The 461373-nt window shown below is 33.0% G+C and carries 399 protein-coding genes, 1 tRNA gene and 1 pseudogene (1 of these 401 cut by a window edge); 239 read left to right on the top strand and 162 right to left on the bottom strand.

Annotated elements, in window-relative coordinates; all coding sequences use genetic code 11:
- Positions 1-61: 61 nt before the first annotated feature.
- From C8C83_RS00245 to C8C83_RS00265, 5 genes are all read right to left on the bottom strand, one after another.
- Entirely contained in the window at positions 62-535 is a 474-nt protein-coding gene (locus C8C83_RS00245; protein ID WP_121325904.1) for a hypothetical protein, read from the bottom strand.
- Positions 536-650: 115 nt separating this feature from the next.
- Complete coding sequence (locus C8C83_RS00250; RefSeq protein ID WP_099711537.1) at positions 651-1913, bottom strand: pyridoxal phosphate-dependent aminotransferase family protein; 1263 nt, start codon at positions 1911-1913, stop codon at positions 651-653.
- Between the two features lie 290 nt (positions 1914-2203).
- Positions 2204-3448, bottom strand: a complete 1245-nt coding sequence (locus tag C8C83_RS00255; protein ID WP_132011614.1) for a hypothetical protein — start codon at positions 3446-3448, stop codon at positions 2204-2206.
- Between the two features lie 97 nt (positions 3449-3545).
- Entirely contained in the window at positions 3546-4268 is a 723-nt protein-coding gene (ric, locus tag C8C83_RS00260) for an iron-sulfur cluster repair di-iron protein (protein ID WP_121325905.1), read from the bottom strand.
- Between the two features lie 105 nt (positions 4269-4373).
- Positions 4374-4823, bottom strand: coding sequence for an Rrf2 family transcriptional regulator (locus tag C8C83_RS00265; protein WP_121325906.1), 450 nt, complete (start codon positions 4821-4823; stop codon positions 4374-4376).
- Positions 4824-5023: 200 nt separating this feature from the next.
- Between C8C83_RS00265 and C8C83_RS00270 the strand changes: the two genes are divergently transcribed.
- Both C8C83_RS00270 and C8C83_RS00275 read left to right on the top strand, forming a co-directional pair.
- Positions 5024-5809 (top strand): NYN domain-containing protein, encoded by a 786-nt coding sequence (locus C8C83_RS00270; RefSeq protein WP_121325907.1) that lies wholly within the window; start codon positions 5024-5026, stop codon positions 5807-5809.
- Between the two features lie 34 nt (positions 5810-5843).
- Positions 5844-7355: an FMN-binding glutamate synthase family protein gene (locus C8C83_RS00275; protein WP_121325908.1), complete on the top strand. Its 1512-nt coding sequence runs from the start codon at positions 5844-5846 to the stop codon at positions 7353-7355.
- A 70-nt stretch (positions 7356-7425) separates the two neighbouring features.
- On the opposite strand, the gene C8C83_RS00280 is transcribed toward C8C83_RS00275, so the two are convergent.
- From C8C83_RS00280 to C8C83_RS00290, 3 genes are all read right to left on the bottom strand, one after another.
- Positions 7426-7863: a hypothetical protein gene (locus C8C83_RS00280; RefSeq protein WP_121325909.1), complete on the bottom strand. Its 438-nt coding sequence runs from the start codon at positions 7861-7863 to the stop codon at positions 7426-7428.
- A 197-nt stretch (positions 7864-8060) separates the two neighbouring features.
- Entirely contained in the window at positions 8061-8465 is a 405-nt protein-coding gene (locus tag C8C83_RS00285; RefSeq protein ID WP_121325910.1) for a hypothetical protein, read from the bottom strand.
- Between the two features lie 8 nt (positions 8466-8473).
- The gene (locus tag C8C83_RS00290; protein ID WP_121325911.1) at positions 8474-9652 is read right to left on the bottom strand and encodes a glycoside hydrolase family 88 protein; all 1179 of its coding nucleotides are present in this window, start codon (positions 9650-9652) and stop codon (positions 8474-8476) included.
- 182 nt (positions 9653-9834) lie between these two features.
- Here C8C83_RS00290 and C8C83_RS00295 point away from each other — a divergent pair, with 182 nt between their 5' ends.
- A complete protein-coding gene (locus tag C8C83_RS00295) occupies positions 9835-10149 on the top strand; it encodes a DUF2809 domain-containing protein (RefSeq protein ID WP_233565967.1) in 315 nt (104 codons plus the stop codon).
- 210 nt (positions 10150-10359) lie between these two features.
- Here C8C83_RS00295 and C8C83_RS00300 read toward each other — a convergent pair whose 3' ends face one another.
- Positions 10360-12138, bottom strand: coding sequence for an ABC transporter ATP-binding protein (locus C8C83_RS00300; protein WP_121325913.1), 1779 nt, complete (start codon positions 12136-12138; stop codon positions 10360-10362).
- 84 nt (positions 12139-12222) lie between these two features.
- Between C8C83_RS00300 and C8C83_RS00305 the strand changes: the two genes are divergently transcribed.
- The 5 genes from C8C83_RS00305 (at position 12223) to C8C83_RS00330 (ending at position 20039) form a co-directional block, all read left to right on the top strand.
- Positions 12223-12801: a non-canonical purine NTP diphosphatase gene (locus C8C83_RS00305; protein ID WP_121325914.1), complete on the top strand. Its 579-nt coding sequence runs from the start codon at positions 12223-12225 to the stop codon at positions 12799-12801.
- A 204-nt stretch (positions 12802-13005) separates the two neighbouring features.
- Positions 13006-14922: a DEAD/DEAH box helicase gene (locus C8C83_RS00310; RefSeq protein WP_121325915.1), complete on the top strand. Its 1917-nt coding sequence runs from the start codon at positions 13006-13008 to the stop codon at positions 14920-14922.
- A 249-nt stretch (positions 14923-15171) separates the two neighbouring features.
- Positions 15172-15945: a carboxypeptidase-like regulatory domain-containing protein gene (locus tag C8C83_RS00315; RefSeq protein WP_121325916.1), complete on the top strand. Its 774-nt coding sequence runs from the start codon at positions 15172-15174 to the stop codon at positions 15943-15945.
- Positions 15946-16152: 207 nt separating this feature from the next.
- On the top strand, positions 16153-17463 hold the full coding sequence (locus C8C83_RS00320) for a DUF389 domain-containing protein (RefSeq protein ID WP_121325917.1): 1311 nt from the start codon (positions 16153-16155) through the stop codon (positions 17461-17463).
- Positions 17464-18416: 953 nt separating this feature from the next.
- Entirely contained in the window at positions 18417-20039 is a 1623-nt protein-coding gene (locus C8C83_RS00330; RefSeq protein WP_121325918.1) for an arylsulfatase, read from the top strand.
- An 84-nt stretch (positions 20040-20123) separates the two neighbouring features.
- Here the strand turns inward: C8C83_RS00330 and C8C83_RS00335 are convergent, their stop codons facing one another.
- A complete protein-coding gene (locus C8C83_RS00335; protein WP_121325919.1) occupies positions 20124-21584 on the bottom strand; it encodes an aminoacyl-histidine dipeptidase in 1461 nt (486 codons plus the stop codon).
- Positions 21585-21955: 371 nt separating this feature from the next.
- On the opposite strand from C8C83_RS00335, the gene C8C83_RS00340 reads away from it, so the two are divergent.
- Complete coding sequence (locus tag C8C83_RS00340) at positions 21956-23017, top strand: DUF3810 domain-containing protein (RefSeq protein WP_121325920.1); 1062 nt, start codon at positions 21956-21958, stop codon at positions 23015-23017.
- Here the strand turns inward: C8C83_RS00340 and C8C83_RS00345 are convergent.
- Positions 23014-24189 carry a hypothetical protein gene (locus tag C8C83_RS00345; protein ID WP_121325921.1) on the bottom strand — a complete coding sequence of 392 codons (1176 nt, stop codon included), beginning with the start codon at positions 24187-24189 and terminating at the stop codon, positions 23014-23016. The genes C8C83_RS00340 and C8C83_RS00345 overlap by 4 nt on opposite strands.
- A 478-nt stretch (positions 24190-24667) precedes the next feature.
- Between C8C83_RS00345 and C8C83_RS00350 the strand changes: the two genes are divergently transcribed.
- Positions 24668-25162 carry an RNA polymerase sigma factor gene (locus tag C8C83_RS00350; RefSeq protein ID WP_068843197.1) on the top strand — a complete coding sequence of 165 codons (495 nt, stop codon included), beginning with the start codon at positions 24668-24670 and terminating at the stop codon, positions 25160-25162.
- Between the two features lie 8 nt (positions 25163-25170).
- Entirely contained in the window at positions 25171-25803 is a 633-nt protein-coding gene (locus C8C83_RS00355; RefSeq protein ID WP_132011615.1) for a hypothetical protein, read from the top strand.
- Between the two features lie 102 nt (positions 25804-25905).
- On the opposite strand, the gene C8C83_RS00360 is transcribed toward C8C83_RS00355, so the two are convergent.
- Both C8C83_RS00360 and C8C83_RS00365 read right to left on the bottom strand, forming a co-directional pair.
- Entirely contained in the window at positions 25906-26733 is an 828-nt protein-coding gene (locus C8C83_RS00360) for a lysophospholipid acyltransferase family protein (protein ID WP_099711512.1), read from the bottom strand.
- A 124-nt stretch (positions 26734-26857) separates the two neighbouring features.
- On the bottom strand, positions 26858-27508 hold the full coding sequence (locus C8C83_RS00365; RefSeq protein WP_121325922.1) for a CoA pyrophosphatase: 651 nt from the start codon (positions 27506-27508) through the stop codon (positions 26858-26860).
- A 343-nt stretch (positions 27509-27851) separates the two neighbouring features.
- Here C8C83_RS00365 and C8C83_RS00370 point away from each other — a divergent pair, with 343 nt between their 5' ends.
- Positions 27852-28289, top strand: coding sequence for a DUF4268 domain-containing protein (locus tag C8C83_RS00370; RefSeq protein WP_121325923.1), 438 nt, complete (start codon positions 27852-27854; stop codon positions 28287-28289).
- Positions 28290-28403: 114 nt separating this feature from the next.
- Here C8C83_RS00370 and C8C83_RS00375 read toward each other — a convergent pair whose 3' ends face one another.
- The 7 genes from C8C83_RS00375 to mnmA form a co-directional block, all read right to left on the bottom strand.
- The gene (locus C8C83_RS00375) at positions 28404-30845 is read right to left on the bottom strand and encodes a T9SS type A sorting domain-containing protein (protein ID WP_121325924.1); all 2442 of its coding nucleotides are present in this window, start codon (positions 30843-30845) and stop codon (positions 28404-28406) included.
- Between the two features lie 326 nt (positions 30846-31171).
- Complete coding sequence (locus C8C83_RS00380) at positions 31172-31870, bottom strand: DUF4386 domain-containing protein (RefSeq protein ID WP_121325925.1); 699 nt, start codon at positions 31868-31870, stop codon at positions 31172-31174.
- Between the two features lie 91 nt (positions 31871-31961).
- Positions 31962-34130, bottom strand: a complete 2169-nt coding sequence (locus tag C8C83_RS00385) for a T9SS type B sorting domain-containing protein (protein WP_132011616.1) — start codon at positions 34128-34130, stop codon at positions 31962-31964.
- Positions 34131-34161: 31 nt separating this feature from the next.
- Entirely contained in the window at positions 34162-34572 is a 411-nt protein-coding gene (locus C8C83_RS00390) for a hypothetical protein (protein WP_121325928.1), read from the bottom strand.
- A 20-nt stretch (positions 34573-34592) separates the two neighbouring features.
- Positions 34593-35537, bottom strand: a complete 945-nt coding sequence (locus tag C8C83_RS00395; RefSeq protein WP_121325929.1) for a nitronate monooxygenase — start codon at positions 35535-35537, stop codon at positions 34593-34595.
- Between the two features lie 12 nt (positions 35538-35549).
- The gene (locus tag C8C83_RS00400; RefSeq protein WP_121325930.1) at positions 35550-37160 is read right to left on the bottom strand and encodes a S8 family serine peptidase; all 1611 of its coding nucleotides are present in this window, start codon (positions 37158-37160) and stop codon (positions 35550-35552) included.
- A gap of 43 nt (positions 37161-37203) precedes the next feature.
- Positions 37204-38391: a tRNA 2-thiouridine(34) synthase MnmA gene (gene mnmA, locus C8C83_RS00405; RefSeq protein ID WP_121325931.1), complete on the bottom strand. Its 1188-nt coding sequence runs from the start codon at positions 38389-38391 to the stop codon at positions 37204-37206.
- Positions 38392-38534: 143 nt separating this feature from the next.
- Here mnmA and C8C83_RS00410 point away from each other — a divergent pair, with 143 nt between their 5' ends.
- Positions 38535-40412 (top strand): PEP/pyruvate-binding domain-containing protein, encoded by a 1878-nt coding sequence (locus C8C83_RS00410; protein WP_121325932.1) that lies wholly within the window; start codon positions 38535-38537, stop codon positions 40410-40412.
- Positions 40413-40591: 179 nt separating this feature from the next.
- Here C8C83_RS00410 and C8C83_RS00415 read toward each other — a convergent pair whose 3' ends face one another.
- The 9 genes from C8C83_RS00415 to C8C83_RS00455 form a co-directional block, all read right to left on the bottom strand.
- A complete protein-coding gene (locus tag C8C83_RS00415) occupies positions 40592-41149 on the bottom strand; it encodes a DUF4956 domain-containing protein (protein ID WP_121325933.1) in 558 nt (185 codons plus the stop codon).
- Positions 41150-41397: 248 nt separating this feature from the next.
- Positions 41398-42114 carry a hypothetical protein gene (locus C8C83_RS00420; protein ID WP_132011617.1) on the bottom strand — a complete coding sequence of 239 codons (717 nt, stop codon included), beginning with the start codon at positions 42112-42114 and terminating at the stop codon, positions 41398-41400.
- A 94-nt stretch (positions 42115-42208) separates the two neighbouring features.
- Entirely contained in the window at positions 42209-44122 is a 1914-nt protein-coding gene (gene yidC / locus C8C83_RS00425) for a membrane protein insertase YidC (RefSeq protein ID WP_121325934.1), read from the bottom strand.
- An 80-nt stretch (positions 44123-44202) separates the two neighbouring features.
- The gene (locus C8C83_RS00430; RefSeq protein WP_121325935.1) at positions 44203-45819 is read right to left on the bottom strand and encodes a CTP synthase; all 1617 of its coding nucleotides are present in this window, start codon (positions 45817-45819) and stop codon (positions 44203-44205) included.
- 765 nt (positions 45820-46584) lie between these two features.
- Positions 46585-46821: a DUF3820 family protein gene (locus tag C8C83_RS00435; RefSeq protein WP_099711497.1), complete on the bottom strand. Its 237-nt coding sequence runs from the start codon at positions 46819-46821 to the stop codon at positions 46585-46587.
- A gap of 242 nt (positions 46822-47063) precedes the next feature.
- On the bottom strand, positions 47064-48992 hold the full coding sequence (nagB, locus tag C8C83_RS00440; RefSeq protein ID WP_121325936.1) for a glucosamine-6-phosphate deaminase: 1929 nt from the start codon (positions 48990-48992) through the stop codon (positions 47064-47066).
- 33 nt (positions 48993-49025) lie between these two features.
- Positions 49026-50399: a sugar MFS transporter gene (locus tag C8C83_RS00445; RefSeq protein WP_165877216.1), complete on the bottom strand. Its 1374-nt coding sequence runs from the start codon at positions 50397-50399 to the stop codon at positions 49026-49028.
- A gap of 183 nt (positions 50400-50582) precedes the next feature.
- Entirely contained in the window at positions 50583-51458 is an 876-nt protein-coding gene (locus tag C8C83_RS00450; RefSeq protein ID WP_121325938.1) for a sugar phosphate nucleotidyltransferase, read from the bottom strand.
- A 15-nt stretch (positions 51459-51473) separates the two neighbouring features.
- Positions 51474-52559, bottom strand: a complete 1086-nt coding sequence (locus tag C8C83_RS00455) for a galactokinase family protein (RefSeq protein WP_121325939.1) — start codon at positions 52557-52559, stop codon at positions 51474-51476.
- A gap of 231 nt (positions 52560-52790) precedes the next feature.
- On the opposite strand from C8C83_RS00455, the gene C8C83_RS00460 reads away from it, so the two are divergent.
- Positions 52791-53831: a LacI family DNA-binding transcriptional regulator gene (locus C8C83_RS00460; RefSeq protein WP_121325940.1), complete on the top strand. Its 1041-nt coding sequence runs from the start codon at positions 52791-52793 to the stop codon at positions 53829-53831.
- A gap of 1036 nt (positions 53832-54867) precedes the next feature.
- Here the strand turns inward: C8C83_RS00460 and C8C83_RS00465 are convergent.
- Positions 54868-55512, bottom strand: coding sequence for a sugar-binding protein (locus C8C83_RS00465; RefSeq protein WP_121325942.1), 645 nt, complete (start codon positions 55510-55512; stop codon positions 54868-54870).
- Between the two features lie 711 nt (positions 55513-56223).
- Here C8C83_RS00465 and C8C83_RS00470 point away from each other — a divergent pair.
- The 11 genes from C8C83_RS00470 to C8C83_RS00520 all read left to right on the top strand — a co-directional run bounded on the left by C8C83_RS00470 (position 56224) and on the right by C8C83_RS00520 (position 79551).
- Positions 56224-59322 carry a TonB-dependent receptor gene (locus C8C83_RS00470; protein ID WP_132011618.1) on the top strand — a complete coding sequence of 1033 codons (3099 nt, stop codon included), beginning with the start codon at positions 56224-56226 and terminating at the stop codon, positions 59320-59322.
- A gap of 31 nt (positions 59323-59353) precedes the next feature.
- The gene (locus C8C83_RS00475) at positions 59354-60865 is read left to right on the top strand and encodes a RagB/SusD family nutrient uptake outer membrane protein (protein WP_121325943.1); all 1512 of its coding nucleotides are present in this window, start codon (positions 59354-59356) and stop codon (positions 60863-60865) included.
- 100 nt (positions 60866-60965) lie between these two features.
- Positions 60966-62378: an aryl-sulfate sulfotransferase gene (locus C8C83_RS00480; protein ID WP_121329897.1), complete on the top strand. Its 1413-nt coding sequence runs from the start codon at positions 60966-60968 to the stop codon at positions 62376-62378.
- 356 nt (positions 62379-62734) lie between these two features.
- Positions 62735-63724 (top strand): c-type cytochrome, encoded by a 990-nt coding sequence (locus tag C8C83_RS00485; protein ID WP_121325944.1) that lies wholly within the window; start codon positions 62735-62737, stop codon positions 63722-63724.
- A gap of 43 nt (positions 63725-63767) precedes the next feature.
- Positions 63768-66776: a glycoside hydrolase domain-containing protein gene (locus C8C83_RS00490; RefSeq protein WP_165877217.1), complete on the top strand. Its 3009-nt coding sequence runs from the start codon at positions 63768-63770 to the stop codon at positions 66774-66776.
- 271 nt (positions 66777-67047) lie between these two features.
- A complete protein-coding gene (locus C8C83_RS00495) occupies positions 67048-70143 on the top strand; it encodes a DUF5107 domain-containing protein (RefSeq protein ID WP_121329899.1) in 3096 nt (1031 codons plus the stop codon).
- A gap of 64 nt (positions 70144-70207) precedes the next feature.
- Positions 70208-71770, top strand: coding sequence for a M60 family metallopeptidase (locus C8C83_RS00500; protein ID WP_121325945.1), 1563 nt, complete (start codon positions 70208-70210; stop codon positions 71768-71770).
- Positions 71771-71833: 63 nt separating this feature from the next.
- Positions 71834-74014 carry a M1 family metallopeptidase gene (locus C8C83_RS00505; RefSeq protein WP_121329900.1) on the top strand — a complete coding sequence of 727 codons (2181 nt, stop codon included), beginning with the start codon at positions 71834-71836 and terminating at the stop codon, positions 74012-74014.
- An 853-nt stretch (positions 74015-74867) separates the two neighbouring features.
- A complete protein-coding gene (locus C8C83_RS00510; RefSeq protein WP_121325946.1) occupies positions 74868-76190 on the top strand; it encodes a DUF3472 domain-containing protein in 1323 nt (440 codons plus the stop codon).
- An 82-nt stretch (positions 76191-76272) separates the two neighbouring features.
- Positions 76273-77598, top strand: coding sequence for a Gfo/Idh/MocA family oxidoreductase (locus C8C83_RS00515; protein WP_233566127.1), 1326 nt, complete (start codon positions 76273-76275; stop codon positions 77596-77598).
- Positions 77599-77691: 93 nt separating this feature from the next.
- Positions 77692-79551, top strand: a complete 1860-nt coding sequence (locus C8C83_RS00520) for a beta-galactosidase family protein (RefSeq protein WP_121325947.1) — start codon at positions 77692-77694, stop codon at positions 79549-79551.
- Between the two features lie 431 nt (positions 79552-79982).
- Here the strand turns inward: C8C83_RS00520 and C8C83_RS00525 are convergent, their stop codons facing one another.
- From C8C83_RS00525 to guaA, 4 genes are all read right to left on the bottom strand, one after another.
- Positions 79983-80384, bottom strand: a complete 402-nt coding sequence (locus C8C83_RS00525; protein ID WP_121325948.1) for an OsmC family protein — start codon at positions 80382-80384, stop codon at positions 79983-79985.
- Positions 80384-82504 (bottom strand): LysM peptidoglycan-binding domain-containing protein, encoded by a 2121-nt coding sequence (locus tag C8C83_RS00530; RefSeq protein ID WP_121325949.1) that lies wholly within the window; start codon positions 82502-82504, stop codon positions 80384-80386. Before C8C83_RS00530 ends, C8C83_RS00525 begins: the two co-directional genes overlap by 1 nt.
- A 98-nt stretch (positions 82505-82602) precedes the next feature.
- The gene (locus C8C83_RS00535; RefSeq protein WP_121325950.1) at positions 82603-84516 is read right to left on the bottom strand and encodes a LysM peptidoglycan-binding domain-containing protein; all 1914 of its coding nucleotides are present in this window, start codon (positions 84514-84516) and stop codon (positions 82603-82605) included.
- Between the two features lie 61 nt (positions 84517-84577).
- Positions 84578-86107, bottom strand: coding sequence for a glutamine-hydrolyzing GMP synthase (gene guaA, locus C8C83_RS00540; protein WP_121325951.1), 1530 nt, complete (start codon positions 86105-86107; stop codon positions 84578-84580).
- Between the two features lie 200 nt (positions 86108-86307).
- Here guaA and C8C83_RS00545 point away from each other — a divergent pair, with 200 nt between their 5' ends.
- The 3 genes from C8C83_RS00545 to C8C83_RS00555 all read left to right on the top strand — a co-directional run bounded on the left by C8C83_RS00545 (position 86308) and on the right by C8C83_RS00555 (position 90279).
- Positions 86308-86835, top strand: a complete 528-nt coding sequence (locus tag C8C83_RS00545; RefSeq protein WP_121325952.1) for a hypothetical protein — start codon at positions 86308-86310, stop codon at positions 86833-86835.
- Positions 86836-87152: 317 nt separating this feature from the next.
- Entirely contained in the window at positions 87153-88889 is a 1737-nt protein-coding gene (locus C8C83_RS00550) for a thiamine pyrophosphate-dependent enzyme (RefSeq protein WP_121325953.1), read from the top strand.
- Between the two features lie 145 nt (positions 88890-89034).
- A complete protein-coding gene (locus tag C8C83_RS00555; RefSeq protein WP_121325954.1) occupies positions 89035-90279 on the top strand; it encodes an MFS transporter in 1245 nt (414 codons plus the stop codon).
- Between the two features lie 164 nt (positions 90280-90443).
- Here C8C83_RS00555 and C8C83_RS00560 read toward each other — a convergent pair whose 3' ends face one another.
- A complete protein-coding gene (locus tag C8C83_RS00560; protein WP_121325955.1) occupies positions 90444-91157 on the bottom strand; it encodes a hypothetical protein in 714 nt (237 codons plus the stop codon).
- Positions 91158-91387: 230 nt separating this feature from the next.
- The gene (locus tag C8C83_RS00565; RefSeq protein WP_121325956.1) at positions 91388-91810 is read right to left on the bottom strand and encodes a hypothetical protein; all 423 of its coding nucleotides are present in this window, start codon (positions 91808-91810) and stop codon (positions 91388-91390) included.
- A 255-nt stretch (positions 91811-92065) separates the two neighbouring features.
- On the opposite strand from C8C83_RS00565, the gene C8C83_RS00570 reads away from it, so the two are divergent.
- From C8C83_RS00570 to C8C83_RS00640, 15 genes are all read left to right on the top strand, one after another.
- Positions 92066-92989, top strand: coding sequence for a J domain-containing protein (locus tag C8C83_RS00570; RefSeq protein ID WP_121325957.1), 924 nt, complete (start codon positions 92066-92068; stop codon positions 92987-92989).
- Positions 92982-93290: a chaperone modulator CbpM gene (locus C8C83_RS00575; protein ID WP_121325958.1), complete on the top strand. Its 309-nt coding sequence runs from the start codon at positions 92982-92984 to the stop codon at positions 93288-93290. The genes C8C83_RS00570 and C8C83_RS00575 overlap by 8 nt, the downstream gene beginning before the upstream one ends.
- A 342-nt stretch (positions 93291-93632) precedes the next feature.
- Positions 93633-94016: a RidA family protein gene (locus tag C8C83_RS00580; protein WP_121325959.1), complete on the top strand. Its 384-nt coding sequence runs from the start codon at positions 93633-93635 to the stop codon at positions 94014-94016.
- A 266-nt stretch (positions 94017-94282) separates the two neighbouring features.
- Entirely contained in the window at positions 94283-95527 is a 1245-nt protein-coding gene (locus C8C83_RS00585) for a voltage-gated chloride channel family protein (protein ID WP_121325960.1), read from the top strand.
- Positions 95528-95893: 366 nt separating this feature from the next.
- Positions 95894-96898, top strand: coding sequence for a bifunctional oligoribonuclease/PAP phosphatase NrnA (locus C8C83_RS00590; RefSeq protein WP_121325961.1), 1005 nt, complete (start codon positions 95894-95896; stop codon positions 96896-96898).
- 4 nt (positions 96899-96902) lie between these two features.
- Positions 96903-97577, top strand: a complete 675-nt coding sequence (gene gldI / locus C8C83_RS00595; protein ID WP_121325962.1) for a gliding motility-associated peptidyl-prolyl isomerase GldI — start codon at positions 96903-96905, stop codon at positions 97575-97577.
- Positions 97578-97592: 15 nt separating this feature from the next.
- Positions 97593-98666, top strand: a complete 1074-nt coding sequence (locus C8C83_RS00600; protein WP_121325963.1) for a peptidylprolyl isomerase — start codon at positions 97593-97595, stop codon at positions 98664-98666.
- A 49-nt stretch (positions 98667-98715) separates the two neighbouring features.
- Positions 98716-99882, top strand: coding sequence for a peptidylprolyl isomerase (locus tag C8C83_RS00605; protein ID WP_121325964.1), 1167 nt, complete (start codon positions 98716-98718; stop codon positions 99880-99882).
- Positions 99883-100105: 223 nt separating this feature from the next.
- Complete coding sequence (locus C8C83_RS00610) at positions 100106-101002, top strand: DMT family transporter (protein ID WP_121325965.1); 897 nt, start codon at positions 100106-100108, stop codon at positions 101000-101002.
- An 87-nt stretch (positions 101003-101089) separates the two neighbouring features.
- On the top strand, positions 101090-101446 hold the full coding sequence (locus C8C83_RS00615) for a DoxX family protein (RefSeq protein ID WP_121325966.1): 357 nt from the start codon (positions 101090-101092) through the stop codon (positions 101444-101446).
- Positions 101447-101470: 24 nt separating this feature from the next.
- Positions 101471-102178 (top strand): aquaporin Z, encoded by a 708-nt coding sequence (gene aqpZ / locus C8C83_RS00620; protein ID WP_121325967.1) that lies wholly within the window; start codon positions 101471-101473, stop codon positions 102176-102178.
- Between the two features lie 40 nt (positions 102179-102218).
- On the top strand, positions 102219-102461 hold the full coding sequence (locus tag C8C83_RS00625; protein WP_121325968.1) for a GlsB/YeaQ/YmgE family stress response membrane protein: 243 nt from the start codon (positions 102219-102221) through the stop codon (positions 102459-102461).
- A gap of 93 nt (positions 102462-102554) precedes the next feature.
- Positions 102555-103382 (top strand): sterol desaturase family protein, encoded by an 828-nt coding sequence (locus C8C83_RS00630; RefSeq protein ID WP_121325969.1) that lies wholly within the window; start codon positions 102555-102557, stop codon positions 103380-103382.
- Positions 103383-103502: 120 nt separating this feature from the next.
- A complete protein-coding gene (locus C8C83_RS00635; RefSeq protein ID WP_068843242.1) occupies positions 103503-103781 on the top strand; it encodes a DUF2805 domain-containing protein in 279 nt (92 codons plus the stop codon).
- A 99-nt stretch (positions 103782-103880) separates the two neighbouring features.
- Positions 103881-105740 (top strand): peptidase M61, encoded by a 1860-nt coding sequence (locus C8C83_RS00640; RefSeq protein ID WP_121325970.1) that lies wholly within the window; start codon positions 103881-103883, stop codon positions 105738-105740.
- Positions 105741-105875: 135 nt separating this feature from the next.
- Here the strand turns inward: C8C83_RS00640 and C8C83_RS00645 are convergent, their stop codons facing one another.
- Positions 105876-106319: a hypothetical protein gene (locus C8C83_RS00645; RefSeq protein ID WP_083691802.1), complete on the bottom strand. Its 444-nt coding sequence runs from the start codon at positions 106317-106319 to the stop codon at positions 105876-105878.
- A 343-nt stretch (positions 106320-106662) separates the two neighbouring features.
- Positions 106663-108993, bottom strand: a complete 2331-nt coding sequence (locus tag C8C83_RS00650) for a GH92 family glycosyl hydrolase (protein ID WP_207903536.1) — start codon at positions 108991-108993, stop codon at positions 106663-106665.
- A 179-nt stretch (positions 108994-109172) separates the two neighbouring features.
- On the opposite strand from C8C83_RS00650, the gene C8C83_RS00655 reads away from it, so the two are divergent.
- On the top strand, positions 109173-109796 hold the full coding sequence (locus tag C8C83_RS00655; protein WP_121325971.1) for a hypothetical protein: 624 nt from the start codon (positions 109173-109175) through the stop codon (positions 109794-109796).
- Positions 109797-110172: 376 nt separating this feature from the next.
- Here C8C83_RS00655 and C8C83_RS00660 read toward each other — a convergent pair whose 3' ends face one another.
- From C8C83_RS00660 to C8C83_RS00710, 11 genes are all read right to left on the bottom strand, one after another.
- A complete protein-coding gene (locus C8C83_RS00660; RefSeq protein ID WP_121325972.1) occupies positions 110173-110775 on the bottom strand; it encodes a GNAT family protein in 603 nt (200 codons plus the stop codon).
- A gap of 438 nt (positions 110776-111213) precedes the next feature.
- A complete protein-coding gene (locus C8C83_RS00665; RefSeq protein WP_121325973.1) occupies positions 111214-111570 on the bottom strand; it encodes a hypothetical protein in 357 nt (118 codons plus the stop codon).
- 191 nt (positions 111571-111761) lie between these two features.
- Entirely contained in the window at positions 111762-112940 is a 1179-nt protein-coding gene (locus C8C83_RS00670; protein WP_089352610.1) for an AIR synthase related protein, read from the bottom strand.
- A gap of 152 nt (positions 112941-113092) precedes the next feature.
- On the bottom strand, positions 113093-114580 hold the full coding sequence (locus tag C8C83_RS00675; RefSeq protein WP_121325974.1) for a carboxypeptidase regulatory-like domain-containing protein: 1488 nt from the start codon (positions 114578-114580) through the stop codon (positions 113093-113095).
- A 26-nt stretch (positions 114581-114606) separates the two neighbouring features.
- Positions 114607-115977 carry a CsgG/HfaB family protein gene (locus C8C83_RS00680; RefSeq protein WP_121325975.1) on the bottom strand — a complete coding sequence of 457 codons (1371 nt, stop codon included), beginning with the start codon at positions 115975-115977 and terminating at the stop codon, positions 114607-114609.
- Position 115978: 1 nt separating this feature from the next.
- The gene (locus C8C83_RS00685; RefSeq protein ID WP_121325976.1) at positions 115979-116383 is read right to left on the bottom strand and encodes a curli production assembly/transport component CsgF; all 405 of its coding nucleotides are present in this window, start codon (positions 116381-116383) and stop codon (positions 115979-115981) included.
- A gap of 16 nt (positions 116384-116399) precedes the next feature.
- On the bottom strand, positions 116400-116720 hold the full coding sequence (locus C8C83_RS00690; protein WP_099711450.1) for a CsgE family curli-type amyloid fiber assembly protein: 321 nt from the start codon (positions 116718-116720) through the stop codon (positions 116400-116402).
- A 5-nt stretch (positions 116721-116725) separates the two neighbouring features.
- A complete protein-coding gene (gene csgH / locus C8C83_RS00695; RefSeq protein WP_121325977.1) occupies positions 116726-117136 on the bottom strand; it encodes a curli-like amyloid fiber formation chaperone CsgH in 411 nt (136 codons plus the stop codon).
- 5 nt (positions 117137-117141) lie between these two features.
- Entirely contained in the window at positions 117142-117681 is a 540-nt protein-coding gene (locus tag C8C83_RS00700) for a hypothetical protein (protein ID WP_121325978.1), read from the bottom strand.
- Between the two features lie 74 nt (positions 117682-117755).
- Positions 117756-118658 (bottom strand): hypothetical protein, encoded by a 903-nt coding sequence (locus C8C83_RS00705; RefSeq protein WP_121325979.1) that lies wholly within the window; start codon positions 118656-118658, stop codon positions 117756-117758.
- Between the two features lie 394 nt (positions 118659-119052).
- Positions 119053-121242, bottom strand: coding sequence for a glutamine synthetase III (locus C8C83_RS00710; RefSeq protein WP_132011619.1), 2190 nt, complete (start codon positions 121240-121242; stop codon positions 119053-119055).
- 427 nt (positions 121243-121669) lie between these two features.
- On the opposite strand from C8C83_RS00710, the gene C8C83_RS00715 reads away from it, so the two are divergent.
- The 3 genes from C8C83_RS00715 to C8C83_RS00725 all read left to right on the top strand — a co-directional run bounded on the left by C8C83_RS00715 (position 121670) and on the right by C8C83_RS00725 (position 126320).
- Complete coding sequence (locus C8C83_RS00715) at positions 121670-122686, top strand: glutamine synthetase beta-grasp domain-containing protein (RefSeq protein ID WP_121325980.1); 1017 nt, start codon at positions 121670-121672, stop codon at positions 122684-122686.
- Positions 122687-123313: 627 nt separating this feature from the next.
- Entirely contained in the window at positions 123314-124282 is a 969-nt protein-coding gene (locus C8C83_RS00720; RefSeq protein WP_121325981.1) for a TerC family protein, read from the top strand.
- 190 nt (positions 124283-124472) lie between these two features.
- Positions 124473-126320 carry a T9SS type A sorting domain-containing protein gene (locus tag C8C83_RS00725; protein ID WP_121325982.1) on the top strand — a complete coding sequence of 616 codons (1848 nt, stop codon included), beginning with the start codon at positions 124473-124475 and terminating at the stop codon, positions 126318-126320.
- A 62-nt stretch (positions 126321-126382) separates the two neighbouring features.
- Here C8C83_RS00725 and C8C83_RS00730 read toward each other — a convergent pair whose 3' ends face one another.
- The 3 genes from C8C83_RS00730 to C8C83_RS00740 form a co-directional block, all read right to left on the bottom strand.
- On the bottom strand, positions 126383-126901 hold the full coding sequence (locus C8C83_RS00730) for a hypothetical protein (RefSeq protein WP_121325983.1): 519 nt from the start codon (positions 126899-126901) through the stop codon (positions 126383-126385).
- A 103-nt stretch (positions 126902-127004) separates the two neighbouring features.
- Positions 127005-127874, bottom strand: coding sequence for an alpha/beta hydrolase family protein (locus C8C83_RS00735; RefSeq protein WP_121325984.1), 870 nt, complete (start codon positions 127872-127874; stop codon positions 127005-127007).
- Between the two features lie 397 nt (positions 127875-128271).
- Entirely contained in the window at positions 128272-129144 is an 873-nt protein-coding gene (locus C8C83_RS00740; protein WP_121325986.1) for an AraC family transcriptional regulator, read from the bottom strand.
- A 449-nt stretch (positions 129145-129593) separates the two neighbouring features.
- On the opposite strand from C8C83_RS00740, the gene C8C83_RS00745 reads away from it, so the two are divergent.
- The 3 genes from C8C83_RS00745 to C8C83_RS00755 all read left to right on the top strand — a co-directional run bounded on the left by C8C83_RS00745 (position 129594) and on the right by C8C83_RS00755 (position 132829).
- On the top strand, positions 129594-130013 hold the full coding sequence (locus C8C83_RS00745; protein ID WP_121325987.1) for a DUF3244 domain-containing protein: 420 nt from the start codon (positions 129594-129596) through the stop codon (positions 130011-130013).
- A 1084-nt stretch (positions 130014-131097) separates the two neighbouring features.
- Positions 131098-131505 (top strand): secretion protein, encoded by a 408-nt coding sequence (locus C8C83_RS00750; protein WP_121325988.1) that lies wholly within the window; start codon positions 131098-131100, stop codon positions 131503-131505.
- Positions 131506-132442: 937 nt separating this feature from the next.
- Positions 132443-132829 (top strand): secretion protein, encoded by a 387-nt coding sequence (locus C8C83_RS00755; RefSeq protein WP_121325989.1) that lies wholly within the window; start codon positions 132443-132445, stop codon positions 132827-132829.
- 98 nt (positions 132830-132927) lie between these two features.
- Here the strand turns inward: C8C83_RS00755 and C8C83_RS00760 are convergent, their stop codons facing one another.
- The 9 genes from C8C83_RS00760 to C8C83_RS00800 all read right to left on the bottom strand — a co-directional run bounded on the left by C8C83_RS00760 (position 132928) and on the right by C8C83_RS00800 (position 141740).
- Positions 132928-133869, bottom strand: coding sequence for a hypothetical protein (locus tag C8C83_RS00760; protein ID WP_121325990.1), 942 nt, complete (start codon positions 133867-133869; stop codon positions 132928-132930).
- Between the two features lie 6 nt (positions 133870-133875).
- A complete protein-coding gene (locus C8C83_RS00765; protein WP_233565971.1) occupies positions 133876-134781 on the bottom strand; it encodes a DUF6175 family protein in 906 nt (301 codons plus the stop codon).
- Between the two features lie 10 nt (positions 134782-134791).
- Positions 134792-135262 carry a hypothetical protein gene (locus C8C83_RS00770; RefSeq protein ID WP_121325991.1) on the bottom strand — a complete coding sequence of 157 codons (471 nt, stop codon included), beginning with the start codon at positions 135260-135262 and terminating at the stop codon, positions 134792-134794.
- Between the two features lie 6 nt (positions 135263-135268).
- The gene (locus tag C8C83_RS00775) at positions 135269-136063 is read right to left on the bottom strand and encodes a hypothetical protein (protein ID WP_207903537.1); all 795 of its coding nucleotides are present in this window, start codon (positions 136061-136063) and stop codon (positions 135269-135271) included.
- A 36-nt stretch (positions 136064-136099) separates the two neighbouring features.
- Positions 136100-136690, bottom strand: coding sequence for a hypothetical protein (locus C8C83_RS00780; protein ID WP_121325993.1), 591 nt, complete (start codon positions 136688-136690; stop codon positions 136100-136102).
- Positions 136691-137308: 618 nt separating this feature from the next.
- Positions 137309-138112, bottom strand: coding sequence for a hypothetical protein (locus C8C83_RS00785; RefSeq protein WP_121325994.1), 804 nt, complete (start codon positions 138110-138112; stop codon positions 137309-137311).
- A 248-nt stretch (positions 138113-138360) separates the two neighbouring features.
- The gene (locus tag C8C83_RS00790; RefSeq protein ID WP_121325995.1) at positions 138361-139563 is read right to left on the bottom strand and encodes a hypothetical protein; all 1203 of its coding nucleotides are present in this window, start codon (positions 139561-139563) and stop codon (positions 138361-138363) included.
- 66 nt (positions 139564-139629) lie between these two features.
- Positions 139630-141033 carry a DUF1254 domain-containing protein gene (locus tag C8C83_RS00795; protein ID WP_121325996.1) on the bottom strand — a complete coding sequence of 468 codons (1404 nt, stop codon included), beginning with the start codon at positions 141031-141033 and terminating at the stop codon, positions 139630-139632.
- A 293-nt stretch (positions 141034-141326) separates the two neighbouring features.
- On the bottom strand, positions 141327-141740 hold the full coding sequence (locus tag C8C83_RS00800; protein WP_121325998.1) for a helix-turn-helix transcriptional regulator: 414 nt from the start codon (positions 141738-141740) through the stop codon (positions 141327-141329).
- A gap of 193 nt (positions 141741-141933) precedes the next feature.
- Here C8C83_RS00800 and C8C83_RS00805 point away from each other — a divergent pair, with 193 nt between their 5' ends.
- The 5 genes from C8C83_RS00805 (at position 141934) to C8C83_RS00820 (ending at position 144551) form a co-directional block, all read left to right on the top strand.
- A complete protein-coding gene (locus tag C8C83_RS00805) occupies positions 141934-142248 on the top strand; it encodes a hypothetical protein (RefSeq protein WP_132011620.1) in 315 nt (104 codons plus the stop codon).
- Between the two features lie 569 nt (positions 142249-142817).
- A complete protein-coding gene (locus C8C83_RS27170) occupies positions 142818-142979 on the top strand; it encodes a hypothetical protein (RefSeq protein ID WP_158598127.1) in 162 nt (53 codons plus the stop codon).
- The gene (locus C8C83_RS00810; RefSeq protein ID WP_121325999.1) at positions 142979-143551 is read left to right on the top strand and encodes a GNAT family N-acetyltransferase; all 573 of its coding nucleotides are present in this window, start codon (positions 142979-142981) and stop codon (positions 143549-143551) included. The genes C8C83_RS27170 and C8C83_RS00810 overlap by 1 nt, the downstream gene beginning before the upstream one ends.
- A 438-nt stretch (positions 143552-143989) precedes the next feature.
- Positions 143990-144340: a hypothetical protein gene (locus tag C8C83_RS00815; protein WP_121326000.1), complete on the top strand. Its 351-nt coding sequence runs from the start codon at positions 143990-143992 to the stop codon at positions 144338-144340.
- Between the two features lie 4 nt (positions 144341-144344).
- Positions 144345-144551, top strand: a complete 207-nt coding sequence (locus C8C83_RS00820) for a hypothetical protein (RefSeq protein ID WP_121326001.1) — start codon at positions 144345-144347, stop codon at positions 144549-144551.
- 111 nt (positions 144552-144662) lie between these two features.
- On the opposite strand, the gene C8C83_RS00825 is transcribed toward C8C83_RS00820, so the two are convergent.
- Positions 144663-148103, bottom strand: coding sequence for a methylmalonyl-CoA mutase family protein (locus C8C83_RS00825; RefSeq protein ID WP_121326002.1), 3441 nt, complete (start codon positions 148101-148103; stop codon positions 144663-144665).
- Between the two features lie 306 nt (positions 148104-148409).
- Between C8C83_RS00825 and C8C83_RS00830 the strand changes: the two genes are divergently transcribed.
- The 9 genes from C8C83_RS00830 to purU all read left to right on the top strand — a co-directional run bounded on the left by C8C83_RS00830 (position 148410) and on the right by purU (position 155922).
- The gene (locus C8C83_RS00830; protein WP_121326003.1) at positions 148410-149981 is read left to right on the top strand and encodes a L,D-transpeptidase family protein; all 1572 of its coding nucleotides are present in this window, start codon (positions 148410-148412) and stop codon (positions 149979-149981) included.
- Positions 149982-150177: 196 nt separating this feature from the next.
- Positions 150178-150519 carry a hypothetical protein gene (locus tag C8C83_RS00835; RefSeq protein WP_121326004.1) on the top strand — a complete coding sequence of 114 codons (342 nt, stop codon included), beginning with the start codon at positions 150178-150180 and terminating at the stop codon, positions 150517-150519.
- Between the two features lie 345 nt (positions 150520-150864).
- Positions 150865-151737 (top strand): hypothetical protein, encoded by an 873-nt coding sequence (locus tag C8C83_RS00840; protein WP_121326005.1) that lies wholly within the window; start codon positions 150865-150867, stop codon positions 151735-151737.
- A gap of 311 nt (positions 151738-152048) precedes the next feature.
- Positions 152049-152696 (top strand): hypothetical protein, encoded by a 648-nt coding sequence (locus C8C83_RS00845; protein ID WP_121326006.1) that lies wholly within the window; start codon positions 152049-152051, stop codon positions 152694-152696.
- Between the two features lie 92 nt (positions 152697-152788).
- Positions 152789-153211: a cytochrome c oxidase assembly factor Coa1 family protein gene (locus C8C83_RS00850; RefSeq protein WP_121326007.1), complete on the top strand. Its 423-nt coding sequence runs from the start codon at positions 152789-152791 to the stop codon at positions 153209-153211.
- An 11-nt stretch (positions 153212-153222) separates the two neighbouring features.
- Positions 153223-153783, top strand: a complete 561-nt coding sequence (locus tag C8C83_RS00855) for a hypothetical protein (protein WP_121326008.1) — start codon at positions 153223-153225, stop codon at positions 153781-153783.
- A 76-nt stretch (positions 153784-153859) separates the two neighbouring features.
- Positions 153860-154066 carry a hypothetical protein gene (locus C8C83_RS00860; protein ID WP_121326009.1) on the top strand — a complete coding sequence of 69 codons (207 nt, stop codon included), beginning with the start codon at positions 153860-153862 and terminating at the stop codon, positions 154064-154066.
- A gap of 165 nt (positions 154067-154231) precedes the next feature.
- Positions 154232-154951, top strand: a complete 720-nt coding sequence (locus tag C8C83_RS00865; RefSeq protein WP_121326010.1) for a DUF4197 domain-containing protein — start codon at positions 154232-154234, stop codon at positions 154949-154951.
- 116 nt (positions 154952-155067) lie between these two features.
- A complete protein-coding gene (gene purU / locus C8C83_RS00870; RefSeq protein ID WP_121326011.1) occupies positions 155068-155922 on the top strand; it encodes a formyltetrahydrofolate deformylase in 855 nt (284 codons plus the stop codon).
- Positions 155923-156342: 420 nt separating this feature from the next.
- Here the strand turns inward: purU and C8C83_RS00875 are convergent, their stop codons facing one another.
- Positions 156343-157836, bottom strand: a complete 1494-nt coding sequence (locus C8C83_RS00875; protein ID WP_121326012.1) for a catalase — start codon at positions 157834-157836, stop codon at positions 156343-156345.
- 948 nt (positions 157837-158784) lie between these two features.
- On the opposite strand from C8C83_RS00875, the gene C8C83_RS00880 reads away from it, so the two are divergent.
- The gene (locus C8C83_RS00880) at positions 158785-159795 is read left to right on the top strand and encodes an aldo/keto reductase (RefSeq protein ID WP_121326013.1); all 1011 of its coding nucleotides are present in this window, start codon (positions 158785-158787) and stop codon (positions 159793-159795) included.
- 68 nt (positions 159796-159863) lie between these two features.
- A complete protein-coding gene (locus tag C8C83_RS00885) occupies positions 159864-160784 on the top strand; it encodes a helix-turn-helix transcriptional regulator (RefSeq protein ID WP_121326014.1) in 921 nt (306 codons plus the stop codon).
- Between the two features lie 237 nt (positions 160785-161021).
- On the opposite strand, the gene C8C83_RS00890 is transcribed toward C8C83_RS00885, so the two are convergent.
- The 3 genes from C8C83_RS00890 to C8C83_RS00900 all read right to left on the bottom strand — a co-directional run bounded on the left by C8C83_RS00890 (position 161022) and on the right by C8C83_RS00900 (position 165212).
- Positions 161022-161822, bottom strand: coding sequence for a helical backbone metal receptor (locus C8C83_RS00890; protein ID WP_121326015.1), 801 nt, complete (start codon positions 161820-161822; stop codon positions 161022-161024).
- A 270-nt stretch (positions 161823-162092) separates the two neighbouring features.
- The gene (gene pyrF, locus C8C83_RS00895) at positions 162093-162914 is read right to left on the bottom strand and encodes an orotidine-5'-phosphate decarboxylase (RefSeq protein ID WP_121326016.1); all 822 of its coding nucleotides are present in this window, start codon (positions 162912-162914) and stop codon (positions 162093-162095) included.
- A 114-nt stretch (positions 162915-163028) separates the two neighbouring features.
- Positions 163029-165212 (bottom strand): DUF5723 family protein, encoded by a 2184-nt coding sequence (locus tag C8C83_RS00900; protein ID WP_121326017.1) that lies wholly within the window; start codon positions 165210-165212, stop codon positions 163029-163031.
- A 162-nt stretch (positions 165213-165374) separates the two neighbouring features.
- Here C8C83_RS00900 and C8C83_RS00905 point away from each other — a divergent pair, with 162 nt between their 5' ends.
- The 11 genes from C8C83_RS00905 (at position 165375) to C8C83_RS00955 (ending at position 171806) form a co-directional block, all read left to right on the top strand.
- Positions 165375-165848: a DNA starvation/stationary phase protection protein gene (locus C8C83_RS00905; RefSeq protein ID WP_199735276.1), complete on the top strand. Its 474-nt coding sequence runs from the start codon at positions 165375-165377 to the stop codon at positions 165846-165848.
- A gap of 106 nt (positions 165849-165954) precedes the next feature.
- Positions 165955-166140 carry a CsbD family protein gene (locus C8C83_RS00910; protein ID WP_121326018.1) on the top strand — a complete coding sequence of 62 codons (186 nt, stop codon included), beginning with the start codon at positions 165955-165957 and terminating at the stop codon, positions 166138-166140.
- A 157-nt stretch (positions 166141-166297) separates the two neighbouring features.
- Entirely contained in the window at positions 166298-166849 is a 552-nt protein-coding gene (locus tag C8C83_RS00915) for an AraC family transcriptional regulator (protein WP_121326019.1), read from the top strand.
- 20 nt (positions 166850-166869) lie between these two features.
- Positions 166870-167319 carry a response regulator gene (locus C8C83_RS00920; RefSeq protein ID WP_099711414.1) on the top strand — a complete coding sequence of 150 codons (450 nt, stop codon included), beginning with the start codon at positions 166870-166872 and terminating at the stop codon, positions 167317-167319.
- A gap of 10 nt (positions 167320-167329) precedes the next feature.
- Complete coding sequence (locus C8C83_RS00925) at positions 167330-169114, top strand: CHASE3 domain-containing protein (protein WP_121326020.1); 1785 nt, start codon at positions 167330-167332, stop codon at positions 169112-169114.
- Positions 169115-169247: 133 nt separating this feature from the next.
- Positions 169248-169817, top strand: coding sequence for a DUF4142 domain-containing protein (locus tag C8C83_RS00930; RefSeq protein WP_121326021.1), 570 nt, complete (start codon positions 169248-169250; stop codon positions 169815-169817).
- A 38-nt stretch (positions 169818-169855) separates the two neighbouring features.
- Positions 169856-170497 carry a porin family protein gene (locus C8C83_RS00935; protein ID WP_121326022.1) on the top strand — a complete coding sequence of 214 codons (642 nt, stop codon included), beginning with the start codon at positions 169856-169858 and terminating at the stop codon, positions 170495-170497.
- A 37-nt stretch (positions 170498-170534) separates the two neighbouring features.
- Positions 170535-170687, top strand: a complete 153-nt coding sequence (locus C8C83_RS00940) for a lmo0937 family membrane protein (protein ID WP_121326023.1) — start codon at positions 170535-170537, stop codon at positions 170685-170687.
- A gap of 50 nt (positions 170688-170737) precedes the next feature.
- Positions 170738-171022: a YtxH domain-containing protein gene (locus C8C83_RS00945; RefSeq protein WP_121326024.1), complete on the top strand. Its 285-nt coding sequence runs from the start codon at positions 170738-170740 to the stop codon at positions 171020-171022.
- A 34-nt stretch (positions 171023-171056) separates the two neighbouring features.
- Positions 171057-171437 (top strand): hypothetical protein, encoded by a 381-nt coding sequence (locus C8C83_RS00950; RefSeq protein WP_121326025.1) that lies wholly within the window; start codon positions 171057-171059, stop codon positions 171435-171437.
- Between the two features lie 24 nt (positions 171438-171461).
- The gene (locus tag C8C83_RS00955; protein WP_099711408.1) at positions 171462-171806 is read left to right on the top strand and encodes a hypothetical protein; all 345 of its coding nucleotides are present in this window, start codon (positions 171462-171464) and stop codon (positions 171804-171806) included.
- A gap of 616 nt (positions 171807-172422) precedes the next feature.
- Here the strand turns inward: C8C83_RS00955 and C8C83_RS00960 are convergent.
- The 4 genes from C8C83_RS00960 to C8C83_RS00975 form a co-directional block, all read right to left on the bottom strand.
- Positions 172423-173754, bottom strand: a complete 1332-nt coding sequence (locus C8C83_RS00960; RefSeq protein WP_132011621.1) for a DUF5723 family protein — start codon at positions 173752-173754, stop codon at positions 172423-172425.
- Between the two features lie 378 nt (positions 173755-174132).
- A complete protein-coding gene (prfA, locus tag C8C83_RS00965; RefSeq protein WP_026981929.1) occupies positions 174133-175209 on the bottom strand; it encodes a peptide chain release factor 1 in 1077 nt (358 codons plus the stop codon).
- 294 nt (positions 175210-175503) lie between these two features.
- Positions 175504-175914 (bottom strand): type II toxin-antitoxin system HicB family antitoxin, encoded by a 411-nt coding sequence (locus C8C83_RS00970; RefSeq protein WP_121326026.1) that lies wholly within the window; start codon positions 175912-175914, stop codon positions 175504-175506.
- A gap of 33 nt (positions 175915-175947) precedes the next feature.
- Positions 175948-176136: a type II toxin-antitoxin system HicA family toxin gene (locus C8C83_RS00975; RefSeq protein WP_055098392.1), complete on the bottom strand. Its 189-nt coding sequence runs from the start codon at positions 176134-176136 to the stop codon at positions 175948-175950.
- Between the two features lie 418 nt (positions 176137-176554).
- Between C8C83_RS00975 and C8C83_RS00980 the strand changes: the two genes are divergently transcribed.
- From C8C83_RS00980 to C8C83_RS01000, 5 genes are all read left to right on the top strand, one after another.
- Positions 176555-177571 carry an FRG domain-containing protein gene (locus C8C83_RS00980; RefSeq protein ID WP_121326027.1) on the top strand — a complete coding sequence of 339 codons (1017 nt, stop codon included), beginning with the start codon at positions 176555-176557 and terminating at the stop codon, positions 177569-177571.
- Between the two features lie 135 nt (positions 177572-177706).
- A complete protein-coding gene (locus tag C8C83_RS00985) occupies positions 177707-179398 on the top strand; it encodes an ATP-binding protein (RefSeq protein ID WP_121326028.1) in 1692 nt (563 codons plus the stop codon).
- A gap of 219 nt (positions 179399-179617) precedes the next feature.
- Entirely contained in the window at positions 179618-180157 is a 540-nt protein-coding gene (locus C8C83_RS00990; protein ID WP_121326029.1) for a hypothetical protein, read from the top strand.
- Between the two features lie 122 nt (positions 180158-180279).
- Positions 180280-181116 carry a DoxX family membrane protein gene (locus C8C83_RS00995; protein WP_121326030.1) on the top strand — a complete coding sequence of 279 codons (837 nt, stop codon included), beginning with the start codon at positions 180280-180282 and terminating at the stop codon, positions 181114-181116.
- 115 nt (positions 181117-181231) lie between these two features.
- Complete coding sequence (locus C8C83_RS01000) at positions 181232-182008, top strand: hypothetical protein (RefSeq protein ID WP_121326031.1); 777 nt, start codon at positions 181232-181234, stop codon at positions 182006-182008.
- Between the two features lie 35 nt (positions 182009-182043).
- Here C8C83_RS01000 and C8C83_RS01005 read toward each other — a convergent pair whose 3' ends face one another.
- A complete protein-coding gene (locus C8C83_RS01005; protein WP_121326032.1) occupies positions 182044-182385 on the bottom strand; it encodes a hypothetical protein in 342 nt (113 codons plus the stop codon).
- Between the two features lie 209 nt (positions 182386-182594).
- On the opposite strand from C8C83_RS01005, the gene C8C83_RS01010 reads away from it, so the two are divergent.
- The 3 genes from C8C83_RS01010 (at position 182595) to C8C83_RS01020 (ending at position 184289) form a co-directional block, all read left to right on the top strand.
- A complete protein-coding gene (locus C8C83_RS01010; RefSeq protein ID WP_121326033.1) occupies positions 182595-183104 on the top strand; it encodes a hypothetical protein in 510 nt (169 codons plus the stop codon).
- Between the two features lie 82 nt (positions 183105-183186).
- Positions 183187-183747: a YdcF family protein gene (locus C8C83_RS01015; RefSeq protein ID WP_121326034.1), complete on the top strand. Its 561-nt coding sequence runs from the start codon at positions 183187-183189 to the stop codon at positions 183745-183747.
- A 38-nt stretch (positions 183748-183785) separates the two neighbouring features.
- On the top strand, positions 183786-184289 hold the full coding sequence (locus C8C83_RS01020) for a hypothetical protein (protein ID WP_121326035.1): 504 nt from the start codon (positions 183786-183788) through the stop codon (positions 184287-184289).
- Positions 184290-184328: 39 nt separating this feature from the next.
- Here the strand turns inward: C8C83_RS01020 and C8C83_RS01025 are convergent, their stop codons facing one another.
- Positions 184329-185120 (bottom strand): DUF5995 family protein, encoded by a 792-nt coding sequence (locus C8C83_RS01025; RefSeq protein ID WP_121326036.1) that lies wholly within the window; start codon positions 185118-185120, stop codon positions 184329-184331.
- Between the two features lie 240 nt (positions 185121-185360).
- Here C8C83_RS01025 and C8C83_RS01030 point away from each other — a divergent pair, with 240 nt between their 5' ends.
- The 11 genes from C8C83_RS01030 (at position 185361) to C8C83_RS01080 (ending at position 196278) form a co-directional block, all read left to right on the top strand.
- The gene (locus tag C8C83_RS01030; RefSeq protein ID WP_132011622.1) at positions 185361-185822 is read left to right on the top strand and encodes a hypothetical protein; all 462 of its coding nucleotides are present in this window, start codon (positions 185361-185363) and stop codon (positions 185820-185822) included.
- Positions 185819-186247: a hypothetical protein gene (locus C8C83_RS01035; protein WP_121326038.1), complete on the top strand. Its 429-nt coding sequence runs from the start codon at positions 185819-185821 to the stop codon at positions 186245-186247. Before C8C83_RS01030 ends, C8C83_RS01035 begins: the two co-directional genes overlap by 4 nt.
- A 449-nt stretch (positions 186248-186696) precedes the next feature.
- Positions 186697-187725, top strand: coding sequence for a hypothetical protein (locus C8C83_RS01040; RefSeq protein ID WP_121326040.1), 1029 nt, complete (start codon positions 186697-186699; stop codon positions 187723-187725).
- An 11-nt stretch (positions 187726-187736) separates the two neighbouring features.
- Positions 187737-188657 carry a hypothetical protein gene (locus C8C83_RS01045; RefSeq protein ID WP_121326041.1) on the top strand — a complete coding sequence of 307 codons (921 nt, stop codon included), beginning with the start codon at positions 187737-187739 and terminating at the stop codon, positions 188655-188657.
- A gap of 5 nt (positions 188658-188662) precedes the next feature.
- Entirely contained in the window at positions 188663-189892 is a 1230-nt protein-coding gene (locus tag C8C83_RS01050; protein WP_121326042.1) for a hypothetical protein, read from the top strand.
- 126 nt (positions 189893-190018) lie between these two features.
- A complete protein-coding gene (locus C8C83_RS01055) occupies positions 190019-191098 on the top strand; it encodes an acyltransferase (protein WP_121326043.1) in 1080 nt (359 codons plus the stop codon).
- A 277-nt stretch (positions 191099-191375) separates the two neighbouring features.
- On the top strand, positions 191376-193691 hold the full coding sequence (locus C8C83_RS01060) for a type IA DNA topoisomerase (protein WP_121326044.1): 2316 nt from the start codon (positions 191376-191378) through the stop codon (positions 193689-193691).
- 241 nt (positions 193692-193932) lie between these two features.
- Positions 193933-194412 carry a DUF6265 family protein gene (locus C8C83_RS01065; RefSeq protein ID WP_121326045.1) on the top strand — a complete coding sequence of 160 codons (480 nt, stop codon included), beginning with the start codon at positions 193933-193935 and terminating at the stop codon, positions 194410-194412.
- A gap of 9 nt (positions 194413-194421) precedes the next feature.
- A complete protein-coding gene (locus C8C83_RS01070) occupies positions 194422-195291 on the top strand; it encodes a leucine-rich repeat domain-containing protein (RefSeq protein ID WP_121326046.1) in 870 nt (289 codons plus the stop codon).
- Positions 195288-195770: a hypothetical protein gene (locus C8C83_RS01075; protein ID WP_121326047.1), complete on the top strand. Its 483-nt coding sequence runs from the start codon at positions 195288-195290 to the stop codon at positions 195768-195770. Before C8C83_RS01070 ends, C8C83_RS01075 begins: the two co-directional genes overlap by 4 nt.
- Complete coding sequence (locus C8C83_RS01080; RefSeq protein ID WP_121326048.1) at positions 195757-196278, top strand: hypothetical protein; 522 nt, start codon at positions 195757-195759, stop codon at positions 196276-196278. Before C8C83_RS01075 ends, C8C83_RS01080 begins: the two co-directional genes overlap by 14 nt.
- 47 nt (positions 196279-196325) lie before the next feature.
- Here C8C83_RS01080 and C8C83_RS01085 read toward each other — a convergent pair whose 3' ends face one another.
- Positions 196326-197486 (bottom strand): MFS transporter, encoded by a 1161-nt coding sequence (locus tag C8C83_RS01085; protein WP_132011623.1) that lies wholly within the window; start codon positions 197484-197486, stop codon positions 196326-196328.
- 258 nt (positions 197487-197744) lie between these two features.
- Here C8C83_RS01085 and C8C83_RS01090 point away from each other — a divergent pair, with 258 nt between their 5' ends.
- The 4 genes from C8C83_RS01090 (at position 197745) to C8C83_RS01105 (ending at position 205104) form a co-directional block, all read left to right on the top strand.
- Complete coding sequence (locus C8C83_RS01090) at positions 197745-200066, top strand: TonB-dependent receptor (protein ID WP_121326049.1); 2322 nt, start codon at positions 197745-197747, stop codon at positions 200064-200066.
- Between the two features lie 277 nt (positions 200067-200343).
- Complete coding sequence (locus C8C83_RS01095; protein ID WP_121326050.1) at positions 200344-201069, top strand: DUF4198 domain-containing protein; 726 nt, start codon at positions 200344-200346, stop codon at positions 201067-201069.
- Between the two features lie 265 nt (positions 201070-201334).
- Positions 201335-203599, top strand: a complete 2265-nt coding sequence (locus C8C83_RS01100) for a TonB-dependent siderophore receptor (RefSeq protein WP_121326051.1) — start codon at positions 201335-201337, stop codon at positions 203597-203599.
- Positions 203600-203790: 191 nt separating this feature from the next.
- Positions 203791-205104 (top strand): amino acid permease, encoded by a 1314-nt coding sequence (locus C8C83_RS01105; protein ID WP_121326052.1) that lies wholly within the window; start codon positions 203791-203793, stop codon positions 205102-205104.
- Positions 205105-205677: 573 nt separating this feature from the next.
- On the opposite strand, the gene C8C83_RS01110 is transcribed toward C8C83_RS01105, so the two are convergent.
- Positions 205678-208314 (bottom strand): valine--tRNA ligase, encoded by a 2637-nt coding sequence (locus tag C8C83_RS01110; protein ID WP_121326053.1) that lies wholly within the window; start codon positions 208312-208314, stop codon positions 205678-205680.
- 273 nt (positions 208315-208587) lie between these two features.
- Here C8C83_RS01110 and C8C83_RS01115 point away from each other — a divergent pair, with 273 nt between their 5' ends.
- Positions 208588-208968 carry a DUF1573 domain-containing protein gene (locus C8C83_RS01115; RefSeq protein ID WP_099711374.1) on the top strand — a complete coding sequence of 127 codons (381 nt, stop codon included), beginning with the start codon at positions 208588-208590 and terminating at the stop codon, positions 208966-208968.
- A gap of 467 nt (positions 208969-209435) precedes the next feature.
- On the opposite strand, the gene C8C83_RS01120 is transcribed toward C8C83_RS01115, so the two are convergent.
- From C8C83_RS01120 to C8C83_RS01145, 6 genes are all read right to left on the bottom strand, one after another.
- Positions 209436-210410: an integrase core domain-containing protein gene (locus C8C83_RS01120; RefSeq protein WP_121326054.1), complete on the bottom strand. Its 975-nt coding sequence runs from the start codon at positions 210408-210410 to the stop codon at positions 209436-209438.
- A 72-nt stretch (positions 210411-210482) separates the two neighbouring features.
- On the bottom strand, positions 210483-210974 hold the full coding sequence (locus C8C83_RS01125) for a hypothetical protein (protein WP_121326055.1): 492 nt from the start codon (positions 210972-210974) through the stop codon (positions 210483-210485).
- A gap of 117 nt (positions 210975-211091) precedes the next feature.
- Entirely contained in the window at positions 211092-213191 is a 2100-nt protein-coding gene (locus C8C83_RS01130) for an OmpA family protein (protein ID WP_121329904.1), read from the bottom strand.
- Positions 213192-213201: 10 nt separating this feature from the next.
- Complete coding sequence (locus C8C83_RS01135; protein ID WP_121326056.1) at positions 213202-214131, bottom strand: type IX secretion system membrane protein PorP/SprF; 930 nt, start codon at positions 214129-214131, stop codon at positions 213202-213204.
- A gap of 21 nt (positions 214132-214152) precedes the next feature.
- The gene (locus C8C83_RS01140) at positions 214153-216777 is read right to left on the bottom strand and encodes a gliding motility-associated C-terminal domain-containing protein (protein WP_121326057.1); all 2625 of its coding nucleotides are present in this window, start codon (positions 216775-216777) and stop codon (positions 214153-214155) included.
- Positions 216778-216937: 160 nt separating this feature from the next.
- Positions 216938-218263, bottom strand: a complete 1326-nt coding sequence (locus C8C83_RS01145; protein ID WP_121326058.1) for a PDZ domain-containing protein — start codon at positions 218261-218263, stop codon at positions 216938-216940.
- Between the two features lie 122 nt (positions 218264-218385).
- Between C8C83_RS01145 and C8C83_RS01150 the strand changes: the two genes are divergently transcribed.
- From C8C83_RS01150 to lgt, 7 genes are all read left to right on the top strand, one after another.
- Positions 218386-219582 carry a pyridoxal phosphate-dependent aminotransferase gene (locus C8C83_RS01150; protein ID WP_121326059.1) on the top strand — a complete coding sequence of 399 codons (1197 nt, stop codon included), beginning with the start codon at positions 218386-218388 and terminating at the stop codon, positions 219580-219582.
- A gap of 344 nt (positions 219583-219926) precedes the next feature.
- On the top strand, positions 219927-224780 hold the full coding sequence (locus C8C83_RS01155; RefSeq protein WP_132011624.1) for an FN3 associated domain-containing protein: 4854 nt from the start codon (positions 219927-219929) through the stop codon (positions 224778-224780).
- A gap of 393 nt (positions 224781-225173) precedes the next feature.
- Positions 225174-225845 (top strand): GTP cyclohydrolase I FolE, encoded by a 672-nt coding sequence (folE, locus tag C8C83_RS01160; protein ID WP_121326062.1) that lies wholly within the window; start codon positions 225174-225176, stop codon positions 225843-225845.
- A 143-nt stretch (positions 225846-225988) separates the two neighbouring features.
- Complete coding sequence (locus C8C83_RS01165; RefSeq protein WP_121326063.1) at positions 225989-226306, top strand: four helix bundle protein; 318 nt, start codon at positions 225989-225991, stop codon at positions 226304-226306.
- Between the two features lie 80 nt (positions 226307-226386).
- Positions 226387-227865 carry a cysteine--tRNA ligase gene (gene cysS / locus C8C83_RS01170; RefSeq protein WP_121326064.1) on the top strand — a complete coding sequence of 493 codons (1479 nt, stop codon included), beginning with the start codon at positions 226387-226389 and terminating at the stop codon, positions 227863-227865.
- Between the two features lie 22 nt (positions 227866-227887).
- Positions 227888-228127: a membrane protein insertion efficiency factor YidD gene (yidD, locus tag C8C83_RS01175; RefSeq protein WP_089353350.1), complete on the top strand. Its 240-nt coding sequence runs from the start codon at positions 227888-227890 to the stop codon at positions 228125-228127.
- Between the two features lie 67 nt (positions 228128-228194).
- Positions 228195-229127: a prolipoprotein diacylglyceryl transferase gene (gene lgt / locus C8C83_RS01180; RefSeq protein ID WP_121326065.1), complete on the top strand. Its 933-nt coding sequence runs from the start codon at positions 228195-228197 to the stop codon at positions 229125-229127.
- Positions 229128-229184: 57 nt separating this feature from the next.
- Here lgt and C8C83_RS01185 read toward each other — a convergent pair whose 3' ends face one another.
- From C8C83_RS01185 to C8C83_RS01240, 12 genes are all read right to left on the bottom strand, one after another.
- Positions 229185-229799, bottom strand: coding sequence for an acyloxyacyl hydrolase (locus C8C83_RS01185; RefSeq protein ID WP_121326066.1), 615 nt, complete (start codon positions 229797-229799; stop codon positions 229185-229187).
- Between the two features lie 84 nt (positions 229800-229883).
- Positions 229884-232856, bottom strand: a complete 2973-nt coding sequence (gene secDF / locus C8C83_RS01190) for a protein translocase subunit SecDF (RefSeq protein ID WP_121326067.1) — start codon at positions 232854-232856, stop codon at positions 229884-229886.
- 228 nt (positions 232857-233084) lie between these two features.
- Positions 233085-234020 (bottom strand): malate dehydrogenase, encoded by a 936-nt coding sequence (gene mdh, locus C8C83_RS01195; protein WP_089353354.1) that lies wholly within the window; start codon positions 234018-234020, stop codon positions 233085-233087.
- A gap of 109 nt (positions 234021-234129) precedes the next feature.
- Complete coding sequence (gene gyrB, locus C8C83_RS01200) at positions 234130-236070, bottom strand: DNA topoisomerase (ATP-hydrolyzing) subunit B (RefSeq protein WP_121326068.1); 1941 nt, start codon at positions 236068-236070, stop codon at positions 234130-234132.
- 346 nt (positions 236071-236416) lie between these two features.
- Entirely contained in the window at positions 236417-239152 is a 2736-nt protein-coding gene (locus C8C83_RS01205) for a pitrilysin family protein (RefSeq protein ID WP_121326069.1), read from the bottom strand.
- Between the two features lie 205 nt (positions 239153-239357).
- A complete protein-coding gene (gene asnB / locus C8C83_RS01210) occupies positions 239358-240974 on the bottom strand; it encodes an asparagine synthase B (protein WP_121326070.1) in 1617 nt (538 codons plus the stop codon).
- Between the two features lie 308 nt (positions 240975-241282).
- Positions 241283-242959: an asparagine synthase B gene (gene asnB / locus C8C83_RS01215; RefSeq protein ID WP_121326071.1), complete on the bottom strand. Its 1677-nt coding sequence runs from the start codon at positions 242957-242959 to the stop codon at positions 241283-241285.
- 705 nt (positions 242960-243664) lie between these two features.
- Positions 243665-244114 carry a hypothetical protein gene (locus tag C8C83_RS01220; protein WP_121326072.1) on the bottom strand — a complete coding sequence of 150 codons (450 nt, stop codon included), beginning with the start codon at positions 244112-244114 and terminating at the stop codon, positions 243665-243667.
- 64 nt (positions 244115-244178) lie between these two features.
- Positions 244179-244709: an N-acetyltransferase gene (locus C8C83_RS01225; RefSeq protein ID WP_199735277.1), complete on the bottom strand. Its 531-nt coding sequence runs from the start codon at positions 244707-244709 to the stop codon at positions 244179-244181.
- Positions 244710-245036: 327 nt separating this feature from the next.
- A complete protein-coding gene (locus tag C8C83_RS01230; protein WP_121326073.1) occupies positions 245037-246788 on the bottom strand; it encodes a TonB-dependent receptor in 1752 nt (583 codons plus the stop codon).
- A gap of 172 nt (positions 246789-246960) precedes the next feature.
- The gene (locus C8C83_RS01235) at positions 246961-247824 is read right to left on the bottom strand and encodes a PhzF family phenazine biosynthesis protein (protein ID WP_121326074.1); all 864 of its coding nucleotides are present in this window, start codon (positions 247822-247824) and stop codon (positions 246961-246963) included.
- Between the two features lie 206 nt (positions 247825-248030).
- Complete coding sequence (locus tag C8C83_RS01240) at positions 248031-251045, bottom strand: tetratricopeptide repeat protein (RefSeq protein ID WP_121326075.1); 3015 nt, start codon at positions 251043-251045, stop codon at positions 248031-248033.
- 365 nt (positions 251046-251410) lie between these two features.
- On the opposite strand from C8C83_RS01240, the gene C8C83_RS01245 reads away from it, so the two are divergent.
- The 3 genes from C8C83_RS01245 to C8C83_RS01255 are packed head-to-tail and all read left to right on the top strand — an operon-like array spanning position 251411 to position 253920.
- A complete protein-coding gene (locus C8C83_RS01245) occupies positions 251411-252094 on the top strand; it encodes an ATP-binding cassette domain-containing protein (protein ID WP_121326076.1) in 684 nt (227 codons plus the stop codon).
- Positions 252094-252978: a glycosyltransferase gene (locus tag C8C83_RS01250; RefSeq protein WP_121326077.1), complete on the top strand. Its 885-nt coding sequence runs from the start codon at positions 252094-252096 to the stop codon at positions 252976-252978. The genes C8C83_RS01245 and C8C83_RS01250 overlap by 1 nt, the downstream gene beginning before the upstream one ends.
- Positions 252979-252984: 6 nt before the next feature.
- Positions 252985-253920, top strand: coding sequence for a glycosyltransferase family 2 protein (locus tag C8C83_RS01255; RefSeq protein WP_121326078.1), 936 nt, complete (start codon positions 252985-252987; stop codon positions 253918-253920).
- On the opposite strand, the gene C8C83_RS01260 is transcribed toward C8C83_RS01255, so the two are convergent.
- Positions 253907-254317 carry an FdtA/QdtA family cupin domain-containing protein gene (locus tag C8C83_RS01260; RefSeq protein ID WP_121326079.1) on the bottom strand — a complete coding sequence of 137 codons (411 nt, stop codon included), beginning with the start codon at positions 254315-254317 and terminating at the stop codon, positions 253907-253909. The genes C8C83_RS01255 and C8C83_RS01260 overlap by 14 nt on opposite strands.
- Entirely contained in the window at positions 254314-255147 is an 834-nt protein-coding gene (locus tag C8C83_RS01265; protein ID WP_132011625.1) for a glycosyltransferase family 2 protein, read from the bottom strand. Before C8C83_RS01265 ends, C8C83_RS01260 begins: the two co-directional genes overlap by 4 nt.
- A gap of 109 nt (positions 255148-255256) precedes the next feature.
- On the opposite strand from C8C83_RS01265, the gene C8C83_RS01270 reads away from it, so the two are divergent.
- A complete protein-coding gene (locus C8C83_RS01270) occupies positions 255257-256141 on the top strand; it encodes a glycosyltransferase family A protein (RefSeq protein WP_121326081.1) in 885 nt (294 codons plus the stop codon).
- Here the strand turns inward: C8C83_RS01270 and C8C83_RS01275 are convergent.
- The 7 genes from C8C83_RS01275 to C8C83_RS01305 form a co-directional block, all read right to left on the bottom strand.
- Positions 256130-257071: a hypothetical protein gene (locus tag C8C83_RS01275; RefSeq protein WP_132011626.1), complete on the bottom strand. Its 942-nt coding sequence runs from the start codon at positions 257069-257071 to the stop codon at positions 256130-256132. The genes C8C83_RS01270 and C8C83_RS01275 overlap by 12 nt on opposite strands.
- A gap of 31 nt (positions 257072-257102) precedes the next feature.
- Complete coding sequence (locus tag C8C83_RS01280) at positions 257103-258380, bottom strand: O-antigen translocase (RefSeq protein ID WP_233565974.1); 1278 nt, start codon at positions 258378-258380, stop codon at positions 257103-257105.
- Position 258381: 1 nt separating this feature from the next.
- A complete protein-coding gene (locus C8C83_RS01285) occupies positions 258382-259482 on the bottom strand; it encodes a DegT/DnrJ/EryC1/StrS family aminotransferase (RefSeq protein ID WP_121326083.1) in 1101 nt (366 codons plus the stop codon).
- 14 nt (positions 259483-259496) lie between these two features.
- Complete coding sequence (locus C8C83_RS01290; protein WP_121326084.1) at positions 259497-260474, bottom strand: GNAT family N-acetyltransferase; 978 nt, start codon at positions 260472-260474, stop codon at positions 259497-259499.
- A gap of 378 nt (positions 260475-260852) precedes the next feature.
- Positions 260853-261455, bottom strand: coding sequence for a trimeric intracellular cation channel family protein (locus tag C8C83_RS01295; RefSeq protein ID WP_121326085.1), 603 nt, complete (start codon positions 261453-261455; stop codon positions 260853-260855).
- Between the two features lie 56 nt (positions 261456-261511).
- Entirely contained in the window at positions 261512-262372 is an 861-nt protein-coding gene (locus tag C8C83_RS01300; protein ID WP_121326086.1) for a hypothetical protein, read from the bottom strand.
- Positions 262373-262488: 116 nt separating this feature from the next.
- On the bottom strand, positions 262489-263232 hold the full coding sequence (locus C8C83_RS01305) for an RDD family protein (RefSeq protein WP_121326087.1): 744 nt from the start codon (positions 263230-263232) through the stop codon (positions 262489-262491).
- A 20-nt stretch (positions 263233-263252) separates the two neighbouring features.
- Here C8C83_RS01305 and C8C83_RS01310 point away from each other — a divergent pair, with 20 nt between their 5' ends.
- From C8C83_RS01310 to C8C83_RS01415, 22 genes are all read left to right on the top strand, one after another.
- Complete coding sequence (locus tag C8C83_RS01310; protein WP_121326088.1) at positions 263253-264233, top strand: stage II sporulation protein M; 981 nt, start codon at positions 263253-263255, stop codon at positions 264231-264233.
- Between the two features lie 12 nt (positions 264234-264245).
- The gene (locus tag C8C83_RS01315; protein ID WP_121326089.1) at positions 264246-265019 is read left to right on the top strand and encodes a DUF4129 domain-containing protein; all 774 of its coding nucleotides are present in this window, start codon (positions 264246-264248) and stop codon (positions 265017-265019) included.
- Complete coding sequence (locus C8C83_RS01320) at positions 265012-266220, top strand: DUF4350 domain-containing protein (RefSeq protein WP_121326090.1); 1209 nt, start codon at positions 265012-265014, stop codon at positions 266218-266220. Before C8C83_RS01315 ends, C8C83_RS01320 begins: the two co-directional genes overlap by 8 nt.
- Positions 266221-266406: 186 nt before the next feature.
- On the top strand, positions 266407-267420 hold the full coding sequence (locus tag C8C83_RS01325; RefSeq protein ID WP_121326091.1) for a MoxR family ATPase: 1014 nt from the start codon (positions 266407-266409) through the stop codon (positions 267418-267420).
- A gap of 145 nt (positions 267421-267565) precedes the next feature.
- Positions 267566-268897 (top strand): DUF58 domain-containing protein, encoded by a 1332-nt coding sequence (locus C8C83_RS01330; protein WP_121326092.1) that lies wholly within the window; start codon positions 267566-267568, stop codon positions 268895-268897.
- Between the two features lie 94 nt (positions 268898-268991).
- Complete coding sequence (locus C8C83_RS01335; RefSeq protein WP_199735278.1) at positions 268992-270137, top strand: transglutaminase-like domain-containing protein; 1146 nt, start codon at positions 268992-268994, stop codon at positions 270135-270137.
- Positions 270138-270143: 6 nt separating this feature from the next.
- Entirely contained in the window at positions 270144-270275 is a 132-nt protein-coding gene (locus tag C8C83_RS27440) for a hypothetical protein (RefSeq protein WP_255416675.1), read from the top strand.
- Positions 270276-270334: 59 nt separating this feature from the next.
- Positions 270335-270961, top strand: a complete 627-nt coding sequence (locus tag C8C83_RS01345) for a hypothetical protein (protein ID WP_132011627.1) — start codon at positions 270335-270337, stop codon at positions 270959-270961.
- 149 nt (positions 270962-271110) lie between these two features.
- On the top strand, positions 271111-272196 hold the full coding sequence (locus C8C83_RS01350) for a phosphoglyceromutase (RefSeq protein ID WP_121326094.1): 1086 nt from the start codon (positions 271111-271113) through the stop codon (positions 272194-272196).
- Between the two features lie 280 nt (positions 272197-272476).
- Entirely contained in the window at positions 272477-273400 is a 924-nt protein-coding gene (locus tag C8C83_RS01355; protein ID WP_121326095.1) for a DUF2167 domain-containing protein, read from the top strand.
- 279 nt (positions 273401-273679) lie between these two features.
- Entirely contained in the window at positions 273680-274471 is a 792-nt protein-coding gene (locus C8C83_RS01360; RefSeq protein WP_121326096.1) for an RNA methyltransferase, read from the top strand.
- 16 nt (positions 274472-274487) lie between these two features.
- Entirely contained in the window at positions 274488-276026 is a 1539-nt protein-coding gene (locus C8C83_RS01365; protein WP_121329908.1) for a serine hydrolase, read from the top strand.
- A 736-nt stretch (positions 276027-276762) separates the two neighbouring features.
- A complete protein-coding gene (locus C8C83_RS01370) occupies positions 276763-278985 on the top strand; it encodes a RelA/SpoT family protein (RefSeq protein ID WP_099711326.1) in 2223 nt (740 codons plus the stop codon).
- A 104-nt stretch (positions 278986-279089) separates the two neighbouring features.
- On the top strand, positions 279090-279638 hold the full coding sequence (locus tag C8C83_RS01375; RefSeq protein ID WP_121326097.1) for a hypothetical protein: 549 nt from the start codon (positions 279090-279092) through the stop codon (positions 279636-279638).
- 184 nt (positions 279639-279822) lie between these two features.
- A complete protein-coding gene (locus tag C8C83_RS01380; protein ID WP_029268726.1) occupies positions 279823-280281 on the top strand; it encodes a transcriptional repressor in 459 nt (152 codons plus the stop codon).
- 93 nt (positions 280282-280374) lie between these two features.
- Positions 280375-281646, top strand: a complete 1272-nt coding sequence (locus C8C83_RS01385; RefSeq protein ID WP_121326098.1) for an adenylosuccinate synthase — start codon at positions 280375-280377, stop codon at positions 281644-281646.
- 56 nt (positions 281647-281702) lie between these two features.
- Positions 281703-282284: an NUDIX domain-containing protein gene (locus tag C8C83_RS01390; RefSeq protein WP_121326099.1), complete on the top strand. Its 582-nt coding sequence runs from the start codon at positions 281703-281705 to the stop codon at positions 282282-282284.
- A 237-nt stretch (positions 282285-282521) separates the two neighbouring features.
- A complete protein-coding gene (locus C8C83_RS01395; RefSeq protein WP_121329909.1) occupies positions 282522-283475 on the top strand; it encodes an alpha/beta hydrolase in 954 nt (317 codons plus the stop codon).
- A gap of 15 nt (positions 283476-283490) precedes the next feature.
- Positions 283491-284081: a hypothetical protein gene (locus C8C83_RS01400; RefSeq protein WP_121326100.1), complete on the top strand. Its 591-nt coding sequence runs from the start codon at positions 283491-283493 to the stop codon at positions 284079-284081.
- A gap of 72 nt (positions 284082-284153) precedes the next feature.
- Positions 284154-285035: a L,D-transpeptidase gene (locus tag C8C83_RS01405; RefSeq protein ID WP_121326101.1), complete on the top strand. Its 882-nt coding sequence runs from the start codon at positions 284154-284156 to the stop codon at positions 285033-285035.
- Positions 285036-285361: 326 nt separating this feature from the next.
- A complete protein-coding gene (locus tag C8C83_RS01410) occupies positions 285362-285952 on the top strand; it encodes a TetR/AcrR family transcriptional regulator (protein ID WP_121326102.1) in 591 nt (196 codons plus the stop codon).
- Positions 285953-286013: 61 nt separating this feature from the next.
- Positions 286014-287156 carry an NAD(P)/FAD-dependent oxidoreductase gene (locus C8C83_RS01415; protein WP_121326103.1) on the top strand — a complete coding sequence of 381 codons (1143 nt, stop codon included), beginning with the start codon at positions 286014-286016 and terminating at the stop codon, positions 287154-287156.
- A gap of 628 nt (positions 287157-287784) precedes the next feature.
- Here the strand turns inward: C8C83_RS01415 and guaB are convergent.
- From guaB to C8C83_RS01440, 5 genes are all read right to left on the bottom strand, one after another.
- Positions 287785-289257 (bottom strand): IMP dehydrogenase, encoded by a 1473-nt coding sequence (guaB, locus tag C8C83_RS01420; RefSeq protein WP_121326104.1) that lies wholly within the window; start codon positions 289255-289257, stop codon positions 287785-287787.
- A 266-nt stretch (positions 289258-289523) separates the two neighbouring features.
- On the bottom strand, positions 289524-290924 hold the full coding sequence (locus tag C8C83_RS01425; protein WP_121326105.1) for a DUF5723 family protein: 1401 nt from the start codon (positions 290922-290924) through the stop codon (positions 289524-289526).
- Positions 290921-291472, bottom strand: coding sequence for a hypothetical protein (locus C8C83_RS01430; RefSeq protein WP_121326106.1), 552 nt, complete (start codon positions 291470-291472; stop codon positions 290921-290923). The genes C8C83_RS01425 and C8C83_RS01430 overlap by 4 nt, the downstream gene beginning before the upstream one ends.
- Positions 291473-291555: 83 nt before the next feature.
- Positions 291556-292422 carry a hydroxymethylglutaryl-CoA lyase gene (locus tag C8C83_RS01435; protein ID WP_121326107.1) on the bottom strand — a complete coding sequence of 289 codons (867 nt, stop codon included), beginning with the start codon at positions 292420-292422 and terminating at the stop codon, positions 291556-291558.
- A 113-nt stretch (positions 292423-292535) separates the two neighbouring features.
- Entirely contained in the window at positions 292536-293570 is a 1035-nt protein-coding gene (locus C8C83_RS01440) for a quinone-dependent dihydroorotate dehydrogenase (protein WP_121326108.1), read from the bottom strand.
- Between the two features lie 366 nt (positions 293571-293936).
- Here C8C83_RS01440 and C8C83_RS01445 point away from each other — a divergent pair, with 366 nt between their 5' ends.
- The 7 genes from C8C83_RS01445 (at position 293937) to C8C83_RS01475 (ending at position 302781) form a co-directional block, all read left to right on the top strand.
- Positions 293937-296378, top strand: a complete 2442-nt coding sequence (locus C8C83_RS01445; protein WP_121326109.1) for an arylsulfatase — start codon at positions 293937-293939, stop codon at positions 296376-296378.
- 130 nt (positions 296379-296508) lie between these two features.
- A complete protein-coding gene (locus C8C83_RS01450) occupies positions 296509-297099 on the top strand; it encodes a hypothetical protein (RefSeq protein ID WP_121326110.1) in 591 nt (196 codons plus the stop codon).
- Positions 297100-297182: 83 nt separating this feature from the next.
- Positions 297183-298367 (top strand): porin, encoded by a 1185-nt coding sequence (locus C8C83_RS01455; protein ID WP_233565975.1) that lies wholly within the window; start codon positions 297183-297185, stop codon positions 298365-298367.
- A 92-nt stretch (positions 298368-298459) separates the two neighbouring features.
- The gene (locus C8C83_RS01460) at positions 298460-299455 is read left to right on the top strand and encodes a DUF6515 family protein (protein WP_165877218.1); all 996 of its coding nucleotides are present in this window, start codon (positions 298460-298462) and stop codon (positions 299453-299455) included.
- A gap of 100 nt (positions 299456-299555) precedes the next feature.
- Positions 299556-300686, top strand: a complete 1131-nt coding sequence (locus C8C83_RS01465) for a formylglycine-generating enzyme family protein (RefSeq protein WP_121326112.1) — start codon at positions 299556-299558, stop codon at positions 300684-300686.
- A gap of 225 nt (positions 300687-300911) precedes the next feature.
- Positions 300912-302189, top strand: a complete 1278-nt coding sequence (pepT, locus tag C8C83_RS01470; RefSeq protein ID WP_121326113.1) for a peptidase T — start codon at positions 300912-300914, stop codon at positions 302187-302189.
- Between the two features lies 1 nt (position 302190).
- Positions 302191-302781 (top strand): DUF1801 domain-containing protein, encoded by a 591-nt coding sequence (locus C8C83_RS01475; RefSeq protein WP_121326114.1) that lies wholly within the window; start codon positions 302191-302193, stop codon positions 302779-302781.
- 564 nt (positions 302782-303345) lie between these two features.
- On the opposite strand, the gene yajC is transcribed toward C8C83_RS01475, so the two are convergent.
- From yajC to C8C83_RS01490, 3 genes are all read right to left on the bottom strand, one after another.
- Complete coding sequence (gene yajC, locus C8C83_RS01480) at positions 303346-303621, bottom strand: preprotein translocase subunit YajC (protein WP_121326115.1); 276 nt, start codon at positions 303619-303621, stop codon at positions 303346-303348.
- 103 nt (positions 303622-303724) lie between these two features.
- Entirely contained in the window at positions 303725-304636 is a 912-nt protein-coding gene (gene nusB / locus C8C83_RS01485; RefSeq protein WP_121329911.1) for a transcription antitermination factor NusB, read from the bottom strand.
- 288 nt (positions 304637-304924) lie between these two features.
- Positions 304925-306034, bottom strand: coding sequence for an amino acid dehydrogenase (locus tag C8C83_RS01490; RefSeq protein WP_121326116.1), 1110 nt, complete (start codon positions 306032-306034; stop codon positions 304925-304927).
- 203 nt (positions 306035-306237) lie between these two features.
- Here C8C83_RS01490 and C8C83_RS01495 point away from each other — a divergent pair, with 203 nt between their 5' ends.
- From C8C83_RS01495 to C8C83_RS01510, 4 genes are all read left to right on the top strand, one after another.
- Entirely contained in the window at positions 306238-308016 is a 1779-nt protein-coding gene (locus C8C83_RS01495) for an ABC transporter ATP-binding protein (RefSeq protein ID WP_132011628.1), read from the top strand.
- Positions 308017-308085: 69 nt separating this feature from the next.
- Positions 308086-308454, top strand: coding sequence for a PUR family DNA/RNA-binding protein (locus C8C83_RS01500; RefSeq protein WP_055098480.1), 369 nt, complete (start codon positions 308086-308088; stop codon positions 308452-308454).
- Positions 308455-308617: 163 nt separating this feature from the next.
- Complete coding sequence (locus tag C8C83_RS01505; protein ID WP_121329912.1) at positions 308618-309442, top strand: alpha/beta hydrolase; 825 nt, start codon at positions 308618-308620, stop codon at positions 309440-309442.
- Between the two features lie 22 nt (positions 309443-309464).
- Positions 309465-310010 carry an alpha/beta hydrolase gene (locus tag C8C83_RS01510; RefSeq protein WP_121326117.1) on the top strand — a complete coding sequence of 182 codons (546 nt, stop codon included), beginning with the start codon at positions 309465-309467 and terminating at the stop codon, positions 310008-310010.
- 210 nt (positions 310011-310220) lie between these two features.
- On the opposite strand, the gene C8C83_RS01515 is transcribed toward C8C83_RS01510, so the two are convergent.
- Positions 310221-310556, bottom strand: a complete 336-nt coding sequence (locus tag C8C83_RS01515; protein WP_099711301.1) for a tRNA-binding protein — start codon at positions 310554-310556, stop codon at positions 310221-310223.
- A gap of 132 nt (positions 310557-310688) precedes the next feature.
- Between C8C83_RS01515 and C8C83_RS01520 the strand changes: the two genes are divergently transcribed.
- The 3 genes from C8C83_RS01520 (at position 310689) to C8C83_RS01530 (ending at position 313079) form a co-directional block, all read left to right on the top strand.
- Positions 310689-311582: an alpha/beta hydrolase gene (locus tag C8C83_RS01520; RefSeq protein ID WP_121326118.1), complete on the top strand. Its 894-nt coding sequence runs from the start codon at positions 310689-310691 to the stop codon at positions 311580-311582.
- Positions 311583-311691: 109 nt separating this feature from the next.
- Positions 311692-312249: a thioredoxin family protein gene (locus C8C83_RS01525; protein ID WP_121326119.1), complete on the top strand. Its 558-nt coding sequence runs from the start codon at positions 311692-311694 to the stop codon at positions 312247-312249.
- 434 nt (positions 312250-312683) lie between these two features.
- Positions 312684-313079, top strand: coding sequence for a GreA/GreB family elongation factor (locus C8C83_RS01530; RefSeq protein ID WP_121326120.1), 396 nt, complete (start codon positions 312684-312686; stop codon positions 313077-313079).
- 115 nt (positions 313080-313194) lie between these two features.
- Here the strand turns inward: C8C83_RS01530 and C8C83_RS01535 are convergent, their stop codons facing one another.
- The 9 genes from C8C83_RS01535 to C8C83_RS01575 form a co-directional block, all read right to left on the bottom strand.
- On the bottom strand, positions 313195-313506 hold the full coding sequence (locus C8C83_RS01535) for a cytochrome c (RefSeq protein ID WP_121326121.1): 312 nt from the start codon (positions 313504-313506) through the stop codon (positions 313195-313197).
- A 96-nt stretch (positions 313507-313602) separates the two neighbouring features.
- Complete coding sequence (locus C8C83_RS01540) at positions 313603-314535, bottom strand: peptidylprolyl isomerase (protein WP_121326122.1); 933 nt, start codon at positions 314533-314535, stop codon at positions 313603-313605.
- A 60-nt stretch (positions 314536-314595) separates the two neighbouring features.
- Complete coding sequence (locus C8C83_RS01545) at positions 314596-315732, bottom strand: MFS transporter (RefSeq protein ID WP_233565976.1); 1137 nt, start codon at positions 315730-315732, stop codon at positions 314596-314598.
- Positions 315733-315989: 257 nt separating this feature from the next.
- On the bottom strand, positions 315990-316337 hold the full coding sequence (locus tag C8C83_RS01550; protein WP_121326124.1) for a cupin domain-containing protein: 348 nt from the start codon (positions 316335-316337) through the stop codon (positions 315990-315992).
- Positions 316338-316388: 51 nt separating this feature from the next.
- Positions 316389-317252, bottom strand: a complete 864-nt coding sequence (locus tag C8C83_RS01555; protein ID WP_121326125.1) for a sugar phosphate isomerase/epimerase — start codon at positions 317250-317252, stop codon at positions 316389-316391.
- Between the two features lie 28 nt (positions 317253-317280).
- A complete protein-coding gene (locus tag C8C83_RS01560; RefSeq protein WP_121326126.1) occupies positions 317281-317808 on the bottom strand; it encodes an NAD(P)H-dependent oxidoreductase in 528 nt (175 codons plus the stop codon).
- A gap of 7 nt (positions 317809-317815) precedes the next feature.
- The gene (locus C8C83_RS01565; protein ID WP_121326127.1) at positions 317816-318721 is read right to left on the bottom strand and encodes an archaemetzincin; all 906 of its coding nucleotides are present in this window, start codon (positions 318719-318721) and stop codon (positions 317816-317818) included.
- A gap of 34 nt (positions 318722-318755) precedes the next feature.
- On the bottom strand, positions 318756-319217 hold the full coding sequence (gene tnpA, locus C8C83_RS01570) for an IS200/IS605 family transposase (protein ID WP_121326128.1): 462 nt from the start codon (positions 319215-319217) through the stop codon (positions 318756-318758).
- 734 nt (positions 319218-319951) lie between these two features.
- The gene (locus tag C8C83_RS01575) at positions 319952-320413 is read right to left on the bottom strand and encodes a nuclear transport factor 2 family protein (protein ID WP_121326129.1); all 462 of its coding nucleotides are present in this window, start codon (positions 320411-320413) and stop codon (positions 319952-319954) included.
- A gap of 222 nt (positions 320414-320635) precedes the next feature.
- Between C8C83_RS01575 and trmD the strand changes: the two genes are divergently transcribed.
- The 4 genes from trmD (at position 320636) to rplS (ending at position 324080) form a co-directional block, all read left to right on the top strand.
- Positions 320636-321316, top strand: coding sequence for a tRNA (guanosine(37)-N1)-methyltransferase TrmD (trmD, locus tag C8C83_RS01580; protein WP_099711290.1), 681 nt, complete (start codon positions 320636-320638; stop codon positions 321314-321316).
- Between the two features lie 99 nt (positions 321317-321415).
- Complete coding sequence (locus tag C8C83_RS01585) at positions 321416-322231, top strand: AraC family transcriptional regulator (RefSeq protein ID WP_121326130.1); 816 nt, start codon at positions 321416-321418, stop codon at positions 322229-322231.
- A gap of 104 nt (positions 322232-322335) precedes the next feature.
- The gene (locus tag C8C83_RS01590; protein WP_132011629.1) at positions 322336-323457 is read left to right on the top strand and encodes an agmatine deiminase family protein; all 1122 of its coding nucleotides are present in this window, start codon (positions 322336-322338) and stop codon (positions 323455-323457) included.
- Positions 323458-323729: 272 nt separating this feature from the next.
- The gene (rplS, locus tag C8C83_RS01595) at positions 323730-324080 is read left to right on the top strand and encodes a 50S ribosomal protein L19 (protein WP_026981821.1); all 351 of its coding nucleotides are present in this window, start codon (positions 323730-323732) and stop codon (positions 324078-324080) included.
- A 780-nt stretch (positions 324081-324860) separates the two neighbouring features.
- Here the strand turns inward: rplS and C8C83_RS01600 are convergent.
- On the bottom strand, positions 324861-325274 hold the full coding sequence (locus C8C83_RS01600; protein WP_121326131.1) for a helix-turn-helix transcriptional regulator: 414 nt from the start codon (positions 325272-325274) through the stop codon (positions 324861-324863).
- A 401-nt stretch (positions 325275-325675) separates the two neighbouring features.
- Between C8C83_RS01600 and C8C83_RS01605 the strand changes: the two genes are divergently transcribed.
- The 11 genes from C8C83_RS01605 (at position 325676) to uvrB (ending at position 338556) form a co-directional block, all read left to right on the top strand.
- Positions 325676-327898, top strand: coding sequence for an NADP-dependent isocitrate dehydrogenase (locus C8C83_RS01605; RefSeq protein ID WP_121326132.1), 2223 nt, complete (start codon positions 325676-325678; stop codon positions 327896-327898).
- A 255-nt stretch (positions 327899-328153) separates the two neighbouring features.
- Positions 328154-330535: a TonB-dependent receptor gene (locus C8C83_RS01610; RefSeq protein ID WP_121326133.1), complete on the top strand. Its 2382-nt coding sequence runs from the start codon at positions 328154-328156 to the stop codon at positions 330533-330535.
- A gap of 35 nt (positions 330536-330570) precedes the next feature.
- A complete protein-coding gene (locus C8C83_RS01615) occupies positions 330571-331392 on the top strand; it encodes a DUF4249 domain-containing protein (RefSeq protein WP_121326134.1) in 822 nt (273 codons plus the stop codon).
- A gap of 14 nt (positions 331393-331406) precedes the next feature.
- Positions 331407-331889 carry a GyrI-like domain-containing protein gene (locus C8C83_RS01620; RefSeq protein WP_121329913.1) on the top strand — a complete coding sequence of 161 codons (483 nt, stop codon included), beginning with the start codon at positions 331407-331409 and terminating at the stop codon, positions 331887-331889.
- A 7-nt stretch (positions 331890-331896) separates the two neighbouring features.
- Entirely contained in the window at positions 331897-332340 is a 444-nt protein-coding gene (locus C8C83_RS01625) for a DinB family protein (RefSeq protein ID WP_121326135.1), read from the top strand.
- A 155-nt stretch (positions 332341-332495) separates the two neighbouring features.
- Positions 332496-332954, top strand: coding sequence for a RidA family protein (locus C8C83_RS01630; protein WP_121326136.1), 459 nt, complete (start codon positions 332496-332498; stop codon positions 332952-332954).
- Between the two features lie 272 nt (positions 332955-333226).
- Complete coding sequence (locus C8C83_RS01635) at positions 333227-333889, top strand: thiamine diphosphokinase (protein ID WP_121326137.1); 663 nt, start codon at positions 333227-333229, stop codon at positions 333887-333889.
- Between the two features lie 216 nt (positions 333890-334105).
- Entirely contained in the window at positions 334106-335056 is a 951-nt protein-coding gene (rlmF, locus tag C8C83_RS01640; protein WP_121326138.1) for a 23S rRNA (adenine(1618)-N(6))-methyltransferase RlmF, read from the top strand.
- 77 nt (positions 335057-335133) lie between these two features.
- Positions 335134-335373, top strand: coding sequence for a uroporphyrinogen decarboxylase (locus C8C83_RS01645; protein ID WP_121326139.1), 240 nt, complete (start codon positions 335134-335136; stop codon positions 335371-335373).
- A gap of 75 nt (positions 335374-335448) precedes the next feature.
- Positions 335449-336393 (top strand): alpha/beta hydrolase, encoded by a 945-nt coding sequence (locus tag C8C83_RS01650; RefSeq protein ID WP_121326140.1) that lies wholly within the window; start codon positions 335449-335451, stop codon positions 336391-336393.
- Between the two features lie 171 nt (positions 336394-336564).
- The gene (uvrB, locus tag C8C83_RS01655) at positions 336565-338556 is read left to right on the top strand and encodes an excinuclease ABC subunit UvrB (RefSeq protein WP_121326141.1); all 1992 of its coding nucleotides are present in this window, start codon (positions 336565-336567) and stop codon (positions 338554-338556) included.
- On the opposite strand, the gene C8C83_RS01660 is transcribed toward uvrB, so the two are convergent.
- A complete protein-coding gene (locus C8C83_RS01660) occupies positions 338553-338954 on the bottom strand; it encodes an excinuclease ABC subunit B (RefSeq protein WP_121326142.1) in 402 nt (133 codons plus the stop codon). The genes uvrB and C8C83_RS01660 overlap by 4 nt on opposite strands.
- A 56-nt stretch (positions 338955-339010) precedes the next feature.
- On the opposite strand from C8C83_RS01660, the gene C8C83_RS01665 reads away from it, so the two are divergent.
- The 4 genes from C8C83_RS01665 to C8C83_RS01680 all read left to right on the top strand — a co-directional run bounded on the left by C8C83_RS01665 (position 339011) and on the right by C8C83_RS01680 (position 342509).
- On the top strand, positions 339011-339814 hold the full coding sequence (locus tag C8C83_RS01665) for an alpha/beta hydrolase-fold protein (protein WP_121326143.1): 804 nt from the start codon (positions 339011-339013) through the stop codon (positions 339812-339814).
- Positions 339815-339834: 20 nt separating this feature from the next.
- Entirely contained in the window at positions 339835-340845 is a 1011-nt protein-coding gene (locus C8C83_RS01670; protein ID WP_121326144.1) for a dipeptide epimerase, read from the top strand.
- A gap of 5 nt (positions 340846-340850) precedes the next feature.
- The gene (locus C8C83_RS01675; protein WP_121326145.1) at positions 340851-341876 is read left to right on the top strand and encodes an aminotransferase class I/II-fold pyridoxal phosphate-dependent enzyme; all 1026 of its coding nucleotides are present in this window, start codon (positions 340851-340853) and stop codon (positions 341874-341876) included.
- Positions 341877-342044: 168 nt separating this feature from the next.
- Positions 342045-342509: a DUF1456 family protein gene (locus tag C8C83_RS01680; protein WP_121326146.1), complete on the top strand. Its 465-nt coding sequence runs from the start codon at positions 342045-342047 to the stop codon at positions 342507-342509.
- 253 nt (positions 342510-342762) lie between these two features.
- Here the strand turns inward: C8C83_RS01680 and sucC are convergent, their stop codons facing one another.
- The gene (sucC, locus tag C8C83_RS01685) at positions 342763-343956 is read right to left on the bottom strand and encodes an ADP-forming succinate--CoA ligase subunit beta (RefSeq protein ID WP_121329914.1); all 1194 of its coding nucleotides are present in this window, start codon (positions 343954-343956) and stop codon (positions 342763-342765) included.
- A gap of 415 nt (positions 343957-344371) precedes the next feature.
- Here sucC and gltB point away from each other — a divergent pair, with 415 nt between their 5' ends.
- The 32 genes and pseudogenes from gltB (at position 344372) to C8C83_RS01845 (ending at position 374488) form a co-directional block, all read left to right on the top strand.
- Entirely contained in the window at positions 344372-348889 is a 4518-nt protein-coding gene (gene gltB / locus C8C83_RS01690; RefSeq protein ID WP_121326147.1) for a glutamate synthase large subunit, read from the top strand.
- Positions 348890-349061: 172 nt separating this feature from the next.
- Entirely contained in the window at positions 349062-350516 is a 1455-nt protein-coding gene (locus C8C83_RS01695; protein ID WP_121326148.1) for a glutamate synthase subunit beta, read from the top strand.
- Between the two features lie 663 nt (positions 350517-351179).
- Positions 351180-352403 (top strand): diaminopimelate decarboxylase, encoded by a 1224-nt coding sequence (lysA, locus tag C8C83_RS01700; protein ID WP_099711266.1) that lies wholly within the window; start codon positions 351180-351182, stop codon positions 352401-352403.
- 194 nt (positions 352404-352597) lie between these two features.
- Entirely contained in the window at positions 352598-353572 is a 975-nt protein-coding gene (locus C8C83_RS01705; RefSeq protein WP_121326054.1) for an integrase core domain-containing protein, read from the top strand.
- A 297-nt stretch (positions 353573-353869) separates the two neighbouring features.
- Positions 353870-354184, top strand: coding sequence for a GIY-YIG nuclease family protein (locus C8C83_RS01710; RefSeq protein ID WP_121326149.1), 315 nt, complete (start codon positions 353870-353872; stop codon positions 354182-354184).
- Between the two features lie 596 nt (positions 354185-354780).
- Positions 354781-355293 (top strand): alpha-ketoglutarate-dependent dioxygenase AlkB, encoded by a 513-nt coding sequence (locus tag C8C83_RS01715; protein ID WP_121326150.1) that lies wholly within the window; start codon positions 354781-354783, stop codon positions 355291-355293.
- 163 nt (positions 355294-355456) lie between these two features.
- Entirely contained in the window at positions 355457-356581 is a 1125-nt protein-coding gene (locus tag C8C83_RS01720) for a T9SS type A sorting domain-containing protein (protein ID WP_121326151.1), read from the top strand.
- A gap of 77 nt (positions 356582-356658) precedes the next feature.
- Positions 356659-357063 (top strand): helix-turn-helix transcriptional regulator, encoded by a 405-nt coding sequence (locus tag C8C83_RS01725; protein WP_121326152.1) that lies wholly within the window; start codon positions 356659-356661, stop codon positions 357061-357063.
- Positions 357064-357390: 327 nt separating this feature from the next.
- Positions 357391-358182 carry a hypothetical protein gene (locus C8C83_RS01730; RefSeq protein ID WP_121326153.1) on the top strand — a complete coding sequence of 264 codons (792 nt, stop codon included), beginning with the start codon at positions 357391-357393 and terminating at the stop codon, positions 358180-358182.
- A 161-nt stretch (positions 358183-358343) separates the two neighbouring features.
- Positions 358344-358793: a hypothetical protein gene (locus C8C83_RS01735; protein WP_121326154.1), complete on the top strand. Its 450-nt coding sequence runs from the start codon at positions 358344-358346 to the stop codon at positions 358791-358793.
- Positions 358794-358835: 42 nt separating this feature from the next.
- A pseudogene (locus C8C83_RS27345) lies at positions 358836-358949 on the top strand (transcriptional regulator); the annotation flags it as partial.
- A gap of 168 nt (positions 358950-359117) precedes the next feature.
- Complete coding sequence (locus C8C83_RS01745; protein ID WP_132011630.1) at positions 359118-359726, top strand: hypothetical protein; 609 nt, start codon at positions 359118-359120, stop codon at positions 359724-359726.
- A 120-nt stretch (positions 359727-359846) separates the two neighbouring features.
- Complete coding sequence (locus C8C83_RS01750) at positions 359847-360269, top strand: cytochrome c (RefSeq protein ID WP_121326156.1); 423 nt, start codon at positions 359847-359849, stop codon at positions 360267-360269.
- A 124-nt stretch (positions 360270-360393) separates the two neighbouring features.
- Entirely contained in the window at positions 360394-360879 is a 486-nt protein-coding gene (locus tag C8C83_RS01755) for a hypothetical protein (protein ID WP_132011631.1), read from the top strand.
- 224 nt (positions 360880-361103) lie between these two features.
- Entirely contained in the window at positions 361104-361820 is a 717-nt protein-coding gene (locus C8C83_RS01760) for a hypothetical protein (protein ID WP_121326159.1), read from the top strand.
- A 582-nt stretch (positions 361821-362402) separates the two neighbouring features.
- On the top strand, positions 362403-363323 hold the full coding sequence (locus C8C83_RS01765; protein ID WP_233565977.1) for an alpha/beta hydrolase: 921 nt from the start codon (positions 362403-362405) through the stop codon (positions 363321-363323).
- A 119-nt stretch (positions 363324-363442) separates the two neighbouring features.
- Positions 363443-364513 (top strand): PQQ-binding-like beta-propeller repeat protein, encoded by a 1071-nt coding sequence (locus tag C8C83_RS01770; RefSeq protein ID WP_121326160.1) that lies wholly within the window; start codon positions 363443-363445, stop codon positions 364511-364513.
- 86 nt (positions 364514-364599) lie between these two features.
- Positions 364600-365031, top strand: a complete 432-nt coding sequence (locus tag C8C83_RS01775) for a hypothetical protein (RefSeq protein WP_121326161.1) — start codon at positions 364600-364602, stop codon at positions 365029-365031.
- 32 nt (positions 365032-365063) lie between these two features.
- Positions 365064-365540 (top strand): hypothetical protein, encoded by a 477-nt coding sequence (locus C8C83_RS01780; protein ID WP_121326162.1) that lies wholly within the window; start codon positions 365064-365066, stop codon positions 365538-365540.
- Positions 365541-365747: 207 nt separating this feature from the next.
- Positions 365748-366278 carry a hypothetical protein gene (locus C8C83_RS01785; RefSeq protein ID WP_121326163.1) on the top strand — a complete coding sequence of 177 codons (531 nt, stop codon included), beginning with the start codon at positions 365748-365750 and terminating at the stop codon, positions 366276-366278.
- A 203-nt stretch (positions 366279-366481) separates the two neighbouring features.
- Positions 366482-367384 carry a pentapeptide repeat-containing protein gene (locus C8C83_RS01790; RefSeq protein ID WP_233565978.1) on the top strand — a complete coding sequence of 301 codons (903 nt, stop codon included), beginning with the start codon at positions 366482-366484 and terminating at the stop codon, positions 367382-367384.
- A 347-nt stretch (positions 367385-367731) separates the two neighbouring features.
- On the top strand, positions 367732-368181 hold the full coding sequence (locus C8C83_RS01795; protein WP_121326164.1) for a hypothetical protein: 450 nt from the start codon (positions 367732-367734) through the stop codon (positions 368179-368181).
- Between the two features lie 26 nt (positions 368182-368207).
- Positions 368208-368615, top strand: coding sequence for a hypothetical protein (locus C8C83_RS01800; RefSeq protein ID WP_121326165.1), 408 nt, complete (start codon positions 368208-368210; stop codon positions 368613-368615).
- A 53-nt stretch (positions 368616-368668) separates the two neighbouring features.
- On the top strand, positions 368669-369616 hold the full coding sequence (locus C8C83_RS01805) for a tetratricopeptide repeat protein (RefSeq protein ID WP_121326166.1): 948 nt from the start codon (positions 368669-368671) through the stop codon (positions 369614-369616).
- Between the two features lie 97 nt (positions 369617-369713).
- Positions 369714-370187, top strand: a complete 474-nt coding sequence (locus C8C83_RS01810) for a DinB family protein (RefSeq protein ID WP_121326167.1) — start codon at positions 369714-369716, stop codon at positions 370185-370187.
- A gap of 117 nt (positions 370188-370304) precedes the next feature.
- On the top strand, positions 370305-370667 hold the full coding sequence (locus C8C83_RS01815; protein ID WP_121326168.1) for a hypothetical protein: 363 nt from the start codon (positions 370305-370307) through the stop codon (positions 370665-370667).
- Between the two features lie 36 nt (positions 370668-370703).
- Positions 370704-371141, top strand: coding sequence for a hypothetical protein (locus C8C83_RS01820; RefSeq protein ID WP_132011632.1), 438 nt, complete (start codon positions 370704-370706; stop codon positions 371139-371141).
- A 67-nt stretch (positions 371142-371208) separates the two neighbouring features.
- The gene (locus C8C83_RS01825) at positions 371209-372129 is read left to right on the top strand and encodes a hypothetical protein (RefSeq protein ID WP_121326170.1); all 921 of its coding nucleotides are present in this window, start codon (positions 371209-371211) and stop codon (positions 372127-372129) included.
- A gap of 93 nt (positions 372130-372222) precedes the next feature.
- Positions 372223-372582, top strand: coding sequence for a hypothetical protein (locus C8C83_RS01830; protein ID WP_121326171.1), 360 nt, complete (start codon positions 372223-372225; stop codon positions 372580-372582).
- Positions 372583-372604: 22 nt separating this feature from the next.
- Positions 372605-373093, top strand: a complete 489-nt coding sequence (locus tag C8C83_RS01835; protein WP_158598128.1) for a DUF2314 domain-containing protein — start codon at positions 372605-372607, stop codon at positions 373091-373093.
- Positions 373094-373102: 9 nt separating this feature from the next.
- Positions 373103-373516, top strand: a complete 414-nt coding sequence (locus C8C83_RS01840) for a hypothetical protein (protein WP_121326173.1) — start codon at positions 373103-373105, stop codon at positions 373514-373516.
- A gap of 69 nt (positions 373517-373585) precedes the next feature.
- Complete coding sequence (locus tag C8C83_RS01845; RefSeq protein ID WP_121326174.1) at positions 373586-374488, top strand: PhzF family isomerase; 903 nt, start codon at positions 373586-373588, stop codon at positions 374486-374488.
- 45 nt (positions 374489-374533) lie between these two features.
- On the opposite strand, the gene C8C83_RS01850 is transcribed toward C8C83_RS01845, so the two are convergent.
- Positions 374534-374863: a MazG nucleotide pyrophosphohydrolase domain-containing protein gene (locus tag C8C83_RS01850; RefSeq protein WP_121326175.1), complete on the bottom strand. Its 330-nt coding sequence runs from the start codon at positions 374861-374863 to the stop codon at positions 374534-374536.
- A 267-nt stretch (positions 374864-375130) separates the two neighbouring features.
- Between C8C83_RS01850 and C8C83_RS01855 the strand changes: the two genes are divergently transcribed.
- The 7 genes from C8C83_RS01855 (at position 375131) to C8C83_RS01885 (ending at position 380369) form a co-directional block, all read left to right on the top strand.
- Entirely contained in the window at positions 375131-375526 is a 396-nt protein-coding gene (locus C8C83_RS01855) for a VOC family protein (protein ID WP_121329917.1), read from the top strand.
- 275 nt (positions 375527-375801) lie between these two features.
- On the top strand, positions 375802-376989 hold the full coding sequence (locus C8C83_RS01860; RefSeq protein WP_121326176.1) for a hypothetical protein: 1188 nt from the start codon (positions 375802-375804) through the stop codon (positions 376987-376989).
- A gap of 16 nt (positions 376990-377005) precedes the next feature.
- Positions 377006-377404 (top strand): nuclear transport factor 2 family protein, encoded by a 399-nt coding sequence (locus tag C8C83_RS01865; RefSeq protein ID WP_132011633.1) that lies wholly within the window; start codon positions 377006-377008, stop codon positions 377402-377404.
- A 387-nt stretch (positions 377405-377791) separates the two neighbouring features.
- Complete coding sequence (locus tag C8C83_RS01870) at positions 377792-378118, top strand: metalloregulator ArsR/SmtB family transcription factor (RefSeq protein ID WP_099711240.1); 327 nt, start codon at positions 377792-377794, stop codon at positions 378116-378118.
- On the top strand, positions 378108-378611 hold the full coding sequence (locus C8C83_RS01875; RefSeq protein ID WP_121326178.1) for an SRPBCC domain-containing protein: 504 nt from the start codon (positions 378108-378110) through the stop codon (positions 378609-378611). The genes C8C83_RS01870 and C8C83_RS01875 overlap by 11 nt, the downstream gene beginning before the upstream one ends.
- A 163-nt stretch (positions 378612-378774) precedes the next feature.
- Positions 378775-379647 (top strand): alpha/beta hydrolase-fold protein, encoded by an 873-nt coding sequence (locus tag C8C83_RS01880; protein WP_121326179.1) that lies wholly within the window; start codon positions 378775-378777, stop codon positions 379645-379647.
- A gap of 35 nt (positions 379648-379682) precedes the next feature.
- Entirely contained in the window at positions 379683-380369 is a 687-nt protein-coding gene (locus C8C83_RS01885) for a GNAT family N-acetyltransferase (protein ID WP_121326180.1), read from the top strand.
- Between the two features lie 263 nt (positions 380370-380632).
- Here the strand turns inward: C8C83_RS01885 and ccsA are convergent, their stop codons facing one another.
- The 4 genes from ccsA to nrfH form a co-directional block, all read right to left on the bottom strand.
- On the bottom strand, positions 380633-381436 hold the full coding sequence (gene ccsA / locus C8C83_RS01890; RefSeq protein ID WP_121326181.1) for a cytochrome c biogenesis protein CcsA: 804 nt from the start codon (positions 381434-381436) through the stop codon (positions 380633-380635).
- A gap of 54 nt (positions 381437-381490) precedes the next feature.
- Positions 381491-382738 (bottom strand): cytochrome c biogenesis protein ResB, encoded by a 1248-nt coding sequence (locus C8C83_RS01895; protein WP_121326182.1) that lies wholly within the window; start codon positions 382736-382738, stop codon positions 381491-381493.
- A 110-nt stretch (positions 382739-382848) separates the two neighbouring features.
- Positions 382849-384315 (bottom strand): ammonia-forming cytochrome c nitrite reductase, encoded by a 1467-nt coding sequence (nrfA, locus tag C8C83_RS01900; protein ID WP_199735301.1) that lies wholly within the window; start codon positions 384313-384315, stop codon positions 382849-382851.
- 45 nt (positions 384316-384360) lie between these two features.
- A complete protein-coding gene (gene nrfH, locus C8C83_RS01905) occupies positions 384361-384993 on the bottom strand; it encodes a cytochrome c nitrite reductase small subunit (protein ID WP_121326184.1) in 633 nt (210 codons plus the stop codon).
- Positions 384994-385388: 395 nt separating this feature from the next.
- Here nrfH and C8C83_RS01910 point away from each other — a divergent pair, with 395 nt between their 5' ends.
- A complete protein-coding gene (locus tag C8C83_RS01910) occupies positions 385389-385757 on the top strand; it encodes a hypothetical protein (RefSeq protein WP_132011634.1) in 369 nt (122 codons plus the stop codon).
- A gap of 51 nt (positions 385758-385808) precedes the next feature.
- On the top strand, positions 385809-386177 hold the full coding sequence (locus C8C83_RS01915; protein ID WP_121326186.1) for a nuclear transport factor 2 family protein: 369 nt from the start codon (positions 385809-385811) through the stop codon (positions 386175-386177).
- 261 nt (positions 386178-386438) lie between these two features.
- On the opposite strand, the gene C8C83_RS01920 is transcribed toward C8C83_RS01915, so the two are convergent.
- On the bottom strand, positions 386439-387974 hold the full coding sequence (locus C8C83_RS01920; RefSeq protein WP_121326187.1) for a YifB family Mg chelatase-like AAA ATPase: 1536 nt from the start codon (positions 387972-387974) through the stop codon (positions 386439-386441).
- 311 nt (positions 387975-388285) lie between these two features.
- On the opposite strand from C8C83_RS01920, the gene C8C83_RS01925 reads away from it, so the two are divergent.
- A complete protein-coding gene (locus tag C8C83_RS01925) occupies positions 388286-388825 on the top strand; it encodes a hypothetical protein (RefSeq protein WP_132011635.1) in 540 nt (179 codons plus the stop codon).
- A 100-nt stretch (positions 388826-388925) separates the two neighbouring features.
- Here the strand turns inward: C8C83_RS01925 and C8C83_RS01930 are convergent, their stop codons facing one another.
- Positions 388926-389900, bottom strand: a complete 975-nt coding sequence (locus C8C83_RS01930; protein ID WP_121329918.1) for a Gfo/Idh/MocA family oxidoreductase — start codon at positions 389898-389900, stop codon at positions 388926-388928.
- A 129-nt stretch (positions 389901-390029) separates the two neighbouring features.
- Here C8C83_RS01930 and C8C83_RS01935 point away from each other — a divergent pair, with 129 nt between their 5' ends.
- From C8C83_RS01935 to C8C83_RS01945, 3 genes are all read left to right on the top strand, one after another.
- Complete coding sequence (locus C8C83_RS01935) at positions 390030-393020, top strand: amidohydrolase family protein (RefSeq protein WP_121326189.1); 2991 nt, start codon at positions 390030-390032, stop codon at positions 393018-393020.
- Between the two features lie 41 nt (positions 393021-393061).
- A complete protein-coding gene (locus tag C8C83_RS01940; RefSeq protein ID WP_121326190.1) occupies positions 393062-394369 on the top strand; it encodes an amidohydrolase family protein in 1308 nt (435 codons plus the stop codon).
- A gap of 338 nt (positions 394370-394707) precedes the next feature.
- Complete coding sequence (locus C8C83_RS01945) at positions 394708-396024, top strand: ammonium transporter (RefSeq protein WP_121326191.1); 1317 nt, start codon at positions 394708-394710, stop codon at positions 396022-396024.
- Positions 396025-396367: 343 nt separating this feature from the next.
- On the opposite strand, the gene C8C83_RS01950 is transcribed toward C8C83_RS01945, so the two are convergent.
- From C8C83_RS01950 to C8C83_RS01960, 3 genes are all read right to left on the bottom strand, one after another.
- Positions 396368-398467 (bottom strand): cytochrome c biogenesis protein CcdA, encoded by a 2100-nt coding sequence (locus tag C8C83_RS01950; protein ID WP_132011636.1) that lies wholly within the window; start codon positions 398465-398467, stop codon positions 396368-396370.
- Complete coding sequence (tilS, locus tag C8C83_RS01955; protein ID WP_121326192.1) at positions 398464-399777, bottom strand: tRNA lysidine(34) synthetase TilS; 1314 nt, start codon at positions 399775-399777, stop codon at positions 398464-398466. The genes C8C83_RS01950 and tilS overlap by 4 nt, the downstream gene beginning before the upstream one ends.
- A 545-nt stretch (positions 399778-400322) precedes the next feature.
- The gene (locus C8C83_RS01960) at positions 400323-401609 is read right to left on the bottom strand and encodes an anthranilate synthase component I family protein (protein WP_121326193.1); all 1287 of its coding nucleotides are present in this window, start codon (positions 401607-401609) and stop codon (positions 400323-400325) included.
- A gap of 320 nt (positions 401610-401929) precedes the next feature.
- Between C8C83_RS01960 and C8C83_RS01965 the strand changes: the two genes are divergently transcribed.
- Positions 401930-402304, top strand: coding sequence for a DoxX family membrane protein (locus C8C83_RS01965; RefSeq protein WP_121326194.1), 375 nt, complete (start codon positions 401930-401932; stop codon positions 402302-402304).
- Positions 402305-402362: 58 nt separating this feature from the next.
- Here C8C83_RS01965 and C8C83_RS01970 read toward each other — a convergent pair whose 3' ends face one another.
- Positions 402363-402905, bottom strand: coding sequence for a lipocalin family protein (locus tag C8C83_RS01970; protein WP_121329919.1), 543 nt, complete (start codon positions 402903-402905; stop codon positions 402363-402365).
- A 164-nt stretch (positions 402906-403069) separates the two neighbouring features.
- On the opposite strand from C8C83_RS01970, the gene C8C83_RS01975 reads away from it, so the two are divergent.
- Positions 403070-403723 (top strand): hypothetical protein, encoded by a 654-nt coding sequence (locus C8C83_RS01975; RefSeq protein WP_121326195.1) that lies wholly within the window; start codon positions 403070-403072, stop codon positions 403721-403723.
- A 55-nt stretch (positions 403724-403778) separates the two neighbouring features.
- Here the strand turns inward: C8C83_RS01975 and lpdA are convergent, their stop codons facing one another.
- Positions 403779-405182 (bottom strand): dihydrolipoyl dehydrogenase, encoded by a 1404-nt coding sequence (gene lpdA / locus C8C83_RS01980; RefSeq protein ID WP_121326196.1) that lies wholly within the window; start codon positions 405180-405182, stop codon positions 403779-403781.
- Between the two features lie 392 nt (positions 405183-405574).
- Here lpdA and C8C83_RS01985 point away from each other — a divergent pair, with 392 nt between their 5' ends.
- Entirely contained in the window at positions 405575-406549 is a 975-nt protein-coding gene (locus C8C83_RS01985; protein WP_121326054.1) for an integrase core domain-containing protein, read from the top strand.
- Positions 406550-406777: 228 nt separating this feature from the next.
- On the opposite strand, the gene C8C83_RS01990 is transcribed toward C8C83_RS01985, so the two are convergent.
- The 4 genes from C8C83_RS01990 to C8C83_RS02005 all read right to left on the bottom strand — a co-directional run bounded on the left by C8C83_RS01990 (position 406778) and on the right by C8C83_RS02005 (position 408545).
- Complete coding sequence (locus C8C83_RS01990; protein ID WP_121326197.1) at positions 406778-407068, bottom strand: type II toxin-antitoxin system RelE/ParE family toxin; 291 nt, start codon at positions 407066-407068, stop codon at positions 406778-406780.
- Positions 407058-407303, bottom strand: coding sequence for a hypothetical protein (locus tag C8C83_RS01995; RefSeq protein ID WP_121326198.1), 246 nt, complete (start codon positions 407301-407303; stop codon positions 407058-407060). Before C8C83_RS01995 ends, C8C83_RS01990 begins: the two co-directional genes overlap by 11 nt.
- Before the next feature lie 69 nt (positions 407304-407372).
- Positions 407373-407744, bottom strand: coding sequence for a hypothetical protein (locus C8C83_RS27320; RefSeq protein WP_199735279.1), 372 nt, complete (start codon positions 407742-407744; stop codon positions 407373-407375).
- 345 nt (positions 407745-408089) lie between these two features.
- Entirely contained in the window at positions 408090-408545 is a 456-nt protein-coding gene (locus tag C8C83_RS02005) for an Lrp/AsnC family transcriptional regulator (protein WP_121326199.1), read from the bottom strand.
- A gap of 466 nt (positions 408546-409011) precedes the next feature.
- On the opposite strand from C8C83_RS02005, the gene C8C83_RS02010 reads away from it, so the two are divergent.
- The gene (locus C8C83_RS02010; RefSeq protein ID WP_121326201.1) at positions 409012-410214 is read left to right on the top strand and encodes an aminotransferase class I/II-fold pyridoxal phosphate-dependent enzyme; all 1203 of its coding nucleotides are present in this window, start codon (positions 409012-409014) and stop codon (positions 410212-410214) included.
- 659 nt (positions 410215-410873) lie between these two features.
- The gene (locus C8C83_RS02015) at positions 410874-414797 is read left to right on the top strand and encodes a starch-binding protein (RefSeq protein WP_121326202.1); all 3924 of its coding nucleotides are present in this window, start codon (positions 410874-410876) and stop codon (positions 414795-414797) included.
- A gap of 70 nt (positions 414798-414867) precedes the next feature.
- Here the strand turns inward: C8C83_RS02015 and C8C83_RS02020 are convergent, their stop codons facing one another.
- From C8C83_RS02020 to C8C83_RS02055, 7 genes are all read right to left on the bottom strand, one after another.
- On the bottom strand, positions 414868-415962 hold the full coding sequence (locus C8C83_RS02020) for a DUF695 domain-containing protein (RefSeq protein ID WP_121326203.1): 1095 nt from the start codon (positions 415960-415962) through the stop codon (positions 414868-414870).
- 633 nt (positions 415963-416595) lie between these two features.
- Positions 416596-418524 carry an amino acid permease gene (locus tag C8C83_RS02030; protein ID WP_121326205.1) on the bottom strand — a complete coding sequence of 643 codons (1929 nt, stop codon included), beginning with the start codon at positions 418522-418524 and terminating at the stop codon, positions 416596-416598.
- A 494-nt stretch (positions 418525-419018) separates the two neighbouring features.
- Entirely contained in the window at positions 419019-421925 is a 2907-nt protein-coding gene (locus C8C83_RS02035; protein WP_121329920.1) for an FAD-binding and (Fe-S)-binding domain-containing protein, read from the bottom strand.
- Positions 421926-422269: 344 nt separating this feature from the next.
- Complete coding sequence (locus tag C8C83_RS02040; RefSeq protein ID WP_121326207.1) at positions 422270-422713, bottom strand: hypothetical protein; 444 nt, start codon at positions 422711-422713, stop codon at positions 422270-422272.
- A gap of 69 nt (positions 422714-422782) precedes the next feature.
- Positions 422783-423202 (bottom strand): hypothetical protein, encoded by a 420-nt coding sequence (locus C8C83_RS02045; RefSeq protein WP_121326208.1) that lies wholly within the window; start codon positions 423200-423202, stop codon positions 422783-422785.
- Between the two features lie 46 nt (positions 423203-423248).
- Complete coding sequence (locus tag C8C83_RS02050) at positions 423249-423554, bottom strand: hypothetical protein (RefSeq protein WP_121326209.1); 306 nt, start codon at positions 423552-423554, stop codon at positions 423249-423251.
- A gap of 234 nt (positions 423555-423788) precedes the next feature.
- Positions 423789-424157 carry a helix-turn-helix transcriptional regulator gene (locus C8C83_RS02055; RefSeq protein ID WP_121326210.1) on the bottom strand — a complete coding sequence of 123 codons (369 nt, stop codon included), beginning with the start codon at positions 424155-424157 and terminating at the stop codon, positions 423789-423791.
- Between the two features lie 224 nt (positions 424158-424381).
- Here C8C83_RS02055 and C8C83_RS02060 point away from each other — a divergent pair, with 224 nt between their 5' ends.
- Genes C8C83_RS02060 through C8C83_RS02070 form a run of 3 tightly spaced genes read left to right on the top strand, consistent with a single transcriptional unit; the run spans position 424382 to position 427006 of the window.
- On the top strand, positions 424382-425890 hold the full coding sequence (locus C8C83_RS02060; protein ID WP_132011637.1) for a hypothetical protein: 1509 nt from the start codon (positions 424382-424384) through the stop codon (positions 425888-425890).
- Positions 425838-426434, top strand: coding sequence for a hypothetical protein (locus C8C83_RS02065; protein ID WP_121326212.1), 597 nt, complete (start codon positions 425838-425840; stop codon positions 426432-426434). Before C8C83_RS02060 ends, C8C83_RS02065 begins: the two co-directional genes overlap by 53 nt.
- 11 nt (positions 426435-426445) lie before the next feature.
- Positions 426446-427006: a hypothetical protein gene (locus C8C83_RS02070; protein ID WP_121326213.1), complete on the top strand. Its 561-nt coding sequence runs from the start codon at positions 426446-426448 to the stop codon at positions 427004-427006.
- A 181-nt stretch (positions 427007-427187) separates the two neighbouring features.
- Here the strand turns inward: C8C83_RS02070 and C8C83_RS02075 are convergent, their stop codons facing one another.
- On the bottom strand, positions 427188-427718 hold the full coding sequence (locus C8C83_RS02075) for a hypothetical protein (RefSeq protein ID WP_121326214.1): 531 nt from the start codon (positions 427716-427718) through the stop codon (positions 427188-427190).
- A gap of 604 nt (positions 427719-428322) precedes the next feature.
- Here C8C83_RS02075 and C8C83_RS02080 point away from each other — a divergent pair.
- The 19 genes from C8C83_RS02080 to C8C83_RS02170 all read left to right on the top strand — a co-directional run bounded on the left by C8C83_RS02080 (position 428323) and on the right by C8C83_RS02170 (position 447926).
- Positions 428323-429828 (top strand): sodium:solute symporter, encoded by a 1506-nt coding sequence (locus tag C8C83_RS02080; RefSeq protein WP_121326215.1) that lies wholly within the window; start codon positions 428323-428325, stop codon positions 429826-429828.
- Positions 429829-429897: 69 nt separating this feature from the next.
- The gene (locus C8C83_RS02085) at positions 429898-431106 is read left to right on the top strand and encodes an anhydro-N-acetylmuramic acid kinase (protein WP_121326216.1); all 1209 of its coding nucleotides are present in this window, start codon (positions 429898-429900) and stop codon (positions 431104-431106) included.
- 431 nt (positions 431107-431537) lie between these two features.
- Positions 431538-433112 carry a family 10 glycosylhydrolase gene (locus C8C83_RS02090; RefSeq protein ID WP_121326217.1) on the top strand — a complete coding sequence of 525 codons (1575 nt, stop codon included), beginning with the start codon at positions 431538-431540 and terminating at the stop codon, positions 433110-433112.
- A complete protein-coding gene (locus tag C8C83_RS02095) occupies positions 433099-434640 on the top strand; it encodes an MFS transporter (RefSeq protein WP_121326218.1) in 1542 nt (513 codons plus the stop codon). Before C8C83_RS02090 ends, C8C83_RS02095 begins: the two co-directional genes overlap by 14 nt.
- Positions 434641-434663: 23 nt before the next feature.
- Complete coding sequence (locus C8C83_RS02100) at positions 434664-435005, top strand: hypothetical protein (RefSeq protein ID WP_121326219.1); 342 nt, start codon at positions 434664-434666, stop codon at positions 435003-435005.
- A gap of 128 nt (positions 435006-435133) precedes the next feature.
- Positions 435134-435583 (top strand): GNAT family N-acetyltransferase, encoded by a 450-nt coding sequence (locus tag C8C83_RS02105; protein WP_121326220.1) that lies wholly within the window; start codon positions 435134-435136, stop codon positions 435581-435583.
- Between the two features lie 2 nt (positions 435584-435585).
- Positions 435586-437199, top strand: coding sequence for a glycoside hydrolase family 3 N-terminal domain-containing protein (locus C8C83_RS02110; RefSeq protein WP_121326221.1), 1614 nt, complete (start codon positions 435586-435588; stop codon positions 437197-437199).
- Between the two features lie 136 nt (positions 437200-437335).
- Positions 437336-437974: a peroxiredoxin gene (locus C8C83_RS02115; RefSeq protein ID WP_055098566.1), complete on the top strand. Its 639-nt coding sequence runs from the start codon at positions 437336-437338 to the stop codon at positions 437972-437974.
- A gap of 173 nt (positions 437975-438147) precedes the next feature.
- The gene (locus tag C8C83_RS02120) at positions 438148-438456 is read left to right on the top strand and encodes a thioredoxin family protein (protein ID WP_007805605.1); all 309 of its coding nucleotides are present in this window, start codon (positions 438148-438150) and stop codon (positions 438454-438456) included.
- 107 nt (positions 438457-438563) lie between these two features.
- Positions 438564-438821 (top strand): hypothetical protein, encoded by a 258-nt coding sequence (locus C8C83_RS02125; RefSeq protein ID WP_017495510.1) that lies wholly within the window; start codon positions 438564-438566, stop codon positions 438819-438821.
- 343 nt (positions 438822-439164) lie between these two features.
- A complete protein-coding gene (gene tpx / locus C8C83_RS02130) occupies positions 439165-439662 on the top strand; it encodes a thiol peroxidase (RefSeq protein WP_121326222.1) in 498 nt (165 codons plus the stop codon).
- Between the two features lie 9 nt (positions 439663-439671).
- Positions 439672-440046, top strand: coding sequence for a diacylglycerol kinase family protein (locus tag C8C83_RS02135; RefSeq protein ID WP_099711194.1), 375 nt, complete (start codon positions 439672-439674; stop codon positions 440044-440046).
- Between the two features lie 19 nt (positions 440047-440065).
- Entirely contained in the window at positions 440066-442513 is a 2448-nt protein-coding gene (locus C8C83_RS02140; RefSeq protein ID WP_121326223.1) for a DNA translocase FtsK, read from the top strand.
- A gap of 7 nt (positions 442514-442520) precedes the next feature.
- Positions 442521-443213, top strand: coding sequence for an outer membrane lipoprotein carrier protein LolA (locus tag C8C83_RS02145; RefSeq protein ID WP_121329921.1), 693 nt, complete (start codon positions 442521-442523; stop codon positions 443211-443213).
- Positions 443214-443220: 7 nt separating this feature from the next.
- Positions 443221-444681: an LptF/LptG family permease gene (locus C8C83_RS02150; protein WP_132011638.1), complete on the top strand. Its 1461-nt coding sequence runs from the start codon at positions 443221-443223 to the stop codon at positions 444679-444681.
- Between the two features lie 2 nt (positions 444682-444683).
- Positions 444684-445817 (top strand): 3,4-dihydroxy-2-butanone-4-phosphate synthase, encoded by a 1134-nt coding sequence (gene ribB, locus C8C83_RS02155; protein ID WP_165877219.1) that lies wholly within the window; start codon positions 444684-444686, stop codon positions 445815-445817.
- Position 445818: 1 nt separating this feature from the next.
- A complete protein-coding gene (locus C8C83_RS02160) occupies positions 445819-446208 on the top strand; it encodes an acyl-CoA thioesterase (protein WP_121326226.1) in 390 nt (129 codons plus the stop codon).
- Between the two features lie 149 nt (positions 446209-446357).
- Positions 446358-446445 (top strand) — tRNA-Ser (locus tag C8C83_RS02165).
- A gap of 260 nt (positions 446446-446705) precedes the next feature.
- Positions 446706-447926, top strand: coding sequence for a site-specific integrase (locus C8C83_RS02170; protein WP_121326227.1), 1221 nt, complete (start codon positions 446706-446708; stop codon positions 447924-447926).
- Positions 447927-448047: 121 nt separating this feature from the next.
- Here C8C83_RS02170 and C8C83_RS02175 read toward each other — a convergent pair whose 3' ends face one another.
- The 16 genes in view from C8C83_RS02175 to C8C83_RS02250 are tightly spaced (at most 49 nt apart) and all read right to left on the bottom strand, a layout consistent with a single transcriptional unit that may run on beyond the window.
- Positions 448048-448338: a helix-turn-helix domain-containing protein gene (locus C8C83_RS02175; protein ID WP_121326228.1), complete on the bottom strand. Its 291-nt coding sequence runs from the start codon at positions 448336-448338 to the stop codon at positions 448048-448050.
- A 34-nt stretch (positions 448339-448372) separates the two neighbouring features.
- Positions 448373-448810: a hypothetical protein gene (locus tag C8C83_RS02180; protein WP_121326229.1), complete on the bottom strand. Its 438-nt coding sequence runs from the start codon at positions 448808-448810 to the stop codon at positions 448373-448375.
- 41 nt (positions 448811-448851) lie between these two features.
- A complete protein-coding gene (locus C8C83_RS27350) occupies positions 448852-449136 on the bottom strand; it encodes a hypothetical protein (protein ID WP_121326230.1) in 285 nt (94 codons plus the stop codon).
- A 14-nt stretch (positions 449137-449150) separates the two neighbouring features.
- Positions 449151-450206, bottom strand: a complete 1056-nt coding sequence (locus C8C83_RS02190) for a hypothetical protein (protein WP_132011639.1) — start codon at positions 450204-450206, stop codon at positions 449151-449153.
- A gap of 3 nt (positions 450207-450209) precedes the next feature.
- Positions 450210-451007, bottom strand: coding sequence for a hypothetical protein (locus C8C83_RS02195; RefSeq protein ID WP_121326232.1), 798 nt, complete (start codon positions 451005-451007; stop codon positions 450210-450212).
- A 28-nt stretch (positions 451008-451035) separates the two neighbouring features.
- A complete protein-coding gene (traN, locus tag C8C83_RS02200; protein WP_121329922.1) occupies positions 451036-451881 on the bottom strand; it encodes a conjugative transposon protein TraN in 846 nt (281 codons plus the stop codon).
- Positions 451882-451900: 19 nt separating this feature from the next.
- On the bottom strand, positions 451901-453139 hold the full coding sequence (gene traM / locus C8C83_RS02205; RefSeq protein ID WP_347812774.1) for a conjugative transposon protein TraM: 1239 nt from the start codon (positions 453137-453139) through the stop codon (positions 451901-451903).
- A 49-nt stretch (positions 453140-453188) separates the two neighbouring features.
- Positions 453189-453674 (bottom strand): hypothetical protein, encoded by a 486-nt coding sequence (locus tag C8C83_RS02210; RefSeq protein WP_132011640.1) that lies wholly within the window; start codon positions 453672-453674, stop codon positions 453189-453191.
- Between the two features lie 13 nt (positions 453675-453687).
- On the bottom strand, positions 453688-454308 hold the full coding sequence (gene traK, locus C8C83_RS02215; RefSeq protein WP_121326235.1) for a conjugative transposon protein TraK: 621 nt from the start codon (positions 454306-454308) through the stop codon (positions 453688-453690).
- Between the two features lie 17 nt (positions 454309-454325).
- Complete coding sequence (gene traJ, locus C8C83_RS02220; RefSeq protein WP_121326236.1) at positions 454326-455522, bottom strand: conjugative transposon protein TraJ; 1197 nt, start codon at positions 455520-455522, stop codon at positions 454326-454328.
- A 12-nt stretch (positions 455523-455534) separates the two neighbouring features.
- Positions 455535-456170, bottom strand: a complete 636-nt coding sequence (locus C8C83_RS02225; RefSeq protein ID WP_121326237.1) for a TerB family tellurite resistance protein — start codon at positions 456168-456170, stop codon at positions 455535-455537.
- Positions 456167-456796 carry a hypothetical protein gene (locus C8C83_RS02230; protein WP_121326238.1) on the bottom strand — a complete coding sequence of 210 codons (630 nt, stop codon included), beginning with the start codon at positions 456794-456796 and terminating at the stop codon, positions 456167-456169. The genes C8C83_RS02225 and C8C83_RS02230 overlap by 4 nt, the downstream gene beginning before the upstream one ends.
- 15 nt (positions 456797-456811) lie before the next feature.
- Positions 456812-457498, bottom strand: coding sequence for a conjugal transfer protein TraI (locus C8C83_RS02235; protein WP_121326239.1), 687 nt, complete (start codon positions 457496-457498; stop codon positions 456812-456814).
- 29 nt (positions 457499-457527) lie between these two features.
- Positions 457528-459990 carry a TraG family conjugative transposon ATPase gene (locus C8C83_RS02240; RefSeq protein WP_121326240.1) on the bottom strand — a complete coding sequence of 821 codons (2463 nt, stop codon included), beginning with the start codon at positions 459988-459990 and terminating at the stop codon, positions 457528-457530.
- A gap of 39 nt (positions 459991-460029) precedes the next feature.
- Positions 460030-460347 (bottom strand): DUF4133 domain-containing protein, encoded by a 318-nt coding sequence (locus tag C8C83_RS02245; RefSeq protein WP_121326241.1) that lies wholly within the window; start codon positions 460345-460347, stop codon positions 460030-460032.
- A 10-nt stretch (positions 460348-460357) separates the two neighbouring features.
- Positions 460358-461373, bottom strand: the final stretch of a protein-coding gene (locus C8C83_RS02250; RefSeq protein WP_121326242.1) for a helicase-related protein. 4555 nt of this gene lie beyond the right edge of the window; 1016 of the gene's 5571 nt are visible here — the last part of the coding sequence; its start codon lies off the right edge, out of view; the stop codon is at positions 460358-460360.

Raw genomic sequence — 461373 nt, forward strand, 5'->3', positions numbered from 1 at the left:
ATTCAACATATTGAATGGGATTTCTTTTTTCTACAATTTTTTTATTTCTTTATTCCTCTTATTATTGAGGACAATCTACGGCTGTAAGCGTATTTTTTTGATCAAATTTTAATTTTGATTTATCTTTAAAAGAAACTTTCCCGTTTGAATCTACAACATCTCCATATCCTTCAATAAATACTCCCTCTCTTTTCAGGAAAGCAACTTCTCTAACATAAGAAACTCCTTCAGACATGAATGTATAATCCGCAATCAAGGTATCACCTTTCATGTTTCCTATTAAAGTTCCTTCGTTTTTATCTTTTCCGGTTAAGTTGTAACTTAATTTCCCATTTACTTCCTGATGTGAATTTACATTAAAACTTAGCGCAACGATATTACCGTTTAATCTTGATGCAAAACACTGATCTCCCGCTGGCTCTGTAACCTCAGCTTCTTTTGGAGGATCTGGCGTAATTTCAGGTGCAGGTTCTGCCTTTTTGCAAGAAACTAAAACAACTAAAATAATTACTGTTATTGCTATTACTTTTTTCATAATTCTTCTTTTTACTGGTTTTGAATTATAAAATTAGCTCAAATAAAAAAAATCCATTCGCATAACGAATGGATTTTTTTACATAATTCCCATACAGGAATCTATTTTCTAGAAATTAAGCATCTAAATCAACTGTAGTTCTGCTTGCAATTTCTTTATAAGTACCGTTTTCTAATTTTTCACGAATTGCTTCAAATGCTGTTAACGTTTCGTCGATATCAGCTAAAGTATGTGAAGTTGTTGGAATCATTCTCAACAAAATAATTCCTTTTGGAATTACAGGATAAATTACAATCGACAAGAAAATACCGTAGTTTTCTCTTAAATCATTTACCATTACCATTGCTTCAGGAACACTTCCTTGCAAATAAACTGGTGTTACACAAGTATTTGTATCTCCAATATTGAAGTTTCTTGAACGTAAACCATTTTGTAATGCATTTACATTTTCCCAAAGTTTATCTTTTAATTCCGGGTGATTACGCAATAACTCTAAACGTTTCAAAGATCCAATTGTTTGAATCATTGGCAATGCTTTTGCAAACATCTGAGAACGTAAATTATATTTTAAATAATCAATAATATCCTGATCTGCAGCTACAAAAGCTCCAATATTAGCCATTGATTTTGCAAAAGTCGAGAAGTAAACATCGATACCATCCTGAACTCCTTGCTCCTCACCTGCTCCGGCTCCTGTTTTACCAAGAGTACCAAAACCGTGTGCATCATCAACTAATAAACGGAAATTATATTTTTCTTTTAAGGCAACAATTTCTTTTAATTTTCCTTGTTGTCCTCTCATTCCAAAAACACCTTCGGTGATAAACAAAATACCACCACCTGTTTCAGTTGCCATTTTTGTAGCACGTTGCAGGTTTTTTTCCATACTTTCAAGATCATTGTGTTTGTAGGTAAAACGTTTACCCATGTGTAAACGAACACCATCAATAATACAAGCATGAGAATCTACATCATAAACAATAATATCGTTTTTAGTTACCAAAGCATCAATAATAGACACCATTCCCTGATAACCAAAATTCAATAAATAAGCCGCTGGTTTCATTACAAACTCCGCTAATTCATTTTCTAATTGTTCGTGGTATTTAGTATGTCCGGACATCATACGAGCTCCCATTGGGTAAGCTGCTCCGTATTGTGTTGCAGCATCAATATCCGCTTGACGAACCTCCGGATGATTTGCAAGACCTAAATAGTCATTCAAACTCCAATTTAAAATATCTTTTCCACCAAATTTCATTCTTGGACCAAGTTCACCTTCTAATTTAGGGAATACAAAATAACCCTCAGCTTGTGAAGCCCATTTTCCTAATGGTCCTTTATTGTTCTGAATTCTTTCGAATAAATCTTTTACCATAAATATATTTTGAAGTAATAATTTTATTTATACAGGGTGCAAAAATAATGATTATTATTCTAAAATAGAGTCAGCTAATTATTTTTATTGAAAAATATTGCCATTCGTGCATTATCCCAAAAAAAGCCCAACTAATCAAAATCTATTTTGTGAGATTAAACGTTTAAAAAACCAATTATACTCAAAAAAACACATCAAAAACCAGTCTATACAAGGTTTTTTTATTACTGTAAAAGCCTAATTTACTCCTTTATATTTATTTGGATATAAACTATAATACAGCCAAATTATCACAACAGATAAGTATCAAATTCCGTATCAATTGAAGACTTTTTTTTACCCATTATTGAGGTAATCATTAACATTAAACCGATAACTATAAAAACACTGACCAAAAAAACACTTTCATAATACCCAAAAAGCAATCCTAGTTTTTTATAAAAAAACAAACCTTGCAAAAACAATACTATTTCGGTTAATACATATCCCAGAAAAAAGAATTTAATCCCAATTTTAAACCAAATAGACTCACTTGGCAAAAGTTTATTCTGAATCAATATTCCCAATAAAAAACCTGTAATTATTCCTAAAGTTGTCAAATGAATAAATCCAATAACCAAATTTCTTATTTGATGCGAAACCTCAGCGAAAGCAGGAAATATCAATAATAATTGTATTCCTATCTTTAGAAATAAAGAACAAACTGCTAAACCATAAACCCATTTTGCAGTAGAATCTAAATTAGTTTTAAATTCATTTATCTGAAGTTTCAACATCTTGTAGAAATAAACAAAAGAGAGTAATTGAAAGAGAACTCCAAATGTATTGATCACTTTTAAAACACTACTTTTAACATACCAACTTACAGGAAATGCAACCGTAAAAAAAGTAGCCAGAATAAGTAATATCCAAAATGTTTTAAATTTACTTATCACTATTTTATTTTTAAACTGCGCCAAAAACAAAGCTAAAACAGCAAATAAAAACCAGCCATTAAATTGAAAATGTAGAAAAAACTGAATCGCAATTTGATAAAAAGAGCTTTGTTTTCCTAAAATACTTATTATTGGTCCTAAACTCCAAACTCCAAAAGTTGAAAAAACCATAAACAGAATTGCAGTCAATAAAAGCATTTTCTCATCAACTTTTCTGGTAGAACAATCTCGCCAAATCAGCCAGCAAAAAATATAACTCAATAAAATATGCAACGTCGAAAATACAATTGAAAACAAAGCATATCCCTGAATTGGAAAAGAAATCATCATTCCGATAACGCTAAATTCAGTAATCCAGAATAATTGATTATAAATTGGCTTCTCACTTTTACTTTTCGGAATAAAGAAATAAACAACCAAAACATAAATCATCAAATAAGCCCATCCTAACATTGCCACATGAGAATGAGCATGAAGCAGGTAAGCATAATTTATACTTTTTAAGGGAAACAAATACAGAAAACGCATTAACAATCCCATAACTGACGCTATCAGGAAATTAAAAAAGCAGCACACGATCCAACTTCTTTGAGAATTCATTTTATATCTATTTTGTTTATTCTAAAAATAAAAATGCATCAATAATAATCGTTTAGATCAGACTACTGATGCATTTTCTTAATTACAATTTTTATTTTTAAGCAAATTCTTCCTCTAAAATTACAGCTTTGGGAAACAAAATATTATTCTCTAAATGAATATGTTTATGCAAATCTTCTTCAAACTCTTTTAGCATTGCAAACGTAACTTTATAAGTGGTACATCCATCGCTTGGCGGAGTATAATTATTAGTCAAAAGTGCAATTTGTCTAAAACGTTCTCCTTCATTATCATGTTCCTGCATCATCATCGCAATTGGATTTGACACTGTTCCAAAAGGCGGTTGAGACAAAATCCCATTAGACTCTTTAGTTTTTACCATTCTTTTTATAAAAGGAAATAACATTAATTCTTCTTTCTTCATATGTTGCAAAAGCTCACCCGCTCCGGCCGTAAACAATTCATTTATTTTAAACAACTCCGGATGAGCTCCGCCATGAACAGAACACAATTTATCTAAAAATTTCAGAATAACAGCTGTTTTATCTTCAACATAACGATGGTGAGTTTTTTCGATAAAATCTGCTAATAAATCCAAAGACCAAGAATTAAAATCAGTTGCATGACTACTTTCTGATTGAAGAACATCGTAAACATTTTGCAACAAAACATCTTCGTCTATTTTTTGTTTTTCGCAAACTTCAGTAATAGTTCTATTGCCTTTGCAACAAAAATCGATTTTGTATTTTGTGAATACTGCTGCAGTTCTAAAATCCTGAGCTACAAATGAGCCAATTGTTTTATTTTTTAAATTTTCCATTTTGTTATTTTATTTAATTTTTAATTATTTAAAATAAAAGACAAAAACATCTTTTATTATGTTGTAAAAAAACTCTAATACCCAAAAGCAGTAGAGTTTATATTTTTATTCGCTTTTATTCTTTATTTTTAAATAAAAATCTCCCGAATTTACTCCCGAAGCCAATTGCTCTAAAGTTGTATTAGTAAGCATTGCCAACAACAATTCTCTGATTTTTTTAAACTCGTTATGAACCGGGCAGGGATGTGTTTCTGAACATTCTTTTAACCCAATACCACAACCTTTATATATTGTATCTCCATCAATTGCATCTACAATCTGGATTAATTTTATGGATTTTACAGCTTCATTAGAAACTTCAAAACCGCCACCTACTCCTTTTGCTGAAATAATTATGTTATTTTTGGTGAGAATCTGCATTATTTTGGCAGTAAAAGGTTCAGGTGAATCAATTTCCTTTGCAACATCTTTTATCCCAACCCGAATTCCTTCTGAAGATTTGGTTGCAATAAATATTGAAGCCCGAATGCCATACTCACACGCTTTTGAAAACATATAAAAAGGATTAATTTGACAACAAAGATATTTAAACCTTCATTAAAAGACAAATTTATCTTTAATTAGTTTTTATAAAAAATATCTTATTTATAATCAGAATAATTAATATCCGTAAAAAGACTTATTTTATATCAAATTCCTATAAAACCAATTTTAGTTTTACCTTTGGAAGTATCTAATTTTTTAATACCTAAATAATGGCTTTAAGCACCTCCAAAGATTTAAAATTAGCCGTTCTTATTGATGCCGACAACGTTCCGTACAGTAACGTAAAAGGGATGATGGAAGAAATAACAAAGTTTGGAACACCAACCACAAAACGTATATATGCAGACTGGACAAAACCCAATTCTAATGGTTGGAAAGGTGTTTTATTAGAACATGCCATCACTCCTATTCAACAATATAGTTATACCGTTGGAAAAAACTCCTCAGATTCTGCTTTGATTATCGACGCCATGGATTTACTTTATTCGGGTAAACTTGACGGATTTTGCATTGTTTCAAGTGACAGCGATTTTACTCGTCTGGCAATCAGGTTGCGAGAATCCGGTATGAAAGTTATTGGTATTGGAGAAAAGAAAACACCAAACTCTTTTATAGTTGCTTGCGACAGGTTCATTTACATTGAAGTTTTGGACGGAGCAATTCAGAAGAAAAAACCAAAAGCAACAACTACCACAACAGATACCAAAAAATCTGTTGAAAAACCTGCCGAAAAAGCGTTGCATAAAATCGACAAACAAACCATTGAACTTATTGAAGCTACAATTGAAGATATTGAAGACGATGACGGCTGGGCATTTTTAGGCGATGTTGGAAACTTAATTGTAAAAAAGAAACCTGAATTTGACCCAAGAAATTATGGTTTTTCTAAGCTTACGCCAATGCTAAAATCATTGACAGATATTCTTGAAATCGACGAAAGAGAATCTGACAAAAAAGGCATTAAACACGTTTACGTTAGATTACGATTCAATTAATTACTAAATTATTATATATTAAAATTTTAAAAACATGAGAAAAAAATTCTTTATCTACGGATTCTTATTGTTTCTAATTGTTGCTGCAACGTATTATTATACTGATCGCGGTTTTTTACTGGTTATCATCATACCTATATTATTAATTATAGGATATTATAATACTGTTCAGAAAAAGCATGCTATTTTAAGAAACTTTCCTGTTTTAGGATATTTCAGATATTTATTTGAAACCATTGCGCCTGAAATTCAGCAATATTTTATCGAAAGATCTACTGACGGAAAACCTTTCTCGAGAAATCAACGTTCTTTAGTGTATCAAAGAGCCAAAAATATAGATTCAAGCACTCCTTTTGGAACACAGCAAAATCTAAATCACGATAGTTATGAAGGTATAAAACATTCTATTTTTCCAGCTAAAGTAAACGAAGAATTACCTCGTGTATTAGTTGGAGGAAAAGATTGTAAACAACCTTATCTGGCTTCTTTGTTTAATGTTTCGGCAATGAGTTTTGGTTCGCTTAGCGAACATGCCGTGCGTGCCATAAACATTGGTGCTCAAAAAGGAAACTTCTATCAAAATACAGGAGAAGGCGGTTTAACCGAATTTCATCTTGCCGGCGGTGGTGATATTACGTGGCAAATTGGTACTGGTTATTTTGGATGTCGTGATGCACAAGGGAATTTTAGCCCTGAAAACTTTTCAGAAAAAGCGAATCTTCCTAATGTCAAAATGATCGAAATTAAGCTTTCGCAAGGGGCAAAACCTGGTCACGGTGGTGTACTTCCGGCGGCTAAAAACACAGAACAAATTGCAAAAATAAGAGGTGTTGAACCTCACACCATGATTCTTTCGCCTCCTGGTCATCATGCTTTTTCGGACATTAAAGGACTTATTCATTTCATTGCACAATTGCGTGAATTATCTAATGGAAAACCAATTGGATTCAAACTTTGTATTGGAAACACAGCCGAATTTGAAGCAATTTGCCACGAAATGATTGCCGAAGATATCTTTCCTGATTTCATAACCATTGATGGTGCCGAAGGTGGAACCGGAGCTGCTCCGCTGGAATTTGCAGATGGCGTTGGAATGCCTTTTGAACCTGCTTTAATCTTTGTAAACAAAACCTTGATTCGCTTAAATATTCGAGACAAAATACGCATCATCGGAAGTGGGAAAATCATTTCGGGTTATTCTATTTTACACGCTATTGCTTTAGGAGCAGATATGTGTAATAGTGCGCGTGGTTTTATGTTTTCGTTAGGTTGTATCCAGGCATTGCGTTGTCATAATAATGAATGTCCGACAGGAGTTGCGACTCAAAATAAAATGTTGATGAAAGGTTTGGTTGTCACCGATAAATCAGATCGTGTATATCATTTCCATAAAAACACTTTACATTCTGCAAACGAACTTTTGGCAGCAGCCGGCAAAAAAAGTTTCTCAGATGTTGATCCTAGTATTTTTATGCGCGGAGACGAATTTGCACATTTATCAGATCTTTATTTCCCTGATATTCTGACAAATGTTACAAAACATTAGAAAACAAAAAGCCTCTTTGTAAAATTCAAAGAGGCTTCTTTTTATAACATAGCAAAGACTTTATTTCAAATTAAAGTTTTGCTGTTTCTTTACCTTTTGCTTCAGTTGCTTTACCTTCTAAAACAGCCAATTCTTCTTTATCAACCATTTGCTGAGCAAGAATAATATTATTATAAGATAAAAAATACACATCAAACTTTACTCCTTCTTCAATTAATTCCGGAGAAATCTGATCGTTTTTGATCATCTCTTTCAGTAAACCCGGAAAAGTCTCCTGATAAGCCTGTTTGTTTGCTTCAGTTCCTTCTAAATTGGTTTCAATTCTAATTTCAATTTTATTGTCATTCAAAAATGCTTTGGCACTTGTGCTAACAGCATTTCCACCTTTTATAGAAGATGTAGTATTATAATTGCTCACATGTTCCTGAATTTTTTGCTTCGTGTTTTTACAACTTACAAGCAACAATACAATTGCAAAAAGAAATGCGATTTGGGTAATTTTTTTCATAATTTTTTGGTTTTTAGGTTATTTTTTAACTCAAACATAACAAACTTATAACACAAAAACAACATTCGTTATAAAAAATAAAAAATGTAATTATTTGACTACAACTTAATTAGAACCAAAATGTAAAATATATATAAAACTAAAAAAGTCCCTTTAAAAAAATTAAAGAGACTTTCTGATAAGCATAATCTGTCTTGTTATTTCAATAATTCAGCCAATTCTTCCTTATTAATTATCTTTTTTGAAAGAACAGTATTGTCATCTGCTAAAAAATACACATCAAATTGCACTCCTTCTTCAATTAATTCTTTAGGAATCTGATTCTTTTTTATCATATCACTTAACAATTTAGGAAATACTATAGCTGAAGCTACTTTATTCGGTTCTTCTTGCTTTAAATCAGTTTCGAATCGCAATTCAATTTTATTGTCGTTTATATATCCTCTCGCAGTTGTAAGCGTCACATGATCAGCCTTAAAACTTTTGGCCGCAACATTATAAGAAACAACATATTCCTGAAGTTTTTGTTTTGTGTTTTTGCAGCTAATCAGCATCAAAACAAGAATGATGGCAAACGAAATTTGGCTTATTTTCTTAATCATAATATTATTTATTTTAGTTTCTGAAGTCTTAAAAGTGCTTCAAGATAATAATAATCCGCATAATTTATAGAACAATCAATTTCGCTTCCGGCAGGTTTATGTCCTGTTGAATGAAGCAAAAAAGCAGAATTTGCATCATGACTTTGATAATGATCTGAAAGTGAAACAATCATTTTTTTAGACTTGGTCAAATATTCGTTTTTCAACGTTTTATCGTTGGTATAAGAACTCAATTCAATAAGTGCCGAAGATACAATTGCAGCCGCGGAAGCATCTCTTGGCTCATTTGGAATTCCCGGCGCATTAAAATCCCAATACGGAATTAAATCATCTGTTTTTAATCTATCCAAATATACACGTGCTAATTTGTGAGCAAAATCTAAAAATTTCGGATCTTTTGTCTCTCTGTAAACCATCGTAAAACCGTAAATTGCCCAAGCCTGACCTCTCGCCCACATACTATCATCGCTATATCCCTGAGCAGTTATTCCTTTTATTTTCTTACCTGTCTCATAATCGTAAATTATTACATGATAAGAAGAATTATCAGGTCTGAAATGATTATTCATAGTAGTTTCAGCATGTTTTACGGCAATATCATACAACTTTTTATTTCCTCCGTTTTTAGAAGCCCAAAAAAGCAATTCTAAATTCATCATATTATCTATAATCGTATTATGTCCGCCATATTTATTATGTGGCCATGATAAAATTGTTCCAACTTTTGGGTTAAAAAGTGTTGCCAAAGTATCGGCTGTTTTTAAGATAACATCTTTGTAAGCAAGATTTTTAGTCAAACGATATCCGTTTCCGAAACTATTAAAAATCTGAAAACCCAAATCATGATCATTTGCTTTGCTTACTGACAATGGTTTTAAAAACTGACTGAATTTATCGGCTTCTTTTTCCCATTTTTTATCTCCTGTTGCTTCATACAAATACCATAATTCTCCAGGCCAGAAACCACTTGTCCAATCTTTATAATCAACAAATTTCCATTCTTTGCTTCCTGTTGGAATACTTCTTGGCGAAGTTCCATCATTCGGAATCACTTTTAAAGTCTCAGAAGCCTGAGTTGCACAATATTCAAACTGTTTTTTAATATTAAATGGGTTCTCTTTTTGAGAATAACCTTTATTTCCTAAAAGAAACAAAGTCAAAATCAGCGTCGTAAATCTTGTATTCATGTGGTTATTTTTTGATAGTAGTTTATAGAATCGATAAATTTATAAAATAAGTCCAACCAATCCGAATCTTTGTATTTTTGTTTACCCTAAAAAGTACTAACAATACCAACAAAAGTTAAAACTTGAAAAAATCCAGAGTCTATTATTCTATTTTATTTCTAATGACGATCTTCCTTGGAATAATGTCAAGGAAAATCCCTCAAGTACCTTTAATTACTGGCGATTTTCTATATGCTGTTATGATTTACTTCTTAATGAGAATTGCGTTTCCAGACAAAAAATCCTTATACATTATAATTACTGCTTTATTAATATGTTATTGTATCGAATTTGTGCAACTTTATCAAGGAAACTGGATGATAGAACTTAGAAAAACATTATTTGGAAGATATGTCCTCGGACAAGGTTTTCTGTGGAGTGATATTCTGGCTTATACTTTTGGGATTGGTGCTGTTTCTTCTGTTGAAAGGATTGTTTTGAAATATAAAGCATTATAGATCGTCAACTTTGTCAAAGTTCCTTAAGCTCTCGTAAACCTAACAGGTTTTTGAAACCTGTTAGGTTTGGCCTTACAGAAACAATAAGCAAAACGAAAATATTTGATGAAAATGATTGCCCTAGCCCCGATAGAAGTGAAAATCCTTTTGTGGCGGGGTTCGCCACAAAAGATTGTAACGAATAGCGGGATTAGCTCCTAAAAAAATTGATCAATCCAATGTCTGAGTGATTTTATCAATATTCAAACTATTCGCCATTGCAGTAAAGATGTCATAATACACAGATTTGTTGTCATAAAGTTCATCATGTGCGCCTTGTTCGATACATTTTCCTTTTTCCAGAACTATAATATGTGAAGCATCAATAATTTGAGAAATACTATGCGAAATAATAATCACGGTTCTGTCTTTTTTTATTGCGTCTAATGATTTCTTTATTTGCTCTGTTGCAATCGCATCCAGACTTGCTGTGGGTTCATCTAAAAAGATAATTGGCGGATTTTTTAGAAACAATCTTGCAATCGCGATTCGTTGTTGTTGTCCGCCGGAAAGCAAATGTGCATCAGAATCATAACCTTTTGGCAATTGCATTACTTGATCATGAATATAAGCTTGTTTTGCGGCGTCTATAACCTCATTTTCTGTAGCTTCGGGATTTCCGTAGAGAATATTTTCAGCAACTGTACCTTTAAATATGTGATTCTTCTGAAGAACTAATCCAATATTTTTTCGCAGAAAATCAGTGTCGTAGTCGTTTAAATCAACTCCGTCTAAATAAATTTTCCCCGAAGAGGGCAAATAAAACTTATCCAATAAATTAATAACGGTACTTTTTCCGGCGCCGCTTAAACCAACCAAAGCAGTTGTTTCATTTGGTTTTATGGTGAAATTAATATCCGAAAGCGCTATCGTTCCATTTGGATAAGCAAAATCCACATTTTTGACTTCAATTAATCCAACAATTTTTTCTGGAATATAAGTTCCGCTGGTTTCTTTTTCATTTTCAGATTCTAAAATATCAAAGAAACCTTCTGAATAAATCAAGGCATCATTTACTTCATCATAAATACGATGCAATTGCCTGATTGGTGACGAAACATTATTAAACAACATAATATGAAACATGATCGCGCCAATTGTCATTTTATTATTCAAAACAAAATAAGCGGTAAGAATAATGATTATTACAACGCCTATTTGCTCAATAAAGCCTTTTATACTTTCAAAAATGAAACTGGTTTTTCTAGTTGCGAGTTGATTTTCGGTCATCTCAAATTGAATTTTCTGATGACGTTCTGCTTCCATTGGTTCTCTCACAAAGGATTTAATCACCGTTATGGATTCAATTAAACTGATGATTCCGTTATTTTTTGTTTCCCGATAATTGCGCATTCTTCTTCTAAAACCACTTAGTTTTCTGGCTTGTAACTGACTGACATAAAAATAAATCGGGATAATAAACAAACTCACCAAGCCGACATAAAAATTAGCGTAAAACATCAAAATCAAAGCCACGAATGCATTGGCAAACAAAGGCATAATATCAATGAAGAAATTCTGAACCAATTTTGTCAAACTGCTGATTCCTAAATCAATTCGGGTTTGAAGTTTTCCACTTTCATTTTCGCCTGACGTATAAAATTCCATTCTATAACTTAAAATCTTCTCGACAATAGTTTGCGAAATGTCTCGGGTTATAAAGATTCGCAGTTTTTCTCCGTAGAATTTCTGTCCAAATTGCACGACTGAATAAACCAGTTCTTTAGATAACAAAACAAGACTTATTATACCTAATAAATGAAAGCCTTTTGATAATGGTTCGTGTGCTACCATTAAATTACTAATCGTGTCAACAGTATATTTTAATATCAATGCATTCACCTGTGCTGCAAACGAACCCAAAAAAGTTAGCAGAAGTGTTGCAATTACCATTTTTCGATATGGTCTGACGAAAGGCGTAATTTTTTTATATAGTGCGGATACCTCCATTTATTTTTATTTTTTTGGGCAACTATCAAATATAAGAATTCTAAATTTGTGTTTCAAAAAAGTCGTACCTTTAAATTCAATATTATGAAACTCGTTTTTGCATCAAACAATCAAAATAAAATCAAAGAAATTCAAAGCATTCTAAACGGATCTATACAATTATTAAGCCTTGAAGAAATTGGCTGTTTTGAAGAAATAGAAGAAACCGCTGACACTATTGAAGGAAATGCGATTTTGAAAGCCAATTACGTAACTGAAAAATACGGTTATGATTGTTTTGCAGATGATTCTGGTTTGGAAGTTACCGCTTTGAATGGAGAACCAGGTGTATATTCGGCAAGATATGCGGGTAAACAACGCAATGCCGATGATAATATGAATAAGGTTTTGGACGCCTTAAAAGACAAATTAGATCGCAGTGCACAGTTCAAGACCGTTATTACTTTAAATATAAAAGGAGAACAACATTTATTTACCGGAATCGTTAAAGGAAATATTACTTTGGAAAAAACAGGAAATCAAGGTTTTGGGTATGATCCAATTTTTCAACCTGAAAATTATACCGAAACTTTTGCCGAATTACCGTTGGAAATCAAAAATAAAATCGGTCATCGTGGAAAAGCAACTCAGCAACTAATTGATTTTCTGAACTCCACAAAATAATTGTTTAAAATACAACATTTTAGAGTCGGAATTTTATATTTCACGACGTTTTTTCGCGGAAATTTATTCCATATCTTATGAAATTCATTTTACAATAAACATAACTTTTTGATAATCAAATCATAACAAATACATAATTCTTAAAATAGCATTAGTTTATCTGAATAATTAACAGTAATTTTGCACCCTATTTTAAAAACACATATGAATAAATTTGAACAATTAGGATTGAATGAATCGTTACTGAAGGCGATTTTAGATCTAGGATTTGAAAATCCGTCAGAGGTACAGGAAAAGGCGATTCCCCTATTATTGGAAAAAGACACAGATATGGTTGCGTTGGCTCAGACAGGGACAGGGAAAACGGCAGCTTTCGGTTTTCCGCTAATTCAAAAAATTGATGCTGACAATAGAAACACACAAGCATTAGTTTTATCGCCAACACGAGAACTTTGTTTACAGATTACCAACGAACTTAAAAACTACTCAAAATACGAAAAAGGTATTAATGTGGTAGCAGTTTACGGCGGGGCTAGTATTACAGAGCAAGCCAGAGAGATTAAAAGAGGAGCACAGATTATTGTGGCTACTCCGGGGAGAATGCAAGACATGATCAACAGAGGTTTAGTAAACATTAAAAATATAGATTACTGTATTCTTGATGAGGCTGATGAGATGTTGAACATGGGATTCTATGAAGACATCGTATCTATCTTATCAGATACTCCAGATCAAAAAAGTACATGGTTGTTCTCTGCAACTATGCCACAAGAGGTTGCCAGAATTGCAAAACAATTCATGAGCGAACCAGTTGAAATTACTGTTGGAGCTAAGAACTCAGGTTCTGCAACAGTTTCTCACGAATTTTACTTAGTAAATGCACGTGATCGTTACGAAGCTTTGAAACGTTTAGCCGATGCAAATCCAGATATCTTTTCTGTGGTTTTCTGTCGTACTAAAAGAGATACACAAGCTGTAGCTGAAAAATTAATTGAAGATGGATACAGCGCTGCTGCATTGCACGGAGATTTATCTCAGGCGCAACGTGATGGTGTAATGAAATCTTTCCGTGGAAGACAAATTCAGATGCTTGTTGCTACTGACGTTGCTGCACGTGGTATTGACGTTGATAATATTACTCACGTAGTAAATTACCAACTTCCTGACGAAATTGAAACTTACAATCACCGTTCAGGACGTACTGGTAGAGCTGGAAAACTAGGAACTTCTATTGTAATTGTTACAAAAAGTGAGTTGCGTAAAATTTCTTCTATCGAAAGAATCATCAAACAAAAATTCGAAGAAAAACCAATTCCTTCTGGAATCGAAATCTGCGAAATTCAATTGTTGCACTTAGCAAACAAAATTAAAGATACTGAAGTTGATCACGAAATTGACAACTATTTACCGGCAATCAACAATGTTCTTGAAGGTTTATCTAAAGAAGAGTTGATCAAGAAAATGGTTTCAGTAGAATTTAACCGTTTTATTGCTTACTACAAAAAGAACAGAGATATTTCTAATCAATCTTCTGAAAGACGCGAAAGAAATGATTCTGAGCCAAGAGAATTCAATAATAACGGAGCAGTTCGTTATTTTGTAAACATCGGTTCAAGAGACAATTTCGATTGGATGACTCTTAAAGATTACTTGAAAGAAACATTAGACTTAGGTCGTGATGACGTTTTCAAAGTTGATGTAAAAGAAGGTTTCTCTTTCTTTAATACTGATCCTGAGCATACTGACAAAGTAATGGAAGTATTAAACAACGTACAATTAGAAGGACGTCGTATTAATGTTGAAATTTCTAAAAATGATGGTGGCGGAAGACGTGACCATAATGGTCGTAGCGGCGGCGGACGTTCTTCTGGAGGTCCAAGACGTGAAGGCGGAGGAAGTTTCGGTCCAAGACGTGAAGGTTCTGGTGGTGGATTTAGAAGCGACAGAAACTCCGCTCCTAGAGAAGGTGGTTTCAGAAGCGACAGAAACTCATCTGCTCCAAAAAGAGAAGGTGGTTTTAGAAGTTCAGCTCCAAGAAGCGAAGGTAGTTCAGACAGAGCTCCAAGACGTTCTGAAAGCTTTGGTGATTCACCAAGACCAAGAAGACCAAGAAGAGATTAATTATTTAATATCTTAATATACAAAATCCCAAATTCCAGACATAATTGGAATTTGGGATTTTTTTTACATTATGAATCTTGCGATAAATGAGTTTTGTAATCCAAAACAATACAATTCAATCTTCTTTATCCCATTTTATTTAAATCACAAAAGCATCACTACTAGCTTTGTTAATTTTCTGATAATTATATTCGAAGACTGCAAAATATTTAATCCTGATTTACTACTTTTAGTGCTTTAAATCAGGATATGAAATATTTCGCAGTTTTCTTTTTCACACTATTATCAGCCGTTGGTTTCGCACAAGATACAGAATCTACAGTGCCACAGAGAGTTTCCGGCTACATCATTAACGATAATAGTAAACAACCTCTTGCCAACGTAAATATCATCAACACCAACAAAGTGCGGGGTGCAATGTCTGACGCTAAAGGATATTTTGAAATTGATGTACAGCCAAATGATACTATACACTTTTCTATACTTGGTTTTCAATCTTTGAGAATCAGAGTTACGAATGACTGGATAAAAAATAAAGTAACTCGAATTCAGCTTACTGAGAAAGCAATTGCACTTGAAGAAGTTGTAATCGCACCTTTTAATCTGACCGGATATCTTGAAGTCGATTCAAAATTGATTCCAACAAAAGAAAACTATCGTTATAGTATTTCTGGTCTTACACAAGGCTACGAAGCGGGTGAATATTCTCCAAATGCATTTGGAAAAGTATTAGGATCTATCTTTAATCCTGCCGATGTACTTTATGGTTTCTTTGGAAAAAATGGAAAAGAACTCAGGAAATTAAAGGAGATGAAGAAAGATGATACGATTCGAAATTTATTAGAATCAAAGTATGATCGCGAAACCATTTCTGTGCTTTTAGGTATTAGCAAAGATGAAATTCCTGAAATTTTACAGCGTTGTAATTATTCTGATTCTTTTATTCAATCAGCAAATGATTTACAAATTATGGACGCTATTAGCGGTTGCTATGAACAATATAAAGTACTAAAAAGGAATTAAAACTTTACTTTTAAATCAAAATATACAAATCCTCAATCTTCAAGGTTGAGGATTTTTTTATACCTTTTTCAAATAATAAAACTACAACTCTATCACATACTTTAATACTTAGCGCAATAAATGTAGGCTTTGACGTTTTTTTTGACTAAATTAGATTCCCTTACTTCTATCGAAATTTAGATTCCGAATATAATTATACAGCATACAATGACTGATATCACACAAAAAATTCTAAACTTTATTGATCTTCACAAAGGCGAAGAAAATAAAAAATTGGTAATAGAAAACATTACAAGTGCCGTATCATTTAGAGGCTCTAATATTTGGATTTTAGCTTGCGCAATTATTATTGCATCAGTAGGACTAAATGTAAATTCGACAGCGGTAATTATTGGTGCGATGTTAATTTCACCATTAATGGGACCAATTGTAGGGGCAGGTTTTGGTTTAGGAATGTATGATTTTGAACTTGTAAAAAAATCAGTCAAAAATTTATTGATTGCAACCGTTGTTAGTTTAACCACGTCGGCAATCTATTTTTATATAAGCCCTTTTAAAGAAGCACAATCCGAGTTATTGGCAAGAACTTCTCCCAACATTTATGATATTTTAATTGCCTTTTTCGGAGGTTTAGTGGGTGTAATTGCTGTAACTCGTGTCGAAAAAGGGAATCCAATTCCAGGTGTTGCCATTGCAACCGCATTAATGCCTCCGCTTTGTACAGCCGGTTATGGATTGGCTTTAGGCAATTATCTTTATTTTTTTGGTGCATTATATCTTTATACAATCAACTGTGTTTTTATTTGTATTGCGACTTTTGTTATCGTAAAGTATCTGAATTATCCCATTACAAAACAACTCGATCTAAAACATCAAAAACGAGTAAAATACGGTATTACCATCATGATTTTACTTCTGATTATTCCGAGTATTTATTTTGCATACCAATTGTACATTCAAAAAAGCTATAATTCAAGAACGGAAGTTTTTATCCAAAAAGAATTCCTCGACAATGATTATCCTATTATTTATAAAAAAATAAGATACAATACAGATCCCAAAAGAATCGAATTGGCATTTTTAGCCAAAAAATTTAGCGACATAGAAATTATTGATCTTAATAAAAAATTAGGCAATTATGATTTACCAAACACAAAATTGATTATTAGACAAGACACAATCAACTTAAGAAAAGATATTATGAATCAAATCAATAGCAATCAAAGTGTTGTTGATCAAAAAGATATTCTCATTAATAATCTTCGAACTGAGTTATCGCAATATCAATTTAATACCAACCAAATTAGCGCCGAAGCTAAAATATTATTCCCAACCGTAACTTCTCTTGCAATTGGTAATTATACAATTGAAAACGATGCGAACAAAGCAAAAGTGATTCCTGTAATTCTGTATCAAAGTAAAAAAAATATGGATTTGCAAACTCAGCAAAAAATGAAGTTATGGCTTAAAGAAAGACTTGCGAAAGACTCGATTGAAGTATATCAGCAAAATAATTAATATAAACTCAAAAATAGAACTTATATTTACTTTAAAATAAGTTAATTATCTAAATCAAAATATCATGTCAAAAAGTCAAGACGCAAAAAAAACGGTAAAAAAAGAACCGTTAAAAACAGCTAAAGAAAAGAAAGAAGAAAAAAGAGAAAAGAAAAATTCGCCGAAGCGCGACTAATTTTTGTTTTCAGTCGTAGTCGCAATTTTCAGTTTCTTTTAACACTGAAAACTGCGACTCTGTTCTCCATGCAGTATTTTAGATACTTCTCACAACATACTGATTTAGTAGACGATTCTCAAAATCAAATCTTAGCAAATTCTACTAAAAACTACCTTATTCCTTACACTACCTGCAAAGCAATAAATAGTCAAGAACTCAAAATAAATGGTCCTCGGCAAAACTAGGCTTCTATCCTATTTTAGATTACAACGCAAATTTTCAAAATAAAGACAGTAAAAATCAGATGGATTCACAAGAAAGCCGATTTGATATCAGAAGCGCCAGAGTTATGGTTAGTAGAAAAATCAATTTTAAAAATCCCTGAAAATACTTGATAAGTGTTGAATCCAAACGATTCAATCAACCTGATGATGTAAATCATTTTAGTGTTGCGGATTTTAAAATTGTCCTCTATCCTTTCTAAATTTTAAAAACTGATAACTTGAAACAACACTACTTCAAAAAGCACTATCAAAAGTGAATATCATAAAATAAAAGTTGTTTCATTTTACAATTTGAAACCTCTTTGCCGTTTAAATCCAATGATCCGGCCTTTTAATTGTCTTATTTTTGACTTTAGAGAATTTTCTTATTCAAAAGCTTTTGTAATAGAAAACCCTTAAAATTAAATAGTCTAATTTTTAAAAGACAAACAATACCACCTCTACAAGTCTAAATATTAGAAAGATTAGATTAAACAACATTGATTTTTAACCCTTTATTATCCAAGTAAACTATGAAGACAAAAGAAGTACTAATCAAGAAGCCAAACATCAGGACAGTTTTTACTGCACTATGTTTTTTATTAATGACCGCAATTGGATATTCCCAAAAGAGTCCAAATATTATTATTTTACTCTCAGATGATACTGGTTGGGGAGATTTAGGTCCTTATGGCGGTGGAGAAGCCCGAGGTGCTGCAACACCAAATATCGATCGAATGGCAAACGAAGGTATGCAGTTCTGGTCCTTTTATGGACAACCAAGCTGTACACCGGGACGTGCAGCTTTAATTACAGGAAGAATTCCTAATCGAAGCGGAATGACAACAGTTGCATTTCCTGGAGACGGAGGCGGTTTGCCAAAAGCAGAATGGACGTTGGCTTCTTTGCTGAAACGCAAAAACTACAATACTTTTTTTGCCGGAAAATGGCACCTTGGCGAAGAAGATTATTCGATGCCAATTGCACAAGGTTTTGATGTAATGAAGAACGTAACCTTATATCACTTAAACGCTTACACATATACAGATCCAGATTGGAATGCAGATATGCCAGAGGATATTAGAGCAACATGGGTAAAAGGAACCAAAGGAGCTTTAGAGGGAGAAGCTGGAAAACCATATAGAGAGGTTAGAAAAATAGACGGAAAAGTAATTCCGTTTTTAGATCAATATACAGAGGAAGAATCTATAAAATGGCTTAAAGAAAACGGGAAAAAAGACAAACCATTTTTTATGGAAATTTCTTTTGCCAAAAATCATCAGCCAAATTTACCACACCCGGACTATGCTGGAAAATCTGCAGGAAAAAATAAATACGCCGATTGTATTGTTGAACTAGATGCCAGAATTGGTCGTATTATGGATGAAGTTCGTAATATGGGAATCGCCGAAAACACTTTAATTATCTACACGGTAGACAATGGTACATGGCAGGATGTTTATCCTGATTGTGGTTACACACCATTTAGAGGAACAAAAGGAACAGATCGCGAAGGAGGAAGCCGTATTCCGACATTGGCATGGTGGCCTGGAAAAATTAAAGCAAATAGTAAAAACAGCGACATATTAGGAACGCTTGATTTTATGGCAACATTTGCAGCATTATCAGGACAAGAATTGCCAACGGTTGACAGAGAAGGCAAACCAACTATATTTGACAGTTATGATATGTCTCCGGTTTTATTTGGCACCGGAAAATCAAAAAGAACAATGTGGTTCTATTTTACTGAAGATGAATTATTGCCGGGAGCAATAAGAGTTGGAAAATTCAAAGCAGTGTTTAATTTACGCGGTGATAACGGACAAGCAACAGGAGGTTTAGCGGTAGATTCTAATTTAGGCTGGAAAGGGGCTGCGAGTTATGTTGCAACTGTACCACAAATATTTGACTTATGGGCAGATCCGCAAGAGCGATACGATTTGTTCATGAACAACTTTACAGAGAAAACGTGGTTCTTGCCAACTATTCAGAATATTATTGGAGAATTTGCGAAAACCTACGAAAAATATCCACCTCATGTAGTACAAAGTAACCTATATCCTGGACCAATTACTATCGATAATTATCTAAAAATTAAAGAGGTACAAGAAAAACTAAAAGCAACATCAACTGCTAAAAGAAGTGGTGGAGGTTGATTTCAATGATAATTTCAATATCTCACAAAAAATAAACGCGACAGATTTTAAAACCTGTCGCGTTTAATATTTTAATTGCAGAAATTATTTAACCGGAATATTCGAAAGAATTTCTAATACAAATTTCCAATATTTTTGAGCCGAAGAAATACTTGCTCTTTCATCTGGCGAATGCGCACCATGAATTGTTGGTCCAAAAGAAATCATATCCATATCAGGATAATTAGTCCCTAAAATTCCACATTCTAAACCAGCGTGACAAGCAACAACTTTTGGTTTTTCATTATTTTGTTTCTCGTAGATTCCAACCAAAATATCCAGAATTTCAGAATTTACATTTGGTGTCCAACCGGGATAAGACCCTGAAAGCTCTACTTCGCAACCTACTAATTCAAAAGCAGAACGAAGAGAATTAGCCAAATCAAATTTCGAAGTTTCTACTGAAGAGCGTGTCAAACATCCAACAGATATTTCACCATCTTTTACAATAACTCTCGCAATATTGTTTGACGTTTCAACTAAATCAGCCATATCAGCGCTCATTCTGTAAACACCATTATGAGCAGCATAAATAGCACGAATAATACCTTCCTGAACGCCTAAATCCATCACTTTTGCAGGTAAATCGCATTTCACGATTTCAATAGATAAATTTGGTTCCGTCGTTTTGTATTCTGCCTTAATATCGTTGATGATTTCCAGCATATCAAAAATATACGCTTCATCAAACATTTCAGAAATAATGACTTTTGCAACACTTTCTCTTGGAATTGCATTTCGTAAACTTCCTCCATTAATTTCTGCTACTTGCAAACCAAAATTTTCAAAAGCATCGAATAACAAACGGTTCATAATTTTGTTAGCGTTTCCTAAACCTTTATTGATATCCATTCCTGAATGTCCGCCATTTAAACCTTTTACAGTAATTATATGACCAACAGATCCTTCCGGAACTTCTTCCTCGTGATATGTTCTTGTTGCCGTTACATCTATTCCACCAGCGCAACCTATATCAATTTCATCATCTTCTTCTGTATCTAAATTCAATAAAATCTGACCTTGAAGAATTCCTCCTTTTAAGTTTAACGCTCCCGTCATTCCAGTTTCTTCATCGATTGTAAACAATGCTTCAATTGCCGGATGGGGAATATCTTTGCTCTCTAAAATAGCCATAATTGTCGCTACTCCAAGTCCATTGTCTGCACCAAGAGTTGTACCGCGCGCGCGAACCCAGTCACCATCTACATACATATCAATTCCTTGTGTATCGAAATCAAAAACAGTATCTGCATTTTTTTGATGCACCATATCAAGGTGTCCCTGCATTACAATTGCTTTACGATTTTCCATTCCCGGAGTTGCAGGTTTACGGATAATTACATTTCGAATTTCGTCTTCAAAAGTTTCTAAACCTAAGCTATTTCCAAAGTCTTTCATGAACTCAATCACGCGTTCTTCTTTCTTTGACGGACGCGGAACTGCGTTTAAATCGGCAAACTTATTCCATAGCGCTTTAGGCTCCAGATTTCTTATTTCTTGACTCATTATATTTTGTTTGAAGTTTAACAATTAAGAGTCCCAAAGTTACAAAGTTTAAAGGGAATGTATTCGTTTTTTTTGCCACGAATTACACGAATAGACACAAATTAAAAGCACTTTAAAATTGAAAAGAGAATATAATTACATATTCATGCAACATAGTGGCATTTCGCTGGTAAAAGAAAGTAAAAAACCGATCAGGCGTTCCCATGGGAACGCTTGAACTCTATGAATCAGTTTTTTTCATCAATCAAATGTACCTAGCGATACATCGGAATACAAAACATTTAAAATATTTCTGCATAGTCATTGTTTTATTTTAGAAAAATAAACTAACCAAGTCTTTTAATTATTATTTTTAACCCAAAAGCAAAACCGTGCAAAAAAAACATATACTTCCCTTATTCTTATTAATTCAGATTATCATTCTAAAGATTCTTCCCTTTTTTCCGGAATTTATCGAAAGCTTTTACAGTAATGGTTTGTATTTAAAAATATCTCACTTTTCAAGAACCATATTGGGCAAAATTCCTTTTTCGGTTGGAGATTGTATTTATTCGATTCTAATTCTATTAGTAATTCGATGGTTTTGGAAAGTTAGAAAAACATGGAAAATGCAATGGAAAGACAATCTTCTAAAAGCTTTAAGTTGCCTTTCGGTATTTTACTTTTTCTTTCATTTGCTTTGGGCATTAAACTATTACAGAGAACCGCTTTTCGAAAAAATGAACATCAACAAAGAATATAATGATGCCGAATTATTAGCTTTTACTAAAAAACTAATCACCAAAACAAACGAGATCCAGTTTCAAATTACGAAAAATGACAGTGCAAGAATTGTTTTTCCATACTCACAAAATGAGGCTTTCAAAATAAATTTAAACGGCTATAAAAATCTTGCGCAAGAACATTCCTTTTTCAAATACGAAACCTTAAGTATCAAAAAATCTCTTTTTAGTTTACCTTTAACTTATATGGGTTTTGGAGGTTATCTGAATCCGTTTACAAATGAAGCACAGGTAAATGATTTGTTGCCAATGTATAATTTTCCGCTTACTAGCTGTCATGAAATGGCGCATCAAATGGGTTTTGCCAGTGAAAGTGAATGTAATTTTATTGGTGTTTTGGCGACAGTAAATAACAATGATTTGTATTATAAATATTCCGGATACAGCTTCACATTACATTATTGTTTAAGCATTTGGAAAGTCAAGAATGAAAAAATATTTCAGCAATTGAAGAAATCTGTTCATGGCGGAATTTTAAAAAACTATCAGGAAAGCTATGATTTCTGGAAAAAATATCAAACTCCAATCGAAACCGGATTTCAGATTTTCTACGATAACTTTCTTAAAACAAACAATCAAAAAGATGGTATGGATAGTTACAGCAAATTTGTAGATTTGATGGTGAATTATTATAAAGGAAAAGATTTTTAATGATAATACTTTATTTCGCGAGTATAGATTTCTATAACTCGTAATTCATTTTTGTTTTTACCTTGTAATTTTTCCCTACTTACCCAATTTCCCATTTTATCATAAATATATTTTTGAGAAATAAACTGAATAGTTGTTCCCTCTGCTGTTATATATTCATCTGAAATTATATTATTAAACTTATCATATTGAGTTGATTGTGTTTTGTATTTTTCTCGCCCCAGCATTCTATATTTTCCAATTAATTCTTCGTCTTTAGTTTTGTTTCCAAATTCATCATATTGATAAATATAATGATAACCCCAATATGGTAACTTATCCGTATAAACATACATTCCTTTACTTTCTATCTCTCTTCCTTTATCATCATATACATGATATTCATCAGTATTATGAGGTGAGAATTTTGCAAATTGATATTTTTTAGTAATTTGACTTTTAGAATCATATTCATATCCAAATAAAGGTTTAGGGTCACAATTTTCACTACCGTAACAATTTCCTTCCTGAATCAAATTCCCTTTTTCATCATAATCATAACTTGCAACTTTAATACTTTTGTTATCTCGAAAATTTGACACTATTACCAAAACTGGTTTATTCTGAGTATTATATTTATACTTTTCTATTTCATACAAAAAACTCGATTTATTCTCTTGAGTTTGCTCGTTGTAATTGCTAAATCCTCCATACAAATAGTATACATTTTCTATTTTTCTGTTATAATTATCATATTTAAAAAAGTTTTCTTTCACTAAAACATTATTATAATAATTCTTAAGATGAATTAGATTCCAATTATCATCATATTCATAAACATCTCCATCTATACCAAATTCCATTTTGTTTAGTTTTGATATTATTTTATTCTCTTTGAAAGTATAATGAACTTCTTCTACTCTTATTCTACGATTTGCCAAATCCATACCTAATCCATAATATACAATTGTTTCTGCATTTCCTTTGGCATTAAATAAATAAACTAGAGAATCCGCATTAGCTTTATTTATCAAATTTTCTTTCTTGATTTTAACACTCTTTACTTTTCCATTCAAAACAATATTTAAATTATCATTCTCCTCTAAATAAAAACTAGTCTTTTTTGATTGCCCATAAATAGCAACATAAACTGAGAAAAAAAATATAAAACTTTTCAATACAATTGCCTTCATAAATTCGCTTATTAATCTTTAAAAAAGATATTAATTCTAAATCACATTAAAAACTTCAAGTCAATCCTCATTTATCCATCAAAGCATTTTCTGATACTCTTACAGCTTTAGTTTTCATTGTGATATATAAAAAACACAATTGATCACCAGTTCTAACATCGATAGTGTGATTTCCATAAAAGTCTTTAGCCCCACATCTTAGAGTGTTTATTTCACATATTTCGAATCCAATAATTGTCTACCGGTTGTCTTTCACATGATCTTTTATAAAAAATTTGCAAAAAAGCCTAAAGTAGATATAAAAAACAAGAATAATAGTTTTTTCATAATGGTATTTTAATAAATAGAATATCATTTTTTTATAAAATATTGGAAACAGTTCAAAAAAAACATTAAGACTAATACTTATTTTTTATTAATTATATTTTTTTTATTTTTAACACTGTAACAAAATTGATTTCAGTACTACTAATACATTATGAGCGAAAATCTAGAACAGTCATTTGTTGCGCAATTGCAGGCAAATCAGAATATAATCCACAAGATTTGTAGATTATATACTGCTGGCGAAGATGCTCACAAAGACCTGTTTCAGGAAATCACTATACAATTATGGAAGGCGTATCCTAAATTTAGAGGCGACAGTAAATTTTCGACCTGGACGTATCGCGTTGCCTTAAATACAGCCATTACATTATATCGAAAAACCAAAAGAACCGTATCGACAGTTGAATATGAAAGCCATCAGCATTTTGTAAAAGATGTCGACTACAATTATGAAGAGGAAGAACAGATTAAATTGATGTATAAAGCAGTTTACCAACTGAATGACATCGAAAAAGCATTAGTTTTTATGTATTTAGAAGACAAAGATTATCAAGAAATAGCCGAAACATTAGGAATCAGCGAAGTGAATGCGCGCGTGAAAATGAACAGAATCAAAGGGAAACTTAAAAAAATACTAAATCCTTAAAAATTATTATGAAAGAGCTGGATTTACTAAAAAAAGACTGGAAAAAGAACTCGGATTCTTTTCAACAAATTTCTGAAACAGAGATTTACAAAATGATTCACAAAAAATCATCTTCGATCGTGAAGTGGATTTTAATTATCAGCATTTTGGAAATTTCATTTTGGACTTTCTCCAATTTATTTATCAATACCGATGATGTTTTGCAAAAAATAAATCATCCGGAAATCGTAACTGCACTTGAGTTTTTAACTTATTTCAATTACGTAGTGGTATTGATATTTGTTTTCATTTTCTACAAAAACTACAAAACAATTACAACAACTGTCGCGACAAAATCTTTAATGAGTGCGATTTTAAGAACCAGAAAAACGGTTCAGTATTATGTATGGTATAATCTGGGAATGATTGTCGTTACTGCTATTTTAAGCTTCTTTATTGCATTTGTCTACAATCCTGACATGGCATTTTTAAGAGAAAAACTAGCCGTAAACGGAAAAGCAATGTTCGTAACTCTGGGAATCTTAATTCTGGTTATATTAGGTTTCTTCGGATTATTCTGGTGCTTTTACAGATTGCTTTACGGAACTTTATTACGCAGATTGTATGCGAATTATAAGGAATTGAAGAAGATAGATTTTTAATTTGAAGGTACTAAGGTTCTGAGTAACTAAGGTTCTAAGTCTTTTTCACCCTGAAACTTGAAACAACTTAAAACTTGAAACCTGAAACAAAAAATCCAGAATCTAATATTCTTCTGGTCCTTTGTAACTCCATCTTCTCATTTCGTTAAGTTCTTCCTCGACTTTGATTGCTTCGGCTGGAATTACTTTTAAAAAGGATGGATGTTGCTCAATTGCGTATTCTACTTTTTCTACAATTTCTTCTATCGTATCGTTTTCATAATCAATATCAAGAGGTTCTTTGATGATGAATGATTGTAGGATTCCTTTTTTCTTCATTCGTAATCCTTTTTTGTCAAACGAACGACGGAAACCGTCAATAACAATAGGAATTACAATTGGTTTATGTTGTTTAATGATATGTGCAGTTCCTTTTCGAACAGGTTTAAAAGATTTTGTTGTTCCTTGGGGGAACGTAATTACCCAACCATCTTCAAGTGCAATTCTGATATTTTCGGTGTCATTTGGATTAACTTCACGTTTTTCAGTAACATCAACACCTTTTGCGCGCCAGGTTCTTTCTACAGTAATTGCTCCAACATAAGCTAAAATTCTTGGCAATAAACCAGCTTGCATGGTTTCTTTAGCAGCAACATAATAAATATTCATTTTAGGTTGCCACAAGTAACCAATGTTCTTAATATTATCTTCACGTCCGCTTAAACTTGCGTTAAACACGTGAAACATAGCTACAACATCCGCAAAATAAGTCTGGTGATTTGAAATAAACAAAACATTTGTATCCGGAAGTGATTTAATGATTTCAGACCCTTCGATTTGCAATTCATTGAAACCCCTATATCTTCTATGCGTCATGGCACCCAAAACACGGATTAACCATTTTTTGATGAATAATATATGTCCAAAAGGATTTCGTTTAAACAATCCCATAGCTCTTTAATGTGTTTTTTGTTAGGACGCAAACATACAAAAATTATTCTTTTAGCAATAGTACAAAACAATTTCGAAAATAAATTACTATTATAATGAATATCAAATTGTTAATTTTGTGTTTTTACGACTTTCCCTCAAAAGTCGTTTTCAGTACATCTCTTAACTCACTTAAAATCATTGCGGTCGCTCCCCAAACAATGTGATTTTGAATATTAAATGCAGGAACTAAAATATTGTTTCCGTAAGAAGTTGACAATGTGGCTTCGATGATAATTTCATCATCCAAAAAAACAGATAAAGGCAATTCTATAATATCCGCAACTTCTCTAACATCCGGATAAAAAGAGAGTTCTTCTTTTGAAATTCCCAAAAATGGATGTACCAAAAAATTACTTGGCGGAATGTACATTGGAGAAAAATGCTTGATTACTTCAATTTTATTTGGCATCACCCCAACTTCTTCGTGTGTTTCTCTTAAAGCTGTTTCTTCAAAATTTGCATCTGTCGTTTCATATTTTCCTCCCGGAAAAGCAATTTGCGAAGAATGAACTCCATTATAAGCATTTCTTACGATTAAAACCAGATGTGTTTTTCCGTTTTTTGGATAAAAAAGCATCATAACGGCAGCAATTCTTGCATTTTCAGCTTTAAAATCATGGTTCTTCAAAGACTCTATTCTTTCTTTGGGAGCCATTTTTAGATGTGCCGAAATTGCCGGTAATTCAACTGGAATTAAATCAGGAACATGTTGCAGAAAATCTTGAAAATCCATTAAAAAGGACGTTTGTTATTTGAAATAAAATATAAATATACTCTAGAAATCCTCAGTTTACAAGTTTTAACACAACCAAAAACTATAAATTCAAAGTCAAGACAATCAAAATCAATTTTTTACAGAAGAAATAAATTTCATTTCGAGTTCAAGAATAGCATCCGAAATAGCACAATAAAAACATTTTAGGTCTGGAAATTTGTTCTAAATATTTAGTGTAAATTTGCCCAACGGAACGTTAGATTCATCTGTTTCTGATTATCAAAAACCTAGCAGCGTATTCGACACGTAAATAATCCTAAATTCAAATATTAAATAGTTACGACTATACAAACTTTAAAAAATGTACAGTAAAGAAGAATCACAAAGAATAAAAAGAGAATTTTGGGTGGCTTTCGCCGAAAAATATCCACGTAAATGGGTACTTTATGACACTAAAATTAAAGATTTCTCTTTTAAATTTTATGTTGACAATAAAAAAGCACAGGTTTTAATTGATATTGAACCCAGAAATGATGAAAAAAGAACTGCTTATTTTGAAAAAATAGAGGCTTTAAAAAACATCTTAGAGGAAGAATTCATTAAAGATTTGGTCTTTGAAAAAAACTATACTTTAGAAAGCGGCAAAACCATAAGCCGAATCTGGATCGAAAAACAAGGTGTAGGTTTTAGTAATCGTAATAATTGGGACGCAATTTTTGATTTCTTTTTTGAAAAAATGAATGCGCTTGAAATGTTCTATTTAGAATATGACGAGTTTATTAAAGATATTGATTCTTAAGAAAAAGGTTTTGAGGAACTGAGATTCTGTCCCGAAGCTTCGGGACTAAGTTTTTTTTATATAATAAACCCGATAGCTTTTTAAAAAGCTATCGGGTTTTATTATTTATACTTTTTATTTTTTAACTACTTTCTTTGTAATTACTCCTGAATCCGAAAAAAGCTTTATGAAGTAAACTCCTGGAGTAAACTTCGACATATCAACTTCGAGATTATCTGTACTTTGAACTTTAGCAGAATATAATTCCTGTCCATTTACAGAATAGACTGAAATCTTATTTGGTACAATCGAATTAGTAAACGATAAACTCATTCTCTCATGCACAGGAACTGGGAAAACCTGCACTTTTGAAGCTAATTTCTCTGGTGTTGGACCAACAGATAACGAACCTGATGATTTTCCTAAATTAACTTTTACAACTACCGAAGAAGCTCCTGTTGCATTTTTAATCGTTCCCATTGCAAACATATACTTATCTGCACTATCTTCTAAAGCTGTTTTACGGCCAGTTGGTGAAGTTTGTTCCTTATTTTCTAAAGCCACAAGATCTGTTATATTATCGATCACAGATGGCATTTCAAAATTCTTAACAAATGTACCATCAAGATTAATTGCAGTTACATCTGCATTTCCTTCTGTAATATATATAACGTCACCTACTTGTTCTATTTTTCTGTAATCATGATAAGTACTAATTCCAATTTTTTGGGCTTTTTGGTTTTCAATAAATTGCAAATCTACATTACCGTCTTTCGAAATCTTAACAATTTGGTTTGGCACAGAAACTCCATTAAAATTTAAAAAATCTCCAGCAGCAATAATTTCTCCTGACTCAAGCACTTTAATTTTATTAACTGTAGTATCAGGTCCTGAACCATTTATTTTGAAAGTTTCATCAACAGTATTATCAAGATTAAATCTTAAAAACTTATAATCATAATGATCATAATCATTATAAACAGCTGTAAAAATAATTTTATCATCCTGAACTTCAAAATTAACACCGGTAAACCAACGATAAGTTTCAGATTTTAAACTATATGGGATATGTCCACCTGTATTTAATTCTTTATACAATCCGTTTTCATCAGAAAATAAAACCTCTCCATTAGCCAAAACTCTAAATTTCTTAACTGAAGTTAAATATATATCACTGAAATCAAAATCTTTCAAAACTTCTCCTTTATTATTCAGTTTTAAAAGTTTCTTTTTGGCACTGACAAAAATAGTCGTATTATCTATAACCTGAAATTGCGTTACATCTCCAATATATTTAGGAAAAACAAATGATTCATCAACCGAACCATTCGCATTTAATAAAGCAATTCCAAAAGTCTCAACATCATTAACTCGTACAAAATCACCTTTTATAACTAATTTTCCATCAAAATATTCGCCTTTATCAAAACTTCCGTATTGAATTGCTTTTAATGGAGAAGAATCTAACCGATTACCATTGAAATCACATACAGACAAACCGTATTTATTGCCAACATTCCCTGAATTATTATAAATAATCTTATCTCCTACTATACCAAGCGTAAAAAACATTTCTCCATTCTCATTTAATCTGCCAAGTGTAAAATTTTGATTTAATGTTCCATCAGGATTAAGTTTAGCGATATAACTATTAAACTCCGCTGGTTCAAACATTCCAAAATATATGAATGAATCTTTTACTACAATCGTTGAGGCATGAAAACTAAAGTAATAAGTATTAAAAGTTTCATCAATTGTTCCGTCCGGGTTTAATCGACACATATTATTGATTGGCTGAGTATCTATTATTCTTGAAAAATGTCTTCCAATTAATAATTTACCATCATCCTGAAGTGTCAAAGAAAATAATTGTCCTTTTGTTCCTTCGCCAACATCAAATGTTGTATCCAATATACCATCAGAGTTCAGTTTTATCAGACTATTTTTAGCAATTCCATCTACAGCCGTAAACGTTCCTCCTACATATATTCCATTGCTGGAAACTACAACATTATTTGTTGAACCATTAAACGCTAAATCATTTTTGAAGGTTTCGTCTAAAGAAAAATCGCTATTAAATCTGTTTAAATAACAACTGGTAAAATCATAATATCCAATTGCTCCACCAGTAACCAATATTTTATCATCGGCCTGAACAGCAATAGCTGTAGCATTAAATATAGTATTAACTTCTTTTAAAGTCTCACCATTTGCATTAAGTTGATACAACTTAAAATAATCAGCAAGTCCCAAATTATCTTTGGTAGTCAGAACTATAATATTTCCATTACTTTGAAATTTAACGTCTTTAATTTCCGACTTAGGATCTCCATTAAATACAAAACTTTCATCAAGTGAATAATCAGCATTTAATCGAATAAGATTGCCAACTTTTTTCTCTTTATAAAACTGAATGTTTCCTCCAAGTAAAATCTTACCATCTGAAAGTTCTTTTATAACAGTTATTTTTGCAGCCTTATAAGGTGTTGGCTGAACAAAAGTTTCATCAATGACTTGTGCATTTGATGATAAAATTCCGAAAACGATAAATAATAATAGTGAGTAAAGTTTCTTCATTCGCAGTGATTACAGGGTAAATTATTTTTCTTGATTAACTGATATTTCTAATTAATTCATAATTCCAACGTCGTTTTTTAACTAAAAAACTTTAAAATATAAATTAATTTAACAGTTCAAATATAGTTTATTTTAGTTCAGTACTTTAAAATAAAACTGTATTCCAAAAAATATTTTTATACCGAATATTAACAAGCTATTTCGGTACGGATTTATAAAAAAACAGAACCCATTTTATCCAAAATTAGCGGACAAAACGGGTTCGACACATATTTTAGATTCTTGCATCTTTCTTCTTCCTTCTCTACTTAAGTCTTTCCTTCACTTTAAGCGGCAACTTTTCGAACTCCTTTAATCAATAACCAAAAAACCATAGCAAACTCGGCTACAGAAGATGTTAAACCAACAATAATTCCCGTTACTGAATAATGATAATCAGGAGATAATACAAATGCAAATGCATCAAGTACATAAGCAGATCCGCCTATAATTAATAATATTCCCAGAATTTTAGGCATAAATCCAGATCTGTAAACTAATTGTCCGAAAGGAATTAACCAAAGTCCCCAAAAGATGCCAATAACAACATTTCCGTAATTATACATTTTTAGAAATGCCATCACTAATACTTGCAATTGAGCTGGCGGAAAACTCTTCATGAAATTTTCTTTCAATAACAATAAAGCAAACAACTGATTAAAAATAATTACAAACGCAATTGGAACTCCAACAATTACTAACGCAAACATAGTTCTGGTCAAATGTTTACTTACTTGCTGAAACAATTTATAAAGCTGCAAAACTAAAAACACAAATAAAGTCTGGCAAACCAAATTACTCATAATACCAGCACGAAAGAGAAATTCGTGACGTAAAATAGTTCGCATTGTGAGAGGTAAATTACCGGAATCAATTAATTGCATTGGTACATACATAATCCCAAAAACACCCGTTATGGCAATAAGTAAATAAATAAAACCTGCAATTCTCGCTGTTCTTTTTAAGTTAATTTGCTCCTGACTCATATCTTAAGTTATTGGTTTACTGAAGATCTAATATACTATTTTTTTATTTATTGAAAATTCTATACTAGTGAGAACTGTTTACAAACAAATTTTATCTTTTTAATGCAAAATGCCCTCTTTTATCAATTCCATTTTCGAAAACTATGTGAAACCAATAATCTGAGGCTGGCAAAGGTCTTCCTTGAAAATTTCCATCCCATCCGGAATTCTGACCCAACGTTTTTAACAACATTCCATATCTATCGTAAATATACAAAGTGTATATTTTATTTTCTAATCCGCTAATCTCCCAAAGATCATTTATCCCGTCACCATTTGGAGTAAAAAACTTAGGAATATCATAACTATCAATAATCTCACAATCTAAACCTACATTAGAAACATTTAAAACTATTTTTGCTCTGGCTGTACAAGAGGTGCTTTTTGAAGTAACATTAACAGTTATCTCTTCATGATTTTTAACAGCGTTTTTATACGATTCGTTTATAAAAACACTTATATCATTGTTATTATAATCAAAGTACGAAAAATCATACAGAGAAGTATCATCTACTAAAAGAGAATTAATTTTTGACAGATCAAATACTGCATATCCTGTTCCATTGTAATCACATTCTTTAAACTCTGGAATTGCATTTAAACTGAAAGAAGAAATAGTATTTAACTCAATTTTAGTTTCACTATAACAGCTTGGATTATTTTTATTTCCAACTCTTATACTAATTTTTTCGTTATAAGGATATTTATTAGAATAATTAAGAGGCAAAGGTGATGAAAGATTATTACCTAATTGATCTTTATAAGAAAAGACAAAATCTTCAGGATTTTCGACCAAATCTTTTTCAATAGATGACATATCAAAATGAGATGAAAAACCGTTTCCTAAATCAGCACAAGATGTTAAAACCGGAATAGTATTTAATATTGGTTTTTGTGTATTTACATAATCATAAGTATTAAAAATGTAAACTGTTCCAGCGTAACCTATATAATTTTGACCATCTGCATCTAAAGCATCCCAAAATGCCCCTACAAACAAATCATTTTCATATAAGGAAATTGAACCGGCAAACCAGTCACTATTGCGTTTTATATTTGACTGCACAGTTTGATATTCATTCCAAATATCATTAACTCCTTTCTTAAACATATATACGCGTCCAAAAACTTTTGATAAATTTCCCTTTGTATCATATTCATATTCACTAGCCCTTACAGCAATATGATTCTTATAAAGTTCCATCTGATTACCAAAACCGAAAATCTTAGCTGAGCCGTCAGAAGCTCTTATTTTTTGATTACCAATCCATTGCCCGCTTGGATTTTTTTTAAAAATATAAACCGAACCTAATGAAGTAAGTGAACCTCCTCCATCTCCACTTAAATCAGAATCATAATCATCTTCACTTGGAGCTGAAATTATAATACCATTTTCATTAATTTTTACAATTTCACCAAATCTATCCTGAAGCCCTCTAAAATCGTAAGCAGTTAGTTTTTTAGTCTCTAGCCATGTGTTAGAATCATTATTTTTTTCAAATACGTAAGCAGCTCCCGCCCAATTAGTCCCTTCTTCAACTGCTCCAACTACAATTGTATTTTTATAAATAGCTACAGAATTACCAAAAGTATCTCGTCGTTCTCTATCACTAGCAACAATTTTTTGCACCAATGTCCAAACTCCATCAGTACCTTTAAAAAAAATATAAGCTGCTCCTGCATTTTCCAAATAATTATTTAAATTACTATCTGTGCTATTATATGATGATCCTATGACCATAAAATTTTCTGATATAGCAATCTTAGAACCGTAATTATCGTATAAAGAATTTTCATCCCTAGCTATTTTCTGCGTAAATATATATTGACCATTAGTATCTCTTTCGTATATATAGACCGCATTTCCATAGGAAACAGAAGGGTCACAACCTACAACTGCAAGTGTTTTTCCTTCCATAAATAATACCGAGCCAAAACCACAATAATTTCTTGCATCAGGTCGTGAAAGCTCCTGATATATCGTCCAACCATCGCAATCTTGCTTTGCGATATAAACTTTACCAGAATTTTCGACACCACCAATATCTACCTGATCAGCACCGTAAGCAGCATAACCATCATAAGTTGCAACAGAAAACCCAAAATCATTATCTCTTGCTCTGACAGGCTCAACAATTTTAAAGTTTTGTTTCCATTCTTGAGAAGATACATTTAATACCGTTAGAAATAATAAAAATGCCGTGAAATATTTTATTTTCATAATTAATGCTCAGGATCAATTAGCCTATTAGCTACACACTAAAAATATTATATACAATAATATGATCGTCATAGTTAATATAAAGTTGTTTGCGGTAATCTTGCTTTTTTCGGGTTATAATAGAGAGTTTACAATTTTTACCGTCATTATCTTTGCACATAAAAGAGTACACGATATCAGTTTCATTTTCTTCTCTTTCGATGTAATCTTCAATATTAAAAAGTTGAATTTCCATCGAATAAACTACAATTCGGTGTTTATTGGTGTCTAAAATAACCGAGAGATTTACCAAATCAAGATTTGACCATTCGCCCCATTTACCTTTTTCGTTTTTTTCTAAAACACTAAATCCTGATGTTTTAAACTGATAGGACTGACTTTGAACTTTTTGAAGACCAAAAGTCAAAAAAAGAAACAAAATAAAGATGCGCATAGTATTCATAATAGTATTCTTGCAGGTAATTAAAACTCAAATTTAGACTTTTCTTCGCAAGCAATTTCAAAATCAGCCATCATTTGTTTAATAATTTGTTCTACTGGCAAAATTTCATGGATAATTCCGGCTATTTGACCAATTTCAAGTTCACCTTCTTCAAGATCGCCTTCAAACATTCCTTTTTTGGCTCTTGCTCTGCCCAAAAGTTCTGTTAATTCTTCTTTAGAAGGACATCTTTCATATAGATTTTGAACATCCTGATAAAACTTATTTTTAATCAATCGAACCGGTGCCAATTCTTTCAAAGTCAATTGTGTATCACCTTCCTTAACATTCACAATAGTTTGTTTGAAATTATCATGTGAAGACGATTCTACAGATGCTGCAAAACGACTTCCAACCTGAACGCCATCAGCACCCAAAATCATCGTAGCCAACATTCCTCTTCCTGTTGCAATTCCTCCAGCAGCAATAATAGGAATCTCAATTTTTTCTTTTACCATCGGAATCAAAGTCAGCGTTGTTGTTTCGTCACGTCCATTGTGTCCTCCAGCTTCAAAACCTTCTGCAACAATTGCGTCAACTCCTGCTTCTTGTGCTTTTAGAGCAAAAACGCTGCTACTCACAACATGTACAACCGTAATCCCTTTTTCTTTTAAAAAAGAAGTCCAGGTTTTAGGATTTCCTGCCGAAGTAAAAACGATTTTAACGCCTTCTTCAACCACAATATTCATGATTTCTTCAATATTTGGATATAACATCGGAATGTTAACACCAAAAGGTTTATCGGTTGCTTTTTTGCATTTCTGAATATGTTCTCTCAAAACTTCCGGATACATTGAACCTGCACCAATAAGTCCCAAACCTCCGGCATTACTTACTGCCGAAGCTAATTTATAACCACTGTTCCAAATCATTCCTCCCTGAATAATTGGATATTTAATATTAAAAAGCTGCGTAATTCTATTCATTCAAAAATGCTGTTATTGTTTAATTATCTTTCCTGTTTTATGCAAACCATCAACATCAAAAGCATAAAAGTAAAGTCCGCTTTGTAAAGATGCTACAGAAAGAAATGGATCTTGATTTGTGATTTGTTTTTCGATTACTTTTTGTCCTAAAACCGAATAAATTTTAACCGAAGCCTTATAATTTTCCTGTGAAAATGAAAACGAAACTAAAGTTTCAGCAGGATTTGGATATACTGAAAAAGCTGAAAGTGCATTTTGAAAATCTTCTACTCCCAAAGTCGTTCCAAAATTTGGAATTCCGTAGCCGTAATTATTATTTGGTGCCGAATAGCGATCAGAAGACTCCAATAACATTTGTCGGATTTCCTTGTTCGTTTTTGTTGGAAAAGCCTGCCACAAACACGCAATCATTCCTGCCATAATTGGGCAAGAAAATGAAGTCCCGTTTGCGGTACCGATATTTCCATTTGGATCAGAAACAACCGCTGCGGCACCTTGCGCCATAACATCGGGTTTTATTCGATTATCAAAACTTGGCCCAATAGAACTTGAACCTGCTTTTACTTTTGTAGCGTTAACAGAACCAACCGTTATAACTGAAACTGCATCTGCCGGACCTCCTATATGCGGTTCTGTGGTACTTCCTTCATTTCCTGCAGAAGCCAACACAACAATCCCTTTGCTAAAAGCGATTTCGGCGCCACGCGAAATGAAATTTGTAACACCGTTCATATCACTATAAGTATGACTGTAATTAGCATCATCAAACCCAAAGTATCCCAACGAAGTTGTAATTATATCAACTCCTAGGTAATCCGCTTTTTCTGCCGCTTCTACCCAAAGCGATTCTTCGACAGGATTTTCAGTGGCATCATTTTCTGTTATAAATAAATAGAATGACGCACTTGGAGCCGTTCCTACCAAAGCATTTTCTTTATAACCGCCAATCGTAGAAAGTACCATTGTACCGTGATCATCACCTGTATAGAAATTATCGTTTCTGTTTACAAAATCATATCCCCCTAAAATCTGATTATTAGTAATCAATTTTTGAAACGGCTGAGCTGTATTTACACCCGGAAAACCAGCATCTAAAACAGCAATTATTTTACCTGAACCAGTATAATTTTGCTGATGCAAAACTTGCCCATTGAGCATTTGAATTTGATTTGCTGAATTTCCGTAAGCATAATCAATTGTAGTATTGAGCTTGTCTTTTGTCTTTGCTATTTTGTTTTCAGAAACTTTTTTACCAGTTGTGTTCAAAGTTCTATTGGCAAAAACTACTTTATCAACAAACGAAAGTGTTTTTAAAGCCACAATATCGGTTTGAGTTCCTCGAATATGAAGCGCATTCATCCACTTCGATTGTGCCATCACAACAATTCCTGTGGCCGCTTTTACCTGAGTGATATAAGTTTCTTCAACAGGAACATCCGTAACATCCAGAGAAATATTCTGATTGGTTCTACGTTCTAAAGCACGCGCAGAAAGCATTTCAGATGGATTATCTAAAAAGTGCTGCGAATTTGGTTTGTCTTTAAAATAAACCCAGGCATCTTCTTGTGAAAACGCAACTGTAGTAAAAACCAATAATAGAAGTGTAATGTAATAGTGCTTCATAGTTTACTTTTTTAGAAGAAATCTTCTGTAAAAAAGTATAAAGCTAAGAAATTACTCCCGAACCAACTAATTCATTATCGAAATACCAAGCTGCAAACTGACCTTCAGTAATTGCAGATTGCCCTTCTTCAAACTGAACGTACATTCCGTCTTCAAATTGGTGCAAAGTTGCTTTTTGTAAAGGCTGACGGTAACGAATTCTCGCCATAACGTCCATTGTTTCTCCAACTTTTAACACTAAATCTGTACGAATCCAGTGTACTTCAGATTTTTCGATAAATAAAGCTTTTTTGAATAATCCGGGATGAAGGCTTGTTAAACCAGTATAAATAGTATTAGTTTCAACATCTGTAGCAATGATAAACAACGGATCTGTTGTTCCGCCAACATTCAAACCTTTTCTTTGTCCAATTGTAAAATAATGAGCACCTTGATGTTTTCCAACCACTTTTCCCATTGTTGGAAGATAATCACGCTTTTTAGCTTCTAATTTTAATTCTTCTTCTAATGATAAACCAGATGGTTTTTCGATAGCGTAAATAGGATCGTTTTTATCAATCTGAACAATTTTACCTTCTTTAGGCTGCAATTTTTGTTGTAGAAATTCCGGTAAACGAACTTTCCCGATAAAACATAATCCTTGAGAATCTTTCTTTTCTGCAGTTACCAAATCCATTTCTGCAGCAATTTCGCGTACTTCAGGTTTGGTCAAAGCCCCAATTGGAAACAATGATTTAGCCAATTGCTCTTGCGATAACTGACATAAAAAATACGATTGATCTTTATTATTATCTGCTCCGGCTATTAATTGATAAACTGGCTTTCCATCCACTTCGATTTCATTTTTTTGACAATAATGTCCCGTTGCCACATAATCAGCACCAAGACTTAAGGCAATTTTCATGAAAACATCAAATTTGATTTCGCGATTACAAAGCACATCAGGATTTGGAGTTCTTCCTTTTTCATATTCGTTGAACATATAATCAACGATTTTTTCTTTGTATTCTTCGCTTAAATCGACAGTTTGAAACGGTATTCCGAGTTTTTCAGCCACTAATAAAGCATCATTACTATCCTCTAACCAAGGACATTCATTAGATATAGTAACGGAATCATCGTGCCAGTTTTTCATAAAAAGCCCAATAACTTCGTATCCTTGTTGTTGCAATAAATAAGCAGCAACACTAGAATCTACTCCACCAGAAAGTCCAACAACTACACGTTTCATTCTAAATCGTTTATATTTTTACAAGGGTGCAAAGATAACTCAAATTATAGATTATTAGGACAGTTTTGATTAGTTTATATAATGCCACGGTAGATAAAACTTATTGTTTTTTTTAATTACTTTTAATTATCAATAAAAACGTCATGCAAAAATATATTTACAGTCTGTTTTTTCTATTCATTGCAGTTACTTTAAGTGCTCAAAGATACTCTGCGTCATTATCAAATTACGGCGCCTATAAAGCATTTAGAGGCAAACCTTTATCAGATAAATTTTCGAATATAGAATCTGTAAAAGTTATCTATGATCTCAAAAAACAAAAAATGTACTATTTCAATAGCAGTTTAATTCTTTTGCATTATGACTTTGTTACCAATTATTTAGGCTATAGCCAAGATTTAGAAGTCTTTAATAATGAGAATTATAGTGACACGATGAAAGACAGAGATTTTTTCCTGGGAAATCTCAATCACATCAAAGGAACCGAAAAATGGATTTTCGAATTAGCGGCTTCAGATCATATGCCAATTGAATCTATTGAACGCTTTTATAATTTAATCGTAAAATCGACTTTTATTGGTTCAAATTTAAAATTCTACCTGAATAATCCGACTCAAATGGAGTGGTTTCAGCAACAAAAATTTAAGATTCCTTGTGTGAAATCTGATTATATTTTTAATGAAATCAAGTATCAGGAAGTTGTTGCGGGAACAAATATTGGCATTCTAAAACAATATAAAATCAAAGACTTAGAAAAAATAAAACCAAATCCTGACGAAATCATTGTTTTAGACGGAACACCAGACATTTTGCCAAATGTAAGAGGAATTATTGTCAACGAATTACAAACGCCTTTAAGTCATTTAGTGCTTTTGGGCAAGAACAGAAAAATTCCGATAATGGCTTACACAAAAGCTTTAGAGGATAATAACATCAAAAGATTACTTTCAAAAAAAGTAGAATTAAAAATTGCAATTGATACTTTTTATATCAGAGAAACTACTAAAAAAATAGAGCAAAAAGCTTCGACAAAAAAGAAAAAACTAATCATTGATAATAGCGTTACTGAATTAGTAGATTTAGCTACAATTCCTAAAAAAGGAATAAACTACATTGGTTCTAAAGCTCAAAACATGGCTTATTTAATTGCTATTTCAAAAGAAACGGCATTTAAAACTCCTGAAGACGCACACGCAATTCCGTTTTATTTTTATACAAAACACATTCAGAAAAAATCAATTTCACCATTAATTTCTGAGCTTTTAGAGTATCCTCATAAAGATTCCACCGTTTGGATTAACCATCAATTGAAAAAGATTCGTGATGCAATTAAGAAAGAACCTGTAGATCCTGAATTAATTACAAAACTGAACGAAACCTTTAAAAATGCAAAGTTTAAAAACTTTAGATTCAGATCTTCTACAAATGCAGAGGATTTAGATGATTTTAATGGCGCCGGGTTATACGATTCTAAAACCGGAATTCTGGGAGATAGTATCAAAACATTCGAAAAAGCAATTAAACAAGTTTGGGCAAGCGTTTGGAATGAAGCTTCATATAACGAAAGAGAACTTTTTGGAATTGATCAGCATAATATTGCGATGGGAGTTCTGGTACATCGTTCTTTTCCGGATGAACTTGCAAATGGTGTTGTGATCACAAAAAATATGTTCCGGGAAAATTTCCCAGGCATTACAGTCAATGTTCAAAAAGGAGAAAACTCAGTTGTAAAACCCGAAAAAGGAGAAATCTGTGAGCAGTTTGTCGCCTATCATTTTAATTCAGGAAAAGATGACACCGATTTTGATGTAGATTATACCTCAAATTCCAACTTAAATAATAACGAACCTTTATTAAGCCGAAAAGAAATGAGCAGGCTTTTTCTTGTCAGCTCAAAAATCGAAGAAAAAATGTATCGTTATTGGAAAAAAAACAGATTTCATCCTGTAGATATAGAATTTAAAATTGTTGGAGAAAACAGGGATTTATATATTAAACAAGTTCGGCCTTTTAATGAATAATGCAAATCCAATGGTTGAAAACTTATAACTTGTGTCGTTAGACACTAAATATTGGTAGAAAAATATGAATTAGAGTAGATTTAGCGTGCCGTAGGTACGCAATTTTTTTTTAAATTGGTGTTTCCTACCAATATTTAGTACCTAAAGGCACTTTTAATCTCTTTGGTTCATCTGAATAATCAATAGAATACTTGAAGATCGATTTCATTTGAAATCGTGTTTATATTCACAATTTTAAAATCAAAATCATCGATATTCATTTTTTGCTGAACAGACTTTCGTATGGCTTGATTGTCTAAAGAAAAATCACTTTCTAAGGCAATTTTCACTTCTACTATATTCAAATATTTAGAAGCTTTTTTATTGACTATAACAGAAGCTACGATATAAAATCCGATGATGATAATTTGAAAAAACAGAAGCACTTCTATTTTCTCATATGGATACATAATATCCAAAATAGAAAGTGTAATTGTAGCAAACAAAAAGATAATTGCATTTACAGTAAAAGACTGCGTTCTGAATCTTAAAATGGAGAAAATAGCAAATAATCCAAAACCAATTCCAACGCCGATCTCGATTTTTGTAAACAAATAACAAAGCGAAAAAGTACAAAGACCAACAATAACCATCAAGGGATTTATGGTTTCATTATCTTTTCTATTAGAGAAAAAATACAAAATCAAAATTGAGAAAAACAACAATAGAAATCTTCCTGAAAGTTCGTTTAAATCCATTTACTTGAAGTATTAGTAAATCAAATTTAGAAAAAAGTTTGCCACGAATTTTTCTTTTTTAATATTTCAAACTGAATTAAAAGAAGTTACCACGAATTTCTTTTTGACGTATATCATGAGAGAAAAAAGTTTGCCACGAATTTCACGAATTTTCACGAATTTTTCTTCACTCAGTTTGAGTATTAAATAATTCGTGAAAATTCGTGAAATTCATGGCAAAAAAAAGTCCGTTAAACGGACTTTAAATTTTATTCTTTCTTAGGTTTTGAATCAGCTTGATAATTACTTTTTGGATCGCTCATATTAACTTCTTTGGTTAATTTACCTTTTGAATAAAACAGCCACTTTCCAACTTTTTTTCCATTCAAAAACTTCCCTTTAGAAGCAATAGTACCTTCCGAATCATAAAAAATAGCATCTCCATTATATTGATCATTCCCATAAGTGGTTTGCTCTAAAAGGATTCCGTTTTGCCCGAATTTTTTATAAATACCTTCTCTCAATCCATTTTTATACGTCATTTCTTCAGCAATTTTTGCGTCTGGATAATAAATCGTTCTTGAACCTTCGAGTTTACCGTTTTTATAGTTTTCAAGTGTCATAACAACTTTAGAAGCTTTATGGTAATACTTCCATTCTCCTTCATTATTTCTACCAATTACTTTACCTTCGCTTACTTTATTTTTATTCTGATCATAAAAAATATTGTAAGCACTTCCGTCATTCGCACTAAAATCACGAGTGGCCAAAACATCACCTTTTTTAGTATCATCAAAATATTTAAAAATGCCAGTTTCTTTTCCGTGGCTAAAAGTTCCTTCATAACGAGGACGTTTAGAGACTTCATAAACTCCTTTCCAGACACCATCTTTCTTTCCGTTAGCATCAAGTTTATTAGAATCCTGCGCCGAAACTAAAAGGGCGTTTAAAAAAAGTAATCCGATTATTATTTTTCTACAAATCATTGTTCTGTTTAATTTTAAACTTTAACGAAAATGCTTTTCATAAAGTATAATTTAGATATAAAAAAATCCCGATTACTCGAGATTTTTTTATTTATTATTTCTTTTTATTTTGACCTTTTGCAGCTTCTTGTTGCTCCATTACTTCCTGAAGGCGTTGTTGAAACTTGCTTTGTTTTTTAGGTTCTTTTAATTTGTTCTCTTGAATTTGAGCGTGAATTTTATCTGTATCAACGATATAATTTTTGATTACAAACATAATTCCGATTGTAATTAAATTTGAAATAAAGTTATACAAACTCAAACCTGCACCATAACTATTAAAGAAAATTAACATCATTAATGGCGAAACATAAATCATGATTTTCATCATTTTTGCCATATCCGGCATTCCTTCTTGTTGAGGCGCAGCCATTTGTTGATCTCCAGAAGTCATTTTCATATAGAAGAAAATCGCAATTGCAGCCATAATTGGGAACAAACTGATATGATCTCCATATAACGGAATGTGGAATGGTAATTTTACAACAGCATCAAAAGATGATAAATCGTCTGCCCAAAGGAAACTTTTTTGTCTTAACTCAAAAGCTGAAGGGAAGAACTGGAATGACGCATACATAAACGGAAGCTGAATCAATGCCGGAATACATCCTGCCATTGGGTTTACTCCTGCTTTGTTGTACAACTTCATCGTTTCTTGTTGTTTCTTCATTGGGTCTTTTTTGAACTTTTCTCCCAATTCTGTAATTTCAGGACGTAGAACTTTCATTTTTGCCTGAGACAAGAAAGACTTATATGTAATTGGCGACATTGCCAATTTGATAATAATTGTAAAGATGATAATCGCAATTCCTAATGACAATCCAATTGTAGAACTCAAAAATCCAAATAACGGAATGAAAACCCATTTGTTGATCCATCCAAAAATCCCCCAACCTAATGGAATAATTTTTTCGAAGTTTTTATCGTATGATTTTAAAGTTTTATAATCAGATGGTCCAAAATACCAGCTCATTTTATAATCAACTTCTCCATTAGAAAAAGCTAACGGAACTGTTGCTTTAAATTGTTTGATAAAAGTAGTGTCTACTGCTTCATCTTTTACTAAATCATCAGATTGTAACTTAGACTTTTCGAATGGTTTATCAGTAGCTAAAATAGCAGTAAAAAAGTGTTGTTTGAAAGCGATGTAACTCACTTTTTCAGGAGTATCTTCTTTTCCTACACCATGACTTACTGAACTGTATTTCTCATCTCCATACTCATATTCAATTTGAGCATATCTTTTTTCAATAGAAACACTTTTCTCGTTTCTATAAGATTTCAAATCCCAAACTAAATCTAATGGTTTTGAAGAATTTAAAACTTTATTCAATCCTTGAGAACGAATATCAAAACCGACTAAATAATCGTTTGGCTTCAAGATATATTTGTACTCTAAAAATTCATTTGCTCCGGCTTTCAAACGCATTGTCAAAATTTGGTCTGCACCATTTTTAGTCAACGTTGGCTCAAAATATAGATCTTTAGAGTTTAAAGTTCTGTTATCTGTAGTTTGTAACTGAATATTTAAATCAGAATTATTGTCTTTAATTAATTCTACTATTTGTCCGGAATTTTTCTCAAATCTTTTAAATTCTTTCAACTTAGCTTCCACTATATAACCACCTTTATTAGCGATTTTTAGTATCATCTTTTCGTTTTCAATAGTAGTAAAACCTTCTTTTGCAGAAGGAAGTGTAGCAGAATAAGCAAAACCACCTAAAGATTTTTGCAATTGTGCTAATTGTACCGTATCGCCAGGAGTTGTAGCTGCAGCAACTGGTAAAACTGCTGTTTTAGTTTTATCAGCTTTTGCCTGAGCTTCTTGCTTAGCAACTAATTCTTTCTTGGCTTTTTCAGCAGCAATCTCCTTATCAGAAGGTTGATTTTGGTACATAATCCAAATCAAAATTCCAAATATCAATACAAAACCAATGATTGAATTAAGATCAAATTTTTTTTCTTCCATTATAATTTAAAAAAGGGTTATTCGTTAAAGACTATTAGTAATGAGTTTGACTCAAAAGTTACATCCTTTCAGAATATTAATTATTGTTTTTTATGTGCATTTACTGCAGCAGCCACAAAGTTTACAAAAATTGGATGTGGGTTTGCCACTGTACTTTTGTATTCCGGGTGGTATTGAACACCAATGAAAAACGGGTGATTCTCAAGCTCTACAATTTCTACTAAACCTGTATCAGGATTAACTCCAGAAGCTTTTAAACCTGCCTTTTGTAATTCATCAGCATATTTATTATTGTACTCATAACGATGACGGTGACGCTCTGAAATAGTCGTTTGCCCGTAGATTCTGTGTGCTAAAGTGTTTGGTTTAATATCACATTTCCAAGCACCAAGACGCATTGTTCCACCTTTATCAGTAATTGTTTTTTGTTCTTCCATTAAATTAACAACCGGATGAGGAGTTTTCTCATTCATCTCTGTAGAATTGGCATCAGTATAACCTAAAATATTTCTTGAATATTCGATAACAGACATTTGCATTCCTAAACAAATTCCGAAAAATGGAATATTATTTTCACGTGCATAACGAACGGCTTCGATTTTTCCTTCAATACCTCTTTCTCCAAAACCAGGTGCTACTAAAACTCCGTCAAGAGGCCCTAATTTTTCAGTAACATTATCAATATTAATGTGTTCTGAGTGTATTGAAATTACGTTTACTTTAGTTTCATTTGAAGCTCCTGCATGAATAAACGCCTCCAAAATAGATTTGTAACAATCCTGCATTTCTACATATTTACCAATCAAACCAATATTTACGGTATGTTTTGGATTTTTTAATCTGCGTAAAAAAGTATTCCAGTTTTTTAAATCCGGAGCTGCTTTTTTAGGTAAATCTAATTTCTTTAAAGCCACAACATCTAATCCTTCTTCAAGCATTAAATTTGGAACTTCATATATTGTTGAAGCATCAATTGACTGAATTACCGCTTCTCTTTTTACGTTGCAAAACAACGCTAATTTGTTACGCAATTCATCAGAAAGTTCATGCTCTGTTCTACAAACCAAGATATCTGCTTTGATACCACTTTCCATCAAAGTTTTTACCGAGTGCTGTGTAGGTTTTGTTTTTAACTCTCCTGCAGCAGCCAAATAAGGAACCAAAGTCAAATGAATAACAATTCCGTTATTTTCTCCTAATTCCCAAACTAACTGACGAACAGACTCAATATAAGGTAGTGACTCAATATCACCAACAGTTCCTCCAATTTCAGTAATAACAATATCATAATCGCCGGATTTACCCAACAATTGCATTCTGTCTTTGATTTCGTTTGTAATATGAGGAACAACCTGAACTGTTTTTCCTAAAAATTCTCCTCTTCTTTCTTTTTCAATTACCGAAAGATAAACTCTTCCTGTAGTAACGTTATTCGCCTGAGAAGTAGGAACGTTCAAAAAACGCTCGTAGTGACCTAAATCTAAATCTGTTTCTGCACCATCATCTGTTACATAACATTCTCCGTGCTCATACGGATTTAACGTACCTGGATCTACATTTATGTACGGATCAAATTTTTGAATAGTTGTACGATATCCTCTTCCTTGTAACAATTTTGCTAAAGATGCCGCGATAATACCTTTTCCTAAAGAAGAAGTCACACCGCCTGTAACAAAAATATATTTTGTTTGATTCATTCTGTTGTTGTTTGTATGTAGTTGTGTAAAAAACTTGGCAAAAGTACAAATTTAATTAGATAATTTATCAATTAGATTATGAGATAATTTGCAAATTTTTAATTAGAACGATTACTTGGTTTTGTAATCGATAATTTTAAGCTTTTATTAGGAATATTTTTGAAGAATACTCTTAATCTTTCGAAATTTCATTGACTAAAAAGTGTAAATATCAAATAAGAAAGATTTTCGGAATGATAAAAAAACGGATAAATATAAAATATTTTGTATTGACTAATTATTTTTACCGCAAAGCACGCAAAGGTTTTTTATTGCTAAGGTTTTATATAAACTCAAAGTTCGCAAAGCTTTATAAATATAGCTTTGCGAACTTTGAGTTTAATGAGCGTAATCTATAACAAAAAAAACTTTGCGCCCTTTGCGGTTAAATCCATCCTTAATTCTATAGCTCCACAGGTTTTCGTATTGATCAAAAAAAATCTAATTTAAGTGATAAATTTAAACATAAAAAAAATATTATAAATTGTAAAAACATTGACTTGTACACATTTACAAATTCAGTCTTGAATTCTGTGGTGTCAATATGTTTTTAAAAAATATAATATTTTTTTTATCAAATAGAAACATTATCAATTTAAAACACTGACTTGTACACATCTATAAATTCAGTCTTGAATTCTGTGGTATCACTTTGTTTTTAGAATTGTAATATTTTTACTTATCAAACTTAAATAAAAAAAACGATATAGCAAAAGATTTTTCTTACTATTTTAAAGGTTTTGGATATTGCTTCTTAATATTCCTGATTAATTCCTCTAATCCGTTTAATTTTAGTTCGTAAACAAGGGCTAATTGCTGGCCTAATTCTCCTTTAGGAAATCCCTTATTCTGATACCAAACGACATAATATTCGGGTAAATCAATTAAAAACCATCCTTCGTATTTTCCGAAAGGCATTTTAGTATGAGCTAATTTTATAAGAAGTTTTTTGTCTGGTTCCATGTTGTGAAGAAAAAAGAAGCAAGAAGAAAGAATATAAAGTCATTCTTTCTTCTTGCTTCTTGTTGGTACAAAGCTATTCTTTTTTTGCCACAGATTAAAAGGATTTAAATGATTTTCTAATCTGCGACTAAATAATTTCGCCACGAATTCACGAATTAGTTTTAAATATAATTCGTGAATTCGTGGCGAATATTTTCTAATACTAAAACCTTAGCGACTTAGTAACTCAGAACCTCAGCACCTTAATAGTGCCATCTCACGAAAGCTTCCATTGCGGCGTATGTTGCTAAACCAAGTTGCTGGTACAAAGCAGCTGTTTCGGCATTTCTGTCTTCGGCTCTTTGCCAAAATTCTCTGGCATCTGTTCCCTGAAAAACAACTCCGTCTTTTTGAGATTGGTGTTTAAAGATTCCGTGACGTTTTGCCAAAACCTGATCCGGACTCATTGGTACCGCCATTTCAACTTCGTCAATTCCCCATTCTTGCCAAGCTCCGCGGTACAACCATAACCAGCAATCATCCATAAATGATTTTGGTTTAAGTGCTTTTACAGCTTCAAAAATAGCATCAAGACAAACTTTATGAGTTCCGTGTGGATCTGCTAAATCTCCTGCAGCGTATATTTGATGTGGTTTAATTTTTTCGATTAAATCCATTGTCAATTGAATATCTTCTTGTCCAATTGGTTTTTTCTCGATAGTTCCGGTTTCGTAGAAAGGCAATTCCATAAAATGAATCTGATCATCTGTCAAACCAACAAAATGACTTGTTGCTCTCGCCTCCCCTTTTCTGATTAATCCTTTAATGTAACGTACTTCAGGAATATCAATTTCACTGTTCTTTTTATTCGTTAAAAAAGTAGCTGCTTTTTGGTAAATACTATCTGCTTCAGCACTTTTGATTCCGAATTTTTCATTGTAATCAATTACGAATCTTGCAAAACGCAACGCTTCATCATCCGCTACAGCGATATTTCCAGAAGTTTGATACGCAACGTGCACTTCATGTCCTTGCTCTTGCAAACGCATGAAAGTTCCTCCCATACTAATGATATCATCATCAGGATGCGGGCTAAAAATCAATACACGTTTTTTAGCTGGCTCTGCTCTTTCAGGACGATTTGTATCGTCTGAATTTGGTTTTCCGCCTGGCCAACCTGTAATTGTATTTTGTAATTTATTGAAAATTTTAATGTTGATGTCGTATGCAGGACCTGAATCAGCCAATAAATCGCTCATTCCGTGTTCGATATAATCTGCATCTGTAAGCATTAAAATTGGTTTTTTAAGCTGAAGCGCCAATCCTAAAACCGCTTTACGAGTCAGTTTATCTGTCCAAACTACTTTTTCTACCAACCAAGGTTTGTTGATTCTTGTAAGTTTTGAAGATGCTTCCTTATCTAAAATAAAAACGGCATTATTATGTTCTTGCAAAAACGAAGCTGGAACACGATTCGTAACTTCATCTTCAACTGATTTTTTTACAATATTTGCTTTTCCTTCTCCCCAAGCCAATAAAATAACTTGTTTGGCTTCCATGATTTTTTTAACTCCAAGCGTGATTGCAGTTCTTGGCGTATTACTTAATCCGAAGAAATCTTTACTTGCAGCAACTCTGGTAATGTGATCTAATGCCACCAAACGAGTTTTTGAGTTTTGTAACGATCCTGACTCATTAAAACCAATATGTCCGTTACCTCCAATTCCCAAAATCTGAAGATCGATTCCTCCCAAAGCTTCGATTTTAGCTTCATATTCGTGGCAATAATCAGCGATTTGTTCTTTTGTTAAAAGTCCGTCCGGAACATGAGCGTTTTCAGGTAAAATATCGACATGATCAAACAGTAATTCTTTCATAAAACGAACATAACTGTTGATAGAATTTGGTTCCATTGGATAATATTCATCCAAGTTAAAACTAATTACGTTCTTAAAACTTAAACCTTCTTCTTTATGCAAACGTACCAATTCTGCATATAATCCTTTTGGAGAAGAACCAGTTGCAAGACCTAAAATACAAGGCTTGTTTTCTTTTTGTTTGGATTGAATTAAAGCTGCAATTTCTTGAGCAACCGCTTTTGAAGCATCATTTGAATTTTCAAAAACAACCGTATTGATGTTTTCGAATCGTTTCTCGAACCCCGTTGCTTTGTCGATTTTACTTTTTAACATGATATAGTCTATTTTTAATTTCTCTCGTTAAATTTACCAACTTCTGTATTTATGACCTTTCACAGCATAAAAAAGAATCATTAAATAAGATGGTAACAACATTAAATAGGCAATCTGATTTCCGCTTTTTGAAATTTCTGCGGTTCCGTTTGCAATATTTGATGCGTTTATATTTTCTGTGATCATTCCGTAGAACAAAGGAAAAATTGCTCCTCCAATGATTCCCATGATCAAAATTGCGCTTCCAATTTTAGTATAACCTCCTAGATCTTCTAATGCCATTGGCCAAATTGCAGGCCAGCAAAGTGCATTTGCCAAACCTAATAATGCTACTAAAAGTAATACAACCGGCAGATTTGGAATTCCAGGCAACTGAATCATTATTTTTGGCGAAATCAAAACTATTGCCAATACTAAAATTAAACCTAAAACTCCTGATGCCTTCAAGGCTGTAACTTGCGATACATATTTAGGTATTAATGTGATTCCTAATATATACCCCACAACCATTGCTGACATTGTAAAGGAAGTTAACTTTAAATAAAAATTTCCTTCTGTTCCATATACTCCCAATTCTTTTCCGAAACCTCCAATAGAATCTCCGGCTAAAACTTCGGCAGCTAAATACAGCATTAAAGTGATTACGCCTAAAACCAATTGCGGACGTCTGAATGCATTTCTGATTTGCTTAAAAATACTTAAATGCGTAACATTTCCGTCTTCATCCAAATCGATTTCCGGCAATGGCGACAGCTTTACTAACAATGCCAAAACCATAATAATCAATCCCATATAAAGATATGGTCTTTGCAATTGTAATGCAAGTGAATTTAGAGCGTTTGTTTTTGAAACGGAATCCAATAAAGCAATTTTATCAGCTGTAAACTCTTGCATATTAGACAAAACTAAAGCTGTCAATATCAATGGCGCTACAAATCCTGCTAACTTATTGGCAATTCCTAAAACACTAATTCTCGCAGCAGCGCTTTCTCTTGGGCCAATAACAACTACGTAAGGATTCGAGGCTGTCTGCAAAATTGCCAAACCAGTTCCCATTACAAACAATGCAATCAAAAATAATAAAAAAGTTCTACTTTCGGCTGCTGGATAGAACATAAATGCTCCGGCTGCAATGATTAATAATCCTAACGAAATACCATTTTTATACCCTACTTTTTCAATTACCCAAGATGATGGAACTGCCATTACAAAATAGGCAATATAAAAAGCAAAAGTTACAAAATAAGCTTGCGAAGAGGTCAACTCACACGCCAATTGAAAAAATGGAATTAATGGTCCGTTTAGCCAGGTTACAAAACCCAGAATAAAAAATAATGCAGTTAAGATTATCATCGGAATAATAGTACTCCTCTTGTCTATATGTAATGCACTTTCAATGTTTGACATAATACTTTTGGTTGATTGTTAATAGATTAGTGGTTTTCTCAATCTAAAATAGCATCAACTTTTTTGCAAATATATCGCAATTAAAGCACGGTTTAGTGCATTTTTTTTGCAATTTTAAAACAAAAATAGTCTAATAAGTTATACTTATCCGTAAATTAGATATCAATTTTTTGTTAATTTTTTTTATGTCTGCCAGTCTAAAACCGGATAATATTTCTTCAAATATGCTTTTACATCGGCAATATCTTCTTTTGCTGTCAGATCCGGAACGTGTTCTGAAAAAGGAATTCCTAAGGTTGTATTTGGATTCTCTTTTACCGAATTTAAAAGTACCGTTGGCAATTCTTTTTCGTCTCTTTCAGGATGAACCGGACAATTTTTAAGATGTGTATATAATGTACTTCCGTTAAATTTAAAAGCATTCATACTTACTCTGATTTTCCCCTCAATATCTTTATAATCATTTAAAACATCTGCCGAAGGTTTTTCTAAGATGTCCAATAACTGATTATTCTGATCTAATTTGGCAATGGCAAAACGCGAGATTCTTTCAGAAGGAAATTCCAATGCATCACGATCATAAGCGATAAAAGCATTTGGACTATTGGTTTCTCTAAGCGCCAATAAGGCTTTCGCCGAATATAAATTATCACTATTGCAAACCGAATATTGCTGAGAATTCAACTCCGGAAATTGTTCAACTGCCTGAAACAAAGCATCGGCTGTACCAAATGGTTTTATTCTTCCTTCCGGAATATATTGCACGGCAAATGAAATATTAAGTCCGTGAAAATCATTGTTGACATTTTGACTTCCGTAAAACTCTTTAAAAAGCTCACCTTGTTCACCTATAATAATGTAGATGTTTTTATATCCGGCTTTTTTGGCATTCAATAAAAGGTAATCTAATAAAGGTCTACCGCTTCCGCCAACGCCAATTAAACCTTTACTTCTTTCGTTTGCCTGAGCGATTTCTTCCGGTGATAAATTATCAAGAACGGCTTCTTTTTTCATGCGGGAAGATGCTCCACCCGCAAGAATAACTAAATTGTTGTGCATACTTATATTTTAAATTTAAATATTTTCAATAACTCTCACACCAGGATCTACAGACACGGCATAAGCTTCCTGCGCTCCGGCTTTTAAAATAGCTTCAATTACCTGATTTTCATTTTTAGGATCGGCAATTACAACAATACTTCCGCCGCCGCCAGAACCTACAATTTTAGCACCATAAGCGCCTGCACGCAAAGCTGCATTGATCATATCATCAATTCGTGGAACTGTAATTTTTAATAAATCTCGCAAAACTTCGTGATGCTGATTCATTAAATCTCCAATTTTTTTAAGGTCTAAAACTGGTTTTTCAAACTCTTTTAAAGCTTCTTTTGTATAATGATAATTTTTTATCGCCGCTTCAAAAAACGGAATCAATCTATCCGGCAAACAATTTCTGTAGCGATCTATATCTTCAATTTCAGAAGTATAAAGATCAAAATCAGGGAAATTTTGCTTGACAATTCCTATAGACATTAGTGCGTTTCCTTTTATTTCGCCAATTAAACCAATTGTTTCTTTTGGCACGCCCGAAACTCCTGTAATTAAACCTTTTAAATCTTTTCTAATTACTTTAAACGAAAAAGGTTCTTTGGTATTAATATACACCACATTTCCAACTCCAATGCTAAAATGATCCATCATTCCTCCTGGTTCTCCATGTTCGAGAACTTCAGATTCGTAACCTACTTTTGAAATAAACTCAGAGGTAACTTCCTGATTTACGCCAAAAGCCGAAATCAAAAACTGAATCCAAGCCATTAATAATGCCGATGAACTTGATGTTCCTGAATTAATGGGAATATCTCCGGTAATTGTGATATTGTAACCTACATTTGGTAAACAACCGTATCTGCGTAAAACACGCAATGAGGAAGCAAAATAATCTCGTGGCTCTAATGTATCAAAAGTTGCATCGATATCAATGACACGAACTTCATCGATATCAATCATATTCAGAACAAATGTTTTGGTGTTATTTTGTTCAGCAGTTAGTTTTATATTTCTATCAATTGCACAGGCGATAACCGGCAATCCTAAATAATCTTGATGATCTCCAAAGAGACATGTCCGACCTGGGGCTAATGAAGTAATTTTTTTCACTTGACAATTCTATGATAAAATATTGTAAATCAAATAATTACAATATTAATTGGTTAAGGATTTATTTTAGTTTTCTGGTTTTGATTCTACGAAACTATATATTATATTTTTATAAAACAAGAAAAAAACAAAAAATGTGCTCGAACACACCAAATAAATGTTCTCGAGCACACTAAATAATTCTGACAGAATTTTTTAAATAATTAAATCAAAGTTTCTATATTTGCTCATATGGATAAAAAGTACACAATTAAGGATATAGCAAAAATGGCTGGAGTTTCTAAAGGAACTGTTGACCGCGTTTTGCACAATAGAGGAAAAGTATCTCCAACGGCTTTAGAGAAAATCAATGAGGTTTTGAACGTTATTGATTATCAGCCCAACTTAATTGCCCGAAATTTAAAAAGCACAAAAGTCTATAGAATTTGTGTTTTACTTCCGGATCCTGAAATTGACTCTTACTGGCTTCCGTGCGTAAACGGAATTCAGGAAGCAATAACCGAGTTTAAAGCTTATAGTGTCGTAATCGAAACGCACTATTTTAATCCGGAAAGCACTAAATCATTTTTAAGCACAAACGAAAACATCATCAAGAAATCGCCTGACGCTGTTTTGATCGCTCCGTTATTCCATAAAGAAACTTTGGAAATCGTTAAACAATATGACGAATTGAATATTATGGTGAATACTTTTAATAATCAAATCGAAGGCGAATCTATTAAAAGTTTTGTTGGACAAGACTTGTACAAAAGCGGACGCGTAGCGGCAAGTTTAATGAATCTGATTTTGACTGACGGTCAAATTGCGATTATACACATTGACGAAAGCCTTAAAAATGCGGTTCACATGCAGGAAAAGGAAAAAGGCTTCAGAAATTATTTTGACGAAAAAAAGATTGCCGGTTTTTCTTTGACAACTCTAAAACTAAAACACCCAAATGTTGAAACTAAATTTTTGGCATTTGTAGAAGAGAATCCAAATTTGAAAGGAATTTTCATCACGACTTCAAAAGCATATCAAATCGCTTCTATCCTATCTTCGATAAAAACAAAAAAAATTGCGATTATAGGCTACGATTTAGTCGAAAAAAATGTGAACTTCCTAAACCAGGGATTGGTTCACTTTTTAATTCACCAAAATCAAAAAAGACAAGCTTATCTTGGAGTGAGTACTTTAGTCGAACATTTTTTATTCCGCAAAGATATTCCGGAAACAATATTACTGCCTATTGATATTATTAATGTCGAGAATGCTACATTTTACATTTCTTAACTGTTTTTTGCCCGCCGATTTAGCGGATTGAACGGGTTTACACAGATTTTTTTTTATATATGTGATAAAAATTCGCTCACAGATTTGGGAGATTTTTTTTGCAAATTTAATTACAAAAGACGCACTGCTGTGCGCCTCTACGTTAAAAACTTTGCGTCTTTGCGACTTTGCGAGATTAATTTTATTTATAAAAACCAGCGAAAACCAGCAAAAACCAGCAAAAACCAGCAAAAACCAGTTTAATCAGTTTAATCCGTGGGCTAAAAAATTGCACGCAGATTTGGCAGATTAAACAGATTTACGCAGATTATTTTTTTGCAATTCTATTAGAAAATTTTAATTACAAAGACGCACTGCTGTGCGCCTCTACGTTAAAAATTTTGCGACTTTGCGAGATTAATTTTATTTATAAAAAACAGCGAAAACCCGTTCAATCAGTTAAATCCGTGGGCTTAAAATATGGCACGCAGATTTGGCAGATTAAACAGATTTACGCAGATTATTTTTTTTTGCAATTCTATTAGAAAATTTTAAATACCAAAGACGCACTGCTGTGCGCCTCTACGTTAAAAATTTTGCGACTTTGCGAGATTAATTTTATTTATAAAAAACAGCGAAAACCCGTTTAATCAGTTAAATCCGTGGGCTTAAAATATGGCACGCAGATTTGGCAGATTAAACAGATTTACGCAGATTATTTTTTTTGCAATTCTATTAGAAAATTTTAAATACCAAAGACGCACTGCTGTGCGCCTCTACGTTAAAAATTTCGCGACTTTGCGACTTTTCGAGATTAATTTTATTTATAAAAAACAGCGAAAACCCGTTTAATCAGTTAAATCCGTGGGCTAAAAAATTGCTCGCAGATTTGGCAGATTAAACAGATTTACGCAGATTATTTTTTTTTTACAATTCTATTAGAAAATTTTAAATACAAAGACGCACTGCTGTGCGCCTCTACGTTAAAAATTTTGCGACTTTGCGACTTTGCGAGATTAATTTTATTCATAAAAACAGCGAAAACCCGTTCAATCAGTTAAATCCGTGGGCTTAAAATAAATTTCCCAAAAGAAGAAGCGATATGAAAATTAGGCGTTTCAGTATTTGGATTTACCCAAGAAATCCAGGTTGCATCGTATTGTAGATTTTCAGCCAGAGAAAATTTCGCTCTAAAAACTCCCGTCTCGATTGTATTATCTTTAATTAGATTTAAACTTTCTAAAGATTGAATACTAATTCGGCCTTCGACCATAAATGAAGTTTCGTCTTTTGAAGCTTTTACATCAATATCCTTTTTAGGCCATTTCCAATCAAAATCAAAATCTTTGTTTGGTCGCGCTTCAAAATCCATTATTCGCGCTGCAGTATCCATTTCAAGACAGTAATAAGGATTTAAAGAATCATTCGCGCGAAAGAAAAGTTCTACTCTATCAGAATTTCCAATACTATCAAAACTATTGTCTTTTTGATCTCTATAAATATCGGTATCAAAAACTCTAAAATTAAAAAAGAGATTTTCCAGATCCCAAAGTGCTCTAAATTCTATTTTAGAAACAGCATCATTTTTCCATGGTGAAGAAAAATCAGTTAAACAATTTGCTTTTTTCCATAGCTCAGAATCTAAAAATTCATTAGCACTTTTTTGATTTTTATCGATTAAAACTACCTGATATTCTTTCACAATTTTGACTCTTAAATTTTGTTAATTTTTTACTTTTCTAAAAATTGAAAACACACTAAAATGCATTCCTCATTTCGGACTATTTTCAGAAGGACTAATATACTTTAAAATTCAGAAAAAAGTAACTTCTTTTTTAATAAAGAAAAATCCGTAAAAATCAATTTTTCTGTTAAATAATTCCATAAGAAAAGCCTGTTTAATTATTATAAATCTAATCACGTCATTACGAAATTCACAACATTTTACACAAACTACATTTATAATTCATCTAAATAACAATTTGACATAAAATAACCTCAAATATAGAAGGGCTTTTATTTCCAAAATATTTTATATAAATCACATCATTTTATGTCAAAAAAAACGTTTTGCACATTTTTATGTGCTCGAGAACATAAATTATGTGTGTTCGAGCACATTTTTTGTGTTTTTTCTTGTTTTATAAAAATATAATATATAGTTTCGTCAAGTATTAATCTTAAAACTAAGTTAATTAAGGAAAATTTTAAGCGTTTTTGCCACTCAAAAACGGGATAAAAGTTGATGAAATCGTTCCCTGTTAAAGCGAAAATGAAACGACTATTTTAAAAAGAAAACAGCTCACTTTAAAACCAAATAAAAAGACAGAATGAATTTTTAAGATCAAAAAAGAAATCTAAAACTTACAAAGAAGAAAAAACAAATTAATCATTAACCAAAACCAATTTTAGTATGAAATTATTAACTCAAAAAAAGCCAAGGGATTTTCGGATTACGAATGTTTCCAATAAAGAAATTAAACTCACAATTCTTTCCTTATTAGCTTTAACGTTTCAGGCTTCAGCAGCTTCATCAATAAATACATCAACTAAAAACAATGTTGTATTGTTTTTTGAAAAAACGATAAAGGGTAACGTAACAGATCAAAACGGGCTTCCTATTGCTGGTGCTAATGTTGTAGTAAAAGGCACAACCAAAGGTGTTCAAACTGATGTTGATGGAAGTTTTGTTATTACTGTTCCTGACAATGCTACTAAACTTATTGTAACTTATATTGGTATGGAAGATCAAGAAGTTGCAATAGGAAGTTCTCCAATAAAAGTGATCTTGAAAGAAGTTGGACAAAAACTAGAGGAAATCGTAATTGGATACGGAAAAGCTAAGAAAAAAGACCTTACCGGTTCTGTTGCTTCGGTTGGAAAAGACAATTTAAACTTAGGCGGAACAGTTTCGAATGTTGGACAAGCTCTTCAAGGACGTGCTTCCGGAGTTCAGGTACAACAAAATAGTTATGCGCCCGGAACTACTCCTAGTATAATTATTAGAGGAGGAAACTCAATTACAACCTCAAATGCGCCATTGTATGTAGTTGACGGTTTTATTACAAGTACCGGAGCATCAATTAGCCCAAATGATATCGAAAGCATCCAGATTCTTAAAGATGCTGCTTCTACAGCAATTTACGGTTCAAGAGGAGGAAACGGAGTTATTATGATTACGACCAAAAAAGGGAAATCAGGTAAAATGCAAATTGAAGGTGAAATCTCAGATGGTTTTCAAAATATTATCCAGGAACCTTCATTGTTAAACGGACAACAATATGCTTCTATTCAAAATGCGATTGCTGCTGAAAACGGTAGACCGCCTGTTTTTCCTGCAAGTTTTCCTATTGCTAATACGAATTGGTTTGAGGCGGCAACTCGTCCCGGAGAAGTATTAAACAGAACGCTTACTTTTAGCGGAAGCGATAAAACCTCTAAATTTTTCTTATCCGGAAATTATTTAAAACAAACCGGAGCAATAGAAAATACTGATTTCACACGATATACTGTTCGTATTGGAGCTGAGAAAAAATTTAGTGACAAAGTAACAGTAGGAACCAATGTATATGGTGCTGCAAGTGAAGGTCACAACAGTGATTTTGGCGACAATATTTTAGCTCCATTATTTTCTATTCAAACTGCACCTCCTTCTATCCCTATTTATAATGCTGACGGATCTTACTACAAATTCCAAGGAAAAGATAACGCTTTAGCACTTTTACTTGAACCAACAGATCACACGATCAATAGACTAGTAAATGGAAATATGTTTCTGGATTATGAAATCATTAAAGGTTTAACATACCATTTTGGAGCTGGTGCAGAATGGCAAGAGAATATTCAGGGTAAATATACGCCACGAACTCTTGTTGCAGGAGCTGCATTAAACGGTACCGGATCTGAGGAAAATAAAACTTATTTCAGATGGAGTACAGAACAATATTTGACTTATAAATTCAATATTAAAGATCAGCATTCTTTTACAGCAATGATTGGAACATCAAACCAAAAAGATACTTATGAAAGAATGAAAGCACAGGGATCCGGTTTTGCAAATGATATATTAACTTATTACAATCTTGAAAGTGCAGCTGTTTATTTAAGACCTGAAACTCAGAAAACGGAAACTAAACTTACCTCTTATTTCGGAAGGTTAGGGTATTCTTTTGATGACAAATATTTAGCATCATTTACAATTAGACGTGATGGTTCTTCTCGTTTTGGTCCAAATAACAAATACGGTACTTTCCCTTCCGGAGCAGTTGCCTGGAGAATCTCAAAAGAGGCATTTATGCAAAATTTAGAAGCTCTTTCAGAACTAAAACTAAGAGTAAGTTATGGTATTACAGGAAATGACGGAATTCCGGATTATTTATATTTGGCGAATCTTGCTCCATGGAATGTTACTATTTCTGACGGCTCTTTTGTAGGTGGTAATGAACCTAAAAACTTATCAAATCCTGATCTAAAATGGGAACAACAATCTCAAGCCAATATTGGTTTGGATATGGGATTCTTTAATGACAGACTTACTGCTACAATTGATGTTTACAAAAAGAGAACAACAGATGCACTTTTAAATGTTCCTGTTGGAGGATGGTGGGGATTTAGCACCCAAACTCTTAACTCAGGTACAGTTGATAATAAAGGAATTGAACTTGGTATAAGCAGTGAAAACTTTAAAAATGATAAATTCTACTGGAGAACCTCTTTAAATCTTGCGTACAATAAACAAGAAGTAATTTCACTTGCAGATAATGTTAAAATAATCAGTTACAATACTTCTAACCCAAGTGGTACTGTTTCCGGTCGTGAATTTACAAGACTAGAACCTGGAAAAGAAATGGGGGTTTTATATGGATTTAAATATGCCGGAGTAATTAAAACCGGAGAAGTTTATGCTCCACAACCTTTATCTAAGCCTGGAGATCCAAAATATGAAGATTTAAACGGAGATGGTAAAATTACGGCTGATGACAGAACTTATTTGGGAAATTCTACGCCACATTTTATTGTTGGTTTCAATAATGACTTTAGATTTGGAAATTTTGATGTGAATGTATTCTTCCAAGGCGCTCTTGATTACTCTGTTTACAATATGACAAGAATGGTTGGAGAATCAAGCACGAGTACAGATGCATTAAATCGCTGGGTTGCCGGAACAAATGAAAACACAGATATTCCAAGAGACGGTTATTACAAAAGTACATACGGAAGCTATGTAAATTCAAGATTTGTTGAGGATGCGTCTTATTTGCGTCTTAAAAACTTATCAATTGGATATTCTATTCCTGAAAGCATCTTAAAACCTACCAAGTTTATTGATAATATAAGATTGTACGCTATTGGTCAAAATTTATTGACAATTACAAAATATTCCGGGAATGATCCTGAAATAAATGGACATACAGCTAGTGCCACGGCTCAAAATCTTGGTGGAGGAATTGATTTCAACTCTTTCCCGGCTTCAAGAACCTTTATACTAGGAATAAAAATAGCAATTCATTAATAGCTTTTTCAATAACATTAAATTCATCAAAATGAAAAAATATACAATATTATTGCTTTTACTTGGTACAGGTTTACAATATTCCTGCAATGAGGATCTTAATCCTACAGTATACAGCACTTTGACTACTACGAATGGATATCAAACCAAATCAGATGCTATTGCTGCAGTGAACTCTATTTACGGCAGATTAAAAGGACCTTCTGTAGGAGATAATTTTTCGTATTGGGCGACACGACATTTTGCACTAACGGATATTGCAACAGATTTAGGCCACTGCCAATTTGGTGGAGATCCGGGACAATTATCATTAGGAACATGGAATTCAGCAAATGGTTTACTTCTGGAAGACTGGAATGCGATGTATAAATTAATTTCCAACGCTAATACTGCCATTTATTATATCGGAAAGATGTCTTCAATTTCAGAAGTGGATAAAGCTCAATTCATTTCTGAAGCTAAATTCTTAAGAGCATCAGCTTATATGGATCTAACAGATTCTTGGGGTCCCGTTGTTTTAATGACCGAAGACAATTTAGCAAATCCAAAGTATCTGGAACAAACAGCACCAACATCTGTAGATAAAATTGATGAATTTATCATCAAAGACCTTACAGAAATCGCTAATGTTTTACCTGTTAACTATAAGGAAAATATAGTTTATGGTTCTAATGATGTTGGTCGCGCAACGAAAGGTGCAGCACTTACTTTATTAGCAAAATTATACCTGCGCAGCCACGATTGGCAAAAAGTAGCAACACTTACACAACAAGTAATAAATCTTGGCGAATACAGCCTTTATCCTTCTTACTTAGGTTTATTTAAAGAAAGTAACAAATGGTGCAGCGAAAATATTTTCTCTTCATTAAGTGATGCGAACACAAACGGAACGGAATTATTGAATCACTTTGGACCAACTGATCATCCTATTGTTCAAAACAGATGGCAATATTATACAGTAAACTGGGATTTCTACAACACTTTTGGTGACGAAGACGAGCGTAAACAATGTTTCTTTCCTGAATTTATGGGTTCAGATCATTTACTACATAAACAAGCTCCAACATTAGGCGCACAACCACCAGCAGGACAATTGTATATGCCGGATGTATCAACCAGAAAATATGCTGATGATGAAACTACAACTTATTATGATGGTCATAGTGTAAACATCCTTCGTTATGCTGATGTTTTATTAAGCAGAGCTGAAGCATTAAACGAAATCAGCGGTCCAACAACTGAAGCTATTGGTCTTATCAATCAGGTTAAAGCAAGATCGCACGCCAAACAATTGGTTTTAGGCGATTACAATCAGAATTCATTGAGAGATGCTATTTTGCAAGAAAGAGGATGGGAACTTTTCTATGAAGGAAAACGTCGTGCAGATTTGATCAGAATGAACAAATATGATGTTCTTGTAAATGCTTACCACCTTAGAGTCGGAGAAGCGGCACTTGTCAAAATGCCACAAAATAAATATTACACTTATCCACAAAGTCAGGTCGATCTTAACCCTAACTTAAGTAATGCCGACAGACAATAAGTAAAATTATAATCAAGAATAGACAGTAAAAGTGGTCTGTCTATTCTTGATTTTTTCAACAAAAGAAGTACTTTTCTGTTTCACAAAAGAAGCCTTTCAGATGATCAAAAAATTAGTATTAAAATCGAGTTTTATTTTGGCACTTCTTACATTGGTAAGCTGTTCTCAAAATCAGGGTAATGTTATTACATATATCAACATTGGGACTCATAGCAACAACGAATTGAAGATTCAGATCGATGTTACTACGAAGGACGATGTTCAGGTATATGCCGAATATTGGTCTGATAAAAAGGGAATAAAAAGCAAAATAAAATCGCCAATATCAAAAAATGGTCTCAAGCATTCTTTAGTACTTTGCAGTATTACTCCAGAAACCAACTATACTTTTCAGTTGATTACCGTTCAGGGAAAAAACACAAATACAAGCAAACTATACACATTCAAATCAAGAAAATTACCGGAATGGTTACAAAAACAATTCAAAGCAAATTGCCCTAAACCAGAACTTTTATCAAAAAACTTCAAAAGTGGTTTTATGCTTATGGGAAAAAGAGAAACTCCGGGAGTAGCTTATATTGTTGATTACAAAGGGAATTTAAGATGGTATCATACCGTTGAAGGAACCGGATTTAAAGTAACTCATTTCACCAAAGATCAAACGATACTTTCTATTTTAGGAAAAAATGATGAACCAACAAGTTACGGAAGTGAGATTCTAGAAATCAATCTTCAAGGTGATACTTTAATGCACATTAAAAAAGGACAAGGCGATCTGAAACAATCAATTCATCATGAAATCATTAAAAAATCGGCCAACGAAATTGTCACTATAACAGTTGATAAAAAAATAATGGATTTAACTTCTATTGGAGGAAAAAAGAACGATACAATCAATAGTGACGGAATTTTAATCTTGGACAAAAAGGGAAAAAAAATCTGGAAATGGAGTGTTTTTGATGATTTAGATCCACTAAAAGATAAGAATATTTTAAAAAACAAAAAAGACTGGACACACGCCAACAGTCTTAATTATGATAAAGATGGAAATTTTCTGATTTCATTCTATAACAACGGTCAAATCTGGAAAGTGGATTCAAAAACCGGAAAAGTAATCTGGAAATTAGGCAAAGACGGAAACATGAAAATGTCTCCTGACAGTAATTTCTCCCAGGCACATGCTGCACATATTAATGCTGAAGGAAGTTTAATGTTTTTTGATAATGGTGTAGACGTAAAACAATCATCGGTTTTTGCTTTGAAAGTAGACGAAAAAGGAAAAACCGTAAAACTGGATTTTCAAATAAAACTTCCAAAAGACGTTTATAATGACCGAATGGGAAGTGCCTATATGATTGATAAAGACGCTATTTTATGTTGTTGCTCAAAAAGACACATCACCATTTTAACCAATAGAAAAGGAGTTTTACTTTGGGCACTTGAATCTGAAATCCCTCCTTATCGTGTAGAATTTATTCCGGAAGAAAAATTAAAACCATTTCTTCTTAATTAATAAAGATTTTTTTCCTGCAAGGTTTTCCAAACCTTGTAGGTATATAATTCGGATCAAGAGTTAAAAAAGCAAGTAATTGTGTCGTTAGACACTAAATATTGGTAGAAAATATAGGTTGAAGCAAATCAAGCGTGCCGTAGGTACGCAACAAAACGTTGCTATTGCGTACCTACGGCACGCCAGCGAATTTGAAAACTATTGATTACCAATATGTAGTACCTAAAGGTACATTACGATTTTGATTTGTATAAAATACGTAACAGATTGTCGAAAATTGTGGTTCTAACAATAAAAGTAATACCTAACAGGTTTTTAAAACCTGTTAGGAAAATAAAACAGATTAAAAATTTTACAACATGAAAAAAATAATTCTTATTGGTATATTTTCAGCATTGCCAATTGTTGTTTTCAATTCTTGCAATACTTCAAATTCTCAAACATTGGCAGCAAAAACAGCCGATGATGATTCGTACATCACAATTGATACATCTAAAATTCCGGACGATCAATTTGGAGAATCCGTTCGTTATGGAAGAGAATTGATGCTAAAAACGGCTTATTATATTGGTCCAAACGGAATTAAAGGAAAATATCTGGGCAACAAAATGAATTGTACCAATTGCCATCAAGATGCTGGTACAAAACCATTCGCCTTCAATTTAATGGCTTCACACGATAATTATCCGCAATATCGCGGCCGTGAAAATAAAGTTCTAACACTTGCTGAACGTGTTAACAACTGTATTATGAGACCACATTCCGGAAAACCACTTCCGCTTGACGGAAAAGAAATGGTTGCTTTTTTATCTTACTTTAAATGGATCAGCAAATTTGTTCCTAAAGACGGAAATTATAAAGGTGCTAAAAATTTAGAAATCGAATTTCCAGATGTTGCAGCAAGTCCGGAAAGAGGAAAACAATTGTTTATTGAAAATTGTGCCCGTTGCCACGGAAATAATGGCGAAGGACAATACAATGCCGACAAATCAGGTTATACTTATCCTCCGCTTTGGGGAGAATACGGATATCAGCCGGGTTCAAGCATGCACAGAGTTATCAAACAGGCACAATGGTTAAAAAGCAATATGCCTTATGATAAAGTAACCATTGGCAAACCATACCTTACAGATACACAAGCACTTGATATTGCGGCTTATGTAAATGATGATTCACAACACACAAGACCAAATCCTAAAACATTTGATTATCCTAACAAAATGGGCAAACCAATTGATTACTCACATAGTCCTTTTCAGGATAATTTTACCGAAGAACAACACAAATACGGACCTTACAAACCTATTATTGCCTACTGGAAAAAGAATGGATGGAAAGCCGTTTACTAACTTATTAACTACGCTTACTTTTTAAACCTGAACATTAAAAACAATGAAACCAAACCTAAAAAACAGACAAATTTTAAGTCGAATATTGATCCTGTGTATTTGCATTTTCAGTATTCCGTTGGCTGCACAACAAATAAAATATACAGATAGCAATGACAGCTGGAATCCTAATTTGTTAGGAAATCACCGTGTTGCAGTCGAATTTACCGGCAAAGATAATGTTGCAAAAACAACGATCGAATGGCGCAGAAGAGACGAAAAACCGGAACTAAAAAGAATCATTGTTCAAGATGCATCAGGCAAGGAAATCCAAAACGTAAAAACGACTGATATAAACAGAGAAAAAGGTACCATTTACTTTGAGCCAGTTTCAGGAAAAGGAACTTATTATGTGTATTATATGCCTTATATTGATGAAGGCGATGCTAATTATCCAAAAGGAGTTTATGCTAAAACTGAAGATAAAGCAGATGCACAATGGTTGTCTAAAATCAAACCGAATCTAGCTGATAATTGTACTGTAAAAGAAATTCAGAGTATAAACGCTTTCAATAGTTTTTATCCAATGGAAGTTATTGCAACTGCGGCAGAAACAAATGATTTGGTTGCAAAAAACACCGGTAATTCATTCTTGGTTTTTCCGGAAGACAGAATATATTCTATCCGAATGAAAAATAATTTACCACAAAGATGGATTCAAAAAGGAGTTCAAAATACTTTTGCAGATACCGCTTTAAAAGGAGAATATTTAGCTTTTCAATTAGGCGTTTATGCATTACAGGATTTAGGAAATGTAAAAGTTACTTTTTCAAATTTAATCAGTGCAAACGGAGCTATAATTGAAGCAAAAGACATCAACTGCATCAATACAGACGGAACTCGTTATGACGGATCTCCTTTTGCTGCAAATGTTTCTGTTTCTAAAGGAAAAATACAAGCATTGTGGTGCGGAATCGACGTTCCTCAAACTGCTGCTGCTGGAAGTTATACCGGAAAAGCTACTGTAATTGCTGACGGAAAATCTACAGCAATCACGCTTCAAATAAAAGTAAGTGATGAAATTACTAAAAACGGTGGAATCGATTCTCCGGAAAAAATGACCCGTCTAAAATGGTTAAATTCTACTTTAGCACAAGAAAATACAGTTATTGCGCCTTATACCCCGTTAGTTGTAAAAGATTCTGAAATTTCTTTATTAGGAAGAAAACTAAGTCTTGGCGCAAACGGATTTCCATCACAAATTCAAACTTACTTTACGCCGGAAATGACGTCAATTGGCACAAAAGCCAATGATGTTTTAAGCGCTCCCCTAGCCTTTCATTTTGTAGATGCATCAGGAAAAGAAACCGCACAATGGAAAAATACAGGACTTAAATTCACTAAAAAAGAAGCTGGAACCGTTGCTTGGGAAAGTACTTCTACATCACAATCTGTTCAAATGGATGTGAATGGTTCAATTGAATTTGATGGTTTTTTACATTATACAGTAAAAGTTACAGCGCTTGAAGATGTTACTTTTAATGATATTAATTTTCAAATGCCTTTTCAGCTAACATCAGCAAAATATATGATGGGATTGGGTCAAAAAGGTGGAGAACGTCCTGCAACTTTCGAATGGAAATGGGATGTAGCACATAAAAATCAAGATGGTGCGTGGATTGGAAACGTAAATTCAGGATTGCAATTTTCGCTAAGAGACGAAAAATACAGCCGTCCGTTAAACACGAATTTCTATTTGCAAAAACCGTTGTTATTACCAACTTCATGGGGTAACGAAAACAAAGGCGGAATCACAATTACGCCAAACCAAAAATCAGTTTTAGTAAATGCGTACAGTGGAGCTCGCAGCATGAAAAAAGGTGATGTTTTATATTATAACTTCAACTTATTGATTACACCTTTCCATAAAATCGACACAGATTTTCAATGGAATACTAAATTCTATCACAAATACAGTCCTATTGATACCATTGCTCAAACTGGCGCAACGGTAATTAATATTCACCATGCAAATGCTATAAATCCCTATATCAATTATCCTTTTATCGAATTTAAAAAGATGAAAAGCTATATCGACGAAGCACATGAAAAAGGATTAAAAGTTAAGATTTACAATACGGTTAGAGAAGTTTCAAACAAAGCTTATGAGACTTTTGCTTTAAGAAGTTTAGGTCATGAAATCTATTCTCCAGGAAAAGGAGGCGGATTCTCTTGGTTGCAAGAACATGTTGGAGACGATTATATCGCAGCTTGGTTTGTACCTGAAATTAAAGATGCTGCAATCGTAAACAGCGGAATGAACCGTTGGCACAATTATTATGTTGAAGGAATGAATTGGTTAACCCAAAACGTAGGCATCGACGGAATTTATCTTGATGACGTTGCTTTTGACAGAATCACAATGAAACGTGTTAAAAGAGTGCTTACCAAAGATGGTCATCCTGGAATTATCGATTTACACAGTGCGAATCAGTACAATAAAAGTGACGGATTTAACAATAGCGCCAACTTATATATGGAACATTTTCCATACATCAATAAACTTTGGTTTGGAGAATATTTTGATTATGAAAAAAATCAGCCAGACTTTTTCTTAACAGAAGTAAGCGGAATTCCTTTTGGATTAATGGGCGAAATGTTACAAAGTGGCGGAAATCCATGGAGAGGAATGGTTTACGGAATGACCAACAGATTACCTTGGAGCGATAATGCAGATCCAAGACAAATCTGGAAATTATGGGATAATTTTGGAATCAAAGGTTCTGAAATGATTGGATACTGGAGTGAAAATTGTCCTGTAAAAACAAACAACGATAAAATTCTGGCAACAGTTTACAAAAAGAACGGTTCAGCATTAATTTCGATTGCAAGCTGGGCAGATTCTGATGTAAAAGTAAAACTAACAATCGACTGGAAAAAACTAGGAATCAATCCTGCAAAAGCTACAATCACAGCTCCGGAAGTTACTAATTTTCAACCTGCACAGACTTTTACTGCAAAAGATGAAATAACGGTTCCTAAAGGAAAAGGATGGTTACTTATTGTTAAGTAATAATCTAAATCAATATTTTGTGCCGTTAGGCACTAAAGGTTGGTAAAAAATATATGTTTAGAGTATATCAGGCGTGCCGTAAGTACGCAACAAAACGATAACTATTGCGTACCTACGGCACGCTAAATCTATTCCGATTCATGTTTTTTACCAACCTTTAGTACCTAACGGCACATTTAAAAACAAACTATACCAATTAATACAGATTAAATCATTGAAATCTTTTGTAATCTGTGGCAAAACCAAAATAACCACAAAAAACCAGCTTCATATGAAACTTAAACCTTTCTTATCAATACTACTTTTTGGAAGCCTGTTTGTCAACGCACAAAATAAACCCACAATAAAAGAATACAAAAAAGTATTCACAACTTATCCGTTTTCAGATCCCGATCCAATTCCTAAACCCGATACAAAAGTGTATCCGTATTTTCGTTTTGATGGTTTTACAGACAAGCCAATTCAGAAAGAATGGAAAGTTATTGAGCTTGAAAATGATTATATTAAATTAATGATTCTGCCTGAAATTGGCGGAAAAGTGTGGTCGGCGATAGAAAAATCAACCGGAAAAGATTTTGTTTACAACAATCACGTAATCAAATTTAGAGATATCGCCATGCGCGGTCCGTGGACAAGTGGCGGTGTCGAAGGAAATTACGGAATCATCGGGCATACGCCAAATTGCGCTACTCCAGTTGATTATACAACGATAACAAGACCTGACGGAAGTGTAAGTTGCGTTATTGGAGTTTTGGATTTATTGACCCGAACTTCATGGAAATTAGACATCAATTTGCCAAAAGACAAAGCTTATTTTACAACAAATTCCTTTTGGTTTAACGCAACAGATGCTGAACAACCTTATTATACGTGGATGAATACCGGTATAAAAGCTTCAGAAAATTTGCAGTTTATTTATCCTGGACAAAGTTATATTGGTCATAACGGAGAACATAATTCGTGGCCAATTGACAAAGAAAATGGCAAAGATTTATCTTTCTATAAAAACAATAATTTTGGCGGTTACAAATCCTATCACGTTTTTGGAAAATATGATGATTTCTTTGGAGGATATTACCATGACGAAGACTTCGGAATGGGACGATACGGAAATCACGATGATAAACCCGGCAAAAAAATATGGATTTGGGGATTGTCGCAACAAGGAATGATTTGGGAAAAATTACTAACCGATACTGACGGTCAATATGTAGAAGTTCAAAGCGGAAGATTGTTCAATCAAGCCAGCGAAGGCAGTAATTTAACGCCTTTTAAACAACGTTCTTTCGCACCTTATCAAACAGATTTGTGGACAGAATACTGGTTTCCGGTAAAACAAACGAAAGGTTTTGTCAAAGCCAATAATTATGGAGCCGTTAATGTGAAAAACGAAAATGGCTGGTTGAAAATCTATTTTTCTCCACTTCAAAAATTAAACGAAAAATTAGAAGTTTTTAATAACGGAAAAAAAATCTATTCTAAAGATATTTCGGTAAATACATTACAAGTATTCAAAGATTCTATTCAGATTTCGGTTGACGAAAACAAATTAAAACTTACGCTTGGCGAAAATAAATTAGTTTGGAATTCAGCGCCCGAAGATGGTAATTTGGCTCGTCCGTTAGAAGTTCCTAAAGATTTTGACAACAATTCAGTTTATGGATTATATCTTCAGGGAAAAAATTATATTGCCTTTAAAGATTACGTAAAAGCCGAAGAAAATCTAAATGCATGTTTGAAAAAAGATCCAAACTACGCTCCTGCCCTTTCTGATTTGGCTTCTTTGCAAATTAGAAAATTACAATACAAAGAAGCAGTAATTTCGGCAAGTAAAGCCTTGGCGATAGATACTTATAATCCTGCAGCCAATTATTATTACGGACTTGCAAATCTGCATTTAGGAAATATAATCGATGCTAAAGACGGTTTTGATATTGCTGCTTCAAGCGCAGACTTTCGTAGCGCTGCTTATACCGATTTGAGTAAAATTTACTTTAGTGAAAACGATCAATCAAAAGCAATTGAATATGCCGAAAAAAGTTTACTAAACAATCAATACAATCTTGAAGGTTTACAAGTTCTTGCCGTACTTTATCGTCTGCAAAATAATTCCGCGAAAGCGAATGAAATTTTAAACAAAATAAATACCGTTGATCCGTTAAATCATTTTGCAGATTTTGAACGATTCCTTTTGGATAATTCAGAAGCTTCAAAACAGCATTTCACTTCCCTTATCCGAAATGAAATGCCGGAACAAACCTTTCTTGAATTAGGAATTTGGTATCAGCATCTGGGCCGCAAGGACGAGGCACTAAAAGTTTTTTCACTTGCGGTTCCAAGTGCTGAGATTCTATATTGGAGAGCATTTTTAGAAGGAAAATCGGTTGATTTAAGTAAAATTCAACCGGGAATCAGCTTTCCTTTTAGAAGAGAAACAGCAATTATTCTCGAGAAATTGATTCCAACAAACGATCAATGGCAATTGAAATATCATCTGGCTTTAATTGAGTGGAATCGAGATAATCTTTCAAAAGCAAAAGAATTGTTTACACAATGCGGTACAAAACCAAATGATCCGGCTTTTTATGGCGCAAAAGCATCTTTGTTCAAAGACGATTCTAATGTTGTAATTGCAAGCCTTCAACAAGCTTTGAAATTAGACAATCAAGGCTGGAGATATCATAAATTATTGGCAGAACATTACATCAGTCAAAAGCAATATGACAAAGCGCTTGCAATTGCAGAACCGTTTTATAAAAAACATACAGACAATTATTTAATGGGAATATTGTATGGAAAAACATTGTTGCTCAATAAAAAATATGTTGCTGCAGATGCTTTCCTGACCAAATTAGAAATCCTTCCGTTTGAAGGTGCAACTGCGGGAAGACAATTGTATCATGAAGCTAAATTGATGCAGGCTGTCGCCGAAATGAAAAACAAGCAATACAAAAAAGCTTTACAATTTATTGCCGATGCAAAACTGTTTCCGGAAAATCTGGGCGTAGGAAAACCGTATGATATTGATATTGACGAAAGACTTGAAAATTGGTTAGATTATCAATGTTACACAAGTCTTGGCGATAGCGAAAAAGCAAAACAATCTTTACAGAAAATCACTGCTTTTAATCCGAAAATTGATAATACGGTTATGAATTTCTTACCGGCAAATCAATTGGTTTCTGCTTGGGCAATCGAGAAAACTTCCTCTGCAAATGAAGCAGAAAAGTGGCTAAAAGATCAGGCAAATTTATATCCGACAAATAAAATTATACAATGGACATTATTAGTTTACACTAAAAAACCATCAGATATTTTAACCGCTGACGAAAAAGACGGTGAAGTTAGAATCATCGAAAAATTATAAGAAGTAAATGAGTATATAATCAATTACAAACCAAATTAACTATAACTAATAAAAACCAACACGAATGAAACACCTAGTTTTACTTTGCATTTTATTTTTCCTTTCTAAAGGTAATAGTTACGCTCAAAGCCCTATAGATTCCATTTCTATAAAAGAAGATTTAGCTTTTTTTAAAGATAATTTAGCCACGAAATTAAAAAAAGGCATAAAACAGCAAGAATTAGATCAAATTAAAAATAAAGAAATTCATGATGCAGCCGTAGAAATGCTTAAAGGCGAATATGATTTCAACTATAGATTAGCGACTTACAAAGCTTATTTATCACCAACAGCCTTAGGGAAAAAATTATCCATTGGCGATGGTTACAGTAAATATGAAAACATTACAGGTATTTACTTGCCTTTGGGAAAACACGTAATTCTTGTAGACAATATTGCTAAAAATAAAACTATAGAGTTAGTTATTCCTAATTGGAACAGACAACCACCTGCAGGAATGGAACCTGATAAAGACCCTAATTGGGGAATTGAAAAAAAGACATATCCTTTAAAAAATGGTATCAACATTATAGATGTTAAAGACTTTGATGGTTTAGCTTATATTAATTATTATTCTGAAAATCCTGAAAAGGAAAATGCCATTAAAATTCATTTTATCGATGCCCAAATAAATGGATTTTTTGATTCAGGAAAACAAAAAAATGAAGATTGGAATAAACTTCTGGACAATAGTATTTATCCTATGATAGATGCCAGAGGAAAGTATATTCAAACCATTTATCCCAAAGCAGATTTAAAAAAATATGCTTACAACAAAGGCGTAGAATTACTAAATTGTTATGACACTTTGATCCATCGCCAACATCGACTTATGGGATTAATTAAGTACAATCTTGTCCCAAACAACAGGATATTGGCTCGTGTAAACTACAATTATTATATGTTTAGAGACGAAGATGGAATAGCTTACATGGGTGGTAAATCTGGTTATGCATTAGGAATGGTTCTTGATCCCGCAAAAGTAATAGCCGGCGATCCGGCATGGGGATTTAGCCACGAAACCGGTCATGTGCATCAACTAACACCTTATTTTAGTTGGGCAGGACTTTGTGAAGTAAGTAATAATGTTTTTACAATGTATGTTATCAAATCATTGGGAATTAAATCTCGTCTTTTAGAAGGTAACTACTATGATTCTGCAAGAAAAAAAGTTATCGAAACCAAAGAAAGTTATTTAAAAGTGGGCGGAAGTTTTGAGCCGCTTGTACCTTTTTGGCAATTACAATTATACTTCGAAAAAGAAGGCAAAAATCCTGATTTTTATCCAGACCTTTTTGAAGCCTTTAGAAAACAAGCCAACGCATTTGATAAACTAAAAGTAAAAGCAGATGAAAATCCGGCTGTTTATCAACTCAATTTTATAAAAACGGCATGTGAAGTCAGTAAAGTTGATTTAACCGATTTTTTTGATGCATATGGATTCTTTTATGTGGGTAATTTCGACGGAGATTGTTATGGAGCATATCACTATAATATGACCGAAAAAATGGTAATGGATTGTAAAAAAGAAATAAAATCGAAAAATTATCCTAAACCCGTTTTAGATATTACTACTTTAACTGATTAATTTTCGAATCAAAAATTGAAATTTTTAAAATATATTTATACCAACTATTATAAAAACAAAAAAATGAATAACAAATTTCTAAAGTATACTATTTTAAGTTTAGTTGCTTTGACTTGTCAGAATATTGAGGCGCAAAATGCGGATCAAAATAAAGACGAAGCATCTACTTATCGAGTTACCGCACTAAAAGTTCACGATCTTGTTCATACAAAACTTGATGTATCTTTTGATTATGGAAAACGCTATTTAAACGGAAAAGCGTGGCTTACTCTAAAACCTCATTTTTATGAAACTGATGCTCTTACGCTTGACGCGAAAGGAATGGAGTTTAAAGAAATTGCTATAGTTCAGGGCGCTAAAAAAACGCCTTTGAAATATACGTATGACAACGAACAGGTTTTTATTACGCTTGACAGAAAGTATAAAAGCACTGAAAAATATACGGTTTACATCGATTATATCGCAAAACCAGATCAATTAAAAGTTAAAGGAAGTAATGCAATTACAGATGCAAAAGGCTTGTATTTTATAAATCCTGACGGAAAAGATGACAAACCAATTCAGATTTGGACACAAGGGGAAACGGAAGCATCATCAGCTTGGTTTCCAACAATTGACAAACCAAATCAGAAAACAACTTCCGAAATTGCAATGACTGTTGAGTCAAAATACGTGACTTTATCAAATGGAAAGTTAACGGCACAAAAAGCCAACAAAAACGGCACTCGTACAGATACCTGGAAAATGGATTTGCCACATTCTCCTTATTTGTTTATGATGGCCGTTGGAGATTTTAAAATTTACAAAGACACTTATAACGGCAAAGAAGTTAGTTATTATCTGGAGCCAAAATATGCACCTTATGCCAAACAAATCTTCGGAAAAACTCCGGATATGATGAAGTTTTACGGCAAAACTTTAGGTGTAGAATATCCTTGGGTAAAATATGCTCAGGTTGTTGCCAGAGATTATGTTTCGGGCGCAATGGAAAATACATCGGCAACTTTGCACGGTGAATATGTACAAAAAACAGAAAGAGAATTACTAGACGATAATCAGGAAAGTACAATTGCTCACGAACTTTTTCACCAATGGTTTGGAGATTATGTAACAGCAGAATCGTGGTCAAATTTGACAGTAAACGAATCTTTTGCCACTTTTGGTGAAGTAATCTGGCACGGTCACGATGCCGGACAAGATGCAGAAGACAGATCTCGTTATGAGAAATTACAAAACTGTTTGCGTTCTTCAAAAGATGGTGTAAGTCCGCCTTTAGCACGTTTTTATTACAAAGACAAAGAAGATATGTTTGATAATATCAGCTATTCAAAAGGTTCGATTATATTGTATGCAGCGAAAAATCAAATGGGAGACGAAGCGTTTTACAAATCATTAAACCGTTATTTAACTACAAATGCTTACAAATCCGGAGAAACACACCAATTGCGTTTAGCAATGGAAGAAGTTACCGGAAAAGACTGGAGTCCATACTTTAACCAATGGTATTATCAAGGAGGAAATCCTATTTTGAATGTTGAATACGGATATGCAGACGGAAAAGCTACAATTGCAGTAAAACAAACACAAGCAAGTTCAACACAGACTTTTAGTTTACCGTTAAAAGTAGATTTTTATGTAAACGGAACTAAAATCAGAAAAGACATTTTGATTGACCAAAGAGAACAAAATTTTAGTTTTGATATTCCAACGCAACCAACTTTTGTAGATCTTGATCCTGATAAGATCTTAGTTGGTCAGGTAATTGAAAACAAAAAAGTATCGGATTATTTGTTCCAATACAAAAATGTTCCAACGTATTATAACCGAATTGAAGCGATAAAATTTGCATCAAAAGAGAAAAGTCATGATGGACAACTTATACTTTTGGCAGGTTTAGAAGATCAACAAGATAACTTGCGTGTAATGAGTGTAAGAGCAATTGATTTGACAGATGCTCAAATTAAAGATGCAGCAATTAAGACATTACTCAACCTTGCAAAAAATGATAAAAATACTATTGTAAGAGCTGTTGCACTTGTAAAATTGGCAGGAACTGGCGATGCTTCTTACAAAGGATTAATGGAGGAAAGTATTAAAAATCAATCTTATAATGTAATAGCAGGCGGAATTTCCGGTTTATCTAAATATGCTCCAGATGAAGCTGACAAAGCATTATCAACATTAGATGATGATACTAAACAACATGTAGCGCCTTTAGTTAAAAGATTAAACAGTCAAAAATAACAAGGTCATAAATAGTTGAAAAACATGATTTTATAATTAGTGTGAATCAAGAATCGAAAAGTGCCGTTAGGCACTAAATATTGGTAGAAAAAATTATTTGGAATAGATTTAGCGTGCCGTAGGTACGCAATAGTTATGATTTTGTTGCGTACCTACGGCACGCCAACGTATTTCGAATATACAATGACTACCAATATTTTGTACCTAACGGCACAAATTATAAACTTTGAATATTAAACCCGACAGATTCTAAAAACCTGTCGGGTTTTCTAGATCTGAAATGTGCCTTTAGGCACTAAATATTGGTAGAAAAAATGATTTGGAATAGATTTAGCGTGCCGTAGGTACGCAATAGTTATGATTTTGTTACGTACCTACGGCACGCCAACATATTTCGAATATACAATGACTACCAATATTTTGTACCTAACGGCACAAATTATAAACTTTGAATATTTAAACCCGACAGATTCTAAAAACCTGTCGGGTTTGCTATTTTATATCGTTTCGTATTTATCTAAAAACAACCATTTTTAGTTTAAATTATGCCAGCCCTTTAAAAATGTGCTCGAGAACATAAATTTAGTGTGTTCGAGCACATTTTTTATGTTTTTCCTTGGTTAATCAAAAAATATTCAATAGTTTCGTTAAACAATAAAAAGTCATCAGACATTTATTTGTCATAATTTTATTTTCAAACAATTGACTATCAATTTAATAAATAAAATTAAAAGTTTTTTAAGTCAATATAATTTCAGTAAAAACCATAATTATTTAGGTTTTTGTTTTTTGAAACCTCTCTAATCTGGTTCATTAGAGAGGTATTTCAAAAAAGGAACTAAACATCATTCAAATGAAAAACATATTTTACTTATTTCTTACTTCGGCATTGGTTTCTTTTTCTCCTATAAAAGGTGCTACAACTTCAATCGAAAAAAACAAAATAGAAAATCCGAAAACTAAAATTTCGCTTCCACTTGCCGGAAATGCTTTTAGTAATAAACATATCGACGGAAGCACTACAATTACAGAAAATGGTATCGAAAACTGGACGGACTCTAAAGAAGTATTTACAGCTTATTTTAGAATTTATAAAGCGGGAACTTTTCAAATTACCGTAGAAGAATCAGTTGAAGTTTTTGGGAAATCAGAATTGGAATTTTCGATTAACGGAATTTCTAAAAAAGTAAAATTTGACACTACAAAAAAGGCAATAACCATTGGAAGCTGGACAATCAATAAAGAAGGTTATGTTGCTCTTAAAATAAAAGGAATCAGCAAAACAGGAAATCAATTTCCGTCCCTGAATCGCTTAACGATTTCGAGTGAAGATTATGATGGCAAAATTTCTTATGTTCCAAATAACGAAGGAAACTTTTATCATTGGGGACGCCGCGGACCATCTGTACATTTAAACTATCAGATTCCGGAAACTACAAACGCCGAATGGTATTACAACGAAGTTACAGTTCCCGAAAATGAAGATAAAATAGGTTCATATTTCATGGCAAATGGTTTTGGCGAAGGCTATTTTGGAATTCAGGTAAACTCTGCTACAGAACGAAGAATTTTATTCTCTGTTTGGAGTCCGTTTGAGACAGACGATCCGAAAAGTATTCCGGAAACGCAAAAAATTAAAATGCTTAAAAAAGGTAAAAACGTTCATACAGGCGAGTTTGGAAGCGAAGGTTCAGGAGGTCAGAGTTATTTGAAATACAACTGGAAAGCCGGAACAACTTATAAATTCTTACTTCACGGAATTCCACAAAACAATAACAGCACCAATTATAGCGCGTATTTTTTTTCTCCCGAATTGGAAAAATGGATTTTGATTGCCAGTTTCAATCGTCCGCAAACTAATACTTACCTAAAAAGATTTCATTCGTTTTTAGAAAATTTCGTTCCGGAACAAGGCGATTTATCACGCAAAGTTCTATTCAATAATCAATGGATTTGTGATGATAAAGGAAATTGGTCAGAGATAAATTCGGTACGTTTTACAACAGATAATACCGGTACAAGAGAATACAGAATGGATTTTGCCGGCGGAATCGAAAAAGGTTCTTTCTATCTAAAAGACGGCGGATTCTTTAACAATTTTACAACACCTAAAACCATTTTTACCAGACCATTAAACAATAAAAAACCGGAAATCGATTTTAACAAATTACCCTAATAAATTGATTTCAAAACCAAAATTAACTATGAAAACCAGATTTTTAAAATTTACATTAGTCGCTTTTGTTTTATTCGGAGGAATGATTGCATCGGCTCAAATGATTAAAACCAAAACCCCTTCACGCCCAAAAGGACAACAAGATGTTTTGCGTTTAGCCACAGATCCTATTCCAACTGTTCGCGTTGCTTTTATCGGACTTGGAATGCGCGGTCCGGGAGCGGTCGAGCGTATGACGCATATTCCGGGAGTCGAAATTGTGGCGCTTTGTGATATGTTAGAAAAAAACACACAATCGGCAAATGAAATTTTGACCAAAGCAGGACTTCCAAAAGCACAAGAATTTTTCGGTGACGAAAATGCCTGGAGAAAAGTAACCGCTTTACCAAATGTTGATTTAGTATATGTTGCCACAGATTGGAAACATCATGCCTTAATTGGCGTTCAGGCTATGAAAGACGGAAAACACGTTGCTATAGAAGTTCCCGGAGCTTTAACAATGAAAGAAATTTGGGATTTAATTGATACTTCTGAGAAAACCAGAAAACATTGCATGCAGCTTGAAAATTGCGTTTATGATTTCTTCGAATTAACGACTTTAAATATGGCACAACAAGGTTTATTTGGCGAAATTCTTCACGCCGAAGGATCTTATATTCACGGTTTACAGCCTTTTTGGGGCGAATACTGGAACAACTGGAGAATGGATTATAACATAAAACATCGTGGTGATGTTTATGCTACACACGGAATGGGTCCGGCTTGTCAGGCTTTGAATATTCATCGTGGTGACAAAATGAATTTCCTGGTTTCTATGGACACAAAAGCAGTTGGAAATCCTGCTTATATCAAAGAAAAATCAGGTCAGGAAATTAAAGATTTTAGAAATGGAGATCACACAATGACAATGATTCGTACTGAAAACGGAAAAACAATTCAAATTCAGCACGACGTAACTTCTCCTCGTCCGTATAGCAGAATGTATCAATTGAGCGGTACAAAAGGTTTTGCAAACAAATATCCGTTAGAAGGTTATGCATTAGATGGTGCAGCATTAGGTGATGATGTAAAACCAAATCACGAAAAATTAAGTGCGCATTCATTTGTTCCTGAAGAAGTAAAAAAAGCTTTGATGGAAAAATACAAACATCCAATTGTAAAAAATATCGAAGAGCAAGCCAAAAAAGTAGGCGGTCATGGCGGAATGGATTTCGTTATGGATTATCGTTTGATTCATTGTTTGCAAAAAGGACTTCCGCTAGATATGGATGTTTATGATCTTGCCGAATGGTCTTGTCTTGGTCCTTTGACAGAAATTTCCCTTGATAAAGGTTCTGTTCCGGTAGAAATTCCCGACTTCACTCGTGGCGGATGGAAAAAATTACAAAAATTAGAGTTTTCAGAATAAATATTTTTATATTGGTTAGTTGAAAAGAAGCAGGAGAGCAAGTCATGGTGCTCTCTTGCTCATTTAATTACATTTCAAAAATGAAAAATTAAAATGAAAAAAATACACTTTATTCTTCTATTTTCAATCTTTACGATTTCGATTACTTCGGCTCAAAAAAAGCAAACTTTCGCCATTAGCGAAGGCAATTTTTTACTGAACGGAAAACCTGTTCAAATTCATTCCGGTGAAATGCATTATTCCCGTATTCCACAACCTTATTGGCGTCACCGTTTAAAAATGATGAAAGCCATGGGATTAAACGCCGTTGCGACTTATGTCTTTTGGAATTACCACGAAATCGCACCTGGAGTTTGGGATTTTAAAACCGGAAATAAAAACTTAGCTGAATATATTAAAACAGCACAAGAAGAAGGTTTATTCGTAATCTTACGTCCGGGTCCGTATGTTTGTGCCGAATGGGAATTTGGCGGTTATCCGTGGTTTTTACAGAACGTTCCTAATATGGTTATTCGCGGAAACAACAAGGAATATTTGGCAGCTACAAAAGCTTATTTTACTGAATTATACAAACAAGTCAAAGATTTGCAAATTACCAAAGGAGGTCCGATTATTATGGTTCAGGGCGAAAACGAATTTGGTTCTTATGTAGCGCAACGCAAAGATATTCCGCTTGAAGAACATAAAAAATACAGTGCAGCCGTATTTCAGCAATTGAAAGATATTGGTTTTGAAGTTCCGTTTTTTACCTCAGACGGAAGTTGGTTGTTTGAAGGAGGCGCTTTGCCTGGTGCATTACCAACTGCAAATGGAGAAAGCGATATCACTAAATTAAAAAAAGTGGTCGATCAATTCAACAATGGAAAAGGTCCTTATATGGTTGCCGAATTTTATCCGGGTTGGTTAGATCATTGGGCAGAACCATTCCCGACACAAACTCCGGAAGAAACGGTTCAACTAACAAAAAAATATCTGGACAATAAGGTTTCTTTCAATTATTACATGGTTCATGGCGGAACTAATTTTGGTTTTACTTCGGGCGCAAATTATGATCAAGAACACGATATTCAGCCTGATATGACTTCTTATGATTATGATGCTCCAATTAGTGAAGCTGGCTGGGCAACGCCAAAATATAATGCTTTAAGAGAATTACTAAAAACAAAGGAAACTCCGGCTGTTCCGGAGAAAACGCCTGTAATTACAATTCCGAATATAACGTTGACAAAAATTGTTGATCTTGCCGATGTAAAATCTAAAATCACTCCCGTTATAAACGATAATCCGCAAACATTTGAACAATTAAATCAAGGCGACGGCTATGTTTGGTATAGCAAAAGATTTACGCAGCCTATAAGCGGAAAACTGGAATTAAACGGATTGCGTGATTATGCAATCGTATATATAAACGGAAAAAAAGTCGCTGAATTAAACCGTTATTATAAAAAATACGATTGCGAAATCGAAGTTCCTTTTAATGCAACTTTAGATATTCTGGTCGAAAATATGGGACGTATCAACTACGGTTCTCAAATTAATGACAATAATAAAGGAATCATAAGTCCGGTTATTATCAACGGTGAAACAATTACCGGAGATTGGAAAATGTATCAATTACCAATGGCACAGGAACCAAATCTGGAGGCGTATAAAAATTCGGGAAAAATAAACCGTCCCACTTTATATCAGGGAACTTTTGAGCTTAGTAAAACCGGAGATACTTTTCTGGATATGCGCGATTTTGGAAAAGGAATCGTCTTTGTAAACGGAATCAATATTGGGCGTTATTGGAGCGTTGGCCCACAACAAACTTTATACTTGCCAGGTTGTTGGCTTAAAAAAGGTAAAAATAGCATCCTGATTTTTGAACAAAAAAATGAAGTGATGCAAAAAGAAGTAAAAACAATAAGTACTCCAATTCTGGAAGATTTAAAACCAGAGAAAGGTTTATAAATATGTATTGCATTATCCTAACAGGTTTTTAAAACCTGTTAGGTATTATTTCACTTTTGATTTATAATCTAAAATTAAATCTGTAAAATTGGCGAGAAAACATTTAGCCACAGATTATAAGGATTAAAAAGATTTTTCACGCAGATTTTGCTGATTTAAGCTGATAGACGCTGATTTTATTTTAAGCTTTTTGTAAGCTTTAACAAAACAAAATTAGTCTCGCAAAGACACAAAAGCGCAAAGTTTTTTGTCATTTCGACGAAGGAGAAATCACACAAGAATCTCAGCAAAGAAAATCGCCAATCTTTGTAGATCGCGAGTGTGATTTCTCCTTCGTCGAAATGACAATATTGTGTTTAAACTTTACGCTTAGAAACAAAAAAACCATTCGTTCTAACGAATGGTTTTTTTAATATTATTAGTTCTAAAAATTACTTCCAGTTAAAAGTAATACGTTTATCAATTTCTGAACTTAAACTTAAGAATACAGGACAAGTCATTCCTGCACGTTCAAGGATTGTTCTGCTTTTTTCGTCTTCAACGCCTTGCATATCAAAAACAATTTCGATAGCTCCAATTCTTCTTGGCTCAGCATTCATTATTTTAGTTACTTCGGCAGTTGAACCAATAAAATTTACGTTCAAATCGCGCGCTTTGATTCCCATAATAGTCATCATGCAGCTTGCCAAAGCATTGGCAACAGTATCAGTTGGAGAAAAAGCCTCCCCTTTTCCATTATTATCAAGTGGTGCATCAGAAATGATTTCACTTCCTGATTGCACGTGAATTGAGCTTGTTCTTAAATCGCCTAAATAGGTTACTTTTGATGTCATTAGTTTGCTACTTTTAAAGTTAAATCGCTGTCGTAATATAAAATGTAAACACCTTTGTTTGCGTGTCCGCCATCTTCTTTTTTATAAAATTGAAACTTATTGTCAACTTGTTCCGTTGTCATTAAATCTGCTGTTTCCTGATATGTTTTTCCTTGTACCAAACGCATCATCGCATCAAAAGTAACATCAAATCCGCGTGTTGCATACGTATTCGGGTTTACTTTATTTTTCAATCTATATTGTTTTTCGAAAATTAAAACTCCTGGTTCATCACTCTCACGAGTTACAGACGGATACATTAATTTTAATTTTATTAAATTATCAAAACTAATTTCATCTGTATCAAGTGTACTGTTTGGTTCTAAAATCACCAATTGAACCTGACACGTTTTTTGAGCATCAAGCAACGCTTTAATAGTAGTTTTTACCATTGCAGTATTACCTGTTTCCATCACCACATAATTCATTCGGTTTGGCAATAATGAACTTTTTAAATTAGCAACATCTAATGCTCCGGTTTCAGTCAAGGCAGCAAATACAACACCTTTTTGGTTTTGTTTGATGTAATTAATTACAGATTCTTTTTTCTTGTCTACAACCGCAACAATGTTTCCGTTTTTAGCGCGCATATAATCAAATATTGCATTTCTAACCACATCATTCGATGGAATTGTCTGATATAAATTTTCAATTGGATTCGCTGAATCTTTCGATAATGGCGAAATCACAGGAACTTCATAAGAACGTAATGCATTTGCCGTAGCTTCGGCATTACTTTGATAAAATGGTCCAATCACAGCATTTGCATCCTGTACTTTATTCTGAGCAATTAAACTCGCAATATTCGAAGAACTCTTAGTTTCCTGAGAATCATAAATCGCAACATCAATTGGCAATTTCAATGTTTTAGCTGAATCTATCGCCATCATAGCTCCCGAATAAAAATCAAGAGTCATATTCAGGAATTTGTCACTTTTGATTCTGGTAGCTGTACTTGTAGTATCGTTTTGCATTTTTGCCAGATTAAAAGGCAATAACAAAACTAATTTTTTACGTTCGTTCTGACCTCTTTTTTTAGTCAACTCCACTACTTCTGGATTTGCGGAAACAGTTTCAGATTTTACTTTATCTACTATTTTAATACCTGCAGTACTTTCAGTCGATTTATCAATTGCTACTTCAGTTGGTTTTTCAGCAGGTTTTTCCAGAGGAATAATAGGTTGTGGCGCTAAATATCCAGCCGGAACTTTTAGAACCATTCCTTCTTTTACACCTTCAGAAAGTGCAGGATTTAGTTGCGTCAATTCTTCCTGAGAGATATGAAAAGTTCTTCCTAAACTATAAAAAGTCTCCTTAGGTTTTACCTGATATTCCATATAAGAAGTTGCTTTTTTAGAAGTCTCAGCCGCTTTTTTAGTTTCAACTGGTTTTGCAACATTCGTAACTGTTTGAGCAGGAGTTTCCGTTTTTGGAGCGGTTCCTTTTATAGTAACACGATATCCGACAGGCAAACTTGAAACGATTTCAGGATTGCGTTTTTCCAGATCTTCAACTGTTGTATTGTATTTTTTTGCAATCGAAAACTTAGTTTCTTTTGCTACAACATCATGATATACATACTTTTCCTGCGCAACAGATTTTACTGTTTTATCAGCTGTAGCTGATGTAGTTGCAACCGCAGTTTTTGCTGTTGATCCTTTTGCCGGAATTACCAATGTTTGTCCAATTTGCAAACCATCTTTTACTAAAAAAGGATTTGCTGCTTTTAAAGCTTCATCGGTAATATCATATTTTTTTTCAATTCCAAATAAGGTTTCTTTAGGCTGTACCTCGTGGGTAGTTGGATTCTTACCCGCACTTTTTTTAACTGCTTTTTCTTCTGTTTTAGCAACAGTAGTTTTTGCACCATTTGTTGGAATTAACAAAACCGTATTTGGTTTTACACCATTTCTGGCATCCGGATTCAGGGTATAAATATCGTAAGGCGTAACCTTAAATTTTACGGCAATCTGGTTTATGGATTCTCCATTTGAAACCGTGTATTTAACTACTTTTTCTTGTGAAAAAGCGTTACAGGTAACAAAAAAAACCAGAGACAATAATGTTGAATAATATTTCATAATAGGACTTAAAACAATTTAATTTCTAATTCAAAAAACAAGTTACTAATTTCTCTTTAAAACAAGATTCTTGCCACTTGTTAATTTTGCGCTAATTATTATCTAAGATCAATTTCTACCTTAGCAATAACGATCTCTTTATATAACTCAACTTCTTCTTTTTTCTTGCATTGATAGAGCACTTCTTCCATATTTTCGAACTTATCCGAATAAACATAATACGAAAGACTGTTGATATTAAAGAAGAAACTAGCGTTAAAATCGCCAGAATCAATGAGTTTCATAATGAGCTTATCTCTTAGCGTCGCGTCTGTAAATATACCTAAAACTAAGTAATAGCCGTTTGAAACTTCTTTAAGATTATCAAAAACTTCAACCTTTATTGTTTTATCTTTTTTAAGAGGATTTTCCTTTAATTCGCGTTTCATTTCTTCCAGCGAAATTGTTTTTGCAGCTTCGGCGGAAGCGTTTTTACTTTGATTTTTAACCGCTTGATCCTGATACTTTTTCAATTTTACCAAAGCCAGTTTATCATCAAATTTTCTCGCTTCCATACTATAAAAAGAAGCTTTACTGATATGACGCTTTACTTCAATTTTTTTCTGAATATCTAAGGAATCAATTTTTGCAATCAAAAGCTGATTTTGTGCATCACCTTGCTCCTGCTCTATTTTATAACGTTTAATTTCGTCAAGCGAAAGTCGTTGCTGCAAGGAAGTTGAAACGGTATTCTTCTCGCTTTCGCGGATTTTCTTCTTGTATTCCTGATTTTCTTCAACAGCAATTCTTTCGACTTTATTCATTAATCCGGCGTAAGCTTTTCGGTTTTCGGCCAATTCTTTCTTTAATTGAGAAGATAATTCGCTGGTTTTTCCGATGCTTTCATACGAACGTTTTTCCAGACGTTTTGATTCATCAACATTCAAAACGTCCATTCTTTTTAAGTCGACCAAATCATTGTTCATCGTATTGACTAACGAATCTAATTTTGCCATTAAAATATCCTGAACATTTTTATTGGCTTCCAGAACCAAACGTAATTTCTCAACCGAATTTTCTTTAGAACCGTTCATATCATTCAGATTAACTTTCAAATCATTAATCTTAATAATCTTCTGATTCATTTCTTTCTGAACCACCAATCTGTCTTTTAAATCATCGATTTCAAACGTTTTGGCTTTTCCTTTTTCGACCACAACTTGTTTTTCGGCAAGAGCCAACATCAATTCTTCACTTTCATTTGTGGGTTTTACTTCTTTGGTATTAATCGCCAATTTATTGCCAACAATTAATCCGTTTACAATTTCAGGATTTTGAGATTCTAACTGATCGATAGAAATTCCGTATTTTTTGGCAATCGAGAATTTAGTTTCCTTTGGCTCGACCACATGAAAAATAGTTTCCTGATTGATCACACGAACTCGACCGTCTAAGGTTTTTCTTTTGTTTGGAATTGTAATAGTCTGACCAATTTGCAAACCATTTTGAAGAATATCTTTGTTTTGATTTTCTAAATCCTGTACAGAAACATTGTATTGTCTCGCAATGCTAAACAAAGATTCTTTAGCTACAACCTGATGTGTAACTTTTGACGAAGCTGTACTTTCTGTTTTGGAAATATTTGCAGGATTCTGCGGAATACTTAATTCCTGACCAATCTGAAGTCCGTTGGCAAGAATTGGATTTGCATTTTGAAGCGCTTCTACAGAAACATTGTATTGCTTTGATAAACCAAAAAGGGTTTCTTTTGCACCAACAATATGAGTAATTTGTTGGTTAGATTTTTGCTTTTCTTCTCCGTGAACCGGAATTTTGATAATCTGGTTGTCTTTGATTCCGTTTTGAGCTTCGGGGTTGAGTTTGTAAATTTCGTCAATCGAAACCTTGTATTTTTGGGCAATAAAATAAGCGGTTTCTCCTTTTTGAATTTTGTGTTCAATAATTGAATCTTGCGCAGTTATTTTGTTAAAAGACAAAATAAACACAAGAGAAATCGTTAAAAACTCTCTCATAATTAGTAGGTTTAAAAAATTAAGGCATTACAAATGTAACGCCTTAATTTGAAAAACAATACTATTCCCACTCAATTGTTGCAGGTGGTTTTGAGCTTATATCGTAAACCACACGGTTCACGCCTTTTACTTTATTTATAATGTCATTTGACACTTTCATCAAGAAATCATAAGGTAAATGAACCCAGTCAGCAGTCATACCATCTGTAGATTCTACAGCTCTAAGCGCTACTACTTTTTCGTAAGTACGCTCATCGCCCATTACACCAACACTATTTACAGGAAGCAAAATTGCTCCGGCTTGCCAAACTTTGTCGTATAATCCCCAAGACTTTAATCCGTCAATAAAAACAGCGTCAACATCTTGCAAAATCTGAACTTTCTCAGGAGTAATATCTCCTAAAATTCTGATTGATAAGCCTGGTCCCGGGAAAGGGTGTCTTCCTAATAATTCAGGATCTATTCCTAAAGTAGCTCCAACTCTACGAACTTCGTCTTTAAACAACATTCTAAGTGGTTCTACAATTTTTAATTTCATATAATCCGGCAATCCACCTACATTATGGTGCGATTTAATTGTTGCCGATGGTCCTTTTACCGAAACTGATTCGATTACGTCAGGATAAATTGTTCCTTGCGCCAACCATTTTACGTCTTCGATTAAGTGTGATTCATCATCAAAAACTTCGATAAATACACGACCAATAGTTTTACGTTTTGTCTCAGGATCACTGATTCCGGCTAATTCGCCAAGGAAACGATCTCCTGCATCTACTCCTTTTACGTTCAATCCCATTCCTTTGTATTGATCTAATACATTTTGGAATTCGTTTTTACGAAGTAAACCGTTATTTACGAAAATACAATATAGGTTTTTACCAATTGCCTGGTGTAATAAAACTGCCGCTACAGTAGAATCTACTCCACCTGACAATCCTAAAACAACTTTATCATCTCCTAATTTCTCTTTTAATTCTGCCACCATTTCTTCTACGAAAGCATTTGGTGTAAAGTTTTGAGGAACTTCAGCAATATCAACTAAAAAGTTTTTCAGCATTTTTGATCCATCTGTAGAATGGAAAACTTCCGGGTGATACTGAATTGCATAAGTTGTTTCGCCTTCAATTTTGTAAGCTGCATATTCTACATCATGCGTGCTTGCTAATTTTACAGCATTTGTTGGAAGCGCTTTGATACTATCGCTATGGCTCATCCAAACCTGGCTGTTTTCTGAAACTCCGTTAAAGAAAACTTCGTTCTCCTTAATAAAAGATAAATTAGCTCTACCATATTCTCTGGTGTTCGAAGCTGCTACTTCACCTCCACTAAAATGTGCTAAGTATTGTGCTCCGTAACAAACTGCCAACATTGGAAGCTTGCCTCGAATTTGAGATAAATCAGGATGTGGAGCATCTTCTGCACGAACAGAAAATGGGCTTCCGCCTAAAATTACGGCTTTATAAGGTGATAAATCACTAGGAAAGTGATTGTAAGGGAAAATTTCGCAGAATATATTTAATTCGCGAACTCTACGCGCAATAAGCTGTGTATATTGCGATCCGAAATCTAAAATAAGTACGTTGTGTTGCATGCGCAAAAATACTTTTTATATTCCAAAATGAAAAATGGATTTTTATTTTTTTTCTATATAGGTTCTAAGTTTCTAAGTTACTAAGCTTCTAAGGTGTTGGATCGTCAAAAAAAACTTAGTTACTTAGCATCTTAGAAACTTAGTACCTTCAAAAAAATCCAACCTTTAAAAAAATCCGTATTTAGAGAAAAACCCATTTTATGAAATCAAAATCAATTGCCCTTATTCTTTTTTTAGCTGTATTTTTAAACTCTTGCAGTGCAGTCGACGATTTGTTGACTTTTACTATTTCGAATCAAGCTTCGATACAAATCAAAAGTTCTTTTCCTGTCAATTTGCCTTCAGAAGTTATTACGCCTGACGTTACCACAAATTCATCTTCCGAATTTTCAAACAACAAAACCAAAGCCAGTTTGGTGAAAGACGTAAAACTGAAATCGCTTAAACTATCGATCACAAATCCTACCGATAAAACATTTACGTTTTTAAAATCGATTCATTTGTTTATTTCAACTACAGATTCTGACGAAATAGAATTGGCTTATCAGGATAATATCAACGAAACAACCAATATGATTGATTTGATTTGTACCGATAAAAAACTGGATCAATACATCAAATCCGATAAATATAAAATCAGAACTCAGGTTACTTTAAAAGAAACACTTACTAAAGATGTTACTGTTAAGGCAGATATGAAGTTTAAAGTGACTGCTGATCCTTTCTAAAGGTTCTGAGGTTCTGAGATGCTAAGGTTCTAAGTTTAAAAAAACTAGAATCTTTGATTCTTAAAAACGAAGGTTCAAAGGTAAACAAGATTAATAACTTGTTCCTTTGAACCTTTTTTTGCTTTTCCAAAAAGAAAACCTTAGCAACTTAGTACCTCAGAACCTCAGAACCTTCAAAAAAAATTCTTAAATTTATAAACCCATACCAAAAACCACTTTTACATCATAACCACGTGTATCTTAAAATGTAATCATTAAGAAAGTAAACCATAACCAATGTTTATACGATCTGAATATTAATTTTAAAAATATAATCCATGAGTAAAATAGTTGCAGAACAATTAGTTGAAATGTTGGTAGAAGCCGGAGTTAAACGTGTTTATGCGGTTACAGGCGATAGTTTAAATTATTTTAATGATGCGATACGCAGAAACGGAAAAATAAAATGGATTCATGTTCGGCATGAAGAAGTTGGCGCTTATGCTGCTGCTGCCGAAGCCGAATTAGACGGTTTTGCAGTTTGTGCCGGAAGTTGTGGTCCAGGACACGTGCATTTAATCAATGGTTTGTACGATGCACATCGTTCACATGTTCCTTTATTAGCAATCGCTTCGACAATTAATACGGGCGAAATGGGAATGGATTATTTTCAGGAAACCAATACTCTTAAACTTTTTGACGATTGCAGTTGTTACAATCAGATGATTATGACGGCTGAGCAAGCGCCCCGAATTATACAAACTGCGATTCAACACGCTTTAGGTAAAAAAGGTGTTGCCGTGATTGGTTTACCCGGCGATGTTTCGGAATTAAAAGCGGTTGAAAGCAATATTTCTACTCAGTTTTTTCATTGTAATCCCGTAATCAGACCTTCAGATATCGAATTGCAAAATTTAGCAAAAGCTATAAACGAAAGTACCAAAATCACTTTATTCTGCGGAATTGGCGCTGAAAAAGCACACGATCAAGTCGTACAATTATCGCAACATATTAAAGCTCCAGTGGGATATTCTTTTAGAGGAAAAATGAGTATTCAGCCCAATAATCCTAACGAAATAGGAATGACGGGTTTACTCGGACAGCCTTCGGCTTATCATAGTATGCACGAATCGCATTTGGTTTTATTGCTTGGAACTGATTTTCCTTATGATAAATTCATGCCTACAGATAATAAAATCATTCAGATTGACACAAGTTCTGAACGTTTAGGGCGTCGCGCCAATCTTCATATGGGTTTATGTGGTGATGTAGCCGATACTATTGAAGCTTTACTTCCGCTTCTGGAAGCTAAAACTGATGATAGTTTTCTACAAGCGCAACTTAAATCATACTCCAGTGTAAAAGAAAACATGAACACTTATATTAATGATAATGGCGACGAAGACACAATTCAACCAGAATATGTCGCGCATATTATTGATAAATTAGCCAATAAAGATGCCATTTTTACGGTCGATACTGGAATGACTTGTGTTTGGGGCGCTCGTTTTATTAAAGGAACAGGAGAACGAAAAATGCTGGGTTCTTTTAATCACGGATCAATGGCAAATGCAATGCCAATGGCGATTGGAGCAGCGCTCGCTCATCCTGAAAAACAAGTTATCGCAATGTGTGGCGATGGCGGTTTGTCTATGCTTTTGGGCGATTTGGCAACCATTCATCAATATAATATTCCTGTCAAAATTATTGTTTTTAATAATCGTGCTTTGGGAATGGTAAAACTCGAAATGGAAGTTAACGGTTTACCCGATAATGAAACCGATATGGTGAATCCAGACTTTGGTTTGATTGCTCAGGCAATGGGATTTCAAGGTATAAATGTTCACAAACCTGAAGAAGTTGAAACCGCAATTGAAAATGCATTTCGTCATAATGGTCCCGTTTTACTTAATATTTTCACGAATCCAAATGCACTTGCAATGCCACCAACTGTAGAATGGAAACAAGTTATTGGCATGACAAAATCTATGACCCGATTAATGCTTGGCGGCAAAATGGAAGAAGTTATAGATACTATTAAATCTAATTACAAACATCTAAAAGAAGGCATTTAAACACAAACACGAATTGCACGAATTAGCACGAATTTAAAAGTTTAATTCATACTTCGTGAAATTATTTCCACAAAGAATTAGTGTCAATTAGTGCAATTCGTGTTTATATATATTAATGTTTAAGCTTAAATAAATTTTCCCTTTTATGGATATAAACAGTAATAAATCGTACAGCAAATACTATGTCATTGCGTGGGTATTTGGTTTGGTATTTTATTTTTTGGATTATGTAATACGTTCTGCTCCGGCGGTAATGTTTCCGGAACTTTCTCAAAATTTTTCGGTTAACGAAATCAGATTAGTAGAGATTGTCGGGACTTATTATTACACCTATTCTACTTGTAGTTTGATTGCAGGAATCGCTTTGGATCGGTTTGGGGCAAAATATTCTCTTTTTACAGGCGCACTTATTTTAGGAATTGGCTGTTTGTTATTCCTTATTTCAAGTCAGTTTAGCGGAGTCACAGGGCGATTATTTCAAGGCGCCGGTTGTGCGTTTGCGTTTCCGGGTTGTGTATATCTTGCCAGTAAAGGATTCTCGGCAAAATCATTGGCTACAGCAATAGGTTTTACACAATGTTTGGGAATGCTTGGAGGTTCTGCGGGACAATTTGTTGTAGGTCCTTTAATCGAAAAAGGAATGAATATTAATACTTTCTGGTTGTCAATTGGAATTTTTACTATTATCGTCGCTTTCGGACTTTGGTTTATAACTCCGGCAAATCAAACGGAACCAAAAACAGAAACAAACACCAAAAAACAAAGTCTTCTAAATCCTTATAAAATTGTTTTTAGCAATCCACAATCGTGGCTTTGCGGTATTGTTTCGGGATTATTGTTTGCACCAACAACTATTTTTGCAATGACATGGGCTGTTGATTTTTTCCAGAAAGATCGTGCTTTTGACTTTCATACTGCAACGATTTCAAGTGCGATGGTCGCTTTTGGTTGGGTATTTGGCTGTCCGTTATTAGGCTATATCACTGATAAAATAAACAGACGTAAACCTGTTTTGATTTTTGGAGCGCTTTTAATGATTGCGAGTTTAGTGCAGTTATTGTATTTCCCGGATTTACTTCCCACAAAAATCAGTATGTTTTTATTGGGAGTTGCTTCCGGAGCCGCGATGATTCCGTATTCGATCATCAAAGAAGCAAATCCTGATAATGTAAAAGGAAGCGCAACCGGAGCAATCAATTTTATAACCTTTGGAGTAACAACGCTTTTAAGTCCGTTGTTTAGTCGTTTATTTGGGCAAACGCTTCACGATACTACTGATAAAGCGTTACATTTTCAGCAAGCAGGTTTGTTTTGGATTATCGGAATTTCGATCGCTATTGTGGTAAGTTTAATGCTAAAAGAAACTGGTCAGGGAAAAGTAAGTAATTAGAAAAAACAATTATTATAACATATAGAAACATAGATTTTGATTACTTAAGAGTTATGTTTCTATGTGCTTTTAAATCAAAGCAACCGATTAAAAGGTTTAACAGATTAAAAAAGAAATCTGTTTAATCTGCCAAATCTGCGCGAAAAAAATCTTGTAGTATATTATTATTCTTTAGTAACAATAATCGAAGCTTTAAATCCAGCAGCAAGATTGTTCCAATAATCATTGGTAACTAATTGTCCTTTATCATCATAAACCTGAATTTCGGCAGTGTTTCCGCCTAAACTACCAATATTCAACGCTTCAAAATCTAATTTATTAAAGCCATTTGAAAGAACTATTTTTACATCTTTAAAATTAGAATCTAAAAATATCTGATCTCTGATTACCATATCATTGGAATACACTCGTACCAAATCGCCATCGATAGCACCAAAATCACGAAACTTCACAATAAAATACTGTGATTTGGTTTTAAATTCACCAAGCGAAATATTTTTCTTAACGAGTTCTCCGCGACCTTCACGCAATCCGGCATCTTTTAGAGCTTTGTCTAAATCCTTTTCCATTTTTGCAACATAACGATCACCGGGATTTGCAAAATCAGTTTCTGTAGACATTGTAAATTTGCTTTTTTCCTGTCCAACCTGCAATTGAGATTTTGGTGTAATACTCGTATTATCAAAAACGTTTGGCGTTTTAATACTCGGAATATCACTATTGTCTGCTTGAGGATCCTTTATTTGAGGAATAGGCGTTTTCTTAGGTTTTGCACTAAATTTTGGAGCAGCAATAGGTTTGAATTTTGTTCCAAATTCAGTTTGTGCTGATACCGTTACAGCAGTAAAAAATAATATGAAAAATAAAATGTGCTTCATTGAAAAAGTGTTATCGAATCGGCTTTTATAGTTTTTATAAAATCTAAGTATAGCATCACAAAAATAGCATAATTTAATTAGGGGCTACAACTTTAAGAGTATTATAACAATATATTAGGCTAATTTTTGGAATCAAAAAACCTGCCAAAAATACAAATGCAAAAAAAATCCGATCAGCTTTTACACCAATCGGACTCTCCGACATTGCCTTAATTTATAGTAGGGATTTGTTATTTATCTTCTGTGATTACAGCTGTTAAAGTTGTAGGATCTAATGTTTTACCAACAGTATAACTAAGGTGTACACTCTCTGTATAAGTTACTCCTGCCTCAACATGTTCTACATATGTACTTCTTTGAAAAATTTCGCCATCAGTCGTTTTAGCCGTAAACTTCACCGTAAAATTTCCTTGCTCATATTTTAAATAAGATGTTTTAGAAATATTTTTTATATTAAAATCAATTACAAGATAATCACCGTATAATCTCTTAGCAGTATATGTTAAAGCAAAATCCTCCACATTAAAAGTATCTCCATTCGAAGGCACATAATTATCATCATCGTTACTAGAACTGCAACTTGTCATTAAAATTGACATCGTAAATAAAAGAACAAAACTAATTGTTGATTTTAAAAAAGATAGTTTTCTCATAATTATAAAATATTATTCTGGTTGTCTCTTTATCGTTTTTTAATTGCCTTAAAAAAATAGACAATAGTCTATATTAATTACACTGCAATGATAGACTATATTCTATATTTTAAAAAATATATTTGTAAGAATTATATTAAAAAACAATAATTAACTTTATATCTCGTGAAACTTATTTAAAACATATAAAATTTTGATAATTACCAACTTATTCCTAACTTCAAGACTTTATTTTCTTACATTAAATTTTATAAAATGGATTATATCAACTATTATAAAGTACTGGAAATCTCAAAATCAGCGACTGAAGCCGAAATCAAGAAGGCTTATCGAAAAATGGCTCGTAAATATCATCCGGATTTAAACCCGAATGATAAGGAGGCTGAGAAAAAATTTAAAGAAATAAACGAGGCTAATGAGGTTTTGAGCAATCCCGAAAATCGTAAAAAATATGATAAGTACGGAAAGGACTGGAAACATGCTGATGAATTTGAAAAAGCGGGTTACGATCCTAATCAGCAACAATATTCGAGACAACAACAAGGCGGAAATCAAAGTTATACTGATTTTGGAGGCGGAGATTTCTCAGGAAGTGATTTTTCTGATTTCTTCAATTCTATGTATGGTTCTGCGGGAAGAAGTTCCAGAAGTCAGGCAAAATACCGAGGACAGGATTTTAATGCGGAGCTGCAATTAGATTTGGCATCAGCTTATTCCACTCACAAACAAAACTTAACTGTAAACGGCAAAAATATCCGAATTACAATTCCTGCCGGAGTTGAAAACGGACAAATAATAAAGATTCCAAATCATGGCGCGCCCGGAGCAAATGGCGGTCCAAATGGTGATTTGTATATTACTTTTTTGATTGATAATAACTCAGATTTTAAACGTGAAGGCAATAATTTGTATGCCGATGTTGATCTGGATTTATATACCGCTATTTTGGGTGGAGAAATTTTCGTGAATACTTTTGATGGAAAGGTAAAAATAAAAGTTCCTGCCGAAACACAACCGGGAACTAAAGTAAAATTGAAAGGAAAAGGTTTTCCAATCTATAAAAAAGAGAATCAGTTTGGGGATTTATACATTACGTATACTTTAAAACTTCCGACCAAATTGTCCCAAAAAGAAAAAGAATTATTCGAAGAATTAGCTAAATTAAGAAATCATGAATAGTAAAAACTTAATTCAAATAAAACAGTTTTGCGTCTATCACGAAATTGAAAATACCTTTATAACAGAATTGCATAATTATGGTTTGGTACAAATTATTGTTCTTGAAGAAGATGAATATTTGCAACCGGAACAATTGCCTGCGGTCGAGAAGATGATTCGTCTTCATTATGATCTTAAAATCAACATTGAAGGTATTGATGTGATTGCTAATTTATTGGACAAAATCGAAACTTTGCAACAAAATCTTACGACAACACAAAATAAACTTCGTCTTTATGAACAACATCAAATTGAGGAATAAAGATGTTTTTGCCACAGATTAAATGGATTAAAATGATTTATACTTTAAGTTTTTTTTTGCCACGAATTATGCAAATTAACTCGAATCAAATTAGTGGAAATTGGTGCAATTCGTGGCAAAAATTTCACAAAACCAAATAATCTTTAAAATCATTTTAATCTGTGGCAAAAAAACAAAATCATCTTTACTACTACTTAAAATATCACAAAAAATAATGTTTTGCGAAATGATTTCAATCTAATTCGGTTCTTTTTGAGTTGTATATTTTATAAATTGCAGCCTAATTAACGAACCGGAATTTGTTTTTAAAAATGCTAAAACAAATTCAAAAAAACATACAAAATGAAAAGAGAAAACATCTTAACAGGATCACCATGGGAAGACAAAATGGGATATTGTCGTGCAGTAAGAATTGGCAATATCATTGAAGTTTCAGGAACTGTGGCTATTGTTGATGGTGACAAAGTAAAAGCTGATGATGCTTATGCTCAAACCTATAACATCCTGGAACGTGTTGAAAAAGTTCTGGAAGATTTGAATGTTGGCATGAAAGACGTCATAAGAACGAGAATCTTTACTACCAATATTATTACTTTTGAAGATGTTGCAAGAGCGCATTCAGCGTTTTTTAAAGATGTAAAACCTACAACCGGATTTTATGAAATCAGTAAATTGGTTGCTCCTGAATATTTAGTTGAAATTGAATTTACTGCTGTTGTGCAGTAATTTTTTTTGCTGGGAATATTTTTTTGCCACGAATTTCACTAATTAACTCGAATTATTTTTTTGCCACAGATTAAATGGATTAAAAAAGATTATTTATTTTTTAATCGTCTTAGTAAATATTAAAAAACATTTTGATGTTTTTTAATATTTACTAAAAAAATCCTTTTTAATCCATTTAATCTGTGGAAAAAATTTCCACAAAAACACAAAGAAATTCGCGAAAATTCGTGAAATTCGTGGCAGAAAAAACTTCTCTTAAATAATTAATGACTTCTCAAAACCCAAAGCAAAAACTTCTGACAATTTTCAAATGGATTCTCATTTGTGTTTTAATAGGGATTTTATCAGGATCTGCGTCTGCATTTTTTCTGGTTTCTCTGGAATTTGTGACACAATTTAGAATTCACCATGATTGGATTATCTGGCTTTTGCCGTTTGGTGGATTATTAGTTGGTTTGAGTTATTATTATTGGGGAGAATCTGTTGTAAAAGGCAATAATTTATTACTTGAAGAATACGAAAATCCTCAGAAAGTGATTCCGCTAAAAATGGCTCCCTTAGTACTTCTAGGAACTTTATTGACACATTTATTTGGAGGTTCTGCCGGTCGCGAAGGTACAGCCGTACAAATGGGCGGTGCAATTGCAGATCAATTTACCAAGATTTTCAAATTAGATAATTCCGAGAGAAAGATTTTAATCATTCTGGGAATTAGTGCCGGTTTTGCATCGGTTTTTGGAACTCCGCTGGCAGGCGCAATTTTTGCTTTGGAGGTTTTATATTTCAGCAAAATCAATCTTAAAAGCGTTATTTTATCTTTCCTTGTCGCTTATGCTGCTTATTTTACGGTAGAATTTTGGAACGTAAAACATACACATTACAGTATTCCGGTTGTTCCCGAATTTAGCATTTCAACAGTTGGCTATGTAATTATAATTGGAACTTTATCCGGATTTTCGGCTTTATTGTTTGCGAGAAGTACTCATTTCTGGAGTTCTCTTTTTTTGAAAAATATAAAATATCCTCCGTTACGTCCTTTCATTGGTGGAATAATTCTTGCCACTGCAATTGCAGGTTTCGGACTTACTAAATTCTCTGGATTAGGCGTTCCGGTAATTGTAGATTCCTTTTCGAATGCCAATCCTTGGTATGATTTTTTGCTTAAAATTCTATTCACAGGTTTTACTTTAGGCGCTGGTTTTAAAGGTGGCGAAGTAACTCCGTTATTTTTTGTTGGCGCCACTTTAGGAAGCGCTTTATCCTTGATAATTCCGTTGCCAATTGCATTTTTAGCAGGATTAGGATTCGTAGCTGTATTTTCGGGCGCGACCCATACTCCTATCGCCTGCACGATTATGGGCATGGAACTTTTTGGAATTCAACCCGGAATTTTTATTGCAATTGCCTGTGTAATCGCTTACTTTTCATCAGGTTCTGTGGGAATTTATAAATCGCAAATTGTCAAAGGTGCAAAGTTCAAATTGTATCAAAGATTAAATTCGAATTTTTAAATTCCAATATTTTTAAAAATTCCAAAGAATAAATTCCAAATCCCAAATTCCAAATTCCAAATTCCCAACGGATTAAAATCCGTTACTACAAGATAAATCGTTCCTCCGGAACTTTTATTTGATTAAGGTAAAATCACATAAAAAAATCCGTTTAAATCTGCGTTTTCGCTTTAGCGAATCCGTTTCATCTGCGTATAAATTTAAATCCCAAAAAGAAAATTCCAAATTCCAAACCGACAATTGTCATTTACATTTCACAAGCGACATTTCACATTTCACAAATCACAAATTCAGCGTCAACATAAAAGTGTGTTAATCTGTAAAATGATTTCAACATTACATTAAAAAAATGTAAATTCGCACACTATGAAAATACAAGATATTCAAGCGATACAATTATTACTCGCAACCCCAAAGAAAATCGCCATAATTCCGCACAGAGGTCCCGATGGAGACGCTATGGGCTCGACCTTAGCATTATATCATTTTTTATTAAAAAATAATCATCAGCCAACTGTAATTGCGCCAAACGATTTTCCTGATTTTCTGGCTTGGATTCCAGGCTCTGAAACTGTAAAAATATTCGAAAAAGATACTGAAAACTGCACCAAAATATTAGAAGAAGCTGAGCTGATTTTTACACTCGACTTTAATGCTTTTCATCGCACAGGCGAAATGGAACATACTTTAGCCAAGCTAACGGCTCCATTTATCATGATTGATCATCATCAAAAACCGGATGATTATGCTGCATATATGTACTCTGATACTTCATTTGGCTCTACTTGTGAGATGATTTATAACTTTATTTCGTTTTTAGGCAAAAAAGAAGATCTGGACAAAACAATTGCAACATGTATTTATACTGGAATTCTAACTGATTCAGGTTCGTTTCGTTTTCCGGGAACAACAGGAAATACACACCGAATCATTGCCGAATTAATTGATTTAGGAGTTGAAAATACCCAAATTCCGGTTTTATTATTTGACAATAGTTCTTACAGCCGTTTGCAATTATTAGGTCGTGCTTTGCAAAACATGAAGGTTTTTGAAGCGCACAAAACCTCTTATACTTCGCTTACTCAGGACGAGTTGGATTCTTTTAATTATGTGAAAGGTGATACTGAAGGAATTGTAAATTATGGATTAAGTATAAAAGGTATTCTTTTTACTGCTATTTTTATCGAAAATAAAGACGAGAAAATCATCAAAATCTCTTTCCGTTCGCAAGGAGGATTTGATGTGAACCAGTTTGCGAGAGATCATTTTAACGGAGGTGGACATAGTAATGCTGCCGGCGGAAGATCTGATGTTTCGATGGAAGAAACTTTGACAAAATTTGAAAATTTAGTAACCAAACTAAACATATAACCCCATGAACTACCTAAAAACAAGCATTTACACCCTACTTTTTGCTGTTTTACTGGTTAGCTGTAAACAGCATGAAGATGCGAGAAGACCTATTTCAAGGACTTCAGGAACTTTCATGAAAAAATCAGTTGATCGTAACAAAAAAATAATTGCTAATGAAGAAGAGGTTATAAAAAAAATAATCAAAAGCAATCCTAAAACTAAATATTTTGCTACCAGAAAAGGATATTGGTTTTCTTATGATGAAAAAAATGATACCGATCTTGCAACACCCAGAAAAGGAGATATCGCTTATTTTAATTTAGAAGTAAAAGATATAAAAGGCAATATTATTTATTCAGAAGCTGATCTTGGACCTCAAACTTATTATGTAGACAAACAAGATATCATGATGGGATTGCGTGATGGTATTAAACTGATGCATAAAAATGAAATTGTGACTTTCTTGTTTCCTTCACATATTGCTTACGGATATCATGGAGACAACAAAAAAATTGGTACTAACCAATCGTTGATTTGCACGGTTACACTTCGAAATTTTGTACCGGATCCTGCCGCTGCAACCACAGGAACTCCTGCGGGACAAAATGCTGCCGGACAAACTCCGCCACCTGCAACACCAAAACCATTAGCCGTAAAACCGACAACTAAAGTTAAAAAAGATACAATAAACCCATAAAAAAACATTTTAAAAATGAAAAAAAGTATTTTATTACTATTACTAGCCGTTACCTCATTTTATTCTTGTAAAGACGAACACAGCAATTTACCTGATGGTTTATATGCTGACATTGAAACTAATAAAGGACATATTATCGTAGAATTAGATTATAAAAAAGCACCAATTACGGTGGCTAACTTTGTAACTCTTGCAGAAGGTAAAAGCGAATTCGTAACTAAAGATTATCTTAAAAATAAACCATTTTATGATGGATTAAAATTTCACCGAGTTATTGAAGATTTCATGATTCAAACCGGAGATCCTGAAGGAACTGGTTCTGGTGATGCCGGTTATAGATTTAAAGACGAAATCACGGATCTTAAATTTGATAAAGCGGGTGTTTTGGCTATGGCAAATAATGGTCCCGGAACAAACAGCAGCCAATTTTTTATCACACACGTTGAAACTCCTTGGTTAGACGGAAAACATACGATTTTTGGTCACGTTGTAGAAAAAGGTCAGGAAGTTGTAAATCAAATCAAACAAGATGATAAAATTGTTACTGTAACTATCATCAGAAATGGTGAAGCTGCAAAGAAGTTTGATGCTGTAAAAGTATTTCACGATTATTTTTCTGAAATCGCAAAAGAAAAAAGCAAATACGACGGAGTTCAAAAAGAAAAAGTAGCTTACTTGGCTTCTGTAAGACCAAAAGCAACAAAAACAAGCACTGGCTTAGAGTATGTAATTACTGAAAAAGGAAATGGTAAAAAACCTGCTGCAGGAACTCAAATCTACATTAACTATTCTGGTTTCTTAGAAGACGGAACTTTGTTTGATTCAAGTGTAGAAGAAGTTAATAAAGCTTATGGAAAGTTTGATCAGGCAAGAGCAGAACAACACGGATACCAACCAATTCCGTTTCAGGCAGGTCGTAAAGACGGTATGATTCCTGGATTTATTGAAGGAATTGAGCAACTTTCTTTTGGAGATAAAGCAGTTCTTTTTATTCCTTCTCATTTAGCATATGGAGCAACCGGAGCAGGAGGAGTTATTCCGCCAAATGCTAATATTATTTTCGAAATACAATTATTAGAGAAACCGTAATAATATTCCTATCTTTAAAACGTTATTACAGACTTAAATTCGAAACACTATGAAATTTAAATTTCTATTTTTATTTTGCTTGGCAATAGCTAATATTCAAGCTCAGGCACCAAAAAAACTGGTTGCAAAACCAAAACCTGCAACAGCAAAAACCGCTCCTGCATCAAATCCTGCTGAAGGAATTTTTGCTACTATTTCAACTACAAAAGGTGATATTGTTTTATCATTAGAATATGTAAAAGCGCCTGTAACGGTTGCAAATTTCATTACTTTGGCAGAAGGTAAAAACCCTTATGTAAAAGTCGAAAGCAAAAAAGGAAAGCCTTTTTATGACGGATTAAAATTTCACAGAGTAATTAACGACTTTATGATTCAGGGTGGAGATCCTCAGGGAAATGGTTCCGGAGATCCTGGATATGCATTTAAAGATGAGTTTGTTTCTGAATTAACTTTTGATAAAGGTGGTGTTTTGGCAATGGCCAATTCTGGACCTGCAACAAACGGAAGTCAATTTTTTATCACTCATAAAGATACACAATGGCTTAACGGAAAGCATACTATTTTTGGTCATGTAGTTTCAGGAATGGCTGTTGTAAATAAAATTGTTCAGGATGATGTGATCACAAAAGTTGTTATTACACGCAAAGGTGCTGCTGCCAAAAAATTTGACGCTGTAAAAGTTTTTAGCGATTATGAAAAAAACAAAGAAGCTGATAAAAAAATAGAAGCGCAAAAACTTGAAGCGCAAAAAGAACTAACTAAAAAAGTAGCTGCAGAAAAAGTAGTTTCATTTACAGCAACAAAAGCCGCAGCGACTACAACTGCATCTGGTTTAAAATATGTAATTACACAAAAAGGAAGTGGTGAAAAAGGTGCTCCTGGATCTACAATCTATTTTCATTATGCAGGCTACTTTGAAGACGGAAATCTTTTTGACAGCAGTTTGCCAAGTGTAGCAAAAGCTTACGGGCAATATAATCCTGCCAGAGATGCTCAAGGCGGATACAAAGCGTTTCCTTTTGAAGTTGGTAAAAAAGACGGAATGATTCCTGGTTTTATCGAAGCATTAGATATGATGACTGATGGTGAAAAAGCAACATTCATTCTTCCTGCAAATTTAGCATATGGAGAAAAAGGTGCCGGAGGAGTAATTCCACCAAACGCGACTTTGATTTTCGAAATTGAAGTATATAAAAATCAACCTGTTGTAAAATAAAAACAAGTTTATTTTATCTCATATAAATCAAACCCATCAAAATATAAATTTTGATGGGTTTCTTATTTTTATTCCTTTCGTAATTATATCAAATTCATAATTTTAGAATAAAAAATTGTCTTCAAACAATAGTGATAATAATGTTTATGACCATTTTCTACTAATTCTTAAACAAAATAGCTTACCTTTGCCGGCTTTATTTTTTTAATCAAACAAGTATAAGATGTCACAAAACAACGTATTAAAGGGAGTATTTTTAGTTGCAATAGGAGCAACAACTTACGGAATGTTAGCTACTTTCGTAAAAATGGCCTATTCTGAAGGATATACAACTGCCGAAGTAACAACATCTCAATTTATACTTGGAATTATTGGTATTTTATTAATCAATGCTTTTCAAAAAGTAAAACATAAAGACAAAGTTGTAAAAGCGAGCAAAAAAAATATATTTAGCTTAATGCTTGCAGGAACTTCATTAGGAATGACTAGTTTGTTCTATTATCTGGCGGTAAAATACATTCCGGTATCTATTGGTATTGTTCTTTTAATGCAAACGGTTTGGATGGGTGTTTTGCTTGAAATGATTTTAGAAAAAAAATTACCTTCAAAACAAAAAGTCATTGCCGTAATTATTGTACTTATTGGTACTGTTTTGGCGACCAATATTATCCATAACGATATACAATTAGACTGGAGAGGTATCGCTTGGGGAGTTTTGGCGGCTGCATCTTTTACTACAACCATGTTTACTGCAAATAGTGTTGCTACTGAAATTTCATCGGCTCAACGAAGCTTATACATGCTTTTGGGCGGATCAATTATTGTGTTTTCATTTGCATTTGCAACTCAGGTTACCCCTTTTAACTTTGAGATTTTCATGAAATGGGGAATTATATTGGCTTTATTCGGAACTATTATTCCTCCTATGTTAATGACTGCAGGTTTCCCATTAACCGGAATTGGATTAGGAAGTATTGTTTCGGCACTAGAACTTCCGGTTTCTGTTATGATGGCTTACTTCTTATTAAATGAGCAAGTTATCTTCTCTCAATGGGTTGGGATTGTATTAATTATTTTAGCGATAATTATTATGAATGTAAATTTCAAGTCTAAAAAATAGCCTAATTTGCAAGACACGAAAAAAAAGCGTCTTGTAATGTTATAATTGTTAATTTTTTTATAAATTCGTGAAAAACAATAAGATATCATGAATTTACCTTGGCATTTATATTTAATGGCTTTTCTCTATATAGTTGCCGGACTTAATCATTTTAGAAAACCGGGAATGTATATCAAAATCATTCCTCCTGCATTTAAAAACCCTAAATTAATAAATACCATAAGCGGAGCTGCCGAAATAATTCTTGGCATTCTTCTGCTGTTTCATCCTACACAAAATTTAGCAGCTTGGGGCATCATCGCGCTCTTAATTGCTGTATTTCCTGCTAACTTATTCATGTTTCAAAATAAAAAAGCGAGTTTCGGCTTGCCAAAATGGATTTTATTTGTACGTTTGTTCTTACAGATTATTTTCGTGTATTGGGCTTACCAATACACCTTTTAATATTAACCATTAAATTATTTTATTATGAAAAAATTATTTGCAGAATTTTTCGGAACCTATTGGCTTGTTTTTGGTGGTTGCGGGAGCGCTCTTTTTGCTGCCGGCATTCCTAATCTGGGAATTGGCTTTGCTGGTGTTGCTTTAGCCTTCGGATTAACCGTATTAACGATGGCTTATGCAGTTGGACATATCTCAGGCGGACATTTTAATCCTGCTGTATCTTTCGGTTTATGGGCTGGAGGAAGATTTCCGGCAAAAGATCTATTGCCTTACATTATTTCGCAATGTGTTGGTGCATTAGCTGCAGCGGGAACTTTGTTTATAATCTGGTCAGGTAAAGCGGGAAATGTGATTGACAATACTAAAGCCGGAGCTTTTGCTTCAAATGGTTTTGGTGCTTTTTCTCCTGATGGATATTCTTTACAATCTGCATTTATAGCTGAGTTTGTTCTGACATTATTCTTCTTATTGGTAATTCTTGGCGCTACAGATAAATTTGCAAACGGAAGATTTGCAGGAATCGCAATTGGTTTAGCCTTGACTTTAATTCACTTAATCAGTATTCCAATTACTAATACTTCAGTAAATCCTGCGAGATCATTGTCACAAGCAATTTTTACAGGCGGAGAACCTTTATCTCAGGTTTGGTTATTTTGGCTTGCACCAATTTTAGGAGCAATAGTCGCCGGATTTATTTATAAAACATTATTGCAAAACCACGCAGACGCCTAATCCCCTTTATAAATCAAATCATAACTAAAAACTTAACACTATGGAATTTTTATACTTCTTACTTATAGGAGCCATTTCAGGATGGCTGGCAGGTCAAATCTGGAAAGGTGCCGGCTTTGGATTACTTGGTAATATCGTCGTTGGTATTGTCGGCGGAATCATTGGCGGCTGGATTGCCGGAAGACTTGGTATTGGCGGCGGTGGACTTCTTTGGCAAATTATTATAGCCGTTGGAGGTGCCTGGGTGCTGTTATTTCTAATAAGTCTCATAAAAAAAGCATAAATACTTTTATAAGTAACTTTATTTTGAAAGAGAAAATCTGATATATTTATATTTGATTTTCTCTTTCTCCTTTTTATTCTAAATTCAAATATTATGAATGAAGTAATTGCATATTTCAGTACGATTCCCTCTTCTCATCGAAGTTTAATTTTGGTTGGAGGAATCACTTTTTTCTGGATTGTAGAGAATACCTTTCCCTTATTCCAGATGCATTACAAAAAATGGCATCATGCAGGAATCAACTTTTTCCTGACATTGACTACCATTATCATTAACTTTTTACTGGCTGTTATACTAATTAAAACCGCATCGTGGACAACCGAAAATCATTTTGGAATCTTACAATGGCTTCCGGAGATTCCACTTTTGCTTTATACACTAATTGGATTGCTTTTATTGGATTTAATTGGAGCTTATTTACCACATTATATTCAGCATAAAATAAAGTTTCTATGGCGTTTTCATATTGTCCATCATACAGATACCTGGATTGACACGACAACGGCAAATAGGCATCATCCGGGCGAAAGCGTAATTCGGTTTGTATTTACAACTCTTGGAGTTTTGATTGTAGGAACTCCTATGTGGATGGTCTTTTTGTACCAAACTTTATCGGTTGTAGCAACGCAGTTTAATCACGCTAATATTTCGCTGCCTAATAAACTAGATGTTTTTCTGAGTTATTTTATTGTTTCTCCAAATATGCATAAAGTACATCATCATTATGTTGTTCCTTACACAGACAGTAATTACGGAAACATTTTTTCGGTTTGGGATCGTCTTTTTGGAACGTTTACAACATTATCCAAAGACAAATTAATCTATGGCGTTGACACACATATGCTACCTGAAGAAAACAATAAATTGAAAAATTTATTGAAAATCCCGTTTCAAAAATCGAGATCTATAAAAAACAGTTAAAAACAATAAAAAAAACATACTGGAACTTACCAACTAATTATTTTTTTTATTAATATTGATACTTAAATTGAAAATCAATCTATTAATCATTAACCTCTATTTTGAATTAATTTTCACGTGATGAAAAAGAGTAACCGCAAAGAATTGAATTGGGAACAAACGGAAAGACTTGTTTCGTTAGCTTTAGAAGAAAAAAATCCATTTGAAATCATAAAGAAAGAATTTGGATTAGCAGAAAAAGAAGTTCTGGAAATCATGAAAAAGAAAATGCCTCTTGAAAAATTTGAGATGTGGAAAAAGAAGGCCATTGCTAATAAACCAAAACCAAAACCAGTTAAAATAGATGATTTTGATGAAGATTTGGATGGTAAATACTATATAAAAAACAAACTAGACTAAGACAAAACTCCTGTGCTTCAGGAGTTTTTTTTATATTTTAATTTTATTGTAACATTTTTGCCGAATGGTAGTCAAATACACATAACTAAACTTATTCTAATGAAAAAAATACTTTATACCTTAGCTCTTGCAGTAACGCTTTGGAGCTGTAAAACAGGAAGTACTTCTGACGCTGCAAAAAGCAATGTTGTAGAGGTAAATATTAATCTTGTCGATGTAAAAGATGACAAAGTTCTGGTAACTGTTACTCCTCCACAGATCAAAACTGACGAAATTATTTATAGCATTCCTAAAACAGTTCCCGGAACTTATTCTACGGATAATTACGGAAAATACTCTGATACTTTTAAGGCTTTTGATGCTAAAGGAAATGAATTAACTGTAAAAAGAATTGACGATAACTCGTGGTCAATTTCTAATGCTAAAACATTAAAAAAAGTTACTTATTTAGTAGGAGATACTTTTGATACTGAAAAAGGAACCGGATTTGGTAACGACGATGTATTCTCGCCAGCAGGAACAAACATCAATGCAGGAATCAATTTCTTAGTTAACACACACGGTTTTGTGGGTTATTTTCAAGATAAACTTGAAGTTCCTTACAAAGTTACGATCACACATCCTGAAACACTTTGGGGAGCAACTTCAATGACTGATGAAGATGCAAGTAAAACAAGCGACGTTTTTACAACATCACGTTATGCAGTTTTGGTCGAGAATCCAATTATGTATTCTAAACCGGATTATACTACATTTAACGTAAACGGAATGGATATTTTGATCGCTGTTTATTCTCCAACAGGAAAATTTACTGCAGAAAGCATCACTCCGGAAATGAAGACAATGATGACAGCGCAGAAAAACTTTTTAGGAAAAGTAAATGCCAATAAAAAATATACTGTTTTAGTGTATTTATCATCTATGGCAAAAGACGACGCTCACGGTTTTGGAGCTTTAGAGCATCCAACTGCAACTACGGTTGTTTTACCTGAATCTATGCCAAAAGAAAAATTGGTAGAAACTATGAAAGATGTTGTTTCGCATGAGTTTTTCCATATTGTGACTCCATTGACTATCCACTCAAAAGAAATTCAGTTTTTTGATTATAATGCGCCTAAAATGTCAGAACATTTATGGATGTATGAAGGTGTAACAGAATATTTTGCTAATCTTTTTCAAATCAACCAAGGTTTGATTAATGAATCTGAATTCTATACTCGTATTGCTGACAAAATCGAACAATCAAAATCATTAAATGACACAATGCCATTTACTGTAATGAGTAAAAATGTACTAGAGCAGCCATACAAAGACCAATACTTAAATGTGTACCAAAAAGGGGCGTTAATTGGAATGTGTATTGATATTATCATCAGAGAAAAAAGCAACGGAGAAAGAGGTATTCTTGATTTAATGCATAAATTATCTGCTGAATATGGTGTTGAAAAACCATTTAATGATGAAGATCTTTTTGCGAAAATCACTCAATTGACATATCCTGAAGTTGGAGAATTTTTGAATAAATATGTAGCCGGAACAACTCCAATTCCTTATGATTTTTATTTAGCTAAAGTTGGTGTTACAAAAGCTTCTGAGAAAATTCCCGGAGCAATTTTCATTAAAGGACAAACACCATACATTAGTGTAGATAAAGCCAATAAAACAATAAGTGTTCGTTCTGATATTGATTTAAATGTGTTTTTCACTAACTTAAATCTAAAAGCTGGAGACGTAATCGTTTCTGTAAATAATAAAGCATACAATCTTGATAATATTTATGATTTGATTACAGAAAGTGAAAACTGGAAAGAAAACGATGCAATCACTCTTCAAATCAAACGTGCAGGAAAAGAGCAAACTATTAAAGGAACTGTAAAAGTACCTTTTGAAGAAAAAGAAACTTTTAAAGCAACTGACGCTTCTAAAGACAAACTTAAAAATGCTTGGTTAAAAGGATAATTTCTTTTCAAGACATAAAAAAACCGACAAGTGATTGTCGGTTTTTTTTATGGTTTGTCTTTACTTATGTCTTTACCTTTGTCAAAGTTTAAAACTTTGACAAAGGTTTCCGACCTCGCTCGAACTGTCAGCGTATTATTTCTTAACCGGAAATTTCCAGTCAAATTCGTCTTTATCATTGATGATTGCTCCTACTTCGAATTTTACAACTTCGTCAAATTCTGTTTGTAGAATAAACCAATTGTCTTCATTGAAATAATTTTCGAAAGTATCAAAAGTCTCCTGAGTATATTTTGTAATTCCTTTTGTTGCTAAATCTTTCTTTACATCAGCAATTTTTCTTCCGATTAACTTAAAGCCAAAAACTTCTAAATCATTACTTGAAGCTACTACATAACCCAATTTCAAGTCTTCTTCCTGATAAAATGTCAATCTGATTTTTTGTGCGTTGTATACAAAAATCACATTATCATCTTCGTCTTTATAATTTTTATCAGGTTTTCCTAAAGCAGCTGTTACATCGTTTTGCTTCATTCCGAAAAGCAATTTATCAATTCCTGATTTTAGATTTATTTTCATATTTACTTTTATTTAAAGTGCAAATTTCGTGAAGTTTTTATAAAATCTATTCATGTTTGAGTATTATTAATTTTTTCGCCACGAATTTCATCAATTTTCATGAATTATATTTGTCCTTTTTTGCCACAGATTAAAAGGATTAGAAATGATTAAAAAAAATCCGCTAAAATCTGTAAAATCTGCGTGAAACTTTTTCTAAATAACCCTTCGACTTCTCTCAGGGTGACACAAAATAAAGAAACCTAACAGGTTTTAAAAACCTGTTAGGTTTGCATCTCGATTAGAGACTGAAAGCCTAAAAAACTTAGCAACTTAGTACCTTAGAATCTCAGTACCTTACTTATTAATAATTCTTCTTATTCGGTTTATTACTCATATAAAAAGTAATTTTCCCGCCGTCTATTACATCCGAATGTTTCAAAAATGGTTTATCTAATTGTTTTCCGTTTAAAAGTACTTTACTCACAAAGACATTTTTATCCGATTGATTTACTGTTTCTACTTGGAAATTTTTTCCGTTTTCTAAATTAAAAACAGCTTTTTTAACCAGCGGACTTCCCAAAGCATATTCATCTGAACCTGGCGCAACTGGATAAAATCCTAAACTGCTAAAAATATACCAAGCGCTCATTTGTCCAAAATCATCATTTCCACCTAAACCATCGGCACCATTTCTGTACATTTTTTTCAGAATCATTCTGATTTTATCTTGCGCTTTCCAAGGCGAATTTGTCCAATCGTACAAATAAACAACATGATGCGAAGGTTCGTTTCCGTGCACATAATTCCCTATAATTCCTTCTCTGGTAATATCTTCTGTATTTTCAAAATATTTGTCCGGTAAATGCATGCTGAATAAAGAATCCAAACGAACATTAAATTTGTCATTTCCGCCCATCATTTTAATCATTTCGGCAGGATCTTGCGGAACGTACAAACTATAATTCCATGAATTTCCTTCGATAAAACCTTGTCCGTGCGTATCTAAAGGATCAAATTCCTTTTTAAAAGTTCCGTCATTCAATTTAGGACGCATAAATCCTGTTTTGGCATCGTAAACGTTTTTATAGTTTTTAGATCTTTCGATAAATTCGTTATAAACTTCTGTTTTGCCTAACTTTTTGGCAGCCTGTGCAATTGCCCAATCGTCATAAGCATATTCTAATGTTTTAGAAACCGAAGAACCGTTTTTATCCTCAGGAACGTAACCCATTTTCATATAATAGTCTAAACCGTCATAATAAGGAACTTTTGCAGTATTTATACAAGCCTGAAGCGCTTTTTCTTTATCAAAATTCCCGTTTCCTTTTACAATTGCATCAGCAACCACAGATACGGAATGATAGCCAATCATACACCAGTTTTCATTGGCATAATGCGACCAAATTGGCAACATTTTATGCACACTCTGATCTGAATGCGCCAACATTGAACTAATCATATCTGAGTTTCTTGCTGGTTGAACAATATTAAATAAAGGATGTAAAGCTCTGTAAGTATCCCACAAAGAATAACTGGTATAATTTTTAAAGTTTTCGGCTTTATGCACATTCATATCCAATCCTTTGTAATTCCCGTCTAAATCCATGTATTCTGTTGGACCTAAAAAAGCGTGATACATTGAGGTATAAAAATTCACTAAATCTTCCTTTTGGATGGTTTCAATCTGAATTTTGTTCAGTTCGTTGTTCCAAACTTCCTGACTTTGTTTTTTGACTTTTTCGAAATCCCAACCCGGAACTTCTTTTTTCATATTTTCAAGCGCTCCGGCAGAACTTACCGGCGATAATGCCATTTTGATTTTGATTTTTTCACCTTCTTCTGTATTGAAATCAAAAAATAGTTTTAAGTTTTGACCTGCCATTTCAGGGAAGTTTTTAGTTTGATCAAATCTTCCCCAGAAACCTCTGTAAACACTTTTTTCCTGTGCTGCTTGTCCGTAGCTTTTAATTGGTTTACTAAAAGACATGGCAAAATAAACGGTTCTGGTTCTCGCCCAACCATTCGTTTGACGATATCCTGTGATTAAAGTATCATTCTCAACACGAACAAATGTCCATACATTTTTCTTATCGTAATTGTAAATTCCCGAAGTTAAATCCAAAATAATATGCGCTTCGTCAGACTTTGGAAAAGTATATTGATGCATTCCAACTCTTGTCGTTGCCGTAAGTTCGGCTTTGATTTTATGATCTTCAAGAAATACGCTGTAATAAGCTGGCTCTGCTTTTTCCGTCGAATGTGAAAACGCAGATCGATAACCTGATAATGGTTTTGAGGCTACTCCGGGATTCAATTGTAATTTTCCGGTTGTTGGCATGATTAAAAAATCTCCTAAATCTGAATGTCCTGTTCCGCTAAAATGGGTATGGCTAAAACCTACAATCGTTTTGTCTTCGTATTGATATCCAGCGCAATATTTATAAACTTCGCCATTGTATTTTCCGTTTAAACTGTAGGCAATTGTATCTGTTTCGGGACTTAATTGCACGCTCCCAAAAGGCACTGTAGCTCCAGGATAAGTATGTCCCATCTTGGCTGTACCAATCATTGGATCGACATACTGAATTAGATTTTTTTTCTCTATTTTCTTTTGTGCATTCATTTTATTGCCGTAACCCAGCACTAAAAAGGTTAATCCCAAAAGAAAACTTTTACATTTCATTCTATTCATCAGGTAATTTTTTAATATTATTTTGGTCCAGAACAGTATTGGCTTTTTACTAAAACGATTTACCAATACTTTTAGGTTAGAAAAATACAACAAAATCTGCTTTTTTAAAAATATAAATTTCCCATCGCTAAATAAGGTTTTAAATATCTTTGAATTATCAGAAAAATATACCTTATCTCATGAAACATTATATTTTAGTTCTAGCACTTTTTTATTCAACCTTTAGTTTTTCGCAAAGAGGAGAAAGTCATACATTAAATAAAGAGCAGATCATTAATCGAACGTTAGATCATCTTTCTGATTTTCCGGTTTACAAAGCTTTTGAATTTTCGGATAAAGGAGGATTTTATGGTTTAGTTTTATGCGAAAATCAAAAATACATTTCAAAGAATGATACTCTTAATACTAAGATTCAAGCTATTTGCACCACAAATGAACATCGTGGTTTTTTTGAAAAATGGAGAATTAATGATCTTCTTGAAGAAACAGAACCAGCAGAAACTACTATTTGGTTTTGGACAAAATATTGCAGCGTTAAAGATCTTGATGGCGATGGTTATATGGATCCTATTATTGTTTACGGAACGAGAAATGCTAACAATGAAATTAGACGCGTGAAAATTATCACAGTTTATAAAAACAAAAAATATGCAATTCGTGCCGTTGAATGCGACTTAGATGATTGCAGAAGTTTCAAAAAAGATCAAAACTGGAATACGCTTCCGCAGAAGATAAAAACCTATGTTGATCAATTGGTTGTGAAGCTAAGAAAGGAACAAGGTTTATTATTGAAAGATGGGTAGGAAGGATTTTAGATTTTAGATTGTAGATTTTAGATTTGGGATGGTGTTAGAGGCAAGATGTTATTGTGGATCTCAATTGTAGATTTTGCAGATTTGATTTAAATTCTCGACGTTGATGGCAATAAATTTAGTAGGAACGATTTATATTGTAGCAACAAATTTCAATCCGTTGGAATAGATTACATGATATTGTAAAGTTCCGTAGGAACAATTTATATTGTAGCAACGGATTTTAATCCGTTGGTATAGATTGCGTGATATTGTAAAGTTCCGTAGGAACGATATATATTCATTTCTAATTATTACGATTTATTATCTTTGTCTGGACTGGATTAAAATCCAGCCCTACAATATATGTCGAACCTGCGGTTCTTTTTTAAAGCTTTTGCTTTAGGTTTTCTTTTACTTCGGCAAACCATTCGTCTCTTAGAATGCTTAGAACGATTGAATCACGTCTTACTTCGCTGTTTGCGGTTGGCATGTGGCTTCTTAAAACGCCTTCGACCTTACAGCCAATGCTTTTCATAGCAGCGACACTGCGCTCGTTATTATTATCAGCGCGGAATTCTACACGCTCCATTCCCAGAGTTTCGAAGGCAAATTGTAATAATAAAAATTTACAGTGTTTGTTAAGTCCGGTTCCTCTAAAGGCCGAACCGTACCATGTATATCCTAATTGCAGTGTTTTGTACGCCAATTGTATATCATAAAAACGTGTTGATCCCGCGTATTTTTGAGATTTTTTATCGAATACTATAAACGGAAATTCTCTTTTTTCATCTCTTGCTTTTACCGCAGATTGAATATAATTGATCAGATTTTCTTTTCCGTCAGCACCAACTAATGAATATTTCCAGGTTTCTGGTTCATTTATAGAGATTTCCAATAGATTATCAACATCTGATTCTTGTAATGGACGTAATAAAACTAAATCGTCTTCAAGGATAATATTGTCTGAGAAACTGAAATTTGTATTCATTGTTTTTTAATTTTTGATCTTATAGAATATGTAGTCCCTACGGGACAAAATGCTTCGATTTATGAATGTATTTCTACCGATATTTAATCTCTACGAGATAATTACTGTAATTTTATGATACATTCGTCTACCAACATATAATCTCTATTAGATAATAATTACTGTAATTCACAACGCGATGGTCTTCCAATATTTAATCTCTTCGAGATATTATTCTCATGAATAAATACTCCGCTAGGAGTTATATATTGGTAGAAAAAAAATATCACCCGTAAAAATGTCCCGTAGGGACAATACTTTTTAGAAGCTCGACAAAAATTAGAATCCCGTTACGGAGTTACTTGCGAAGATTTCTCCTTCGTCGAAATGACAAGATTGTGTTTAAGTATTGAGTTTCTATGAGATTGTTATCGATATCAAGAAATTTCGAAATGATCATTACTCACTCATTTCATCATATCGCTCCGGAACTTGAGGATCGTACAACGGACATTTGAATTCTTCCATCAAGGCAACTAACTTGTTCATGGTTTTCCCTTCGGTTCCGTAGCAATCAATTTTGACACTTTGTGGTGTTGTGATTACTTGAAATGCTCCTTTTCCTTTGGTATTTTGCCAGCTGTTCTCATCTACTTTTTCCCATTCTGAAAAAACAGAATTGATTCTGTTCATGATTACCTCAACGGGAAGTTTTTCTAAGCCTTCGACTTCTTCTTTTTCGACAAGGGCTTCGTAAACTTCGTGATGGTTTAAGTAAACTTCTTCTAAATATTTCCAAAAAAGTAATTCGTACATAGTCTGGTGTTTTTTAGCCCCGATAGTAGTGAAAATCCTTTATTTTTTTCCTTTAAAAAATTAAAGATTGTAACGGATAGCGGGATTAGCTCCTAAAAAAGCTAATTATTAATAAAAAAAGGTTCTGTTGTAAACTCCAGTAAAAAACCTTTGCAACTCAGAACCTTTGAACCTTTGTAACTCAAAAAAAATTAATATTCGAATGTTCCGTATTCACTGGTGATAGTAAGTTTTTTAGCATCGGCTGCTTCTACTCTACCTACGATTTGTGCATCGACATTGAATGATTTTGAAATTGCAATAATATCTTGTGCAATATTCTCCGGAACGTAAATTTCCATACGGTGACCGCAATTGAAAACCTGATACATTTCTTTCCAATCTGTTTTTGATTGTTCCTGAATTAACTTAAATAATGGTGGAACCGGAAATAAATTGTCTTTTATAATGTGGAGATTTTGAACAAAATGTAAAATTTTTGTCTGTGCTCCTCCACTGCAATGCACCATTCCGTGAATTTCGTTTGGTGTATAGGTGTCTAAAATTTTCTTGATAATTGGTGCGTAAGTTCTCGTTGGAGAAAGTACTAATTGACCTGCGTTGATTGGGCTGTTTTCTACTTCATCTGTCAAGTTTACCTGTCCTGAATAGATTAATTCTTCCGGAACAAGTGCATCATAACTTTCAGGATATTTTTTAGCCAAATATTTCCCGAAAACATCGTGACGGGCAGATGTTAATCCGTTACTTCCCATCCCGCCATTATAGCTTTTTTCGTAAGTTGCCTGACCAAAAGAAGTCAAACCAACAATTACGTCTCCGGCTTTGATATTTGCATTATCAACTACATCGCTGCGTTTCATGCGAGCGGTTACGGTAGAATCGACAATTATGGTGCGAACTACATCTCCAACATCGGCAGTTTCTCCTCCTGTTGAATGAATTGTTACGCCAAAAGATTTTAATTCGTTGATTAATTCTTCGGTTCCGTTTATGATTGCTGAGATAACTTCGGCTGGAATTAAGTTTTTATTTCTTCCAATTGTAGAAGAAAGCAAGATATTATCTGTTGCTCCAACGCATAATAAATCGTCGATGTTCATGATTAAAGCATCCTGAGCGATTCCTTTCCAAACTGAAATATCTCCGGTTTCTTTCCAATACATATACGCTAATGACGACTTTGTACCTGCGCCGTCTGCGTGCATAATTAAGCAATATTCTTCGTCCTGCGTTAAATAATCAGGAACAATTTTACAAAATGCTTGAGGAAATAAACCTTTATCGATGTTTTTTATGGCGTTGTGTACGTCTTCTTTTGATGCCGAAACACCTCTTTGTGCGTACCTTTTGCTAGAATCTGAACTCATGAAACTTAGTTTGTGTTGATGTGGTGCAAAGATAATCCCTTTTTTTAATTCTTTGATTGATTCCGATGTCTGTTTCACAAAAAAATCGGCAGTTTGTTGTCTCTGCCGATTTTCTGCAATAAAATTGGTTTAAAAATTCTGGCCTTTTTCGGTTATTCCCAATCCGGCATGTAGTATCCTGAAAATAAATTGACTCGTGTATCTGCGGTTGAAATACCGCTTTTCATTACATTTTTTACGGACACGCCATCATTTGAAGTATTGGTAAAAATAAATTCAGCTTCGTTGGGTGAATATCTTGCATCATAATCATTTGTTCCTGCCGGTTTTTCGTTGGTAATTGATGTTGCTGTTGAAGTCGCAAAATTATATTCGAAAATTCTACTGTCGAGTTGTCTGTAATTCTGATTTTCATATTCGGAAATATCTCTGGCATAAAGTAGTTTTTGTCCGGTTATCGAAAAATTCAATCCGCTTGTGGCTCCTTTATATCCGGAAAGTACCTGACTAAGAACTGTTCCTGACATGTTTATAACGTAAATCTCTACACTATAACCGCTGACATCATTGACTTTTAAAGCGATTTTTGTTCCGTCGTTACTCCAATCACATTCTGATATAAACTTGCCGGTTGGTGTTTTGTAAATTTGTACCAAACCGCTTCCGTTATTATTGATTCGGTAGAGTTTGTCAAAATTTGGATATATAATCTGGCTTCCTGATGTGTTCCAGCTGAAACCTATAAAATCTGAATTAAAGCCTGTAATAGGAACCGAGTTTGTAATTTTGGTAATCGAAGATCCATCTTCATTCATGGTATAAATATGATTTTGTCCTCCGCTGGCTCTTATAAAAGCGATTTTTTTAGCCTGCGTATTTCTTCGTGGTCTCCAACTATTGGTTTCGCTGCCTGTGAGCTGATATCTATTTCCTGTATCATCGATAGCATATATTACATTATTATCTCCTACTTTATTGACTGCCAAATATCTCGTGGTTGGGAATGTTATTGTAGTAAAGGAACTTACGGCACTCAAAACATCTGCATTTACTCCGTCATTTACGGTTACTTGCCAAAAATATTTTACTCCATATAATAATCCTGTAAGCGATAATTTTTTATCTTTTATACCTGTAAAAACTTTTACATCTGTATTAGCATCATTTCGCAAAGTGACTGTAAAAGTAAGCACATCATTGTCCGGATCTGTTGCTGTCCAGGTAAGATCAAGCGCTGTATTTTGTTTTACGGCATTGTCTACAGGAGCTGTCAAAGCAGGAACTGCCGGCGCTTTGTTATTTCCTGTTGATTTTTTTATCTCAAATACAACTTCAGATGTATTATTGGCTGTCACAGATACTGATTCGTATTTTGCGATATAACCATCTTTTTGAGCCTGAAAAGAGTATTCTCCAATTTTTACGTTAGTCATTACAAATTTCCCGTCGGCATCTGTAAAAACAGTTCCAGAAGTTGGACTTGATGTAATTTTTGCGTTCTCCATTGGCACAAAACTGTCTGCGATTACTACTTTTCCGGTAACTGTTCCGTAGCTTACGGCGTCTATTTTTTCTTCACTGCAAGAACTTAGCACAATGAAAAAAAGAAAACAAAATTTAAAATATAAGTTATTCATCATCTGTGTTTTTTAATTATCTCAAAATGCTATTTTTTACTCTTATTTTTATGTCCCGGAAAATAATACGTCAATCCCAGTCCGAATTTATAGTAATAATCATCTCGGACTCCTGCCACGATATAATCGAGATTGTCACTAAAATTGACATCACATTCTCCAAATAATTTAATTCCGACGGCATTCGATACGAGATATTCTACTCCTGCACCAAATTGTACTTTTGAATGTGTGTTTTCAAACTTCTTGTTCATTCCAAATCCGGCGCCTCCATATATATAAGGACTAAATTTATCTCTTGGCAGCAGTAAAAGTTCCATATTTAGATCATAAGTGAGATATCCTACGTCGAGTAAATCTTTATTGGCAAGCAAAACTGCATTTGTAGAAGCACTTATATTAAGACCGGGTGTAATAAACCATTTTAAAGCGCCACGCCCCATTGGTTTTAAAACCGGATTTACATAATCGCCATCAATAAGTGAAGTTCCGCCTGAAATTTCGATAGCAAACTTAGAACGTCTTGGCTCTAAATCTCTCCCATATAATGCGGTACGGTCTGCGACTTCGTTCTCGGTTTCATATTTGTTCATGGCGATCTTCAATTCTGATGGCGTTGCATCTGCTTGCCAGATATTGTCCTGAATTCCTTCTAAAACTAATGACTGAACCGCTTTCTCGATAGCTTCGGTAACCGCCATATGAACAGGTTCGTTTGTGGTATATCCTGTTTCTACTTCTAAGAGTCTTTTAAAACTTACATATTTAAACAAACTTTCGTCTATTGCTTGTGACAAGATTGTTTTTGAAACATAAACTGATTTTAAAATTTTTCCGTTTGAGGTTGAAACCATTCTCAAATAAACCGTTACACGATCCTGACGGTATTTTACAGAACCACCTGTGCCAAAATATCGTGCTCCAAAACCACCCGTAATAATATTAGAATCATAGGAGATAATTCCTCCTTCTAACAAAACTCCTGCGTATAACAATGGTGTTAATTGCGGTTCATTTGGGTTTGGATTTTTCGAATATTCTTGTCTTGTAGATCGAATAAGGTTTCGTTCCTGCAATAAGTTTCCAATATTTTCGCGTTCGATTGGTATAAACCATTTAGAATCTTCCAGCGCTTTTAGCAATATCGAAGTTGCGCCCTGAGTTACGGCGGTACTAAAATTGCTTCCGTTTTCCTGAGGTTTATATTGTCCTGTCTGATCTCTAAATTTATAAACTCCAACTACAATTTGTTCTTTTGGTTTTGGAAGTTCTTTTAATAGAGAAGTTGCTGGTGTGCTTTCGCCCAGAACTGCTTTTTCTACTCCGGTTGGCTGATTGTAAAAAGCACCGCAACCCGAAAATAAAAAAACAAATAACAGCAATAAATAGTGATTTCTCATTTTATTTATTTGGAATGATTACTTGTGTCTGTTCTCCTGTAGTTGTATCTAAAATGTTGACCGATAAACCTTGGGACGAAGGGAATATATCGACTGAATAACTTCCAAAAGTGTACGAACCTACAGACAGACCATCTGTTCCAAATTGCTGTTTATAAAGTGAGCTTGAGATCTGACTTAATAACTGGGCATTCAAACTTGCTTTAAATTGCTCCAGATCTGTTTTTTGTGGTGTGACTGCTGTTTTATCTTTTAATTTATTTTGAGAGTCAGCGCTGCTTAAGAGCCACTGATAATTAAAAGTATCACCTCCAAAAGCTGGATTTACAGGCTTGTAAACCAACGCTTGTGATCTGATAAAGGGTGAAAACAGAATGAATAATACGAGGCTTAAAATAAATTTCATGACCTTAATAATAAAATTAATACTGAGTGAAATATTTGCGTTGTTTTTCTAAATCTTTCAAATAATAAATAGTCGCATTGATTGATTCCTGAGCTACAGCTTCTAAAAATTCATCGTCCGGTCGCACTAAAAAATCATAAATAACTTCATTGTCTATCCAGACAGTTATTTTTGTATTTCTTCCAAAACTATATTCTTCAGTTATAACAACTATTTTTTTTGCATTTATTCCAATGTCATTGTATTTGTAATAATACTTATCGTAAAAATCTTTTCCCATTTTGGTCTTCGTATCATCTGTTACGATACCTCTTAACTCAAATCCGTCAACGGGCATAATTATTACATCATCTTTTTTTTTTCTTCACCCAGAACCACTCTGTCTTTTGCTACTATTTCTTTGTTTTCGTCATAGAATAATAGTAACACAATAACCTCATCGTCTGTACTCACATTTATTTGTGTGGTTGACAATTTTTTAACTTCATTTGGTTCTAGTGTAAAAATTCCCACTTGGGAGTTATTAGACTGATTATTACTTTTATCATTATTTTTTATTACAGATAATCTATAAGAAGCACTTTTAAGAACATCGGTAAGGTTTTCTGCCGTTCCCGTGATTTTAAAGTTATCTTCTATTTTCTCGATGTCTATTTTTGCTTTTATCTGATTTTGAGGAACCGAAACCTGTCCGATCAAAACAGAACTAAAAAACAAAAAACCCAAGAGTATGTATCTGAATAAAACTTGCATTTCTTTTAGTTTAATTTGTTTAATATAATGACTGAAGCTCCATTTCCGGTTTGTGTAATTTTCATATCTTTTGAAATAGAATTTGAGCCATAACTTTGTATTTTTTGATCGTTCCCGTTTTGAATCATCTCTGTTTTTATGTCAAGATTTGTTCGAAAGGAATAATCTGAAATACTATTGTTTTTTCCTTGTTGGACGATATTCTGAGATATTGTTTTAGCATCTTTAACTAATGATAGCTCATTGAAATCTCCTTTTTGAAAAACCGAAACATCAATTTTTGAGGCATCAACTTCTGCTCTGGCTCTATTGTAATCGCCTATTTGCTGAATTATTACGCCTTGCGAAAATTGCTGCACTTGTTGTAACTGTAATTGATCTGTGTTTTTTTTATTAATTGATGATACTATGCTTAAAGCTGTATCTTTAGAATCAAACACAGAAGAACTATAAGGCTTAAATCCTGAGGCATCTTCTTTTTGTTGTCCTATGACTGACACAGAAAAAAGTGATAAAAGAAAAATATATAAAAAGCTAGTTTTCATTTTTCTATGATTTTAAAACATAACAGCTAAATAGAATTTAGCTGTTATGTTTAAATATTTTCAGTATCATTACATTAATTACTTTGAATCACATTAGATAAATTGGCATTTCCTTGTTGCAACACAACACTTACATTTCCTGTAGAAAAGAATGATGCAGCAGTTTGTGTTCCATAAGATTGGTTTCCATTACCTTCTTGCAGTACATTTTCAATATTTCTGTAACCAGTTTGATTAGAGTTAGCTAAGTTGTTATCTCCAAATTGGAAGTGGTTAGAAACGTTTTTAGAAGCAGCAGTAGCAAAAGCTCCACTAGTTTGAGTTTGATTTGATTCGTTGTTCAAACCTCCTTGGCTTGCATAAGCTTCACCATAGCTTCCTGTTTGTGTTTGAGTTGCTTTGTTTTTTCCATGAGGAGAAGCCGGAATTGCAGTTGTCAAAGGAGCCATACCTGTAAATACAGCCGCAGTTGGCAATGTATTTCCGCTTGTTCCCTGGTCAATTGTTGCTTTGTTGTGTTTTCCGGTTTGTGTTTGCGTTGCTTTATCTTCTCCTTTTAAGTTACCTGTAAAAAGACCATAAGAAACATTTGTTTCATCTTGCCAGATAGTTGCCTCATTTTTGTCCCCAACCTGAGTTTGGTAAGCTTTATTTCTCCAGTTGTTTTGAGAGATAAAAGCATTGTTTTGTTCTCCATCTTGTACTACTTCTGCTAAGTTGTCATGAGAAATGTTAATACCAAGAATTGTCATTTGAGATGGATTTACACCTTGATAAACTTGTGAAGTATTATCCCAATCCATTTGTTTTACACTAGAACTTTGAGCAGTTCCAATTTGATGAACATAAGCATCCTGACTAGAGCCTGTCTGGTTCACATAACTTGAGTTTGGAGCAATAGTTCCTGGTAGAATTTGTGCGCTTCCAATTGCACCAACAAAAAGCATCGCGGAGATACTTAAAATTACTTTTTTCATAATAAATATATTTAATTGGTTATTAATACAAGTTATTATGTAGGTCAGTATGATTGGGGAAAATCAAGCTTCCAAAAATGTCATTTGAAAATGAAACATTAAAGTTTCTTTTTCTCTTTCGCAGAGCCAAAATTAGAAAACTTCTCGAAATCAAAATAAAGTACAAACAGCTATTTTACAAGAGCTTAACTACTTTTCGATGAAAGGTAAAACTATCTCGATGAACTACTGCAATCCGAAAAAACATTCATACGAAATAGGCTACATATTACAATTTATTTACAATTACCCTAAAACATTTGTTAAATTAAAACTTCTTTAAGCTTTATTTTAACATAATCACAAAAAAAGCCCATCTTTTTAAGACGGGCTTTATAGCAATGTTTTGTAATTGTTATTTTGTAAACAACAATTCTCTGTATTTAGTTAAAGTCCAACTTTCGTCGTCTACTAATAATTCTAATTTGTCGCAATGGTTTCTAATATCTTCAAAATATGGTTTTACTTTATTGCAATATGTTTCTGCCATTTTTTGAGCGTCGGTTAATTGATTTGCTTTTTTTCTTTCATTTGTCATTGCCAATACTTTAGAATTTATTCCCTCAATATGTCCCGAAATTTCTTTGATTAAAACGATTTGCTCTTTTGCAATGGTTTCAAATTCTTTTCCGAAGATTTCTTTTAATCCTTTTACATTTTCGATTAAAGTATTTTGGTAACGAATAGCTGTTGGAATCACATGATTTCTTGCAATATCTCCTAAAACTCTTCCTTCAATCTGAATCTTTTTAGTGTATTCTTCCAATTCTATTTCATAACGTGCTTCAGCTTCAACATGATTTAAAATTCCTAATTCCGAAAATAAATCTAACGATTGTTTCGATACTTTGGCTTTTATAGCTTCCGGAGTGGTTTTAAAGTTGCTTAAACCTCTTTTCGCAGCTTCTTTTTCCCAAGCTTCGCTATATCCGTCACCTTCAAAAAGTATTTTTTTAGATTGTTTGATGTATTCTCTCAGAACATTAAAAATTGCATCGTCTTTTTTCATGTCTTTCGACTCGATCAATGAATCAACTTCTGTTTTGAAATCTCTTAATTGTTTAGCCACAATTGCATTCAAGGTTGTCATTGCATTCGAGCAGTTTGCATTTGAACCAACGGCTCTAAACTCAAATTTATTTCCTGTAAAGGCAAATGGCGATGTTCTGTTTCTGTCTGTATTGTCAAGAAGTACGTCTGGAATTTTACCAACTACATTTAGTTTTAAATCTGTTTTTTCTTCCGGAGATAATTTTCCTGTTGTAACGCTTTCCAATTCAGATAAAACTTTTGTCAATTGTGCTCCTATAAATACAGAGATAATTGCCGGCGGCGCTTCGTTTGCTCCTAACCTGTGATCGTTACTTGCTGTTGCAATCGAAGCTCTTAATAAAGTTTCGTAATCGTTAACCGCTTTTATAGTATTAATAAAGAAGGTAAGAAATTGCAAATTGCTCATTGGCGTTTTACTCGGACTCAATAAATTAACTCCTGTATCTGTTGCCAATGACCAGTTATTGTGTTTTCCTGATCCGTTTACTCCTTTGAATGGTTTTTCGTGAAATAAAACTTTAAAATCATGACGCTCAGCAACTCTTTGCATAACATCCATTAATAAGGAGTTGTGATCTACGGCAAGATTTGTTTCTTCAAAAATTGGCGCTAACTCAAACTGATTTGGCGCAACCTCATTATGACGTGTTTTTACCGGAATTCCCAATAACATACATTCTTGTTCTAAATCTCTCATATACGTTAAAGCACGCGTTGGAATAGATCCAAAATAATGATCGTCTAATTGTTGTCCTTTTGCAGAAGTGTGCCCTAATAAAGTTCTTCCCGTCATCATTAAATCCGGACGCGAATTTGCTAATGCTTTATCGATCAAAAAGTATTCTTGTTCCCAACCTAAAGTCGCAGTAACTTTTTTTACATTTTTATCGAAATATTTACAAACTTCTGTCGCAGCTTCATCCATAACTGACAAAGCTCTTAATAACGGAATTTTATTATCTAAAGCTTCTCCTGTATATGCAATAAAAACAGTTGGAATACATAAAGTTGTTCCATATATAAAGGCTGGAGAAGTTGGATCCCAAGCCGTGTAACCTCTTGCTTCGAATGTATTTCTGATTCCGCCATTCGGGAAACTTGATGCGTCCGGTTCTTGTTGTACTAATTGTGCTCCGCCAAATTTTTCTACAGGATCGCTTCCATCATAAGAAGTTTCAAAAAAAGCATCATGTTTCTCTGCAGTTGTTCCTGTAAGAGGCTGAAACCAGTGTGTATAATGTGTAACACCTTTTGATAAAGCCCATTCTTTCATTCCCATGGCGATATAATCTGCCAGTTTTCTGTCTATTTTAGTTCCGTGCTGAATTGCATCTCTAACTCCTTTTAAAGCATCAGAAGTCAGGAATTGCTTCATTGCTTTTTCATTAAACACATTTGAACCAAAAATGTTAGATTTTCTATCTATTTCTTCAAAATGTACCGGCTTTCTTGTAGAAGCTTCTTGTAAAGCTTGGAAACGTAATGTTGACATGTATATAAGTTTAAAAATTCGTAATAGTTTTCATTAAAAAAAGAGGAACAAATATAAACAATAAAAAGACCTGTTTAAAAGATAAATTTCAGAAAAATAGGCGACGATTTTTCAATAGAAGAAGCTTTTTACAAAGAATAATGAATCGTAACTGTAGAAATATAACAAAAGACCTCAGTATTATTCATTAAATAAACATTTTTTCATAATTTCTTAACCGAGAAATTCAAAAATCTACCGTAATTATTACGAATTTATTTTTTAAAGGTGTTAAAAATTGCTTTTTATAAAATATACCCCTAACAAAATTGCGCTTCTCTAAAAAATTATACTCCACTAAACAAAATAGCCCCCTAATTTTCGGGACTAAAAAAATAAATCTATATTTGACCCAACGAAAAAAACAAAAAAATTAATTTATATTATTATGGCTAAAATTAAGTTAGAGTACATTTGGTTAGATGGATATGAACCAACTCAAAATCTTAGAAGTAAAACTAAAGTTGAAGAACACGAAAATTTCAAAGGAACATTAGAAGAACTTGGAAACTGGTCATTTGATGGTTCGTCAACAAAACAAGCCGAAGGTGGATCTTCAGACTGTCTATTGGTTCCTGTTGCAATTTACCCTGATCCAACTCGTATCAATGGATATATTGTAATGTCAGAAGTTATGTATGCTGACGGAACTCCACACCCTTCTAACGGTAGAGCTACAATTGATGATGATAATGATGATTTTTGGTTTGGTTTCGAACAAGAGTATTTCATCATGGATACTAAAACTTTATTGCCATTAGGTTTCCCTGTTGGAGGATATCCTGCTCCACAAGGTATGTACTACTGCTCTGTAGGTGGAAAAAACACTCATGGAAGAAAATTAGTAGAAGAGCATGCTGACTTATGTATCGCTGCAGGACTTAACTTTGAAGGTATTAACCAAGAGGTTGCTTGCGGACAATGGGAATTCCAATTATTTGCTAAAGGTGCTAAAAAAGCCGGAGACGAAATTTGGGTTGCTCGTTACTTATTAGATCGTTTGACTGAAAAATATGGTTACTATATCGAATATCACCCAAAACCACTAGGAGATACTGACTGGAATGGTTCTGGAATGCACGCTAACTTCTCTAACGAAGTATTAAGAACATGTGGTTCTAAAGAAACTTACGAAAAAATCTGTGAAGCTTTCCGTCCTGTTGTTCAAGAACACATTGCGGTTTACGGAGCTTATAACGAACAACGTTTAACTGGTAAACACGAAACTGCTTCTATCCACGATTTCTCTTATGGAGTATCTGATAGAGGAGCGTCAATCAGAATCCCTTTATATACTGTTCAAAAAGGATGGAAAGGATATCTTGAAGACAGAAGACCAGCTTCAAACGGTGATCCATACAAAATCGCTGCAAGAATTATCAAAACTGTTAAATCAGCGCTATAATTCTAAGCCTAAATTATATTTTAAAAAGTGCCATTTTATCGATGGCACTTTTTTTTTGCCGTAATTTTGTTATTTCGATATCTATATTTTTTTTTCAGGAGCTAATCCCGCTATCCGTTACAATCTTTTGTTCCGAACCCCGGAACAAAAGGATTTCCACTTCTATCGGGGCTAGGGCAATCGTTTTCATAACAATATTTTCGTTTAGTTTGGTATTTCTCTTCCGTCAAATTGTACCATCGATACCTTTGTCAAAGTTTAAAACTTTGACAAAGGTTTGCGTAATCTAAATATACCTCAATCTTGTCATTTCGACAGAGGAGAAATCTTCGCAAGTAACTCGACAAAGATTGGCGATTTTGATTGCGGAGTTTCTAGTGTGATTTCTCCCTTCGGTCGAAATGACAAAAAATATGCAGAATAACTTTGATCACAAACCTTTGTCAAAGTTTAGAACTTTGACAAAGGTCACATCAACATCAAACCTAACAGGTTTTTAAAACCTGTTAGGTTTACATTTCGACCTCGCCCAATGTGACAAACCATAAATTTTAAGGTTATTTATACTAATAAATTTTTAAGTTAAACTTCAAAAACTATCTTTGTAGATCATTTAAAAAAAGTATCATGATAGTCTGGATTTTGTTTTTATTAGCAGTAGTTTTTATCCTTGCTTTGGACTTAGGTGTTTTTAATAAAACTCCTCATATTATTAGTACCAAAGAAGCAAGTAAATGGACCTTGATTTGGGTCACATTATCCTTTCTGTTTTCTGGCGTAATCTACTGGCTTTATACTACAGATTATATCGAAAATCCAGATAATCTAAAACCAGCCCTAGCTTCTATGAAGTTTATCACCGGTTATTTGATTGAACTATCTTTAAGCGTTGATAATATCTTTGTAATTGCAATTATTTTTGCTTCTTTCAAAATACCACAAAAATACCAACACCGCGTTTTATTCTGGGGAATCCTGGGAGCTGTAATCTTCCGTGGATTAATGATTTTCTTTGGAGTAATGTTGATTAATAAATTTACATGGACCACTTATTTATTTGGTGCATTCTTAATTTTCACGGCTTTAAAAATGTTATTTTCTGGTGAAGATGATGATTTTCAGCCAAAAGATTCTTTTGTATACAAAACACTTGGAAAAATCATTCCGATTACATCAGAAATGGATGGAGAGAAATTTTTCATCAGTACAAAAACGGCAAAAAAAGCAGCGACTCCTTTATTTGTAGCTTTGATTGTTATCGAAGTTATGGATGTTCTTTTTGCAGTAGACAGTGTTCCGGCAATTCTAGCTATTACATCAGATCCGTTTTTGGTATTTAGTTCTAATATTTTTGCCATTTTAGGTTTACGTTCTATGTATTTCTTCCTGGCGAATATGCTGGCAAAATTCAGTTTCTTAGAATATAGTTTAGTCGCTATTTTGGCTTTCGTAGGATTGAAAATGATTCTTCATGATTTTATTCACGTTCCGGAATGGGCTTCTTTAGGATTTATTGCACTTTCCCTTTTAGTAGGAATTTTGGTTTCTCTAAAATTTGGAGAAGAAAAAACACTTACAGATTCAGATAATGAATAATTTTTCTAAAATTTATACATATAAAAAGGAGATCATCATGATCTCCTTTTTTTTTGCGCTCTTAATAAATTCAAAATTAACAAGATAGTTAAAATATAAGATAATTTCTATATTTTAACTATTTAAAATAAGATTATACGTTATTTATAAGTATGTTTATCCCATTATAAATATTTTAAAAGCCTTTATCATGAGACAAAATTACATCTATCTCTTTTTCCTCTTCTTATTCACTACACTTTCATTTGCACAAAAAGTTACAATTACACCAACAGCTGTAAATGGATCCAATGTCAACGCCGGACCAATTAACCTGGCTTCTGTACCTTACTCTACTATTTCGTTAAGTGTTAAAGTAGAAATTCCTGCTGGCGCCGCAATTGGAGACCAAGGCACTATAACGATTTATTATCTCAACTCTGTCGCATTAGGAGCAAATATTGCTACTGGAGGAAACGGAGGAGCATTATATTTTGGTGGCGGGAAAGTCGCCACTCGAAGCTTTACTATAAACTTAAGCTGGGGAGATTTTCAAACTTCCGGCGGTTTCATTTATGCTGAATACAAAAACAGCAACAGCGCATCTGCAGCAGCATTTAAAAGCTCTTATCTTTCTGTAATAAAAAACCCAACAATGACCTCAGGAACTACTGTGAATCCTCCTGCAGATGCTCCAAACCCAACAAAGATTCCAAATACTTTATGTTGTAACCAAACCGTTAGATTAGGAGAAAAACCAGCACCTATAACTGGCACAACCTATCTAAATCCTTATCAAAATATGGCTTATGGCATCAAATCGTCATGGACAGCGAATGGACTTGGTAGTGTTAGATTTATTAGTAATGATCGCAGCACTTTAAATATTGACCATATGACAGAACTAGGTAAATTTACAGTTACAAGAGGTATTGCATATAACTACGATAGTCAATATCCAAATAAAAGTAACGCGGTAACTATTACTGTGGTTCCGTCGCCGATGATATCAAATGAAATTTCAATTAATGCTTCTGTTGACGGAGATGGATTTGCAGAAATTATGAACACGAATCCCAAAGATATAATAGGACAAATATCTTCTATAAATTTAAGTAAATTACAAGATCCCTATTATACTCCAAAAAGAGGTGATATTTCAGCAAATATCGAAAAATACGAATGGGAATATAGCAAAAAAAGTGGCCCTTCAGAAGGAGCGAATGACTGGATTTCAATACCAAACGAAAATCAAATTTCATTAAGTATAAATACACTTCCAGATGTAAGCACTTTAAAGGATAACTTTTATTTAGTAAGACGAATTGCGATCTACCAAAATATAAGAAGTGCGAGCAATGCTTTAAAGATTGTCATTAGAACCATCAGAAACAATAATACTATTTGTTGCGATCAAGCATTAAAAATATTATCAGAAAATGAAACTGAAAAACCTACTTTAATTATAGGCTCAGATGCTATTTCTAGTAAAAATCAATCATTATTGTATCAGTGGCAAAATCAAGTAACTAATGATCGTCAAAATCCTATTGGAAATTGGACAAACATTAAAGGAGCAACATCAAAGGATTACCAGCCTGAAGCTTTACAATCAATTACTGTTACTAACGGAAGAATTAGCACAACGCAAATTCCAACATACAACTATAGACGAATAGCACAAACTAGTTACTATAATGGTGGAGAAATATCTTACAGCAACGAAGTAAGACTAACCCCTTCATACGGAGACACTTCCACTTCACCTTCCTTAATTAAAATTTATCCAAATCCTGCGACATCAATTTTAAATATTGAAAACACAAATACAAACCCAAGAACATATGGAATCAGTAACTTCGATAATATTCACATTACTATTGTAAATATTTTAGGAGTTCCAGTACCTTCTAATTTCTCAATAATAAATCCTAATTTGATAACTGTAAATGTTTCAGATCTAACCCCTGGAACTTATTTTATAAATATCGAAAGCAATACTGTAAACAACAGAAGTGGTGGATACAATGAAAAATTTACATTTATTAAAAGCAATTAAATATTAATCATAAAAAAAAGGAGATCTTACGATCTCCTTTTTTTTAGTTTAATGCAAATTGATTACAATTTCACACTTTTAACATTACTATCATCAATATTATATTTTTTGATAACTGCATTATAATCTGAGTAATCTGCTTTATTAACAGATTTACCAGTTCCAAGTTTTTCACCAGGAACAATAACAATTCTAAATACTTGATTTTGAGTCCAATCAGAAGACAATGTATTTAATGGAAAATCCGCCGCAAGCCAAATACTCACATCATTTACCGTAAAATCGTAATTAAAATCTAATGCCCCGCCATCACTCATATAATATGTTTGAGGCATTAATCTCCAAACTTTATTTCCATTATTAATTTCATACAGATGATAAACTAAAACAACATCATATGGGTAGATCTGTGCACTAAAAGGAATTACTACAGAGTATCCAGTAGGGTTAAAATCTACTTCTCGCTCAATAACTGGAGCCAATACTTGATCTCCCGGAGGCCCTTGTGGCCCTTCTGGTCCTTCACAACTAGAAAACGCAATTAGTCCAACGACTGCAAAAAGTGTAAGTATCTTTTTCATGATATTTGTGGTATTTATTAATTTTTAGAAATTTTATATATAAAGATATTCCAAAAATCAAACCAAAAAAAATATTTTACGCAGTTAACGTTGAATTTTTCCGTTATTTTTTTACAACTAACTGATTTTTAAGCAATATTTTATTAAAAAATAACACATGATATGGTAATGAATTCTCCCAGTAATCCCAGGTATGAGCTCCGGGACGTTCTGTATAATCGTGTTCTACTTTGTTATAAACCAATCTTCGGTGTAATTCTCTGTTGGGTTCTATTAAAAAGTCATCAACTCCACAATCTATAATTAGTGGTAATTTGTTAGCTTTAATTTTATCGAGCATATTCATAACCGCATATTGTGCATACATTTCTGAGCTATCGCTTTTATCTCCAAAAACCGGCTGCATTAATTTCACCACCTGAGCCGAGGAATCTCTATTAAGCATTACGCTCATATCAACCGCGCCGCTCATACTTCCGGCAGCACAAAACAAATCAGGATGTTTGGCCGATAAATACAAAGCGCCATGACCTCCCATCGAAAGTCCTGTAATAACTCTTCCACTTCTATTGCTTATGGTTCGATATGTTTTATCTACTTTCTGAATTACTTCCTGCGTAATAAAAGTCTCAAACTGACTTCCTTTATTTACAGGACTATCCAAATAAAAACTAAACGTTTCGCCTTCAGGCATTACAATAATAATATTGTATTGATCTGATAGATTTTGAACTAGTTTTTTATTGGGTGTATTTTTTAACCAGTCGCTAAAATGCCCGTAAGCACCATGCAATAAATACATAACCGGATATGTTGTTTTGCTTTTAGCATACGAATTTGGCAACACAACAGCAGCTTTGTAGGTTTTGCTCATTGCTGTACTGGCAACTTGTAAAGTATCTACTTTTGCTGCATAACTCAAGGAAGAAACGCACAAAAGAACCGTAAATACAAGGATCTTAAAGTTTTTCATATTTATAATTTTCGATTAAGGGTTGTAAATATAGCCTTTTTCCAAATTAATTATATGAAAAATCCGACCAGTTTTTTGCTGCTCGGATTATGAATTTGTGATATTTTTTTGCCCGCGGGTTTTACTGATGGAACGGGTTTTCGCGGGTTTGTTTTTCGCCACGAATTGCACGAATCTACACTAATGTGTAACGGATATTTTTTTGCCCACGGGTTTTACGGATGGAACAGATTTTCACTGGTTTGTTTTTTTACCACGACCCGACCGAAAGGAATCGATAAAGCAATTACACAAATTATCACAAATTGAATTAGTGAAAATTGGTGAAATTCGTGGCAAAAAAAGAAAAAAAATCAGCGACAACCAGTTAAATCCGTAAAACTCGTGGGCAATCACTTTAACTAATTATAATCTTGTGTTCCAAACGGTATTGCGAAGCGCTTTTACCTGTATATTGTTTGAACGATTTACTAAAGTGACTGAAATTATTAAAACCACTTTCGTAACAAACCTCATTTATACTCATTGGTTTCTCAGCCAAAAGTTTTGAGGCATGAACCAATCGGTATTCATTTACAAATTCGGTAAAAGTTTTATTTGAAATCTTTTTGAAATAACGACAAAAAGAAGGCGTTGTCATACTCACCAAACGCGAAACTTCATCTATAGCAATTGATTCCTGAAAATGATCTTTCACATAATTAAAAACTACATTGATTCTATCACTATCCTGTGTTTGCAATTCTAATGAAAAACCATCGGCATTTAGAACCGTATAATCATTAGATGAATCTAATTCGTCCAGAATACTCAAAAGCGTCAGTAATCGTTCAAACGGAAGTTGGTTTTCCATCATTTCGATTTTCTCGCCAATACGTTTTTTGGTTTCACCGCCAAAAGCAATTCCGCCTTTAGACTGACTAAAGAGGTTTTGAACCTTTCTCATTTCTGGGGCGATAAAAAAATCATTTCCCAAAAACTCCGGTTTAATATGAATAACGGTTTCGTTTGTGTTTCCCGTTTTTTCGTTCGTAAAGCCACAATGTGGCAAATTAGCACCTATCAAGATCAAATCCCCATTGGTATAATAAGAAACATGGCTTCCTATTTGTCTCTTCCCTGCTCCACCGTTTATAAAAACCAATTCAATCTCCGGATGGTAATGCCATAAATGGGCTTTACTATTGGTCTTTTCGGCGTGTTTAGTGTAGGTAAAAGAACTTCCGTAGGAGTTTGATATCACTTCAAGAGCTGGGGCGATTGTCTTCATGATAATATCTTTAAAAAATAATAGCAAATTTAACAAAAACACCAACAATAACTTAAAATTTAACCTATATCGGTTTCGTAACTGAGAATATTGCACGAAAATAGATTACAAAATAAAATCACAAAACACGATTATTAAGTTATTTTTTCAAGACCCGTATTTTTATCCTTGATTTTTTCAATATATCTCATTTTAAAAGCCGTTTTATAAAAATCTAGTAATTTTTGTAAGAATATTGGATAATTCAAAAAATGTTAATAAATTTGAAAAGGTTAAATAATAACAACTGAATTAACTAAAACATAAAAAATAATTCAAATTTTAACCTATAACGCTTTCGTAAATGAGAATATAGCATCGAAATAGGAAAATACAGTTGTGAAAAAATAATAACATCCGAGGTAATTTAGCATCAGAAAATTAGAAGTAAAATTTAAACAACGATAGTTATGAAAAAGATCTTAAAATTTAGTTTAGTATTTGCAGTGCTTTTTACAGGAATTAGTTCTTATGCAATTGATGGTAATGATAACGGAGGTAATGATTTTAATCTTCACGTATTAAAGAATAACGGAAAAGTAATCACGTTTGCGATGAATCAGATTAAAAAAGCAAACTTGACAATTTACGATAAAGATGGTACTGTGCTTTATTCTGAATCAGCTTCAGGAAAAGACGGAATCTTAAGAACCTTCAGCTTAGAAGAATTTCCAGCAGGAACTTATTTCTTAGAAGTTGAAGACAATGCAAAAAAAGTAAGACACGAAATTACAATTACTGATGAAACTTCGGTTTTATCATCAAAAGCAATTTCATCAGTTTATAAAGCAGGTTCCTCTGCAGACAAAACAAGCGTAGCAGTACGCTAGAAAAGTTTATACTCGCATACAGTATAAAAATGAGGTTAGATAGTTAGTAAAGTTTAAAAACTGTATAGTTTTAGAAACAGCTCTTTGTGGTTATTGAGCTGTTTTTTTTTGCTCTTTACTTTTTTAAACTTTTTTGTTGGAAAGATTTTTTTTACTGCAAGCGCCTTTTTACCGCAAAGCGCGCAAAGATTTTTCTCCTGTATCGTGTTCAGCAAACACAAAGTTCGTAAAGCTTTATCAATATCTGCTTTGTGGTTATTATGATCATTATTTTACCGCAAAGTTCGCAAAGGTTTTTATCCTGTATCGCGTTTAGCAAACGCAAAGTTCGCAAAGCTTTATCAATATCTGCTTTGTGGTTATTGTGATCATTATTTTACCGCAAAGGCGCAAAGGTTTTTATCCTGTATCGCGTTTAGCAAACGCAAAGTTCGCAAAGCTTTATCAATATATGCTTTGTGGTTATTGTGATCATTATTTTACCGCAAAGGTTTTTATCCTGTATCACGTTTAGCAAACACAAAGTTCGCAAAGCTTTATCAGTATCTGCTTTGTGGTTATTGTAATCATTATTTTACCGCAAAGACGCAAAGGTTTTTATCCTGTATCACGTTTAGCAAACGCAAAGCTCGCAAAGCTTTATCAACACAAAGCTTTGCGAACTTTGCGTTTGTATAAGACAACACATATAAAAAAACCCTTGCGCGCTTTGCGGTTAAGACACACAAGTCTAAACAAATATTTCATCAACACAAAGCTTTGCGAACTTTGCGTTTAATATGTGTAATTCATAATAAAAAAACCTTTGCGCCTTTGCGGTAAAAAAAACGCATTTCAGTTAAATATCGCAATCCAATTTTGTAAGAAATACAGATAATTTTACTTTCTCTTAATTCAAACAAAACATTGAAAAATAATAACCGAATTAACAAATACGATAAATATAATTCAAATTTTAACCTATAACGGTTTCGTAAATGAGAATATAGCATCGAAATTGGCAAATAGAGTTGTGAGAATATATTGATTCCATAAGTAATTTAGCATCAGAGAATTAGAACTATTAATTTAAAAACTAAATACCATGAAAAAGATTTTAAAATTAAGTTTAGTATGTGCTGTACTTTTCACAGGAATGAGTACTTATGCAATCGACGGGAATGAAGATTTTAATCTTCACGTAATAAAAACGAATGGCAAAGTGATTACGTTTGCTCTTAATCAGTTAAAAAAAGCCAGTTTAGCAATTTACGACAAAGATGGTATTCTAATTTATTCTGAATCAGCTTCAGGAAAAGATGGAATTTTGAGAAGTTTTAACTTAGAAGAATTTCCACAAGGAACTTATTTTTTAGAAGTTGAAGATAATGTAAAAAAAGTGAGACACGAAATTACAATAACTGACGATGCTACAGTTTTATCAAAAAAAGCAGTTTCATCAGTTTACAAAGCAGGTTTCTCTGCAAACAATTCAGGCGTAGCAGTACGCTAAAAAAGTTTTATACTCTCATAAAGTATAAAAATGAGGTTAGATAGTTAGTAAAGTTTAAAAACTGAATAGTTTTAGAAACAGCTCTTTGTGGTTATTGGGCTGTTTTTTTTGCTTTATACTTAAATGAGTTTAACTGTGTAAGTTTTTTTACCGCAATTTTTTTTTACCGCGAAACGTCTTTTTTACCGCAAAGCGCGCAAAGGTTCTTGTTTTGGTTCGCGCTTAGCAAACGTAAAGTTCGCAAAGCTTTGTCAATACAAAGCTTTGCGAACTTTGCGATTAATATGCATAATCCTTCATAAAAAAAACCTTCGCGCACTTTGCGGTTAAGACACACAAGCCAGACCAAAACTTTCATCAATACAAAGCTTTGCTCCCGATAGCTATCGGGATTGCGTTTAATATGTATAATCCTTAATAAAAAAACCTTTGAGAACTTTGCGGTAAAATTATGTACAATCCAGAAAAAAACTTTATCAATACAAAGCTTTGCTCCCGATAGCTATCGGGATTGCGTTTAATATGCATAATCCTTAATAAAAAAACTTTGCGAGCTTTGCGGTAAAATTATGTGCAATCCAGAAAAAACCTTTTGGTTAAATAATCTAAAAATTTAAAATAATTGTGCTCAAAAAACACCTCTTCTGACGTTCTTGAGCCGTTTTTTTATACCCCTTTTTTAATGACTTTGTTTAAACTTCATTTTTTTGGAAAATTATTCTTAATAATTTCAAAAGACTGATTTTTACGCCATTAAAAAAACACTTCACAAAACATCCACAAGCCCAGTAATTACGTACATAGTTCGGATAAAACACAGAAACATCTTTAATTCAGCAATTTACACACATAAAAAAGTGATTTTTTTGCATAAAATTAAATTTCAATTTGTAGTTTTGGGCGTTCCACAAAATAGTAATAAACAATTAAAAAAGACATGACAAAATTTACCAAAATGGGCTTAGTTGTTGCCTTATTTTTAACAACGATTTTTACTTATGCAATTGATGGAAAAGGTGATTATATTTTGAATATAAGAACCGGAAACGGAAAAGTGGTTAGTTTTGCTATCAACACCGTTGAAAAATCAATTTTCTCTATTTTTGATGAAAATAATAATTTAGTTTACACAGGAGATTCTGCTGCAGACAAATTAGAGATTTCAAAAACTATAAGTTTAGAAGGTTTTCCTGCTGGAACTTATGTATTAGAAGTAAAAGAAAACAGCAAAGTTGTTAAGCACGAAATTAAAGTTGCAACTAAAAAAGTAAAAGCAGCTAAGCTTGACGAAACGGTAAACCAAAGCCCAGCTTTTCGCCGTTAATTTGTCTTTTTTGCATTAAAGAAAAAGCATCAGCGTGGCTGATGCTTTTTTTTATGTCTTATTTTATAAAAAACTCAATTGAATCAATTACAGATTTTCTATTTTACAATTACTGTATAATTAATATCTGATGTTTGACTCTTATAATACGAAACTGCAATATCTTTAATAGCGTTTACTCTTTGCTTTTCAAGACTTACTTCGTCATTGTATTGTTTCATCTGGAAATCCCACTGCTTTTTCTCTTCTGCATTTACTTTTGTTTCTACAGTTTTTGCAATAGTCTGCGATTCTTTAAAACAAGGCGAAGAAGGATCAATTTCAGATAAAATATTCAATGCTCCAACATAATCGTTTGTAGCAATTGTAGTCCTGGCCAATTGCATTTGTTTAGCACAATTCTTTTTCTGATAGCCTTTATAAGCTTCAATTGCTTTTACCTGAACCTGGCTATAGCAACTTACAGCATCAGGAATCGACATTAGCAAACCTAAAGCTTCTTCGTATTGCTGCATTTTTACATATCCGTCAGATTTTTTAAGAAGATCTGCGCATTTTGTTTCGTAATACTTAAAAATCTTCGTTTTACTTTCATCAATAAATTTCTTGTAGGCCGGATCATTTGTCGCTATTTTAGTAATTGCATTTGTAATAGCCAGCTCTTTACTGCTTCCACTGCCTTTAATTGCTTTACTAATTGTCGAAAACAAAATATTACTGTCTACTTGTTTTACAAATAAACTTAATTCTATATTAACAACCGTTATATTCTGCATTCCGCCTTCGACAACGCTGGTTTCATTGATCGCAAATTTTGGATAAATAACAAAATTATTGCTATAACCAGAATCTGATAAGCCTGAAGCAGTAACGATTTGAGAAATTTTTGTATCTAATTTAGAAAGCTGAGAGTCTGTTAGATCCTCCATGTATTCAGGAACAACTACAGATAGAGAAATTTTACCGATATCTTTACTTGCCTGCGCTCTGGATAACAATGAAAAAAATGAGAACATTAATAAAACTAAAATATTTTTCATCTCTATTTATTTGATGGTGATGTAAATAGTACTGCTTTTAATATCTTTTGCCGGTTGTAAACCTAATCCTTTAAAGAATTTAAAAAGTTCAAGAGCAAATTTATTTGGGTTGTAATTATTACCCGTAGCCTGATCTTTTAATGGAATTTTGACATCATCAAGAATCATTTTTAAATCTGTAGTTCCCTGAATGTGATAATTGTTTTTAAAAGCATTTTTTTCCATCCAGGCTTCGATCTGATCTGATAATGGTAAACCATCTGAACCAATTTCTGAAGTCATATTATGCTGAGAACCTGCATCAAAACTAATATCAACAATTACAGACTTACCATTGTTTACAATATCTGTAAATTTAGTTTGCATTACATTTAAGAAATCCTGAATACAACTTTCAACAGCTTTCGAAGCTAATTTATTGTAATCTTCAGTATAAAATCTTCCGCTTTCTCCAACTTTATTGGCCAATGAATTTCCGGTTGAAGCTTCGTAACCTGTCAAAATTAATTTTACTGAATTTCCTGAACCCGACTGATCGATTATAACTTCTGCCTGCACATAAACATCAGCTCCTGACATTTGAACAATTTGAGCTTTTATATCAGTTTGATTATCTGAAGTAAAAACATGATTGTCTTTTGCTGCTTTTAATTTTGCAATAAAATCTACAGTTGTAAAACCTCTGCTATCAAAACCTTCTTTGATTTTTGTTATTGCAATTCTTTTATTTGGATCTTCTTCCAGAACAGTTCTCAAATCTTCTCCTTCTCTTGTGTAAGGAATTACCATTATCTTAGGCTGAACTGTTGCAACTTGTCCGCCGCTATTTGTTGCAGCGTTTTGACTAAATGCAAAATTTGTAACGCAGAACGTTACAAATAAAACAATGTAATGTATATATTTATGTTTCATAAATTTTCTTTTAAAATCCAAACTTGCGGATTATGTTGTTTTGTTCAAGATCTGTACGCAATGCAATCAGATTCACTTTAACATCTAAAGCCTGACTCTTTGCACCACCATTTTGTTTGGCAAAATCTCCCACAGGAATACTCGACATAATGAAAGTTTTATATCTTTTTTGAGCATAGAACTGATCAAAATATTCTTTGTGCTTTTCGATTTCTTCTGATTCATTACTTCCAATTAAAGCACTTTTTTGCTCTGATTCCGGAAGACCTCTAAAAAGCAATACATTGATCGCATTTTTTTCGGCTTCGCTAATAGCATCCTGCTGCTTTTTGCCACTACCAATTGCTCGCATAGTTATGGTTCCAGCATTTCCTGAAACATAATTAACCTGAGGCGTTTGAAGCTTTTTTTGGCCAAAGCTATAATTTACCGAAAGTAAAACCAGAATAATTAAAGCCCCTATTTTTTTTTGTAGCAACATACTCTGTTATTTTACAATTAGTTTACACGTCAATTTTTCTGCAGCATTAAATCTTGCTAAAATTTCTTTTCCACCGTCAGAAACCGTACATTCAGAGAAATCACTTCCGGCAATTTTCACCACTTTTAATTCTCCAATTTGCGACGGATAAGGTTTACCATCAATTAATTCGTTTTTTTCAACGATTAATTTATCCCCTTCTTTAAATCCAAATTCTTTACCACCACTAATTAAAACAGTAGCTGCTGATTCTTTTTTTGTAGTAAGGACTTTACTGATCTTAGTCGTTAATGGAAAGGTTTTAATAAAATACGCGCTCAATTTAGGCTCTATAGATTTTAAAGCTTCGTTTACAGCACTTTCAGGTGATAACATTAGCGGACTAACATCGGTCTGAAAGCTTTCGGCTTCTGTTGTTCTTCCTGATTCTACTTCGTTTACTTTTAAAGTAAAAGCAACACTTGATTTATAACCATTTACGCTTCCGTCTGTATTTTTCATGGCGTAAACGCTCATCTTCAATATATTTCCTATAATTAAATTTTCGGCTGCTAATGTAGCATCTTGTTTTACAGTATTCTTACTATCAAGAAAAGCTTCAGATTTTTGTAATTCCAATTCATCTTTCACTTTTGCATAACTTGTTCTGTCGACAACCGTAAAACGTCTTGAGTTTGTAACGATCTGAACCACTTTCTCTGCAACTGCGCCTGAATATTTAGAGTTAACTTCAGAAGTAAATTGACTCACCCCTATAACTGGTTTTTCTACCGCTTGTGAATAGCCTATTAGGCTATTCATAAACAGTAATAAAAGAAAATTAAAATTTCTCATATTTTAGTAATTTCCTGATGATTTTAAAGTAGAAATAAGATTATTTACCACTTTTAAGTTTAAGTTTAATTCAGGTAAAACTAAAGCCAAAACATCTTTAGAATAGCTCAATGATTTTGCTCCTTTAGGCGCTTGCATCATTCCTGCACTTTTTAAGTCAGTTGAAGCAGTAGCTACAGTTTCTGATGCATCTGAAACTGTTTTTATTTGTTTTGATATATTTAAACCTAAAGCATTAAGTTCGTCCAAAGTTGGTTTTTTTACTGTTACGTCAGCAACACCATCAACAGATTCTCCAACGGTTCTTTTGTACATTTCAGGAACTAATACATTAATTTCTTTTGTTGAAGTTAGCATTTCAGTTGAGTTTGATGCAAGTCCGTCAACACTTGAAATACCAGAAGTTTTAGGAGCACTTAATTTCTCTAGTTTAGCTTTACGTTCTTCAGCATCTTTAGATTTCATCTCTGATTTCAAGACTTCACGTTCTGCTTTTAATTCGTCTTTTGTTTTTGCCTGAGCTAAACAGTTTTGTTGCATTACTAAAATTAAACCAAGGCAAACAGCCGTTTTGAAAAATAACTTTGTAAACATAATTGGTGGTTTTTTTGTTTTTTGAATTCTTACTCTTTAGGATTTTCAGTAACTCCCCGTTTATTTAAGTGGTTTCTGAACTCCACCTTTCTTGCGCTAAAATAATTGGAATCTTTGGAAACATATTACGGATTTCCACATTCCAACTATTTTAAATCATATTTCTCCTAATTCATTTTAACAAAACTTATCCTAAAAAGATTTTTTTATTAAATAAGATATAGCACTAAGAAAGACACATATTTAAATAACCACCTGATTACAAGATACTAACGAATAAATAATCCGAAATTTAATACAACTTCATTTGCAATTTCAAAAGATATTAGGAGTATCAAACTTTTATAAAAAAAATAAAAAAAAAGTCAATTATAGTATTGAATGTATAAAAACCAGAGAAAAAGTGATTCCATTTATATGCCAACATTTTTAAAGAATAATCTCTATTTGTTTTCAAAAAAACATCAATATGAAATATTTAATGCAAAAGCATAATAAAAAACAAAAAAGCATCAGCCGTGGCTGATGCTTTTTTTATGTATCAATCTCTTGAGAATATTATTTCTCCATTTGTTTTTTCGAAATGTCTTTAACATTAAACAATGTAAAAATCTCAAATCATTGCTTTAATTTTTCTAAAGTTTCGAGTAACCAATCTTCGTCTACTTTTTTAAGCTTTTTATTTCTTTTGATCTGTTCTTCGATTAAAAATATAAAATCCTTATCGTTATACTCTTCTATTGCTTCTAAAATTAAGGAACCAGATTCATCTATTTCTAAAAGCTCTTTCTTTAGAATCTTTTTAATATTCTCATCCTTCCTTTTTGCTAAACCAACAATAGCTTCAAGTCTCGCAGTGTTATCGGTATCGTTTATTCTTTCCCACAAAGCTTCTCTGATTATTTGCGTATCGGTTTCAATTTGCGTTCCGATTCCGAAAGTTGCACAATCTCTAATATCCGAATCTTTATCTTTACTTAATTCTATTAAAATATCAATAGTCTTAGTTTTATCAATAGCGAGAATTGCATTAACCAAAGCGTACCTTACAGTTACACTTTTGTGATCTTTATAGACACATATTATATCAATTTGTTTCTCGGTTAAATTTTCATTGTTATGTCCAATTCCGTAAAGTATGGAACTAATTACATTTTTATCAGTTTCGGTTTTGAGTAAATCGAAATATATTTTTAAGATCTCTTTCAAATGCAATCTTGGAAACCCAAATTGAGCCAATATATTTATACCAATAATTTTTTCCTTTATTATTTCTGATTTCGTTAATTCGACGCTTTTTTCAAAAATATCATTATCCTTTCTCCTTCTTAATTCAGTAATAAAGTTCCAATAATTTTTACTCGACTTATTGTTCAAAAGTCTTTCAAATAGTTTTTCATTAGAATAATTAACTAAACTCATTTGGTTTCAGGATTTGTTTTTGATGTGAAATATACAATATAAAAGTATTTGAGTTGGCTACAAATTGTAGTCAACTCAAATTTTATTTCATAATTATAAAAGTTCAATTTTCATACGAACAAAATAATACTCTGTAAAAAATTAATTCATGACGTTGTACTCCGTCAATGTCTTTGACTTTGCGATGCATTTCTAAGCTATGATATAAAACATTTGCATAAGCTTCTTCTAAAGTAATAGGTTTTTCTCTAATTCATTTCGGTAATAATTTTATACAATTCCTGACAATAAGTAAACTTATCGTTTTGCTGATTCCTTTTATTTTCCTGCCCGGCTTCATAAACCGAAATCTGAAATGAAAACAATATTCTAATAGCCATATTTTGGGCCAAAACATTCTTGTTGTCCAGCTTCATCGCATTCAAATCCTTAATTTCTGATTTCCAAAACTTAAAATTAGTTATACTTTTAGACGATTTTAATTCCTGGTCAAAACGAAGCCAAAGTTTTTCTAAAATCTCATTTTCTAAAACCTTAATTTCCTCCATTTTTGCAATTTCATCTTTATACTCTTTCGATTTTTTGATTTCGACAATCTTGGATCTTAGAAAATTGTCTTCATTTGTATTAAAAAAAGTAATTCCTTTTTCGCAGGCATTCACCGAAAGAACAATTTCTTTATTTGCCTTTAAACTATCGGCAATTCGCAAATTTTTATCATAAATTCGTTTGATAATGGTATCATTCTTTGGTCTTATGTTTTTTCGATACGCCTGAATTTCCAACCAGTCAAATGCACGAAGCATTTCAGATTGTTTAGGCCAAACATGCTCTTCATGAGAAACAAAAAGCGTGTTTACAATCCTTGCTTTATCCAGCCATTCTTTATTTTTTATCATTTCCTGATAATTCATATCCTTATCTCCAACCATTCCTGCATACGAGAAATTATTAGACGGAGGTATAAACTTATCGGCACCATTAAATGACGCGCCACAAGCAATAATTCCTTGAAAAACGCCCGTAGATATCCCAAAATAACTCGCTAATCTTGCACCGCCCGAAAAACCCGATATATAAAGTTGTGAAGTATCAACAGCATAGTTTTGCAATACATCATCAAATAATCTATTGGCAATAGAAATATTATTTTGGGTTGATCCATTTTTTAAAGTACTGGAGCAAACCAAAATATAATTATAAGTTTCGGCAGCCAGAATAAAAGGCTCGATCCCTATTTTGCCTCGTGCAGCTGGTTCAAAAATAAAAACCAATGCCAATGGAGTTTTAGCATCGTATTTTTTAGGGAAATATATTGCATACGATTCCGTTGGAGCACTTGCAACTTTAACCGAATCGATAATAATTCCCGTTTGTAAAAATCGCTTATCCTGAGCAGAACCAAAAATCGCAACCAAAAGAAACAGAATACAATAGACAGTGTTTTTCATAACACTAAAATAAAAAAACCTTTCATTTCTGAAAGGTTTTTATTTTTAATTAATAGCAAAACTTTATCATTTAACAATTTCAACCAAAGGCATTTTCCAAACGTTGTTGATTACATCAGGCTCCGGGCCGTAAATTCTCGTAACAAACATGAATTTTTCATTTTTCGGAGTTGGAAGCCAGTTACTTTCTTTATCTTTTCCTGGTGAAGTACTTTGCAAGTAGATAATCAAATCTCCATTAGGTTCATATTTTAAACCTTTACTTTTATTGCCAATGGAATATCTGTTAATAGGATTTGGAACCAGAAAGCGTTTAGGAAGATTATACATCGTGATACTCCAAAAGTATTTTGCTTCCGGAAGTTGATTTTTGCTAAATTTCAAAATATAATTATTACTTCCTAAAAGCGGCTGATTATTACTATCAGTAGCACTTCCGGTATAAACAGCTTCTTCTTTAGTATTTCCATAAATTCCGGCAGCAGCAGCAACTGCGCGATTTAAGTAATTATTTTTGAGCTCTGCTCTTGTTCCAAAAAGATTTCCGAAATCTTTGAGAGTACTTAAACTTGACTCTAATTCTTGTTTTCCTTCTGCGATTCCTTTTTCTATAGCTTTAATAGTTTCCGGTGGATATTTAGAGCTATCAAAAGAAGTTCCGGGCACAATTCCAATTTTTGCAAAACGAATCCTAAGCTCTTTTTCGCTACTGTCTTCCTTTGTGTATTGTAATAATGAATTTAATACATTAATAAATTGCGGTGAACTATAATCACTTTCTTTCCATTCAGGAAGCGGAAGAGCATATTTTTTAACTGATGGCGCCGCTTGGTTCGTATATTCATGCAATGGAATTATTTTGTATTGATTCTGTATTTTTTTCAGATTAGAAACATCAGATGGATCGTGAAGCTGAGTTCTCCCAACCACAAATATTAAATTAGTTTCTGAACGCAAAACTTTGTTAATTCCCTTTGGTGTTTCACCTTTCCAGTCCGATCCTGCAATTAGATATTTTCCGGGATTGTTTCCTGTAACTCTGGTTCCAATATATTCATAATTAAAAGTATAAAGATCAACAAACTGCATTACATAATAGCGGTCGTTCTCAATTTTTGGAACTTCGAGAATAACAGGTTCATCAGAAACATTCAGAGCGGTCATAGAATATGGAGTATCATTATTTATTGTTACTACCAAAGTATCTGCCGGAGTTGCACTCTTTGACGAATTCCAAAACTTATTGAAACCTACATATGTTTTTCCTTTTTTGTCTAATGCGCTTGCATAAATTGTTTTGTAATTATAAAACATTGGATATCCATATATCCACGCTTCTTTTGCAATTGCGGTTATCGAATCTGAAGACGTTACCGCATCTGTAGAATCTTGTTTATCTTTTGACTGATCTTTTTTGCAGCCAGTTATTACTAAAAGTGTTACAATTAAAAAAGTGATAAAATTTTTCATAATTCAGGAAATTTGTTTCACATGAGATCATTTTATTATTTTTTAAAATTAGAATTAAATGAAAAAATTTACTTTTTTTTAATCGCAAATATGGTTGCAAATTATAAGTTGCAACAACTTTTAGTTTTTAAATTTAGAATTGATTACAGTTTCATTATCAAGTTCACCGCAAATTGTAGTCAACCAAACTATTTATTGTTGGAAACATAAAACGTTCAATTTCTGTGGACATTTCAATTTTCGCAGAAACAAAAAAACCTTTCATTTCTGAAAGGTTTTTTGAACTAATATCTTTATTTCTGCTTTAGTAATTTTTCTAAATATTCGATTTTGTCTTTTTCCGCCTGAAGCAAACGCTCGTAAAGATTTTTATTTTCTTCGACAGTTTCCATCAATTTATCTAATGGATTGAAAGTGCAACTATTATTATTACCAAAATGGCTATCCTTTACCGTTTCATTAAAAGTATTAAAATAATTAATCATACCTTCTTCTGAAAAATTTTTAATGGCTTCAACCGTTACACCAAGTGCTTTTGCAACTTCGATAAGTTTAGCTTCATCAATCGTTTCGCTATTTTCTAATGCCGAAACTGCTTGTTGGTTTGTTCCTAAAGCTTGCGCCAAAGCTTCCTGTTTCATATCTCGAAGTTCACGAATACGGCTTATTTTTCGCCCTATATGATTTGGTTTTGTAAGTGTGCTCATAATTCAAAGATAATAATTAAGTCTAATAACTCGTAATCCGTAAAAAACATATTTATCGCTGTACGTCACGATCAAAAATGATTTGGTACAGTACAATCAATTCCTTCCTTCGTCGAGTTAAACAAAAGTAAGATTTTTATTATAATATTTTACAGAAAAATATAACAAGATACAAATTAAAAATATACGCCTTATGGAAACAAATGAAATTGAAAAATTAGCAAAACTTAAAAGATTAACCGCCCAATATTTTACAACTCTAAAACCAACAAAAGACAAAAACACTTATACAGTTCAATTTAAGATTGTCAATTATCTGGAACTAGGTTGCGTCATTACCGATATGCTAAAATTATGTATTCTGGCGCTAGATCACGATATGCATAAAATCGACCAGAAAAAACACGAATCTATAAATGTGAGTTTGATTCTGGAAACTGTTGTGCAGATGTTTCCTTTGGATGAATTTGAGTTTTTGAGTTATGTTGGGGAAATGGTTGGGGAATGATCTTCTGCTGATTTTGGTGGCGTAATTGAATTTTATTTTGATTACGGAAGCAACCGGATTTTGATTACGAAATTTATCGCCGTGGACGGATTAAAATCCGTCCCTACAATCTTTATCATGGACGGATTAAAATCCATCCCTACAATATGTTTCGTTCCTTCGGAACTTTTATGGGACTTCATAGAAATAACCGCAATATTGTCATTTCGACGAAGGAGAAATCTTCGCAAGTAACTCCGCAACGAAAGTTCAATCTTTGTCGAGCTTCTCGTGAGGATTTCTCCCTTCGATCGAAATGAACTGAATGGAATTTTACACTTCTGGTGGTGCGAGCGTCTCGCTCGTGCATATCAATTATAAGTTCACGAGCAAGACGATCGCATTAGCGAGAATTACAAAAAAACATAAGAATATTTTTACTTTTTAAACAAAAAAAAGATACTAATCTAATTTTTGTTCGTACTTTTGAAACAAATGAAAAAATTCTTCTAGAGAAGATCTTTTTTATAATTCATCTATGAAGTTAGTTTCAAAAAAAACTTCCTACATTTAATCAAAGAAATAAACTTATGGCAAAGCCTATTAAAAATACTCCTGTTTTAAAAGGTAAAGAAGCAGTTGACTTTTATAAAACTATCGAATTTAATAAAGATAGAAAAGTTAGTGCCGACTCTTTAGCCAAAATTCGAACTGATGCTGGCTCTTTAAAAGAACTTCTAAAAGTCAATTAATGCCTTTTACAGGATTTTCATTTTTCGAATTAAACCCTACAACAACTATTAAACCTTTTGAGTGTGGTGATATTGATTTGAATAGTTTTCTTAACGATAAAGCAATTCCTTATAAAAAAGATTTACTTGCTACTACTTATTTGCTTGAAAACGAAAATAAAACTATTGCATATCTAAGCATATATAATGATGCTTTGGCTGTTCAGGAAAATCATTTTGCTTCTAAAAATGCTTTTAAGCGATTGATAAAAGAAATTATCAATCATCCTAAACGACATTTGAGACAATTTCCAGCCATAAAAATAGGTAGATTAGCCGTTTGTGAGATTACAAAAAAAGAACGCAAAGGAATTGGCCGAGCTCTTGTAAATTTTGTTATTGATTTAGCATTAGAGCAAAATAGCAAATGTGCTTGTCAATTATTAACTGTAGATGCCTACGAAAAATCACTTGGCTTTTATGAAACATTAGGTTTTAAATTTCTTTCTGAAAATGATATTGGAGAAGATACCAGACAAATGTATTATGATCTTCGACCACTGATGAACACATTAAATGAAGTTTCAAAGTAATTTTTCTTATTAAGCTTTTTTAATTTTTTGCTTCTGCTGAAGCGAGTATTTCGCTCGTGCACATCAACTGAATTTTATTTTTTTTCATGTAATCTTTGCGTTCACGAGTGAGACACTCACGCTCACGGGGAAAGTAATTTCAAAAAGTTTGGATGTATTCCTTCTTTCTCAATTTGTTCAAAAAACTCTTTTACTTCAACAGCAATCATTTTAGTCAATTTCTTTTCAAGTAAAGTAGGGTCAATAAAAGGAAATTGTCTAATAAATAATACTTATTTAACACTCACCCTTTTGAATAATTCATAACTCTTAATGTACTCTATTGGATTTCCATATTTCCAGCTACAAAACCAGCTATATAATCACCAAAAGTTTTACTTATAATTATTGTCTTTTTTATTATTATATTTATGTCTTTACAATTTAAATACTAAAGTAATGAATAATAATTATCAAAATGGTAAACTAATCTTTGGTCACTATGATACATTTGAAAATGTGTTTCCACAAGTAAGAGAGATAAAAGTAACAGTGACTGAAACTGGACGTAATATTTCATCATCACACCCGTCTATTTATAATTTTCGTAATTTTAGAGAAGTCATCAATTGTAGTAACTTAGCTTGTATATCTGGTGGGTTGAAAATCGGCAATATTGTACGTGAGATGATAGAAAATAAAGAAATATTTTTAGAGGTTAATGATTATAAATGCGAAGGCCACGAAAAACAAATAAATAAAATATGTTGGAATTTTTTCAGCTATAAAGTTGAAATAAGCTATAAATGATAATATGAAATTGAAGATAAATTCAACACAAGCAGAAAAAGATAAGTTTGTCGAAAAATTAAAACTAAAATTAAAAAAGTTAAATGATGATTGGAATCAATTATGGGATGAAACTTATGAGAGAGATGTTCATGAAGATGAGTTTGATGAATTAGAAAAGGAGATTGAAAAAATAAAATTCGGAATTCAACTTGGTAGCTATGAAAAATAAACCCGCTTATGAAGTTGAGAGAATTCGCTCAGCGATCAATAATCTTAGCAAACAAAACAAAAAAACCTCTCATTTCTGAGAGGTTTTCCTAAATCTATAAAACAGTAAATTCTACATATTCCTTCTATACTGCCCGCCAACTTCAAACAATGCCGAAGTAATTTGACCAAGTGAACAAACTTTTGTAGCTTCCATTAAATGGTCGAATAAGTTTTCGTTTTTAATTGCGGCTTCTTGTAGTTTGTTTAAATGCTCGTTTACTTTTGCTTCGTGAAACTGGTGTAAGTTATCGAGCATCGTTATCTGATATTGTTTTTCTTCTTCGGTGGCGCGAATTACTTCTGCCGGAATTACCGTTGGAGAACCTTTTGAGCTCAGGAAAGTATTTACACCCACAATTGGGAAATCTCCGTTGTGTTTTAGGGTTTCATAATACAAACTTTCTTCCTGAATTTTAGAACGTTGGTACATAGTTTCCATTGCACCAAGAACTCCGCCACGTTCTGTGATTCGGTCGAATTCTTGTAGAACGGCTGCTTCAACTAAATCTGTTAATTCTTCGATGATAAACGAACCTTGAATTGGGTTTTCGTTTTTAGCCAAACCTAATTCTTTATTAATAATCAACTGAATCGCCATTGCTCTACGCACAGATTCTTCGGTTGGTGTTGTAATTGCTTCATCGTATGCATTTGTATGTAGCGAATTACAGTTATCATAAATCGCATACAAAGCCTGTAAAGTGGTTCTGATATCATTAAAATCAATTTCCTGTGCGTGCAATGAACGTCCGGAAGTCTGAATATGATATTTTAGCATTTGCGCTCTTTCGTTGGCTCCGTATTTGTTTTTCATGGCTTTTGCCCAAATTTTACGTGCCACACGACCAATTACTGAATATTCTGGATCTACTCCGTTCGAGAAAAAGAACGATAAGTTTGGTCCAAAATCGTTGATGTTCATTCCGCGGCTTAAGTAATATTCCACGTAAGTGAAACCATTCGAAAGCGTAAATGCCAATTGCGTAATTGGGTTCGCTCCAGCCTCTGCAATATGATATCCCGAAATCGAAACCGAATAGAAATTACGAACGTTTTTGGTAATAAAATATTCCTGAACGTCGCCCATTAATCTTAGTGCAAATTCGGTAGAGAAAATACAAGTGTTTTGCGCCTGATCTTCTTTTAAAATATCGGCTTGAACCGTTCCACGAACTTGCGATAATGTTTTGACTTTTATTTCATTATAAACTTCCAAAGGCAAAACCTGATCTCCGGTAACACCCAAAAGCATTAATCCTAAACCGTTATTTCCTTCCGGTAAATCACCTTGATATCTTGGTCGTTCTGTTCCTTTTTCTTTGTATATTTTGTTGATTTTAGCTTCAACTTCTTTTTCAAGATCGTTTGCTTTAATGTAATATTCGCATTGCTGATCGATCGCTGCATTCATAAAAAAACCCAACAACATTGGCGCTGGTCCGTTTATGGTCATACTTACAGATGTTAAAGCATGAACCAAATCAAAACCTGAATACAGTTTTTTAGCATCGTCTAAACAACAGATTGAAACTCCGGCATTCCCGATTTTTCCGTAAATATCAGGACGAATATCCGGATCGTTTCCGTATAAAGTCACACTGTCAAAAGCTGTCGACAGACGTTTTGCCGGCAATCCTGCGCTCACATAATGAAAACGTTTATTGGTTCTTTCCGGTCCGCCTTCTCCGGCAAACATTCTTGACGGATCTTCGCCTTCACGTTTAAACGGATACAATCCTGAAGCAAACGGAAATTCTCCGGGAACATTTTCCTGTAAATTCCAACGCAAAATATCTCCCCAGGCTTCATATTTAGGCAAAGCAATTTTTGGGATTTGTAAATGCGATAAACTTTCAGAATGTGTTGCAATCTTGATTTCTTTATCACGAACTTTAAACGAGTAAACCGGATTTTTGTATTTGGCTACTTTTTCAGCCCAATTCAGGATGATTTCCCAATTGTACGGATCTAAATCCATTTTTACTTTATCAAACTGATTTAGTAAAAGATTCAAAAAGATTCTGTTTTCGTTAAGTCCTTCGACTTCGCTCAGGATGACACTATTGTCTTCAATTCCTGCTTTATTTATCTGTGGAATTTTCCCTGAAACCGATTCTATCGTTTTAAAAATTCCGTATAGTTTTTGAGCTACTTTTTGTTGAGAAACCGCAATTTCATCATAAGATCTGTTATTCTCTGCAATTTCAGATAAATAACGTGTTCTGTGTGGCGGAATCACGAAGATTTTCTCGCTCATTTCCTTCGTAATCTGGAAAGTCGATTTTAATTCGGATTCAGTTTTCTCCACAATTTTATCCATAATCGCTTTATAAAGCGTGTTCATTCCTGGATCGTTGAACTGAGATGCAATTGTTCCGAAAACTGGCATTTCATCAGGATTTTTATCCCAAAGATTATGATTGCGTTGGTATTGTTTTTTAACGTCACGAATCGCGTCTAATGCTCCTCTTTTATCAAATTTATTTAAAGCTACAAGATCAGCAAAATCAAGCATGTCGATTTTCTCTAATTGCGTTGCAGCTCCAAATTCCGGCGTCATTACATATAAGGATACATCAGAATGGTCCATAATCTCCGTATCTGATTGTCCGATTCCTGAAGTTTCCAGAATAATCAAATCATATTTTGCGGCTTTCAAAACCTGAATCGCTTCGGCTACATATTTAGACAAAGCCAAATTTGATTGACGCGTTGCTAAAGAACGCATATAAACACGAGGATTATTAATAGCGTTCATTCGGATTCTGTCTCCTAAAAGTGCTCCTCCGGTTTTACGTTTGGAAGGATCGACAGAAATCAATCCGATAGTTTTCTCCGGGAAATCAATTAAAAATCTACGAACTAATTCGTCAACCAAAGATGATTTTCCTGCTCCACCAGTTCCTGTAATTCCCAGAACCGGAATTTTAGAATTGGCATTATTGGTGTGAATCTGATCGAAAACCGGTTTTGCAATCTCAGGAAAATTCTCCGCTGCCGAAATTAATCTTGCAATTGCCGTTGGAGTTTTATTTTCGATATGATCAATTTCTCCGTTTAGTTTATCTCCAATAGGATAATCAGAACGTTCCACCAAATCATTAATCATTCCTTGTAATCCCAAAGAACGACCATCATCCGGCGAATAAATTCTTGTTATTCCATATTCATGTAATTCTGAAATTTCGCTTGGCAGAATTACTCCGCCTCCGCCACCAAAAATCTTGATATGTCCTGCTCCTTTTTCATGCAGCAAGTCATACATATATTTAAAATATTCGTTATGTCCACCTTGATACGAAGTCATTGCGATTGCATTTGCATCTTCCTGAATAGCTGTATTCACAACTTCTTCGACACTACGATCGTGACCTAAATGTATTACCTCAACTCCCGTTGACTGAATAATACGGCGCATAATGTTGATGGCAGCATCGTGTCCGTCAAAAAGTGAAGCAGCGGTTACAATTCTTACTTTATTTTTAGGATTATATGGTATTTGTTGTTCCATTTTATGAATATGATAATTTTAAGGGAGCAATTTACAAAATATTTTAATATTTGATTACTGCTATTGCTTTATGTTAACAAAAAAAAGAATGTTTTTTTGATTTACAAGGGTAACAATCGAAATCGTTATCGTATATACATTATATAAGTCTTATTGAAATAATCAGAACATGGAAATTTCGCAACATTTAAATTAAATCTAACAACTTGTTTAGCAGTACCATAAAGTAATTTAGCAGTGTAGAAAAGCCCCAAATTTTTACCAAAAACTTCCTAAAAGAACAATAACGTAAAAATTTAAAATAAAATGAAAACATTATATCCTTTCGCCATAATTTTAGTCGTAAGTTTCTTTACATCATCTTTTAATAACCTTGATAAAGATGAAGTAATTACCAAAAAAACTTCCGCTGACATTTACAAGAATACCACTGATAAAAATGATGATGTAGTTGACACAGAAATACTAAATGATTTCTTTAGAAGATATTCTGATTTAAAAAAATACCAGGACGATGTGATCTCTTTATACAAAAACAGATCTTACGGAACTATTTGGTATAAAAATGGAAAAGTAACTGAATTTGGAAATCAATTTTACAAAAAATTAAGCAGTTCTGAAAAAGAAGGTTCAAAACTTGATTTTCCATACAAAGCAGAAGTTAATCAGATTTTTAACGAAACTTCAACTGAAAAACTTTCAAAAACAGATGCTGATATGCTATTAAGTGCAGCATTTATTGTATACGCTAATCATGCAATCGAAGGAAAAAAAGCAATTTCATACGAAACTTTATTAGATTCTTTAATGACTCAACCTACTTCATTAGAGAAAAATAATGCCGGGGTTTCAAATCAATATGACAAACTTCAAAGTGCTTTAAAAAAATACAAAAACATAGAAAAAGAAAACAACTGGAAACCTATCACAACAGAAACTCCTTATAAAGATATCAGACCTGATGCAAAATCAATTACAGTCGCTCAAATTAGAAACAGATTGTTTGTAATGGGGGATTTGAAAAATGATTCTAAAAGCGATGTTTACGATCAGGAATTAATGGATGGGGTGATGAAATATAAATTGAGAAATGGTTTAAAACCAAATTACATTATTAATGAGGATAATATTAAAGACTTGAACACCCCAATTGCGGATAAAATCAAAACTTTAATGATCAACATAGAACGTGCTAAAACTACTTTGCCACAATTGTCTAAAGACAAAGAATATATTATGGTAAACGTGCCATCATTTGAATTGGTTTATGTAAAAAATGGTAAAATAGAATTGACTTCAAAAGTGTTTGTAGGTTCTCAATTGACCAAAACAACGATTTTTAACGGTACTATTGAAAAAGTTGTTTTTAGCCCTTATTGGACTGTTCCTCAAAGTATTGTTGACAATGAATTGAAATCAAAAATTGCTGCTGACAAAAACTATCTTGCAGAACATAACATGGAAATCGTAAATGGTCAGGTAAGACAAAAACCGGGTCCGGATAATTCATTAGGTTTAGTAAAATTTATTTTCCCAAATCCAGATGATATTTATATGCACGATACGCCTGCCAAAACATTATTTGATTTCGAAAAAAGAACTTTTAGCCACGGTTGTGTGAATGTAAATAAAGCCAAAGAACTGGCAATTGCAATGTTAAAAGATTATCCGGAATGGACAGAAGACAGAATAACAAAAGCAATGGATGGTACTGAAGAAACTACTTTTAAATTGCCAAACAAAGTGCCTATCTATATTACCTATTTTACTTCATGGGTAAACGAATCCGGGCAAGTAAGTTTCTTTCAGGATGTTTACGACAGAGACAGCGATTTAAACAACGTTATTACTACTCCCGCAGAAGTAGCTTCAAATTAAGATATTAAATTGGTATATTAATAAACTGAGAACTGTACAGAATTAGCTTTTTGTACAGTTTTTTTATTTTATTTCATCAGACAAAAAAAACCTTCAAGTATTAATTTTAAAACTTTTACAGAATAAAAAAACGACGAAACAATCTGACCTTTGTACTATAATTAATACCACTATTATAATACAAAATCAATTTATCATGAAAACAGAGAATATCGAAGGATTAACACTTTTTGAAATAAATTTATTGATCCAACAAGGCGGAAGATTTATAATGTTTCCAAATTTAATGACTAAAATAAAAAGCTCAACTATTTATTTTATTCGTCCTGAAGAAAGTAAAACCAAGTATATAATAAAACACTTTCTGAAAAACATATTACAAAGCTGGCGCACATTTCCTTTAAGACCAATGTATCTGTCAAAATCTTTATTTTATTTAGCAATTGGAGGCAGCGATTATACACATAAAATTTTAGCTGATTTAAAGCAAATCAATCCTGTTTATAATCCTAATTTATATTGTTTACAATACGTTTAAAATCCTATTTTATATAATTCGAAAACGAAAACGCCTTTTTTGTCTCAAATCATTATTTTATTAGCAATAAGCTAAAATCATGCAAGTTAATTCGGTTTATAAATTCTAAATTATATTGCTCACAATACGTTTAAATCCTACTTTTTATATTAATTCGAAAGCGAAAATATCCTACTATATTTTCGCTTTTTTTATTTATAGAATCCTCTATTCAAAGAAAAAAGCATATTAATTCCTTTTCATTTATCGAATAAAGATGTCTTAAAACAACATATTTTAAATCTTTTAAGAACTATTAGCAAAATCAATCAAAATACATTTGCGAATATTTTCTTATAATTTAAAATGAAAAAGCAAGTTTTAATTTTTAGCCTCGCAGTTATTTTATTTTCTTCCTGTAACAAACAGGCATTAACTGAAGATTACTCGGAACTTGAGAAAACGATTACATCACCTAAACCTCCAAAAGTTAGTGGTCCTCCGCGCATCTTATTTATAGGAAATAGCCAGACTGAATATTTTGTAAGTGCTCCAATATTATTTAAAGAATTCTGTAACGCGAACAATCAACCAGTTAATATTGATCAATTGATAACCGTTGGAGTTTCACTTCAAAAGGTTTATGAAACAAACAAAACAGAAGCTAATCAAATTTTTTCTAATCGGGATAAGGATGGCAATTATTTCGATTATGTCATTCTTCAGGAATCAACTGTCATAGCTCTATCTGAGGTTGAGAAATACAGGGCAAATGTAAAAATGATTGTTGAAAAAATACATAAAAACAGTCCGGGTGTTGCCATCTATATTTATCAGGGAATATCTCCACTTTCATACACTAATTCTAATTTTATAACATCTCATAATAAACTACGCAAAAATGCTATTTCGGTTATGAGCTTTATAAAAAATGCAGGTTTATTAAAAATAGGAGATGCTGTTAAAGATGCCTATGATGGAAAAAATGGCTACAGCTATCTGGTTCAAAACAAAGACAATCTGCGTTATGGAAAACATACGCTTCACCTTATAAACGATGGCGGATTCCTGCAAGCTAATTTACTATACACTACTATCTTTGATAAGAAACCAATCATTCCTAAAAAACTTTTGCTAATTGCAGGAACCAGATATTATGATTCTACTCGAAAACAAGAAGTTAATGAAGCGATTAGCAACCCGGAAGCTTTACAAGAAATAGCCTTTGATAATAAGTAGCTTAAATTTATTTAGCAATTGGAGAAAGCGATTACATATATCCCATTTTTAGCTCATTTAAAGCAAATCAATCCTGTTTATAATCCTAATTTATACTGCTTTCAATACGTTTAAAATCCTATTTATAATTCGAAAACGAAAAACATCTTTTTTTCTCAAAATAATTATCTTATAAAATTTGTCTTAAGTTGTTACTTTAAAAACTTATACTGGCAAACCCACAAGTTGACAAAAGATAAATTTACAAATTGAGTTTAACTCTTTCTTAGAGCTGAACTCTTTTCTTATTTAACTTCTAAACCAACTATAAGATGAAAACCACTACATTCAGATTCTTTATTTTATGCATCGTTCTTGGCGCAACAGCTTGTTCTTCTAATGATTCTAATGAAAAAGAAACAGACTCTTCTGAAAAAAAACTTTACGATTATTATGTTGATACAAACATGCAAAAATCAATCGATCAGCTTGGTATCAAAATCCATAAAGGCGATACTCCGCCTAACGTAGAAGGTATTTATACAATTGATCCTTTTCGCTGTACGATGTCAAATTTTAATGATGGATATTTAGGTGTTACACTTGGCGCATCAACGCTAACATTGTCGAATCAAAATACAGCCAATCTTAGTGTTGATTTCAAAAACCTAACTATTTATTCTTTTGATTCTAATAATGAAATCTGGGAAGGAAAAGGCTCTTTTATATCCGGAGAAGACAATAAATTTTCTATATTCTTACACAGTAATGGCGAACTAAACAAAGGAAATTATATAGCAAAATATCAAAATCTGATTATTTTATCCGGTGAACTGGAAATCGTGAACAGTCAAATTAAAGGAATAAAAAATTTGCAAATGGCATCTATCATGCACGATGATTATGACGATCCATACAATACTTTAATCTCAATAGGACAAGGACGTCTTTTTGAAAACAATTATGCTGAAGTCGAATAGTTATAAACGGTATTAAAGTAAATTCTCCCTTAATTTTTTTAAATTTTATCTGGAATAATAGTATCTTTCTAATCTTAAATTATTTTTTAATTATGGAAGATTCAAATGAATTAATTGTTAGAAAAAGCTGGTGGGACAGAAACTGGAAATGGTTCGTACCAACAGGATGTTTAAGTCTTATTCTGCTTTTTGGCTTGTTTATCGCCGGAATATTCTTTGGAGTTACTTCAATGATGAAAGATTCTGATGTTTACAAACAAACTCTTACCGAAGTTCAGCATAATAAAATAGTAATTGAAAAATTAGGCGATCATATTGAAGCAGACGGAATGACCTCCGGAAATATTAGTTTAAGTAATGATACCGGAAACTGCGATTTACAAATCCCGATAAAAGGCTCTAAAGGAAATGGAACGATATTTATTGTTGCCGAAAAAAGAGGAACTTGGAAATACAGTGTAAAGTCCGTTTATGTTGAGTCTACAAAAGAAGAAATTGATTTATTGAAGCAGTAAAATAATCCTAAATGAAGTCAGTTTTTTTGCTATGCTTATGCCTTTTTCAAAGTATGATTGGAATGGCGCAATCTAATGCCAAGTATGATATTTATACCAATCGAATAAAACAATTCTCAAAACCTGCCAAAGTTTTATACAGTCACGTAGATCTAAATGGAAACGGTTCTATTGAATTTACAAACGCAAAAAAACAAATACTTAGGTTTCGCTTAAAGAATCAAAAACCGGAAGTATTGCATGGTGGAATTACTTTTCAGCTTTTTTATTATAATAATGATTTTCTGCAAAGAATCGAAACTTTTGATTCTAACGGAAATCTCGCAACCGAACATGAATCAAATAATGAAGCTGCAATTGTTTTCATTATCGAAAAACCTGAATTATATCTAAAGAAAAAGAAACTAATAGACGCAGCCGAAGGAAATATTGATCTAAAAGACGACACAACAGAAAAAATCATACGCATACAATTGTACGACCAGAATAATCTCCCAATTAAAGCGATGCAATCTAACTATCTTTCTAGTAAAACGTATTGGAATTATAATGTTCGAATGTATTGGCCGTGAGAGAAAAGGTTCTGGGGTTCTGAGTCGCTAAGGTTCTGAGATTTTTAGTTTAATATTTTAATTAGTTTGAAAAAAAATGGCAAAAGAGCCTTTCGCAGCACAATTAACTTCAATTTGGATCGGTGGCTTTTTCTTCTGGATTTTAAAAGGATTCAAAGGAAAATTAACAGATCAATATGTTTTTGAACTTGATAAAAGAAATCTTTGGACTGGCTATATTCTCGAACTTATTTTTGTTGGAATTTTAGTTTTCTTTCTAGTTAAAGATGATATTCGAATATAAGAAATTAAAAGCCAAAACACCTTAGCAACTCAGAACCTCAGAATCTCAGTCCCTAAAAAAAAGCTATTGTTAATTATAAAACAAATTGTTTATTCTCCTAACATAAAATTGTGGCTTTGTTTTTGAATAAGTAGTATTTTTGAAACTTATATAAAAACCTACTTAATGAAACAGATTTTAATTTTAGCCCTTGTATTTTCTCTTAGCTCTTGTGCTCAGGTACAACAAACCCTAAATCAACTACCTCAACTGTCTTCTCAACTTCCAGGAATAGGCGGTGTAGACATTGCATCTGGATTAAAAGAAGCCTTAAACAAAGGAATTACGCAACAAGTGAGTAAATTGACTGCAGTTGATGGTTTCTATAAAAACGAAGCTGTAAAAATTTTAATGCCAGCTGAATTACAAAAAGTAGACGCTACTTTACGTAAAATTGGATTATCATCTCTTGCTGATGAAGGTATTAAAGTTCTAAACCGTGCTGCCGAAGATGCTGTAAAAGAAGCAACTCCAATATTTGTTTCGGCTGTTAAAAATATGTCGTTTACAGATGCAAAAAACATTCTTTTAGGAAATGACAGCGCTGCAACAAGTTATTTGCAAAATAGTACAACTACCGCTTTATACGGAAAATTTAATCCGGTAATTAAAAGTTCTTTCGCAAAAGTAGGTGCTGATGTAGTGTGGACAAACATTATAAACAAATACAACACAATTCCGTTAGTAAAAAAAGTAAATCCAGATTTAACGGATTATACTACTAACCAAGCTTTGGCAGGAGTTTTTAAAATGATTGCTGTTGAAGAAAAAGATATCCGTACTAATATTAGCGCAAGAACAACGCCTTTACTTAAAAGCGTATTTGCAATGCAGGACGGGAAATAGTTTTCCGTCTAAGGTTCAATCCCGATAATTATCGGGACAGAGTAACAAAGGCACAAAGCAACCTTTGCAACTTTGAACCTTTGGAACTTTGTAACTAATCAAAAAAAGACCTTAAAATGCAAAAAATTACCATTCTCATTCACTGCAAAGACCAAAAAGGAATTATTGCCTCAGTGACTACTTTTATTGCTAAAGTAGAAGGAAACATTACATACATCGACCAACATGTTGATGTAGAACAAAATGTGTTTTTTATGCGATTGGAATGTGAATTGACCAATCACAACATAACGATCGAAAATCTAAAAGCTGATTTTACTCAGACAATTGCAACGGAATTTAATATGTCCTGGGATTTATACAATCAGGAGCAAAAACCAAAAATGGCATTGTTTGTATCAAAATACGATCATTGTCTTTTTGATATTTTAGGACGTTACAGCGCAGGAGAATTAAATGTCGAAATTCCGGTAATTATCAGCAATCATAATGATTTAAGATCTATTGCCGAACGTTTTGATATTCCGTTTCACTGCGTTCCTTTTACCAAAGACAATAAAGAAGAAGGTGAAATCAAACAAATTGAATTATTAAAAAGATACCAAATCAACTTTATTGTTTTGGCGCGTTATATGCAAATCATTACTCCAAATTTGATTTCGCTTTACGAAAATAAGATTATCAATATTCACCATTCGTTTTTGCCTGCTTTTCCTGGCGCAAAGCCTTATCATTCGGCTTTTAAGCGTGGTGTAAAAATTATTGGTGCCACAAGCCATTATGTTACAGAAGAATTAGACGAAGGTCCAATTATCGAGCAAGATATTACTCGAGTTTCGCACATACATTCTATAGATGATTTTATCATGAAAGGACGAGATTTAGAACGTATTGTTTTGGCACGCGCTATAAAATTACATTCAGAACGTAAGACTATGGTTTATGGTAATAAAACGGTTGTTTTTTCTTAGAATTTAACCCTTTTTTACCGCAAAGTGCGCGAAGATTTTACGCAAAGATCGCTAAGCTTTTGGTGTTTTTTGTGAATGTTTTGAGATCGCAAAGCTTTGTCTGGAATTTTTAGCCACGGATTGGACTGATTCAAACAGATTTTCCGCTGGTTTCTTTTTTTCTGAACATACCTAATAGACCGGACTAAAGTCCGGCCCTACAATATAGATAGAGCTAAAGCTCTCTTAAAGCTCCGAAGGAACGAATCATATTTTAGGGCCGGATTTCAATCCGATTTACATAAAGAAATATTTATTTATATAAAACAACAAACCCCGACAGATTTAAAAAAATCTGTCGGGGTTTTCTATTTAAAGCAAAGTTCACAGTTCAAAACTCTGAACCTTTGCAACTTTGTCTCTTTGAACCTTCAAAAAAAACTATCTCACTTCAATTAATAATCTTGGATCAGAAAAGTTATTTACTTCATCCATTGTAAGACCTAGTGCATTTGCTACACCTTCTCCATATGCAGGATCAGCTTTGTAACAGTTACGAATATGACGAATCTGAATGAACTTTTGCGCCCCTCCTACTTGTCCTGCAGTATTTTTGAATAATAATTGTTTTTTCTCATCAGTTAACAAGTTGAATAACAAACCTGGCTGTGTGAAATAATCATTATCATCATCTCTGAAATTATGTGCCCACGCATCTCCATGAAGTTTCAATGGTGGTTCTTTGAATTCAGGTTGTTCCTGCAATTCTCCAAAACTATTTGGTTCATAGTGTTTCTTTGATCCGTTATTTCCATCTACACGCATTGCTCCGTCTCTATGGAAAGTATTATAAGGACATCTTGAAGAGTTTACCGGAATTTGGTAATTGTTAACTCCTAAACGGTATCTGTGCGCATCTCCATAAGAGAACAAACGTGCCTGTAGCATTTTATCCGGTGAAAAACTAATTCCAGGTGGAACATGTGCCGGATTAAAAGCTGCTTGCTCTACTTCGGCAAAATAATTTTCAGGATTTTTATTCAATTCAAATTCTCCAACAGGAATCAATGGATAATCTCCTTTTAACCAAACTTTAGTTAAATCAAAAGGATGGAAACGATAATTATCTGCTTGTTCCTCAGTCATAACCTGAATGAACATTTTCCATTTTGGAAAGTTTCCTTCTTCAATGGCATCAAATAAATCACGTTGGTGACTTTCTCTGTCGCCTCCTACTAATTTAGCCGCTTCTTCATCAGAAAGATTATCAATTCCTTGTTGTGTTACGAAATGAAATTTCACATAATGTCTTTCGTTTTGATGATTAATGAAACTAAAAGTATGACTACCAAATCCGTGCATTTGTCTGTATGATCTTGGGATTCCGCGATCACTCATTACGATTGTAATTTGGTGTAAAGCTTCGGGTAAAAGAGTCCAAAAATCCCAATTGTTATCAGCACTTCTCAAATTGGTTTTTGGATCACGTTTTACAGCATGATTTAAATCAGGAAATTTCATTGGATCACGAAAGAAGAAAACAGGCGTATTATTTCCCACCAAATCCCAATTACCTTCATTAGTATAAAATTTCAAAGCAAAACCACGAATATCTCTTTCAGCATCAGCAGCACCTCTTTCACCCGCAACCGTTGAAAAACGTGCAAACATTTCGGTTTTTTTGCCAATTTCAGAAAATATATCGGCTCTTGTATATTTTGTAATATCGTTAGTTACTGTAAAAGTTCCGTAAGCTCCAGATCCCTTTGCGTGCATTCGTCGTTCCGGAATAACCTCACGGTCAAAATGCGCCATTTTTTCTAAAAACCAAAAATCTTGTAATAAAACAGGTCCGCGAGGGCCAGCTGTTTGAATGTTTTGATTGTCTGGAACGGGAGTTCCTGTTGCAGTTGTTAATTTTTTGTTTGATTCCATATTGCTGATATTTAATGTTTTATCAAATATACAAACTTATCTTTACGATATTGATAAACAAAATTGATTGTTATTATATTTTAATAACCAAAAGTTATTTAACGTTACAGAAAGCTCAGAAAAGGGATTCAAATAATCTTAACTTATGTCCAACAAAGTAATAACAAAACCTTAACAGCTAAACGTCCATATATGTCGGATCTTTGTAGAGTAATAAACTGGTTATTTATTATTTTGGTTTTGGTTAGTTAAATGATGCCGGCTTCTTCGAGATGCCGGCATTTTTTTATGCCCTAAAATTTCTTTTGTTTCAGGTTTCAAGTTTCAGGTTGCTTTATTTTGAACATAGATTTTATCGCAATTCCGATAGCTATCGGGAGCGAAGATTTTTTGTTGTAGAAGGCGATTATTAAAAGCAAAGTTCGCAAAGCTTCAACATTAACTTATCTCCAACAAAGTAATAACAAGACCTTAACACCATAAGTTTGATATATGTCGGATCTTTGTAATGTAATAAACTGGTTATTTATTATTTTGGTTTTGGTTAGTTAAATAATGCCGGCGTCTTCGAGATGTCGGCATTTTTTTATGTCTAAACGTTTTTTCTTTTGTTTCAGGTTTAAAGTTTCAGGTTGTTTTACTTTGAACGTAATTTTACCGCAAAGTTCGCTAAGTTTTTTCGCTAAGTTTCGCAAAGCTAAATCAATATATAGCTTTGCGAACTTTGCATTTAATAAGCGCCTTCTATAACAAAAAAACTTAGCGAACTTTGCGGTTAAATACACGCTCCAACAACTTGAAACCTGAAACTTTAAACTTTAAACTTAAAACAAAAGAAAACCTGAAACAAAACATCAATTTGGATACAATAAGTAGAGATTTGGCTACTTCAAAAAAGCAATAACTCCGGAACTTTGCATTATCAATTTTAATTTAAAACAAAAATATATGAGTGCAATAAAAAAAATGAATTTGGGAACTCAGGGATTAATTATTCCTAACATCGGTTTAGGTTGTATGGGAATGAGCCAGATTGCAGGAAACGATATTTACGGTAAAGCAGATGAAACGGAGTCTATAAAAACAATTCACCGCTCACTTGAATTGGGAGGTAATTTTTTAGATACAGCAGATTTATATGGTCCTTTGACAAATGAAAGATTAATTTCAAAAGCTATAAAAGGAAATCGCAATGCTTACACAATTGCTACAAAATTTGGCTTTGAAATCAATGACAATGAAGAACTTACCTGGCAATTTAATGGTAAAAAAGAATATGTAAAAAAGGCCGTAGAACGTTCTCTTAAAAATCTTGGAACTGATTACATCGATTTGTATTATTTACACAGAGTTGATCCTAATACTCCAATAGAAGAAACTGTTCAGGCAATGTCTGATTTGGTAAAAGAGGGAAAAGTTGGTTATATTGGTCTTTCTGAAGTTTCTTCTGAAACAATTAGAAAAGCACATAAAATTCATCCTCTGACTGCGGTTCAAAGTGAATATTCTCTTTTTGAAAGAAGCATTGAAGAAGATGGAATTATAAAAACTTTAGAAGAACTACAAATTGGTGTAGTTGCTTATTCTCCTCTAGGAAGAGGTTTCATTTCGGGAGAAATACAACATCCGCAGGACTTGCCCGAAAATGACTTTAGAAGATCAATCCCACGTTTTCAAGGAGAACAATTTTATAAAAACATTGAACTCTTAAATGAAATAAAAGTTATTGCAGATGAAAGAGAAATTACTGCATCGCAATTGGCTTTGGCGTGGATTGCATCCAAAGGATTTTTGGCTATTCCGGGTACAAAGCGAGTAAAATATGTGGAACAAAACATTGAAGCTGCACAACTTACCCTTACCGCTAAAGAATTGGAAAGATTGGAAAGTATTATTCCAGTAGGAACAATTACCGGAAATCGTTATGATGAATCTGGAATGAAATCTGTTAATCTATAAGAAGTCAGAAAAAAATCTACAGGAAAAGTTATCTTTACAAGAGCTTTTACTGTATTAAATCTCAAACCATGAAGAAAGAAGATCATACTCCCTATACTATAAGTTCTCTTTCAGAATTACATCGTTTATTACAAATTGCAAAACCAGATCATCCTTTGGTAAGTTTTGTTAATCTGAAGGATATACATTGTCATTTTGATGATAATCTAAAGAGTGTTGTTTATAATTTCTATACTATTTCGATTAAAAAAGGATTTAAAGGAAAAATGCGTTACGGTCAAAACTATTACGACTTTGATGAAGGTGTCATGACATTTATGGGTCCAGGTCAAATTATTTCGACAGAAGTTCCAATGGATACTACTGTATCGGGCTCAATGTTAGCAATTCATCCTGATTTCATTCAGAATTATCCTTTGGCAAAAAAAATTAAAGAATACGGTTATTTCTCTTATGCTGTTAACGAAGCTTTGCATCTTTCTGAAAAAGAGCAAACTATGATTACAGGAATTATGCAAAATATCGAGCAAGAATATCTTTCTTCTATAGATGCATTCAGTCAGGATGTAATGATTTCTCACATTGAACTGCTTCTTAATTATTGCAATCGCTTTTACAACCGACAGTTTATTACCCGAAAAAATGCTAATAATACGCTCTTAACCAAATTAGAAACTCTTCTGGCTGAATATTTCGAAAGTGATAAAGTTCAGAAATTAGGATTACCAACGGTCGCTTATATTTCAGAACAATTAAATGTTACGCCAAATTATCTCAGTGATATGTTACGATCACTTACGGGACAAAGCACGCAGCATCATATTCATAATAAAATTATAGAAAAAGCCAAAGAACTTCTTACCACAACTTCACTAAGTGTCAGTGAAACGGCTTATAAATTAGGTTTCGAATATCCTCAATCTTTCAATAAATTATTTAAAAGTAAAACCAATGTTTCGCCTTTAGAATTTAGGAGTTCTTTTAATTAATTTTAAGTTAAAAGCGTGATTTAACCGCAAAGCGCGCAATCCCGATAGCTATCGGGATTCAAAAAGGTTCGCTAAGTTTTCAATTTATAAAATAAATAATCAAAGTTCAGCAAAGCTATATAAACACAAAGCTTTGCGAACTTTGCCTTTTTATAGAAGCTTAATTAGGAAAAAAAACTTTGCGAACTTTGCGGTAAAATACTCGCTCCAACAACGTGAAACAAAGAAAACTTGAAACTAATTTTTCAACCTTTCATGTAGTATTTTAAAGTATGGAAAAGCCTTTAGTAATCGGCTGCCGTGCCAAGAGAACATTTCGCCGTCTACAAAAATAGTTTTGGCGTGATGCGTAAAACGTCCAATTTCAAAAGCGTCTTCTTCCTTAAATGGATATGGTTCTGAAGAAAGGAAAACCAAATCGGGATCGCCTTCTAATCGCATTTTTTTGAGTTCAACTTCTGGGTATCTACCTTTATCAGAATAAATATTCTGAAAGTGATTCAGTTTCAGTAATTCATTAATATAGGTATCATCACCCGCGACCATAAATGGATTTTTCCAAATAAAATAAGCAGCTTTCTTAACTGGGATATCCTGAACATATTTTTTGAAATCGTTTAAAGCGAAAGCCAATTTGTCATTCCACTTTTGAGATTCCGTTCGGCAATTAAAGAGTTGTCCGAAATCTGATATCATCTGAAAATTATCTTCGATCGTAATAATATTGGTTACCCAAACCGGACAAATGGAACTTAGTTGTTCGACAATTTCCGCCGTGTTTTCTTCTTTATTACAAATGATAATATCAGGCTCTAGTAATTTTATTTTTTCGAAATGAATTTTCTTCGTTCCGCCAACAACTTTCTTCGTTGATTTAAAATGATACGGATGCACACAAAACTTTGTGATTCCGATGATTTTTTCTTCTAAACCTAAATCATATAACAATTCAGTTTGCGAAGGTACAAGAGAGATAATCCTTTTTGGAGCGTTCTCAAAAGAGTGTAAAGTACCTAGCTGATCTTTTAATTGTTTCATGTTTTATTTTGTTTCAAGTTGTTGGATTGTGTTGGTTTTACCGCAAAGTTGCAAAGTTTTTTCGCAAAGTTTCGCAAAGCTTTTTAAATTGACTTCCAATAAGTTGTCAAAGCTTACAAAGCTTTGTGAACTTTTTTCGATAGAAAATAACTTACCGCAAAGAGCATAAATCTTTGCGAAACTTTGCGAAAAAACTTAGCGTACTTTGCGGTAAAATTATGTTCAAAGTAAGGCAAACTTAAAACCTGAAACTTGAAACAATTAAAACTTTTAAAGCTTCAAACTAAGAATTTCTTCCATTTCTTGTTGTACTTTCAAGGCTTCTTCTCTTGCTTTTTCAACAAAATCAGTTCCATTTGAGGCGTAGATAATTGCTCTTGCTGAGTTTACTAATAATCCCACTTTATCGTTCATTCCGTATTTACAAACTTCTGATAAACTTCCGCCTTGAGCGCCAATTCCCGGAACTAATAAGAAACTATCCGGAACAATTTTTCTAATGTCTGCAAAATATTCGGCTTTTGTAGCGCCAACAACATACATTAGATTATGGCTATTTTTCCATGTTTTAGAGGTTTCTAAAACTTGTTTGTATAATTCTTTTCCATTTGTATTTAACGTCTGAAAATCAAAAGCACCTTCATTAGAAGTTAATGCTAACATGATTGTATGTTTGTTTTCGAAAGCTAAAAACGGCTCAACCGAATCTTTCCCCATATAAGGTGCAACGGTCACACTATCAAAATTTAAATCTTCAAAAAAAGCTTTTGCATACATGCTCGAAGTATTCCCAATATCGCCACGTTTTGCATCTGCAATTGTAAACATTTCAGGAAAATTCTCATTGATGTAATTGATCGTTTTTTGAAGTGAAATCCATCCTTTTATTCCATATGCTTCAAAAAAAGCAGTATTTGGTTTATATCCAACTGCCAAATCGTGTGTTGCATCGATTATAGCTTTATTAAATTCGAAAATAGGATCTTCGGTTTCTAATAAATGAGGTGGAATTTTAGTTAGATCGGGATCCAATCCAACGCATAAAAATGATTTCTTTAAAAGGATTTGTTCGTGTAGTTGTTGTGTTGTCATTCTTGATTTTTTAGCGCTTCTAATACATCAGAAATAATTCTTTTTAGAAGGTATGCAAAAATAAAAAAAGCCATTCAATTAAGAATGGCTTTTTGGTTTTATATTTAATTTAGCTTATAAATTACCTAAATAAACAATTTCGGTTCTTCTGTTTTGTGCTCTTCCAGAAGCCGTTTTATTAGATGCAACTGGTTTTGAAGCTCCAAATCCTTCTGAACTTAGATTCTCAGGATTTACTCCTTTTGCGATTAATGCATCCATAACAACTTTTGCTCTTTCTTGAGATAATTTCTGATTTGCTTTTGGGTTTCCTACATTATCGGTATGTCCATTGATCGCAAATTTAGCATTTGGATAATTTTTCAGAATTTCTTTGATTGCGTCTAATCTTCCTGAAGTTTCTCCTTTTTTAGCATCGCTTAATGTTGCTTTTCCGGTTACGAAAAAGATTGATTTAGCTTCTACTTTTAATTTTTCCAATGTTGCTTTAGTCACTTTTGGACATCCTTTATTATCTGCAGGACCAGCAATTAATGGACAATCATCTACATTATCAGGAACTCCGTCTTTATCTGCATCGAGAACCGGACAACCTTTATTTTCGACTAAACCGGCAACTGTTGGGCAAGCATCATCTTTATCCAAAACGCCATCATTATCAGTATCCGGCCAAGGACAACCTTTATTTTCTACCGGACCAGCGATTGCAGGACAAGCATCTACATTGTCTAATAAAGTGTCTCCATCAGTATCTTTCCAAGGGCAACCTTTATTTTCTACAGGACCTTTAACATCCGGACAAGCATCATCTTTATCAAAAACTTTATCTCCATCAGAATCTGGCCACGGGCAACCATTATTTTTTGCCGGACCTGCTAATTTTCTACAAGCATCTTCTTTGTCTATAACTCCATCTCCATCGGTATCTTTGAATTGTTTCTCATAAACCGGAATTTTCATCCCAAGATGAAAATCTGCTCCTTTTGATTCTTTCGAAACTAAATTACTAAGAACAGAACCTGAACCTACAAAGAAAACTCCCACTCTGATTCCTGATCCAACCTGCATTCCGCTATATTCCATCCAGGTCATTGGTACATAAAAACTAAACCATCTGCTTTCGTAACGTGGAGTCAAACTCACGCGATCAGCAATACTTGTTGCGTTTAGCTTGTTTTTACTGACCATATTAATGTCTCCGTTAAGATTCAAATAGAATTTTTGATACATATTCCAATCTGCATCAGCGTGAATTGCAGTTGGTAAGTTTGTCTTTACTCCTTTTGAACTCGAGATTTTTGTATAATGATCGTTTAAGAAATCGTATATATTTGCTGCATCATCAATCATTTGCTGCGTTACAACTCCCGTTACATTATAAGTATCTACCTTAGAATTTTTATATTTGATAGAACCGATATCCGTTACAGACAATCCAAAACGCAATTTATATTTATTTAGATCACGAAAGTTATTATCTATTTTTGTTGCTCTACTTAAATCATAATCTTCATAATTAGGTCTCCATTCATAAACAAGTCCTAGATCAAATCCGAAACCGCTTGAATTGATATCAAAATCATAATCTTCATTTGCTTCCCAATCCTGGCTTCCGCCGATGGTAACTTCTCCGTTAGAAATCAATGTTCCATCTTTTGGATTTGCACTATTTTGAACAAAAGCTACATTGACATTTTTTCCCTGAACATATCCATTTGCTCCTCCTTGTAGATATTTTGCCGTTAAACCACCTTTTAGAAAGTGTTGGTTATTTTGGTATAAAACAGCTGCATAAGAAATCCCTAGTTCTCCCCATGAATTTGAAGCTCCATTTGGACTTCCAGCATTAAAGTTGAAATTAGTAGCTTTATCTAAACCATCTTTAACCTCGTCTACAAGATATCCGTTTACGTTTCTTGCATTACTCACAGACCTTGCTCTCGTAAAAACTGCCAAAGTATGTTTTGGTGCAATATTGAACATAAAAGACGGTCCCATAATATCAAAATTGGCAAGTCCATTATTGTTGTTTTTTGGCGTCATGACAGATTCTTTATCAAAATCATATCCTTTCTTATAGGTATCAAAAAGCTTAACTCCATACAAATCATTTTGGACAGAACCACTTACCGAGAATATATTTATGTCTGTCTTAAAACGAGAATCAGCTATAGAAGCCGGATTAAAAAGTACGCTTTGCACACCTGCGTAATTGTCATGAAAATAGCCAATATAAGATTGTGCTTTGGCCGAAAAATTAATTGCAATAAGTAATAAACTAAGTAATAGTTTTTTCATTAAAATTTGGATTTTTAGTTTGGTTTGGCGGCAAAACTACAATAATTGATCTATAATGATGTTACCAAAACATTGAATTCATGTAACATCTTTAACAAATTATGTAAGAAAAAGAAAAGGCTGTTTTTTTATTTTTGATAACGAACCTTAAATCAGGAAATTATGAGTCTGCATATCGGAATAACGCCAAAAAACTTAAAAAAGAGTACTGCAATATTAGCCACGATTTTATCGAATGAAATGACATTATATGTAAAAACCAGAAAATTTCACTGGAATATTTCCGGAAACAGTTTTATGGAATTACATAAATTATTTGAAGATCAGTACAGAGTTTTAGAAGCAAATATTGATGAAGTTGCCGAACGCATTAGTCAGCTTGGAGAGAAAACGATTGGAACGATGAAGGAGTTTATAGAAAATTCGACTTTGAAAGAATCTCCTAAAGAATATTCTTCACAAAAACATATGCTTGAGGAACTTTTAGAAAATCACGAACAATTGGTAACCGAATTTAGAGACTTTATTCCTGTTTTCGAAAATGAAAATAATGATATTGGTTCAGCCGATTTTATAACGGGATTACTTCAGGAACATGAAAAAATGGCCTGGGTTTTGCGACGTTATCAAGTGTAACAATAGTGAAATGTGAATTATGCAACGCTTGACAGAATTGATGTAACACAACTCCACTTAAGAATTTGCAATTTTACAATACTATTAATTACAAAAGAAAAAGATCATGAATACTACAGAAATAAAAGGAAATTGGAATGAGTTAAAAGGGAAATTGAAACAAAAATACGCAACCCTTACAGATGATGATTTAATGTTTGCCGAAGGAAAAGAAGACGAAATGTACGGAAGACTTCAGCAAAAATTGGGAGCAACAAAAGAAGAATTTCATCAAATACTTTCAGATTTGTAAATCCCAAAGAATCAACTCAAAATACCGTCTAGTAAAAATATATTAGACGGTATTTTTTTGAAAATTTCATTTAAGTTTTAATGTTTCTGTAACTCTGACTGGCATTAAAAGCCATAACCAAAAATAAATTAATTATCTTTAACCAAATTTCTTTAAAATGAAACTATTTATAAAGTTCGACATAAATACCATTTGCTCTCTTTATTTAAAACAAAACCTTGAACAACAAAATATAAATTTTACAAGTCTTGGATTTGGAGAGATTGAGATTGCCGACAATATTGACGCAGATGCGCTTGAAACTTTAAAAAATAATTTAAGTCCGTGTGGCTTTGAGATCGTAGAAAATCAAAAAAGTGTACTGGTTCAAAAAATAAAAGATGCTATAATTGAGCTGGTCTTTATGGATGACAGTAATAATTATAAAAGTTCTGTGTTTCTGGCTGAAAAACTAAACCACAGTTACGGTTATTTATCGAATGTTTTTTCGGAAGTAACCTATTCTTCTATTGAAAATTTTATCATTTTACAGAAAATTGAAAGAGCGAAACAATTGATTATTATTAATGAAATGAGTCTGACCGAAATTGCATTTTTACTAAACTATTCGAGTGTTGCACATTTGAGTACACAGTTTAAAAATACAACCGGAATAACGCCATCGGCTTTTCAGAGAATAATTAAGAAGCGCAGAGAAAATTTAAAATAAAACCCAAATACCATACTAAAATGCAAAAAAACGCATTATACATTTTATTGGCTGATGATGATGAAGATGATCGTCTTTTTTTTAAGGATGCTTTTGAAGAAATCAAAATACAAACTAACGTAGATTTTGTGCATGACGGAATGCAATTAATGGATCATTTACATAATCCTGATAATAAATTGCCGGATATTTTGTTTCTGGATTTAAACATGCCTAAAAAAACGGGGAAAGAATGTTTAATCGAAATAAAAAAAACAGAGCGTCTTAAGAATATTATTATTGCAATTTATTCTACCTCATCGTCTGAAGAAGATATTGAAGATACTTTTATTCAGGGAGCCAACATTTATATTAAAAAACCAAGCGATTTTAACACGCTTAAAAAAATAATTAATGAAGTCGTGACCGTAAACTGGCACTATCATACCTCCGGGCTAAATCGTGATAATTTCCTGCTCCGACTAAAATAATAGAATACCAATGAAATGGATACCAAATTTTAATTCTTCAAACTCATTGAGAGTTATTTTTGTAATCGCAGTTTTCATTTTGTTATTTCTATCTTCTATTGCTTACAAACACAATCAGGATTTGAACGAATCTAGTAAGTTGGTAATGCATACATATGAAATAAACATACAACTGGAACGATTAATGTCGGCGATTAAGGATGCCGAAACGGGTCAGCGTGGATACATAATTACACGCAATGCCCGTTTTTTAACGCCTTATATTTACTCGCGCGACAAGGTAAACACTTCATTTATTACTCTAAAAAAATTAACTGCTGATAATCCTATTCAGCAGCAAAATCTTCAAAATCTCTTCAAGCTGATTATTCAGCGTTTTGTTTCTTTTGAAAATTGCCTAAAATACAGCGATCCCAAAACATATGATAAACGAAAACTCGATAATCATATGTTTGGCGGTCGAATCCTGATGGAAAACATTCGTTTTAAGGTTGACGAAATGAACGATATTGAGAAAGCTTATTTATCAAAGAGATTAAAAATTTACGATGCCGAAATTTCATTAAGTCCTCTTTTCTCTGTTTCTTTATTTCTGGTCGCATTAAGTTTTATTTTATTGGCTTACAGACAAATTAGTCGCGATATTGAACGTTTGAAAGTTTTTAACAAAAAACTCCTTATCTCAAACGGACTTATTGCCGAATCTGAAGTAATTGGTAAATTCAGTACCTGGCAGTGGGATTTAGATTCTCAGAAAATAGATTATTCAGACAATCAATTTCGTTTATTAGGTTTTGAACCAAATGCTTTTGTTCCGGTAAAAGAAACTTTTCTTGATTTTGTTCATCCCGATGATAAAGAAGCGGTTTCTAAATCTATGGAAGGAATTCTTGAAAACAAACAATTGCCTTTTGTTTATTATAAGATAATGTTGCCGAGTCATGAAGTCCGATATTTTAAAACAACAGGAAAATTATTAACGGATCAACAGGGAAGCAAAATTCTACTTGGAATTAATTTTGATATTACCGATGAACATTTGCTTAATATAGAACTTCAGGAACGAAACAAAGAACTTGAAAAAAGCAATAAAGAATTAGCATCTTTCAATCACGTTGCAAGTCACGATTTACAGGAACCACTCAGAAAAATTCAGACTTTTATCTCTCGGGTTTCAGATGCTGACAAAGCTGTTATGTCTCAAAGTGCGAGAGATTATATTGCTAAAATCGAAGTTTCGGCAAAAAGAATGCGTGTCTTAATTGATGATTTGCTTTTGTTTTCGAGAACAAATACGACCAAAAAAGAGTTTATAAAATCAAACTTAAATGAATTACTCGAAAATGCAGAAGCTGAACTGATTGAAATAATTAACGAAAAGAAAGCGATTATTACTGCATCAAAATTGCCTAAATTATTGGTAATTCCTTATCAGATCGAACAGCTTTTCATTAACTTGATTGGAAATTCTTTAAAATACAGTCAGCCTGATATTGCACCTCAAATTACAATTGAAAGCGAAAAAGTACTTTCGGCAGATTATCCGGATTTATTAGAACAGGATGTAAAGAAATTCCATAAGATAACTTTTACAGACAACGGAATGGGTTTTGATCCTCAGTTTAAAGAAACCATCTTTGTTTTATTCCAACGTTTGCATTCTAAAACAGATTATCCCGGAACCGGAATTGGGCTTGCGATTTGTAAGAAAATCGTAGACAATCATAAAGGTCACATTGTTGCAGACAGTACTCTAAATGAGGGTTCTGTTTTTACTGTTTTTCTACCAGATTAAATCTCTTTAACAACTACATAATAAGCGTTATATAAATCCATTATGGGAATTATATAACGTTTCTTTTTTATGCTGTAAAGCAAAATCTTTCAATCGTTAGCATCTTTGTAATGTAATACTTTAAGAAGTAATAATGAAAGCAATTCCCCCCTTAAAAGCAGCATTTATTAAAGCCTTTTTTTTATTGATAATAATAGTTTGTATGTCATCATGCAGAAAAAGTAATCCAATAGAAACAACTTTAAAAAATGAGACTTTTATAAAAAATGAAAAAGAAGAAATTGAAGCCTTTTTTTTTATTGCAACGGCAAATGTGAGTAAAACTATTATTTCGAAAAGTCAAATTGCACAACAAAAAAGTTCAGAAATTAAAATACAGGAATTAAGTAAAAAGATTGAGTTAACACAAAGCAATTTATTAGAGGAAGTAAATAAAATAGCCAATAAAAAGCTAATCATTATTACCGAAATAAATGCGACTCACAAAAGAGATCTTTATGATCTTATTGATGTAAACGAAGATGCTTTTAAAAAAGCATATCTAAACTCAATGTCTCAATCTTTGAACGAACAAATAGATTTGTTTGAATCGATATCTAAAGAAACAAACGATAAAACAATTCTAAAGTTGGTATTACAGTATTTACCTGGACAATATGAGCTCTTGAGGGAAACGGAGCGAATTAACAAAGAATATATCTAAACGCCGATACTATTATTAATTAACTAAATTTTTTAACTATGAAATTGCACTCAAATTTTTTATGCGCCTTAACCCTTTTTTTAACAGCTTCATTTGGAATGCTGCACGCTCAGGACAACAATGTTAACACCGAATTTGGTGTAAAAGGGGGATTCAACATGTCTAACCTTTATCAAAGTAAAGCTGATGACAATAATGTATTATACGGTTTCAACGCCGGGGTTTATGCCACATTGCCTATTTCAGATTTTATAGCAATTCAGCCGGAGATTTTGTTTACTACAAAAGGTGCTGAACTGGATTACAACAATGCTCTTGCAAGCGGAAATGCAAAATTCAAATTAAATTATATCGAAGTTCCTTTATTGGTAAGAGTTAATATCACTAAAAACTTCAACGTTCATGCCGGTGGTTATGCTTCTTACTTAGTAAGTTCTAAAGTTACAGGAGACGGAGATGTTACTTTCGATCAACAAATTGACACTGAAGACCTGAACAAGTTTGATGCTGGTTTAGCTGCAGGTGTTGGAGTAGATTTTAACCCAATAAGTATTGGTTTACGTTACAATTACGGATTAACAACCGTTGGAAAAGAGAGAACTTTTGCAGGAACAACCTATACTTTTCCGGATGCAAAAAACAGCAATTTGACATTATACCTTTCGTATAAGTTAAATTAAAAACAAGAATTAATTATTAACCATAAAGATAGAAACCATGTCTAATTTATTATATACAATCGCAGTAATACTTGTTATTCTGTGGGCTTTAGGATTCTTTGTTTATAGCCTGGGAAGTATTATTCATATTCTTCTGGTAATTGCAATCATTGCAGTACTATTCAGACTGATCAAAGGTCGTGAAATTTAAAAATCAACAAACTATTATATAAATATATTAATCTATTAAAATCAAATATTATGAAAACAAGTAACACAATTTTAGGAATTTTAGGAGCTGCAGCTGCAGGAGCATTTTTAGGAGTTTTATTTGCACCGGACAAAGGGTCAAATACAAGAAAAAAAATCTCAGATAAATCGAAAGATTACGGAGATAAAGCAAAATCTAAATTTGACGGAATTGTAAGTACAATTACTTCAAATGGTAAAGATATCCTTGAGGAAGGAAAAGCAAAATTTAATCAGGCAAAAGAAGACTTCAACACTATTAAAGACGAAGCAAAAACAGTAAAGTCGAACTATTAAAAGTGAACTTTTTAAACCATAAATACCCTCTATCATGGAATCAAATGCAACAACAAACGAGAACTTAAATCTTTATGAGAAAGCAGAAAATTATACCAAGACGAGTTTAGAATTAATTAAGCTCAAAACGGTATCAACATCAGCCGATGTTTTATCGACATTGACATCAAAGATCGCAGTAGGCGCTGTTGTTGCATTTTTTACCTTGTTCCTGAATATTGGGATTAGTTTATGGATTGGAAAAGAACTTGGTGAGTATTATTACGGTTTTTTTATAATGGCGCTATTCTATTTAATTGTTGCCATTGTGATGCTCAAAACGCAGCACAAACTGATTAAAACTCCTATTGGTAATATGATTATTACCAGTATTCTAAAAGAAACTAAAAAAGAAACTAAAACTGATTTAAGCTAATTAATAAAACTAAAAAAGACTGTTATGGAAACTGTTTATACTATTGATTCACTAAATCAGATGATCGAACAACTGGAAATCCGCCAAGACGCCGAATGGTGCGCTATTAAAGACGAAATCGATGAGATCAAGGACAATCTAAAACCTCTAAACCTCATCAGAAACACGGTCGAGGAAATCAACGAAACTGTGGGCTTTAAAAGCAATTTGGCACAATCTGCGATCAGCATCGGAATTGGTTATCTCGCAAAAAGATTTGTGGTTGGCAAAAGCACTTCGACATTCAAGAATATCTTCGGATCGTTGTTACAGCTTGTCGTGACCAACTTAGTTTCGAAACCACATGAATCCTCAAAAGAGGAAGCATAATAACACGAATCATCAAAAGAGTAATTGTCTAAACTAATTTTATTGTATTATGGAAAAGAAACTAACCGATATAGTATTAAAGAACGGTGTGTACATGTACTCTAATCTATATAAATGTTTTGAATTTACACGAGTATTTCTAGGTATCTAACTTGCTTTATACGTTTCTTGTAGACAAACGGTTAAACAGTTAATATCCTTCACTATATATTTTATTGAGGTTCAAAGAGGCAAAGGTTCAAAGGCGCAAAGGTTTTCTTTGTAAACTTAAAACAAGACTTTGTCTGAGCCAAAAAAGACCCTGTTTCACATTGGTGAAACAGGGTCTTTTGTTTTTTAAAACCTCCAGATTTAAGATGCACTGCTGTGCATCTCTACAAAACCTGTGTTCCTCTGAAACTTTGAACCTTCTCTTTTATATATTGCGTTCCAGTGGTTGAAACCACTGGCTATGGTTTTTCTCATTGAAATTATCTAACAAACCTTTTTGTAATCCTAAAATCTCTAGAAAAGATGCACTGCTGTGCATCTCTACACAAACCTTTGTCCCTTTGAACCTTTGCAACTTTGAGCCTAAAAAACTTAGAACCTCAGAACCTTAGCACCTCAGAACCTTCTAATTATAATTTTGATAAATTGGTAATTTTAAACCAACATACAAATTACACGCTCTGGAATTGTTTGCAAACAAATTAGAAATTAAAGATCCCGAACCTACAAACAATGGACCAGCTCTAAAACCGGTTCCTATTTGAGTTCCGCTATATTGCATCCAGGTCACTGGTACATAAAAACTAAATTGTCTGGTTTCATATCTCGGCGTAAACGTAACCGAATTAGCAATTGCAGTTCCGTTCATTTTCTCAGCATCAATCAAGCCAAAATCACCGCTTAAATTCAGATAAAAACGCTGATCAATATTCCAGTCAAAGTTGGTGTGCAAAGTAGTTGGCAGATTGGCTTTGATACCTTTTCTAGTTGCGATTTTTGTGTAATTTGAATTAAAAAAATCAAAGATATTATCTGCATTATCAAGATCTGCCTGTGTAACTTTTCCCGTTAGATTATAAGTATTCTCAGTAATATTTTTATAGTTAAGTTTCCCTATATCCGTCACCGAAGCAGCCGCTTTAAACTTATACCTATTTCCTCTGCAAGTATGACAATTGGTACGATATTCATATGTAAAACCAAGATCAAGTCCTACTCCACCAAAAGCAGTATTGAATTTAGGATCATTTCCGTTTTCATAATTATAACTCGCTGCCGTTCTCAAAGTTCCCGTCGAGTTATATTCACTCAAAGACGGATCGGCATCATTTTTAGTAAAAGCAACACTCAGATTACTTCCGTTGATATAACCATTTGTTCCCGCCATTAAATATTTAACCGTAATACCGCCTTTGATAAAATGGTCTTCTTCATCCAAAAATACTGTACCATAACTCGCTCCAATCTCTGCCCAGGAATTAGTAACCACATTAGGATTTCCACCTGTTATTAAAAAACTTTTCGAAACATCAGTGTCTTTATTTGCCGCATCAAAAAGTTCCCCGTTTATATTGACAAGATTACTAATACTTCGCACTCTCGAAAAAATCGCAATACTATGTTGATCTGCAATATTCAACATAAAGGATGGCCCCAGAATATCGACATTAAAATTACCTCTATTATTATTCTTAATATTTTTACTTGCCGATTTATCAAAATCATAACCTCCGCCTAATACTTCCGGAAGATTAACTCCATACAAATCATTTTGTCCCGTTGCACTTGCCGAAAAAACAGTAACATCAGCTTTGTACTTAGAATCTACAACAGCAGAAGGATTAAATAGTACACTCTGAATTCCGGCGTAATTATCATCTCTGAATCCAAAATAAGATTGTGCGTCGGCATAAAAAATGCTTCCTAAGAAGCAGCATAATAGTAAAATTTTCTTCATAAATTATTTCTATTGATTGGTTGGTGAAGCAAATATTTAACAAAAAATTCAAAAAAAAAACTCGCAGCTAATCTTTGATTAGCTGCGAGTTTTTTTTAGGTTCTAAGTTACTAAGCTACTGAGTATCTGAGCTTATTATAAATCTTACTTTAAAGGAATATTATATAGTATTTCCCTTAAACAAAAGCATGAAATCATCAGTTTTTCATCGCCTTAAATCTAGAATCAAATTTTATTTCAAAAATCTCATTTCATACAAAAAAGTCAAAATATCCTACATCCAAAAACAAAAAAAAGCCGAACCTAAGTTCGACTTTAATATTTTATCCTTCTAAGAAACCTTAGCACCTCAGAACCTTAGTCCCTCAGAACCTCAGATTAAAAAACCTCTGAAGCTTCTTTCAATTTCTCCATATTGTTAACCAATTGTAACTCGGCAACAATTTTCTGAATGTCACCATTCATGATATTTCCTAAATCGTAAAGTGTCAAACCAACTCTGTGATCTGTCACACGACCTTGTGCATAGTTGTAAGTACGAATCTTAGCTGATCTGTCTCCAGAACTCACCTGAGAAGTACGTTTTGTAGCATCTTCAGCTTCTTTCTTAGCCAATTCTTGTTCATACAAACGAGAACGTAAAACGTTCAACGCTTTATCTTTATTTTTATGTTGCGATTTCTGATCCTGACATTGCGCCACCAATCCTGTTGGAATGTGCGTTAAACGTACAGCAGATTTCGTCGTATTTACAGATTGTCCTCCAGGTCCTGATGAACAGAAGAAATCAACACGAACATCGTTCATATCAATTTGTACATCAAACTCTTCTGCTTCCGGCAAAACCATAACAGTAGCTGCAGATGTATGCACACGACCTTGCGTTTCAGTCTGAGGAACACGTTGTACACGGTGAACACCAGCTTCAAACTTCAAAGTTCCGTAAACATCTTCTCCCGAAACTTCAAAAATAACCTCTTTGAAACCTCCGGAAGTTCCTTCGTTCATATCAACAACCGAAGTTCTCCAACCCTGATTCTCACAATATTTAGTATACATTCTAAATAAATCTCCAGCAAAAATACTAGCTTCATCTCCACCCGTTCCGGCACGAATCTCGACCATCACGTTTTTAGCATCTTCAGGATCTTTAGGGATCAACATAAACTTGATTTCTTCCTCAAGTTCCGGCAATCTTTCTTTTGCTTCATCAAGTTGCATTTTGGCCATTTCGGTCATATCTGCATCACTTCCGTCAGCAATAATTTCGTTTGCCTCATCTATATTAGCCATCAAAAGCACATATTCATCACGCTTTTCAGCCAATGCTTTCAAGTTTTTGTACTCTTGATTCAATTGCACATAACGTTTCTGATCAGAAATAACATCCGGCTGGATAATCAAATCCGAAATCTCGTCAAAACGTTGTTTTACTATTTGAAGTCTATCTAACATTTTCTAATTCCTTTTATTGGAGTGCAAAATTACGAAATTTTTGTTTAAAATTCTATCAATAACCTTTTGAGTTTTTTAAGCCTAATTTTTAGAAGAATTATGATTGTTTTTTGGATCCCGATAATTATCGGGACTGTCTATTCGTTGTGTCTTTTTTGGAGTTGTTTCCTGCTATGCACTTGTATCTTTTCCTGGCTAAAGGAGCCAGAAAAAGGATACCGCTTCTATCAGGGCTAGGGCTTTTCGGTTTTTTAATTGGCTTATACCTCCAAAAACAACTTAACAAATTATAACTTAAACCAAAGTCAGATCACTTAACTCATCTGCTAATTTGTGTAATCCTTTAGAAATCTGTAACATTTTGTCACTTGACAAAGTTGCCAAACCTTTAGTGTATTGGCGGAATAAACTTTGATTTATTCCTGCATAGTGTTCTGCAAAAGCTGACTTGTTGATTACACTAAAATAATCAAAAACCTGTTCTAAATCTACCTGATAACTAATATCGAAATCAGCAATTGTAACCTTTTCGCCTTTTTCCTGTAGATATTCTACATGATATTGAAGGACTTCGTTAAAATTTGCTTTTATCTCAGATATATTATTTCCTACTGTAGCCAATCCATCAATTTCTTTTGCATAAGCCGAAAAACCTGTAGAAGTTTTTTCAATAATAACCGAAATTACCCTTTTTTCTGTATTCATATTCGTTTGAATTAAATTGTAAAAGCTAGAGAATTATTTAAGTCCTGCTGCTTTCAAAATACTATTTAAAGTGCCATTTGCCATTTCTTTACTCCCATGTCTCGGGATCGTAAGTTGATTCTGTTTTGTTGCATGCCGATACAAATCATGGTTTGCACCATTTTTATAAAGAAACCAACCATCTTTCTTGAGAAGTTTCAACAACTCATTTACTGAAGCCATCTGCTTTAATTTAAATTAACAAATACGTCTGTCGTCTTTCCTATTTGTGGTATTTAAATGTTTTTAGATCTCTTTTTTTTTCAGATCAGACAAATATATAACATTTTTGTTATATAACAAAAATGTTATATATTAAATTAATTTAGGTATTTATGGATTTCCGTAAAATCATTCAACTAAATGGATTTAATTTTAGCAAAAATCAGGTGTTTTTACGTGTTGATTAATTTAAATTAAAGACGATGTTTGTTTTTATAAAAACTCAATTAGTGAATATGATTTATAAAAATAATTCAAACAACTGGTTCCAGAAATAATCTTTCTAGATATAACTTGAAATTAATATATAATCCTTTTTAGCAAAAAAACAATTCACCGATTCACTAGTTCAAAAAATCACCTATAACAAAAATGATAAATGGCAGAATTACCAATATACAACAATCTTGAAGAAAAAAGAAAGTTTTTCAGTAATGGGGACAAAGAAAGTTTTGTAATTGACACCAAAATAGCTTTAGACAAATGGTTCAAAGATGTTCAAGATGAGGAGAAAAAAGAAACCGAAATTGATGCAACTGCTTGGATTTATAGAGGAATGACGGAAGCAAAATATAAACTTTTGACCTCATCACAAAGGCTTTGGATTACCAACGAAATGCAACAATGGGCAAACAAAAATTATGTGGAATTTATTAGCGATTTGGTTAACAAAGCAAACGGAAACATACTAATTAAAAAAGTTTTTGACCTATATAACTATTCAAGAAGCGACCGAGAGTTTCCTATTTTAAGTTTACTTCAACATTATGGTGCGCCAACACCATTGATGGACTGGTCATATAATAATAATGTAGCTTTCTTTTTTGCAACAGATGGACTTAGAAAGAAAGAAGAACCAAAGGAACAAATTGATAATTACTTTTCTGTGTATCGCATCAACAAAAGGAAATACAAAAAAGAATTACTAAACATTATTGACTTTATACCCAAAGAGCTCTATCCTGAAATTAATTCATTCAAAGACTTTGGAGATAATAATGGAAATCCAAAATCAAATGGAATTTTCTATATTTCAGACTTTGAAAGAAAAGGAGAATCATCAGGAGAAACAAAACCTTATGGGAATTTAATGATTCGAACTAAAAAACCTCTTACCTCAATTTATAATCAAAATATCATTCCACAAGAAGGTCTTTTCATTTTCAATCCATTTAGTCAAAAAACACTTGAAGACATTTTTAATACAGATTTGAACAAAAACGGTTGGAATTTAGCATTGACGCCTTTTGATTGTTTTAATATCCATAAAGATCTTGCCGAATATTTAAGAAGAAAAATTGATGTCAGATTTAAAATCAACAAGAGTTTCATTTATCCTAACTTAAATGATGAAGCGAAAAAAATAAAAGAAACAACGTTGAATGGCTTAGTGTGAAAAAACTACAATTAACATCTAATCTATTACTCTGGATTTGGTAAATTCGAATAATGAACTTAATTTAGTACCAAACCATTTGCAGCATAAGAACTTTTGGGGTAATAGTACACCGATTAAGAAAAAAAAGAATAAATGAACGAAATAGAATATATAAATTCACATAGTGTTAAAAATGCAATAAATAAGTTATCCAACAATATAAGAACTGAGCGTAGTGATATTGATGACTTATTAAATATTTATGCGGATAAATCCATAATAGAAAGATTAAATAACAATAATAACCAAATAATTTACGGAAGAAGAGGAACTGGTAAAACTCATTTACTTTTAGCGTTCCAAAATTTAATTTTCATAAAAAATTCTAATGGTTCAGGCAAAAGATTTCCAGTTTATATAGATTTGAGAAAATACTTGCCTTTATTTACGAGTACAAGTACAGTAAATATTGAATCAGCAATTTTAATTTTTCAGGCCCTTATAAACGAATTAATTGAAGTTGTAATTGATAACCTAAAATACATTTACGATATCGCAGAATATGGTAGTTTTAGTACTTTTGAAAAATCAAGAATTGAAAAATTAAAATTGATTTTAGGGCAATTAAATATTGAATTCAATGGCCGAGAATTTAAGCGATTAGGATCTATAGAATTCAATAAAGAAGAAATAAAAAATATTTCTGGTAGCTTAAAATTCAGTCAAAGCCCTGAGATAAATGTTGAAGGAAAAAAGGAAGGGAAAGACACATTCACTGTAACTAATGTACAATATTTATCTTTTAATGAAATATCTAAATTATTAGAAGAATTATCAAATCAGTTAAATGATACTCAAATTGTTTTTTTACTTGATGAATGGTCAGAAATACCATTAGATCTACAACCTTATCTCGCTGAACTAATTAAAAGAGTCTTTATTAGCTCAAATTATACTTTTAAATTTGCTGCAATTCCATATCGTTCAAAATTTAGAGAAACAATTTATAACGATGTAAAAATTGGCCTTGAAGAAGGTGGAGATGTATTTCCAATAACACTTGATAACCGATATATCTACGAAACTGATAAAATTGGTACAAAAAATTTTTATACAGAAATTTTAGTGAATCATTTGAAACAAATCGATCCTACCATATTTATCAATGTTGATGAAACAAAATTTATTAATTACTTTTTCGCAAATCAAGCATTAGCTGAAATTTTGATTGCATCAGCTGGTATTCCACGAGATTTCATAAATTTATTTATTCTCTCTTATAACAATAGAAACAATAACTCACAACGTATTGTTTTAAAAAACATTAGAAACTCAACTACAGAATGGTATACTTCAGATAAAAAAGAAGAAATCGATAAAGACAAAACTACAAGGCATTTATTTGAAGAATTAGTAAATCAAGTAATCTTGACAAAAAAGAAAACTCATTTTCTTTTACCTCAAAAATATTCTGAAAATAAATATATCAAAAAATTGGTGGATTTACGTGTATTACATCTTAGACAAAAAAGTATTTCACATAGACATATACCCAATAAGACATATGATGTTTATTCAATTGACTATGGAAGTTATACTAGTTTAGATATTAATAAAACAACCTTAAATACTGATTATTCTGAATTAATATCTAATTTAAACACTATTGAAGATATTAGAGAAGCAAGATCTCTTTCAATTGAAGATGATTTTTTTGAAAAATTTAATTTAGAAACTGGTCAAGGAATAAAATGCCCAAAATGCTCTAAAACAATTGACATAAATCATTTAGCGTATATAAAACAAAAAATTTGTAATAATTGTTACGAAAAAGTTGAGGAATAAATTACTCTAACTCCACGAAGTCTCTCTATTTCGTAGCTAGAACGATAAACTAAACAGATTAAAAAAATATTGAAAAAGTTACGAAGTCATAAGACTTTACACGACAGATTTTTTAGCCTAAATTTATATATTTTAGAATGAATAAAATTTCTATCAACAATCAAAATTATTGAATTTACCCAAAAAAATGTATGAACTGATTTTAACTTAAAATTATTTATGAAAGAAAAAGAAAGTCTGATTACTCAATTAACAGAATTACTGAACAAACCAGGAGGAAAACAAGCAGCTCGATTTATTCTTAATTCATTAGGTGCAATCCCATATGTAGGAGGAGTTTTTGCTGCTAGTGGCAATCTTTGGGGAGAAAAAGAACAACATAATTTTAATGACAAATTAGTAGAATGGATTGAATCCACAAATACCGATTTAGTCAAAGTTTTACAATACTTAGATTCAGAATTAAAAGAACCAACTAAAGCAAATTTCTCACTATTAATAGGCGAAGCCTTAGGAATAGAAATCCCTTTTATGATTGAAGTAGGAGTGACACCACAAGTAGCTGTAATTTTACATCCTCAAACTTTACAAGAATTCGAAAAGTATCAAAAAGCTGGTTGGATAACGATAACCTCAAATGGAAATATAGTAAGTATGGGAGCTAATAATAGTGTAGGTAATTCTATTGAAGATAAAAAGAGACCTTTCGGGCTAGGAAATGGATTTATAATTAGTCTTAACGAATCTTATTATGAATGAAAATAATTAAAATAAATAACCCATAAAAACCAAAACCTTAAACAAGTATTTTCTGAATTAATTTATATATTTGATAGTTACCAAAATCTATTATTTAATCATTTTTTCTAACTAAACCACTAATGGAAAAACTTATTAAAATTGGCCGTGTCTTTTATGGTATCGGTGTTGTTGCTTTGGGGATTCATCAAATTATTATCAAAAATTTTCGTTCAGAGATCTTATCTCCATTTCCGGTTTGGGCTCATGATAATGTTATCTTCCCTATTCTTACCGGAATAGCTTTGATATTTGTCGGAGTTATTATTTCGGGATTATTTAAAATTAAAGCTATAGACACAAAAAAAGTATGTCTTTATTTAGGTTTTGGTTTTCTTGCTGCAATTATCATTTCTCATTTGCCTTATATTATAATGCTTAGCGCAGATAAAACTCCGGATTTTCAGGTTTGGATAAATGCTCTCGAAGAATTAACTTATAGTGGCGGAGCATTTGTTATGGCGGGATCATTTACAGAGAACATTTCTGCTGGAAGCGAAAAGAATTTCACATCATTCTTAGAAAAACTCATTCCGTGTGGGCGAGTTTTTTATTCGATTCTGATGATATTATTTGGATTGAGTCATTTTGCTTTTGCCAGCTTTATCGCTACAATGGTACCAAAATGGTTGCCAGCGCCAATGTTTTGGACTTATTTTTTTGGAGTTGCCCTTGTCATTGCCGGCATTTCAATTATTTTCAAAATACTTATAAAACCAATTGCACTTCTTTTAGCACTTACGCTTTTATTGTTTTTTCTATTCTTTCATATTCCTGATGCCATTGCAAATCCATCAGCAGGTGGCGGAAACGAAATTGTTCGTGCATTTGTTGCGTTGCTTTTCTGTGGTATTGCATTAGTAATCGCATTAACAAATGATCGTAAAACAAACTCCGTTATTCAAAATATTCCTTCTTAAAAGTTGCAATTATTTGAGAATTCTCTTTACTTTAAGCTCATTTTAATAAAAATATAAACAAATAACAATCTGTACAAAACCGAAAGACTTCAGAAAGTATCTGAATTAAATAAACATGAAAAAAATACTAGCTTTAATAATTATTAGCTTTTCGTCACTTTTTGTTAGTTGCCAAACGAAACCTGGATTTACTAACACTTTACAAATAAAATATACTCACGGCGATGAAAGTCACAGTAGGGAAGAAATGAGTTTCGAAATCCATGACAATAAAGTTTATGGTAAAATAACTCGACCTAATGCCGATAAATTATTGCCTTCAGAAATTATATTGACAAGCGCCGATATTAAAACTTTGAATTCATTTCTAGAATTAAGCGAAAAATTTAAAAATAAATGCGACGAAATAAATTCAAGCTCAGATGTGCAGTATTATTCTATTTTTGTGGATAATAAAGTTGTAAAAATATATGAATGTGACTGGAAAGTTTATTCATTTTTTGATATTAAACAGCAAATCTTTGGCAATTATCTCCAAGATCTTGAAAAGAAAAAACAGATTTTAAATAATGAAATATCTAATTTACTAATAGGAAATTGGAAAGCTAACGTATTACTAAATGATGTAAGCAATAAATCTGAATACATTGTCGAAAAACTAAATACAAATCCATCTTCTGAATATATTGAATTCATTAAAGACAAAAAAATGATAATTCATAAAAATGGAAAAAGTATTTATTATGACTATAGAATTGATGTTCTTAATGGAAATAAATTTTTAATAATGAATGGCGACGATAATAAAAACGGAGAAGAATTCGTTTACGGTCATAGATTCCTGATTAATAGTTTGAGCCAAAATAAAATAATTCTAACGCGATCCTTATAACGGTATTACCTTCCCTCACGCAGCCACAACAAAATTTATTTAGCATTAGACTTCAAATAAACCTTATGTAAATCATCCAATAACTCCATTTCTTCTTCTGGTAAAAGCTGCAAAGCAATTTCAAGTAAATTCATTACATTATTATCGGCTTCATTAAATGGAAAACTTGCCTGACTTCGGGCGTCATCGTTAAGTAAAATAATACTTGCTTTTAGAAGACTTGAAACCATTAAATTAAGTTCATTATAACAAGATACTTTTAGCTTCACGCTAAACGAATTATCACCGATATTTTCTTGTTTTAGTTTTTTGAATTTATTAATTCTATTCATGGATTCTAAAAATTCTGTGACTTCTTTTGTATGTTGTATTTCCATGATTTCCTTTTTTTTTATCAAAACGAAATTACCAGTAATAATTCACTTTTAAGTGATTGTATACAATCGGTTGTATGTAACCGAAAACTGAACGCATCAAAAAAATAATTAGAGTTCGAATTTTTAACTTTATATTCGTCATAAATAAATATTTTAAAATCGCTCAATCTTTAAAAATAAATCCAGGCGATTTAATCAAAATTTATAAAATGAAAATTATTTTAGAACGAAATTTAGACTTTAGACAATTTCAAAATTTGATTATTTTGACATTTATTTCCGGAATGTTCTTTCTTGGAATGTTAAACTCTGTTGACTTTAAATCTTATTATCTTATTGAAATAATTTTATTTCTTTTGAATCTAATATTTATCTCTATTTTATTTACGAAGAAAGGTTTGTCAATAGAAAATCAAAAACTTTATAAAATTGTTTCTTTGTTTGGATTTACTTTAACCAAAAAACTAATTGAGATTTCTGATTTTCAACAACTTTTTATAACTAATGGAAAACTTTCAACGAATTATGCCTATTCATACAATATTAAAGAACTTCATAATTGGGAGCCTGATTTAAATCATTCTGTAAACTGTTTTAATATATTTATGACAGACGAAAAAAAAACTTATCAAAAAAAGATTTTGACTTTGACTAAACTTGAGAAAGTAAAATTGGCAACAGAATTTATTACGAAAAATACAAATCTAAATAATCAATAAATATCCAATCAAATACTAGCATTTCCCTCAATCTTTAAAAAAGAATTGAGTCGATTTAATTAAAGATTTGTAAAATCATTCTATGAAAAACTGGAAACAAGTATTTAAATATCTTCCTATTATATTTTTAATGTGGTTTATAGCTCACACTATATTTATAACAATTGACGGTTTGCATGATAACGGAAAAGGTGCAGATGTTGCCGTTATTCTGGGCAGTAAGGTAAACGAAGACGGAACATTATCTGAACGTCTTGAAAAGCGTTTAGAATGTGGGTTAAATTTATATCTAAATAAGCGTGTAAAAAGAATAATTGTAAGTGGCGGTTTTGGCAAAGAAGGTTTTTATGAAGGAGACAAAATGAAAGATTTTTTAGTGACCAATAAAGTTCCTGAAACTGCAATAATTGTCGACAATTTAGGAAACAATACACGCGCAACGGCAGATAATGTTGCTAAATTACGAGATAGTTTACACTTTGAAAGCATAATAGTAGTATCGCAATACTTTCATATCACGAGAACAAAAATGCTATTTAAAAAACATGGCTTTCAAAATGTTAATGGCGTAAGTCCAAATTACTTTGAAATCAAAGATGTATATTCTTTACTAAGAGAATTTGTGGGTTACTACACACAATAAAAACGATACTTTTTAATCCATTAAAATAAAATTTCAACATGATATTTGAAAACCAAATATTAAACTATTTTGATTCTAATTTAATAAAAAGAGATCTTAATTTTATTCTCAACGAGACATTAACCAAAGAAGAAATTGTAATTATTTCGGAGATTGGTTTACCAAACAATATTTTAGATTTTCATTTTACAAATGATATTTCTTTATTATCTCCATCAGAAATTGTAATTGGAAAAACCCATTCGGAAAATAATATTATTCTTAATTTAGAATCACGAAATATTACAAAAAACAATCTTAATTGTTTCTTAGCAAAATCTCTCAAACATCTGGTTCTGCAACTATATACTTATGATCATTTGTGGAAAAATGTTATTCCTAATAAACATTTTGGCGATTATAGGGAGGATTATAATTTTAAAAAATACGCTAAATTTTTAGAAACAGAATTATTAGAAATTGATCCGGATTTATTAAAAAATGATAACGCCTATTTTTGGGGTTCATTAATTGAGGATATTGAGTTTGGCATAGTTGGATAATCTAAAAATACTAAAATTGAAAGAGGTTTTTTTCGAAAATTAAGCAACCGCACATTCAACATTATTTTGTTCAGCGATCTGCATATCAATTATTTTTTGAGCAATAGTTCCTCTTTCAAATAAGCGAATAAATTTGAAAACGGCACTCACAAAATATCCCGGATTCGAGACTAATCGGGCGATTTCTGTTATTCTTTCGTCTCTAAGTTTTGTGCAGGCTTCTCTTTGATCTTCCGGAACGGCTACAAATTCGTTGGCAAATTTCCATGCGCCGTCTCTTGCCGTTTGCATGCTAAAATCAATAAAGAAAGTGTCGATTTTGCCTGTCCATTTTAGAATCATTGTTAGCGTTGGCCAAATTTTGATTAGACATTTTTCGACGTCGCCAACCAGATTACTCAGAATCGTATTTATTTGATCAAAGTCGTGTTTTAAACTCTCAATATCTTCTACTGTACTAACTTGAGCCGAAGCAATTCCTAAATCAAGATTCACATGCGCATTAATTCCAAGCAATAAATGCTGAAGTACTATTGGCCAGAATTTTTCGGCTTGTTCAAAGGCAAATCCCCAACATTCTGATGGTTTTTCTTTGGCTTTATATTGGTAATATGCTTTTAGATATCTATTAGCAAAAATAACGTCCAATTTCTCCATTCGTTCCCCATTTTGAAAAGAACCAGCCTGAATTCCTTCTTTCACTTTTACCGTAACTTCGCGATATAGTGTTGTAAATAAACCTATATTACTTTGTTCCAGTTTTGACTTTTGTATTATTTCATCCAACAATAAAATTACTTCGTCTATCGTATTTGCTTGCTTTATATTCATTTATAGGGAATTATAATTAAATTAAACAGAACGAATATAATTATTTTTATCTTTTAAAATGCATTTTTATGAGGTAATTATCTTATTATTTTTTTCCTCTTTTTTGGTACAAAAACGGATTAATATAAATATTTATGAGAGATAATCAATTTCAAGACATTGTTTACGGTTTTACGTAAGGTATTTGAATTCAAACGAATTACTTTTGAAAAAGCTTTTAATCTATTTTTTTTTGAAGTAATGAAAACCAAAATAATGAAGATAAAACCGTTTTATTTTTACAGTGTATTTCTTGTCATTTTCATTTCAGCGTGTTTTTTATGGATGTTAAAAACCAACACATTCGCAGAAGACGCTACTCAGATTATGTATCGAGATAAAGACTTTGAAAAAAAGACAGGTATTACTTTAGAAGAATATGTCAAAAGAAAATCTATTGTTTCATTAAAACTTATTGGAAATAAAAAATATGATGATAAAATTTTAAACCTTTTTCAATTAAAAATAAGAAAAATAATATCCGAAGAAGATCCTAATAAAGGCATTCATTTAAAATTTGATAAAAAAACTCCTTATGAAGATGTAATTCGTTCCTTTCAAATTTGCAAAATAGAAAAATGTCCAACATACGTGCCTGACGGATACGACCTTTGGGTTTTTCCTTACTACAATAAAAAACAAACCAAAAAAACGAACCCATGAAACTAATACTTGCTGCATTACTTTTTATTTTCAACTTAGCATTATCCGCACAAACCAACAATTTTGCTGGCGATTATACACGTTCACTTAGTGAAGAAGGGAAACATATCATCGAATATAAATTGACCTTAAATCAAGACGGAACATTCATTTTTCATTCGTACACAAAAATGCAAGGCGGAGTTCCTCCTGAAGTAAACAAATACGGAAAAGGAAAATGGGCTGGAAAATACAATATGATCACTTTTTCGACAGATAAAAAAGCAGACTTTGACGAAAAATATACTTTGGATTTTAATAAATCTACGGCGCGATTTGTAACCAAAAATCCTCGTGACAAAACAGATCAAATCGTTAAAACAAGACTTACGTTTCTGGAATCAGGAATTCCCTGGATGCAAAGAATTGATGTTTTTAAAGTATAAAAATCTAATAATTACATTAGCCTGAAAACCGTTTTATAAAACCATAAAATGCGCAAAAGTCCAAAAGACATTTGCGCATTTTTTTTTAATCCTCTCCTATTTTTTTAATTTTTATATAAATACTGCAATAGAAATTACTAAAAATAATCTCCATATTTTTCTTCGCTACACAAACCGTATCATGTACTGCATCGAAAGTAAAAACACCTTTTTTTGAGCATTGTAAAATTTTTCTCAATAAAGCGTAATTACGGATTTCCGTAAAATAACTGAATTAGAAGAAGTTAGTTTTGAATAAATATTTCAAGCCACTTTTAGTATTGAAGTTTTTTTTTGAGATAAATATTTACCAAAATAGTTTACCTCTAAATAATATCCGGTTGAAGAAAATCTTTTCAAACCGACAAAACCTAATTACGACCAAATAATTAATTCTAAAATTAACTACAATGAGTAAAAAATCAATTCAGGCAACAGATCTCTTTTTGGCAGTACTTGCCATATTATTAATTAGCGTAAGTTTTTACCAAACCTGGCTTGGGCTAGACCAAATTTTTGGTCCTGCATCGTTTATAATTGCTTTGGTTTTATCTCTTTTATTGTTGTTTTTAGTCTGGATGCTAAGAGTTGCAAAAATAGAAGGGCGTTCTACTTCAAGCCTTGTCGGTATCTATATTTTTATTGCCTCATTTTGCTTTATGGCAAATTTTAATGCTTTGTACACAAGATTTATGCGAACTGACATTTATACGACAGAATTAAGGGATATAAACGAACGTTTTAATAATCTGGAATCTGATGTTCAATCGAAATTAAGTTATAAATATAACGGCGCAACTGCACAAAATATTGAAATTAAGAAAAAACAAATGATGGAGCAGATAAAAGATCCGGGAAATAAAGGAATGGGAACCAGAGCACAATCGCTAATAAGAGATATCGAACAATTAACGGGTCAAAAAGTTGATTTTCTTACGCCTGTTCGTAACGACTACGATGATTTGGCAGAAAGAATGGGACGCCAAATTGATAATATGATTTCTGATCTTTCTCCTGAAGAAAAGGCTTTAAAAACGGATATTAACAATGCTGTTTTAAAATGGAACAAGAAGATTCAGGATTTGTTACTGCTTTCTAAAAAAGAAAAAGATGATATCTCTCAGGGATTAATCGACGAATCATTGACCGAATATAATAAGCTAGGTAATCGTGCTCATACTGTTTTAGGAGATGATAAATTTAAATTTACACCTGAAATTTCAAAAACACAAGACGTTGGAAAAATCGGATTTGCTTTTGACCACGCGATTAAAAACTTTGGAATGTATCAATTTGTTGTATTAATGGGTTGCGTTTTATTAGATTTTGTTATCGTCATTATTGTATTACTGGTTACACCAAATAATGGAAGCAGCAGTAATTCAAGCGTGTTCACCGGAAATAAAAGAAATGGTAAAGTATTAATTGCAAAAAACTAAAATTACTTAAGATGACTAACGAAAACAACACTTTAAAGCCTTTGTCTTTTGATGATGACAATTTAAAACCTATTTCTTTTGACACCAAAAATGAACCGAAATCTACTTTTGTTCCTTTGGCAAACGCCGGTACAAATGACATAAAAAATAAAGACAGCAATTTTGTTTTCTTTTTTGGTGTTGGAGAATCCGGTAAATCTGTTATTCTTTCCTCGATTCTTTATTATTTAAGTTCACAAGCCGGGGTTTTACGTCCAAAATTAGGAACTCCAAATTCAAAAGAAGCACAGGTTTTACTGACTGATTTTTTTGAAAATATCAGACAAGGTATTTTACCAAACAGAACAACACGCGATCAGGTAACCAGATTAGATTTGATATTTGAACCCAATAATAAATCTAAAAAAGTCCCTCCTATTAACCTGACTTTTCTGGAAACTTCCGGAGAAAATCACAAAGATATTAGTCGAGGCGGAACCTATCATAGTAGTATCGAAGCGTATTTGAATGCCAATATTCCGCTGACATTTATAATTGTTACCAGCTTTGATATGGCGCATTTAGAAGATACATTGATAAATGAATTTCTGGATGAACTCGAAAGAAAAGGAAAAAATCTAAAATCTATAAATGTGATTTTAGTAGTTTCTAAATGGGATAAATCCGGTAGAACAGATGTTTCTAATGAAGAGGAATTAGAAAATTTTATTAACGAACGTTTACCCCGAACAAACAACAGGATAAATTCGTATGAATTAAATAAAACATATTTTACCATTGGCAACATCGAAAACAATGGAGACGGAGAAAGAATAACGCTTTTAAATTTAGATCCTGCCGAAGTATTATCTAATTGGCTCTACGAAAGCGTGGTGGGTTATCCGTTAGATTATGAAGGAACATTTTGGGAACGATTAAAATTTAGCTTTTAAACGATATGGCACAAAATATATATTTGGTAGCATTTGGGACATTTGGAAATCCATACGGTTTTAGACAATCTTTTTTTAAAGTTGGAAATCAAAATGTAGCAAAATCAATCAGAACATTCGACTTAAATACAAATGCAATTAAATTAGTCGAAAACAGTACAATATATGCTATTCGCAAAGAAGTCGCCAGCGGATTAAATTCAATTGCTTATTCTAAATATTCTTTTGCTAAAGAACAAAATTCTGATCGTGGCGGTACTTTTATTGGCGCCAGTATTCTTTTTACATCTGAAATTGCCGAAGAAAATCTTACGATTACTAAACTAAACGAATTTCACTCCATATTAGTTAGTAAAAACGTTGCTGATAAAACGATAATGGTGAATCATTCTGATAATTTTTCTGCAGATATTCCGCAGGATTTCGACAAGCTTAGTTTTAATCTTAAAGGTTTTGATGAACCTTCGAACTTCAATTTATCAAATTCTAATTTGGTTGTTTATTCTCCTCTGGATTCAAGTAAATTGCAGCATAATTTTAAAAAATCATTAGAATTATTAAACAGTTTTGATACTATTTTCTTTACCGATAATGAAGAAATTGCAAAATTCACTCATAGCAAAGGTCTTTATAAAACAACCGACGAAACAGGATTTGACAATGAAATTCAAATCTTGAGAGAAGAAAAAAAGAAACGACTGCAATTATTATTAAATGATTTCGAAAAAGAAATAACTGAACTTGAAGAAAACAAAAAAACATCTATTAAAAATCTTAAAGACAGTATTGAGCAAAATTCAAGATTACATAATGAAAACAGTAGAAAAATTGAAGAGTCTAAAAAACAGATCCAAATTCTTGAAAATAAATATTATGAGTTTTCAAAAAAGATAAAAGAGGCTATAAATTATATCAATTCAGATAAAAAAATTGAAGAAGTAAAACTGTTTCACAATGAAAATAAACGTGAATTTATAAATTTTGTGAATCAAAATACACAGCCTCAATATCTGAATAGCTTAAATAATATTCAATCAAAAACTAATCTAATCAGCAACCATCAAGTAAATTCTGATTATTCGGCACCAAATTTCGGTTTCCAAAAAAGAGAAAAAAACAGAAAGGAGAAGACATTTAAAATTTTCGAATTTCTTTCGGTTTTATTTTTTCTTTTATGGATTTTGACATTTCTTTACTATCAATTTTTCCCGGAAATATTTGATTTACCGAAATGAAAATAATAGCAATCTTAATAGACGTATTAAATCAAAGTCTTTTGTAAATTTGAATTATCGATTTTTATTAATAAACAATATTTACAAGTATAAGCCTAGCGCTATTGAAATGCACCCATAACAAATATGACAAAACCCCAAATCGAAACCCTAAAACCAAAACAACATTTTGAAATCCTTGATGGATTAAGAGGAATAGCCGCCGTGGCAATTGTAATTTTTCATTTTATGGAAATCGTTCATCCGCCAAGCGAAAATTTTATTGCACATGGTTTTCTCGCTGTTGACTTTTTCTTTTGCCTTTCCGGATTTGTGATTGCTTATGCGTATCATGATCGTATTGATAAAATGAAACTTACTGATTTTTTCAAATTAAGATTGATCAGATTGCATCCTTTGGTTGTTTTTGGTTCTGTATTAGGTTTACTGGCTTTTCTTTTTGACCCTTTTGGCGGTAATCCTGAAAGTTATCAAACCGGTAAAGTGATTTTGATTTTTCTGGCTTCGATTTTTCTGATTCCGTTTCCGATAATGGCAGATCGATATTTCAACATATTTGGTTTAAATGCGCCCGGTTGGTCTTTGTTTTGGGAATATATTGCGAATATTCTTTATGCACTTTTTCTTTATAAACTAAGTCGCCGTTCGCTCTTTTTGTTAACCATTTTTGCCGCTATCGGAATTTGTTTTGTCAGTCATCGTGCTGGCGGTTCCTTAATGGGCGGATGGAGCGGAGAAACCTTTTGGGATGGCTGTGCGCGTATTTCGTATTCGTTTTTGGCAGGAATGCTCATTTATCGCTCCAATTGGATTATCAAATCAAAACTGAGTTTCATCGGATTATCTATATTACTTCTTGCAACGTTTGTCATGCCTTTTTCTGATTGGAATTGGCTAACAGAACCTTTAGTTGTTATAGTCTATTTTCCACTGTTGATTGTATTAGGAGCCGGAGCAACTTTGGCGCCAGGATTCAAAAAAATATGCGTCTTCTTCGGGCAAATTTCTTATCCATTATACATGACGCATTATGCCGTAATGTGGATATTTGCCAACTATTACGCCAAGTATAAACCAGATACTAGTCAATTAACTTTCATTGTTATTATTGGAACAATTCTTCTTGTGGGAATCGCCTACTTAACCATGATTTTTTATGATACTCCTGTTCGAAAGTATTTGACGGATAAAAGAAAGAAGGTTTAATCTCGCAAAGGCGCGGAGTCGCAAAGTTTTTTTTACCCTAGTAACGAAAATTGTAAGCAAAGACGCCCAGTTTTTTTCTCGCAGATTTGGCAGATTGAGCAGATTTCATGTTCTTTTCTTCGTATATCTGTTGTAATCTTTTAAAAATCTGCATGAAACAAAAAAAACTTTGCGACTTTGCGGCTTCGCGAGATTAGAAAAAACCTTTGTTCCTAAGAACCTTTGCTCCTTTCTTATAAAAAATCCTTAATTTCGCCTTTAAATTAGAAGGAGAAAAATGAAGGTATGTATTGCTGAGAAACCAAGTGTAGCACGTGAAATCGCATCCGTTTTGGGTGCCAATACCAAACACGATGGGTATTTTGAAGGCAATGGCTATGCTGTGACCTATACTTTTGGGCATTTATGTACTTTAAAGGAACCTAACGATTATAAACCGCATTGGAAAAGTTGGGATTTAAACAACTTACCCATGCTTCCGGAGAAATTCGAAACCAAAGTAGTTGAGAATTCAGGAATCCAAAAGCAATTTAAAATTGTAAAAAGCTTATTCGACAAAGCCGAAGTGGTTATAAACTGCGGGGATGCCGGGCAGGAAGGAGAATTGATTCAGCGTTGGGTTATGAACGAAGCGCATTATAAAGGCGAAGTACAGCGTTTATGGATTTCGTCTTTAACAACTGAAGCGATAAAAGAAGGTTTCGAAAACTTAAAGCCTTCTGAAAACTATGATAATTTATTCTACGCCGGATTTTCAAGAGCGATTGGAGACTGGTTATTAGGTATGAATGCCACACGTTTGTACACCGTAAAACATGGCGGTTACAAGCAAGTTTTGTCTATTGGACGCGTGCAAACGCCAACATTGGCAATGGTTGTCGATCGCTGGAAAGAAATCGAAAACTTTAAACCTCAACCTTATTGGGAATTACAGACTTTATACAGAGAAACGCTTTTTAGTTATGAAGAAGGTCGTTTTCTAAAAAAAGAAGACGGAGAACTTCTCGCCAATAAAGTCAAAGAAAGTGAGTTCGAAATTGTTTCTGTAGATAAAAAGAACGGAAATGAATACGCTCCAAAACTATTTGATTTAACGGGTTTACAGGTTTATTGTAATACCAAATTTGGATTTTCGGCAGATGAAACGCTTAAAATTGTCCAGACTTTGTACGAGCAAAAAGTAGTGACATATCCCAGAGTTGATACGACTTTCTTACCGAACGATATTTATCCAAAAGTACCGGGAATTCTGCAAAAACTTTCCAAATATGCCGAATTAACGCAACCGCTTTTAGGCAAAAAAATAAAAAAATCGCCTAAGGTTTTCAACGATAAAAAAGTTACGGATCACCACGCGATTATTCCAACCGGAATAGAAAGTAATCTGCAATACAATCAGCAGCAAGTTTATGACATTATTACAAGACGTTTTATTGCCGTATTCTACGATGATTGTTTGGTTGCCAATACTACAGTAATAGGGAAAGCAGCCGATGTAATGTTCAAAACCACTGGAAAAGTAATCTTAAAAAAAGGTTTCCGTGTTGTTTTTGAAGATCCGAATGCCAAAGAAAAAGAAGCCGATTTATTACCCAATTTTGTAGTGGGAGAAAAAGGTCCGCATGAACCTTCGTTTTTAGAAAAAGAAACCAAACCACCCAATCAGTTTACAGAGGCGACTTTACTTCGTGCGATGGAAACCGCGGGAAAACAAGTCGACGACGAAGATTTACGAGAATTAATGAAAGAAAACGGTATTGGTCGTCCGTCAACGCGTGCGAATATTATCGAAACGCTTTTTAAACGTCAATATATTGTTCGAAATAAAAAGCAGGTTTTACCAACGCCAACAGGAATTCAGCTTATTGATACGATTCAGAATGAATTGATTAAATCAGCGGAACTTACAGGTTCTTGGGAGAAACAATTGAAAGATATCGAGAAAGGTACTTATACTGCCGGAGCTTTTATTAAAAACATGAAGCGAATGGTCGAAGCTTTGGTTACCGAAGTACGAAGCGAAACCAGACACGCCAATATTTCGCATGCAACTGCGACTCAAAAAGAAGTGGTAAAAGTAGAGAAAAAGAAAGCCGCAGGAATTTTGGCAGAAACTTGTCCGAAATGTCAAAAAGCGACCTTAATAAAAGGAAAATCAGCTTACGGATGTGGAAATTATAAAGCTGGTTGTGATTTTCTTTTGCCTAATACTTTTGCAGAGAAAAAAATAACCGAAAGTCAATATTTAAGATTGGTTCAGAAAGGATCAACCGTAAATATAAAAGGCTTCAAAACTGATGAAGGAACTGTCGAAGGTTTGATTCGTTTTGAAGAAAATTACAAACTTAAATTAGAAACCAAGAAAACGGCTCCAAAGGCAAAAGCAAAACCTGCTGCTACAACTGATTCTGAAGCTTTAACGTGTCCGAAATGTAAAAAAGGAACAATCATGAAAGGGAAAACCGCTTATGGCTGTGGGGATTATAAATTAGGTTGTGATTTTAAAGTTACTTTTGATGATGTAAGAGCCAAACTAAAAGATCAAAAACCTACTAAAGAATTGGTTTATTCTATTTTACAAGAAAGTATTTAATTTTTTTAGCCACAGATTAAAAGGATTAGAATGATTTTTTCTTCGCCACTAATTTCACAAATTAGCGCGAATTATTTTTCTATTTTGTTTGCTAATAGATGCGAGAATCATTTTAATCCTTTTAATCTGCGGCTATTTTGTGCATTCCAAATTTCAAAAATTAATTCGCGCTAATTTGTGAAATTCGTGGCAAACTATTTTATAAATTAGCTTTTCAATTTAACACCAAATACCAAAATATATGTTTCAGAAAATTACTCTTTTAGCGCTTGTTTTAATTGCTGTTGTTTCTTGCCAAAAAAAAGAATCTGTTGAAAAAGATAAAATCAAAATTGCAGATTGGCTTATCGGAAACTGGGAAAACAAATCTCAGGACGGCGTTCTGACTGAAAACTGGATCAAATTAAACGACAGTACTTTTAGTGCTGCATCCTACTTTATAAAAGGAAAAGACACATTGCACCTTGAAAATATTGTTCTAGCTCAAAAAGGTGAAACTCTAACTTATTTTGCCACTGTAAAAGGTCAAAATGATGATAAACCTGTTGCATTTTCATCAACTGCTGAATCTGATAAACAATTGGTTTTCGAAAATCCAAAACACGATTATCCTCAAAAAATTACTTATACAAAAGGCGCTGATAATACTTTGACCGCTGAGATTTCAGGGAATTTACAAGGAAAAGCGAGTTCTGAGAAGTTTGTTATGACTAAAAAATAGATCATTATAATGAGACATCATTTTGGAGATCTTTTAGATAGAGAAGGAAATTATTGGACTATTGTACCAAACAGAAATCGTTACTTCTATTCCTCTGATGAAGAAATTTTAGATAAAGCAGCTGTAAAAATAATTACAATATCTAAAGATCATAAATGCTGGAAACAAGTATTTAATCTAGAAAATTTAGAAGAAATCACTTTACATGACCCTAGTAAAGAACAAATAGAGTGTTTAACAAAATTAACGAGATTAACGAGATTAAGAATTACGCATTTACGAACAAAAGACATCAATTTCATTAGCGAACTTCAAAATCTGGAAGAACTAATACTTGAATATGTTTCAGGCTTTACCGACTTATCTCCTTTGCAAAAATTAAAAAAGATAAAATCTTTGCATTTTGAGAATTTAAGAAGAGTATCAAGTTTCGATGGATTAATTGGAATTGACAGCTTGAAGTATTTGCGAATTGATGGAACATTAGATTGGAACCAAACGATTGAAGATTATAACTTTTTAAAAGGTATTCCAAATTTAGAAGTTTTTTCTCTTGGAAATATAAATACTAAGTCTGAATTTCCAGTTTTACTTCCCATCTTAGAATTAAAAAACCTTAAAAAAATAAATTTTGGAAGAGCAACATTCAAAACAGAAGAATATGCTTTTGTCGAAGTTGCTTTACCAAATGTAGAAGGTGGTTCTTTTGAACTCTGTTGGGAATACAATGAATATTTGGATTTTTTAGGCAGAGGTGCTGGACAAATAAAAAATAATAATCCTAGTTTAAAAGAAAAGTGCGAAGCATTTATTCAAAAATATGAAGATCTAAAAAAGCAATCTGAAAATATTATAATTAATTATAATATTCCAAAGTGAAAAAAGCTTTCATCATAATTCTAATCTCAATTTTACTATTAAGTTGTAGTAATAAAACTCAATATGTAGTCGAGAATATTTTTGACAATTTTTCATTTAATAGTACATTATCAAATAGTTCTGAAATAGTTATTAAAGTCTACGACTCGACTATAACACATAATAGATCTGGAAGTCTTGAATCTCTTATTCCAACAAAAGAATTTAAAATCAAAAAAAGGCAGCAGTTAGAAGATTTCGAAAATATTTTTGCGAAGGCGGAAAAAACAAGTTATTTCTGTTGCCCAACAAGTACTTATTCTATTCATTTTTTAAATCAAAAAGACACACTTGATCTCTTTTATGTTGATACTTTAGAATTTAAGGATAAAGTAAGAATCTTTGAATCTAGTTATCAATATTCTTATATAATTGATAAACAAAAATGGAAAGATTATCTTAAAGAAATAGAAAAAGGCAATCAAAATGACCGAAACTGAAATCAAAGAAAAAATTTTAGAACTCTTTAAAGAAGAACGACAAAGACCAGACTTAGAATTTGAAGAATCTCATTTTCTAGATTTTTTGACATTTCCGGCACACTCAAAGAATAATATTAAAAATTCCTTTAAGGGAGTTAGAAAATATTATCGATTTATGAACAGACTTGAGTTAGAGTTTTCAATTTGTTTCACTCTACCTGATCTTGATAAAATGTACAGTATAGATAAGATCACTAAAAAAGTAATTGAAAGAATAGGAAAAAGACGCGGAAATGTAATGATTATAAAACAACGTATTAACCAAAAGGAGAATTACTATATAGAGATCTTTCTAACAGCTTTACTCATCTTAACTTACACTTTTTGGGGAATAAATTTAATTTCAATAATTCTAACTCTAGCCTTTGGATTTGCTATTTATTGGATATTAAGCAGTAAAATCAATAGTAAACGACATAACCAAAAATTAAACATAAAAATAATGAATCAAGAAAGAGATTCTTAAAAAACCCTAGAACCTGAGCAACTCCGAATCTTAGAAGCTTCAAAGATTTATTCCTTCTCCCCGATCTTATTGACCATAAAAATCATCAAAATCCCTAAAACCGACATTACTAAAAACGCCCATTTCATACTTAAATATTCAGAGATGAAACCAACCATTGGCGGAACCAATAAAAACCCAAGATAACCAATTGTAGATATAGAAGTTAAGGCTGAACCACTGCTTAATTTTGAGGATCTTCCCGCAATGCTAAATACTAACGGAACGACACAAGAAACCCCAACTCCGATTAAAACATAACCGAAAAGAGTTGGATAAATAAATGGTAAGAGAAAACAAATTAAAAAACCTACCGTGATCAAAATTCCGCTGTAAAGCAGGATTCGTTTTGTTCCAAATTTCATTACGCCATAATCTCCAAACAAACGTCCTAAAGTTACCGCAGTTGCAAAAAATACAAATGCTGCACTGGTTAACTTTGGCGAAGCATGTAATATATTTTCAAAATAAATACCGCTCCAATCGTACATCGTATTTTCGCAAGCCATAGAAACAAAACAAATGATAGCGAACTTAATCAGATTTTTTTCCGGCATCGAAAAGAACTTTTTCTTAACCGGTACGGGCTCATTATGAATACTCAAAGGGTAAAAACATGCCGTAAGACCCATCATAAAAATACTTACACCTAATAAATGATGCGACGGCGCAATATGTCTCGATACCATTACATAACCTAAACCTGCTCCGGCGAAAACAGCAATACTCCAAACGGCATGAAAACGGGTTATAATCGATTGTGGATATAATTTTTGAACTTCCAGAGATTGCGCATTAATCGATAAATTAAAAATATTACGTGAGGCTCCAAAGATCAAAAGTATAATAACCAATTGCCACACAAAAGCGGCCAAACCTGGTAAAGAGAGCACAATATTAAACATAATTGCTCCCAAAAGCATGATATAACGGCTGCTGTATTTATTCAATAACTTTCCTGTAAAAGGCATTGTGAGCATTAGACCAATCGGAAAAGCAAATAAAACGGTTCCAAATTGAGCTTCTGATAAATGCAATTGTGCTTTTATATGCGGAATTCGGGAAACCCAAGAAGAATATCCAAATCCGGAGAGGAAAAAAAACACAGTATTGGCTAAACGGAATCCTTTTGGCGAATTCTGTAGTTTCTTTAAAAAAGGTAAAATCATGAGGAGAATTTCATTTAAAATGCAAAATTAAGCCTTTTGAAGTTTAACGTCTACCCTTTTCGGAATTTTTAACAAAAGTCAGAAATTTAAGTCAATTTATTGTTTTTTCGCAACTTTTAGAAAAAAGTTTACCAAAATATAACAAAAAACACATCAAATCAAGTCAATTAATATTTGTTAAGGAAATATTAATTTTTACATTTGCATTGTTTTTATTCATTCTAAATAAAAACAAAACCTTAACCAACTTTAATAAAAATGAAATATTCTACTGCGAAAACGTATCGTTTTCTATTTACAATCAGTTTTCTATTCACTGTTTTCAGCTCTTTTGCACAACAAAACTTTGGAAAAATAAAAGGAACAATCACAACTTCTGACGGCGACGCTGCTGCTGGTGTAAATGTGATTCTTAAATCTTCAAAATATGGCACGACTACCAATGATGATGGCAGTTTTGAATTGAACAGAGTACGAGCGAATACTTATACTTTACAAATATCTTTAACGGGCTACGAAACCACAGAACAAGTAGTTGTTGTTGCTGAAACAGAAACTTCAACTGTAAACTTGCAATTGAAGGTTTCGAACAAAGAATTACACGAAGTTGTTGTAAATGGTAAAAAAAGCATCTTATCTAAAAAAACAGATTATGTAGCGAGAATGCCTCTTAAAAATCTGGAAAATCCACAAGTTTACAATGTGATTCAGAAAGAACTTTTGCAGGAACAAATTTCGGTAGACATTAGAAGTGCTGTTGTAAATGCACCCGGCGTTACTACAAAAATTTATCCTTCGGGAGGACTTGAAATTTCGTTTAGAGGATTTAGCACTGGTGTTAATGCCCGAAACGGAATGGAAAACATGACGGGACGAAGCTCAATTTCTATCGATAATGCAGAACGTATTGAGGTTCTTAAAGGTCCTTCGGGAACTTTATTCGGATCGTCTGTATCGTCTTTTGGAGGTGTTGTTAATCTTGTGACCAAAAAACCTTTTGAAGGTAAAAAAACGGAGGTTTCTTATACTGGAGGAAGCTTCGGATTAAATCGAATTGCACTTGATATCAATACTCCGTTAACGCCCGATAATAAAGTATTGTTTAGATTAAATACTTCTTTAAATACTGAAAAAAGCTTTTTAGATTATGGTTTTAATAAAACATTCCTGATTGCGCCAAGTCTTGTTTATAAAGCAACGGATAAACTAACCTTAAGTGTTGATACTGAAATCTACAGCGTAAACAATACACGCCCAACTTACGGACGCTCATATGCTGCCGGAATTACAAACCCAACAGATCTGCAAATCGACTACAAAAAAAGCTTGTTTCACGATGATCTTGATGCTAAAACTTCATCGACTAAAGTTTTTGTTCAGGCAGAATATCAATTGGCAGATAATTGGAAATCTACAACGCTTTACTCTTTTATAGATGAAAACGTAGATCGCAGTTATCAATATTACACAAAATGGAATTCGCCAACTGAAGTACTAAGAAGTGTGTCTCGTTTTGGACCAATTTCTAATCAATTTACGAATATCCAAGAAAATATTAATGGTGAATTTTCTACCGGAAGCATCAAACACAAACTATTAGTAGGTGTAAATTACAGATTTTCAAAAGGTACTTTTAATTATGGTGCAACGCCGGTTTTGGATACTATTGATGTAACCAAACCTTTTGAGCCTATTCGAAAAAAACAAGTTGATGCAGCTTTATCTCAACTTACATATCCGACTCCGGACGAACAAATATTTAGTGTTTATGCTTCGGATGTGATTAGTTTCACGGATCGCTTATCTGCAATGTTGAGTCTTCGTTTGGATAACTTCGTTCAGAAAGATCTTGTAGATGTTCCGGGATATAACCAAACTGCTTTATCGCCAAAATTAGGTTTGGTTTATGAAGTGGTTAAAAATCAGGTCTCTTTATTTGGAAATTATATGAATGGTTTCCAAAATTCAGGTCCGGTAAATCAGCCTGACGGAAGTTTGCTAATCTTAAAACCAGTTTATGCAAACCAATACGAAGGTGGAGTAAAAGTAGAAGCTTTCAATAAAAAATTAAGTACTACTTTAAGTTACTACAACATTACAATTGATAATGCTACAAGAACAACTCCTGACGGGTTTAGTGTTCAGGATGGTAAACAAGTAAGTAAAGGTTTTGATTTTGAATTTATTGCAAATCCTATCGAAGGCTTAAATGCCGTTGTTGGTTATGCTTATAATGATAATCGCATTGTAAAATCATCAGATGCTGCTATAGAAGGAAACAAAGCCAGCGGAGCTCCGGAGAATGTAGTTAATTTTTGGTTGTCTTATAAATTTCAAAACGTGTTAAAAGATTTCGGTCTTGGTTTTGGAGGAAATTATGTAGACAAACAATACAAATTTGAAGACGAAAGTTTCTATGCTCCTTCTTATTCTGTTTATAATGCAACTATATTTTATGATCAGCCAACCTGGAGACTTGGTGTTAAATTCAACAACATCAACAACAAAAAATACTGGGATTCTTATGGAATGGCTCAAACTCCATCAAACATATTAGTAAATCTGACCTTGAAATTTTAAGTAAAAGTCTTTTATCAAAAACACCTCAACTCATGAGGTGTTTTTTTATAGAATTCATTTTTTTTTCCACAAAAAAGAAATCAGCATTAAAACTCCAAAACCTGAGTTTAATCTTTGTCGAGTTCTTGTGAAGATTTCTTCTTGCAAGGAAATGATTAAGATTGTAATTAACTACTATAAAATTCTACAAACTTTAAATTATTTTATTTTTAATTAATCTAAATAAGACTTAAGTTTGTAAAAATAATAATATTCACAAAAATTTAAACTTCATCTTATGAAATCTAAAACTTTAAAATCAATAACGTTTTTATTTTTAATGTTGGTTGCAAGTCCTGCAATATTCGCACACGCACTTTGGATCGAAACTAAAGCAACGGGAACTAAAGGAAAAGCACAGGAAATTTCAGTTTTCTTTGGAGAATTTTCAGATAATGATATTACGCCTTCTGCAAAATGGTTTTCTGATTTAAAGGATTTTTCGTTGGTTGTAATCAGTCCTTCAAAAAAAGAAATTAAACTTTCGGCGACAGCTTTAGAAAACAAATATCAGGCATTTTTTACACCAGATGAAGACGGGGTTTATACTGTGGTAATGCATCATACTGTAAAAGATGTTTATGGAACTATGAAACTGGATTACAACTCAAGCGCAACTGTTTTGGTTGGTAATGCTGCAAAAGGAAATGAAGCTGCTGCAAACTCAAACATTATAAGTGTATTTGCTAAAGATGTAGCAACTGCAAAACAAAAAGCGACGATTAATGTTAATGCTTTGTACGAAGGTGCTTCTGCAAAAAAACAAAAAATAAAAGTAATTGCTCCAAATGGCTGGGAGAAAGAATTATGGAGTAATGACAAAGGCGAAATCTCTTTTTCTCCACTTTGGTCAGGGAATTACATGGTAGAATTTGCTTATACAGAAAAAGCTGCCGGAGAACATAACGGTAAAAAATATGACGAAATCTGGAAAATGGCAACTTATTTAATTTCAGTAAAATAACACTTCTATATCTTACATAAAGTAGATCTTAATGAAACCTTGTTCTTTTGAGTAAGGTTTTTTTTATGTTCCAAAAATTGAAAATCATAAAATTTGATCTCAAATTTCAGCCAAACATTTAAATCACAAAACCAAATAATTAAGACAATCTTAAGAAAGAACTAAGGAAAATTTAAGCGCTTAAATCTCTCTAAAAATTTTGTTAAAACATTAATGTGCCCTTATATTTGCAAAAAATTATTTTTATTAAATCTAAATAAGCATCATGAAATATAATTTACTACTTGCTTTATCTTTTATAAGTTTTGCGTCTTATAGTCAAAACTACACAAGCACAGAAAGCGGTTCGACGGTAAATGATACTGTAAAAAATAAAAAAGGAGAAATTCTTAATGAGGTTTTAATTACTGCAAATAAACCTAAGAAACCTATTGAAGCGGCTCGTTCAGGAATCAAAGTAATGGATTTGCCACAAAGCGTTCAGATTATTGGAAGCGAAATAATTGAGCAACAACAAGCAATAAGATTAAGTGAAGTTGTAAAAAACCTTAATGGTGTTTATGTATCATCTGCTCGTGGTGGCGCTCAGGAATCATTCTTTTCAAGAGGTTATGATATGTCAGCAAATAATATGTTCAAAAACGGATTTCGCTTTAATAGTGGTTCAATTCCTGAAGTTTCATCTTTAGAAAAAGTTGAATTTTTGAAAGGAAGTGCAGCTCTTCTATACGGAAACGTTAATCCTGGAGGAATCCTTAACATGGTTACAAAAACACCTAAATTTACTCGTGGTGGAGAAGTTTCAATGCAAATGGGAAGTTTCGCTTATTACAAACCGTCAATTGACTTTTACGGACCTTTAAACAAATATATCGCTTATCGTTTTACAGGTTCTTATGAGAACTCTGAAAGTTTTAGAGATGTTGTTAAAAACGAACGTATCTATTTTAATCCTTCTTTCCTTTTTAATGTATCTCCTAAAACGCAAATTACAGTACAAGGAGATTATTTGAGTGCTGACTGGACTCCGGATTTTGGAACTGGAATTATTGGAAAAGAAATTGTAAATGTGCCACGTAATACTTTTTTTGGAGCACTTTGGTCAAACGGAAATACAAGATCATCAAGTGCATCTGTATTGGTAAATCACAATATTAGCGAAAACTGGAAACTGAATTTTAATTCTTCTTTTCAAAATTACGACAGAACTTCTAAGTCAACAGCTCAATTATCAACTGTAGATGCAAATGGTAATTGGACAAGACCTTTGGTTCAAAATCAAAACTTAGAAAAAATATTTGGAGATCAATTAAGCTTGCAAGGAACATTTAAAACAGGAAGTATCAAACACCAGTTATTTACAGGGGTTGATTATGAAAACTCTTATGCAACGGCTTATACTTACGGGTTTTTTACCTCTCCAACTTCTACAACAGTTGCAACTTATGACACTATAAATCTTTATACTTTTGATCCTAAAAATCAAAGAACTGATGAACCAAATTCAAGAATTACAGCAATTGCAAATACAGATACAGAACGTTTTGGTGCTTATGCACAGGATTTGATTTCGTTTACAGATCAAATTAAACTTTTGGCAGGTATTCGTTGGTCTTGGCAACAATCGCAGGTAATTACAGATACTTACAACGTAAATCCAAGCACTGTAACTACTGTAGAAGCTGCAAAACGTATTGATAAAGCTTTCTCTCCAAAATTAGGATTGATTTATCAGCCAACAAGAAATACGTCTTTATTTGCAAGTTACTCAAACTCTTTTACACCAAATACCGGACTTACAGTTGATGGAAATATTTTAGAATCATCAATCATTGATCAATATGAAGCTGGTATCAAAAAAGATTTCTTTAGAGGTTTGTTAAGTACAAACGTTACGGTTTATCAAATCACAAATAGCAATTTAGCTCAAACTGCACCTTATCAAGCTGATGGTGTTACTCCAAACGCAAATACAAACATTAAAATGTTAGGTGGAGCTACAAAAAGTAAAGGTGTCGAAGTTGATATCACCGCAACTCCGGTTGAAGGTTTAAATATTAATGCTGGTTACAGTTATAATGATATGCGTTACACTAAAACTTCAGGAACAAACGGAAGTTTTATAGAAGGAGATCGTGTAGCAAGAACGCCAAGAAACACAGCCAACTTAAGCTTTTTCTATAAATTACCAAGCGGATTATTTAAAGGAGTTACATTTGGAGCTATCGGAAATTATATCGGAAACCGTTTAGCAGGATGGAATGACGATTACCTTTGGACAGCAGTTAAACCAACACCTACTAATCCAAAACCTGATCCGGCTTACACTATATCTATCAGAGATCGTGATATTCCGTTAGAAGGATATGTAACTGTAGATGTTTCTGCAGGTTATGAATGGAGAAAATTCTCAATCTTATGTAAATTATCAAACATTACAAATGAGTTAAATTATACTGTTCACGAAAATTACAGTACAAATCCAATCGCGCCTCGTCAAATCTTGACAAGCTTAAGATACAAATTCTAAAAAAAATTGAATTAGTTTAGATCGCCAAAGCTTTTTCTGCAACTTTCATTCTTGAAAAGTAGAAGTTTTGATCTTCAAGAAACCTCATTTAGCAATAAATGAGGTTTTTTGTTTTCACAAAAGAAAGTGTTCTAATTATAGTACTTTTGTCGGGTAAATACTTTCTATCTCATTAAAATAAAATTCTAAACATGTCAGATTCCAGAAAAAACCAATTACAAAAAAGTCTCGGATTAAGTTTTAATATCGCTGTTTTGATTGGAGGAACAATTGGAGTTGGAATTTTAAGAACTCCCGGATCAATTGCATCCCTGTTAGACAATTACTGGCTTATTATTGCATCGTGGCTTTTTGGCGGATTATTTGTCTTAATTGGTGCAAATTCTTATGCAGAACTAGCTACAATGCTTCCCAAAGCCGGAGGATCTTACAATTATATCAAAAGAGCTTTTGGCAATTATGCAGGATTTCTTTCCGGCTGGTTTGATTATATTACCAATGCTATTCCGCCTGCTTTTTATTGTATTGTAATAAGTGAATATATTATAATTCTGTTTCCAGATCTTAAAAACTATTCGACAGAAATGGCAATTTCTCTCTTAATTGCCTTTGTTTTATTGCATGTAAGCGGCGTAAAAAACGGAAGCACAATCCAGCAAATTACCAGTTTCTTAAAAGTGATTTGCTTCTTTGCTTTAGTCGTTGCGTGTTTTATGTATTCAGGCGTAAAATTGGCTCCAATTCCAAAAGACAATACAGCGGTTCAAATTGGTTTATTATTTGGATTTTTCAAATCACTTCAACTTATCATCGGAACTTATAACGGCTGGAATAGCGTTTGCTTTTTTGCCGAAGAAAATGATGATCCAGGCAAGAATATTCCAAAGTCACTATATAGCGGTGTTCTACTGGTAATCTCAATTTATATTTTAATAAACGTTGCTTTCTTTTATGTTTTGCCTGTAGAAAATGTTGCAAAATCAAATTTGGCTGCAGCCGATGTTGCCAATATAATCTTCGGAAAAAACGGCGCAATTATCGTTACCGTAATTTCTATTTTCTCTTTGATTAGTATTCTGAATGCTTTTATGATGATTCCTCCAAGAATTCTATACGGATTAAGCCGCGATGGTTTTTTTATCGAAAAAGGAACAACTGTAAACAAAGGCGGAACTCCAATTGTGGCACTTTTAGTTTCATCATTATTCAGCTTATTTCTAATTTGTATTGGTTCATTTGAAGTCCTGTTTTCATTTGCAGCCTTCACTTCGATTATCGTTTGGGGATTAGCTTATTGTTCTCTTATAAAACTAAGAAAATCAGAACCGGATTTACCAAGACCTTATCGTTCTGCTTGGTATCCTTGGACAACTATTATTGCAATTGTAGCTTCTTTAGCCTTATTAATAGGTTTTATATTTAGTGATCCTAAAAGCTTTATCATTATTCTTGGTATTACTTTGATTTCTTATCCTTTGTTTTTGGTTTTGAAAAAAAGGAAGTAACACCTATTTTGTCATTTCGAAGAAGGAGACTCGAGCGATAGCGAACAGATGAAGTAAATCTTCGCGAGAAATTCGAGAAAGATTCGCGACAATATAGAACGCGGATGACGCGGATTCGCTTTGCGAAAACGCAGATTAAAACGGATTTTATTAATTCAATCTTGTCATTTCTTTTTAATCGAAATAACAAAACCTTTATCCTTAATAAATCTCAGAACTGTGCCATTGCTGGAGATTTGTTCATCATAACGTTCCAGAGGAACAAATTATATTGTAGGGATGGATTTCAATCCATCCTTCGCAATCAAAATCGTCAATCTTTGTCGCGTTATATGTGTGATTTCTCCTTTCAGTCGAAATGACAAGATTGAACTAAAATCCGTTTTAATCTGCGTTTTCGCAAAGCGAATCCGCGTCATCCGCGTTCTATATTGTCACGAATCTTTCTCGAATTTCTCGCGAAGATTTACTTCATCTGTTCGCTATCGCTCGGGTCTCCTTTCAATCAAAATAACAAAATAAAAAAAGCTGTCCATTTGGACAGCTTTTATATTTAAAAAATAAATCTGATTCTTATTTCAAACCAGCAATACTTTGCTCGATTGTAGCAATTTTTGCTAAAGCATCGGCTTCTTTTTGTTTTTCGTTTGCTAATACTTTTTCTGGTGCTCCGGCAACAAATTTCTCGTTTGATAATTTTGCCTGAACTGATTTTAAGAAACCTTGCGTGTAAACTAACTCTGCAGTTAATTTTGCAACTTCAGCTTCAACGTCAATATTTCCTCCCGAAATCGGAATGAAATATTCATTTGATTTTACACGGAAAGATAACGCGCCGTCAACTTTAGCAGAAACATATTCGAAAGCTGAAATATTACCTAATTTCGTTACTATTGTATCGAAATAAGTTGCGATATTCTCGCTATTGATTGCTTTTAATTCGATTGCATCTTTAAACGGAATATTTTTATCTTTTCTGATCGTTCTAATTCCTGAGATTACTTCAATTGTACTTTCGAAATCAGAAATCAAACTTGCGTTGAATGGTTTTAATTCTGGCCAAGTCGAAACAATTAAAGCTTCTTCTTTAGTCCTGTCAGCAATTAAATGCCAAATTTCTTCTGTTAAGAAAGGCATAAAAGGATGAAGCAACTTCAAGTTACTTTCTAACATTTCGATTGCTTTATCAAACGTTGCTTTGTCAATTGGTTGTTGATATGCCGGTTTGATCATCTCTAAAAACCAAGAACAAAAATCATCCCAAACCAATTTGTAAATTGCCATTAATGAATCTGAAATTCTGTATTTCTCAAAATTATCTTCAATTTCAACCAATGTTTGCTGCAACTTAGCTTCGTACCATTCGATTGCCACTTTTGATGATTCTGGTTGCGAGATAGTTTCTGAAACTTCCCAACCTTTAATCAATTTAACAGCATTCCATATTTTGTTTGTGAATGATTTTCCCTGAAGGCATAATTCTTCATCAAACATGATATCATTTCCTGCAGAAGCACTCAAAAGCAATCCTACACGAACTCCATCTGCACCAAATTTTTCGATCAAGTCTAAAGGATCAGGAGAATTCCCTAATGATTTAGACATTTTACGGCGTTGTTTATCACGAACCAAACCAGTTAAATATACATTGGTAAATGGCTTTTCTCCAGCATATTCGTAACCTGCGATAATCATTCTGGCAACCCAAAAGAATAAAATATCCGGACCTGTAACCAAGTCATTTGTTGGATAATAATATTTATAATCTGCACTTTCAGGATCCATGATTCCGCCAAAAACAGACATCGGCCAAAGCCAAGATGAAAACCAAGTGTCTAATGCATCAACATCCTGTTTTAAGTCAGATGTTGTTAGTGAATTGTTAGAAGTTCTTTCTTGTGCTAATTTTAATGCGTCTTCGATGTTTTCTGCAACTACGAAATCTTCTTTTCCGTCTCCGTAATAATACGCCGGAATTTGTTGTCCCCACCATAATTGACGAGAGATATTCCAATCACGGATATTGTTTAACCAGTGCGCATAAGTATTTTCGAATCGTTTTGGATGTAATTTAATATCGCCATCAACCAAAACAGATTGGATTGCCGGTTTTACTAAATCTTCCATTTTCAAGAACCATTGGTCTGATAATCTTGGTTCGATTACAGCTTTTGTTCTTTCTGATGTTCCAACTTTATTTAAATGGATTTCGGTCTTCGCCAAAGCGCCAATTTCTTCTAACTCTTTTGCAACTTCGGTACGAACCACAAAACGATCTTTTCCTTGATAATGCAATCCGAAGCTATTTAATGTAGCATCTTCATTAAAGATATCAACGATTTCAAGATTATGCTTCTCTCCTAGCGTTTTATCATTCATATCGTGCGCCGGAGTTACTTTTAAACATCCCGTTCCGAATTCTACATCTACATATTCGTCTTCGATAATTGGAATTACTCGGCCACAAATAGGAACGATTGCTTTTTTACCTTTTAAATGTGTAAAACGCTCATCATTTGGATTGATACAAATTGCTGTATCTCCAAAAATAGTTTCGGGACGAGTTGTAGCAATAGTCAAAAATTCCTCAGTTCCTTCGATTTTATATTTCAGGAAAAATAATTTCCCTTGTTGTTCTTCATAAATAACTTCTTCGTCAGAAAGCGTTGTTTTTGCTTCAGGATCCCAGTTAACCATTCGGTATCCTCTATAAATTAATCCTTTGTTGTATAAATCAACAAACGATTTAATCACAGAAGCTGACATATCAGGATCCATCGTAAATTTGGTTCTTTCCCAATCGCAGGAAGCTCCAAGCTTTTTAAGCTGATCAAGAATTACTCCGCCATATTTATCTGTCCATTCCCAAGCGTGCGCTAAAAATTCTTCGCGGGTTAAATCATTTTTATTGATTCCTTCCGCTTTTAATTTCGCTACAACTTTTGCTTCCGTTGCAATCGACGCGTGATCCGTTCCCGGAACCCAACAAGCGTTGAAGCCTTTAAGACGCGCTCTACGAATCAAAACATCCTGAATTGTATTATTCAACATATGTCCCATGTGCAAAACTCCTGTGACGTTTGGCGGCGGAATTACAATTGTATAAGGTGTTCTATGATCTGGTTCTGAATGAAAATAGTTGTTTTTCATCCAGTAATCATACCATTTGTTCTCGATTGTCTTAGCGTCAAATTGTGCTGGAATACTCATTTATTAGGATTGTTTATTCGTTTATTTTCTGTTTATTCGTTTAATCGTTGATTCGTTTAATCGTTAATTTCTGAAAGCTTTAGTAAAACCTAAATTCAATCCAAATCAATTAAACGATTAAACAGTTAAACAAATAAACGAAACTTTGGTTCAATTTTTGTAATTATAACTGACAGCAAAAGTAAATAATTAAAGACACTATAAAAAGCGAAATAAAAATTTGTGTATTAATTAAAACAAAGTATATTTACTTACAACTTAAAATAATTTCAAATGAAAAATGTTGCCACTTTTATTGTAATCGCATTGTTTTGTACAATTGGTTATGCTCAAAACGGCCCAAAAATTGAATTTGCTGCCACAGACAACACAATTGATTATGGAAAAATTTCTAAGGGTGATAATGGAGTTCGCTCTTTTGAATTTACAAACACCGGAGATGCGCCTCTATTAATTACCGGAGCAGAATCTACAGTAAGCTCAATTGTCGTTACAAAACCAGCTGCAGCTATTTTGCCTGGTAAAAAAGGAAAAATTGATGTAAAATACAATATGGTTTCCGGTCCTATTCGTAAAACAATTACCGTTGAAACCAACGCCGTTAACTACCCTGATGGTAGAGTCGCCTTAAAAATTAAAGGCGAAGTTTTATAAAAAAACAATAATCTAAAAATAGTAAAAGCCGTTTCTTATTAAGGAACGGCTTTTTTTTATGAATCTAATTCTTCTTAATTAAACCCCACAGGTTTTAATCCCGAGGATTCAGGCAATGTCATTAAGTTAAGGGGAAATCTACAAAATTACTTAACAGTTTAATCAAAAAAGTAATTAGAAAAATCCGTTTTTATCAGCGTTTTCGCTTTAGCGAATCAGTAAAATCAGTGTCTAATTTTGACGCGGATAAAACAGATTTACTTCGTAAAAACGCAGATAAAAACGGATTTTATTTTCTAAAAGCTTAACTTAATGACATTGAGCTTTGGGACTGTTGGTTTTGTCGTAGAATATGATATTTTTTTATTGTCAAATCTTTGTCAAAGTTTTGAACTTTGACAAAGATTGAACTTTCGTTGCGGAGTTACTTACGAAGATTTCTCCTTCGTCGAAATTGTAAAGGTTACTTATTTCGGTAACGGATTTATCATTTCGATTGGTTTTTTTCCATCAATACCTTGATGTGGTCTTTCATGATTATAATAATATAAGTATTGCAATAATTCTTCTTTTAATTCTTCATGAGAATCAAAATCTGTGTCTCTCAATAAATCATCTTCAAGAGTTCTCCAAAAGCGTTCAACTTTACCATTAGTTTGTGGTCTGTAGGGTTTTGTGTACCTATGAACAATACCTAATTCCATTAACATCCTCTCAAAAGGGTGATTATTTTTCACTTTGCTTGTTTTAGGTCCAAATTCAGCTCCATTATCAGATAATATCTCTTCAAATTTTATTTCATAATGATCACTTAGGATGTTTAAACATTTCAATGCCGCAAACATAACTGTTAAACTGGTAATATCAGAAACTAATTCAGCCCAGGCAATTCGACTGTAATCATCTATTACACAAACTAAATAGCGATTTTTATTTTCCCCTTTAATTATACTTTTGCTCAAATAATGACAATCAATATGACCAAGTTGTCCCATTCTTTCCTTGATTATTTTTTGATGATTCTTTTTAATCTTCGGAGTTAATCTATTTATTTTATTGCGTTTTAAAATATTATAAACTCCTGAATATGATGGTGTATGCTTCCCTAATTTGGGTCTTAAGATACTAACAATTTCATATTTGTTGTTTCCTTTTTCTCGTAATGCAATTACTTTTTGCTCTATAAAAGGCAAAGGACGTCTTGTTTTATATTTGGGACCTCTTTTTTGGGGCAATAAATCAATAGATTTCCCACTTTGTTTAAAGCGATTATAATACTTTAAAAAACTCTTTCGGCAAGTATTATTTGCTGCATAAAAATCCATTGCTTTTTTATACAAAGGATGAGTTTTATTTTTTACCTGTTCATATTCTTTTATTAGAAAACGATACTTCTCTAAGTAGTTCCGCTCTAAAGTGGAATCCTGACTATTATTTCTCATCGTAACAAAATTTATTAAAGTTAAATTTTGTTACCGAAATATCTAACATCTACAGAAATGACAAGATTGTGGCTACTTTTCAGTTTTCGCCACACATTCAGTAGTCGAAAACTTATACTTTACCTTTTCAAAATCGATAGGTTTATCTTTTACCAAATAAGTAACTCCCATTGTAGTTTGCATGGTTCCGTTTCCTAAAATAAGTTGTTTATCACGTTTTAAAAGTGCCATTGGGTTTTTGAATTTTACATTTTTATTTGTTGCATCTACAAATGTATAGTCAATAAATAAGGTATCTCCATGAAATTCACCTGCAACTTCACCCGTTCTTACTGTCGAAGGAGCAACTTTCATTACCATATCGCCAGCTAATTTTCCGTTTTTTAAAGTATTTAATTTTAAATCTATTGTATCTTTTTCATAAATCGCTTTATAGCACTCTGTGCTTACAACTTTTTGACCTTCTGCTTTTGCTGCTTCAAGTTCTTTTTGTTTATTGTCATTTTTACAACTTTGGAATCCTATGCAAGCCACAAGCAAGCAAAATACAACTGGTTTTTTCATAATTAGATATTTTAGGTTTATTCTTATTTTCATAAAATTAAATAAAAAAGAAGCCAAAAAAAAGGCTTCTTTTTAAAATTATTATTTTTATTTAATCTGACGTCGTTAAATCGATATTTACAACTTATTAATTACAAATTCGCTTCGTCTGTTTAATTCGTGTTCCTCTTCTGAACAGGAATCATCTGTTTTACATTTTATAATTGGAACAGATTCTCCATAACCTTTAGCAGTAACTCTACTGGCATTTATACCGGACTGAATGATAAAATCTCTGGTCGAATTGGCTCTTTTTTGAGACAGTTCTTCATTATACTTTGCATTTCCGCGTGAGTCTGTATGTGAACCAATTTCGATAACCATTCCAGGATATTTATTCATCAAAGCGACAACTCTGCCTAAAACTACTTTTGATTCTTTTCGGATATACCACATGTTGTAGTCAAAATAAATAGGATCTGTTTTGATAATTAATCGGTCTTTATTGTCTTTTACCACATCTTTTTCTTGTTTTAAAATCTCAGCTACTTTTTCCTTTTTCTTGGCTTCCGTAGCTTCTTTTAAAGCAATAAATTTTAATGCTTCTTTTTTCTTGTTTTCTTCTTCTATGATAATCTCTTGCTTTCTCTTGTTTTCGGCGTTTTGCTTTTCTTCCAATTTAATTGCATCTAATGATTTTAGTGCCAATGAACCATCGTTAGTCGCATATCTTACATTTCCAATTACCAGAGATTTAGATTCGTTGGTATATTGTTCTTTAAAAGCTACAATTGTATAAGAACTTTCGCAGGCTACTGTAAAACTGAATTTCCCGTCTGCTCCTGTAGTAATTGTATTTAATGCCTTTTTATCAGAATCCTGTAATATTACGGTCGCATTTTCAAGAACCAAATTGGTAATTATATCTGTAATTGTTCCTGCAATATACTGCTTACAATCTTCTACAATTAACTCTTTTGTTTCTTTGAATGTATAAATATCATCACTTCCTTTCCCTCCTTCTCTATTTGAAGCAAAATATCCTTCCTTAGTATTTGAATCAACATTAAACGAAAAATCATCTGAATTTGAGTTTAGCGGTAAACCAATATTAATTGCTTTTGTGTATTCATTTCCATTGATTTCAGAAACAAAAACATCCAGCGATCCATAACCCAAATGTCCATCTGAAGAGAAATAAAGTTTATCGTCTTCAGAAACAAAAGGAAATTGTTCTCTTTTATCAGTATTGACATTCGGACCTAAATTTCGCGGAGTGTCAAATGCTCCTTTATTAATATTTACAGAATAAATATCAAATGAACCTAATGTTCCCGGCATATCAGATGCAAAATACAACACTTTTTCGTCTGGACTTAGCGCAGGATGTTCTACCGAATAATTTGGACTATTAAACGGTAATGAAACTAGATTTGTCCATTTTCCTTCTACTAATTCGGCTTTAAAAATCTGAAGATTTGAGATTTTCTGATCGTTCTTTTTCTTTTTTCCGTTTTTAGAATTATTACGCGTAAAATAAATCGTTTTTCCATCTTTTGTAAAAACAGCATTAGATTCGTGCATTCCGGTTTTTAATTCATCAGCAAAATAAGTAATTGGAGCTTCAGCAGAATTAATACTCTGAATTGGTACTTTTACAATATTAAGATAAGTTTCATTATCCCATTTGTACTTTTTATCAAATAATCCCGGTTTTAGTTTTACTCCGGCAAAAACCAAATTATCTTTATATTTTACGGCTCCAAACTCCGAATTTGGTGTGTTTATAGCCAGATTATTAATCTCAAATCGTTTACCAATTGCAGATACATTTTCTAATATTTTAACTTCATTTTCAAAATTAGTAATATCTTCAGGTTTACCTGATTTGGTATAATATTCTCGTAAAACTGCATTTGCATCATCATAAGCATTTGTTGCTTTTAGCGTTTGCGCATATCTGTAATAATAATCTTTGCTTAAATCATTGCTATAACTTTTAATTAAAAGTCTATAGTAAAGTTGCGCTTTTATAAGATCATTGGTATAATAGTAAGAGTCTGCCAGATTTTTGATCACTTCCTGCGAAGGTTTTTCTTCGGCTAGTTTTTTATATAAAGTAATTGCTTCAGCGTAATAAGTTCTATCAAAAAATTTCTTTGCTCTAACCAATTCCTGATCCTGGGCATTTATAAACTGTATTGAAAATACGAATATAATAACGAGTAGTTTTTTCATATTTTTCATTTTAAAAGAATCTTGGTGATTTATCAAATCCTTTTCCTAATAGGTCTAAATCAAAAAGCAACATGATTTCATGTGTCCCTGAATTAAACTGTCCAAAATTTGTAAGTGTATAATCATAGGCATAACCCACTCTCAAGGTAGGTGTTACATTAAAATTAAACAAAGCACTTACTGAATCGTCAATTCTATAAGCTGCACCAAATTCAAATTTGTTATTGTATAAAACATTGGCTGTCAAATCTATTGAAAGAGGCGCTCCTTTTACAATTTTTGTCATGAATGCCGGTTTTAATTTCCACATATCATCTAGCTGAAAAACATATCCTGCGGTTATGAAAGTATGTATATTATCAGATCCAAAAGCATTTACGCCTGATTTTTCTTCGATGTATTTTGATTTCAATAAATTAGGCGCTGATATTCCTGCATAGAAGTTATCTCTAAAATAATAGGCTCCAACTCCAATATTAGGTTTTGTAGTGTTTATATTTTCGGCGAAAGCCATATCTGTCGCAGCATCATTAAATCGAAAACCGTTAAAATTGGTCTGCATTGACGATATTCCCGCTTTCAATCCTAGCGAAAGTTTATTTTTTCCTCCTAAATTTAGAACGTATGCAAAATCTGCATAGACATTGTTTTCTTTTTTAGCTCCATCTCCAATATCATCTGATACAAATGAGATTCCGGCTTCAACTTTATCAGAAATTGCCGTGTGTCCAAAGAAGGTAAAAGTTTTTGGTGCTCCAACTGCACCAACCCATTGTGATCTGTACAAGCCACCAAAATTCATCATAGCAGGAACTCCTGTTGCATAAGCAGGATTTACTACACTCATGTTATACATATAATGTGTGTATTCCGGATCTTGCTGTGCAGAAACGGATGTTATAGAGAGGAAGAAAGTTATATAGAGTATTATTTTTTTCATGTGAAATTTATATTAAAAAAATTATCGATTTAAATAAAGACGTCCTTGTTGAGGAGGCTTATTGTCTTTATTAAAATAGAGAATGTAAAAATATACTCCGTTTGGTGCTATTCCGCCGCCAATTCCACTTTGTTCATAGTTTATTCCGTCCCATGCCGGCTTATTTTTAAAGCCTTTATACATTCCGTTTCCATATCTATTAAAAATTTCCAGCTTATAATCTGGATATAAAAAATCAATATCAGGAATCATAAATGTGTCGTTAACTCCGTCTCCATTTGGAGAAAATCCATCTGGAATAAAAAACGGATATTGAGGAGAATCACAGTCAATTAACGATACTGTTACCGGAACACTTTCTTCAGATAAACATTTTGCAACCGAAGTTAACTCAAATCCATAATAAACACGTTTATCTGTTAAAGGCGTTGATGGAGGTAATAAATTTCCATTACTTGGCGCATCGTACCAAACCACTGTTGAAGGTGAATCCATTTTATTAGATAAATCTGAAATCGTAGGATTGTCTAGTCCGCAGAATTCCGGAGCACCACTTAATATTGGTGCAGCAGGATTACTTAAGGTAACGGTTATCATTGTAGGATCAGAGATACAGCTTAATGTAGTCTCTCTCAAATAATAATTTTCTTCTTTTAATACATAAGTATTCGCAAGAGGAGTTGTTGCTGTTGCAGAATCATACCAGGAATATTGCGCTCCTTTTGGTTCTAAGCTTGCAATTGTGACTTTACCTGATTTACAAAATTCCTGATTTGCAGCTGTTGGCGCAACCGGAATAGATTTTAGAGAAAAGATATCTGCCGCGCCACTTACATCGATGCTACAAGTGGTGATATTATTGGTCAATTTTACAGCAGAAATTGTTGTCGGCCCTGGATTTATAAGTAAATTGGCAGGAATTATAAAACTTGTATTTCCATTTGTAGTAGTTAATACTACTGTTTGCGCTGTAGCGGTATTACTTCCTGAAAGTGTATATGTTAATGTAACATCTGTAAGAGTTCCCAGTCCCAAAACCGAAACTAAAACATCGGCTCCAAAGCAGACATCATTTACCTGCAATCTCAAAGTTGAAGCATTGGGTAATGGATTTATTAAAATATCACCTTTTAGGTCTGCACTATTAACACATTGTGAAATTACATGCGTAATTGCTGTAATCGTTACAACAGAAGTTCCACTTTTTTGATTGAAAAAACCCGGAACAACAAAATCATTTGAAACACCTCCTACAAATGTTAATCTCGCAATTTGTGATGAAGCAGTATTGGCTCCGGAAATTTTATAAACAACATCATATTGACCATCTGCAAGTTTTGCCGCGTCAGTGATTTGAATAGTTGCATCGTCATTTTGACAAACAGTTGCAGGAGTTATACTTGCCCCTTCTAAATCCGGAATTGCATAAATAAACAATTCATCTGACAGATTATTTATAATGTTACGGCATAATCCTAAACTATTTACTGGAAGAATACTTAAAATTGTTACATTAAAACGTCCTACTTGTTGAAAATAACTCGCGTCAATTGGAAATATAAGAACCCCATTTGTGAAATTTGCTCTAATTGTTTCCGTGCCTGATCTTGGTCCTGAAATGTTAAAAATGATTGAATATGTACCATTTGGTATAACAGCATTACCTCTTGTAATAGTAACAGAATACAGGGCAGTAGGAATTTCAGTTTCGCAAATATCCGAATTAACTTGTACCACCGCACCAGTAAAATCAAGCGTTTTCTCCAAATGAATTCTTACTGTTGATTGTGCATTACCACAAATAGTATTTTTAGAAAGAACTTTATATGTAAAATAATAATCTCCTTCGCCAAATTTGTTATAGATGTTTTGTACATCAACAAAATGATCTTCTGGTGATGATAGTTCTCCTGTAACACTAGGATCACTCCAAGTACCACCAGCATCTTGTCCGCTAAGTAAACTACTCAGATCATAGTTGGTATAACTTGTCAATCCATTGCTTGCGCATAAGGATAAAACACGAGGATCTCCAGATTTCGGAGCTCTTTTAACGGTAATTATTGATGTCGATGACATTGCCGGACAAATACCTCTTGCAGGCATTGTATATGTAAATGGAAAATCTCCTTCTAAATCCTCCACATTAACAGTCGACCCTACATTTATACCTTTAGTATCATCATGCCATTGTCCGTTTGATTGTGGTCCCAAAAAAACACCATTAAATGCCTGAAAAAGATTATATGTTTTTACATCACTACAAACAATCAAATTAGAACTAACACCAGAATATCCTCCAATAACAACTTCAATTGTAGCCGAATTATCTGTACAGCCAGTAACTCCTGTAACTTTGTAGGTATAATGATAAACTCCACTGTTACGAATAACTTGTGCATTTAAAATACCAGTCGCTGTATCTAAACCTCGAGAATCATCATCGTCTGTCCAAACTCCTCCTGCGACCGGTGTACCATTTAATTTTGTAAATAAATTTATTGCCTGATTAGCATTATTTGGTAAATCACAAACTGAAAACGTACTATCATCACCCGCACATTGTGCGTAAATTGCAGAGGGAAAAATTGATATAAAAACTAATAACAAAAATACTTGTAAGAAATTATTGTAGTTTTTGATCATAAATTATTATTTTTGCATAAACTTAATAAAATATTAACGGTCGTTAATTAAAAAAAATACTTTAACAGTTAATTTTTCACAAAACCCATACATATTACAAAAATCCTACTGAAAACCATCATTTTAATCAAAAAAAATGATGATTTTCTAATTAGATTTTCTACAATTCATCTTCTAATCTAAATCTGAATTTTAGTAGTAAACTGTTCCTTTCAATCTCCAGATTAATCCAGATATCATCTTCAGATTTCAACAGATTATTTATCTGTTGTAAGGTATATTTATAGGGTTTGACACCATTTATACTAACAATAATATCTCCTTTTTGTAATCCGCATTTTTCGGCAGGAGATGCTTTCCGAATATTTACTATTTCATAAACAGGTTTTAGTAAAAATTTATACATAAAGTCCCCATTTTTCTTTTCGTTTGAATCCAGATCATGTGTTGAAGTAACAACTTGAATAGTTTCCATATGAACAGTTTCCTGAACCCACTGCAAACCATTATGTTGCAACACAATACCACTTTTATTATAAGTAAAAGGTTCAGAAAATTTACTATTTTTCTTAAGATATATCTTTTTGTCAGCATAGTCCAAAAAAATTCTGAAACGTTTTAAAACTTCACCACCAACTGAACCAATTCGATCCGGAACCATTTTAACATTACGAATAGATAATGAATCCGGAAAGGAAACAATTGGTTTTTTAAATTCAAACTCATCAATAGAAAACTCATCAATTTTAGCCCGATGCCCTTCAATATCTCCACTAAACCCTTTTCCTAAAAAATCAGGAAAATTCTTTTTTGGTAATTTAATTTTGTTGTTTTCAAAAATCCAAAAAGCATCACTGTTTCCAATATCGATTAGAAGTTTTGCAGGAATTTCAACATTATCAACCGTTGCTGTTGTATAGATGTACGGTTTAGATTTCTCAATGGTTATTGGTATTACTTTAAACTTATTCTCCAGCTTTTTTCTTAATTCTTCACTGTTTAAATGAACAATAATCTTCTTCTTTTGATAATTAATTTCTATTAAATTATTTTTAAAAAATTTATATCCAATGATTCCATTTACCGGAATTCCAATATGTGATGACAAATTAAAACCTTGATCCAAAATAATATAAACCATATGGTTATTAGATCTCAAGCCATGTGTTTCAAGAGTATTATTTGTTGATTTTAACCCTTCGATTTCTTGTTCGCTTCCTAATCCTCTCAGTTTTATTTTCTCTACGTTATTAAACCTTACTTCTTGTTTTTCTTCCATACTAAACAAGATGGTTTCTTCTACTCCCGAATCCAGCAAGAAGTTCAACTCAACTCCATTTACTTTTATCGGAATAAAAATGAGATTATTAATCAATTGAAAAGGAATAGTAACCTTCTTACTATTGTTTTGAATCAAAAAGTCGCCTTGAGCATTTCCTAAGAAAGATGCCAAAAGCCCAAAAAACAACATAAAATATTTTCTCATTGATAATTTTTTATTATAAAATTAGTAAATATTTTGATAATTGTTACATTTTTATAAGTCCCTTTAATGTTTACGTTAAATTCGAAAAAAAAATGCAAATTTGCACTTCAATAATAAAGCTCATGCCAACAATTTCACTCAAAGGCAGAAACATGCCCGAATCACCGATACGTAAACTTGCTCCTTATGCAGATCTTGCAAAACAAAAAGGACATAAAGTGTATCACTTAAACATTGGTCAACCGGATATCAAGACACCCGAAGTGGCCATTGAGGCGGTAAAAAATATTGATAAAACTATTATCGAATACAGTCCGTCTGCCGGATATGAAAGTTATAGAAAAAAATTAGCTAAATTTTACCAACGCCAAAATGTAAATGTAAACTCAGAAGACATCATTATTACGACTGGTGGTTCTGAAGCCTTATTGTTTGCATTAGCCACAATTACAGATCCGGGAGATGAAATTATTATTCCTGAGCCTTTTTATGCCAATTATCATGCATTTGCGTCATCAACCAGCGCAACGGTAATTCCTGTGATTTCGACTATCGAAAGTGCTTTTGCTTTGCCAAGCATTGAAACTGTCGAAAAACTAATTACATCTAAAACTAAAGCTATTTTAATATGTAATCCTGGTAATCCAACAGGTTATTTATATTCTGAAGCAGAGATAAAACAACTTGCCAGCTTAATTAAAAAGCACGACTTGTATTTAATTGCTGATGAAGTTTACCGTGAATTTTTGTACGATGGAGATGATGTGCATTATTCTGTAATGAATCTTGAAGATGTACAGCAAAATGTAATCATGGTAGATTCTGTTTCAAAACGTTACAGTATGTGCGGAGCAAGAATTGGTTGTTTGGTAACTAAAAACAAAGATGTTTTGTCGACGGTAATGAAATTTGCCCAAGCACGTCTAAGTCCGCCAACAATTGAGCAAATCGCTTGTGAAGCTGCAATCGACACACCACAGAGTTATTTTGATGAAGTAATTTCAGAATATAAAGAACGTCGCGATACTTTAATTACCGAATTAAACAAAATTGAAGGCGTTATAGTAACCAAACCAAAAGGTGCTTTCTATTGTATTGCTCAATTACCAATTGACAATTCAGAAGATTTTGCACAATGGCTTTTAGAAAGTTATGATCTTAACGGAGAAACTGTAATGGTCGCTCCTGCTGCAGGTTTTTATTCTACTCCAGGAATGGGACTTAATCAGGTAAGAATCGCTTATGTTTTGAATAAGAAAGATTTAATTACTGCTGTAAACATTCTAAAAGAAGCCCTTTTGGTCTACAACAAAAAATAAGAACGAAAAAATCTTCACATCCTTTAGCCGGGAATTCGCAAATTAGCTGATGTTAATTTGCGAATTCCCGGCTAAATGCATTTATACCAAAATTCAACTTATAATCATTAACCAAATCTAACGTACCGCAACGCTTCGAAAAACAAAATTAATGAATCTGTCTCTCCTGTTTTAATTTCATTTTATAATTGTTTCGTTTCATGTGTTTTTCAAATTCTAAAAATTTAACACATTAAAACTTATAATAAAATATTTCAACAAATTAAATTGTAAGTATTTACGTATATTTACAAAAGTCATTTTATCCAATATTTTATAATAGAAACAATAAAAAACAAAAAATTATGAAAAAAAAACGACAAATTTTCCTTGTTTCACTTTCTCTTATTAGTTGCTTCCTGAATGCACAGCAAAAAATACAACTTCCGGTTAAGAGTAGTTACAATGATGTTGAAATTACAACATCATCTAACCTGGTAAACTATAAGAGTACAGGCTTAGACCTACATGGAGGAACTTCCTCTGCACCTATCGAAACATATATTCGTTTCCAGGAAATTTCATTACCAGCAGATGCTGTTATTAAAAGTGCTAATCTTATCTTTTATGGAAGAACAGCCAGCTCGCTAGGCACAACTGTTACTATATCCGGCGAAACTGGTAATTCTGAGGCTTACCCTACTTCTACCGCTGTGAGCACTTCTACTTCGATTAGAGGACGACAATACACATCGAATTCAGTAATATGGCAAACTCCAGTTTGTGTAGTAAATAAAGAATACACAACTCCAGATGTAACAAACTTGCTATTGGATATGTTTCCTTCTGGTGTAGGAAATGCTAATTTATCTTTTAAACTAACCGGAAATCAGAAAGGCTCATTTATTATGTGGTCGTATGACGGAAGCGTATCTATGGCTCCCAAGTTACAAATAACTTTTACGTCGGCTTACGGTACTTATACAACCACCGTAATGGCTAATAACGATGATGCTCGTGAAAACACTAATGGAACGATGTATCTCTCAGATAACAATATCAATTTAGGGGGACGATCTGATTCAAATACTACTGCTGTAAGGTTTCCTATTGTAGAAATACCGGAAAAAGCAGAAATTTCAGAGGCATACATAGAATTTTATTCTTATGGAACAAGTCCCGCAAGCACCGTTAACATCTATACGGAGTTGGATAATGCGGCTGCATATGCTACCACTTCAGGTAATATCACCAGAAGAAGCTATTCAAAAAACGCAATCAACTGGATTACAGAATCCTGGATTACTACTAAAACACAATATAAAACACCTAATCTTAAAAACATTATTGATGCAACCCGTTTGTCCGGATGGGAATCCGGTCAAGCCATTGGATTTAAATTTGTTGGCACTTTCCTAAACAATGGAGCAGCTGTAAGTACTAATGAAACGGGCGAGTTGCTTAAACCACGTCTTGTAATCAAATACAAGACAGACGGAAATGGTCCTAATGTCGAAGCAAATCCCTTAAACGGAGTTTCGGCTAGCATTATATCAACCGGAAATGATGATGCAAAAGAATACAACAACGGTAATATAGCTTTAGGAGACGCTTACCTATATTTGGGCGGACGAACAGATAGCAACAGCAGTGGTTTTATTTTTCAAAATACCCAAATCCCGGCAAATGCAGAAATCAAAGATGCTTATATCGAATTTTACGCTTACGGCACGAGCCCTGCCACAAGCATTGACATATATGCCGAGATGACCCAAAAATCACCTTATCTATCTTACTCCAAAAGCATTACCGCCCGCGAGTATACTTATAATAAGATCAATTGGACAACCGAGGCCTGGACAACAGATTTAACAAAAAGCAGAACTCCTAATCTGAGAAATATTATTGATGAAATCCGTTTAAATGGATGGAAATCGGGCGAAAATATAGCATTCAAACTAAATGGACTCGGTTTAAACGATGGAGCTAAAGCATATGCCTATGAAGGATCAACACTTTATAGACCACGTTTGATAGTAGGATATATAAATAACGATGCAGGGCCGCATATAGTGGTTGATCCAGCTGAAATACAAACTTTTGTCTCAATTGTAGCTATAGGATACGATGATGGACGCGAGAATATCAATGGTAGTATGTATTTGAGTGACGCCTATTTATCTTTGGCCGGACAATCTGATTCTTACAAAACCGGCATTCGTTTCCAAGCTGTTGAATTGCCTTCTACTGCTGAGATAACAGAATCATATATCGAATTTTATGCCTATGACAAAAGTAATGCAACTACTGTATCTATAAAATCAGAGATAGGTGATTCGCAAATTTATTCGACAGTAAAAAATAACATATCGAGCCGTACTTATTCTGAAAATACTGAGTTATGGAACACAGATACGCGTGTCGATTATGCGCAAAACCGTACAGTAGATATTAAAAAACTTATTGATGAAAACCGTTTGAGAGGATGGGAATCGGGACAAAGTTTAGCTTTCTTATTCGAAGGCAAGATTACATCTTCTAATTATGCCCGCGTACGTTCTTACGAAGCTGGCAATATGTACAGACCACGCTTGGTAATTAAATACAAAGACAATAAAAAAGGACCGGATGCAGCAGCGGTAATCAGTACGATAAATAATGTGGTAACCGACCCCTTGTTAATGACCGGGCTTGTTATTAATGAAGTATCAGCACAAGGTTCTATTGCTCAAAAAGAAGACTGGATAGAAATATACAATAGCCTTGATAACTCAATTTTCATCAATGGTAATGTATCTATATCAAATAAAGACACTAAAAAAGATCTTTCTGTATTAAAAAATATTCTTATTCCAGCTAAAGGATTTGCTGTACTGATTGCAGATAAAAAACCGGAAAAAGGAAATCAACACCTTAATTTCGATTTAAAAAACACAGGAGCCACTCTCTATCTATCGACTTTGATTAGCAAAAAGACAACTGTTTTAGATGAATTGAAGTACATCGAAACTCCATACAATACAAGTTACGGACGAAGTACCGACGCAGCTACCTCCTTTGCGTCTTTTATAAATCCTACATACAATTTATCTAATAGTGTGGGACAAAAAAAATTGGCACTATCATTCAGTACTGAAAGAGGCTTATATCCAACTGGATTTGATGTAACGATCACAGCTCCAACTGGCAGTATCGTTAATTATACATTAGACGGTAAGTTTCCTTCAAAAACAATAGGATCAAAATACAGCGGTCCTATTTCTATAAAACAATCATGTGTCCTCAAAACATACGCTTATGATGCGACCGGTAATTCAGGAGTGGTATCCCATACTTATGTATTACAAGACAATTATAAGAACGAATTACCTAATAGTCATTCACAATGGACCAACAAAGCTTATATATTGACAGCCGACGAATATTCAAAAGCAATAGCTGAACTGCCTGTTGTTGCAATATCGGCAAATGCAGAGTTGACCGCTAATTGGGAACAAGGATCTTTTGAATATTTAGACAAACATATCTATAGCGACCGAACCAATTTTTTCTCGAATTCTACTACAAGAAAGTACGGACAAGCAAGTATTTCGCAATTTAACGGCGGAGTTAAATTTAAATTTAGCAAAGATGCAGAGGCAAAAAAAGCAAATTATCCTTTCTTTGATACTTACCCTGGTGAAGTTTATCCAACTTCAAATAAAATACAAAGTCTTGAGTTAAAAGAAGGTCAGGATGGTCCTCAGAATAATATTTACAATACTGGATATTTGCGTTTTGATGAAAAAATCACAATGAACCTTTGCAAAGAAATAGGAAAATATGCTTTGGACACCCGTTTTGTACATTTCTTTGTAAACGGTAAATACAGAGGAGTTAAGACCATGAGAAACGACTTTAGATCCAACAATTTAGAAGAAGTATTTGGCGATGACGCAGATAATTACACCACTGTAGATTTACAAGATGGCAATTTTACAGGAGGAGTTGTAACTGAAGGCGATGGTAGTACTGCCATTTGGCAAAATATAAGAAACCTTGCAGCAGCCAAAGATTTTCAAGGGTTTAAAAAATGGGTAGATATCGACGATTTAATCAAATTCCAAATTATGTTTATGTTCGTCGATACCGAAAACGAAGCAACAGCAATAGTGCATAACTACGCACCGACCTTTATGAAAGCTAAAATAAATATAAATGATACAGATGGCGCTTTTTTTGGAGGATTTACATCACCTACTTCATCAGTAACAATGCCTGTATCAGGTTTTGTTGGAGGCGGAGGTAATTACAAACAAAAATGGGCACTAACATCATCCAGATCAGGACCTGCTGGTTTATTTGGCAGCTTCATGGGCTCAAAATCAAATGAAACTACTGGTAATCTCGAATTTAAAACACTTGTGAAAGATTATGTACAGGCAGCATTTGGCGATTCAAAAAGTACCGATACAGCGCCTCTTTCTGTCAGCAACGTGCAGGCTAAAATAAAAAATGCAATACTCGAACTGAACAATGTGTACAAACTGGATGCTGCTTATATGTCTTATAATAAAGAGGTGTACAATTATTGGAAAAACACAGACACTCCAAGAGTATTAGCTCAAGTTCCTGAAAGAGTTTCGTATTCATTGCAAAAATGGCAAGAGTACAATATGCTCCATACCTTGTTAGCAGCACCATTTAACATAGATATTCCAAGTCAAATTACGATAAACAATCCTAATCCAGGAACACAAGTTTATTACACCATTGACGGTTCAGATCCTATGGGCAAAGACGGTGTTATATCACCATCGGCATTTAAATACAATACAAGTGAAGATATCAAGCTTTCTTCCGGAACCTATTCGTTGGTGTCCAGAGCCTTCATTGCTGATAATTGGGGACCTTTATCTAAAGCAGATATAGAGGGTAACATGACAAGCAAACGATCATCAGTAAATATTTCTAAAGAACTATTAAACACCGAAGCTCAAAATGTAATTATTTATCCCAACCCTGCTTATAGCGAAATTAATATTAATCTGGAAAATAGCGATTCTATAAACTCGAAGATAAGTATTTTTAATACTATCGATGGGAAATTGGTACAAAACAGTACCTTAACCAGTCAATTTAATATAGTGAATATCACAAATCTAAATCCTGGATATTATATAATAAAAATCATAAATAACAAGGGCGCGGTAAGCACTCATAAGTTGATCAAAAAATAATAAGAATTTTCTTTTATGATAAATTCATAATAAAAAACCTCTCTGATTAAATTCTTAGAGGTTTTTTTTATAAATACTGCAGCTTATTCAACAAATTATTATTGAATATAAAAATACCTCTCACCGCATATAAACAATCTCAGAATTGACTTTACAAGTGTATGCTTTTTCAAACTATAAAATTCAAACTTTCTTTAATATTAAGTTTGTAAAATCTTATAAATGTGCCGATAAAATGATATTCATATTTATGAACTGGTGCTAGATTTTACCATAATTTAAATTATATCCAAAAAGGAGTAATTAAATAGTAAAAACGATAGAAAAGGTTTGCTTTTTATTAATTATCTTTACCGCCTTAAAAAGAAATACCCATACTAATAGTAGTTTTTAATGATAAATAACGAAGATTTTTTAGACGAAATAGGAGACAATCATTTTAGCAGCAACGCAAAAAACCCTGTAAGACAGGATGCTTTTGACTTAAGTGATGACGAAAAAATAGAAAAAATAAAAAAAGATGTTGAAAACATTCTCCAAACCCTTGGAATGGATTTGACAGATGATAGCATAAAAGGAACTCCAAACCGAGTTGCTAAAATGTTTGTAAAGGAGATTTTTGGTGGTTTAAACCCTGCAAAACAACCAAAAGCTTCAACTTTTGATAATAACTACAAATATGGCGAAATGTTGGTAGAGAAAAACATTACTGTTTATTCTACTTGCGAACACCACTTACTGCCAATTATTGGTAGAGCTCACGTAGCTTATATTTCTAGCGGAAGAGTTATTGGTTTGTCTAAAATGAACCGAATTGTAGAATATTATGCAAAAAGACCTCAGGTTCAAGAGCGTTTAACAATGCAGATTGTTCAAGAATTACAAAAAGCTTTAGGTACTGAAGATGTTGCTTGTATTATTGATGCAAAACACCTTTGCGTAAATTCAAGAGGAATTAAAGATATCGAAAGCAGTACTGTAACATCTGAATTTGGTGGTAAATTTAAAGATCCTCAAACAAAAAGAGAACTTTTAGATTACATTAAATTGGACACTCAGTTCTAGTTTAATCGGTAAATCGTTAATTTGTTTAATCGCTTCATTGCAAATCTCAATTTCCGGTTAAACGATTAAACAAATTAACAATTAAACCAAAATCCATGTATACTTTCTCATTTGAAAAGTTAGAAGTTTGACAAAACTCTCGAATGTTTATTTTGGAAATTTATAAATTAACTACTAAATTTCCCTTAAATGAATTATTTGGATTAACTTCTCAAATAAAAAAAAGTTCCACTTCAATTGCTACAAATATTGCAGAAGGAACTTCAAGAAATACGAATAAAGATAAAGCTCATTTTTTAACGATTTCGTATTCATCGGCAATGGAAACTTTAAATCATTTGATTATTTCAAAAGATTTAAATTATATATCTGATGTTGATTACACACAATCTCGCAAGAAAATTGAAAAAATTTGCAATCAGATAAATAGTCTAAAAAAATACTATCTTTCGAAAGAATAATACGTAGCAAATTAAAAAATAAAAAAACGTTTACACGCTTTAGCAATTAACAATTAAACGGTTAAACAACAAAAAATAATATGCCTTTATATACAACACAGCCGCTAAAAATATACAATTCACTTTCGGGTGAAAAAGAAAATTTCAATCCTATTCATGAGGGAAATGTTGGAATGTATGTTTGCGGACCTACAGTTTATAGCAATGTACACTTGGGAAATGTGAGAACATTTATGTCTTTTGACGTGATATTCAGGTATTTTTTACACCTTGATTATAAAGTTCGTTATGTTCGAAACATTACTGATGTGGGTCATATTGTAGACGACGTTGATGAAGGTGAAGATAAAATTGCCAAAAAAGCACGTTTAGAACAACTTGAACCTATGGAAGTTGTGCAACGCTATACGGTAGATTTTCATGACATTTTGAAGTCATTTAATTTTTTACCGCCAAGCATTGAACCAACTGCTACAGGACATATTATTGAGCAAATTGAAATCATCAAAAAAATTATCGACAAGGGAATTGGTTATGTAGCCAACGGATCTGTTTATTTTGATGTTGTAAAATATAACGAAACCAACAATTACGGGATTTTAAGTGGTCGAAACATAGACGATATGTTAGCTAATACTCGTGATCTTGATGGACAATCTGACAAAAGAAATCCTCAGGATTTTGCACTTTGGAAAAAAGCAGAACCACAACATATCATGAGATGGCCTTCGCCTTGGAGCGATGGTTTTCCGGGTTGGCATCTTGAATGTACTGCTATGAGTACCAAATATCTTGGAAATCATTTTGATATTCACGGAGGTGGAATGGATTTAAAATTCCCGCACCACGAATGTGAAATTGCTCAAAACGAAGCTTGTACAGGTCAATCTCCGGTAAATTACTGGATGCATGCCAATATGCTTACTTTAAACGGTAAAAAAATGGCAAAATCTACTGGAAATAATATTTTACCAGGTGAGATTTTAAGCGGAAATAACAACATATTAAGCAAAGCGTTTTCTGCTTCAGTAACACGTTTCTTTATGTTGCAAGCGCATTACAGAAGTATTTTAGATTTTTCTGATGATGCAATTGTTGCTGCCGAAAAAGGTTATAAAAGATTAATGGAAGCTGTTGATGCTTTACCAAGTATTTCAGCTAGCGCAACCAGCTCAATAGATATTGCTTCTTGGAAACAATTGTCTTACGATGCCATGAATGATGATTTTAATACACCTATTTTAATCGCGCAATTGTTCGAGGCTGTTCGTTATGTTAATTTATTAAAAGAAGGAAAAGAAACCATCTCTGCCGAAGATTTAAAAACATTTACAGAAGCAATCAATGCTTTTGTTTTTGATGTTTTAGGTTTAAGCGATGAGAAAGCTGCTGATGCTAATAACGATAAATTAGAAGGCGTTGTTAATATGCTTATCGGAATGAGAAATCAAGCCAGAGCAGATAAAAACTTTGCGCTTTCTGACCAAATTCGCGATCAGTTGATTGCCTTAGGTATCCAGCTGAAAGACGGAAAAGAAGGCACTAGCTTTTCTATATAATCCATTTATTTTCTAATAAATCATGAAAGTAATCACTCCATTTGTTTTATTAGTGCGTTTCTATCAAACTGCAATTTCGCCATTTACACCGGCATCCTGCAGATTCGAACCAACATGTTCGAGTTATATGATTGAAGCCTTGCAAAAACATGGATTATTTTATGGAGGATATTTAGGAATGAAACGCATTTTGAGTTGTCATCCTTGGGGAAGAACCGGCTATGATCCTGTTCCCGAAAAGAAATGTTCACACAAACATTAACTTTTCGTAAAGAAGATCCTTGCTTTAAACATTTATTTTTGCAACCAATAAAAACACACAATATTACATGACACACCCTTTAAACATCGTTTGGAACCCTTCGGAAGGAATCGATTTAGGATTTTTTATGATCCGTTATTACAGCTTAATGTTTGTAATTGCTTTTGGTTTAGGATGGTTCATAATGAAAAAAATCTTTGAACGTGAAAACGAATCAATAGAAAAATTAGATTCTTTATTTGTTTGGACCGTTTTAGCAACTTTAATTGGTGCTCGTTTAGGACATGTTTTCTTTTATGATTGGGAATATTTCAGAAATCATTTATTAGAAATCTTTTTACCGGTTAAATTCGAACCAAAATTTGAATTCACAGGTTTTCAAGGTTTAGCAAGTCATGGCGCTGCAATCGCAATCATTATTGCAATGTATTACTATAGCAAAAAAATCTTAAAACGTCCTTTATTATGGATTTTAGACCGCGTTGTTATTCCGGTAGCAAGTGGCGCTATTTTTGTTCGTTTAGGAAATTTTTTCAATTCAGAAATTATTGGACACGAAACTAAATCTGCATTTGGAATTCGTTTTTTACATGATACATTCAGTAAAGCCGACGCGGTTGAAAAAACTCAAATCGCCAATCCAAAAGATGCTTATACTGCAATTGCTACAGATCCAAAATTTGCTGATTTACTAGCTCAGGTTCCTGCAAAACACCCAACACAATTGTACGAAGGAATTAGTTACATATTTGTATTTGCAATTTTGTATTTCTTGTATTGGAAAACAAATGCAAGACTTAAATCAGGATATCTTTTCGGATTGTTTTTAGTTCTTTTATTTGCAGTACGTTTCGTTGTAGAATTTGTAAAAGAAAGTCAAGGCGGAATCGAAGAAGAATTAGGTCTTTTCTCAACAGGACAATGGTTAAGCATTCCGTTTATTATTATTGGTCTTTACTTTATCATCAGAGCACAAAAAAATCCTTTAGCAGAATCTTAGAAGATTTTTCAAATATTAAAAAACGCCCAATACTTTTACAGTATTGGGCGTTTTTACTTATAGACAATACGAAATACCAATTTCAATATTCTTGGTATTATACCCTGCATTTTCGTTATTTAATCCGGCATTCGAGACATGTCGCACGCTTGGACGGAGATCAAACCTAAATTGATTTATCTGTGCCGAAATTCCAATTGCAAAAACATCGGCAAAAGCAAAACCATTAGTCATGCGTTCTGTTTGCGTGTCCGTAATCATAGGTCCAATACTCCCTAAAGCATAAACCGAAAATATTTCGCCAATTGGCTTTCTAACTAAAAAACCAAGATTTAGGACGTATTCATGAATATCTTTCAGCTTTGTATATTCTTCTCTTTTATGAATATAATCGGGCGCTTCAGGTTTTACAAAATAGAGATTAAGCAATTGGTGTGTTGCAAAATTAACTTCGGGCTGCACTAATATTTCAAACTGAAAATGTTTCGTTTCTTTTAATCGATAATACAATTGAAGTTTGTAGAATTGGTTTGTAAAAGTATAATTTCTATTAGTGAATTCACTACCAACTCCATAATTAAAACCAATCGCAAAATTATCTTTTTTAACCTGCGCAGAAGCTCCGAATACACCAAGAAGAAACATTATAACAAATAGTAATTTTCTAATCATAAACACACGTTTAACTCCTTAAATATAGCACAAAAAAAAGATCCAGCTTTCACTGGATCTTTTTAATATAATTTAAGCAATTAATTATGCTGCATTATGCTTGTCTTCGATTGTATGTTTATCATCTTTAGAAATCGTATCAACCAATACTGGCGTCGCGATAAATAATGAAGAATAAGTACCTACAACAATACCAATTAACATTGCAAAGATGAATCCTCTAATAGATTCTCCACCAAAGATAAACATTGTCAATAATACAATGATCATCATTAATGACGTATTCAACGTTCTAGATAATGTAGTATTAATAGAAGCGTTTACGATATCTTCAAAACTACCTTTACGGTTTCCAATGATAAACTCTCTAATTCTGTCAAATACAATTACAGTATCATTCATAGAGTAACCAATTACGGTAAGGATTGCAGCGATAAAGTGCTGATCCATTTCCATGTGGAAAGGCATGAATTTGTAACATAAAGAGTAGATTCCTAATACAAAGATTACGTCATGCGCAACAGCTGCAATCGCACCTAATGAATATTGCCATTTACGGAAAGAGATCATTAAGTATAAGAAAATAACTGCCATCGCACCAAGAACCGCCCAGTATGAGTTAGTTTTGATATCTTCAGAGATAGAAGCTCCAACTTTAGAAGATTGTAAAACTCCAACTTTTTTACCGTCAAAAGTGTTAGTGAATTTCTCATAAGTAACATTAGGGAAATATTTCGCCAATGCATCGTATAATTTTTTATTCACTTCTTCGTCAACAGCAACACCGTCTTCTTTAATTTTATATTTAGTTGTGATTTTCAATTGATCATCATCACCTAAAATTTTAGCTTCAACCGGAGTTCCAAAAGCAGCAGATAATTCATCTGATACTACAGTTGCATCGATTGGTTTTTCAAATTTAACCTGGAATGTTCTTCCTCCAACAAAATCAACACCTTCATCTAATCCGTTAACGAAGAAGATAGAAACTAAACTTACTACAACTACAATAGAAGAGAAGATATAAGTGAATTTTTTGATTTTAATAAAGTCAAAGTGGAAATTAGTAAACCAGTTTTTAGTAATGTTTGTAGAGAAAGTTAAATCTCCTTTTCCAGCAATATTTCTATCGATGAAAATTCTAGCAATAAAGATTGACGTAAACAATGAAGTTACGATACCAATAAGTAATGTTAAAGCGAAACCTTTAATTGGTCCTGTTCCAAAAATAAACAAGATAGCTCCAGTTAAAACGTGCGTAACGTTTGCATCAATGATAGAACGCATTGCACCGTGCCATCCGTAAGATGCTACAACTGCTTCAGATAAAGATTTACCTTCACGTAATTCCTCTTTTGCTCTTTCAAAAATAATGATGTTCGCATCTACCGCAGTACCTAATGTTAATACGATACCTGCAATACCTGGCAATGTTAATACAAAACCAAAACTTGCCATAATTCCAAACAAGAAAAGTAAATTCAATAATAATGCAAGGTTAGCATACCAACCCGCTTTACCATAATAGAATACCATCCATAAACAAACTAATAAAAATCCTAATACAGATGAGATTGTTCCAGCATCAATTGCAGCCTGACCTAAAGATGGTCCTACAACTGTTGATTGAATAATATCTGCAGAAGCCGGTAATTTACCTGCATTCAAAATGTTAGCTAAATCTTTAGTTTCAGCAACATCAAAAGATCCTGTAATTTCAGATCTTCCACCAGCAATTGGTCCACTAGTTACTCCAGGAGCAGAATAAACTACGTTATCAAGTACAATAGCGATATAACTTTTTTGAGAAAAAGCTCTTCCTGTTAATTCTTCCCAGATTTTAGCTCCCTGGCTGTTCATTTGCATAGAAACAGCTGGTTTTCCTAATTGGTCAAAAGTGTCTTTTGCATCAGTTACAACACCACCAGCCATTGCAGGAGTATTATCTCTGTTTCCTTTTAAAGCATATAATTCTACTGCTTCAATATCTTTTTGTTTAGCATCTTTAATAGTAGTTGGTTTACTCCAAACAAATTTTGCATTGTGTTGGTCAGCTCCTAATAAAATTCTAATATCTTGTCTTTTTAAGTATCCATTGATAACTGCAGTATCTTTTGGAGCAAAGTAACCTAAAACCGGTCCACCACCTTGACCTAACATTTTGTCAAATAATGGATTGTTTCCTTTTTTAGTATCAACAGAATCTTTAGCATCAGTTAATAAAGCATTCAATGAATCTTTAGCAACAGCTTTAGTTTCTGTTTTTTTGATTTCAGTCTTTTTAAGCGCTTCGTTAGCAGCAACTAAAAAGTTTCCAACTTCTTCAATTTTATAAGTTTCCCAGAACTCTAATTGAGCTTTTCCACCTAATAATTTTTTAATTCTATCAACATCCTTAGCACCTGGAAGTTCTACTAAGATTCTTCCTGTTTCTCCTAATTTTTGAATGTTTGGTTGTGTAACACCAAATTTGTCGATACGCTCTCTTAATACTTTATAAGCACTTTCTACAGACTCATCAACTTTTCTTTTGATTACCTTTTGAACTTGTGAATCTGACATTTGAAAGTCAATTCCACCATCTCCTTGTAAACCTCTGTTTGCAAAAATATCTGGTGAAGCTAATTTTGTAGTTCCGTTTGAGTTCGCTTCAAAAGCTTCAAAAAACTTATTTAAATAGGTTTTGTTTCCTTCTAAATTTGCACTTGCATCAGCTAATGATTTATTAAATACCGGATTTTTAGAATTGTTTGCTAATCCTTTTAAAACGTCTTTAATAGAAATTTGAAGAATCACGTTGATTCCTCCTTCTAAGTCAAGACCTTTGTTTAGTTGTTTGTTTTTTACTTCATTATAAGTAAAATCCGTGAAACCAAGATTGTAAACTTTTACTTTACCGATAGAATCTAAATATTTTAGCTCTTTATCAGGATTGTCCCCTGCAAAAGCTTTAGCTTCACTTTTGACGCTGTTTGCCACAAAAGTGAACGAAAGTTGGTAAATACTTACCAATGCAAATAGAATTGCGAAAAATTTAATAAGTCCTTTATTCTGCATTATTACTAAAAATTAATTATGTTTTATTGTTTGTTTTTTGTTTTAAAGTCCCATAAAATAAGCCCTGACATGAGATTTTAAAACTAAAAAATCGAGATCACGAATTACAACATTTTTTTTAAACCGAGCAAATATATAATTAACGAAAACATTAACCAATTTATTTATTAATTAATCTTAAAAAAAAGACTGCAAAAGTGCAGTCTTCTCCTTTTTTTTCGAAAATTGTTATACTAAAATCGACTTTAGGGCATCATTCATTCCACGAACTGCATCTGCACTTTTAGCAAATAAAGCCTTCTCCTGCTCGTTTAATTTAATGTCTAAAATTTCTTCTACTCCGTTTTTACCTATTATACAAGGCACTCCTATACAGATATCATTTTGCCCATACTCTCCTTCTACAAAAACTGAACAAGCAATCATTTTCTTTTGATCGTTTAAGATACTGTCAACTAAATAAGCAACAGAAGCTCCTGGCGCATACCAGGCAGATGTTCCTAAAAGACCTGTAAGTGTTGCTCCTCCAACCATTGTATCAGCAGCTACTTTTTGTAAAGCTTCTTCAGATAAAAATTCTGTTACCGGAATTCCGTTATAAGATGCCAAACGTGTCAAAGGAATCATAGTTGTATCACCATGTCCACCTATAACCATTGCTGAGATATCATTTGCAGGTTTATCAAGAGCTAATGAAAGATAAGTTCTAAAACGTGAACTATCTAACGCTCCACCCATACCAATAATTCTGTTTTTTGGTAATCCTGTAGCTTTTAAAGCTAAATAAGTCATAGTATCCATTGGATTAGAAACTACAACTATTATAGTGTTCGGAGAATGTTTCAATACGTTTTCAGCAACTGTTTTTACAATTCCTGCATTTATACCAATCAACTCTTCACGAGTCATTCCTGGTTTTCTCGGAATCCCTGATGTAATAACCACTACATCACTTCCGGCGGTTTTAGAATAATCGTTGGTTACTCCAGATACTTTGGTATTAAAACCTGTATTTGTAGCACATTGCATAATATCCAATGCTTTACCTTCGGCAAAACCTTCTTTAATATCCAACAACACTACTTCGCTTGCAATTCCTCTATAAGAAATAACATCTGCACATGTAGCTCCAACATTTCCTGCTCCTACAATGGTAACTTTCATATTTTATACTTTATCGGTTATTAATTAAATTGTTTATTTTATAAAAAGACAATTCGTTTAACTGTTTAGTAAATTTAAACAATTAAACGAATTGTAGTGTTAAAATTTATTATGCATCGATATTTGCGTAAACTGCATTTTTTTCGATAAATTCTCTACGTGGCGGTACCTCATCTCCCATTAACATTGAGAAAACTCTATCAGCTTCTGCCAAACTATCAATTGTTACCTGACGTAAAGTTCTAAAACTTGGATCCATTGTAGTTTCCCATAATTGCTCCGCGTTCATCTCTCCAAGACCTTTATAACGTTGAATAGCAGCACTTCCTCCCATTCTCTCATTCGCCTGATCACGTTGAACATCATTCCATGCGTATTCTTTTTTATTTCCTTTTTTAACCAAATATAAAGGTGGTGCAGCGATATAAACGTGACCTTCTTCGATCAATTCTTTCATGAAACGGAAGAAGAACGTTAATATTAAGGTAGAAATGTGACTACCATCGACATCGGCATCACACATGATGATTACTTTATGATATCTTAGTTTTTCAAGATTTAAGGCTTTACTGTCTTCTGCAGTACCAACGGTAACTCCTAATGCAGTAAAGATGTTACGAATCTCTTCGTTTTCGAATACTTTATGATGCATCGCTTTCTCAACGTTCAAAATCTTACCACGTAATGGTAAAATCGCCTGAAAGTTACGATCACGACCTTGTTTTGCTGTTCCACCAGCCGAATCTCCCTCGACAAGGTAAACCTCACATCTTGCAGGATCCTGCTCAGAACAATCTGAAAGTTTTCCTGGCAATCCACCGCCACCCATAACGGTTTTACGCTGTACCATTTCACGTGCTTTCTTAGCAGCGTGACGGGCTTGTGCAGCCAAAATTACTTTTTGGATAATGATTCTCGCATCATTTGGATTTTCTTCCAAATAATTCTCTAACATTTCTCCAACAGCCTGAGAAACCGGAGAAACTACTTCTCTGTTTCCTAGTTTAGTTTTGGTTTGTCCTTCGAATTGCGGTTCTGCAACTTTTACCGAAATAATAGCTGTTAATCCTTCACGGAAGTCATCTCCGGCAATTTCGAATTTCAATTTATCCAACATTCCGGATGCATCTGCGTATTTTTTAAGGGTTCTTGTCAAACCACTTCTAAAACCTTGTAAATGCGTTCCTCCTTCGTGAGTATTAATGTTATTTACGTAAGAGAAAATATTCTCTGTATAACTTGTATTATAAATCAAGGCAACCTCAACCGGAATTTCACCTTTTTCGTGATCCATGCTGATTACGTGAGAAATAATTGGCTCACGGTTACCATCTAAATAACGAATGTATTCTTTAAGACCTTCGTCAGAATGAAATACCTCACTTTTAAACTCCCCTTTTTCATCAACTTCTCTTTTGTCTGTAAACGTGATTGTGATTCCTTTGTTTAAGAAAGAAAGCTCACGCATACGAGCTGATAAAGTATCATAAGAGAACTCTATGGTTTGAGTAAAAATAGTATCATCAGGATAAAAAGTCTGACGCGTACCTCTTTTCTCTGTTTCTCCAATTTGTTTAACAGGATATAATGATTTTCCTCTTTCGTATTCTTGTTCGTAGATTTTACCGTCTCTAAAAACAGTAGATTTCATATGCACAGAAAGCGCATTTACAACAGAAACCCCAACACCGTGTAAACCTCCGGAAACTTTATAAGAATCTTTATCAAATTTACCTCCGGCACCAATCTTAGTCATTACTACCTCAAGTGCCGAAACACCTTCTTTTTTATGTAAATCAACTGGAATACCACGACCGTTATCTTCAACTGTTACCGAACCGTCTTCATTTATTGCAACACCAATGGTATCACAATGTCCTCCCATCGCCTCATCAATAGAGTTATCAACAACCTCATAAACCAAATGATGTAGCCCTCGAACCCCCACATCTCCAATATACATGGATGGACGCATTCTTACGTGCTCCATTCCTTCTAATGCCTGAATACTATCTGCTGAATAATTGTTCTTCTTGATTTCTTCGCTCATATAATTTATTCTAAAAAATGTAATTATTGTCTAACACGCAAATATATAAAAACGCAAATTATATATCCGTTAAATTCCAATTTAAAGCACTTAAGTTATCAACACAATTGTCTGAAAAAACAAAAAATAAATCCCAAATTCAAAAAATTAGCCTCTTTTAAAAATAAAATCGAAAAAATCTTCATTTTTTCAAATTCCAATCCCGAAGCTTCGGGATAAATTCCAAATTCCAAAAACTTCAGATCAGGCAAAAAAAGACCGAAATAACATTTTTAATGTTATTTCGGTCTTTATAATTCATCCCAAATTTAGAATTTGGAATTTATAATATTTGGAATTTCATTCTTTATGATTTCTTATTAAAATCTCCAGCATAAATTGAAGTCATTTTTTCTAAACTTAAATACTTTTTCAAAACAGCATTTACTTCTTCAACTTTCAAAGCTTTTACTTTACTTTCAAGATCATCGTAATCTTCTAAAGGAATTCCATATTGAAGATATTTATTAGTCAAATTAATCAACATCATATCATTTCCTAATCTTGTTTTTCTTTCGTTAAGCCAGCTAACTAAATTTGATTTCAATTCTTCAGCAGTAAATCCGTCTTTTAATGCTTTTGCAATTTCTTCTTTAGTTGCTGCTTCAACTGCACCTTTTTTCGTTGGATTTAAAAATGCATAATATTCCCAAAAAGCAACATCATTCGTAACCGGAATATCAATAAATGAACCCGCTCCATAACTGATTCCCTCTTTTTCTCTTAATCTCATCGGGATTCTTGCACTCAAAAATCCACCACTTCCAAGAATTTCATTTGCCATAACAAATGCAGGATAATCCGGGCTTTTTACATTCATTTTAAAAGCAATTTTACCAGTTGCAACCGCATTTTCTTTATCCGGAGTGATATAATCTTTATCTATCTTTTTAGTTTCTGAATACGTTGGCAAAGCAAGAACATATTTAGACTTAGAATTCCATTTACCAAAAGTATTTTCCAAAATTTGTCCTGCCTCTTTAGCATCCAAATCTCCAACAACAGTTCCTAAACCATTATTTCCTCCAAAGATATTTTTGTAAAAATCAACGATTTCAGATTGCTTGATTTTTTTGTAAGCTTCGATTTGTTCCTGAACTGTTGATGTATAAAAAATACTTCCCTTTGGATAATTTGATGTCATTCTTGAAACCTCAATAAAAGCGATAGATTGTGGATCATTAAGGCTTGACTCTAAATAAGTATTGTACTCACTAATTGTTTTTGTAAGCTCATTTTCAGGAAAAGTAGAATTAACCAATAAATCTCCCAAAATCTCCATCACACCTTTAAAACTATCTTTGTACGTATTAATGTTAATTGATAAAGTCTGACCTGAATAATCAAAATACAAACTAGATTTTAACTGATCTAACTGATCGCTAATTTGTTCTTTAGTTCTTGTTTTTGTACCTGTTTTTAACAATTGAGCAAGAATAGATCCAGTGTCTTCTTTACCTTCCAAATCCTTTTCGTTACTTACCGGAAATTGAAAACTCGCCTGAACTTTTCCACCTTTTATTTCTTTTTTAATTAAGCCGTATTTTGCTCCGTTGCTTAATTTACCTTCTACAAAGTTTTGTTTTAAATTCTTGATAGAAGCTTCAAATGCTGCAGCTTCTTTTTCTAAAGCTTTTCCTTTGTAATCTTTCGTCAAAGCCACAATTTGCTCATCTGTATATTCAACAGGTTTCACTCTTATCTCATCTTTAGACGGAATAAAAATTCCAACCGTTCTGTTATTACTTCTGAAATATTTATCTGCAACTCTTTGAATATCTTCTTTAGTCAGATTTTCGATTGCATCTCTGTACATAAAACCTAATCTGTAATCTCCGGCTCCAACAATCTCAGTAAGATTTATTGCAAATGAAATCGTATTGTTTTTTATACCATCAAGTTGTTTTATGATTTTTGCTTTTGCTCTCGTTACATCTTCGTCAGTATATTTAGTAGTCCCTATTTTATCCAACTCTGTCCTAACTAAGTCTTTAGTCGCTTTAATATCTTTATCGTTAGGAACTGCAACTCCAAAATAAATATAACTCGCATCTCTTGTTGTTGGCTGCCAATAATAAATACTAGACACTTTTTGAGTCTCTATTAATGACTTGTATAAATATCCGGATGGATCCGAAGTTAAAATTTCGCCCAAAGCATCAATTGCAGCATAATCCTTATCCACATAAGCCGCTGTGTGATACAAAGCACCAATGTTTTTACTATCTCCTGCTCTGTTTAGCTCAACATATTTTTCTCCATCTTGTGCAGGTTCAACTGTATAAGTCTTGTCCAGAACTCTTTTAGGTTTTGGAATTGCCCCAAAATATTGTCCAACATATTGCAACGCTTTTTGCTCGTCAAACTTACCCGCAATTATCAAAGTTGAATTGTCCGGTTGATAATACTTTTCGTAAAAAACTCTAAGCGTATTTGCTTTTACTCTTTCTATATCTTCTTTACTTCCAATAGTACTTTTTCCGTAATTGTGCCACAAATAAGCCGACGAAAGTATTCTTTCCTGTAAAACACGATCAGGATTATTCTCTCCAATTTCAAATTCGTTTCTTACCACAGAAAACTCTTTTGATAAATCCTCTTGCAAAATAGTCGCGTTTATCATACGATCCGCTTCCATTTCGATACTCCATTTTAGATTTTCATCACTTGATGGAAAAACCTCGTAATAGTTAGTTCGGTCAAGCCAAGTTGTTCCGTTTGCATTTCCTCCTTTATCAGAAAGCATTTTTTTAATATCACCTAAGTTTTTGGTACTTTTAAAAAGCATATGTTCCAGCAAGTGCGCCATACCTTTCTCGCCATAACCTTCATTTCTTGATCCTACATTGTAAACAATATTTACAACCATATTGCTTTGAGAAGCATCCGGAATCAATAGGACTTTAAGTCCATTATTTAAAGTATATTCCTTAACACCTTCGACATTTTTAATGTATTTGGGCGCAACAGGTTTTTGTGCATAAACTGAACTCACTGAAGCTAATGAGCAGCAAAGAATTCCACTTAATAATAAGTTTCTCATAGATTTTAGTTAAAGGATTAGTTAATTTCTGGTAACCAAATATAATATTTTTCCTAAACACGATATATCAATATTAACTTACTTTTAGTAATTTACGGTAAACCTCAAATCCAAAGCTAAACTCATAAAAAAATCCGAAACGAACATTCTAAATGTTGTTTCGGATTTATATTTATTATTCAGATAGAAAATCTAATTGATCTAACTAAACCGCCACTCCTGATTTTGCAGTTTCAAAATTTCCTTCTAAGTGAGCAGCATTTGCTCTTCCACTCGGATCTTGATTTTCCTGCCATTTCGGAATCCATTTTCGAACCGTTTGCGCAGCGCTAATTTGCGGATAATATTTATGAAAAATAGATCTGTATAAATAAGCTTCTTTTGTTGTTGGAGAATTATAAGCAAATTCAACACTTGCTCCCGCCAATTGTTCGTCTGTAACCTGAGAAGAACAATGTTCGATTAATTCATCAATCCAATTGTATCCAACTCCATCTGAAAATTGTTCTTTTTGACGCCACAAAATATCAGTTGGCAAATATGGATTCTCAGGTGTATCAAATGCTTTTCTTAAAATGTATTTTTCGACACCGTCATATTTTTTCGGTTGTTTTTCTTCTGGTCTAATGCGAATAGTAGCATCCAGAAATACAGTGTCCAAAAACGGAACTCTTGTTTCTATTCCGTTTGCCATTGTTGATTTATCGGCACGCAATAAATCGGCTGTAAATAATTTTTGAACTCTTTCGATAGTTTCTTTCTGAAATTCTTCTGTCGATGGTGCATTTCTAAAATACAAATGTCCTCCAAAAATTTCATCAGCACCTTCTCCTGAAAGAATCGCTTTAATTCCTTTTTCAGCAATAGCTTTAGACAATAAATACATTGGCACACTTGCTCTAACCGAAATTATATCATAAGTTTCGATATAGTAAATTATTTTTTCTAAAAGCCCTATTCCGTCTTCAACAGAATAATGAATTTCATGATGTTCAGTACCTAAAAATTCAGCCGCTTTTCTGGCTGCTTTCGCATCTGGCGCATCACCATCTAAGCCAATTGAAAAAGTTTGTAGTTTTTTTCCGTTGTCAACCAATGAACGAGAAGCAATTGCAGCAATCAAAGAAGAATCTAAACCTCCCGAAAGCAATACTCCAACTGGTACTTCGCTCATTAAACGTTTACGAACAGCTTCTGTAAAAGTATCTCTGATCAAATCTAAATTAAGTTCTTCAACAGCATTTTCATAATCCTCATATGCAGGTTGATAATACTTTACAAACCCTTTTTTTGGCGTATAATAATGTCCCGGAGGAAAAGTCGAAAATGTTTTACATTGATCAGCGATTGGTTTCATTTCAGACGAAAAATAAATCCTCCCTCTTTCATCCAAACCATAATATAAAGGTTTCACCCCAATAGGATCACGTCCTGCAATATAGTTGTCGCCATCTACTACCACAAAAGCGAAATCACCATCAAGCATATTGCAAAAATCATTTCCGAATTCTTCGTACAAATGCACAATCACTTCTGAGTCTGATTTTGTTCTAAAGGTATGATTCTTAAGAACCGTATCTTTTAATTCCTGATAATTATAGATTTCTCCATCATGAACCATCCAGGCTTTTTTAGTTCCCTGAATTGGTTGTTTTCCAGACTTCAAATCAATAATTGACAAGCTTTCGTGACTAATTATGCTGCCATTTTCCATAATTTGCAAATCACTTTCATCAGGACCACGATGCGACATTCTTTTAGAAAGCTCTTTTACGAGTTGCGGGTCTTTTCCTTTACCAATAACGGCTAATAATCCAGACATACTATTCTATTTTTTATTTATTCTGTTTTCAGGTCATGCCCCAAATGACATGTACCGGGTATAAAATCACTGTAATTTTCAGAAAACTGAAAATTAAATCCTACTTTATTTTGATAACTTCTTTATAATCAAACTAGATTTTTTCTATTTCGACGAATGTCAAATATAAAAAAGTTAAGTTAAATAATTGCCGAAAAATATTTTTAAGTAACTGAAATTATATAATTTAACAATTTAAGACAAGAAAAACGTCCTCAAAAGAGAACGTTCTTCTACAATATATATACTAAATTCAAATAATTCAATTTTTATGCTTTCGCGTAAGCGTCATCATGAACACTTGCTACAGCTCTTCCAGAAGGATCATTCATGTTTTTGAAAGCTTCATCCCACTCCAAAGCAATTTTTGTACTACAAGCAACACTCGCTTCCTGAGGCACACATAACGCTGCTGCATCGCTTGGAAAATGTTCTGCAAAGATCGAACGATAGTAATACTCTTCTTTAGAAGTTGGCGTTTGTAATGGGAATTTGTATTTCGCATTTGCCAATTGTTCATCCGAAACTTCTTTGGCTACCACTTCTTTCAAAGTATCAATCCAGCTGTATCCTACTCCGTCAGAGAATTGTTCTTTTTGTCTCCATGCTACACTTTCAGGTAACATATCTTCAAATGCTTTACGAACAACCCATTTTTCCATCGGATGTTCTTTGTTGATCATTTTATCTTGTGGGTTGATTCTCATCGCCACATCCATAAATTCTTTGTCTAAGAACGGTACACGACCTTCAATTCCCCACGCAGCCAAACTTTTGTTTGCACGTAAACAATCATACATATGAAGTTTACCTAATTTACGAACGTTTTCTTCGTGAAATTCTCTTGCGTTTGGTGCTTTATGGAAATATAAATATCCTCCAAATAACTCATCTGCACCTTCACCAGAAAGTACCATTTTAATTCCCATTGACTTAATAACTCTCGCCATTAACCACATTGGTGTTGAAGCTCTAACAGTAGTTACATCATAAGTTTCTAAGTTGTAAATTACATCACGAACCGCATCTAAACCTTCCTGAATAGTAAATTTAATTTCGTGGTGAATAGTTCCAATATGTTTTGCTACAATTTGAGCTGCTGCTAAATCCGGAGAACCGTCTAATCCTACTGAAAAAGAGTGCAATTGTGGATACCAGGCATCCGTTGTATCATCTGACTCAATACGTTTTTGCGCAAATTTTTTGGCTACAGCCGAAGTAATAGAAGAATCTAAACCTCCTGAAAGTAAAACTCCGTAAGGAACATCACTCATTAATTGTCTGTGAACCGCCGCTTCAAGTGCTTCTTTAATTGCAGGAATACTAGTTTCGTTATCTTTTACAGCATCATAATCTGTCCAGTCTCTTTTGTACCATTGTACAAATTCACCGTCTTTGCTTGTCATGTAATGTCCTGGAGGAAACAATTGGATTTTTGTACAATATCCTTCAAGAGCTTTCAACTCAGAAGCTACGTAGAAAGTCCCGTGCTGATCCCAACCAATATATAATGGAATAATTCCCATGTGATCACGAGCGATAAAATACTCATCTTTCTCTACATCATAGATTGCAAATCCAAAGATTCCGTTCATTTCATCTACAAAATGAGGTCCTTTTTCTTTGTAAAGAGCTAAAATAACTTCACAGTCACTTTCAGTCTGAAAGTTATATTTTCCAGCAAATTGTTTACGCAATTCTCTGTGGTTGTAAATTTCACCATTTGCAGCCAGAACCAATTTTTTATCTTCTGTAAATAAAGGTTGTTTTCCTGAAGCTGGATCTACAATTGCCAAACGCTCATGCGAAAGAATTGCTTTATCATTACTATAGATTCCGCTCCAGTCTGGTCCACGGTGGCGAATGATTTTAGACATTTCTAATACTTGAGGTCTTAATGTTTCGGCTTTTTGTTTTAGATCAAAGGCACATACGATTCCACACATAACTATATATTTTTTTATTTAAATTTTATTTTGATAGGGCAAAGATGCATTAATGGTTATAATTGAAAAACACAAAACGCAATTTCAGTTATAATTTAAAACCATAAATTTGTATTTACATATAAAATGTAAAATTTTAACACTAAAAAAAGCCTCAAACTTGAAAATTTCAATTTCAAGCTTAAACAAAGCACAAAACGCAAGGTTTTAAACAGATCTTTGAATTAAATTTTATGATATTTTAAAATCATTGAAAGATTAACAACGAGAAGAAAGAAAGCGGTTGAAGAATTATTATTTTGATTAATCCTATCATTTCAACGAAGGAAATATCTCATTAGAAATTCGACAAAGATTATACTCGCATTTAAACCCGACAGGTTTTAAAAACCTGTCGGGTTTAAGATACGTAATTTCTGCGGGATTTTGAGTTCGCTGAATTTAACAAAATTGTTTGTTTAGCTTGCAAACCTTTGTCAAAGTTTAAAACTTTGACAAAGGTCGTAACTTACAAGTATAGTCCCTACGGGAGAATTTAATTATGGGGGTTATTATTTTTTTCTACCAATATTTAACTCCTAACGGAGTATTTTTTCGAAAGATTACATATAAACTATAGTTTAATATCTCGTAGAGATTAAATGTCGGTAAAAAAATATAAGTGTTTAAAAAAAATTGTCCCGTAGGGACTACACAAAACACAAACTACTCAACACTCTCAATAGTATAATTAGTCTTATTAATTTCAAATTTAAACCCAACTTTATTTCCCATTAAATGAGAACCCAACGGAGATTGCGGCGAAAGTGCAATAACATTTATACCGTCTACAGCAATTTTAGGAAGTGCCACACTCACGTATAAATAAATTCCGTTTGCCTTTACCAAACTTCCTGAAATAATGTTTTCAGTTGCTTTTGAAGCATCAATTTTATCCAAAATCGCTTTTTGAGTAATCGCTTCTTTTAGTTTATTGGTAAGTTTTTCCTGCTCGATATGCATCATCGACAAAGCCGTTTCGTGCTTATCTCCAGCCGAACCTTTGGCGTCATTTTTAGAATCTTCGGTCAAAGCCGAAATCATGTCTCTAAAAACATCTATTCGGTCCTGAACCATTTGCAAGTAATGTGAATGTATTTTTTGTTTGAATTCCATTTTTTTAAGGTAGTGAGGGACTAAGTTACAAAGGTGCAAAGGTTTTTCTTCTTTGTGTAATTTATTATTCGAAAAATGCAGTCGCATAAACTACTTTTCCATTTACACCAGACAATCCATTTTCTGTTAAAGCGATGACCATGCAATTCTCGGCAGGAACATCAAATGGCATTTCGATTCCGTATTTATTCGTTAATTCATAACCAAATCTTGGATAATAATCCTGATGTCCCAATAATATAATCGATTTATAACCCAGTTCTTTTGCTATTTTATGACTGTATAATATCAATTTTGATCCGATTCCTTTTCCTTGAAATTCCGGCAATACTGAAACTGGTGCCAAAGCCAAAGATTCAAAAGATGTTGTATCATTTTTGATTTCGAGTTTCGTTAATAAAATATGTCCGACGATTTCATTTCCAACTTCGGCAACAATAGATAATTCCGGAATAAAAGCATCCGATTTTCGTAATCTCTCTACCAAAAACTGCTCTTTGTGATCGCTATATTCTTCGTTTTCAAAAGCTTTTTCAATTAACTGAAAAACACTTTTGTGATCTTTTTCATTTTCTCGTCTGAGTTTAATTTCCATCTTTTTTATTTTAGTATTAAACTTGATTTAACCGCAAAGTACGCAAAGTTTTTTTTATTCTGGATCTTGCGTAGTAAACACAAAGTTCGCAAAGCTTTGTATTGAACTAGCTTTGCGAACTTTGTGTTTTATATACGTAACGCAAGAAAACATTTTTTTGCGTACTTTGCGGTTAAAAAACCTTAAAAATCGTATTTATATTATCCTGGATCGTGCCTAGCAAACGCAAAGTTCGCAAAGCTTTGTATTGAACTAGATTTGCGAACTTTGTGTTTTATATACGAAAGCAAGGGAAAAAATCTTTGCGCTCTTTGCTGTTAAAAACCCTTAAAAATCGAATTTATAATTTCCTCCCACTAAAACCTGAAATCCTTGAACAGGATAATTCAGCCATTTTTCGTAAGCCTGATTTCCAATATTATTAAGTTTCAGGAAAAAAGTCAAGCGCTCATTATATTTATATCCTACGTGTGCATTGGCATCAAAATAGCTTTTTAGCGTTGTAACAACAGGATCAACTCCAGAATTCAAATTCGATTGCATATCCTTACGTTCTCCAACAAAGAAAACATTCAAACCAGCATACCATTGTTTCGTAATGTTTACATCAAGATTTGAACTCAATTTCATCGAAGGTAAATTCCATGCTTCCAGACCGTCAAATTTGTAACTATTAAAAGTTCCGTTGATTCCAAAAGAAACATTTTGAGAAAAATCAGCTTTTAATTCTCCGTAAAAACGAAATGTTCTCACATCATCATAAACAACTCCAAAAGAGTTTCCAAAAGCATAGTTTTGATTCGAGAAATCTTCTGTATAATCATTGCTTTTAAACAAAGCCTTATCTTTTTCGTTTAGGTAAGAACCAGTCAAATTATAGCTGACATTGTTTGCTAATTTTCCTTTTAAACCTGCAAAAACAGTATATTGATTACTTGTTGGTCTCATGTTTAATGTTGGCGATAAAAACGGATTTTCTGTTACAAAATCAGCATAAGAGTTTTGATTTAAAGCACCATAAACTCCTGTATAGAAAATCATTAAATCGCCCACTAATTTATAAGAAGCATTTACTTTTGGATAAATATAAAACTTGTTTCCACTATTTTCAGAATCCAAACCATAATACAATCCAGCTCCTAATTCTAAAGTCCAATCGTTTTCATGAATCACAAAACTAGGCTCAATTCCAAAATTAGTCAAACTGTATTTTAACGGTTCTGTATTATTACGAGCATAATTATTTTCAAAAGATCCGCTTACGTGATCAATAATCACATTCGTATTTATCGATTGATCCATTACATCTACTTTGAAAGTCGGCTTTACATAAAAACGATTTTCTGAAGAAGAAAAACTATCCGAAAAATGCGTGAATTTTGTTGCTATTTTACTAAAAATGCCTTCATTAAATTCGATATTTCCGCCTAAAGCAATTGTATTATAAGAATGATTTGGGTTAATCCCTCTTATCAAATCTTCTTGTTGCGCCGGCGGCAAAGTCATACCAAAATCAGCTGGTAAACCGTACCAATTGTACAATTGATTTTGATATCCCAAATCAACATTCCAGGACATATCGCGATTGTTTACGCCATAACCAACATTTAGCGCTGTATCATAAAACTCATCATTTAAATCTACGCCGCTAATTCCGCCCTGAGAAGAATGATGACGAAACATTCCCGCCACATAATCATTATTTCCTAAATCCTGATTTACGAATAATTCAGCATTTAGAGTTCCATAATTTCCAACTCCCAAAGTCGCATAATTATTAAACAATTTTTCTTTTTTAGCTTTATCCACACCTTGCGCATTCCCTTTTGAAGGCGTGAAAGTTGAAGCCACCGGAACCGACAAAATGCTATATTTAATCGTTTCCTTTGGTTGATTTCCTTGATCGTCAAGCGAAGGAGTTTCTTTCACTTTAAACGCATCTGAAATTGTTGGCGAATACGGTTTTACCACATTCACGGTTTCTGTACCAATGCTTTCATTTTTCTTCTGTGAAAACGAAAGCTGCACAACAAACAATAGCAGTAAAACAATGATTTTATTCTGGCAATTAATCTTCATATATTTTCTTTTTTTCAGAGAATAGAATAAAGAGCAAAGAAGAAAGACTTCTCTCTTATTTCTGGATTTTCTCTATTCCTTTATTGTATTATATTTTTTAGTCTTTGCTCTAGAGCTTCTTGACTCTATTCTCTTTATTCTTTATTCTATTCTCTTTCTTCTTTCTTCCAAACTAAGCTTCCCACTCCCCTTTTGCAACAAACTGAGCTTTTCCTCCTATTTTAATATCAAAGTCATTCTCTTTTAAACTTCCTTTGAAATAAATCTGAGACGGACGATTGATATAATCTCCCTGATAATTAATCAGATCAATTTCCGGTTTGTGATATTTTAAAAGAAAAGCTTGCAAACAAGTACTTGCGCTTCCTGTTGCTGCATCTTCAACCAATTGATTGTGCTCGATACACAACATTCGGCTAAATAATTTTGAACCTTCGAGATAATAAAAATATAAACCTCTATGATCTGTTTTGCAATTCTTTTTCAGCCAATCATCCGTTTTATCTTTATCTAAAACTAAATTTTCCAGCGCTCTTTTGCTACTTAATCCAACCATTACAAAAGCACTTCCGGTTGTTACTTCCTGAATTGGAAATTGATTTTCGAAATCGTGATTTTTTAAATTACTGAAAACGCCAAATTCTTCCTTCGAAAAAATATCCCAGAATTTTGGTTGTGCGGCTTTAAGCCAAATCAAATCTTCTGTTTTATGAATTGCAATTGGTCCAATCGGAACATTCAATTTTATGTTTTCAGGCGAATTCTCAAATATTTTATTTAACAAAACCCACGAAGTTCCAATTATCGGATGACCCGCAAATTGCATTTCGTGTGCCGGCGTAAAAATTTTAATCTCTGCCTTATTATTCTCTTTGTCTAGTTTTGTAATAAAGGTGCTTTCGGCAAAATTAATTTCACGAGCAATCTGCTGCATTTGTTCTTTACTCAAATTTTCCGCATCCAAAAAAACCGCCAATTGATTTCCGGCATATTTCTTATCTGCAAAAACATCTATTATATAAAAAGGTAAACTCATTGTTCTTTTTTTTTTTGAGAAAATAGATTATAGAATAAAGAGAATAGACTTTCAATCTTTGCTTTTCAATCTATGTTCTTTACTCTGTAATCTTTTATTCTTATTGTTTTTTCAGAAAATAGATGAAAGAACAAAGAGAAAAGACTTCTCAGCAATCTTTCTTCTTGCCTCTTTTTTCTATTTTCTATATTCTATACTCTTTGTTCTTACTTATTAATTGAAGAATTCGTTTTTGCTTCTTCCAACTTAATTGCGTTCAACTCCGTTTTAGCTTCTTCGACTACATCCGGATAATCTGTAAAATTGTTGATTACGTTATCCAAAATATAGGTTGCCTGATAACTGTCTTTTAATCCGTAGAAGTTTTTCGCCATTAGAACCAAACTCTTCGCTCCATAATATTTATAAGCCGAATAATTTTTAGCCAACTTTTGAACTGAAACATTCGAAGCATCAAACTTGCCTTCTTTCGTTTTAAAATAAGCGTCATAATACAACGCTTCGGCTGCTAATTCTCCTTTTGAAGTTGCTGATAATTTCGCGTAAGCAGCTTTTGCTTTAGTTTCGTCACCTGTTTGCATTGCTGCACGCGCTACGATAATTTGTGCATCCGATTTTACATTTGCATCGGCTTTTGCGTTTTGCAATACTTTATCTGCATATACAACCGAATTATCATAATCCTTTTTGTCATAATAACATTTCATCAAATTAGCTTGTGCAAAGCTTTTATTCTGAGGAAAATCGGCTTCGTTTTCTAAACGTACCAAAACCGGAATCGATTTGTCGCAATCTTTTGCTTTTAAGAAAATTTGCGCCAAACGCGTTAAAGCTTGTTCTGTAAATTCGCTTCTTGGCTGATCGATTACATATTGATAATTTGAAGTTGATTTTGTTTCTGAACCTTCTGCAAAATACAATTGTGCCAAATAAAAATTAGCTTCAAGTGCATGAAGTCCTGACGAAAATTTAGTGATATAACCTGCAAAACCAGTAATTGCCTGTTTGCTGTTATTTTGACTGTATTGTTTAAAAGCAGCATCATAAGTGTCATTATCCAATTCAGCATCCGTAACCGAAACAAAGTCAAGCGTACGAACCCAAGTTGCATATTCATCGACTTTTCCGGAATCAACATAAATCAATCTCGCAGTAGAAACCGCTTCTAAAGCTTCTGGAGTTTTAGGAAATTCTGCCGCTACTTTCTTGAATTTAACCAAAGCCTGCTCATCACGATCTGAGTTATAATAAATCAAACCTTGTCTCAAAATTGATTTCGATGTAAACGAACCGTTTTTATATTCAGAAATTAACTGATCGTAAGTTTTAAGCGCCTGATCGTTTTTCTTTTCGGCAACATATGTATTTCCTAATTCGAATAAAGCATCATCACGATATTCCGATTTTTTATACATCTGAAGGAAATTATTCAGCTCATCGATTTTCTTGTCATTTTTAGACATAAAACCATACGAAATTGCTTTTTGAAACTGAGCATAATCCGCATCAACACCTTTTGCTTCGATTGCTTTTGCATAAGCTTCATTTGCAGCACTATATTTTGCGCTCACAAAACGACAATCTCCCAAACGCAAATACGAATCATTCAAACGAACTTTATCTTCTTTTGCATTATCAATTTGTGCCTGAAAAGAGTTTCCTGCCGAATCGTATTCTTTCAGTTTAAAATAAGTGTAACCAATATTATAATTGATGTTTTTATATTCGTCAGTAGTTTTGGCTGCAGCCAAACCAGCAAACTGTTTGTAGCTCAATAAAGCATTCTGAAAATCATCTGAAAGATATTCTGTTTCTGCTTTCCAGAAAGTCGCACGAGCTGTAAATTCAGGTGTTTTTTGTTCGCTAATAGCGTTTTTGAACATTTTTCCAGCTTCTTGATAATTTGATTCATTATACAATTCTAAACCTCTGTAAAAAAGTACTTTTTGATACGCCGCTTTATTCTCTGCCGATCTGTTTTTCTCTAATAAAACCAAAGCTTCTTTGTAGTTCTTAGTCGAAATATAAGAATCAACTAATAATTTTTCTATTTCAGATCTGCTGGAATTATTTGGATATTTTTTTAAGAAATCAAGTAAAATTCCCGGAACAGTTTGATACGCGTTTCCGATATCATAACTCACTTTAGCATAATTTAAAGCTGCATCTTCCTGAATTTGTGCATTAAAATCCATTTCCGAAGCATTTTTAAAAGCATTCAAAGCTTCTTGTTTTTTCCCTGTATTCAAATAACTTAAACCTAAATGGTAATACGCATTTTGAGCTACGAAATCTTTTCCTTCAATGATTTTATTAAATTGAGAAATGGCTTTTTCATACTCTTTTTGCTCATAATAAGCATAACCTAATTGGTAGAAATCAGTATTATTCCACTTTCCTTTTTTACCTGCATATTGCTCTAAAAACGGAATCGCTTTGCCATATTGTTTTAAATTGAAATAGCTTTCTCCAATAATTTTATTCAATTCTGATTTTTCAATCGCATTAGATTTTGCCATTGCAGTTTGTCCCAAATCGATTGCTTTCTGGAAATTTCCTAATTTGAAATTCATATCAGCCTGATAATACGAAAGCTTTTCTTTGTATTTTTCTTCGCCCGAAACTTCATCAAAATATTTAGTCGCTTCTTTATAATCATCACCTTCATAAGCCATAAATCCTAAATAATACTTGGCCTGAGAACCAAATTCAGGAGAATTTACCACTTTATTAAAATACGTTGTAGCTTCTTTTTTCTTTTTGGCATTGAAATAACTATATCCTTTTTGGAAATTAAATTTATCCGAATCAGATTTACTCATATAACTTTCATCCACTTTGTCAAACCATTGCAATGCTTTTGGATAATTGCCTTGTTCAAAGAAAAACTGAGCAACTTCTACATAAGCCTGATTCTGTTTTGTACTTGTTGGATAATCTTCTACAAATTTTTCCATCAGCGCATCCGCATTCGCTTTATTGGTTCTAATGGCGCAATTTGCGATATAATAAGCACAATCTGACTGAACTTCTTCGGTCGTTGCGTTGTTTTTTACATATTCAAAAATAAGTTGAGCCGACGCATATTGTTTGTCATTGTATAAAGCCAGCGCTTTGTCAAAAGTCTTTAAATCGTAAGTATATATAGCTGATTTTTGTGCCGAAACTATGGTCGAAATAAGGATTATATGGAGTAAAAAGAACCAGGAAAGTCTACGCATTTTAATTATATTTAGTATTCAAATGTATCATTTTATAACGTTTATAACGAAACGTTTCAAGCATTTATTATGAACAAAAATATAACAACGCATATTCTACAGCTTCTGAAATATTATTTTCTAACCATATAAGTGGTATAAGTAATTATAAGCTAGGTGTTTTTCTCATTTAGTTATTATTCTAAACTCATATAAGCTTTATTAAATAAAAAACTTCGTTGCGCCATTTAGTAAAATGAACTTAAATCACTTATATGGTTTAAATTTTTATTTCCTATTTTTTGCAAATTTTCTTTAGAAATGATTCAAATTTATTTTGAATCGAAGCGTTATCTTATTACTTTTACCAATCAAATCAATTTATTATGTCACAAATCGTACTGTCTCTTAAAGAAGTAACTATATATCAGGAAGGAAGAAAAATTTTATCTCATATTAATTTAGATGTTCAGCATGGTGAATTTATCTATATAATTGGAAAAACAGGTTCCGGAAAAAGTAGCTTCATGAAAACATTGTACGGTGATTTGCCTTTAAGTGAAGGTGAAGGTCACATTGTTGAGTTTGATTTGGCTGCTTTAAAAGAAAGTGAAATTCCATATTTGAGACGTAAAATCGGGATTGTATTTCAGGATTTCAAATTGCTTCCGGATCGTTCTGTAAAAGACAATATGCTTTTTGTATTGAAAGCTACGGGCTGGACAGAAAAAGAAGCAATGGAACACAAAATTGATGAAGTTCTGGACAAAGTAGGAATGAAAGATTTCCTGAATAAAATGCCTCACCAACTTTCTGGAGGAGAACAACAACGTGTGGCGATTGCAAGAGCATTGCTAAACGATCCTGAATTTATTCTTGCCGATGAACCAACCGGAAACCTTGATCCACAAACAAGTTCTGAAGTTCTTGAAGTATTGAAAAAAATCAACGCAAACGGTAAAACCATTATCATGGCAACTCATGATTATGCGCTTTTGATGAAATTCCCGTCTAAAACATTGAAATGTGAAGACGAAAGAATTTTTGAAGTCGTGCAACGTAACGTGTAATGCTTTCTATATTAATTCCTACTTATAATTATAATGTTGTTCCCCTGGTTTTAATACTTAAAGAACAAGCCGATAGTTTAGGAATTGTATACGAAATTCTTACACAAGACGATGTAAGTCAATATTTTATCACTGAAAATAATCAGATCAATTTATTACCAAATTGCTCTTTCTCTACTAATACAGAAAATTTAGGCAGAGGAAAGAATATCAATTTATTATGTGCTAAATCTAAGTATGAATATACATTGATTTTAGAAGCTGATGCTTTGCCAGAAAACGACGATTACCTTAAAAATTATATCGAAGCTTTATCAGAATCAACTAAAGTAATTTTTGGTGGCGTTAAATATCCTGATGCTATTCCTTCAAAAGAAAAATTATTGCGCTGGAAATACGGAAAAAATAGAGAAACTAAATCTATAAATCATAGACTTAAAAACACTTACGATTTCGTTTTTACATGGAATTTACTTTTAAAAAAAGAAATTCTTTTACAATTTCCCTTTCCGGAATTTATTCACGAATATGGTTATGAAGATTTTATTTTTATAGAAAATCTGCGTTTAAATTCAGTTCCGGTTATTCATATCGAAAATTATTTAATTCATCACAACGGCGAAAGCAGCGCTGACTTTATTAGAAAATCTGAAAGAGCCTCCAGAAATTTATACGATTTAGTTGAATTACATAAAATTGATCCTAAAAGTATTCGGTTAAGTAATTTTTATGAACGCTTAAAAAAGCTACACCTTATTCCAATTGTAAAAGCCATTTATAAAACAACCAAGAAACAGATTATAGCGAACCTAACATCAAATAATCCGAGCCTATATTTGCTGGATTTTTACAAATTAGGATACTACGCTAATTTAAAAAAATAAACGATTATGGTATTTTTTTCTGTTATCATTCCGTTATACAACAAAGAAAATCATATTGAAAACACCATAAAAAGTGTTCTCGATCAAACTTTTATTGATTACGAAATTATTGTTATTAACGATGGTTCTACAGATAAAAGTGAAGCTCTCGCACTTGAATTTAATGACGACAGAATCCAAATTTACAATCAAAAAAATCAAGGTGTTTCTACAGCCAGAAATCTTGGAATAGAAAAATCAAAAGGAAAACTTATCGCTTTTCTCGATGCTGATGATTATTGGTTCCCGAATCATTTAGAAGAATTAGCTCAATTATATCAAGATTTGCCAAATTGCGGAATCTATTGTTCTCGTTATAAAATTAAAACCGCTAAAAATCATTTTCAAACTCCAGTTTATTCCGGAATTGACAAAGAATTTTGTGGCATTGTAGCAGATTCTTTTTATTCTAATCAGCCTTTTAGAATCACCTGGACTTCTTGTTTAGCAATTCCAAAGGATATATTAGAAAATTTTGGAGGATTTACACCAAATGTTACAAACGGTCAGGATCTGGAACTTTGGACAAAAATTGCTATAAAATATCCGGTTGCAATTACAAATACAATTACTGCAATCTATAATAATGATATTCCAAATAGTCTTGCCAAGAAGAATATTGATTCCATGACTTTAATGGATTTTGAGCAATTTAAAATCGCCGAACAACAAAATCCTTCTCTGAAAAAGTTTCTGGATTTATATAGAATCGAATATGGTTTTCGATATTATGTATTTGGAAATAAAGACAAAAGCACTTTCTATCTAAAAGATGTCGACAGCAAAAACATCGGCTTAAAGATTCGGTTTTTATTGAAATTGCCTCCTTTTTGTTTACGCTTTCTTTTTAGGTTAAAGAATTCTTTAAAAAGAAACGGATTTGACTTTTCTATTTACGACTAGAATATTTTACAAATTCATCAAAATCTCTGATATAATCTTCTTCAATATAAACTTCTGACGCCACAACAAGGCAAACAGAACCTGAAGAAAAATTTTGAAGTTCGCGCCAAATCCCCGGATTAATCAATAAACCTTCATAAGGCTTGTTTAAAGTAACAATTTGTTCGTTTTCTCCATCATTCAAAACCACATCAAAACTCCCGCTTAAGGCTACTAAAAATTGCTGCAAATTTTTATGTGCATGTCCGCCTCTTTCGGCTCCACTAGGAACATCATAGAGATAATAAACTCGCTTTATTTCAAACGGAATTGTGTCATTTTCTATAACAGATATATTCCCTCGTCTCTCCTCGATTTTAGGAAGTTTTATTAGTTCTATTTTGTTCTTCAAATTCATTTTATACGCTTATAATTTAAATGCCCTTGTTTTGCAATCTTAAGGATTTTATTCAGCATTATCCATTTTATTTTTCGTTGTTTCAAATCAAAAAATGCTTTAATAAAAATCCATATTTTATACTTGTGGCGAAAAATTCGGGTAAACAAAGCGCCTTGAATATAATAATTTTCTAAAATACTTCTTTTTTTAGAAGTTGTTTTAGAATCATGACTTACGATTACTTCGGGAATAAAAACCAATTGTTCTTTTTTATTTTTCAAATCAAATAAAAAGATCACTTCCTCGCCCATTTCGAAAGCACTTCTTAAGCCAAAATTTTCATCAAATTCAATTTCTAAATGTTCAATTTTATCTTTCTTTAAAGTAATTTCAATCGAACTTGTATTAAAAATATCAAATGAATTGAGCTTTGTTTTAGGAACTAATGGATATTTTTTCAAAAACGAATCATCTTTCTGAATTGCAGAAAATGTTATTGCTGCAGCATTTTTATAATCATTATGTGAAGTGATAATTTTCGAAAGAAAATCTTCCTGATAAACCACATCATCATCTGCAATAAGAAGAATTTTGCCCGTTGCATTTTTCAAAGCAAGATTTCTGCTTTTTGACAATCCAGTTTCAAAGGAATTAAAAACTCGAACATTGGGATAATCAGAAACTAAAAGTTGATCGTTATTCGTTTGATTTACAATTAGAATAGAAAAATGCGAGAAATGAGAAAAAGGAAACATTGGAATCAAAAAATCGAGCGAGTTTTTGTTCATAGTAGAAATCAAAATTTCAACATCCGTTTCTTTATAAACAGTTTCCAATTGTTCCTTCATAATAAACAAATATAGAAAATCCTTGAAAACATTTAAATCGATTCGATACTATATTGACTATTTTTGATTTCTATATCTTTACACTTCAATTCTCATTCTAATTAATTTTATGCAAAATAGTCCGTTAGTAAGCGTTATTTGTATGTGCTATAATCATGAAAAGTATGTGGTTCAATCCTTAAATTCCGTACTCAATCAAACCTACAAAAACATACAAATTATTATTGCTAATGATTCAAGTACAGATGATTCTGATAACGCAATTAAAAACTGGCTTCTGACTCATTCTGATATTGCATATATTAATAACACCATTAATTTAGGAAATACAAAAACTTTTAATAAAGCATTAAAACTTGCCAAAGGAGATTATATAATTGATTTAGCCGCAGATGATGTTTTACTGGAAAATTGTATCGAAAAACAACTAAATACTTTCATAAATTCAAAATTTGACAATGTTGGTATCGTATATGGAAACGCCGAATTGATCTCAGAAAACAATTCTCATAATGGCTATTATTATGAAGTAAACTCAAATAAAGAAGTAATTGAAAAACCGGCTTCGGGAGACATTTATTTATCTATGCTAAGCCAAAATAGCAAAATATGTTCTGTTTCTTCTATGATAAAAAGAACAGTTTTAGATAATTTAAATGGTTATGATGAAAATCTAGCATACGAAGATTTAGATTTATGGATTCGCGCGTCAAGACTTTATAATTTTGATTTTACAGATAGTATTTTAGTTCAAAAAAGAGAATTGGAAAATTCGTTAGGATCTCAGTTTTTTAAAAAATTAAACCCCAGAACCCGAAAAATAAATCGTTCTACTTATCTTGTCATTAAAAAGGCAATTGCGTTAAACGAAACAAAAAAAGAAAACAGAGCTTTATTAAAACGACTTCATTTTGAAATGGATAAAAGTTTTCAAACCTATGATTTTATATTATTGCTAAAATATATTCCGTTGGAAATTAAATTAAGGTTTTAATATTTGTTTGTTTTTCTGTTTTAAAAAATCGGCTACAATCTGGGAGCATTTTTCTGCACCTAAATTATGCAAATGATCTGCATCGTAAAAATCATCATTCGTAAAACGTGAATCATTAAATAAATTGAGATAAGAAACATTCGGATTCATTTTTTGAAGTAACACTGCACATTTAAAAATCTTGTTTAATTTTTTCTTATTGACTTTTGCAGCATAATTTTTAGATACAGGTATTGTTATTAAAACCACATTAATTCCTTTACTTTTACATTTTGCAATAATGGATTCAAGTATAGTAATATTCTCGGTAAAATCAGTTAAATTATCCTCGTGCCTTTTGATTGCTGCAACTGCATTTTCTTCTATATTTAAAACTTTCTTTTGCTTGGTATAATTTGTACCGAAACCATTTTTATTACAATCAACAATAGTTTTATCAATGAAATAACGAGTCGCCAACTTTAAATTTGAATTAAAACTTTTTGTCCCTGATATAAAATAATTATTGCGGTCGTACCAATTAATTATCGGAACGTTAAGATCCATATAATATTTATAATAATATTTTCGCCAGATATCTTCATCCGTATTTTTGAGCTGACTTAAACTTGTATAATCTATATTTAAAACAATGGTTTTAAGCTTTTTAAACTTATCGATATGTTTATCGAACAAAAGTTTATCGAAATATAATGATTGACTAATATTGGCTAAATTATAAGTTGGTTTATCAAAAAAAACTGGATTTAATCCGTAAAAAGTATGTGAATTTCCTAAAATTAATATCTCTGTATCTTGGTATTTTTCTAAAACACTTTCATTCTTTATGGTATAATTATTTGGCACTATTCGGTAAAAAATCTCAATGGAAATGAGCACCAATAAAATTGGAGATAAAAAAACAAATACTTTCCGAATTAGTTTCCTCATTAAAATTGAAAATAAATAATAATTCTTTGTCTTAACAAAACAAATTCTTTCTAAAATACACACAAAGTACCATCAAATAAAGAAAATTATCCAAAGCTTGCGCCAAAACAACTCCTTCAATTCCGAAAATTTGGATAAAATAAAGACTTGAAAAATATAAAACTGCAAGTGATAGCAACTCTGAGATTATAAAAGCAACGGTCATTTTTTTAGCCAAAAACTGAAAACCTAAAATCAAAGAACATACTTTAAAAACATCACCTAATAATTGTCCTAAAAATAAACTTTCGACAGGAAGAAAATCGGCTGTAAAAAGCAGTTTTATGATAAAAAAACGTAAAAAATAAATGATCGTAACTCCAATAATAAAAACAGGTAAAATCGTTTTATAGTAACTCCAAAATATGGATTTCGTTTCTTGATCTGTTTTAGAATTTGATAATTTCGGTAAAAAATAAACGCTTAAAAGAGTCGAGACAAATAACAAATAATAAGACGAAATTCTAGTCATTGTTTCCCAATATCCTGCCTGATCAATCCCTAAAGTTTGTATCACATTATTCCGGATTGCCAGAAAAACCAAAGGTCCGAAAACTGCCGAAACCAACGCCATTAAAGAATAAGACGATAAGTTTTTTATGATTCTAAAATCGAATAAACGAAATCTAATTGTAGCAAAAAAAGCAATTTCTTTATTGATGAAATAAAACGTTACAAAAAACAACAAAGCTGGCGAAATAACAACAGCCAATAAAGCTCCTAAAGTTTTAAATTTTAAAATCAATAACACCGAAACCAACAATCCGATTGTATTACCAATACAATTGATCCAGATTACTTTCTTGAACTTTCCTAAACCATTAATTACAGCAAGTAAAAAAATTGAAATTGCGTACCAAGGCAAAGCCAAAGCCAATATTTTAAATACTAAAGAAAATTCAAAATTATCTCCGAAGATTCTGTTATTCCAGAAAGAAGCCAGAAAAAACAAAAGTCCGCTTAAGACTATTACAACTATTAATAATGTTATAAAAACTGTAGCAATTATCTTTTCTAGTTCGGTTTTATTTTTCTCGTTTTCGGCAACATATTTTACAATTCCGCTCTGGAAACCCAATGTGGAAACACTTTCCAGCGAAGTCAAAAAATTACGTAGATTTCCAACCAAAGCCATTCCGCTTGGACCAACAAAAACCGCCAATAATTTTGAAGTAATTAATCCAATACCAATTTTCAAGATTACGCTCAAACTGTTTAAAGAAGAGATTCTAAACAAATTATTTTGAGTATATTTTTTAAGGAAATTCAAGTTAGTATTTATTAATAATTTCAATAACAAAACTAACTTCTTCTTCTGTTAAAACAGGACTTATTGGCAAACTTAAAACCTCATTATGAATTTGTTCCGTTATCGGGAAGGATAAAGTATTCCATTGCGAAAATGCCTTTTGTTGATGTGGCGGAACGGGATAATGAATAATCGATTGAATGTTATTCTGATTTAAATAATCCTGAAAATCATCTCTGTTTTTGGTACGAATGACAAACAAATGAAAAACATGATTATTCGAAAAATCCCAAACAGGAAGTATTATTTTATCGTTTTTAATTTCAGATAAATAACGTTTTGCAATTGTTCTTCGGTTTTCATTCTCTACATCTAAATTTGGTAATTTCAAGTTTAAAAATGAAGCCTGAATTTCATCTAATCTTGAATTTACGCCAATATAATCGCTGTAATATTTTTTATCAGAACCATAATTCCGAAGCGAAAAAAGCACTTTTGCCAATTCTGAATCATTTGTGGTTATTGCACCGCCATCGCCCAAACAGCCTAAGTTTTTTGCTGGATAAAAACTATACGCGCTGGCTGATTTTAGATTGTAGATTTTAGATTTTAGATTGCTGATCGCTCCATGAGATTGTGCTGCATCTTCTACAACTATTAGATTATTATCTCTTGCGATTTCGTTGATTTTATCCATTTCAGCCAATTGTCCGTATAAGTGAACGGCTAAAATTGCTTTTGTTTTTGAAGTGATTTTCCCCTGAATTAAATCAGGATTTATGTTGTAGGTTTCTAACTTTGGCTCGACCAAAACCGGAACTAAATCGGCTTGTAAAATTGCCAAAATACTGGCGATATAAGTATTTGCAGGAACGATAACTTCGTCGCCTTTTTGGATTTTCCCTAAAGCTATATATCCTTTAAAAATCAGAGTCAAAGCATCTAAACCATTCCCTACTCCAATACAATATTGGGTTTGGCAATATTCAGCGAAAGCTTTTTCAAATGTTTCAACTTCTTTCCCCAAAATATACCAGCCATTATCGAGAACCAATTTCAGTTTTTCCTGAAAAGCGGTTTCATATGGTGCGTTGATTTTTTTTAGATCCAGAAATGGTATCATTGTTTTTAATTTATTTAAACAAAAATACCATTTAACTTATTATAATTGGAAGTTTCAACTTCATAAAAATCATGAATTATAGTGCTTGCGCCAAAACTTTCTTTCCAATATGCTAATCCTTCGTTTAGATTTCTTCCTTGATTTTCATTCGAAATTCCAAAATCAAAAAATCGCTTTCCAGCAAATCTTTCCTGAATCAAATAATGAAATAAATAATCCAAACTTCCCAGATTTTCCTGATTTTCGTTTTTCGAAATATACTGACAATGTGCTACGGTTTCTGTTTCGAAAACTGTAGTTCCAGCCACAATTTTATCTTCGAAATAAACATTAAACTGGTGAATATTTTTAGGAAAATGAGTTTTTAAATAGTTCATTTCTTTTACAGAATGAACAGGATTTGCGCTATGTTTTTTATTTAAATTCGGAATCAAAACTTCATTCCAAAACAAATCAAAATCAGTTTCTTCTTCAATAATCAATTGATTTGAAACTCCTTTTTGAAAACCTCTTTTTCTGATTTTAGAAGTCTTATTTTCTTGCGATAAATCGATAACCGAAAGTGAATCTCGTCGGACTAATTTTGCTTCAGCTAAAAACAAAGCATACAAAATTTCTTCCGCAGGTTTTAAATGATAGATTGAGGGAAGTGATTTTAAGTGTAGTTTTTGAAAATTATTTTCCATCAAAAAAAGCAAAATAGCTCTGAAAATTTCTATAACCGTCGCTAATTTCGTTTGCTCTTTACAGACTAAACCTCCGTAAGTAAGTCCTTGATGTGAATAAATAGAATTTCCGGTTTTATTTGCCGGTAAAACGCTGATTAATTTCTCATCTTCGAAAACCAAAAGCGAAAAATCTTCAAAACGATCTTGGTGATATTCCATAAAATCACGACAAAATAAAAACGTAGCATTTTTAGCCTGACTTATAAAGTCATTCCAGATTTGATAATCGTTTTTGTCGTATTGTTTTACGGTAAACTTTGTCATTTTTTTTCTTTTGCCACGAATTTCACGAATTTACACTAATTTTTTATCGTGTAAATCACGAAACAAATATGCGCATATTTTTTGAAGTCTCTATGATTCGTGAAAATTAGTGCAATTCGCGGCTATCCTTTTTCTCTCAAAGGTTAAGCTCTTTTTTCAACAAACACTAGAAAAAATCTGTTTTTATCTGTGTTTTCACTTTAGCGAATCAGCGTCATCACCGTATGATTTACTCAGATTTAAGTTTGTTTTCTTTTGCCACGAATTTCACGAATTTACACTAATTTTTTGTTGCATAAATTACCAAACAACAAATATGAGCATATTTTTTGATGCCGCCATGATTCGTGAAAATTAGTGCAATTCGTGGCAAAAAAACTATTTGTGGTCAAATGCACGTAAATACCACTTGTATTTTACGGCCATTAATCGAACGGTGATAATAACAATTGAAGTTACGAGGTATAAAACATCATCATTTAGATTCAGTTTTTTCAGAGCAAAAAACACGATTCCGCCCAAAATACAGATCGTCGCATAAATTTCTCTTCTAAATATGGTTGGAATTTCGGTACATAAAATATCACGCGTTACACCACCAAAACAAGCGGTCATAGTTCCTAAAGCAATACAAATAACAGGATGCAAACCAATCATAATACCTTTTTCAAGGCCTATCAAAGTAAAAACTCCCAAGCCAATCGTATCAAACAAAAACAAAGATGTTCTTAATTTATCAAACTTTTTTCTGAAGAGAATTGCCAATCCAAAACCTAAAATAATTACATAAACATATTGCAGATCACGCATCCAGCCTACCGGAGTTCTGCCAATCAGGACATCTCGCAGCGTTCCTCCTCCAACGGCGGTCACAAATGCAATGATAAAAACCCCAAAAGGATCGAGTTTTTTGTGCATTGCAGTCAAAGCGCCGGACATAGCAAAAGCCATCGTACCGATAAGATCTAATAAATGAAACATTTTTTTTGAGGTTCTGAGGTTCTGAGATTCTAAGTCGCTAAGGTTTTAGCTTTGCTTTATTTTTTTACGTAAATCGGGCTTCTTTTCAATAAATAAGTAATCGAATCCATCCAACTGTCTTTTACAGCAAGAAATGGTTTACGTGTTTGAGAATATATTTTTGTGGCATTTTTGTACATATCAAAGTACACGGTATAGTAATAATAAACTTGTGTATTTGCGGTTGTAGTCGAAATATCGCTGGTTTTAACCTTCTTGTTGTTATCGCTTACTTTTGCATTTCCGCTATTATAAGTCGTTGCAGTTGTACCTGATCCAATTGTATACGAAACTTTGGCTGCTACAATATTATCAACGCCCAGGATTTTTTGAAGATCTTCGATAGGAGTTTCATCAATGTTTTTGTGATCAATTCCGGCTTTGTGCAGTAAACTATTCGTTGTTCTTAAATCCTGAACAGTCAACGGAAAAATATTTGCTGATTTATCAAGCAGTTTATTATAAATATCGTTTTGAGCAAACTTCGCCATATCTTCAGAACTTTCCTGAGTATCTGCATTTACGTAAGGAATTGGCAAAACTGCAATTGTATTTGGTTTCATATCTGCAGAAGCAACATTCTGACCTGAATTATTTGAAGCTGTATTTGAGGAAGCATTATTTGCAGATACATCAAAAGTTTGTGAGCGTCCGCTGGCAAAATCTATTCTGGCAATTTGAGAAACATCAAGTGAAATTTGTAATGTCTCTCCCGGCAAAGAATATTCAACCGTTTTATCAGACATTTTAGCAATCGTACATTCAATAATCTGGTAATCTCTTTTTATTATTTTATCTAATTTTTTTCCTCCTTGTGCAAAAGAAAAAACGGAAACAAGTAACAATACTAATACGGCAATTACTTTATTAACTTTCATGGTATTTAGATTAAATTCCCCTACTCTTAGGCTTTTCGGTTACGCCTTTTATTAAACTTTAATACATATACAAAGTTACGAAATCCTAAATTAACACCTCTAAAAAACTCAATAAATTACATATTTTGCGTGTAAAAATTATAATCCTTGAGAATAACTCGAAGAAAGTCATTATTATTGCCCGATTGATTTTTAATTCCTGTTACGCTTTCAATCTTAGCGACTAGTTTGTAGATCATTTCGTGATCGTTTTTGGCATCTGCTTTTTGAAACGTTTCTTTAATAATTCGCATATCATTATCCGATAATTTAATCACTAAAGGATATGTTGGAACATAAGCATCACCTATTTCCTCTAAAATAGTATGGCTTATATCAATTTTATTTTTCAGAGTAATAACTGCCGTTCCTGCCGCCATGTCTCCTAATCGCTGCGCTTTTTTACTTGTAACAACAGCAATTAAACCAACAAGTCCGTAAAGCAATGTAAAATCAATTAGCCTAAAAAACCATCGAATTAAATAGTCACCAAAACCTGCCTGATAACCATCAATTTTTACAACTTTTATTTTTACCAGCTTTTTTCCAATCGTTTGCCCTTCAAAAATACTTTCCAGAGTAATCGAATAAAGCATAATTGGTAAATAAAAGAACAAAAGTATCGACATAACAGACCATGAATCTAATTTATCGAACAATTTATCGAAATGTAACCCGTAAAAAAACACTAATAAAATAACTATTACATAGGAGATTTTTATCAGTAAGTCAATGAAATAAGAACCTAAGCGTTCACCAACCGATGCCGCTATAAAATTTATTTTAACATTTTGTGTCGTGTTAATAGATAATTCTGACATATTTTATATTTTAGCCTACAATGAGAGAAGTCGCCTTCATAAAACAAAATAAAGAAAAATGGCTGGAATTTGAACTAGCTATTTTTGGTAAAGCTAAAAAAAATCCTGATGAGTTAGCTAATTTGTACATTCAATTGATGAATGATTTGTCGTATGCCCAAACTTATTATCCCAAAAGTAAAACAGTTATTTACTTAAATCACCTGGCATCGCAGATTTATCAGAAGATATACAAAACAAAACGAACGGAAAAAAACAGATTGCTGGAATTCTTCAAAACAGAAGTTCCTTTGCTGGTTTACGAATACAAAAGATATTTGATGTATGCTTTTATCTTATTTTTCGCGACTGTAGCAATAGGTGTTGTTTCGGCAAAATACGATCCAAATTTTGTTCGCTTGATTTTGGGAGATTCGTATGTAAATATGACTTTGGAAAATATCAAAAAAGGTAATCCAATGGCAGTTTACGGTTCCGGAACCAATTGGGGAAGTTTTATTGGTATCACTTTCAATAATCTAAAAGTTGGTGCGCAATGCTATTTTTATGGTATTCTTGGCGGTATAGGAACTTTTTGGATTTTCCTCCAAAACTCTATCATGCTGGGATCTTTTCAGTACTTTTTTTATGAGCAAGGAGTTTTCTGGAAAAGCGTTCGCGGAATCTGGATTCACGGCTCTATGGAAATTTTTGCTATCGTAATCGAAACTACTGCAGGCTTTATTCTTGGCGCTTCGATATTGTTTCCTAAAACTTTTTCGAGAATGAATTCTTTTAAAATTGGCTTCAAAAACAGTTTCAAAATATTTCTGAGTACTTTTCCTTTTACAATTAGCGCAGGCTTCCTGGAAGGTTTTATCACGCGTTATTCGATTGATATGCCAAACTGGTTAAGCTCTTTTATCATTTTATTTACCTTAGCAATAATTTCGTTTTATTATCTGGTTTATCCTTTTATAGTGCACAGAAAAACACAACAACTATCAGCCAAATCGAATTAATTGAAACCAATAATGAATAGATTTTTAATTCTTTTATCTTTCCTTTTTTTCTCCGGTATCTCATATGCTCAGGATTCTTTGGCTACAGCCGAACCTCCAAAAATAGCTTCGATAAAATACACAGAGAAAGACATTGAGATTGATTCGAGTACAATTGAAGCCAAAACTTTTAATAAAAACTTCAAAAAGAAATACACAGATTCAGATTTTGTATATGAATATAAAACGCCCGAAAAAAATGCCTGGGATCGTTTTAAAGATTGGCTTGCAAGCGTTTTTAGAAGATTATTTAGTTTTGAAAACACAGCAAGTTCCATCAAATTTGTTTCAATTCTATTGAGAATCATTGCGGTTCTGGTTATTGTAATCGTAATTTATCTGATTGCAAAAGCTTTAATCAATAAAGAAGGACAATGGATTTTTGGCAAAAACGCTCAAAAAAAGACTATCTATTATACTGATATTGAAAAAAACATACATCTTTTAGATTTTGAAAAACTGATAAAAGAAAGTATTAATTCCGGCGAAAAAAGAATTGCAATTCGGTATTATTATCTATGGCTTTTAAAAGTCATGGCGCAGAATCATTATATAGAATGGGATATCGAAAAAACAAATTCTGATTATTTATACGAACTTCAAAGACCAATCCATAAAGAAGAATTCACTTATTTGTCTTACTTGTATAATTATATTTGGTACGGAGAATTTCAAATTGACGAAATCTCATTCGATAAAGCAGAAAACAGATTTAAGAAAGCCTTAAAAACCTTTAGCAATGGATAAAAATATCAAAGTTTACATCGCTATTCTGGTTTTTGTTTTAGCATTAATTTTAATAGCAGATCGCGATCAGCCAAAACCTATCGATTGGAGTCCAACTTATTCTGTCAATGACAAAATCCCGCTTGGATTATATGTTTTTGACAAAGAAATTCATGGCTTTTTAAAGCCTCAGAAATTAGAAAAAATTGTAACCCAAACTCCTTATGAGTTTCTGGATTCTAAATATGATGAAGATACTCTGGTCGAAAATTATTCGATAAAAGGTACAATTTTAAACATATCAGAAGCAAACAATATTGACGATCAGTCTGTAACCGAAATTTTCTATTTTGTATCTCATGGAAACAATGCTTTTTTGAGTATGAGAGATTTTCCGAGTGCTATTTTGGATAGTTTAAAACTAACAATCAATGTAAATTTCGGACTTCCGGATAGTAACTCAATTTGGCTTGCCAATAAAAAAGTGAGTTCCAAAACCTATCATTTAAAAGAAGGAGTTGGCGATAATTATTTTTCGAAAATTGATACTTTAAACAGTACTGTTTTAGGTTACCAAAGTTATGTGCCAAAACAAAAGCATGTTAACTTTATAAAAGTAGCGTATAAAAGCGGCTATTTTTATTTACATACTCAGCCAGCCACGTTTAGTAATTTTCATTTATTGAAAAAAGATCATTATCAATATGCTGAAAATGTGCTTTCTTATTTACCAAAAGGTGATGTTTTCTGGTATACAAAAGGAATAAACGATGAGAAAATTTCGCAATCACCATTACGTTATATTTTTAGTCAGCCAGCTTTAAAATGGGCTTGGTATTTATCGTTAATCGGAATATTGATTTTTATAATTTTTAATGCAAAACGAAAACAACGCATCGTTCCAATCCTGAAACCTTTGCCGAATTTAACGATTGATTTTACAAAAACCATTGGTAATTTGTACTATCAGGAAGGCGATCACGGTAATATTATTGATAAAAAAATCATTTATTTCCTGGAACGAATCCGGAATGAATATTTACTGGACACGACAAAACTGGATGACGATTTTATCAAAAAATTACATTTAAAAACAGGCAAAGATCAAACTGATATTCGGGAACTCGTGTTCTTAATTAACGAACACAGAAAGAGTTATCACGGAAGTCTAGAAGAAGATTTAATCAGAATTAATAACGCAATAGAAAAGGTTTTAAATTAATATAAAAAAGACATTTGCCATAGATTAAAAAAATACTGCCACGAATTTCACGAATTTTCACTAATTCTAATTCAATTTGAGCCAACTCAATTGGTGTAAATTTGTGAAATTAGTGGCAAAAAAATCATCTTAATCCTTTTAATCTGTGGCAGAAAAAAATAAGCAACTAAAGAAAAACATACCAACATGGACGATATCAATACACCAGAAACCGAAATCACGAACGAAAATGTGAATTTTGAAACCAGATTAAACTTAGGCCCGCTTTTAGATCACGTTAACAGCATCAAAAAAGAGCTTGAAACTGTAATTGTTGGACAACATAAAATGATCGATCAGCTTTTGGTTGCGATACTTTCAAACGGACATGTTTTACTTGAAGGTGTTCCGGGAGTTGCCAAAACGATTACGGCTAAACTATTGTCTAAAACGTTGAACATTGGCTTTAGCCGAATTCAGTTTACGCCGGATTTAATGCCGTCTGATATTTTAGGAACCTCTATTTTTAATCTTAAAACTTCTGAATTTCAGTTTAAACAAGGTCCGATTTTTTCGAATTTAATTTTGATTGATGAGATTAACCGTGCTCCTGCCAAAACTCAAGCGGCACTTTTTGAAGTTATGGAAGAGCGTCAGATTACAATTGACGGTTTTGCCTATCAGCTTGAAACTCCTTTTTTGGTTATTGCAACACAAAATCCAATTGAGCAAGAAGGAACATATCGTTTGCCGGAAGCACAATTAGACCGTTTTTTATTCAAAATCACGATTGATTATCCAAAATTAAATGAAGAAATTTTAATCATCCAAAGAGAGCATTTATTGCAGGATCACGGAAAATTAGAAGCTATAAAAGCAGTGCTTTCTGCTGCAGAAATAAAAGATTACCAAGCTTTAGTAAAACAAATTAGAGTTGAGCAGAATTTATTAGAATATATTGCTCGAATTGTAGTAAACACGCGCGAAAATGCCTTTTTATATTTAGGAGCTTCACCTCGTGCTTCGATTGCAATTTTAAACGCTGCAAAAGGTTTCGCTGCCATTCGTGGACGCGATTTCGTAACGCCGGAAGATATTAAAGAAGCTGCAATTCCGGTTTTACAACACCGTGTTATTGTAACGCCTGAACGTGAAATGGAAGGAATTACAAGTCCTGAAATTATTAAACAAATTATTGAAACAGTCGAGATACCAAGGTAAATTTTTAGTTTTCAGTCGCAGTGTTCAGTTTTCAGTCACAGTCGCAGTCTTCACACTGAATACTGAGACTGAATACTGAAAAACTGAGACTGAAAAACTGAGACTGAAAAACTGAGACTGAAAACTGAGACCGAATACTAAAAAAATGAAATTCATAAAAAGTCTATACCTGAACAACTTCTTTTTCTATGTGCTTTTAGGCATTATCGGAATGTTTGTTTGTGCTTTTATTTTTCCGAATTTATACAATGCCGTTTGGTTTGTAGTTCTGATTTTAATCACATTTCTGGGACTTGATCTTTTGCTTTTATATTTTGCACGAACAGGAATTGAGGCAACTCGAAATACTCCCGAAAAACTCTCAAATGGCGATTTGAATCCGATAAGTATTAGTATCAAAAACCATTATACGTTTACTATTTCGGTAAAGATTATTGACGAAATTCCGTTTCAGTTTCAAGTTCGTGATTTCAAACTTATCAAGTCTATAAAAGCTTCTGCTGAAATAGAAATCGGTTATGATTTGCGTCCAACAGAACGTGGAGAATATTATTTTGGAGACTTAAATCTTTACGTTTCTTCTCCTTTAAAGTTAATTTCGAGAAGATTCACTTTCGATAAAGATCAAATGGTGCCAACATATCCTTCTTTTATTCAATTGAGGAAGTATGATTTATTGGCTTTTTCGAATAATTTACATCAATACGGAATCAAAAAAATACGCCGAATTGGTCATACAATGGAATTTGAACAAATTAAAGAATATGTTCAGGGCGACGATCTTAGAACGCTAAACTGGAAAGCTACAGCGAAGAAAAACTCGTTGATGGTGAACCAATTTCAGGACGAAAAATCACAATCGGTTTATATGGCAATTGACAAAGGCCGTGTGATGCAAATGCCTTTTGACGGATTGAGTTTATTGGATTATGCTATAAATTCGACTTTGGTTTTGTCAAATGTTATTCTGAAAAAACAAGACAAAGCGGGGATTTTTTCTTTCTCTAAAAAAGTAGAAAACAGAGTTTTTGCAGAGAAAAGATCTTCGCAAATGCAGAAAATTCTAGAAACCTTATACAACATCAAAACTGACTTTTTTGAAAGTGACTATAGTCGTTTGTATGTCGATATCAAGAAAAATATCAATCAGCGAAGTTTGATTATTTTATATACTAATTTTGAAACAATGGATGGTTTAAAGAGACAATTACCTTATTTAAAAGGAATTGCAAAAAACCATTTATTAGTTGTTGTTTTCTTTAGTAATACGGAATTGAATGATCTCATTAACAGAAAAACAAATACAATTCAGGAAATATACGATAAGGTAATTGCTGAAAAATTCATGTTTGAGAAAAAACTTATTGCCAACGAGCTCAAGAAATACGGAATTTACTCGGTTCTTACTCAGCCTGAAAACCTGACTTTGGATACTATTAATAAATATTTAGAGATTAAGGCAAGAGGAATTTTGTAGGGTAATGTGAAATGTAAAATAATATATTTTTATTGAGATCACGATTTAGTTAGAAGTATTAAAATTTAAAAACCGAAATTTAGAATAAATCCGAATGAAAATCAAAATTAGTCTTGTTGCAATTTTTGCAATCTTTTCACAAACAATTACAAGTCAAAAAAGTATTCCAACAATAAAAGCAATGTCTTCAAAACTTGATATTAGGGACGGAAAAAGTTTTAAACCTCAATACTGGACTATTTCTCCACAAATAAATCCGGATGTATACGAAACTTCTTCTTTAGGACAAAAAGTTACGTTTATTACTGATAAAGATTCAATTAGTGTGAAAATTAAAAAAGACACAAAATTAGATTTTATTATTTTACTTAATGATTCTACAAAAGCATACACGCAGATTAAATATAAAGCTGTACCGCAGTATTTAGAAATACTAAAAAATGCAGAAAAATACAATTATTCTGATAATCGATTTATTCCAAATTTCAGCTATCAATCAATAGAAAATCCAAATTTGGTAAAAATCAGGAAAGATTTAAAATTAGATTCAATTGCCGGAACTGGTAATGAAATTTCAAAAATTCTAAATTTACTTCATTGGGTTCACAACACCATCAGACATGACGGCGCTTCAAACAATCCGACTTCAAGAAATGCAATTGACTTAATTAAAGTATGCAAAACAGAGAATCGCGGGATTAATTGCAGAATGATGGCTACAATTCTTAATGAATGTTACTTGTCTTTGGGAATAAAATCTCGATATATTACTTGTATGCCAAAAGAAACTCAATTTGATGATTGTCATGTGATCAATATGGTGTACAGCAATGAGTTTAAAAAATGGATTTGGATTGACCCAACCTTTAATGCTTATGTTATGAATGAAAAAGGGGAATTGCTTAGTATTGCAGAGGTAAGAGAAAGATTAATTAAAGGGAAAACGTTAATTTTAAATCCTGAAGCAAATTGGAACAACCAAGCATCACAAACCAAAAAGTATTATTTAGAAACTTATATGGCAAAAAATTTATATAGGCTTCAAACTCCTTTGATTAGTCAATACGATTCTGAAACATGGAAAAATGTCAAAGAAATAACTTATGTTGAATTATTGCCTTTAGATGGTATTGAACAAACTCCGCAAAAATCGGAATTGACTAACAATGAAACAAAAGTAAATTTTACATATTACAAAACGAATAATCCAAATTTATTCTGGACAAAACCAACAGAATAAGAAAGGATGTTTGAGAAAAAACTCATTGCGAACGAACTCAAAAAATACGGAATTTACTCGGTTCTTACTCAGCCTGAAAACCTGACTTTGGATACTATTAATAAATATCCCGAGATTAAAGCAAGAGGGATTTTGTAACAACATGAAATGCGTGTTGTGAAAATGTAAAATGAATACTGAATCAAAAAATTAAGAAATTGAGAAAAATAATACTTGTATTACTTATTGTTCTTGCATCAAAGACTTATAGTCAAGAAAGCAAAATTGAAATGATTTCTAAATTCGATAGTCCAACTTTTGGGTCCAGAGAATTTATTTTGGAAAACTTTCAAGGAATTCAAAAACTAGATTTAAGATTCACTAATTCTGAAAAATTAATTGGAAAAAATTTCAAATTCATAATTCGAAAATATAAAAACGGAAAAATCGCTACTGAAAAAACGATACATGATACAAAAAAATATAACTCACCTAAAATAGGGAAAGACTTCAAATTTTCTATTGTTACGCAACAAATTCCAAACAATCAAAAAATTTGGTTTTTCTTTCCAGATCACTTTAATAACAATGTTTTTGAAGTAAGCAAAAAGTTTCCAGATGCAACATTTTCTCTTAGAGATGTTACTGAAAACAGCTCCGAAAGTATTGTTTTTGAAATTGGGAAAGAAAATCAAATTGCATTAATTACTCCTCCAAACGATAATCCTGACAAAGGTGATTTAGGATATTGTGAGGTTTCTAAAGGAAATATAGATGTTGATAAATGGTATAACAAATACAAAATTTCAGAATTTTTCTTGATTTATTTAATAATTGAAGATTAAAGCACGAATAATTCCTTACCAGATGTGAAATGTATGTTGTGAAAATGTAAAATGAATATTATTTAGATATCAATTTCATAAGTTAAATTTAAGAATGATCAAAAATCTTTGAACCTTTGTTTCTATTGACCTTTGTAACTCAAAAAAAAATGAAAAAACTACTTTTACTTCTACTCGCTTTTACAAGCTTTTTGTCTAATGCACAAAAAACAGAAAACATCATCATTATAACCACTGACGGTTTTAGATGGCAGGAAATTTTTAAAGGAATGGATTCGGCTATTGCCAATGATAAAAAATTTAATCAGGGCGATAGTACTTATATCTATAAAAAATATTCCAGTTCAGACTTTAAGGAATCACGCAAAAAAATCATGCCTTTTTTATGGTCAGAAATTGCCACAAAAGGACAAATTTATGGCAATCGCGATTTAGGAAGCAAAGTAGATGTTTCGAATCCGTATTGGTTTAGTTATCCCGGATATAGTGAGATTATGACCGGAAATGTTGACGTTGCGGTAAATTCAAATCATTATAAAGCAAACCCGAATGTAAATGTTTTGGAGTTTCTAAATCAGCAATCAAAACTAAAAGGTAAAGTTGCCGCTTTTGGAGCCTGGGATGCTTTTGACCGAATTTTAAACGAAGAAAGAAGTGGTTTTCCTGTAATTTCTGCCTTTGATAATGTTGGAGGAAATAAACCAACAGAAACGCAAAAACTATTAAACGAAATGCGTAATAATTCGTTTAAGCCTTTTCATGAAGATGAATGTCTGGACGTTTTTACACATTATGAAGCTTTAAATGAGCTGAAAACTAAAAAGCCAAAAGTACTTTATATCGCTTACGGAGAAACGGATGAATGGGCGCATTCAGGACATTACAGATCGTATCTTGACGCTGCAAATCAGGTAGACAAATGGATTAAAGAAATTTGGGATTTTGTTCAAAATGATCCACAATACAAAAACAAAACTACTTTGATAATCACGGTAGATCATGGTCGTGGTGACAAAACAAAAGAACAATGGACAGATCACGGTGCTGATGTTCCGGGTGCATCACAAATTTGGTTTGCTGCAATGGGACCTGAAATCGCGCCAAAAGGCGAAGTAAAAACAGATTCTCAGTTGTATCAAAAACAAATTGCACAAACAATTGCCAAAATTATGGGTTACACTTTTACAACCTCGCATCCTGTTGCTGATGAGATTACCGAAGTGACTAAAAAATAATATTTTTTTTGCCACGAATTACTCGAATTTGCACGAATTTTTGTTGTAATATTTGCGAAAAAACCGTCTAAAAAAAGTTTTGCCACAGATTAAAAGGATTAAAAATGATTAAAAAATCAATGTAAAACATTTTAATCTGTGACAAAAAAAAATTAGTGCAAATTCGAGTAATTCGTGGCAAACTTTTTCTATGAACCTTTGCAACTTAAAAAACCTCAGAAACTTAGTACCTAAAAACCTTAGAACCTTCAAAATAATCAATCAAAACCAATTTATTTCAATGAAAAAACTTCTACCATTTCTTTTTTTAATTGCCTTTTCTATTCCAAAAATTACTGCTCAGGAACCCAAAAACAATGACGAGCTCTTTGAAAAAACTTTAAATTACCAATCAGGAAAAATCACTTTACCCGAAGGAGACGGAACCTTAAATGTTCCCGCAGGATTTAAATTCCTTAACGCTGAACAAACACAGGGAGTTTTAACAAATTTATGGGGAAATCCAGAAGACAAAAGTGTTTTGGGATCTCTTGTACCTGACGGAAAAGGGGTTACACATAGCAATAGTTGGATGTTTGTTATTAGTTATCAAGGAGATGGTTTTGTAAAAGACGATGATGCCGGAGATATTGACTATGACGATTTGCTAAAAACCATGAAAGAAGATGTTCAGACAGAAAATGAAGAACGTAAAAAAGGCGGTTATCCAGAAGTGCAATTAATAGGCTGGGCATCAAAACCTTATTATGATACTAATTTGAAAGTATTACATTGGGCAAAAGAATTAAAATTTGGTCAGGATCAAGCCAATACTTTAAATTATGACTTAAGAGTTTTAGGACGAAAAGGAATGTATAATATTTCGGCAGTTGCAGGAATGAGTGAACTTGCAGAAGTAAAAGCAAGTATTCCCGGAATTTTAAAAAGTGTTGAATTCAATGACGGACACAAATATTTAGACTTTGATGCAGATACAGATACCGTTGCTGCGTGGACTATTGGCGGATTAGTTGCCGGAAAAGTTCTTGCAAAAGTTGGATTCTTTGCTATAATTGCCAAATTTGGTAAAATCATATTCTTAGCAATTGCAGCAGGTTTTGCAGCCTTCAAGAAATTTTTATTCGGTAAAAAAGATCAGGTTACTACAAGACCAGAAGAAGAAGAAACTGTATTATTAGAAGAAAATAATTCTACACAAGAATAATTTTTTTGCCACGAATTGCTCGAATTTTCACGAATTAATATTCCGCTTTAACGCGACAAAAGTTTAGCCGCAAATTAAAGGATTAAAATGATTAGAAAATCCTTTATAAATCAATTCAATCTGTGGCAAAAAAATAATTCGTGCAAATTCGTGCAATTTGTGGCAAGCTTTTTTCTCAAACAAAGACGCACAGCAGTGCGTCTCTACTTAAAACCTTTGCCCCTTTTTAAAAAAATCTCAGTACCTTAGCGCCTCAGAAACTTAGTACCTTCAAAAAAAATGAAACAAATTACTTCAATACAAAATCCGTTTATAAAATCTCTTGTTTTATTACAGGAAAAGGCAAAAAACCGCAAACAAACAGGAACATTTTTAATTGAAGGTTTACGCGAAATTTCACTTGCTATAAAAGGCGGTTACGAAATTGAAACTGTTTTATTTTTACCTGAATTGGTTACTGAAAATGAGATTAATAAATTGGTAAATACACCAGTTCAGTTAATCGAAATCAATAAGGAAGTTTACCAAAAACTAGCCTATCGCGATACCACCGAAGGTATTTTGGCTATAGCCAAAACAAAATCGATGTTATTATCTGATTTAAAATTATCTGATAATCCGTTAATTATTGTGGCCGAAGCACCTGAAAAACCAGGAAATATCGGAGCGCTTTTACGTACTGCGGATGCTGCAAATCTTGACGCAGTTTTGATTGCAAATCCCAAAAGCGACTTATACAATCCAAATATTGTACGTTCAAGTGTTGGTTGTTTATTTACCAATCAAATTGCAACCGGAACTACTGCCGAAATCATTGCTTTTTTGAAAGAAAAAAAGATTGATTTTTATTGCGCTACTTTACAAAATTCAACTTCATATCATACACAGGATTTTACGACTCCAACTGCTTTGGTTGTTGGCACAGAAGCTACAGGTCTAACACAAGACTGGCGTGATGCGGCAACACAAAATATCATTATTCCAATGCAAGGCGAAATCGACAGTATGAACGTATCTGTTGCTGCGGCTATTTTAATTTTTGAAGCCAAAAGACAAAGAGGATTCAACTAAACCAAAACTTTATATTATGAATTACAAATTATCTCTTTTAGCATTATTATTTAGTTTTTCCGTTTCGGCACAAATAACCAATCAAGAAGTCGATGAATTGGTAAATCGAACTATAAAAGCATTTGACGTTCCCGGAATTGCTGTCGCAATTGTAAAAGACGGAAAAGTAGTTCTGGCAAAAGGTTATGGCGTAAAATCTGTAATTACGCAGCAAAAAGTAGATGCAAATACGCTTTTTGGAATTGCCTCAAATAGTAAAGCTTTTACAACAGCTGCACTTGCAATGCTAGTTGATGAAGGCAAAATAAAATGGGATGATAAAGTCACCAAATATCTTCCGGATTTCAAAATGTCCGATGATTATGTAACTCGTGAATTCACAATTCGTGATCTTTTAACTCACAGAAGCGGACTTGGACTTGGTGCCGGAGATTTAATGATCTGGCCTGACGGAAGTGATTTTAAAGCACAGGATATAATTCATAATTTAAGATATCTAAAACCTGTTTCAAGTTTTAGAACCAAGTATGATTATGACAATTTGATGTACATTATTGCAGGCGAAATCGTGCATGTTGTAACGGGTCAAACCTGGGCAGATTTTGTTGAAGAACGTATCATGAAACCTCTGGAAATGAATAATAGTGTCGCTTCTATCAAACGTTTAAAAGACACAAGCAATGTAATTACACCGCACGTTCCGATTGATGGAAAACTGAAAACAATAAAACGTTACGAAAATCAACTTTTTGATGGTGCAGCCGGAATTTATTCAAGTGTAAATGACTTGAGCAAATGGGCTATTCTTCAAATCAATAATGGAAAATACGGCGATAATAAACAATTATTTTCGGAAAAAGAACATGACGAAATGTGGCAATTACAAACTATTATTCCAGCGAAAACAAGACCTCCGTACAATACTCATTTTTCAGGATATGGTTTAGGCTGGTTTTTAAGTGATGTAAAAGGATACAAACAAGTTTCTCATACTGGCGGTTTAGAAGGAAATGTAACGCAAACTACTTTGATTCCGGAAATAGGTTTAGGAATTATTGTTTTGACCAATCAACAATCCGGAGCAGCTTTTAGCGCTATTACAAACACGATAAAAGACAGTTATTTAGGCATTAAACCAGACGATTATGTAACAACTTACAGCAATCGCGTAAAAGCCAGTGAAGAATCTGCTGATAAAGTAACGGATGAAGTTTGGGCAACTGTCGCTAAAAACAAAAAAGATAAACTTAAAGTCGATTTTTCAAAAATTACAGGAACTTACAAAGACAATTGGTTTGGCGAAGTGACGATAATGGAGAAAAAAGGAAAAGCATATTTTGCATCAAAACGTTCTCCACAACTCGTTGGTGAAGTCTTTTTCTATAAAGATGGAAATTATGTCGTAAAATGGAATAACGCTTTTTTCCATGCTGATGCTCATTTGCTTTTCAAATATGATGAAAGCGGGAAAGTAAATAATCTAAAAATGCTTCCAATCTCTGAATTAACTGATTTTAGTTATGATTTTCAGGATTTGGATTTTTCGAAGGAATAATTTCAAAGTTTAAGGTTTAAGGTTTAAAAGTGGGCGTGAAAACATTGGTCAAAGACTTGAAATTCGAAGAAAATCATATTTTAGGGATCCATTTTAATCCATTCTTTACAATTGTAATCGACAATCTTGTCATTTCGACGAAGGAGAAATCACACTCGGGATTAGACAAAGATTGGCGATTTTGATTGCGGAGTCTCTAGTGTGATTTCTCCTTCGTCGAAATAACAAAAAAAACTATAAACAATAGTCTATATAGTCCCTACGGGACATTTTTTTTGGTTGCGACTATTTTTCTACCAATATGTTGCTCCTAACGGAGCATAGCCCGTACGATAATCTTTGGATATATTTTTTCTATCAATATTTTTCTACCTATAATATAGCGCCTAACGGAGCATTATTCATGTTGACTACGATAATTGATTATATTTTACTACTCCAACATTTAATCCCTACGGGATATTTCTTTTTGTTGAAACATAACGTTTATAATTTACCTATGAGAAAATATCCCGTAGGGATTAAATATTGGTAACCAAACTATTACACTCAGCGATTTTTGTCCCGTTAGGGACTACACTTTTTTTATTAAAGATTGAAAAAAACTCAATTCTACTCGATTTTAGCTGCCAAAATCTACCCTCTCAAATCCAAAATCTAAAATCACAAATCAACCTTCCATTCCCTTGCGTATGTTCAAACTTATTGCTATTTTTAGTACTTGAACTATGCCGTTATGATAGAAATAGATATTGAAAAAGAAAATAAAGCAATTGCCCAAGAGTACAAAGAATTACTTCGAATCAGTTATCAGACTTTAAGCCCAACCGACAAAAAACTAATTCGTAAAGCATTTGATGTTGCCGTTGACGCACACAAAGAACAAAGACGCAAATCTGGCGAAGCGTATATCTTTCATCCTATTGCAGTTGCAAAAATTGTTGCCTCAGAAATTGGTTTGGGAGCGACCTCTATTGCTGCGGCATTATTGCACGATGTTGTTGAGGATACTCCAATGACGGTTGAAGATATTGAACGTTTATTCAACCCAAAAGTAGCTCAGTTAGTTGAAGGTTTAACCAAAATATCTTTGGTTCAAAAAGACCTTAATGCTTCAATGCAAGCAGAGAATTTTAGAAAAATGATCCTTACGCTGAACGATGATGTTCGTGTAATTTTGATAAAACTGGCAGATCGTTTGCATAATATGCAAACTATGGATTCGATGGCGGAATACAAACAAACCAAAATCGCCTCTGAAACGCTTTATATTTATGCGCCACTCGCCCACCGTTTAGGACTTTATAATATTAAAACTAAACTGGAAGATTTAGGTTTGAAATATACAGAACCTGCTGTTTACAACGACATTGTTAGTAAAATAAGGGAAACAAAAGAGGAACAAGACGCTTATATCAAAGATATATCAGATGTTTTGAAAAAATCCTTAGACTTAGAAAACATTGATTATATCATAAAAGGACGTCCGAAATCTATCTATTCGATTCGCCGAAAAATGCGTGCTCAAAATGTGAGTTTTGATGAAGTTTATGACAAATTTGCTTTAAGAATTGTCTATAAATCAGATCAGCACGACGAGAAATTTGTGGCGTGGAAAATATATTCCATCGTAACAGATCATTACAGACCAAGCCCGAGTCGTTTGCGTGACTGGATTTCGTCTCCAAAATCTACTGGTTACGAAGCGTTGCACATTACCGTTATGGGACCAAAAGGTCGTTGGGTCGAAGTGCAGGTTCGAAGCGAACGTATGGACGAAATTGCCGAAAAAGGTTACGCAGCGCATTATAAATATAAAAACGGAGCCACAGAAGAAAGTGGTCTTGACGTTTGGCTGAATTTACTTCGTGAAGCATTAGAAAATCAGGAAACCAATGCGGTAGATTTTGTCGAAGATTTTAAAATGAATTTATATTCGAAAGAAATCTTCGTCTTTACGCCAAAAGGAGAAATTAAATCACTGCCAAAAGGCGCAACTTCTCTTGATTTTGCTTTTAGTATTCACTCAGAAATTGGAATTAAAACCAGAGGAACTCGTGTAAACGGGCGCTTGGTTCCATTAAATCACGAACTAAAAAGTGGTGATCAGGTTGAAGTTATTACTTCGGTTAATCAAAAACCAACCGTAAACTGGTTGGAATATGTAACAACTTCAAGAGCCAAAAACAAGATTAAAAACGTTCTTAACGAGAACACAAAAAAAATTGCCGAAGAAGGAAAAGAATTACTTACCAGAAAACTTAAACATCTTAAAATAACTATCAATGAACAAGTAATCAATGAATTGGTTAACTTTTTCAAACTTAAAACAAGTTTAGATTTATTTTACAGAGTTGGAATTGGTGCAATCGAAAATCAGCAATTAAAAGATTATGCTGCTCAAAAAAGCAACACATTTATCAATTTCTTTAAAAATAAAATTAAACGAAATAAAGATACAACGGCTGCAGATGACATTCATAAACCTGTAATCAGCAGTAATTATGATATGCTGGTTTTTGGAACGGAGCACGACAAACTCGATTATAAACTTTCGCAATGTTGTAATCCAATTCCGGGAGACGATGTTTTTGGTTTTGTAACTATAAACGAAGGAATCAAAGTTCACAAAAAAGATTGTCCAAACGCAATTGGAATGCAGTCAAATTATGCGTATCGAATTATGAGTGCCAAATGGATTGATTCTTCGCAAGAAGAATTCAAAGCCATTATCAACATTACCGGAATGGATGTTTTGGGACTTACAAATCAATTGACAAGAGTAATTTCGAACAATATGAGTGTGAATATTCAGAGTATTTCGTTAAGCACTGATGCCGGAATTTTTCACGGACAAATTGCTGTTATTGTAAAAAATAATACCATTTTGAAGAAAATGATTAATGCAATTAAAAAGATTGATGGCGTTGATAAAGTAACGAGAGAATACAGAACCTAGTTAAGTCGAAAGTTTAAAGTCTTAAAGTCAAAAGGAGAATATTAAATCGTGACTATTTTAATTCAATTATTCTTTACTTAAATTATTGCAATAAATATTTTTTCATGATAAATAATTCTTTAGAAATAGAAATTCCAAAAGTAAATTTTGATGAAAACGGAGCGCTTTTAATTGTTGCTTCTGAATCTTCTTCAAAAGATGATTTTGATTTTTTTCAAGGGAAATCAATTATTCGGAATAAAAAACTAAAGAAGAGATTTGCCAATTGTACAGAATGGATTGAATTTTCTTCGACTCAGGAAATGTACAAGATTCTGAACGGAATTGGGAATATTGATAATTTTCTAGCCACTTTTGACGATGAACCTTTTGAAGGAATGACAGTTCGCCTTTTTAATCCAAAAACAAAATTATGGAGTATTTATTGGGCAGATTCTACTACCGGAACTTTGGACAAACCCGTAATTGGTTCGTTTGAGAACAAGGTTGGACATTTTTTTTCAAAAGATATTTTTGAAGATAAAAATGTTTTGCAAGTATTCCGTTGGGATGCCAGAGACGAAAACAATCCTGTTTGGAGTCAAGCAATGTCTGATGATAACGGAGAAACCTGGGAATGGAATTGGTATATGTACATGTCTAAAACTAAATAAAGAATTGTTAGTTTTATCATAAATAAAAATAATTATGTTAATTAAGCTTATCTGGATTCTTTAAATATTATTAGCGTAAAAGCCTTAAATTAGTGCACTATTGCTACTCAAATTAAAAGAGGAACGTTAAACTTTAAACCCGAAACTTTTATTCATTAAAAATAAAAAATTATCTTTGCCGGATATGACACTCATTTCAACTGACAACACTAGAAATCAAGAAATTGTAAAAAACGTTTTTACAATGTATCTTGAACAAAAAGGGCATCGCAAAACTCCTGAGCGTTATGCTATACTTCAGGAAATTTACGATAGCGAAGAGCATTTTGACATAGAAAACTTATATATCAAAATGAAAAACAAGAACTATCGTGTTAGTAGGGCTACATTATACAACACGATCGAGTTATTGTTAGACTGCGCTTTGGTTAGAAAACATCAATTTGGGCAAAATCAGGCTTATTACGAGAAATCGTATTTCGACAAACAGCACGATCACATTATCATGACTGATTCTGGCGAAGTAATTGAATTTTGCGATCCAAGGATTCAGACCATCAAAAAAACAATCGAAGAAATATTTGATATCGAAATCACGAATCATTCACTGTATTTCTACGGAAACAAAAAGCAAAAACAATAATCCGGAAAGGAATTATTCAAAAAATAAAAAAAGAAAATTAACTACATTAATCAGTAGGGCAATTGAGATTGCCTCAACGCAAATTAAAACAGAATGACCGTAGATTTATTACTAGGATTACAATGGGGAGATGAAGGTAAAGGGAAAATTGTTGACGTTCTTACCTCTAATTATGATATTATTGCACGTTTTCAAGGAGGACCAAACGCAGGACATACATTAGAATTTGACGGAATCAAACATGTACTAAGAACCATTCCTTCTGGAATTTTTCATAAAAAATCAATAAACATCATCGGAAACGGTGTTGTAATAGATCCGGTAGTTTTTCAAAAAGAAATTGAAGGCTTAGAGAAATTTAACCTTGACATCAAAAGTAAATTGATCATTTCCAGAAAAGCACATTTAATTTTACCAACACACCGTTTGTTAGATGCAGCTTCTGAAGCGTCTAAAGGAAAAGCAAAAATTGGTTCTACACTTAAAGGAATTGGTCCAACTTATATGGACAAAACCGGTAGAAACGGTTTACGTGTTGGAGATATCGAATTAGAAGACTTCAAAGATCGTTACAGAGCTTTGGCTGACAAACATGAAGCAATGATTGCTTTTTATGATGTAGCGATTCAATATAACTTAGATGAACTTGAAAAAGAGTTCTTTGAAGCTATTGAAGAATTAAAAAAATTAGATTTTATTGACAGTGAAGAATATATGTACCAAGCTCAAAAAGCTGGTAAATCTATTTTATGCGAAGGAGCTCAAGGTTCATTATTAGATGTTGATTTTGGAACTTATCCTTTCGTAACTTCATCAAATACTACTGCTGCCGGAGCTTGTACAGGTTTAGGAATTGCTCCTAACAAAATCAAAGAAGTTTACGGTATTTTTAAAGCTTATGTTACTCGTGTTGGTAGCGGGCCTTTCCCAACAGAACTTTTTGACGAAGTTGGTGCAACTATGGCAAGAGTTGGTAACGAATTTGGATCTGTTACAGGAAGACAAAGACGTTGTGGATGGTTAGACCTTGTAGCTTTAAAATATGCTGTTCAGGTAAACGGTGTTACACAATTAATGATGATGAAAGGTGACGTTCTTTCAGGATTTGAAACTTTAAAAGTTTGTACAGAGTACAACTACAAAGGACAAAACATTTCTCACTTTCCTTATAACATCGAGCCGGAAAATGTAACTCCTGTTTATAAAGAATTTAAAGGATGGCAAGCTGACTTAACAGGATTGACAACTTATGATCAATTGCCAATCGAGCTAAAAGAATATATTGAGTTTATTGAAGCTGAAGTTGGAGTGCCAATTAAGATTGTATCTGTTGGACCAGACAGAAAGCAAACAATAACAAAATAATAATTACTAAACGCTCTGATAACCAGAGCGTTTTTTTATACAAAACATTTCCAGATATGAAAAATCCAAAAATTAAAGTTACTGAAACGAAGTTATTATCAGACAATTGGTATATCCTGAACAAAGTAACTTTTGATTATGAAATGAAAGATGGCAAAATTGAATCCCATATTCGCGAAGTTTATGACAGAGGAAATGGAGCTGCCATTTTATTATACAATACTTTAAAGAAAACTGTAATTCTAACAAGACAATTTCGTTTACCAACTTTCCTTAACGGAAATAAAACCGGAATGATGATCGAGGTTTGTGCAGGACTTTTAGACCAGGATAATGCAGAACAAGCCGTCATTCGGGAAACAGAAGAAGAAACAGGTTATCGCTTAAAAAAGGTTCAGAAAGTGATCGAAACTTATATGTCTCCAGGATCCGTAACCGAAATTTTATATCTTTTTGTTGGAGAATATGACGAAACTATGAAAGTAAATGAAGGCGGCGGATTAGATGCAGAACAGGAAAATATCGAGGTTCTGGAATATACTTTTGATGAAGCATATGCAATGATAGAATCCGGCGAGATTACAGATGCCAAAACCATTTTATTATTGCAGCATGCAAAGATAAAAGGGTTGATTTAGAATTTTCATTTCTTTTAAAAGCTGCTTATTATATAGATTAACCCATTTTAAAATTAATTTTCCCTTTAGTTTTAAGTGAAGAAAATAAACCTTATTAGAAAATCACATAACTTTTATGATTATTAAAAGTTATGTGATTTTTTTTATCTTCAAAAAACATTTTTAACTGATTAGCTAGCTTATTTTTTGACTATTTTTAAATTCAAAACAAAATCTTTCAAATACAAAATACTTCTAATGAAATTATTAAAAAGTCAAAGAAAATATATTAGAGTAATCCTGATTATTTTTCTAATAATTAATACCATAGCATTTGTTCATGCTTATAAATTCACGCATTTTGCCGAAAATGAATCAATAAAAACTAAAAGCCCAGAAAAATTATCATCTTTTGAAAAAGTAAAGACTTTAGTTTTTGGAGTCAATTACCCTAAGCCAAAAAACACAAAGCTTCCTACTCAAAAATATCAAACCATAAAACTAAAAAGCAATAAAGAAATTGAATGTTGGTCAATCAAAACCGAAAAATCAAAAGGAACAATAATTATATTTCATGGTTATGGTGGTGAAAAATCTTCAATGCTTGATAAATCAGATGAATTTATAAAACTTGGTTTTAATACGATGCTAATAGACTTTATGGGAAGCGGAAACTCAGAAGGAAATCAAACTACAATTGGTTATAAAGAAGCTGAGGAAGTAAAAACTGCCTTTGATTATATATCACAAACAGGCGAGAAAAATATCTACTTATTTGGGACTTCGATGGGCGCTGTGGCAATCATGAAATCCATTAACGATTATAAAATAAAACCAAAAGGAATAATTATCGAATGTCCGTTTGGTTCCATGTACGAAACCGTGTGTGCAAGATTCAAAAAAATGAATGCACCAACTTTTCCAATGGCTGGAATTTTATTATTTTGGGGCGGAATTCAAAATGGATTTTGGGGATTTGATCATAATCCAACAGAATATGCAAAATCTATAACTTGCCCAACATTATTACTTTACGGAGAAAAAGATAAAAATGTAAGCAGAAAAGAAATCGATGAAATTTATGCAAATTTAAAAGGTCCAAAAAACTTGAAGATTTATAAAGAAACTGGACATGAAAACTATTTAAAAAAAAATAAAACCGAATGGAATGCAAATATTTCTGACTTTCTAATAAATAATTTAACCTTCTAAAAAAATCAAAATTTAATGCTTGATACTTCTAAAAACAAAATAAATATCTGGCAAGAACTCGCCAACGAAACTAACGGAACTTTTAAGGAAGGATATTCCTGGCGTTCAGATTCTAATACCATTAATTACAAAAACTGGACAATTATTTCTGATAACTATAGATTATGGTCTGGGAAATCTAGCATGCAAATGACTAGAGTTATCACTCCAATTACTTTGACAGATAATTTTAAATTTGAAATCTATCGCGAAGGATTTGTTCGAAAAGTTGAAAAATTTTTTGGAGCTCAGGATATCGAAATTGGTTATCCGGATTTTGATAAAGCATTTACAATTAAAAGTAATAACGAATTAAAAATAAAAACATTACTACGTAATAAAGAGATTAGAAACCTCATCAGTTCTCAGACAGATGTCAACATTCAGATTTCAAATTATCAGGGGATTTGGGAAAAAGAATTACCTAAAAACGAATTTGAATTGTCTTATTTTATCGATGGCGTAATTAAAGATATTGAGATTTTAAAATCCTTAATTGAACTTTTCAAACTGATTTTGGATGGTTTATACGAGATGAATACTATTGATCAAATGAAAATCCAATAACCAAATCAAAAAATTGTGTAAGTCTTTTAAGAGGTGAATAAAATAACTTTACATGAAATAAAAAACCAGTTTATGAAAAAGTTATATTATACATCAAATATCCTCCTTGTACTTGTTTTAGTACTATTGGGTTCTTGCAAAAAAAGTGAATCTACAGAAACAAAAGAGAAAGTAAAACACAGAAAAGCAATTGAATATAAAAAACCTCAATCTGTTGAATTTCATTTAGAGAAAACTAAAGAATGGCTAAAATTAAATAAAGCTGACAGCAGTAAACTTCAGATTGCTTATGCTGTAAATCGAACAGATAAAGCCAATTTTGCAAAATTAGATTCAGTTGTAATTCCGTCTGATTTTAGTGGTGACATTGTTTATTATCTTCCTTTTCCATTGCACGTTACAGCTTTAGAAGAAGTTTCAAAAGTTATAATTTTCTCCTACCCTGCTCAGGCATTTGCCGCTTACGAAAGTGGAGAATTGGTTTATACCGGACCAACAAATATGGGAAGAAAAAAAGATCCTACTCCAACCGGATTATTTTTCACCAATTGGAAAGCGGAAAAAACAACCAGTACTTTTAATGACGAATGGGATTTAAAATGGAATTTTAATATCGAAAACAAACTTGGAGTTGGTTTTCATGAATATGCTTTACCAGGTTATCCAGCGTCACATTCTTGTTTACGATTACAAGAAAAAGATGCTAAATATCTTTATAAATGGGCAGATGAATGGATCTTGAAAGACAAAGAAAATGTAAAAGTAAAAGGAACTCCGGTAATAGTTTTCGGAAGTTATAATTTTGACGGTCCAAAACCTTGGCTACAATTAGCTAAAGATCCAAAAGCTCTTGATATTTCAGAATCAGAAATTGAAACTCAAGTAAAACCTTTTATACAGAAAATTTTAGACAATCAAAAAGTTAGAGAAGCTGAGCAAACGGCTAAACCTTAAAAATATTTTTATCTAAAAAAAGCTGTTAGTACAATTTTGACGAATTGTATTAGCAGTTTTTTTGATGTTTATATTGCAAAGACGCTAAAGCTAAGGAAGAATCTTGTGGCATTATAGCGAATAAATCTCTCGCAAAGACGCAAAAATGCAAAGTTTTTGTCATTTCAACGAAGGAGAAATGACAATATTGTGTTTAATCGTTACACTTGAGTAAGACGCACTGCTGTGCGCCTCTACGATAAACCTTTGTCCCTTTGAACCTTTTTCAATAAATAAGCGAACGTTCATTTATTATTAATATCTTTGTACCATAATTAATTCAAATTATGAGAACAAGAGACACCAATAAAGAAGAAATTGTAAAACAAAAAGCAATTGAAATGCTTGTTGCACAAGGCGTAGAAGGATTTGGAATGAATCGTTTGGCAAAAGAATGCGGCGTTTCTGTGGCTACATTGTATATCTATTATTCAGATAAGGAAGATCTTATTCGTAAAATCGGAATTGACATTGGCAAAAATTTCTTCAATGAAATGTTAGTTGGTTTTTCTTCAGAAATGTCGTTCGTAGATGGTTTGCGCAAACAATGGGAAAACCGTTCAAAATTTGCGATCAACTTTTCTTTGCAGACTACTTGTCTGGAACTCTTAAAACATTCTAGTTACGGCGATGCAATTTTAGCTGAAATCACTTCGGATTTTAAAGATCAAATGTCCAAATTTATTACCAAAGCAATTGAGAAAAAGGAACTTCTTCCCGTAACTTTCGAAGTTTTCTGGAGTATTGCTTATGGATCCCTTTATTCTCTTTTAGAACTTCACAGAGAAGGAAAATCGATGTCCGGTAAACCCTTTGTTTTTACTGAAGAAATTAGAGATGAAGCTTTTAATTTGGTTATAAAGGCTTTGACTCCTTAAATCAAATCAATTTCAAAAATCAATTTCAATTAAAATATAAAATCAAAACAATATCAATAAAATGAATACTTCACTTATAAAAAATAAAAAAATCGTCATCATTGGCGGAGGTCCTGTTGGATTAACGACGGCAAGAATTCTACAAATCAACGGTGCAGACGTTACGATTTATGAAAGAGATATCAATGCGCAAGCCAGAACTTCGGGCGGAACACTTGATATTCATTCAGATTCCGGACAAAAAGCGATTCAAAAAGCTGATTTAATGGACGTTTTCTATAAATTTGCTCGACCAACTGGGGAGAAAATGGCAGATATGCATGGAAATATTACTTCGGATGAAATGCCGGATGCAACAAATGCTTATTCTCGTCCTGAAATTGATCGAAATGATTTAAGAAAAATCATGCTCGAAAATCTTAACGAAAATACTGTTGTCTGGGACAGCCATTTGACTGATATTAAAAAAGTTGAAGACGAATATCATTTAGAATTCAAAAATGGATTGAAAACAATTGCCGATTTTGTTATTGTCGCTAATGGCGGAAGATCGAATGCGAGAAAATTTGTGACAGATAACGAACCTCAACTTTCCGGTACTTATATTATTCAGGGAGAAATTATAAATCCTGATATTGACTATCCTTCTTTTAAACCCAAATACGGCGATGGAAATGTCATGGCAATGGGAGAACAAAAAATGTTTTACACACATACTTTGCGCGACGGCTCAATTCATTTTGGGGTTTCGTTTAAAGCAGATGAAGATTGGGTTTTAAACAACAATCTTGATTTTGAAAATGACGAAGCCATAAGGTCCTTTTTAAATGAGACTTTTGCAAATTGGAACGATGACTATAAGACCTTTTTTAATGCTTCAACTGATTTTTCAGGATTACCTTTGCGTTTATTCTCATTAGAAGAACCTTGGAAAACGCATTCGAATATTACACTTGTTGGTGATGCAGCGCATGTAATGCCACCATTTGCCGGCGAAGGCGTAAATATGGGTTTAATGGATGCTTATCAATTAACAGAGAATTTGACTAATGGGGAATTTTCAGATCTGCAATCGGCAGTTGATGATTACGAACAAAAAATGTTTGGCTACGCTTTAGAAGCACAACGTATGACAAAAAAAATGGAAGAATTATTACATTCTGATGTTTCAACTGAAGATATTTTGAATAGTCGTGGTGTGTGATTTTTTTCACCATATAAGTGATGTAAGTTCATTTTAGATACTGTAGAGATGCAATGCATTATACATAAAGCTAATCCGCATTTTTGTCATTTCAACAGAGGAGAAATCACACTAGTAATTCGACATAGATTGGTGACTGTGCTTTTTATGGTACGCGGATGACACTGATTCGCTATCGCGAAAACGCGGATTTACACGGATTTTGCTTGTATTTTTGTCATTTCGACAGAGGAGAAATCACACTAGTAATTCGACATAGATTGGCGACTTTAGGCGCGGAGTTTCGTGTGTGATTTCTCCTCTGTCGAAATGACAAGATTGTGAATGTTAGATAACGTAAACCTTTGTCAAAGTTTAAAACTTTGACAAAGGTATCCACAGTTCAATTTGACAGAGCAAGAAAGCCAAAAGTAAACGAAATGTTTTTTATAAAAATGATTTCTCTAGCCCCGATAGAAGTGGAAATCCTTTTACTTTTTTCTTTAAAAAGTAAAAGATTGAAAAGTATAGCGGGATTAGCTCCTGAAAAATAGTATAGAAATCCTGAATAACAAAAAAACAAGTAAAAACAAAAAAGGCGTAAGATTCAAACTCTTACGCCTTTTGTTTTATAATAGAAAACTAAAAATTATCTTGAATAATTTGGAGCTTCTTTTGTAATTGTAACATTGTGTGGATGGCTTTCAGTGATTCCGCTTGATGTGATTCTAACAAAACGTCCTGTTTCTTGTAATGTTGGAATATCTTTTGAACCACAGTATCCCATTCCGGCGCGAAGACCTCCAATGAACTGAAGCATACTTTCGTTTAATTCACCTTTGTAAGGAACACGACCAACAATTCCTTCCGGAACTAATTTTTTAACATCATCTTCAACATCCTGGAAATAACGATCTTTTGATCCTGTTTGCATAGCTTCAACAGAACCCATTCCGCGGTATGATTTGAATTTTCTTCCTTCGAAAATAATTGTTTCTCCCGGTGATTCTTTTGTTCCTGCTAATAATGAACCTAACATTACACAATCAGCTCCTGCAGCGATTGCTTTAGGAATATCTCCTGTGTAACGAATTCCACCATCTGCGATAACCGGAACTCCTGTTCCTTTTATAGCTGCTGCTACTTCAAGAACTGCCGAGAACTGAGGGAAACCAACTCCTGCAACGATACGAGTTGTACAGATAGAACCTGGTCCAATCCCTACTTTTACTCCATCTGCTCCGTTTTCTACTAAGTATTTAGCAGCTTCCGGAGTTGCAATGTTTCCAACGATTACATCTATTTGCGGGAATTTTGATTTTACTTCTTTTAAGGTATTTACAACACCTTCTGTATGTCCGTGAGCGGTATCGATGATAATTGCATCTACTCCTGCAGCAACTAATGCTTCTGCTCTTTGAACTGCATCACCTGTAACTCCAATTGCGGCAGCTACTCTTAAACGACCAAAAACATCTTTGTTAGCGATTGGTTTTTGTGTCAGTTTTGTGATATCTCTGAAGGTAATTAAACCAACTAATTCATAATTAGCGTTTACTACCGGTAATTTTTCGATTTTGTGACCTTGTAAAACTACTTCGGCTTGTTCTAGTGAAGTTCCTTCGGCAACAGTTACTAAGTTTGTACTTGTCATTACCTCAGCGATTGGTCTTCCACCATTTTTCTCAAAACGTAAGTCACGATTTGTAACGATTCCTTTTAAGATTTTGTTTTCGTCAACGATTGGGATTCCGCCAATTCCGAATTCTTTCATTGCATTTTTTGCGTCTGCAATTGTAGAGTTCATTGGCAATGTTACCGGATCGATAATCATTCCTGACTCAGCACGTTTTACTCTTCTTACCTTTGCAGCTTGCTGCTCGATAGTCATGTTTTTATGTAAAACACCAATTCCGCCTTCTTGCGCCATAGCGATTGCCATTGCACTTTCGGTAACGGTATCCATAGCTGCTGATACTATTGGAACGTTTAGTGTTATGTTTCGTGAAAATTTTGATTTGATACTCACTTCGCGAGGAAGCACATTCGAGTAGTTAGGTACTAATAATACATCGTCGTAAGTTAAACCTTCGCCGATAATCTTGGAGTTGTGTGCTATCATGTTGCAATTTCTAGTTGAATTGCGTGCAAATATAGTGAATAAATTGGAAACTTGGATACTAACTTATTCATAAATTTGTATTTACAAGAAAGATCTTATAAATTTAGGAGCCCTAGCCCTGATGGAAATGAAAAGCCACGAAAAGTAAAACTGCATTTTTTCTTGGGTTTAAAAAGCGACCAGCGGAAGCTCTTTTAAGGCCTTAGAAAAAAGCTGTTTTGCCTGAGTGCTTGCAATGAACAGCGGGAAATAGCTTCTAAAAAAAATCAGTCTTCAGAATCCTGAAAGACAAAGTTAAATCCAAATTGAAATGCCAGACTATTGGCTTTTGAGACGTCTCTATACTCGAGAACATTATCGACGAGAAGATACATATTTAACTTTCCAAGTGTTCCTGAAAGTCCTAATCCTATATTTTTATTCGAATATGGATCGACTGTATATGTGGCTTTGAAATCTAATTTTTCGAAAATGCTTCGTCTGTAGAAAGCAGTTAAAGCAACGTATGGCTCGTTTGGCATTGTCATAGCAAACATCTGCCCTCCTATCGCATTAACATATCTCCGATTAACGCTTCCTTTACAATTACATTCTTCATCAGATCGAGATTCACCAAAAGAATATTGAATTGACGAATATAATTTTGTTGGCCGCCAAGTTGTGTATTTATTGTATAAAGTATCACGCGGAATGGCTTTGTCGAATTCATCAAAAACATCTTCAGGCTTGTTCGAACCCAGAAAATTAGGGTTTGCACCTTTATAATTATAAGTTCCTTTATAAGTCAGCGTTTCTATATCTTTTGATTGCCTTATAAAACCAAGGTCGATTATACTTGCCGTAAATTGTAGATTTTCTTTAATATAATAGGTAATTCCGGCATCGAATCCTAAACCTAAACTTCCGTTGAAAAAGGTATTATGTGCAATATCACTCGGAATACTTCCTTCGTATTCGTCTTTTGTAAACTTACTTAGACCCGAAGTTTTTAATTCAAGATTTGACGATATTACCTGATTATAAAGATTAGGTGTATTGGCGTTTTCTCCTGTAAAAATAAAACCGGAATTATGGGTTGATGTGGCATTTGCTCCACTGAAATAAATTTTGGCGCGACCGCCTAAAACTAATTTTTCACTTAGCTTTCTATGATATCCTACATGAAATACTGAAAGAACTTCGGCTCTCAAATTCAGATCAGCTAAATTGAAAGCTTTACCAATGTATTTTTGATTCCCGTCGACGGCTAAAATGGCAAGGTCTTTTGGAAAATACATTAAGAAATCAAATTCCTGATAAGCTCCAAAAGAAATATAGGATTGACTTTCTCTTCCGCCTACTCTAAAACCTCCGGAGAAAATCTCGAGTTGTTGATTGACCTGAGTTTTATCTTTATTGGAGGATTTATTAATAATATTTCGAACTTTATCATTAAAGTCTACTCCGTTATTGGCAAACAAATCATAGGCTGAAAAACTGCTTGAACCTAAATTTGCCGAAATTCCGGATAATATTGGGATTCCGAAATAAAATTTATACGAAACGTCAGCACCGGGATTTACTAATGATGATTGTGGAATTGATGTAAAGTTATACAAGACTTGTTTGTTTTGAGCGAAACAAGAAAGCTGAAAAGCGACCATTAAAATCAGATATACCTTTCTCATTCTATTTCCATATAAATAGTTGCACCGGAACGTAATTTTAAACTTCCTTTACTATTTGCATCTAATGGAGGACCGCCATCCATTCTGACAATAAAACCAAGTCTCGCAGTTTTTTTTAAAAGGTCTAATCTTTGATTCTCGAATACTTCGGTTGGAAATTTTATAACATTTGAAGTTCCTGAATATGCGGGCACATTATAAGAATCTGTTTCAAGCACCTGATTATTAACATCCAGAAGAACGATATCTAAAATAAAAGACCTGACGATAGTGTTTTCAACTTCAAAATCAAGTTCCGCTTTTATTAGATTATCTCTAAAAAATTTATCCTTGAAAGCATTAAATTCACTTACATCATATAATATTTGTGCATCTCCATCATTTATAAGCTGAGTTGCAGGAACATTAAAATAAGCAAGATTTGCTACAAAAACAGGCATTATTTTGAAATCGTTCACCTGATCAAAATCCAAATTACTTGAACACGAAGAAAACACGAAAACTAAAAGTAAAATCTTAGAAATTCTGCTGATGAAATTTGATTTCATGGCTTGCTTTTATTTGATTAAATAATGTATAACATTATTTATGATTACTTATTGTCTGTTATATAAGTAAATATAAGCTTTTTCTAGTGAAATTTTCCAAACAATTTTGACGCTTCATTATAAGCACTTTCAAAACTCAAGGAATTTAGTCCGGTTACTTTTTTATTGGCGGTAAAGTAAGAAATCAGTTTTTCTGTAGGCATATTTCCAGTTAGTTTGTCGGTTGCCATTGGACAGCCGCCAAATCCCTGAATTGCACCATCAAAACGCGTGCAACCCGCTTTTGAAGCCGCTTCTATTTTCTCGAACCAACTATTTGGTGTAGTATGCAAGTGCGCTCCAAACTCAATTTGAGGATATTTTGGAATTAAATTCGAAAAAAGATACGTAATAACTTCCGGCGTAGAACTACCAACAGTATCTGAAAGCGATAATATTTTTACGCCCATTCCGGCAAGTTTTTCGGTCCATTCGCCTACAATTTCAACATTCCACGGATCTCCGTAAGGATTTCCAAAACCCATTGAAAGATAGGTTACGACTTCTTTATTTTTTTTATCGGCGATTTCTAGAATTTCTTCTAATGTAATTAAAGATTCAGCGATGGTTTTATGGGTATTTCTCATCTGAAAATTCTCAGATATAGAAAATGGAAATCCTAAATATCGAATTGGTTCATGTTCTGCTGCCAATTGTGCTCCTTGCGTATTTGCAATTATAGCAAGCAATTTGCTAGTGGTTTGCGAAAGATCAAGCTGCGCCAAAACCTCTGCCGTATCCTGCATTTGCGGAATAGCTTTGGGAGATACAAAACTTCCAAAATCAATGGTATCAAAACCTACACGAAGCAATGCTTGTATGTAAGTAACCTTGTTTTTTGTGGGAATAAAAGTCTTGATACCTTGCATGGCATCACGTGGACATTCGATAATTTTGATTTCTTTATTCAAAGCTTATTCTTTTGTAAAGGCTAAGTTAGTTTCTTTTTTAAAGAAATAAAAGTTATAATTTTCTTTAATTATTTGTATAAAAAAAACGTAATATTCTAAATTACCCGCTTTTATTACAAATTCTTCAAAACCTTTTTATTAATTGCTTTTATCAAAGCCGGACCTTCGTAGATAAATCCCGTATATAATTGTACCAAACTTGCTCCTGCATTTAGTTTTTCGATCGCATCATCTGCAGAATGTATTCCTCCTACTCCAATAATTGGGAATGCTTTATTGCTTTTTTCCGAAAGAAAACGAATTACTTCAGTTGAACGTTTTGTTAATGGTTTTCCTGATAATCCGCCCATTTCAGATTGGTTTTCAGACTGCAATCCGTCTCTTGAAATTGTTGTATTGGTCGCAATTACACCCGCAATTTGAGTTGTTTTTACAATATCAATAATATCCAATAATTGCTCGTCAGTAAGATCCGGAGCAATTTTAAGAAGTATTGGTTTTATTTTTTGAGTACTCGTTTTTTGCTTTTCAATGTTTCTGTTTTGCAAAGTCTGCAATAAAGCTGTTAAAGGTTCTTTGTCTTGTAAAGCTCTAAGATTTGGCGTATTTGGAGAACTTACATTCACAACAAAATAATCTACATGATCAAACAAAGCATCAAAACAAATGATATAATCATCAACCGCATTTTCGTTTGGCGTTACTTTGTTTTTTCCAATATTTCCACCAATCAAAACGTTCGAATTCTTTTTTAAACGTTCTACAGCTTCCAGAACTCCACCGTTATTAAAACCCATTCGGTTAATAATTGCCTGATCTTCTTTTAAACGAAACAAACGTTTTTTAGGATTTCCTTCCTGACCAACTGGCGTTACTGTTCCTATTTCGATAAAACCAAAACCAAAATCAGAAAGTTCTTTGTACAACTTGGCATCTTTATCAAATCCTGCAGCAAGTCCAACCGGATTTTTGAATTTAATTCCAAAAACTTCTCTTTCTAAACGACTGTCTTTTACTTCATAAATTGATCTTATAATCGACGAAACTCCCGGGATTTTTGAAATGAATTTAACAAATGAAAAAGTAAAATAATGCACTTCTTCTGGATCAAACCAAAAAAGTATCGGACGAATTATCAATTTATACATAAGAGTTGTGTTGTTGTTTTTCAGGTGGCAAATTTAAATATTATAGTTTAAAAAGGTGCTTTTTTTCCAAAAACAAATAATTTCAATTTTGTTCAATTCTTCAAAACATTTTTAAACTTCAAAAAAAATGAAAAATTTTGATTCAAAATTAGATTTTTTAGGTTGCAAATTATAAAATGAAACAACTTCACAATACTAAAAACCCCTCTCCAGACCATTTAACCCTTAATTTTGATTTATTCAGATAAACAAACCATTCTGAAATAATTCCCTTTACGATTTGCATCATTTTTAAGATTAAGTTTTTTATCGAAATAATTTCCATTAGACAATAGAACCAAATAAATAATTAAACAACTTAAAATCATGAAAGCCAGCAACAAATCCATACTTCAAAAAAGTATATTTCCGCTTCTGTTATTCCTTTCATTAGGTATAACCACAAGACTGTCAGCTCAAGCTGATCCTCAACAAGTAACGAAAGAAACTTTTAAAGGAAAAATGGCATTGGATATTAGAGACTCTAAAAGTGACTGGACTCCATATCTGCCAAAGGTAGCTCCAAAAGGCGCTCCAAACATATTATTTATTTTATATGATGATACCGGACTTGCTGCCTGGTCGCCTTACGGAGGAGCTATTAATATGCCAACATTGCAAAAATTAGCAGATAATGGAGTTATGTATTCACAATGGCATACTACTGCATTGTGTTCTCCAACACGTTCAACTTTGTTAACTGGCCGTAATCATCATTTGAACGGAATGGCTTGCATTACAGAAGCTGCCGATGGATATCCCGGAGCAAACGGAAGACTGCCAAAACAGGTTACGACTATTGGTCAGGTACTTCAGGATAATGGCTGGAGTACATTTTGGATCGGTAAAAACCATAATGTTCCTGAACCGGACATTGCAGCTGGAGGTCCGCGCAAAACATGGCCATTGCAAATGGGATTTGATCGCTATTACGGCTTTCTTGGAGGAGAAACCAATCAATGGTATCCTGATTTAGTAGAAGATAATCATTTTGTTGAACCGCCAGCAACTCCCGAAGAAGGTTATCACTTATCTAAAGATTTAGCAGATCATGCTCTTGAATATATTAAAGACCAGCAGGCAACAAATCCTTCAAAACCTTGGTTCATGTGGTACAATCCGGGAGCAAATCATGCACCGCATCACGCTCCTGAAGAATATATTGCAAAATACAAAGGAAAATTTGATGATGGTTATGAAGCTTATCGTAAATGGGCTTTACCACGAATGATTGCAAAAGGAGTTATTCCTCCCGGGACAAAAATTGACAACTTTAATCCGCTGCCTCCAAATGTTGCAAATCCTGGTGATAATGTTTTGGATTGGAATAAATTAAAACCGGAAGAAAAGAAATTATTTTCAAGATTAGCTGAAGTATATGCTGGTTTCTCTGAATATACAGATGCACAGGTTGGTCGTGTTATTGATTATTTGGAAAAAACCGGACAATTGGAAAATACCGTAGTAATTTATGCTGCTGATAATGGAGCTTCGGGTGAAGGATCTGAATCAGGTTCTGTAAATGAGAATAAATTCTTTAACGGTTATCCGGATGAATTAAAAGAAAATCTAAAATATATAGACAAACTAGGAGGACCAGATACTTATGAGCATTATCCTACCGGATGGGCTGCTGCGTTTTCTACTCCGTTTAAAATGTTTAAAAGATATAGCCAATATGCCGGAGGAACTTGTGATCCGCTAGTTATTTCATGGCCAAAAGGAATAAAAGCAAAAGGTGTTGTCAGAGATCAATTTCATCACTCAACAGATATTGTACCTACAATATTAGATATCTGTGGTGTTGAAATGCCAAAAGTTTACAATGGCGTTGAACAATATCCATTATCAGGAGTATCCATGCGTTATACTTTTGATGCTGCTCCTAATACTAAAACACAAAAACATATTCAGTATTTTGCAATGGTGGGAAGCCGCGCTTTATGGAAAGATGGCTGGAAAGCTGTAGCGCTGCATGCGCCTATTTCAGGCAAAGGAAACTTTGATAAAGATGGTTGGGAATTGTACAATACAGATGTTGACAGATCTGAATCAAACAACTTAGCTGCGAAATATCCTGATAAACTAAAAGAATTAATAAAAGACTGGAATGACGAAGCTGCCAAAAACTTAGTTTTACCGTTGGATGACCGTTCAGCTCTTGAACTTTTAGGAACAGAAAGACCTTCAGCTGAAGCTCCACGTGACTTATACAAATATTATCCGGGAACTTCTGCTGTGCCTGAAGGCGTAGCCGTAAATGTAAGAGGTCGCTCTTATAAAATTCTTGCTGATGTTGATGTAAAAGATGCAAATACTTCAGGAGTAATTTTTGCACATGGTTCCCGTTTTGGAGGACATTCATTATTCTTAAAAGATAAAAAACTCTATTATGTATATAACTTCTTAGGAATTGCACCGGAGCAAAAATTCATATCAAACGTTGAAATCACCCCAGGAAAACATGTTTTTGGTATGGAATTTACCCGAGAAAAAGCAGGTCCAAATGGCGAATCTTTAGGAACAATGAAACTTTACATTGACGGCAAAGAAGTTGCATCAGGACCAATGAGAACCCAATCTGGTAAATTTACACTTTCAGGAGACGGACTTTGCGTTGGATTTGATAGTGGAGATGCCGTTAGTAAAGAATACAAAACTCCTGGTGAATTTAAAGGAGGTGAAATTTATGGAGTTGGTGTTAGTGTTGGAAAAATTGAATACCGCGATTTAAACAACGAAGCAAAAAGAGCCCTAAACAGAGATTAATTTCAAATCAAAAATAAAGTTCAAGAGGTATTTTATGAACATTCTAATGTCTAATAAATACCTCTTTTTCTTTAAAACCCCCACTTGGATTTTTGCCCCGAAATAAATGTTTCATTAATCGAAAAATCAAATGTCCTGTACAAATAGCTATTTAAATAAAAACCTTCTTTTTGCACTCTTATCTTATTCAGCTTTTATTTTTTCAAACAAAATTAATGCTCAGGAAAGTGAAGAGAAAGAAATTTTTAAGCCACATCATCAAATTGGGATTTCTATTAATCATGCTCATGTTTTTGAAGGTCGCGATGACGAAGGAAATCACGAAGTTTTAAATCTGCCTGCATGGGGAATCGATTATACGTATCAATTTCATGAAAAATGGGCAATTGGACTTCATACTGACTTTATTATCGAAAAATTTAAAGTCGAAAAGACTTATGCAAGCGGCGATGATAAAGAAACTGTTGAAAGAAGTTATCCTATTGCTCCGGCATTAATGGGAATTTATAAGCCAAATGAATCCTGGAGTTTCCTTTTAGGATTTGGAGGTGAATTTGCTAAAGAAGAAAATTATTTCCTGACTCGCGCCGGTGTAGAATATGGTTACGAACTTCCTAAAGGCTGGGAAATTTTTGGAACCGTAAGCTATGATTTTAAATGGAACGCTTATGACACTTGGGGAATTGGTTTAGGAATTGCACGAAACTTTGGAAGAAAATAAGCCGTAAAAGCAACTACAATTTATACAAACCAATTATGCTTATGTACATTGCAAACAAAACAATTCGGATCTTAAAAATTCTTATGTGTTCTCTGATCTTACTAACGAGTTCTAAAGGAATTGCGCAACTGGAGAAAGAAAAGGATACAACTAAACAAATTACTGTTCGATACGGAAGCAAAGGAATTGAATTAAGAACGAAAGACAACAAATTTCTTTTTCAATTGCAGAGCCGTTTGCAATTTAGATTTTCGACACCAAACGATCAGGATCCTTTGACTTATGATGATTATAGTCAGGATAAGGAAACGACTTTTAAAATCAATCGTGCCAGATTAAAAGTTGGCGGACATGCGTTTGAACCTTGGTTAAAATATTATTGGGAATACGAACTTAGCCAATCTAATCTACTTGATTTTAGACTTATGATTGAAAAATGGGAATGGTTAAGTTTTAAAGTCGGTCAATGGAAAGTCGAATATACGCGTGAACGTTTTATAAGCAGCGGTGAACAGCAAACTGTAGACAGATCTCTTATAAATCGGTCTTTTACAGTCGACAGACAAATGGGTGTCGAAGTAAACGGTCATCTAAAAGGAAAAGGAATTGCAGATTTTAATTATTGGGCGGCAGCTTTAACCGGAACCGGAAGAGGAAATACTTCGAATGATGATAATAATCTAATGTATTTTGGAAGAGTACAATGGAATTTTCTGGGTCGGTTTCTCGATTTTGAAGGAAGTGATTTAGAATTTCATAAAAAACCAACTCCTATTATTGCTTTCTCAGCTCTTACAAACCGAAGCCCTTATACCCGATTTTCACAATCTGGCGGAGGATCATTAGAAGGATATGAAAATGGCGCTCCGGGACAATATCGCGTAAATCAGTGGAATTTGGAAACCGCTTTTATGTATCAGGGTTTTTCCTGGCAAAGCGAATGGCACACTAAGCAAATCGTCGATAAATTGAATAATGACGATACAACTACATTAAAAGGATATTATGTTCAGGCTGGATATTTCTTTCATAATGCTTTTGAGTGGTGGCCACAACATCTGGAAATGGCAGGAAGACATGCCGCATATCGACCAGACAATCACATTAGACAAAACCTTCAAAACGAAACAACTATTGCTTTTAACTGGTTTTTTAATGGTCATAAAAACAAACTCACTTCTGAGGTAAGCTATTTTAGTTTTGAAGACAAAACGCTGCCTTTAGAAGCCGGATGGCGTTTTAGAATACAATGGGACATCTCTTTATAGCTTTCTCCTTATCTAATAACTCAAAATAGTACACTAAATTCTACCCAGACAATATTTTTTTTAATAACTTTAATTTATCTAAAACATTGAAAATGAAAAATATAAGCAAAACATTAAAAAAAGCGGCACTAATGTGTTTAGCCGGATCATTTTTCTTTATTTCTATTGATAGTGTTGCCCAACGTCATGGCGGCGGTGGCGGAGGACACAGAGGCGGTGGCGGAGGTCAGGCAAGACCCGCTGTGAGCAGACCGGCAAATCAGGCAAGACCTGCAGCAAGCAGACCTTCATCTGGTTCCGGAGTTAAACGACCAGCAAATACTACCAGACCTGGAGCAAATGGTTCCGGAACCAATAAAGTCAACAGATCATCTGCAAATTCAAAAATTGGAGATAAATCAATCAATGACAGAAATTCAAATACTGTAAACAGAAACAAAACCGGTAATAGAAATACCAATATTAGCGGTAATAATGTGAACAGAAATAGAAACAATGTAAACATCAATGTAAACAATAGTGTACATGTTCGCAACAACCGTAACACAGTTGTAAGACCAGGTGTACGACCTTATGCTCGTCCTCCTTATCGTTATGGAGGTTACAGATACAATTGTTATCACCCTTATTACCCACGTCCTTATCATCCATTTTATTGGGGACCAGTTTGGCATCCATGGGGATTTTTTGTAGCAACATTGGCAGTAACAGCAATCGTAGTAAGTGTAGAAAGCACCCAATATCATTATGACCAGGGAGTTTGGTACACCTCTTCAAGCGGAGGTTATACCGCAGTGCCGGCACCAGTTGGAGGAACTGTAAACAATATCCCAAGCGGAGCCGAAACGGTCAATACCGGAACTGTCAATAATTACTATTACGGAGGAACCTATTATGAAAAAGACGGTAGTTCGTACAAAGTTGTACCACCAACCGCTGGAACCCTTGTAGACAACTTACCAGAAGGCGGTGAAGAAGTTACGATAGGCGACTCTAAATACGTGAAATTTGGAGAAACCTACTACCAACCGGTTAAAGTTGACGGCAAAGACAAATACGAAGTTGTTGACGTTCAAGAAGATAAATAAAACTATAGTAACCTTATCAAATAAATAGAATTGATAAGGTTATTTTTTCTAATTTTATCGTTATTTATTAGTAACCACTAACTGATTAAAAATAACCAGAATGAAAAATAAGACCTACTGGATTTTTGCAATACTTACATTATCAATTATTTCAATTGCATACGGCTATACAAAATTTATTGATCCAAAAGATAAATTGACCGCAATGGATTGTGCAGAAACCCCAAACACTTCAGAAGCATCTTTGTTTAAACCAACAATAGAAAACAAAAACAAACCAACAGGCAAAGCACCAAAAGATATGGTATGGATTCCTGGTGGCGAATATTCTATGGGAAGCAATGTAGAAGACGAAAGTTTATGCAGCGTAAAAGGCGTTACCAAAGATGCAGCACCAATACACCGAGTTTATGTAGATGGCTTTTATATGGATCAAACAGAGGTTACAAACGAACAATTTGCAGCTTTCGTAAAAGCAACAGGTTATGTAACATTGGCAGAAATAAAACCAACTCATGAAGAATATCCTGATGCTCCAGAAGAGAATTTAGTAGCCGGATCGGCTGTATTCACCCCTACTCCTGCAAAAGTAGATTTGGGCAATTACATGCAATGGTGGAGCTATATTCACGGAGCAGACTGGAGACATCCTGAAGGAGCAGGAAGCTCAATAAAAGGAAGAGAAAAATATCCTGTAGTTCAGGTTTCTTATGACGATGCTGCTGCTTACGCAAAATGGGCAGGAAAAAGATTACCTACTGAAGCCGAATGGGAATTTGCAGCTCGCGGTGGAAAATCAGGACAATTATATGCTTGGGGAAATACTTTAAAACCTAAAGGCAAATTTCAGGCTAATATCTATCAGGGACATTTTCCTATTGAAAAAGGAGATACTGGCGAAGATGGCTATATTGGCATTGCTCCTACAGCGCAATTCGAACCAAATCCTTATGGATTGTACGATATTGGAGGAAACGTTTGGGAATGGACAAACGACTGGTATACCGCCGATTATTATTCTGTAGTAAGCGAAAACGGAGGAGTTACCAAAAACCCACAAGGACCAGAATCATCATACGATCCCGGAGAACCTGGATTACCTAAAAAAGTACAACGCGGAGGATCATTTTTATGCACAGATCAATATTGTACAAGATATATGGTTGGAACCAGAGGAAAAGGAGATTATAAATCACCTGCAAATCATATTGGTTTCAGATGCGTTCAATAATTATTTAGCCACGAATTGCACGAATTAGCACGAATTAAAATATATTTCAGATAACTTATAAATCCAATTTCATGAATTTAAATTCGTGAAATTGGATTTTCGGTTTTAAGAATTAGCGCTAATTCGTGAAATTAGTGGCATTTTTTTTAACTCAATTTATAGTTTTCATAATTTACAGCTTTACAACGCCTAACTATTTACTTATATTTGCTAAAAAATACACGAATGCAACATATTATAGATCGTTTTATCAGTTATGTAACAATTGATACCGAATCAGACCCAAATTCAAAAACTACTCCAAGTACAGAAAAACAATGGAATCTTGCCAATAAATTAGTTGAAGAACTAAAAACAATTGGTCTTTCTGACGTTACCATTGACGACAAAGCCTATATCATGGCGACTTTACCAAGTAATGTAGATCACGAAGTACCTACAATTGGTTTTGTTTCGCATTTTGACACTTCTCCGGATTTTAGCGGAGCAAATGTAAAACCGCAAATAGTAGAGAATTACGACGGAAAAGACATTGTTTTAAACGCAGAAAAAAACATCGTTCTATCTCCAAATTACTTCAAAGATTTATTACAATATAAAGGACAAACGATCATCACAACTGACGGAACAACTTTGTTAGGTGCTGATGATAAAGCAGGAATAACAGAAATTGTTTCGGCAATGGAATATCTGATTCAGCATCCTGAAATTAAACACGGGAAAATCAGAATTGGTTTTACTCCTGACGAAGAAATTGGTCGTGGAGCACATCATTTCGACGTAGAAAAATTTGGCGCACAATGGGCTTATACCATGGACGGAAGTCAGATTGGTGAATTAGAATATGAAAATTTTAATGCTGCCGGAGCAAAAATTACCTTCAAAGGAAAAAGTGTTCATCCTGGTTATGCCAAAGGAAAAATGATCAATTCGATGTTAATTGCCAATGATTTCATCAACGAACTTCCAAAAGGAGAAACACCTCAGGAAACTAAAGGTTATGAAGGATTTTTTCATGTTCACCATATAAACGGAAGCATTGAAGAAACAGTTTTAGAATTAATTATTCGTGATCACAACAAGATCAAATTCGAAAAAAGAAAAGATTTGATTGGTAAAATTGCTAAAAAAATCAATAAAAAATTCGCCAAACAATTTGGTGAAGATATTGTAATTGCTGAAGTAAAAGATCAGTATTACAATATGAAAGAAAAAGTGCTTCCGGTAAAACATATCGTTGATATTGCCGAAAAAGCAATGAGAGAACTGGGTATAAAACCAATCATAAAACCTATTCGTGGCGGAACTGACGGGTCACAATTATCGTTCATGGGATTACCTTGTCCGAATATCTTTGCAGGTGGTCATAACTTTCACGGAAAATACGAATATGTTCCAGCGGAAAGCATTCAAAAAGCAACTGATGTTATCGTAAAAATTGTCGAATTGACTGCAATTCCAGGCATTTTTGATGTACCTGAAAAACAAGTAAGAAAAAGATAAATTGGAAGAAACTAATTCTGATAAAAAACACGTTTGGGACAAAGTCAATAACTGGGAAGAAGAACTTCTTTTCCTGAAATCAATTATTGACAAAACCGAACTTGTTGAAACCATAAAATGGGGCGGTCCTATTTATGTTTACAACAAAAGAAATGTCATCGGAATTGGAGGTTTTAAAAATTATTTTGCGATTTGGTTTCTGAACGGCGTTTTTCTAAAAGACGAAAAAAAGAGACTTATCAACGCTCAGGAAGACAAAACAAAATCCATGCGACAATGGCGTTTTACATCAAAAGAAGAAGTAAACGAAAAAGAAGTTTTAGAATACATTCTTGAAGCAATTGAAAACGAAAAGCAAGGAAAAGTTATAAAACCTTCTAAAAAAGAAACTATAGTATCTGAGCTTCTTCAAAAAGAAATGAATCAAAATCCAGCTTTAGCGGAAGCTTTTCAAAAATTCAGTCCTTATAAACAATATGAGTTTCTGGAATATATAGAAACAGCAAAACAAGAAAAAACGAAGTTATCAAGAATTGAGAAAGTGATTCCGTTGATTTTGAATAATGTGGGATTGAATGATAAATACAGATAGATTTAGGAAATTCCAATTTTTTTTAAATTCCAAAATCCAATTGATAGAGACCTTTGTCAAAGTTTAAAAACTTTGACAAAGGTCTTCTCGTTTTTTGTCCCTTCTATTAAGGAAAACAAACAAAACATATAACGATCTAATTGGAACCGAATCTCTTTGCGTAGACGCACTGCTGTGCGTCTCTACAATTAACAATGCGGATAATAGGAACGAACCTTCAAATTTACAATCTACAAAATACAAATCTATAAAGATTGACAGTAGAGACGCACAGCAGTGCGTCTAACTAAAGATTGAAGAGTTACTATATGGAGTTTCTTACGGAGATCCTTCGTTCCCCGGAATGACATACTTTGTGCGCTATTATTTTTTTGTCATTTCGACGGAGGAGAAATCACACTAGTTGATCGACAAAGATTGGCGACAATCTTTGCAGAGTTTCTTGTATGATTTCTCCTCCTTCGAAATGACAAGATTGTGTACAATTGTAGTCTTTAAAACAAAAAAATCCCAAATTCTAAATTAGAATTTGGGATTTATATTTTATTAGAATTTCTAAAAAAACTAAGCTTTTTTATTCAAAGCAGCGCTCATTTCCATAGAAATTGCTGAACGTTCGATTTTTAATTTTCCAGACATAGTTTCGATAATTGCACTTGTTTCTGCAAGCTCTACTACTTTACCGTGAAAACCACTTTTAGTAATTATCTTATCACCTACTTTTAGGCTGTTTTCAAATTCTTTTTCGTTTTTTGCTCTTTTTTGTTGTGGTCTGATCATAAAAAAATACAACACGACAAACATTAGTAAATAAGGGGCAAATTTTAATAAATCTTGCATAGTATTCAGTTTTTATTTTTGTTATTAATATTTATGTTTTGGCACTTCTCCCGAAGCTTCGGGACGCTCAGTGTGACATCAATAATTGGAGTTTTCCCAGTTTTTACATTAAACCACGTCCAACTTTAACCATCTTTTTATTAGCGGTAAGCTCTTTAACAAGATTATCTAAAATTCCGTTGATAAAAATACTACTTTTTGGTGTAGAATATTCTTTAGCAATTTCTAAATATTCGTTAAGAGTTACTTTTACAGGAATTGAAGGGAATTTTAAAAACTCGCAAATCGCCATTTTCAAGATAATAGTATCAATTTCGGCAATCCTTTCACTGTCCCAATTTGGTGTTTTATCATCGTATTCTTTTGCAAGAATTGATTCGTTCAAAACTGTTCTTCTGAACAAGTCTTTAGCAAAATCTTTATCTTCAACATCTTTATACAATTTTGGCACTCTAAAATCGTCAGGATCTTGCGTTTTGATCGCTTTTAATTGTTTGATAATATGTGTATTTACAACCGGAATATCATCAACCCAAGTCAATTTATCATCTTCTAAATACTCGTATAATTTTTCATTAGGAACAATTACATCAGCAAACAAATCAATTACAAATTGTCTGTCTTCTTCAAAAGTGTTTGTAGTTGTGCTCATGTATTTTGCATACAAGTCGCTTGCTTTAATATCATTTAAAAGCAAAATGATATAATCGTCGTTTAATGACCAGTTGTTGATTTTACGGTTTTCTAAAGCAATACTAAGAGAATTGCTTTCGGCAAGAAGTTGAAAAATTTTGTTATTGATAAATTTTTCATTCGGATTACGTTCTGCAGCAGTTGCAAGATGTTTTTTGCTTGAAAGATGTAAAAAAACAGATTCTTTTTTGCAAATTTCAATCAATGAAGAAAGCATTATAAGATATAAGTCCTGAATATTATCTATACTGTAAAAAAGAAATTTCTCTTCTTTTTCCATATTATCAGAACCGCTTTGATGCATTGCATAAATGGATTGCATTACTTTAACGCGTATGTGTCTTCTATTTACCACCTTGTAAGAACATTTAAAAATTAGTCTGCAAAATTAGCAATTTCATTCCTTATAATAAAATTTATTCGCAATTTTTAGTCGCAGTTTTCAGTCGCAGTTTTCAATACTGTAAAAAGTGGTTAAAAAAATCACAGCTTTCAGTCACAGTTTTCAGTCATAACTAATAAAAAAATCTCAGCCTCAATTTTCAAAACTGAAAACTGAGACTGAGACTGAGACTGTAAACTATAAACTGAGACTAAAAAACTCTAAAAATTACTTTTTAGCAGCGTTTTCAATTTTTCTTAAATCAATACGATTTTGAGCAATTGTTAAAGCAGCTTTGTGAGTTGTCATTCCGTTTTTCACAGCATAATCGATAATTTCTAAAGTAGTATTATAGATATTTTCAGTTTTAGACATGATTTCAGCTTTACCATAATGCTCTAATTCAGCATAAACATTGATAATTCCACCAGCGTTGATCAAGAAATCCGGTGCATATAAAATACCTCTTTCCTGCAATCTTGCTCCGTGAACATTCTCGTCAGCTAATTGATTATTTGCAGCTCCGGCAATTACTTTAGCTTTAATTTTATCTACAGTATTATCATTAAGGATTGCTCCCATTGCACATGGCGCATAAATATCAACATCCGCAGTATATAAATCTTCGCCAGTATAAATTGTAGCGTTGTATTTTTGAGCTACCTGATATAATTTTTCTTCGTTGATATCTGTAATTGTAACGATCGCTCCTTCTTTAGTCAAATACTCAACCAAAGCTTCACCAACGTGACCAATTCCCTGAACCAAAACTTTTTTACCGTCTAAAACATCAGTACCAAACTGACTTTTAGCAGCAGCTTTCATTCCTAAATAAACACCGTAAGCTGTAACAGGAGAAGGATTTCCTGAACCACCTCTTTCTTCAGAGATTCCAGTAACATAAGGCGTTACGTCTCTAACAGTGTCCATGTCTTTAGTTTCCATTCCTACATCTTCTGCAGTAATATATCTTCCACCAAGAGAGTGAACAAATTCACCAAACTTACGCATTAACTCAGGAGTTTTTTGCGTTTTAGCATCACCAATAATTACTGCTTTACCACCACCAATATTAAGTCCGGTAATCGCAGATTTATATGTCATACCTCTTGAAAGACGCAAAACATCGTTTAATGCTTCCCATTCAGTATTGTAATTCCACATTCTGGTTCCTCCCAAAGCTGGACCCATAACCGAATTATGAATACCAATAATTGCTTTTAAACCTGTATCTTTGTCATTGCAAAAAACAATTTGTTCGTGATCGTCAAAAGATAATTGACCAAAAACCGGATCCATTTTTTGAAGTTCCTTTCCAGTTGCGAAAGTTGCATCCATAGCTATAGTATTTATTAGTTAAAATTATGAATTTGTCAAAAAGACATCTCAAACATAATTAAAAAATACACATGTGCTAATTTTTTATCTTTAAAATAACAATTAAACAATCGATTTGTTCTGATAAAATTATAAATTCCCTTAATTTTAATTCATTATAATTTATAAAATCTAAACATTTCAACATTGAATCTCTTAAAAAAATGAAAGAATTAAGCTATTTAAACAAATATTTCATTAAATATAAATATAGTTTCTCATTAGGAATTTTAATCACCATAATCGCACAAATATTCTCTTTATTTACTCCAAAACTAATTAGCAAGTCCTTAAACGCAATTGAGAAGTTTGATAAACTGCCAAAAGCAGATCAAGCATCTCAGGCAATTATTGACACTTATCGTGAAGGATTAATTCATAACGTACTGCTAATCATAGCTACTACAATTGTCGCGGGTTTCCTAACTTTTTTAATGCGTCAGACTTTAATCGTAATGTCTCGTCATATTGAATTTGATTTAAAAAATGAGGTTTTCAAACAATATGAAAACCTTTCTCAAAACTTTTACAAACAAAACCGTACCGGAGATTTAATGAATCGTATTAGCGAGGACGTTTCAAAGGTTCGTATGTATGTTGGTCCTGCGGTTATGTACACTATAAACACTTTTATCCGTTTTGCCATCGTTATTATATATATGTATAATGTTTCGCCACGATTAACATTGTACACCATTTTACCATTACCAATTCTTTCGTATTGCATTTTTAAACTAAGTTCAGAAATCAATAAACGAAGCACTACTTTTCAGCAATATCTATCAAAAGTTTCGAGTTTTACGCAGGAAATATTCTCAGGAATTCGTGTTATAAAAGCGAATTCATTAGAAAATCAACATCAGAATAACATGGTGGCTCTTGCCGATGAAAGCAAAAAGAAGAGCTTGGATTTAGCCAAAGTACAATCGTTATTTGGACCTTTAATGATTGCCTTAATCGGAATCAGTAATCTTGTGGTAATTTATTTTGGAGGTGTAATGTACATCAACGGAACGATTGCAAATATTGGTACAATTGCCGAGTTTATTTTATACGTAAATATGTTAACCTGGCCTGTAGCTTCGTTAGGATGGGTTTCGTCAATGGTTCAGGAAGCAGAAGCGTCTCAAAAACGTTTAAATGAATTCTTGAAAATTGAACCTGAAATCAAAAACAATAATCAAAATCACTCTGATATTCAAGGTTCTATTGCTTTCGAAAATGTGAGTTATACTTATGAAGATACGAATATTGAAGCGTTGAAAAATGTCACTTTTACAGTGAAAAAAGGAGAAACATTGGCAATTCTTGGAAAAACAGGTTCCGGAAAATCTACAATATTATCATTGCTTTCTCGTTTATACGATGTTACAGAAGGCAAAATTACAATTGACCAAAACGAAATAAGTACTTTAAACTTAAACGACTTAAGAAACAACATTGGAATTGTACCTCAGGATGCTTTTTTATTCTCGGATACTATTAAAAATAATATCAAATTTGGCAATCAAAATGCCACTGACGAAGAAGTTGAAGAAGCAGCCAAAAGCGCTGTGGTTCATGACAATATCATTGCTTTTAATAAACAATATGACACCATTTTAGGAGAGAGAGGAATCACACTTTCGGGCGGACAAAAGCAACGTGTATCTATTGCGCGTGCGATTATTAAAAACCCGGCTATTTTACTTTTCGACGATTGTTTGTCTGCAGTAGATACTGAAACCGAAGAAACCATTTTAAGCAATTTATTCGAAATTTGTAAAGATAAAACTACAATTATTGTAAGTCATCGAGTTTCATCGGCTAAAAATGCCGATAAAATAATCATTTTAGAAGACGGAAGAATCATACAACAAGGCTCTCATAATCAATTAATAAATCAAGAAGGCTATTATTCATCGTTATATTTAAAACAACTTTCGGAAAAAGAATTACTTTAAATGTTGCGTAATAGATAATTTTTTATGATTTTTGAGTACTATTAATTCCAAAAAATGATAGAACGTATTATGAGAGAAAATGACATGTTAGAAAAAGAAGAGATTTTTTCTAAAGTATTACGAGCAGGAAGAAGAACTTATTTCTTTGATGTGAGAGCTACTAAAGCTGATGATTATTATATCACGATTACAGAAAGTAAAAAATTTACTGAAGAAGATGGTTCTTTTCATTTTAAAAAACACAAAATTTACTTGTACAAAGAAGATTTTAGTGCTTTTGCCGAAATACTAGAAGAAATGACTTCATATGTCTTGAACCACAAAGGCGAAGAAGTAATTTCTGAAAGACACCAAAAAGATTTCAAAAAAGAATACGGTTCTGATAAGCCAGAAACGCAAAGAACTAGTTTTACTGATATTGATTTTGACGATATTTAGTCGAATATAACTTTTTTTAAAAAGTACAAGTCCAATATGTCCCGCATTTTGGACTTTTTTTATATATAAATTTATTATTTTAGATTTTAGTCCCGAAGCCTCGGGATAGATTTTAGATTATGCAAACCTTCTAAAACTAATGAATATAATTCAAAATTTTAAAATGAAAAAAATAATCCTCTTACTTGTTTTATTCTTTATTGGGATTGCTTCATTTTCTCAAAACTTAGAATACGAAACAAAGTCTAATATTCAATATTATAACGCAGCAACCAATAAGTCTGATAGTTATATCAATGAACGTTGTGTTCTGGATATTTATTATCCAAAAAACACAAAAAACTTCGCTACAATTATTTGGTTTCATGGCGGTGGATTAACTGGCGGAAGTAAAGAAATTCCCGAAGCTTTAAAAAATAAAGGTTTTGCCATTATTGGTGTTAATTATAGGCTTGCGCCAAAAGTAAAAGCCGCAAAAGCCATTGAAGACGCCGCTGCTGCCGTTGCGTGGGCTTTTAACAATATCACATCTTATGGCGGAGATCCTTCCTTAATCTTCGTCTCAGGACATTCTGCAGGAGGATATTTGGGCTTAATGATTGGATTAGATAAAAAATGGCTTCAGAAAGAAGGAATCGATTCTAATAAAATTGCTGGATTAATTCCGTTTAGCGGACAATGTATCACGCATTTTCAAATTAGAAAAGAAAACGGAATTCCGGATACTACACCAACCATTGATGCTTTTGCTCCTTTATTTTATGTTCGTGTCGATGCTCCTCCACTTTTATTAATTACAGGAGATCGCGAATTGGAAATGCTGGGTCGATATGAAGAAAATGCTTATATGGCACGCATGATGAAATTGGTTGGACATAAACAAACCAAACTCTATGAATTGGATGGTTACGGTCACGGAATGACTGAACCGGGTTTTCCGTTGCTTGTAAACGAAGTAAACCGAATTATAAAAGAACACAAAAAATAATCTCTAAATAAAATCCACGGCAATGGAAACTAACTTATTAATATTACCCGGATTAGGAAATTCCGGAGTAAAACACTGGCAAACTTTTTGGCATAAAAAATTTAAAAACTCTACACGTTTAGTTCAGGACAATTGGGACGAACCTATTCGCGAAGAATGGATCGAACGTTTAAACGAAGAAGTTGCAAAACTTGATCGCCCAACTATTCTGGTGGCGCATAGTTTGGCGGTTTCATTGGTTCAGCATTGGGCAGCAGCAAATAATAACAAATATATTGTAGGCGCATTATTAGTCGCTCCCGCGGATGTAGATTCACCTCAACATACTCCGGAATCGGTTAGGAATTTTGCACCAATGCCAATTTCAAAACTACCGTTTCCTTCAATAGTGGTGGCAAGCGAAAATGATCCTTACGCTTCTTTCGAAAGAAAACAATATTTTGCCGAAAAATGGGGAAGTGATTTTGTAAATGTCGGACAGCAAGGACACATTAACTCAGATTCTGATTTAAAATATTGGGAAGAAGGACAATTGATATTACAACAGTTAATTGAGAAGATTTCTTAGTTTAAAAATATGACTAATTGTGGCGTTAAATTTTACCGCAAAGTTCGCAAAGTTTTCTGTTCAGGATTACGCTTAGTAAACACAAAGTTCGCAAAGCTTTATATAAAACTTTGCGAGCCTTGCGTAAAATCTTTGCGAGCTTTGCGGTAAAAATTAACAGTGCAAAAAACTCAAAACTGAAAACTGAAAACTGCGACTGAACTCTAAAAACTACCCAATCCTAAGCCCGTTTTCTATTTTAAAATCTGGAGCTAATAAAATTACGTCTCCCTCCTTGCCTATTGCGCCAAGAACCAGACATTCACTCATGAATTTTCCGATTTGTTTTTTAGGAAAATTGACGACTGATATAATTTGTCGGTTTAATAAATCTTCTTTTTTGTAATGTGTTGTTATTTGTGCCGATGATTTTCTGATTCCAATTTCGGCACCAAAATCAATTGTAAGCTGATACGCCGGTTTTCTTGCTTCAGGAAAATCATTTACTTCTATAATCGTTCCGACACGCATATCGGTTCTTTCAAATTCGCTCCAGGTTAAATCCATTTTCTTAACTATTTTTTCTTTTACAAACCTATAAATTTTGTAATTATTACCGCTAATTCTATAACCGTTTTTTTAGTCGGTCTTCTAATTTTACATATCACCTCATGAAGACACACTAAAAAAATATATAAAATGGAAAATACTCTTATAAACAACAGCCATTCTCTTAGAGATTCTGATTTTGATCTTCAGCAATTAAATACCGATAAATATATTGAAACCGATAAAAACGTAAAGCTATACGTTAAAGATTACGGAAAGGGAAAACCTGTAATTTTGATTCATGGCTGGCCACTTTCGAATGAAATGTGGGAATATCAAATCGATTTTCTGGTTCAGAATAATTATCGTGTAATTGCATACGATCGCCGCGGATTTGGTAAATCATCACAGCCATATGACGGATATGATTATGATACTTTGACAGATGATTTAAAAGAAATTATAGAGCAGCTTCAATTAGAAAATGTAACTCTCGTTGGTTTCTCAATGGGCGGCGGCGAAGTTGTGCGTTACTTTAGCCGTCATGGCGGAAAAGGCGTTACAAAAGCAGCGTTAATTTCGTCTGTAGTTCCATTTTTATTGCAAACCAATGATAATCCGGAAGGTCGTCCAAAAGAGAAAAGTGAAGTAACAGCTGCGTCTATAAAGGAAGACCGAATTGGCTTTTTGGATAATTTTGGCAAAATATTCTTTGGCGTCAACATCATCAACAAACCTTTAAGTACGCCTTTGTTAGAGCATTACCGAAATTTATGTGCTGCAGCCTCGCCAAGAGCAACATTGCAATGTGCAGAATCTTTAAACTATACCGATTTTAGAGACGAGCTTCAAACCATCAAAGTACCAACATTAATAATTCACGGAAACGATGATAAAAATGTCCCTATTGAAGTCAGTTCAGAAAAAACAGCCAAAGCAATAAAAAACAGTACTTTTATTGTTTACGAAGGCGCTCCACACGGTTTGTTCTATACTGAAAAAGACAAACTAAATAATGATTTATTAGAGTTTTTAAATTCCTAAATAAAAAGTTAAAACAATCTAATAAACCAGAAAGTCGATAATAATTGTTCCTGTACACTTTCTTTTACAGAATATTAAAGTTATTTTTGAAAAACTTATTTCTGTAAAAATGGCACGTACACCTTCAAATATGATTCCGCTTGGGACAATTGCTCCAAGCTTCAAATTAAAAGATACCAATTCTAATAATGAATACTCGTATGAAGATTTGAAGGGATCAAAAGGTACGCTTGTAATTTTCATTTGCAATCATTGTCCTTTTGTACTTCATGTAATTAAGGAAATTGTAATGATTGCCAATGATTATCGTGTTCAGGGACTTGGTGTAATTGCAATTTCCAGTAATGACGTAGAGAAATTCCCTCAGGATTCTCCTGAAATGATGACCGAATTTGCTTTTCAGAACAAAATAGATTTTCCTTATTTGTTTGACGAAACTCAGGAAGTTGCCAAAGCTTATGAAGCTGCCTGTACTCCGGATTTTTATTTATTCGACAATCATCAGGATCGCTTATTTTATCGTGGCCAACTGGATGATTCAAGACCCGGAAACGGAATTCCGTTAAGCGGAAGTGATTTGCGAAACGCCATTGATTCTCTTATTTATAACCGAAATCTGAAAGGTCCTCAAAAACCAAGCATTGGTTGTAATATCAAATGGAAGTAAAAATTCGGGTTTTTCCGAAAACTTTTCCTATATTTGCAAATCAACAAATTTTCTCATTGTGAGCACTATAAATATATTTACAGCAATAATCCTGTTGTTTTCCCTAAAAAGAAAACCACTTACTGCTGCATTTATTACACATAGTAAGGCCTTTATTAATTAGGCCTCCGTCTACTTCAATTTCTTCTTTCAGGCGGAGGATTTTTACCAAAATTTAATCATTTATTTTATTTGAAAGAGTAAATCCTCTCTCAAATAATTTCGTGGTTTTTTCAATCAAAATTTCCAAAACATACCACTTACTCAAATTTCAATTGTAATAAATGCAATTTGAAAATGATTGTGCGTGTATCAGTCTGCTAAGAAGAAAAACATTAAAAATCAACATATTAAATTAATAATAATAATAATAATAATAACAAATACATATCGTTATGAAACCAATACCTACTTTCTGCAAAACAGATTATCATTTCCTGAGAGAATTGATCTTAAAAAGTAAAAATTCAACAAATACAAAAGAAGCCAATCAGCTTTCGCAAGAATTAGATCGTGCAATAATTAGTAAAGAAAGCGAATTAGATAATTCGATCGTAAGAATCAATTCTTTTGTCACCATTGAAGATGTAAAAGCAAAGAAACAAATGAAAATTCAAATCGTTTTACCTTCATTTGCTGATGTAAAACAAAGTAAAATTTCAATTCTGGCACCTTTAAGCGTTGCTATTATTGGATTTAAAGAAAATGACGAAGTTGACTGGGAATTGCCTGCCGGAATAAAGACTTTAAAAATAGTTGCTGTCAGCAATACTTTTGAAAATATTTCTTAATTTTATAAACACCTCATTTGTGAAGGTGTTTTTTTATGTTCTATTTTAAACAAAAAAACTATCCAATAAAATTAAATTTACTGAATAGTTTTATTGAATCTACTGAAACAACTTCCTATAATTGAGAAGTTATATAATTTGATATCGAAGCCATTTGCGTATCATCTAACTTCGCTTTCTTTTGCATTCTTACTAAAATTGGTTTCCAATCTTCTTGACTAAATTTCTTTGGGTCATACAATTTATGACATCTTGCACAACTGTTCTCATACAAGTTTTTTCCTTCTGCCAATTCAGGCGTTAATGTTGTTGGCTTTGCTGCCTGAGTTACCGCTGGAGTTGCCGGCGTAGTTGGAGCCGCTTTTTTAGTACCACACGAAACCACAAACAACACTACAGCTGCTAGGATTAAGATTTTTGTTTTCATCGTTTTACTTATTTTTTAAGTAAATATAAAAAAATCCCATTCGCGATGGCGAATGGGATTCTAATTTAAAACAATACTAAATTGTATCTAAATTTCTTATTTTACGTCCATTAATTCAACGTCAAAAATCAAAGTTGCGTTTGGTGGAATGACTCCTCCTGCACCTGAAGCTCCATAAGCTAAATCAGATGGAATTACAAAACGAGCTTTATCTCCAACTTGTAACAAAGCAATACCTTCGTCCCATCCTTCGATAACCTGACCTTGACCTAATCTAAATTCGATTGGTTTTTTACGTGGGTAAGAAGAATCAAAAACTTTTCCGTTTTCTAAAGATCCTTCGTAGTGAACTGCAACTGTTTTTCCTGCTTCAGCTTTTTTACCATCACCTTTATTAATCATTTTATAACGTAAACCGCTATCAGTTTTATCAAAACCAGCAGCTAATTGCTCCATTTTTGCTTCAGATTCTGCTTTTAAAGCTGCATCTCTTTTTAGACGAGCACCTTTTAAAGCGATAAAAGCTTCAATAGCATTAAATTTCTCTGCTTCTTCTCCAACTCTGATAATTTCTACAGCGTCAAGATTATCCCCTTGAGCAACAGCATCAACAACATCCTGACCTTCGATTACGTGACCAAAAACAGTATGTTTTCCATCTAACCAAGAAGTTGGAACGTGAGTAATGTAAAATTGAGAACCATTACTTGCAGGTCCTGAATTTGCCATTGCTAAAACTCCCGGACGATCGTGTTTTAAACTTGGGTGAAATTCATCATCAAATTTATATCCAGGATCTCCAGTTCCAGTTCCTTTTGGACAACCACCTTGGATCATAAAATCAGGAATTACTCTATGAAATGTCAATCCATCATAGAATTTTTGTCCTTGAGGTTTTACTTTATTTTCCATATTTCCTTCTGCAAGAGCTACAAAATTCCCTACGGTTCCTGGTGTTAAATCATGTGTAAGTTTTACTAAAATCGAACCTTTACTAGTGTTGAATTTAGCGTATATTCCGTTTTCCATTGTTGTTATTTTTAATTTGATTGCAAATTTACAAATTAATTTTATATCAATTTGCGCTTTCTATTTTTTAGACTTTGATTTATAAGTAAGACCGTAAACTACGAATGAAAGTAATGATAATCCAACACATCCAATAGCTACAGCGTGCCATCCGCCAAGTTTCCATAATAATAATCCGTAAGCAGATCCGGCAGCAGTTCCTAAAAAGCTAAACGACATAAATACAGTATTAAGTCGGTTTCTGGCTTCCGGAAGTAACGAGTAAACTCGGGTTTGGTTTGAAATATGAACTCCTTGAATTCCTACATCAATAAATACAATTCCAATCGCGATTCCGATTACACTTTCTATAGAGAAATAAAAAATTATAAAACTAAGTAATATCAATAAACAACCGTAACCTACAGCTACTCTCGAACCTCCTTTGTCACCCAGTTTCCCAACCAAAGGCGCTGCTAAAGCCCCTGAAGCACCAACAATTCCAAATAAACCTATTGTTGCGCTACTATAATGAAAAGGTGCTCCTGAAAGCAATAAAACCATCGTAACCCAGAAAGCTCCGAATTGTGCAAAACTAAACACATTGATAATTGTTGCTTCACGCAATATTGGTTGTGTTTTGATAAGTGTAAAAAGCGATTGAATTAACTGACCGTAAGTCCCTTGAAACTGTGGTTTATTGACCGGAAATTTATTTTGAATTACAAAAAAGATCAACAAACAAATTCCGGCAGCGATATAAAACATCGATCTCCAACCTAAAACCTGTCCAATGAATCCGCTTAAAGTTCTGGATAATAAAATACCAACAAGCAAACCGCTCATAATGGTTCCAACTACTTTTCCTCGTTGTTCCGGCGCGCTTAATGACGCTGCCAAAGGCAAAATAAGCTGCGGAACGATTGAAGTAATTCCAATTAATAAAGAAGCAATTTGCAACAGAAAGAAACTTTTTGCGGTTGCTGCAAGAATTAAGGCAATTACAGATGCAAAAGTGGTTACTAAAATTTGTTTTTTACGCTCTATTTTATCGCCCAGCGGAACCATAAAAAATAAACCAATAGCATAACCCGCTTGCGTTAGATACGTTATGGTACCCGCGCTGGCTTCTGGAATTTTAAATTCGTTGGCAATTAAAACAATCAAGGGTTGGCAGTAATACAGATTTGCAACTATAAGTCCAGTGCAAGCTGCCATAAATAAGACATTCGTTTTGGATAAATTCATTTTGCAAAAATACCAATCTAATTTTTACCAAAACTTTAAAAAATCTATAAATTTTTCAAATCCGGAACCTAATTAGATCTTTTTCTTAAAGATTATCTTGATTTCTAAAACCTTACACCTTCATAAAATCAGTATAAATCTGCGTTATCAGTGTTCTAAAAACTGACGCTGATTAAACGGATTCGCTATCGCGAAAACGCGGATTATAACTGATTTTTTATTTAAAACTATTTTAAAAAATCTTCTCTTGCAGGGCTAAAAACATCTGTAAGCATACCACTTTCTAAACAAACCACTCCATGAATTGCGTGAGGCGGAATATAAAAACTATCGCCTTCTTTCAGCATTTGAGTAACGCCGCTAATCGTAACGTCAAATTTTCCACTGGAAATATAAGTTACCTGAGAATGATAATGTTCGTGTAGAACACCAATTCCGCCTTTATCAAAATGAACATTTACCAACATTACTTTGTCATCAAAAGCCAGAATTTTGCGTTTGATTCCTTCACCAACTACTTCCCACTCTATTTCATCTCCTTTTATAAATTCTTTGCTTGTTCCGAAACTCTTCATATCTGTTTTTAATTGAATTTGTATAAAAATATTGTTTTAAAACGATTGCTTCTAAAGTAAATTTTTAGAAATAAAATCACAACTTGTTTTAATAGAATCAAAAGCACTAGGAATATAATTATTCTCTTGCTCTACAAAAAAATGCTTCATTCCCGATTGTTTAGCTTCTTTAAAAATGGTCTTAAAATCAATTGATCCTGAACCAATTTCTGTGTTCAAAGCAGGATTTAATTTGTCCATATCTTTTACATGCCACATTTTAAAACGTCCTGGATTTTCCTTAAATAATTGAATTGGATCATTTCCAGAGCGAACAACCCAATATAAATCTAACTCAAAATAGACTAAATCTTTATCAGTTTCCTTCAATAAAATTTCATATCCTGTAATTCCATCGTGTTTTTGAAACTCAAAATCATGATTGTGATACGCCAATTTTAAACCTGCCTTATGGCACATTTTAGCCGCTTCATTTAATCGTTTTGCAATAACTATATAATCTTTTCTAAGCGATTCATCAATCCATGGAATTGTCAGATATTCACTTTTCAAAATTGTAGCGGCTTCAATTGCTGCTTTCAATTCTGTTGTGTTTCCATCAGCCAAAAAACTTCCTAAATTATAATGCCCACTTACGGCTTTAAGTCCGTTTTGATCGAGTATTTTTTTCAATTCAATTGGAGACAATCCCCAAAACTGATCTTTTATAGAAAAACCATATGTTTCAACAGTTGTGAATCCTGCAGCTGCAACTTTTGCTAAGGTCGATTTCACATCTTTAGAAAGTTCATCTCTTAAAGTGTACAATTGTAAACCTATTTCTTTTTTATCCATAGTAAATACTAATGATGGCAAGGCTAAAACTGCTGTTGCAGCCAAACTGGTGTTGATTATAAAGTTTCTTCTTGTGACCATATGTTATTTGAAACGAGAAAATTAATTACTAAAATTGATTTTCGAAATTAGCTATAAACTTTTGAAGCGCAATATCCGTTTCTACATTTGTAATTTTTCCTTCTTCATTAATTTTCCCACGAATGCCTTGTATTAAAAGCTTTGTATTCCCTTCTAGTTTAGCTTCAAGCGTTTTCATTATTAAAATTAACTGTTCGTGCGCCATTTCTCCAGAAGCAGAAGCTGTTATTAATCCTGTATTTTTATTCGAAAAAATAGTAGTCGAAACACACCAGTCTAAAGCATTTTTTAAACTTCCCGGTAAACTGAAAACATATTCAGGCGTGCAAATTATAACTCCGTCAGCCGAAATAATTTTATTTCTAAAAACTTCAACTTCTTTTGGCGGATTCTCTTTATCTAAATCCGGATTAAAATGAGGAATTTCAGCCAAATCTTCGAAAATTTCAACCTCAAATGAATCTTTAATATGTTCTGAAATAAATTTTAGAATTTTATAATTACTCGAGTTATTTCTCGTGCTTCCTGTTATAGCAAGAATTTTTACTTTTTCCATTTTTCATTTATTGAATAACTTCTAGATCTTTTTTCATCAAATCAAATTCGTCATGTAAGTTATTCCTTTTAAAATATTTTTCTAAATCAGTTAATCGCTTTTTATTATCATATGGAATACAGGAATTCAATTTTCGTTGACAAACAGAACATAATCTTATCGAATGCCTGTCTGTTTCATCCATACTATTGGTGCCATTCATAACACAATTTGCGTTTATACAATGATGCAAACCAAACATATGTCCAATTTCGTGAGAGCTTATTTTGAGCAATCGTGACAAACACAGATTAAAATTTTCAGTTGTTAATTTCCCGTCCTGTAATCTGTAAATAGAACTCACGCCAACTTTATCACGATAAGAAGCCAAACCAAAAACATAATTCCATTCCGGTTTAGGATACAAATCAAGTTCCGAAAGTCCCATTAAAGCAATTCTGTTTACTGGTTCTTCCTCTTTTAAAACATCATTTAAAAGATAACCCGCCAATAACTGTTCATGATCAGACATCATTCTTCTGGAAGAATTTGGAACTACATCATTTGAAATAGGCTCTAAAGTTTTTGTTCTTAATTGAAAGTAAATTTCTAAATATTCATTGGTAAGCTGAATTTGTTTCTTTTGCAAAGAAGTAAAATTCCCAATCGGTCTTATGTAAATAATATTCGCGTCTTTTGTTGGAACGATATGATTGGACCTGAAATATTGCTCAAAAGTTTGCCCTTTTTCTTTACGAGAATGCAACCAATCTCCATAAATAGCTTTAGGTAATTGAACATCATTACTTTTGATTTGCTTAAAATATGGCGCTTCTTCAGGAGTTTCTTTTGGAATCACTCTTGGAGCTACTTTTGTTTTTTCTTTGCTACAAGAACAAAATATTATAAAAATAAGAATAGCTATTTTTCTCATATACTTTTTTGTTAAATATATTGAAAAAACAATTCTAAATTAATTCCTTAAAAATAAACTTTTCATCATAATCTATTTCAAATTTTTCAAGAAAGTCAATATATTCTTCTCTAAAAGTTTTCTTTTTATGATGCGCTTCCTGATTCTGAATATAATTACCTACCGCATTTAGCTGAGATTTACTATATGAAAACGCTCCATATCCTTCTTGCCATTCAAAATGAGATTTTAGTAACTTACTTGTATTAATCCACTTTGAAGAATCTTGTTTGATATTTTTCATCAAATCAGAAATAGATTGTGCAGGTCTTATTCCAATTAAAACATGAATATGATCGGAAACACCATTTATAGCGAGAAGTTTATGATTATTATTTTTGATAATACCTGTAATGTATTTATATAGTTCTTCTTTCCAATCGTTATGTATTATTGCTTGCCTAAATTTTACAGCAAAAACAAAATGAATGTGTATTTGAGTGTATGTATTTGCCATAACGTGTAGTCCCTAACGGGACAATTTTGTGTGAAATATTATTTTTTTTTCTACCGACATTTAGTTCCTAACGGAACATTTTAAATTTTCGGAAAAGTCCTAATTTTTATAATCAATAATTATTGCTAAGATATATTTTTTTTTATAAGAATAAAACTACGAAAAAATTTTCGTTTGATTATAACAAAATCTTACATTATGTAAAAAAGAAAAGATGTTCCGTTAGGAACTAAATGTTGGTAAAAAAATAATCAACACCTACCTTTTGTCCCATAGGGACTACATCTACAAAAACATAGAATAATCAAGAAATGTTCCGCTAGGAACTAAATGTTGGTAGAAAAAAAAATATTCAGCAAGACCATTTTTGTCCCGTAGGGACTACATCTGTAAAAACATAAAATAACCGAGAAATGTTCCGCTAGGAACTAAATGTTGGTAAAAAACAATATTCAATATGACCATTTTGTCCCGTAGGGACTACACGAATAAAAACAAGGAATAATTTCCAATACAATATCCATTAAAAATTCTACATACCATAAAGAATGTTCCATTAGGAACTAAATGTTGGTGAAAAAATTACTCAACACCTGCCTTTTGTCCCGTAGGGACTACATAAAAAACAAAGAAATAATCAAGAAATGTTCCGCTAGGAACTAAATATTGGTAGAAAACAATATTCAGCAAGACCATTTTGTCCCGTTAGGGACTAGACTATTATAGATCCGAATCTATTTCTTAGTTGTATCTGCTTCAAAATTATCGAAATACGTAAAATCTTTGGTAATTAATCCGTTGTCAATTGTGAAAATAGTACAAATAGGTAGTTCTAATTTTGAATTATCGGGCGCAGTTCCAGTCGAAATAAACTCTACAATAATATGATTTTCTCCAGACGGATAGATCTGAATTACTTTATCATGCAAATCCGGAAATATTTCATTTAGCTTAGCATATTTATCTTCCGTTTGCTTGCGTGATTGCTTTACAATTCCTTTTCCAAAAGATGGATCTTTGAATTCTGCCGTTTCAGTATACATTTCCGACATCTTTTTCCAATCATGATTATTAAAATAATCAAAGTATTGTTTTATCAATTTTTCATTCCGACTAGTATCTATCATTTTTGATTGATTTTGGTTATTACAGGAAATAAAAACAAAAACTGCAACAACGATTATTATTTTTCTCATGTTATTTTGGTTTTAAATTATTCTAAAAACATTTTAAATATACTAAAATTACTCCAAAACTCACAACAACAATAATTTCATTAAACTGATTTTAAACAAATTAAGAAAAGACATCTGGATTTTTGCAAATTTTAAGAAAGCGATTATTTCAATTTTAAAATCTTAAAATTCTCAAATATTAACTTTGTATCTTTGCCGCTTAGAACTATTTGAAGAAAAAAAATGCGAATTGATATTATAACGATTTTGCCGGAATTATTAAAAAGTCCGTTTGAGGCTTCGATCATGAAACGTGCCATAGACAAAGGTCTGGTTGAAGTTCATTTTCATAATTTACGTGATTATACTACGAACAAACAAAAAAGTGTCGACGATTATCCTTTTGGAGGAGGTGCCGGAATGGTTATGACTGTTCAGCCAATTGACGCTTGTATCACACATTTGAAAAGCGAACGTGAATACGACGAGATCATTTATATGTCACCAGACGGAGAAACCTTAAACCAAAAAATGGCGAATACAATGTCGATGTACGAAAACATTATCATTTTATGCGGACATTATAAAGGTGTAGATCAGCGTGTTCGTGATCATTTTATTACCAAAGAAATTTCGATTGGTGATTACGTATTATCTGGCGGAGAATTAGGCGCTTTAGTTTTATCAGATGCTTTAATTCGATTAATCCCTGGTGTTTTAAGTGATGAAACTTCAGCATTGACAGATAGTTTTCAGGATAATTTACTTTCAGGACCTATATATACAAGACCTGCAGATTATAAAGGATGGAAAGTTCCTGAAGTTTTAACAAGCGGTCACTTTGCTAAAATCGACAAATGGCGCGAGGATATGGCATTTGAACATACAAAAAACAGACGTCCGGATTTGCTTGAAGGACATTAGGAGAGTTTTCAGTTTTCAGTCTCAGTATTCAGTCTCAACATTCTGAATACTGAGACTGAAAACTGTGACTAAATACCGCGACTGAAAACTGGATAAAAAATGAATCTAAAGCACATTTATAATACCAGAAACTATATTGAGATGCATTACAATCAAATCATCTCAATAAATTCTCTTGAGGATATTTCCAGTTATTCTTATCGAAATTTGCAGCGTGTTTTTTATTCTTTATTTAAAGAAACAATTGGCGCTTATCAAACCCGATTGAAAATAGAAAACGGCTATAAAAAGCTTTTATATTCAAATGCGCCAATTTCTGATATTGCTCTTGAAGTAGGATTTGCCGACGTGCAATCCTTTTCGAAAACTTTCAAAAAACATTTCAATTTTTCTCCTTCAATTGCTCGAAATCAAAAAGAACTTTTACTAAACGACGTTCATCCGCAACAAACTATTTCTCCTATTTCAGAACCCGAAATTCTTTTTATTCCCGAAAAAACAGTTTATTATTCCAGTTGCAAAACTTCGTATATCAATCCGGAAATAGAAACTCTTTGGGATACTTTATTACAAAATGAATTTTCTGAACCTATTACAGATTTCTTTGGTATTATAACAGATGATATTGTGATTACCGAAAAAACAAAATGTACTTACGAAGCTTGCATTACAACTGAAGCAATCCTTAAAAACCTTCCGATAAAAAAGATTTTTGGAGGTCAATACGCCCGTTTTTTTCATCACGGATGTTACGAAACCTTAGAAGAAACCTATCAACAAATCTTTGGAAAATGGTTTTTAAACAACAATATTGAGTTTTCGCATTTGCCTGTAATTGAACAATATATTATAAACAACGGAAATTGTGACAATCCATCTGATTATCTTACGGCGATTTTTATTCCTCTTCTTTAATTTGTCCATTTTGGACAACTGCACAATTATACTTTAGAAATACATTTGTACTGTCAAAATACCGGTATCAAATGACACTAAACATTTAATTAACAACAACTAAGATGAAAAAAATATTTCTAACCTTATTATTATTGCCATTATTCTCCTCTTGTCAACAAGACGAAGCAATAGCAAAACCGGATGAATCACGCAAAACCGAAATTATGTATACAATGCCCGAAGAATCGGCACCACACGAAGGAACCTGGCTGCAATGGCCGCATCAATATCAATACGGAATTGATTATAGAAATGATTTGGATGCGACGTGGATCACGATGACTAAATCATTGGCAACAAGCGAAAAAGTACATATTATTGCTTACGATATTACTGAAAAAAACAGAATTACTACATTATTAAAAAATGCAGGCATTTCTTTATCTTCAATTGAATTCAAAATTTTCAAAACCGATGATGTTTGGGTAAGAGATAATGGTCCTATTTATGTCAAAGACAACAACAATCAATTGGTAATTCAGGATTGGGGATTTAATGGCTGGGGCAAAAAGGCTGCTTTCAAGAATTGCAACACTATTCCTTTGCAAATTGCAAAAGATCAAAAAACAACTGTTGTAGATTTAAACGCTGTAATGATCAACGAAGGCGGAGCAGTAGAAATAGACGGAAACGGTTCTATGTTGGCTGCAAAAAGTGCAATTCTAAATTCGAATCGTAATCCCGGAATGACACAACAACAAGCCGAAGCAAATTTTAAAAAATATTTGGGAATAACACATTTTATTTGGCTTAACGGAAAAGCAGGAAGAGAAATTACAGACATGCACATTGATGGTTTTGCACGTTTTGGCAACACAAACACAATCGTAACCATGAATGAAAACGATTTGTTGTATTGGGAAGTTCCCGAAACCGATATTGATACACTTTACGATGCAAAAGACAAAAACGGCAAAAACTACACTTTTGTAAAACTGCCATTGTCCAAAAATGATGTCGTAACAACTTATGGCAAAAAACTAGGATATAAAGGTTCTTACGTAAACTATTATATAGGAAATACCGTTGTTCTGGTTCCTAATTATAATGATCCAAACGACGCCATTGCAAATCAATTGATTCAGAGTTTATATCCTACCAGAAAAGTAATTGGAATCGATGTTCGCAATTTATACGCAAATGGAGGAATGATTCATTGCGTAACGCAACAACAACCGAAATAAGTTTTCAGTTTTCAGTCGCAGTATTCAATATTCAGTCGCAGTGTTCTCTATGATAAAAGCGAGACTCAAAACTGTGACCGCAAACTGAGACTGAATACTGAAAACTGAGACTGCGACTACAGTCTAATCCTCAATTTATCAACAACTTAAAATAATTTATAATTTACAATTTATAATTCATAATTATTTTCTACATTTGCACCCGAATTAGACTAACCTCTGGCGAGATCCGTGAATGTTACTCTATATAAAAACCATAATTACAAGATATCATGGCAGATTTAATGAAATTCGTTCAAAACGAATTAGTTGCTAAAAAAGATTTCCCTGTTTTCGGAGCTGGAGATACTATCACAGTTTTCTACGAAATTAAAGAGGGTGAAAAAACAAGAACTCAGTTTTTCAAAGGAGTTGTTATTCAAAGAAGAGGTTCTGGTAACACAGAAACTTTTACTATCCGTAAAATGTCAGGTGCAATTGGAGTTGAGCGTATCTTCCCAGTAAACTTACCAGCTTTACAGAAAATTGAAATCAACAAAAAAGGAGCTGTACGTAGAGCTAGAATTTTCTACTTCAGAGAACTTACTGGTAAAAAAGCTAAGATTAAAGATAAAAGAAGATAATCATTTATCTCTTTGTTACAAAAAAGCTCGTTTCATTTATTTGAAACGAGTTTTTTTTGTGCCTGATTTTTTTAAATATCATGATTTTTTTCAGGAGCTAATCCCGCTATCCATTTCAATCTTTTGTGCCGAACCCCGGCACAAAAGGATTTCCACTTCTATCGGGGCTAGGGCAATCATTTTCATAGAAGCTTTTAGTTTACGCCAAACCTGTTAGGTTTTAAAAACCTAACAGGTTTCTCAGATTGTGCGACATACATTATTTCAACGGATTAAAATCCGTTGCTACAAAATAGATCGTTCCTCCGGAACTTTGTATAAAGAGCCTTCGGCTCGATTTATTTTGTAGGGATGGATTTTAATCCATCCACCTCGACGGAATGTTTTAAGCATTTGTGTCATTTCGACGGAGGAGAAATCACACTAGAAACTCTGCAATCAAAATCGCCAATCTTTGTCGAGTTTCTTGCGAAGATTTCTCTCCCGAAGTCTCGGGATCGAAATGACAAATTAAACGAAAAATGCTTGTTTACGTCAAACCCGACAGGTTTTAAAAACCTGTCGGGTTTATAAGATTGTGGCGATAATTGCGCTTATTAAACAAAAAGTTCTAATGAAACCGTTTGCGTGAGGGATAGAAGCGGATAGCCCACAGCCTGACGAAGGAAGTGCGAGGACTTGTAGCGGATAGCCCGACCCGCCTTTTTCGGCGGGACACGCCCAAAATAAAAAAACCGATACTCATAAGCATCGGTTTGTATTTTAAGGAAAATTGGTTTTCTATTTTTTTAATAGTTTTTCCAAATATTCGATTTTGTCTTTTTCGGATTGTAGCAAACGCTCGTAAAGCTTTTCTTTTTCTTGGAAAGTTTCAATTAATTTATCTAAAGGATTGAAAGTACAATTATTATTATGTCCCAAATGACCGTTATTGATACTATTATCGTGGAAAGTATTAAAATAGCTAATCATATTTTCTTCTGAAAAATTTTTAATTGCTTCTACACTTACTCCCAAAGCTTTTGCAATATCTGCCAATTTTTCTTCCTCTACAGTTTCACTGTTTTCAATAGCCGAAATAGTTTGCTGGCTAATGCCTAAAGCCTGCGCCAAAGCTTCTTGCTTCATATCACGAAGTTCACGAATACGGCTAATTTTTCGCCCTATATGATTTGGTTTTGTAAGTGTGCTCATAATTCAAAGATAATGATTAAGCGTAATATTAAACAACAAGTAAAAAACATATTAAACATTGTATCTTACATTTGTGATATGTCTGTTGCTTTCAGCTCAAAAATACAACTTTTCATACAAAAAAAGTTAAAACTAAAATGATTTTATAGAACTGTAATATTTTCGTTTTTCGAAATGTTGAGCTTTTACTTCTGATTCATCAAAACTGTAATTTTTTAATACCAAAATCACCAATTTAGCAATTAAATGAGCCCGAAATAACAATCTGATAATTTCAGCATTTCTCATGAAAACTACACCGTTTTCGGACTGATTTTATTATATTTGCTCCGCTCATTTTGAGCCGACTATACCTTTACATCGCTTAATCTCGGCGATACGATTATAAAAAAAAAAAAGAAATGACACAGAATTCAAAAATCTATTACACCTTAACTGATGAGGCGCCATTATTAGCGACTTATTCTTTTTTACCTATTGTTCAAGCATTTACTGCTACGGCTGGTATTGCTATTGAAACTAGAGACATCTCTTTAGCAGGTAGAATTTTATCGAATTTTCCTGAGTTTTTAACTGATGATCAAAAAACGGGAGATGCTTTGGCTGAACTTGGTCAATTAGCAACACAACCTGAAGCTAATATCATCAAATTACCAAACATTTCGGCATCTGTACCACAATTAAAAGCTGCAATTGCTGAATTACAATCTCATGGATACAAAATTCCTAATTATCCGGAAGATCCTCAAAATGATGCAGAAAAAGATGCTAAAGCAAAATACGCTAAAGTTTTAGGTTCTGCAGTAAATCCTGTTTTACGTGAAGGTAACTCTGATCGTAGAGCGCCAAGAGCAGTTAAGAACTTTGCAAAAGCAAATCCACACTCAATGGGTGCTTGGTCTGCTGACTCAAAAACTAAAGTTGCTTCTATGCCAAACGGTGATTTCTACGGAAGTGAAAAATCGCTTACTGTTGCTGAAGCTAATGATGTAAAAATCGAATTTGTTGCAAAAGACGGTACAACTACTGTTCTTAAAGCAAGTACTCCGCTTAAAGCTGGTGAAATAATTGATAGTTCTGTTTTGAACTTACACGCTTTAAAAACTTTCGTGGCAACTGCAATTGCTGATGCTAAAAAAGAAGGTGTTTTACTTTCTGTGCACTTAAAAGCTACAATGATGAAAGTTTCAGATCCAATTATCTTTGGCGCTATCGTTGAAGTATATTTTGCTGATCTTTTCAAAAAATACGAAACTTTATTTGCTGAATTAAACATTGATACAAGAAACGGTTTAGGTGATATCTACGCAAAAATTGCCGGAAGACCTGAACAAGCTGAAGTTGAAGCTGATATAACAAAAGCTATCGAAAACGGACCAGCTCTTGCAATGGTAAATTCTGATAAAGGAATTACAAACTTACACGTTCCGTCTGACGTTATTGTTGATGCTTCTATGCCGGCAATGATTCGTACTTCTGGACAGATGTATAATAAAGAAGGAAAACAACAAGATACACTTGCTGTAATTCCAGACCGTTCTTATGCTGGAATTTATACTGCAACAATTGATTTCTGTAAAAAACACGGTGCTTTTGATCCTAAAACAATGGGAAGTGTTCCTAACGTAGGTTTGATGGCTCAAAAAGCTGAAGAATACGGATCTCACGATAAAACTTTCCAAATGAAAGCTGACGGAGTTGTTCGTGTTGTTGATAATAAAGGAACAGTTTTAATGGAGCAAAACGTTGAGGCAAATGACATTTTCAGAATGTGTCAGGCTAAAGACGCTCCAATTCAAGACTGGGTTAAACTTGCTGTAAACAGAGCTCGTTTGTCTGATACTCCTGCTGTTTTCTGGTTAGACGAAAACAGAGCGCATGATAGAGAATTGATTGCAAAAGTTCAAAAATATTTAAAAGATCACAATACAACTAATCTTGATATTCGTATTTTAAATCCTGTTGCTGCAACTGAATTTACTTTAGACAGAATCATCAAAGGATTAGATACTATCTCTGTAACAGGAAACGTTTTACGTGATTATTTAACTGACTTATTCCCTATTTTAGAATTAGGAACTTCGGCTAAAATGTTATCTATCGTTCCGTTAATGAATGGTGGTGGATTGTTCGAAACTGGTGCTGGAGGATCTGCTCCAAAACACGTTGAGCAATTTACAGAAGAAGGATATTTACGTTGGGATTCATTAGGAGAATTTTTAGCTCTTGGTGCATCTTTAGAGCATTTAGGACAAACTTTAGACAATTCTAAAGCAATTGTTTTATCTGAAACTCTTGACGAAGCAAACGATAAATTCCTTGCAAACGATAAATCTCCAGCTCGTAAAGTTGGTCAGATTGATAACCGTGGTTCTCACTTTTACCTTGCTTTTTATTGGGCACAAGCTCTTGCAGCTCAAAATAAAGATGCAGAATTGAAAGCTATCTTTACTCCAATTGCAGCTCAATTTGAAGCTAACGAAGCTAAAATCGATGCTGAATTAATTGGTGCACAAGGAAAACCTCAAACTCTTGGTGGTTATTACCAACCAACTCCTGAGTTAGTGAGCAAAGCAATGCGTCCAAGTGCAACATTTAATGCAATTATCGCTGAAATAAAATAGAGACGCACTGCTGTGCGCCTCTACAATGCGCCTCTACGATACATTATAAAGATAAAAAAGACAACTTTAAAAGGTTGTCTTTTTTTGTTTATACTTGTAGGATTATAAAAAATTATTACGATTATCTTATGCTAAATAACAAATAAAGCACTGAGAATCTATCACAAAAAGAAATTATTCTTAACTTATCTTTAACAAAAGTTACGTCGTTATATTTAGCAAGAATTATTAACTATGTGTTTCAAAACCAAGACAATGATTAATAAAAAAATTGGGTTTCTTTTTATTCTGCTCTTAACGACTTTTATATCATTCTCTCAGGAAAAATTTACCTTAAGCGGTACTATAACGGATTATAAAAATAACGAAACCTTAATTGGCGTAAACATTTATATTCCGGCTTTAAAAATTGGAACAACAACCAATGAATACGGTTTTTATTCGCTTACTGTTCCCAAAGGCGAACATGAAATCGAGATAAGTTATGTAGGTTATCAAACCATTCAGAAAACCATTATTCTAAATCAAAATACTAAAAGCAATTTTTCAATTAATGAAAGCGGCGAAGAACTTCAGGAAGTTGTAATTACAGACAACAAAAGAAAGATCAATATCAAATCGCCGGAAATGAGCACCAATAAACTTTCTATTGCGACAATCAAGAGAATGCCGGTTGTAATGGGCGAAGTCGATGTTTTGAAATCGATTTTGTTGCTTCCAGGAGTTACAAATGCTGGTGAAGGCGCTTCAGGATTCAATGTTCGCGGCGGCGGCGCAGATCAGAATCTGATTTTATTAGACGAAGCTACTATTTTTAATTCTTCGCACGTTTTTGGTTTTTTCTCTGTTTTTAATCCCGATGCTATTAAGGATTTAAAATTGTATAAAGGCGGAATTCCTGCTCGCTATGGCGGAAGAGCTTCTTCTGTTTTAGATATTTATCAGAAAGACGGAAACAGTAAAGAATTTCATGTAAATGGAGGAATTGGTCTGGTTTCCAGCCGTCTTCTTGCCGAAGGACCTTTGGTAAAAGATAAAGGTTCGTTCTTAATTGGCGGAAGAGCTTCTTACGCACATTTGTTCTTGAAACTATCTGAAAAGAACAAAGACAATGCCGCTTATTTTTATGATTTAAATACTAAATTAAGTTATAAACTAAACGACAATAACAGTTTGTATTTATCGGGTTATTTTGGTCGTGATGTTTTTAGTCTGAACAAAAGTTTCACCAATACTTACGGAAATTCAACCTTAAACCTGCGTTGGAATCATTTATATAACGATAAATTATTTGCCAATTTATCTTTAATATATAGCGATTACTATTACGGACTTGACTTAAATTTTGTAGGCTTTAAATGGGATTCGGGAATTAAAAATTACAATATTAAGTATGACTTCAAAAACTACATTTCAGATAAGTTCAAATTGAATTATGGCTTAAGCGGAATTTACTACGAATTCAATCCGGGAACGATTAAACCTACTAATCTTAAATCGGGGATTAATCCTGATCAATTAGATAAAAAATACGCTTTTGAACCTTCACTTTATATTGAAGCAGAAAATCAGCTTTCGAAAAAAATAACAGTTTCATACGGATTACGTTATAGTTTGTTTTATCGTTTAGGAGAATCAACCATTAATTATTACGATAATAATGAACCTGTAGTTTTCGATACAGACATGCAGATTTATGAGAAAGGGATTCCAACGTCGACTAAATATTTTGGTAAAAACAAAGTCATTCAAAACTATAATAATTTAGAACCAAGATTTGCCGTTTCCTATCAGCTTAACGATGATCAGTCGATCAAAGCCAGTTACAATCGAATGGCGCAATATCTTCAGTTAATATCAAATACCTCATCTCCTACTCCGCTTGATGTCTGGATGCCAAGTGATAATTACATCAAACCACAAATTGCTGATCAGGTTGCATTGGGTTATTTCAGAAACTTCAACAATGGCGCTTATTCGCTTGAAGTAGAAACTTATTATAAAAAAATTCAAAATAGGCTCGATTATATTGATGGCGCTGATTTAATTGCAAACGACGCCATCGAACAAGTAATTCTAAACGGCCGAATGCGCGCTTATGGTTTGGAAATTATGCTAAAGAAAAACGAAGGTAAATTCAACGGATGGATTTCATACACATTGTCAAAATCCCAGCAACAAACTCCGGGAAGAACTCCAGAAGAAACGGGAATCAATAATGGTCAATGGTACAGTTCTGCTTATGATAAAACACACAATCTGGCGATAACATCTGCCTATAATCTGAATGAAAAATGGTCTTTTGGAGCTAACTTTGCTTTACAATCAGGTCAACCAGTTACGTATCCAAACGCACAATATGAATATCTAGGAATTACGGTTCCAAGTTATGGATTACGAAATGAAAACCGTTTGCCCGCATATCATCACTTAGACGTTTCGGCAACTTTGACGCCCCGAACAAACAAAGACAGAAACTGGAAAGGCGAATGGGTTTTTAGCATTTACAACCTTTACAATCGCCATAATGCAGCGTCGATAAATTTCCGTCAGAATATTGACACAGGCGCAAATGAAGCCGTACAAACATCAATTTTTGGGATTGTGCCAGCTGTTAGTTATAATTTTAAATTTTAAAAAATATTTTCTTTCAAAGAAATAAAAGATATACTATGAAAAAAGTAACTTTATTAATCGCATTTTTTATATCACTTTTCTTCACAAGTTGCGAAGAAGTTGTAGATGTAAATCTGGATACAGCGCCGTCAAAATTAGTAATTGAAGCCGCTATTAATTGGGAAAAAGGAACAGCCGGAAACCAACAAGTTATCAAACTAACCACTACAACAGGTTATTTTGAAAGCAAAATTCCAGTCATTACCGGAGCGACAGTTTATATCCGAAACAGCACAAACCAACAATTTAATTTTAACGAAGTTCCTAAGACCGGTCGATATGTTTGTACAACTTTCAAACCTAAGATTGACGAGCAATATACACTGACCGTAATTAGCAAAGAAAATACTTATACAGCCACCGAAACCCTTAAATCAGTCGCTCCAATAACAAGAATAGAACAAAATAATGAAGGCGGAATTACAGGAACAGATATTGAAATTAGAGCCTATTATAATGATCCGGGTGACGCAGACAATTACTATCTTTACAAATATTTATATTCTAATAAAGTAACGTCAACGTATTATGCTGATGAAGATAAATTCTATCAGGGAAATGAATTTTTCAGTAAATCAAATGACGACGATTTAGAAGTTGGAAATACGATTGAAATTACCCATTTCGGAATTTCAAAACAATATTATAATTACATGACTATTTTGGTCAGCATTGCAGGAAGTAATGTTGGAGGACCATTTCAGTCACCGCCAGCAACAGTAAAAGGAAACATTATCAATACAACCGATAAAGAAAATTATCCTTTAGGATATTTTTCACTTTGCGAAACCGTTACAAAAAAATACAAAATCGAATAATTAAGGAAGAAAAAATGGAAGCCCAAATCAAAATTTTTATCGAAAAAAAACTTATGGGTAAACACATCGATATGTCGTTTATAGAAAATAAAACTTTTCAGTTATGGAGTAGTTTTATGCCAAGAAAAAAAGACATTAAAAATTCGGTCGATTCGAATTTATACTCTCTTGAAGTTTTTCCGGTTGGGCATTTTGACAATTTCGAACCCAGTAATGCATTCCAGAAATGGGCAGCGGTAGAAGTTTCTGATTTTGATCATATTCCAAAAGAAATGGAAACTCTAATAATTCCCACCGGATTATATGCTGTTTTTATCCATAAAGGTCCACAAAGTGAAGGACATAAAACCTATCATTCTATTTTTGTCGAATGGCTTCCAAATTCTGAATATACCATTGACGAAAGACCACATTTTGCCGTAATGGATGAAAAATATAAAAAAGACGATCCTGACTCTGAAGAAGAAATCTGGATTCCGATAAAAAACAAAAATTAAAAACATCATGCTAATCGAAACCTTAAAATCGCTTTTTGACCGAGATCTCAACAAATTAAAACTCGAAATAGAATCGTATCAAAACGAAAATCAGATTTGGGCAATTGACAAACAAGTTTCCAATTCTGCCGGAAATCTTTGTTTGCACCTTATCGGAAACATCAATCTTTTTATCGGAAATCAAATTGGCAAAACAGATTATGTCAGAGATCGACCTTTAGAATTTTCCTTGAAAAACGTCCCAAAAGCTGAATTAATCGCCAAAATAGACGATACAATTCTGGTTGTAGACCAAGCACTTGATACATTATCTATTTTTGATTTAGAAGAAATTTATCCCATGATTGTTTTCGAAAAAGAAATGACAACAGGCTTTTTTCTAGTACATCTTTCTACACATTTAGCCTATCATTTAGGTCAAATTAATTATCATAGAAGATTGCTAGATTAGATAGTTTTCAGTCTCACTTTTCAGTCTCACTTTACCGCAACTGAGACTGAAAACTGTAAACTGAGACTGAGACTAAAAAAACTCTCAACATATGTAAAGGCATAAGAATTAGAATTAAATAACCTTTGTCAATATTTAATTCTAATTTTTAAAACATGAAACCTTTACTTTTCACCATCTTTTTACTTTCTACATTTGCTATAAAAGCGCAAACATTCAAAAATCCTGCGTCACTATTCGATCCAACTCCATATGGATTTAACCACGCTTCATCAGTTAAAACTCCGGGAGAATTTGTTTACATTTCCGGACAAAGCGGCGGATTAGGAAAAGAACACAAATTAAGCAACGACTTTAGAGAACAAACACAAATTGTCTTAAAAAACATCGTAACAGTTCTCGAAAGTTATAATCTAAAACCGGAAAATGTTATGAAAATAACAATTCTAATAGTTGATCATTCCCCTGAAAAACTTAAAATCTGGGAAGAAGAAATAAGCAAAGTTTGGAAAGACAAGCCATTTCCGGCAAGCACATTAATTCCCGTTTCAAAACTTGCCATCGACGGAATGTTAATCGAAGTAGACGCAACAGCTTTTAAAGCAAAAAAATAGTTATTTATTTTCACCATTAAGATATTAAGGTTCATTAAGAATACTAATCTAAAAGTTATAAAAGCAAAGTATAAAATCTTTTTAATCTTAATAATCTATGGCAAAAAAGTCAACAGCAAAAAGCTTAATTTTTCTTAATATCTTAATGGTAAAAACATTTAAAACTCTTTTTAATTTTAAAATCCGTGGTAAAAAAATCTAAAATCTAAAATCTAACCTCTAAAATCTTATCCTTTCGTACATTTGCACCACACTTCAAATCAAGAATCATAATGTCTTCACACCATATCGTACGCGACGACCAGGAACCAGCCTTAATTATTGCCAACGGAGCAGCATGCAATCCAGAATTATTAGGTCAATTGTTAGAATGGTCGCCATTGGTGGTTGTACTCGATTCAGCAATCGAAAGAGTAATCGAATTAGACATAAAAGTCGACGTACTTCTGGGAGATTTTGATCGTGGTTTTGATCCCGAAATTTACAAAACATCACAATATCCAATCGAAATTGTGCATACGCCGGACCAAAACAAAACCGACTTAGAGAAAGCATTTGATTATCTAATCGAAAGAAAAATCCCTGCCGTAAACGTAGTTTGGGCAACCGGAAAACGCGCAGATCATACCATTACAAATCTTACTAATATTGTTCGTTACCGTAATTTAATCAAGATTGTAATTCTCGACGATCATTCCAAAATCTTTCTATTACCCAACAAATTCGAGAAATGGTACACCGCCAAAACACCAATTTCCCTGATTCCAATTGGCGTTGTAAACGGTATTAATTCCATCAATTTAGAATATCCATTGCAAAATGACACCTTGACAATTGGCTACAGAACCGGCAGTAGCAATTCTGTTGCCCAAGACGGTTTAGTCACAATCACCCACACTGATGGCGATTTATTACTAATGGAATGCATGGATTAACAAATTGATTTCACTAAGATTGGAATTTGGAATTTTACTATTGTCGTTCTGATCAAAGTCGAAGAGTCAGGAGCTATTTCCTGCTGTCCACTATATCTTTTCCTGGCTAAAGGAGCCAGAAAAAGGATGCCGTTCCCATCAGGGCTAGAGCAATCATTTCTATAATACCTCTTTCCTCCAAAAGGAATGACTATCTTTGCACGGAAATTCAGAAAAATGAAAGAAATAGACAATTCCGAAAAAAGTATATTACATCCTAGAAATCTTCATCGTTCCCGTTATGATTTCGAACTTCTTATTGCGAATTGTCCTGAATTAAAATCTCAAGTCGCCGTAAACGTTCACGGAATTGAAACCATAGATTTCAGTAATCCAATTTCGGTAAAATTGCTCAACAAAGCATTATTACAAACCTATTACGACATTCGAAACTGGGATATTCCTAAAAATTATCTTTGCCCTCCAATTCCCGGAAGAGCAGATTATATTCATTATCTAGCCGATTTATTAGCACAAACTAATAACGGAATGATTCCTCAAGGTTCATCAGTTTTAGGATTAGATATAGGAACCGGCGCGAACTGTATTTATCCAATTCTAGGAAATTCAATTTACGACTGGAGTTTTGTGGGTACAGATATCGACGAAAAAGCAATCGAAAATTGCAGTAAAATCATCGAAGCAAACCCACAATTGATTGACGCAATAAGTTTACAACAACAAACGGAATCCCGCTTTATTTTCAAAAATATTATTACGCCGGAAGATCGTTTTACCTTCACGATGTGTAATCCGCCTTTTCATTCTTCTGCCGAAGATGCGAATCAAAGCACCGTTCGTAAAGTTTCGAATTTGAATCCAAAAGAAAAGAAAAAAACAAATCCGGTTCTAAACTTCGGCGGTCACAATGCTGAATTATGGTGTGATGGCGGCGAAATTGGTTTTGTAACCCAAATGATTTACGAAAGTGCAAAATTTGCCATGCAATGTTTGTGGTTCACGACATTGGTTTCAAAAAGAGAGAATTTGTCCAGCATTTATAAAACATTAAATAAAGTAAATGCAGCTTCAATCAAAACAATCGATATGGCTCAAGGCCAAAAAACAAGCCGTGTTGTAGCGTGGACTTTTATGAGCGAAAGTCAGCAAAAATCATTTAAACTTTAAAATTCTGATTTTCAGTATTAAAACTTGATTTTATAATTTGCTTTTGGTAAATTTACTATAAAAGCAATTAATAAATTATGGCTGATTATATTGGTTACCTCGCATCAATTTTTATCGTCGGAGGTTTTCTGTTGAAAGATCTCAGAACAATACGCTTTATTAATCTCTTTGGATGCATCTGTTTTGTGCTTTACGGTATCTTTCTAAAAGATTATAAAGATGTTAGTCAATGGCTTTTACCCGTTATTATTCCAAATGCTATTTTGGCAATCGTACAAATCTATCATTTAACTGTAAAAGATCCTAAGAGATTGTAATTCTGATACTTTAAATCAAAATTTTGATAATTTCTCTCTGTTATTCTCAGTACCTTTAAAAGTAAATTGAATTACATGAGTACGACAAAAATATCCTTTAGAGTTATCTTATTTCTATTACTTGCAAGTTGCGCTTCTTCGAAAAAAGCGAAATTTGAAGATTATGTTTTTAAAACTAAATCAGAAAAGCAAACCTATTTAAGTGCCTATAACAAAGCTTTAAAACTTTGGGATATTCCTTATTCCGAAGAAAATATCAAAACCAGTTTTGGAACCGCACATATTGTAATCGCTGGTCCAAAAACGGGAAAAGACCTGGTTTTACTCCACGGAATGGACGCCAGCTCAACAATGTGGTATCCAAATATTAAAGCTTTGGCCAAAAATCATCACATTTATGCCATTGATTTTTTAATGGAACCTAACAAATCCACATTAACCGCAAAACCACTTTCATCAGACGAAATTGTGCTTTTATACAACGAAATCTTCACACATTATAAATTAAAGAAATTTGACATTGTAGCAGCTTCTCGCGGCGGTTGGATTGCGACATTATTAGCTGTTCAAAAAGAAAATTCAATCGATAAATTAGTTTTACTAAGTCCGGCACAAACCTTCAAGTTTATTGATAAAGTCGGAAAAACTAGTTCAGCATTAATGCTAAAGCTTTTTCCAAGTGAAAAGAAATTCGAAAAAACATTAGAAACCTTTTCTACTCATTCTGAAAAAATTAGTCCTATTTATAAAAAGCAATTTTACCTCGCCAATAAATATGCAAAATCAAATTCAAGTATGCTAAAAATGACACCTTTTTCAGATAAAGAATTAGAATCTGTCAAAAATCCGGTTTTAGTATTAATAGGCGATCACGACGTCATCAATTCTGAAGAAAGTCTGGAACGTGCACAAAAATATTTACCCAATTGCAAAACTAAAATAATCAGAGATGCCGGACATTTTTTATCCATTGATCAATCGAAAATTGTAAATGAAGCGATGGTTGATTTTTTGGAATAGCTCAAATAATATTCATGATTTTTGCCACGAATTTCACGAATTCTCACGAATTAAATTTTAAACGCAATGCAATTAGTGAAAATTCGTGAAATTCGTGGCAACACTTTTTTATCTTTTTTATAGAATTCAAACTTTGTATCTTTACAAAACTAATCTTTTCACTCTTCAAAAATGAATTTCCAAGTATCCTCAGAGTATAGTCCAAAAGGTGATCAGCCGCAAGCTATTGAAAAACTTTCGCAAGGCGTAATAGATGGCGAAAAGTACCAGACTTTATTAGGAGTTACCGGATCCGGAAAAACATTTACCGTTGCCAATGTTATTCAGGAAGTTCAAAGACCAACCTTGGTTTTGGCGCATAATAAAACTTTAGCAGCGCAGTTATATTCTGAGTTCAAACAATTTTTCCCCAATAATGCGGTCGAATATTTCGTTTCGTACTACGATTATTACCAGCCCGAAGCTTTCATGCCTGTAACAGGAGTTTTCATTGAAAAAGATTTATCTATCAACGAAGAGCTCGAAAAGATGCGTCTAAGCACTACTTCTTCCCTACTTTCCGGGCGTCGTGATGTTTTGGTTGTTGCTTCTGTTTCCTGTTTATATGGTATTGGAAATCCGGTTGAATTTAAGAAAAACGTAATCGAAATTTTCAGAGATCAGGTTATTTCGAGAACTAAATTACTACACAGTTTAGTACAAAGTTTATACGCCAGAACTGAGGCCGATTTTAATCCCGGAACTTTTAGAATAAAAGGTGACATTGTAGAAGTATATCCAAGTTATGCCGATGATGCTTATAGAATTCACTTTTTTGGAGACGAAATCGAAGAAATAGAATCTTTTGATGTAAAAACTTCTCAGGTTATTGAAAAATATAAACGACTTACCATTTATCCTGCCAATATGTTTGTGACTTCACCCGAAGTTCTTCAAGGCGCTATTTGGGAAATTCAGCAAGATTTGGTCAAACAAGTTGATTATTTTAAGGAAATAGGAAAACATCTCGAAGCCAAACGTCTGGAAGAACGTACCAATTTTGACTTAGAAATGATCCGAGAATTAGGATATTGCTCCGGAATCGAAAATTACTCAAGATATCTTGACGGAAGACAAGCCGGAACAAGACCTTTTTGTTTATTAGATTATTTCCCAAGTGATTATCTTATGATTGTAGATGAAAGTCACGTAACCGTTTCTCAGGTTCACGCCATGTATGGAGGTGACAGAAGCCGTAAAGAAAATCTGGTTGAATACGGTTTCCGTTTACCGGCCGCAATGGACAACAGGCCTTTGAAATTTGAGGAGTTTGAAGCCATACAAAATCAGGTAATTTATGTATCTGCAACTCCGGCTGATTACGAATTACAAAAAACAGATGGTATTTATGTCGAACAAATTATACGCCCAACAGGATTATTAGATCCAATTATCGAAGTACGCCCAAGTTTGAATCAAATTGATGATTTAATTGAGGAAATTCAGGTGCGTTGCGAATTAGACGAAAGAGTTTTAGTAACTACGTTGACCAAAAGAATGGCCGAAGAACTGGCAAAATATTTAACCAAAGTAAACATTCGTTGTCGTTATATACATTCTGAAGTAGATACGCTGGAACGCATCGAAATCATGCAAGATTTACGAAAAGGTATTTTTGATGTTCTTATTGGAGTTAACTTACTTCGTGAAGGACTTGATTTACCAGAGGTTTCGCTTGTTGCAATTCTTGATGCTGACAAAGAAGGTTTTCTTCGTAACCACAGATCTCTTACGCAAACTATTGGTCGTGCCGCAAGAAATTTAAATGGAAAAGCGATTTTGTACGCCGATAAAATTACTGCAAGTATGCAAAGAACAATAGACGAAACAGAATATCGCAGAACCAAACAAATAAATTATAACGTCGAAAATGGTATTACGCCACAAGCTTTAAATAAAAAAATCGACAGTGCTTTTACCAAAAATCCATTAGTAGAATACGAATTAGGACATACATTATCTATTGCCGCAGAACCAGAAACGGCTTATTTATCAAAAGGTGATTTAGAAAAACTGATTCGTGAGAAACGCAAATCGATGGAAAAAGCAGCGAAAGAATTAGACTTTTTACAAGCTGCAAAATTACGTGACGATATTAAAAAACTTCAGGAACAATTGCCTTAATTGTGTTGTTCCTGAAAAACTTTCAATAAAATCTTAGGATCGATCATCGCATTTGGAGCATTTTTCATTAAATCTAAAACACGTTTTACGGCACTTGGATTTAATCCCATTTCAAGAGCAATTTGTCTAATCGCAGTAGATTCTTTTTCGTGCAAAACACCATCGCAATACATGATCAAAGCCAACCTGTAGAATTGTTGGATACGCTGAAATTCTGACCTTATAACTACAATTGTTTCTTCCTGATGAAATAAATCTTTAAAATCAGCGAATTCTATATTTAATTCCTGAGCAACAATCCATAAAAAATCAAATTCTCTTTTATGCAATTTGCCGTCAACGGTAGAAAAAGCAATCATTTCTAAAAGTAAACTTCTCTTTTCGGTCTCGGTATTCATCAATTTATTATTTTTAGCTAAATTATTGTTTTTAAATCTAAAACGCAAAAGAACTCATGATTCGAGTATTCTTCTTTTCTATTTTTCTTTGGATGACTTTTGTTGGTAATGCACAGCAAAGTACAGCTTCAAAAAACGTGTCTACTTTTACAATTGAAGCACCTCAATTAAAAACAACAAAAAAAATCTGGATTTATCTTCCCGAAAATTATTGGGCTACAGCCCAAAAGAAATATAGCGTGATTTATATGCAAGATGCTCAGAATTTATTTGATGCAAAAACTTCTTATGTTGGCGAATGGAATGTCGACGAAAAACTAGACAGTATTAAAGCACAAGTAATTGTAGTTGGAATCGAGCACGGAAACGACAAACGCATCGATGAATTAACGCCTTACAAAAACGAAAAATATGGCGGTGGAAATGCCGACAATTATGTTGATTTTATCGTAAAAACATTAAAACCTTATATCGACAAAAACTACAGAACCAAACCAAAAGCTAAAAATACCATTATAATGGGAAGTTCCCTTGGCGGATTAGTTTCTTATTATTCGGCTTTAAAATATCCCGAAGTTTTTGGAAAAGTTGGAGCTTTTTCGCCTTCTTTTTGGTTTTCAAATGACATTTATACCTTAACGGAACAAGCGCCAAAAATCAAAACAAAAATTTACTTTTTATGTGGTGATAAAGAAAGTGATGATATGGTAAAAGATGTCACTAAAATGGAACGTTTATTAGAGAGAAATCGCTGTTATTGTCTTCATTTAACCAAAACTAAAATTGTAAAAGGTGGCGAACATAACGAAAAACTTTGGCGCGATAATTTTGTAAATGCATTGCTTTGGCTGGGTTATTAAATTAAAAAAATCGAAACATTATGGAACTAATCTTAAGAGAATACAACCTCAAACTCAAACATACTTTTACCATTTCCAGAGAATCAATTGATTTTCAGCCTTCGCTAATTGTTGAACTTAAAAGTGATGGTTTTTCAGGTTTTGGAGAAGCAACTTCAAATCCATATTATAAAACTACGGTTCCAATGATGATGCAGGATTTAGAAGAAATCAGAAGCATTATTGAAACTACAAAAAATGAAACTCCAGATGAATTCTGGGCAAAAATGCATCCGTATTTAAAAGACGATATGTTTGCTTTGTGCGCATTAGATTTAGCTTATAATGATTTGTACGCTCGTAAAAAAGGCAAAAAACTATACGACTTATGGGGTTATTCTATTGACAAAAATCCGCTTACAGATTACACAATTGGGATTGCTTCGATAGACAAAATGGTTTCGAAAATGCAGGAACTTCCCTGGCCTATTTATAAAATTAAACTCGGAACTAAAGAAGATATCGCGATTGTAAAAGAATTGCGAAAACATACGAATGCCATTTTTAGAATTGATGCCAATTGCGGCTGGGGCGTAGAAGAAACGATAAATAATGCCGTTGAATTAAAGAAACTTGGCGTAGAATTTCTGGAACAACCTATGAAAGCTGATAATTGGGAAGCACATAAAGAAGTTTTCAAACATTCGGTTTTGCCCATAATTGCTGACGAAAGCTGCATTATTGAAGAAGATGTAGCCAAATGTCACAATCATTTTCATGGCGTAAATGTAAAACTGGTCAAATGCGGCGGATTAACTCCCGGAAAACGCATGATTGAAGAAGCTAAAAAACTCGGCTTAAAAACAATGGTAGGTTGTATGACAGAATCAACAGTTGGAATATCCGCAATCGCGCATTTATTACCACAATTGGATTACGTTGATATGGATGGAGCTTTGCTTTTGGCACAAGATATTGCAACTGGCGTAACAATAAAAAATGGCGTTATCCATTATTCTGAGTTGAACGGAACCGGAGTTACTTTAATCTAAACTTTATGAATGTCAATCAATTTCCAGATAGAATTATCGAAATCGACCAGGAACAATATTTGTATTTTGGAGGAACGGCTTATTTGGGATTACCAACAAATAAGGCTTTTCAGGAATTGGTTATCAAAAATATTCTAAAATGGGGAACGACTTATGGAAGTTCCAGAAGTGCGAACATAAAACTAACGGCTTTTGAAAATGGCGAAACTTTTCTAGCCAAACACATTAAAGCAGAAAGTGCCGTTACAGTTTCCTCGGGAATGCTCGCAGGAAAACTGGTAATTGATGAATTAAAAAAACAAACGGATTCTTTCTTTCATTTTCCTGATACTCATCCTGCAATTCAGGCAAATGATAGTTTGCCAGTTTTCATAAATGATAAAATAAACCCACGCTTATTAGATTCAAAATCAGAGAGAATTACAATTTTGACTGATGTTGTAACAGGTTTTCAAACTGAAGCAATTGATTTATCTATATTGGCAACAATTCCGAATCAAAAAGAAGTAACTTTAGTTATTGATGAATCACATTCTCTTGGAATTTTAGGTAAAAATGGTTGTGGTTTTTATTCTGAAATCGACCTTCCTGTCAAAAGAAAAATCCTGGTTTCTTCTTTAGGAAAAGCTTTTGGATTAACAGGCGGAGTTATTGCAAGTGACGCCTCTTTTATCAATCAAATACACAATTTAAACACTTTTGTTTCTGCTGCCGGAATGAATCCTGCTTTTGTACAAACTTTAGCTGATGCTGCTGATCTTTATAAAATCCAACATCAGAAATTACTAGAAAATTTGGATTATATTGATCAGAAATTAATCAAAAATGACGCTATTAAATTTGATAAATCATATCCATTAATTTACCTGAAAGATGATAACATGATTGAAATTTTAAAAACAAATAAAATTATTATCGCCAGTTTTAAATATCAGGAAAATTCCAATAATCTCAATCGAATTGTAATTACTGCAAATCATTTACATGAAGATTTGAATAAACTAATAGACGTTTTAAACGGTTATAACTGAGATCAAAAAAAAAAGTTTGCCACGAATTTCACGAATTTTCACTAATTATGTTGCGTTCAAAATTTAATTCGTGCAAATTCGCGAAATTCGTGGCAAAAAAAACCTTCCCCAATTCAATAAATTGTATTCAAATTAGTTTTAAAACGTACCTTTGTAAAAAATTAAACGATGACAAACAACGATATCCTAAAAAAACTGCGCGTGGCTTTGATGCTCCGTGACGACCAAATAGTTGAAATTTTAGAATTAGTAGATTTTAGAATTACAAAATCTGAATTGGGCGCTTTTTTTAGAGCCGAAGACCATGAAAACTACATGGAATGTGGCGATCAGGTTTTGCGTAATTTCTTAAACGGATTGGTAATTCATTTAAGAGGAACGAAAGAAAATCCTAAAAACCCGAATGATGTTTTGGCTAAACATAAAGCTGAAATTCCTAAAAAAGACAGTACAAAAGAAAGACCTGAATTCAAAGCAAGCGCTAAAGATTCTGAAAGAGGAAGAGGTGACAAAGCACCTTCTAAATCGGGTTCGGCAGCTGGAAAACCTAAAAAGAAAGAATTCCCTAAAGGAAATGGAAAACCATCTGTTGTAGAAAAAGTGGTTTACAAAAACGGAAAAAATAAAAAATAATTACTTGCTTAACCGCAAAGCGCGCTAAGGTTTTCCTTAGATTGTGCTTAGTAAACGCAAAGTTCGCAAAGCTAAATTGATAAAGCTTTGCGAACTTTGCGTTTTTATTTAAAATCTATATAAAAAATTCTTTGCGCGCTTTGCGGTTAAATCTTCCTATGATTAAATAATTCAAAAAAAATCCCTCCGAATAATCGAAGGGATTTCTATATATTAAAGTGAAGATGCATAATACATCTCTACAATATTATTATTAAGATAATGCAGCTTTAACTTGATCAGCAGCTTCTTGAAATTGAGTAGCTGATAAGATTGGCATACCAGAGTTGTCAATTAATTCTTTTGCAATTTCAGCATTTGTTCCTTGCAAACGAACGATAATTGGCACATTGATAGCGTCACCCATGTTTTTGTAAGCATCAACAACACCTTGAGCAACACGGTCACAACGAACGATTCCTCCAAAGATGTTAATTAAAATAGCTTTTACGTTTGGATCTTTTAAGATAATACGGAAAGCAGTTTCAACACGTTTAGCATCAGCAGTTCCACCAACGTCTAAGAAGTTAGCAGGCTCAAAACCAGCGTATTTAATTAAATCCATAGTTGCCATTGCAAGACCTGCACCGTTTACCATACATCCTACAGTTCCGTCAAGATCTACATAGTTCAAACCTACTTCTTTAGCTTCAACTTCGATTGGATTCTCCTCACGGATATCTCTCATCTCAGCATATTTTGGTTGTCTGTATAAAGCGTTATCATCAATATTAACTTTAGCATCAACAGCTAAAATTTTGTTATCTGAAGTTTTCAAAACCGGGTTGATTTCAAACATAGAAGCATCAGAACCAATGTAAGCATTGTATAATGAATCGATGAATTTAACCATTTCTTTGAAAGCATTTCCAGAAAGACCTAAGTTAAAGGCAATTCTTCTTGCTTGAAAACCTTGTAATCCAACATTAGGATCAACTTCTTCAGTAAAGATTAAGTGTGGAGTATGCTCAGCAACTTCTTCGATATCCATTCCACCTTCAGTAGAATACATGATCATATTACGTCCTGTACCTCTATTCAATAAAACAGAAACATAAAATTCAGAAGTTTCGCTTTCACCAGGATAGTAAACATCTTCAGCAACTAAAATTTTGTTTACTTTTTTACCCTCAGCAGAAGTTTGAGGTGTAATCAATTGCATTCCGATGATTTGTTCTGAAATTTCTTCAACTTGTTGCAAGTTTTTAGCCAACTTCACTCCACCACCTTTTCCACGTCCACCTGCGTGAATTTGTGCTTTTATCACATGCCATCCTGTACCAGTTTCGGCAGTTAATTGTTTTGCAGCAGCCACAGCTTCAACCGCATTGTTAGCCACAATTCCGCGTTGAATGCGTACTCCGTAACTTGCTAAAATTTCTTTTCCTTGATATTCGTGTATGTTCATAATATAGAATTTGTCTGGTTCTGAATTTATTTCAGAATAAAAGTGCGACAAAAGTAGCAAAATTCAACTTAATAGTAAAATCTTTTTCAATTAAAAAACGAGTGTTATATCTCTTAAGCGTTTATTCATTTTCAATGCGAAGAAATAGTTAACAAAATGATTTGTTAATATTAACTCAAAACCACTAAAACGTTTGATATTTAACAAAAACATCACCGCATTCATTAGCCTTACGGCGATTTTTCTTAATATATTTTAATGCGTGTTATCATTTTGGCAATTCGCAATGCTTAATATAATATTATTATCAATTAAGAAGCGTTTTTCTAGTATTACGATAAAAATGTAAGTCAAATTACTATTTCAATACATTATGTTTAACGAAATCTTTATTTTTGTAGAAAAAATATCAAGAATGAAAGTTAAAGAACAAGGGCTTTATTTGCCTGAATTTGAACACGACAATTGTGGTGCAGGATTTATTTGTAATTTGAATGGTATTAAATCAAACGATATTATTCACAAAGCATTAGACATCTTAATTAAATTGGAACATCGTGGTGCCGTTAGTTCTGATGGAAGAACTGGGGACGGAGCCGGAATCTTATTCGATATTCCTCATGATTTCTTTAAGAAAGTATGTGATTTTGAAATCCCTGAAACGCGTGAGTATGCAGTAGGAATGGTTTTTTTACCAAAAAGCAAAAACCAGGTTTCTTTTTGTATCAACGCTTTTGAATCGACTATCAAGGATCAGAATTTAAAGATTCTTGGTTGGAGAGATGTGCCTGTTGAAGTGGAAAATTTAGGGCAGATTGCCGCAGAAAAAGAACCAACAGTTAAACAAGTTTTCGTTTCTAAAAACGGTCAGGATTTAACTGAAAATGAATTTAATGCAAAACTTTTTGCAGCTAGAAAAATTGCTGAACATGCCGTAAGAGGATCAAAAACCTCTGAAAGTCATATGTTTTATTTCTCTAGTTTATCGACAACTACCATAATATATAAAGGTCTATTGATGCCAGAAGACATCAGCCGTTATTATGTGGACTTAAAAGATCCAGATTTAGTGACTCGTTTGGCGTTAGTTCACCAACGTTTCTCTACAAATACATTCCCTTCATGGGAACTTGCTCAACCGTTTAGATACATGTGTCATAATGGTGAGATTAACACACTTCGTGGAAACGTAAGCCGTATGCGTGCTCGTGAAGAGCTTATGCAAAGCAAAGTTTTTGGCGATGATATCAAAAAACTATTCCCAATTATCTTAGAAGGAAAATCAGATTCTGCTTCTATGGATATGGTTGTAGAACTTTTATTAATGACAGGTCGTTCATTGCCAGAAGCGATGATGATGGTTGTTCCAGAAGCTTGGGAAAAACACCAGACAATGTCTGAGGAGAAAAAAGCTTTCTACGAGTTCAACGCTTGTATTATGGAACCTTGGGATGGTCCTGCTTCTATTCCGTTTACAGACGGTAATGTAATTGGTGCATTATTAGACAGAAACGGATTGCGTCCTTCTCGTTATACATTAACGCACAGTGGTTTCGTAATCATGTCATCTGAAATTGGTGTATTAGATATCGATCCTGAAGATGTAATTCAGCACGGACGTTTAGAGCCAGGAAAAATGTTCTTGGTTGACATGAACGAAGGTCGTATTATTGAAGACGAAGAGGTTAAAAAAGCAATTGTTACAAAACGTCCTTATAAAGAATGGATCGATGAAAACTTATTGCCTTTATCTAAAATTCCTTATACCAATAATCCTACTCCAGTTGAGAAACTAGATTTCTTAACAAGACAACGTTTATTTGGTTATACAATTGAAGATTTAAAAACGATCATTAACCCAATGGGAGGTCAGGGAGCTGAAGCTATCAGTTCTATGGGTAACGACACGCCTTTGGCTGTTTTATCAGAGCAACCTCAGTTATTGTACAACTATTTCAAACAATTATTTGCTCAGGTTACCAATCCGCCTTTGGATGGTATTCGTGAAGAAATTATTACTGATATCAGTTTAGCAATTGGTGGAGATTTCAATATTTTCGAAATTGAATCTAAACAATGTAAAAAACTAAAAATCCAAAATCCGGTTATTTCAAATGAGGATTTAGATAAAATAAGAAACATTGATCACGCAGATTTCAAATCGGCTACAATTTCTACTTTATACAAAATAGAAAAAGGAGTTAACGGTTTAGAGCGCGCGCTTGAAAAATGTGTTCAGGCAACTTTTAAAGCTGTTTCTGAAGGATGCAATATTATCATCTTATCAGATAGAGGTGTAAGTGAAGAATTAGCTCCAATTCCTATGTTATTGGCTTGTTCTTACATTCACCACTCATTGAACATTTTACAGGTTCGTTCTAAATTCGGAATCATAATCGAATCTGCAGAACCTCGTGAACCGCATCATTTTGCTTTATTATTTGGATATGGCGCAAGTGCGATTAATCCATACATGGTAAACGAAATCATTTATGATCAGGTTGCACAAGGATTCATTACTGGCGTAAAAGCTGATTATGCAGTTGTAAATTATAATAAAGCAATTGCAAAAGGAATCGTTAAAATCATGAACAAAATTGGTATCTCTACTTTACATTCGTACAGAGCTGCTCAGATTTTCGAGATTTTAGGTTTAAACAAAACATTTACTTCTAAATATTTCCCTTACACACCTTCAAGAATCGAAGGAATTGGTTTGATGGAAGTTGAAAAAGAAGTGAAGAAACGTTTCCAAAAAGCATTTCCAAATTCAAAAGTGGCAAGTTTGCTTCCGTTAGAAATTGGAGGAATTTATAGATGGAGACGTGGTGGAGAAAAACATATGTTTAATCCAACAACTATTTCTAAATTACAACAAGCTGTTCGTTTAAACAGTCCTGAAAGTTATAAAGAATACTCTAATATGGTTAACGAGCAAAGCTCAAACTTAATGACAATTAGAGGTTTATTTGAATTCAATAATTTAGATCCAATTTCTATCGATGAAGTAGAACCTTGGACCGAAATTGTAAAGAAATTTAAAACTGGTGCGATGTCTTATGGATCTATCAGTAGAGAAGCGCATGAGAATTTGGCAATTGCAATGAACAGAATTGGCGGAAAAAGTAACTCTGGAGAAGGTGGAGAAGATCCAAAACGTTTCCAGAAAGAAATTAACGGAGATTCAAGAAACAGTGCAATCAAACAAGTTGCTTCGGGACGTTTTGGTGTTTCGATCAACTATTTGACAAACGCTAAAGAGATTCAGATTAAAATGGCTCAAGGTGCAAAACCTGGTGAAGGTGGACAATTACCTGGAGAAAAAGTGGTGCCTTGGATTGCTGAAACGAGAAACTCTACACCATATGTAGGTTTGATTTCGCCTCCGCCACACCACGATATTTACTCTATTGAGGATTTATCTCAGTTGATTTATGATTTGAAAAATGCGAATCGTGAAGCTCGTATCAACGTAAAATTAGTTTCAGAAGTTGGAGTTGGAACAATTGCTGCCGGTGTTGCCAAAGCAAAAGCTGACGTTATCCTGATTTCTGGTTATGACGGAGGAACTGGTGCTGCACCATTGACTTCATTACAACACACAGGTATTCCATGGGAACTTGGATTGGCAGAAGCACAACAAACTCTAATCTTAAATGATTTAAGAAGTCGTGTAGTTCTTGAGTGTGACGGACAATTAAAAACTGGTCGTGACGTTGCAATTGCAGCATTATTAGGAGCCGAAGAATTTGGTTTTGCTACTGCTCCACTTGTTGCTTCGGGATGTATTATGATGAGAGCTTGCCACTTAAACACTTGTCCTGTTGGTATTGCAACTCAGGATCCTGAATTGAGAAAAAATTTCAAAGGAACTCCAGAGCACGTAATCAACTTCATGTATTTTATTGCTGAAGAATTAAGAGAAATCATGGCACAATTAGGTTTCAGAACCTTAAAAGAAATGGTTGGTCAATCACAAAAATTAAATGTGAATAAAGCGATCAAACATTACAAAGCAAATGGTTTAGACTTATCATCAATTCTATACAAACCGGAAAAAGCTAAAACACAACCAATTCACAATACAACTGAACAAGATCACGATTTAGACAATGTATTGGATTTTGCGATTATCAAAGAAGCGATTCCGTCTATTTATAGAAAAGAAAAAACAAGAGTTACATTTAAAATTAAAAATACAGACCGTTCTGTAGGTGCCATTTTGAGTAATGAAATCTCAAAAATATATGGCGCACAAGGTTTACCTGATGACACTATTTTAGTTGATTTTGAAGGTTCTGCCGGACAAAGTTTTGGTGCATTTGCAACAAACGGATTGTCGTTTAAAATTCACGGAAACTGTAATGATTATTTAGGAAAAGGATTATCAGGAGGAAAATTGATTATCAAAGTCCCTCCTACTGCAACCTTCAAACCTGAAGAAAACATCATTATCGGGAACGTTGCCCTTTACGGAGCTATCACCGGAGAGGCTTATATTAATGGAATGGCCGGAGAGCGTTTTTGTGTGAGAAATTCTGGAGCAACTGCAGTTGTTGAAGGAATTGGAGATCACGGATGCGAGTACATGACAGGTGGTACGGTCGTTGTTTTAGGAAAAACAGGAAGAAACTTCGCAGCTGGTATGAGCGGTGGTGTGGCTTATGTTTATGATCCAAATCAAAAATTCGATTCAACTTTATGTAACATGGAAATGGTTGCATTTGATCCAATGGAAGATGAAGACATTACAAAACTAAGACGATTGATCAAAAACCATTCATTGTACACTAGCAGTCCATTAGCAAAAAGAATTTTAGCAGACTGGGAAAATGAACAAAACAATTTCGTAAAAGTAATGCCAACTGATTACAAAAAAGCATTACAACGAATTGCAGAAGAAAAGAAAATAGAAGAATTAATAGCTGATTAAATGATTTTAGATTTTAGAGTTCAGATTTTAGATTAAAAGTAACCTCAAAGCTTTGCGAACTTAAAACTCACAAAGAAGCAAAACAAAAGCCTTGCGCACTTTGCGGTTAAAAAATTGGAATTTGGAATTTTAGAAAATTGGAATTTATCATTTAAGATTTAATTAAAATGTCATGGGTAAAATAGGCGGATTTAAAGAATATAGCAGAGCTGACGAAAGTAATTTAGCAGTAGCAGAACGTGTTTCGAACTACAATGAATTTACAATTCCGTTAGCAAAAGATAAAATAAAAGAACAAGGTTCAAGATGTATGGATTGTGGTATTCCTTTTTGCCACAGTTCTTGTCCATTAGGAAATTTAATTCCTGATTTCAACGACATGGTGCATCAGGAAGAATGGCAAAGTGCCTTAGAGATTCTACAATCTACTAATAACTTTCCAGAATTTACAGGTCGCTTATGCCCTGCTCCATGTGAGAAATCATGTGTATTAGGAATCATCAAAGAGCCTGTTGCAATCGAAAACATCGAGAAAAACATCATCGAAAGAGGTTTTGCAGAAGGCTGGATTAAACCACAAGCTCCAAAAACAAGAACAGGAAAAACTGTTGCCGTTATTGGTTCTGGTCCTGCAGGTTTAGCAGCGGCTCAACAATTAAACAGAGCCGGTCACACGGTAACTGTTTTTGAAAGAGACAATGCAATTGGAGGTTTATTACGTTACGGAATTCCAAATTTCAAATTGGAAAAAGGAATTATCGACAGACGTGTAGCAATCCTTGAAGCTGAAGGAATCACTTTTAAAACAAATGTAAATGTTGGAGTAAACTTTAGCGTAGACGAACTTAATTCTTTTGATTCTATCGTATTGTGCGGTGGAGCAACTGAAAGAAGAAGTTTGCCAACTAAAGGAATCGAAAGCAAAGGCGTTGTTCAGGCAATGGATTTCTTAACACAACAAACTAAAGTTTTATACGGAGAATCAATTCCGGATCAGGTTAAAGCAACCGGAAAAGATGTAATCGTAATTGGTGGTGGAGATACAGGATCTGATTGCGTTGGAACATCAAACAGACACGGAGCAAAATCGGTAACAAATTTCGAGATTTTACCAAAACCTCCTGTTGGAAGAAGCGAGACGACTCCTTGGCCTTTCTGGCCGTTGCAGTTAAAAACTTCATCTTCTCACGAAGAAGGTTGCGACAGAAATTGGTTAATCAATACTAAAGAATTCTTATCTAACGAAAAAGGAGAACTTGTAGGATTAAAAACCGTTGAAGTTCAATGGAAAATGACTCCGGGTCAACGTCCTGAATTAATCGAAAAAGAAGGTTCTGAGAAAATCTGGCCTTGCGATTTAGCTTTATTGGCTCTTGGATTTACAGGTCCGGAGAAAACTTTAAGCGAGCAATTAGGTCTTGAAATTGATATGAGAAGCAACTATAAAGCTAAAAATTATCAAACAAATGTTCCTCATATTTTCACAGCTGGAGATATGCGAAGAGGACAATCATTAATTGTATGGGCTATTTCAGAAGGTCGAGAAGCAGCAAGAGAGGTAGATTTATTCCTGATGGGATATACCAACTTGCCAACCAAAGGAAACGGAGATTTACCGAGTTTATAATTTTTGAGGTTCTGAGATACTGAGCTACTAAGTTTCTAAGTTTTTTTTCTCTTAGTATTTTAAATCATACGAACATAAAAGATTAAAAAAATCAAATCTTTATTCCGATAAACAACACTAACTAAGCTGCTAAGGCGCTAAGTTTCTAAGATTCTAAGTTTTTTTTGCTTAGTCGCTTAGCAACTTAGACTCTTAGCAGTTATTTTTTTGCTCCTGAACAAAGATTAAAAAAAGATTTTCTATTTCAACCATAGCCCGAGGTTTTAACCTTGGGACATGTAGCGTATCGACGAAAATCATAACATTGCGCTCCCAAGGTTAAAACCTCGGGCTATGTTCTAGTAACAAGACGCTAAGAAAAACCTTTGCTCCTTTGCCTCTCTGCACCTTTGTCCCTTTATTTCTAAAAAACTTTTGTTTAACAAAATGCCAATTGTGATGCTTCGAAAAAAGATTCTAAGTTTCTGAGAAACTAAGTAGCTAAGACGAAAAAACTTACTAACTTAGAACCTTAGCAACTTAGCACCTTAAAAAGATTTATAAAAATCCGAAATAAACCACTTTTTGTTTAAAATCAAACAATTTGTTACAATTTGTTATTTTTCTACAATTAATTTGCAGTTAGTCAAAAGAGTAATAAATTTGCTCAAAATAGTTTAAAAAATGCAAGCAAAAGATTTACTGCAGTTAGCAGAACAATTTGGAAGTCCATTATATGTTTATGATGCCGAAAAAATCCAATCTCAGTACAACAGATTAACTAAAGCTTTCTCTAAGGTAGAAAACTTAAGAGTTAATTACGCCATGAAGGCATTGTCAAACGTTGCGATTCTTCAGTTATTAAAGAACATGGGATCTGGATTAGATACTGTATCAATTCAAGAAGTTTTATTAGGACTTCATGCTGGCTATGAACCTGAAAAAATCTTTTTTACACCAAACGGAGTTTCTCTTGAAGAAATCGAGGAAGTTGCCGCAATGGGTGTACAAATCAATATTGACAACTTATCTATTCTGGAGCAATTCGGGACAAAATATCCACAAATTCCGGTATGTATTCGTATCAATCCGCACGTAATGGCGGGTGGAAATGCTAATATTTCGGTGGGACATATCGATAGTAAATTCGGTATTTCTGTTCACCAGATTCCGCATATCTTGCGAATTGTAGAGAACACAAAAATGAGCATCGTGGGAATTCACATGCACACAGGATCTGATATTCTTGATATCGAAGTATTCTTGTATGCTGCTGAAATCTTATTTGATACCGCAAAACACTTCAAAGACTTAGAGTTTTTAGATTTCGGAAGCGGATTCAAAGTTCCTTACAAAAAAGACGATATCGAAACTGACATCGAAGAATTAGGTAAAAAATTATCTAAAAGATTCAATGCTTTCTGTACAGAATATGGCAGAGATTTAACGTTGATTTTCGAACCAGGAAAATTCTTGGTGAGCGAAGCAGGTCATTTCTTAGTAAAAGTAAACGTAGTAAAACAAACAACATCAACAGTTTTCGCTGGAGTTGACAGTGGTTTCAACCACTTAATTCGTCCAATGTTGTACGGATCTTCACACCATATCGAAAACATTTCTAACCCAAAAGGAAAAGAACGTTTTTACTCGGTTGTAGGATACATCTGCGAAACAGATACTTTTGCAAACAATCGTAGAATTTCGGAAATTACTGAAGGTGATATTCTGGCTTTCAGAAACGCCGGAGCATATTGCTTCTCAATGTCTTCGAACTACAATTCAAGATACAAACCAGCAGAAGTTTTATGGAAAGACGGAAAAGGAATCTTAATCCGCCAACACGAAACTTTTGAAGATTTGCTTAAAAATCAAATTCCGTTGCCACAAGAAGTTGCTGCAACAGTTTAAAATAAAAAAAAAGAGAATATCTATTGAATCCCGTTTCTTAATTGAGGCGGGATTTTTTTTGTTTCAGATTGTTGATTTTAGATTTCTATGCACTTGTCAGGCTGAGCGAAGTCGAAGTCTCAGCGCAATCTTGTCATTTCTGTAGATGTTAGATATTTCGGTAACAAAATTTAACTTTAATAAATTTTGTTACGATGAGAAATAATAGTCAGGATTCCACTTTAGAGCGGAACTACTTAGAGAAGTATCGTTTTCTAATAAAAGAATATGAACAGGTAAAAAATAAAACTCATCCTTTGTATAAAAAAGCAATGGATTTTTATGCAGCAAATAATACTTGCCGAAAGAGTTTTTTAAAGTATTATAATCGCTTTAAACAAAGTGGGAAATCTATTGATTTATTGCCCCAAAAAAGAGGTCCCAAATATAAAACAAGACGTCCTTTGCCTTTTATAGAGCAAAAAGTAATTGCATTGCGAGAAAAAGGAAACAACAAATATGAAATTGTTAGTATCTTAAGGCCCAAATTAGGGAAGCATACACCATCATATTCAGGAGTTTATAATATTTTAAAACGCAATAAAATAAATAGATTAACTCCGAAGATTAAAAAGAATCATCAAAAAATAATCAAGGAAAGAATGGGACAACTTGGTCATATTGATTGTCATTATTTGAGCAAAAGTATAATTAAAGGGGAAAATAAAAATCGCTATTTAGTTTGTGTAATAGATGATTACAGTCGAATTGCCTGGGCTGAATTAGTTTCTGATATTACCAGTTTAACAGTTATGTTTGCGGCATTGAAATGTTTAAACATCCTAAGTGATCATTATGAAATAAAATTTGAAGAGATATTATCTGATAATGGAGCTGAATTTGGACCTAAAACAAGCAAAGTGAAAAATAATCACCCTTTTGAGAGGATGTTAATGGAATTAGGTATTGTTCATAGGTACACAAAACCCTACAGACCACAAACTAATGGTAAAGTTGAACGCTTTTGGAGAACTCTTGAAGATGATTTATTGAGAGACACAGATTTTGATTCTCATGAAGAATTAAAAGAAGAATTATTGCAATACTTATATTATTATAATCATGAAAGACCACATCAAGGTATTGATGGAAAAAAACCAATCGAAATGATAAATCCGTTACCGAAATAAGTAACCTTTACAATTTCGACAGAGGAGAAATCCTCACAAGAAACTCCGCAAAGTATATCATTCAGTAATATAAATGCGAACGTTCACACCCAGTTTGTCATTTCGACGAGGGAGAAATCCTCGCAAGTAACTCCGCAAAGTAATTATCATTCAGTAATCTCAATACAAACGTTCACACCCAGTTTGTCATTTCGACGAAGGAGAAATCCTCGCAAGAAACCCCATAAAGTATATCAAAGAAAGAAAATTAAAAAGAAAGAAAAATCTTAAAAAATATTCTATCTTTCGGCAAAAAGAATGGAACATCAAGAAGGCTATCACACTTACTACATATACATATTAACAAATAAATACAAAACCGTTTTCTACACCGGAGTTACAAATAACTTAAAAATTCGTTTAAGTCAGCATCAAGAAACCAAAACAATTGTAAACAAAACCTTTACCTCAAAATATAATGCGACATTTTTGCTCTACTACGAAAAATTCACTTGGATTCAAGCAGCAATCGCCCGAGAGAAAGAAATAAAAGATTGGCGCAGAGAAAAGAAAATCGAATTAATAAAAACTATAAATCCTGATCTTGATTTTTTGAATTATTTATTTCCATGATTTTATATCCAAATCTCCGAATAACATTACCAATCTTTGTGGAGTTTCTTGCGAAGATTTCTCCTTCGTCGAAATGACAAGATTATGGATAATTGGGAGTTTAAAATGAAATTAGATTTTTAATTAAAAGGAAAAATATGAAAAGTGTAAAAAAGATAGTTAAAGCTACAAGAACTATAAGTAAAGACTCAAAGATCGTTGTCGACCCATCGCTTAATGAATTTAAAAATATTAAGTTTAAGTCAGGAAAACCAGATGAAATAAATAAGATGGATTTTAAACTAAGTTTTTAATTCTTTAATAATATACTGCAATCCCATTCATTTTCTTTGAATGGGATTTTTTTTATTTTATATTTTATAATCCTTTCAGGTTGTTTGAAGTCGTAAATGCGCAAAGTAAATCGTCAATATAGAACGCGGATGACGCGGATTCACTTCGTGAAAACGCGGATTAAAACGGATTTTTTTCTTATGATCTTGTCATTTCTTAAATGGCAAATTTTACAAAAATCTCTTTGATGCAAATCCATTTTCATAAGTCAAATTCAGCAATTTGTAAGAAAAAATAAATATATTTGAAATAAAGAAAAAACAGTGGAAGGAATTACATTTGTCGAAAATTTTATCGAAAATCCAAACGAGCTATTTGAAAATTTAAAAGCAAATGTAACTTGGGACGAAAGAATGACTGCACGAAAAACGGCAAGTTTCGGAAAAGCCTATAATTACTCTCAAATCGAATATCCATATCAGGAATTTTTACCCGAATTAAAAAAAATTAACCAAAAAGTTTCTACCGTAATTGGTTTTGAACCCAACAATTGCCTTATAAACTATTACTTAGACGGAAAATCTAAAATGGGTTACCATTCCGACCAAATTGATATTTTAGAACCACAAACCGGAGTTGCCATTATTTCGGTTGGAGCAGTTCGAATTCTTAAATTTAGAAATATATTAAATCCTGAGATATTTCAAAGTTTTGAATTAACAGCAGGAAGTTTAATTTATATGACGCAGGAAGTTCAAAAGATTTGGCAACATTCAATTCCGCAATCAAATACAGAAGAAGGAAGAATTAGTATAACTCTTAGAAAAATTGCGTGAGATTACAAAAATTGTAAACCCGCAAACACAACCATTTCACTCGTGAATACAAACCAGGCAAATCGTAAAACATTTGATAAAAATTAATCTCTCTTTTAATTTTTTTAATACTATTTTTACCTTATAAAATCTACTAAAAAGTTATTCAATTATATCCTAAAAAATGAAAAAAACACTTTACTTTCTATTTACTATTATCTTAACTTCCTCCATTTACAGTCAAAATCTTAAAAGTATTACTTACGAAAGTTGGAGCAATAATAATTGGATAAACTCCAGTTATGTTATAAAAAATTACGATAAAAGTGACAAGATCACAGATGATTTAAGTCAACGATGGGATGTGAGTTCTAGTACCTGGAAAGATTTTAATTCAACAAATTATGAATATAATACTAACAATCTAGTAGATAAAATTATTTACAAATCATTTGATAAAACTTCAAATTTACTGACCTTCTCTCAAAGGGCTTCTTTCAGTTATATCAATGAAAATAAAATAGATGTATTATTTTATGAAGAATGGACTAACAACGCTTGGCAAAATTCATCAAAAAATACTTCATCTTATGATTCAAATGGATATCTCGTATCTGGTTTAATACAGCGATGGAATGAAAATAATTGGAAAAATAACATAAAGGTCGATTATTCAAATAATTCTGATGGATTATTTACTCAAATAACCCGACAAAAATGGAATGATTCCAGTTCTAAATGGGAAAATTTTTCGCAATCAACTTATACTTATAATAGCTCAAAACAGGTTTCAGTAGAAACAATGAATATATGGGAAAATAATAAGTGGATTGAGAAAATAATATTTACAAATTCATACGACGCAAATGGTTTTTTAGTGAATCGTTTACGCCAGGATTGGGATGATGATCTTTCAATATGGATTAATCAGTATCAAAGTAAATATGATAATAATCAAAACGGAACAATACATCAAGAGATTGCGGAAATATGGAATAAATCATCCAATTCATGGGAAAACTTATCCCGTATAACGTATAAATATGACAAAAATCTAGGAATCGCCGATTTAACTAAGTCTCAAATCAAAATCTTTCCTAACCCAACAACCGATTTTATAAATGTACATCTTGAAGAATCAAACGATACAAAAGTTTCGATAATTGATGCTCTTGGAAGCGTTATTCTTAAAGAGAATTTTGTTGGAAATGACTTTTCGGTAAACGTAATGAATTTAAACAAAAACGTATATTTTATAAAGTTAGAAAATGGCGAAAAAACTCAGGTAAAAAAGTTTATTAAAAACTAAAAACCTGTATTCTATCCCAAAAATCATGTTTTTTACCAACATCAATTTTTCTAAAGATTTTTAAATACCTTTGAATTATGAGCACAGCAGCAAAACCAAAACATATTGGCAGAAACATAAGCCGAATCAGAGAACTTCGAGGTATGAAACAAGAAGCACTTGCACAAGCAATTGGTTCAAACCAACAAGCAATTTCCGGGATTGAAGGAAGCGAAGAAGTTGATCCTAAAAAACTTGTAGAAATTGCAAAAGCACTTGGAGTTACGGTTGAAGCACTTGAAAATTTTTCGGAAGAATCTGTTTTTAATTATTTCAATACTTATTATGACACAAAAGACAGCGTAATTAACGCTGGAAATCAATGTTCTGCTAATAATTGTAACTTCAATCCACTTGATAAAGTCATTGAACTTTACGAACGTTTGGTTCAGGTTGAAAAAGACAAAAATGAATATTTAGAAAACTTACTAAAAGGCAAATAATTACTCCAAAATATAAATTCTACAAAAGCACAATTATCTTATGATTTTGTGCTTTTTTTATTTGATAATATTCATTTCTTAACTTAGAATATTTTGGGCATCTCCCGCCGAAAAAAGCGGGTCGTCCCGATAGCTATCGGGATTCGGCTATATCTTTTACTCCGTTCCTCTTCACAAAAGGATAACGCCTCTATCCCTGATGCGAGACCGTTTTGCTTAAAAGAAAACCTACTTTAAAATTTTATTGAAGTATTATTTTTATATTTTAGCTAAACTTAAATCAGCCTTTAACGCCTAATAAAATTAAGAAAACACATTTCGATAATAATGTTTAAAAAAACTATTATAATTCTTCTTCTATGTTTTACAGGAACATGTATTGGACAAGAATTCCCTGAAAAAGATAAAAAATACGATGTTGATATATTTGAATTTTTAATGAAATCTGTCGAAAAAGATTCTGTCTCATTAGAAACATTTTTAATTAACAGCAAACCATTTTCAAAATGGGATATCAGACCATTAAAGAGAGAAAACGTTTGGGCTTTAGATACTTTTCACAATGCAAGCGAAGTACCAAACTTCATATTTGGGGCATTCTGTAATCAATATCAAATATCTCAGAAAACGGCAATGAATATGCCTAATCAATTTTTAGAAAAAGGTCGCGATAAGAAAGATTTTTTAGAAAATTATTTGAATGAAAATTTGAAAAAATTCGAGAAACTTACACAACTTATTTCTGGAAATAAAAGTGATATTTTCACATCTTACGAAAGAATTCAAAGAATCGATAATTTATATAAAGAAAAGGAACTGTATTGGAAATATATAATCCCCAAAGATTCCCCTTTTCCTATGTCAAATAAAATTGAAAATAACGCAAAAGATAGTTTTTCAAAAGAACAAATCAAGATTCTTACTTTACTTCAAGAGTTAAATATTTATTCTGCCGTAAAAACAAGAAAAGGAATTTTCTATCTTGTCGATGGACTTACAGATAATTCATATGGCTTCTATTTCAATTCAAAAGAAGAAATGGAAACAGATAATTTTCTATTTCAGATTCTACGATTTGAAAAGATTAGCAAAAATTATTTTTATTATGTCGCAAATTGATTTGTTTAATAAATACTAAAAAAATTATATCACCTCTGCTCTGCGAAGTCTCCTGACTTCGTAGCGACAACGATAGGACACTAAGCAAATCAAAAAAAATATTCGAAAATCTACAAAGTCAGGAGACTTCGAACAGTATGAACATTAAATAATAGAAAAAAATGAAAAAATACTTATTAGTTATTTGTGTATTAATTGTAATTTCTTGCGAGAAAAAAGAAAGCATAAACAATCTAACCTCGCAAAAAAAAGAAAAAGAAATTACAAAAACAGTTTCTGCAAAAAACACTGATATTGAAAGTGTAAAGAATATTGACCGCCCGAAACAAAGTAAAATAATCACATCAAAATTTGATTTGAAATTACTTTTTGGAATTTGGACAAACGACCCAAACGGTCCACATGCAGATTTTGAATTAACAAAAAAATCTTATTATATTGTAGATTATGATGGAGATGGAGATATGCCATACGTCATAAACCAAGATACAATCAAAGTTTACTATAATGATTATACTAGTGTAGGTATAATTAAAAATGCAACCAAAGACACTTTGAAAATTGATTGGGATGAAAACGGAATAACAAATTATACGAGGTGGAAAAATTAATTACGGTATATTCCACTCTGTTTCAAATGTAATTTTGGACATAATAATATTTGCAACTTTAAACCTCTTGATAAAGTCATTGAGCTTTACGAACGTTTGGTTCAGGTTGAAAAAGACAAAAACGAGTATTTAGAAAACTTACTAAAAGGGAAATAATTATTCCAAAATATAAATATTACAAAAGCACAAATATCTTATGATTTTGTGCTTTTTTGCTTTAGTAAATGAAACCCGAAAATTATAATACAAAAAAGATTAATTTAGTATCGTTATTAATCCCAAAATAGATAAATACAAGAACCTTATCATAATTAATAAAATTGAATGGAATTAGGAATTTTCAAAAACTTCTGGGACGGACAACCAAATCATCTGCCTTTTTTAAACCTTATAAGTTATGCAGAAGAACCAAAAGAGTTCAATTTAAAACTTAGTATCTCTAAGCTAGAATCTATTCTCGAAAATAGTTCCGAGGAATCAATTATAGAAAGCATCAAACTTTTACTTGAATATGAAGATTGGAGACTGCACTTGGTTGCTTCAATGGCATTATTAAATCTGAAACAAACAACTCGAAAGAATATAACATCCTATTTTTGGCAAAGAATTAATAAAGGTTCATGGATTAGCCCACAAATACTAGTAACGTTATCATTTTCTGATACTGAATTTAAAGAGAAAAGTAAAAAGATATTAAGTGAAAGCGTAAAAATAGATTATTCTGTTTTATCTGAAATAGAACATCACGTTTCCAGAGGAGGTACACCAAAAAGTATAGCTGAGAAAAAAATTATTGCTTCATTAGATTATCTTTTAAATGATATCATTAACGACTCTTCTGATAATGATGCTGGCGGTTCAATCTGTAAAGGTTGGAAAGAAAATTTAGATAAACTAATAAAGCAAAATATATTCAAACTAGAACAATTTTAATCCAAAAACCATTAAAATTACGATTAACCCTCGCTAGAGCGAGCATGCGCTTTTTTTGTTTTTTTATAAATCATTTTAAAATTATCTAATTAACTTTAATTGCTAAAAAACAAATCCAAAATGATTAAACCAATTTCTTTATTTCTAATTCTGTTCGTTGGTTATTTTACTTTATCATTAAAACCTTCAGATTACAACACGCTTAAGAAAACCATTAAAACTGATCCTCTTTACACAAAAGGGCAAAATATTTTTAAAAGAGATTGTGCTTCCTGTCACTACATTGGAATGGATAAAATAGCAACCGCTCCTGCTCTGGGCGGAATTACCAAATTGCGTAAAAAAGATTGGTTGTACAGTTATACCCGAAATTCGTATAAAATGTTTGAACAAGGCGATAAAATTGCCAAAGAAAATATCGCTAAAGGTTGGGGATTAATGACCGCATTTCCTAATCTCACCAATTCAGATCTGGATGCTCTTTATTACTTTGTTGAGAAAAGATATGAAATGTCAAAAAAAGGACTTCCGCTTGACAAATAATGCAACGATTTAATTAAAAACAATGAAACCCACCAAAGCAATTTCTAGTTTTGGAGCATTTTTTGTATTAGATTTTTTGTGATTTCTACACACTAAATTATATAGTATTTTAATGAACACTATCATGAAAAACAGAAAAACAATAATTCGTTTTTTAGCAAGCCTAAGTATGCTGATTTTCTTCTCCCCTTTTTTCCAAATGTGTTCTGATAAAAGCATCAAAGAAAGTTCGGGTTTTATTAAATCATATCATAAAGCTGAAACAGCAAAAGAAAAAAAGATAGCTTTTGAACGTGCAAAAAAAGATTATTCTTTAAGTGGTTATGATTTAGCGATGTCTTTTGAGCCCGTTTTCTTAAGTTTTACAATTATCATGGTTTTGAATATAACTTTGTTAGTTTGCTTTCTTAGAAAACATTATAACCAATTATTTCTGTGTTTTTTGAACTTAGCTGCTATCCTTTTATCATTTATTGTTTTAATATTTGCATTACCTTATTTTGGACAAATTAGATACGGAATGTTTCTATGCTTAATTAACTCAATGTTCTTGTTTTTCCTTGTCTATAAAGAACAGGAAGACCTTCCACAAAGTTCATTAAACCTTTAAATCGCTTTACAAAAAAATATCAGGACACGATGATAAAAGGTTTTATTCTGCATCCCAAACAAGCTTTTCGAACACGTGCAGGACATTAACGCCAGCTTGTGAAAAAAATGTATTTTAGCTAATACAAAAAAGTAACATTATGACACAAAACCAGTCTAATTGAAATACTTTGCGATTCTGCTATTCTTAATATAAAACATTTGTAAACGATACTATTAAAAATTATGAAATTAAATAAAGCATGTCTGTTTTTAATTATTCTGATGAGTTTATTTGCCTGCAATTCGAATAAAAAAGAAAGCAAATTAAATACTAACAGTAAGATCAATGATACATTAAAAGTTACAAGTAATGATACATTACAAGTTGCAAGTAACAAAGTAGTTTATGATGATAGCAGGGAAAACTTAAAGCTTTCAATTGCTGATACAATAAAAATTTCTAATTCTTATTTCTTTTCAAATCAAAATTCTCAAGATATATTTCAACTCACTATAAATCCAGGTTTGGTTAAAAATTCCAAAGCTGAATTGCAAATAATAACATCGGACAATAAAATTATCTATACACAATCTTTTGACGCATTTTATTTTATACGTGAAATTTACGAGCCTGAAACAACACCTTCTGGCGGACAAGAAGTCTACGAGAAATATATGGAAGAATATTGGAAATCTATAACTCCACAACAATTTGAAGCATATTTTAAAAAGAACGTTGCTAATTTTTTTGGTGTTATTTCCGTAATAGAAAACGATAAAAATGAAGAATTAAAAGCATGGGAAGAAGATATTACCGATAAAAAATTTCTAAATGAGGTTTTGACCAATCCTGCAATCAAATTAATAAACATTCCATGTTTTGACTGTGATGAGGGAGGTGAAATGATTGGGTATTCGCTTGAGCAAAATAAAGTTATATCATTACTAGAGCATGATTAAAATGCTCTCGATAATACTTATAATCTTTCCCAAAGACGATAAAACATAAGATTAAAAACTAATATTATTGGACATTAAAAAAATATATCGCAGATTCTTTTATCTTAATACTGGCTCAAGCAAAGGGCGTAAACCTACAATTGTACTTTCTAGTCATGAAGCATTTTTTGTATTAGCAATTTGTGCAATTTTAAAGAAAATTTTATTTCCTACTGTACATGTTGGCTTTCCTTTATTCTTTTCGTTTTTTATGATACTTTGTTTAACAATTGAGTATTTCAATCGCAAAATGCATAAACGATTTAGCAATGTTTTTAGGGCGGAATGGAAAAGTGAATCAAGAAGACATAGAATTAGATACCGAATTTGTAATATCGTATTTGTTATTCTTGTTTTCTCGATTTGTATCTATATTTTAGAATATTTGGATAATAGATCTTAATGAAATGAATTCACAGCGACAACGGTAGGACAATAAGTAAATCAAAAAAAGAATATTCGAATATATACAAAGTCAGGAGACTTCGTACAGCATGAGTGATTATCTAATTACAACGAATTTAAAAAAAAAAAAATGAAAAAATGAAAACTAAAAATAAATTGACAATTTTAAAAAGCATTCTAAAAACAAAAAAAATATACAGGTATTCTCTCTTAATGTTTTTTTTTATCTCTAGTTATGCATTAGCAATTCCGCCAAACTTTACTACTAAGGAAATAAAATTTGTTAGTGAAGGAGTTTTACTTTCCGGAACTATTTTTACACCAAACAACATACAGGGAGCCGTTGTGATTGTTCATGGATCTGGGCAAGAAAAAAGAATGATACAATTTGCTACACTCCTGGCAAACAATGGAATTGCCGTTTTAACTTATGATAAACGCGGAGTTGGAGAATCTGGCGGTCTATATGCCGGACCTGAAGTAGGAACTAACAATGTTGATTTTACAAACCTAAATCTTTTGTCTCTGGATGCTAGCGCTGCCGTAAATACTTTATCTAAATCTTTGTCAAATAAAACACCAATAGGTTTAATAGGCGGTAGTCAAGCTGGATGGATAATTCCATTGGCTGCAGAGAAAAATAAGAAAGTCAAATTTATGACTATATTTAGTGGAGCACTTATAACGGTTAAAGAACAATTAAGATTCCAATTTTATACAAATGGTGATAAAAAATTTTGGGAGACACACTCAGAAGAAGATGCAAGAAAACACATATTCAATGACCCGGATAAATATGAGTTTACGGATACAAATCCCAATGATATTCTTTCTAAATTATCAATTCCGGGATTCTGGATTTTTGGAGGCAAAGACATTCAGGTTCCTGTAAATCTATCCATAGAAAACCTTGATATATTAAAGTCTAAAGGAAAAAATTATGAACATAAATTATTTCCAAACTTGGGGCATAATACAGCATTTTCAGATTCTGAAGAGCCAATGAATGATGTAATCTATTGGATAAAAAATATAGCTAAATTAAAAAGTAAAAAATAAAATTTTGCATTTGTTATGATTTACTTCGCCTTTTGCTATCGCTCGGTAAACATCTTATAAAATCAATTATAGAGCATTTTGTTCTTAAAATCAAATTTCTAGTGAATAAAAATCTGAAAATGAAAATAACAAAAATTATAATCTTTACTTTTTTATTTTCTCTTTTAAGTTGTAAAAACGACAATAAAAATGCAATTGGTGACAATCAGAAATATGTAAAATTACTTTGGAGAAATAAACAATTTGAATGGATACCAACTTCATTAGTTGCTAAAAACAAAATATTGTATTTCGGAAATTTAAACAGAGATTTTTATGCTATAAATTTAGAAAATGCGAAAGTGAATTTCAAAATAAAAACTGATTATAATCCTTTTGATAAACCATTGATATATGACCAAAATTTACTTTTAACAGAATACAGCAATGATTTAATCCATCTTGATAAAACCGGCAAGTTAAAATGGAAAATAAATGGTGAAACAAATTTAAGAAATGATTTAACTGAAGATCAAAGTTATATTTATGGTTCAGTTCTGGGAAATGGATTTAGCAAACTGAACAAAACAGACGCAAAAATAATTTGGTTTTTACCTAAAAATTCAATTATTATAGAAACAAATAAACCTGCATTTTTTAAAAATAATATTTATTTAGGTTTATCAGAACATACCTCTGAACTATTAGCCATCAATAACGAAAATGGAGAAATTATTTGGAAAAAAGAATACAAAAATTTCTCAAAAATAATACAAGTTAAAACAGAAAAAGGGCTTTTAGTTTGTCTCAACAAGGATTTTAAAAACGGACAAATTTCGATGTTAAATTATAAAAGTGGAAATGAAATTTGGTCAAAATCTTTAAATTGCGATTTGCATTATGAACCTTGTATCATAAACGGAAACATCATTTTAAGTACTTATAACAACAAAGTAATTTCTTTAAATATTGAAAATGGAAAAACAAATTGGACATTAGATTTAAGAAAAGATGCAGCAGAGACTACTATTATAAGTTTTAAAGAAAATGTATATTTTGGAACTATGAATCGAAATCTATATTCGGTAAATTTTAAAACTGGAAAAACAAATTTCATGCAACCCTTTAATTATGGAATATTAAACCCAATTGTTGAAGATAATACAATTTATTTTCCAACAGGCGGGAGTGAAATGTGGCTGCTTAAATAAAAAGTCTAGTTTCAAAAAGAATATTAAAATAAGAACAAAGTCAAGAGATTTTGAATGGCAATTATAAATCGAAAGCAAAAATAAATATGTTAGGAAATTGGAACGGTTACTATAAGTTTGAAAATGAAAGAATACAAAAAGCAATGGGTTTTGAAAAAACTAATTTTGACATTATAATTGAAAAATTTGATGGCACTAATTTTAACGGAATTGTAAATGATGATATCAAAACCGGCGGAATGAAAGAAACTGGAACAGTTATAGGGAAAATTATAAAAAACAAAGTTTCGTTCAAAAAGCTAATGCCAAAACGTATTCAGATAAATTCGAATGGAGAAAGAATAAGTCTCGAAGGAAAGCATCCAACATTATATTATTCCGGAACTTTATCCGACAATAAAACTGAAATTAGTGGAACCTGGAAATTTAAACGAAAAATCACTTTCTTATTTGGTATTATCCCTATTATTTATCGTCCCGGAAATGGGAGCTGGAAAATGGAATTAAATACTATTTAAAGGAGTAAATACAAATCGATTAAAAAATTAAAATGAACTTCGAAGTACTTGATATAAGAAGAGTAGACACTACGGGAAATTTCAAATTAAACGAAGATTATATTCTATCTTATGATCATTCTGATGGTTGGAACGAACGATTGTTAAGTTTAGGAATCTATATTGATTTGGTTTTTGAGTGCAAAATTGACATACGTTTTTACACAAGAAATCGAGATCAATTTAAAAAACAATTTGAATGCGAAATACCTTCTGAGATCAAAAATATAATTTCAGAAATAGCAAATCTAGATCTTTTAACTTTAAAATATCATTATGCCGATATCTTTATGGAAGATATGAGTAGCCAGCATTATGTTATTAATCATTCTGGTAAATCACACAATATTGGAATTGGAACTTTGCTAAAAAGCCCACAACCTGAAAACCCATCCGAAAAATTGTTTTTCACTTTAATAGAACTTTTCGAAAAATGGCGAGAAAAAATTTACCAAGAATGTTCACGATAATTCTAATTACTTTGCGCTATGGTGGCTAAAAAATGGATCATAAAATTATTCCTATCCGAAAAACCATATTTTTATTACATTCAAAATCCCCACTCTGCGAAATCTCCTGACTTCGTAGCGACAATAGCAAAAATTAAGAAAATCAAAAAAATATTGAAACTCAGAAGTCACTAGACTTCTCACAGCAAGACTATAAAATAAATTACTATGAAAAAAACACTTCTTATTCTTATCTCGATTTTGGCAATAAGTTGCAGCAAAGACGAAACTAATACACAAACTGATAAGACTTCGATTAATTTAGTGACCGGAGTACATTTTAGACAAACCTCAGACGATCCGGGATTACAACTTGGAAATCCAAATATTTTAGTAAATAACAAGTTTGTAATTTATCCCAATCCTGCAAACGAATCAGTTAATATTTTAGCAACAGAGACTGTTACAGATGTTTGGTTTGTTGCCGCAAATCCGGAAAAAATTCATCAAGAAGTAAACTTCAGTACTATTTTGAATACGAATTTATACAGCGAACAATCCATCATTTCACATTCAAAATTTTCTCTTAACGGAAAATCTTCAAGCAATTTCAATATGAATATAAGTACACTTCCAAAAGGATATTATAAAGTATTTGTGAAAATTGGAGGAGTAATCTATTGGGAAAACTTATATAGATATGACGACAAAGCCTATGATGAAGAAGAATTTACCAAAATAAATAATTTTTGGAAATAATTATTTCTAACTTCAAATACTATTGAAAAAACCACAATTTTAAAACATAAAATGAATTCAAGGTTTACAAAAAGTCCAAAAACAACCACAGGTTGTCAATAACAACTATAAGTAGCGCAATAACAACTATTGGTAGCGGACTTTATTTGCAAACACACAATGAGCCAATATAGCTTTGCAGTATCAAACAAATAAAAATAATTATGATGCTAAATTCAAAATCAGTAGGCGATAAAATTGCTGCAGCCAGAAAGAAAAATAATCTTTCACAAGCAGACCTTGCACAACAAGTATCAATTAGTTCTCAAGCAGTTGGGAAATGGGAAAGAGGCGAATCAATGCCGGACATTTCTACATTAAACCGAATTGCCGAAATTCTTGGTGTAGACTTAAACTATTTTTCCGAAACATTCAAATCTAATGTTTCAGAAAGCCAATTTGAAACGAACAAAAAGGAATCTCCAGAAACTACAGCAACAAAACCTAAGACTAATTTAGGTTTAAGTTGGAATATGTCATCAGGAAACTGGGTTGACGCAGACTTTTCCGGACTAAGTAATCTTAAAGACAAATTCAGCACTTCAAACATGAAGAACTGTAAATTAATTGGTTCTGATTTGTCGAACTTAACACTTAAATCCAACAATATTTTAGGTTGCGATTTCTCTAATTCAGATTTGAGAAACAGTAAAATTCAGACTTCTAATCTAGACAACAATCAGTTTATTGAATGTTTACTGATAGATACCGAATTTTCGTCCAGTGAAATTAAAAACTGTAATTTTTCAAAGGCGAATTTTTCAGGAGTTGAATTAAGAACATCAGAACTTAAAAAATGTATTATAGAAAATGCTGTTTGGAATCTTTCTGCATTTAAATTATCGCATATTTCTGATGTGGTTTTTAATGGTACAATAGAAGAATGTTCTTTTGAAAACTGCTCTTTCACAAAAGTCACTTTTAAGAACGCAACAATTATAAATACTTTTTTTAAAGGCAAAAAACTAAAAGGCATTCAATTTATTGACTGTCAGACTGACCGAATAACCTATGAATTTCTTAAAAACGGAAAAGCAGATTTAACGGGACTAACTTTATTAGCATAGTTCCAAACGTGGGCGAACATACCGCTCGCAAACAATATCATTAAATCAAGCATTTAGAAAATAAAATCCGTTTTTATCTGCGTTTTTACAAAGTAAATCTGTTTTATCCGCGTCAAAATTAGACGCTGATTTTACTGATTCGCTAAAGCGAAAACGCTGATAAAAACTGATTTTTCTAATTACTTTCCTGATTAAACTGTTAAGTAATTTTGTAGATTTCCCCTTAACTTAATGACGTTGCGCTCCAGCAAGCTTATTAATACTTTTTTTATTCTTCAATCAAAAATCAAACGCAACAAACTCAAATAAAAAAACTATTTTAGCTTGGTAAACTAAAACCAAAAACAATGAAAATTACGATTCCCCTGTCGGTATTATTCCTGTTACTTTCTACCATTTCATTCAGCCAGACAATTGCTGATTTAAAACTAAAAGCCAAAGAAATTCCAAAAACCTACACCAATAGCGACGGTAATAACTGTATCACTCCTCAGGCTTGTACATTCTACAATGACATTGCAACTTATAGCAACATTGTTGGAGTCGTAAAAAGCAAGGCGATTCAAAGTTTCAAAAGCAAAAAAGATAGCGGATCTATCATGTATTTTGAATTCGAAAACAGATTCAAAGGCGACAGATTTCTACAAGGTTTACTTTGGGGAAAAGACGGTCAGCCAACTGATGAACATCCGGAAGAATATCTTGCAAAAGGAAAATTTCTGATCATATGGAGTTTTCATCCTGATAGCGTAATCAGAGAAAAATCAGAAGCCAAAATAGAGGCCCTTTTGCAATAAAAAAACCAAAGTATCATCATAACTAAATGATAAACATCTACAAAATAAGCTTCCAAATTTACAGAGCAATATTAATCTTAATTTTGCCACTATTCTTATTTGCTAAACTTATGGTTGGTGCGGCTGGACATAATCCTGAAAGTAAAATTAGCGATTATGCATTTATAGGATTTGCAATTCTTACTGCAATTTTATTAACCATTTTTAATAAAAATTACCAATCAAAATCAATGCTTAGAAATACTTTGCGTATTACGATCATCAGTTTGGTTTTTGTAAGTATTATTTTTCTGTTTTATGGATTGTATTATTTTACAATACAATATCTCAACCATAATTTTGATTTTGAAGATAATATTCCTGTTGCTATTCTTTTAGTACTAATTTCATTGAGCGCAACACTTTTAATTGGGTTAATAAAAAACAAAATATAAAACTTGCTATAATTAATTTATAAAGACCTTCTACTTATAACAGAATCAAACAAATGAAACAATTAGCTTCTATTCTAATACTACTTTTTCTTAGCTGTCATTTTTTAAATGCTCAGAAAATAAAACAAAAACAAGAGTTTGTAAAAAGCTCAGGTGCTATAGAAGGCAAAAACATTATGGACTTTGAAATTAATGCTGCTATTGATACCACTATTATCTCTAAAGAAACGTATTCAATTATAAAAGAAATCTTCCCTTTAGTCGAAAAAGAACAAGATAAAGAAGCCTTAAATTTAGTAAACTCAATTGACGAAAAAGATTTAGAAACAAACCAGTTGTTAGTAGTAAAAGCTATACTTGAAATGAAATTAGACGAATTATCAAATTCCTATAATTCTTTTTCGAAATACATTCCACTGGCAAAAAATGATTCCATTAGAAGTTCGGTTTATTATTCATTAGGAATGATTGATACGAAAAGACATTTACAAATTAGCGCTTCTCATAATTTCGAAAAATCATTAGAATTAGACAATAGAAATCTTTCTACAATTATCGTTTTAGAACAATTAAATTTTGCAAAAAAAGATTTTGACAAAGCCATATTCTATTGCGAAAAAGCCCTTAAAATAAATCCCAATTTAAATAATGTTTGGAATAATTTGGGTTTTATATATCAACAAAAAGAAAATCATAAAGAAGCTCAAAAAATATTCAGCAAAATTATAAAAGATGAGCCTGAAGATCCTTTACCGTACAACAATCGAAGTTATTCGAACCTAAAGTTGGGCTTTACAAAACAAGCTATGGAAGACGTTAATAAATCGCTAAAACTTTTTCCTGAAAATTCATACGCATATAGAAACAGAGCTTTGATTTACTTAAACTTAAAAGATGCTAAAAAAGCGTGTCTTGATATTGAAACCGCTTTTAAACTAGGATATCGCGAGAAATATGGTCCTGATTTGGATTTAATTCAATCTCAGAATTGTAAAAATTAATTATATTTATCTGGAGTTTTCATCCGCAATAGCGTGATCAAAGAAAAATCTTAAGCTAAAATTGAAGCATTTTTTATAATAAAAACCAAACCAAAAAATGAACAGACAAGGCGCAGTTGGAGCATTGCTTGACATATACGAACAGACAATTTCAGATCTTAAAAATGTCATTCAAGATATTCCTGATAATGTTTTGACAAAAATCATAGACGAAAAAACAACAAACGAAGATTGTAGATCCATACAAACAATTCTATCTCACGTTGTAAGTTCCGGTTATAGCTATGCCACAAGTATTCATAATCAAAAAGGACATAATGCTAAGCGACCTGAAAAGGTTTTTCATGTGACTATTGCCGAATATTTAAATGACTTAACGAATGTTTTTATCTTTACCGAAAGTGTTTTCAAAGAAATTAAAGATGAAGAATTAGAACAACCTGACAATTCATTAAAAATACAAACTGGTTGGGGACAAGCCTACGATATTGAGCAAATTACAGAACATGCCATTGTTCATATCCTTCGACACAAGCGACAAATAGAAAAAATGAAACGCGATAATTTGTAGCGAAATTGCTTCGCTTGACACTGAAATTAGAATAAACAAAAAACATTTTTAAAATCGATACTAATCCCAGCTTCATTTTTAATTTGTAATTTCGTCAAACTAAAAATAAATTTCAAAATGAAACCACAAATCCGAATTCTGCTTTATTCCCTATTATTTTTCACCTACAGTTTTTCAACTTCACTTTTACTTACATTAGGCGAAAAACTAAAAGACCATAGATTTATAACTTTAGGCTGCGGTTTTTTTGTGATAAATATTATTTTTTCCCTTTTTGTACTTAAATGGAACTCTTTATTAAGCATAATCTGTTCTATTGTAATTACAGCTTTAGCCTTATTTCTGGCTTTGAGAATTGGAGATTTACATCTATTTCCAAAATACGATGAATATGGTATTAAAACAGCTTTGATGGCAAATGCAGTTTTTTCAATTATCTTTTGGGAAATTGTTTATCAGGTGAAAGCTAGAAAACAATAAAAAAGGCTAATACTGATATTTTAATGAAAGAATAAAATGCGGACTACTTTTATAGCGTTAATTGGATTTGGTTTCTTTTCTCTTTCATTATTTAGCATGAATAAATTGAAATTGGCAGAAGATACAATTCAAAATAAAAAGAAATGTTCCGTTGAAAATATAACCTTAAAAACAGAAAGAACTGAAAAAGATCGACACTTTCTTTTTTGGAGATTACCGCACAAAAAAGTAACTATTGTTGACAGAATAATTAGTGCTGACGGGAAAGTAATTTTAAAGAAAACATCGGTTTTAGTTTGTTCATCTTGTGCCTGTGATAGCAGACGGTTTCGTAGAATCAAAATTGTTGGCAATGAAATATGGATTTTTCAATATAATAGAGACCCAGAAAAAGCAGTTATAAAACGCTATGATTTTTGTAAAAATTATCTAAGTAAAAAAATGTGGGACGAAGGAGATTTTAATGATTATTAAAATCAGTAATTACTGCTATATAAAGATAATCTCAAAAAACTAAACTTCTCCTAATAGTATTTAAGAAATGAATCTGAAAACAATTTTAATTTTTCTGTTGTCAACAATCTTCGCTTATTCGCAAACGAAAAAAGAGATCAGTTGTGCTGATCTTAAGTATAAAGATTATTATTTTAATGAAAAAAACACTTTTAAAAATGGAGCTATTAAATTGTTTTCAGATAAAAATGGAAAACGTTTTGATGCACTAAATAAACTCATTTTAAAAAATAGTGAATACATTTTAGAACTAAATCTTAAGAACAATAGCATAACATTTCATAAGCCAGATTCTCTTTTTGATTATTCTGAAGATAACAAAACATTCAGAAACTGGGTTGATCATCTTGATCTTTCGAAAATTTTCACTTTGAATTCCGAATCAAAATTGCATCAAAAATTGTCTGAGGAAATGCAACTTAATAATGAATCGGGAGAACTTTCTACAACAGTTTTCTGCTTAGATAAAATTCTTGTTTATCAAATTCAACTAAATGACGCCAGAGATAAAGGTTCTCCTTATGATGAATTTTTAAATATCGATTTAAACAAAATGGAATTAGTCGATTTCAATTCCCTAATAACTATCAATCAACAAGATGCTTTCAATAAAGCCGTTTTAACTTATACCAACAATCATAAAAAAGAAATCGTAAATAATTATAAAGAAATATTATCTAACGGATTTGGCGATTTATTATATACATATCAACTTGCTTTTCAAAAACCTAATTATGATTATCATAAAATAAATTGCAAAATTAATTCTTCTAATTTTTCTCATTTTAGCGCCAAAGGCATCGTTTTTAAAGTCAATGTTTTGGATAAAAATAAGAACGAGGAAAATGAACCAATTGGAGAATATGTTTCTGAAATAGTAATTCCGTACAAAGAGCTTATACAGTATTTTGATAAAAAGAATAATTTGTATTCAAGTATCAATAAATAAAATTGGCTAGCTAAAAGAAATAAATTACCAAGTAAATACGGCTTTTTTGATTATCTTTTCAGGCATAATTTATTCCGTGAAAACTAGAAAAAAATGAAATTACAAAACCGATTTTTTGCTTATATAATACTTCTTGTAGTATATTATTTTTCAACTATACTTTTAATGACACTAGATAGTGAATTAAAAATCAATCATTTATTTATCACTTTAGGTTTTGGGTTTACGATAATAAATCTTGTTTATTCCTTTTTAATCTTAAAATGGACACCATTATTCAATATCGTATATTCTATTATTATTGCCGCAGTAAGTTTGGCATTAGCATTAAAATTTGGAGATTTACATTTGTTTTCCAACTACGATCCTTATGATATCGAAACATGCATAATAGCCAATGCAGTTTTTTCGGTTGTATTTTGGGAAGTTGCCTATCAAACCAAAAAAATCTAAATATTCCAAATCAAACAATAAAATGAAAATAAAAGTATTAGTTGTCCTCGTTATATTTTGTTTTGCATCCTGTAAAAATTCAGAGAAAGTAGAACGAGAAAATGAACCTACAATTTATAAAGTCGAAAAAGATGATCCGGAAATGTCTGAAGCAATTAAAAAAGCCAATCAAACATTATCCGATTTCAATTCAGCATTGCTAAACCCAAAAATTGAAGTCAAATCATTGAAAGTCAAATTTGAAACCTCGAACGGAAACGAACATATTTGGCTAAGTAATATTGAATATAAAAACGGAAAATATTGGGGAATTTTAGACAATGAGCCTGAATATATCACTGAATACAAAATAGGAGACAAAATAGAGGTCGATAACTCAAAAATTAGCGATTGGATGTATCTTGAAAACGGAAAATTATTTGGCGGTTATACCATAAAGTTGTTAAGAAGCAGGATGACTGATGATGAGAAAAAACAATTTGATGTTGAAAGCGGCATGCAAATCGATTAAAACAATAAAATGAACATTTATATATTTGGAAACGGAAACATTAGTTTCACCGATTTTAAAAAACATTACGAAAGTGTTATTAATAAATATATTGACGACAAAAACGTAAACTTTTTACTTTGCGACTTTAGAGGTGTAGATGTTCTCGCTATGGAAGTCCTAAAATGCAATACTGCAAATGTTTCGGTTTATCATATTGGTGGGAATCCAAGATATATCTCTGATAAATTCAAAACTAAAGTTAGCAGCTGGAAAGTAATTGGAGATTTTGAAAATGATGAACAAAGAGATTCTGAGGTTATAAAAAATTGCACACATTTTATTGCAATCGATTTTAATTCTGATTCGAATCGAAAAAGCGGAACGCAAAGAAATATTGAACATTGCGAAAAATTAGGCAAAATTAGATTAACCGAAGAATAACAATCCTAATCGTTTTAATTTGAGATTACATTTACTAATTACTTAAATCTCAGCTAAACTTCTAATATCATGAAACAGCTTACAGTATATCAAATCGATTCTTTTACAAAAGAAAAATTCAAAGGAAATCCTGCCGGAGTAGTTGTAAATGCAGACGGATTACAGGATTATGAAATGCAGCAAATCGCAAGAGAATTAAACAACTCCGAAACTGCCTTTCTTTTCTCGCCAGATAACGATGATTGCGATGGCGTAATACGCTATTTTACGCCAAGTATCGAAGTTCCAATTTGTGGTCATGCTACAATTGCGGCAATGTATGCCAAAGCGCTCGAAGATAATTTGGATTCTTGCGTATTAAGGATGAAAACTAAAATTGGTATTCTGCCTTTCGAAATCATCAAAGAAAATGGAGATTATCAGGTTTTGATGACACAAGGATCTTTTGAACTTAGTCCGGTGTTTGACGACGATACTACTAAAAAAATGATCGCAGCACTAGGACTTGAAGAGGATGATATCGACGCAAAATGTCCAATTCAAATTGCTTCTACGGGACATTCAAAAGTTATGATTGGAATTAAAAGCCGAGAAAAACTCAATACTTTATCTCCAAAATACAGCGATCTTGCCGAATTAAGCAAACACATCAATTGTAACGGCTATTTTGTTTTTACATTCGATTCTGATAATAAAGATATCCTGACTTACGGCAGAATGTTTGCTCCTGCAATTGGTATAAATGAAGATCCTGTTACCGGAAATGCAAACGGACCTTTAGGTGGTTATTTGGTACAAAACAATATCGTTCCTTTTAAGGATAACAAACTCGAATTCAACGGAAGACAAGGCGAAAAAATAAACCGACTTGGTACAATATCAGTTAAAGTTTTGGTCGAAAATGATAAACCTGCGTTAATTCAAATAAAAGGTGACGCCGTTGTTGTATTTAAAACCGTAATAGAAATTTAAAAAACATCAAAATCGAGATGTTTTTTAAATTTCTATAAATTACTCTTAAATACTCTCTTCATCAACGCTCGATTTTAAGTACGAAAACCATTTATCTTCCATAGCTTTCTCAATATCAATATTGTGATAATTTGCAAATAATAAAACCTGACCTAAAACATCAGCTAATTCGTTTGAAATATTCTTTTTTAATTCTTCAGGCGTTAGATTTCGATTTCGACCTCTAAGGGTATAGGAAAGATAATTTTGTGTCAATTCACCCATTTCTTCATGTAATTTTAAAAGATACCAATCTTCATCTCTTTTAATATTGCAGTTTTTTTCATACTGATCAGATACCTTTACAACCTTTTCTGTTATTACTTTTAAATCCATTAGATTCTACTTATTTTAAATTATATAAACTGATTGATTGCTTTATTACAATGGCAATATATGTCAATTATTGTTTCTAAAGATTTTATTTTCATTAAAAATTAGACGCACTGCTGTGCGCCTCTACATTGGAACATTAGGTAAAACAAACATGCATAGCGTTGCGTTTCTGCTTTCATAATTCGTTAATTTAAAATTTCATAATTTTATATCACGATTATTAATCAATGATCGGAATTGCGTTCTAATTTTTTAATGATGAATCTTATGGAAACGAAAAGAATATGGGCAAATTTTGGTGTAGAGGATTTAGACAGAACAACTAAATTCTATACTGATTTAGGTTTTAAACCAAACGGACATAATACAAACAATGAATTGCGAAGTTTTCTTTTTGGCGATGATAATTTCATCATTCATTTTTTTGTAAAAAAGCAATTTAAATGGGCTGTTAATGGCGAAATGGCGGATTTAAATATTGGAAATGAAATTATATTTTCCCTTTCTGCCGAAAGCAAAGAGGAAGTCGATCAATGGGTTACAACTGTTAAAAAAGCCGGAGGAAAAATCTTTGCTGAGCCTCAGGAGTATGGAAAAGGATATTTCTTTGGATTTTCTGATCCGGATGGTCATAAATTTAATTTCTTGTATTGGCCAAAGTAGAATAATTTTTTTACTAAACACTGAAAGAGGGACTGCTTTTAAATACGAAAAGACGCACTGTTGTGTATCTCTACGTTAATTATGAAAAATAATATTTCTAATCTAGCCCCGATAGAGCCGATATCCTCGTAATGAAATGGAGAGATAAAGGCGAAAGCGGGACTAAAGGTGATTATGAAAACAAAAACTTCTGCTCCTGAAATTTAAAAATTACATTATTTGATTTCATCTAAAAACCGATATATTTACACCTTGAAAAATCAATGGTCTTTAGAATGAAAAAATTTACTTTACTGTTTTGTATATTATTTTTAATACTCTCGTCATGTGGCGTAAAAACCACGCAATCTTTAATAAGCGACGGAAATTACGACGCTGCAATTGATCGTGCTGTCGAAGCTTTAAGAACCAAAAAAGATTCTAAAGGGAAACAAGATTATGTGTATTTGCTGGAAGAAGCTTTTGCGAAAGCCAAAGACAGGGATTTGCGTGATCTTGATTTGATGACAAAAGAAGCAAACGTGGCAAATGCTGAACGTATTTATAACACGTATATGCAATTGAATAATCGTCAGGAAAAAATAAGACCTTTATTGCCGTTGCAATTATTGAAACAAGGCAGAAACGCTTCTTTTCCGTTTGACAATTACTCAAATGAAATTGTAAACAGCAAAAATGCTTTGTCTAAATATTTGTATGAGAATGCTTCGGCACTTTTAAAATCAAAAAACAAACTGGATTTTAGAAAAGCTTATGATGATTTTTTCTATCTGGAAAGTATAAATCCTGGTTATAAGAATGCCAAAAAATTGATGGACGATGCGCAGTTTAAAGGAACTGATTTTGTGGATATTTATGCTACAAATGTCACTAATATGGTGATTCCAAAGCAGCTTCAGGATGATTTATTGGACATCAAAACTTACGGATTAAACGATAAATGGACCGTTTATCATAGCGCAAGACAAAAAAATATTACTTATGACTATAGTTTGATCGTAAACTTTGTACAGATAAATATTTCGCCTGAGCAAATAAAAGAGAAAGAATTCATCAAGGAAAGAGAAGTAAAAGATGGTGTAAGAACACTTTTGGACAGTCGCGGAAGACCCGTAAAAGATAGTTTGGGCAAGGAAATAAAAGTTGATAATTATAGAATGCTTCGTGCAAATATATATGAATTCAGACAATTTAAATCTTGTCAGGTAACGGCAAAAGTAGATTATGTTGACTTAAAAACGAATCAATTAATGCAATCATTCCCGCTTACGAGCGAGTTTATTTTTGAGAATATTTATTCGACTTACAAAGGAGACAGAAATGCTTGTGAGGATAATTATATGAATTATTTTAATAAACGCGCTGTGCCATTTCCTAACAATGAACAAATGGTTTTTGATACCGGCGAAGATCTAAAAGCCCGACTCAAAGATATTATTGTCAAGAATAGAATTAGGGGATAAATTAAAACTTCAAAAAATGACTGAAGAATTCGACAGAACAATTCCGGTAGGAGCCGTAAATTATTTTCGTAATTGTATCGTTAGTGGCGATTTGCAAGGAACTTTAAGCTGTTTTGACAAAGAAGCTGTCTATATTGATCGCGACGGAACAGAAATTAAAGGTCTGGATAATATCGAAAAAGCAATGCAACATCTATGCAATTGGAAACCTGAAATAAAAGGCAGCAAACATAGAGCTACAATTGTTGGCGATCTTGCAATTTGGGTTGACAACTGGTCGATGAAAGCAAAAATGCCAGACGGAAACCCAATTGAGATGAAGGGTGCAACGAGTTGTTTGATGAAACAAAACGAGAAAGGAATTTGGTTATGGCTGGTGGATAATCCTTTTGCGGCAGAAATTTTCGAAAACTAACTATTCTACTTCAGATTAAGATATTAAAGACGCCTTGTGCGTCTTTTTTTATGCAAAAACACAAAATCATAAAAAAAGAAAGGATCTACTGTATGGAGACGCACTGCTGTGCGCCTCTACGGTCAATTGCTTCTTAAAAAATATATTTATCCATCTGGAATCCGTAGAGGCGCACAGCAGTGCGCCTCTACAATCAATTGGTATTTAAAAACATTTTATTTATAATCTAAATTCGTAGAGGCGCACAGCAGTGCGTCTCGGCTATCAATCTCAAACCCTACCACGTCCAAAAACGAATTTCTAAAAAAAAATCAAAAAATACATTGCGCAACCAAAAAGTTGCTTATATTTGCAACTGATTGGTTGCTAATTTAAAATAAATCAAAAATGAAACGAGATATTTTTCAGGCTATTGCTGACCCAACCCGCAGAGCAATTTTAGTATTGGTGGCTACAAACGCTTTGACACCAAATGCTATTGCAGAAAAATTTAATACAACGCGACAAGCCGTTTCTAAACACATCAAGATTCTCAATGAATGTGAATTATTAGATGAGAAAAAAATGGGTCGTGAAATCTACTATCAACTTAGAATTGACAAAATGAAAGAAGTTGACAAATGGCTGGAACAATTCAAGGAAATTTGGGAAAACCGTTTTACTCAACTTGATCAAGTATTAATGAATCTAAAATCTAAAGAAAATGAAATCTAATCTATTGATGAATTTTACCGTGGACAAAGAAAACAGCACGGTAAACGTAAAACGTGAATTTAATGCATCTCTTGCAAATGTTTGGTCTGCCTGGACTGAAGCTGAAATACTGGATCAATGGTGGGCGCCATCGCCGTGGAAAGCCAGAACCAAAAGTATGGAATTTAAAGAAGGCGGACGTAGACTTTATGCAATGGTTGGTCCTCAAGGCGAAGAGCATTGGGCTATTGCCGATTTTACTTCGATAACGCCTAAATCAAATTTTAAATACCTGGATGCTTTTTGTGATAACGAAGGCAATCTAAACGCAGATTTTCCAAGATCTAAATGGAATGTGGATTTCTCTGAACAAGACGATTTGACTATTGTTGACATTGCTATTAAACACGATAATTTATCTGATTTGGAGAAAATTATCGAAATGGGATTCAAAGAAGGTTTCTCAATTGCTTTGGAAGGTCTGGACGAAATCTTTGCTTCAAGAGCGAAATAAGTTTTATAATTTATTTACTAAATCCCGTTTGTTTATTGACAAATGGGATTTTTTTTGAAATATAATATCTACAAAAGTTGTATTTTAGCTTCATTAGAAAGTCGTTCTAAAAATTTCAAAAATCAATGCTACAATGACCTGAGCGGTTATTAAATATTACAAAATGAATAAAACTATTATCCTTGCCTTTTTACTTCTATCTTCAACTTTAATTTTTAGTCAAGCCAAAAAATCAAAAGCAACAGAAACCAACAAACCATTTGTTTTGGGTTTTATTGATGAAATTCAATCGAAAGAATTAGGCGAAAAAAGAATTCTGAATATCTATCTTCCAGAAGGTTATAAAGCCGAAGATGCAACAAAATATCCCGTAATTTATTTATTAGACGGTTCGGCTGATGAAGATTTCATTCATATTGCCGGATTAGTTCAGTTTAATAGTTTTGAATGGATCAATCAGGTTCCAAAATCTATTGTTGTAGGAATTGCAACAGTCGACAGAAGAAGAGATTTTACGTTTCCGACAACTATCGAGAAAGATCAAAAAAAGTTTCCAACCACTGGACATTCTGATAAATTTATTGCTTTTATTGAAAAAGAATTACAACCTTTTATTGATAAAAAATATAAAACGACAGATTCTAAAACGATTATTGGTCAATCGCTCGGCGGACTTTTAGAAACTGAAATTTTATTAAAGAAACCAACTCTTTTTAATAAATATGTGATCGTGAGCCCAAGTATTTGGTGGAATAATGGTTCTATATTAAATCTGGACAGTCCAATTTTTCAGGAAAACTTTACACAACAAACTGATATTTATATCGCAGTTGGTAAAGAAGGTTTAACTCCAACCGAAATCCCGAGGGTTATGGAAGTTGATGCAAACTTACTGGCCGAAAAGATTAAAGCCTCAAAAAATAAAAATCTAAAAGTCTATTTTGATTATTTCCCTCTGGAAAATCATGGTACGATTTTACATCCCGCCGTTTCAAATTCGTTTAAATTCTTTTATCCATTACCGAAACAAGAATAAGAATTTTGAAAATGCCTCAATAATAAATCATTATAATGAAAACCATAGAAGAAAATAAATTAGACAATCCGGTTTGGCATTCATTATCTGAAACTCATCAGGAATTTGCTATTGATTATAACGGAACTAAATTTTATAATCCTGATTATTGTCCGTTTGGTGGTTTTGAAGAATCAGAAAGTACCTTAGAAGCTACAAATCAATATTCAGCTTTAGCAGAAAATTTCTTTATTGTGGGAGAAAAACCTGAAATAGCTGATTCTTTAAAAATTGTAAAAGAATTAGTTTGTCTTCAAATGGTTATTTACAACAAAATAAAACTGCCAATAACAACAGAAATCGTAAAACTTAATAAAAAACATAATGCTGAATTAGTTCAATTAGTCAATTTGGTTCAACCGGGATATTTTAAAAATAAAACTCCTTTGCTGGGAGATTATTTTGGAATTTTTAAAGACAATCAATTAGTTGCTATTGCGGGCGAACGAATGAAAATGAATGATTTCACCGAAGTTAGCGCTATCATAACGCATCCGGATCATACGGGAAAAGGTTACGCAAAACAATTAATCGCTCATGTTGTAAATAGAATTTTTGGTAAAAATAAAACCCCTTATTTACATGTTGTCGAAAGTAATATCGGAGCAATTGGTTTATACGAAAAACTAGGTTTTGTAACCAGAAGAAAAATGAGCTTTTGGAATATTTCTAAAAATCAATAAATAATGCAAATCAAAAATTGAAATGTGCCTTTAGGTACTAAATATTGGTAGGAAACAGAAATAGTAATAAAATTAGCGTGCCGTAGGTACGCCACAAAACGATAAATATTGCGTACCTACGGCACGCCAACGTACGTCGAACTTAATGGCTACCAATATTTAGTGCCTATCGGCACAAATTGCAGATTTACAACCCTTTATTTGCATAAATAATTCAAAATAAAAAAGAGCAGAAACTTATATTTAGTTTCTGCTCTTTTGTTTTATGCGTTTGTATAAGTGTGAACACTTTGCGCTGCAGATGGCATATAATTGACTCCAAACCAGCAAAGCAATAATACAACAAATGCTAATGCTAAGGTTATCAAAACAGGTTTTACACTTTCCGGATAACGGTAATGAATGTGTATGTAAATTAAATACCCTAACCAGGTAAGCATCGCCCAGGTTTCTTTTGGATCCCAAGTCCAATAATGTCCCCAGGCTTCTTTTGCCCATAAAGCTCCAAATAACAAACCTAAAGAAAGGAAACCAAACCCAACATAAACCAAATTATTGGCTAATTGTAGAATCGTGTTTTTATACGTGCCTCTATAATATTCGAATAATCCATAACAAGCTACAATAGATGATGCCGCAAGTAATGCATATGAAAAAATATAAACCAAAACGTGCGGTACAAACCAAACACTTTGCAAAGCTGGCATTAGCGCTTTATTATAAGTATCCGGATTAAGATAATTGATTACTAAAAAAACGGTTGCCATAACCAAACTATAATTTAGTAACCACTTATATTTCCATCTTATAAAAGTTACAATCCCAATAATGGGTAAAAACAAAGCGTACCAAAGTCTGGTTTCTCCAAGTGTACGCATTGGGGGACGTCCTAAATTTTGCCATAAATTATAAGTAAATGCTATCATCGAAAAACCTCCTAATACAGCAAAAAGGATAATAGGGAGTGTTTTATCTCGTTTAATTTTTATAATCTGAAAAAGCATGCAAATTGCCCAACATATAATGGCGAAAAAAGCATAATGCGAAAAATAGATCCAATAATTCATTTAAAAAATCTTTAATTATATATAATTCCAAACCTTATTTTTTTCTAAAAAAGGTTAAATAACAGTTCCTCTACCTTTAAATATTAAATATAAGGCGCCAATAATCATCATGAAGATTCCAGAATATACAATAGGTAACCATGGATCACGAACTAATTCTATCACACTTAGTTTAGACCATTTTCCAAATTTTTCGTCGTAGCTTAATTGATATACTTTCCATCCGTCAACTTTGTAAGGCTTATTCACCTCGATAACTGTTTTATCGTTCTTGCCGTCTTTAACAAATACATTTACGTGCGAACTGTATTTTTTTGCCTCAGGTTGCAACATTACAATTGCTTCTTTATTGTTTAATTGCAAATATGAATATTCGGTAGCAAAACTTCCGCAACTAATCCATGCTGTTGTATCTATCGTTGCCGACCTTACTTCGATCAAAGCTGATGGTGTTGCGCCTTCTTCATTTACAGGAAAATAACCGTTCCCGGTAAATTTGCTGTTTTCGATATAATCAACGATTTTAATTTTATAACCTTTATAATCATAACTTTCGCCTTTGTTGATCATTCGCAAAGCATTAACTCCTTTTGTTTCAATACTATTATTGGTGATGTTTGCTAATGCTAATTTTGGAGTAAAAGTCTCCATTTCAAAACTTGTAAGTTCAAAAGCAATCGGCATTGGGATCATTACTCCTTCTTCATTTTCGGCTCCCCAAACCAGTTGATTTTCATAAAGTTTCATGGTATAACGTTGTAAATCGCCACTTCCTAAAATTCCGGCTGTCATTGCAATAAAAAGCCCTAAGTGATTAAGAACAAATCCCCAGTTCTTCCATTGCCACGGCGTCATTCGGTTTAGAGTTGCAAGTCCTAATGTGGTAAGAAAATACAATTGTGCAATTATAAACGGCCAACTGGTTAATACAAACGAAAAACCAAACAAATCCGGCTCAACTCCTTCAACAAAATTCTGCTGAGGAAGTGTTCCCATAATAACTGCCTGAATCAAAACCAAAACTATTGCGCTAACAGATGCCGGAACTGACCTCAGCCATTTTACCCAAGGATGTGTTCTGCTTGTAAAATGCAACAAAAGTAACATGACAATAAACAATCCGCCAATGATGTAATTAACGGGAGAACTTACCGCTTTTATACTCGTTCTTGTGGTTATCTGCAACAAATATCCTGTTAGCAATAATCCAGCTGCAACTATAAACGATTCTTTATAATCCCACGGATATTGCCAAAGCTTCTTTTTAGTTACTTTATGATTTTCAAAATTAACTACTCTCATTCTTATTTTGAATTTGAAACATTTAACTTGAAAAGGGTTTCAAACAGTTAATCAAAACTTGTAAGAACCCTCTCCAACATTATTTGTTATTATTTTACTGACTACAGCAATTATTTTTTCTTTGCTTCTTCGAGCCATTTTGGTAATACTGTTTTCTTGAACTCTGCTTTATTTGCTCTTTCTTTACTCATATCAAGACCAATATATTGTTGTGCTTTTGCTTTAGTCGAAAGGTCCGGATATTGTATAGGACCTGTTTGTCCTAAAGAAGCCAATACTTTACTCAAAGCAATTCTGGCTTCGGCAGCTTTATTTAAACCGTTTGAAATTACTCTTGCTGTTTCTAATGGAGCGTGAAATGATCCTCCGTGTGATGCTGCTGTAAAATCCCAACGCCATTGCGACTGACGAATCAATTGAAGAATATTTTTCATCTGAGCTTCGGTTGCTCCTTTTTCCCAAGCCAATTTTGCTTCGAGATGTGCTTTTACCAATTGATCTTCAAGCTCAATACGCACCTGATAAATTTTATCCTGACGTTCATTTACATTCGCAACCAATGTTTTTTCTTCTTCACGGTGACAAACCTGACAAGAATTTGCTACGTTGTTAAGAGGCGATTGTATTTTATGATCTGTAAATTTTTGTCCGCCTTCACTTTTGTATGGCATATGGCAATCTGCACAAGAAACACCTCTTTGTCCGTGAATACCCATTTGATGAATCTCATAATCCGGGTGTTGCGCTTTTAAAATTGGCGCTTTACTCAAGGCATGCGTAAAATCTGAAAATTCAATATCGTCATAATATTTTTCCATATTTTCTACTGTCATACCATTTTTCCATGGGAATTTTACTTTCGCCGCACCTTCTACAGATTTTTTATCAAAGTAATATTCTACGTGACACTGAGCACAAACTAGCGAACGCATTTCATTATGGGTTGCTTTGGTGATATCTTTTCCTTGTTCCTTAAAAGCTTCGATTAAAGCCGGACGAGTAATTTTTAGATTCATAGTTTTAGAATCATGACAATCAGCGCAACCAATCGGATTTACAATTTCCGATCCTAAAGCTGCCCAGGTTTGTTTGTAAAACTCGTCTATACCTAATTTATCCATCATACGTGGCACATCAGGAGATTTACATACCCAACAACTCGCCGGCTGTGGACCATCTTGCGGACCTTTTGGCGCTCCTGTTCTTAAAGTATTATAGATATCTTCTAAAGCATAAAAGTGTCCTCTACCCTGATTATAATCTTTAGCGAAAGCATAACCTGCCCAAAGAATTACCATACGAGGATCTTCGTGCAACATATCTCTCATTTTTCCGCCACCATATTTACTTGAAAAAGTAGTATCAGCAGTTTCATAATAAGTTTGAAATTCACGAGGATAATTTGCGCCCCAAACTTCATTTTTTGATTCAAATTCACCTACAGGAGCCAATACTTTATTTACAAATAAAGCTTCTGTACGTCGCTCCATTACACTGTTAACCAATAATCCGAGCATAAACACAACTAACATCGTAATGCCAAACATTACCCATCCTAACCATGGTTTGCGTTTTATAATTTCTTTTAGAGGTGCCATAATTATATCTGTATTTAATTAATTTTAGTTTTTGTTTTCTTTGATTTGATCTGTTTTTTTCTGTTTTGCAATTGCTGTACTATCAGTTTGTTTTTGCAACCATTCCGGAATAGGAGATTCTAACAAAGGAACTCTCGCATTGGGAACAGATGACAAACTATTTACTTTACCATGCGGAACTTCGCGGTGGCAATCCCAACATAACTTTCCTTCTCCATGTTTTTTACTTTCTAGCGTAACACCATTTGTGCTCACATTTGCATTAAGGTCTCCGTGACAACGCTGACAGTTTTTTTGAACCACATCTGTTCCCGCTTCTTTGATATGAATTACCTGAGGTTCTGCACGCCATGTAAATACTGTTGCGTGATAAATACCATCTTTTGCTTTAAAAAAATATTTATTAAAGACATTATTATGAGGTACATGGCAATCATTACAAGTAGTAACTCTCGCATGCGAACTGTGCTGCCATGTAGCATAAAATGGCATCATTACATGACAGTTTACACATGTTTTAGGATCGTCTGACAGATAAGATACCGCATTTGACACATATAATAAGTAAGCAAACAATCCCGTTCCTATTCCAACTGCTACTATAACAAAGGGTACCCATTTACGAGGAGGTAATAAATAATTTAGAATCTTTTTCATGATAATTTCCCTTAATTTTCATATCAAAAATAGAAAGTTAAATCCTACAGGAATATGATAATTATCAGACAATAAGATTTCTCTTAAAAATAGATTCAGATTCTGGAATATGCATGAAAACGAACATTTATGTCTAAGTCAGCCCTATTATAACGCATTCTAATCATCCGAAAAAGGTTAAGCAAAACAATTAATCGCTCATGTTGTGAATAGAATATTTGACCAGAATAAAATTCCTTATTTACATATAATCGAAAATAATATTGGTGCAATCAAATTATACCAAAAACCAGGTTTCTTACGAGAGGAAAAATTAGTTTTTGGAATATTTCTAAAAAACAGTAACTTTACCCCTAACCTAAATCTACTATTAATCCCACTAATCTACTATGGTAATGAAAAAAGTAATTTTAATCTTCATTTGTTTAATTGGTTTGTCAGTAAGCGCACAAACAGAAAAAGAGCTCGTTGGAAAATGGATGTTGGTAAAATGGACGAAAAACGGACGAACGCAAGACATTAAAGCTTATTATAAAACGACTCAGGTTTTACAAATTTTCGAAGAAAATGGAGATTTTGAAAGTCGTATTGGTAGTGATAGCCAATATTCTAAATGGAAATTAACGCAAGACAATTCGCAACTTGTAATTGTTGACCCTTCTGTTTCAATTACATCCTCTATTGATTATTTTGATGCTAAAAAACGTATAATCACATCAGAAACCGGAACATTTGAATATAAGAAGATTCCTTATGCTGAATAAGATATAACTATCTCACAACCAATATATTGACAACTAATTTATTATTTAAATATGACACCAAATAAACAAACCGTAAATGAATATATGGCAGCATTTAGAGTAAGTGATCATGGCCGGGTTTTAGCTTGTCTTACTGATGATGTTATATGGGAAATGCCTGGAATCTATCAACATGTTGGTAAAGAAGCATTTGACAAAGAAATTGAAAATGATAATTTTGTTGGAAGTCCCACAATTCAAATTATAAAACTTATCGAAGAAAATGATATTGTAATCGCAGAAGGCGCTGTACAAGGAAACATGAAAAACGGCAATATATTAGACGCCGTTTTTTGTGATGTTTTTGAGATGGAAAATGGGAAAATAAAAAAACTGACTTCGTATTTGATGTCAAGGAATGCAAGTTTGAAGTTTGAATGAGGTCTTTTACCGCAAAGAGCGCTAAGGTTTTTCGCAAAGTTCGCAAAGCTATATCTAGATAAAGCTTTGCGAACTTTGCGTTTACTAACCACAATCCAAAACAAAACAACTTTGCGTGCTTTGCGGTTAGTAATCTTTTAAAGCAACCAAGATTGGTGCTTTACTTTTCGGAGTTTCTCGTGAAGATTCCTCGTTCCTCGGAATGACAATATTGGGCAAAATCCAAATAATCTTAAATCTAAAGTCTAAAATCTTAAATCATTACCCCAACCAGCCATCACGATCCAAACTTCTATATTGAATAGCTTCGGCGATATGTTGTGAAACTACTGTTGGCGATGCATCCAGATCCGCTATTGTTCTGGAAACTTTCAGGATTCTGTCATAAGCTCGTGCAGAAAGATTCAGGCGTTCCATTGCGGTTTTTAATAATTGTTTCGATTGCTCATCTAGCGCACAATACTCCCGAATCAGTTTACTGCTCATTTGAGCATTATAATGAATATTTTCAATTTCTTCAAAACGCTTGGTTTGAATCTCTCTTGCTGCCGTGACACGCTTTCGGATTTCGACACTGCTTTCTGCTTTTTGATCATCGGCAAGTTTTTCAAAAGGAACCGGAGTTACTCCGATATGAATATCTATTCGATCTAATAATGGTCCTGAAATTTTACTCAAATAACGCTGCATTTCGTGTGGTGATGAAGTATTGGGCTGACTTGGATCATTGAAAAAACCACTTGGACTTGGATTCATACTTGCGACCAACATAAACGAAGAGGGATAAGTAACAGTGAATTTTGCACGCGAAATTGTTACTTCACGATCTTCAAGCGGCTGACGCATTACTTCGAGAACATCGCGTTTGAATTCGGGTAATTCATCCAAAAACAAAACACCATTATGCGCCATCGAAATCTCGCCCGGTTGTGGATAACTGCCTCCGCCAACAAGTGCTACATTCGAAATTGTGTGATGTGGACTTCGAAATGGTCGTTGATTCATTAATCCTACTTCTTTTAATTTTCCGGCAACACTATGAATTTTTGTTGTTTCTAATGCTTCCCGTAAAGTCATTGGCGGCAAAATACTTGGTACTCGTTTGGCAAGCATGGTTTTTCCTGCTCCGGGCGGACCAATTAAAATAATATTATGTCCTCCGGCGGCGGCAATTTCCATACAGCGTTTTATACTTTCCTGTCCGCGAACATCTGAAAAATCGAATTCAGGAAAATCCAATGTTTTATAAAATTCCGCACGTGTATCGATAACGGTTGGCTCAAGAGTACCTTTTCTGGCAAAAAAATCAATTACTTCTTGTAGTTTTTCGACTCCATAAACATTTAATCCGGTTACAATTGCAGCTTCTTTCACGTTTTGAATTGGAAGAAAAAACCCAAGATAACCTTCTTCTTTTGCTTTTATAGCAATTGGCAAAGCGCCGCGAATAGGTTGCAAACTTCCGTCTAAAGAAAGTTCCCCCATAATAATATACTTTTCGATTTCAGGTGCTTTTATCTGATCTGAACCAACTAAAATTCCCATTGCAAGAGGCAAATCATAGGCAGAACCTTCTTTTCGCAAATCGGCAGGCGCCATATTAATCGTAATTCGCTTTCCCGGCAAACTTAATCCGTTGTTTTTTAAAGCAGCAGCAATTCTAAAACTGCTTTCTTTTATAGCACTATCCGGCAAACCAACTAAATGGTAGCCAATACCTTTATCCATATGAACTTCTACTGTAATTGTTGTCGCTTCGACTCCAAAAACGGCACTTCCGTAAACTTTTACTAACATAATCAATCTTTATCAAGAATGTAAATGTATCCAATTAAGGAATCAAAATACTATTTTTTGTAAATATTTTCTTTCTTTATTTTACCTTTATGATTTGACCTAAAATTAATTTTAATATATTTTCTCCTAAAGTTTATTATAGTTTTTAATTGCTATATTAGTTTTTTAAAACCTGATAATATCATAAATTTAGTTGGTAAATTAGTTAATAGAAAAAATTAATCTTGGCGGTGATGAAAATGGTCAGGTAAAAAGTATTTATTTTATCACGATAACATATTCAAACAAAATTTAAAATTAAAATCATACAAGTGATACATAACAACTATAGAAATATGTTTGTCCAAGATTTAAAAGCAAATGCTATTGAATTTGACAATGACTACAAAAGAATAATTGAAGAAAATGGACAGTCTAATGAAACCAAACTAGAATTTTATAACGCTACTTTTCATTCTATAATCAATACACTTAAAAGTGAAACTCCTGTGGATTCAGATAAAATTCAATATAGTTATAGACGTTATATGAATGCATTAAAAGAAGATAATATAAGTACTACCGATTTACTAATTGAAAAATCAAAATTTACAATAAGCGAGATTAACACTACTTATCCTTGGCTTAAAGAGAGTAAATCAAATGAAAACAACTATACTCCTACCCACATTGCGTATAATCCTAACACAAAATATGGAAGGAGAAAAGCACGCGAACAAGCCCAAAGAAATTATGAGAATGGCACTGATGAATATAGAAACGAGATTGATAATATAAAATTTGTTATCTGGTTAATTATTATTCTAATAGCAGTATTTATATTTTTTATAAAAGCAAGTCTATCGAAATAAAAAGGATGAACTAAATTCATCCTTTCTAATAATGTATTTTATATTTCCAATCTTATTTCATCACAACTCCAAAAGAAAAATTTGAAGATTTATTAATATTTTAAAACTCTAATCCAATCTGATTCTTTATCTCCTCCACAATTTTACTCAAATCTAAACTATTTTGATGTGACCAAAGCAAACTTTCAATTTGATTGTTTCTGATGCATTTATGACATTCAATAGCTTCGTAAGTGTATCCTTTTCCAAAATTTGGTAAATTATATTTGGATTCCTTTTCTCCTTTAAAAACCGAATATCCATCAGCAATAAACCACGGCGCATTAAGCTGAATATAACCTTCTGTTCCGCTTATTGTGGCTTTCATATCAGATTCTGAAACTATCGAAGCCTGCAAAGTCGATTGTGCATTTTCATATTGCAAAATCATTGAAGTCTGAAGATCAATTCCGTTTTTATGGTTGATAGATTTCCCTATAATTTCCTTCGGATTACCGAGTATTATATAGGATAGAAACAATGGATAAACGCCAATATCAAATAAAGCTCCGCCTCCATTATTTTTTTCAAAAAGCCTTCCTCCCAACTTTTCATCGGCATAAAAAGAAAAATCAGCTTTTACAGACTTTATATCTCCAATTATTCCTTGATTAATTTTTGCTAAAACCTCCTGAACCGATGGAATAAAACGTGTCCAAAATGCTTCCATAAAAAACTTATTATACTTTTTGGACGCTTCAATCATTCGAATAGCATCATTATACGAAAGCGACATTGGTTTTTCGCATAAAACATGTTTTCCGTTTTCTAATGCTTTTATCGATAATTCGGCGTGCGAATCGTGCGGAGTTGCAATGTATATGATATCAACTTGATCGTCTTTAAAAAGTTCGTCGTAAGAATCATATGCTTTTGGACAATTGTATTTATTAGCAAATTCAATCGCTTTATCCTTATTTCTCGAAGCAACTGCAAATATTTCAGCATCTTCCAAGAGTAATAAATCGCTGGCAAATTGATTTGCAATATTTCCCAAGCCAATAATTCCCCATTTAATTGTATTATTATTTTTCATAATATTCATTAAGTTCTCCTTATCAATGCTTTAATTAAAATTTTATGTAAATAAAGAAAAATCATTCAAAAAAATGAATTTTAGATAACATATATTTCATATTTTTAGCAACAAATTTGCAAATAAACTATGAAAAAAGCCCTATTCCTACTCTTTCTGAGTGTATTTTTAACAAAAACATACGCGCAGGATTACTTTCCAGTTAATGAGACTGTTCATAATACAAACAAAAACTACACTGTTTTTACCAATGCCACGATTTATGTAACCCCAACGCAAAAAATCGAAAAAGGAACTTTACTAGTTCAGGACGGAAAAGTTGTTGCCGTTGGAAATAATATCGCGATTCCTAAAAACAGCATTTCGATTGATCTTGCAGGAAAAACAATTTACCCTTCGTTTATAGATATCTACACTAGTTTTGGAGTCGAAAAACCAAAAAGCAATAATAGATATGATCAAGATCCTTTGTACGATACTAAAAGAGTTGGTTATTACTGGAACGAAAGTATTCGTCCTGAAGTAAATACTTATGAAACTTTTAAATACGATCAGCCAAAAGCCGAAGAATTATTAAAAGCCGGTTTTGGTGTTGTCGGAACTCATATTCCTGACGGAGTTGCACAAGGAACCGGAATTTTGGTCGCCTTGAATAATGCCGAAAACAATAAACGAATTATTGCTAATAAAATCACCAATCACTTAGCTTTTTCGAGAAGTGCATTGACAAATCAAGCTTATCCAAGTTCCTTAATGGGAATGATGGCTTTGCTACGCCAAATGTATTTAGACCTTGATTGGTATAAAAAAGGTAATTCTGAAACTAAAGATTTGTCTTTGGAAGCTATGGCAAACAATGAAAAATTAGTTCAAATTTTTACCGCAGAAGATAAATTGAACAGTTTAAGAGCCGCTAAAATTGCGAAAGAATTTGGTTTAACTTATATTCTAAAAGGTAGTGGAAATGAATTTGAAAGAATCGACGAAATCAAAAACACTAACGCTAAATATATTATTCCGATAAGCTTTCCTGAAGCTTACGATGTTTCAAATCCGTATTTATCAAACCAAATCGAATTGGCTGATATGCGTTTTTGGAATCAGGCGCCAACAAATCTAAAAGTACTTTCAGACAACGGAGTTATTTTTGCTTTAACAACTGATAAATTAAAAAAGACAGAAGATTTTAAGCCTAATTTATTGAAAGCCATTAAATATGGTTTTGATAAAACAAAAGCTTTAGAGGCTTTGACTACAATTCCGGCAGCAATTCTTGGGAAAAGTAATGAAGTTGGAAGTTTAAAAACGGGAAGTTTTGCCAATTTTGTGATTACTTCCGGAGAAATTTTCGATGAAAAAACTATTCTATATGAAAACTGGGTTCAAGGAACCAAATATGTTGTTAATGATATTAATGCCAAAGATATTCGCGGTAATTATGATTTAACCGTTGGAAAAGATAGTTATAAATGGAAAATTGACGGAACTGCTGAAGCTGCAAAATCAGAAATTACTACAGCTGATGCTAAAAAGGTAAACAGTACTTTTTCTATTTCTAAAAACTGGGTTTCGCTATTGATTAAACCATCTGATACTATCAAAGGTAATTTTACACGTTTAACAGGATTTGTCGAAAAACCGGAAAAATTATCCGGAAAAGCGATATTACCAAACGGAGATGAATTGGTTTGGACGGCTTTAAAAACAAGTGCATTTGTTGCTGTAAAAGATTCTTCTAAAGTAGAGAAACCAAATCCAATTGTTCCAACAACTTTCCCAAACATTGCTTTTGGTGATTCTAAAAAGTTAACAGCTCAGACTTTATTATTCAAAAATGCTACGGTTTGGACAAACGAAAAAGACGGTATTTTAACTGAAACTGATGTTTTAATCAAAAACGGAAAAATCGCCGCTGTTGGTAAAAATCTTTCAGACGCATCTGCTACTGTTATTGATGCAAAAGGCAAACATATCACAAGCGGAATCATTGACGAACACTCACATATTGCAATTTCGAGAGGTGTTAACGAAAGCGGACACAACTCTACTGCCGAAGTTACCATTGAAGATGTTGTAAACTCAGAAGACATTGATATATACAGAGATCTTGCCGGAGGTGTAACAACTTCTCAATTACTACACGGATCTGCAAACCCAATTGGTGGTCGTTCTGCAATCGTAAAATGGAAATGGGGTGCTGCACCTGATGAAATGTTATACAAAAATCAACCTAAGTTTATCAAGTTTGCTTTGGGGGAAAACGTAAAACAAGCCAATTGGGGAATTGATAATCCGACTCGTTTTCCGCAAACCAGAATGGGTGTTGAGCAAGTTTTCACCGATTATTTTCAACGTGCTAAAGAATATGACGAAAGCTGGAAAAAATTCAATGCAGGTTCTAAAAAAGGAAAAGCTCCAAGAGTAGATTTAGAAATGCAAACTTTAGCAGAAATTATCAATAAACAACGCTTTATTACTTGTCACTCTTATGTAGAATCTGAGATTTTGATGTTGATGAATGTTGCGGAAAAATTCAATTTTAGAGTAAACACATTCACGCATATTCTTGAAGGTTATAAAGTTGCTGATAAAATGAAAGAACACGGAGTTGGTGCTTCGACTTTCTCAGATTGGTGGGCTTATAAATTTGAAGTAAATGATGCAATTCCGTTTAACGGACCAATTATGCATAACGCAGGTCTTGTTGTTGCTTATAATTCTGATGATTCCGAAATGTCAAGAAGATTAAATCAGGAAGCTGCAAAAGCAGTTAAATACGGAAATATTTCTGAAGAAGATGCCTGGAAATTTGTAACTCTGAATCCTGCTAAATTATTACATATCGATGATAAAGTAGGAAGTCTAAAAGTGGGTAAAGATGCTGATGTTGTTTTATGGAGCGATAATCCTTTGTCTATTTATGCCGTAGTTGAAAAAACAATTGTTGATGGTGTTGTCTATTTTGATATTCAAAAAGATGCCGAAAAACAATTGGCAATTACCAAAGAAAGAAGCTTGTTGATTGGACAAATGCTGTTGGAGAAAAACAAAGGAATGGTTACACAAGCGCCTACCAAAAAAGAGAAAGTAGAATATCACTGTGATACTTTAGAGCAATAATTTAAGCGTTAAAAAATCAGAAAAGATAAAAAACAGATATCATGATCAATAAAAACATCTATATAATATTGCTCTTATTTTGTGCTTCGGTACACATAAAAGCACAACAAATACCAGCACCCAAACAAAGCAAATCGGTTTTGATTCTAAATGCAACGGCGCATTTAGGTAACGGAACTGTTATTCAAAATAGCGCGATTGGATTTAAAGACGGTAAAATTACTTTGGTTGCGGATGCTACAACTATCAGACTTGCGGCAAATGCTTATGACACAACAATTAATGCAAGTGGGAAACACGTTTACCCCGGATTTATCGTTCCTAACGCGACATTAGGTTTAGTCGAAATTGACGCTGTAAAATCATCAGACGATCAGGAAGAAATTGGAAGTTTTAATCCGAATGTGAGAAGTATTATCGCTTATAATTCTGAATCGAAAGTAGTAGAAACTGTTCGTCCAAATGGTGTTTTGATCGCTCAGGTTACACCTCGCGGTGGCCGAATTTCAGGAAGCTCTTCAGTAGTACAATTAGATGCCTGGAGCTGGAGTGATGCTATTATAAAAGAAAATGACGGAATTCATCTTAATTTTCCATCTGGTTTTAGAAGATCGGGAACTTGGTACGAACCGGGAATTATCGAAGCCAATAAAGATTATCCTAAACAAGCTGAAGAAGTTGCTACTTTTCTAAGAAATTCAAAAGCATATAATCAAGATACGCCAAAAGAACGAAACCTGGTTCTGGAAGCTACAAAAGGACTTTTTGACGGAACACAAACACTTTATATTCATGCCGATGAAGAAAAACAAATCGTAGATGCTATACAATTAGCCGTTGACAATCAAGTCAAAAAGATTGTTATTGTAGGCGGATTCGAAGCTTATAAATCTGCTGATATTTTACAAAAATATAATGTTGGTGTTCTCCTAAGACGTGTTCACGAATTGCCTACAAGCGACGATCAAGACGTAAATTTACCATATAAAATGGCTAAAATACTTACTGATAAAGGAATTGTTGTTGGTCTTGAAAATAGTGGTGATCATGAACGTATGAGTGTTAGAAACCTTCCGTTTTTAGCAGGAACTTGTGCCGCTTTTGGTTTGGATAAAGAAAAGGCGTTACAACTTATTACTTCAAATACAGCAAAGTTATTAGGTATAGACGATACTTGTGGTACATTAGAAGCTGGAAAAGATGCTACGCTTTTTATCTCAGAAGGCGATGCGCTTGACATGAGAACTAATAAATTGACAAGTGCATTTATTCAGGGAAGAACCATTAATCTGGAAACCTTTCAAACCAAATTGAATGATAAATTCAAAGCAAAATACAACCAGAAATAAACAAACCATTTTTATAAAAAAGGCATCATTTGAAAAATTCATCTGATGCCTTTTTTATTTATAATTCTAATTATTTTGAATGTTTCACTAATTATTTAGACAGAATTACTCTTAAAAATAGAAATATTCTCACGCTTTTTTGTTAACAAATCTTTCAAATATCTCAAAATCTATTTTTTTGATTAACAAATTGTAAATTTTAAGTTCATTTTAACAAATACACGCAAAATTTAGGGGGTCAAATTTAAAAATTAACAAAAATTAACCATTGAACTGTATTTTTTATAGGGGTGTCAATTGATTTTATACTTTTATAAAAAATTTAAAACTAAATAACTATGCGAAAAATTATTTTAAGTGTGATTCTTATCACTATTTTGGTACTAACCTTTATTTCGAACTTTATCCTGACTGACAACCCAATTCCGGCTGAAGCTGTAAAGTTTGATACAGGAGATACAGCTTGGATGATCGTAGCAACTGCATTTGTATTGCTTATGACACCAGGACTAGGATTTTTCTACGGAGGAATGGTAGGTAAGAAAAACGTTATCAGCACCATGCTACAAAGTTTTATGGCAATGGTAATTGTTACTATATTATGGGTTATTGTTGCTTTTGGCTTAGCTTTCGGACCAACTATTGGCGGAATCATTGGAAATCCACTTCCAAATTTATTCTTTCAAGGCGTTGGTACTAGTACTGCCTGGAGTCTTGCACCAACAATTCCTTTCATGTTATTCGCATTATTTCAAGCAAAATTTGCCATCATTACTCCTGCATTAATTACAGGTGCTTTTGCAGAGCGTGTACGTTTCTGGGCTTATTTATTATTCATGGTTTTATTTATATTAATTATATACGCTCCATTAGCACACATGACGTGGCATCCTGATGGATATTTCTTTAAAATGGGAGTTCTAGACTTCGCTGGTGGAACTGTAGTACACATGAGTGCTGGTTGGGCTGCATTAGCAGGAGCGATCTTCTTAGGAAAAAGAAAAGTTCAAAAAGTAAATCCTGCAAGAATCACTTATGTATTATTAGGAACAGGTTTATTATGGTTTGGATGGTTTGGTTTCAACGCAGGTTCTGCTTTAGGATCTAACGGTTTAGCTGTACAGGCTTTAGGAACTACAACTGTTGCTGCTGCCGCTGCTGCAATGGCATGGGTTTTCCTTGATAAAATCATCGGACATAAATTATCTGCACTTGGAGCTTGTATTGGAGCTGTTGTAGGTCTTGTTGCTATTACTCCTGCTGCAGGTTTCGTAAGTATTCCTCATGCTATTTTCATAGGAGCTTTTGCTGCAATCGTTAGTAATATTGTAGTAAGCAAATTCCCTAAAGGAAAAATTGATGATGCATTAGATGTATTTGCTTGTCACGGTGTTGGTGGTATGGTTGGTATGTTGTTGACAGGAGTTTTTGCTTCAAAAGCAATTAACCCAGCTGTTGGAGATAATCAAGGTTTGATTTTCGGAACTCCAACTTTATTTATCAATCAATTAATTGCTTTGGTTGCGGTTTCAATCTTTGCTTTTGTAGGCTCATATATTTTATTCTTTGTTGTAAATAAAATTACGCCACTAAGAGTTACTGAAGAAAAAGAAGAATTAGGATTAGACATCTCTCAACACGGAGAATTCTTATAAGAAATTAAATCCCCCCTTTTGCCTAAATAAAATCCCTCTGAGTTTTAGCTTAGAGGGATTTTTGTTTTCAAGAAGATGTAGTAGAGGAAAGATTATAGAAGCAAGATGTTAGAAGCAAGAATATAGAGTAAAGAAAATAGAATATAGAGATTAGATAATAGATTTTAGAAAATGACTAAATAAAAAAGCACTCTCAGTTTGTTACTAAGAGTGCTTTTTACTTTGAATTAATTTCAACCCTTTATTATAATTTTAGATTTCAGATTGTAGATTTTAGATTTCCGTATAAACTATTGTCTATTTTCTATACTCTAAAATCTATTATCTTGCTTCTTAAAAAGACCTATTTAAAATTCCCAATTCCTTCTTTCAGCCAATGCAAATATTCATCAGCGCTAACATAACTAATCGTAGGTTTTGAACTGTTTAGGTTCTTTCCTTCCAAGTCAGTTATAACATATAAAGGCTGTGTATTTGTTTTATATTTTGAGATCATAAAATCTGTCCATTTATCACCAACCGTAATAATTTTATCACCAGATTTAGTTACAAACTGCTCTTCTATTGGCAATTCACGTTTATCATCTACATAAAGCGAAATCAAAACAACCTCATTTTTTAAGATTGGTAAAATAGTTGGTTCAGACCAAACATTGTTTTCCATTTTTCGGCAATTTACACAAGCATAACCTGTAAAATCAAGCATAATTGGTTTATTGATTGATTTTGCATAAGCTAATCCATCTTCGTAATCATGAAAAACCATAATCCCATGTGGACCTAATTCTGCTCCGTCAGGTAAACCTTTTGCCGATTCTGCACTAACATTTGAATTTGACGAACCACCTACTCCAAACGGACTTTCGCTATATTGTGGTGGTGGTGGAAAAGCACTGATTAATTTCAAAGGCGCTCCCCAAAGTCCAGGAATTAAATATACTGTAAACACAAGCGTAAGCAATCCTAAATACAATCTGCCTACAGAAATATGATGCAACGGACTATCGTGTGGCAATGAAATTTTTCCGAATAAATACAATGTCAGAGCTGCAAAAATGGCGATCCAAATTGCGATAAATACTTCTCTTTCTAAAAAGTGCAATTGAAGCACTAAATCAGCATTTGATAAAAATTTAAACGCTAATGCTAATTCTAAAAATCCTAAAACTACTTTTACTGTATTCAACCATCCACCAGATTTTGGTAATGAATTTAACCATCCCGGGAACATTGCAAACAACATAAAAGGTAAGGCTAATGCCAATGAGAATCCTAACATTCCAACTATCGGAGCGATTCCACCGTTTGAAGCTGCTTCAACTAATAATGTTCCAACGATTGGTCCTGTACAAGAAAAAGATACAATTGCCAAAGCCAAAGCCATAAACAATATCCCAACTAATCCGCCTCTGTCTGCTTGTTGATCTGCTTTGTTTGCCCATGAATTTGGTAACATAATTTCGAAAGCTCCCAAAAACGAAGTAGCAAAAATGATCAATATCACGAAGAAAATTAAGTTAAACCAAACATCTGTAGACAAAGCATTTAATGCATCTGCACCAAATACTTTAGTAACAATTAAACCTAGAACAACATAAATAGCAATTATTGAAAAACCATAAATAATAGCATTTCTAATTCCTTTTGCCCTGCTTTTACTTTGTTTCGTAAAGAAACTTACCGTCATTGGAATCATCGGGAACACACAAGGCGTCAACAATGCAGCAAATCCCGAAATAAACGCTACGAAAAAGATCGACCATAAACTTCTTGTTGGAGCTGGTGCAGGAATTTCTTCTTTTGCCGGAGCTTCAGCAACTTCAGTTTTTGAAGTCTCTGTTTTAGCAGTTTCTACAACTGGTTTTACCGTATCAACAGCCAAACCTGTAACTTTAGTTTCATCTAATTTTGATTCTGCTACAGTTGCAACTGCGTCCATTTTGAAAGTAGACGGAATTGCTATTGAGAATTTTTTATTCGAATTGATACAAACTTCTTTACAAACCTGAAAATCAAAATCAACATCAACCGTTTTTAAATTTGGGTTAATGATTTTTATTTCCTGTTCGATATGAGCTTTACCTTCAAAGAAAGTTTCGTTTACTCCAAAAACGTCATTAAAAGCAGTTTTTGTTTTTCCTTCTTTGGCTTTGCCAACAAGTTCATAATTTCCTTTTTGATTTTTAAATGTAATTTCCAACGCAAGCGGACCACCTTCTGGAGTAAACTGCGAATACATATGCCAGTCTTTTTCGATTGTTCCATCAAAAACCAAAACAGCATTGTTTCCTGATTTTTTTTCAATTTTAGAAGTCCATTTTACCGGCTCCAGAATTTGAGCATTCCCTTTTGCAAAAGCAAACAAGAAAAGCAGTAAAAATAAAATGTGTTTAGTCCAAGTATTTTTCGGCATTATCGTTTGATGGTATTGATTAAATTTCATGATTGTAATTCAATTTTAAGTATTCTATTTGTGGTATTCTCAATTTTAAAGCGTTCGTCCTGTCTGATTCCAATAACCCAAACAATTTGATTATCAGAACACAAAATCCATATTTTTTCTTTTTCAATCAGTGATAATTTCTCATCTTTAAAAAGCTTACTTACTTTTTTAGACTTTCCCTGCATTCCAAAAGGATGAAAAACATCCCCTTCATTCCATTTACGCAAAATCAAAGGGAATTGGATTTTTTCAGCGTCCACAAATATAGCTTTATTTGAATCTATAGTAATGTCGTCTACTTGACAAAGCCTTAATTTTAAGGGAAAATTAACGTCTTGGTCACTTTCCTGAATTTCAAATTCTTCTTTCTCTGAGATTTCAGAAATTGGACTCAAAATCAACGTATCTCTGTTTTTCAACAATCTAAATTCAGCCGAAATTACTTGCTTTCCTGATTGACTATCTACCAAATCATAAATATCATTCCAAGCCAAAAAGCCAAATTCATTCAGCCATTGATACAAATAGGATTTATAATTGGGTAGTTTTTTTAGTTGATTTAGATCAAAATGTATATCATCACCAACTTCACTTGCCACCTGTTGATAAATCATAATAGACGCATCTTCAACCATTATTTGAGATTCCTGCAAATAAGATTGTGTTTTTTGAAAAGCATTCAAAAAGTTGGGATTGATTTCTTTTAACATCGGAACTAAATCATGTCGAATTTTATTCCGAAGATATTTATTGGACGCATTGCTGCTGTCTTCTCGCCAGTCGATATTATTTTCCTGCGCATATTTCAGGATTTCGTCTCTGGAAAATGGCAAAAGCGAACGAATAAGTCGGTCATTTTCTTCCGGAATTCCAATTAATCCGTCTAATCCCGTTCCTCGCGTTAGATTAATTATAAAAGTTTCGAGATTATCATCGGCATGATGCGCTGTTAAAATATAGTCGAAATTCTCAGTTTCCAGAAGTTCATAAAACCAACTGTATCGCAACTCGCGTGCTGCAACCTGAGTCGATAATTTATAGTCTTTTGCAAAAGCTTCGGTATCAAATTGTGTAACAAAAACAGGAATTTCATTTTGATCACAATAATTCTGAATAAAACTCTGATCGCCAAAACTTTCTAATCCGCGCAATTGAAAATTACAATGCAAAACGGCAATTTCATACGGTAATTGCTGTAATAAATGCAATAAAACCATACTGTCTAATCCGCCGCTAACTGCTAGAAATAGTTTTTTATTTTCCAAAAATGGAAATCTGGACGAGATGTGATTTTGAAATTTTGAAAACATGTGATAAAAGTAGAAAATTAAATTCGATCTATTTTTAAATGAATTGTTAAGCGTGTGTTTTTGCCATGAATTTTATTTTTTTTTTGCCACGAATTACACGAATTTTATCGAATTATTTTCTCGCAGATTATGCATATTTATTTTTCTTGCCACTGATTAAAATGATTTACACAGATTTTTTAATCATTTTTAATCTTTTAATCTGTGGCTAATATTTTTTTCGCCGCGAATTTCACAAATTAGCACGAATTTCTTTTTCTCGCAGATTATGCATATTTATTTTTCTTGCCACTGATTAAAATGATTTACACAGATTTTTTAATCATTTATCTTAGCGTAGTCCCTAAGGGACATTTTTACTAAACTTTTATTCTTTCTTTTTACCAATATTTAAATCCTAACGGATTATATCTCGTAGAGATTATATATTGGTAAAAACACAAAGACAATCACTGAATAATGTCGCGTAGGGACTACACTATAATTCATAACTACCAATCGCGAAAAAAATTTGTGTTAATTCGTGTAATTCGTGGCGAAAAAAATTACTGCAAAACCTCATGCATCGCTTTCGCCTTCAATAAACATTCTTCGTATTCTTTTTCAGGAATTGAAAGCGATGTAATGGCGCTTCCAACAGAAAATGAAACATATTTATTTTCCTGATTGTACAAAATACTTCTTATTACAACATTAAAATCAAAATCACCTTCGGGAGTAAAATATCCAACTGATCCGCTGTATAATCCGCGTTTTGTTTCTTCCAGATTTTCGATGATATTCATAACCGAAATTTTTGGCGCTCCGGTCATACTTCCCATTGGGAAAGTCGTTTTCAGAACTTCTATTGGTGAATATTGAGGATCTATTTTAGATGTTATAGTCGAAATCATTTGATGCACTTGCAGAAACGAATAGATTTTACAAAGCTCTGTAACTTCAACAGAACCTTTTTGTGCGGTATGCGACAAATCATTACGAACAAGATCTGTAATCATAATATTTTCGGCACGTTCTTTTGCGTCGGATTCTAAATATTGTTTTGATTTTTCGTCTTCTATTGGATCTGAAGATCGTTTTGAAGTTCCTTTTATAGGTTGGGAAATCAAAGTTTCTCCTGATTTTTTCAGATATCTTTCCGGTGAAGCCGAAAGTAAATATTGTTTGTGATTTTTGAAGAAAACCGAAAAAGGCGCTTGTGAAATGGCATTCAGTTTCTCAAACTTTTCTAATGGATTTATAATCGCATTTTCAGCAAAAAATTCCATACAAAAATTAGCTTCATACATATCTCCTTTATGAATATGATCAAGCATTTTTGTTACTTTTTCTACATATAAATCTTTTGAAATTCTTTGTTCAATTTCCAAAGATTCCTGACTTCTAACTTCTAACTTTTCACTTTGAACAATTTCCTCAAAATCATCTTCAACCTCATCATCACAAAGAAATAAATATTGAATTTCAAGCTGATTTTCTTTCAATAAGAATATTTTTTTTGGCTGAAAGAAAAACATATCCGGAAAATCTAAACCATCAAAATTAGCTGATTTTAAATCTTCAATATCATTTTTCAGATCGTAAGTCAAATACCCAAAAAGCCAGTCTTTTGTAGTTTGCTGATATTGTTTAAGATCTTCAAAAGCATTATGAAAATCGGTTTTCAAAGATGTAAAAGCATCTACAGCCAACACACAATTGAAGTTTGAATATCCTTGTGGATAAGAATTACTGTCCAAAAAAACGACCTCACGAAATTGTTGTGACCAAGCTAGAAGTTGTTGTTTAAACTGCTCTGGATTTGAAATATGCTTATGAATTGAAACTCTCAAAAATGGGTAAATTTTAGACTTCAAAATTACGACAAAAAAAATCCTTCAATAAAATAATCCTCAAAAAATATTGGCTTTCCGCAATTACGGAGAAAACCTAAAATAAAACATTAAAACTGTTAATAAAACAACAATTTCGTAAGGAAAAATTCGTTATATTTGATATAGCATTATTGAAATCTTAAAATAAGATTATAAAGATGGTAAAATTCTCAATAGAACAGCTTTAAAATTGGACTTTCACTTTATTAGAGAATTTAGATTGTAACGTTTTCCAAAAATAAATTATACATTTTTAACCCATTAAAAATTCTAGTATTATGAAAATTGCTACCATTATTGTCCGTGTTTTGATTGGTCTGTTGTTATTGTTTGCCTCTATTAGTTTCTTCTTTCATTTAATGCCTGAACCTCAAACAACGGGAGATTTCAAAGCCTTTAATGTTGGTTTGATGGCTTCTACTTATTTGATGCCTTTAGCAAAATCAATAGAATTACTTTGCGGAATTGCTTTTGTAACAGGACGTTATGTAACATTAGCCAATATTTTGATTTTACCTATTACGGTAAATATCTTGTTTATCAACTATTTTCTTACTCCGGATGGTTTGCCAATTGCGATTTTATTATTTCTGGCTAACCTATTTTTGATTTACAGATATTGGGATAATTACAGAAGTGTTTTCACTGCATAAATCATTTTCGAACTAAAATAAAAGAAACCCGACAGCCTATAACTGTCGGGTTTCTTTTTCAACCTCTTTTGTCATGTTTTACCCAGACAAGATCTAAAACGTTATAACCTATTTCCTGGGCTTTAATTAGAAAATCAGCTTTGATACTTTCCGGAATAGTCGTTTCTCTCGAAAGTATCCACATATATTTTAAACTCTCGCCGGCAACAAGAGCATATTTGTAATCTGCGTCAATCGCAATTATATTATAACCGGAATAAAAAGGACCAAAAAATGAAACCTTAAGCATACCTACATTGTCCTTTTTGACTAACTTGGCTTTCCCGATGCTTTCCTCCCATTTGTCTTTTTTGACATTATAGCCCCTGTTATCAACTTTAATCGTGCCGTTATCGTTCAAAGAATATTCGGCAGTTACGTTGTTTAAACCTTTTTCCCATTTATAATCTAATCTTGCAATTTCAAACCATTTTCCCAGATATTTAGCTTTGTCAAAATTAGAAATTGCAACAGCTTTTTTCGGAATATTTGAACGACAGGAATAAAGTATAAATGCAATTCCTGCTCCAAGTAGAATTGGAGTTATATATCTATTTTTCATAATGTTATCTTTTAAAGAAGTAAAGATAACATCTGAAATACACATCTAATTTACAAAATTTTTATTGAATTTTACATTTTCTGACGTTAAGATTAAAAGAATAAAATCAAAAATTCTAAATATTTTTACTAAACACTTATATTTAACTAAAACTTTAGCTTTCGATGAAAAAATATCTTTTTGTAGTTCTGTTACTTTGCGTTAATTTTTCGAGATCACAATCCATAAAATCCGTTGATTCTCTAAATGTTGAAATCTGCAAATCCCTTGTTCAGAATAAAGATTTGAACAATGAAATAAGAATTAACACCATCAACAAAGCGCATATAAGCCCTTATTTGGCAAGATTCACAGATAGTATAACTCAGAAAACAGTTTTTGAACAAATCTTTTTCAGGTTACAAAAAAACTGCAATGAATTTGTGGCGCTTTTTCCAAATAAAGCCAAAGAAAGCAGTTGGGCAATGCAAAATGAAAAACCTGTTCAAAAAATAACCAAAGAGCAATGCAATCATTTTAATACTCTTTCAAAATACTATTATTTCGAAAATGATGGCAATATTGTAGAAGTAACTTTAAGTGATAATTTATGGACCGAAAATTTTTATGACGGGACTTTTTCAAAACTAACTTTTCGAAAAAAAGGAAGCTGCGAATTTGAACTTGAATTCATCGAAAGCAACAATATATCGAGAAAGAACTTAAGCATTAAAGGCGATAAATACTTGTATAAATTGTATGATGAAGAAAATGAAACCTACAGCGTATACACTCAAAACAAAGAAACTTATTATACTTTTAAAATTTTAAAACAATAAAAAAACCGCCGAAATTAATATCTCGGCGGTTTTTTAAATTATAATTCTACGTAAATTATACGTGTAATGCTCTGTTATCAGTTGCAGCCAAAGCTGCTTCTTTTACCGCTTCCGCGAAAGTTGGATGCGCATGACTCATTCTTGAAATATCTTCAGCAGACGCTTTGAATTCCATTGCTGTAACTGCTTCTGCAATTAAATCAGCTGTACGAGCTCCAATCATGTGAACTCCTAAAACCTCATCAGTTTTAGCATCAGCAATGATTTTTACAAATCCGTCAAGATCTCCACTTGCTCTTGCACGCCCTAAAGCTTTGAAAGGGAAACTTCCAACTTTATATTCTGTTCCTGTAGCTTTTACCTGCTCTTCAGTTTGTCCAACTGCAGCAACTTCCGGCCAAGTGTAAACTACACCAGGAATTAAGTTATAATCGATATGTGGTTTTTGACCAGCTAAGATTTCAGCAACCATAGTTCCTTCTTCTTCTGCTTTGTGCGCCAACATTGCTCCACGAACAACATCACCAATTGCATAGATATTAGGAACATTAGTTTGTAAATGATCGTTTACTTCAACTTGTCCTCTGTCTGAAATTTTAACTCCTGCTTTGTCAGCGTTTAATCCGTCTGTGTATGGACGACGACCAACAGAAACTAATGAATAATCTCCTTCAAGAGTGATTGTTTCTCCTTTTGCATTTTCAGCCTGAACTACCACAGCATCGCCGTTTCTTTCTACTGATTTTACTTTATGAGAAACGTAGAATTTCATTCCTTGTTTTTTCAATACTTTAGTCAATTCTTTAGACAATGAACTATCCATTCCAGGAATAATTCTGTCCATGAATTCTACTACAGAAACTTGCGCTCCTAAACGTAGGTAAACTTGTCCAAGCTCGATTCCGATAACTCCACCACCAATAATTACTAAGTGTTTTGGAACTTCTTTTAAAGCCAATGCTTCTGTAGAAGTGATGATTCTTTCTTTGTCAATTTTGATAAATGGCAAAGAAGATGGTTTTGAACCTGTAGCAATTACAGCATATTTAGTTTCGATAGTTTCAGATGTTCCGTCAGCTTTTGCAACTGCAATGTGCGTTGCGTCTTCGAAAGAACCTAAACCATTGAAAACAGTAATTTTATTTTTATCCATTAAGTAGTTGATTCCACCTACGGTTTGATCTACAACTGCTTGTTTACGAGCAATCATTTTCTCTAAATTGATTTTTACATCTCCCGAAACTTCGATTCCGTGATCTGCAAAATGTGCAATTTCAGCATAATGATGAGAAGAAGATAATAGTGCTTTTGAAGGAATACAACCTACGTTAAGGCAAGTTCCGCCTAATGAATTATATTTTTCTACAATTGCAGTTTTGAAACCTAATTGTGCGCAACGAATTGCTGATACATATCCGCCAGGACCTGAACCTATAATGACTACGTCAAATGAACTCATAGTTTGTCTATTTTATTTTTAGCGATACAAAATTAAGGAATAAAGTTTTGTTTAAAGTTTAAATCTCAATGTTTTTTGTGTGAAATTTAAGGGACGGTTTTTACCAAGAGGACTCTTAGATCAGAAGCTTTTTTTTGGATTGCGAATTTTAATGTAAGGTTTACTAAGTTTTGTTTTTTTAGTCTCGCGAAGACGCAGAAGCGCAAAGTTTTTTTTTAAAACAATGATTCTATCGTACTATTTGTCATTTCGACGAAGGAGAAATCTCCACAAGAAGCTCGACAAAGATTGGATTTTCGTTGCGGAGCTACTTACGAAGATTTCTCCTTCGTCGAAATTGTAGATGTTAGATATTTCGGTAACAAAATTTAACTTTAATAAATTTTGTTACGATGAGAAATAATAGTCAGGATTCCACTTTAGAGCGGAACTACTTAGAGAAGTATCGTTTTCTAATAAAAGAATATGAACAGGTAAAAAATAAAACTCATCCTTTGTATAAAAAAGCAATGGATTTTTATGCAGCAAATAATACTTGCCGAAAGAGTTTTTTAAAGTATTATAATCGCTTTAAACAAAGTGGGAAATCTATTGATTTATTGCCCCAAAAAAGAGGTCCCAAATATAAAACAAGACGTCCTTTGCCTTTTATAGAGCAAAAAGTAATTGCATTACGAGAAAAAGGAAACAACAAATATGAAATTGTTAGTATCTTAAGGCCCAAATTAGGGAAGCATACACCATCATATTCAGGAGTTTATAATATTTTAAAACGCAATAAAATAAATAGATTAACTCCGAAGATTAAAAAGAATCATCAAAAAATAATCAAGGAAAGAATGGGACAACTTGGTCATATTGATTGTCATTATTTGAGCAAAAGTATAATTAAAGGGGAAAATAAAAATCGCTATTTAGTTTGTGTAATAGATGATTACAGTCGAATTGCCTGGGCTGAATTAGTTTCTGATATTACCAGTTTAACAGTTATGTTTGCGGCATTGAAATGTTTAAACATCCTAAGTGATCATTATGAAATAAAATTTGAAGAGATATTATCTGATAATGGAGCTGAATTTGGACCTAAAACAAGCAAAGTGAAAAATAATCACCCTTTTGAGAGGATGTTAATGGAATTAGGTATTGTTCATAGGTACACAAAACCCTACAGACCACAAACTAATGGTAAAGTTGAACGCTTTTGGAGAACTCTTGAAGATGATTTATTGAGAGACACAGATTTTGATTCTCATGAAGAATTAAAAGAAGAATTATTGCAATACTTATATTATTATAATCATGAAAGACCACATCAAGGTATTGATGGAAAAAAACCAATCGAAATGATAAATCCGTTACCGAAATAAGTAACCTTTACAGAAATGACAAAAACTTTGCGCCTCTGCGTCTTTGCGAGATTATTTTTAAAACTTCAGAAACTCATCCTGTATTAGACGCACTGCAGTGCGTCTCTACGGAAAACCTTTGTTCCTTTGAACCTTCCGCAAAAAACTCATCCTGTGTTAGACGCACTGCTGTGCGCCTCTACGGAAAACCTTTGTCGCTTTGATCCTCTGAAACTTTGAACCTCTTTTCTAAGGTTTTCTTTGTGGATTTCTTGACGTATGAAAAACTGAATAAACGATTACTTCATTTTTGATAATTTCATAAATAATTACAAACGGAAATTTAACCAAAGTTAATTCGCGAAAACCTGGTTCTTTCTTTATTTCAAATAATTCCGGATGTAATTTTAAAACTTGTAGATGTGATTTTAAATACGTTAGAAATTGCTTTCCCAAACCTTTCCTTCTACTTTCATAAAATTCAACAGATTCATCAATTTCATTTTCTGCTAAGGGTAAAATTTTGATCTTAAAAACCATACTTAGCATTCAGGCGCTGTTCTACTTCTTGCCATGAACTAGCTTCCTTTTCGTTTGAGAGATATTTTTCTCTTTCTTCAGCAACTAAGTCATAATGAGCGTCTGAAACAATTGATTTCTTTTCGTCATGATTTATGGCATCAAAAACACTTTCTAAAATTTCTAATTTAGAATCATCTTCTATGAATTTTCCAAAATCTTTTATGAGTTTACGTCTCAGTTCTTTCGTTTCCATTTCATTTGTATTTAATTCAAATTTAAGTCTTTTAAGCTTTGGATTTTGTTAAGATGATTTTCTTTTTAATTAGAGCATCCTTTCTGCCGGACCGCGCCTTCCTCCTATAGTTTCTCTTTCACCTTTCACAAATTCAACCAATTGGTAAATTACATGAACAAGCTCATACTGATTACACCAATAATCTTCAATTTTTCCGAATGTTTTATAGTCAGAAATATTAAATCCTTCCTCAATATCATTATACCAAATTATTTGATGCCCAAAAATAGCGACAACCCAGAAACCACCTCCCATTTCACCACATTCTTTCTCCTCCCATTTTATTGGTTCAATTTTAATCAGATTCCAGTAGTTTTTTAATTCTTCTTCCAGAATTCTTTCTGTTTTCTGAATTTCATTAAAGAGTTCATCAAATGATATTGGTTCCCATTCTTCCATTATTATAGGTGTTTATTATTAGTTTTAAATTTAAAGAATTTCATTTCAGGATTGTAAAAATTTTTCTCGCAGATTTTGCAAATTAAGCAGATTTTTTTTTCTCTAAAAATCAAAAAGTTATTAGGATTCATCCTGTGTTAGACGCACTGCTGTGCGTCTCTACGGAAAACCTTTATTCCTTTGAACATTTGCAACTTTGAACCTTCCGCAAAAAACTCATCCTGTGTTAGACGCACTGCTGTGCGCCTCTACGATAAACCTTTGTCCATTTGAACCTCTGAACCTTTGCACCTAAACCTTTGCACCTAAACCTTAGAACCTCAGCAACTCAGAACCTCAGTACCTTTAAAAAACAATCGTTGAATTCTTTACTTCACTAATCATAAACATACTTTGTGTGCTACCAATATGCTGTAACGTTGTGAGTTTTGTTACTAAGAATTCGCGATAAGCTTCCATATCTTTTACTAATACTTTTAGGATATAATCGTAATCGCCGCTTACGTGATGGCATTCTAAAACTTCGTTGAGTTTGATGACTTCGCTTTCGAATTTGGTTAGGAATTCTTTAGTATGCTGAATGAGTTTTAAATGACAGAAAACCACAAATCCTTTTTCCATTTTTGATTTGTCGACTAACGCTACGTAGTTTTTGATTATTCCTTCGCGCTCTAACTTTTTGATTCTTTCATACACGGCAGTTACCGAAAGATTGAGTTTTAGAGACAATTCTTTGGTTGTTTTTTTACTGTCGGTTTGTAATAAAACCAAAAGTTTTTTGTCCGTGGCGTCTAAAGTCATTTTTGAGTCATTGCGAGGAACGAAGCAATCTCATCCTCTGATTATTTATTGCTTTCTGAAAGAAAATCTATTGATTTGGATTTTCTGAATCAAATTTAGAATAATAATCTTTACAAATACACTATTGTAGTTTTAAAATCTAATTATTAAACACATCATTGATTAATTTTCTAATAAGATGTTATTTTGAATAGAATTTAATTTTGAAACTGAGTGCCTAGCCCTGATAGAAGTGGAAAGCCCGGAGTAAAAAAGGCAAAAGTTTCTTGTTCTAAAAAAGCGACCAGCGGAAGCTCTTTTTTGAACATTAGAAACTTTGCATTTTTTATGTCCCGATAGCTATCGGGATGAAGTGGATAGCAGGAAATAGCTCTTAAAAATTCCAAAAAATAAATTCCAACACAAACGCAAAACCAATACTAACAAACGGGATGAGATTGCTTCGTTCCTCGCAATGACATAAAAAATGAAAAACTTTAATCCAGCTGATAAAATTCAGGACTTACAATATTTTGGGGAATTTGGGGGTGTGAATCCATCGATTTCTGATTCTTCGACTTATACATTTTTATCGGCAAAAACTATGTTCGATACTTTTGAAGGTAATATGGAAGGCTGTTATTTGTATTCGCGCCATTCTTCGCCAAGTAATTTGTATCTGGATCAAGCTTTGGCAGCGATGGAAGGAACGGAAACTGCAAATGTATCGGCATCAGGAATGGGCGCAATTACGCCTACATTATTACAATTGTGCGGCGCTGGCGATCATATCGTTTCAAGCAGAACAATTTATGGCGGAACTTATGCCTTTTTGAAGAATTTTACGCCTCGTTTTGGGATTGAAACAAGCTTTGTAGACATTACTAAACTTGATGTTGTTGAAGCTGCAATTACTGCAAACACGAAAGTTTTATACTGTGAAACAGTAAGTAATCCGTTATTAGAAGTTGCCGATATTGCTGGTTTGGCTCAAATTGCTAAAAAGCATAATCTGAAATTGGTTGTTGATAATACGTTTTCGCCGTTGTCGGTTTCTCCTGCAAAATTGGGTGCTGATATCGTGATTCATAGTTTGACAAAATACATTAACGGAAGCAGCGATACAGTTGGTGGCGTGACTTGTGCATCGAAAGAATTTATCAATTCGCTTAAAAATGTGAATTCTGGAGCGAGTATGCTTTTGGGACCAACTATGGATAGTTTGCGATCTGCTTCGGTGATGAAAAATCTTCGAACGCTTCATATTAGAATCAAACAACACAGTCATAATGCGCATTTTTTGGCAGATCAATTTGAAAATGATGGTTTAAAAACGGTTTATCCGGGATTAAAAAGCCATCCGAGTCATGAATTATACAAAACGATGATTAATCCGGAATATGGTTTTGGCGGAATGCTGACGATTGACGTTGGAACTTTGGCTAAAGCCAATGAATTAATGGAGTTGATGCAAGCGCGAAACCTTGGATATCTAGCGGTAAGTTTAGGATTCTACAAAACATTATTTAGCGCGCCCGGAACTTCGACTTCTAGTGAAATTCCGCTTGAAGAACAACACGAAATGGGATTGACGGATGGTTTAATTCGTTTCTCGATTGGTTTGGATAATGATATTCAGCGTACTTATGAAATGATGAAGCAATGCATGGTGGAACTTGGAATTTTATAGATTTTAGCCCGCAGATTTTGCTGATTTTACTGATTAACGCAGATTTAATTTCACATACTAAATCTGCTAAATCTGCGAGAGAAAATTTAGAAATCCAATAAAAGCAAAAGCCGTTCTTTATAAATAAATTTCATAGCGATTTACTAAAGATTTTTTTTACGCAGATTGGGCGGATTACGCTAGTCTATTATAGGAATCTATAAAACTGCTAAAACTGCAGGATCTGCGCGAAAAAAAGTTTAGCCACTAATGGCACGAATTTTCACTAATTAGAAATCTTCAAAAGGAAAAATTCGAGAAAATTTGTGGAATTCGTGGCGAAAAAAAATACAGTTTCTTACAAAAACAAAACACTTCTTTATAAATAAATTTGCACAATTTTTTATTAGGTTGTTTAAATCCGCTGGAGTCTTCTCTAAGCGGATTTCTTGTTTTAAAAACATTACTCACTCATTTTCAAATAATTAAAAACATAATAAGTCAATTTATTAAAATAAACCAACAAATTCTGCGAATAAAGTTTTTTTCTTCGATAATCATAAAAAGTTTTAAACACTAAAACGTTGTAGTTAATCAATTTCAGATTATTAAATAATTTTAACGTTAATAAAATATACTTTTAACAAAAAAATAACCACTTAACTAACTAAAATTGAATTATGAAAAAAACCTTACTTTTGCTTTATGCGTTACTAATTCCCTTTGCTTTTTTACAGGCACAGGTGAATACATCTTACTTATGGCACTTGCATCAACCCACGTATTGGGGAGATATCAGTAAAAAGAATCCGAACCGATATCAGATCGTAAAAGAGTCTCAGGATTTAAAAGTTTCCGGTGCTAATAATGACAAAAACGGACTGGCGCATCCTACAAATAATCTTGAAGAAATTTTTGGCACCGGTGATCGTGTTGCGGCTTATCAATTTGCACCAAAAAATGCTATTAATTCGATCAGGGATTTATCCAAAGCCGGAGCGCAAATCACGTACGGTGGTTCTTTGATGGAAAACGTCAACGAACTTGCTCAAGCCAATCAATGGGGATATTCTAATTCCTGGACGCAGAATATTAAAGATGCTAAAGGCTGGAAAACTTCGGGCGGATTTCCTCGTATGGAAGTTGTTTCGTTTACAATGCATCACGCACTTTCGCCACTTTTGAGCGATGAAGCTCTGAAAAAAGAAATTAAAGCGCATCAATATTACAGCGCTCAATTATTTGGTTCTCATGATTCTAAAGGATATTGGCCCGCAGAATGTGCTTTTTCTGAAAGGATTATTAAAACCTTGACAGAATGTGGTATAGAATGGTCTGTTATTGCAAATAGTCACTTGTCCAGAACACTTGCCGATTATCCAATAAAATATGGTTCTGGCGGTACAATGTGTGATGTTCCTAATAAGGCAGATCAGGTAGAAACTACCGGAAACACATGGTTTTCAGCTCAAAAAGATGCTCGTGGCGGTCAGTTTGCCGTGCCGTATTCTTATCTTCCGTACAAGGCAAAATATGTTGATCCGGAAACAGCTCAGGAATACAAAATTACTGTAGTTCCTATGGCTGATTATGAGAGTTATGAGGATGGATATGCCACAATTGGTACTTCGCTGATTGCTCCAATTGTTGCAAAAGCTTCGACTTCGCCAAGACCTCCTTTGGTATTATTTGCGCATGATGGCGATAATGCCTGGGGTGGAGGTTCTTCATATTACAACGAATCGGTTACGGGATTTTCGCATGCATCTGCAGCAAATGGAAATATTCCGACTACAATTCCGCAGTATTTACAAGATAATCCGGTTCCGGAATCGGCAGTTGTGCACGTTGAAGACGGAGCTTGGGTAAATGCCGATGGTGATTTTGGACATCCACAATTTACAAACTGGTTGTGGCCATTTTTTGATCCGGTTACGAAAAAATTCAATCCAAATGGCTGGACGGAAGATATGATGAATCAAGCGATTACAACTGCCGGAGAAAACCATGCAATCATGGCGGAGCAACTGGAAGGAAATAATCTTAGAATGAGCGAAATTGTAAATCCAACATCTGCTGTAAGTCCTGCCGAAAAAGCTTGGCATTTTTTAATGGCGGGTTACGATAGCGGAAATGCTTATTACGGTCTAGCCGAAGATTTAGAAATAAAAACAACTCTGGCCGTGAACCGATGTGTACAATTTGCAAAACCAACTTTGGATGCTCATCCTGGTGTAGATGCTACAAAACCGTCAGTTTTTATTCCGCAGCGATGGCCTTACAATCCGGGAGAAAAAGGATATGGAGCGCCTTATGCTTATAAAGATTTCCTGAATTCGGCAGATTTTACGGTTTATACTTTTGCTTATGATGTAAGCGGAATTCAAAGATCTGAATTGAAATATCGCGTTGATGTCGATGGAAAAAATAGTCTTGCCTCCAATCAAAATGAAACTTATTCTGGTGGTGCCGAAGTTGGAAGCTGGGTAACATTGCCAATGACAGAAAGAGTTTTCCCTAAAGGGAATTTCACTAACAATCCTCAAGCTGATTTGTACATGCTTCCTGATGTAATTGCCAATCAATATTCGGCTGAAATTGCTGGAATATCTGAGAAATTATTAGACTATTATGTTGAAGTTACCGATAAAAAAGGTAATGTGACTAAATCTAAAATTCAGCATGTTTGGGTTGGGAAAAATCTGGATGTTGCTCCAAAAATTGCTTTTACTCCAGATACCAGCAATTCTACAACGGCAATCGATGTAACAATTACAGCAACTGATAGCACAGATCCGAAACCAAAATTGTATTATACAACTGATGGTTCTACTCCTACTCTTTCGTCTGCTTTTGTTGAATCTACCAAAACGCTGAATATTGCACAAACTACAACTGTTAAAGCATTTGCGGTAGACAAAGACGGAAATCAATCTGATATTGTTACTAAAACTTATACGATTGGAGCGATTCCTGAATTCACGGTTTATTTTAAAAAACCTGCCAATTGGAACTCAGCTGTAAAAATATATTACTGGTTGCCAACCGGAACTGCTCCTGCGGTAACCTATCCTGGTGTAGCAATGACGCAGGATTGTGGCGATTGGTATAAATATACTTTCCCTTCTACAGTAACGGCTTCAAATTTATTATTTAATGACGGAACTTTAAAAACTGCCGACTTAAATGCTACTGGCGGAATTAAGTTTTATGACGGCGCCTGGTTAGCTTCCGAACCTGCAAACAGATGTTCAACTGTAATAGCGCCTGATTTTACAATTTCGCAAGCAGGCGGATCTTTTACAACCGGAACAACTGTAAACCTGACTTTGACAGCAAACGTAAACACTTCGACAATTTATTACACCTTAGACGGAACTACGCCTACAACTGCTTCGGCATCTTCTGTTGGTTCTAAAACATTGGCGATAAACAGTACAACTACGCTTAAAGCTTTTGTTAAAAATGCTGCAGGAACAAGTTCTGCCGTTAAAACTGAAACGTACACTTTTAGTACGCCAACTACTTTTACGGTTTACTTTAAAAAACCAACCAACTGGAATTCGGCAGTAAAAATATATTACTGGTCACCAACCGGAACTGCTCCTGCGGTAACCTATCCGGGAGTTGCAATGACTCAGGATTGCGGAGATTGGTATACCTATACTTTTCCGTCGACTGTAAGCGCAACAAATTTATTGTTTAATGACGGAAGCCTTAAAACTGCCGATTTGAGTACAACTGCAGGAATCAAATTCTACGATTCGGCTTGGTTGGGCGCAGAACCTGCCAATAGATGTCCTGTTATTGCTCCTGATTTTACAAATTCAAAATCAGGCGGAACTTTTACAACCGGAACTACCGTAAATGTTGTTTTGACAGCAAACCAAACAACTTCTACCATTTATTATACTTTAGACGGAACAACGCCAACTACAAGTTCAGCATCTGCAATTGGGTCTAAATCATTTGCTTTTACTGCAAATACAACTTTAAAAGCTTTTGTAGTTAATACAAGCGGAGTTTCTTCAGCAATAAAAACAGAAGTTTATACTTTTAATGCCGTTCCAACGCTTACGGTTTATTTTAAACCTCCAACAAACTGGACAGGAATTCCAAAAGTACATTATTGGAATGCTGTTCCATCCGGAAGTGTTGCCAATACAACCTGGCCGGGAGTTGCAATGGTTGCCGATACAAATGGTTTTTATAAATACACCATTACCGGACCAACATCGATAAATGTAATTTTTAATAATGGTTCAAGTGGTTCTGCAAATCAAACTGCCGATTTATTGAATAAAACAGATGGCTACTCTTATACTTGGGGTTCAACAACTTCTAAACTGATTGCCGCTCCAACAACCGAAGAAGAAAGTTATGCCGTTCGTTTATTCCCAAATCCTGTAGATAATACTTTGCAGGTAAACTCAACGATTCCGATAACGGATTATAGTATTATTTCGGCACAAGGAAGTATTGTTCAGGAAGGAAAATCGAATACCAATACCATCGATGTAAGTCGTTTGAGTACCGGACTTTATTTTATCACAATCCGATTGGAAAACGGAAAAGAAACCATGCAAAAAATTATTAAAAAATAAATTCTTTAAACTTTATTAAGACAAATAAAAAGGCCGTTCCGAAATTATTTTCAGAACGGCTTTTCGATTTTTAATTATGTTCAAGATGTTTGAAAGATTGCCAGTATTTGTCTTTATATATTTCGTAACTAATCTCTAACTGATTATACTTCTTAATTATAGCATTTAAAACTTTTGTTGGTTTTCTAAATTCTTTACAAGCAAAATAGATTTCGCGTTTTCCCGCACTTGTTTCTCTTCCTACATTTAAATAACCATCTAAATCTTTAAGATCGAGCATTATTTCATCTTCTATATTATTCAATAATTGATAAGTTTCATTATCTGGCATTCCATTATTATTATTACTTCCATCAAATGGAATTTCAATACTCAAAACCCATGGATGAGAAGCTTTTTTATCCCAATCTAAAACCTCGCTATTAACTATCGCTAAAACAATTTGTCCATCTTTTGTTTTTGCTTCCAGACTCGAATAATTGTCATGTTCTGTATCATGCCTCACACCTTCGTATTTTTCAACAAATTCTTTTTCTCTCCAAATTAAATAATCTTTTAATTTTTCAATTGGAATTAATTCCTCAGAAGTATCTTTTTTACCAACGATCTTTAAACTATCTATTAATGTAACTGAATGCAATTCTCCTAAAAAATTATCTAGAAAAATATAAATACCATTAGTTTGCATTCCCTTTTCATCTTCGACAAAATCGTCATAGATAATCGTTAAATCAATTTCATCTGGATAATCCTTATGTAAATTAGGATAAAACTTTAAATTGTCACTATTAAACTTAAATCCTCCCATATTAATGCTAACATCTTTAATATCTGATGCGGGTTTAAGAGCAGTAAACTTCCAACCTTTAATTATAGGAGCCGCATCAACTAATTCTTCAATTAAAAAAATATTTCTTATTGCACCATCAGGAGTTAAAATTAATTCTGCAGTATGTTCATCGAGCATTCCTGTCAAAAAATAAATTTCTTCATGAATCTCATCCAATTTTGGACTTAATTTCTTAAAGAAATCCTGATCTATATTTTCACCATTTTGAACAGCTTTAAAAAACTCTTTTTCATGTTTTAAGAACCAATTCCAAAAATCACTGTACGTTACTATTGGAGATTCTTTTTTACCCAATATCTTATCTAGAAAACCCATGCATCAAAAAAATTAAATTAAAATTTTACTATAGGCAAACCTAAGAAAAAGCTTTTAAAAACATAATAATATATTTACAAAAAAAAGCCGTTCTGAGATTATTTTTCAGAACGGCTTTTTGTTTTGTACCATTTTTAATGGATTAATCCTTCGCACAATCTTGTCATTTCGACAAAGGAGAAATCACACAAGAAATTCTGCAACGAAAATCGCCAATCTTTGTCGAGCTTCTTGCGAAGATTTCTCCTTTGTCGAAATGACAAACCAGACGAAAATATTATTATGAAAATGATTATCCTAGCCCCGATAGTAGTGGAAATCCTTTTACTTTTTTCTTTAAAAAGTAAAAGATTGAAACGGATAGCGGGATTAGCTCCTAAAAAAAAGATTTGCTTTTATTATAGAGATCGAAATGACAAAAATGTGGGCAAAATCAGTGTGAATCTGCGTTTTCGCTATAGTGAATCAGTGTCATCCGCGTGCCATAAAAACACAGTAACCAATCGTTGTCGATCTTCTAGTGTGATTTCTCCCTCCGGTCGAAATGACAAAAAAACCATAAAAAAAGCCCTTCTAAGAATAATCTCAGAAAGGCTTTTCATTAATAATTTATAACTAATAATTTATAATTATCTAAGCAATAGTATTCAGTTTACTATTTTTTCGACTATAAGTAAAGTAAATAACCAATCCAAGTAGTAACCAAACTGTGAAGTAAATCCAGTTCCAAACACTTAATTCTGCCATCATATAAAGACAACAAATAAGTCCTAATAACGGAATTAAAGAAAGATTTTGTCTGAATGACCAAACTGCTAATCCAATCAAAACAAATATAAAAATCCACATTGGAATCTTGTGTTTGAATAAACTGAAACCTGATTCGTATTTCAATGAATCATTGATTGGCAAACCTTTTACAACGGTAGCATATTTAGCATCGTCGTCTTGATATTGGCTTAATAAATGCTCTAAATCTGATGTTTCGGCAGTTTTATTGTGAACATCAATACTTTCCAAATAATTGAAAACTTTCGTTGATTCTTCTTTATTCAAAGAGGTAATAATTGTCGTTGCATCGTTTGTTTGCGCTTCATTATTGATAAAAGCCATTGTCGCTTTATTATTGAAAGCAAAAGCATAATACAATCCTGCAATCAATAAAACAGGCATAATAAATTTAGAATTGATATAAGGCGTTTTAAACTTCCCTCTTGGAATATCTGTTTTATTCTGCAATACCAAAACTCCTGCACAAACCAATACAAAGGCAAACAAAGTCCCGATACTACATAAATCTGTTACCATTGTTAAGTTCAGAAACAAAGCCGGAACTGCAACCACAAAACCAGTTACAATTGTTGCAAAAGATGGCGTTTTGAATTTTGGATGCACCGTAGAAAATTTCTTTGGCAATAAACCGTCACGGCTCATACTCATCCAGATACGAGGTTGTCCCATTTGGAAAACCAACAAAACGCTCGCCATTGCAATTACGGCACTTACGGCAATAATTCCCGACATCCATTTTAGGTTTAATTTATCGAAAACAAATGCAAGAGGATCTCCAACATTCAGTTCGTTATAACGCACCATTCCGGTTAAAACCAAGGCAATGGCGATGTATAAAATAGTACAAATAATAATCGCCCACATCATTCCGCGTGGTAAATCACGTTGCGGGTTTTTACATTCTTCTGCCGTTGTAGAAATGGCATCAAAACCAATATAAGCAAAGAAAACAGCAGAAACTCCTTTTAAAACTCCGCTAACTCCATTTGGTGCAAACGGATCCCAATTAGCAGTATCAACATAAAATATACCAACCGCAATAACCAAAAGTACAATACAAAGTTTTACAACTACCATTGCATTACTGGCGTTACGAGACTCTTTCATTCCTCTGTAAACCAATGCTGTAATTAAAATAATGATGAATAAAGCCGGTAAATCAGCCACAAAATGGAAAGAACCAATTGTTGGCGCCGTTGTCCAAGCTGTATAAGAAGCTTGTAAAGCAGTACTTAAATTTTCGAATGATTTTCCGCCTTGCATTAAAGCAGTAGCGTCTTTAAATCCGTTTGAAGCCGTTAGATAATCCATTTGAATCCACTGTGGCAAATGAATCCCGCCACTCTGGAGCAGTCCTGTAAAATAATCACTCCACGAAATCGCGACCGTAATATTCCCTACAGCATATTCCATGATTAAAGCCCAACCAATAATCCAGGCGATAATTTCTCCAAAAGCAACATACGAATACGTATAAGCACTTCCTGAAACGGGAACCATCGACGCAAATTCGGCGTAAGCAAAAGCAGCAAAACTACACGCAAGTGCTGTAAACAAAAACAAGAAAATAACAGCAGGACCACCATCTGCACTGGCTTTTCCGATAGTACTAAAAATCCCTGCACCAACAATCGCTGCGATTCCAAATGCAGTTAAATCCCTAGTGGTCAAATGCTTTCCTAATGCATTATGCCCATCTGCTTCATTTTTTGCAACTTGTTTCAGAATATCTTGTACCGTCTTTTTACGGAATAAACCTGATAATGCCATATGTGATTTTGCTTTTAAAATTAATATCTTTCAGTCTTTATGGTTTTATTTTGCAAATAATGTAAAAATTATCCTGATTTCAAACATATAAAGCGATTTTGTTTTATTAGAATATTTTTTGCCCGCGGATTGTGCGGATTAAACTGATTAACGCGGATTTTTTTTGCCGCGAATTGCACAAATTTTCTCGAATTATTCTTTTGTCCGCGGATTTTACTGATCAAACGGATTGACGCTGGTTTATTTTTTTTGCCACAAATTACACGAATTTCCGCTAATTTTTTTGCCACTGATTAAAATGATTTTCACAGATTATTTTAATAAAAATCTGCTCAATCTGCAGAATCTGCGTGAAACAAAAATCTTTTTAATTCTTTTAATCTGTGGCTAAACTTTTTCTCCCGCAGATTTGGCAGATTAAGCAGATATTTTTTGCATAAAGATTAGAAACAAAAAATTCGTGCTCATTCGTGAAATTCGTGGCGAACATTTTTTTACTTTAAACAGCTTTTCAAAATACTTACCGGATGTTGCGCTTCTCTACTCGTTCCGTCATAAATTTGATGACGGCAACTTGTTCCTGCTGCGGCAATTTTTACATCTTGAGCCGTTGCACGCACTTTTGGGAACAATGTATCTTCTCCCATTTGCATACTCACCTGATAATGTTCTTTTTCGTAACCAAAAGATCCCGCCATTCCGCAACAACCCGAATTGTAAATTGTAACCGTATTATTGGTTGGTAAATTCAGCATTGCGAAAGTTGCTTCTACAGAACTCAAAGATTTCTGATGGCAGTGTCCGTGAATTTTGATTTCTTTCTTTTCATCCGAGAAAGAATCCGCTTTTATTTTTCCGTCTAAAATTTCTTTTTTAAAGAATTCCTCAATCGTGAAAGCACTTTTCGATACTTTTTCGGCACTTTCTTTATCATCCGCAAGACGTAAATATTCGTCTCTAAAAGTCAAAATTGCCGAAGGTTCGATTCCTATTAAAGGCGCTTTCGCGGAAATTAAATCCTTAAAAATCCCTACGTTTATATCTGCTATTTTTTTTGCTTCCTCCAGAAAACCTTTCGATAAATATGTTCTTCCGCTTTCTTCATGATCTACGATTAAAACTTCATAACCTAATTTTGTCAATAATTCAAAAGCGTCGATTCCGATATTTACATCATAATAATTCGTGAATTCGTCATTAAACAAATACACTTGTCCGTTTGGGAAATTATTATTTTGCGGTTTATGATTCTCGTACCATTTTTTGAAAGTCCTTTTCGCCAAAAGCGGAACTTGTCTTTCCGGCGCAATTCCCATGCTTTTTTTAACGAGAGATTGATTCGAAATAAAATTCGTAATTGACGGAAACAAACTTCCCATTTTATTCAATTTTGCATTGTGTGCAAAAATCTTATTTCGGGTCGAAAATCCGTTTGCTTTTTGGTATTGGTATAAAAATTCTGCTTTAAGAGTTGCAACATCTACGTTACTCGGGCATTCGCTTGCGCAGGCTTTACAGCTCACACACAACTCAAAAACTTCGTATAATTCTTTCTGATCAAACTTGTTTTCTTTTTCCGAATAAGTCAAATATTCACGTAACGCATTGGCTCTCGCACGCGTCGTTTCTTTTTCATTTTTGGTCGCACGATAACTCGGACACATTGCTCCTCCTGCCGATGGCAATTTTCTACAATCACCAGATCCGTTGCATTTTTCGGCAGCGCGCAAAATTCCTAAACTGTCTGAGAAATCCTGAAATGTCTTAATATCCGGTTCTACTCTGCCCGAAACTACACGATGATTTTCGTCCATTTTCAAAGCATTTACAATCTTCCCGATATTCAAAACCGAATTCGGATCAAACGCTAATTTGATTCTTTTCAGCAATTCATAATTCGTTTCGCCAATCATAAACGGAATAAACTCTCCGCGCACAATTCCGTCGCCATGTTCACCGCTTAATGAACCTCTATATTTTTTAACCAAAATCGCAACATCAGTCGCAATCGTTCTGAACAATTTTAAGTCAGATGTTTTCTTCAAATTCAAAACCGGACGCAAATGCAATTCTCCCGCTCCAGCATGTGCATAATATATTGCCTCTTGTCCGTGACGCAACATCATTGCCGAAAATTCTTCAATATAAGCAGGTAAATCCCTCAACTCAACCGCTGTATCTTCAATAGAATCGGCTGCTTTATTGTCTCCAACAATACTTCCTAAAAGTCCAAGACCGGCTTTTCTAAGTTCGTTTACCTTTTCAATATCGGCACCATAAATTTTTACAAGCGCATATCCAAAGTTATTTTTTTCTAAATCTGCCATTAAAGCATTCGCCTGATTTTCGGCATCTTCAGCATCATGCGAAGCGACCTCAAACATCATAATCGCTTTGGGTTCACCAACCAAAAAGAATCTGTTTTTTGACTGTTCCCGATTCGTTTTAGTACAATCCAAAATCGTGTCGTCGATCATTTCTGCTGTATACAAATGATGTTTCATTGCCACTACAACAGATTCCAGCGATTCCTGAATACTGTGATAATGCGCCACAACCATAATATTATTGGCAGGCGGCAAATCATCAACTTTCAACGTAATTTCATAAGTAAAAACCAGCGTTCCTTCACTTCCGCAAAGCAGTTTTCCAACGTTAATTGTTGGTTCCGTTCCTCCAAACAAATCCGATTTTAACAGAATATCAACCGCATAACCCGTATTTCGTCTGTGAATTTCAGGTTTCGGAAATTCTTTTATAATTTCGTCTTGTGTCGCTTTTACCGAAAGTTCGTCGTAAAGACTTTTATATATTTTATTTTCTAAAGTATCCCCTTTGGTTTTTTCAATAAATTCAGCCGAAGTCAATTCCTTAAAAACTACTTCAGAACCATCGCTCAAAATTCCTTTGATTTCGACAATTTTATCGCGCGTTACGCCATACCGAATCGAAGTAGTTCCCGAAGAATTATTCCCAACCATTCCGCCAATCATACAACGATTTGAAGTCGAAGTATTCGGACCAAAAAATACACCGTGAGGTTTCAGAAATAAGTTCAATTCATCGCGAATAACACCAGGCTGAACCGTAACCGTTTTTTTAATCGGATCAAAATTCAAAATCTTGGTAAAATTCTTCGAAACATCGACTACAATTCCGTCACCAACCGTTTGTCCCGCAAGTGAAGTTCCCGCAGTTCTTGGCGTAATCGAAATATGATGTTTCCCCGCAAACTTGATTAGTTTACTAATATCTTCTATCGTTTTAGGCACGGCAACCGCTTTTGGTCGAATTCGATACACCGAAGCATCCGTCGAATAAAGCGTTTTATGAAGATCGTCGTATAAAAGTGTTCCTTCTAAGGATTCTGATAATTGTTCTAACTCTTTAACTATTGACATTTTTGCTGAATATGATTTCACAAAAATACTTATTTTTTTTAGGTTCACAGGCTCAAAGTAACAAAGGTTCAGAGGATTTCTTTTCTTTGGCTTTCCTGAGTTGAAATTTGGATTTTTTCTATCGGAATTCATCCCAAGTGTCGCCCTGAGCGTAGTCGAAGGCTTATGAAACTTAAACTCGAACAAACAAAAATTGGAATTTGGAATTTATTTATTGGAATTTCATTTTTTATTTGAAGCTATTTCCTGCTGTCCTTCCAATCTTTTGTGCCGAACCCCGGCACAAAAGGATTTTCCCTCCCATCAGGGCTAGGACTTTTGGTTTTATCAGAAAGTTTGTGCTTTTAAAAATTTTTATATAAAAAGATAATTAAACCTATAACACCAATTATCATTAATATCATGCTTATCAACATACTAAAAGATGCAAAAAAAGTAAAAATTTGAACTTTTTCATTATATTTCTTTATTTCAGGCTCTTCATAAAATGCAAGGTCTTCTTCGATTTTAAGAACATTGCGACATATGTTGAAGCTGCAAAATTGTGATATAAAATTAAATATAATTGAAATAGCCAGGCACATTCCAAAAGCTTTCAAAGAGACATTAATAGGCTTGTGATGCTCGTATAAAAATTTCATTAATTCCAACGAAAGATAAATCCCTGCTCCATCAATAGTTATCAAGAGATAATCAAATCTTTGATGTGTCGTTCGAAGATCTTCCCATGTTCTTTTATATAATTCTTTTATATAATCTTCCTTCTTCTTTGATTGCTTTTCTTCCATATTTTAATAATTTCACTTAAGTATTTATCTAATTTTTTTTTGAATTGAAAATTAGTTTTTAATAAAATTCTATTCCTGAAGAACTCTATAACTCATAAAAACACATCCAAAAGGAGTTCCTTCTATTCCCTCAATAATTAACCAACCCAAGATTCCTTTATTTATAAGTTGATATAATTCGTATTCGACATAATCAGGACTATAATTTAATTTTTGATATTCCGGATGCGTTCTAATAAACTCTGAAAATTTCCATTGCGAAAACTTAATTTCGTTTACAATTATATCATATTCATAAATGACTCCATCTTTTTCGGCTGTACATCCACTTCCATGAAACCAATAGTCAATTCCTTCGATAGTTCCTTTTCTTTCGAAAAAGGTATATGAAAACGAACATGGATTTATTTCTTGTTTGTATTTCTTTTTTAATAGAGTTTCAAAACTTCTTATAAAACTGATATAGTCATGTAGAATTTTTTCGATCATAATTTATTACAAATTCCTAATTTGAATTATTTATCCAAACTTAATATTATAAACGTAAAGAACTATTTCCTTTAAAAGCAAAAAGAAACAACGCGATCAAAATCACACAGAAAACTAGAGAATAAGCTCTTAATTTTTTATTGACAACATCTGGAATCTCAAAAGTAATAGTAAATAAATACAGAAAAAGTCCCACAAAAAATAAACCAAAAGTAGAAATAAGCATAAAAAGAGAACCTTCACCAACCACAACTTGTTTCAATGTTATAATTTCCTGAATTGTATAAAAAAGAAAATATATAAACCAAACCCAATATAAAAAATGGAATAAATATGCGAATGTGCTTTTCATGTTTTATTTAATCGTTACAAATATTATTTACAATTCGAATATAACCTATTTTCTATAATGCCTGGAATTAATTCAAAACTTCTTTTTACGCCTTGTAAACTGTCTTTTCTGTTTTTAAATAATTACTTTTTTAATTAGCGGAAAAGTCCAAAGCTTATAAAACTTAAACTCGTTCATTAATCATCAAGCAAAAATTAAAAAGTCAATTTCTATGATCTTCTTTGCCAAGCTAGATTACAACTTATTTTTATCCAATTTACTTCTAAGATAAGCAATTTCATTTTTTAAATTAGCAATCTGTTCTTTATACAATTCACGTTCTAAATTAAAAGATTCAATAATTATTCTTTTTTCATTACTATCCATCTCTTTTGAACTAATTTCAGTTGTTCTTGTTAAAAATTGACTCTCACTAAAATCAATGATATAATTCACATCAAGTTCAAAAATTAAGGCCACTTTTCTTAATCTTTCTAAATTAATCTTTGTCTTACCTCTTTCAATATCAGAGTATGCAGATTGCGATATCTCTAGCAAATCAGCAATATATTCCTGAGAATATCCCCTAATAATTCTGATTTTTCTAATTTTTTCTCCAATCATTTTTTTTAACAAAAATAAGAAATAACTTATAATTTTAGATTTTAATTATAAAGTAAAACCTATAAATTATAGGTAAATATTGCTTTAGTTTTGAAAATATTAACAATCTAAAACCAGTAATTATGCAGAATGGAAAATTATTTTTAGTATTATTTTCAATACTAACTTGCTGTTTATCTTGCGAAAAAGATCATAATAGTGAATCAAATGAAAAAATAGTTTCGATGGATAAAATTAACATTGAAGGCGGAAGAATTTCTTTTCCAAATAAAGCTACTTTCTCTGAATTTTACAATACATCTAAAAAAGAAGACAATGATGAGATTGCTTCCATGTTAGAAGAAAAATTCTACAGAAAAGATTTTTATTCTTTAAAACCTATTGTCAATGATAAAACAGAAATTAAAGAAATTCAAAAACACTTTGCGAAAATTAAACAACATCAATTGACTAACAAATCAAAAAATGCTAAAAACACCTCACAAATAGTAGATGGAATATTACTGGATGAGGCAATAATTGATCACTATGATATAGTAGAAGATATAATAGGTGACGAATTTTTTCTTAGTCTTCTAAATGAAAATGCAGAAATACAAGTTGACGACATAATATATAAATATACCGATCAGGGAATTTTATTTTGCAATAAAGAAAATATAAATGAACTGTATACTTTCATGAGTATTTATCAAATTAAATCACTTAGCGATATCGGAGAAGTAGACGTTCATCAAAAATATCCAAAATTTAATCCTAATGGTGGTTTAAAACAGGTTACAGCCCATATAAGCTCATTTGTTGATGATAAAGGAACCGAGAATATTTCTAATTCTATAACCAATATTTCTGCAAAATCAATGGCAACGGAAGCCCTCATGGCTTCTACTGATCCTGTTTTTAACAATGTTGTAAATAATCTTCAAATATGCAATCCAAGTAGTCCCTGGTTAGCAAATCTTTTTGGACAAACTAAAATCTGTACAACAAATTACGAGAGCAAGCGTCGAGTAAAATTAAAATACTATAATGTAAACTTGTTTTTAGCATTCTCAATTGGAGTCAATGTAAAACATCAATTTAGAGGCTGGACTGGAATTTGGAGAGAGGAAAACACAGATTCAGTTGCTCTTGGAGTAAATAGTGTAACGTGGTTTTTTGACAACTCAAAGGTCTTTAGCAATCCTTATAATAGCATGATCGTGAATTATTATGTAGCTGACACCGGAAAACTTTACACCAGTTTAAACAGTTATAATAATGCTATATATGCTGGAACAGACAAACCTGTCCCTAATTTACCAATTAAAAAACTTGACATGATAATTGAAGTTGCCGCCGACTTTATAGGTAAAGATCTCACAGAAAATGAAACACGAAAATTATTCTATGGATCAATATATGGACAAGCTGAAAAAATTATGAAATCACTGAACAAACCAATGAATGAAATTGGAGTGATCCTAAATCAAAGAGGACAGACTATTGTTCAGTATTATAATCTAGGCGCAAAATGCACTAATTGTTCTGAAAAACAAAAACCATTCGATTGGGGAGTAGTTACACCAAAAATGACATACACTTTTGGAGCGGGGAATGGTGGTAATTTTAATGTTAAAACTGGTTTTAATGACTTAAAATTTGATTTCAAAAACCCTAAAGTTACAGGATTAAATATATATGGAATGGCAAACAAACACGGAAAATGGTATGGTTTTAAAATGGTATTTTAATATTTTATTCTTAATTCCGATAATGGTTTATTCTCAGAGAGAAGAATTTAAAAATAAAGGATTTAGCGTTGATGCATCAGCGCTAATCCTATTCCCTTATGATTTCAGTATACCATCAGAACACGATGAAATATCTGAAACTAGTACAAAATCTAAAATATTAGGTACAAGCATACACTTAAACTATTACATCTCTAAATGTTTTGCTTTCACGGCAAGTAGTGGTTATGAATCTATCAACCAGCCAAAAATTGATTACATCCCAATTACTGGCGGAATTAAATGGGTTTTGAACGACACAAAAGAAAGCCTGTTAACCTCTTTTGATTTGGGCGGACATTTGGGACAAGTAGAAAAATTTGGTGTTTTGATGAGAATTGGTGTTGGATATCGATTTGTGATTGCAAAAAAAATACTTGGAGATTTTGAATTGTGCTACTCTCATCAAAACTTATATAAAACATTTACCAATTCAGACAATCAAAAAAAGGACTATCACAATATTGAAAGCGCCGGATTTAAAATAGGAATAGAAATATATTAATAATTTAGAGTATGAAACTATCAAAAATAATAACCCTTTTACTCGTATTAACATTTGGGACAAAGAGTATATCGCAAAATAAAGCAACATTAGAAAAATCTATTTTTGGAATAGAAACCGGTTTTTTAGGTTTTTGGGTCAATAACGAAACCAGATTGATTTCTCACTTATCATTAAAAAGTGAATTAGGTCTTGATGCAGGCTTTTTTGGAGGAGCATCTGATACCAAAATTGGTACTGTACTTGTTCCTGTGATTACGTTAGAACCGAGATATTATTACAATATTGAAAAAAGAGCACGTAACAATAAAACAACATCGAACAACAGTGCTAATTTCATTGCATTGAATTTAAAATATCAACCTGATTTATTTGTCATTTCAAATAGTGATGTTGATGCAATAACTAACATTTCTATTATTCCTAAATGGAGTATACGCAGAAACTTAGGAAATCATTTTCATTATGAAACGGGTTTTGGTCTTGGTTACAGATATTTTTTAGAAAAAATAAATACTGAAAAAGGAGAAGTAGCTGTTGATTTACACTTAAGAATTGGATATAATTTTTAAAATAAATAGAAAACCCTCGATCTTAAAAAATCGAGGGTTTTTTATTCTCTTGATTGATTTATTTGAACAGGTATTAAGTCAGATTCCAATACCTAACAAAATTGTACAGCGCATAATTTATAATACTATTTTTGGTTTCCAAAAGACTTCGAAGACCAGAAGAACTGCAGTGATTTCCAACCTATTTATTGACGCTGAATGAATTCCTAAAGTTCTTTATAAAAAATTTTGCAAGTTCCTGTGTCTTGCCTTTTTTTATAGTACATATCAAAGCTTGTTCTTTTCCTTCAGACTGAGCAATAATTATAAGACTATCACTATCTTTAATTATTTTGTCCTTTACTCCACTTGCTCCACCTAAAATTGCACCAATTGGTCCTAATATTAACCCTCCAACAATTGCTCTTTTAAGTACAGAACGTTCTTCAATATCAATTATTCCACCTGATTCCAGAGTTATACTTTTTATATCAGAATTGTTAATAGCAAGATAATAAAGTTTGAAATTATGCATGATTGAAATTTCAATTCCATCGGAATATTTAGTAAAATTTACCAATGGATTTATTTTAAAAAAGTTTTGTTCCCCTAAAGCATCATCAATTTCTTCGATACCTGCCCCGTATTCACATAGCCCAACTATTTTTTTAGGCGACCAAAAGCCTTTTTTACCTATTGTTTTTTCAAGTTCACTTTTCTTGATTAATTTCATATTATCGCTTTATTAATTAGTTTATTTTTTGGCTATGCTAAATCCTATATATTTACAGCATCAAATTAGGATTAATTATTACGAATATAAAACTATTTTTATTACGAATATTATTATTATTTTTTGAAATGTAGTTTAATAAATTATCGTACACTTTTTAATTAATATGTACATAAAAAACTTTCTAATTGCTTAAGAAGTTTTTGATAACTCATGTACTTTGCATATTATTTTAAAATGATAAAACTCAGCTAAATCAACACACTCTAGCTCCAGCATCTATAAAACTTCTAATTCTGGAACTTTTTGGGTTTAGCTACGTTACGATTGTATCTATTTTGTCGAGATAAGAACTTTGTCTGAGGCGTTGATCATTTCTTTTATGATGATGGAGAATTCATATAGCATTACGGAGTTACTTGTGGAAATTTATCCTCCGTCGAAATGATAATATTGTGTTTAATTAGACTTTCGTGTAGGCATAAATATTACAAATTAATTTCACAAAATAATTCGTGATAATTCGTGAAATTTGTGTTTAATTGAAATTTTAAATTACACCAACCAAATTAAAAAATGATTTCATAACTAATCCGAAACCAAAATGTCTTCAAGCGCCATCTTAATTTTTATCATTGCATATTTTGGACTGTTATTGCTGATTTCGCAAGTCATCAGTAAAAAAGGACAAGACAATGATTCGTTTTTTAAAGCCAATAAAAATTCCAAATGGTATTTAGTTGCTTTTGGAATGATTGGAACTGCATTGTCCGGCGTGACTTTTATTTCGGTTCCCGGCGAAGTAGGATCACCAAACGGAGAACAATTCAAGTATTTTCAGTTTATTTTAGGAAACGCGATTGGGTTTATTATTGTCGCCAAAGTATTGCTTCCGTTGTATTATAGAATGAACCTTACCTCGATTTATGGTTATATCGAACAAAGAATGGGCAAAAACAGTTATAAAACTGCCGCTTCTATTTTTTTGGTAAGCAGAACCGTAAGTTCGGCTTTTCGATTGTATTTAGTGGTTATTGTGTTACAGCGTTATGTCTTTGATTTTTACGGAATCCCATTTCCTATGACCGTGTTTTTAGCTTTAACGCTAATCTTTTTATACACTTATAAAAGCGGTTTAAAAACCATTATTATTACGGATACTTTACAGACTTTTTTCTTAGTTACTTCTGTTTTTATCACCATTTATTTTGTGTGCGACAGTTTGAATTTAACCGTAATTGAATCTGTTTCAACCATTCGAAAAAGTAACTATTCTCAAGTATTTTTCTTTGATAATTTCTTAACCAGCAAATACCATTTCGTAAAACAAATTCTTGGCGGAATCTTTGTAACCATTGCGATGGTTGGACTTGATCAGGATTTAATGCAAAAAAATTTAAGCTGTAAAAATATCGGCGAAGCACAAAAAAACATGTTTACGTTTACGGGCGTATTTGTGCTTATCAATATGATTTTTCTAAGTTTAGGCGCTTTATTATACCTCTATGCAAACCAAAACGGCATCTCAATTCCGCTTGATTTAGTAACCGGAAAACCAAGAACAGATTTACTTTTTCCGGAAATTGCGCTGAATCATTTGTCAATTGTTCCGGCATTTGTTTTTCTATTAGGAATTATCGCCGCCACTTTTGCCACGACAGATTCAGCTTTGACAGCTTTAACCACTTCTTTTTGTGTGGATTTTATGGGAATGGACAAAACAGAAAACCTTTCTAATTCCAACAATATTAAAAGAAGACATTTGGTCCATTTTGGATTTTCGATAGTATTATTTCTGGTCATTATTGTCTTGAATTCTTTTAATGATAGTTCTGTAGTTGCCTTAATTTTCAGAGCAGCATCTTATACTTATGGACCGTTATTAGGTTTATATGCCTTTGGATTATTACAAAAATCAAGACGCGTAAACGACAAAATCGTTCCTGTAATTTGTATAATCGCTCCAATTTTGACATATTTTGTGAGTGAACATTCGGCTTCAGTTATAGGTTATACTTTTGATAATGAACTTATAATCTTAAACGGATTATTCACTTATAACGGACTTTATTTTACGGGCAAAACTTCTAAAGAAAAAATCTCTTTTTAAGTCATTTTCTACGTAAAATAATCTGATTTTAGCATTTCAATTCAACGGACTTCATAAAATTCAATTTTCATGAACAAAAACATAACCGCACTTTACCAAATCGCGCAAAAGGAAACCCGAAAAATCATCGGATTAATGTCAGGAACTTCGCTTGACGGACTCGATATTGCGTTATGCGAAATTTCGGGCTCAGGTCAAAATACCGCTGTCGAAGTAACTCAATTTGAAACTATCGATTACTCGGAAGAAATTAAAATTGAGATTCGTAAAGTTTTTGCGAAGAAAGAAATTGATTTTCAGCATTTGGTAATGCTCAACGAATGGATTGGTATTTTACACGCCGAAATGATCAACGCTTTTCTTAAAAAACGTAATATTTCTTCCGATGAAATTGATTTAATTGCATCGCACGGTCAAACGGTTTTACACGCTCCAAAGTTTTTGCATCAACAGGAGAAATTTCCAAATGCTACTTTACAAATTGGCGATGGCGATCATATTGCGGTAAAAACAGGTATTATCACTCTGTCTGATTTTAGACAAAAACATATTGCCGCAGGTGGCGAAGGCGCTCCATTGGCGGTTTATGGCGATTATTTTTTATTTGGAAAAAAGGGAGAAAATCGCATTATGCTAAACATGGGCGGAATTGCCAATTTTACTTTTTTGCCTGCTTCTCTAAATGCCGAAGAAACTTTTGTAACCGATACCGGAACCGGAAATACCTTAATTGATCTTTTTACAAAACAATATTATCCTGAAAAAAGTTACGACAAAGACGCCGAAATAGCCCAACAAGGAATCGTAAATAAATTGTTATTAGACAATCTGAAAGACGATGCGTTTTTCAGTCAGGAATTTCCAAAAACTATTGGTCCGGAACTTTTTGGCGAAGCTTACGTAAAAGCTGCTTTGGCAAAAAGCAATATTGATACAATTTCTGCTCCGGATTTATTGGCAACTTTAACCCGTTTTAGCGCCGAAACAATTGCCGAAGCGATTTATTATTCTGTAAAAAACAGCGCTTCTAAACTTGAAGATTTCAAAATCTATATGTCGGGCGGAGGAACACATAATCCGTTATTAGTAAAATGGCTAAAAGAATTATTGCCTTGTGAATTTCACAAAACTGATGATTTGGGGATTTCGGGCGATGCCAAAGAAGCAGTTTTATTTGCCATTTTAGCCAATCAAACCGTAGCGGGAGAAGATTTTAATTTTGGTTCTTATCAAGGAATTCCATCTGTAACAATGGGAAAAATTTCATTACCTCAATAAATAAAGCATTGTTGAATGTAATTAATTTTAACACATAAAAGAAACATAGAATTTTGCAAACTAAAAATAAGTATTTCAATTTTTAAAAACACATATAACTGTTCCTAATTATGAGATTTCCGAAATATTACCTTGCGCATTGTTCTGATTAAAGTTCAGAACCCGGAAAATATTTCAGAACAAATAAACGTTAGAGATTAGGTCTGCCGATATTGAATAAATCCGTTTTTTGAAAATCAAATGATAGTGTTCCTTACTTATTCCGTACTATATATAATTTTATCGAGTTGTTTATTATGGTATTTTTACAAAAAAGGGCATGATTTTTAAGGTATAAATTCGACGAAAAAACAAGAGGAACTATTCTAATATTATAATTTCTTATACTCATCTAAAAAAACTATTTTTGGTTTCTGTTAAAAAAGATTGAAATGCATAAAAATCAGCTACTATTATTCTCTATACTATTTTTATTTTTCTTTGGATGGAAATCCAACGCACAGGAAAGAACTGTACATCCTAAAAACGAATTTAGAGGTGTCTGGATTGCGACCGTTGTAAATATCGACTGGCCAAAAACTGCCACTGATGGTGTAGAAAAAGAAAAAGCAGATTATATTGAGATTTTAGACGCTTATAAAAAACTAAATTATAATGCCGTAATCGTTCAGGTTAGAAGCGTTGGTGATGCATTTTATCCTTCAGAACTTGCTCCGTGGTCACGATTTTTGACTGGAAAAGAAGGTCAGGCGCCAAACCCGTATTACGATGTATTGGCTTGGATGATTGAGGAAGCGCACAAAAGAGGTTTCGAATTTCACGCTTGGCTGAATCCTTATCGTGCGACTTTCGACTTAAACAAACAACAATTAAGTCCAAATCACGACATTTTTAAACATCCGGAATGGATGATTGAATATGGCGGAAAAATATATTATGATCCTGCTTTGCCTGAAGTTCAGGAACATTTAACCAAAGTTGTAAAAGAAGTTGTAGATAAATATGATATCGATGCGATTCACTTTGATGATTATTTTTATCCTTATACTGTTCCCGGAAAAACATTTAACGATACCACATCTTACAAAAAATATGGCGCAGGTTTGAGTCTTGGAGATTGGCGTCGTGCCAATGTGAGCAACTTTGTTCACACTATTTCGACAACTATCAAAACCAGCAAACCTTGGGTACAATTCGGGATAAGTCCGTTTGGGGTTTGGCGTAATAAATCAGTAGATCCAAAAGGTTCTGAAACTCAATCAACAGCAAATTACGACGATTTGTATGCAGATCCTGTTTTATGGATGGACCAAAAATGGATCGATTATATTCTGCCACAATTGTATTGGAGCATGAATAACCCAAGAGCCTCTTATTCGAAATTAGTAAAATGGTGGTCAGAAAACTCTAATAATACAGCACTTTATATTGGACACGCTTCTTATAAAATTAGAGGCGACGGTGACAAAAGCTGGAATTTTGCTACTGAACTTCCAAATCAGGTTGATTTTGCCAGAAGTTTTAAAAATGTTGGCGGAAGTGCTTATTTCAGTTCTAAATGGTTCATGGATAAGAACTTTGATGTGGTGCGTTTATTAGCAGAAAACCAATATAAATATCCGGCACTTCCGGCTGCGGTTCCTAATTTGAAACACATTGTAATTGATACTCCGGTTTTTAACGAATTTCAAAAAGACAGTACAAATAAATATGTATTCAATATTAAATCTCCATTAAATACTCAGGTTCGTTATATGGTGATTTATGGAGGAGAAAATGTCTCTAAAGTAGATATTAATGATCCATCGAAAATAGTTGACAAAATCGCGGTTAATCAATATGACGGAACAATTGTATTTTCTATTGCTGCCGAAAAAATGAAACAGTACAAAGCTTGTGCTGTAACATTTATTGATTATTTTGCAAACGAAAGTACCCCAACTGCAATTGACTTAAAAAAGAATTATAAAATCTATACCCCTGCACAACCTGATGAAAACAGATAATAAACCCTGGTTCTGGATTCCGCTTCTTAATTTTGCATCCGGTTTGCCTTATGCCGTAATTATCTCCGTTTCGGTAATTATGTACAAAAAACTCGGAATCACTAACAAAGACATTGGCCTTTACACCAGTTTATTATATCTGCCTTGGGTAATCAAACCGTTATGGAGTCCGTTTATTGAATTATTCGGAACTAAAAGAAAATGGTTTTTATCGATGCAATTATTGATTTCGATTGCCTTTTTATTAGTAGGTTTTACCATTCCTACAAGCGGTTTTTTCATGATGACTTTGGCTATTTTTTGGGTTGCTGCTTTTGCTTCCGCTTCGAATGATATTGCCAGCGATGGATTTTATTTATTGGTTTTACCTGAAGATAAGCAATCTTTTTTTATCGGAATCAGAAGCACCTTTTATAGACTGGCAATGTTAGCCGGAAACGGATTAATCGTTTTATTAGCAGGACATCTGGAGCGCAAATACGGAGACAATACCAAAGCCTGGTCGTATACAATGATTGCTGTTGGTTTACTAATGACTTTTATAACGGTTTATAATTTTTTCTTAACACCAAAAACCGAAATAAACGCACGCGAAAAACCTATTGATACTAACAAACAAAGTTTTGCAAGCATTTTTGCAAGTTTCTTCAGGAAAAAACAAATTATAATAGTTCTTGCTTTTATACTATTATTCAGATTAGGAGAATCGCAATTAATCAAAATGCTGACGCCCTTTTTAGTAGATCCAATTAAATACGAATTAGTTGAAACCGGATTAGACGAAGGTCAGACAAAGGCATTAGAATTATACAATTCAAAGGTAAAAAATGGAGAAAAATTATCCGATTTAGAATTACAATCACTTTATTCTAAACTGCCTATTTTAGTGGAAATGAGAGATCAAAAGAAACCACTGGCAGAAGTAAAAAACAAAGATAAAGAAGAATATAAAAATGCAAACAAGGCCAGAATTGATTTTGTAGATTTATTAATTGCTAATAAAGGAAATCAAAAAACAATTAAAAAAGGCGGCATGGGACTTGAGACCGAAGATATTGGTCTGATTTATGGAACTTTTGGATTAATGGCTTTGACATTAGGGGGAATTCTTGGTGGGATTGCAATCTCAAAACAAGGTCTTACAAAATGGATGCTTCCAATGATTTTGACCATGCATTTACCTATAATTGGCTTTATCTTGTTGGCGCATTTTCACCCCGCTTCCATTTATTATATTTATGCTGTTGTAATAATCGAACAGTTTGGTTACGGTTTTGGTTTTGCGGCTTTCATGATGTATTTGATTTATGTAGCTGAAGGAGAATCCAAAACTGCGCATTACGCTCTTGCAACCGGATTTATGGCTATGGGAATGATGTTGCCTGGAATGGTTAGCGGTTATATTCAGGAATATTTAGGCTACGGAAATTTCTTTATTTGGGTATTTCTAGCTACGATTCCTGGAATTATATTATCACGTTTTTTAATTTTCCCAAAAGATTTTGGGAAAAAATCTGAAGAAGTTTAACCCCCAAATCAAACATCTTACCTATGGAAATCAATGAAAATTTGCAGGCCGAACGCAACTTAAAAGGAGCTGAGTTCGAAAAAACAGGAAATTTAGAAAAAGCGATTGAGTTATATGAGGAAAATGTCAAGGAAAGCTTTAAAGGAAATCATCCTTATGATCGATTAGCAACGATCTATAAAAATGAAAATGATATTGAGAATGAAATTAGAGTTTTAGAAAAAGCCATTATCGTTTACGAAGAAATTACTCTGGTAGACAGACTTGAAGGTTTACCAAAACTTTTCCGTTTCAAAAACCGATTGGAAAAAGCGATTGAAACAAAAAAACAATTGGCTAAGCAAAAGAAAACAAAATTGAAATAAGCGGATTTAAATTAAACTTAATTTTCTTTTACCATTAAAATAGGAAGCAATTTAAGCACAGCTTTATGAACTTAATTTCTTAATGGTAAAATTTTGACATAATTTATCAGACTATTTTTTATTGAATCATGAGCACCTTAAAAAGAACCAATTCAGACGATATCGATTTTATAAATCTTGTTGCTTTGTTAGACAAAGATTTAGCAATTAGAGACGGCGAAGATCATGCTTTTTACAATCAGTTTAATAAAACCGATAAGATTAAACATACTATCGTTTATTACGAAAATGACATTCCTGTTGGCTGTGGCGCTTTTAGAGAAAAAGAAAGCGGTTCAACCGAAATCAAACGAATGTTTGTTCATCCTGATTTCAGAAAAAGAGGAATTGCATCTCAGGTTTTGGCCGAATTAGAAATTTGGGCAAAAGAAGTTGGTTACACTTATACTATTCTGGAAACCGGAAAAAACCAACCGGAAGCAATCAATTTATATCAAAAATTAGGTTACAATATAATTCCGAATTATCCTCCTTACGAAAAAATGGATAATAGCGTTTGCATGAAAAAGACTTTATAATAATGAAAATGACAGCACAAGCATTAAGACAAAAAGTGGGACAATTCTTTTTTCCCGCAGTTTTCATAAACGATACCGAAGAAAACATTCAGGAAACCGAACGTTTGATAAAAGAACACAATATTGGCGGATTGACTTTTTTTCATAGTCGTGCCAGTGCTGCAACGAACTACGAAAGCAAGAAAAAAGTTGTTTTTAATGACGATAGTTATCAAAAAATCAAAGACTTAATTGTTCGTTACCAAAAAGCCGCTTCTACTCCACTTTTAATCAGTATTGATGCCGAATGGGGTTTGGCAATGCGTATCGAAAAAACTCCGCAATATCCATATGCAATTACGCTTGGAGCTTTGCCGGAAAGTAAATCAGCTTTGGTTTATGAAGTTGGAAAACAAATTGGTTTAGACTTAAAAGCTGCTGGAATTCATTATAATTTATCGCCTTTGGCAGATATTAATAACAATCCGAATAATCCGGTTATTGGATATCGTTCTTTTGGCGAAAACAAAGAAAAAGTTGCTAATTTTGCTGTTGAATATCTTAACGGAATGTCTGAAGTTGGCGTTTTAGGTTGTCTAAAACACTTTCCCGGACACGGAAATACCAATGTTGATTCGCATTTGGGATTACCGGTTTTAAAGGAAACTTTAGAAGAATTATTAGAAAACGAATTATATCCATTCATTAAAGGAATCGAGAATAATGTTGATTCAATTATGATTGGGCATTTAGCCGTTCCGAGTTTAAATGACGAAAAAGACACATCGGCAACATTATCAAAACCTATTATCGAAACACTTTTACGTAAACAATTGGGTTACGATGGTTTGGTAATTTCTGATGCGTTAAATATGCACAGCGTTTCTAAATTGTATGAAACAAAAGGCGAATTGGAATGGGAAGCTTTCAACGCTGGAAACGATGTTTTATGCTTTGCCGAAAATGTTCCGGAAGGAATCGAAGCAATTCTTAAAAATGCATCGCCAGAACGCATAGAAGAAAGTTTCAACCGAATCATGAAAGCCAAAGAAAAAGTTGGAATTATTGCTAATTCTAATTTTACTTCGGGAGAACTAAATTTCGGAAAAACATCAAAACTAAATCTTGAAATTGCTCAAAATTCAATTACTAAAATTATTGATAATTCAAATACTGAATTAGCTTTTGAATCTCAAAAAAGCAATCAATTAGCAAAATTGAGTTTATATAAAAATGTAGAAAACACATTCTTCAAAACTTTAAATTCAAAACTAGAATCTCCTGAATTTGCTTTTGAAAACTTAGAAGTTTCAAATATTTCTTCAATCGAAAAAGAACTTCAAAATTTCGAAACTATAATTATTTCATTGTTTGTTCCAAAGGCAAAACCAATGAATAATTTCGAAATTAATACTGAAGTTTTAGATTTACTTTCGAGATTGCTTCAAACCAAAAAATGTATCGTTTATGTTTTCGGAAATCCGTATGTTTTGCCAATAATCCCGAATCTTTCTAAGGCTTCAGGATTAATTCAGGCGTATCAGGATTTTGAAGAATTTCAAAAAATTGCAGGAATTCAATTTCTTGAAAATAGCAATTTCAACGGAAGCTTACCCGTAAATATTGAACTTCAATAAGTTACAAACCCACCACTATCACTTATAACTAAATACTATCGGTAAATAAATTTTTATAATTACATCTTATTGTAAGTAAATCTACTTATGCCCTACTTTTGCACCAGAAATAAATTTTTAACGTAAAACGAAAAATATGTCTTTAGTAGGAAAAAAATTCCCAAGTATTGCAGTAGATGCTATCTCAGAAATGGGTGACAACTTAAAAATCAACATCTTTGAAGAAGCAGTAAACAACAACAAAAAAGTATTATTGTTTTGGTATCCAAAAGATTTCACTTTTGTATGTCCAACTGAATTACACGCCTTTCAAGCTGCATTACCAGAATTTGAAAAAAGAAATACTATCGTAATCGGAGCTTCATGTGATACAAACGAAGTACACTTTGCTTGGTTAAACACTCCAAAAAACAACGGTGGAATTGAAGGTGTAACTTACCCAATCTTAGCGGATACAAACCGTAACTTATCTAACATTTTAGGAATTTTAGATATCGATTCTACAGAATACAGCGAAGAAACTGATTCAGTTATCATCGAAGGTTCAAACGTAACTTACAGAGCTACTTACCTTATTGACGAAACTGGAAAAATCTTCCACGAAAGTGTTAACGATATGCCATTAGGTCGTAACGTAAACGAATATTTACGTATGGTTGATGCTTATACTCATATCCAGGAAAAAGGTGAAGTTTGTCCTGCAAACTGGGAAGCTGGAAAAGAAGCTATGTCTGCTGACAGAGTTAGTACTGCTGAGTACTTAAGCGCTAATTAATTCCTTTTAAAGGTTCTAAGATACTAAGATGCTAAGGCTCTAAGATTTTCTCTTAAAGCCTTAGTAACTTAAAATCTCTGTGCCAAAAATTATTCAAAAGAAACTGAGACAAAGAAGCTAAAAAACTTAGCAACTCAGAACCTCAGTAACTCAGAACCTCAAAAAACAAAAACATGTTAATCGACTTAAACGAAGATACGTTAGCAGATTTAGTTGCTAAAAACGAAAAAGTAGTAGTACAATATTCAGCTTCATGGTGTGGAAATTGCCGTATTATGAAACCAAAATTCAAAAAATTAGCAACAGAAAATGAAGCTATCACTTTTGTTTTGGTTGATGCAGAAAATTCTCCGGAATCAAGAAAACTTGCCAATGTAAGCAACTTGCCAACATTTGCAACTTTTGTAAACGGACAATTAGTTGGAGAAACTCAAACCAACAAACAAGAAGTTTTAATCGACCTGGTAAATGCTATCGCTTAATGAGATCAATTAGACTTGCTTAGATTTTTAGACTTCTTAGAAGATGTCTGAATTTTCAAAAAAATCTAAGAAGTCTGAGAATGTCTAAAAATCTAAGAAATCTAATTATGAAATTACCCGTAATAAAGCAATTGACCCAATTTATCGAAGAAAACGATCAGGATTATATCATTGAAACGATTGAAGTTCTGGAAGCGATGACTGAAATTCCGTCTCTAAAAGATGAAGAATTAGATGTAATTGGAGAATTAATTTCAAATATGTATGGTGCACTTGAAGTACACAAAATGGTAGTTCAGGGTACTGATAAAAAAGAAGCTTTAAATGCGTTCATGAAACGTGTTCTAGGTTCTATCGATAAATAATCGACCTTTTTTTCTTAAGAAGAAATAAAAAAACATGACTTAAAAAACGCTTTCATTCCAAGGAGGCGTTTTTTTTTGTTTTTTTTAGTTTTTAGCACAAACAAAGTCATTGCGAGGAACGAAGCAACCACACTAACAATAATCAAACTTTACAAAATAAAAGCGCAAACTATAGTGAGATTGCTTCGTTCCTCGCAAAGACAAAACATCACGTTGATAACATAAATCATCAAATTATTCGTTATCTTATTACTAGCTTAATTGTAGCGACAACCCGTAACAAATACTTTTAGATTCAAATATTAATCCTTACTTTTGAACCTCATTAATTTAAACAAAAATCATGGCTTCAATAACATTAGGAGGAAATCCAATTCATACATCAGGCGAATTACCAACAGTTGGATCGCAACTTGCTGATTTCAAATTAGTACAAAACGATTTATCAGTTGCTTCATTGAGCAATTTCGCAGGAAAAAAATTAGTTTTAAACATTTTCCCAAGCATTGATACAGGAACTTGCGCAACTTCAGTTAGAAAATTCAACGAAAGTGCAAGCAACTTAGAGAACACTACAGTTTTATGTATTTCAAGAGATTTACCTTTTGCTCAAAAACGTTTTTGTGGAGCCGAAGGATTAGAAAATGTTGTAAACTTATCTGATTTTCAAGAAGGTGCATTTGGTAAAACTAACGGATTAGAAATCGTTGACGGACCATTGGCAGGTTTACACTCAAGAGCAATCATTGTGGTTGACGCAAACGGAAAAATTACACATACAGAACAAGTTGCAGAAATTGCAAACGAACCAAATTACGAAGCAGCTTTAGCAGCACTATAATACCAATAAATGGAATTTCAAAAAGACAATACTTTTGTTACAGGCCGACTTAAAAGCATGACTTATGCTTTTAACGGTGCTGTAAAACTTATAAAAACAGAACACAGCATTATGGTTCAATTCTCATTGGGAATTTTCATGACCATTGCTGGTTTTTATTTTCATATTTCGCAAACTGAATGGCTTTGCCAAACATTAGCAATCGGCTTAGTTTTAAGTGTCGAAGGATTGAATACGGCTGTTGAAAAAATAGCAGATTTTATTCATCCTGATTACAGCAGACGAATCGGATTTATAAAAGATATTGCCGCTGGAGCGGTATTTTTTGCTGCAATGACAGCGATCGCAATAGGCTTGATTATTTATATACCAAAATTTATATAGGCAATAGGAAACCCCAATAATGGCAAAAACAACAAAAAAGGAAACTCCAGACAAAAAAAACGAACCAAAAGCGGAGACGATAAGATCCCGAAAATTAACCAAACAACAAAAGTTTGTTTTGGGATGCCTTTTGATACTCTTTTCAGTTGCATTATTAGTTGCATTCATTTCTTTTTACGTCAACGGACAATGGCAAGCTGATCAAAGTGCAGTTAGCCAGCTTAGTGACCGTTCTGAAGTTGTAGAGAATTGGCTCGGAAAATTCGGAGCTTATCTCGCCGACCTAATCGTATATAGAGGATTTGGAATCGCTTCTTTTGTATTAGTTCGATTATTTTTCCTTACCGGAATGTTTTTAGCATTAGAATTATCTCTAAAAAAACTAAAAAACATATGGTTTTGGGACTTATTTGCTATTATTATTGTTTCTGTTCTATTTGGATTTTTCGCCACTTCAGCACCTGAATTGGGCGGAACAATTGGTTATGAATTAAATTTATTCCTACAGGATTACATCGGAAAAACAGGAACCTTATTGACTTTGCTTTTTGGATTAATTGTTTATCTGATTTTTAAAATCAAACTTTCTCCTGAAAAAATTCAGTCCTATTTTGATTCTACTAAAAAAGAATTCAACTCTGAATTAAATTCGATAAAAACGCCTCAACAACCGGAAAGTGCTTACAATCTGGAAGAATTTGCCATTGAAGAAGATCCTGAATTAGATAATACCCATCTAAAAACGGAAGTTTCTCAATTCGAAATCAACAAAGAAGCTTTAAAACCAACTATAAATCATTCATCTGAAATTGATTTAAATCCGGTTTTAAAACCTCTTCAAATGGATATTAATCCTGTAACAACGGCTCCGGTACACATTGAAGAATTTGTTATCGAAAAAGCTGAAGAAGAAGATATTATCGAAGAAAATCTGGCTTCACGCCTTGTTGCAGATTTCGGATTATTTGACCCTACTTTAGATTTATCGAATTATAAATTCCCAACAATCGATTTATTAAAAGAATATTCGACTGGAGGAATTACGATTAATCAGGAAGAATTAGAAGAAAATAAAAACAAAATTGTAGATACACTTCGTAACTATAAAATTGAAATCGCACAGATTAAAGCGACCGTTGGTCCATCTGTAACTTTATACGAAATTGTACCGGAAGCAGGAATCAGAATTTCTAAAATTAAAAGCTTAGAAGATGATATTGCTTTATCACTTTCTGCATTAGGAATTCGTATCATTGCGCCAATTCCAGGAAAAGGAACAATTGGTATTGAGGTTCCGAATAAGAATCCTACTATGGTTTCTATGAAAAGTGTTATTGGATCAGCGAAGTTTCAGGAAGCCGAAATGGAGTTGCCAATTGCTTTAGGAAAAACAATTTCGAACGAAACTTTTGTGGTCGATTTAGCCAAAATGCCTCACTTATTGATGGCGGGTGCTACAGGACAAGGAAAATCTGTTGGTTTGAATGCTGTTTTAACTTCACTTTTATACAAAAAACATCCAGCCGAAGTAAAATTTGTTTTGGTCGATCCAAAAAAAGTAGAACTTACGCTTTTCAATAAAATTGAAAGACATTATTTAGCCAAACTTCCTGATGCGGGAGACGCAATTATTACAGACAATGCAAAAGTAGTAAATACTTTAAACTCACTTTGCGTTGAAATGGACAATCGTTATTCATTATTGAAAGACGCAATGGTTCGTAATATTAAAGAATACAACGAAAAATTTAAAGCTAGAAAATTAAATCCCGAAGCCGGACATCGTTTTCTTCCTTATATTATACTAGTTGTCGATGAGTTTGCCGATTTAATTATGACTGCCGGAAAAGAGGTAGAAATTCCTATTGCGCGTTTGGCTCAGTTAGCGCGTGCGATTGGTATTCACTTGATTATCGCAACACAAAGACCATCTGTTAATGTTATTACAGGTTTGATTAAGGCGAATTTCCCTGCCAGAATTGCTTTTAGAGTAACATCAAAAATTGACTCGAGAACTATTCTGGACACACAAGGAGCTGATCAATTAATTGGTCGTGGAGATTTATTATATACCAACGGAAATGATGTTGTTCGTGTACAATGTGCATTTATTGACACTCCCGAGGTCGAAAAAATTACGGATTTTATTGGTTCCCAAAAAGCGTATGCCACAGCATATTTGCTTCCGGAGTTTGTTGGAGAAGAAACTGGCATTAATCTTGATATGGATATTTCCGAAAGAGATACCTTATTTAGAGAAGCGGCAGAGATTATTGTTAACGCGCAGCAAGGTTCAGCTTCATTATTGCAAAGAAAATTAAAATTAGGATACAACAGAGCCGGTCGTTTGATCGATCAGCTGGAATCAGCTGGAATTGTTGGTCCGTTTGAAGGCAGTAAAGCAAGAAGTGTGAACATATCTGATTTGAGTGCTCTTGATCAATTTTTTAATAATGAACAAAATTAATCCAATCATGAAAACAAAAATTCAAGAAATCAACCACAATTCTATCGCAAACATGACTAAAAAGTGTCTTCAAATGGCAATTATTTTGCTTTTGAGCTACACTTCTATTCAAGCTCAGGATAAAAAAGCGAAAGATTTATTGAACGAAGTAACTTCTAAAATAAAAAGCTACGACAACATTGTTATTGACTTTAAATATTCACTGAATAATGCTAAAGAAAATATCAATCAGGACAGCAAAGGAAATGTAACCATGAAAGGAAATCAATATGTATTGAATTTTATGGGCGTTACAAAGATGTTCGATGGGCAAAAAACATACACCATAAACCCTGAAGATGAAGAAGTTACCATCTCTAAAGTAAACGAAAAAGACGATACTGCTATTACACCATCAAAGATGCTTACTTTCTTTAATTCCGGATACAAATACAATATGGACATTGTTCAGAATGTTAAAGGAAGAAAAATTCAATATATTAAATTAGCTCCTACAAATACAAAAGATCAAAGAAAAGAGATTCTTTTAGGTATTGATGTTCAGACAAAACACATCTATAATTTGATTGAAACTGGAAAAAACGGAACAAAAACAACTTTGACCGTTAATTCTTTTAAAACCAATCAACCTTTATCAAAAAATCAATTTACCTTTGTAGCGAGCAAATATCCAAAGTACTACATCAATAAATTAGATTAATTCAAGGTTGAAAATTTTAGACAAATACTTACTAAAAACATTCTTACTTACATTTACTACGGTATTTGTAATCCTTTTTTTCATATTCATACTTCAAACCGTATGGCTTTTTATCGCAGAACTTGCGGGTAAAGACCTCGATTTGATATTGGTTTTAAAATTCCTGCTATTTTCGATGCCAAGAATTATTCCGTTGGTTTTACCACTTTCGGTTTTATTGGCTTCGATTATGTCTTTTGGAAATTTAGCCGAGAATTACGAATTCGCCGCAATGAAATCTTCCGGGATTTCATTGCAAAGAGCGATGCGGGCTTTAATTATATTCATATTCTTTTTAAGCATAGTTGCGTTTTGGTTCGCCAATAACGTAATTCCTTATGCTGAATATAAATTTATGAACTTCCGTAAAAATATCGCTCAGGCAAAACCTGCAATGGCAATTGCCGAAGGTCAGTTTAACGATGTTGGTCTTTACAACATTAAAGTAAACAAAAAATCAGGTGAGAACGGGAATATTCTGACTGGAGTTACAATCCACGAGAAACCCAATAATATGGGGGAAAACAAAACCGTTATCAAAGCAAAAAACGGAGAATTAATCAGTAATGAAAAATCCAGTATATTAAAGCTGGTTTTAAATGATGGTTATTACTATCAGGATGTTACTCCAAAAAAATACGAAGACCGCGCTAAACTTCCTTTTGTAAAAGGGAAATTCAAGAAACAAATTATCAATATCGACTTATCTGAGTTAAACAAAGTCGATGAAGATAAAGAAAGTATTAGTGGTACAAACGCAATGTTAAACGTTAACGAATTGCGCTATACTCTTGATTCTTTAAACAAAAACCTGAACAATGAAATTCTTTCTTTTTCAGAAAATATAAATCAACGTGTTGGAATTAGAAAATCTGCAATACCTATAAAAGCAGATTCTACTAAAAAGAAAAAACCGTTGCCAAATAACCTTTTGTCATTATACAAAAACAAACAAAAGGCAGAAATCTTAAGAATGGCCAGCAGTAATGTGACCAGTAACATCTACTCTATTGAATCAACTCAAAAAGATTTAAAAGATAAACAACGAGAAATCAATAAACATCTAACGGCTTTATACGAGAAGTTTGTGATTGCCTTTGCTTGCTTTTTGATGTTTTTTATTGGAGCTCCGTTAGGTGCTATTATCCGCAAAGGAGGACTTGGTTTACCAATTGTCTTTGCAGTTTTAATCTTTATTACCTTCCATTTCATTAATACTTTTGGAAAAAGACTTTCACAAGAAGGCGGTATGAGCCCATTTGTAGGTTCATGGATGTCATCGTTTGTATTGTCGCCATTGGCTATATTATTGACATATCGTGCAACAAACGACAATGGATTAATAAACTTTGATGCTATTATCACTCCTATTTCACAACTAATTCAAAAAATTTCCGAGCGGTTTTTTCCGGCTCAAAATCAACAATAATTATGTCAACAACAAAAATACAATTGAATACCATTGAAGAAGCTATAGAAGATATTCGTCAAGGTAGAGTTATCATTGTAGTCGATGATGAAGATCGCGAAAACGAAGGTGATTTTTTGGCTGCAGCCGAAAAAGTAACTCCGGAAATGATCAATTTTATGGCTACTCACGGACGTGGTTTAATTTGCGCTCCGTTAACAGAAAGTCGTTGTAAAGAATTGGACTTAAGACCAATGGTCAGCAATAATACGGATCATATGGAAACTGCTTTTACAGTTTCTGTAGATTTAAAAGGACATGGTGTAACTACGGGAATTTCTGCAGCGGATAGAGCTAAAACTGTATTAGCTTTGACAGATTCAAATGTTAAACCACATGAATTAGCGAGACCAGGACATATTTTTCCTTTGGTTGCCAAACAAGGAGGAGTTTTAAGAAGAACCGGGCATACAGAAGCTGCTATTGATTTTGCAAGATTGGCGGGATTTAAATCTGCTGGTGTAATCTGTGAAATTCTAAACGAAGACGGAACTATGTCTCGTTTGCCTGAATTGGTAAAAGTGGCTAAGAAATTCGACCTTAAATTAGTTTCCATAGAAGACCTGGTTGCTTACAGAATGCAACACGATAGTTTGATTGTAAAAAAAGAAGATTTTGATATTGAGACTCGTTTTGGAACTTTTAGATTAAGAGCTTACGAACAAACGACAAATAAACAAATTCATATTGCTTTAACAAAAGGAACATGGAATCTTGGAGAACCAATCTTAACCAGAATCCACTCTTCTCAGGTAAATAATGATTTATTAGGAACTTTAACTAACAATGCTGAACAACAATTAGACGGCATGTTTAAAGTTATAAATGAAAACGGAAAAGGCGCTGTAATTTTCATCAATCAGGATATGCAAGCGGTAAATTTATTAAGCCGTATCTCCGAACTTAAAGCTCTACAAGCTGAAGGAACAATGAAAGCTCCAAAAGTAATTATTGATAGCAAAGATTACGGAATTGGCGCTCAAATATTGCATGATATTGATATTTCTAAAATTAGATTGGTATCTAACACAGAGCAAACAAAACGTGTCGGAATGATTGGATACGGATTAGAAATTACTGAATACGTAAGTTATTAATATGACGACATTAGAAGAAAGAATTACAAAATCTGAAACACATATATTCAAAGCTGTTTTTCCGAGTACTACAAACCATTATGACACTTTATTTGGAGGAACTGCACTTCATTTGATGGATGAAGTCGCTTTTATTTGCGCGACGAGATTCAGCAGAAAAAAAGTAGTGACGATTTCAACAGGTCAAATTGATTTTAAAAAAGCAATTCCGGCAGGAACTTTAATCGAATTAGTAGCAAAAGTTGTTTCTGTAGGAAGAACAAGTTGCAAAATTCATGTCGATATTTTCATGGAACAAATGTATACAGAGCTTCGCGAGACGGTAGTTTCAGGAACTTTTTCGTTTGTTGCGGTAGACGAAAACAAGAAACCAACACCGATTTTAGACTAAATCCATTATTTAACAAAAAAATATTGTTTTAGTAAATACTGATAATTAGGCACTTAAAAATTATCTTAAAAAAATCGCTAAAAAAGTTTTTATAATCGGAAAAGCGCACTATATTTGCACTCGCAATCACGAAATGATCGCGACATACTGGAGAAATGGCAGAGCGGTCGAATGCGGCAGTCTTGAAAACTGTTGACTGTAACAGGTCCGGGGGTTCGAATCCCTCTTTCTCCGCCAGATGAAGTTTCAAAAGAAACTTTAAAAGTCAAAACCCTTTAAATACTAGTATTTAAAGGGTTTTTTGTTTTTTGACAAGTGGCAAAAAACACATATATTATCAAAGTACGGTGACCCTATGAGTGACCCCGATTTTTTTTCGCAAAAAAAGCAAAAAAAAGGGTCACTAAAAAAAGTGAATTGCCCGGGAATTCCCTGAAAACACTATAAACTTTCAGCGATTTTAAATCAATTTGATTATTAATTTAAAATTGTGAGTTATGTTAAAAGTAATTTTTTATCTCAAAGCAGGTAAATTCAACAAAAGTGGAGAATCTCCAATTTATGCCCGTATTTCGTACAAGAAACAATCCATAACCATGGCGGCGGGTAAATCGATCTTAAAAGAGAGATGGCAGTTTACCGACAACCTAAGAAGTGTTCTAAAACTTGAAAAAGAAAAGGTAATCAAGAATGCCCTAGATCTTTTTCTTATTGGTATGGAAAAGAAGTTCAATGAACTTCTTAAAATCGATCAGGATTTTTCTTTACAATTACTCAAAGATGAATTTAAAGGAGAAACAGCCATAAAAGAAGATTGTGTAAGCTTAATCGAAATTATGAATAAGCACAATGAGTTCTTTAAAAAAAAGGTCAATGCAGGTGAAAGATCAAAAGCATCCTACCAAAAATATGAGCGTGCAAAAGATTTGCTTATCACTTTTATGACAAAGCAGTATGGAATACAAGATATACCTCTGTTTGAAGTGAACAGTGCCTATGTTTACAACCTCGAATCATTTCTTAAATATGACAGCCGTTTTAAAGGGATAACAGGCATCAAAAATAATTCGGTAGTAAAGTATATGCGAATGTACAAGACAGCCTGTAAATACAGCATCAGAATGGGAATAATAGAGAAAGATCCATTTAATCTTTATGATGGTAAACTGCATGTAACCGACGCTGTATTTCTTACACAGGAAGAATTAAACTTAATTGAAAACAAAAAATTTTCAGTGCAACGTCTAGAAAAGGTTAAAGATGTGTTTCTGTTTAGCTGTTACACTGGTTATGCACCTGTAGATGCTGCTAATCTTACATCCAATAATATATCTTCGGACGGAAATGATAATCTTTGGATTATGACCAATAGAGCCAAAACAACAATTCGAGCAAATGTCCCTATTCTTCCTCCCACATTGGCGATTATCAATAAATACAGGAACATGCAAATTGGACTAATCCCAAAATTATCAAATCAAAAAATGAACGCCTATCTAAAGGAAATAGCTGATTTGTGCGGCATCGACAAACACCTCACTTGGTATGTGGCAAGACATACATTTGCAACTACGGTGACTTTAGGAAATGGAGTAAGAATAGAGAATGTTTCGGCAATGATGGGACATACTAATATTAAACAGACGCAGCATTATGCTAAGGTGCTGGATATAAATATTATGGAAGATATGTCAAAATTAAAACAAAAGTACACTTAAACAATTAGCCAGTTAAAGACTGACCACTATTAAAAAAGGCAAAAGAATTCACAATTGAATCCTTTTGCCTTTGTGTTGAAGTAGTATATTATTTTGTTTACTGATATACAATCAATAATAATCACGGCTCGTTTTCGCTAAGTATTTTTTCTATTTTGCTTGATTCATACAAGTAAATATCCCCTAACTTAGTGTAAGGAAGTATACCCGTTTGACGGTATTTTATTATTGTATTATTTGAAAGTCCAAATATTTTCTTTAAATCTTCATTTCTATAATATCGTAAGCTGTCTTTTGTATTGTTCCCTTTTATTTTTGAATCTATTTTTTCTAGTCTGGCATATAAAGGATCTAGCAGTTGTTTAATTGCTACTATATAGGACATATTTGTTTTATTACCTTCTTTAGACATAATAGTTAATTTTTAGTTTTTAAAATGATACAAATTACCAGCAAATTAATTTTTCTCTCCGTTTTTCAAGTATATCAATAATATTATCAAGAAATCTTATTTGCTTGTCTTTATAGGTAAATCCTTTTGACTCAGAAAACTGTTTACTTATTGTATCTATGTTTGTTTGAAATCCTGAGTCTCCTATATATGTAAAATTATTTTCTATAAAAAACTGAATTTTGCTTCTATTGCACTTTTGATTACGGTCATCAAAAAATAAAATTTTCTCATCCATAAGAATATAAAAAAGTTGTGCCAAATCGCTTTTATTGAAATTAGAACTGCACTTCTCTTTTGCTAAGGCATTAAGTGACGAATTCCTCTTACTGAGGTTAGGTTTATTTTTTTCTAAAAACCTTTCTATTCCTTGCATCCTCCCATACAATTTTGAAACCGCATCTGGAAGTTCTTCTAAAGTAAACTTCTTCATAACATAAACTTTTTTTCAATTTTATTTGCATATCAATGTCACTAAGAATTGAAATAAATCGTACTCCTTTGGTTTCTATTGCGCTTTGGCAGATAACTTATATAACCATACTCGTTTAGCTCACGCATGCATTTATGGTAGGTTACAGGCCCGGTTATCTTGGCTAACTTCATGATTTCATACCTATAGACCTCAATAGGATTAACAAAACCCTTTTGCGTCCTAAACTGAAGCAATGCCGCATATATACCAATATGCGTGATACTAATACGGTAATCTTTTTCTATTGCATTAAAGAAATCAGATAAAGGTTTTAGTGTTTTCATTATTTCCTAGATTATCAGCTTACACGCATACCATTTCTTGTGGAATGATTCACCTGTTGACTCTCATTTGTCTTTTGCTGCTGTTTTACTGTTTTGATTGTTTTATTGCCCAATGCCATTGACAGTGTTATTTTTCTTGAATGTTCGTCATAAATGTTTAGCGATTTAAACTGAGGATTAGCCTCAATATAAAACCGATACTCATTTCCGTTTTTAATTAAGGTTATGGGATGTCTGTTCCCTTGTTTTAAAGCATTCTTTAATTTATCAGATTCCGTTTTATTTGATAATTCCTTTAAAGGAAGTTGCTGTACAGCTTTCTCAAGGTCATAACCATAACTGGAATGAAATTCTTTAATGCGGTGATTGCCGCTTGCGTCTTTGTCATTAAGATCCAATTGAATCCATGATTTTTCCTTTTGAATGGCTCGTCCCGCTAATAAATTATATGCCTGTATTGAATCAATAGAATTTCCTTCTTGTACTTTAAAATATTGGCTTCTTTCTTCCTCAGGCTTTGATTCATTTTGCAAAGTGGTTTTATATCCTTCAAATTGATACTTTCCGCTTTGGTCTTTAGAAAAAGACAACTCTTGATTCAGGCGTTCTTTTTCGTTGACGTAATAGGAAACCGGAATAGTGAACTGTTCATGACCTTGTTTTATTTGCTGATCAAGTTGATTTGACAAATCTCTAAAACCAATACGCTGCACCTGTTCGTGCAGCGATTGATTATTTTTTTCTTCCTCTTTTTCATCCTTACGTACCGCAATTTGGTCTATCAGTGGAGCAACGATAAGTTTACGAACAAGACGAACTAATACATTAGGGTATAACTGTTTAAGGATCTTTTTCTTTTCCTGCTTAAGCATCTTCAAAGCAAAACGCTCCTCAATATTTTTTGTTCCATTATACTTTGTTCCAATACGCTCGTAATGATGCAGCTTTTCCTTAAGAAGTGATCTATTGTTGGAAAGGCTGAAATTAAACAGCTTACTAAAGCGCTCTTCCCTGGAGTGCCACTGTTTTAATTCCATTTCCACTCTGTTAACGGGAAGTTGTTCGTTCATCGATTACATGGATTGGCTTTTCCTTTTTCTCTTAGCTTCCTTTGGTATTTCAGGTCCATCATCATCGGCAGTTTGGTTTTGTTTTTTGCTACTCTGCTTTTCTGAAGTGTGCTGGCTTTCGGATTGTTTTTCTTCCTGAGCTTTACGATTGTCAATCCTTTTCATATTATTATCATAGATATTAATTGTTTTGAATTGCGGGCTGGCTTCAATATACTGCTTGATCTCATTACCTTCTTTTAAAAAAGTAGCGCTCTGCAGATTTCCTTTTTTCAAAGAATTTATCAAGTCTTCTTTGTATTTTGGGGTTTCAAGTTCTTTAATCGGATGTTTGGACAGTGCTGCTTCTAAATCATAACCGTAATTTTGGTGGTAATGGTTTAGTTTAAAGTTTCCATTAGATTCGGATTGTTTGAAGTCCATTTGAACCCAAGAATTATAAACTTCCCCCTCTTTACTGGTGAGATCTTTATTTACCGATCTGCCTTCCATAAGATTGTAAGCTTCCTTCATTGTTATGTTGCTGCCTTTATTGATGTAAAAGGTTTGTTCCAAGGCTTCTTTAGAATTTTCTTTTTGCAATTCGACTTTATAAGAATTAAAAAAGTAAATGTCGCTTTGATCGGATTTTTTAAAATTTAACGTCGCTGTAGCAGTATCATTACCGTATTGCGCATTATGCGTCAATGTAAAATTAGGCTCTTCCTTTTGCATTTTTTCTTTTAATTGAGATTCCAGTGCTTCACCGAATCCAGTATACTTAATCTGATCTCTTAAGTATTCAAAATTTTTCTCGTTCATGATTTCAATTTTTTAATTATTAAATAGTTTATAATTTTGGAAGTACAGTAACCTGTACCAGTTTTGTATTCTTGACATGTTCTTCTAAATGTCTGCCGCCATTTTTCTCCATGAGTTGTATGGCTAAATATTTTTTTTCCGGAATTGTAAATTTTGGCAGAGCAAATACAAATATGTTTTCTGCTTCAGCTTCAATTTTATCAATATCATTCAGGATATAAATGGGCGTAATTTCAATTTCCTGTGAAGCAGTACGTTTTATTTTTTTAGTATCGCGAATAAAAAAACGAAGCTGATCGATCTCATAATTGATTTTAGAATTGTTGGTTATCTTTATCCTGTAATACAGTACCTCGTCACGAATAAAAATTCCGTTGAGCCTAAAATCAATATCGTATTTACTTTCCTTTTGACCTCGCAGCTTTTTTTTGTCGTATAGCGCTAACTTTGAATATTCCTCAATATCCTGATCATTAATAATTTCATCTGAAAAATAAATTTCCTGTCCATCAGGCTTAGTTTTATTAAGGGTAAGATTCAGCTGTGGAAATTCTTCATTATAGTCCAGTACGAAAGAGTAGAATTTTCCATCTGCAGTCACCACCGTAAGATTGGTCTGAAAAAATCCCCTTTGGGCTGCCTTAACCTGAAGGATATTTTCAAGACCTTTTGCTTTTTGTACCAATATATCGGTACTTCCCTTGTCGACACTTTTTATGGCAAAAGGAAATACAATATTGGTCGTTTTTGAATAGGCTATCATTAAGGAGTCTGATTCTGTTTGGAATAAACGGTTTTTACTTGTTTGCTGTGCCAATACACCGATGGTCATAAATAATAAATGCCCCATCACCAATAGTTTAAAATTTTTCATCTCTATCATTTTTTAGTTTTTAATTGGAATTTTTTTGTTTCTGTTTTTCATCATGCAGCAGTACCTTATAACCTGCTTTTACAACTACTTTAACCAGTTTTACTTTTTTGCTTAGCAGACTTTTAGCCGCTTCAATTCCTGCTCCCGCTGCCTGAGCTCCCCAGGAATCGTCAAGAGATGCAACTCCTAAAGTTTGCATGGAGCGATCAGCCGAGGCTTTGGCAACATCACGATTAATGGCTCCCGGAATATATATACCAGCAATTCCATCCATATCATAAACCGACAAGTCTACTGGGAATATGGAGTTGTTGTATCTGATACTAGTAATATTGATAGTTAATCGTTCTCCTTTTAAGGAAGCAACTCCAAACAAAAAATTGTCTTTTTGAATTTTAATACCATTTATGAAGATGTCCTTCATGAGTCGGAACTTAACTGTGGAGCTATTTACAATAGTCTGAGTTTCATGAATAATGGCTTCTATAGCATTCTGCATTAAATCATCATTTTGAAATTCGTCTAAAGAGTAAAAACCATTCTGTTTGTACTCAGAACTGTTCAATGTTTTGTTTTGTAAAGAAGAAACAGGATCTTCATGCTCCTTGGTGGAAATAGCAAAGACTTGTCCACGCTGAGCCTCGGAAGCTTTTTTCAATTTTTCCTGTACTCTGCCCGGATGTTGAATGTCCAAAATACTCTCCAGCATTCCACCGAGTTGCTGCAGTTCCGGATCCTGACTTTCCTGCGCTTCATTCATGGATTGCATCATTTGTTCCAGCCTGTCCACATCATTGGAATGCATTGCCGTTTCATTTGATTTTACAATTTTAGTATAATCTCTGTTTTGCTCTGGAACTGCTACTGGTGTATTGATTGCTTTTTGCAATGCTTCCAATTTTTGATGTACTTTCTCTTGGTTTGGATCGCGATAAACGGATTTATTTAAACCATGTTGTTCTTTTCTTTGAGTAACAGCACTGCTGTCCTCAGTGGAATCAATCTGAAAGGATTGGCTTAAATAGTTGGGGTCTTTTTTGATAAGTTCATCAAGCTTTGCTGAATCAAGAGCAGCCAGATCGTAATAATTCATTTTATCCAACAGAAGTCCTTCTTTCAGGTTCGCATTGGGAAGTTTTAGATTAAAACCTTTTTGCTGTGGTGCTGCTGAGTTGGCAGCGTCCATTTTTCCACCTCCCAATGCCCAAAATATGGCAGTTAGAAATGGCAAAGCCAATATTGGCAGTACCAAGAGCATCTTACGCTGTTTTAAGGCCTTTAATGATTTTGTGTTTTGTTCCATGATATTAATTTTTAAGATGTGAGTAATAATAATTCTCTATTATTGTTAAACTGTCCAGAAGTCCGGGACGATTTAATACAATGCTGTCATGCGTTTTTTTGCCTATAGGACTGCGCCCCAGACTATCCATATATTTCCTAAAACTTGTGATTTTTTCAAATTCTGTTTTACTAATAATCGCATTGAGTTCAAGAGGCTTTTCTTTTAAGGGTATATCATTGGTTGGTTTGGTAATCGGGGCTATTGTTATATTTCTAGATTTATTATTTGAAAAGCTATTCACAATTAGGTAAATACTGCAACCTCCTGTAAACACTATAAAAGTGAATAGAACCAAAATCCAATTGAGTCTTGAAAAATGAGCTGTTTTATGCTCTAGCCATTGTGCACACTTATGTTGCAATCGAAGATTGGCCTGTTCAAATTTCTGCCAGATACTATCTCTAGTAGCTGTAACAGCATTGTTCTTTCTTTTAAAAGTGACTTTCATAATCAGTAGTTTGTTATTTTCGATTTTCGGTACTTATGTCCCGATTCTCAATAGTATTCCATCGCTCGATTAAAAAGCCATGTGGATTGTTATCGCTTCTCGATACGTTACGAAGGTTACCTTCAGTGATAAGGTTCCGATGTGCGATGCTGGTGGTGCGAATGATATTTTGAGTAGCATAACATCGGAATCCATATGGATAGTTGTTAAGATCAATAGTCACACTGTCAATCTGTATGGTCTGGCTGACGTTCCCTGATATGATACCAGAGTAGTAACCGTTTTCTTTTAAATCATCATAGACCCGTTTGGCACTGTCATCAGCCAGATAAAGAGCCTTTGTTACATTGCTTTTAATGACTTTATCGTCGGGGTCAAGTGTAAAAAACAGCTTATGGAACGTTTTTACATGATCCCTGGCTTCTACGGGAATATTATCTTTTCGATCCGAAGCATAGGCTTCCAGCGCTTTTCCATTAGCCAGTATATAAACCTTGTTCTGCATTTGAGATACCAGCGAGAAACTCTTAAAAAGTGCAAAGGAGCTAATTAAAATACATCCCGTAATGACCAGTATGGTAAATCCGCGAACATGTCGAAAGGCAGTGTCAATATTTTTCATTTTGCTAAACATAAACTTTGAATTTAGGGTTAAGATTTACCTTTTAATTTGTCAGCCATATAATTGTCCTTGTCCTTGAAGTAAGGAGCTGAATTACCGGAATCAGACATACTTTGGTACATACGCCCGGCAGCATTCCCCATAGCATCCGCTACCATTGTAGTTCCTTGAGATGTAGTATTGACAACGGAAGTTGTAGAATTACTAAACATACTGGTTACTTTTTGTCCGAGTGCTCCGCCCCCACCGGCATGAACAATGTAATTAGCAACAGAAGGGACAGTGAAATAGCCTATAATCCCAATTATCATAAAGACCAAATAAGCAACATCAGTCCTGCTAAAGAAAGTATCTCCATATTCTCCTGCTTGCGCAATATCAATCTTTAGCATATTCTCCTGAATTTTTCCGATGATGCTTCCAAATATGTTTGCCACGGGAAGCCACAGATAGATATTGATGTAACGTGCCAGCCAGACGGTAAGGGTGTGTTGAAAACCATCAAAGACTGAAATACCAAAAACAATTGGACCTAAAATAGAAAGTACCACCAATTGAAAAGTCCGCAGCGTATCGATGCACAGCGAAGCAGCTTCAAATAATACACGCAGTATCTCGCTCATCAACTCCTTTACTGAATTGCGGAAATTATAAGAGGCCTTGCTCATGGCAAATTTGATGTCATTTCCAATACCATCCAGCATTCCCTGCCCACTAGGATCTGCATCATCATGTGTGTATCGGTACCATTTATCCTGATCGCCACTTCCTGTTGATCCCACATACATTTTCCAGGGATCCGTTTCTTTGAGTGCTTCTTCTTTTTCTTTAAGCAGTCTTTCAATCGCTTTATTCGATCCTTCTACCATTGCAGCAGTTGCTGTAACGGTAGGTTTCATAACACCATTAATCATATAAAGGACAGAGGGAAAAATCATAATGCAAAATCCGATAACAAAAGGACGAAAAAGTGGATAGAAATCTATAGGTTCAGCACTGGCAATATGTCTCCAGACTCTTGAGGCGATATACCACATAGCTGCAAAACCGGCAAGACCTTGTCCGACGCCAATCAGGTTACTGCATAAAGGCATCATTTCATCGTACAGTTGTTCCAGTACACTATGCAGGCCGTTCATGTCGTCTGCAATTCCTTGTGCATTGATCGTAAATGGCAATATCATTGCAAGAAGCACAAGTATTATTTGCTTATTTATCTTTATCATAACACTGGATATTTAGTTATTTAACTTATAAATACTGCGCATTGCGCGGGTATCATTGCGCTCTTTTGCACGCTGTAAAGCCAGTACAGTAGTATTATTGTTGAAGTTTCTCAAAAACAAAAGTTTATCCTGCATATCTGCATATATTTTGTCAATAGCGGCTAGCCTTTCATCATCTGACATTCGCATTTTATTAGCGGTAATCACCGAGGTGAGTTCATCAAGATTTCTAAGACTTTGTTTAAACAGATTATCGTATACCCTTTCGAAATAGGCAATTTCTTCAGCATTGAAATTTTTACTATCCCTAAAGCGGCTAAAAGCAGACTTGTATTCTTTTACCAGCAGCACCTGATAATTCACAATGTCACCAATACGCCTGTAATTCTTAACGGTGGGACTGACCTGCATCAGCGCATCAAGAAATGTTTCATGAAGGTTGAAATTTCCTTCAGACAAATCCTTTACCGTATTGTAACCTCCGCTTAGTATTTCATAGCCCTTTTTCATATCTTTTAAAATCTGTTTGAACTGGGCTAACTTCTCTATGTTCAAAATCAATTGCTGGATTTCCTGTTTTTGGGCTGTTATCGGGGATGGAAATAGCAATCCGATAAACACAATTCCTGTAATCAGTAATTTTTTCATGGCAAATCTGTATTTATGCCGTTCAGGACACGGCTGTTTTTTGCTTCTTTTAATTCGGCTGCTTTTGATACAGCCATAACTTTAGCTTGATTGCTAAAGCTCTCAGAAAAAGCATAGTTATCCAGCATATTCTGGTAAATAATATCAATGCGTTTCACTCGCTCATCATCTTTCATCTCTAACTTTCCGTCCGTAAGGATTGTTAGAAGCTCATCCAGATTGGTATCACAATTTTTGATTAACCTTTCAAAGACCCTTTTGATATAATCGACTTCATCTCCATGAAACAAATCATCCTGCCGGATTTGCTGATGTAAGCTCTTGTGGCTTTTCATTATTTTTGTCTGGAGCACTATAATTTCCGTTACCCTTGCGTACTTCTTTATTTTGGGGTTGACTGCCTTAAGGGAATTCAGGTAATCCGTATGAAGATTAAATTCTCCACGTTTCAAATCTCCTACGGTATTGAGTCCTTTTTTGACTACGGAATAGCCTTTTTGAGCATATCCGATATACACTTGCAGGGCGGCGATCTGCTGTAAAAGCATCCTTTGCTGTTTTGCCTGTGCATGAAGATTCCCTGTGGTCAGTGCAGTACAAAGCACCAGTAAGAATATTTTTTTCATAATTTTATTGTTTGTTTACGGAATTCCGTAAAATTGTTTAACGGATTTGACATCATGCTCTGTTTTGGCTCTTTGAAGACTCAGTAGTATGTTCTGCCTGTTGAAGAGCGTCAGGTCATCATAATTGGCATCAATCTGATCTGCAGCAGCATTTATAATCTCAAGCCTTTTGGCATCACTCATCTGTGTGGTGAAAGAATCCAATACAAGGAAAATCTGATCGATGTTTTTCAGGCTTTCATTTAATATTCCAGAATACACACTTTGCATATAATCGAGTTCGCTGGAATTAAAATGAGCATCTTTTTGAAACAGGTTCCATGCTCTTTCGTATTCATCTACCAAACGAACCTGCTTTTTACTGATATCTTTGATACGCTGGTAATAGGTAATGATAGATTTGACTTTTGCCAGTTCCTCATAATAATTCCTGTAGAGTTCTTTTTGTTTCTGGGTCCAATCGGAAATCTCATCCAACTTTAGTTTGGAGAGGATATTTTCTATTTTTTTCTGCGCATTCTGCAGCCAGATCGTTTTGTTTTGCAGTTTTTGGATCCTAAGGTCAATAGCCTTAATTACTTTTTTGGCAACCGCTTTTACGATTTCTAAAATCGGTATTGCCGCAACCGTTGCCGGTCTTGCCGAAGTGCTGATCAGTAAAAAGCACAACAGGCAAATCATGATTTTCTTCTTTGTTTTCATAATTATTGTTGTTTAGTTTTCATAATTTTTTATGCTCTTAAGTCATTGGCAAGTGCCGCAATGCCTTTTCTGATGTCACCATCAAATTTCTTAGCATACGCCTGTACTTTTACTTTTTCAGTTTCTTCGGTTGTGTAGGCGTAATATTCCTCAAGGGATACCTCGGTGCGGTATACTTTAGACTGCATGCCTCCAAGCGAGATGAATACTTCTTTGTATTTTTTATCAGGATCATTGGCTTTGTTTACAGATAATACCAATGCTTTTTCTTTTTCAGTAAGCCCAAGCAGTTCCTGAATTTGTTCAAACTTATTTTGATACTTACTCTGGTCTAGTAATATCTTGCAGTCACTGTTATTGATGATGGCTTGTTTAACGACTGGAGAAGAAATAATATCTTCTACTTCCTGAGTCACTACTATGGCCTCTCCAAAGAATTTACGAACAGTCTTGAATAAATACCGAATATATTCTGCCATTCCTTCCTTGGCTATAGCTTTCCATGCTTCTTCAATCAGGATCATTTTTCGGACTCCTTTAAGCTTGCGCATTTTACTGATAAAGACTTCCATTATAATGATGGTCACTACTGGAAAGAGTATCGGATGGTCTTTGATATTATCGAGTTCAAAAACAATGAAACGTTCTTTTAACAGATCCAGATTCTCAGTAGCATTGAGCAAGTAATCAAATTCACCTCCCTTGTAGTAAGGGCGCAGTACATACAGAAAATTGTTTACATCAAAATCCTTTTCCTTTACCTTGTCACCTTCCAATATGGATACAAACTCGTTTTTTAGAAATTCGTAAAAGCTGTCAAAACAGGGAAACAAATCCGAATTGCTGTCTAACTTTTCATAATACAATTGCAGCGCATTGGACAGTGCAACATATTCACTTCGATTGAACGTTTCATTGTCTTTTTTCCAGAGTGCTAATAACAATGTTTTAATACTTTCTTTTTTCTCGGTATCAAGCGAATCTCCTTCACTGATATAAAAAGGATTAAACCGGATCGGATTCTTTTCATCGTAAGTAAAGTAATAGCCCTTTACCATATCACACAATCCTTTGTAGCTGTGTCCTACATCAACAAGCACAATATGAGTCCCTTGCTCATAGTAGCTTCTAACCATATGGTTGGTAAAAAAAGATTTACCGCTTCCAGAAGGCCCCAGTATAAATTTGTTTCGATTGGTGCAGATTCCCATCTTAACAGGCTCATCACTAATATCTACGTGGACTGGTTTCCCAGTCAAACGGTCTCCCAAGCGAATTCCAATCGGACTGAGCGACGAACGATAACCGGTTTCTAAATTCAGAAAACAGGTTGCTTGTTCTGTGAACGTATCAAAGGTGTCATTCATTGGGAAATCTGCGGAATTCCCGGGAATTCCTGCCCAAAAAATCTGTGCAGCGCCTACTGTTTCCTGTTTAGCAGCGGCATCCATCTGAGCCAGTGCTGAAGAAACTTTGTTCTTCAGGTCTTTGAGCTCTTCCTTATTGTCAGTCCAGATCAGCACATTAAAATGCGCTTTTACAGGCAGTCTCTGCTGGCTGATAGCTTCATTAAGAAAATCATTGGTGGCATCACGCGCAATAAGATTCTCCCTGCTGTAAGCTGATAAAGATTGTAATCGCAGTCTTTTACTCTCTAACTTTTGTAAAGTTTTCTGAAAATCCTCTATGAAAATATATTGATTGTATATGTGATTGCATGAAAGTAATTGCCCCAGAGTGGAAGCAAATCCGATACTGAATTTGGTCTTATCAGTGGAATACCGGTCATAATTAATCCTTGAACCGCATAAGGCAGGAAGATCAGCTGCATCACCTAATGTGTAAATCTGGCAGTGTTTATCTCCAACCTGCAAACCTTCATCAAAAGCAATATCCTTAAAAACAAATGAATTTTCTTTTTCAGACAAAAAGCAATATTGTTCAATGATTCCAATTTTTCTACTGTGGCTTTTAAGCTGATCATTACCAAGACGAGTTAATTTTACAAAACCACTGTCTTCTAATATGCGTCTGAATTGCCCGGTACTGTCAATAAATTCCTGACGCAGCTGTGCTTTTAATGTTTCTTCCGGAACTATTGAACCCCTAAGTAAATTTGAAAACAGGGAACTGGATGTCTTTCTTCCTGCCGGTTTTTTGGTTAAAAAAATGTAACAGGAATGATCCAGAAAGGGACGTTCGTTAAAAAAGCGTTCACTGCTTCGGGTAAGAAAACTCGAATCTTCACTTGTGAAATCGGGTTCAAACTTGCTGTCTATAAACCAGTCCTGTTTATGAAATACGCTAAATTTCGGAAGTAGTTTTATCGCTTTAAGCCATGCCTGATGAAATGCTTCGTATTCCTGATCTGACAAGGTAAATATCTCGGGCAGTTCTGCTTTAAACACTACTGTCACATCTCCTTGTTTGGACAGGATGCAATCGTGCTCTACATCCATAATTGGTAAAATATCATCTATCATCTTTTCCATTATCATCTTTTTTACCGCTCAGGTAATGCTGAGCAAATTCTATTTCTTCATCATAAATATTTTTCTGCTTTGCGATTTCACAGCTTTGGGAATCTGCCTTTTCGCCAAAGCTTTCATCATTCCATATTCGCCGTATTGGTGGCTCATTTTATATATTTTCAAAACCCATAATGTGCCTGAAACACCAATAATCCCGATACAGATTAAAGAGGGTAAACCGGCTATGTACATGATTGCAAACAGTATCATAAGCATAATTACGCCACCACCCAAATACCAGATATATTGTGCTTTTAACCCCTTGAACTCTATGCTCTGGTTAATCCCCTTGTTGATTTGATACACACTGTTTGACATAGTATTTGTTTTAAAATTTCATCCTGCTGCTGCGCCTCATTTCTGAAAAAGAGCGATCCTGCGATTTATCAGTATTGCTTTCTGCTGCTGTGAAACGCTGTGATTCTTCACTGCTCTTTATTGGCAGTTGAATTACCGGAGCTGTATCCGTTAATTTTGTTTCATTACTGAGGCTAACCTCTTGCGGATTGGCTTCTTTCAATTGGTTCTCCTGAATTTTCAGGGCTATTTCCCTTTCTAGACTAAAGAGGTCGCTTTTCATTTTTTGCAGCTCATCTTCCTGACTAAATACTCTTGTGGTTAATTGTTGTAATTGCGGCAGTTGGTTTTCAATATCATTCAGGGACTTTTGGTATTTTGCCGTGAGGTGTTCCAACTTATCAATGGCATTTAGAAAATGACGGGCTGCCAATTTTGGATTGTCCACATTTGGAGTTCCTCCATTGGAAGTATATTTAATACCATCTTCCAAACGTTGTGCATAAAAGCTGTTGGAGTAACGGTACTGGTACAAACCATCATTTTGATAGGCTTCACGTTCTCTTTTTATATAGAGTCCAAAATCATATAACTTCCCAATCTGTTTGGCTTGGTTTTCTCCTTCGGGAGGTTTCCAGTTTTTATAGAGCAGGATAATTTCTTTGCCGATACTTTCTGGATCTGCTGTTTTGCAGTTATACAACTCTATAGGATTTGCTTTGGAACCATCAGGCTCATACTTCAAATTGTTTTTGTAAAAACTGTTATCAGCAGTTAGTTTGTCCAGTGTTTTAGTGGTGATTGCTTTTTCCTCCATTAGGTATTCAACCTGATATTTAGTTCTGGAAATTTCCTTGTAATGTGCTTTTTTAAGGCTTTCCATTACCGTTACTTTTTTCTCCAATTTTGATTTTTCCAGTAATGAAGTATCACCTGATAATACTGCGATATATTCCGAAAAGTTCATTCCGCTTTGCTCATCCATGGCTCCCTCATCAATAGTCCTGACATTAAGTTCACAGTTTTTCATCTGACTGATAAAAGTCT

The sequence above is a fragment of the Flavobacterium sp. 90 genome, assembly GCF_004339525.1.
Taxonomy (GTDB): domain Bacteria; phylum Bacteroidota; class Bacteroidia; order Flavobacteriales; family Flavobacteriaceae; genus Flavobacterium.

Excerpts from the sequence above, each read along its gene's own strand:
- C8C83_RS00245 (WP_121325904.1), bottom strand. The coding sequence starts at position 535 with ATGAAAAAAGTAATAGCAATAACAGTAATTATTTTAGTTGTTTTAGTT.
- C8C83_RS00250 (WP_099711537.1), bottom strand. The coding sequence starts at position 1,913 with ATGGTAAAAGATTTATTCGAAAGAATTCAGAACAATAAAGGACCATTA.
- C8C83_RS00255 (WP_132011614.1), bottom strand. The coding sequence starts at position 3,448 with ATGAATTCTCAAAGAAGTTGGATCGTGTGCTGCTTTTTTAATTTCCTG.
- ric (WP_121325905.1), bottom strand. The coding sequence starts at position 4,268 with ATGGAAAATTTAAAAAATAAAACAATTGGCTCATTTGTAGCTCAGGAT.
- C8C83_RS00265 (WP_121325906.1), bottom strand. The coding sequence starts at position 4,823 with ATGTTTTCAAAAGCGTGTGAGTATGGCATTCGGGCTTCAATATTTATT.
- C8C83_RS00270 (WP_121325907.1), top strand. The coding sequence starts at position 5,024 with ATGGCTTTAAGCACCTCCAAAGATTTAAAATTAGCCGTTCTTATTGAT.
- C8C83_RS00275 (WP_121325908.1), top strand. The coding sequence starts at position 5,844 with ATGAGAAAAAAATTCTTTATCTACGGATTCTTATTGTTTCTAATTGTT.
- C8C83_RS00280 (WP_121325909.1), bottom strand. The coding sequence starts at position 7,863 with ATGAAAAAAATTACCCAAATCGCATTTCTTTTTGCAATTGTATTGTTG.
- C8C83_RS00285 (WP_121325910.1), bottom strand. The coding sequence starts at position 8,465 with ATGATTAAGAAAATAAGCCAAATTTCGTTTGCCATCATTCTTGTTTTG.
- C8C83_RS00290 (WP_121325911.1), bottom strand. The coding sequence starts at position 9,652 with ATGAATACAAGATTTACGACGCTGATTTTGACTTTGTTTCTTTTAGGA.
- C8C83_RS00295 (WP_233565967.1), top strand. The coding sequence starts at position 9,835 with ATGTCAAGGAAAATCCCTCAAGTACCTTTAATTACTGGCGATTTTCTA.
- C8C83_RS00300 (WP_121325913.1), bottom strand. The coding sequence starts at position 12,138 with ATGGAGGTATCCGCACTATATAAAAAAATTACGCCTTTCGTCAGACCA.
- C8C83_RS00305 (WP_121325914.1), top strand. The coding sequence starts at position 12,223 with ATGAAACTCGTTTTTGCATCAAACAATCAAAATAAAATCAAAGAAATT.
- C8C83_RS00310 (WP_121325915.1), top strand. The coding sequence starts at position 13,006 with ATGAATAAATTTGAACAATTAGGATTGAATGAATCGTTACTGAAGGCG.
- C8C83_RS00315 (WP_121325916.1), top strand. The coding sequence starts at position 15,172 with ATGAAATATTTCGCAGTTTTCTTTTTCACACTATTATCAGCCGTTGGT.
- C8C83_RS00320 (WP_121325917.1), top strand. The coding sequence starts at position 16,153 with ATGACTGATATCACACAAAAAATTCTAAACTTTATTGATCTTCACAAA.
- C8C83_RS00330 (WP_121325918.1), top strand. The coding sequence starts at position 18,417 with ATGAAGACAAAAGAAGTACTAATCAAGAAGCCAAACATCAGGACAGTT.
- C8C83_RS00335 (WP_121325919.1), bottom strand. The coding sequence starts at position 21,584 with ATGAGTCAAGAAATAAGAAATCTGGAGCCTAAAGCGCTATGGAATAAG.
- C8C83_RS00345 (WP_121325921.1), bottom strand. The coding sequence starts at position 24,189 with ATGAAGGCAATTGTATTGAAAAGTTTTATATTTTTTTTCTCAGTTTAT.
- C8C83_RS00350 (WP_068843197.1), top strand. The coding sequence starts at position 24,668 with ATGAGCGAAAATCTAGAACAGTCATTTGTTGCGCAATTGCAGGCAAAT.
- C8C83_RS00355 (WP_132011615.1), top strand. The coding sequence starts at position 25,171 with ATGAAAGAGCTGGATTTACTAAAAAAAGACTGGAAAAAGAACTCGGAT.
- C8C83_RS00360 (WP_099711512.1), bottom strand. The coding sequence starts at position 26,733 with ATGGGATTGTTTAAACGAAATCCTTTTGGACATATATTATTCATCAAA.
- C8C83_RS00365 (WP_121325922.1), bottom strand. The coding sequence starts at position 27,508 with ATGGATTTTCAAGATTTTCTGCAACATGTTCCTGATTTAATTCCAGTT.
- C8C83_RS00370 (WP_121325923.1), top strand. The coding sequence starts at position 27,852 with ATGTACAGTAAAGAAGAATCACAAAGAATAAAAAGAGAATTTTGGGTG.
- C8C83_RS00375 (WP_121325924.1), bottom strand. The coding sequence starts at position 30,845 with ATGAAGAAACTTTACTCACTATTATTATTTATCGTTTTCGGAATTTTA.
- C8C83_RS00380 (WP_121325925.1), bottom strand. The coding sequence starts at position 31,870 with ATGAGTCAGGAGCAAATTAACTTAAAAAGAACAGCGAGAATTGCAGGT.
- C8C83_RS00385 (WP_132011616.1), bottom strand. The coding sequence starts at position 34,130 with ATGAAAATAAAATATTTCACGGCATTTTTATTATTTCTAACGGTATTA.
- C8C83_RS00390 (WP_121325928.1), bottom strand. The coding sequence starts at position 34,572 with ATGAATACTATGCGCATCTTTATTTTGTTTCTTTTTTTGACTTTTGGT.
- C8C83_RS00395 (WP_121325929.1), bottom strand. The coding sequence starts at position 35,537 with ATGAATAGAATTACGCAGCTTTTTAATATTAAATATCCAATTATTCAG.
- C8C83_RS00400 (WP_121325930.1), bottom strand. The coding sequence starts at position 37,160 with ATGAAGCACTATTACATTACACTTCTATTATTGGTTTTTACTACAGTT.
- mnmA (WP_121325931.1), bottom strand. The coding sequence starts at position 38,391 with ATGAAACGTGTAGTTGTTGGACTTTCTGGTGGAGTAGATTCTAGTGTT.
- C8C83_RS00410 (WP_121325932.1), top strand. The coding sequence starts at position 38,535 with ATGCAAAAATATATTTACAGTCTGTTTTTTCTATTCATTGCAGTTACT.
- C8C83_RS00415 (WP_121325933.1), bottom strand. The coding sequence starts at position 41,149 with ATGGATTTAAACGAACTTTCAGGAAGATTTCTATTGTTGTTTTTCTCA.
- C8C83_RS00420 (WP_132011617.1), bottom strand. The coding sequence starts at position 42,114 with ATGATTTGTAGAAAAATAATAATCGGATTACTTTTTTTAAACGCCCTT.
- yidC (WP_121325934.1), bottom strand. The coding sequence starts at position 44,122 with ATGGAAGAAAAAAAATTTGATCTTAATTCAATCATTGGTTTTGTATTG.
- C8C83_RS00430 (WP_121325935.1), bottom strand. The coding sequence starts at position 45,819 with ATGAATCAAACAAAATATATTTTTGTTACAGGCGGTGTGACTTCTTCT.
- C8C83_RS00435 (WP_099711497.1), bottom strand. The coding sequence starts at position 46,821 with ATGGAACCAGACAAAAAACTTCTTATAAAATTAGCTCATACTAAAATG.
- nagB (WP_121325936.1), bottom strand. The coding sequence starts at position 48,992 with ATGTTAAAAAGTAAAATCGACAAAGCAACGGGGTTCGAGAAACGATTC.
- C8C83_RS00445 (WP_165877216.1), bottom strand. The coding sequence starts at position 50,399 with ATGTCAAACATTGAAAGTGCATTACATATAGACAAGAGGAGTACTATT.
- C8C83_RS00450 (WP_121325938.1), bottom strand. The coding sequence starts at position 51,458 with ATGCACAACAATTTAGTTATTCTTGCGGGTGGAGCATCTTCCCGCATG.
- C8C83_RS00460 (WP_121325940.1), top strand. The coding sequence starts at position 52,791 with ATGGATAAAAAGTACACAATTAAGGATATAGCAAAAATGGCTGGAGTT.
- C8C83_RS00470 (WP_132011618.1), top strand. The coding sequence starts at position 56,224 with ATGAAATTATTAACTCAAAAAAAGCCAAGGGATTTTCGGATTACGAAT.
- C8C83_RS00475 (WP_121325943.1), top strand. The coding sequence starts at position 59,354 with ATGAAAAAATATACAATATTATTGCTTTTACTTGGTACAGGTTTACAA.
- C8C83_RS00480 (WP_121329897.1), top strand. The coding sequence starts at position 60,966 with ATGATCAAAAAATTAGTATTAAAATCGAGTTTTATTTTGGCACTTCTT.
- C8C83_RS00485 (WP_121325944.1), top strand. The coding sequence starts at position 62,735 with ATGAAAAAAATAATTCTTATTGGTATATTTTCAGCATTGCCAATTGTT.
- C8C83_RS00490 (WP_165877217.1), top strand. The coding sequence starts at position 63,768 with ATGAAACCAAACCTAAAAAACAGACAAATTTTAAGTCGAATATTGATC.
- C8C83_RS00495 (WP_121329899.1), top strand. The coding sequence starts at position 67,048 with ATGAAACTTAAACCTTTCTTATCAATACTACTTTTTGGAAGCCTGTTT.
- C8C83_RS00500 (WP_121325945.1), top strand. The coding sequence starts at position 70,208 with ATGAAACACCTAGTTTTACTTTGCATTTTATTTTTCCTTTCTAAAGGT.
- C8C83_RS00505 (WP_121329900.1), top strand. The coding sequence starts at position 71,834 with ATGAATAACAAATTTCTAAAGTATACTATTTTAAGTTTAGTTGCTTTG.
- C8C83_RS00510 (WP_121325946.1), top strand. The coding sequence starts at position 74,868 with ATGAAAAACATATTTTACTTATTTCTTACTTCGGCATTGGTTTCTTTT.
- C8C83_RS00515 (WP_233566127.1), top strand. The coding sequence starts at position 76,273 with ATGATTGCATCGGCTCAAATGATTAAAACCAAAACCCCTTCACGCCCA.
- C8C83_RS00520 (WP_121325947.1), top strand. The coding sequence starts at position 77,692 with ATGAAAAAAATACACTTTATTCTTCTATTTTCAATCTTTACGATTTCG.
- C8C83_RS00525 (WP_121325948.1), bottom strand. The coding sequence starts at position 80,384 with ATGACATCAAAAGTAACCTATTTAGGCGATTTAAGAACAAGCTCAATT.
- C8C83_RS00530 (WP_121325949.1), bottom strand. The coding sequence starts at position 82,504 with ATGAAATATTATTCAACATTATTGTCTCTGGTTTTTTTTGTTACCTGT.
- C8C83_RS00535 (WP_121325950.1), bottom strand. The coding sequence starts at position 84,516 with ATGAGAGAGTTTTTAACGATTTCTCTTGTGTTTATTTTGTCTTTTAAC.
- guaA (WP_121325951.1), bottom strand. The coding sequence starts at position 86,107 with ATGCAACACAACGTACTTATTTTAGATTTCGGATCGCAATATACACAG.
- C8C83_RS00545 (WP_121325952.1), top strand. The coding sequence starts at position 86,308 with ATGAAATCAAAATCAATTGCCCTTATTCTTTTTTTAGCTGTATTTTTA.
- C8C83_RS00550 (WP_121325953.1), top strand. The coding sequence starts at position 87,153 with ATGAGTAAAATAGTTGCAGAACAATTAGTTGAAATGTTGGTAGAAGCC.
- C8C83_RS00555 (WP_121325954.1), top strand. The coding sequence starts at position 89,035 with ATGGATATAAACAGTAATAAATCGTACAGCAAATACTATGTCATTGCG.
- C8C83_RS00560 (WP_121325955.1), bottom strand. The coding sequence starts at position 91,157 with ATGAAGCACATTTTATTTTTCATATTATTTTTTACTGCTGTAACGGTA.
- C8C83_RS00565 (WP_121325956.1), bottom strand. The coding sequence starts at position 91,810 with ATGAGAAAACTATCTTTTTTAAAATCAACAATTAGTTTTGTTCTTTTA.
- C8C83_RS00570 (WP_121325957.1), top strand. The coding sequence starts at position 92,066 with ATGGATTATATCAACTATTATAAAGTACTGGAAATCTCAAAATCAGCG.
- C8C83_RS00575 (WP_121325958.1), top strand. The coding sequence starts at position 92,982 with ATGAATAGTAAAAACTTAATTCAAATAAAACAGTTTTGCGTCTATCAC.
- C8C83_RS00580 (WP_121325959.1), top strand. The coding sequence starts at position 93,633 with ATGAAAAGAGAAAACATCTTAACAGGATCACCATGGGAAGACAAAATG.
- C8C83_RS00585 (WP_121325960.1), top strand. The coding sequence starts at position 94,283 with ATGACTTCTCAAAACCCAAAGCAAAAACTTCTGACAATTTTCAAATGG.
- C8C83_RS00590 (WP_121325961.1), top strand. The coding sequence starts at position 95,894 with ATGAAAATACAAGATATTCAAGCGATACAATTATTACTCGCAACCCCA.
- gldI (WP_121325962.1), top strand. The coding sequence starts at position 96,903 with ATGAACTACCTAAAAACAAGCATTTACACCCTACTTTTTGCTGTTTTA.
- C8C83_RS00600 (WP_121325963.1), top strand. The coding sequence starts at position 97,593 with ATGAAAAAAAGTATTTTATTACTATTACTAGCCGTTACCTCATTTTAT.
- C8C83_RS00605 (WP_121325964.1), top strand. The coding sequence starts at position 98,716 with ATGAAATTTAAATTTCTATTTTTATTTTGCTTGGCAATAGCTAATATT.
- C8C83_RS00610 (WP_121325965.1), top strand. The coding sequence starts at position 100,106 with ATGTCACAAAACAACGTATTAAAGGGAGTATTTTTAGTTGCAATAGGA.
- C8C83_RS00615 (WP_121325966.1), top strand. The coding sequence starts at position 101,090 with ATGAATTTACCTTGGCATTTATATTTAATGGCTTTTCTCTATATAGTT.
- aqpZ (WP_121325967.1), top strand. The coding sequence starts at position 101,471 with ATGAAAAAATTATTTGCAGAATTTTTCGGAACCTATTGGCTTGTTTTT.
- C8C83_RS00625 (WP_121325968.1), top strand. The coding sequence starts at position 102,219 with ATGGAATTTTTATACTTCTTACTTATAGGAGCCATTTCAGGATGGCTG.
- C8C83_RS00630 (WP_121325969.1), top strand. The coding sequence starts at position 102,555 with ATGAATGAAGTAATTGCATATTTCAGTACGATTCCCTCTTCTCATCGA.
- C8C83_RS00635 (WP_068843242.1), top strand. The coding sequence starts at position 103,503 with ATGAAAAAGAGTAACCGCAAAGAATTGAATTGGGAACAAACGGAAAGA.
- C8C83_RS00640 (WP_121325970.1), top strand. The coding sequence starts at position 103,881 with ATGAAAAAAATACTTTATACCTTAGCTCTTGCAGTAACGCTTTGGAGC.
- C8C83_RS00645 (WP_083691802.1), bottom strand. The coding sequence starts at position 106,319 with ATGAAAATAAATCTAAAATCAGGAATTGATAAATTGCTTTTCGGAATG.
- C8C83_RS00650 (WP_207903536.1), bottom strand. The coding sequence starts at position 108,993 with ATGAATAGAATGAAATGTAAAAGTTTTCTTTTGGGATTAACCTTTTTA.
- C8C83_RS00655 (WP_121325971.1), top strand. The coding sequence starts at position 109,173 with ATGAAACATTATATTTTAGTTCTAGCACTTTTTTATTCAACCTTTAGT.
- C8C83_RS00660 (WP_121325972.1), bottom strand. The coding sequence starts at position 110,775 with ATGAATACAAATTTCAGTTTCTCAGACAATATTATCCTTGAAGACGAT.
- C8C83_RS00665 (WP_121325973.1), bottom strand. The coding sequence starts at position 111,570 with ATGTACGAATTACTTTTTTGGAAATATTTAGAAGAAGTTTACTTAAAC.
- C8C83_RS00670 (WP_089352610.1), bottom strand. The coding sequence starts at position 112,940 with ATGAGTTCAGATTCTAGCAAAAGGTACGCACAAAGAGGTGTTTCGGCA.
- C8C83_RS00675 (WP_121325974.1), bottom strand. The coding sequence starts at position 114,580 with ATGATGAATAACTTATATTTTAAATTTTGTTTTCTTTTTTTCATTGTG.
- C8C83_RS00680 (WP_121325975.1), bottom strand. The coding sequence starts at position 115,977 with ATGAGAAATCACTATTTATTGCTGTTATTTGTTTTTTTATTTTCGGGT.
- C8C83_RS00685 (WP_121325976.1), bottom strand. The coding sequence starts at position 116,383 with ATGAAATTTATTTTAAGCCTCGTATTATTCATTCTGTTTTCACCCTTT.
- C8C83_RS00690 (WP_099711450.1), bottom strand. The coding sequence starts at position 116,720 with ATGCCCGTTGACGGATTTGAGTTAAGAGGTATCGTAACAGATGATACG.
- csgH (WP_121325977.1), bottom strand. The coding sequence starts at position 117,136 with ATGCAAGTTTTATTCAGATACATACTCTTGGGTTTTTTGTTTTTTAGT.
- C8C83_RS00700 (WP_121325978.1), bottom strand. The coding sequence starts at position 117,681 with ATGAAAACTAGCTTTTTATATATTTTTCTTTTATCACTTTTTTCTGTG.
- C8C83_RS00705 (WP_121325979.1), bottom strand. The coding sequence starts at position 118,658 with ATGAAAAAAGTAATTTTAAGTATCTCCGCGATGCTTTTTGTTGGTGCA.
- C8C83_RS00710 (WP_132011619.1), bottom strand. The coding sequence starts at position 121,242 with ATGTCAACATTACGTTTCCAAGCTTTACAAGAAGCTTCTACAAGAAAG.
- C8C83_RS00715 (WP_121325980.1), top strand. The coding sequence starts at position 121,670 with ATGGCTAAAATTAAGTTAGAGTACATTTGGTTAGATGGATATGAACCA.
- C8C83_RS00720 (WP_121325981.1), top strand. The coding sequence starts at position 123,314 with ATGATAGTCTGGATTTTGTTTTTATTAGCAGTAGTTTTTATCCTTGCT.
- C8C83_RS00725 (WP_121325982.1), top strand. The coding sequence starts at position 124,473 with ATGAGACAAAATTACATCTATCTCTTTTTCCTCTTCTTATTCACTACA.
- C8C83_RS00730 (WP_121325983.1), bottom strand. The coding sequence starts at position 126,901 with ATGAAAAAGATACTTACACTTTTTGCAGTCGTTGGACTAATTGCGTTT.
- C8C83_RS00735 (WP_121325984.1), bottom strand. The coding sequence starts at position 127,874 with ATGAAAAACTTTAAGATCCTTGTATTTACGGTTCTTTTGTGCGTTTCT.
- C8C83_RS00740 (WP_121325986.1), bottom strand. The coding sequence starts at position 129,144 with ATGAAGACAATCGCCCCAGCTCTTGAAGTGATATCAAACTCCTACGGA.
- C8C83_RS00745 (WP_121325987.1), top strand. The coding sequence starts at position 129,594 with ATGAAAAAGATCTTAAAATTTAGTTTAGTATTTGCAGTGCTTTTTACA.
- C8C83_RS00750 (WP_121325988.1), top strand. The coding sequence starts at position 131,098 with ATGAAAAAGATTTTAAAATTAAGTTTAGTATGTGCTGTACTTTTCACA.
- C8C83_RS00755 (WP_121325989.1), top strand. The coding sequence starts at position 132,443 with ATGACAAAATTTACCAAAATGGGCTTAGTTGTTGCCTTATTTTTAACA.
- C8C83_RS00760 (WP_121325990.1), bottom strand. The coding sequence starts at position 133,869 with ATGAAAAATATTTTAGTTTTATTAATGTTCTCATTTTTTTCATTGTTA.
- C8C83_RS00765 (WP_233565971.1), bottom strand. The coding sequence starts at position 134,781 with ATGAAACATAAATATATACATTACATTGTTTTATTTGTAACGTTCTGC.
- C8C83_RS00770 (WP_121325991.1), bottom strand. The coding sequence starts at position 135,262 with ATGTTGCTACAAAAAAAAATAGGGGCTTTAATTATTCTGGTTTTACTT.
- C8C83_RS00775 (WP_207903537.1), bottom strand. The coding sequence starts at position 136,063 with ATGAATAGCCTAATAGGCTATTCACAAGCGGTAGAAAAACCAGTTATA.
- C8C83_RS00780 (WP_121325993.1), bottom strand. The coding sequence starts at position 136,690 with ATGTTTACAAAGTTATTTTTCAAAACGGCTGTTTGCCTTGGTTTAATT.
- C8C83_RS00785 (WP_121325994.1), bottom strand. The coding sequence starts at position 138,112 with ATGAGTTTAGTTAATTATTCTAATGAAAAACTATTTGAAAGACTTTTG.
- C8C83_RS00790 (WP_121325995.1), bottom strand. The coding sequence starts at position 139,563 with ATGAAAAACACTGTCTATTGTATTCTGTTTCTTTTGGTTGCGATTTTT.
- C8C83_RS00795 (WP_121325996.1), bottom strand. The coding sequence starts at position 141,033 with ATGAAAAATTTTATCACTTTTTTAATTGTAACACTTTTAGTAATAACT.
- C8C83_RS00800 (WP_121325998.1), bottom strand. The coding sequence starts at position 141,740 with ATGAGCACACTTACAAAACCAAATCATATAGGGCGAAAAATAAGCCGT.
- C8C83_RS00805 (WP_132011620.1), top strand. The coding sequence starts at position 141,934 with ATGGAAACAAATGAAATTGAAAAATTAGCAAAACTTAAAAGATTAACC.
- C8C83_RS27170 (WP_158598127.1), top strand. The coding sequence starts at position 142,818 with ATGGCAAAGCCTATTAAAAATACTCCTGTTTTAAAAGGTAAAGAAGCA.
- C8C83_RS00810 (WP_121325999.1), top strand. The coding sequence starts at position 142,979 with ATGCCTTTTACAGGATTTTCATTTTTCGAATTAAACCCTACAACAACT.
- C8C83_RS00815 (WP_121326000.1), top strand. The coding sequence starts at position 143,990 with ATGAATAATAATTATCAAAATGGTAAACTAATCTTTGGTCACTATGAT.
- C8C83_RS00820 (WP_121326001.1), top strand. The coding sequence starts at position 144,345 with ATGAAATTGAAGATAAATTCAACACAAGCAGAAAAAGATAAGTTTGTC.
- C8C83_RS00825 (WP_121326002.1), bottom strand. The coding sequence starts at position 148,103 with ATGGAACAACAAATACCATATAATCCTAAAAATAAAGTAAGAATTGTA.
- C8C83_RS00830 (WP_121326003.1), top strand. The coding sequence starts at position 148,410 with ATGAAAACATTATATCCTTTCGCCATAATTTTAGTCGTAAGTTTCTTT.
- C8C83_RS00835 (WP_121326004.1), top strand. The coding sequence starts at position 150,178 with ATGAAAACAGAGAATATCGAAGGATTAACACTTTTTGAAATAAATTTA.
- C8C83_RS00840 (WP_121326005.1), top strand. The coding sequence starts at position 150,865 with ATGAAAAAGCAAGTTTTAATTTTTAGCCTCGCAGTTATTTTATTTTCT.
- C8C83_RS00845 (WP_121326006.1), top strand. The coding sequence starts at position 152,049 with ATGAAAACCACTACATTCAGATTCTTTATTTTATGCATCGTTCTTGGC.
- C8C83_RS00850 (WP_121326007.1), top strand. The coding sequence starts at position 152,789 with ATGGAAGATTCAAATGAATTAATTGTTAGAAAAAGCTGGTGGGACAGA.
- C8C83_RS00855 (WP_121326008.1), top strand. The coding sequence starts at position 153,223 with ATGAAGTCAGTTTTTTTGCTATGCTTATGCCTTTTTCAAAGTATGATT.
- C8C83_RS00860 (WP_121326009.1), top strand. The coding sequence starts at position 153,860 with ATGGCAAAAGAGCCTTTCGCAGCACAATTAACTTCAATTTGGATCGGT.
- C8C83_RS00865 (WP_121326010.1), top strand. The coding sequence starts at position 154,232 with ATGAAACAGATTTTAATTTTAGCCCTTGTATTTTCTCTTAGCTCTTGT.
- purU (WP_121326011.1), top strand. The coding sequence starts at position 155,068 with ATGCAAAAAATTACCATTCTCATTCACTGCAAAGACCAAAAAGGAATT.
- C8C83_RS00875 (WP_121326012.1), bottom strand. The coding sequence starts at position 157,836 with ATGGAATCAAACAAAAAATTAACAACTGCAACAGGAACTCCCGTTCCA.
- C8C83_RS00880 (WP_121326013.1), top strand. The coding sequence starts at position 158,785 with ATGAGTGCAATAAAAAAAATGAATTTGGGAACTCAGGGATTAATTATT.
- C8C83_RS00885 (WP_121326014.1), top strand. The coding sequence starts at position 159,864 with ATGAAGAAAGAAGATCATACTCCCTATACTATAAGTTCTCTTTCAGAA.
- C8C83_RS00890 (WP_121326015.1), bottom strand. The coding sequence starts at position 161,822 with ATGAAACAATTAAAAGATCAGCTAGGTACTTTACACTCTTTTGAGAAC.
- pyrF (WP_121326016.1), bottom strand. The coding sequence starts at position 162,914 with ATGACAACACAACAACTACACGAACAAATCCTTTTAAAGAAATCATTT.
- C8C83_RS00900 (WP_121326017.1), bottom strand. The coding sequence starts at position 165,212 with ATGAAAAAACTATTACTTAGTTTATTACTTATTGCAATTAATTTTTCG.
- C8C83_RS00905 (WP_199735276.1), top strand. The coding sequence starts at position 165,375 with ATGAGTCTGCATATCGGAATAACGCCAAAAAACTTAAAAAAGAGTACT.
- C8C83_RS00910 (WP_121326018.1), top strand. The coding sequence starts at position 165,955 with ATGAATACTACAGAAATAAAAGGAAATTGGAATGAGTTAAAAGGGAAA.
- C8C83_RS00915 (WP_121326019.1), top strand. The coding sequence starts at position 166,298 with ATGAAACTATTTATAAAGTTCGACATAAATACCATTTGCTCTCTTTAT.
- C8C83_RS00920 (WP_099711414.1), top strand. The coding sequence starts at position 166,870 with ATGCAAAAAAACGCATTATACATTTTATTGGCTGATGATGATGAAGAT.
- C8C83_RS00925 (WP_121326020.1), top strand. The coding sequence starts at position 167,330 with ATGAAATGGATACCAAATTTTAATTCTTCAAACTCATTGAGAGTTATT.
- C8C83_RS00930 (WP_121326021.1), top strand. The coding sequence starts at position 169,248 with ATGAAAGCAATTCCCCCCTTAAAAGCAGCATTTATTAAAGCCTTTTTT.
- C8C83_RS00935 (WP_121326022.1), top strand. The coding sequence starts at position 169,856 with ATGAAATTGCACTCAAATTTTTTATGCGCCTTAACCCTTTTTTTAACA.
- C8C83_RS00940 (WP_121326023.1), top strand. The coding sequence starts at position 170,535 with ATGTCTAATTTATTATATACAATCGCAGTAATACTTGTTATTCTGTGG.
- C8C83_RS00945 (WP_121326024.1), top strand. The coding sequence starts at position 170,738 with ATGAAAACAAGTAACACAATTTTAGGAATTTTAGGAGCTGCAGCTGCA.
- C8C83_RS00950 (WP_121326025.1), top strand. The coding sequence starts at position 171,057 with ATGGAATCAAATGCAACAACAAACGAGAACTTAAATCTTTATGAGAAA.
- C8C83_RS00955 (WP_099711408.1), top strand. The coding sequence starts at position 171,462 with ATGGAAACTGTTTATACTATTGATTCACTAAATCAGATGATCGAACAA.
- C8C83_RS00960 (WP_132011621.1), bottom strand. The coding sequence starts at position 173,754 with ATGAAGAAAATTTTACTATTATGCTGCTTCTTAGGAAGCATTTTTTAT.
- prfA (WP_026981929.1), bottom strand. The coding sequence starts at position 175,209 with ATGTTAGATAGACTTCAAATAGTAAAACAACGTTTTGACGAGATTTCG.
- C8C83_RS00970 (WP_121326026.1), bottom strand. The coding sequence starts at position 175,914 with ATGAATACAGAAAAAAGGGTAATTTCGGTTATTATTGAAAAAACTTCT.
- C8C83_RS00975 (WP_055098392.1), bottom strand. The coding sequence starts at position 176,136 with ATGGCTTCAGTAAATGAGTTGTTGAAACTTCTCAAGAAAGATGGTTGG.
- C8C83_RS00980 (WP_121326027.1), top strand. The coding sequence starts at position 176,555 with ATGGCAGAATTACCAATATACAACAATCTTGAAGAAAAAAGAAAGTTT.
- C8C83_RS00985 (WP_121326028.1), top strand. The coding sequence starts at position 177,707 with ATGAACGAAATAGAATATATAAATTCACATAGTGTTAAAAATGCAATA.
- C8C83_RS00990 (WP_121326029.1), top strand. The coding sequence starts at position 179,618 with ATGAAAGAAAAAGAAAGTCTGATTACTCAATTAACAGAATTACTGAAC.
- C8C83_RS00995 (WP_121326030.1), top strand. The coding sequence starts at position 180,280 with ATGGAAAAACTTATTAAAATTGGCCGTGTCTTTTATGGTATCGGTGTT.
- C8C83_RS01000 (WP_121326031.1), top strand. The coding sequence starts at position 181,232 with ATGAAAAAAATACTAGCTTTAATAATTATTAGCTTTTCGTCACTTTTT.
- C8C83_RS01005 (WP_121326032.1), bottom strand. The coding sequence starts at position 182,385 with ATGGAAATACAACATACAAAAGAAGTCACAGAATTTTTAGAATCCATG.
- C8C83_RS01010 (WP_121326033.1), top strand. The coding sequence starts at position 182,595 with ATGAAAATTATTTTAGAACGAAATTTAGACTTTAGACAATTTCAAAAT.
- C8C83_RS01015 (WP_121326034.1), top strand. The coding sequence starts at position 183,187 with ATGAAAAACTGGAAACAAGTATTTAAATATCTTCCTATTATATTTTTA.
- C8C83_RS01020 (WP_121326035.1), top strand. The coding sequence starts at position 183,786 with ATGATATTTGAAAACCAAATATTAAACTATTTTGATTCTAATTTAATA.
- C8C83_RS01025 (WP_121326036.1), bottom strand. The coding sequence starts at position 185,120 with ATGAATATAAAGCAAGCAAATACGATAGACGAAGTAATTTTATTGTTG.
- C8C83_RS01030 (WP_132011622.1), top strand. The coding sequence starts at position 185,361 with ATGAAAACCAAAATAATGAAGATAAAACCGTTTTATTTTTACAGTGTA.
- C8C83_RS01035 (WP_121326038.1), top strand. The coding sequence starts at position 185,819 with ATGAAACTAATACTTGCTGCATTACTTTTTATTTTCAACTTAGCATTA.
- C8C83_RS01040 (WP_121326040.1), top strand. The coding sequence starts at position 186,697 with ATGAGTAAAAAATCAATTCAGGCAACAGATCTCTTTTTGGCAGTACTT.
- C8C83_RS01045 (WP_121326041.1), top strand. The coding sequence starts at position 187,737 with ATGACTAACGAAAACAACACTTTAAAGCCTTTGTCTTTTGATGATGAC.
- C8C83_RS01050 (WP_121326042.1), top strand. The coding sequence starts at position 188,663 with ATGGCACAAAATATATATTTGGTAGCATTTGGGACATTTGGAAATCCA.
- C8C83_RS01055 (WP_121326043.1), top strand. The coding sequence starts at position 190,019 with ATGACAAAACCCCAAATCGAAACCCTAAAACCAAAACAACATTTTGAA.
- C8C83_RS01060 (WP_121326044.1), top strand. The coding sequence starts at position 191,376 with ATGAAGGTATGTATTGCTGAGAAACCAAGTGTAGCACGTGAAATCGCA.
- C8C83_RS01065 (WP_121326045.1), top strand. The coding sequence starts at position 193,933 with ATGTTTCAGAAAATTACTCTTTTAGCGCTTGTTTTAATTGCTGTTGTT.
- C8C83_RS01070 (WP_121326046.1), top strand. The coding sequence starts at position 194,422 with ATGAGACATCATTTTGGAGATCTTTTAGATAGAGAAGGAAATTATTGG.
- C8C83_RS01080 (WP_121326048.1), top strand. The coding sequence starts at position 195,757 with ATGACCGAAACTGAAATCAAAGAAAAAATTTTAGAACTCTTTAAAGAA.
- C8C83_RS01085 (WP_132011623.1), bottom strand. The coding sequence starts at position 197,486 with ATGATTTTACCTTTTTTAAAGAAACTACAGAATTCGCCAAAAGGATTC.
- C8C83_RS01090 (WP_121326049.1), top strand. The coding sequence starts at position 197,745 with ATGAAATATTCTACTGCGAAAACGTATCGTTTTCTATTTACAATCAGT.
- C8C83_RS01095 (WP_121326050.1), top strand. The coding sequence starts at position 200,344 with ATGAAATCTAAAACTTTAAAATCAATAACGTTTTTATTTTTAATGTTG.
- C8C83_RS01100 (WP_121326051.1), top strand. The coding sequence starts at position 201,335 with ATGAAATATAATTTACTACTTGCTTTATCTTTTATAAGTTTTGCGTCT.
- C8C83_RS01105 (WP_121326052.1), top strand. The coding sequence starts at position 203,791 with ATGTCAGATTCCAGAAAAAACCAATTACAAAAAAGTCTCGGATTAAGT.
- C8C83_RS01110 (WP_121326053.1), bottom strand. The coding sequence starts at position 208,314 with ATGAGTATTCCAGCACAATTTGACGCTAAGACAATCGAGAACAAATGG.
- C8C83_RS01115 (WP_099711374.1), top strand. The coding sequence starts at position 208,588 with ATGAAAAATGTTGCCACTTTTATTGTAATCGCATTGTTTTGTACAATT.
- C8C83_RS01120 (WP_121326054.1), bottom strand. The coding sequence starts at position 210,410 with ATGAGAAATAATAGTCAGGATTCCACTTTAGAGCGGAACTACTTAGAG.
- C8C83_RS01125 (WP_121326055.1), bottom strand. The coding sequence starts at position 210,974 with ATGAAAAAACCAGTTGTATTTTGCTTGCTTGTGGCTTGCATAGGATTC.
- C8C83_RS01130 (WP_121329904.1), bottom strand. The coding sequence starts at position 213,191 with ATGAAAAAACTACTCGTTATTATATTCGTATTTTCAATACAGTTTATA.
- C8C83_RS01135 (WP_121326056.1), bottom strand. The coding sequence starts at position 214,131 with ATGAAAAAAATAATACTCTATATAACTTTCTTCCTCTCTATAACATCC.
- C8C83_RS01140 (WP_121326057.1), bottom strand. The coding sequence starts at position 216,777 with ATGATCAAAAACTACAATAATTTCTTACAAGTATTTTTGTTATTAGTT.
- C8C83_RS01145 (WP_121326058.1), bottom strand. The coding sequence starts at position 218,263 with ATGAGAAAATATTTTATGTTGTTTTTTGGGCTTTTGGCATCTTTCTTA.
- C8C83_RS01150 (WP_121326059.1), top strand. The coding sequence starts at position 218,386 with ATGCCAACAATTTCACTCAAAGGCAGAAACATGCCCGAATCACCGATA.
- C8C83_RS01155 (WP_132011624.1), top strand. The coding sequence starts at position 219,927 with ATGAAAAAAAAACGACAAATTTTCCTTGTTTCACTTTCTCTTATTAGT.
- folE (WP_121326062.1), top strand. The coding sequence starts at position 225,174 with ATGATAAATAACGAAGATTTTTTAGACGAAATAGGAGACAATCATTTT.
- C8C83_RS01165 (WP_121326063.1), top strand. The coding sequence starts at position 225,989 with ATGTTTATTTTGGAAATTTATAAATTAACTACTAAATTTCCCTTAAAT.
- cysS (WP_121326064.1), top strand. The coding sequence starts at position 226,387 with ATGCCTTTATATACAACACAGCCGCTAAAAATATACAATTCACTTTCG.
- yidD (WP_089353350.1), top strand. The coding sequence starts at position 227,888 with ATGAAAGTAATCACTCCATTTGTTTTATTAGTGCGTTTCTATCAAACT.
- lgt (WP_121326065.1), top strand. The coding sequence starts at position 228,195 with ATGACACACCCTTTAAACATCGTTTGGAACCCTTCGGAAGGAATCGAT.
- C8C83_RS01185 (WP_121326066.1), bottom strand. The coding sequence starts at position 229,799 with ATGATTAGAAAATTACTATTTGTTATAATGTTTCTTCTTGGTGTATTC.
- secDF (WP_121326067.1), bottom strand. The coding sequence starts at position 232,856 with ATGCAGAATAAAGGACTTATTAAATTTTTCGCAATTCTATTTGCATTG.
- mdh (WP_089353354.1), bottom strand. The coding sequence starts at position 234,020 with ATGAAAGTTACCATTGTAGGAGCAGGAAATGTTGGAGCTACATGTGCA.
- gyrB (WP_121326068.1), bottom strand. The coding sequence starts at position 236,070 with ATGAGCGAAGAAATCAAGAAGAACAATTATTCAGCAGATAGTATTCAG.
- C8C83_RS01205 (WP_121326069.1), bottom strand. The coding sequence starts at position 239,152 with ATGAGAAACTTATTATTAAGTGGAATTCTTTGCTGCTCATTAGCTTCA.
- asnB (WP_121326070.1), bottom strand. The coding sequence starts at position 240,974 with ATGTCTGGATTATTAGCCGTTATTGGTAAAGGAAAAGACCCGCAACTC.
- asnB (WP_121326071.1), bottom strand. The coding sequence starts at position 242,959 with ATGTGTGGAATCGTATGTGCCTTTGATCTAAAACAAAAAGCCGAAACA.
- C8C83_RS01220 (WP_121326072.1), bottom strand. The coding sequence starts at position 244,114 with ATGGAATTCAAACAAAAAATACATTCACATTACTTGCAAATGGTTCAG.
- C8C83_RS01225 (WP_199735277.1), bottom strand. The coding sequence starts at position 244,709 with ATGGAAATTAAACTCAGACGAGAAAATGAAAAAGATCACAAAAGTGTT.
- C8C83_RS01230 (WP_121326073.1), bottom strand. The coding sequence starts at position 246,788 with ATGAAGATTAATTGCCAGAATAAAATCATTGTTTTACTGCTATTGTTT.
- C8C83_RS01235 (WP_121326074.1), bottom strand. The coding sequence starts at position 247,824 with ATGAGTTTACCTTTTTATATAATAGATGTTTTTGCAGATAAGAAATAT.
- C8C83_RS01240 (WP_121326075.1), bottom strand. The coding sequence starts at position 251,045 with ATGCGTAGACTTTCCTGGTTCTTTTTACTCCATATAATCCTTATTTCG.
- C8C83_RS01245 (WP_121326076.1), top strand. The coding sequence starts at position 251,411 with ATGTCACAAATCGTACTGTCTCTTAAAGAAGTAACTATATATCAGGAA.
- C8C83_RS01250 (WP_121326077.1), top strand. The coding sequence starts at position 252,094 with ATGCTTTCTATATTAATTCCTACTTATAATTATAATGTTGTTCCCCTG.
- C8C83_RS01255 (WP_121326078.1), top strand. The coding sequence starts at position 252,985 with ATGGTATTTTTTTCTGTTATCATTCCGTTATACAACAAAGAAAATCAT.
- C8C83_RS01260 (WP_121326079.1), bottom strand. The coding sequence starts at position 254,317 with ATGAATTTGAAGAACAAAATAGAACTAATAAAACTTCCTAAAATCGAG.
- C8C83_RS01265 (WP_132011625.1), bottom strand. The coding sequence starts at position 255,147 with ATGAAGGAACAATTGGAAACTGTTTATAAAGAAACGGATGTTGAAATT.
- C8C83_RS01270 (WP_121326081.1), top strand. The coding sequence starts at position 255,257 with ATGCAAAATAGTCCGTTAGTAAGCGTTATTTGTATGTGCTATAATCAT.
- C8C83_RS01275 (WP_132011626.1), bottom strand. The coding sequence starts at position 257,071 with ATGAGGAAACTAATTCGGAAAGTATTTGTTTTTTTATCTCCAATTTTA.
- C8C83_RS01285 (WP_121326083.1), bottom strand. The coding sequence starts at position 259,482 with ATGATACCATTTCTGGATCTAAAAAAAATCAACGCACCATATGAAACC.
- C8C83_RS01290 (WP_121326084.1), bottom strand. The coding sequence starts at position 260,474 with ATGACAAAGTTTACCGTAAAACAATACGACAAAAACGATTATCAAATC.
- C8C83_RS01295 (WP_121326085.1), bottom strand. The coding sequence starts at position 261,455 with ATGTTTCATTTATTAGATCTTATCGGTACGATGGCTTTTGCTATGTCC.
- C8C83_RS01300 (WP_121326086.1), bottom strand. The coding sequence starts at position 262,372 with ATGAAAGTTAATAAAGTAATTGCCGTATTAGTATTGTTACTTGTTTCC.
- C8C83_RS01305 (WP_121326087.1), bottom strand. The coding sequence starts at position 263,232 with ATGTCAGAATTATCTATTAACACGACACAAAATGTTAAAATAAATTTT.
- C8C83_RS01310 (WP_121326088.1), top strand. The coding sequence starts at position 263,253 with ATGAGAGAAGTCGCCTTCATAAAACAAAATAAAGAAAAATGGCTGGAA.
- C8C83_RS01315 (WP_121326089.1), top strand. The coding sequence starts at position 264,246 with ATGAATAGATTTTTAATTCTTTTATCTTTCCTTTTTTTCTCCGGTATC.
- C8C83_RS01320 (WP_121326090.1), top strand. The coding sequence starts at position 265,012 with ATGGATAAAAATATCAAAGTTTACATCGCTATTCTGGTTTTTGTTTTA.
- C8C83_RS01325 (WP_121326091.1), top strand. The coding sequence starts at position 266,407 with ATGGACGATATCAATACACCAGAAACCGAAATCACGAACGAAAATGTG.
- C8C83_RS01330 (WP_121326092.1), top strand. The coding sequence starts at position 267,566 with ATGAAATTCATAAAAAGTCTATACCTGAACAACTTCTTTTTCTATGTG.
- C8C83_RS01335 (WP_199735278.1), top strand. The coding sequence starts at position 268,992 with ATGAAAATCAAAATTAGTCTTGTTGCAATTTTTGCAATCTTTTCACAA.
- C8C83_RS27440 (WP_255416675.1), top strand. The coding sequence starts at position 270,144 with ATGTTTGAGAAAAAACTCATTGCGAACGAACTCAAAAAATACGGAATT.
- C8C83_RS01350 (WP_121326094.1), top strand. The coding sequence starts at position 271,111 with ATGAAAAAACTACTTTTACTTCTACTCGCTTTTACAAGCTTTTTGTCT.
- C8C83_RS01355 (WP_121326095.1), top strand. The coding sequence starts at position 272,477 with ATGAAAAAACTTCTACCATTTCTTTTTTTAATTGCCTTTTCTATTCCA.
- C8C83_RS01360 (WP_121326096.1), top strand. The coding sequence starts at position 273,680 with ATGAAACAAATTACTTCAATACAAAATCCGTTTATAAAATCTCTTGTT.
- C8C83_RS01365 (WP_121329908.1), top strand. The coding sequence starts at position 274,488 with ATGAATTACAAATTATCTCTTTTAGCATTATTATTTAGTTTTTCCGTT.
- C8C83_RS01370 (WP_099711326.1), top strand. The coding sequence starts at position 276,763 with ATGATAGAAATAGATATTGAAAAAGAAAATAAAGCAATTGCCCAAGAG.
- C8C83_RS01375 (WP_121326097.1), top strand. The coding sequence starts at position 279,090 with ATGATAAATAATTCTTTAGAAATAGAAATTCCAAAAGTAAATTTTGAT.
- C8C83_RS01380 (WP_029268726.1), top strand. The coding sequence starts at position 279,823 with ATGACACTCATTTCAACTGACAACACTAGAAATCAAGAAATTGTAAAA.
- C8C83_RS01385 (WP_121326098.1), top strand. The coding sequence starts at position 280,375 with ATGACCGTAGATTTATTACTAGGATTACAATGGGGAGATGAAGGTAAA.
- C8C83_RS01390 (WP_121326099.1), top strand. The coding sequence starts at position 281,703 with ATGAAAAATCCAAAAATTAAAGTTACTGAAACGAAGTTATTATCAGAC.
- C8C83_RS01395 (WP_121329909.1), top strand. The coding sequence starts at position 282,522 with ATGAAATTATTAAAAAGTCAAAGAAAATATATTAGAGTAATCCTGATT.
- C8C83_RS01400 (WP_121326100.1), top strand. The coding sequence starts at position 283,491 with ATGCTTGATACTTCTAAAAACAAAATAAATATCTGGCAAGAACTCGCC.
- C8C83_RS01405 (WP_121326101.1), top strand. The coding sequence starts at position 284,154 with ATGAAAAAGTTATATTATACATCAAATATCCTCCTTGTACTTGTTTTA.
- C8C83_RS01410 (WP_121326102.1), top strand. The coding sequence starts at position 285,362 with ATGAGAACAAGAGACACCAATAAAGAAGAAATTGTAAAACAAAAAGCA.
- C8C83_RS01415 (WP_121326103.1), top strand. The coding sequence starts at position 286,014 with ATGAATACTTCACTTATAAAAAATAAAAAAATCGTCATCATTGGCGGA.
- guaB (WP_121326104.1), bottom strand. The coding sequence starts at position 289,257 with ATGATAGCACACAACTCCAAGATTATCGGCGAAGGTTTAACTTACGAC.
- C8C83_RS01425 (WP_121326105.1), bottom strand. The coding sequence starts at position 290,924 with ATGAGAAAGGTATATCTGATTTTAATGGTCGCTTTTCAGCTTTCTTGT.
- C8C83_RS01430 (WP_121326106.1), bottom strand. The coding sequence starts at position 291,472 with ATGAAATCAAATTTCATCAGCAGAATTTCTAAGATTTTACTTTTAGTT.
- C8C83_RS01440 (WP_121326108.1), bottom strand. The coding sequence starts at position 293,570 with ATGTATAAATTGATAATTCGTCCGATACTTTTTTGGTTTGATCCAGAA.
- C8C83_RS01445 (WP_121326109.1), top strand. The coding sequence starts at position 293,937 with ATGAAAGCCAGCAACAAATCCATACTTCAAAAAAGTATATTTCCGCTT.
- C8C83_RS01450 (WP_121326110.1), top strand. The coding sequence starts at position 296,509 with ATGTCCTGTACAAATAGCTATTTAAATAAAAACCTTCTTTTTGCACTC.
- C8C83_RS01455 (WP_233565975.1), top strand. The coding sequence starts at position 297,183 with ATGTGTTCTCTGATCTTACTAACGAGTTCTAAAGGAATTGCGCAACTG.
- C8C83_RS01460 (WP_165877218.1), top strand. The coding sequence starts at position 298,460 with ATGAAAAATATAAGCAAAACATTAAAAAAAGCGGCACTAATGTGTTTA.
- C8C83_RS01465 (WP_121326112.1), top strand. The coding sequence starts at position 299,556 with ATGAAAAATAAGACCTACTGGATTTTTGCAATACTTACATTATCAATT.
- pepT (WP_121326113.1), top strand. The coding sequence starts at position 300,912 with ATGCAACATATTATAGATCGTTTTATCAGTTATGTAACAATTGATACC.
- yajC (WP_121326115.1), bottom strand. The coding sequence starts at position 303,621 with ATGCAAGATTTATTAAAATTTGCCCCTTATTTACTAATGTTTGTCGTG.
- nusB (WP_121329911.1), bottom strand. The coding sequence starts at position 304,636 with ATGCAATCCATTTATGCAATGCATCAAAGCGGTTCTGATAATATGGAA.
- C8C83_RS01490 (WP_121326116.1), bottom strand. The coding sequence starts at position 306,034 with ATGGATGCAACTTTCGCAACTGGAAAGGAACTTCAAAAAATGGATCCG.
- C8C83_RS01495 (WP_132011628.1), top strand. The coding sequence starts at position 306,238 with ATGAAAGAATTAAGCTATTTAAACAAATATTTCATTAAATATAAATAT.
- C8C83_RS01500 (WP_055098480.1), top strand. The coding sequence starts at position 308,086 with ATGAGAGAAAATGACATGTTAGAAAAAGAAGAGATTTTTTCTAAAGTA.
- C8C83_RS01505 (WP_121329912.1), top strand. The coding sequence starts at position 308,618 with ATGAAAAAAATAATCCTCTTACTTGTTTTATTCTTTATTGGGATTGCT.
- C8C83_RS01510 (WP_121326117.1), top strand. The coding sequence starts at position 309,465 with ATGGAAACTAACTTATTAATATTACCCGGATTAGGAAATTCCGGAGTA.
- C8C83_RS01515 (WP_099711301.1), bottom strand. The coding sequence starts at position 310,556 with ATGGATTTAACCTGGAGCGAATTTGAAAGAACCGATATGCGTGTCGGA.
- C8C83_RS01520 (WP_121326118.1), top strand. The coding sequence starts at position 310,689 with ATGGAAAATACTCTTATAAACAACAGCCATTCTCTTAGAGATTCTGAT.
- C8C83_RS01525 (WP_121326119.1), top strand. The coding sequence starts at position 311,692 with ATGGCACGTACACCTTCAAATATGATTCCGCTTGGGACAATTGCTCCA.
- C8C83_RS01530 (WP_121326120.1), top strand. The coding sequence starts at position 312,684 with ATGAAACCAATACCTACTTTCTGCAAAACAGATTATCATTTCCTGAGA.
- C8C83_RS01535 (WP_121326121.1), bottom strand. The coding sequence starts at position 313,506 with ATGAAAACAAAAATCTTAATCCTAGCAGCTGTAGTGTTGTTTGTGGTT.
- C8C83_RS01540 (WP_121326122.1), bottom strand. The coding sequence starts at position 314,535 with ATGGAAAACGGAATATACGCTAAATTCAACACTAGTAAAGGTTCGATT.
- C8C83_RS01545 (WP_233565976.1), bottom strand. The coding sequence starts at position 315,732 with ATGGCAGCTTGCACTGGACTTATAGTTGCAAATCTGTATTACTGCCAA.
- C8C83_RS01550 (WP_121326124.1), bottom strand. The coding sequence starts at position 316,337 with ATGAAGAGTTTCGGAACAAGCAAAGAATTTATAAAAGGAGATGAAATA.
- C8C83_RS01555 (WP_121326125.1), bottom strand. The coding sequence starts at position 317,252 with ATGGTCACAAGAAGAAACTTTATAATCAACACCAGTTTGGCTGCAACA.
- C8C83_RS01560 (WP_121326126.1), bottom strand. The coding sequence starts at position 317,808 with ATGGAAAAAGTAAAAATTCTTGCTATAACAGGAAGCACGAGAAATAAC.
- C8C83_RS01565 (WP_121326127.1), bottom strand. The coding sequence starts at position 318,721 with ATGAGAAAAATAGCTATTCTTATTTTTATAATATTTTGTTCTTGTAGC.
- tnpA (WP_121326128.1), bottom strand. The coding sequence starts at position 319,217 with ATGGCAAATACATACACTCAAATACACATTCATTTTGTTTTTGCTGTA.
- C8C83_RS01575 (WP_121326129.1), bottom strand. The coding sequence starts at position 320,413 with ATGAGAAAAATAATAATCGTTGTTGCAGTTTTTGTTTTTATTTCCTGT.
- trmD (WP_099711290.1), top strand. The coding sequence starts at position 320,636 with ATGCGAATTGATATTATAACGATTTTGCCGGAATTATTAAAAAGTCCG.
- C8C83_RS01585 (WP_121326130.1), top strand. The coding sequence starts at position 321,416 with ATGAATCTAAAGCACATTTATAATACCAGAAACTATATTGAGATGCAT.
- C8C83_RS01590 (WP_132011629.1), top strand. The coding sequence starts at position 322,336 with ATGAAAAAAATATTTCTAACCTTATTATTATTGCCATTATTCTCCTCT.
- rplS (WP_026981821.1), top strand. The coding sequence starts at position 323,730 with ATGGCAGATTTAATGAAATTCGTTCAAAACGAATTAGTTGCTAAAAAA.
- C8C83_RS01600 (WP_121326131.1), bottom strand. The coding sequence starts at position 325,274 with ATGAGCACACTTACAAAACCAAATCATATAGGGCGAAAAATTAGCCGT.
- C8C83_RS01605 (WP_121326132.1), top strand. The coding sequence starts at position 325,676 with ATGACACAGAATTCAAAAATCTATTACACCTTAACTGATGAGGCGCCA.
- C8C83_RS01610 (WP_121326133.1), top strand. The coding sequence starts at position 328,154 with ATGATTAATAAAAAAATTGGGTTTCTTTTTATTCTGCTCTTAACGACT.
- C8C83_RS01615 (WP_121326134.1), top strand. The coding sequence starts at position 330,571 with ATGAAAAAAGTAACTTTATTAATCGCATTTTTTATATCACTTTTCTTC.
- C8C83_RS01620 (WP_121329913.1), top strand. The coding sequence starts at position 331,407 with ATGGAAGCCCAAATCAAAATTTTTATCGAAAAAAAACTTATGGGTAAA.
- C8C83_RS01625 (WP_121326135.1), top strand. The coding sequence starts at position 331,897 with ATGCTAATCGAAACCTTAAAATCGCTTTTTGACCGAGATCTCAACAAA.
- C8C83_RS01630 (WP_121326136.1), top strand. The coding sequence starts at position 332,496 with ATGAAACCTTTACTTTTCACCATCTTTTTACTTTCTACATTTGCTATA.
- C8C83_RS01635 (WP_121326137.1), top strand. The coding sequence starts at position 333,227 with ATGTCTTCACACCATATCGTACGCGACGACCAGGAACCAGCCTTAATT.
- rlmF (WP_121326138.1), top strand. The coding sequence starts at position 334,106 with ATGAAAGAAATAGACAATTCCGAAAAAAGTATATTACATCCTAGAAAT.
- C8C83_RS01645 (WP_121326139.1), top strand. The coding sequence starts at position 335,134 with ATGGCTGATTATATTGGTTACCTCGCATCAATTTTTATCGTCGGAGGT.
- C8C83_RS01650 (WP_121326140.1), top strand. The coding sequence starts at position 335,449 with ATGAGTACGACAAAAATATCCTTTAGAGTTATCTTATTTCTATTACTT.
- uvrB (WP_121326141.1), top strand. The coding sequence starts at position 336,565 with ATGAATTTCCAAGTATCCTCAGAGTATAGTCCAAAAGGTGATCAGCCG.
- C8C83_RS01660 (WP_121326142.1), bottom strand. The coding sequence starts at position 338,954 with ATGAATACCGAGACCGAAAAGAGAAGTTTACTTTTAGAAATGATTGCT.
- C8C83_RS01665 (WP_121326143.1), top strand. The coding sequence starts at position 339,011 with ATGATTCGAGTATTCTTCTTTTCTATTTTTCTTTGGATGACTTTTGTT.
- C8C83_RS01670 (WP_121326144.1), top strand. The coding sequence starts at position 339,835 with ATGGAACTAATCTTAAGAGAATACAACCTCAAACTCAAACATACTTTT.
- C8C83_RS01675 (WP_121326145.1), top strand. The coding sequence starts at position 340,851 with ATGAATGTCAATCAATTTCCAGATAGAATTATCGAAATCGACCAGGAA.
- C8C83_RS01680 (WP_121326146.1), top strand. The coding sequence starts at position 342,045 with ATGACAAACAACGATATCCTAAAAAAACTGCGCGTGGCTTTGATGCTC.
- sucC (WP_121329914.1), bottom strand. The coding sequence starts at position 343,956 with ATGAACATACACGAATATCAAGGAAAAGAAATTTTAGCAAGTTACGGA.
- gltB (WP_121326147.1), top strand. The coding sequence starts at position 344,372 with ATGAAAGTTAAAGAACAAGGGCTTTATTTGCCTGAATTTGAACACGAC.
- C8C83_RS01695 (WP_121326148.1), top strand. The coding sequence starts at position 349,062 with ATGGGTAAAATAGGCGGATTTAAAGAATATAGCAGAGCTGACGAAAGT.
- lysA (WP_099711266.1), top strand. The coding sequence starts at position 351,180 with ATGCAAGCAAAAGATTTACTGCAGTTAGCAGAACAATTTGGAAGTCCA.
- C8C83_RS01705 (WP_121326054.1), top strand. The coding sequence starts at position 352,598 with ATGAGAAATAATAGTCAGGATTCCACTTTAGAGCGGAACTACTTAGAG.
- C8C83_RS01710 (WP_121326149.1), top strand. The coding sequence starts at position 353,870 with ATGGAACATCAAGAAGGCTATCACACTTACTACATATACATATTAACA.
- C8C83_RS01720 (WP_121326151.1), top strand. The coding sequence starts at position 355,457 with ATGAAAAAAACACTTTACTTTCTATTTACTATTATCTTAACTTCCTCC.
- C8C83_RS01725 (WP_121326152.1), top strand. The coding sequence starts at position 356,659 with ATGAGCACAGCAGCAAAACCAAAACATATTGGCAGAAACATAAGCCGA.
- C8C83_RS01730 (WP_121326153.1), top strand. The coding sequence starts at position 357,391 with ATGTTTAAAAAAACTATTATAATTCTTCTTCTATGTTTTACAGGAACA.
- C8C83_RS01735 (WP_121326154.1), top strand. The coding sequence starts at position 358,344 with ATGAAAAAATACTTATTAGTTATTTGTGTATTAATTGTAATTTCTTGC.
- C8C83_RS01745 (WP_132011630.1), top strand. The coding sequence starts at position 359,118 with ATGGAATTAGGAATTTTCAAAAACTTCTGGGACGGACAACCAAATCAT.
- C8C83_RS01750 (WP_121326156.1), top strand. The coding sequence starts at position 359,847 with ATGATTAAACCAATTTCTTTATTTCTAATTCTGTTCGTTGGTTATTTT.
- C8C83_RS01755 (WP_132011631.1), top strand. The coding sequence starts at position 360,394 with ATGAAAAACAGAAAAACAATAATTCGTTTTTTAGCAAGCCTAAGTATG.
- C8C83_RS01760 (WP_121326159.1), top strand. The coding sequence starts at position 361,104 with ATGAAATTAAATAAAGCATGTCTGTTTTTAATTATTCTGATGAGTTTA.
- C8C83_RS01765 (WP_233565977.1), top strand. The coding sequence starts at position 362,403 with ATGAAAACTAAAAATAAATTGACAATTTTAAAAAGCATTCTAAAAACA.
- C8C83_RS01770 (WP_121326160.1), top strand. The coding sequence starts at position 363,443 with ATGAAAATAACAAAAATTATAATCTTTACTTTTTTATTTTCTCTTTTA.
- C8C83_RS01775 (WP_121326161.1), top strand. The coding sequence starts at position 364,600 with ATGTTAGGAAATTGGAACGGTTACTATAAGTTTGAAAATGAAAGAATA.
- C8C83_RS01780 (WP_121326162.1), top strand. The coding sequence starts at position 365,064 with ATGAACTTCGAAGTACTTGATATAAGAAGAGTAGACACTACGGGAAAT.
- C8C83_RS01785 (WP_121326163.1), top strand. The coding sequence starts at position 365,748 with ATGAAAAAAACACTTCTTATTCTTATCTCGATTTTGGCAATAAGTTGC.
- C8C83_RS01790 (WP_233565978.1), top strand. The coding sequence starts at position 366,482 with ATGATGCTAAATTCAAAATCAGTAGGCGATAAAATTGCTGCAGCCAGA.
- C8C83_RS01795 (WP_121326164.1), top strand. The coding sequence starts at position 367,732 with ATGAAAATTACGATTCCCCTGTCGGTATTATTCCTGTTACTTTCTACC.
- C8C83_RS01800 (WP_121326165.1), top strand. The coding sequence starts at position 368,208 with ATGATAAACATCTACAAAATAAGCTTCCAAATTTACAGAGCAATATTA.
- C8C83_RS01805 (WP_121326166.1), top strand. The coding sequence starts at position 368,669 with ATGAAACAATTAGCTTCTATTCTAATACTACTTTTTCTTAGCTGTCAT.
- C8C83_RS01810 (WP_121326167.1), top strand. The coding sequence starts at position 369,714 with ATGAACAGACAAGGCGCAGTTGGAGCATTGCTTGACATATACGAACAG.
- C8C83_RS01815 (WP_121326168.1), top strand. The coding sequence starts at position 370,305 with ATGAAACCACAAATCCGAATTCTGCTTTATTCCCTATTATTTTTCACC.
- C8C83_RS01820 (WP_132011632.1), top strand. The coding sequence starts at position 370,704 with ATGCGGACTACTTTTATAGCGTTAATTGGATTTGGTTTCTTTTCTCTT.
- C8C83_RS01825 (WP_121326170.1), top strand. The coding sequence starts at position 371,209 with ATGAATCTGAAAACAATTTTAATTTTTCTGTTGTCAACAATCTTCGCT.
- C8C83_RS01830 (WP_121326171.1), top strand. The coding sequence starts at position 372,223 with ATGAAATTACAAAACCGATTTTTTGCTTATATAATACTTCTTGTAGTA.
- C8C83_RS01835 (WP_158598128.1), top strand. The coding sequence starts at position 372,605 with ATGAAAATAAAAGTATTAGTTGTCCTCGTTATATTTTGTTTTGCATCC.
- C8C83_RS01840 (WP_121326173.1), top strand. The coding sequence starts at position 373,103 with ATGAACATTTATATATTTGGAAACGGAAACATTAGTTTCACCGATTTT.
- C8C83_RS01845 (WP_121326174.1), top strand. The coding sequence starts at position 373,586 with ATGAAACAGCTTACAGTATATCAAATCGATTCTTTTACAAAAGAAAAA.
- C8C83_RS01850 (WP_121326175.1), bottom strand. The coding sequence starts at position 374,863 with ATGGATTTAAAAGTAATAACAGAAAAGGTTGTAAAGGTATCTGATCAG.
- C8C83_RS01855 (WP_121329917.1), top strand. The coding sequence starts at position 375,131 with ATGGAAACGAAAAGAATATGGGCAAATTTTGGTGTAGAGGATTTAGAC.
- C8C83_RS01860 (WP_121326176.1), top strand. The coding sequence starts at position 375,802 with ATGAAAAAATTTACTTTACTGTTTTGTATATTATTTTTAATACTCTCG.
- C8C83_RS01865 (WP_132011633.1), top strand. The coding sequence starts at position 377,006 with ATGACTGAAGAATTCGACAGAACAATTCCGGTAGGAGCCGTAAATTAT.
- C8C83_RS01870 (WP_099711240.1), top strand. The coding sequence starts at position 377,792 with ATGAAACGAGATATTTTTCAGGCTATTGCTGACCCAACCCGCAGAGCA.
- C8C83_RS01875 (WP_121326178.1), top strand. The coding sequence starts at position 378,108 with ATGAAATCTAATCTATTGATGAATTTTACCGTGGACAAAGAAAACAGC.
- C8C83_RS01880 (WP_121326179.1), top strand. The coding sequence starts at position 378,775 with ATGAATAAAACTATTATCCTTGCCTTTTTACTTCTATCTTCAACTTTA.
- C8C83_RS01885 (WP_121326180.1), top strand. The coding sequence starts at position 379,683 with ATGAAAACCATAGAAGAAAATAAATTAGACAATCCGGTTTGGCATTCA.
- ccsA (WP_121326181.1), bottom strand. The coding sequence starts at position 381,436 with ATGAATTATTGGATCTATTTTTCGCATTATGCTTTTTTCGCCATTATA.
- C8C83_RS01895 (WP_121326182.1), bottom strand. The coding sequence starts at position 382,738 with ATGAGAGTAGTTAATTTTGAAAATCATAAAGTAACTAAAAAGAAGCTT.
- nrfH (WP_121326184.1), bottom strand. The coding sequence starts at position 384,993 with ATGAAAAAGATTCTAAATTATTTATTACCTCCTCGTAAATGGGTACCC.
- C8C83_RS01910 (WP_132011634.1), top strand. The coding sequence starts at position 385,389 with ATGAAAAAAGTAATTTTAATCTTCATTTGTTTAATTGGTTTGTCAGTA.
- C8C83_RS01915 (WP_121326186.1), top strand. The coding sequence starts at position 385,809 with ATGACACCAAATAAACAAACCGTAAATGAATATATGGCAGCATTTAGA.
- C8C83_RS01920 (WP_121326187.1), bottom strand. The coding sequence starts at position 387,974 with ATGTTAGTAAAAGTTTACGGAAGTGCCGTTTTTGGAGTCGAAGCGACA.
- C8C83_RS01930 (WP_121329918.1), bottom strand. The coding sequence starts at position 389,900 with ATGAAAAATAATAATACAATTAAATGGGGAATTATTGGCTTGGGAAAT.
- C8C83_RS01935 (WP_121326189.1), top strand. The coding sequence starts at position 390,030 with ATGAAAAAAGCCCTATTCCTACTCTTTCTGAGTGTATTTTTAACAAAA.
- C8C83_RS01940 (WP_121326190.1), top strand. The coding sequence starts at position 393,062 with ATGATCAATAAAAACATCTATATAATATTGCTCTTATTTTGTGCTTCG.
- C8C83_RS01945 (WP_121326191.1), top strand. The coding sequence starts at position 394,708 with ATGCGAAAAATTATTTTAAGTGTGATTCTTATCACTATTTTGGTACTA.
- C8C83_RS01950 (WP_132011636.1), bottom strand. The coding sequence starts at position 398,467 with ATGAAATTTAATCAATACCATCAAACGATAATGCCGAAAAATACTTGG.
- tilS (WP_121326192.1), bottom strand. The coding sequence starts at position 399,777 with ATGTTTTCAAAATTTCAAAATCACATCTCGTCCAGATTTCCATTTTTG.
- C8C83_RS01965 (WP_121326194.1), top strand. The coding sequence starts at position 401,930 with ATGAAAATTGCTACCATTATTGTCCGTGTTTTGATTGGTCTGTTGTTA.
- C8C83_RS01970 (WP_121329919.1), bottom strand. The coding sequence starts at position 402,905 with ATGAAAAATAGATATATAACTCCAATTCTACTTGGAGCAGGAATTGCA.
- C8C83_RS01975 (WP_121326195.1), top strand. The coding sequence starts at position 403,070 with ATGAAAAAATATCTTTTTGTAGTTCTGTTACTTTGCGTTAATTTTTCG.
- lpdA (WP_121326196.1), bottom strand. The coding sequence starts at position 405,182 with ATGAGTTCATTTGACGTAGTCATTATAGGTTCAGGTCCTGGCGGATAT.
- C8C83_RS01985 (WP_121326054.1), top strand. The coding sequence starts at position 405,575 with ATGAGAAATAATAGTCAGGATTCCACTTTAGAGCGGAACTACTTAGAG.
- C8C83_RS01990 (WP_121326197.1), bottom strand. The coding sequence starts at position 407,068 with ATGGTTTTTAAGATCAAAATTTTACCCTTAGCAGAAAATGAAATTGAT.
- C8C83_RS01995 (WP_121326198.1), bottom strand. The coding sequence starts at position 407,303 with ATGGAAACGAAAGAACTGAGACGTAAACTCATAAAAGATTTTGGAAAA.
- C8C83_RS27320 (WP_199735279.1), bottom strand. The coding sequence starts at position 407,744 with ATGGAAGAATGGGAACCAATATCATTTGATGAACTCTTTAATGAAATT.
- C8C83_RS02005 (WP_121326199.1), bottom strand. The coding sequence starts at position 408,545 with ATGACTTTAGACGCCACGGACAAAAAACTTTTGGTTTTATTACAAACC.
- C8C83_RS02010 (WP_121326201.1), top strand. The coding sequence starts at position 409,012 with ATGAAAAACTTTAATCCAGCTGATAAAATTCAGGACTTACAATATTTT.
- C8C83_RS02015 (WP_121326202.1), top strand. The coding sequence starts at position 410,874 with ATGAAAAAAACCTTACTTTTGCTTTATGCGTTACTAATTCCCTTTGCT.
- C8C83_RS02020 (WP_121326203.1), bottom strand. The coding sequence starts at position 415,962 with ATGGGTTTTCTAGATAAGATATTGGGTAAAAAAGAATCTCCAATAGTA.
- C8C83_RS02030 (WP_121326205.1), bottom strand. The coding sequence starts at position 418,524 with ATGGCATTATCAGGTTTATTCCGTAAAAAGACGGTACAAGATATTCTG.
- C8C83_RS02035 (WP_121329920.1), bottom strand. The coding sequence starts at position 421,925 with ATGTCAATAGTTAAAGAGTTAGAACAATTATCAGAATCCTTAGAAGGA.
- C8C83_RS02040 (WP_121326207.1), bottom strand. The coding sequence starts at position 422,713 with ATGGAAGAAAAGCAATCAAAGAAGAAGGAAGATTATATAAAAGAATTA.
- C8C83_RS02045 (WP_121326208.1), bottom strand. The coding sequence starts at position 423,202 with ATGATCGAAAAAATTCTACATGACTATATCAGTTTTATAAGAAGTTTT.
- C8C83_RS02050 (WP_121326209.1), bottom strand. The coding sequence starts at position 423,554 with ATGAAAAGCACATTCGCATATTTATTCCATTTTTTATATTGGGTTTGG.
- C8C83_RS02055 (WP_121326210.1), bottom strand. The coding sequence starts at position 424,157 with ATGATTGGAGAAAAAATTAGAAAAATCAGAATTATTAGGGGATATTCT.
- C8C83_RS02060 (WP_132011637.1), top strand. The coding sequence starts at position 424,382 with ATGGATAAAATTAACATTGAAGGCGGAAGAATTTCTTTTCCAAATAAA.
- C8C83_RS02065 (WP_121326212.1), top strand. The coding sequence starts at position 425,838 with ATGGAATGGCAAACAAACACGGAAAATGGTATGGTTTTAAAATGGTAT.
- C8C83_RS02070 (WP_121326213.1), top strand. The coding sequence starts at position 426,446 with ATGAAACTATCAAAAATAATAACCCTTTTACTCGTATTAACATTTGGG.
- C8C83_RS02075 (WP_121326214.1), bottom strand. The coding sequence starts at position 427,718 with ATGAAATTAATCAAGAAAAGTGAACTTGAAAAAACAATAGGTAAAAAA.
- C8C83_RS02080 (WP_121326215.1), top strand. The coding sequence starts at position 428,323 with ATGTCTTCAAGCGCCATCTTAATTTTTATCATTGCATATTTTGGACTG.
- C8C83_RS02085 (WP_121326216.1), top strand. The coding sequence starts at position 429,898 with ATGAACAAAAACATAACCGCACTTTACCAAATCGCGCAAAAGGAAACC.
- C8C83_RS02090 (WP_121326217.1), top strand. The coding sequence starts at position 431,538 with ATGCATAAAAATCAGCTACTATTATTCTCTATACTATTTTTATTTTTC.
- C8C83_RS02095 (WP_121326218.1), top strand. The coding sequence starts at position 433,099 with ATGAAAACAGATAATAAACCCTGGTTCTGGATTCCGCTTCTTAATTTT.
- C8C83_RS02100 (WP_121326219.1), top strand. The coding sequence starts at position 434,664 with ATGGAAATCAATGAAAATTTGCAGGCCGAACGCAACTTAAAAGGAGCT.
- C8C83_RS02105 (WP_121326220.1), top strand. The coding sequence starts at position 435,134 with ATGAGCACCTTAAAAAGAACCAATTCAGACGATATCGATTTTATAAAT.
- C8C83_RS02110 (WP_121326221.1), top strand. The coding sequence starts at position 435,586 with ATGAAAATGACAGCACAAGCATTAAGACAAAAAGTGGGACAATTCTTT.
- C8C83_RS02115 (WP_055098566.1), top strand. The coding sequence starts at position 437,336 with ATGTCTTTAGTAGGAAAAAAATTCCCAAGTATTGCAGTAGATGCTATC.
- C8C83_RS02120 (WP_007805605.1), top strand. The coding sequence starts at position 438,148 with ATGTTAATCGACTTAAACGAAGATACGTTAGCAGATTTAGTTGCTAAA.
- C8C83_RS02125 (WP_017495510.1), top strand. The coding sequence starts at position 438,564 with ATGAAATTACCCGTAATAAAGCAATTGACCCAATTTATCGAAGAAAAC.
- tpx (WP_121326222.1), top strand. The coding sequence starts at position 439,165 with ATGGCTTCAATAACATTAGGAGGAAATCCAATTCATACATCAGGCGAA.
- C8C83_RS02135 (WP_099711194.1), top strand. The coding sequence starts at position 439,672 with ATGGAATTTCAAAAAGACAATACTTTTGTTACAGGCCGACTTAAAAGC.
- C8C83_RS02140 (WP_121326223.1), top strand. The coding sequence starts at position 440,066 with ATGGCAAAAACAACAAAAAAGGAAACTCCAGACAAAAAAAACGAACCA.
- C8C83_RS02145 (WP_121329921.1), top strand. The coding sequence starts at position 442,521 with ATGAAAACAAAAATTCAAGAAATCAACCACAATTCTATCGCAAACATG.
- ribB (WP_165877219.1), top strand. The coding sequence starts at position 444,684 with ATGTCAACAACAAAAATACAATTGAATACCATTGAAGAAGCTATAGAA.
- C8C83_RS02160 (WP_121326226.1), top strand. The coding sequence starts at position 445,819 with ATGACGACATTAGAAGAAAGAATTACAAAATCTGAAACACATATATTC.
- C8C83_RS02170 (WP_121326227.1), top strand. The coding sequence starts at position 446,706 with ATGTTAAAAGTAATTTTTTATCTCAAAGCAGGTAAATTCAACAAAAGT.
- C8C83_RS02175 (WP_121326228.1), bottom strand. The coding sequence starts at position 448,338 with ATGTCTAAAGAAGGTAATAAAACAAATATGTCCTATATAGTAGCAATT.
- C8C83_RS02180 (WP_121326229.1), bottom strand. The coding sequence starts at position 448,810 with ATGAAGAAGTTTACTTTAGAAGAACTTCCAGATGCGGTTTCAAAATTG.
- C8C83_RS27350 (WP_121326230.1), bottom strand. The coding sequence starts at position 449,136 with ATGAAAACACTAAAACCTTTATCTGATTTCTTTAATGCAATAGAAAAA.
- C8C83_RS02190 (WP_132011639.1), bottom strand. The coding sequence starts at position 450,206 with ATGAACGAACAACTTCCCGTTAACAGAGTGGAAATGGAATTAAAACAG.
- C8C83_RS02195 (WP_121326232.1), bottom strand. The coding sequence starts at position 451,007 with ATGAACGAGAAAAATTTTGAATACTTAAGAGATCAGATTAAGTATACT.
- traN (WP_121329922.1), bottom strand. The coding sequence starts at position 451,881 with ATGAAAAATTTTAAACTATTGGTGATGGGGCATTTATTATTTATGACC.
- traM (WP_347812774.1), bottom strand. The coding sequence starts at position 453,139 with ATGCTCTTGGTACTGCCAATATTGGCTTTGCCATTTCTAACTGCCATA.
- C8C83_RS02210 (WP_132011640.1), bottom strand. The coding sequence starts at position 453,674 with ATGAAAGTCACTTTTAAAAGAAAGAACAATGCTGTTACAGCTACTAGA.
- traK (WP_121326235.1), bottom strand. The coding sequence starts at position 454,308 with ATGTTTAGCAAAATGAAAAATATTGACACTGCCTTTCGACATGTTCGC.
- traJ (WP_121326236.1), bottom strand. The coding sequence starts at position 455,522 with ATGATAAAGATAAATAAGCAAATAATACTTGTGCTTCTTGCAATGATA.
- C8C83_RS02225 (WP_121326237.1), bottom strand. The coding sequence starts at position 456,170 with ATGAAAAAATTACTGATTACAGGAATTGTGTTTATCGGATTGCTATTT.
- C8C83_RS02230 (WP_121326238.1), bottom strand. The coding sequence starts at position 456,796 with ATGAAAAAAATATTCTTACTGGTGCTTTGTACTGCACTGACCACAGGG.
- C8C83_RS02235 (WP_121326239.1), bottom strand. The coding sequence starts at position 457,498 with ATGAAAACAAAGAAGAAAATCATGATTTGCCTGTTGTGCTTTTTACTG.
- C8C83_RS02240 (WP_121326240.1), bottom strand. The coding sequence starts at position 459,990 with ATGGAAAAGATGATAGATGATATTTTACCAATTATGGATGTAGAGCAC.
- C8C83_RS02245 (WP_121326241.1), bottom strand. The coding sequence starts at position 460,347 with ATGTCAAACAGTGTGTATCAAATCAACAAGGGGATTAACCAGAGCATA.